The following is a 459,990-nucleotide window of genomic DNA, read 5'->3' as shown; positions in this document are numbered from 1 at the left end:
GCAGGTGCGCCAGTCGCGCGGGCGTGTCGGGATGGGAGAGCTCCGCGATGCTGTACTCCAGCTCGCCGGGCACCGCCCGCCCGGTGAGGAACGCGTAGTAGTGGTGCAACGACGAGGCGATCGAGATGTCTGTGACGCCGCGGAACTGGTTGGCCGCGGTGCCCCGGTGCGGAGCGGGGAACGTCTCCTCGATCTCGTACAGCACGCTGCGCCGCAGCGCGTGCGGCATGTGCTTCATCTTCTGCGTGAGCACCGTGCCGAACCGCTCCGCGATCAGCCCCCGGTTGTTCTTGCCGGCCGCCGACGCCGGGATGTCGTCGGCCGACGGCGGCCCGGGCGGCACCAGCGCGGGCGACGGAAAGAACTTCGTGATGCCGTTGGCCAGGAAGAAGTCCCGGGGGGTGACCTCGCAGCCCAGGAAGACGTCGTCGTTGAAGTAGAGGAAGTGTTCCGACAGACCGTCGATGTGGTGCAGCTGGCTCTCGATGGCGTGCGAGTTGAAGGTGGGCAGCATCGACGGATCGGTGAAGATCTCCCGGTGGCTGACCACCCGCAGCCCCGGGGTGGACGGGTCCAGCCACGGCGGCACCTGGTCGTCGGTGACCAGGTAGACGGTCCGCACCCAGGGGGCGTAGGTGCGCAGGGAACGCAGCGAGTAGCGCAGCTCGTCCCTGCTGAGGAACCGCGCGGCGCTGGCCGCCTCGGCGTGGTACGGCGTACCGGCCACCTCGGCGCGCCGGCGCAGCCACTCCGGGTCGGTGCCGTCCACCCACGTGTAGACCACGTCGATCGGGAACGTCACGTCGTCGGGGCGCCGGATCGCGAACTCCGGCCGGGTCCGGACCGTCACCGTCGGCGCCGCCGGCCCGAGCGCGGTGAAGAGGTCGGCGGGGGCGTGGACCACCGCGCCCGCCGCCGGAATCTCCTCCGCGGCCAGGTTGCGCCGCGGGGCGACCAGCCGGTCCTCCCGCCGGTTCCAGAACTCCACCTCGCAGCCGTACGGCACGCCCAGCACCAGCCGGTGCCGCGGGTCCGTCCAGTACCAGGTCAACCGCAGCACGGCGGCGTCGCGCAACCGCCGCCACGCCGCCGGCTCGAAGCCGGGCGCGGACGACCGCGGCTGGTTGCCGGTCACCTCGGCGACGTAGCCGGGCCGGCGGCGGCACGCCTCGGCGAGCGCCGCGTACACCCGCTCGCGGTCAGCGGCGTCGACGCCGACCACGGCGTTGCGGTCGGAGCGGCCGCGTACGCAGAAGTGGCTCACCCCGGCCTCGGCGAGCGCCGCAGTGACCGCGGCCAGGTTGGCGGCCCGGGCGGTCCACGGCGAAGCGTCCGGACGGACCCCGGCCACCCGGGCCCGCCGGTCCACCATCATCACGACCCGGTCGCTGCCGGCCAGGAGCTCCGGCTGGCGGCGGGCCAGCCGGTCGTCCCGCCGCACGGCCGGCTGGCCGCCCCCGGTCACCTGGGCCACCCACTGCTTCATCTGGTGCCGGGTGTGCGGGCTGAGCCGCCTGGCGATCGCCCGGCGGGCCTGTGGACTGAGCACCCGGCGGTAGGCGTCCACGAACCTCGACGGCTCGGCGACGGCTCGGTGCGGTTCCGACGGTCGCCGTCCCTGCTCGCTCATCCTCGTCTGCTCCTCCGAGACAGCGGCTACGGCCGGTCGACGACCACGACGGACAACTCACTGTCGATCGTGTAGTACGGGCGGACCCGCAGCATCGGGGTCGGATCCTCCTCGACGAGGTCCAGCGTGACGTCGTCGGACAGGTGCACCTCCGGGTAGTTGTACGTGCGCTTCTTGTCCACGACGTCGTCCACGAAGCGTCCCAGCCGCACCTCGGAGCCGTCCCGCTGCCGGAGCTGGATGTCCCAGTCCTCGTAGCGGCTCAGCCGCAGGTCGGCGAGCGGGTACAGCGGAACGGCCATCCACAGGGTCCCGTCGGCCGTGGTCCGCGTGGGCACGGTGAGCGACTCCGGCTGGTCGCCCCGACGGCGGAGCACTGCGCATTCCGGGGTGTCCGGTCCGTGCCAGGTGAAAGCGACGGTGATGTGCTGGCCGTCGAGCTCGACCCGACGCACCTCGGCGTGGCTCCCGCGCACCCAGCTGCGCACGGCGAGGAAGCCGTCCGTGGTGCGGTAGGGGAGGTGAGCCCGTACCCCTCGCCGGTTCTCTGCAGCGCAACCGTCGACGCCACTGGCCAGGACCCGGCTGTCGAGCTGGTGCGGGCGTACCCGGCGCCGGACCTTGCCGTCCACCAGGTGGACGTTCCACCGGCCCTCGGAAAGCGCATCCGCGTCGAGGATCCCGACGAACTGGAGGCCGTCGTGGGACGGGGTGAGCGGCACCCTGACGACCTCGACGGTGTCGCGGTTCCGTAACACCATCGAGGCGTCCCGGGAACAGGTCGCGGCGTCGAACGTCCAGCGCAGTCCGAGGTCGGGCTCGACCACACAGTCCGCGACCGGGCCGCCGGCCGGGTCGAAGACGCGCCGGCGGATCGCGTTCTGCAACCGGCTGCTGGCGCCCCGGGCACGTTGGACCCGGGCCAGCCGGACGAGCACTCCCATGCTGGCCCGGCGGGCGAGGTCGTTCCCGGCAATCCCGCGCAGCACCGGGTCGGCAAGGGTCCGGACGAGGTCCGGCTCGCGGAGCAGTTCGCCGCCCCGGGCGAGAAGAGAACGGGAGAGACCCCTCCTCGGCGTCCGGCGGACCACCCGGCGAGGCCGAGGCGTCTCCCCGCGACGTACGGCGAGCACCTCCGCGCAGTCGTCGGCGAACTGGGCCGCCAGGGGGGCCGGGTCGAACCGGGCGGAGTTGACCAGGGCCATCTTCGCCATCCGGGCCCGTAGGTCGTCGTCGCGCATCAACGTGCGCAACGCCGCCGTGTAGGCGTCGAGATCGTCGCTCGGGACCAGCAGTCCGTCCTCGCCGTCGTCGATGATCTCGCGCGGGCCGACGGGGCAGTCTGTGCTGACCACCGGCAGACCAAGCCGCATCGCCTCCACGATCGTCATGCCGAACGACTCGCGCGCGGAGGACGACGCGGCGATGGCTCCCTTCACCCACTCCGTCGACATGTCGTCCCGGCGGCCCATCAACTGGACCTGGTCGTAGACGCCGAGTTCGCGGATCAGCGCCGCGAGTGCCTGCCGTTGCTCGCCGTCACCGTAGATGCGTAACGTCCAGCCGGGGCAGTCCACCGCCGCCCGCGCGAACGCGGTGATCAGGCGGTCGTACCGCTTGATCGGATCCAGCCGACCGGCTGCCACCACGATCCTGTTCCGCCCGTCGGCCGCCGCCAGGCCGGGCGACGGCGAACTGTTGGGCAGCACCTTGATCCCGAGGGCCGGGACCGGATTTCCGGTGCGGAACGCGGTCGCGTCCGCGTGGGTCACGGTGTACGCCAGGTCTATCCGCGAGTAACCCCGGCTGATCTCGGCCTTGAGCGCCTCGTCGATCAGGTCCTGTGTCATGTGCTCCTGGGCGACGCGGACGGCGTGCTCCGGGGCGTGCCGTGCCACGGCCAGGTTGAGCCCCGGCCGGGTGCCCACCACGACGTCGGCATTCGTCGAGCCCAGATAGCGGATGATCCGCTCGTCCGTGAGCCGGCTGTACTGCAGGTGGAACTCCTCCGCCTCCGGGATGAGAGTCGAGGGCTCCCGGTGTCTCGGGCTCGACCGGTCCGGGCGCCGGGGTCTGGTGTCCACCAGGGGCACGACGGTGATCCGCCCGTCCACGGAAAACATGGTGCGGTCGAGCCGGCGGAAGACGGATGCGACCTCGACCTCGTGGCCGGCCTCGACCAGAGCGGTGGCCAGGTTCAGCACGGCCCGGTTGGTGCCACCCACCCCGTAGAAGTTGTGGATGAGGAAGGAGAACTTCACCGCGGGTCCGCCGACTCGTACGGGCTGGGCACCGGGAAGTACGCCTCCAGGAACGGCTCCAGGATGGCCATCTGCTGCTGGAGCTGCGCGTACGTCGAGAAGGCGTCGTTGATGCAGAACGTGTCCCAGTCCCGCCGGGCCTCGGCGCGCTTGAGCCGGGCCCCGAGGTCCGGCACCGCGAGCTGTACATAGCCGTAGTTGACGTGGCCGGGCAGCGCCCGCCCGGTCAGGAAGGCGTAGTAGTGGTGCAGGGAGTAGGTGATGGTGAGGTCGGTGGGGCTGCGAAACCGGCTGTGCACCGTCGTGGCGTGCTCCACCGGAAACTCGCGCTCGATCTCCGCGAGGAGGCTGCGCCGCAGCGGGTAGGGCACGTGCTGGCTGCCCTGGGTCAGGATCCGACCGAACCGCTCCTCGATCAGCCGCCGGTTGTTCTTGATCATCGCGTCGACCGGGGTGTCCGCGCTGGTGATGGGGCCGAGCGGAATCCGGTTCTGGGACAGGAAGAACTTGGTGTTGCCGTTGGCGAGGAAGAACGTCTGCGGCGCCAGCGGCCGGCCGAAGAACATGTCGTCGTTGAGGTAGAGGAAGTGCTCGGCGAGGCCGTCGATGTTGTGCAGCTGGCTCTCGATCGCGCACGAGTTGTACGTGGGCAGGGCGTCCCGGTCGGTGAAGATGTCCTCGTGGTTGACCAGGAAGATGTTCCCCGCGCTCAGATCGAGCCAGGCCGGACGCTGCCGGTCGGTCACGATGTAGATGTTGCGGATCCAGGGGGCGTTGAGGTGCAGTGACCGCAGCGAGTACTTCAGCTCGTCCCGGTTGATGTAGCGCGACTCGCTGGCAGCCTCGGCGTGGAACGCCTCGCCCTTGACGTCGGCCCGGCGGCGCTGCCACTCCGGGTCCGCGCCGTCCACCCACGTGTAGACGACGTCGATCGGGAAGTCGATGTCGTCCGGGAGCAGGTGGTCGAACTCCGGCCGGGTGCGGAAGCGCGGGCCCGGCTTCGTCGCCGCAGCCAGTCGGGTGAACCGGTGCTCACCGACCTCCACCGGCACGCCGGCCATCGAGACGGCCGGCATCATCCGGTTGCGCCGCGGCGCGCGGAGCACGTCGGCCTTCCGGTCCGGCCGCCAGAACTCCACCTCGCACCCGTACGCGGCGCCGAGGACCAGCTTCACCGTCGGGTCGACCCGGAACCAGGTCATCTTGAGCGCCCGGGCCCGGTGCAGCTCCGCCCAGACGGCCGGGTCCGCGGCGTCCCGCAGCGCGCCGACGATGGGCGGCTTGGGCAGCACCTGGCTGACGTAGCAGGCGCCGGCCGCACCGAGCTTCTCCAGGGCGCCGAGAGCCGCGACCCGGTCCTCCTCACTGACGCCGACCACCGGCGTCCGGTCGTCCATCCCCCGGACCAGGAAGTGATCCACCCCGTGCGCCGCCAACGCCGCCGTCACCTCGGTGACGTTGAGCTGACGGGCGCGCAGCGGGGTGAGGTCGGCGTGCACGTGGGCGCGGCGGCTGCGTCCCCCGTCCACCAGCACCTCGCGGACGTCGTCCGGTTCACCGGCCGGAGTGGACGGCGCCGGCCAGGCAGCCGGCGCGGGGACCGCCGGGGCCGGGAGTGTCTGCGGGCCGGAGAATGCGTCGCTCACGGTACGTCCTTCATCGAGGTGACCGACGACGTCGTGCGGGCCACCGGCATGGTGAGCAGCCCGCCGCCGGCGGAGACCGCCAGCACGACCGGTCGTCCGGAGGAGTCGACCGACACGGCATGGCTACCGGCGATCGGGGTCGGCTCCCGCAGCCACGCGCCGCGGGCCCGGCCGTCCGGTTCCACCCAGATCAGGCTCGTCGCCGAGGCGTCGTCCCGGGCGGCGACCAGGACCGCACCGGCCTCCGGCACGAACCGGGCGGCGATCGGGCCCGGCCCGCCCTGCCCACCGAGGTCGACGAGACTCGACGGGTCCCAGGCCCGGCCGTCGCCGCGGGTGCGGAACGACACGACCGACGCCGAGTCCCGGCAGCGGCAGAGCAGCATCCTGTTGCCGTCGGGGAGCCGCACCACGGTGGGCGGGCCCGCGGGCGCCTCGGTGGGCACCACCGAGTACTCGGCGGTGAACTCGGCCGGCGAGACCAGCCAGCGGGCGATGCCGTTGCGTCCCGCGGCGAGCACCTCGACCGACCCGTCGTCCAGGGCCACCGCGGTCAGACCGTCCTGGGTGTCCCGGCCGCCGAGGTCCCGCCACGGCGTCCAGGTCGAGCCGTTGTACAGCCGCCCGCTCAGCCCCTTGCCGGCGTTCCTGGTGAGCACCAGTAGCCGGCCATCGGCGAGCGGAACGGCCTGCGGCATCCCGATGTGGCGTCGCTTCGCCGGCGCGCTCTGCGCGTTGGGGTTGCCCAACGACTCCCACCGCACATCCTGGTAGTCGCCGGAGGCCGGCAGCAGGATCGTCCACAGGTCCCGCACGTGCCGGTCCGGGTCGGCGGTCAGGCCTTGCCGCACCGCGAGGAGGCGCCAGCCGCCGTCCGCGGTCGGCACGGCGTCGACGTGCGGCAGCAGCTTGCGCCCCGGCACCCGCCGGCTCCCGGCGAACTCGCCGGGGCGACCCTCCCGCCAGTGCACCACCTGTCCACCCCGCACCGCGAAGGCCGAGAGCCGGCCGTCGCCCCCTGGACCGGCCCAGGACCGCGAGCCGGGATAGCGCAGTGTGGTGCCGGAGGCGTTACCACTGGCAATCAGATCCCCGCTGACCTTCCAGTCGCCCAGGCCGGCGGGATCGTCGCTCGGGCGGCGGTCGGCCCAGCCGTACACGTCCTTGTAACGCTGTTTGCCGGCACGCGCCTCCGGACTGAGGTTGGACGGCCAGCGCCGGACGTAGTAGCCACGGAAAGCCTCAACCGACGTCCGGCGGCCTCCACCGGCCGCGAACCAGCGGGCGACCGCCTCGTGGGCGAAGAGGCCGGTGGCGGTGTGGAAGCTGTGGTCGGAGTAGCCCTCGGCGTCCGCGTGCCGCGGATTCGCGCGGTTGTGGACCTGCGGGTCCGGATCCGGGTCCATCGTCCACAGCAGCGTCGGGGAGAAACGCTCCAGCAGCAGCACGAGCGACTCGATCAGGCTCTCCCGGGTGTAGCTGTGCTGGGCCGAGACCGGCGAGCCGAGCGGGATCATCGTCGGGTTCGACTCCGCCTGCCCGGTCCAGAGTTCGGGCAGGGACCCGGCGCCCGGGGCGGCGCCCGCGGGGGGCGAGCACCAGAGGTTGAGCGCGACCAGCCGGATGTGCGGCGCGTCGACCAGGACCGACATGTCGGCCTCCGCGCCGCCGGTCAGGGTGGTCACCTCCCGGCGCCACTTGGCGTCCGGATCACCCAGCACCATGTCGGCGTAAGCGCACCGCAGCCCGTTGTACCGGGCGGCCGCGAAGGCCTCGAAGTCCACGAGCGCGGCAGCGTGTTCCGGGGTGCCGCCCGGCGCGTTGCGTCCGTCGGCCTCACCCGCGGTCAGGCAGACCGTGAGGTGTTCCTCGCTGCCACGCAACTGGCTCACCAGCAGCGGATTGAGGAAGTAGAGGTCGTCGTCCTGATGTGCCATGACGGCCATGGACCGCGGCCGGCCGACAGGCATGGCGTGCTTCCGCGCACCACGGGGCAGACGGGCGGCGCGGCGGCCGAGCGCGACCAGCGGCCCGACCCATTCAAGGCGATCAGGCATCTGGTCGCTCTCCCAGTTTCACAGAGGGTTCCACGCCGGGCTGCGCGGAGATTCCACGGTGGGCGGCCCGTGGCGTGCCGATGCGGAGCGAGGGCGTGGTGGGGGCGTCCACCGCAGGGCCGACCCGGAGCGCGGGCACCGTCGCCGCGTCCACCTGCGGTCCCTCCCGGTCGGCCCCGCAGGCCCGTCGCCACAGGGCGGTGGCGCCGACCTTCCGGCGCTCGGCGACCGCGTCGTCCGGTAGTTCGAACGGCGCGGGGAAAGGCAGGTAGCGGGGCAGGAAGTCGGCCAACATGTTCTCCTGCTCCTCGATCGCCCGCGGGTCGGAGTCGGTGTCGTTGAGGCAGAACACGTCCCGGTGCCGGCGGGCCAGGAGCTCGGCCAGGCGGGCGGGGGTCGAGGGGTGGCCGAGGTCCGCGTACTCGTACTCGATGTCGGCGGGAACCGCCTGCGCGGTCAGGTACGCCCAGTACTGGTGCAGCGAGGACGGGATGGAGAGGTCGCCGTGGTGGCGGAACCGGTGCCGCGCCGTCGCCTGCACGTCCGCCGCCAACATGGCCTCGATCTGGTGCATGATGCTGCGCCGCAGGGCGAACGGGGTGTGCCTCATCTTCTGCGTGATGGTGACCCCGAACTGCCGCTGGATGTGCCGGCGGTTGTTCTTCCCGGCGGCGTTCACCGGCGGGTCGCTGGGCGTGGCCGCCCCCAGGCCGAACTGGGCCGGGGAGAGGAAGAACTTCGCGATTCCGTTGGCGTGGAAGAAGTGGGTCGGCAGCAGCGGCCGGCCCAGGAAGACGTCGTCGTTGAAGTAGAGGAAGTGCTCGGCGAGGCCCTCGATCCGGTGCAACCGGGACTCGATGGCGTGCGAGTTGAACGACGACTGCCCGCCGAGGTCGGCGAAGAGCTCGGCGTGCGTGACGACGGTGACCATCGGGTGGTTCGGGTCGAGCCAGCTGGGCAGCTGGCTGTCGGTCACCAGGAAGATCCGGCGGAGCCAGGGCGCGAAGCTGTGCAGCGAGCGCATCGCGTACCGCAGTTCGTCCCGGTTGTGGTAGCGGGAGCTGTTCGCCGCCACGGCGTGCAGCATGCCGTCGGGCGCGCCGAGCGCGTCCGCCTTCCGGCGCAGCCACTCCGGATCCGAACCGTCGACCCAGGTGAAGACGGCGTCGATCGGGAAGCCCACCCGGTCGGGGGCCCGCACGGTGAGGTCGCGGCGGGTGCGGTAGGTGTGGTCGTCCGCCTCGGGGACGAAGTGGCTGATCAGCGCGGCCGCCACCCGGACCGGTTCGGCCCGGGCCGGCGCCTCGTCGACCACCGCGTTGTGCCGGGGCGCGCGGACGACGTCGCCCACCCGGGCCCAGAACTCGATCTCGCAGGCGAACTGGGCACCCAGGACCACGCCCGCCCGGGCGTCGGTCACCGGGAACCACACCTGGATCACCTCGGTGGGCGCCAGGTCGGGCTGGTTGCGCCCGGGCCGTACCTCGACGACGTGCACGTGCGCGCCGGACAGCGCCGGCGCGCCGCGGACCAGGCGGAGCACCTCGGCCCGCCGGTCGTCGAGCACCGCCACGGAGCTGCGCAGGTAGTCGTCGTTGCGCAGGCAGTGGTGGTCGATCCCGGCTGCCTCCAACGCGGTGGTCACCGCGGTGAGGTTGCGGTGCCACATCTCCAGCGGCGTCGCCGCGACGACCACCTCGGCCACCGTCCGCACGCCACCGTCGGTGACGGTGACCCGCGAGCCCAGCGGATGCACCGTGTCGCCGCCGCTCGGCCGGGTGAGGGTGCGCACGAGGCTGAGCCGGCGGTGCTGGGGCAGCATCTCCAGCAGCTGGCGCCGCATTCCCTGCGGCAGGCTGCGGTAGATCTTGAGCGCGATCATCGGAGCGGTCCGTCAGACGTGACGACCGCTGCTCTCCCCGTCATGTCAGGGCCCGAAGGGCGAGGCCGGCAACGCCGGATCCGGTACGTGGACAGACCCAGAGGCAGCACGCATCGCTGATCGCCCTTCTCATTACATCCCCGTTGGCCGCTACCGGAATTCCTCCCACCACACCCGCACAACGGGCATGGGATGGTGAGGAGACCTCATCCCGGGCAACGACAGATTGAGAGGTTAGCAACGGATTCATCTCTGAAACACCAGCCGTTCACCTCCCTAACAGCAGGACCACGCGGGTTACGCGGCATTTGGCCACCGGACCGATGATTCGCGTTCGACAAGTAGGACCTTCCGGATGAGGGGCCGATACCTGATCGGCCGAGCTCATTCGCCCGTGAGTCCACGAGCCGCAGGCAACGCACCTCGGCCGACCTGTCAGAGTGTCCGGGTGACTCCTTCCGGAACCGCCGCCCGCCGGACGCTGCGCCCGCCGGCCGGCTACCGGCTGGCCGCCTCGGTCCGGGCGCTCACCTTCAGCCCGTACGACCCGTGCGCCCGGATCGCCGCCGGCACCTTCTGGTGGGCCACCCGCACCCCGGACGGGCCGGCCACCCTGATGCTGCGGCAGACGGCCGGCGAGCTGGTCGCCGAGGGGTACGGACCGGGCGCCGGCTGGGTGGTCGACCGGGCGGACGCGGTGGCCGGACTCCGCGACGACCTCACCGGCTTCGCCGACCTCGCCGCCGCGCACCCGGTGGTGGCCCGGCTCGCCGCCCAGCACGGCGGGCTGCGGATGCCCGCCACCGGCCAGGTCTTCCCCCGGCTGCTGCGGGCCGTCTTCGAGCAGAAGGTCACCGGCAAGGAGGCCTACCGGGCGTACGCGGCCACCGTGCGGCACTTCCGCGAGCCGGCGCCGGGGCCCCTGCAACCGCTGCTGCTGCCCCCGGAGCCGGCCGCGGTGGCCGCCACCCCGTACTGGGTCTTCCACCCGTTCGGGGTGGAACAGCGGCGGGCCGAGACGCTGCGCCGCGCGGCCGCCGCCGCCGACCGGCTGGAGCGCTGCGCGGACGCCGAGGAGGCCACCCGCCGGCTGACCGCGATCCCCGGCATCGGCCCGTGGACCGCCGCCGAGGTGGTGCGGATCGCGTACGGCGACCCGGACGCGGTCAGCGTCGGCGACTACCACATCCCGAACACGGTGGCCTGGGCCCTCGCGGGCGAGCCGCGCGGGGACGACGCCCGGATGCTGGCGCTGCTGGAGCCGTTCCGCGGCCATCGGGGGCGGGTCTGCCTGCTGCTGGAGGCGAGCGGGGTGCACGCCCCGCGCTACGGCCCGCGCGCCCCGATCCGCTCCTTCGCCCGCTTCTGACCCCCGCCCTCGGGGCGGCGTCAGCCGTCGGCGCAGAGACGGCGCAGGGTGCGGCCCAGCCACCAGGCGTACCCGCGCTGGAAGGCCCGGCCGAGCGGCCCGGCGGCGCGCATGATCCACCGGTCCGGACGGCTGAAGGCGCGTACCTCGAACCAGACCGCGCCGGAGGAGTCCCGGGTGACCACGAAGGCCTCCTCACCGCGCGCCGGGTGCCCGGCCAGCGTGCCGTACCCGAAGCCGGCCCGCCGCTCGTCGTCGACGGCCCAGACCACCGCGCACGGCGCGGCGAGCCGCAGCGGCCCGACGCCCAGGCGGGAGACGACCCGGACCCCGGGGGCGGCCCGCGGCGCGTCCGCCTCGATCCGGATGCCGGCCGCCCGGTGCAGCCGCCAGCCGAGGACGGCCGCGCCGGCGGCGGTGAACGATTCCGCGGGCAGCCGGACCCGGTGCCGGACATGCCGCCAGCCGGGCGGCAGCGGACCCTCGCGGGTGGCGCCCACGTCCGGGTAGGTCAGCTCCGGCACGGTCGGCACCCCCATCGTCGAGTCGGACCCCGCCAGCGTACGGCCGGCGCGGGCGGGCCGCCCGGCGCGGTCGCGGCCGGCCGTGGTGGGCTCGGCGGGTGGCCGTGCTGGAGAAGTCGCTGGTCAGCCGCGCGCAGCGATGCGTGAGCCGGTCGGCTCCGCCGGGTGCCGGCGACGATGATCCGCGAGCGCCGGGTCAGGCGGCCTCGCGCAGGTCGGCCAGGCCGACCGGGGCGTGCCGGCGCAGCAACTCCTCCAGCTCGGCGACCGAGGAGACCTCGCCGACGACGTTCACGCCGCCGCCGAACTCCGGCCGGTAGCGGTGCGCCAACCGGTAGCGGTACCGCCCCCGGATCAGCTCCACGCTGACCCGCCAGCGCCCGCAACAGCCGCACACCCACTCCCGCACCCGGCGAAACTAGCTCTGACCTGCGGTTTCATCATCCGCACGCCGATGACGAACGGGCCCGAGCGGGGACACGCCGCCCCGCACCGGCGGTGATCTGCCTCACGGCGGTCGGCCCTGTCTGATTGACTGGTCGCCGTGGACCTGCCGATCAATCCCCCGGTCGAGCCGATGCTGGCCAAGAGCGTGCCCCAACTCCCCACCGCCCCCGGCATGACGTACGAGCCGAAGTGGGACGGGTTCCGCTGCATCATCTTCCGGGACGGTGACTCCGTCGAGCTGGCCAGCCGCGGTGGCAAGACGATGACCCGCTACTTCCCCGAGGTGGTCGAGCAGGCGCGGGCGCAGCTGCCGGAGCGGTGCGCGGTCGACGGCGAGCTGATCGTGATCCGCCGGGACGGCGCGGGCGGCCAGCCCCGGCTCGACTTCGAGCTGCTCGCCCAGCGCATCCATCCGGCGGCCTCCCGGGTCAAGCTGCTCGCCGAGACCACCCCGGCCGACTTCGTCGCCTTCGACCTGCTGGCCATCGACGACGAGGCCCTGCTCGACCAGCCCTACCCGCACCGCCGGGCCCGGCTGGAGCAGGCGCTGGCCAAGGTCCACCCGCCGGTGCACGTCACCCAGGTGACCACCGACCCCGAGACGGCCCGCCGCTGGTTCGATGTCTTCGAGGGCGCCGGGCTGGACGGCCTGATCGTCAAGCCGGCCGACCTGCCGTACGAGCCGGGCAAGCGGCTGATGTTCAAGGTCAAGCACGCCCGCACGGCGGACGCGGTGGTGGCCGGCTTCCGCTGGCACAAGTCCGGTCCGGTGGTCGGTTCGCTGCTGCTCGGCCTCTACGACGACGCGGGGGTGCTGCACCACATCGGGGTCAGCTCCTCGTTCACCGCGGCCCGCCGCAAGGAGCTGCTGACCGAGCTGGAGCCGTACCGGGACGTGGCCGGCGACCACCCGTGGGTGCACGGCGACCACGAGCGGGGCCAGCGCATTCCCGGAGGGGTGAGCCGGTGGACGGGCACGAAGAACCTCGAGTGGGAGCCGCTGCGCCCGGAGCTGGTGGTCGAGGTCGGCTACGACGCGATGGAGGGCGACCGGCTGCGGCACACCGCCCAGTTCGTCCGCTGGCGGCCCGACCGCGATCCCCGCTCCTGCCGCTACGACCAGCTGGAGCGCCCGGTCCGCTACGACGTGGACCAGGTGCTGCGCGGGGACCCGGCGGCGACCGTCGGCAGTGCCTCGGGCCCGGCGTAGCCTGGCCGTCGACCCGATCACGGAAGGCTCCCACGTGACCCGCTACTCCGACCGGATCCGCCGCGCCCGGCTCGCCCTGGGCGGGTTCGCCGCGGCGGTGGTGGTCACCGCCGGCTGCACGCTGCCGGCGTTCGCCCCGCGGACCGAGGGTCAGGGCGAAGCGGCCGCCCCGGGCAGCGCGCCGACCTGGCGGGCCTGCCCGGAGGTGCCGGACGAGCTGGTCGGCCGGGGCGCCTCGGGCATGCGTTACGAGTGCGCGCGGGTCCTGGTGCCGCGCAACTGGGGCAGCGGTGCCCCGACCGGCGCGACCGCCGGGCCGGGCACCGGGGAGACGTTCGAGATCGCCCTGCTGCGGATCCGGTCGAACAAGCAGCACGACCGGATCGGGTCGCTGGTGGTCAATCCGGGCGGCCCCGGCGCGTCCGGCGTGGACACCGCGGTCTACCTCTCCTTCGGCTCGGCGTTCGGCGGGCTGCCGGCCGCGGTGACCGACCGCTTCGACATCGTCGGCTTCGACCCGCGCGGAGTGGCGCGGTCCAGCCCGGTCAAGTGCATCCCCGACGCCGACCTGGACGCCAGCTTCGGCTACGACCCCGACCCACAGAGCCAGGCCGCGTTCGACGGCTTCGTCGACCTCAACAGACGGATCGGGCAGCGCTGCGGCGACCGGTACGGCGACCAGCTCCCGCTCTACGGCACCGAGCAGGCCGCCCGGGACATGGACGCGGTCCGCGCGGCGGTCGGCGACGAGAAGCTCACCTACCTCGGCTACTCGTACGGGACGCTGCTCGGCGCGACCTACGCCCAGCTCTACCCGGACCGGGTGCGGGCCCTGGTGCTCGACGGCGCGGTGGACCCGCAGCAGAAGCTGATCGCCGGGTCGGAGAGCCAGGCGAAGGGCTTCGAGCGGGCGTTCGGCAACTTCCACCGGTGGTGCGCCGCGAACGCCGGCCGCTGCCCGATCGCCCCGGACGCCCGGGGCGCGGTCACCGCCGCCATCGACAAGGCGAAGGTCTCCCCGGTCCGGGGCGGCGATGGGCGGGAGGCCACCGCGGGCTGGGTCTTCTACGCGGTCATCTCCTCGCTCTACACCGAGTCGGGGTGGCAGGAGCTGGCCCTGGCGATCGACCAGCTCCAGGCCGGCGACCCGGCCGGGGTGTTCAAGCTCGCCGACGCGTACGCGGGCCGCGAGGACGACGGGCACTACTCCAACCTCTTCGACGCCAATCTGGCGGTGAACTGCGCCGACGAGACCGAGAAGCCCAGCCGGGAGCAGATCCGCCAGCTGCAGTCGCAGTGGCGGCAGAAGTACCCGCTCTTCGGTCCGGCGCTGGCCGTGGGCATGCTGGGCTGCGTGGAGTGGCCCGGCCAGCGGGACCCGTACCCGACCGGCAAGGCCGTGGGGGCGCCGCCGATCGTGGTGGTCGGGACCACCGGCGACCCGGCCACCCCGTACGAGCAGACCGCCGCGCTGGCCTCGATGCTCGGCGTCGGCCGGGTGCTGACCTGGGAGGGTGAGGGGCACACCGCGTACCCGCAGACCGCCTGCGTCACCACCGCCGTCGACGCCTACCTGATCTCGCTGACCGTTCCCAGAGAGGGGCTGCGCTGCCCGGCGCGTTGAGCGGCTCGCGGCGCTCCGGCTCGGGCACCTCGATGCCCTGCCGGGCGGCCAGCTCCTCGATCAGCGCGCGCATCCGGCGCACGTCGGCCTTGAGCTCCTCCTGCTCGTCGTGTTCGAAGGCGTCGTCGTCGACGATCAGCCGGCTGGCGAAGTGCGCGGTGATCAGCGGGATGACCAGCAGCACCATGGTGGAGATGAGCAGCGCGGCGAGGACTCGCCCCTCGGTGGTGCTGGGCGAGATGTCGCCGTACCCGACGGTGGAGGCGGTGACCACCGCCCACCACACCGAGTCGGCGGCGCTCTTGCGCTCCGCGTGGCTGTAGAGCACCCCTGCCACCACGATCATCAGCAGGTACGACATGATCAGCGTCCGCGGCGAGTTGGCGAACCAGACGAGACCCCGGTAGATCCAGCGGAACGGCAGCAGCAGGAGCTCCATGGCGCACATGCTGCCCGGTGCCGGCAACCCACGCCCGCACATCGGTCGGCGTCGCTGTGCCAGGCTGCCGGTATGACCGACCTGATCTTCCGGGACGCCGTCCGGGCCGACCTGCCCGCCGTCATCGCCCTGCTCGCCGACGACGTGCTGGGCAAGGCCCGCGACTTCACCGAGGTCGACGACGCGTACGAGAAGGCGTTCGCCGAGATCGACGCCGACCCGCGCAACCACCTGGTCGTCGCGGACGCCGGCGGCGAACTGCTCGGCTGCATGCAGATCACGTACATCCCGGGGCTGGGCCGGCACGGCGCGGAACGGTCGCTGATCGAGTCGGTGCGGGTGCGGTCGGACCTGCGCGGCCGGGGCCTCGGCCGGCAGATGATGACCTGGGCCATCGACCAGGCCCGGCAGCGCGGCTGCGCGCTGGTGCAGCTCACCACGGACAAGACCCGGGCGGACGCGCACCGCTTCTACCGCAACCTCGGTTTCGTGGCCAGCCACGAGGGGATGAAGCTGCCACTCTGACCGTTTCCCGTCCCGAGCGGTCAAGGGTGGTCGGCCGGCACCGGGCGGCCCGGGGGGTCGGCGCGGCAGTGGGGCTGGTCGGCGCGGCAGGCGGGCGGGCGGGGGAATCGGAGGCGACCTCCCGCAACCCGCACGGAAAGACGCTACGAAGCTGATGTCGCAGATGATTCAACGGAGCAGCGGGCCGCCGCAGCAGCGGGCCGCCGCAGCATCGCCGCCGATTCATTTACGACATCAGCTTCATAGGCAGTGCGAAGGGCACCGACGGGCGGGGAGCCCGGCGTGCCCGCAGCCGAGGGCTGCCGGGACAGCGCCAGTCCGGCGACGGGCGTCAGTCGTCGACCAGCCGGCCGTCGCGCAGGGTCAGGGTACGGTCGGCCAGCTCGATCAGCGCCGGGTCGTGGGTGGCCACCAGCGCGGTCATGCCGCGGGCGTGCACCACGGCGCGGAGCAGGTCCATGATGGACCGGCCGGTCTCCGAGTCCAGCTGACCGGTGGGCTCGTCGGCGATCAACAGGTCCGGCTCGTTCGCCAGCGCGCGGGCCACCGCCACCCGCTGCTGCTGCCCGCCCGACAGCTCGTACGGGCGCTGCGCGGCGTGCCCGCCGAGGCCGACCAGCTCCAGCAGCACCGCGACCCGCTGCTCCCGCTCGGCCGCCGGCACCCGGGCCAGCCGCAGCGGCACCCCGACGTTCTCCGCCGCGGACAGGATCGGCACCAGCCCGAAGGTCTGGAACACGAAGCCGACCGTCCCCCGGCGCAGCCGCAGCAGTTCCCGCTCACCGGCGGCCGTCACGTCGTGCCCGGCCACCCGCACCCGCCCGGAGTCCGGCCGGTCCAGCCCGCCGACCAGGTTGAGCAGGGTGGTCTTGCCGGCGCCGGAGCGGCCCCGCACCGCCACCAGCTCGCCCCGCCCGGCGGAGAACGAGACGTCCCGGACGGCGTGCACGGCGTGCTCGCCCCGGCCGAAGGTGCGGCTCACCCCGTCGACCCGGACCACCTCCTCAGTGGTGGTCGCACCCGCCGGCGTCGCGGACAACTGCTCGGTCATGCCTCACTCCGTTCGGCCTGCGCCCGGTCGCCGGGCCGCACCTCGACGTGGTCGGGTTCCAGGTTGAGCCGGACCCGGTCGCGCAGGGCCAGCGCGTCGACGAAGGACGCCGGCAGCTGCATCCGCCCGGTCCGGTCGAGCACCGCGTACTCCTCGCTGACCAGCTCGGTGCTGCCGTCCGCCGCGATCCGGGCGGTGCGGCGTACCTCGGAGGCGGTCCGGCCGTCGCGGATCGCGACGGTCCGGCGGACCTGGCCGGCCACCGCGTGGTCGTGGGTGACCACCACGATGGTCACGCCCAGCTCGGCGTTGATGGTCCGCAGCGCGGCGAAGACCTCCGCGCCGGTCGCCTCGTCCAGCTCGCCGGTGGGCTCGTCGGCGAAGAGCACCTCCGGGTCGTTGGCCACCGCCACCGCGACGGCGCAGCGCTGCTGTTCGCCGCCGCTCAGCTGGCCGGGCCGCCGGTCCGCGCAGTAGCCGACCCCGACCAGGTCGAGCAGCTCGCGGGCCCGCTCCCGGCGGGCCCGCCGGCCGCGGCCGCCGGCCAGCTTCATCGGCAGCTCCACGTTCTCCAGCGCGGTCAGGTACGGCAGCAGGTTGCGGCCGGTCTGCTGCCAGACGAAGCCGACCATCTTCCGCCGGTAGCTGAGCCGCCGCCGGTTCGACAGCGCGAGCAGGTCGTACTCGGCGACCCGGGCGATGCCGGCGGTGGGGGTGTCCAGCCCGGAGAGGATGTTCAGCAGCGTCGACTTCCCCGAGCCCGAGGCGCCGACGATCGCGACCAGCTCGCCCCGGTCGATGACCAGGTCGAGCCCCTGCAGGGCGACCACCTCCACCCCCTCGGTCTTGAAGATCCGGACCAGGCCGTCGCAGACGATGTGCCCGCGCAGCCGGTCCCGGCCGCCGGCCCGCTCGGCCGCGCGCTGCGCGGCCCGCTGTTGCAGGGCGGCCAGGTCCGGCACGACCGACGCCTCGGCGATGGCTGTCATCTCAGCTCTCCTCTCCGAGCCGGAGCACCTCACCGAGGCGCATCCGGCGGTTGTTCAGGGCCTCGACGGCGACCGCGAAGCCGAGGGCCAGCACGGCCAGCCCGAGCACGCCGGCGACCAGACCGGGTTCGAAACGCACCCGCACCGCCGCGCCCCCGGTGAACGCGGGCAGGCCGAGGACGGGGGACAACAACAGGGGCAGCAGCGCGCCGACCAGCGCGCCGGTGAGCACCGAGACCAACACCAGCGGGGTCAGCTCGACCAGCAGCAGCGCCCGCCACTGTCGGCGGGACAGCCCCATGGTGCGCAGCCGGGACAGCACCTGACCGCGGCCGCGCGCCCCGGCCAGCACCGCGAACGCCAGCGCGAGCAGGCCCAGCGCGGCGCCACCGGCCGCGCCGATGGCGAAGCCGAAGACCAGCAGCCCGTTCACCCCGCTGCCGCCGAGCTCCGCCCGCACGGCCGACCAGGTGCGCACCTCCGGCTGGCGGGGCCGCTCCGCGCCGGTGACCACCCCGCCGCGCTGGTAGCGGCGCTGCCCCTCGTCCACCACCCGGCTCACCGCGGCCGCGTCGATGCCCTCGCCGGCCAGCACGAAAGCGGTGGGGACCAGCGGATGCGGGGCGTCCGCCGGCAGCGCCGGCCAGGGCAGCACCGCGAACCGTTCGGTGTTCCGGTCCGCCAGCGGGAACTCGTCGACGGTCCGGGCCACCCGCACCGGCAGCCGGTTGCCCTGCACGTCGAGCCAGGCCGGCCGCCGGCCCGCCGCGTCGGCGAGCCCCGCGTCGGCGAGGTCCGCGGCCAGCGCCGGCGAGACCAGCGCCGGCAGCGGCGCCGAGCCGTCACCGGCGGCGCGGAGCACGTCCGGCACCGTCACACCGGCGCGGCGGCCCACCTCCGCGAAGGTCGCGCCGTCGACCAGCAGGACGCGGGTCTCCCCCACCCCGCCGAACCGGCCGGCGGCGTCGGCGTACGGGCGCTGGGCCGGCTCGACCAGCACCGGGGCGACCGCGCGCACCCCGGGCAGCCCGGCCAGCGCCGCCGTGGTGTCCGGGGCGAACCGCTCCCCGTCGACCAGCACGTCCCCGGGAACGGCGCGGGAGGCGGCCCGGTCCCGGCCGGCCTCGATGCCGGCGGCCACCACCCCGCAGAACGCGGCCGTCGCGACCGCCAGCACCACCACCACCAGTGGCGCGGTCGCGGCGGCCCGACCGGCCCGCGCCGTGCCGAGGAAGGCGACGCTGCCCCGGGCTCGGGCGGCGGCCCGGCTGAGCAGCCGCAACGGCCACGGGTACGCGCGCAGCGCGAGCAGCGCCGCGGCGATCGCCACCAGCACCGGCACGGACACCAGCAGCGGGTCCACCGACCCGCCGAGGGTCAGTCCCCGCCGCCGCAGCAGGAACGCCCCGAGCACCGCCACGCCGAGCAGGCTCACCTCGACGGTGAGCCGGACCGCGGTGGACCGGGCGCCGATCAGGTCGGCTCGACCGGACGTCCGCTGCCCGGTCAGCGCGGCGACCGGCAGCGCCACCGTCGCGAGCGCGGCAGCGAGCAGCACCCAGCGCAGCTGCGCGCCGCCGCCGGGCAGCAGGCCGCCGAGCAGCCAGCCGGCGCCGGCCGCGAACGGCAGCACCAGCGCCGACTCGGCCAGTCCGCGGCCCAGCACCGCGCCGGTCGAGCCGCCCCGGGCGCGCAGCAGCACGTACTCGGCCCGGCGTCGGCGCGCCGCCAACCGGGCGGCGAGCACGGTCAGGCCGGCCAGGGTGGCGAGCAGCCCGGCCGCGATGACGGCGAGCAGCGTACGGGCGGCGGCCAGCGATTCGGCGAACCGCCGCAGCGGGATGTCCACTCCCTGGGTGAGGATGAGCCCGGCCGGGCGGGTCCGGTCCAGGGTGGCCAGCCCGTCGATCAGCTCGCCGACCCGGCCGGGGGTGACCCGGTCGGGCGAGATCCGGTAACGCCAGGCGAAGCTCACCGGCCAGCCGGCACCGGCCAACGCGTCGAAGCCGGCGTCGGCGGTCACCCCGACGCCCAGGAACGGCTCACCGTCCCCCGTGGGCGCGGCGAGCCGCAGCATCGACGGGAGGGCATCCCAGACCCCGGCGCTCTGGTCGGTCGGCCGGAACACGCCCACCAGCACGATTTTCCTCGCCGTCAGCGGTTTGCGGTCGGGGCCCAGCACGGACAGCCGCAGCCGGCTGCCGGCGCGCAGCCCGAGCGGGCCGGCGACCGTCTCGGCGAGGGCCACCTCGACGGCGCCGTCGCCGGTCACGCCCGTCTCCGGCCACCGTCCCTCGACCAGGCCGGCGGCCTCCCGGACCCCGCCCAGGGTGCGCACGCTGAGGTCGATCAGCCCCTTGTCGGCGGTCAGGTCCGGCCCGCTGAGCCGGGTGAACCCGGTCCGCGCCGCGTACCACCGCTCGCCGACCGACTGCCGCACGGCCGGGGGCATCCGCTGCTGGAGCGTGTCCAGCTCGCCGGCGCGCGGGGCGGCCACCGCGCGGCTCGTCCCCCGGACCTGCTCCTCGGCCGTGGTGTAGAGCACGTCCCGGCTGGCCACCGGCTGCGCGACGACGTGCTCGCGCAGGCCCTGCCCGGTCAGCTGGTCGGCGATCCGGGGCACCGCCGTGATCAGCAGCGCGGTGACCAGGGTCAGCACCGCCAGCAGCAGGAAGTGCCCGCCGTAGGCACGCACCCGCCGAACCACCCCGAAGACACTCATCGCGCCGCCTCGCTTCGCTCGCCGCCGCGACGAGTCCCCGACACACCGAGCCGGATGATGCGCTCGCTCATCGTTCTCCCCCGATCCGGAGCTGCCGGACGGCCATTCGCTGCCGGATGCCGGTGGTGATGACGGCGCTGAAGGCGAGGGCCACCACCAGCAGCCCGAGCGCGGTCAGCCCGATCGGTGTCCAGGGCAACCGGAAGGCGGCGTCGGGCACCGGCCGGCCGGCGGCCGGGGTGAGGATCACCAGCGGGACCATCGTCGCCGCGACACCGGCGCCGACCAGCAGCCCGACGCCGACCCCGATGCCGGCCAGGCAGGCCTGCTCGGCCAGGAGCGCCCGGGCCAGCAGCCGGGGCGCGGCGCCCAACGTGTGCAGCACGGCGAACTCGCCCAGCCGGTGCCGGGCGGTGGCCCAGACGTCGACCGCCAGGCCGACCAGGGCCAGCAGCACCGTACCGAGCGCGGCCGCGAGCAGCCCGGTCCGCGCCCCCAGCCAGTACGGGTCCCGGGCGGCCTCGGCGGCGACCGCGCGCCGGTCGAGCACGGTCACCCCGGGCAGCCCCGCGAGCGCGGTCGCCGCGGCGCCGTGCCCGGCCGCGTCGGTGGCCAGCCACCACTCGGGCACCGGCCGGACCGTGCCCTGCCGCCGGATCAGCCAGTCGGTCGCTGCGGGCAGGTCGACCAGCATGCCACCGCCGCTGTCGGCGGTCGCGGGAACGGCCTCGACCTCGCCGACCACCTTGACCGGCAGGGTCACGCCCGCCATCGAGACGGTGACCGTGTCGCCGGTGCGGACGTTCAGCGCGGCTCGGGTCCGGGGGGTCAGCAGCGCCGGCGCCGGCGCGTTGTCGCCGCCCGGCACCACGACGAACCGGGACGGCGGCAGGTCGGCGAACGGGCCACCCTCGGGGGTCACCACCCGGTACGTGGCGTCGACGGTCCCACCCTCGGCCCGGGCCGCCCCGATCGGTCCCTGGCCGGTGTCGGCGAGGTTCCACCCGCCGGTCAGCGCCAGCGGCGACCGGGCGCCCGTCGCGTCGACCAGCCCGAGCCCGTCGATGCGCAGCCGGTAGCTGCCGCCGGTCGCGTCGCCCGCGTCGGCCTCGAACCCGGCCAGGCGCAGCGGGACGCCCCCGGTGTCGGGCAGCCGCACGGTGAAGGGCACCCGGCGGCCGTCACCGGTCGCGGTCGCCAGCGGCAGCCGCCACGCCGTACCGCCGTCGGTGGTGAGCAGCACCGTCACCTCCACCCGCGGATTCCCGTACGACTCCACGGGCGTGCGGACGGTCCCGGTGAGCTGCCGCGCGGTGGCCGGCAGGGCGGTCCCGGCCGGCGCGGCGCGTCCCCGGACCAGCCGGTCGAGCAGCTCGCCGGCGGACGCCGCGCCGACGGCGTCGGCCAACCGGAGCGTGCCGGCGGCCCCCGCCGCGTCCAGGCTCACCACCGCCGCGGCGAGGTCGTCCCGGCCGACCCGGACGTCGTCCCGCCAGGCCGGCAGCACGCGGTCCACCCCCGGCAGCGCGGCCAGCCCGGCGGCCCGCTCGGCCGGGGCGACGCCGTTGCGTTCGACCAGCCGCAGGTCGGCGCCGACGCGGTGCTGGGCCTGGTCGCGCTGCGAGCCTTCCCAGGAGGCCACCAACGACCAGGCGAGGGTGCTGCCGCCGACGGCCAGGGCGAGCAGGAGCACCGGCCCGGCGTGCGGGCGCCGGCCCGCCTGCCACATCCCGAACATGGTCGCCGTCCAGGGCCGCCGGTCGACGAACCGCTCGGCGAACCGGGTCGCCGGGGGCAGCAGGCGCAGCGCGACGATCGCCCCGGCGAGCACGCCGAGGGTCGGCGCGGCGGCCAGCAGCGGGTCGATGCCGAGCCGCCCGCCGGCCCCGGCGAGGGGTGAGGAGTACTGCCGCAGCTGGGCCCAGGCCAGCACGGCGAGCGCCACCAAGGCGAGGTCGACGCTGGCCCGCTGCACGGCGGCGCCCCGGGTGGGGCGGGAGCGGGCCGCCATGTCGGCGACGTAGGTGCCGGCCCGGCGCAGCGCCGGCAGCACCATGGCGAGCAGGCAGCCGACCGCGGTGGCGACCGCCACCGCCCAGACCGGGCCGACGCCGCCGTCGGTCAGCCGGAGATCCGCGGTGCCGGCCCCGAACCGGCGCAGCGCCTCGCCGGCCAGCGCCGGTGCGAGCAGCACGGCCGGCGCCACCACCAGCGTCGCCTCCCGTACGGCGAGGCCGGCGAGCTGGCCGCGGGCGGCTCCCCGGGCGCGCAGCAGCGCGGTCTGCGCCCGCCGGTCCTCGTTGAGCAGCGCGGCGACCAGCACCAGCGCGTACCCGCCGAGGACCACGATCAGCAGCAGCGGGGTGAGCAGGGCGGAGCGGCCGACCAGGTCGGCGCGGCCGAGCCGGTCGATCAGCCGGTCCATGGTGGTGACGCTCTGCGCGGACGAGCCGAGACCGGTGGCCTCCGGGAGCTGCGCCGAGATCGCGGCGACGGCCTGCTTGACCGAGGTCAGCCGGCTCGGCTCGACCACGGCGAGATCCGGCGCGACCAGCCAGGACGCCGAGGTGGCGCCGGGGAAGGTGCGGGTGAAGTCGGCCGGGTCGAGCGCGAACGGGCCGTACGAGGTGACCTCGCCCGTCCCGCCGTCGCCGACGCCCGGGGCCAGCCGCCAGTACGCCTCGGCCGGGTCGCGGGGTCGCCAGGTGCCGGCGAGCACCACCTCGCCGGCCCGCTCGGCGCTGCGGTCGAACAGCGGCACCCGGTCGCCGGTGCGCAGCCCGAGCCGGCCGGCGATCTTCTCCGGCAGGGTGACCTGCAGCGGGGTCGCCCCCGGGGTGGGCCACGCGCCGGCGGTCAGCTCGGCGTGCCCGGCGAGGTCGTCGAGGGTGGCGAGGTCGGCGAAGAGCGGGTCGTCGCCGACCCGGGCCGCGCCGAGGTCGCCGGTCAGCTCCCGGCCGGTGCCGTAGCGGGCCGCGGCGAGGGTGACCGGCACCCCGCCCAGGCCGTCGCTGAACTGGGCGCGTACCGCCCGGTCCCGGTCGGCGTACGCGGTGCTGTCGGCACCGCCCGACCCGCTCACCAGCAGGCTGCGCTCCTCGGCGGGCGCCGCCTGGAGCAGCGCCCGCTGCCCGGCGGCGACCGCTCGGCGGTTGTAGTCGGAGAGGCCGGTGACCAGCGCGACCGCCACCAGGGCCGCGACCGCGGCGGCGAGCAGCAGCCCGCGCGCCTCGACGGCCCGCCTCCACACCAGTTTCATCCGACGCCTCCCCGGGCCCCCGACGGGCCGACGACCAGGAAGACCGGTCGGGGCGCGGGAAAGGTTCGCGCTCGTTACATGATCGTTACTAGGGGGTCGGTCAGTCCCGGGGCCGGTCGCGGTCCTTGGAGGGCTGCACCCGCTTGGGCTCGCCGGGCATCTTCGGGTGGTCCGGCGGGTACGGCAGGTCGCCCTGGCCGGCGCCGGCGTCCCGCTCGGCCCACTCCAGCAGCGGGCTGATGTCCCACGGGGCGTCGTCGATGCCGGCGTGCGGGTCGCCCCGCTCGGCGAGCCGGGCGGGCACGCTGCCCAGGTGGAAGTCGTCCGGGTCCACCTCGGGCAGCTCGTCCCAGTCGACCGGGGTGGAGACGGTGGCCCGCGCGTTGGCCCGCAGCGAGTACGCGCAGGCGATCGTCCGGTCCCGGGCCATCTGGTTGTAGTCCACGAAGACCCGGCTGCCCCGCTGCTCCTTCCACCAGGCGGTGGTGATCAGCTCCGGGCGGCGGCGTTCCAGCTCCCGGGCCAGCACGATGGTGGCCCGGCGCACCTCGGTGAACGTCCAGCGGGGGTGGATCCGCAGGTAGACGTGCACGCCCCGGCCGCCGGAGGTCTTCGGCCAGCCGGTGGCGCCCAGCTCGTCCAGCAGCCCGCGAAGCTCGCCGGCGGCGGTGGCCGCGTCGGCGAAGTCGGTGCCCGGCTGCGGGTCGAGGTCGATCCGCAGCTCGTCGGGGCGGTCGACGTCGGCGGCGCGCACCGGCCACGGGTGGAACACCACGGTGCCCATCTGCGCGGCCCACGCGACGTGCGCCAGGTCCGCGGGGCAGAGCTCCGCGGCCTTCCGGCCACTGGGGAAACTGATCTCCGCGGTCCCCACCCACGGCGGTACGCCCCGGGCCGGCACCCGCTTCTGGAAGAACATCTCCCCCTCGATGCCCTCCGGGAACCGCTGCAGCGTCGTCGGACGGTCCCGTAGGGCCCGCATGATCCCGTCGCCGACGGAGAGGTAGTAGCCGAAGACGTCCGCCTTGGTGAACCCGCGCTGCGGGAAGATCACCCGGTCCGGGCTGCTCAGCCGTACGGTGTGCCCGGCCACCTCGATCTCCGCGGCCGCTGCCTTGGTGCCACCCATTGCGCGACCATATGCGATGGCACCGACGCCCGGCGTACCGTTGAGCGGTGAGTCTTGACGAGAGCGAACTGCCCCGCACCGAGGACGAGTGGCGGGTCCGGCTGAGCCCCGAGGAGTTCCACGTGCTCCGCGAGCACGGCACCGAGCGGCCGTGGACCGGCGAGTACGTCGACACCAAGACCCCCGGCGTCTACCACTGCCGGGCCTGCGGCCTGGAGTTGTTCCGCAGCGACGCCAAGTTCGACTCGCACTGCGGCTGGCCGAGCTTCGACGACGCCATCCCGGGTGCGGTGAAGGAGATCCCGGACCGCACCATGGGCATGCTCCGCACGGAGATCCGCTGCGCCCGGTGCGACAGCCATCTGGGGCACGTCTTCGAGGGCGAGGGTTTCACCCCGAAGGACACCCGGCACTGCGTGAACTCGCTCTCCGTCCGACTGGAGCCGAAGGACGGCTGACCGGGTCGGCGCTCAGAGCACGAGGGTGCCGCCCTGGTCGTCCACCTGGTCGGCGGACTCGTCGTCGAGCCAGACGCCCCCGGTGGCGAGGTAGCGGAAGCGGTACTCACCGGGGCCGAGCCGGACGGTCACCGTCCGGGTGCCGTCGCGGCGGGTCACCAGCTCGTGCCGGCCGGGCTGCCAGTCGTTGAAGCAGCCGACGACGCTCACCGTGCCGGGCGGGGTGTCCCGGGGCAGGCAGAAGGTGACGCGGGTCTGGGTGCCGAAGAGCTTGTTGCGCTTGATCACGTGGTCCTCCGGGGTTCGAGGCGGTCACCTGGCCTAACGCGCGACACGCCGGGGGCGACTCGCCGTCGAGCCGGATCAGGTTCGCCCGTTTCGGTTACCCGGACGTGTCCGATGCCGGACGCTGGTGTGACGTGTCCGTATCGGGGGGTTTTGGAATGGCTACCTGCGAGGTCTGCGGTAACGACTACTGGGGGGCGTTCGAGGTGCGCACGGTCAGCGGAGACGTGCACATCTTCGACAGCTTCGAGTGCGCGATCCACAAGATGGCACCGATCTGCGAGCACTGCCAGATCAAGATCGTCGGTCACGGCGTCGAGGTCTCCGGCCGCTTCTTCTGCTGCGCGCACTGCGCCCGCACGGTGGAGGGCAAGGAGGGCGCCGAGATCCGCGACGCGGTGGGCGCCCGCCCCGCCTGAGCGGCGGATCCGGCCACCCGCACCGCCGGTTCCTGCGCCTCGCCGGCCGGGTGCCGTCCCGCCAGCCGGCCGCTGTCTCGACGAGCGATATGCCTGAGAGTCATATTCATGCCGCTCAGGCATATCGCTCGCAGCGGTGCTCTCCTCCGCAGGCACCACCTGCCGCCCACCGCCGACCTGGACGGAACCGCCACCGGCGGAAGGCGTCCGGCGGAGGGGCCCACTACCATCGCGGGATGCCCTCGCCGCCGCTCGACGTCCGGGTCGCCGCCTTCGCCGACCTGGACGCCCGTACCTTCCACGACCTGCTCCGGCTGCGCATCGACGTGTTCGTGGTGGAGCAGGCGTGCCCGTACCCGGAGCTGGACGGCCGGGACGTCGAGCCGGGCACCCGGCACGTGTGGCTTACCCGGGACGGCGACGTCGTGGCGTACCTGCGGATCCTGGCGGACCCGGGCGGCGTGGCGCGGATCGGCCGGGTCGTGGTGGCCCCGGCGGCCCGCGGTGGCGGCCTGGCCGGCCGGCTGATGACCGAGGCGCTCGCCCTGGTCGGCGACCGGCCGTGCGTGCTCGAGGCGCAGACCCACCTGGTCGATTTCTACGCCCGGCACGGCTTCACCGTCAGCGGCGCCGACTACGTCGAGGACGGCATCCCGCACACCCCGATGCGGCGGGTGGACCGGGCGGGGTAACGCCCCGGACATTGATTACGCTGAGCCCTCCAGTGAGATCATTCGGAGGGGACTCAACTGTGAGATTTACTGGGATCCGCTGGAACCGCCGGACGGCCGGCATCGGGGCGGCGATCGTCGCCACCGCCGTGGCCGGAACGGCCAGCCTGGCCGCCACCGCCGGCTTCGGCGAGGACGGCGCCGTGTGGGGCGAGGGGGACGGGCCGGTCAGCACCGCGCTGCACACCGTCGCCTTCCCGGCGGCGAACGGCCGCGAGGTGACGATCCCGAAGCGGGACACCGAACGGTTCGCCATGGTCGGTGTGACCTGGGCGAACCCGAACGTCGACTTCAAGGGCACCGTCGCCGTCCGGACCCACGCGGTGGACGGCGACTGGTCCGACTGGCGGCCGCTGGAACTCGACAACCACTTCGGTCCGGAGCCCGGTGCCGAGGCGACCGCCGGCAAGGCGCGCGGCGGCACGGATCCGCTCTGGGTCGGCCAGTCCGACGGGGTCGAGGTACGGGCCACGGCGGCCGGCGGCGCCACCAGCGACCAGCTCCCCGCCGGGCTGCGCCTGGAACTGGTCGACCCGGGCCTGACGAAGCGCCGCAAGGCCGGCGCGGCCGGCGTCGGGCACGTCCGGCCGGCGCGCCTCCAGCCGGTCGCCGAGGTGCGGGCCCTCGAGCCCACCCCGACCGACCCGGCCCCCACCGACACCGCGCCGACCGACCCGGCGCCGACCGATCCGCCGACCACGACCGCGCCGGCCGAGACCACCGCCCCGGCGCCGACCGAGACCACCGCGCCGCCGGCGGCGACCACCGCGCCCGCGCCGACCACCACGTCGGCCCCGGCGCCCACCACCACCGCGCCCACCGTGGCGCCCACCGCCACCGCCCCGGCGAACCCGATCCCGACGCCGAAGGTGGTCACCCGCGCGGAGTGGAAGGCCGACGAGTCGATCGTCACCGACCCGCCGACGTACGGGACCACGGTCAAGGCGTTCTTCGTGCACCACACCGCCGGCACCAACGACTACAGCTGCGCCGACTCGGCGGCCCTCGTCCGGGGCATCGAGATCTACCACGTCAAGAGCAACGGCTGGAACGACATCGGATACAACTTCCTCGTCGACAAGTGCGGGGTCGTCTTCGAGGGCCGCAAGGGCGGCATCGACAAGCCGGTGACCGGCGCGCACACCTACGGCTTCAACACCGACAACGCCGCGATCGCCGTACTCGGCACCTACATCAGCGCCGGCATCCCCACCGGCGTGCAGGACGTCGTCGCGCACGTCGCCGCGTACAAGCTCGGCGCGTACGGCAACGACCCGTTCGGCAAGGTCACCCTGACCTCCGGGGTGGAGGGCAAGTACCACCTGGGCGAGCAGGTGGTCTTCAACCGGATCTCCGGGCACCGGGACGCGGTGGCCACCGAATGCCCCGGCGACGCGCTCTACGCCCAGCTCGCGACCATCCGCGCCAAGGCGGCCACCACCGCCAACCTGCGCCTGACCGGCCTGACCGGCACCCTGAGCGGCACGACGTACTACACCAGGAGCACGTTCACCGCGTCCTGGACGACGATCACGCCGAGCAACCTGATCTCCCGCTTCGACGTGGTGGTGGACGGCACGGTCGTGGCCACCGCCGCCGGCACCGCCCGCTCGGCGTCGGTCACCGTCCCCGCGGGCACGCACACCGTGGTGGTGCGCGCCGCGCACAAGATCGGCCGGGTCAACGCGACCGCCGCGCAGGCGTTCGTCGTCGACACCGCCGCGCCGACCTTCCCGCAGGGACCCACCCTCGCCCTGCGGGCCGGTCAGGTGAGCGGCACGGTTGTGCCGGTGACGGTGAACTGGCGGGCGACGGACAACACCGGCGTCGGCTCGGTCCAGCTCACCGCCCCGATCAGCCGCACCTTCGCCGCCAGCGGCAGCTACGGCACCACCACCAAGCCGAGCGTCGCCACCGCCTGGTCGATGCGCGCCCAGGACTGGGCCGGCAACACCGCCACCACCTCGGCGAGCTGGACCCCGATCTTCCTCCCCGAGACCAAGGCCACCCGGACGGGCACCTGGTCGACCAGCACCGGCAGCTCCTACCTCGGTGGCTCGGCGCTGACCTCGACGGCCGCCAAGTCCTCGCTGACCTGGACCGTCACCGCCCGCTCGATCGCCTTCCTGGCGACCCGGACGTCGACCTCCGGCCAGGCGGAGATCTGGGTGGACGGCGTCAAGCAGACCACGGTGGACCTGCGCAACAGCACCACCGACTACCGCCGGGTGATGTGGACCAAGAGCTGGTCCAGCAGCGCGCGGCACACGGTGAAGATCGTCGTGGTGGGCACCTCGGGCCGACCCCGGGTCATCACCGACGGTCTCGTCTACATCGGCTGACCGGGAACGACGACGGGCCCCGGAGGGAACTCCGGGGCCCGTCTCGCGTGCCGGCCGGGATTCAGACCAGGCAGGTGACGATGTCGGCGATCGAGCGCCGGCGGCCGGTATAGAAGGGGATCTCCTCCCGGACGTGCCGCCGGGCGCCGGAGGCCCGCAGGTCGCGCATCAGGTCGACCATCCGGTGCAGCTCGTCGGCCTCGAAGGCGAGCATCCACTCGTAGTCACCGAGGGCGAACGAGGCGACCGTGTTGGCCCGCACGTCCGGGTAGCCGCGGGCCAGCCGGCCGTGCTCGGCGAGCATCTCCCGCCGCTCGGCGTCCGGCAGCAGGTACCACTCGTAGGAGCGGACGAACGGGTAGACGCAGAGGTAGGCGCGGGCCTCCTCGCCGGCCAGGAACGCCGGGATGTGGCTCTTGTTGAACTCCGCCGGCCGGTGCAGCGCCATCTGCGACCAGACCGGGGTGAGCGCCCGGCCCAGCGTGGTCCGCCGGAACCGCAGGTAGGCGTCCTGCAGGGCGTCGCTGGACGAGGAGTGCCACCAGATCAGCAGGTCGGCGTCGGCGCGCAGACCGGCGACGTCGTACGTGCCGCGGATCGTCACGTCCTTACCGGCCAGCTCCTCGAAGAGGGCCTCGACCTCGTCGATGACGTTCTCGCGCAGCGACGGGAGCGGGCTGGTGGCCCGGTACACCGACCACATGGTGTAACGGACGGTGGCGTTCAGCTCCTTGAGCCTGGCCGCGTTGGTCTGCTCGGTCATGAACCCGATCCTCCCAGGGCAGTGATGATCTCCTCGGCCGCGGTCTCGCCGGAGCGGACGCAGACCGGGATGCCGACGCCGTCGTAGCCGGCGCCGGCCAGGACCAGCGTGGGGTGGGCGGCGCGCAGCGCCGTCCGGGCCGCGGCCACCCGGTCGAGGTGACCGGGGGCGTACTGCGGCAGGGCGCCGCCCCACCGCTGCACGTGACTGGCGACCGGGGCGGGCAGCGGGCCGCCCAGCACCTTGGACAGCTCCCGGTGCACGGTGGCGACCAGGTCGTCGTCGGTCAGCTGCAGCGACGTCTCGTCGCCGTACCGGCCGACCGAGGCGCGGACCAGGGCGAGGCCGTCGGCCCGGCGCAGGTGCCCCCACTTGGTGGTGAAGAAGGTGGACGCCTTGATCAGCAGGCCCTCGGTGGCCGGCACCAGGAACCCGGAGAGTTCGGGCAGCTCCGGCTCGGGCAGGGCCATGGTGACCAGGGCGACGCTGGCGTAGTCGAGACCGCCGACGGCGGTGGCCACCGCGGGCGCCGGGCCGCCGAGCAGCCGGGCGGCCGGCCGGGCCGGCACCGCGAGCAGCACCGCGTCGGCCTCGACCAGCTCCGGGTCGCGGGTGGGGCCGATGGTCAGCGCCCAGCCGGTGGCCGTGCGGCGCAGCTCACGCACCGCCGCGTCCCGGCGGATCGTCGCGCCGCTGGCGGTCGCCGCCGCCTCGACCAGGGTGCTCAGCCCGCCGGCCAGGGTGCCGAAGACCGGCGCGCCGGGGGCGCGCGGCGCGGCGGCCTGGGCGGCCCGGACCGCGCCGACCAGGGTGTGCTCGACCCGGGCCGCCCGGGCCAGCGCCGGCATGGTGGTGACCAGGGAGAGGCCGTCGGCCCGGCCGGCGTACACGCCGCCGAGCATCGGGTCGACCAGCCGGTCGACCACCTGGTCGCCGAGGCGGTCGCGGACCAGCGCGCCGACCGCCACGTCCTCGTCCGGCCCGAGCAGCGGCCGGCCGTCGTCCCGGTCGGCGTCCGCGTCGGGTGTCGCCACCGCCGCCACCTTCGCCAGGTCTCCGGGTACGCCGACGAGCGTGCCGCCCGGGACGGGGCGGAGCCCGCCGTCCACGGCGAGCGCGGCCTGCCCGACGGTGGGGTGGACGATCGCGTCGGCCAGCCCGAGCCGGCGGACCAGGCGGACGGCGGCGGACTCCGCGCCGGCCGGGTCGCGCATCAGGAACGACTCCGCGCCGAACTCCACAGCCTGCCCGGCCAGCTCGCCGGTGCGCAGCTTGCCGCCGAGGGCGCCGGACTGCTCGTACACGGTGATCTCGGTGCCGGCGGGGGCGCGGTCGCGCAACCGGACGGCGGCGGCCAGCCCGGTGATCCCGCCACCGATTACCGCCACCCGCCACGGTTGCCGCACGGTCATCTCGCCTGCTCGACCGGCCGCGCGGAGAGGTCGTGCACCAGCGCGACCACCCGGGTCAGCACGTCGGGGTCGGTCTCCGGCAGCACGCCGTGGCCGAGGTTGAACACGTGACCGGGGGCGGCCCGCCCCTGGTCGAGAATCCGCCGCACCTCGGCCTCCACCACCGGCCAGGGGGCGAGCAGCACGCACGGGTCGAGGTTGCCCTGGACGGCCTTGTCCGGGCCGATCCGGCGGGTCGCGGCGTCGAGCGGGGTACGCCAGTCCACGCCGACCACGTCCGCGCCGGCCTCGCCCATCGCGCCGAGCAGTTCGCCGGTGCCCACCCCGAAGTGGATCCGCGGCACGCCCGCGTCGGCCAGCCCGGTGAGCACGGCCGTCGAGTGCGGCAGCACGTAGCGGCGGTAGTCGGCCTCCGACAGCGCGCCGGCCCACGAGTCGAACAGCTGCACCGCGGAGACCCCGGCGTCGACCTGCACCCGGAGGAAGGTGAGGGTCACCTCGGCCAGCCGGGCGCAGAGGGCGTGCCAGAGCTCCGGCTCGCCGTACATCAGGGCCTTGGTCCTGGCGTGGGTCCGCGACGGGCCGCCCTCGACCAGGTAGCTGGCCAGGGTGAACGGGGCGCCGGCGAAACCGATCAGCGGGGTGTCGCCCAGCTCCGTGACCAGCAGCCGGACCGCCTCGTCCACGTAGGACACGTCGTCGCGGTTGATCGGGCGGATCCGCTCGACGTCCTCGGCGGTGCGCACCGGCTCGGCGACGACCGGACCGGTGCCCGGCACGATGTCCAGGTCGACCCCGGCCGCGGCCACCGGGACGACGATGTCGCTGAACAGGATCGCCGCGTCCACCCCGTGCCGGCGGACCGGCTGGAGGGTGATCTCGGCGACCAGGTCCGGGCGGCGGCAGGACTCCAGCATCGCCACGCTGGCCCGGATCTCGCGGTACTCCGGCAGCGACCGGCCGGCCTGGCGCATGAACCAGACCGGGGTGTGCGGGCCGGGTTCACGGCGGCAGGCCCGGACGAAGGGGGAGTCGGCCGGCCCGCCGCGGCGGGGTTCTCCGTCTCGGGCGGCAGTGCCCGTGGTGTCGGTGGTCATCGCGGCAATCGTGCCACGGCACCGGGTGCGGCCAGCGGGCACCGCCGCCTTTTGTGACGAGGCCCGCGACGCCGGTTCGGGCCCACCGGGGATCGCCGGTCCCGCGCCCCGATGATCGTGACCGCCGCCCTCGGCGCGCCGTCCCGACGAGCGGGCGGGCGGCGGAATAGGCTGCCGGCATGGCCCCCCCGATCGCGCTCCCGGAAACCTTCGCCCGCGCGGTCGCCGGACTGCGGTCGGTCACTCCCCGGCCGGAGATCGTGCTGGAGGAGGTCGGGGCGCCGCAGCGGCTGGCCCCGTACGCGTTCGCGCTCTCCGCCGCGGTGCTGCGCGACGGCGACGAGGTGGCCACCGGGCGGTTGATCCTGCTGCACGACCCGGCCGGGCACGAGGCGTGGCAGGGCACCCTGCGGCTGGTCACCTACGTGACCGCCGAGCTGGAGGTGGATCTCGCCGCCGATCCGCTGCTGCCCGGGGTGGGCTGGACGTGGCTGACCGACGCGCTGGACGCGCAGCACGCCCGGCACCGGGCGATCGGCGGCACGGTCACCCAGACCCTGTCGACCCGGTTCGGGGAGCTGGCCGGGCCGCCCGCGGCCGGCGACATCGAGATCCGCGCCTCCTGGACACCGCTCGGCGTCGACCTGGCCGCGCACCTGCTCGGCTGGTGCGCCCTGTTGGCCTCGACCGCCGGCCTCCCGCCACCCGGCGTGACGGCGCTGCCGTCCCGCCGCCCCGCCGGCGCCGCCTGACTCCCCCCGGAACCCCGGGGTCGATCATGGAGTTGCGGCGCCCCGGTCGTGGCGCTCCGCCGCTTCCGGCGGGTGGCCACCACCCCATGATCGACACCCGGTGCGCGGGTCAGAGGTAGTTCTCGGCCTCGTCGCAGACCTTGTCCAGGCCCTTGCTGGCCTTGTCGAAGGCGGCCCGGTTGCCGGCCGACGCCGCGGCCATCGCCTGGGTCAGCTTGTCCAGGCAGGTGGCGATGACCTTCTTCTGCCGGGCCTGCTCGTCCCGGTCGTTCTTGGTGCCGGTCAGGTCCTGCTCGGTGTCGGCCAGCTTGTCCCGCACGGACTGGAGGTCGGTCTTGAGCTTCTCCATCTCCTGCTTGTTCGCCGCGATGGTGCCGTCCCGCTCGCTGACCTGGGCGGTGAGCTTCTTCTCGGTACGGTCCAGCTCGCCGCTCTTGGTGACGAACAGGCCGGTCATCACGCCGCCGAGGACGAAGAGCAGCCCCGCGACGACGGCGAGGATCAGCGTGGTGCGGCCCTTGCCGGCACCCCCGGCGGGGGCGCCGTAGGGCGGGGCCGAGCCGGGCGGGGCGGACATCGGCTGGCCGAAGCCCGGGCCGGAGACCGGCGGGGCGGACATCGGCGGCGCCGAGAACGGCTGCGGGTACGCCGGGGCGGACACCGGGGCGGAGCCCGGCGCGTACTGGCCGGGCACCGGCGGGGCGGACGCGGGCTGGGCCGGCTGCGGCACGGTCGGATCCGGCTGGGCCGGGCCGTACCCCTGCGGGGCGGGCTGGCCGTACCCCTGGGGTGCGGGCTGGCCGGCGCCGTACGGGTTGCCGTAGACGCCGCCGGCCGGCCGCTGCGGCGGGTAGGGCGGGTGGCCCTCCGGGCCGGTAGGTGGCTGGGACATGTCTTTTCCCTCCGGATTTGTGGTCCCCCGTGAGTGGCCCCGAAGGGCCGGGGTCTGCGGGTCGAGGCCGCCGTCGTCGGCCGCCACAGGTTCGACGGTGCGTGATGCGGTCAATGCCGGCCGGCGGGTCCTGGGCGCGGCCGGTCGTTCGGTCAGCAGAGCTTGAAGGTGTCGCAGGCGGTCTCGATCGGCACCGCGAGGCCGATCCCCTCGGCGTCCCGGGCCTTGGCGGTGGCGATACCGACGACCTCCTTCGAGCCGTTGATCACCGGGCCGCCCGAGTTGCCGGGGTTGATCGGCGCGTCGAACTGGATGACCGGACCGGACCCGTCCTCGTCCTTGCGGAAGGCGCTCACCACGCCGGTGGTCACGCTGTCCTGCAGGCCCAGCGGGGCGCCCACCACGACGATCTGCTGCCCGGACTTGACCGGCGTGCCGGCGGCGACCAGGCCGGTGAACTTGGCGGTGGTCCGCAGCTGGGCGATGTCCTTGGCCTTGTCGACCTTGACGATGGTGGCCTCGAAGCGCTGGTCGGTCCGCTCCAGGAAGACCTTCCGGCCGCCACCGTCGAACACCGACTCCACCACGTGGAAGTTGGTGAGCAGGGTGGTGCCACCGCCGGCGGCCGGCTTGCCGATCGCGAACGCGGTTCCGGTGAACTGGCCGGCCCGGACCCGGAACACGCTGGGCAGCACGGCGCTGGCCACGGCCTCCGGGTTGAACGCCGCCCCGGCCTCCTTCTCCAGCGCCTCCACGCGCTTGTCCAGGCCGTCCAGCCGGGTGCCGTCGGCCCGCTGCGCCTCGGCCAACCGGCGGTCGGTGGCGGCGAGCCGGTCGTCCAGCCGGTGCAGCTGGTACGCCTGCACGCCGGCGACGAGGGCCAGCACCGCGACGAGCGCGAGCGCCACCACGGGCAGTCGACGCCGCCGGTCGGCCCCGGCCGCGGGGACCGGCCACCCACCCGGGTACGCGGGCCCGGAAACCGGCTGCCCACCCGGATACGCCGGCCCCGACACGAGCTGCCCGCCCGGGTACGCCGGCCCGCCCGGGTACGCCGGTCCGGAGACCGGCTGCCCCACGGGATGGCCCGGCCCAACGCCCGGCTGCCCGGCGGCCCCCGGGCCGGTCGGGCTGCCCCACTGGCCGCTGTTCGGCGGCGCGGACCAGCCGGCCCGGGGCTCCGGGATGCTCGCCTGCCCGGACCCCGTCGGCCCGGTCTCGGCGGCAGGCGCGGCCGGTCCGAACCCGGCGTGCGGGGGCTGGCCGCCCGCCGCCGGCTGACCGGGGACGAAGGCGCCAGGCAGCGAGCCGGCCGGGGCGGCGAAGCCGGCGACCGGCGGGCCGGCGGGCGCGGGCGGGAACGCGGTGACCGGCGCGCCCGGTGGGGCCGGCGGGAAGCCGATGGCCGGCGCGGCCGGTTGGGCGGGCGGGAAGCCCGTCGCCGGCGCGCCCGGTGGGGTGGCGGGCGCGGGAGGGAAGGTGGCGGCCGGGGTCGGCGGCGCGGCGACGGCCGCCGGGTAGCCGGGAACGACCGGTCGGTGCGGCTCGATCCGCGGCGGCAGCGGGCCCGGCCGCTCCGTCTCCGGGCGTTCCGCGCGGCTGCCCTCGACGCCCTCGTCGGCGCCGTGTTCCGGCGTGCCGTCGCCCGACCCGTACCCAGCCGTCATGATCGCCACGTCCTCCCCGTAGACGCCCCTGCCGCGAGCCCGCCGAGGCCCTCGGCCCCCTCGGCGGCTCGATGGACCGTACCTGCGTGAACGCGGTTTGTCTCCCCCGATGTCCGACCCTGCCACGTGGGCGCCATCCGACCCCGCCACGACACCCGACGGCCACCGGATCGACACGCACCCGACCGGCTGCGCACACCGGATCCGGTCGCGCACTAGGGTTGTCAGGTGACCGACGAACCACCCCTGCGCCGTCGGCCCGCCGAAAGCCGTACCGGGGAGGCAGCTCAGCACCCGTCACCGGCCGCGCCGGAGCCGGTGGACGCGGGGACCGAACCCACCAACGGCGGGCCCGTACCGCTGACCGCGCCACGCGAGGGCACGCCCGCGCCGGTGGCCACCCCGAGCGAGCTCGACGAGGTCGTGGCCCGCTTCGCGGCGGGCACCGGACCGGTGGCCCTGGACGCCGAACGCGCCTCGGGGTACCGCTACAGCCAGCGCGCCTACCTGGTGCAACTGCGCCGGGCCGGCTCCGGCACGGCGCTGATCGATCCGCTGCCGCTGCCCGACCTGGCCGCCCTTGACGCGGCGATCGGCGGGGCCGAGTGGGTGCTCCACGCGGCCAGCCAGGATCTGGCCTGCCTGGCGGAGGTCGGGTTGCGTCCCCGACGGCTCTTCGACACCGAACTGGCCGCCCGGCTGGCCGGGTTCGAGCGGGTCGGCCTGGCCGCGCTGACCGAACAGCTGCTCGGCTACACCCTGGAGAAGCACCACTCGGCGGCGGACTGGTCCAGCCGGCCGTTGCCGGAGTCCTGGCTGACGTACGCGGCACTGGACGTGGAGATGCTGGTCGACCTGCGGGACGCCCTCGACGAGGAGCTGCGCCGGCAGGGCAAGTCGGCGTGGGCGGCGGAGGAGTTCGCCGCGCTGGTCCGCACCGGCGCCCGTCCGCCGCGGGTGCGCGCCGAGCCCTGGCGGCGTACCTCCGGCATCCACCGGGTCCGGGGCGCGCGGGCGCAGGCGCGGGTCCGTTCGCTCTGGTACGCCCGGGACCAGATCGCCGCCCGGCGGGACGCGGCCCCGGGCCGGGTGCTGCCCGACTCGGCCATCGTGGCCGCCGCCGAGCTGGACCCGAAGGACGAGAAGACCCTGCTCACCCTCCCCGGCTTCGGCGGGCGGTCGGTCCGTCGGCTCGCCCGGACCTGGCTGGCGGCCCTGGACGACGCCCGTGAGCTGCCGGAGGACGCGCTGCCGGCGGCCCCGACGGTGGAGGGTCCGCCGCCGCCGCATCGCTGGGCCGAGCGTGACCCGGTGGCGGCCGGCCGGCTGGCCCGCTGCCGGGAGGTGGTGGTCCGGATCGCCGGCGAGCACACCCTGCCCCCGGAGAACCTGATCGCCCCCGACTCGATCCGCCGGCTGGCCTGGCAGCCCCCGGAGGAGATCACTGACGACACGGTGGCGGAGACCCTGCGCGGCTTCAACGCCCGCGAATGGCAGATTGCCCTCCTCCTCCCCCACCTCACCGAGGCCCTCACCACCCCCACCTCCTGACCCCCACCGCCTTGCGCGTTGATCATGAAGTTGTTGTCACGACACGCCGTGGACTGACAACAACTTCATGCTCGACGCGAGCTTGGGCGGGGCGGCGGGCGAGGGGTTGGGGGGTGTGGGATGGGCCACATGGGGGGTGGTGTCGGGGTTGGTTACTGGCGAGTAGCATCCGAGGGAAATGCCAGTGCCGGCTAGGAGGCTCAAGTGCCCCGTGAAGTTCGAGATGTCGTCTTCGTCGACGGCGTCCGTACCCCGTTCGGCAAGGCGGGTGGCATGTACGCCAACACCCGCGCCGACGACCTGGTGATCCGCTGCATCCGTGAGCTGCTGCGCCGCAACCCGCAGCTGCCGCCGGAGCGGGTCGAGGAGGTCGCCATCGCCGCCACCACCCAGATCGGCGACCAGGGCCTGACCATCGGCCGCACCGCCGCCCTGCTGGCCGGCCTGCCCAAGACGGTCCCCGGCTTCGCCATCGACCGGATGTGCGCCGGCGCGATGACCGCCGTAACCACCGTCGCCAGCGGCATCGCCATGGGCGCGTACGACATCGCCATCGCCGGCGGTGTGGAGCACATGGGCCGCCACCCGATGGGTGAGGGCGTCGACCCCAACCCGCGGATCATCGCGGAGAAGCTGGTCGACCCGTCCGCCCTGGTCATGGGCGCCACCGCGGAGAACCTGCATGACCGGGTCCCGCACATCACCAAGGAGCGCACCGACGCGTTCGCGCTCGCCTCGCAGCAGAAGACCGCCAAGGCGTACGCCAACGGCGAGCTGCAGGACGACCTGGTGCCGGTCGCCATCCGCGACGAGGAGAACGGCTGGGGCCTGGCCACCGTGGACGAGGCTCCCCGGGACACCTCGCTGGAGAAGCTCGCCTCCCTGAAGACCCCGTTCCGCCCGCACGGCAAGGTCACCGCGGGCAACGCGGCCGGCCTGAACGACGGTGCCACGGCCAGCCTGCTCGCCTCCGAGGACGTCGCCCGCGAGCTGGGCCTCCCGGTCGCCATGCGGCTGGTGTCGTTCGGCTTCGTCGGCGTCGAGCCCGAGGTGATGGGCGTCGGCCCGATTCCGTCGACCGAGAAGGCGCTGCGGATCGCCGGCCTGACCATCGACGACATCGGCCTGTTCGAGCTGAACGAGGCGTTCGCCGTGCAGGTGCTCGCCTTCCTCGACCACTTCGGCATCGCCGACGACGACCCGCGGGTCAACCCGTGGGGCGGGGCGATCGCCATCGGTCACCCGCTGGCGTCCTCGGGCGTCCGGCTGATGACCCAGCTCGCCCGGCAGTTCGCCGAGCACCCCGAGGTTCGCTACGGCCTCACCGCCATGTGCATCGGCATCGGCATGGGCGGCACCGTGATCTGGGAGAACCCGCACTGGGAGGGTGGCAACAAGTGAGCACGCTCGCCGCACCGAACGAGGTCGTCACCAAGGCGCTGCTGCGTCAGGTGAACGTACCCGGCCTGGACCGGCCGGCCGCCCTGATCACGCTGGACAACGGCTTCGACCACACCAAGCCGAACACCTTCGGCCCGGCCGGCCTGACCAGCCTGGACGAGGCGATCACCGCCGCCCTCGCGGCGAACCCGGCGTTCATCGCGGTCACCGGCAAGCCGTACATCTTCTGCGTGGGCGCGGACATCGTCGGCCTGCCGGCGCTCGCCGACCGCGCGCAGGCGCTGGAGATCGGCCGGCTCGGCCACCGGGTCTTCGCCCGGCTCAAGGACAGCGAGATCCCGACCTTCGCCCTCGTCAACGGCGCGGCGATGGGCGGCGGCCTGGAGCTGGCCCTGCACTGCCACTACCGGACGCTGTCCGGTGGCGCGGCGGCCCTGGCGCTGCCCGAGGTGTCGCTCGGCCTGGTCCCCGGCTGGGGCGGCACCCAGCTGCTGCCGAACCTGATCGGCATCCCGGCCGCCACCCAGGTGGTCATCCAGAACCCGCTGATGCAGAACAAGATGCTCAAGCCGAAGCAGGCCGCCGAGATGGGCATCGCGGACGTGCTGCTGGAGCCGGCGGACTTCCTGGAGCGGTCCCTCGAGTGGGCGGCCGGCGTGGTCCGGGGCGAGGTCACCGTGACCCGGCCCGAGGTCGACAGGGACATGTGGGCGGGCGTGCTCTACTTCGCCCGGCAGACCCTCGACCAGCGGCTGCACGGCGCGGTTCCGGCCGCGTACAAGGCGCTGGACCTGCTGGAGACGGCCAAGGACGCCGACTTCGCCACCGGCACCGCCGCGGAGGACGAGGCCCTGGCCGACCTGGTCTTCTCCGAGGAGCTGCGCAGCGGCCTGTACGCCTTCGACCTGGTACAGCGGCGGGCCAAGCGGCCGGCCGGCGCGCCGGACAAGGGCCTGGCCCGCCCGGTCACCAAGGTGGGCATCGTCGGCGCCGGCCTGATGGCCAGCCAGCTCGCGCTGCTCTTCGCCCGCCGCCTCCAGGTGCCGGTCGTGATGACCGACCTGGACCAGTCGCGGGTGGACAAGGGCGTCGGCTACGTGCACACCCAGATCGAGAAGGCCGTCAGCAAGGGCCGGATGGACAAGGGCACCGCCGCCAAGCTGTACGGCCTGGTCAGCGGCTCCCCGAAGGCAGAGGCCTTCGCCGCGTCGACGCCGGGCCAGCTCACTTCGTTCGCTGACTGTGACTTCGTCATCGAGGCGGTCTTCGAGGACCTGAACGTCAAGAAGCAGGTCTGGGCCGAGCTGGAGAAGATCGTCAAGCCGGAGGCCGTGCTGGCGACGAACACCTCGTCGCTGTCGATCAGCGCGATGGCGGAGGAGCTGGAGCACCCGGAGCGGGTGGTCGGCTTCCACTTCTTCAACCCGGTCGCCGTGCTGCCGCTGCTGGAGATCGTCCGCGGTGAGCGGACCGACGACGTCGCCCTGGCCACCGCGTTCGCGGTGGGCAAGCAGCTGAAGAAGTCCTCGGTGCTGGTGAAGGACGCCCCGGCGTTCGTGGTCAACCGGCTCCTCACCCGCTTCCTCGGCACGGTCTTCGCCGCCGTCGACGCGGGCACCCCGCTGGACGTGGCGAACAGCGCGCTGGACCCACTGGGCCTGCCGATGCGCCCGCTCGCCCTGCTCCAGCTGGTCGGCCCGGCCGTGGCGTACCACGTGGGCGGCACCCTGCACGCGGCGTACCCGGACCGGTTCGGGGTCAGCGAGAACCTCAAGCGGATCGCCGACTCCGGCCAGCCGATCGTGGTCGACGACCAGATCAACGCCGACGTCGCCAAGCTGCTCGTGGTCGGCGACCAGCCGCTGACCGCCGAGCAGGTACGCCAGAACGCGCTCGACGCGCTGGCGCAGGAGATCCGGCTGATGCTCGACGAGGGCGTCGTCGCCGAGGCGCAGGACATCGACCTGTGCATGATCCTCGGCGCCGGCTGGCCGTTCCACCTGGGCGGCGTCACGCCGTACCTGGACCGGACCGGCACCTCCGAGCGGGTCACCGGCCGGCGGTTCCTGCCGCGCGGGGTCGCCAGCCTGCGCGCCTGACCCTCCCGCTCCCCCGCGATCGCGGTGGCCGGCCGTCCCTCCCGGACGGACCGGCCACCGCGATCGTCATTCCGGGCGCCCGCGCCGACCCGTGCCTCTCGTGGTGCGGCGGCGCGACCGCCCGGGTGACCGACCGCCGAGCCGGGACCGGCAGGGCCGCCCGGTCACGACCCGGCGGCGGTTTCGTCACCTCGTCGCCGGGCGGACAGCGGCACGTCATCCGGCCTGGCTACGATCACCCGTCACGATCTTCACCTGGAGCTGACCCATGTCCCAGCCGCCGTCCAATCCCTATCCCGGTTCCTACCCCCCGCCCCAGCAGCCCGGCGGCTACCCGCCGCAGCAGCCGGGCCCGCAGTACGGCGGGGGCTACCCGCCGCAGCAGCCCGGCCCCCAGTACGGCGGCGGTTACCCGCCGCAGCAGCCCGGCCCGCAGTACGGCGAGGGCTACCCGCCGCAGCAGCCCGGCCCCCAGTACGGCGGCTACCCGGGCGAGCAGTCCGCCCCGCAGGCCGGCTCCTACCTGGAGAGCGGCCAGCCGTCCTACGGCGCCCCGGCCGGCCCGCCACCGAAGAAGTCGAACGTCGGCCGGATCCTGCTGATCACCCTGGCCGTCGTGGTGGTGCTCTGCCTGGGCGGCGGCGCGGTCCTCTTCTTCGCCGCCAAGGACGAGGTCGGCGACGTGGTTGGCGCCACTAAGACCCGGGTGACGGCGCCCGAGACCCTCGCCGGCCGCACGAAGTCCACCGACCCGGCCCTGGTGAAGGTCGCCAAGGACGTCGAGGACAGCCTTCGCAGCGACACGCCGAACGCGACGAGCGCCGTGAGCGCCTTCTACGGCAGCGCGGCGAAGAAGGACCTGGTGATGGTCGGCGCGGCCTCCGGCCTCAACCCAGATCCGGCCAAGTCCCTCGACGCCAACATCCGGTCGCTGGGCACCAGCGGTCTCGAAATCGGCGAGATGAAGACCGTCGACGCCGGCCCGCTCGGCGGCGAGGCGAAGTGTGGCGACGCCAAGGCGGGGCAGGTGCCGCTCGGGATCTGCGTCTGGAGCGACCGAGGCAGCACCGGGGTGATCGGCCTGTACTTCAAGACCGGCGCCGAGGCGCAGGCCCAATTCAGCACGATGCGCGGCCAGATCGAGCAGAAGGGCTGACGCCCGCCGGACCGGCGCACCGGGCCCCCGCCACTCGGCGGGGGCCCGGTGTCGTTTCCGGTCACCCTGCTGTTGGGGGCGACGCCGACGACGGTCAGACCGACCCGGCTCGTTCCGCGGCGCTGCGGCAGACGCAGAACTCGTTGCCCTCCGGATCGGCGAGCACCACCCAGCCGGTGCCGTCCGGGCGACGGCGGTCGGCGACCAGGACGGCGCCGAGCCCGAGCAGCCGCTCGACCTCCTCGTCCCGGGTCCGGTCGGCCGGTTGCAGGTCGAGATGGAACGCGCCCTTGCCGTGCCGCTCGCCGACCTCGGCGAAGAGCAGGTCGGGACCGTGGCCGCCGGGCGCGACCAGGACCGCCTCGGGGTCACCCGGCTGGTCGTCGTCGTGCAGCCGGCGGTCGAGCACCCTCGCCCACCAGCTGGCCAGGGTGTACGGGTCGTCGGACTCGACGGTGACGCAGTGGATCAACGCACTCACGGTGCTTCCTCCTGGTGGAGTGCGCCCCGCGGCAGTGGATGGTGTCAGCGGTGACCGGGGCGGGGCGCGGGACTGTTCCTGGTGGACATCGACCGCACCCCCTTCCGCGCGTCGGCTGACGCGGCCGATCATGTCACCGCTCGGCCGCGCGGCACAACCCCGTTGCGACGACGCCGACCCGGCCCAGCGCTCGTCGCTGTAGCGGGCCGCCGGGGTTTCGGCCGGTACGTTGCCGTCCACGCCGCCCACCGCCGCGAACCCGGCGGTGCTGCTGCCGTCGTTGTGGTACGGCGGGCAGGAGGTCCGGTCAGTTCGGGCAGGGGGCGTCGGCCGACGGCAGGGTGGCGGTCACCTCCAGGCCGCCGCCCGGCTGGGCGACCACCGTGACCGCGCCGCCGTGCGCGTCGCAGACCGCGCGGACGATGGAGAGCCCGAGGCCGGACCCGCGCGCGCCGGTCCGCTCCTGGCCGCCGCGCCGGAACGGCTCGAACAGCCCCGGCACGTCGGCCTGGGCGACCTCGAAGCCGGTGTTCCCCACCACCAGCCAGGAACGCTGCCCGTCGCTGCCGGTACGCACCCAGATCCGGCCGTGCAGGTGGTTGTAGCGGACCGCGTTCTCGATCAGGTTGCCGGCGAGCCGGTCCAGCAGCCCCGGGTCGCCGACCACCGGCGCCGGGCGCAGCGAGGTCTGCACCCGCAGGCCGATCCGTTCCACCTCGCGGGCGACGGCGGAGAGCGCGTTGGCGGTGCCGACCGCGAGGTCACACTCGGCGCGGCGGCCCAGCCGGCGGCCGGTCTGGGCCTCGCTGCGAGCCAGCACCAGCAGGGCGTCGACCAGCCCGTTGGCCCGCTCCGAGGCGTCCCGCACCACGGTCGCCATCCGGCGGTACTCGGCGATGTCCGCCTCGTCGTCGCTGAGCGTCACGTCGATCTCGGTCCGCATCACCGCGAGCGGGGTACGCAGCTCGTGCGAGGCGTTGGCGACGAAGCGTTTCTGCGCCTCGAACGCGGCGGCGATCCGGTCCAGCATCGCGTCGAACGTCTTGGCCAGCTCGGCCACCTCGTCGTCCGCCCCGGACCAGCCGATCCGCTGGTCGAGGGTGGCCTCCCCGAGGCGCTGGGCGGTCGCGGTGACCTGGTGCAGCGGGCGCAGCGCCCGGCCGGCCACCAGCCACGCCCCGGCGACCCCGACCACGCTGATCGCCAGCAACGCCAGCAGGCCCTTGACCAGGAGCTCCCGCGACGCGGCGTCGACCAGCTCCCGCTGCCACTGCCCGGCGTCCAGGGTGCGGCCGTCGGCGAGCACCACCGTGGTGCCGGGCAGCAGCTCGTCCGTCGGGCGCAGCGCGTCGCGGACCAGCAGCCAGGCGAGCAGCACCAGGATCACCCCGGCGCCGACCAGCAGCACCCCGTTGAGCAGGGTGAGCCGCAGCCGAAGCGTGGGACGCAGCCGCAGGGCGCTCATGCGGCCACCTCGGCCGTCCGGTAGCCGGCGCCCACCACCGTCTCGATCAGCGGCGGGTCGCCGAGCTTCTTGCGCAGCGTCATCACGGTGACCCGGACGATCGTGGTGAACGGGTCGGTGTTCGCGTCCCAGACCCGTTCCAGCAGCTCCTCGCTGGAGACCACCGCGCCGCGGGCCTTGAGCAGCTCGGCGAGGACGCCGAACTCCTTGTTGGTCAGGTCGACCGGCTCGCCGCCCCGGGTGACCACCCGACGGGCCGGGTCGAGCACCAGGTCGGCGACCTCCAGCACCGGCGGGGCGGCCGGGGTGGCCCGCCGGCCGAGCGCCTGCACCCGGGCGACCAGCTCGTCGAAGGCGAACGGCTTGGGCAGGTAGTCGTCGGCCCCGAGCTGCAGTCCCTCGACCCGGTCGGCGACGGTGCCGCTCGCGGTGAGCATCAGCACCCGGGTCAGGGTGCCCGACGCGGCCAGGTCGGCGCAGATCCGGTCGCCGGGCACGCCGGGCAGGTCCCGGTCCAGGATCACCACGTCGTACCGGGTGACGAAGGCGGCCTCGTGCCCGGTGTCGCCGTCGTACGCGACGTCCACCGCCATGCCCCGCTTGCGCAGCCCGCGCGCGATCGCGTCGGCGAGGTTGCGCTCGTCCTCCACCACCAGTACCCGCATCCCGGCCTCCTGCCTCGTGACCTCCCGACAACCTAGTGCCGGCTGCCAAACCGGCGGCCCTCGCCGTCGTTGCAGAAAACCTTCGGGTACGCGATGCTTCCCGGCACCCACCTACATGCGCGCCGCCCGGTGCGGCGCCCGGCGACGAGCGGACGGAGCTGCCATGACCGGAACGCCGGGGCGGAACATCGCGTACCGCGGCTTCCGCCTGCCGGCCGACCTCGACCTCGGCACGGCCGAAGGGGTGGTCGCCGTCCCGGGCGGCGTGACGATCGGGGCGCCGGTCGGACAACTCGACCACACCGACCCGCACACCGGCCGCACCGCCCGGTACGACCTGGCGACCTGGACCACCCCGGTGGTGTGGCCGGGCTTCGGCGTCGACGAGCTCGTCCCGTCCTGGACCGGGGACACCCCGGAGGGCGGCTGGCTCCAGGTCGAGCTGCGCGGCTGGGACGGGGACGCGCCGTCCACCGACTGGTACGTGCTGGGCCGCTGGGCCGCCGACGACACGACGATCCACCGCACCTCCGTGCCCGGCCAGACCCACGACGAGGCCTGGGCGAAGGTCGACACGATGGGCGCCCTGCGCTCGCCGATCACCGGCTGGCAGGCGCGGGTCACCCTGTTCCGCCGGACCGACGTCGCGGCCGGCCCGGTGCTGCGTACCGTCGGGGCGGTGGCCTCGGCCGCGGACGTGGACCCGCCCGACCAGCCGGCCGCCACCGCGGCGGTCGGCGCGGCGCGCGGGCGGGTGCTCGACGTGCCCCGGTACGCGCAGCGCCTGCACGCCGGCGGCGAGACCCGCTGGGGCGGCGGCGGGGACTCCTGGTGCAGCCCCACCAGCGTGTCCATGGTGCTGGACTTCTGGGGCGCCGGTCCCACCCCCGACCGGTACGCCTGGGTGACCCCGCCCGGCCCCCGCCCGGTGGTGGTGCACGCCGCCCGGGGATGTTACGACCACGCCTACGCGGGCGCGGGAAACTGGCCATTCAACACCGCGTACGCGGGGCTGCACGGGGTGGATGCGTTCGTCACCCGGCTGCGCTCCCTCGCCGAGGCGGAACTCTTCGTCGCGGCCGGGGTGCCGCTGGTCGTCTCCGCGCGATTCCGGCGCGGGGAGATCCCCGGGCTCGACTACGACACCAACGGCCACCTGCTGGTGCTGGTCGGGTTCACGGAGGCCGGCGAGCCGGTGCTCAACGACCCGTACGCCCCAACCGACGACGGGGTCCGCAGGACCGTGCCCCGGGACCGTTTCCAGGCCGCCTGGCTGGGCGGCAGCGGCGGCCTGGCGTACGTGATCCGGCCGGCCTCGGTGCCGCTGCCACCCGCCCCCGCGCAGGCCAACTGGTGAACCGCTGATCAGCGGCGGTCCGGCCAGACCACCAGGCCGCCGGAGGGCCGCAGGCAGACCAGGGCGGCGGTCGCCACGGCACAGTCGTCCCACGAGCCCGGCAACACGGCCCGGACCCGGGCCTGCCCGGCCGGGAGGTCCAGGTCGGCGACCAGGGTCCGGTCCTCGCCGAGCCGGCGGAGCCCGAGCAGCGCCGGCTCGTACCGGTCCCCGCCGCTCAGCCGCCAGCGACCGAGCCGGGCGAGGACGCCGCCGGTGCGCGGGTCGACCACCGACAGGTCCATCTCCAGGCCGACGGCCGGCGCGCTGGCGAGGAGCCGACCGTCGGCCGGGCCGATCCCGAGCCAGCGGTCGTTCGTCCAGAGGAGCCGCCCGGTGGCCGGGTCGATGGCCCGCACCCCGGAGCCCCGGTCGCGCAGGCAGATCACCACGGCGCAGTCGCTGAACCAGTCCACGGCCGACGGGCCGACCGGCCTGCTCCAGCGCCGGTCCAGCCGGTCCAGGCCGTACGCGGTGACCGTGCCCGGCGCCCCGTCGAGCAGCAGCAGGTCGCCGACGACCTGGGTGACCCGGTAGGACAACCCGTCCGGGGCCGGCGGCACCCGCCCGGCGCGCAGGAGCTCCCCCGAGCCGGCGTCGTGGACCTCCACCCGGCCCGCGGCGGTGACCAGCACCACCCGCGTCACGCCCCGGTCGCCGAACTCGTACGCGAGCCCGTTGCCGGGCAGCGGCAACGACCACCGGGCCCGGCCCGACACCGGGTCGACCGACCGGACGGTGCCCGTCCCGTCCGCCCGGGGCGTCTCGAAGAGCACGCCGCCGGCCTCCGTCCGCACCGGGTAGCCGGGCTGCCGCCAGCGCACCGCCCCGGTGTCCGGGTCCAGCGCGGTGGAGGCGGGGTCACCGGCCCCGGCGGGACTGCTGATCACCAGCACCGCGCCGGCCACCGTGGTGAGGCCGAGCGCGTGGTCGCCGGTGGGCAGGACGAACCGCCACAGCGGCTCCCCGCCGGGCAGCCGGTGCCCGGTCACCAGCCGACCCGACCGCCCCACGGTGCCCGGACCGTCGGCGACCACCAGCCGGTCGGCGAGCACCAGGAAGCCGGCGCCCTGCGGGGCGGGCACCGGCACGGACGGCCGCCGGCCCGGGGCGGCGGCCGAGCCGGCCAGACCGAGCAGCGCGGCACAGAGCAGCGCCACGAGGCGCGCCGACGGGGACGCGGGACGGCGCGGGCCGGGCGGCGGCTCGACCTCGTCGCCGTGCCGCAGCTCACCCAGCTCGATCACCCGGCTCACGGCAGCCGCCACAGCCCGAACCCGCCGTCGGCCCGCCGGCAGACGAGCACGCCCTCGCCGACCCGGCCGTCGTCGAGCAGGCCGGGCAGCGCGCCGATCACCCGGGCCCGGGCGGCGCCCAGATCCAGCTCGGCCACGACCAGCCGCCCGTCCCGGCCCCGCCGGGTGCCGATCAGCGGATCGTCCCGGTCGGACCAGACCGCCAGCTCCCACCGGCCCAGGTCGGCCAGCAGCCGATCGGTGGCCGCGTCGAGGTACGGCCGCGCGGCGGGCCGGGGCCGCCGGGTCGACGGCACCCGCGTCGGGTCGTCGCGGAGCTCACCCAGATCGATGACGGTCACGGCCCCCCTCCCCGCCCGCCCGCCGGGCGGGCGCCGTCGGAACGCACCGGCGCGGCCGGGGGCGACAGCCCGCCGCCTGTACGATGGCCCGTCGTGGCCGTGCCGGTGGTAGACCCCTCGTTGAACTCCGCTTCCGTCGCGGTCGAGCCCGTCGTGGCCGACCCGCCGCGCCGGCCCCGACGCCGGCCGGCCCGCGCCGACGTGCTGGCCATCGGAGCCTATGCGTTGCTCGGCGTTCTCGTCTGCCTCAACTACTGGGTGGACGTCCAGCACCGGGTCTCGTCGCACCTGCCGACGGACCACAGCTGGTTCGAGTGGCTCTTCACGCACGGCGCCTACTCGGTGCGGCACCTGGAGAACCCGCTCTTCACCGCCCGGCAGAACGCGCCGGACGGCGTGAACATGATGGCGAACACCTCGCTGCTCGGGGTCACCCTGCCGCTAGCGCCGCTCACCCTGCTCCTCGGCCCCCAGGTGATGTACGCGCTCTACCTGGGTGGGGCGCTCGCCGCGACGGCCGGCACGTCGTACTGGATGCTGTCGCGGCACCTGGTCCGCTCCCGGGGCGCGGCCTTCGTGGGCGGCGCGTTCCTCGGCTTCGCGCCCGGCATCGTGCACCACGCCAACGGGCAGCCGAACTTCGTCTCGAACTTCCTGCTCCCGCTGATCGTGGTGCGGGTGCTGCGCCTCGGGGAGCCGGGCCGGTGGTGGCGCAACGGGATCGCGCTCGGCGTGCTGGTCGCGTACCAGATCTTCATCAACGAGGAGATGCTGCTGCTCACCGCGCTGGCCTGCCTCGTGGTGGTGGCGGCCTACACCGCGCAGCGACCGCGGGCGGCGTGGGCCCGGGCCGGCAACTTCCTCGCCGCCGGCGGCGTCGGCGCCGGGCTCGCCCTCCTGCTGACCGCCTACCCGATCTGGTTCCAGTTCACCGGGCCGCAGTCCTACCGGGGCCTGCAGGGCGGCGTCTTCCACAACTGGGGCGAGGACCTCGCCGCGTTCGTCACCTTCGCCCGGGACACCGTCGCCGGGGACGAGGCGGTGGAGCAGACCATCGGGCTGACCGAGCAGAACACCTGGTTCGGCTGGCCGCTGGTGCTGGTCGCGCTGGTCGCCCTGGTGCTGCTGGTCCGCCGCTCGCTCGCCGCCCGGATCCTCGCCGTGCTGGTGGTGGTCTTCGGCGTCGCGGCGATCGGCCCGAAGGTGCGGTTCGACGGGGTGGAGACCGCGATCGACGGGCCCTGGGCGTACGTGCCGGACGACCTGCCGCTGGTCGAGATGATGATGCCGACCCGGCTCTCCCTGGTGGTGGTCGCCGCGGTCGGGGTGCTGCTGGCGCTGGCCTGGGACGCCCTCAGCGGTGGCGGCCGCCCGCCGGTGCCGGCCCCGCGCACCGCGCCCGACGCCGGGGCCGCCGCACCGCGGGCCGCCCGGTCACGTCGCCGGCGGCTGCGCCCGATCGGGTACGCCGCGATCACGCTCGCGGTGCTGCCGCTCTTCCCCCGGCCGCTGCCCGCCCAGCACGTGGACCCGCCGCCGCACTTCATCACGGCCGGCGGCTGGCGCCCGTACGTCCCGGCCGGCCGGACGCTGGTGCCGGTGCCCGTCCCGAGCAACGTGCACGGCCTGCCCACGTTGCGCTGGAGCGCGCTGACCGGGCAGGAGTTCCCCGTCCCGGGCGGCTACTTCATCGGGCCGAACGAGCGGGGCGAGGGCGTCTTCGGTGCGCCGAACCGGCCGACCAGCACCCTGATCTACGCCACCATGGACGCGAACCGGGTACCGCCGCTCACCGGCGAGAACCGCCGCCAGGCGGTCGAGGACCTGCGGTTCTGGCGGGCCTCGGTGGTGGTGCTCGGCGCCAACCCGCGCGAGGCGGTGCTGCGGGAGCTGATGACCGCCCTGCTCGGCCCGCCGCGGCGGGTCGAGGACGTCTGGCTCTGGGACGTCCGCGGCCTGGTGTAGCGCCATGGCTCCCCGCCGGCGGCCGCCGGCTGGCGGCGGCCGGCGTCGCCGAGGTCACCCGGACAGCCGCCGGCTGCACCGGCCGCGGCCCGCTCAGCCGACCAGCGACCGGACGTCCCACAGGTGGCCGCCGGGCACGTCCCGGCCGGGGCCGACGAGGGCGTCCAGCGTCGCGCGGACCGGGTCGGCCGGCGTCGAGCCGGCCTGGACCAGGACGGCGGCCCGCCAGTGGCGCAGGTCCTCGACCGCCTGGCGACGGTCCGCGTCGCCGACCGGCGGCACCTGGCCGCTCTCCGCGGCCCGGCGCAGCAGCAGCGAGGTCGGGGTGTCCGGCGCGCCCCAGTGCGCGGTCGGGTCGGCCGCGCTGGCCGGGCCGATGAAGTAGCCGCCCGGCGCGGCGAAGGCCAGCCCGGTCCGGGCCGACCAGAACGTGGCCGGGCTGACCGCCGCCCCGGTCACCGGGGGCACCGGCACCAGGGTCCGGCCCGGCGGCACGTACGCCCGCCAGCCGCCGTCGGCCACGAACGCCGGCATCGGCCCGGCGGGCACGGTACGGATCGGCGTCGGGGCGAGCGGGAGCAGCGCGGCCGCCACCGCCCCGGTCCAGAACAGCCGCCGCCCCGGCCCGACGCGGTGGTCGTACGCCCGGTCCAGGGCGAGGGCGAGCAGCACCCCCAGCACCGGCACGCAGACCAGCGCGAACCGGGCCGGCACCACCAGGTCGAGCAGCGGCACCCCGCGGAGCAGCCGGTACGGCCCGGGCAGCCCGGTCTCGTGGTGGTCGACCCGGATCTCGGTGCCGAGGGAGAGCAGGGCGAAGAGCAGGCCGCAGCCGGCCAGCGCGCGGACCAGGGGCCGCCGCCACAGCCGGACCACCACCAGCACGGCGAGCAGCGGCAGAACCGGCCCGAAGAAGGAGTTCTCCTCGGTCGCGTTCGGCGACAGCAGCCCCGCCGAGTGGGCGTCCCCGGCGACGGTCTGCCGGGCGGCGGCGCTGAACGAGGCCGCGTCGAGGCGGAAGCCCGCCGCGAAGAAGGGCATCCCGGCGTAGTTGCCGGGACCGTGGAACTGGAACCACAGCGGGTACGCCAGCAGCGCCCCCGCCACCAGCGCGCCGACGCCGAGCCGGCCGAGCAGCGCGGGTGCCCGCCGCCGCGCGCCGGCCGGGTCGGCCAGCGCGTACGCCCCGGCGAGGACCCCGGCGGCGAGGGCGAGGAAGACCAGCACCTCCTCGCCGAGGAAGACCTGGTACGCCACCGCCAGCCCGAGCAGCACGCCGTCCCGCCGCACCCGGTCGGCGGCGGGCCGGAACACCAGTCCGAGGATCACCGGGGCCAGGAACTGGGCGGCCATGTGCAGGTGCGCCCCGGCCTGCGAGACCATCCCCGGGGCGAAGCCGCAGAACAGCCCGCCCACCGCCGCCGCGGCCCGGGAGCGGACCAGCCGGCGGGCCAGCAGGGCGTACCAGGCGGTGGCGGTGCCGGCCAGGCAGCAGACCACGGCCACCAGGAAGGCCGTCTGCGAGCCGAACAGCCAGGTCACCGGGGCCAGCGGCACACCCAGCCCGAGCACCGAGGTGTTGGCCATCAGGTTGACCCCGTCCGGGACGTTCAGGGCCGTGCTGTGCAGCGGGTTCTCCGCGCCGGCCACCGCCCGCGCGGCCCGGGCCAGCATCCACTCGAAGAGCATCTGGTCGCCGGCCTGGTGGAAGAGCCGCTCGGGGCGGCCCCACTGCCCGCCGGTAAGCAGCACGGCCAGCCCGAGGTAGCCGGCCACCACCAGCGCGTCGACGGGACGCGGCGCGCGGCGGCGGGGCCGGTCCGCCGGGGGCGCGTCGGGCGGGACGGCGGCCGGCGGGGCGGCGGTCAGGCCGACCGGTCGGTCAGTGTCCGGACGTCCCACAACCACACGTCCAGCTCCTGCCGGCCGGGGCCGACCAGCTGCTCGACGGTACGCCGCAGCGGCTCGGCGTTCTGCTGGTCCAGCGGCAGCACCACGACGGCGGCCCGCCAGTGCCGCAGCTCGTCCAGGCAGCGGCGGCGCTGCCGGTCGTCCAGCTTCGGCGTGCGGCCGGTGGTGGCCACCTCCTCGAGCAGGTCGCCGATGCCGCTCGGCCGCCCGCCGAACCGGCCCGGGTCGCCGGTCACGCCGTTGCGCGGGGCGAGGAAGTAACCACCGGGGATCTTGAAGTCCAGGTTGGTGCTGGCGGCCCAGCGCATCGCGTGGGTGTTGCCCATGCTGGGCACCGGCACCGACACCAGGGTCTGGTCCGGGCCGACGTACTCGCGCCAGCGGTCGGCGGTGATGAACCGCGGCACCGCCGGACGGGTGGTGACCTGCAGCGGCATCGGCGCGATCGGCAGCAGCGCGAGGACCAGGCCGGCGACTGCCAGCGTCCGCACGGTCCGCCGCTCGGGCGTCCGCAGCGACCAGGCCCGCTCGACCGCCAGGGCCAGCAGCACCCCGATCACCACGGTGGTGATCAGGCCGAACCGGGTGGGCACCACCGCGTCGAGCAGCGGCAGCCGGACCAGCAGCTCCCACGGGCCGGTGCCGAGGTCCCGGTCCCACCAGGACACCCGCTCGCCGAGGGAGAGCACCGCGAAGCACAGCCCGGTCGCCGCGAGTGCCCGGACCACCACCTCGCGCCGCAGCCAGGCCACGATGCCGACGGCCAGCAGCGACAGGCTCCAGCCGAAGAAGGCGTTCTCCTCGGAGTAGTTCGGGGCGAGGTTGACGTTGGCCCGTTCGTTGCCGCCGAGGGTGGGCGAGCCGGGGGCGAAGAACGCGGCGATGTCGTTGCCGTAGTCGCGGACCGTGTCGCTGAGCCCGTGGTACGCCATCGGCCCGGCGAACTGCACCCAGAGCGGGTACGCCAGCAGCGCCCCGGCCAGCAGCGCGCAGACTGCCAGCCCGGTGGCGAGCGGGCGCCACGCGGCCGACCAGCGGTCGCGCCGCTGGGCGAGCACGGCGACCAGGAAGACGCCGCAGGCCAGCGCGGTGAAGAGGAGGATCTCCTCGTTGATGAACGCCTGGACGGTGACCAGCAGGGCGAGCAGCGCGCCGTCGCGGACCGGGCGGGTGGCGCGGGTCAGCACCAGCACCCGCCACACGATGAACGGCAGCAGGAACTGGGAGATGATGTTGGGGTGCCAGTTGGCGTGCGAGAGCATCGCCGGCGAGAACCCGCAGAACCAGCCGCCGACCGCGGCGGCCAGCCGGGTCCGTACGACGTGTCGGGAGAGCACGTGGTACCAGGCGGCGGCGGTGCCGGCGAGGCCGAGCGTCACCAGCGTCACGAAGGACACGGCCGGTCCGAAGAGGAGGGTCACCGGCACCATCGGGATGCCGAGCGCCAGAATGGCGGTGTTCGCCATCAGGTTGACCCCGTCGGGGTAGTTGAACTGGTCGGTGTAGAACGGGAACTCGCCGTGCAGCACCACCCGCACCGAGTGGGCGAGGAAGAACTGCACCTGCGCCGGGTCGCTGCTGTAGAGCGAGGCGACCCGACCGGCCGGGTCGGCCCAGATCCGGCTGGTCACCCAGACCGCGGCGAGCAGGAAGACGCCGTGTACCGCGAGGTCCTGCCGGCGGGGCATCCGCCGCCAGCGGCGCAGCGGCGCCGCCAGCCGCCCTCCGACGCCCGGCCGCACCGGAGTGTCCAGGGTCACGGCGGACTCGGAGCCGGCGCGGGCGTCGGGTCGGGACTCGACACGGGGCTCGGCAGAGGTCACAGTCGGCGGAGTCTACCGGAGCCGGAAAACGGCACGAAACGCAACGCGTCGTCCTATGTGGTGGGTGGACCGGGCGAGGCGGTCGCGGTCCGGCGATCGGACATCTCGTACCATGTGGCTTCGAAAACACGACCGGCGACGCGATCGGGGGCGTACAGGTGGCTTCAGTCCGCCGGCGCGGCACGACGGCCACCGCACTGCTGACCCTGCTGCTGAGCGTGACCGCGTGCGGTCCGGTCGCCGACCGGCGGGCGACGACGCTGCCGGTCGGCTACGACACCCTGGACGGGTCGCTGACGGTGTGGCCGCCGCGCGGCAGCCTGGCCGGTGACGCCGTCACCACGGCGGCGGTCACCGCAGCGGTACGGGACTGGCGGTCGCCGGTCGACGACCGGGCGCACCTGCCCTCGTCGGGCATCCTCTTCTCCGGCCAGGTGGACGGGGCGCCGCTGGCCCTGGTCGCCGCGGACGTGCCCGGCGAGAGCGCGTCCTGGCTGCTCCAGCTCACCCGGGACGGCGACCGGTGGGCGGTCAGCCACGCCACCGAGTACACCGACCCGGGCTACCTGGTCTACTCCGACGTGCTGCCGGTCCAGCTCCCGGCCGGCCGGCGCTACCTGACCTCGGCCCGGGTGGAGCGGCTGCTCGACCCGGACGGGCGGGCGCTGCCCACCGCCGATGGCCTCTCCGCGCCGGTCGCGGTGCCGGCCTGCCGGGCGGTGGAGCTGACCGCGTCCCTGCGGCCCACCCGGTCGCTGCCGCGCGGCCGGGCCGCGGACCGCCTGCTCGACCTCGGTACGGCCACCGCCGACCCGCGGTACCCGCTGGTCCGCGACGAGACCGGATCCGGCCGCCGGGCCCTGACCGGGCTGGACACCTGTGTGCTCGCCGGCCAGCGGGGCCCGTTCGGCAGCATCCCGCGCCGGATCGGCGACCGGGACGCCCCCCGCTCGGTGCCGGAGTCGTGGCCGATGGCCAGGCTCGCCGTCCGCTCCCTGGGCGAGGTCGCCCTCGGCGGCGGCGAGCCGGCCGACCTGGAGCAGCTGAGCTGGGAGAGCGCCACCGGCACGATGACCGCGGTGGTCTACCGTCCGGCCGACGGCGGGACCCCGGTGGTGTCCCCCGCCGACCGCTCCACCACCCTCCAGGCGTACCTGCTGCCGATGCCGGGGCAGCCGCTGGCGGTGCTGAGCTGGCGGGCCACCCGGGACGCCTCGTTCGCCGCGCCGCCGGGCACGTCACGCCTGGTGGACCGGCCGGGGCTGGTGGTGGCGCCACAGCCGACGAGGAAGCAGACGTTCAGCCTGGCCGGCACCGAGAAGACCTGGTACCGGTCCGTCGGCGGCCGCTGACGTCGTTTGTTGCGGTGGTGGGGTTCGCGGGTCGAGCGCCGTCCGGCCCTTCTTGCTGATGACAGGAGGGGTGACCCTGATCAGCAGGGCCACCCCTCTGCGTGGTGCGTCAGTTCTTGGCGCCGGCCTCGTCACGCTGGACGTCGTCGACGGGCTGGGCGTCCAGGCCGGAGATCCAGCCGGTGACGTCCCGGGCCACGTCCTGCGCGGTCAGGCCGAGGTCCGCGAGGATCTGGGCGCGGGTGCCGTGTGGGTGCCAGTCGGCCGGTACGCCCAGGTCGCGCAGCGGCACCCGGACGTCGGCGTCCCGCATCGCCTGGGCGAGGGCGTCGCCGACGCCACCCACCCGGACGCCGTCCTCGACGGTGACCACGAGTCGGTGGCCGGCGGCGAGCTCGACCAGCTCGGCCGGGACCGGCCGGACCCAGCGCGGGTCGACCACGGTCACCCCGTAGCCCTGCTCGGCGACCCGGGCGGCCACCTCCATGCCCAGCGCGCCGAACGAGCCGACGGCGACCAGCAGCACGTCGGTGCGGGCCGACTCGGCGAGCACGTCGACGGTGCCGACCCGGCGTACGGCCGGCAGGTCGGCGGCGACCGTGCCGGTCGGGAACCGGACGATGGTCGGGCCATCGTCCACGGCGACCGCCTCGCGCAGCTCCTCGCGGAGGCTGCCGGCGTCCCGGGGGGCGGCGATCCGCAGGCCGGGCACCACGCCGAAGACGGACATGTCCCAGATGCCGTAGTGGCTCGGCCCGTCCGGGCCGGTGACGCCGGCCCGGTCCAGCACGAAGGTCACCGGCAGCTTGTGCATCGCCACGTCCAGCAGGACCTGGTCGAAGGCCCGGTTGAGGAAGGTGGCGTAGACCGCCACCACCGGGTGCAGGCCGCCCATCGCGAGGCCGGCCGCCGAGGTGGCGGCGTGCTGCTCGGCGATGCCCACGTCGTACGTCCGCTCGGGGTACTTGCGGGCCAGCTTGGCGATGCCGGTCGGCTCGGCCATGGCGGCGGTGATGCCGACCACGTCGGGCCGCTCGTCGGCGATGGCGACCAGCTCGTCGGCGAAGACGTGCGTCCACTTCACCGACGGCGCGGCGACCAGCTGGCCGGTCTCGACGTCGAAGGCACCCGGGCCGTGCAGGCAGTCCGCCTCGTCCTCCTCGGCCGGCCGGTAGCCGTAGCCCTTGCGGGTAACCGCGTGCACTATCACCGGGCCGCCGAAGTTCTTCGCCGCCCGCAGCGCCGACTCGACCGCGGCGACGTCGTGGCCGTCGACCGGGCCGACGTACTTGATGCCGAGGTCCTCGAACATGGCCTGCGGGGCGACCGCGTCCTTGATGCCCTTCTTGACCGCGTGCAGCACCTCGTACATCGGCTTGCCGACCAGCGGGGTCGAGCCGAGGGCCTCCTTGACGGTGTCGAGCACCTTCTCGTAGCCGGGGTTGAGCCGCAGCGAGGAGAGGTGGTCGGCGAGCCCGCCGATGGTCGGCGAGTACGACCGGCCGTTGTCGTTGACCACGATCACCAGCGGGTTGCCGGCGGTGGCGATGTTGTTCAGCGCCTCCCAGCACATGCCGCCGGTCAACGCGCCGTCGCCGACCACGGCGACCACGCTGCGCTGCTCGCCCCGCACGGCGTACGCCTTGGCCAGCCCGTCCGCGTACGACAGGGCGGTGGAGGCGTGCGAGTTCTCGATCAGGTCGTGCTCGCTCTCCGCCTGGCTCGGGTAGCCGGAGAGGCCACCGCGCTGGCGGAGCTTGTCGAAGCCGTCCTGCCGGCCGGTGAGGATCTTGTGTACGTAGGCCTGGTGGCCGGTGTCGAACAGGAGCCGGTCCCGGGGGGAGTCGAACACCCGGTGCATGGCCAGGGTCAGCTCCACCACGCCCAGGTTCGGACCGATGTGCCCACCGGTGCGGGAGACCTTGGCGATCAGGAAGTCACGGATCTCGGCGGCGAGGATGTCCAGCTGCTCGGCGCTCATCCGCTTCACGTCCTGCGGACCACGGACCGTGCCCAGCAGCCGACCGTGGTTGGCCGTGCCCTCTTCAACACTCATGACGGAAGAGTCTATCGGCCCTCCGACAGCCCGCAGCGCGGCCCGAGATCACCGCAGGTCGGGGCGGGTATGCCCGACTCACCCCGGTGCTCGGCGCCCGCCGCCGAGCATCAGCCGACGCGGACGCCCCGGCGGGGCGGCGGCGGCCCCGGAGTGTGGGATTCCGCACCCCGCGTCGGCGCTCCGGGCCGGCTCAGCCGGGCGGCAGGAGCAGGCCCACCAGCTCGACGTGCTGGGTCATCGGGAACAGGTCGAAGCCGCGCAGCGCGGCCAGCCGCCAGCCCAGGCCGGTGAAGGTGCGCACATCCCGGGCGAAGGCGGCCGGGTCGCAGGCGACGTACGCCACCGCCCGGGGGCGCCCGGCCACCACGTCCCGCACCACCTGGGCGCCCGCGCCGGTACGCGGCGGGTCGAGCACCACCACATCCACCGGGCCGGTGACCCGGCGGCGGGCCAGCGCGGTCTCCACCCGGGCCGCGACCACCTCCACCCGGGGCAGGTCGGCCAGGTTCTCCCGGGCCGCGGCCACGCCCTCCGCGGCGGACTCGACCAGGGTGACCCGGGCGTCGCCGACCCGACCGGCCAGGGCCGCGGCGAAGAGCCCGGCGCCGCCGTACAGGTCCCAGGCGGTCTCGCCGGGGCGCGGGTCGAGCAGGTCGAGGACCGCCCCGACCAGGGTGTCCGCCGCGACCGGGTGCACCTGCCAGAAGCCGGACGCGGGCAGCGACCACTCCCGCCCGGCGGCCACCTCCCGCACCACCGCCGGTCCGCTGACCGGCGTCGGGACCCTCTCGGCCACCGCCACCACGCTGACGTCGCCGCCGGTGGAGGCGACCGTCTCGACCGCCTCCGCGTCCGGCCAGCGGGCCCCGCTGGCGGCGAGCACCGGCAGCTCCTGGATCGCCGGGTGGGCGATCAGGCAGCGGTCGATCGGCACCACCTCGTGCGAGCGGTGCTTGAGCAGCCCGGCCCGGCCGGCGCCGTCGACCGCGTACCGGACCCGGGAGCGCCAGCCCAGCAGCCCGCCGGGCAGCGGCTCGACCCGGACGCCCAGCTCGTCGACCTCGGCGTCGGTGAGTCCGCCCAGCCGGGTGAGCTGCTCGCGCACCACGGCGGTCTTCCAGTCCAGTTGCGCCCCGGGCGCCACGTGCTGCAGGTCGCAGCCGCCGCAGCGGCCCGGCTTCGCGTACGGGCAGGGCGGCTCGACCCGGTCCGGGGACGCGTCGAGGATCTCCACCGCGTCGGCCCGGGCGAAGCCCCGGTGCAGCTCGGTCACCTCGGCCACCACCCGCTCGCCGGGGAGCGCGTGCCGCACGAAGACCACCTGGCCGTCGAACCGGGCCACGCAGTGCCCGCCCGGGGCGACCGCGTCCACGGTCAGCTCGACCCGCTCGGCCTCCTCCAGCCCCCGCCGCGCGCCGACCGTCCCGTCGACGTCCGCGCCGGCGGCGGCGTCCCGCGGGCCGGTCCGGCCGGACCCGGCCGTCACGGGCGCTCCCCGGCCGGGCCGCTCTCGCCGGGCGGCGCGGCGACCACCGGCGGGACGGTCGGCGGCAGGGTGCTGCGCGGGGCGACCCGCGGCCCGCGCGCCGGCCCGCGGCTGAGCGTGGCGTCCAGCCGGTCCAGGTTCTTGGCGGCGGTCGAGGCGAGCTGCCACGGCACGCTGGTCACCATCACCCCCGGCTCGAAGAGCAGCCGGCCCTTGAGCCGCAGCGCGCTCTGGTTGTGCAACAGGTTCTCCCACCAGCGGCCGACCACGTACTCGGGGATGAAGACGGTGACCACGTCGCGCGGCGACGCCCGGCGGGTGGAGGCCACGAAGTTGAGGATCGGCCGGGTGATCTCCCGGTACGGCGAGTCGACCACGGTCAGCGGGACGGGCATCTCCCGCCGCTCCCACTCCTCCTGGAGCTGGCGGGTGTCCTTCTCGTCCACGTTCACGGTCACCGCGGTGAGCGTGTCCGGCCGGGTCGCCCGGGCGTACGCGATGGCCCGCAGGGTCGGCTGGTGCAGCTTGCTGACCAGCACGATGGCGTGGTTGCGGGCGGGCAGCACGCCCCGCGCCTCGGTCGGCTCCAGCTCGGCGGCGACCCGGTCGTAGTGCCGGCGGATGGCCAGCATCAGCAGGTAGATCACCGCCATCGCGGCGATCGCGATCCAGGCGCCGAGCAGGAACTTGGTGATCAGCACGATGATCAGCACGACGCCGGTCATCGCCATGCCGAAACTGTTGATGGCCCGGGAGCGGATCATCCGGTGGCGCGCCTCCGGGTCCCGCTCGGTCCGCAGGTGCCGGTTCCAGTGCCGGATCATGCCGGCCTGGGAGAGCGTGAAGGAGACGAAGACGCCGACGATGTAGAGCTGGATCAGCCGGGTCACCTCGGCCTGGAACCCGATGATCAGCACGATCGCGAAGACGGCGAGGAAGACGATGCCGTTGGAGAAGGCCAGCCGGTCGCCCCGGGTGTGGAACTGCCGGGGCAGGTAGCGGTCCTGGGCCAGGATCGAGCCGAGCACCGGGAAGCCGTTGAACGCGGTGTTCGCGGCCAGGAAGAGGATCAGCGCGGTCATCCCGGCGACGACGAAGAGCAGCGCCGAACCGGAACCGAAGACCGTCTCGCCGAGCTGGGTCGTGACGGTCTTCTGCACGTACCCGTCGGGCCCGGAGACGATCTGCGAGGGGTCCTCGACGAACTGGAGGCCGGTGAGCCGGGACAGCCAGATGATGCCGACCAGCATGCTCACCGCGATCGTGCCGAGCAGCAGCAGGGTGGTGGCCGCGTTGCGGCTCTTCGGCGCCTTGAACGCGGGCACCCCGTTGGAGATGGCCTCCACACCGGTGAGCGCGGCGCAGCCGGAGGAGAAGGTCCGCAGCAGCAGGAAGACCAGCGCGAAGCCGGCCACGCTGTGCTCCGGGCGGATCACCAGGTCGGCGCTGGGGGCGCGCAGGTCGTCGCCGAGCACGAAGACCCGGACCAGCCCGGTGAGGATCATCCCGACCATCACGATGATGAAGCCGTAGGTGGGGATCGCGAAGGCGGTCCCCGACTCGCGCAGCCCGCGCAGGTTGATCGCGGTCAGCACCGCCACCGCGAGGACCGCGATCAGCACCTTGTGGGTGCCCACGAAGGGCACCACCGAGCCGAGGTTGGCCACGCCCGAGGAGACCGACACCGCGACGGTGAGCACGTAGTCGACCAGCAGCGCGCTGCCCACCGCCAGGCCGGCGCGCGGCCCGAGGTTGACCGTGGCCACCTCGTAGTCACCGCCACCCGAGGGGTATGCGTGCACGTTCTGCCGGTAACTGGCCACCACGGTGAGCATCACCACGACGACGGCGAGCGCGATCCACGGCGAGAACAGGAACGCCGACGCCCCCGCGATGGAGAGGGTCAGCAGGATCTCGTCCGGCGCGTACGCGACGCTGGAGAGCGCGTCGGAGGCGAAGACCGGCAGCGCGATGCGCTTGGGGAGGAGGGTGTGCTGGAGCCGGTCGGACCGGAACGGTCGACCGACGAGGAGTCGCTTCAGCAGCGAGGTGGGACTGGCCACAAGCGCTAAGGGTACGACCAACCCCCGCCGACCGTCGGGGGTGCCTGATCAACCTTCTGCGCGCCCGCGCGGTACGGTCGGTCCCCCGCCCGGGGCGGGGACGTGGCAGGCTCGCAGACGACGGGCCCACCGGGGCGCACCGTGGGAGGAGCGGACACCGTGCATGTCGTGATCATGGGCTGCGGCCGGGTCGGGTCGACCCTCGCCCACAGCCTGGAGTCCCGGGGGCACTCGGTGGCGGTGATCGACCAGGACGCGGACGCGTTCCGCCGCCTGGGCCCCGACTTCGCCGGCATCACCGTCACCGGTGCCGGGTTCGACGGCGAGGTGCTGCGTCAGGCCGGCATCGAGCGGGCGGACGCCTTCGCGGCCGTCTCCAGCGGCGACAACTCCAACATCATCTCGGCCCGGCTGGCGCGGGAGACCTTCGGCGTCTCCCGCGTCGCCGCCCGCATCTACGACCAGCGCCGCGCCCAGGTCTACGAGCGGCTCGGCATCCCCACCGTGGCCACCGTCCGGTGGACCGCCGACCGGATGCTGCGGCACCTGGTCCCCGAGGGCCACGTCGAGATCTTCCGGGACCCGACCAGCACGGTGTCGATCGTCGAGGTGCCGGTGCACAAGGACTGGATCGGCCGGCCGCTGCGGCAGCTGGAGGAGGGCGTCGGGGCCCGGGTGGCGTACCTGATCCGCTTCGGGATCGGGATGCTGCCGACCGCCTCCACCGTGGTGCAGGAGGGCGACCAGGTCTTCATGCTGGTGACCGACGACATCGTGGGCTCGGTCACGTCGGCGGCGGCGACGCCGCCGGAAGGAGGGCAGTGAGCATGCGCATCGCCATCGCCGGCGCCGGCAACGTCGGCCGGTCGATCGCCCAGGAGCTGATCGACAACGGCCACCAGGTGATGCTGATCGAGCGACAGCCCAAGATGCTCCGGCCGGACCGGGTGCCGGCCGCCGAGTGGGTGCTCGCCGACGCCTGCGAGCTGACCAGCCTGGAGGAGGCCAACGTCGCCGGCTGCGACGTGGTGGTCGCCGCCACCGGTGACGACAAGGTCAACCTGGTGGTCTCGCTGCTGGCCAAGACCGAGTTCGCGGTGCCCCGGGTGGTCGCCCGGGTCAACCGGGCCGAGAACGAGTGGCTCTTCACCGACCAGTGGGGCGTCGACGTCGCGGTGAGCAAGCCGCGGGTGATGGCCGCCCTGGTCGAGGAGGCGGTCACCGTCGGCGACCTGGTCCGGCTGATGACCTTCCGGCAGGGCGAGGCGAACCTGGTCGAGATCACCCTGCCGCCCACCGCGCCGTACGTCGGCCAGCCGATCCACGCGGTGCCGCTGCCCCGGGACGCCGCCCTGGTGGCGATCCTGCGCGGCAAGCGGGTGCTGGTGCCGAGCCCGGACGACCCGATCGAGGCCGGCGACGAGCTGGTCTTCGTGTGCACCGCCCAGGTGGAGGACGAGGTCCGCGCGGTGATCCTCGGCCCGGACAGCGTCGAGCGCACCCGCGGCAAGGGCTGACGCCGACGGTCACGGCCGGCCGCGGCGGGCGGCCGGCGCCGGGGCTCAGGCGCCGGGCAGCGGCTGCGGCGCGGTCTCCCGGGTCACCCGGCGCACCGCCCAGACCGTGACGAGCAGCAGCAGCGCGTACGGCGGGTAGCCCAGCGCCAGCCGGGCCACGCCCAGCGCGGTGTCCTGGTGGGCCAGGTAGAGCCCGGCCTGCACGCCCACCTTGGCCAGCCAGACCACCCCCCAGAGCACGGTGAGCTGGGTGAAGGTGCGCACCAGCCGCGGGTCGTCCCGCCACTCGGCGCGCCCCTTGGCGACCAGCACCGACCAGATCCAGCCGACCAGCGGCTGCCGGATCGCCGCCGAGATCAGCAGGGCGAGCCCGTAGCCGATGCCGTACAGGATGCCGGGAAGGTAGAAGTCCCGCTCCTCACCGGTACGCCAGGCGATAGCCGCGCCGATCGCGATGCCGAACAGCCCGTTGACCGCGTGCCGGACCGGCCGCCGCTGGGCCAGCCGCAGGCCGGCGATGAGCAGCGCCACCGCCACCGAGGCGATGACCGCCGGGCGCAGCTCGCCCACCACGTTGGCGATCACGAAGACCACCACGGGAACGCTCGACTCGACCAGGCCGCGCCAGCCGCCGAGCTGGTCGGCCATCTGCTCGGCGAGGCTGGGCAGCCGTTCGTCGTCCGGCGGCCCGATCTCCGGCCCGGTGGTCCGGTGCTGTCCCGTCGTCACTTCGGCGACTCCAGCTCGTAGTACGGGTTGTAGATCACCTTGCGGTCGTCCCGTACGGCCACCCGGCCGCGGGCGGTGAGGTGCCGGCCCGGCTCGATGCCGGCGATGTGCCGGCGGCCCAGCCAGACCAGAGTGACCACGTCGCTGCCGTCGTAGAGGTCCGCCTCGAGCGTCGGCAGGTTCGTCCGGGGCGTGTAGACCACCGTGCGGAGCCGCCCGGCGACCGAGACCACCTGGCCCCGCGTGCACTGCCGGGCCGGCATGCCGCCGGACTCCGCGCTCTCCCGGCGCAGCTCCTGCGCCTCGATCTCGGCCTCGCTCGCGGTGAGCCGCTGCAGGATGCGCCGCAGCGACACCCGGCCCTCGTCGGTCGTCATGACCTCCGCGTCACCTCTCCACGCTGGCCGGTCCGCGCCGGCGCTGGCCCGGCCCCGGGATGCCGGAACCGTCCCGCCAGCGTACGCCGATCCGGCGGTGCGGCGGAGCCGGCGTCCGCGGCGGCACCTCCCCGGCGTACGGCGGCGCCGGCGGACGCACGACGGGCCCGGCGCCCGCCGGCGGGGGCCGACGGGCGCCGGGCCCGGGTTGCTTGCTCAGGCCTCGCGCTGGCCGGGTGCGGGGTTCTCCTGGCCGGCCTGCTCGGCCATCTCGCGGGGCAGCCGCAGCGGCAGCGGCTCGCGGACCGGCTTCGCCTCGTGCCCCCGGTCGACGACCAGGTTGTCGAGGCAGACCGCCAGCGGGCCGGCCGAGGCCGGGTCGGTGGCGGCCGCGCCCTGGTAGACGCCGCGGACCATCCAGCGCGGCCCGTCGATGCCGACGAAACGCAGGTCGGTCAGGCCGTCCGGGGTGCGGACCCGGGCGTGCAGTTCGGTGCCGTACTCCCCCTCGACCTCGCGGGCGGCGGCGCCGTCGTTGAACAGCGACTGCCGGATCTCCTCGCGCACCTCGTCCCAGATGCCCTCGGAGCGGGGCGCCGCGAAGACGCCGAGCTGCAGGGCGTTCTCCCCGTGCACGAGCACGACCTGCTGGATCACGCCCTGCGGGTCGGCCTGCACCCGGACCTCGACGTCGGGCACCGCCGGGATCTGCAGGCTGCCCAGGTCCAGCCGGGGCATGTCGGGCGCCTCGGAGACGTCGTACGGCCCCCGGGACGGCGCCGCCGGGGTCGACTCCTCGGTGTCGTAGGAGTCGAGGACCTCGGCGGTCCGCTCGTCACGCGCGTGCCGCGCGCCACCGGCCCGCTTTCGGGAGAAGATCACTGCGCCCACCCTCCGCTGTTCGCACTCACCCTGCCACCTCTTCCGTCCGCCCACTCGTCAGGTCGGGCGATTCCCGGCGCCCGTCGGCGCCCGCCGGGGCCGGGATCAGCCCGGCGTGCCCGCCGGTGGACCCGTGCCCACCGGCCCCGCGCCGGGACGCGGGCAGCTCCGCCACCGGCTGGAACTCGGCGCGCGCCACCCGCTGCACGACGAGCTGCGCGATCCGGTCGCCACGGCTGATCTTCGCCGGCACGTCCCGATCATGATTGATCAGGTTGACCAGGATCTCACCCCGGTAGCCGGCGTCGACCGTACCGGGCGCGTTCAGCACCGTCACGCCGAGCCTGGCCGCCAGCCCCGACCGGGGATGGACCAGCCCCACGTACCCCTCCGGGAGGGCGAGCGCCACCCCGGTGGGGACCAGGGCCCGCCCGCCGGGCGGCAGCTCGACGTCCGCGGCGGCCACCAGGTCCGCGCCGGCGTCGCCGGGATGGGCGTACGCCGGCAGCGGCAGCTCGGGGTCGAGCTGCCGTACGGGCACGGGTACGACGTCTGTCACGGTCTTCCTCTTCCGTCCGGGTCCAGGGGTGACCCTGCCATCCTGCCGGTTGGCGGGCCGGTCGTGCGCCGTACCCTCGGAGTGTGAGCCTGTCGCCAGCCCCGTCGCCCGCTCCGGCCCCGTCGGCGGCGCCCCCGGCGTACGCCGAGCGGCTCGGCCTGCCCTGGTGGTACTGGCTGGCCGGGCTCGGCCTGGCCGGCCTGCTCGCCACCGAGCTCTGGATGGGCGCCGGCGGGCTGCGTTCCTGGCTGCCCTTCGTGCTGCTGCTGCCGGCGACGGTGGCCGCGCTCTGGTGGCTGGGCCGGATCCGGGTCGCCGTCCGCGACGGCGAGCTGCGGGTGGACGACGCCCGCCTGCCGGTGCGGTTCGTCGCCGACGCCGTCCCGCTGGACGCCGCCGGCCGCCGCGAGGTGCTCGGCGTGGGAGCCGACCCGCTCGCCTTCGTCGTGCAGCGGCCGTGGGTCGGCGGCGCGGTCCAGGTGGTGCTGGACGACCCGGCCGACCCGACTCCGTTCTGGGTCGTCAGCTCCCGGCACCCGGTCGAGCTGGCCGCGGCGATCATGGCCGCCCGCAACGCCGGCTGAGCCTCGGGTCTCAGGGCAGCGCGGGCCGTGACCCGGGCAGCTCCTGTCCCTGCCGGCGCAGGTCCCGACGGAGCTGCTCGGCCAGGTTCCGGGTGGCCCGGCGGTTGAGGTAGCTCGCGACCGCGGCGCCGGTGAGGAACGGCCCGAGCGTGGTCAGGTTGCGGCCGAAGCGCTTGAGCAGGGTGTTCTGCAGCTCCCGGCGGGCGGCGGTGCCGAGCGCCGCGCTCACCCCGACCCCCGGCATCATCGGGTTGATCCCCCGCTGGCCGGCCCAGGCCTGCACCAGGGCGACGGCGCGCTGGGTGCCGCCGGTGGGCAACGGAACGCGGTGGACCTCGTGCAGCTCCCCGATCAGCTTCAGCTCGATCGCCACCACGGTGACCGTCTCGGCGGCGAGCAGTACGGGCGCGGAGAGCAGCGTCGGGGTGACCACCCACTCGACCGCGGCGACGCCACCGCCGGCCGCGCCGACCCCGGCGGTGGCCCGGGCGGCGTTGCGCACCAACCGTTCGGCCAGCTCCTCGTCGTCCAGGCCGGGGAAGTGCCGGCGCAGGGTGGCCAGGTCACGAATCGGCACGTGCGGGGCGACCTCGGCGACGGTGTCCACCATCCAGCGGACGGCGGCCTTCGGCTTGAACAGGTCGGCGAGCCCCCGGGCGCGCGCCTGGCCGACCAGGCGGGTGAGCAGCTGCCGCCGCTTCGCCGGCGCGAGGTCGTCCGCGGTGAGCGCCGCCACGGTCGCGCCGAGCTCGTCGGCGTCGTCGCTGTCGGGTGCCGAAGCCCCACTGTCCAGCCGGTCCGCGTCGTCATCGGCACGCCCCCGCGTGCCGCCGGCGTCGGGTCCGCCGGCCCGTTCGCTGCGCTCGCTCACCCGTCCGACCTCCCGAGTCCCGCTGTGGAACCGCCCGGTACGAGTCAAGCAGCTTCCCGCCGTCGGCGCACGGCGGCTCGAACAGCGGCGGCCCCGTCCAGGAGGCCGCCGCCGGTGACACGCGTCCGGATCAGACGCACTCGCGGCAGATCAGCTCGCCGTTGCGCTCGACCGCGAGCTGGCTGCGGTGGTGGACCAGGAAGCAGCGGGCGCACCGGAACTCGTCCTGCTGCATCGGTAGCACCTTGACCGTGAGCTCCTCGTCGGCCAGGTCGGCGCCGGGCAGCTCGAAGCTCTCGGCCACCTCGGCCTCGTCAACGTCCACGGCGGCCGACTGTGAGTCGACCCGCCGGGCCTTGAGCTCTTCGAGGCTGTCCTCGCCGAGGTCGACCTCGTCGCGACGCGGGGCGTCGTAGTCGGTGGCCATCGGTTTCACTCTCCCATATCGATATGGTCGCTTCCGGTTGTAACGCCGGACGACGCTGTTTCGGTTCCGCTGGCCGGCCGCCATTTGTGTCGGTCACCCGACCCGAAGACCGGTGGGCCGAGTCCGCCAGAGAAACTCCCCCAGCGAGCGCGGAACCTTACCCCCCCTTTGGGCGAGGCATGTATACCGCCCTCGCGGCAGAGATGTACGCCCCTGCACCCGAAGTTGTTCCCAATGTGACTCAGGCGACACGAAGATAGGGGTAGTAGTACCTGGTTCCGGGGTGGCGCGCCGGTATGTCGGGCTGTTTCCACGCGACGGCCGGACAACCGTTAACCTCAGCGGCGTACTCGACGGCCGGCGGGGCGGCCCGACCGCCAGCGGCCGCCGCCACCCTTTCACTGTCCGGGGAGCGCCCAGATGAGTTTTGCGCGAGTGCGGGCACTCGTTGTCGTCGGTCTGCTGGCGGTCCTCGCCCTGGTTTTCGTCGTCGTCGCCATGGTCAAGGACACCCAGGGCAAGGTGGGCACCGCGGCGGGCTGCCCGGACGGCTGGCCGCTGGCCGACGTGACCCTGCGCGAGCCGAAGGACGTCAAGATCAACGTCTACAACGCCACCGAGGAGCCGGGCCTGGCCGGCAGCGTGGCGGACGACTTCCGCAACCGCAAGTTCCAGGTGAAGAAGGAAGGCAACGCGCCGAAGGGAGTCGAGGAGGTCGCCTTGCTCCGCTTCGGACCGAAGGGTGTCGGCTCCGCGCACCTGCTGCGGGCCTATTTCCTCAACAACGCCGAGCGGCAGTACGACCCGAAGCGCAAGGACGACACGGTCGACGTGGTCCTGGGCAACGGCTTCCAGCAGTTGGCCACCACCACCGAGGTCAACCAGTCCCTCGGCGACCTCGGCTCGCCGGTGGCGCCCCCCGGCTCCTGCCCGATGCCGGTGGACGACAAATAGTCCCGCTCTCCCGCCCCCGGCCGGGTCCGGCGGGGGCGGTCGGTCGACTCCGGGTCGGCGACGTGGCACGACCGGACGGACCGGACGACCCGGGGTCCCCGACGTGACGTGGATCATGGCCCGGTGGCCGCGACACGCCCGGGTGGAGGCGGATCGGGCCCGGTCAGGGTCCGCCGGACGCGTCCAGGGCGGCCAGCCGGCTGTGCAGCGGCGCGAACAGCGCCGGCGGGGCGGCGATGACCAGGTCGGGGCCGGCGGGAAGGCCGTCCAACCCGGCCACCCGCAGTCCCGCCTCGGTGGCGACCAGCCCGCCGGCCGCCTGGTCCCAGGCGGCCAGCCCCTTCTCGTAGTAGGCGTCGACGCGACCCTCGGCGGCCAGGCAGAGGTCCAGCGCCGCCGCCCCCATCCGGCGGATGTCCCGGACGTGCGGGATCAGCTCGGCGACCACCCGGGCCTGGTGCGCCCGCCGGCCGGGGTCGTAACCGAATCCGGTGGCGACCAGCGCCTGGCCCAGGTCGGTCTCGGTGGAACAGCGCAGCCGCTCGCCGTCCCGCCAGGCGCCGCCGCCCGCGGTGGCGGTCCACTCCTCGCCGGTGGCCACGTTGCGGACCACGCCCACCACCACCTCCCCGGCCACCTCGGCGGCGAGGGAGACCGCGCAGTAGGGCAGCCCGTACAGGTAGTTCACGGTGCCGTCGATCGGGTCGACGATCCAGCGCACCCCGCCCGCCTCGACCGGCCCGGTGTCCCCGGCGCCGTACTCCTCCCCGAGGACCGCGTCGTCGGGGCGGAGCTTGCGCAGCGCGTCGAGCACCTGACGCTCCACGGCCCGGTCGGCGGCGGTCACCACGTCGGTGACCGTGCTCTTGGTCGCGGCGACCGAAACCCCCTCGGCCCGCATCCGGTGGGCGGTGGCGGCCGCGTCCCGGGCGACGTCGATCGCGATCTCCAGCAGTTCCTGCGTCGGCGGCGCCGAGCGGATCATGGTTCGTCCCCTTCCCGTACGACCGCGGATTCCCCGGCCGTGCGCGGGTATCATCCTTACAAAGTCCACATCTGCGCCCAATCGGCGGTCGGTATCGCCAGTACGCCGTGCGGCGCAGGATGATCGCGGCAGACGGCGTTACAATTCACCCTGCCCACGCGCCACGGACCGCCAGCGACCGGTCGGCCCGGGACACGGGGGTCCCTCAACGACATCGCCCGGCACGGCGTTCCGTGCTGCGCCGGACGACCCGGCCGTGCTCGCTCTTCGCCTCCGGAAGGTCATTCGTGACAGAACCCCGCCAGCCTGGCGCCGACGTTCGCTCGCTCACCGACACCCTGATCGCCCACGCGCAGAGCGCCGGCGGTCAGCTCACGTCGGCCCAGCTCGCGCGCACCGTCGAGTCCGCTGAGGTGACCCCGGCCCAGGCCAAGAAGATCCTGCGCGCGCTCTCCGAGGCGGGCGTGACGGTGGTCGTGGACGGCTCCGCCAGCACCCGCCGCCGGGTGGCCGCGGCCCGCTCCGCCACGCCGGCGTCCCGGGCCACCACCGCCAAGACCACCAAGAAGGCCGCCGCGCCCGCCCCGAAGCAAGCGCCGGCCGCCGACGAGGCCCCGGCCCCCGCCCCGCGGAAGGCGACCGCGCGCAAGGCCGCCGGCACCACCGCCGAGGTGGCCGCCAAGGCCGCCGCGCCGGCCAAGGCCACCAAGGCGACCCGGGCCACGAAGGCGACCGTGGCCGCGAAGAACGCCGCGGCGAAGCCGGCCAACGCCGGCGCCAAGGGTGAGGGCGCCGAGGGCGAGATCGATCCGGAGGAGCTCGCCGCCGCGATCGAGGACGTGGTGGTCGAGGAGCCGGCCGAGCTGACCCAGGCCGCCGAGACCGACGCCGCCGCCTCCGCCACGGACAACGACTTCGAGTGGGACGACGAGGAGTCCGAGGCGCTGAAGCAGGCGCGCCGGGACGCCGAGCTGACCGCCTCCGCCGACTCCGTCCGGGCGTACCTCAAGCAGATCGGCAAGGTTCCGCTGCTCAACGCGGAGCAGGAGGTCGAGCTCGCCAAGCGGATCGAGGCCGGCCTCTACGCCGCCGAGCGGCTGCGCGCGGCCGAGGAGGGTGAGGAGAAGCTCACCCGCGAGATGCAGCGCGACCTGGGCTGGATCTCCCGCGACGGCGAGCGCGCCAAGAACCACCTGCTGGAGGCGAACCTGCGGCTGGTCGTCTCGCTGGCCAAGCGCTACACGGGTCGCGGCATGGCGTTCCTGGACCTGATCCAGGAGGGCAACCTCGGCCTGATCCGCGCGGTCGAGAAGTTCGACTACACCAAGGGCTACAAGTTCTCCACCTACGCCACCTGGTGGATCCGCCAGGCCATCACCCGCGCCATGGCCGACCAGGCCCGCACCATCCGCATCCCGGTGCACATGGTCGAGGTGATCAACAAGCTCGGCCGGATCCAGCGCGAGCTGCTCCAGGACCTGGGCCGCGAGCCCACCCCGGAGGAGCTGGCAAAGGAGATGGACATCACACCGGAGAAGGTGCTGGAGATCCAGCAGTACGCCCGGGAGCCCATCTCGCTCGACCAGACGATCGGCGACGAGGGCGACAGCCAGCTCGGCGACTTCATCGAGGACTCGGAGGCCGTGGTCGCGGTCGACGCGGTCTCGTTCTCGCTGCTGCAGGACCAGCTCCAGCAGGTGCTGCAGACGCTCTCCGAGCGTGAGGCGGGCGTGGTACGCCTGCGCTTCGGCCTGACCGACGGCCAGCCGCGTACCCTGGACGAGATCGGCCAGGTGTACGGCGTGACCCGGGAGCGCATCCGGCAGATCGAATCCAAGACGATGTCCAAGTTGCGGCACCCGTCGCGTTCCCAGGTGCTCCGCGACTACCTGGACTGACCCGACCCGTCAACTAGTCGTGTCGCTTTGATCACCAGCCGTACAACACTCGATGGTGATCGGTCGGTTGCCTGTTTGTGATCGTTGACGTGGCACCCTTGGTGCACGGCACACTGTCTCCACGCCAGGTGTGACCTCGGTCCCCCGCGGGCACACAGGGAAGGCAGGGCCCGACAAGGATGTTGCACGATAGGTGAGCAACGACCGAAGAGAGTGTTCATCGGTGACGACCAGAGGAGGAAGGCGATGACCCCGACCCTCACGCCGCCGCCCGAGACGGTGGCTCCCCCAGCCGCCGATGAACGGTGCGACCGCTGCAATGCTGCCGGCAAGCTCCGGATCACTCTGGCGGGTGGGAGCGAGCTGGTGTTCTGTGGGCACCACGCGAACAAGTACGCGGAGGATCTCGTGAAGATCACCGTGCGGTACGCGACGGACCCCGAGTTCAGCTGGCGTGGCGCCGATCTGATGGCGAACTGAAAACCGCAACCACGACATAGCCGGCCGGAGGCCCCCACGGGGAGCCTCCGGCCGGCTTTTTCGTGCGCTGTGCCCGTCCCGGCCGGAGCGGGACGACGGGTGCGAGCCGGTGCGGGCCGCCTGTGGCGGGTGGGTCAGAGGGTCTGGACGGTGGCGATGCGCTCTTCGAGCTGCTCGATGGTCGCCTGGGCGCTGGGCGGGCCGCCGCAGAGCCGGCGCAGCTCGGCGTGGATCTTGCCGTGCGGCTGGCCGGTCCGGTGGTGGCGGGCGGCCACCAGGGCGTTCAGCTGACGCCGCAGGGCCACCCGGCGCTGGGCGGCGCTCATGGGCGGCGGAGGCGCCGCGGGGCTCTCAGCGGCCGGCTCAGCGGCCCGGGTGGCGGCCCGGCGGCGCTGGGCGGCGAGCTGCTCGGCCTGCCGTTTGGTGAGCAGCAGCGAGACCTGGTCCGCGGTGAGCAGCCCCGGGAGGCCGAGGTACTCCTCCTCCTCGGGGGTGCCGGCCTGGGCCGCGGTGCCGAAGGACGCGCCGTCGAAGATCACCTGGTCCAGCTCGGCGGTGGCGGAGAGCGCCGCGAAGCGCTTCTCCAACTCACCGCTGGCCTGGTCGTCGCGCTGGGCGCGCTCCAGCAGGTCGTCGTCGAAGCCGTCCGGGTCCTTGGGCTTGCCGAGGACGTGGTCCCGCTCGGCCTCCATCTCGCTGGCCAGGCCGAGCAGGTGCGGCACGCTCGGCAGGAAGACCGAGGCGGTCTCGCCGGGGCGCCGGGCGCGGACGAAGCGGCCGATCGCCTGGGCGAAGTAGAGCGGCGTGCTGGCGCTGGTGGCGTAGACGCCGACGGCCAGCCGGGGGATGTCGACGCCCTCGGAGACCATCCGGACCGCGACCAGCCAGCGCTGCTCGGACGCCGCGAACGTCGCGATCCGCGCGGACGCGCCCTGGTCGTCGGAGAGCACCACCGCGGCCTTCTCGCCGGTAACCTGCTCGATCAGCTTGGCGTACGAGCGCGCGGTCTGCTGGTCGCTGGCGATGATCAGACCACCCGCGTCGGCCATCCCGGCGTTGCGCAGCACCGTCAGCCGGGCGTCGGCCGCGCGCAGCACCTGCGGCATCCAGTCCCCGGCCGGGTCCAGGGCGGTACGCCAGGCCTGCGCGACCAGGTCCTGGGTCATCGGCTCGCCGAGCCGGGCGGCGAGCTCCTCCCCCGCGTTGGTGCGCCACCGGGTCTCGCCGGAGTACGCCAGGAAGAGCACCGGCCGGACCACGCCGTCACGCAGCGCGTCGGAGTAGCCGTAGACCGAGTCGGCGCGGGATCGCAGCAGCCCGTCCCCGCCCCGCTCGTAGCTGACGAACGGGATCGGGTTGTCGTCGGAGCGGAACGGCGTACCGGTGAGCATCAGCCGGCGTACCGCCGGCTCGAAGGCCGCCTTGACCCCGTCGCCCCAGGAACGGGAGTCGCCGGCGTGGTGGATCTCGTCGAGGATGACCAGGGTGCGCCGGGTCATGGTGCGCCGGCGGTGCACCTGGGGGGCCATGCCGACCTGGGCGTAGGTGACGACCGCGCCGTGGAAGTCGGCGGCGGAGTGCAGGTCCGCGTTGCGGAACGCGGCGTCGAGCTGGATGCCGACCCGGGCGGCGGCGACGGCCCACTGGGTCTTCAGGTGCTCGGTCGGGGCGACCACGGTGACCGCCTCGACGGTGCCGTCGGCGAGCAGCTCGGCGGCGATCCGCAGGGCGAAGGTGGTCTTACCGGCGCCGGGGGTGGCGACCGCGGTGAAGTCCTCGGTCCGGCGACGCAGGTACTCCACCAGCGCCTTGCGTTGCCAGGCGCGCAGGGGCGGAAACGTCTCGAGCGCCGGCGTCCGGGCTGCCACGCGAAGGCTCCTCTCCGACCGCACCGAAGGGCGGACCCGGACCGAGGGCCACGGGTACCGCCGCCCATGAAAACGCCTCCGCGCAGAAGATGCCGCGAAGGCCGACTCAGCATAACCAGCGCGGCCGGTTCGGCCCAGGCGACGCCACGCTGGTCACATCCGCGACCCCCGCCACCGGGGCCCGCCGGCTCAGCCCTGCGGGCCGCGGGTGCCGGTGCGCGGCGGCCGCAGGGTGGGCACCGGGGCGGACCAGCGGCGGCGCAGCGAGATCAGGCGCAGCGCGAAGACGACGAGGGCCGCCCCGGTCAACGGCGCCGCCGTGGCGTGTCCGTACGTGGACAGCAGGGCCACCACGATCGAGCCGGCGAGCGCCGCGACCGCGTAGATCTCCCGGCGCAGCACCACCGGGATCTCCCCGGTGAGCAGGTCCCGGCCGAGCCCTCCGCCGATGGCGGTGAGCATGCCGATCATGCAGGCGCCGACCGCCGGCACGTGGACGTCGAGGGCCTTGAGCGTGCCGGTGACGGTGAACAGCCCGAGGCCGGCCGCGTCGAGCACCAGCACGGTGGTGCGCAGCCGGGCGAGCTGCGGGTGGAGCCGGAAGACGGCGGCGGCGGTGACCGCCGCGGTGACCGCGTACCGCCAGTCGGCGAAGGCCAACGGGGGCACCTCGTCGATCACCAGGTCACGAAAGATGCCGCCGCCGAGCGCGGCGACGACCCCGACGAAGACCACACCGAACAGGTCCAGCCGCTTGGCCACCGCCGCGTAGGCGCCCGAGGCGGCGAAGACCGCCACCCCGGTCAGGTCGGCGAAGAGCAGGGCGGTGGAGGTGGTCACCGCCGCAGGTTACGTGGGCGGCCGGGGCGATCGCCCGGGATCAATCGCGGTACGAGTCGTAGATCTCCTTGCATTTCGGGCAGACCGGCGAACCGGGCTTGGCCGCCTTGGTCACCGGAAACGTCTCGCCGCAGAGCGCCACGACGTAGGTGCCCATGACGGCACTCTCGGCGATCTTCTCCTTGCGCACGTAGTGGAACATCTCGGGACCGGTGTCGGCGTCCTTCAGTTCCGGACGCTCGAGAACCTCTGTGCTCACTGTCTACACCTCCAACCTTCCCAGTTTCGCAGGTCGTCGGGGACCGGTCCACCGCAGGCCGCCCGGAGGGCGACGGTACCGTAACGGAAGTGACCAACTTTCACATCGGTTTCGGCGCCGAGGTGGCCGACGCCCTGACCGCCGGGCGTCCCGTCGTCGCCCTGGAGAGCACCATCGTCTCGCACGGCCTGCCCCGGCCGGACAACCTGCTGGTCGCCCGTCAGATCGAGCAGGCGGTCCGGGACGCCGGCGCGGTGCCGGCCACCATCGGCATGGTCGGCGGCGAGCTGGTGGTGGGCCTGGACGACGCGCAGCTGACCCGGCTCGCCACCGTCGACGGGGTGAGCAAGCTCTCCGTACGCGACCTGGCGGTGGCCGCCGCCACCGGCGCGGACGGCGCCACCACCGTGGCCGCGACCAGCGCGGTGGCCGCGGCCGCCGGGATCGGGGTCTTCGCCACCGGCGGCCTGGGCGGGGTGCACCGGGAGGCCGCGCAGACCTTCGACGAGTCGGCCGACCTGGTCACCCTGGCCCGTACGCCGATCGCGGTGGTCTGCGCGGGGGTGAAGTCGATCCTCGACGTGGGCGCCACGCTGGAACGGCTGGAGACGCTCGGCGTCGGCGTGGTGGGCTACCGCACCCGCCGCTTCCCCGGCTTCTACCTCACCGACGCCGGCTTCGACCTGGACTGGTCGGTGGACTCGCCGGAGCAGGTGGCCGACGTGCTGGCCGCGCGGGCGGCGCAGGGCGTGCACAAGGGCGGCCTGATCGTGGCCCACCCGCTCCCCGTCGACGAGCAGCTCGACCCGGAGCTGCACGACCGGACCCTCGCCGAGGGCCTGGCCATGCTGGCCCGCGACGCGGTGACCGGCAAGGCCGTGACACCGTTCCTGCTGGCCCACTTCCACTCCGCCACCCGGGGCGCCAGCCTGGCGGTGAACGTGCGGATCATCCTGCGCAACGCCGACCTGGCCGCCCGGATCGCCGTCGCCGCCGCCCGTCGTTCCGCCGCCACGGCATGAGCCACCGGTCCCGCATCCTCGTCGTCGGCGACATCATCACCGACGTGGTGGCGGTGCTCTCCGGGCCGCTGGCGACCGGCTCGGACACGGCCGCCGAGATCCGCTTCAGCGGCGGCGGGCAGGCGGCCAACACGGCCGCCTGGATCGCCGCCCAGGGGGTGGGCGTGACGCTGGTCGGCGCGGTCGGCGACGACGAGGCGGGCCGCGACCGGGTGGCCGAGCTGACCGGGATCGGCGTCGACTGCGCGGTGGAGCGCCACGAGGGCTATCCGACCGGCACGGTGATCGTGCTGACCGCCGACGGCGAGCGGACGATGGTCAGCCAGCGCGGGGCGAACCTGCGGCTGAGCGCCGCGCACGTCGACCGGGCCCTGGCCGGGGCGCCCGACGTCGGGCACCTGCACCTGTCCGCGTACACCCTGCTGGACGCCGCGTCGCGCGGCGCGGGACTGCGGGCGTTGGCCGCCGCCCGCGAGCGCGGGCTCACCACCAGCGTCGACGCGGCCTCCGCGGCGCCGCTGCGGCGGGTCGGCACGGCGGCCTTCCTGACCTGGGTACGCGACGTCGACCTGCTGCTGGTGAACACGGACGAGGCGACGGTGCTCACCGGCGGCCTGGACCCGGCGGCGCAGGCGCGGGCGCTGTCGGCGGCGGCCCGTCGGGTGGTGGTCAAGCGCGGGGCGGCCGGGGCGGTCTGGGTGGACCGGGAGGCCACGGTCAGCGTGGCGGCGGCCCGCCGGGTGGCGGTGGTGGACGTCACCGGCGCCGGCGACGCCTTCGCCGCCGGCCTGCTCACGGCCTGGCTCGCCGGCGCGGACCCCCGCGCCGCCCTCGACCGCGCAGCGGACCTCGGCGCCACCGCGGTAGCCACCGTGGGCGCCCGCCCCACCCCCTGACCCGCGCCGCCTCACCCAGGCTCGCGGCGATCTTGTAGTTGGGGCCTTGACTCGGTCCGATTCGACCGGGTTCGCCCGGGCGCCAAGTGCAAGATCGCGGGGGTCAGGGTTCGACGTCGATGATCTTGTGGGGGCGTTCCTCCGCGGTGAGGCTCATCGGGGGGGTCTCGTCGCGGTGGCGGGGGTGGAGCTTGTTGGCGAGGCGATGCTCTTCCTTCGGGGGGCGGTCGTTGGCCAGCAGCACCGCCAGCCAGGGGATGAGCACCATCCCGAGGCCCAGCAGCGGCAGCCACAGCCAGAGCAGGGGTGCCTTCACGCCGACCAGGACGGCACCGACCACCAGGCACGCCACCCGGATGCCCATCATCAGCACGTACCGCTTCTGTCGGCTGGTGAGCTGGTCGTCCTGGCTGCGCGAGGCGTCGGTGATCAGAATCGGCTGGTACGCCTGACGCTTCACGACGGACCTCCTCGAGGGGATTACGCCCAATCCTGTCACCCGAAGCCCTTGATCAGCGAAAGTTCGACTCACCCGGGTTGCGTGTTACGTACGTGGTACGCTCCCCCCGTGGGCAGCCGGTTCAGCTTCACCGACGAGGCGTTGGACAACCTGCGGGTCTACGACGTCAGGCCCGGGGAAGTCTGGGAGGCCCTGCACAGCACGCGCCGGGTCATCCGGCACCTCGGCGACGACGTCATGGTCGTCTACGCGGTGTCCCATTGCGGCCGACGACTCGCCGTGCTGCTCGCCGAGGCCGACGGCACCGACCACGACTGGGACGTCCTGTCCGCGCGCGAGCTGAGCGACATCGAGGCGAAGCGCTACGACGAGGCGGTACGGAGATCTCGCCGATGAGGAGGCGGTCACGATGGACCGGAACGAGGCGACCAAGCGTTTCCACGGCGGCGACGACGCGCTGGCCGAGCTGATCGACGAGAGCCAGCCGGCGGAGCTGCCCACCCCCGACACCGACGTGCCCATGGTCAGCCGCTCGGTGCGCCTCCCGCTGGAGACGTACGAGCGGGTCCGGGCGGCCGCCGAGGCCCGCGGCATCGGGGTGACCACCCTGATGCGACAGTGGATCGAGGCGGGCCTGGCCGAGCTGGACGACTCGGCGACCGTCTCCCTCGCCGACGTGCGCCGCGCGCTGGCCGCGCTCTCCCGCCCGACGGCGGCCTGACCGGTCGGCTGTTCCGCCCGACGGCCGGTCGACCGCCCGTCACAGCGGCGGGGCCGAGCAGCTCAACGACGGGGGCCGGGCGGCAGTTGCGTCAGGCTTTCCCGGCCTTCGACTTCGCCTCGGCCTTGGCCGCCTGCTTGAACTCGCGGACCCGGCGCAGCGACTCCGGGTCGGTGACGTCGGCCACCGACCGGTACGCGTCCGCGTCGCCGTACCCGCCCGCGGCCTCCCGCCAGCCCTGCGGGGTCACCCCGTACCGCTTGCCGAGCAGGGCCACGAAGATCTGCGCCTTCTGCTTGCCGAAGCCGGGCAGCTCAGTGACCCGACGCAGCAGCTCCCGGCCGTCGGTGACGTCCGCCCAGAGCCGGGCCGGGTCGCCGTCGTACCGGTCGACGAGGATCCGGCAGACCTCCTGCACCCGGGCCGCCATCGCCTTCGGGAACCGGTGCAGGGCCGGTGGCTGGGCGAAGAGCTCGACCAGGGCCTCCGGGGCGTACCCGGCCAGTTCGCGGGCGTCCGGCTCGTGACCGAGCCGCTGGGCCAGCACGTACGGCGAGGAGAACGCCTTCTCCATCGGCACCTGCTGGTCGAGCACCATGCCGAGGAGCAGCGCCAGCGGGCTGCGCTCCAGCAGCCGGTTGGCCTCCGGATCGATGGGCAGCGAGAGCGTCATGTCCCCATCCTGCCGCCTCCGCGCGGCGCGGGCCGCGCCGACTCCCCGAGTCGGGACGGCACCCGCCCGACAAAACGGGCGTGGGGTCCGCCGGGCCGGCCGCGGGCGCGCCGTCAGTTGACGACGAAGAGCAGCCGACATCGTCTGACCGGCTACCGGGTGCGTCCGGGCGGGATGTCCCGGGTGCCCGTCGATCCGCGCCGGCCGGGAGGCAGGATGGCGACGTGGAACACGACATGCTGCTCTCCCCCACCGGCGTCGAGGCGCTGCGGACCGCGCTGACCCGGGCGCACTTCACCTCGAACGGCATCGCCGGTCGGCTCGGCGCGCAGGCCACCGGCGGGGTGGCCCGCAACGACTTCCGGGCCGCGCTGCGCGCCACCGAGGACCGTGACCCGCTCGCCACCCTGATCCGGGTGTTCATCTGCGACCAGACCGAGCCGGAGGCGGCGGTGGCCGCCGCGCTCGCGCCGCTGACCGTCGCCGAGGCGCTCGCCGGCGGGCTGGTCGAGCGGTACGGCGACGGCCTGCGCGCCGGCGTCGACCTGGAGCCGTACGGGGACGAGTGGTGGGTGCTCGCCGACGCGCCGGCCAGCGCCCGGCCCGGGAAGCCGCTGCACGCCGAGCACGTGCTGGGCATCGGCGGCGCCACCCAGACGCTGATCGGCGCGACCGTGCGCCGTCCGGTGGAGACCGCCCTGGACCTGGGCACCGGCTCCGGCGTGCAGGCCCTGCACCTGGCCACCCACGCTGGGCGGGTCACCGCGACCGACGTCTCCGAGCGGGCGCTGCGCTTCGCCGCCACCACCGCCGCGCTGAACGGCCAGGACTGGGAACTGCTCCGCGGCGACCTGGTCGCTCCGGTCGCCGGCCGCCGCTTCGACCTGGTGGTGAGCAATCCGCCGTTCGTGGTCGGCCCGGGCACCACCACCCACGTCTACCGGGACTCGGGCCGGGTCGGGGACGCGATCGGGGCCGAACTGGCCGCCGCGGCGCCGCACCTGCTCACCGACGGCGGCACCATGCAGTACCTGGCCAACTGGGTGCACGTCACCGGCGAGGAGTGGGACGAGCGGGTGGCCGGCTGGTTCGCCGGCACCGGGCTGGACGCCTGGGTGATCCAGCGCGAGGTGGCGGACCCGATGGCGTACGTCAACCTGTGGCTGACCGACGTCGGCGAGGCGGCCGACCCGCAGCGGATGGCGGCCTGGCTGGACTGGTTCGACGCGCACAAGGTGGAGGCGATCGGTTTCGGCATCGTCTCGCTGCGCCGCGCCGGCCACGACGAGCCGGTCGTCCGGGTGGAGGACCTGCGCCAGCGGGTGGAGCCGCCGATGGGCGACCACATCGCCGCCTGGTTCGACCGCCAGGACTGGCTCCGGGTACGCGACACCGACGCGCTGCTCGCCGCGCGCTACCGGGCCGCCGAGGGGCTCCAGCTCCGGCAGGAGGCCACCATGGGCGACGAGGGCTGGGCGGTGGACCGGCAGGTGCTGGCCATGCCGCGCGGGCTGCGCTGGTCGGAGGAGATCGACCCGCTGGTGCTGGCCCTGGTCGGCGGCGCGGACGGAAGGCTGCCGCTGCGCGACCAGCTCGCCCTGCTCGCCGCGGCGCACGACGTCGCCCCCGGGGAGCTGGCCGAGGCGGCCGGCCCGATCGTGGCGCACCTGGTGGAGCGGAGCATCATCGAACCGATGACCGACTGATGCGGGCGGCGGCGCCGGCCCGGTCCAGGGTGGAGGTGTCGGCCTGATGCGGGCCGTGGTGCAGACGGTCAGCCGGGCCGGCGTGACCGTGGACGGCGAGGTGGTCGGCGAGATCGCCGACGGCCTGCTGGTGCTGCTCGGGGTGACCCACGCGGACACCCCGCAGGTCGCGGCGACGATGGCCCGCAAGGTGCACGAGCTGCGCATCCTCGACGACGAGAAGTCCGCCGCGGACACCGGCGCCCCGATCCTGGTGGTCAGCCAGTTCACCCTCTACGGCGACGCGCGGAAGGGCAGAAGGCCGAGCTGGACGGCGGCGGCGCCGGCCGAGGTGGCCGAGCCGCTGGTGACGGCGGTCGTCGCGGCGCTGCGGGAGCGGGGCGCGACGGTGGAGACCGGGCGGTTCCGCGCGCACATGCTGGTGGAGAGCGTCAACGTCGGCCCCCGTACGGTGCTGCTCGAACTCTGACCGGCGCCCGTCGGGGACGGCCGCCTCGTCGAGCGGCGGACGGCGCGCTCGTGCCGGTGCGGGCGCCGGTCGGGGTGCGGTCAGAAGAAGAGGCCGCGGCGTTGGATGGACTGGCGCAGCCAGCCGTCGAGCTGGGCGGCCCAGTCCGTACGGTCGACCGTGGCGTGGTCGACGGTGAACCGGCCGAAGGCGTCCCGGCCCTCGGTGAAGACCCCGCCCCGCTTGTCGATCTCCAGCACCACCTGCACCTGCTGCGGGTCGGTGACGAAGGTGACCTCCAGCTGGTTGATCGCGCGCGCGTACTGCGGCGCTGGGTGGAACTCGATTTCCTGGTAGAACGGCAGGCTCTGCCGTACGCCGTAGATGTGCCCGCGCTCCACGTCGGCCCGGGCGAACCGGAAGCCCAGCCGCAGCAACGCCTCCAGCAGCCGCTCCTGGGCCGGCAGCGGGTGCACCGCCACCGCGTCCAGGTCACCCGAATCGACCGCCCGGGCCACCTCCAGCTCGGTACGCAGCCCCATCGTCATCCCGTGCAGGTGCTGGCCGTACAGGTCGGTCAGCGGCGTCTCCCACGGCACCTCGAACCGGAACGGAATGTCGTACCGCTGCCCCGGCTCCAGCCGGAACCCCCTGGTGACCTGACGGCGACCGAACTCCTGATTGGTGTCGTAGTCGGCGTCCCCGCTCTCCACCTCGACCCGGGTGACCAGGCCGAGGGCCACGTAGGACACGTCCACCGCGTGGTCGCCGCCGGCCACCTGGATCCGGCCCTCCAGCTGACCACCCGGACGGCAGTTCGGGTTGGCCGGCACCGTCTCCACCGAGGGGCCACCCACACCCATCGCCTGCATGAGCCGCTTGAAGACCACCAAGTCCTCCGATCGCCTGTGCTGCCGCGCCCCGGTGGCCGGCCGCTGGCACGATAACCGGGTCGGGCAAGCGACACCCCCGTCCCGTCGGTATTGCTGTCGGTTCCCCGATCGCCTCACTCCCGTTTCACGCCCCGACCGCCAAGCTGTTCCTCACCGGCACCACCGCGCCGGCACGCGGCACGGAACCCGGTACGCGGCACGAAGGACAACGGGGAGAGACAGAGATGGCCCTGCAGATGATCGAGCACCAGACCCGCCCGGCTGCCACCGTCGACGCCGAGCCCGGCACCGACACCCTGACCGATCTGGACGCCACCGACGAGCGCGGCGTCTCCACCGATCTGGTCCGGGCGTACCTGAACGGGATCGGCCGCACCAAGCTGCTCACCGCCGCGCAGGAGGTCGAGCTCAGCAAGCGGATCGAGGCCGGCCTCTTCGCCGAGGAGAAGCTGTCCACCTGCACCCCGGTCTCCACGGAACTGCGGGCCGACCTGGCGCAGATCGTGGCCGAGGGCCGCGCCGCCAAGGACCACCTGCTGGAGGCGAACCTGCGGCTGGTGGTGAGCATCGCCAAGCGCTACACGGGTCGCGGCATGGCGTTCCTGGACCTGATCCAGGAGGGCAACCTCGGCCTGATCCGCGCGGTCGAGAAGTTCGACTACACCAAGGGCTACAAGTTCTCCACCTACGCCACCTGGTGGATCCGCCAGGCCATCACCCGCGCCATGGCCGACCAGGCCCGCACCATCCGCATCCCGGTGCACATGGTCGAGCAGGTCAACCGGATGGTCCGGGCCCGCCGGGAACTGTCGGTCTCGCTGGGCCGGGAGCCCACCGTCGCCGAGGTGGCCGCCGCGCTGGGCGTCCCCGAGTTCCAGGTGATCGAGCTGATCTCGTACGACCGGGAGCCGGTCAGCCTGGACCAGGCGGTCGGCGACGACGGGGAGAGCGCGCTCGGTGACTTCGTCGCCGCGGTGGACCCGCGAGCGGAGCCGGGTGACGCCGCCGCCAACGGCGAGCTGCGCAACGAGGTCCGGATCGTGCTGGCCACCCTCTCCCAGCGGGAGCAGGCGGTGATCCGGCTCCGGTTCGGCCTGGACGACGGCCGGCAGCGTACCCTCGACGAGGTGGGCCGGGAGTTCGGTCTGTCCCGGGAGCGGATCCGGCAGATCGAGAAGGTGACGCTGCTCAAGCTGCGCGCCCCGGAGCGGGCGAACCGCCTGGAGGCGTACGCCTGCTGAGCGGTCGGAATCGGAGGCCCCGGCGATTCGTCGGGGCCTTCGCCGTGCGATGCCCTTGACTCTCCGCTCCGGTCGGGCAGGACAACGCGGGCTTCGTCTTCTTCACCGACCCGGACGGCAACGCCTGGGCGGTGCAGCAGATCTCCAGCCGGGGCTGAGCCTCACAGCCGGCGCGGGCCGGTGTCCGGGCGGGGCGCCTCGGCGCCGGTGCGCACGGAGGCGTGCAGCACCGAGATGCCGTCCGGGCGGGCCAGCACCGGGTTGAGGGTCAGCGAGCGGACCCGGGGCTGCTCGTCGGCGAGCCGCCCGACCCGCAGCAGCAGGTCGACCAGCGCGGCCCGGTCCACCGGCTCGGCGCCCCGGTGCCCGCGCAGCAGCGGCGCGGCCCGGGGCTCGTCGACCAGTTCGGCGGCGTCCCGGTCGGTCAGCGGCACCGCCCGCCAGGCCCGGTCGCCGAGCAGCTCGGTGGCGACGCCGCCGAGCCCGAAGCCGACCACCGGCCCGAACGCCGGATCCTCCATCACCTCCACCACGCAGGCCACCCCGGGCGGGACCATCGGCTGGACCAGCACCTCCGGGCCGAAGACCGGGCCCATCTCCGCGTACGCCCGGCGCAGCGCGGCCGGGTCGGCCAGGTCGAGACGGACCGCCCCGAGGTCGAGGCGGTGCCGCAGGCCGGGCGCGGCGGCCTTCAACGCCACCGGCCAGCCGAGCCGCCCGGCGGCCTCCACCGCCTCGTCGGCCGTCCGCGCCGGCGCGGACTCCACCACGTCGATCCCGTACGCGCGCAGCAGCGCCGCCGGATCGGCGCCGTCCACCTTGAACGCGGCCTGCCCGGCGGCCGGGTCCACCCGGTCCAGGTCGGGCAGCATGCCGGGCGGCCGGCGCAGCCAGTCGGCGTACGTGGTGACCCGGGCGAGGGCCCGCACCGCCTCCTCCACGCTCGGGTACGCCGGCACCCCGGCAGGCACCCGGCCGGCCAGGAACGTCGCCACCACCGGCTTGCCGGCGGCCAGGGCGTCGGGCAGGGCGGCGGTGAAGTCGGCGTCCGGGTCGGCGAGCTGGCCGGGCAGCGGCGGGGCGAACACGGCGACCACCGCGTCCACGCCCTCGTCGGCGGCGGAGGCCGCGAGCGCGGCGGCGTACTCGGCGGCGGCGGCCCGGGGGCCCACGTCGCGGGGGTAGCCGTCGGCGATCACGAGGCCCTGGGCGGCGCAGGCGGTGGCGGCCAGCCCGGTCAGCGCCGACGAGTTGCCCACCACGGCGATCCGGCGGCCGGCCGGCAGCGGCTGGTGGGCCAGGAGCACGCCCACGTCGAGCAGCTCGGCGACGGTGTCCACCCGGATCACCCCGGACTGGGCGAACAGCGCGCTGACCGCGGCGGCGTCCAGCGCCGGGGCGTCGCCGACACCGGGCGGGCGGGCCAGCGAGGCGAGCGCCACCACCGGCTTGCTCCGCCCGATCCGGCGGGCCAGCCGGGCGAACTTGCGCGGATTGCCGAAGGTCTCCAGGTAGAGGGTGATGACGTCGGTGCGCGGGTCGTCCTGCCAGTACTGGAGCAGGTCGTTGCCGGAGACGTCCGCCCGGTTGCCGGCCGAGACGAAACTGGACAGGCCCAGCCCGCGCCGGGACGCCTCGGCGAGCAGCGCCACCCCGAACGCGCCGGACTGGCTGAAGATCCCCACCCGCCCGGGGGCGGGCAGCACCGGGGCGAGGGTGGCGTTGAGGCGTACCGCGCCGTCGGTGTTGGCGACGCCGAGACAGTTCGGGCCGACCACCCGCATGCCGGCCAGGTGCGCGGCGCGGACCAGGGCCCGCTGGGCGGCCGCCCCCTCCGGCCCGGCCTCGGCGAACCCGGCGGAGATGACGACCAGGCCGTGCGCGCCGGCCTTCGCGGCGTCGGCGACCACCTCGGTCACCGCCTCCGGGGCCACCGCGACGACCGCCAGGTCGATGTCGAGCCCGGCGTCGGCCGCCGACGGGTACGCGGGCAGCCCGGCCACCGTCGACGCGGTCGGGTGCACCGGCACGATCGCCCCGGTGAACCCGCCGTCGCGCAGGTGCCCGAGCACCGCCGCGCCGACGCCCTGCCCGGTGGCGCTGGCGCCGTAGACGGCGATGCCGCGCGGGGCGAGCAGCCGGGCGATCGAGCGGGCCTCGGTACGGTGCTCCCGGCCGCGCTGCACCTCCAGGGTCGCCTCGGTGGGCGCGATCGGGAAGCTCAGGTGCACCACGCCGTCGGCGAACTGGCGCTGTACCTGGTACCCGAAGTCGGAGAAGACCCGCAGCATCGCCCCGTTGGCCGGCAACACCTCGGCGACGAAGTGCCCTATGCCGAACCGGCGGGCCGCGTCGGCCAGGTGCTCCAGCAGCACCGAGCCGATGCCCCGGCCCTGGTAGGCGTCCTCCACCACGAAGGCCACCTCGGCCTCCGGGGAGCCGGGGCCGAGCCGCTCGTACCGGCCGACCGCCACGATCCGGCCGCCGGCCAGCACCACGAACGCCTCCCGGTCGCGGTGGTCGACGTTGACGAAACGCTGCAGGTCCCGCTCCGGGATGCGCGGGTACGGCGAGAAGTAGCGCAGGTAGCGGGTGCGCTCGGAGAAGCGCGCATGCATCGCCACGATCGCCGGGGCGTCGTCCGGGCGGATCTGTCGCAGCTGGACGGTCGTACCGTCGCTGAGCAGCACGTCCACCGGTTGTTCGACAGTGGTCACCGGTCGGTCCTCCCCACCGCCGGCTCAGTCCCGGGGATCGTGCGGGTCGAGCCCGAGCAGCGGGAAGGCCGACCGGCGGGTGGCCGCGATCGCCCGGCCCACCGCGTCCGGCTCACCGTTCGGCTGCCACGGCTCGTAGGACGGGTCGGCGTCGTCGGTCATGCGCAGCGGCACCTCCCGGCCCGGCCGCCGCGCGGCGGCCAGCTCACGCCAGGCCGGCGGGGTGAGCCGGGCCGGTTCGATCGGCTCGCCGCCGGCGATCGCGAGCAGGTGGGTCCACGCCCGGGGCACCACCTCGACCAGCGCGTACCCGCCGCCGCCGAAGGCCACCCAGCGGCCGTCGCAGAGCTCGTCGGCGAGCGCCCGCAGCGCCAGGTAGGTGGCCCGCTGCCCGTCCACCGACAGGTGCAGGTCGGCGAGCGGGTCGAGTCGGTGCCCGTCCGCCCCGCACTGGGTCACCAGCAGCTGGGGCCGGAACGCGCGTAGCGCCGCCGGCACGATCGCGTGGAAGGCCTGCTGCCAGCCGGCGTCGCCGGTGCCCGGGGGGAGCGGCACGTTCACCGCGCTGCCCTCCGCGCCCGGCCCGCCGGTCTCGTCGGGGAAACCGGTGCCGGGGAAGAGGGCGAGCGGGGTCTCGTGCAGGCTGATCGTGAGCACCCGCGGGTCGCGGTAGAAGATCTCCTGCACGCCGTCGCCGTGGTGCACGTCCACGTCCACGTACGCGATCCGCTCCGCGCCGAGGTCGAGCAGGCGGGCGATGGCCACCGCGGGGTCGTTGTAGACGCAGAAGCCGGCGGCCCGGGCGGGCATCGCGTGGTGCAGGCCGCCGGCGACGTTGACCGCCCGGCGGGCGTCGCCGCGCCACACTGCCTCCGCCGCGGCCACGCTGGCCCCGGCGATCAGCGCGCTCGACTCGTGCATGCCGTCGAAGACCGGGTTGTCCGAGGTGCCCAGGCCGAAGCCGGCGAAGAACGGGTCGCGCGGCGCGGCCCGGACCGCGTCCAGGTAGCGGGGGTCGTGCACCCGGGTCAGCAGCGCGTCGTCGGCCGGTTCCGGCTTGACCAGGCGGACCCCGGGTCGGTCCAGCACGCCGAGTTCGCGGGCGAGCGCGATGGTCAGCTCGACCCGGACCGGGTCGAGGGGATGGTCACCCATGTCGTAGGCGAGGAGGGCCTCGTCCCACACCACCACCGTGTCGTCGGCCATGGGGTCATCGTCGCACGAGGCCCGCGGCGCGCCCACCGCACGCGCTGCTCACCGGCCGGGGGCCTCCCCGGTGGCGACCGGACGGGCCGGGTCGGCGACCCAGTTGCTCCACGAGCCGACGTAGAGCGCGGCGTCCGGCCGGCCGGCGAGGTGCAGCGCGAGGACGGCCCGGGAGGCGGTCACCCCGGATCCGCAGTACGCCCCGACGGGCGCGGCCTCGGCCACGCCCGCCGCGGCGAACCGCTCCCGCAGCGCGTCGGCGGTCGGGAAGCGGCCGGCGTCGACGTACTCGGGGGCGGCGAGGTTGACCGCGCCCGGCACGTGCCCGGCGACCGGGTCGATCGGCTCGGTCTCGCCCCGGTAGCGCGGCGCGGCGCGCACGTCGAGCAGCACCCCCTCGTCGGCGGCGGCGAGGCGGGCGGCCTCCCCGGCGTCGAGGACCGGCAGCGCGCCGGGGGCGACGGTGACGTCGCCGGGGGTCGGGGTGGGCGGCTCGGTGGAGGTGGGCAGGCCGGCGGCGATCCAGGCCGGGAAGCCGCCGTGCAGCACGCGTACCGGGCGGTGCCCGGCCCAGCGCAGCGTCCACCAGGCGCGGGCGGCGGACATGCCGTCGCCGCCGTCGTACACGACGACGGGGTGACCGGCGCGGACGCCGGCGGCCCGCAGCGCGGCCTGGAGCGCGGCGGGGTCGGGCAGCGGGTGCCGGCCGGCGGCGCCGGGCCGGCCGCAGAGTTCGGTGTCCAGGTCGACGAAGACCGCGCCGGGCAGGTGGCCGGCCGCGTAGTCGTCCCGGCCGGGCGGGCCGGCGAGGCGCCAGCGGACGTCGAGCAGGGTGGGCGGGTCGGCGCGGTCGAGCTCGGCGGCGAGCCCGTCGGCCTCGACCAGCAGCTCCTCGGTTCCGGACATGAGGTCCAGTCAACACCATCCGGGCAGCGACCTCGCGCTTCGCGGGCGGTCGATCGTCGTGCCTCCGGGTAGCATCGACCCCCGGGAGGCCGCTGACGTGAAGCATGACCTGGTCGATACGACCGAGATGTACCTGCGCACCATCCTCGAGCTGGAGGAGGAGGGGGTGCCGCCGCTGCGTGCCCGGATCGCCGAGCGGCTGCGGCAGAGCGGTCCCACCGTCAGCCAGACCGTCGCCCGGATGGAGCGGGACGGCCTGCTCACCGTCGAGGGCGACCGGCACCTGTCGCTCACCGCGCTGGGCCGCAGCAGTGCCGTCTCGGTGATGCGCAAGCACCGCCTGGCCGAGTTGCTGCTGGTCAACGTGATCGGGATGCCCTACGAGGAGGCCCACGAGGAGGCCTGCCGGTGGGAGCACGTGATGAGCGACGCGGTCGAGAAGCGGGTCTACGACCTGCTCAACCGGCCGACCCGCTCGCCGTACGGCAACCCCATCCCGGGCCTGGAGGAGCTGGGCACCCCCGAGCAGCCGGAGACCGAGGTCGCCGAGGCCGAGCGCAACCTGGCGTTCCCGGGCCTCTCCGGCCCGGTCGTGGTCCGGCGGATCTGCGAGAGCGTGCAGACCGACGCGGACGTGCTCCGCCAGCTGCACGCGGCGGGCGTCGACCCGGGCGCCACGGTGACCGTGGCCCAGGAACGGGACGGCGTGTCGATCGACCGCTCCGGTGACCGGGTCCGGCTGCCCCGCGAGGTGGCCTCCCGGGTGTTCGTCGCCGCCCGCTGACCTCCGGCGGGCTCACATCCGGCGGGTGTCCACCGTCTTCGCCAGGGTGACCAGCTTGCCGGCCACCGCCTCCGCGGCCGCCTTGTCGGCGCCGCGCGGGCAGGTCCAGCTCAGGGTGGCCAGCCGCCCGTCGGTGGCGAGCCAACCCACCTCGGCCGCCGGCCCGGTCGTCGCCGTCTTGGGCAGCGTGCGGCGGTACGCGACCTGACCGAGCTTGGTGACCTTCTTCGCCCCGTCGGGCAGGACGTCGAGGCTGAAGGTCGACTTGTCGATCGACGTCTCGGTGACCGTGAGGGTCAGCTCCGGCAGGACGGCCTGCTCGGCCCGGACCACGCAGGTGTGGGTGTCCCCGCGGTCGCTGGCCGCCGCCACGTCGAACCGGCCGCCGGTCTGCTTCGCGATGGTCGCGAAGTCGAGCAGTCGGCAGGCGCCGCCGGACGAGGCCGCCGCCACCTCGACGGTCACCGGCTCGGCCGCGGGAACCGCCACCGGCTCGGCCTCCTTGGCGCAGCCGGCGGTCAGCGCCACGGCCACGCCGGCAAGCCAGATCCGCCCGTGCACGCCCACCCCTCCTCGCCGGCGGCTTCCCGCCGGATGTCCGTCGGACACCGTACGGGCTGCCCCGGGCGGGCGGAAGCCCTCAATCGTCCACATACGGACAGTGCCGACACCCTCGCCCACAGCAGGTGCCGCGCCGGGCCAGGAAGCCGGCGCTGAGCACGAAGAGCCCGGTCGCCGGGTCGAGGTAGCCGGCCTCCCCCGCGGCCAGGGCGGCGGCGTGGGCGGCCAGGATGCGCACCCGGTCGAGATGCTCGGGCGGCAGCCGGGACGGGTGCGGCTCGGTCAGCGGCCGGTCCGCCAACGGTCGTCGCTCTCCGGTCACCCGGCGAGTCTACGGAGCCCCGGCCGGCCGGCTCAGGCGCAGCCGGGCCGGCCGGGTGATGGACCGTTGAGTGGCTCCGGGGTGGTGGCCGGACAGCCGCACGCTGCGACGGCCGAGGTGCCGCCAGGACGCTGTGAAGCTGATGTCGTAGATGAATCAGCCGTGGCGGGCGAAGGCGGCGGCGATCCCCTCGCGGTCCGTGCCGCCCGCCAGCAGCAGCCGGAGCAGCAGCTTCGCCTTGTACGGGTCGAGCAGCCCGCCGTTGACCAGCCCGCGCCGCTGGAGGTCGGTCTCCGAGCCGACGGCGCCGTAGGTGTGCCGCAGCACCGCCCCCGCACCCGTCCGCGAGGTGAGCACCACCGGCATCCGCCCGGCGAGGGCACCGAGCACCGGCGCGAAGGCGGGCGGCACGTGACCGACCCCGAAGCCGGCCACGACCAGGCCCTGCCGCCCGTGGGCGAGCCCGTCGAGCAGCGCCACCTCGTCGTCGAGGGTGACGGTGTGCAGCGCCACCCGGGTGGCGCCCAGCCGGTCCGGGTCCACGGGCGGCAGCGGGGCGTGCCGCGCCGGCCGGGTCAGCAGGCGTACCTCCCCCTCGATCACGTGGCCGAGCGGGCCGGCGTTGGGCGAGGCGAAGGTGGCGGTGCTGGTGCTGTGCGTCTTGCGGACGTACCGGGCGGCGTGGATCTCGTCGTTGAACGCGACCAGGACGCCGAGGTCGCGGGCGGCCGGCGCGGCGGCGACCCGGACGGCGGCGAGCAGGTTCGCCGGGCCGTCCGGGCCGGCCAGGGTCGGGTTGCGCATCGCGCCGGTGAAGACCAGCGGCGCCGGGTGCGGCCAGACCAGGTCGGCCAGGAAGGCCGTCTCCTCCAGGGTGTCGGTGCCCTGGCTCACCACCACGCCGGTCGCCCCGTCCGCCACCGCCGCGCCCGCCGCGGCCACCAGGTCGAGGATCCGGCGGTACGTCAGGTCGGCGCTCGGCACGGCCTGGACGTCCCGCACCTGGAGCGGAAGGTCGGCCAGCCCGGGCACGGCGGCGGCGAGCTCGGCTCCGGTCAGCCGGGCGACCACCCCCGTCGGCCCGGCCCCGGCCATCGCGATGGTGCCGCCGAGGGTGAACAGGACGACGCTCACCGGTCGATCCCGTCCGCCCGGACCGCCAGCATCAGCGACTGCGGCCCCTTGTCCCGGCCCTCGCGCTCCCGGTCCAGCCGGGCGTGCAACGCGAACCCAGCGTCGGCGAGCTGTTCGGCGACCCGGTCGGGCGACAGCCAGTGCACGTCGTACGAGACGGTGTGGCCGTACGCCTCCTCGAGCCGGACCAGGCGGTCGCCGGCCTTGAAGGCGAGCAGCAGCCGACCACCGGGGGCGAGCACTCGGTGGAACCCGGCGAACACGCCGGGCAGCAGCGCCGGCGGCACGTGGATGATCGAGTACCAGGCGACGAGACCGGCCAGGGCGCCGTCCGGCAGCGGCAGGTCGGTCATCGAGCCGACCGCGAAGCGCAGCCCCGGGTGGTTCCGCCGGGCCACCTCGACCATGCCGGGTGACAGGTCGATCCCGGAGACGTCCATTCCGAGGTCGCGCAGGTGGGCGGTGATCCGTCCGGTGCCGCAGCCCACCTCGACCACCGGACCCGCTCCGCCGGCCTGCTCGGCGAACGCGGCCAGCATCGCCCGGTCCAGCGTCCCCTCCTCCACGTCGGGTATGAGCCGGGCGTAGTCGACGGCGACGGTGTCGTACGCGGCGCGGGTCTCGGACATCCAGTGTGGTTCCGTCATGATCTTCAGACCCTAGTCGGGCCGGGCCTGCGGACCGGCCGCCCGGTCCGCAATTGCGGTGCCGTCCGTCCGGGCCCGCGGGTAGGGTGCCCGGGCCGCGGCGACCAGGCCGCGGTGTTCGTCGACAGACAGGCCCAGCAGTGACGGCGCACCTCACCCGAACCGCTCCGGCGATGGCCCGCCCCTCGCTCTGGCGCAGCCGGAACTTCCTGCTGCTGTGGAGCGGCCAGACGGTCAGCGAGATCGGCACCCGGGTCTCCGGCGTGGCGGTGCCGCTGCTCGCGGCGGACACCCTCGGCGCCGGCGTCTTCCAGATCTCCCTGCTGACCTTTCTGGCCTGGCTGCCGTACCTGATCTTCTCGCTGCCCGCCGGGATCCTCGCCGACCGGGTCGACCAGCGGCGGCTGATGATCGCGTGCGACCTGGGCCGGGCCGCGCTCCTGCTGTCACTGCCGGTGGTCGCCCTGGTCGGCCACCTCACCCTGGTCTTCCTGTACGTCGTGGTCGGTCTCTCCGGTGTGCTGACCGTCGCCTTCACCGTGGCGTACCGGAGCATGCTGCCCGGCCTCGTGCCGGCGGAGCAGTTGGTTGACGGCAACGCCAAGCTGGTGACCAGCCAGCAGTTCGCCGAGCTGGCCGGGCCGACGCTGAGCGGCGGGCTGATCGCGCTGGTCGGCGCGGCCCGGACGTTCCTCACCACCGGCCTCGCCTTCGCGGTCAGCGCGGTGACGCTGCTGCTCATCCGGCCCACCCCGGACGCCGCGCCGCCGGCCGCCGGGCGGGTGAACTCGGGGGCGGCCCTGGGCGCGGGGCTCGGCTTCGTCCGGCGGCAGCCGATCCTGGTGAAGCTCCTCGCCTGCACCACCACGTCGAACTTCTTCGTGATGGCCGCGAGCGCGATCGAGGTGCCCTTCCTGCGCCGGGAGCTGCACGCCGCGCCGCTGGTGATCGGGTTGGTCTTCTCCGCCGGCGCGGTCGGCGGCCTGGTCGCCGGCGCCCTGGCCGACCGGCTCTCCCGGCGGATCGGCACGGCCCGGATCATCTGGGTGGCGATGGCCGCGCCCGGACCGCTCTACCTGCTCATCCCGCTGGCCCGACCGGGCTGGGGCGTGCTGCTCTTCGCGGCCGGGTTCGCCGCGTTCTCCGCCAACGCGGTGCTGTTCAACGTGGCGGCGATGTCGTACCGGCAGCGGATCACCCCGGCTCCACTGCTCGGCCGGGTCAACGCCGCGTTCCTGTGGATCTGCTACGGGGTGATCCCGCTCGGCGCGCTGCTCGGCGGAATCCTCGGCAGTCAGCTCGGACTGCGGCCGGCGCTCTGGATCTGCGTGCTGGGCATGTGGAGCGCCGCGGTGTTCGTGGTCTGCTCGCCGCTGCGCCGGATGCGGGACTTCCCGGCCGACGCCTGAGTGGTCCGCGTCCGCTCTCCATGACGTCACGCGAACCAGCTGATCGCCTGGCCGTGCCCGCGGGTCCAGGCGAGCGGCGTCCCGTCCAGCGCGAGCACGTTGTTCAGTGCCCCGCCCGGCGGCTCCGGCAGGGTGTCGTGGCGCAGCACGTCCGGGTCCTCGTTCGCGATCCAGTGCCCGGGGAGGCCGCGTACCACCTCGACGAAGGCCGCCCGCCGCGATGCCGGAACCTGGTAGAGCACGGAGGAGTGGAACACCACCAGGGTCGCGCCCGCCGGTGCCTGCGCGGCCAGCGCCGGCAGGTCGTCCACCAGGTCGCCGCGTACCAGCAGGGGCGGCTCGGCCGCGGCGACGGCTGCCGCGGCCCGCAGCCGGGCCCGGCGGTGGGTGTGCTCCGGCCAGATGAGGGCGTCGAGCCACGCGAGATCCGCCGGGTCGGTCACGTCGAGCGGGTTCAGGTCGAGGCCGGCCCGCCACACCACCTCGGGCAGGCGGGCCGGCGGTGCCATGCCGGTCGCCACGCACTCGAGGACCGGTTCCCCGGAACCAACCTGGTGGTCGCCGTAGCGGTAGGCGTACCGGTCGGGATAGAGGCAGAGCCCGGCGGACGCGCCGACCTCCAGCAGCGCGAACGGTTGCGGCAGCGCGGCGAGCACCGGTAGCAGGACGGCACACCGCCCGGCCTCGTTCGTCTGCGTGGCCCGGCTGCGCATCTCCGCGGCGATCGCCGGCCAGTTCGCCACCGCCCAGTCGTGGAACGCCGCCGGGTCCTCGACCGGGCCGCCGAGCAGCCGTACGACGCCGAACAGCAGATTCGGCTGCCGCTTGGCCGGCGGCAGCGTGCCGAGCAGGGCGAGCACCTCGTCGTCGCGGGACACCGCCAGTGCCAGCCGCTCGTACGCGGGTGACACGCCGTGTGCCTCGCGGGTGGCGAACCCGGAGTAGACCTCGGCGATCGACATGTCCCCATGGTCGCACCGCACCCCGGCGGCGCGAGGTCCCGCCGATCAAGGTGGGCGGGGCAGAATTTTCCCGGACCGCTGTCGAATCCGGCCGGACCCGCTCGTCGGGATGGCAAGAAGATGGAACGACCACCTGAGGAGAACCTGATGGCCCAGTACGCAGTCCTGATCTACTCGCCCGCGCCGGCCGACCCGATGGAGATCACGCCCGACTACCTGGCGCTGCTGGAGCGGTACCCGGCCCAGGTCGAGGAGCTGGGCGGGAAGATCGTGACTGGGTTCGCCCTCCAGCCCAGCACCACCGCCACGGCGATCCGCGGCGACCTCGTCACCGACGGCCCGTTCATCGAGGCCAAGGAGGTGGTCGCCGGGTTCTTCATCCTGGAGGCGCCGGACCTGGACGTCGCCCTGAAGATCGCCAAGCTGAACCCGGCCACCATCGACGGGGGCGTCGAGGTACGGCCGCTGTTCGTCCCGCCGTCCGAGTGAGCGACGCCGGCACGGCCGCGGCCGAACGCGCCGTGGCGGACGCGCACCGTCGCGAGTGGGCCTTCGTGCTCGCCGCGACGGCGCGCGTCGCCGGCGACCTCGACGTCGCAGAGGAGTGCGTGCAGGACGCGTACCTCGCCGCGCTGGACGCCTGGGCGCGGGACGGCGTACCCCACAAGCCCGGCGCCTGGCTGACCGCCACCGCGAAGCGCAAGGCGCTGGACGTCCTGCGCCGGGAGAAGGTGTTCCGGTCGAAGATGCCCCTGCTCGTGGAACCGGCGGAGGAGGAGGCCGTGGCGGAGCCCGACGAGGACGCGGTGCCCGACGACCGGCTGCGGCTGGTCTTCACCTGCTGCCATCCGGCGCTGGCCCGGGAGGCCCAGGTGGCGCTGACCCTGCGCCTGGTATGCGGGGTGAGCACGGGCGACATCGCCCGCGCGTTCCTCGTCCCCGAGACGACGATGGCCGCGCGGGTGACCCGGGCCAAGAAGAAGATCGCGGCGGCCCGGATCCCATACCGGGTGCCGGAGGCCGCCGAGCTGCCCGAACGGCTAGATGCGGTGCTGACCGTCATCCACCTGCTCTACACGACCGGGCACACGGCTCCGTCCGGCGCCGACCTGGTCCGCGCCGACCTGGTGGACCGGGCGCTGCACCTGACCCGCATGCTGCTGACCCTGATGCCCGACGAGCCGGAGGTCCGCGGGCTGCTCGCCCTGCTGCTGCTCACCGACGCCCGCCGGGCCACCCGCACCGACTCCGAGGGGCGGCTGCTGGTGCTGGCGGAGCAGGACCGGTCCGCCTGGGACCGATCCGCCATCGCCGAGGGCAACCGCCTGGTCGTCGGCGCGTTCCGGACCGGCCGCGTCGGCCGGTACGCGCTCCAGGCCGCCATCGCCTCGCTGCACGCCGTCGCCCCCAGCTACCCGGCCACCGACTGGCCCCAGGTGGTACGCCTCTACGACGAGCTGCTGAAACGCTGGCCCTCGCCGGTCGTCGCGCTCAACCGTGCCGTGGCGGTGTCGATGGCTCACGGCCCCGAGGCCGCCTTGGACGAGGTCGAGGCGCTGGCGCGGGACGGCCGGCTGGCCGGGTACCACTACCTGCCGGCGATCCGGGCCGACCTGCTGCGCCGGCTCGGGCGGCAGCGGGAGGCGGCGGACGCCTACCGGGCGGCGCTGGACCTGGTGGACAATGACGCCGAGCGGGGGTTCCTCTCCGCCCGCCTCGCCAAAGCCATCAACTCCGGATCGGGTCACTCGTCGGAGGGCTGGACGACCAGGCCGGGCGCATCGTGATCAGCCTTCTGGCCGTTCCACCCTCAGCCGGCGTACCCAGCCCAGGAAGCGGCCGTACAGCTGCACCGGGTCGGGAGGGTTCGGGTACAGCCTGCTCAGGTCCCTGCTCGCCTCGCCCAGCAGGTCGGCCAGGTCGATGGCGAGGTTTCTGCGGTCCCCCGCGTATTCCGCCGGCAGTTCGGTGCGGGCCTGCTCACACGGCCAGGGGTGGGCGCAGCCGGTGCAGATCCAGATGGGTCTCAAGGGAGCGTGGCGGTTCATTAAGTGACGAACGTACAGAGCACGCCATGCCTAGCTTCAGGCTGTGAAGCGACCACGCTTGTACGGGCCTGGCGAGTTGGCCGCCCTGTTCGGCGTGTCGCGGCAGCGGGTTCTACAGATCACCCGCCGGCCCGGGTTCCCCGAGCCCATCGCCCGCCTGATCGGGACGACCATCTGGGACGCGGACGAAGTGGACGAGTGGGCCCGGCATAACCGCCCGCCCCGCCCCACCGACGGCGACGAGGACCGCTGACCGGACGTCTCGTACAGGCAGCCGGTACCACGGCATCACAGCAGCGAGCCCCGGGCGCAGGAACGCCCGGGGCTCGCTGCTGTCGGCGTACGTCAGCTGCAGCCGCTGGTGGAGCCGCAGCCCTCGCAGACGTAGCAGCTACCGGCCGGCCGCATCTTCGTACCGCAGGTGAAGCAGAGCGGCGCGTCGGCGGCCTTGCCGAGCACGGCCTCCAGCAGCTCGGTGCTGGAACCCACCGACGGCGCCGGCTTGGCGGCGGCGACCTCCGCGACCTCCTGCGCCGGCTGGGCGACCGCAGCGGTCTTCGGCTCCTCCGGCTTGGTCTCGACCGGGGCGGAGGCGGCCATCGCGGTGAGGTCCGCACCGCTCGCCTCCGCCTCCGCCTCGGCCCGCAGCTGGGCGGCCCGCTCCTTGGCGGTGAAGATGCCCAGCTCCGCGCGGCGCTCGTACGGCAGGAAGTCCAGGGCCAGGCGACGGAAGATGTAGTCCATCACCGAGGCCGCCATCCGCACGTCCGGGTCGTCGGTCATGCCGGCCGGCTCGAAGCGCATGTTGGTGAACTTGCTGACGTACGTCTCCAGCGGGACGCCGTACTGGAGACCGATGGAGATGGCCACCGAGAAGGCGTCCATCACGCCGGCCAGGGTCGAGCCCTGCTTCGACATCTTGAGGAAGACCTCGCCGAGGCCGTCGTCCGGGTACGACGACGCGGTGAGGTAGCCCTCGGCACCGCCGACGGAGAAGGAGACCGTCTCCGAAGGGCGCTTCTTCGGCAGCCGCTTGCGCACCGGCCGGTACTCGACGACCTTCTCCACCACCGGCGCGGCCGGGGCGGCCTCGACGGCCGCCGGCTCGGTGGCCTTGTTGGACTTGGCCACCGAGAGCGGCTGGCCGACCTTGCAGTTGTCCCGGTAGATCGCCAGCGCCTTGAGGCCGAGCTTCCAGCCCTCGAAGTAGATCTTCTCGACGTCCTCGACGGTGGCCGCCTCCGGCATGTTGACCGTCTTGGAGATGGCGCCGGAGACGAACGGCTGGATCGCCGCCATCATCCGCACGTGACCCATCGGCGCGATGGAGCGCTCGCCCATGGCGCAGTCGAAGACCGGGTAGTGCTCCGGCTTGAGCCCGGGGGCGTCCACCACGTGGCCGTGGTCGGCGATGTGCTCGACGATCGCCTCGACCTGCTCCTCGGGGTAGCCGAGGCTGCGCAGGGCGCGCGGAACGGTCTGGTTGACGATCTGCATCGAGCCGCCGCCAACCAGCTTCTTGAACTTGACCAGCGCCAGGTCCGGCTCCACGCCGGTGGTGTCGCAGTCCATCATGAAGCCGATGGTGCCGGTCGGCGCGAGGACGCTGGCCTGCGAGTTACGCCAGCCGTTCTTGTCACCGATCTTGTTGCCCTGGGTCCACTGCTTGGTCGCCTCACGGACGATGGCGGCGGTGCCGGCCGGCTTGATCTCGTCGTTGGCGGCCGCGTGCTTGCGCATGACCCGCTTGTGCGGCTCCGCGTTGCGGGCGTAGCCGTCGTACGGACCGACGACGCCGGCCAGCTCGGCCGAGCGACGGTACGCGGTGCCGGTCATCAGCGAGGTGATCGCCGCGGCGACCGAGCGGCCCTGCTCCGAGTCGTACGGCAGGCCCGACGCCATCAGCAGGGCACCGAGGTTGGCGTAGCCGATGCCGAGCTGCCGGTAGGCGCGGCTGGTCTCGCCGATCTTCTCGGTCGGGAAGTCGGCGAAGCAAATCGAGATGTCCATCGCGGTGATGACGAACTCGACCGACTTGACGAACTTCTCCACCTCGAAGCCACCGTCGGCGCGGAGGAACTTCATCAGGTTCAGCGAGGCCAGATTGCACGAGGAGTTGTCCAGGTGCAGGTACTCCGAGCACGGGTTCGACGCGGTGATCCGCCCGGTCTCCGGGCAGGTGTGCCAGTCGTTGATGGTGTCGTCGTACTGCAGGCCGGGGTCGGCGCACTCCCAGGCGGCCTGGGAGATGCTGCGGAACAGCTCCTTGGCGTCGATCGTCTCGATGGTCTGCCCGTCGAGCCGGCCGCGCAGGTCGAAGCCGCCGCCGTTCTCCACCGCGGTCATGAACTCGTCGGAGACCCGGACCGAGTTGTTGGCGTTCTGGTACTGCACGCTGACGATGTCCGCGCCGCCCAGGTCCATGTCGAAGCCGGCGTCGCGCAGCGCGCGGATCTTGTCCTCCTCGCGCGCCTTGGTGACCACGAACTCCTGGATGTCCGGGTGGTCCACGTCGAGGATGACCATCTTCGCCGCGCGCCGGGTGGCGCCGCCGGACTTGATGGTGCCGGCGGAGGCGTCCGCGCCGCGCATGAAGCTGACCGGGCCGGAGGCGTTGCCGCCGGAGGAGAGCAGCTCACGCGACGAGCGGATCCGGGACAGGTTGACGCCGGAGCCGGAGCCGCCCTTGAAGATCAGCCCCTCCTCCTTGTACCAGTCCAGGATCGAGTCCATCGAGTCGTCGACGCTGAGGATGAAGCAGGCGCTGACCTGCTGCGGCGACGGCGTGCCCACGTTGAACCAGACCGGCGAGTTGAAGCTGAACACCTGGTGCAGCAGCATCCAGGTCAGCTCGTGCGCGAAGATCTCCGCGTCGGCCGGGGTGGCGAAGTAGCCGTGCTCCTCGCCGGCCTTGCGGTAGCTGGTGACCACCCGGTCGATCAGCTGCTTGAGCGACCACTCCCGCTCCGGGGTCCCCACCGCGCCCCGGAAGTACTTGGTGGTCACGATGTTGGCCGCGTTGACGCTCCAGGACTCGGGGAACTCCACCCCGCGCTGCTCGAAGTTGATCGAGCCGTCCCGCCAGTTCGTCATCACGACGTCGCGGCGCTCCCACGCCACCTCGTCGTACGGGTGGACCCCCTCGGTCGTCCACACCCGCTCGAGCTTCAGGCCCGCCGTCGCGCCGGCCCGGGTCCGCGACTTGCTTGCTGTCACGCCGTCCCCCGCCATCTCATCCGCCCCCTCGTCTGCGCGGTCACCCACCGCGCATCGTCGCTGTCAGAAATCCGAAAAACTCAAGTGGTACGGCCGGCGGCCTCCGCCGGCTCGGCCCCGGCGCCCGCCCGGGCGATCGCGGCGGCCCGCAGCGTCTCGATCTCGCGCTCGAAGTCGGCGAGCGAGTCGAAGGACCGGTAGACGCTGGCGAAGCGCAGGTACGCCACCTCATCGAGGTCGCGCAGCGGCCCCAGGATGGCCAGCCCCACCTCGTTGCTCGGGATCTCGGCGGCCCCCTTGGCCCGGACGGTCTCCTCGACCTTCTGCGCCAGCAGCGCGATCGAGTCGTCGTCGACCGGCCGGCCCTGGCACGCCTTGCGCACCCCGCCGATGATCTTCGTACGGCTGAACGGCTCGGTCACCCCGCTGCGCTTGACCACCGCGAGCACCGCCTCCTCGACGGTGGTGAACCGCTTGCCGCACTCCGGGCAGGAGCGCCGCCGCCGGATGAGCTGGCCGTCGTCGGCCTCCCGCGAGTCGACGACCCGGGAGTCGGCGTGCCGGCAGTACGGACACCGCATTCGCCCGACCTCCTTCGTCGATCGTGGGCCGCACCGACGCACGTCCGGGCACGCGTCGGCACGACGACGCCCACCGTTCGATGGCCGCCGCCGGGTCGACGGTACGGGAGTGCGGTCGGTAGTCGAACCCAACCTGTAGGCAACTTACGCCCATGTGACTACTACATCTAGGGGTCGACCGTATGTCGTCGCCCAGGCGAAATCAAGTTGGCCGGCGTGTCCGGCGCGTCACCAGGATCACTCACCCGCCCCACCTCCCCCGCGCGTCGCCGAAAGCCCAACGGGCGACTCCCGCCCCGGTCACGCTCAGCCGTTTAGTCGAACACCCGTTCGAAGCCGACGTATCATTTATCAGAACAGGCGTTCGGAATTCTCGGATTCAGCCCCGACACGCCGACAAGAGGTCGTACAGATGTTTGAAAATGGCCGATCTCACCTATACGGTCAACAACGACCGGGCGCGGCGTGTCGCCTCCGACCGGTCGGCAGCACCATCCGCGCGCACCACGAGCCGCCAAGGCACCCAGCGCCGACCAGGGAGGGACGGACGTGACCGAGGACCGGGCCAACCGGCAGAAGAACCCGCAGCCGATCGACGGGGCGGGTCCGCCGGCGACCCGACGGCCCCGCGCCGCGCGCAGCCGGACGGGCCAGCCCGCCGTGCGCCCGGTCACCCCGGTGGTCAGCAGCTTCCCCGACCCCGCCACCGTCGACCTCACCGCCCGGCAGCGCCGGATCCTGGAGTTCATCCGCACCTGGGTGGAGCGCCACGGCTACCCGCCGAGCGTGCGCGAGATCGGCGAGGCCGTCGGCCTGGTCTCCCCGTCCAGCGTCGCCTACCAGCTCAAGGAGCTGGAGAAGAAGGGCTTCCTGCGCCGCGACCCGAACCGGCCCCGGGCGGTCGACGTCCGCGCCCCCAGCGACGCCGACGACGAGCTCAGCCGGGCCCAGCGGCCCACCCCGGCGTACGTGCCGATGCTGGGCCGGATCGCCGCCGGTGGCCCGATCCTCGCCGAACAGGCGGTGGAGGACATCTTCCCGCTCCCCCGCGAGCTGGTGGGTGAGGGCGAGGTCTTCATGCTCCAGGTCAAGGGCGACTCGATGCTCGACGCGGCGATCTGCGACGGCGACTGGGTGGTGGTGCGCCAGCAGCCGACCGCCGAGGCCGGCGACATCGTCGCGGCCATGCTCGACGGCGAGGCGACCGTGAAGACCTACCGGCGCCGCGACGGGCACGTCTGGCTGATGCCGCAGAACCCCGCCTTCGACCCGATCCCCGGCGACGACGCCACCATCATGGGCCGCGTCGTCGCGGTGCTGCGTCGGATCTGACACCCGCCCGGGTGACCGCCGCCCGGCGGTCACCCGGCGCTGTGCTCAGTAGCGGTCGCCGCGGTACTCGCGGCCGCCGGGCACCTGCCCGTACTGGCCCCGTCCGTCGTCGTACCCGTTGCGGCGGCCCCCGCGCGGATCCCGGTAGTCCGAGTCACGCCGGGGCGGCTCCGCGCGGCCGCCGCCGTACACGCCGCCGCCCTGCGGTGCGCCGCCGTAGACCCCGCCGCCCTGCGGACGGCCGCCACCGCCGCCGTACACGCCGCCCTGCGGACGGCCGCCCTCGGCGGGACGACCGCCGCCGTACACCCCGCCCGAGGCGGGCCGGCCCGGCGCGCCGTTCACCGGCCCGGGGCCGTAGCCGCCGCCGGCCGGACCGCCGTACACGCCGCCCCGAGGGCCGCCTGCCGGCGGCCCGCCCTCGGCGCGGCCGTCGTCGAAGCCGTTCATCGGGGGTCCGTCCCCGTCCGGTCCGTCCGCCCGGTCGGTGGCCGGTGCGGGCCGACGCCGGGACCGGAGGATGCCGAAGATGCCCGCGCCGACCAGCAGGGCGCCGAGCGCGCCGACCGCGGCGATCAGGTACGTGATCTCGTCCAGGGTCAGCCCCTCGACCCAGGACTTCTCGGCGGGCGGCTTCGCCACCTCGCCGGCGGCCGGCAGCGCCTCGACCCCCTTGGTCGACGGGACGTAGCTGAGGATGTCGATCGGGTCCTCGGGGGCCAGCTGGCCGCCGTCGGAGACGGTGACGAAGGACTTGCCGTCCGGGGTGTAGGAGATCGCCTCGCCGAACGGGTCGGTCAGCGGGGTGACCCGGGGCTTGACCGTGGTCAGCGCGCCGACGATGTCGCCGCCGGCCACGTCGAACTCGAAGGCGTCCGCGTACGTCCGCAGCACCACCTTCGTACCGTCCGGCGAGCGGGCCGCGCCGGTGACCAGGAGCCGACCGGTCGCGCCCAGCTTGTTGTCCGTGGTGGTCTTGGGGAGCGTGACCTCGCCGACCTTCTGCATCGGCACCGGCTCGGTGTCGCCACTGGCCTTCAGCGCGGCCGTCGGGGTGAAGATCTCCGACTTGCCGGAGAGCTCCTTGGTGATGATCAGCGGCTTGCCGTCGTCACCGATCAGCAGCGCCTCGGCGTCGTGCGGCTCCTTCTGCGGGTACGCGAGCCGGTGCAGCACCGGCTGCTTGCCGCCGCCGACGGGCATGTTCCACACCGCGACCCGCTCCCGGCGGGTCTTGCTGGTGACGTTGTCCCCGGTGTCGGCGATCCAGAGGGTCGTGCGGTCCGACGACAGCGCCAGGTCCTCGGTGTCGAACGGCCCCGACCCCGTGTAGTTCACCGGGGTCTTGGAGATCTTGCACTTGGTGTCGAGGTAGAAGACCTTCTTGCGGCTGTCGAAGTCGCTGCCGTCGTTGATGACGATGTAGCCGGTGGTCGTGGCGACCAGGCCGGACAGCTCTTTCAGCCGCTCGTCCTCGACGGTGCACTTCTTCTTGCCGGGGGCCGCGGCCTGCACGGGGGCCGCGGCGGGACCCGCCAGGGCGACCCCGGCAGGCGCCACCGTCGCGCCCAGCAGGCCGAGCGCAACCGTGACCGAGGAGACAACGTGCCGCATGACGCCAAGTGTCGCATGCCCGGTTACCCGGGCGGGTGACGCCGGACGGCCTCAGCGGCCGGCGCCCACCCGCTCCTGCGCGACGAGCCGGTCGCCGGCGCGGAACGGCGCCAGCTCGGCGGCGAGCGCCTCGCCGACCCGGACGTGCAGCAGCGTCCCCTCGGGGAGGTGGCGGGTGCTCAGCACCTCGCCCTGCCGGTGCAGCCGGGCCACCAGGTCGCCCCGGTCGTACGGGAGCACCGCGTGCACCTCCACCGCCGGGCGGGGCAGCCGCCCCTCGATCGCCTCGCGCAGCCCGTCGACCCCGCGCCCGCTGTGCGCGGAGACGAAGACCGCGTCGGGCCAGAGCCGCTTGAGCCGCAGCAGCGTCTCCTCGTCGGCGGTGTCGGTCTTGTTGACCACCAGCAGCTCGGGCAGCCGGTCGGCGCCCACCTCGGCGAGCACCTCGCGGACCGCCCGGACCTGCTCCTCCGGGTCCGGATGGGTGCCGTCCACCACGTGCACCACCAGGTCGGAGTCGGCGACCTCCTCCAGGGTCGAGCGGAACGCCTCGACGATCTGGTGCGGCAGGTGCCGGACGAAGCCGACCGTGTCGGACAGGGTGTAGAGCCGCCCGTCCGACGTGGTGGCCTTGCGGGTGGTCGGGTCCAGCGTGGCGAAGAGCGCATTCTCCACCAGCACCCCTGCGCCGGTCAGCCGGTTGAGCAGGCTGGACTTGCCAGCGTTGGTGTAGCCGGCGATGGCCACCGCGGGCACCGCGTTGCGGGACCGACGGGCGCGCTTGGTCTGGCGTACCGTCTTCATGCCCTTGATCTCGCGGCGCAGCCGTGAGATGCGGTGCCGGATCCGACGCCGGTCGGTCTCGAGCTTGGTCTCACCGGGACCGCGCAGGCCCACGCCGCCGCCGGCGCCGCCGCCGCGGCCGGAACCACCGGTCTGCCGGGAGAGCGTCTCACCCCAACCGCGCAGCCGCGGGAGCAGGTATTCGAGCTGGGCCAGCTCGACCTGCGCCTTACCTTCCTTGCTCTTGGCGTGCTGGGCGAAGATGTCGAGGATCAGGGCGGTGCGGTCCACCACCTTGACCTTGGTGCGCTGCTCCAGGTTGCGCAGCTGGGACGGGGAGAGTTCACCGTCGCAGATCACCGTGTCGGCGCCGGTGGAGAGCACCAGCGCGCCGAGGTCCTCGACCTTGCCCCGGCCGACGTAGGTGGCCGGGTCCGGCCGGTTGCGACGCTGGATCAGCCCCTCGAGCACCTGCGACCCGGCCGTCTCGGCCAGCGCCGCCAGCTCGGTGAGGCTGTTCTCCGCGTCGTCCTGGGTGCCCTCGGTCCAGACGCCCACCAGGACGACCCGCTCCAGCCGCAGCTGGCGGTATTCGACCTCGGTGATGTCGGTGAGCTCGGTCGAGAGGCCGGGGACCCGCCGCAACGCCTGCCGCTCCGACAGCTCGAACTCACCGGTGGTGGTGTCGAGCTCGTCGTCCTCGAAGGGAACGTAGGTCTCCTGGTCTCGCAAACCGTGTCTCCTGTCCGTTCTGTCAGCTACCGAGTGATTTCGGTCCTGTACCGAGCAATCCTGACATGTGTCAACGCGCGACGCACCTGCTATATGCCCGTGGCGCACACCCCCAATTGCGGGGGCGGATGCCGGGCGACCTGGGTGGGCGGGTAGAAATGCGGGGCGAACCGCTCAGTGTTGACGGAGGGATTATCCGTGGCCATCACCCGACTTCCGAGTGCGGGATTCTCGATCACGATCCGGATCGCGGTGACCGCGGACGCCTCCTCCATCGGCCGGCTGACCACCGCGGTGGGCGAGGCCGGCGCGATCGTCACCGCGCTGGATGTGGTCGACTCCGATCCGACCAGCGTGATCGTCGACCTCACCTGCGACACCGCCGACGCCAGCCACGCCGACCAGGTGGTCGACGCGCTCACCGCGCTGGACGGCGTGGACGTCCGCAAGGTCTCCGACCGGACCTTCCTGCTGCACCTCGGCGGCAAGATCGAGGTCAGCTCGAAGGTCGCGCTGCGGAACCGCGACGAGTTGTCCCGCGCGTACACCCCCGGGGTGGCCCGGGTCTGCATGGCGATCGCCGAGAACCCGGCCGACGCCCGCCGGCTGACCATCAAGCGCAACACGGTGGCCGTGGTCAGCGACGGCTCCGCGGTGCTCGGCCTGGGTAACCTCGGGCCGGCCGCGTCGCTGCCGGTGATGGAGGGCAAGGCGGCGCTGTTCAAGCGCTTCGGCGGGGTGGACGCCTGGCCGGTGGTGCTGGACACCCAGGACACCGACGAGATCGTGGCGATCGTCAAGGCCATCGCGCCCGCGTACGGCGGGATCAACCTGGAGGACATCGCCGCGCCGCGCTGCTTCGAGATCGAGGCCCGGCTGCGTGAGCTGCTGGACATCCCGGTCTTCCACGACGACCAGCACGGCACCGCGATCTGCGTGCTGGCCGCGCTGACCAACGCGCTGCGCGTGGTGGGCAAGCAGCTCGCGGACGTCCGGGTGGTGGTCTCCGGAGCCGGCGCGGCCGGCACCGCGATCATGAAGCTGCTGCTGCGCCAGGGCGTGGGCGACATCATCGCGTACGACCGGCAGGGCGCCCTGCACCGCGGCCTGCCCGACCTGAACCCGGCCTGGCAGTGGCTGGCGGAGAACACCAACAAGGAGAACTACTCCGGCGACCTGCCGGGCGCGATCCGCGGCGCGGACGTGTTCATCGGGGTCAGCGCGCCGAACCTGCTCACCGGCGACGACATCGCCACCATGGCCAAGGACTCGATCGTCTTCGCGCTGGCCAACCCGGACCCGGAGGTCGACCCGCGGGAGGCGCGCAAGCACGCCGCCGTGGTCGCCACCGGCCGCTCCGACCAGCCGAACCAGATCAACAACGTGCTCGCCTTCCCGGGCGTCTTCCGCGGCATGCTGGACGCGCACGCCGAGGAGTTCACCGAGGAGATGGCGATCGCGGCGGCCCGGGCGATCGCGGACGTGGTCGGCGAGGAAAAGATCAACCCCACGGTGATCGTGCCGAGCGTCTTCGACTCCCGGGTGGCCCCGGCGGTCGCCGCGGCCGTCCGCGCCGCCGCCCAGAACCCGGCCGTCACCCCGCCGCCGGCCGCCGACCCGGGCCCGGCCGACCTCCCCGAGATCGCCGCCGAGGCCAGCGCCATCCCCTGACCCCACCTTCGGGTGCGTTTCTTGTCGCCGTGGCGACAACAACGCACCCGAACCCCCACCCCACCCCGCCTCCGCTGGGGCCACCCCGTGGACGACCGACCGCGGGTGGTGGGCCCGCGTCCTTTGCTCTGCTGCAGCCACGGCAACACCTGACGTCCGGTATCCGGACAGCGGGTGTTGCACCGGCTGAAGCAGAGCAAAGGACGCACAGCACATCCCTCGGGGGCGGCCCCGGGGGCGATGCGGGTCTCCGGTGCCGATGGGCGGGGCGACGGACGCCAACCGCCGGACCGGCGCGGCGGGCGCGAAGCGCCTCCACCCGCGCAGGACCAGACTCAGGCGGGCGGCAGGACGGAATCTAGGAGAGCAGAGCGCCCGGGGTGAGCTCGCCGGTGGCGACCAGGACCGCCGGGCCCGACAGCCAGCAGGAGTCGTCGGTCACCGTCACCGTGAGGCGTCCGCCGGGCACGTCGACCGTGATCGTGCCGGTGTCCTGCCCCGCGTCGCGCAGGGCCACCGCGCCGACCGCGCAGGCGCCGGTGCCGCAGGAGAGGGTCTCGGCCGAGCCGCGCTCGTAGACCCGCATCAGCACGTGCCCGTCGGTGCCGTCCACGGGCTCCCCCGGCGCGGTGAACTCGACGTTCACCCCGGCCGGGAAGACGCCCGGGTCGACGTCCGGGGCGCGGGTCAGGTCGAGGGCCGCCAGGTCCAGCCCCGCCGGCAGGGCGCAGACCAGGTGCGGGTTGCCGACGTCCACCGCGGCGCCGGGCAGGGTCAGCCCGCCCAGGGTGGCGGTGGCCGTGGCGTACAGCAGGGGGCGGCGCATCTCCACGGCGATCGCCTCACCCTCGACCCGCGCGCGCACGACGCCGGCCCGGGTGGCTACCGGCAGCGCGGCGCCGGACGGCGTGGCCAGGCCGGTCTCCAGCAGGTACCGGACGAAGACCCGGGCCCCGTTGCCGCACATCTCGGCGAACGAACCGTCGGAGTTCCAGTAGTCCATGAACCACTCGGCGTCGCCCGCCAGGGCGGCGCCCTCGGGGTGCTTGGCCGCCCGGACCACCCGCAGCACGCCGTCCCCGCCGATCCCGCGCCGCCGGTCGCAGATCGCCGCGACCAGGCCCGGGGTGAGGTCGAGCGCCCCGTCCGGGTCGGGCAGGATCACGAAGTCGTTGCCGGTGCCGTGGCCCTTGGTGAACTCCACGCCCCCATCATCCCCGATGGTCGGCGACCACCCGCAGCGCAGTCTCGACAAACGCCGGCGACGCCGAGTCCAGCCAGTGGACGCGCGGGTCGCGCCGGAACCAGGACCGCTGCCGCCGGACGAACCGGCGGGTGGCGCGGATCGTCTCGTCGTGCGCCTCGACCTCGGTCAGCTCCCCGGCGAGGAACCGCAGCACCTGCTGGTAGCCGAGCGCCCGGCTGGCCGTACGCCCCTCGGGCAGGCCGGCGCCGACCAGCGTCCGGGTCTCGGCGACCAGGCCGTCGGCCCACATCCGGTCCACCCGCAGCGCGATCCGCTCGTCCAGCAGGGCGGTGTCCAGGTCGACGCCGAGCTGCACGGAGGGGTAGTACGGTGTCGGCTCGGGCAGCGAGGCGGTGAACGGCGCACCGGTCAGCTCGATCACCTCCAGGGCGCGGACGATCCGCCGGCCGTTGCCGGGCAGGATGCCGGCCGCCGCCGCCGGGTCGGCCTCGGTCAACCGGGCGTACAGCGGGGCCGGGCCGACCGCCGCCAGCTCCGCCTCCAGCCGGGCCCGCACCGCCGGGTCGGTGCCGGGGAACTCGAACTGCTCCAGCACCGCCCGTACGTACAGCCCCGAGCCGCCGACCAGCAGCGGCACCCTCCCCCGGGCCAGGATGTCGTCGACCGCCGCGCGGGCCAGCCGCTGGTACTCGGCGACGCTGGCCGGCTCGGTCACGTCCCAGATGTCCAGCAGGTGGTGCGGCACGCCCTCCCGCTCGGCGGGGGTCAGCTTGGCGGTGCCGATGTCCATGCCCCGGTAGAGCTGCATCGAGTCCGCGTTGACCACCTCACCGTCGAGGGCGTGCGCCAGGGCGATGCTCAGCGCCGACTTGCCGGCCGCGGTCGGCCCGACCACGGCCACCACCGTGCCCCTCACGCCGGCGCCCAGTTCGCCACGAAGTAGGAGACGCCGTAGGGCGCCGCGGCGTAGCTCAGCTCGCCGCGCCAGTCGCCGCCCGCCGCCCGCGCCGTGGCGGCCAGCACCTGCCAGGGCGCCCTTCCGGCGACCTTCAGCTCCGCCGACAGCGCCGGGTCCAGGCCGAGCAGGGCGTCGGGGTCCGCGTCGGCCAGGGCCCTGGCCACCCCCTCGTCGTACGCCTCGGCGCGCGGGTCGTCGTAGCCGGGCGCCTGCCGCCCCCGGCAGGCCGACCCGTCCCCCATCACCAGCAGCGCCACCCGGGGGCGGTACTCGTGCACCTGGTCGGCGAAGCCGCCCAGCTCGCCGAGGGTCGCCTCCGGGCTCACCTGGGCACCGACCACGCGCACGCCGACCCGCTGCCGGTTGAGCAGCCACGCCCCGACGGTGAGGCTCAGCGGCAGAACCGCCTCGCCGTCCGGCAGCGCCGGCACGAGCGGGACGGTCAGGTCGACACCCCAGGCGCGCAGCGACCCGGTGGCGGGCGGGATGATCCAGCCGGTCGCCGGGCCCGAGCCCAGCACGACCACGCAGTCCGGTCGGGCGGCGAGGAGCCGGGTGACGGCCGCGGCGGCGGCGGCGCGGAGGTCGTCCAGCTCGGGCGCGGCGGCGCCGGCCAGCTCGGGCACGATCAACGGCGGGTGGGGGCAGACGGCGGCGGCGACCAGAGGCACGCCCTCACCGTAGCGGGATCCCCCGGTGCGTCCCCGCGCCGATCCGGTCATTCGGACGGTAGGACACCGTATGGTCACGGTCGACGACAGGCGCTCGACGCGGACGGGGTCGGACCTGTGACAATGCCCGGAGTAACTTTGCTGCGCCGTGGCGGCGATCGCGGGGGCTGTCCCGTCGACGCCGGGAGAACGAGGATGGGCACATGAGCGACTGGACTGCCTTCGGACGGGTGGACGCGGACGGCACCGTGTACGTCAAGACCGCCGAGGGCGAGCGGGTGGTCGGATCCTGGCAGGCGGGGGCCCCGGAGGAGGGGCTGGCCCACTTCGCCCGGCGCTTCGCCGACCTGGTGACCGAGGTGGACCTGACCGAGGCCCGGCTCAACTCCGGCGCCGCGGACGCCGGCGGGTCGCTGACGACCATCCGGCGGATCCGCGCCTCCCTGCCCGAGGCGCACGTCGTCGGTGACATCGACGCGCTGGCCGCCCGGCTGGACAAGCTCGCCGAGGTGGCCGAGGCGAAGGCCGGCGAGGCGAAGGCCGCCCGGGACGCCGCCCGGGGCGAGGCCCTCGCGCGCAAGACCGCCCTGGTGGAGGAGGCCGAGAAGCTGGCCGCCGAGTCGACCGGCTGGAAGACCGCCGGGGACCGGCTCAAGGAGATCCTCGACGAGTGGAAGACCATCCGCGGCGTCGACAAGAAGACTGACGGTGAGCTGTGGAAGCGGTTCGCCGCCGCCCGGGACGGCTTCACCCGCCGGCGGGGCGCCCATTTCGCCTCCCTCGACCAGCAGCGCAAGCAGGCGCAGACGGTCAAGGAGGAGCTGGTCGCCGAGGCCGAGAAGCTTAAGGACTCCACCGACTGGGCGGTCACCGCCAACCAGCTCAAGGACCTGATGACCCAGTGGAAGGCCGCGCCGCGGGCGTCCAAGGAGGCCGAGCAGAAGCTCTGGGAACGGTTCCGGGCGGCGCAGGACGAGTTCTTCACCCGGCGCAGTGAGGTCTTCTCGGCGCGGGACAACGAGCAGCGCGCCAACCTGGAGCGCAAGCAGGCCCTGCTCGCCGAGGCCGAGGCCCTCGACGTGGACGCCGATCCGAAGGGCGCCCAGGCGAAGCTGCGGGAGATCCAGGCGCAGTGGCACGAGGCCGGCCGGGTGCCGCGGGAGGCCGCCGCCGGGCTGGAGCGCCGGCTGCGCGCCGTCGACGACAAGGTCCGCGAGGTCATGGACTCGGCGTGGCGGCGCACCACCAAGGAGGACAACCCGCTGCTCGCGCAGATGCGGGCGCAGGTCGCGGAGGCCGAGGAGCGGCTGTCCCGGGCCCAGGCCGCCGGTGACGCGCGCCGGATCAAGGAGGCGGAGCAGGCGCTGGCCTCCAAGCGGCAGTTCCTCCAGCTGGCCGAGCAGGCAGCCGGCTGAGCGGAAGCACTCCGGAGGCCCCGGTCCCCGGCGCGGGACGGGGGCTTCCGCGCGTCCGGCCCCGACCCGCGCCGGCCGGACGGCGCAGGCCGGCCGGCGGGGCGCAGGGCAGGCCGGCCCGGCGCAGTACGGGCCGGCCCGGCGCAGTACGGGCCGGCCCGGCGCAGTACGGGCGGGCCCGACGCAGTGCGGGCCGGTCGGACCCAGCCGGGCCGGCCGGACGGGCGGCGCCGCCGCGTGCGGTCCGGTCAGGGACCGTCCCGGCGCAGCCCGGGCCAGTAGCGCAGTGCGTCGCTGACGGCGGCGTTGAGCGCCTCGATCGTGGGCAGCAGCTGGTTCTCGGCGTCGACCAGGCCGCCGAGGGCGGCTTCGAGCGGCGCCGACTCGTCCGGCCCGTCCAGGACGCGCGCGCAGTCCTCGGCGGCCCGGCGGGTGATGGCCAGTCCGTCGGCCCACCGGCCCTGGAGGTCGGCGTCGGGCACCCGCAGGTAGCCCTCGGCCGCGGTCGCCCCGAGCCGCAGCGCGTCGCAGTGGGCCCGCAGGGTCGCCACGTCCAGGGGCACGGTTCCGTCGGGGCCCGGCCGGGTGGCGGCCAGCTCCTGGATGAACCGGTTGTACCCCTGGTAGGCCGAGGTCAGCTCCAGGACGTGCGCCTGGCCGCCGAGCTTCCACCACATCAGCAGCTGCATGGCGCGCAGCTTCGGGCCCGCCGTCGAGGTGGATTCCGCCGGTACGGCCGCCGCCAACCCGCTGGTGGAACTCGTCCGGGCCCCGTACGACGCGGTGCCGGTCGCCAGCAGTGCCCCGCCGCAGATCACGGCCACGACGGCCCACCGGGCGCGGCCCCGCGTCGCAGCGGCGGACCGGGGCGCCGGACGGCGGCGCGCGGCGAGCCGGTGCAGCGGCGCCGCCAGCAGCGCACCTACGCCCGCGACCAGCGCCGCGCCGAAGACGGCCAGCAGCGCGGGACCGGTCAGGATCACCAGGAGCGGCCAGGCCACCGCCGGCAGGACGTGGCAGCTGTCGCCCATCGTCCGCAGCGGACCGAGGCAGCCGTCGACCGAGGCCAGCACCGCCAGACCGACCAGGGCGACGACCTGGGCGAGCCCGGCCGCCAGCAGGGCGCGCAGGAGGCGGTACGGTCGGGCGGTGGCCGCCACGGCGAGGGCGGTCACCGCCGACCCCACCCAGATCGCCGCGACGCTCCACCAGGCGTAGAGCAGCGCGAACGCGCCGACGCGGAGCTCGCCCGCCGGCGGCTGCCAGGAGTGCTGGTGGGCCATCACCGCGACGATGCCGAGCAGGCAGACCGCCCCGCCGGCCAGCCCGGGGAGGAGGAGGCGCGGCAGCCCCGGGAGGCCACCTCCCCGGGGCGCCCACCACGTCCACCAGACCAGCGGGAAGAGCCAGAGCACGACCGCCGCGCCGATCGCGATCTGGTCGGCGCCCGCCGGGGCCAGCGCCGGCAGCGTCCGGGTGAGCAGGGACAGCTCGGTCTGGTGCGCGTCCCACGGGCCGGGGAACGATCGGGTGAGGGTGTCGCCGAACCCGAACGCGCCGGCGAGGTCGCCGAGCAGGCGCAACCGCAGGATCCGCTGCCACAGGTCGAGGCCGGCGACCGCCACGAGGACGCCGGCGGCGAGGGCGACGCCGAGGCTGGCCCGCAGCGGCCCGCCGCGCCAGGACGCCAACCGCAGCCGGGCGCACTGGGTGATCCACCCGACGAACACGATGGCCGCCAGCAGCAGGAGCAGCAGCACCTCGGGGCGGGGCGGGAACCACTGCGGTCCACCGGTGAATCCGCTGGTCAGCTCCGCGGTGACCAGCCCGGTCCCCAGCCACGACCCGGCGGCGACGCCGGTGGGCGCGGCCTCGCCGGTGGCCACCGCGTACCCGACGGTCCGCCACACCGAGATCGTCACGACCGCCGCCACGGGGGTCCCGACCACCCAGCACGCCACGCCGGTGGAGGTGATGCTCTCCAACTGGAGCACCAGGAAGAGGGCGGCCCAACCGAGCAGGAAGAACTGGACCCCGCTCAGCGCGTACAGCGGCGCGGGGTCGGCCAGGGAGCGCCGCCGGTCCGGCCAGGACGGGTGGGTCCGCAGCAGTCTGCGCAGCCGCGCGCGGACCGGGTGGGGCCGCGGCGGCTCCGGATCGCCGCCGGCGGCCTTCGCCCAGACCCGCACGTCGGCCCCGGCGGCCACGGCGTCCGCGTCGGCGTGCAGCTCGCGGTGCCGCAGGATGTCCACCCGGGCCAGTTGGACCATGACCAGCAGGAAGGACGCGACCACGAGCTGCCGGATCAGCGGGGTCCGTGCGGCCGGCCAGAGCACCTCGTCCGCGCCGACGAACCAGCCGAAGAACTGGGCCCCGAGCAGCGATCCCCCGACCAGCACGAGGTACGGCAGGCAGACCAGGCCGGCGAAGGCGCGGAAGAGCGCCACCACCGCGTAGCTGATGCCCACGTCCCGGTTGCGCAGGTGCGCGTACTCGTGCAGGACGGTCGCCCGGAAGGTCTCCGGGTCGGTGGTGCGGCTGAGCAGCAGCCCGCCGTGGAGCCGCACGGTGTACCGGCCGAACCACCCGTACGTCACCGCGCCGCGGGCCAGCGCGGTCGGATCGACCACGAACCCGGGCGGGGCGGCGAGTCCGGCCTGCCCGGCCAGGGCGGTCAGTTCGGCCCTCGCCGCGCCGTCCGGGTCCACCCGCGACAGCGGGACCACCCGGCTGCCGCGGTTGCGCCACCGGGGCAGCCACAGGTAGAGCACGGCCGCGGCGGCGAGCACGGCGAGCACCCCGGCCGGCGCCCGCCACCGGCCGGCGTACGGCAGGCTGGACACGCACCGCTCCACCGCCGCGGGGTCGCCGGTGCGGAGCAGGTTCGCCAGCTCGTCGCTGGCCGGATCGAAGCCGGTGGCGAGGTCGCAGGCCAGGGCGTGGTTCTGCGGGGGCAGGAGCTGGGCGAGCTCGCCGAGCATGGTGACGGCCGCGGTCAGCACGGTCATCAGCAGCAGGACGAAGCGCAGGGTCGTCCCGGCGGCGATCCCCGGCAGCCGCACCGTGGACGGTGGGTGGGCGGTGGCGGGCGCGGCGGAGGGCTCCGCCACGCTCACCGCTCGGCCCGGGGCGCGGCGGGCGGTTCGAGCACCAGGCGGGCCACCACGTGGTCGGCCACACCCCGGGCGGCGGGATCGTCGAGCCCCGCCGCGCTCGCGCCGGCCCGCACCCGTTCGTGCACGGCGGCCAACTGTTCCCTGGTCAGGTGCGGGACGGTGGCCGGCAGGGCGGGCCGCGACCGCCGTCGGAACAGCCGGCGGAGCCGGCCGCCGACGCCGTCGGCCAGCGCCTTCACGCCCATCCGGCTCGCCTCGTCGACGGCGATCCACACCACCGGGGTGAGCGCGGCGACCGCCTCGGTCAGGCCGAAGCCCAGCTCCTCCGGGCGGTGCGGGCGGCGCAACAGGCCCGACACCCGGTCCGGCGGCAGCCGGCTCAGCCCCTCCACCAGTGGCAGCTCGTGCGGCGCGACCTCGGTGATGACGTCCCGGACGACCTCGGGGACGGTCGCGGCCATGGGAGCCTCCTCATCGGACGGACGCGTGACGGCCCCAGCTTATGGCCGACCGGCCCGGCGTGATGACCCGTGCACCGTCGGTCAGCGGGGGCACGCGCCGGGCGCCGGCAGGACTGCGCGGTCCCGGTTGACGCATCGAGGTGCGCTGACCAGAAACCCGGCACGGTGAGGCTCAACGGCGCCGCTGGCTGACCGCGCCGGCCCGGCCCAGGCCGGGCCCGGACGGCACGACGGCCGGGACCACCACGGGGGGTCCCGGCCGTCGGCGGTGGGTCAGTGCGCGGCGCAGCCGGTGGTCGGCGCGGGCACCGCGGCCGGCGCGCCGATCGTCGGCAGCCCGAGCACCACCCCGGGGGTACGCGGGGAGCGGCCGGCCTCGGCGGCGTCGCCGGCCCGGGTACGCCGGTGCGACAGCGGCTCGCCGTCGGCGTTGAGGTGGTGCGGGGCGGCGTACGTGACGGTGGTGTGCACGATGTCGCCGGGCCGGATCTGCCCCGCGAGGCTGCCGGCGTCGAAGTGTACGAGGCGGCCGTCGCGGGCGCGGCCGGACAGCCGGCCGGTGCGCTCGTCCTTGCGCCCCTCGCCGACGGCGACCAGCACCTCGACGGTCTCCCCCACCAGCTTCCGGTTCTCCGCCCAGGTGATCTCCTCCACGCAGGCGATCAGCCGCTCGTAGCGTTCCTGCACGACCTGCTTGGGGAGCTGGCCGTCCATGGTCGCGGCGGGGGTGCCGGGCCGCTTGGAGTACTGGAAGGTGAACGCCGAGGAGAACCGGGCCTCGCGGACCACGTCGAGGGTCCGCTCGAAGTCGGCGTCGGTCTCGCCGGGGAAGCCGACGATGATGTCGGTGGTGATGGCCGCGTCCGGCATCGCCGCTCGGACCTTGGAGATGATCCCCAGGTACTTCTCCGACCGGTACGACCGGCGCATCGCGCGCAGCACGTCGTCCGAGCCGGACTGCAGCGGCATGTGCAGCGAGTGGCAGACGTTCGGCGTCTCGGCCATGGCGGCGATCACGTCGTCGGTGAAGTCCTTCGGGTGCGGGCTGGTGAACCGGACCCGCTCCAGCCCGTCGATGTCGCCGCAGGCGCGCAGCAGCTTCCCGAAGGCGTACCGGTCACCGAACTCGACGCCGTAGGAGTTGACGTTCTGCCCGAGCAGGGTCACCTCCAGCACGCCCTCGTCGACCAGGGCGCGCACCTCGGAGAGGATGTCACCGGGGCGGCGGTCCTTCTCCTTGCCGCGCAGGGAGGGCACGATGCAGAACGTGCAGGTGTTGTTGCAGCCCACCGAGATCGACACCCAGCCGGCGTACGTCGACTCGCGCCGGGTGGGCAGCGTGGAGGGGAAGACGTCGAGGGATTCGAGGATCTCCACCTCGGCGGCCGCGTTGTGCCGGGCCCGCTCCAGCAGCACCGGCAGCGAGCCGATGTTGTGCGTGCCGAAGACCACGTCCACCCAGGGGGCCTTGCGGACGATCTCGCCGCGGTCCTTCTGGGCCAGGCAGCCGCCGACCGCGATCTGCATCCCGGGGTGCTTGTCCTTCACGGGGCGCAGATGACCCAGGTTGCCGTAGAGCCGGTTGTCGGCGTTCTCCCGGACGGCGCAGGTGTTGAACACCACCACGTCCGGGTTGTCGTCGGCCTCGGCGGCGCGCACGTAACCGGCCTGTTCGAGCAGGCCGGAGATGCGCTCGGAGTCGTGCACGTTCATCTGGCAGCCGTACGTACGCACCTGGTAGGTGCGCGGGCTGCCCGCGGCTGCGGTAGTCATGACGTGCACAGCGTATCCGGGCCGAGCTGGTCGGACCGAACGAGGAGGAGCCATGTGCCGGAGCATCAAGACCCTGCGTGAGCCGTACGTCCCGGTGGTCACCGAGGAGGACGTCCGCGCGGCGGCGTTGCAGTACGTCCGGAAGATCTCGGGCTTCCGGACGCCCGCCGCCCACAACGCGGCCGCCTTCGACGCCGCCGTGGACGCGGTGGCCGCCGCCACCGCGACCCTGCTCGACCAGCTGGTGGTACGCGGCCAGCAGCCGACGGCCCGCGCCTGACGCCGCCCGGCCCGGGCCCGGAGCCGACCCGCGGACCCGCGCGGGCCGGGCCCGGCTCAGGCCGCGGCTAACGCGGGGGCGACCGAGTCGGGGGCCCACCGGGAGCGGTGGCACTGCGACCAGCCCCGGCAGCCCGGGTGGGCCATGGTGCAGAGCCGCTGGTCGCTGAGCACCTCGCCGTCGTCCGTCTCGGTGACGGTGAAGTGCACCGGGCGGATGGTGCCGTCCGGGGCGACCAGCAGGTGCCGGCCGTCGTCGAGGGTGTCGTCCCGCATCAGGCAGTTGCGGTCCAGCAGCCGGGCCAGCGCCGCGATGCTCGGCAGCTCGGGCAGCCGCTCGGGCACCCCGTAGCAGTCGACCATCGTGCCGAACTCGCCCGGCGCCTCCCAGACGTCGCAGATCACCGCGTACGTGGGCAGCCGGGCCGGGTCGGCCACGGCGAGGGGCATCACCACCCGGCCGAGCGCCTCGGCCAGCGCGGGGTACACCTCCACCGGTGCCGCCCCGTCGATTCTCCAGTTCCACAGCTCGGTCATGCCGCCTCCTCGCTGTGCTCGTCCCACCGGCCTCCGGATCGGGCCTTAATGACGATGGTGGGGTGCATATGACCTCAGCCGGGGCCAAGTTACCGGTCTGTGACCATTCCGGGCAAAATTTCCTCGGGCACCGTTGCTCCGAGTAGCGGGAAGATGACAGTTTATCGGGTATGGTGCCCCGTTCGGGACAACGACCTGGCGGTCAGCGAATCCGGATCAGGTGCTCGCCCCGGGGCAGCAGCTCGCCGATCACCGTGCCGCCGGGCACCTCGCCCGCGACCAGCAGGCCGCCGGAGGTCTGCGCGTCGGCCAGCAGCAGCCGCTCCCCCTCGTCGGCGGCGCCGAAGTCCGTCCACGGGGTCACCCAGTCCAGGTTGCGGCGGGTACCGCCGCTGACGTACCCGTCCCGCAGCGCCTCCCGGGCCCCGGGCAGATACGGCACCCGGGCCGCGTCGATGGCGACCGTCAGCCGGCTCGCCCGGGCCAGCTTCGAGGCGTGCCCGAGCAGGCCGAAGCCGGTCACGTCGGTGCCGCAGCGGATGCCGGCGGCCACCGCCGCCCGGGCGGCGTCCCGGTTCAGCGCGCTCATCGAGGCGACGGCCGCGGCGAAGCGCTCGCCGGTGGCCTTGTGCCGGGTGTTCAACACCCCGACGCCGAGCGGCTTGGTCAGCGAGAGCGGCAGGCCGGCGCGACCGGCGTCCAGGGTGATCAGCTCCTCGGGCCGGACCACGCCGGTGACCGCGAGGCCGTACTTCGGGCCGTCGTCGTCGACGCTGTGCCCGCCGGCCAGGTGGCAGCCCGCCTCCCGGGCCACGTCCTGGCCGCCGCGCAGCACCTCCCGGGCCAGCTCCACCGGCAGCTTCTCCCGTGGCCAGCAGAGCAGGTTGAGCGCCACCAGCGGGGTGCCGCCCATCGCGTAGACGTCGGAGAGCGCGTTGGCCGCGGCGATCCGGCCCCAGTCGTACGCGTCATCCACCACCGGGGTGAAGAAGTCGGCGGTGCTCACCAGGCCGGTCCGCTCGTCGAGCCGGACCACCGCGGCGTCGTCGCCGTGCTCCAGTCCGACCAGCAGGTCGGCGGTGCCGCCGGCCGGCCCCAGCCCGGCGACCATCGCCTCCAGCTCGCCCGGTGGGATCTTGCAGGCACAGCCGCCGCCCCGGGCGTAATCGGTCAACCGGATCGCGTCGGTCATCCGTACATGATCTCCGTGAAACCCGGCCGCCGCCACTGGGCGGGCCGGCGTGTGAGGGAATTCGGACTCCGGGGCACGGCGGGAACGGGTGTTACCGCTCCGTGACCATCTGAGTTGCATCACGCCACGTAGGCCCGCCTACAGTGGCCCAACCGGGGGTCGACCGACCCCGCTTCCGGGACGAACGACCGACAGGGACGGTGGACGACGTGACGACGGGCGAACCGCTCATCGTGCTGGACGGGGTCAACAAGTACTTCGGCCCGCTGCACGTGCTGGACGACGTGTCGCTCTCCGTCGGCAAGGGCGAGGTGGTCGTGGTCATCGGCCCCTCGGGCTCCGGCAAGTCGACGCTCTGCCGGACGATCAACCGCCTCGAGCCGATCGACTCCGGCAGCATCACCTTCGACGGCACGCCGCTGCCCGCCGAGGGGAAGGCGCTGGCGAAGCTGCGCAGCGAGGTCGGCATGGTCTTCCAGTCGTTCAACCTCTTCGCGCACAAGACGATCCTGGAGAACGTCACCCTCGGCCCGGTGAAGGTCCGCAAGGAGAAGCCGGCCGCCGCCCGCGAGCGCGGCCTGGCCCTGCTGGACCGGGTCGGCATCGCCAACCAGGCCGAGAAGTACCCGGCCCAACTCTCCGGCGGTCAGCAGCAGCGCGCGGCGATCGCCCGCGCACTGGCCATGCAGCCCAAGGCGATGCTCTTCGACGAGCCGACCAGCGCGCTGGACCCGGAGATGGTCGGCGAGGTGCTGGACGTGATGACCTCGCTGGCCCGCGACGGCATGACGATGGTCGTGGTCACCCACGAGATGGGCTTCGCCCGGCACGCGGCCAACCGGGTGATCTTCATGGCCGACGGCAAGCTGGTCGAGGACGCCCCGCCGACGGAGTTCTTCGCCAACCCGCGCAGCGAGCGGGCCAGGGACTTCCTCTCCAAGATCCTCACGCACTGAGCGTCCCTAGCGGAGCGCGCCGTCCCCCGGCGGGCTCCCGTCGAAGAAGGAGAAGAGTATGCGTATGAAGCACGTGGCGGCGGTCGCCGCGGCGGCCACCCTGGCCCTCGGCATGAGCGCCTGCGGTGGCGACGGCGACGGCGGTTCCGGCAACGGGGGCGGCAAGGGCATCGTCGGCAAGGCGCAGAGCCAGAAGAAGCTGGTCATCGGCGTCAAGGCCGACCAGCCGGGCCTGGGTCTGCAGACCGGCAGCACGTACGAGGGCTTCGACATCGAGATCGCCAAGATCGTGGCCAAGGGCCTGGGGGTCGACGCGAACAACATCGAGTGGAAGACCACCGTCTCCGCCAACCGTGAGCCCTTCATCCAGCAGGGCACCGTCGACCTGGTCGTGGCGACGTACACGATCAACGACGAGCGCAAGCAGAAGGTCAACTTCGCCGGCCCGTACTTCGTCGCCGGTCAGGACCTGCTGGTGAAGGCCGACTCGACGATCACCGGCCCCGAGGGCCTGGACGGCAAGAAGGTCTGCTCGGTGCAGGGCTCCACGCCGGCCAAGCGGATCCAGACCGACCACCCGAAGGCCAAGCTCCAGCAGTTCGACGCCTACTCGAAGTGCATCACGGCGCTGGAGGGTGGTCAGGTCGACGCGGTGACCACCGACGACATCATCCTCGCCGGCTACGCCGCGCAGTCCCAGTACGCCGGCAAGTTCAAGGTGGTCGGCAAGACCTTCTCCACCGAGCCGTACGGCATCGGCCTGAAGAAGGACGACAAGGACGGCTGCGAGAAGGTCAACGAGATCCTCAAGGCCGCCGCCTCGGACGGCACGTACAAGGCCGCCTGGGACGCCACCCTGGGCAAGAGCGGCAAGGCCGCGCCCGAGCTGGACACCACGAAGCTGACCAACTGCGGCAGCGTCTGACCGGTTCCGGGGCCGGCATCCGTACGGGTGCCGGCCCCGGCCTGTCGCGACGCCGACGACGTGCCCCGGGAGTCGACGCATGCACGTATTCGCTGATCCGACCAACCTCGACGCGTACCTGTCGGGCTTCCTCTGGATCCTCAAGCTGACCGGCGCGTCGGCGGTGATCGCGCTGGTGCTCGGCGTGCTGCTCGCCGCGTTCCGGGTCTCCCCCGTGCCCGTGCTGCGCGGCTTCGGCGCGGCTTGGGTGAACATCTTCCGCAACACGCCGCTGACGCTGATCATCTTCTTCTGCTACTTCGGCCTCTTCTCGACCCTCGGGTTGACCCTCTCCGACGACCTGAACCTGAACAACTTCTGGCTCGGCGTCGTCGGCCTGTCGGTCTACACCGCGGCGTTCGTCTGCGAGTCCGTCCGCTCCGGCATCAACACGGTTCCGGCCGGCCAGGCGGAGGCGGCCCGGGCGATCGGGCTGACCTTCTTCCAGACTCTGCGGATCGTGGTCCTGCCGCAGGCCGGGCGGGCGGTGGTGGCGCCCCTGGGCAGCGTGCTCATCGCGCTGTGCAAGAACGCCACGATCGTCGGCACCATCGGCCTGATCGAGGCCTCCAGCGTGATGAAGCAGCTGATCAACGACAACGGCGACGCGGTCATCCCGATCTTCCTGGTCTTCGCCGGCACGTTCGCCGCGATCCTCGTCCCCACCGGCTACTTCTTCGGCTGGCTGGCCAACCGACTGGCGGTGAAGCGCTGATGAGCACCGGCGTTCTGTACGACCACCCGGGACCGCGCGCCCGCATCCGCAACGCGGTGCTCAGCGTCGCCTTCGGCCTCGGCCTGGTCGCGTTGCTGTGGTGGATCTACACCAAGTTCGACCAGGCCGGCCAGTGGGAGGCCGCGCTCTGGAAGCCCTTCACCCAATCGGCCACCTGGACCCAGTTCATCCTTCCCGGCCTGCGGCAGACGCTGCTCGCCGCGGCCACCGGCATGGTGCTGTCGCTGGCCTTCGGCATCATCTTCGCGGTCGGACGGCTCTCCGAGCACTGGTGGATCCGGGTGCCGGCCGGCGTGGTGGTGGAGTTCTTCCGCGCCGTCCCGCTGCTCCTGATGATCTTCTTCATCTTCTACGGCGTGCCGTTCCTCATCCAGGGCCCGGTCACGGCGTTCACCGCCGTGGTGGCCGGCCTCACCCTCTACAACGGCTCGGTGCTGGCCGAGGCGTTCCGGGCCGGCATCCGGTCCATCCCCGGCGGCCAGTCCGAGGCGGCCTACGCGGTGGGCATGCGCAAGAGTCAGGTCATGCGGCTGATCCTGGTGCCGCAGGCCGCCCGCGCCATGCTCCCGGTGATCGTCAGCCAGCTCGTGGTCCTGCTCAAGGACACCGCGCTCGGCTACATCGTGGCCTTCCCCGAGCTGCTCGCGCGCGGGGTCAACGACCTCTCCGCCAACTACGGGAACGTGGTCGCCGCCGCGATCGTGGTGGCCGTGATCTACATCCTGATCAACTCGCTGCTCACCGCGCTGGCGAACTGGCTCGACCGGCGTACCCGCCGGCGCGCGTTCCGGATCCCCAAGCAGACCGCCCCGGACTCCACCCCGGCCGGCGGGATGGCCGTCTCCGAGCCGCAGGGCTGACCCGACCCGCTGCGACGCCGTGCCGCATCCCGTTCCCCCGGGAGGTGGCACGGCGTCCGTCGTCGCGGCACCGATTCATCCACGACATCAGCTTCGTAGCGTCCCGGTGGCCGGCCCGCCCTCGCCGGCCCGGCCGCCCCTCGGCAGCGGTGGTGGTCCTGGCTCAGCGGGCGATCTCGGTGACCCGGGACTCGCGGACCACGGTCACCCGGATCTGACCGGGATAGGTCAGCTCCTCCTCTATCTGCTTGGCCACGTCCCGGGCCAGCACCGCCGCGCCGATGTCGTCGACGTCCTCCGGCTTCACCATCACCCGGATCTCCCGGCCCGCCTGCATGGCGAAGACCTTCTCCACGCCGACCTTGCCGGCGGCGATCTCCTCGATCCGCTCCAGCCGCTTGACGTACACCTCCAGGCTCTCCCGCCGGGCGCCCGGCCGACCGCCGGAGCAGGCGTCGGAGGCCTGGGTGAGGACGGCCTCGACGGTCTGCGGCGGCACCTCGTTGTGGTGCGCCTCGATGGCGTGCACGACGTCCTCGCTCTCGCCGTACCTGCGGGCGAGGTCTGCGCCGATGATGGCGTGGCTGCCCTCCACCTCATGGGTGAGCGCCTTGCCGATGTCGTGCAGGAACGCCGACCGCTTGATGGTCGACACGTCCAGCCGCAGCTCGGCGGCCATCATCCCGGCGATGTGTGCGGTCTCCACCAGGTGCTTGAGCACGTTCTGCCCGTACGACGTCCGGTACCGCAGCCGACCGAGCAGGGTGACCAGCTCCGGGTGGATCTCGGTGATACCGACCTCGACGAGCGCGTCCTCGGCGGCGCGGTGGCACAGCTCCTCCACCTCGTCCCGGGCCAGCTCGTAGACCTCCTCGATCCGGTGCGGGTGGATCCGCCCGTCGAGGACCAGCTTCTCCAGGGTGACCCGGCCGACCTCCCGGCGGACCGGGTCGAAGCAGGACAGCAGCACCGCCTCGGGGGTATCGTCGATGATCAGGTTGACCCCGGTGACCGACTCGAAGGCGCGGATGTTGCGCCCCTCCCGGCCGATGATCCGCCCCTTCATCTCGTCACCCGGCAGGTGCAGGACGCTGACCACGCTCTCCGCTGTCTGCTCGCTGGCCACCCGCTGGATGGCGTCCACCACGATGTGCCGGGCGCGCTGCTCGGCGGTGTTGCGGGCGTCGGACTCGATGTCCCGGACCAGCAGCGCGGCCTCCCGCTTGGCCTGGCCCTCGATCGCCTCGACCAGCTCGGCCCGGGCGGCGTCGGCGGTCAGCCCGGCCACCCGCTCCAACTCCCGGCGGCGCTGCTCCTCCGCCTCGGCCACCGCCCGCTCCCGCTCCGCCAGCGCGTTCTCCCGGGCGGCGAGGGCGGCACTGGCGGCGGTGAGCTGCCGCTCCCGCTCGGCGAGCCGCTCCACCTCCTCGGTGTGCAGCCGCTCCCGCTCGTCCATCCGGGCGGCCCGCCGTTCCACCTCGGCGGCCTGCTCCCGGGTGGTCGCGGCGAGCACCGCCACCTCCCGCTCACCGCTGCGCCGGGCGGCCGTGCGAAGCTGCTCGGCGTCCGCCTCGGCCTGCTTGTGCGCCCGCTCGAGGACGGTGTCGGCCTCCGCGCGGGCGTCGTCGAGGACCCGCCGGGCCTCTGCCCGGGCCGCCTTCGCCTCGGCCTTCGCGGCGGCTGCCTCGGTGCGGGCCGCGGCGGCGGCCGACTTCGCCACGTCGATGGTGCTGTTCGCCTCGTGGGCGGCGGACCGCAGGGCGGCGAGGGACTGCTCCTGGCGGTCCTTCTCGGCTATGAAGGCCGGGTCCTCGGGGGCCGGCGCGACGCTGATCCGGCGCAGCGTCCGGACGCCCACCAGGACGGCCCCGACCACCACGACGGCCAGGATCAGCACCACCGCGAGGATGAGAACGTCGAAGGCGCTCATGCCGTCGCCCCGGACCGTGCGACCGTCTCCCGGCAACCTGGGGCCGTCTCCCGACCGCCGCTGGCGTGGTCGGCGACCGACCGGCCGGCGATGCGTGGAAGACCGCCGGTGAACCTGTGCCGCCCCGCCATGGCCGCCTCCCCTGAACGTCGACTTCGCAGGAGACGTGCCGGCGGCACGCACCTGCGGCTCTGGACGCCCGACCGGAGCGGCTGGCAGTGGGTAGCTGTCCGTCGGCGGTGCCCTCGAAGGGGCATCGCCGACGGCCGGTTGCAGTTGTCGGTCGGCTCCGGACCGGCTGTCCGGAGCTGCCGTCAAGGGCCGGTGAAGCTGGCCAAAGTGATGCAGTTCTGTTACGAGATCTATGTTGTGCGCTTAGCCTGCGCTGGTCGGGCAATGTGAGCCTGTATGGCGAGGCTAGGTCGCCAGGGGCCGTTCGGTCAAGAACTCATGATCAAACCACCCGGACGGAGAGAAGTCGCGGCATCACCCAGCGCTGTCCAGATGCCGGACACGGGCGGACAAACGGCCCGCCCTGTAGGTGCCGAGTCGCCTCCCGTACCTGCTCAACCCGCCATCGTCCGGCCGCGCCCGATCCGCCGTCAGCCGAGGGCGCGGGTGTCCCGGTCGAGTTCGCCCTCGGCATCGGCGAGGGCGTCGGCGTCGATCTGCTCGGCGAACTCGGCCGCCTCCGCGCTCTGCGCGGCGAGCGCGTCCTTCACCGCCCGGATCGCCACCCCCGGCGGGTAGCCCTTGCGGGCCAGCATGCCCACCAGCCGGCGGAACACCGCGTCGGGCTCGCCGCGGACGGAGCGCAGCTTCCGGTCGACCAGGGCCCGGGCGGTCTCCGCCTCGGTCTCCTCGTCCAGCTCACCGAGGGCCTCGCTGGCGGTGTCGCCGTCCACCCCGCGCTGGCGCAGCTCGTTGGCGAGCGCCCGGCGGGCCAGCCCCCGGCCGGCGTGCCGGCTGGAGACCCAGGCCCGGGCGAAGGCGGCGTCGTCGATGATCCCGACCTCGTCGTACCGGTCGAGCACCTGCGCGGAGACCTCGTCGGAGATGCCCCGCTTGGCCAGCGCGCCGGCCAGCTCCGCCCGGGTACGCGGCCGCACCGCGAGCTGCCGCAGGCAGATCTCCCGGGCCACCTCGGCCTCGTCGCGCGGCGGTGCGGGGGGCGCCTCGGGACCGGCCTCCTCGGACCGGCCACGGCGACCCCGTCGGGGCCGGGGCGTCGTGGTGTCGCCACCCGGCCGGGGCGGGCTGGCATCCCAGCCCCGCCCCGTGCGGGCGCATCGTCCTGCCACTTAGCCGGCGACCGGTCAGAAGTCGACCGGCGGCAGCTCCGGGCCACCGGCGGCGTCGCCGGCGCCGACCCCGACGCCGAGCTTCTCCAGGATCTTCTTCTCGATCTCGGCGGCCACGTCCGGGTTCTCCTTGAGGAACTCCCGGGCCTTCTCCTTGCCCTGGCCCAGCTGGTCGCCGTCGTAGGTGTACCAGGCACCGGACTTGCGGATGATCGCCTGCTCGACGCCGACGTCGATCAGCGAGCCCTCGCGGGAGATGCCCTTGCCGTACATGATGTCGAACTCGGCCTGCTTGAACGGCGCGGCGACCTTGTTCTTCACGACCTTGACCCGGGTCCGGTTACCGACCACGTCGGTGCCGTCCTTGAGGCTCTCGATGCGGCGCACGTCGAGCCGGACCGAGGCGTAGAACTTCAGCGCCCGACCACCGGTGGTGGTCTCCGGGCTGCCGAACATCACGCCGATCTTCTCGCGGAGCTGGTTGATGAAGATCGCCGTGGTGCCGGTGTTGTTGAGCACACCGGTGATCTTCCGCAGCGCCTGGCTCATCAGCCGGGCCTGGAGGCCCACGTGGCTGTCGCCCATCTCGCCCTCGATCTCGGCGCGCGGCACCAGGGCCGCCACCGAGTCGATCACGACGATGTCGATCGCGCCGGAGCGGACCAGCATGTCCGTGATCTCCAGTGCCTGCTCACCGGTGTCCGGCTGGGAGACCAGCAGGGCGTCGGTGTCGACGCCGAGAGCCTTCGCGTAGTCCGGGTCGAGCGCGTGCTCGGCGTCGATGAAGGCGGCGATGCCGCCGGCCCGCTGGGCGTTGGCCACCGCGTGCAGGGCCACCGTGGTCTTACCGCTGGACTCGGGACCGTAGATCTCGACGACCCGGCCGCGGGGCAGACCGCCCACGCCGAGCGCCACGTCGAGCGCGATCGAGCCGGTCGGAATGACCGAGGTCTGGATGACCGGGCGCTCGCCCAGCCGCATCACCGAACCCTTGCCGAACTGCTTGTCGATCTGAGCGAGAGCAAGGTCGAGTGCCTTCTCCCGGTCGGGCCCTGCGGCCATGTTTGCCACCCCTGCCTTCGCCGGCGTCTTTCCTGAGCTTCGCGTCACGCGGACACGCTAGGCGCTGGGTCCGACAGAAAACCAGCCGACGGGCCGCGAGCTGTGGACGAGCACCCCGCTGTGGACAATAGCCGAACAGGTGTACGACTCGACAAGCGACACGCGGAAGTGGCGAACGGGCCGCTCAGCGCAGCCGCGCGGGCACCCGGTCGGGATACGCGGCGACGACGGCCCGCCAGACCACGTGGGTCTGCTCACCCGACCTGAGCGCCTGCTCGATGGTCCGCCCACCGAGCTGGGACAGCACCTGGTCGCGGGCGATGCTGGCCGCGTACCCCGGCCCGAACGCCTCCTCCAGCCGCGCCCAGAAGTCGGTCAGCCGCACGTGATCAGTCCTCCTCGTCGGGCACCCGCCCGGGCACCGGACGCAACGCTAGCGCCACCAGGGGCACGGTCGCGATCGCCGCCAGCAGGGTCAGCACCGGATAACCGGCCGCCCGCATGACAAACCCGCTCGCCGCGGCGGCCCCGGCGCCGGCCAGCCCCATCGTCAGGTCGGAGAAGCCCTGCACGCTCGGGCGGACCGCCGCCGGCACCGACTCCGACAGCAGCGTGGACCCGGCCACCATGGTGCCGGACCACCCCAGCCCGAGCAGGACCAGGCCGATCGAGAGCCACGGCGTGTGGTGCCCGGCGGTGCCGGCCACCGCGCAGGCGGCGAGCAGCAGCCCGACGCCGACGAGGATCACCGCGCGCCGGCCCAGCCGGTCGGTGAGCCAACCCACCACCGGGCTGAGGGCGTACATCCCGGCGATGTGCAGGCTCAGCACGATGCCCACCACGCGCAGGACGTCCGCGTCGGAGTGCGACTCGCCGAGACGGACCGGGGTCATCGACATCACCGCCACCATCACCACGTGGCCCACCGCCACGGCGGCGATGCCGAGCCGGGCGGCGGGGCGGACGCGTACCACCTGCCAGGCCAGCCGCATCCCCGCACCGCGCCGGGCGGTCCGGGCCGGCGCGACGAGGGCGTCCGCCGGCGGGGTGACGTCCGGCGGCGCGGCGGCGACCGGGGCGTCGGCCGCCGCGAGCCGGCGCGCGGTGAGCAGCGGGTCGGGCCGCAGCAGGACCAGCAGTACGACCGCTGCCAGGGTGAACGCGGCGGCGGAGAAGGCGAACGGGCCGGCCAGCGGTGGCAGTCCCCACTCGCTGGTGGTGCGGTCGGCGAGCGCCGCGAAGTTCGGCGCGGCCACCGCGCCGATGGTGGTGGCCCAGACGATCAGGGAGAGTTGGCGGCCCCGGCGGGCCGGCTCGGCGAGGTCCACGGCGGCGTAGCGGGCCTGGAGGTTCGCCGCGGTGCCTCCACCGAAGAGCAGCATGCCGAGGAAGAGCAGCGGCACGAAGCGGGTGACCGTGGCCAGCACCACCAGCACGGCGCCGACCGCGCCGGCCAGGTAGGCCACGGCCAGTCCCGGCCGCCGGCCGTGCCCGTTCATGATCCGGGTGACCGGGACGGCCAGCAGCGCCCCGCCCACCACGGCCGCGCTCTGCGCCAGGCCGGCGACCGCGGTGCCGGCGACCCGGGCGGCGAGCAGCGCTCCCACCGCGATGCCGATGGTCACGCCGATCCCACCGATGATCTGGGTGGTGAAGAGCAGGCGCAGGGTCCGCCGCTGGATCGGCGCGACATCGGGCCGGGTACGGACCGGCGTGGTCAGTTCGGTGGCCATACCGGCCTCCTCGGTAAGGGGTCAGACGCTGCCCCATCCTTGCCTATGCGCCCCGACCGGCGGCACCCGGTTTCGCTACAGGCCGAGACCCCGGCCGATGATCTCCTTCATGATCTCGGTGGTGCCGCCGTAGATGGTCTGCACCCGCCCGTCCAGCCAGGCCTTCGCCACCGGGTACTCCAGCATGAAGCCGTAGCCGCCGTGCAGCTGCACGCAGCGGTCGGCCACCTTGTTCTGCAGCTCGGTGGTCCACCACTTGGCCTTCGCCGCGTCGGTCACCGAGAGCCGGCCGGCGTTGAACTCGGCGACGCAGTGGTTGACGAAAGTGCGGGCGATGGTGACCTCGGTGTCCAGCTCGGCCAGGAGGAAGCGGTTGTGCTGGAACTTCCCGATCGGCCGGCCGAACGCCTCCCGCGAGCGGGCGTAGCCGAGGGTGACCGCGAGCAGCTTCTCCGCCGCCGCGACCGCGGCCACCGCGATGCTCAGCCGCTCCCGGGGCAGGTTCCCCATCAGGTGGTAGAAGCCGTGGTTCTCGGTGCCGATCAGGTTCTCCGCCGGCACCCGGCAGTCGTCGAAGAACAACTCCGCGGTGTCGTTGGCCTTCAGGCCGACCTTGGCCAACCGCCGGCCCCGGCTGAAGCCGGGGGTGCCGGTCTCCACCGCGATCAGGCTCACCCCGTGCGCGCCCTGGTCGGAGGTCCGCACCACCACGACGACCAGATCGGCCATCTCGCCGTTGGTGATGAACGTCTTCTGCCCGTTGAGCAGGTAGGAGTCGCCGTCCCGGACCGCGCTGGTGCGGACCCCGGCCAGGTCGCTGCCGGCGCCCGGCTCGCTCATCGCGATCGCGGTGACCAGGTCGCCGGAGCAGAAGCCCGGCAGCCAGCGCTTGCGCTGGTCGTCGGTGGTCAGCGCGGTCAGGTACGGCGCCACCACGTCGTTGTGCAGGCCGAAGCCGAGCCCGGAGCAGCCGGCCGCGACGATCTCCTCGTCCAGCACCGCGTTGAAGCGGAAGTCCTGCTGGCCGCCGCCGCCGAACTCGGTGTCGACGTCCATGCCGAGCAGCCCGGCCGCGCCGGCCTTGCGCCACACCTCCCGGTCGACGATGCCGTCGGCCTCCCAGCGCTCGTGGTGCGGGACGGCCTCCCGGGCCAGGAACTGGCGGCACAGGTCCCGGAACTCTTCGTGGACGGGCTCGTAGAGATGCTGCTCCATGGCGGCCAGTGTGGCACCGCTCACCCGCGCTGCCCAGAGGCGAGCCGCGTTCGCCGGAGCCGGCGCGGATCAGGCGGCGAGGGCGCGGGCGGCGACCGTCAGGTCCTGCACCAGGCCGGCGTACGCGGCGTCCTGGTCGTCGGCGCGGAGCACCGCCGACGGGTGGATGGTGGCCAGCAGCCGGGCCTCGGGGGCGTCGGCGACCTTTCCGGTGTTGTCCACCGGCACCCGGGTGAAGTCCTCCGGGTGCTGGGCGGACGCGGGCCAGGGCAGCAGCTCGCCGCGCTGCTTTGTCACCCGGAACGTCGGGCCGAGCAGCGCCTTGGCCGCGGTGGCCCCGAGCACCACCACGACCTCCGGGTGCAGCCGGGCGAACTCCGCGACCAGCCAGGGCCGGCAGGCGGTGATGTGCACCCGGTCCGGCGACTGGTGGATCCGCCGTTTGCCGCGCAGCTCGAAGCGGAAGTGCTTCACGGCGTTGGTCAGGTAGATGTGACCGGGGTCGATGCCGGCGTCGTCCACCGCCTTGCGCAGCAGCCGGCCGGCGGGGCCGACGAAGGGCAGCCCCTTCTGGTCCTCCAGGTCGCCGGGCTGCTCGCCCACGAGGACCACCCGGGCGCTCTCGTCGCCCCGGCCGAAGACGGTCTGTGAGGCGTCCCGGTAGAGCTGGCACCCCTGGCAGCCGGCCGCCGCGGCGCGCAGCTCGTCGATGGTGTCGGCCTGCGGCGGGATGAACTGCTGGGCGCCGGGGGCACTCTCGGTCTGCTCGGCCATGCCGCCTTTATATACCGGTTTCGAGCCGGGCGTCGGATGCCGCCCGCCGCGCGCACGCGTCCGGGCGTCAGTAACCGCCACCACCACCGCCGCCGTCGCGCGAGGCCAGCGCGATCAGGATGATCACGATGATCACCGCCACCGCGATGGCGATCCAGAGTCCCGTCCGGGACTTCTTCGTAGCCATGTCGACCACCTCCCGGCGCGGCATTCCCGCTGCTGCGGCCGGCATGCCCCCGGACCGGTCAGGCGGTGAACCCGAACGGCGCGGTGGGCTGTGTCGCGCGGGCGGCCGCGGCGGCGAGCGGGGCGAGGTCGGCCTCGTCGAGCGAGCTGACGGTGATCCGGATGCCGGGACCGGCGGCGATCCGGTTGAGCGCGCCGGGGGCGACCGACCAGCCGGCGTCCCGCAGCGCGGTGACCACCACGGTCTCGTCCGGCACGGGCACCCAGACGTTGATCCCGGTGCGGCCGTGGGCGGGCAGGCCGTGCGCCCTCAGCGCCTCCACCAGCCCGTGGCGCCGCCGCTCGTAGCTCTCCCCCGCCCGGTGCACGAGGTCGGCGGTGGCGGGGTCGCGCCACAGCGCCAGCACGAGGCGTTGCAGCACGGTGGAGACCCAGCCGGCGCCGACCCGGGCCCGGCCGGCGACCCGGGCCACCGTGGCCTCGTCGCCGGCCAGCACCGCGAGCCGCAGGTCCGGGCCGTAGGGCTTGCTCACCGACCGGACGAAGGCCCAGGTCGGGGTCGCCCCGGCGAGCGGACGCAGCGGTACGCGGGCCAGCTCGGCGGCGTGGTCGTCCTCGATCAGCAGCAGGTCGGACCGGCCGGCGAGCAGCGCCCGCAGCGCCTCGGCCCGGTCGGCGGAGACGGCCGCACCGGTCGGGTTCTGGGCGCGGCTGGTGACGATCAGCGCGCGGGCCCCGGCGGCGAGGGCGGCCCGCACCCCCGGCTCGGTCGGCCCCTCGTCGTCGACCGGCACGCCGATGGCGCGCAGCCCGAGCGCGGCGACCAGGTCCAGCAGGTTGGCCCAGCCGGGGTCCTCGACCGCCACCGCGTCGCCGGGGCGCAGGTGGGCGGCGAGCAGCCGCTCGATGCCGTCCAGCGCACCGCCGCTGACGGTGATCTCGGCGGCCGGCACGCCGTCGGCGGCGAGCCGTTCCCGGGCGGCGTCGGCCAGGTCGGGGACGACGGCGGCGGCCGCGTACCCGGTGGGCGGGCCGATCTCGGCGGCGAGCGCGGCGAGGTGCGGGCCGAGCGGTGGCAGCAGCCGGGGGTCGGGCTGGCCGGTGGAGAGGTCACGGGCGCCGGGCAGCGGCGGCGGCAGCAGGCCGGCCCGGCGGGCGGCGACCGGCGGGCGGGGGCGGACCCGGGTGCCGTGCCGGCCGGCCGTCACCACCAGGCCGCGTTGCCGCAGCTCCTGGTACGCCCGGGCGACGGTGGCCGGGCTCACCGCCAGCCCGGTGGCCAGGGCTCGGACGGCGGGCAGGGCGTCGCCCGGGGCGAGTGTCCCGCTGCGGATCCCACCCTCCACGCTGGCCGAAATGGCGGCCGACGTCGACCCCTCGATCTGATAATGTGCTGGCACAGTTCACAGATTGTACTAGAACAAAGGTGGGATGTCGCATGTACCCCCGCACCGAACGGACCACCGCCAGCCGCACCCGCGACCGGATGAGCTACGACCAGACCGCCGCGCACGGCGTCCTCGACGAGGCGTACCACTGCGCGCTGGGGTTCACCGTGGACGGTGAGCCGCGGGTGCTGCCCACCCTGCACGTCCGCGTCGGCGACACCCTCTACCTGCACGGCTCCACCGGTAGCCGGCCGCTGCTCGCCGCCCGGGGCGACGCCGGGCTGCCGGTCTGCGTCGCGGTGACCCTGCTCGACGCGCTGGTCTACGCCCGTTCCCAGTTCAACCACAGCGCCAACTACCGCTCGGTGGTCGCCCACGGCAGTGCCCGGCTGGTCACCGACGAGCGGGAGCGGACCGCCGTGCTGACCGCGCTGGTCGAGAAGGTCGCCGCCGGGCGCAGCGCGGACAGCCGGCCACCGAGCCGCCGGGAACTCGCCGAGACGGCCGTGCTGGCGCTGCCGCTGCGCGAGGTGTCGGTCCGGACCCGCACCGGCGGGGTCAACGACGACCCCGCGGACCTCGACCTGCCGTACTGGGCCGGGGTGCTGCCGCTGCGGCTGACCGCCGGGCTGCCGGAGCCGGCCCCCGGGGTGACCGCGCCGCTGCCGGCGTACCTGCGGCCGGCCCGCTCGGCCTGGCTGGAGCCGGTGGTGCTGCGCGGGGAACACGTCGTGCTGGAACCCCTCGACCTCGCCCACGCCGAGGAGCTGTACGCCGCGCTCGACGACCCCGAGGTGTGGCGGTACGTCGGCAGCCCCCGACCGACGAGCGTGGCCGAGATGGCCGGCCATGTCCGGGCGGCGCTGGCCGACCACCAGCGTGGCGTCCGGGTGCCGTGGGTGCAGCGCTGCGCGGCCACCGGGGCGGTGGTCGGCACCACCTCCTACTACCACCCCGACGAGGACCTGCGGTCGGTGGAGATCGGCTACACCCAGCTGGGCCGGACGTGGTGGCGCACCGGGATCAACACCGAGGCGAAGCTGCTGCTGCTCACCCGGGCCTTCGAGGAGCTGGACGCGATCCGGGTCACCTGGCAGACCAGCACGCTCAACGAGCGCTCCCAGCGGGCCATCGAGCGGCTCGGGGCCACCCGGGAGGGCACCCTGCGGGCCAACCGGCGCCGCGCCGACGGCACCTGGCGGAACTCGGCGCTCTATTCGATGCTGGCCGACGAGTGGCCGAACGCACAGGTCAGCCTGCGGGAAAGGCTTCGCCCGGCGGCATCGGTGGCGTGATGATGGCGGGCGTGCTGGGCATCACCGACATCTGGACGTACCTGCTGGGGACCGTGGCGATCATCCTGCTCCCCGGGCCGAACTCGCTCTTCGTGCTCTCCACCGCCGCCCGGCGCGGGGTGGGGGCCGGCTACCGGGCCGCGGGCGGGGTGTTCGTCGGCGACTCGGTGCTGATGATCCTCTCCGCCGCCGGGGTGGCGTCGCTGCTCAAGGCGTACCCGCCGCTCTTCCTGGTGATCAAGTACGCCGGCGCGGCGTACCTCGGGTATGTGGGGTTGACGATGCTGCGCGGCGCCTGGCGGCGCTGGCGCGACCGCAACGACCCGACCGCGCCGCGCCTGATCGACGCGGCGGAGCCGGCGGCGCTGCGCAGCCCGTTCCGCAAGGCCCTGGTGATCAGCCTGCTCAACCCGAAGGCGATCCTCTTCTTCATCTCGTTCTTCATCCAGTTCGTCGACCCCGGGTACGCCTGGCCGGCGGTGTCGTTCCTGCTGCTCGGCCTGATCGCCCAGGTGACCAGCGCGCTCTACCTGACCGCGCTGATCTTCGCCGGGACCTTCCTCGCCGCCCAGTTCCACCGCCGCCGCCGGCTCGCCGTCGGGGGCACCACCGCGGTCGCCGCCCTCTTCCTCGGCTTCAGCATCAAGCTCGCCACCGCCTCGGTCTGACCGCGCGGCGGTCAGGTGCCGTCGCCGCCGCCACCACCGATGCCGCCACCGCCGGCCGTGCCGCCCAGCCCGTACCCGGGCGCGACCGGCTCGTCGGGGTGGCGGCTGACGTGGGCGGACTCCCGGATCGCGGCGGACCAGTCGGCGTGCGCGGCGGCGGCCGCGTGCCGGTTGATGGCGTGCCGCAACCAGCCGTCCACGGTGGCCACCCAGTCCCGCCGGTCCTGGCCCGCGTGCCAGACCCGGAACCGGCTGATGCTCTGGTGGGTGACCCCGGCCAGGGAGAGCCGGCGGTCCAGCCAGAGCAGCACCTCCAGCCCCGCCGCGTTGGTCACGAAGATCAGTTCCAGCTCGGTGATCGGGCCGGCGTAGAGCGGCGCCACCCAGTAGCCCAACCGCTCGTGCAGGGGCAGGGTCTGCTCCACCCCGGGCAGCCGGCCCTGCTGCAGCCCCGCCTGCCGCAGCACGAAGCCGAGGGTCTCCAGCGCGGCGAGGATGTGCTGCTGGGTGGGGAGCGGGTGGACGAAGACCGGCACCATCGCGCCCTGGTCCAGGTCCGGATCCACCGACACCTCGGTACGCAGGCCGGTGCGCAGGCCCATCAGCGGCACCCCGCCGAAGATCGTCGGCGGGGTCTCCCAGGGCAGCGGCAGCGCGAAGTCGACCGCCCGGCGGCGTCCCGCGGGCACCACGAACCGGCCGGCGATCGGCACCTGGTGATACTGCACGAGGCGGCGCGGCGAGCCCGGATCCTCCGGCTCGGCCTGGGCGACCAGGCCGAGCCGGACGTGCCGGACCGGTACATCCTCGCCGCCCGCGGCGAGCGTCACCCGCCCCGGCAGGCGCAGCCCAGGACGGGTGCTCGGGTTGGTCAGGGTGGTGGTCACCGACAGTCCGGTCCAGCCGGACTGCGCGGACACCCCGGTCAGCCGCACCGCGCTCCCCCCGTCGCCGCCTGGCACGGCTTTCCCGGTGGGCGGCCGGTCAATCAGCGCAGGCGCCGGCCCCTCGGCACCGGGTCGGTCTCGTCGTCGAACTCGCCGATGACCTCCTCGAGCAGGTCCTCCAGGGCGACGAAGCCGATCGGCCGGGTCGGGCCGCCGCCGTTGCTGACCAGGGCCAGCTGGGCCTGCCGGCCCCGCATCGCCGCCACCGCCTCGCTGACCGAGGCCTCCCCGCGCAGGGTGAAGGCCGGGGTCATCAGCTCACCGGCGGTCGCCGTCCGGCCGGTGGTGACCGCCCGGACCGCCTCCCGGACGTGCACCAGGCCGCAGACCTCGCCGCCGGCGTCGAGCACCGCCAGCCGGGACCGGCCGCTGTCCCGGGAGACGTGCTCGATCCGCTCGGCGCTGTCGTCCCGGCGGACCGTGACGATCCGGTCGAACGGCTCCATCACCTGCGCCACCGTGGTGCCCTGGAGCTCCAGCATGCTGGTCAGCATCCGGTGCTGCTCCGCGCCGAGCAGCCCGTGCTCGCGGGACTGCTCCAGCAGGATGCGCAGCTCGTCCGGACCGTGCACCATGGCGAGCTGGTCCTGCTGCCGCACGCCGACCAGTCGCAGCACCAGGTTGGCCAGCGCGTTCAGCGCGGAGAGCACCGGGCGGGCGACCCGGGCGAAGGCCCGGAACGGCAGCGCCAGCAGCGTCGCCGAGCGCTCCGCGTCGGTGATCGCCCACGACTTCGGGGCCATCTCGCCGACCACCAGGTGTAGGAACGTCACCAGGCCGAGGGCGAAGAGCAGTGCCACCAGGTGGCTCACCGCGTCCGGCAGGCCCACCGCGTGCAGCAGCGGGCTGAGCAGGTGCTCGATCGCCGGCTCGGCCAGGGCGCCCAGGCCCAGGGTGCAGAGCGTGATGCCGAGCTGCGCGCCGGCCAGCATCAGCGACAGCTCGCGGACGCCGTCCAGCGCCGCGCGGGCCGCCCGCCCGCCACCGGCGGCCTCGTGCTCGAGCCGGTACCGCTTGGCGGCCACCAGGGCGAACTCGGCGGCGACGAAGAAGGCGTTCAGCGCCAGCAGCACCACGGAGAAGAAGAGCGCGAACCCGGGGCTCATGCCGCCTGCTCCCCACGTTCGACCCCGGCCATCCGGAGCCGGACGGAGTCGGCGACGTGCCGGTCCACGGCCAGCACCTCGACGAGGGCCCGCTCGGCGTCCGGCTCTTCGCCGTCGACGGCGAGGCTGATCTCCAGCCGGTCGCCCACCTCGGGCACCCGGCCCAGCTCCCGCATGACCAGCCCGGAGAGGGTGTCGTACTCGGGGGCCTCGGGCAGCGCGATGCCGGTGCTGTCGGCGACCTCGTCGATCCGCCAGCGGGCCGGCACCACCCAGGAGCCGTCGTCCTGCCGCGCCGGGGCCCGCTCCGGCGGGTCGTCCTCGTCGCGGATCGGCCCGACCAGCTCCTCGGCGATGTCCTCCAGGGTGATCACGCCGGCGAAGCCGCCGTACTCGTCGACCACGCAGGCGAGCTGCCGGTGGCCGACCCGGAGCCGGTCCAGCACCGTCGGCAGCGGCAGGGTCTCCGGCACCAGCAGCGGCGGTACGGCCACCGCGGCGACCCGGGTGGTCCCCCGCTCGGCGGGCGGCACGCCGAGCACGTCGGCGATGCCGACCACGCCCACCAGGTCGTCGACGCCCTCGGCGCCGCGGACCGGGAAGCGGGAGTGGCCGGTGTCGAGCAGTTCGACGACCCGGCTGACCGGCTCGTCGGCGCGTACGGTGTGCACGTCGACCCGGGGCACCATGGCCTCCCCGGCGGTCAGCTCGCGGAAGTCCAGGCCCCGGTCGAGCAGGTCGGACATCGCGGCGTCGAGACTGCCCTCCTCGCGGGACTCGGCGATGATCTGCTCCAGGTCCTCCGGGGTGGCGCCGCCGGGCAGCTCCTCGATCGGCTCGATGCCGAGCCGGCGCAGCAGCCGGACGGCGGACCGGTCGAAGAGGGTGATCACCGGGCCGGCCAGCTTCAGGTACATCAGGGTGGACCGGCTCAGCGCCCGCGCGAGGGGCTCGGCGCGGGCGATTGCCAGGTTCTTCGGGGCCAGCTCGCCGAGGACCATCTGCACCACGGTGGCGATGATCAGGGCCAGCACCACCGACAGCGGCAGGCTGACCGCGGTGGACACCCCGGCGAGGCCGAGCAGGTCGGCCAGCCCGGCGCCCAGGTACGGCTCGGCGACGTAACCGACCAGCAGGGCGGTCACGGTGATGCCGAGCTGGGCGCCGGAGAGTACGAACGACAGCCGGCCGGTCACCGCCAGGGCCCGGGCGGCGGCCTCGTCGCCGGAATCGGCGAGCTGCTTGAGCTTGCCGCGATCCACGGCGACGTAACCGAACTCCTGGGCCACGAAGTAACCGGTGGCGGCGGTGAGCACGATGATGAGTACGAGACCCACGACGATCAGCACGGGAGGTTCAGGGCTCCCGGGGTCGTCGGGGCGGGGAGATGCCGGGCATGACCCGGCTGGCTACTGCTGCCCTCCTGGGCAGAGGAGTCGATCATCTGCCCATTTTATCGGCGCTGCCTGGACGCCCGCTGAGGGTGGCACAGTTGTCCGGTTCCACCCGGTCAGCGCCCCGCCAGCTCGTCCGTGTCGAGGAGGGCTCGGTCGACCCGGCCCGACCGGTACGCGGCCCGGCCCACCATCTGGGCGGCGACCGGCACGGTGGCCAGTTGGACCCGCGGGGTCAGCGGGGCGCGCTGTCGCCGGCGGAGAGCGCCGGTGCGCGGGAGGGCCGTTCCCGGCGGGTCTCCACCAGCAGGTCGGGGCGGCCGAGCTGGCGCACGGCCTTGTTGACCACCCGCTGGGCGGCGGCGAGGGAGCGCACCGAGAGCAGCCGGCCGCGGCTCTCCCGGCGGAGGACGAAGTAGTGCACCGCGGCGCGGACCAGCCCCCGGTCGGCGGCGCTGGAGTGGGCGGTGGCGATGACCAGCTCGCGCAGGCAGCGGGCGAGCTGCTCGGCGAGCTCCAGCTCGGGGCCCTGCAGGCCGGTGCGGAGCGTGGCGAGATGGCTGTCGACCTTGCGGATGAGCACATCGGTCCCGGGCCCGGAGCCTCGCTCCTCGACGGTCATCCAAAGCCCTCCACCCGACGCTGCATTGCGAGTGAAGTTACTTTATGTTGCGCGGCACAAGCAAGCAGTTAGTTAAGACTTAACGCGTTCAACGTCGCATCCGTCGCGTAAGCGCCCGGAGCCGGACAGAACCCGCGTCCGGCACGGGCGGGTTGTCGTACCGGCGAGGCAGGATGGGAGGGTGGCGAACGAGGTGACCGGCGGGGACGCGGTGCTGGCGGATTTCGGCGCGGCGACCCGGGAGTGGTTCACCGCGGCGTTCGCGGCGCCCACCGCCGCCCAGGCCGGCGCCTGGCGTTCGGTGGCCGCCGGGCACAACGCGCTGGTCGTCGCCCCCACCGGCTCCGGCAAGACCCTTGCCGCGTTCCTCTGGTCGCTCGACCGGCTGGCCAAGGAGACCCCGCCCGCCGAGGCCCGGCAGCGCTGCCGGGTGCTCTACGTCAGCCCGTTGAAGGCGCTCGCCGTCGACGTGGAGCGGAACCTGCGTGCCCCGCTCGCCGGGATCCGGCAGGCCGCCACCCGGCTCGGCGTCGCCCCGCCGGACATCACCGTCGGGATGCGCACCGGCGACACCCCGGCCGACGAGCGGCGCGCCTTCGCCCGCACCCCGCCGGACATCCTCATCACCACCCCCGAATCGCTCTTCCTGCTGCTCACCTCCGCCGCCCGCGACTCCCTGCGCGGGATCGAGACGGTGATCGTCGACGAGGTGCACGCGGTGGCCGGCACGAAGCGCGGCGCCCACCTGGCCCTGTCCCTGGAACGCCTCGACGAGCTGCTGGCGGCGCCCGCGCAGCGGATCGGCCTCTCCGCCACCGTCCGGCCGATCGACGTCTGCGGCCGCTTCCTCGGCGGGGCTCGCCCGGTGGACGTGGTGCAGCCGCGCAGCAGCAAGACCATCGAGGTCAGCGTCCAGGTCCCGGTGGAGGACATGACCCGCCTCGACGAGCAGGAGCAGCCGCCGGACGACCTGGGCGGCCCCGGCGGCCCGCGCCGGCCGTCGATCTGGCCGGCCGTGGAGGAGCGGGTCTTCTCGCTGATCCGGGCGCACCGCTCGACCATCGTCTTCACCAACTCGCGGCGCAGCGCCGAACGGCTCTGTGCCCGGCTCAACGAGCTGGCCGCGGCGGATCTGGAGGAGGCGGCCGGCCCGGACGCCGGCCGCGCCGCCGACGGTGGCGGGCCGGTGCGGGCGCCGCGCCAGCCCGCGGAGGTGATGGCGCAGTCCGGCGCGGCGGCCGGCGCGGCCCCGGTGATCGCCCGGGCCCACCACGGCAGCGTCTCGCGGGAGGAGCGCAAGCACATCGAGGAGGCGCTCAAGTCCGGCCAGCTCCCGGCCGTGGTCGCCACCTCCAGCCTGGAGCTCGGCATCGACATGGGCGCGGTCGACCTGGTGGTGCAGATCGAGGCGCCGCCGAGCGTCGCCGCCGGCCTGCAACGGGTCGGCCGGGCCGGGCACCAGGTCGGCGCGGTCTCCCGCGGCGTGGTCTTCCCGAAGCACCGCGGCGACCTGCTCTCCTGCACGGTGGTCGCCGAGCGGATGGCCGAGGGCGCCATCGAGGAGCTGCACTACCCGCGCAATCCCCTCGACGTGCTGGCCCAGCAGATCGTGGCGATGGTGGCGCTCGAACCGTGGCGGCTGGGTGACCTCGCCGTGCTGGTCCGGCGGGCCGCGCCCTTCGCCGAGCTGCCCGACTCCGCCCTGCACGCGGTGCTCGACATGCTCTCCGGGCGGTACCCGTCGACCGCCTTCGCCGAGCTGCGGCCCCGGCTGGTCTGGGACCGGGCCACCGACGTGCTCACCGGCCGCCCCGGCGCGCAGCGGCTCGCGGTGACCAGCGGGGGCACCATCCCCGACCGGGGTCTCTTCGGGGTCTTCCTGGCCGGGGCGGAACGCGCCGCCCGGGTCGGCGAGCTGGACGAGGAGATGGTCTACGAGTCCCGGGTGGGCGACGTCTTCCTGCTCGGCTCCTCGTCGTGGCGGATCGAGGAGATCACCCCCGACCGGGTGCTGGTCTCCCCCGCCCCCGGCCAGGCCGCCCGGATGCCGTTCTGGAAGGGCGACCAACTCGGCCGCCCGGTCGAGCTGGGCCGGGCCATCGGCGCCCGGGTCCGCGCCCTGCTCCGGCAGGACGACCAGACCGCGACGGCGGCGTTGCGAGCCGGCGGGCTGGACGACTGGGCCGCCGGCAACCTGATGGCGTACCTGCGGGAGCAGAAGGAGGCCACCCGCTCCCTGCCGGACGACCGGACGGTGGTCGTCGAACGGTTCCGGGACGAGCTGGGCGACTGGCGGCTGGCCGTGCACTCGGTGCTCGGCGCCCGGGTCAACGGCCCGTGGGCCCTGGCGATCGGCCGCCGGCTCGCCGAGCGGTACGGCGTGGACGCCCAGGTGATGCCCTCCGACGACGGCATCGTGGTCCGGCTGCCCGACACCGCCGACGAGCCGCCCGGCGCCGACGTGGTGGTCTTCGACCCCGACGAGATCGCCCAGCTCGTCGAGGAGTCCGTCGGCACCTCGGCGCTCTTCGCCGCCCGGTTCCGCGAGTGCGCGGCCCGGTCGTTGCTGCTGCCCCGCCGCGACCCGCGCCGCCGGCAGCCGCTCTGGCAGCAGCGCCAGCGGGCCGCCCAGCTCCTCGACGTCGCCCGCGAGTACGCCGACTTCCCGGTCACCCTGGAGGCCGCCCGCGAGTGCCTCCAGGACGTCTTCGACCAGCCGGCCCTGGCCGAGCTGATGCGCGACCTGACCGCCCGCAAGGTGCGGCTGGTCGAGGTGGAGTCCGAGCGGCCCTCGCCGTTCGCCCGCTCGCTGCTCTTCGGCTACGTCGGGGCGTTCCTCTACGAGGGCGACGCCCCCCTCGCGGAGCGCCGGGCCGCCGCCCTGGCCCTGGACTCGGGGCTGCTCGGCGAGCTGCTCGGCCGGGTCGACCTGCGGGAACTGCTCGACCCGACGGTGCTCGCCGAGACCGAGCGGCAGCTGCGCTGGCTGACCGAGCAGCGCCGCCCCCGCGACGCCGAGGACGTGGTCGAGCTGCTCCGGGTGGTCGGCGACCTGGGCGAGGCCGAGCTGGCCGAGCGCGGCGCGCCGGTCGAGTGGCTGACCGAGCTGGAGTCCGCCCGCCGGGTGCTGCGGGTCCGCATCGCCGGGGAGGAACGCTGGGTGGGCGTCGAGGACGCCGCCCGGCTGCGCGACGCGCTCGGCGTGGCGCTGCCGGTCGGGGTGGCCGAGGCGTACCTCACGCCGGTGGCGGACCCGCTCGGCGACCTGGTGGCCCGGTACGCCCGCACCCACGGCCCGTTCGCGGCGGCCACCTGCGCCGCCCGGTTCGGGCTCGGGGTGTTCGTGGTGGAGCAGGCGCTGCGCCGGCTCGCCGCCACCGGTCGGGTGGTCTCCGGGGAGTTCGCCCCGGACAGCGTCGGCACCCAGTGGTGCGACGCCGAGGTGCTGCGGCTGCTGCGCCGCCGTTCGCTGGCCGCGCTGCGCCGGGAGATCGAGCCGGTGCCGCCCCGGGCCCTCGCGGCGTTCCTGCCCCGCTGGCAGCAGGTCGGCTCGTCGGCGCGGGGCGTGGAGGCGCTCGCCGCCGCGGTCGAGCAGTTGCAGGGCGCGGCGGTGCCGGCGTCCGCGCTGGAACGCCTGGTGCTGCCCGCCCGGGTCGCCGACTACTCCCCCGCCCAGCTCGACGAGCTCTGTGCCAGCGGCGAGGTGGTCTGGGCCGGGTCCGGGGCGATCTCCGGCGGCGACGGCTGGATCACCCTGGCGTACGCCGACGCCGCGCCGTTGCTGCTCCCGCCGCCCGACGAGGCGCTCACCCGCACGCCGCTGCACGACGCGGTGCTCGACGCGCTCGCCGACGGCCAGGCGCTCTTCTTCCGGTCCCTGTCGGACCGGGTCGGCGCCACCGACGACGCGGCGCTGGCCGCCGCCGTCTGGGACCTGGTCTGGGCCGGTCACCTCACCAACGACACGCTCGCCCCGCTGCGGGCGGCGCTCGGCGGCGGGGGCGCGCACCGGTCCCGCCCGTCCGCGCCGCGCACCCGCTACCGCCGCCCCGGCCGGGTGGCGCTGCCCAGCCGCAGCGGCCCGCCGACGGTGGCCGGGCGCTGGTCGCGGCTGCCCGAGCGGGACCTCGACCCGACCCGCCGGGCCGCCGCCCTCGCCGACCTGCTGCTCGAACGGCACGGCGTGGTCACCCGGGGGGCGGTGCTGGCCGAACAGGTGGTCGGCGGCTTCGCCGCGGTCTACCCGGTGCTGTCGGCGTTGGAGGAGCGCGGGGCGGCCCGCCGGGGCTACTTCGTCGAGGGGCTGGGCGCCGCCCAGTTCGCCGTCCCCGGCGCGGTGGACCGGATCCGCGCCCTGGCCGACCCGGCCGACGGCGGCCGGGGCCGCGGCGGGCCGACGCTGGTGCTCGCCGCCACCGACCCGGCCAACCCGTACGGCGCGGCGCTGCCCTGGCCGGAGCGGGTGGTCGACTCGGGTGACGGCGCCGCCCCGGCCACCGGGCACCGGGCCGGGCGCAAGGCGGGCGCGCTGGTGGTGCTGGTCGGCGGCGACCTGGTGCTCTACGTCGAGCGCGGCGGGCGGACGATCCTCTCCTTCACCGACGACACCGACACGCTCGCCGTGGCCGGCAAGGCGCTCGCCGACGCCGTGCACTCCGGAGCGCTCGGCGCGATGTCGGTGGAGCGGGCCGACGGCGAGGCCGTGCACTCCTCGCCGCTCCGCGACGCGCTGACCGCCGCCGGCTTCCGGGCCACCCCCCGTGGCCTGCGGCTGCGCGGCTGACCCGGCCCACGGCGCGGCCGGTTGCAGGCGCGGCGGGCGCCGGCCCGGCCGCCGGTGCTGGGTAGGGTGATCCGGCCGGCAGTGCGGTTCGGGACGGTGGGATGGGCACGATCGAGGTACGACCGGCGACGCCGCAGGACCACGACGACGTGGCGGCCCTGCACCGGCGGGAGTGGGGTGGCGCGTACGTGGTGGTCCACGACACCCGCTACGACCTGCGTACCCTGCCGACGCTGGTGGCGGTGGACGGGGCGGGCGGCTTCGCCGGGGCGCTGGTGCACCGGCTCGCCGACGGCGGGCTGGAGGTGGTGAGCCTGGCCCGCTTCCACCAGCGGCGCGGGCTGCGGCTCGTGGCGGTCGACGCGGGCGCGGTCGACCGGGCCCGGCAGGTGAAGCCCACCATCCCGTCCGCCGGCGCGGACGACGTTCCGCTGCACGACGAGCTGGTGCTGGAACGGCGACGCACCGGGACGAATCGGTGACCGGGACGCCGTGGGTCTCGCTGACCACCGACTACGGCCTCGCCGACGGGTTCGTGGCGGCGTGCCACGGGGTCGTCGCCCGGATCGCCCCGGCCGCCCGGGTGATCGACGTGACCCACCTGGTGCCGCCCGGGGACGTGCGCCGGGGCGCGACGGTGCTCGCCCAGACCGTGCCGTACCTGCCGGCCGGGGTGCACGTGGCGGTGGTCGACCCCGGCGTCGGCACCGACCGGCGGGGCGTCGCCCTGGCCGCCCCGGGCGGGCTGCTGGTCGGTCCGGACAACGGACTGCTGCTCGACGCCGCCGACGCCCTCGGCGGGATCACCGGCGCGGTCGAGCTGACCAACCCGGAGTGGCTGGCACCCCGGGTCTCCCGCACCTTCCACGGGCGGGACGTCTTCGCCCCGGTCGCCGCCCGGCTCGCGCTCGGCGCGCCGCTGGCCGGGGCCGGCCCGGCGGTGGATCCGGCGACGCTGGTCCGGCTGCCGACGCCGGTGGTCCGGCGGACCGGCGCGGGGTTCGCCGCCGAGGTGCTCGCCGTGGACCACTTCGGCAACGTCCAGCTCGCCGCCCCCGGCGGGCTGCTGGACCAGCTCCCCGAGCGGATCCGGGTGGGCGGCAGACCGGCGGTACGCGGGCGGACGTTCGGCGACGCCGCGGTCGGCGACCTGGTCGTCCACGTCGACTCCGCCGGCCTGGTGGCGGTGGCGGTACGCGACGGTCGGGCGGTCGACCTGCTCGCCGTACGCCCCGGGGACGTCCTGTCGGTGACCGACCAGTGATCACACCTCCCCGTCCGACCTCGAGTGTGGAATGCTGCTCCGGTGGGTGAGTACTGGGTTCCGGTCGGCTGTCCGTGTTGCGCGTCCCGGACCGGCGGTGGCACCTGCCCGGTCTGCTTCTGGACGGACGACGGCCAGTCGGACGTGGACGCCGACGTGGTGCGCGGCGGCGCCAACGGCGACCTGAGCCTCACCCACGCCCGGCTGAACTTCGCCGTCTACGGCGCCAGCCACCCGCGCTACCAGGACATGGTCCGCGCGGCCCGCCCGGACGAGCGGCCCTGACCCCGCGCGGGCGAGGGATGATGGACGGGTGCCCGAAGGTGACACCGTCTGGAACACCGCCCGCGTCCTGCAACGGGCGTTGGCCGGCGCCCGGCTCACGGGCTCCGACTTCCGGGTGCCGCAGCTCGCCGGGACCGACCTGACCGGCTGGACCGTCCGCGAGTCGGCCAGCCGAGGCAAGCACCTGCTGCTCCGGCTCACCGCTCCGGCCGGCACGCCCGCCCCCGGTGCGACGCCCGGAAGCGGCGGCACGCCCGGCGCCGGCGGCACCTCCGGAGCCGACGGCACGGCGGCGGGCGGCACGTCCGGCGGGGGGCGGGACTGGACGCTGCACTCCCACCTGCGGATGGACGGCGCCTGGCGGGCGTACGCGCCGGGCGAGCGGTGGGCGGCCCGGCCGGCGCACCTGATCCGGGTGGTGCTCCGCTCCGCCGGGGCGGTCGCGGTCGGATACCACCTGCACGAGCTGGCGTTGATCCCGGCCGATCAGGAGGAGTCGCTGGTCGGTCACCTCGGGCCGGACCTGCTCGGCCCGGACTGGGACCCGGCCGAGGCGGTCCGCCGGCTGGCCGCGCAGCCGGACGCCACCATCGGCGAGGCGCTGCTCGACCAGCGGAACCTGGCCGGCGTCGGCAATCTCTACAGGTGCGAGGTGCTCTTCCTGCGCGGTGTCTCCCCGTGGACGCCGGTCGGCGCGGTGCCGGACCTGCCCGGCACGGTCGCCCTGGCGCAGCGGCTGCTGGCCGCCAACCGGGGGCGGTGGACGCAGAGCACCACCGGTTCACTGCACCGCGGGCAGACCAGCTACGTGTACGGTCGCCGGGCCCAGCCGTGCCGCCGCTGCGGCACCGCGATCCGCAAGGACGAGTTGGGCGAGCGGGTCACCTACTGGTGCCCGGTCTGCCAGCCGGACCGGTCCGCGCCGTAGAACTTCCACGAACCGGTCAAGATCGCCGAGATACGGACGATTGGGTACTTCCCTCCCCCGGCGTTCGCGTCGCATGCTGCGGTGGAGTGCTCACCGATCGTCAGCAGCGCGTCCGCCCGTCACGCCGGAGTGACGGCCGGCGCGTCGGAGATCCGGGGGAGAGCCATGGCCCTGTTCCGCAGACTGCGGCCGAGCTGGGCGGACCGGGCGGTCCGCATCGGCGAGGAGCACGCCCCGACCGTGCCCGCCGCCCGGGCCGCCGAGCCGGCCGAGCCCGCGCCGGCCAGCCTCGACCCGGCCGCCGTGCCGCACTGCTTCGGTCCGGTGCCGAACTTCGCCGGCAGCCCGCTGCCGGTCGTGGACCGGCACGGCCGGCCGGTACCCGGCACCGGCATCCGCAAGTTCGTCGACGCGCTCCCCCAGCCCGGGCCGCTGGGCCGCAACGGGCTGGGCGCCCACCTGCCGGTGGCGGTGCCGGACACCATCACCTGGCCGGGCTGCGACTACTACGAGATCGGTTTGCAGGAGTACGCCCAGCGGCTGCACCGGGACCTGCCGGCCACCCGGTTGCGCGGCTACCGCCAGCTCAACCTCGGCACCGACCCGTCCGGGCACAACACGGTGGCCCCACCGGACCGGCCCTGGCACCTCGGCCCGCTGATCAGGGCCAGGCGCGGCCGGCCGGTCCGGATCAAGTTCATCAACCTGCTCCCCACCGGCCGGTCCGGGGAGCTCTTCCTGCCGGTCGACGAGACGGTCGACGGGGCGGGCGTGGGTCCGCTGGACGGGCCGGCGCCGTACCCGCAGAACCGGGCCGCGCCGCACCTGGCCGGCGCGCAGACGGCCTGGATCAGCGCGGGCAACCCGTGGCGGTGGGTCACCCCGGCGGGCGAGATCACCCCGTACCCGACCGGGGTGGGGGTGACGCCGGTGCCGGACATGCCGCCGCCGGGTGCCGGCGCCAGCACGCTCTACTTCCCGAACGAGCAGAGCGGCCGGCTGATGTGGCTGCACGACAACGCCCTCGGGCTGTCCCGACTCACCGTCTACTCCGGACAGCTGGCGCTCTACCTGCTCACCGACCCGGCGGAGGAACGGCTCGTCGCCGACGGCGTGCTCCCGGCCGACGAGCTGCCGCTGGCGATCCAGGACAAGACCTTTGTGCCGGACGACGATCAGCTCGCCGCGCAGGACCCGACCTGGGACCGGGACCGCTGGGGCGCCAAGGGCAACCTCTGGCACCCGCACGTCTACCAGCCCCGGCAGAACCCGTACCGCGCGGACGGGCGGAACCCCACCGGCCGCTGGGACTACGGGCCGTGGACGCACGACCCCGACGGCGGCGGCAGCCCGTGGGTCGCCCCGGTGCCGAACCCGCACCACGACCCGGTCGCCGAACCGGACGAGCCGCCGCTGACGCCGGGCGTGCCGCACCCGTCGGCCGTTCCCGCGGCGTACGGGGACACCATGCTGGTCAACGGCGCGGCCTACCCGTACCTGACCGTGGAGCCGAGGGCGTACCGGTTCCGGATCCTCAACGCCTGCGCCGACCGCAGCCTCAACCTCCAGCTCTACCGGGCCCGCTCGGACGGTCCGCTGTGGCCGGACGACGGCGGCCCAGCCGACCCGGACGCCGGCGAGGTGCCGATGGTCGACGCGGTCCGGGCGGCGGACCGCCCGGCGTCCTGGCCGACCGACGGGCGGGACGGCGGGGTGCCGGACCCCCGGGCGGCCGGCCCGGACCTGATCCAGATCGGCAACGAGTGCGGCCTGCTGCCCGCCCCCGTGGTGCTGGCCAACCGGCCGGTGGGCTACCGGTACGACCGGCAGGACCCGACCGTGCTCAACGTGGACGCCCACACGCTGCTGCTCGCCCCCGGCGAGCGGGCCGACGTGCTGGTGGACTTCTCCGCCGTGCCCCCGGGCGCCACGCTGATCCTCTACAACGACTGCCCCGCCCCGCTGCCCCAATTCGACCCCCGGTACGACCACCACACCGACGCCCCGGACCGCACCGCCCTCGGCGGGCTCCCGCCCACCCGTCCCGGGTACGGCCCGAACACCAGGACGCTGCTCCAGATCCGGGTGGCCGGCGCCCCGGCGCCCCGGTACGACCTCGCCCGGCTCGCCGAGCGGCTCCCCGGCGCGTACGTGGCCAGCCAGCGTCCGCCGATCGTGCCGCAACCGGCGTACGACCCGGCGTTCGGCACCCGGACGCCCCGGGAGACGCTGGTGCCGGCGCGTGCCACCTCGGTCACCTTCACCCCGGCCGGCGCCGCCGCCCCGGTCACCCTCCCGCTCGCGGTGAAGGCGGTCGGGCAGGTCTTCGAGCCCCGGCACGGCCGCGCGGTCGGCCGGCTGGGCGTCGGCCACCCGCAGTCGGGCCCGCTCACCCCGGCCACCCTGCCGCTCGGTCCCGCCGATCCCGCGACCGAGGTGCTCTTCGCGGCCGACCCGGCCGTGCCGCTGGGCGCCCCCGCCGACGGCACCCAGCTCTGGCGGATCGTCGGCGACGCCCCGCAGACCCATCCGGTGCACGTGGAGGGCTGCGACGTGCAACTGGTCAACCGGGTCGGCTGGGACGGCAGGGTCCGCCCGCCGGACGCCAACGAGCTGGGCTGGAAGGAGACCTTCCGGGTGAACCCCCGGGAGGACGTGATCGTGGCGCTGCGCCCGGTGCCGCCCACCCTGCCGTTCAAGATCGGTGACAGCGTACGGCTGCTCGACCCGACCCGGCCGGCCGGCGCCCGGCTCGACGCCTCCCCGGTCAGCCCGCTCGACGGGCGGCCGACCACGGTGGTGAACCAGCTGGTCAACCTCGGCTGGGAGTACCGCTGGCACAGCCGGGCCGCGGGGCTGCGGGACCAGGGCATGAGTCGGCCGCTGGTGCTGCGGGTGTCCCCGAAGGCGCCGACCGGCCTGACCGCCACCCCGGCGCCCGGCTCGGCGACCGCGCTGCCGGCGATCGCGTTGGCCTGGACCGGCAACGGCAGCCGGCCGCCGGCCACCAGCCACCTGCTGCAACGGGCCACGGACACCACTTTCACCGCGGGGCTGACCGAGATCACCGTGGCCGCCAACGCCACCCGGTACACCGACGCCACGGTCACCCCGGGCGTGACCTACCACTACCGGATCCGCGCGGAGAACGCGGTGAGCTGCTCGGCCTGGTCGAACAGTGTGCCGGCGTCGGTGCAGCTCACCGCGCCGGCCCGGCTGACCGCGGCGGTCCCGCCGGCCGCGCCGCTGCGGGTGGCGGTGCGCTGGGCCAACCGCTCGTTCGCCACCGGGGTCGACGTGCAGCGGGCGACCAATCCGACCTTCACCAGCGGGCCGGGCACCACCGCCATCGCGGTCGGCGACAACCACGTCGACCCGGCCGTCGCCCCGGACACCACGTATTACTACCGGGTCCGCACCACCTACCTCGGCGCGGCGTCGCCCTGGTCGACGGTCGCCACCGTGACCACCCCGCCCCGGCCCGGGACGCCGGGCACGGTGAGCGCCACCGCCACCGCCCCCACGCCGGACACCGCGACGGTGATCCTGAGCTGGTCGGCCAGCACTCCCACCGGGCCGGGGTCGGGGTTCGTGGTGCAGCGGGCGCTCGATCCGGGGTTCGGCCAGGAGCTGGCCACCTTCGCCGTCACCGGGCGGGGCTTCACCAACACCGGGCTGGCCCGGGGCGTCACCTACCACTACCGGATCCGGTCGTTCAACGTCGTGGGCACCTCCGCCTGGACGGGCCCGATCCCGGTCACCACCCCGGCGTGAGCCGCCCTCCGGCCCGGGTCAGGGGGTGCGCAGGGGCGGGCCGGCGGTCCGCAGCTCGGCGAGCGCGGCGGCCACCCCGTGCAGCAGGTCGGTCGCCTCGGTGAGCCGCGCGGCGGCGTGGTGTTCGGTGGTCGGCCGGGCGTCCTCGGCGACGTAGCCGGCCGCCGCCACCACCAGCCGCTCGTACGCGGACACCCCGGCGTCCAGCTGGGCGACCAGGGTGCCGTGCGCCTCGGCCAGTGCCGCCCGGGCCTCGGCCGGGGCGAGCCGCAGCGCGCGTTCCACACTGGCCACCCGCTCGGCGAGGTCCCGCAGCGAGCGGTCGGCGGCGGTCGCCTCCCGCACCGCCGGCTCGGCCAGCCCGGTCAACCGGCCGGTCATCCCGGCCAGGGTCAGCGCGGCCCGGTCCAGCCGGGCCCACGCCTCGGCCGCCGTGGTGCCGCGCAGCGCCAGCCGGGAGCGCACCCGGCGCACCTCGGCCAGCACGCCGGGCCCGACGGGCAGCCGCTCGACGGCGGCGACCAGCCGGGCCCGGGAACGGGCGGCGGCCTCGGCCGGGTCGAGCGCCGGCGGCGCCGGCACGGCGGCGAGCGCCCGCAGGTCGATCCAGCGCCAGGCGGCGACCGCGATCGCGCTGCCGGCGGCGCCGGCCCAGGCCGCGTCCGGCAGGCCGAGCCCGGCGTACGGGGTCAGCACGGCCGCGGCGCCGCCGAGCCCGCCGGCCAGTACGCTCCACCGCCGGGCGGAGCGCCGCAACCGGCGCAGCCGGCGGAAGTGTCGCGCTCGCTCGTCTGTCATCCCCGCCTCCTCGCGCCGCCGGGTCAGCTCGCGGCGGTGCTGTCCCCGGTGCCGCGTTCCCGGCTCATGCTGGCCCGGATCTCGTCGAGCCGGGCGGCGGCGGCCGGGTCGGTGGCCGGCGCGCTCTCGCCGCCCTGCGCCACCGCGGGCCGTTCCTGCCGGCCGGTGAGCTGCTCGCCGGCCATGCTCGACCGGATCTGCTCCAGTCTGGCCGACCCGGCCGAGTCGAGGGTGGCCTTCTGGATCTCGAGCATCCGGCCCTCGACCGAGTTGCCGGCCAGCTCGGCCCGGCCCATCGCGGTGGCGTACCGGCGCTCGATCCGATCCCGCACCTCGTTCAGCGACGGGGTGCTGCCGGGGGCGGTCAGCGAGGACATCGACTCCAGCGAGCGGGCCACGCTCTCCTGCATCTTGGCCTGCTCGAGCTGGCTGAGCAGCTTGGTCCGCTCGGCCAGCTTCTGCTGGAGGATCATCGAGTTGTTCTCCACCGCCTTGCGGGCCTGGCCGGCCGCGCCGAGCGCCTGGTCGTGCAGCGTCTTCAGGTCCTCGGTGGCCTGCTCGGCGGAGACCAGCTGGGTCGCGAGGAGCTGGGCGGACTGCTCGTACCGGCCGGCCTCGGCCTCGTCGCCCTTGGCCCGGGCCTGGTCGGCGAGGACCAGGGCATGCCGGGCGTTGGCCTGGAGCTGCTCGACCTCGGACATCTGCCGGGACAGTTTCATCTCGAGCTGGCGCTGGTTGCCGATCACGGCGGCCGCCTGCTGGACCAGCGCCTGGTGCTGCCGCTGGGCCTCCTCGATGGCCTGCTGGATCTGCACCTTCGGGTCGGCGTGCTCGTCGATCTTCGCGCCGAAGAGCGCCATCAGGTACTTCCAACCCTTGACGAACGGGTTAGCCATCTCCGCGTTGTCCCCTCAGTAGCGTCGCTCCGCCTCGGCCGGGCCGGGCGGGGCCGACCGGCGGGCCGCGCGGCGTGCCTCCATCGTCCCAGCCCGACGCCAGCCCGGCATCCGTACGGCGAGGGGGCGGTCACGCTGCCCTGATCAAACCCTACGCGGCGGGGGCCACCCCGGCCATGGCGCGCGGCGCGTGGGTCAGGCGGCGCAGACCACGTCCCGGTCCGCGGGGCGGACCCGGGTGCTGCGCAGCGTGGCCTTGAGCGGCGAATCCTGGCGGACCTGGACGGCCACCGCACCGTCGGTGGTGACCTGGCGGACCCCCCGGTTGGTGGCCTTGCGGACGGCGGCCGCGGGGACCGGCGTCGGCTCGGCCCGCTCCTCGACCACCGGGACCAGCACTCCCGGCATCTGCTCGGCCAGGGCGACGGTGTCGCTGACCTCGCGGAGCAGCTCGGAGAGGCGGGCGCCGAGCGCGTCGCAGATGGCGGCCAGCAGCTCGCTGGAGGGCTCCTTCTGGCCGCGCTCGATCTCGGAGAGGTAGCCGAGGCTCACGTTGGCGGCGGAGGAAACCTCGCGCAGGGTGCGGTGCTGCCCCTGCCGGCGCGTCCGCAGTGCGTCACCGATCACGCGGCGTAGCAGGACCATCGCACCTCCCCCTGACGGGACCACCATCTCCGACCGGGGCGTACCGCGCCGGACCCGGCGGGCTGCCCCCGGCGTCGACGTCGACCGTCGAAGCCTTCCCGCAACCGTACCCGTTGGCCGGCCCGTCGACATCCCGCCCCGCCCCTCCAATCCCGCCGAGCCGCCCGCGCCGGCCACCCGGGGCCGGTTGCTCCGTCGGGAACCGTGCCGCGGCCGGCGTCACCGGTGACCCGCGCCCGCCGGGTCGCCCGCCCGGGCCGCGCCGGTCTGCTGGGCGTCTCGGATCCGCTCGGTCAGCAGCCGCAGCGCCTCGATCACCGCGGCCGAGCGGATGTGGTCCCGGCTGCCGTCCAGGTCGAGCTGCCGCACGTCCGTGCCGGTCGGGCCGGCCACGGCGACGTACACCAGGCCGACCGGCTTGCCGTCCTGCGGCTCCGGCCCGGCCACCCCGGTGGTGGCCAGCCCCCAGTCCGCCCCGCAGCGCCGGCGTCCGCCCTCGGCGAGCGCGGCCGCCACGTCCGGGTCGACCGGGCCGCGCTCCGCGAGCAGTTCCGCCGGTACGCCGGCCAGCTCGGACTTCAGCTCGGTGGCGTAGACCACCAGGCCGCCCCGGTAGGTGCCGCTCACCCCGGCGATCTCCACGATCGCGGCGGAGAGCAGCCCCCCGGTGAGCGACTCGATGGTGGCCAGCGTCTCGTGCCGCTGCGAAAGGCTGTGCACGACGGCGGCTGCCGGGCTGCCGGCCGGCCGTTCCCCGTTCGCGTCCCGATCATCCATGCCTCAGGCCCTTCCCTCCCCGACGCCGCCTACTCATCCTCCCGCGAATCCGTCGATCATGAGGTTATCGCCAGGAGACGCCGGGACGGCGGACAACAACTCCATGATCACCGATTTCAGGCCCCGGGGGCGGGAGCGGAGGCCGGGGGTGGGTGGGGGTCAGGGGTGGGGGCGGCGGAGGCGGAGGGCCTGGGCGATGTAGTCGAAGCCGGTCAGCACCGTGACGATCACGGCGGCGCCCATGATCCACGGGGCGACGACGGACAGGGCGGCGGGCATCGGCCACAGGTACCAGGTGATGGCGAGGATCTGGAGCGCGGTCTTGATCTTCCCACCCCGGCTGGCCGCGATCACCCCGTGCCGGATCACCCAGAAGCGCAGCGCCGTGATCCCCAGCTCGCGGGCGAGGATCACCGCGGTCACCCACCAGGGCAGCAGGTCGTACCAGGAGAGCAGCACCAGGGCCGCCCCGGTGAGCGCCTTGTCGGCGATCGGGTCGGCGACCTTGCCGACCGAGGTGACGAGCTTGAACCGGCGGGCGATCCAGCCGTCCACCAGGTCGGTCACCGAGGCGACGACGAAGATCAGGCAGGCGGCCATCCGCCAACCCGCGTGCGTCATGCCCGAGGCGACCACGGTCGCCGCGAAGACCGGGACCAGCACCAGGCGCAGCGCCGTCAGCCCGTTCGCCGCGTTCAGCACCGGCACCCGGGCCACCACCGTGGACTCCGCTCCGGTCATCGCCGCACCCCACTCCGGCCGCCGTGGCGTCCCTGGCACCGCACCACGTGGCTCCCCCGCTCCGTCCGGCCCCGGCGTCACCGTGCCGCGCCGGGCGCCGCCGAGATCATCTCATCCGGCACGGCGACCAGGTCGACACCCTCGGTCCCGGTGACCGTGGCCCGGACCAGGTCGCCGGGGCGCAGCGCGGCCAGGTCCACCCCGCCGCCGTGCGGCGCGACCAGGGTGGTCGAGCCGTCGACCTCGGGGGCCTGGTGGGCCGCCCGCCCCTCCACCACACCGTCGGCGACCGAGTCGACCAGCACCTCCACCGTCGAGCCGATCCGGTCCTCCGCCCGCTGCGAGCAGAGCTCGTCGGCGAGCGCGCTGAGCTTGTCGTACCGGCGCTTCACGGTGGCGGCGGAGACCTTGCCGGGCAGACCGGCGGCCTCGGTGCCGTCCTCGTCGCTGTAGTCGAACATGCCGATCGCGTCGAGCCGCGCCTCGGTCAGGAATCGGACCAGCTCGTCCACGTCGGCCCGGGTCTCCCCGGGGAAGCCGACGATGAAGTTGCTCCGGGCACCCGCCTCCGGGGCCAGCGCGCGGGCGGAGGCCAGCAGCTCCAGGAACCGGTCGGTGGAGCCGAAACGGCGCATCCGGCGCAGCACCGGCTCGCTGGAGTGCTGGAACGACAGGTCGAAGTAGGGCGCGACGCCGGGCGTGGTGGCGATCACCTCGACCAGGCCGGGCCGGGTCTCGGCGGGCTGGAGGTAGCTGGCCCGCACCCGGACGATGCCGTCGATCGCGGCGAGCTGCGGGAGCAGCTTCTCCAACGCCCGCGGGTCGCCCAGGTCCTTGCCGTACGACGTCGAGTTCTCGCTGACCAGCACCAGCTCGCGGACGCCGGTCTTGGCCAGCCACTCCGCCTCGGCGAGCAGCTCGTCCGGGGTACGCGAGACGAAGGCGCCGCGGAAGGCGGGGATGGCGCAGAACGCGCAGCGCCGGTCGCAGCCGCTGGCCAGCTTGAGCGAGGCGACCGGACCGGTGTCGAGCCGGTGCCGCAGCACCTGCCGCAGGTGGGCCGGGGTGTGCTCGTCGGTCTCGGTGACCGCCCGGGTGGGGGTGCCGTGGCCGGGCAGCGAGACCGCCGCGTCGCGCCGCTTGACCGGGGTGAGCGGCAGCAGCTCCCGCCGGTCGCGCGGGGTGTGCGCGTCGATCGCCTCGCCGGCCACCACCGCGTTGAGCCGGGCGGAGATGTCCGGGTAGTCGTCGAAGCTCAGCACCGCCTGCGCCTCGGGCAGGCTGTCGGCCAGCTCCCGACCGTACCGCTCGGCCATGCAGCCGGCGGCCACCACCTTGGCGCCGGTGTCGGCGGCGGCGAGCAGCGTCTGGATCGAGTCCTGCTTCGCCTTCTCCACGAAGCCGCAGGTGTTGACGACCACCACGTCGGCGCCCTCGCCGTCGGTGGTCACCTGCCAGCCGTCGGCGTGCAGCCGGGCGGCCAACTCCTCCGAGTCGACCTCGTTACGGGCGCAGCCCAGGGTCAGCAGGGCGACGCGGCGGCCGGCGGCGGCGGACGACAGCTCCAGGTCGCCGCGCGGCGCCAGACCGGCCTTCATTCGGTCCGGAGCGCCGCCTAGCGGCGCGGAGGCCGAATTATGGCCGCCAGCCGAGCCGGAGTTGTCGGAAGGGGAGGTGGCAGACACCATCCGAGGGTACCGGGCCGCGTCAGGGTCTCCACCAACGGCGGGCCGGGGCATCGGCCGGCTCACACCGGTCCGGTCGCGGGGCCGGCCACACCCGTTCACCGCGCGGCCCGTCGTGCGGCCGGGTCGTCCCGGTCGGCGCGGCGGATCGCGGCGGAGCCCGCCCGGTCGGCGGCGGATCGCGGTGGGACCGCCCGGTCAGCGCGCGGCGGCGCCGACCCGCGCCAGCCGGTCGAGCAGGAAGACCTCGGTGCCGGCGAGGCCCGTCGAGCAGAAGACCGAGATCTGGTCCGCGCCGGTCCGGCCGGGAACCGCGCCCGCCAGCACCGCGCCCAGATCACGCAGCCGCTCGGCGTACGGCGGCAGGACGGCCAGCATCGGCGGGTCGTACGCGGCCGCCTGGGCCGGCGAGTCGGTGGCCAGGACGTCGGCGGCGGCCAGCAGGTCGGCGCCGAACTCGGCGCGGTGCCGCTGCTTGAAGCCGACCGTGTTGACGTGCGTGCCCGGGGCGAGGTCCCGGGCGTCCAGCACCGGCGCCGGGCTGGTGGTGGCGAGCACCACGATGTCCCGCCCGGTCACCGCCGCCGAGGCGGTGGCCACCGCCCGGGTCGGCACGCCCAGCTCGGCCCGGACCCGGGCGGCGAACGCCTCCCGGTTGCCGGCCGAACGGCTGTGCACGGTCACCTCCCGCAGCGGACGGACCGCGGCGGCCGCCCAGACCTGGGTCCACGCCTGCCGGCCGGAGCCGACCACGCCGACGGTGGCCGCGTCGGGGCGGGCGAGGGCGTCCACGGCCACCCCGCCCAGTCCCCCGGTCCGCCGGGAGCCCAACTCCTCGCCGACGGCGATCGCCCGCACCGCCCCGGTGCGCCCGTCGTGCAGCACGACGAGCTGCCCGCTCTCCGGGTGCCCGAAGGTGTCGTACGACCGGAAGCCGTACCACTCGCCGGTCAGGTGGCCGGCGGTGAGCACCATCCGGCCGCCGCCGAGCGGCGCGCTCGCCCGGGGCGGGGCGACCAGCCGACCCTCGTACGCGGCCAGCAGGGCGTCCCGCATCGCGGCGACGGTGACCGGGGCGTCCAGGGTGGCGGCGACGTCCTCGTCGGAGAAGAGCAGCGTCATGACCCCATACTGCAACTTGAAGTCAGGTTGAGATCCATCGGTGGTGGGGTTCGTCACCGCGCCGGCGGCCGCCGCGCCCGGCCGGTGCTAGCGTCGGCTGTGGCGGTCCCCGCCGGCGCACCGACGGCCGGGCCGTCCCGGACGAGTCGTGGGCGTACCCGGTCAGGCCAAGACGCCCCGGACGACGACCGACTCGTCCCGGCCCGGGTGGCCGGGCCGCGCGCAAGAGGTGACCCCATGGCCTGGATCGTGCTGGTGCTCTCCGGATTCCTCGAGACGGCGTGGGCGATCGCCCTGGACCGCAGCGCGGGATTCAGCCGCCCCCTGCCCTCCGCCGTGTTCGCGGTCACCCTGGTGCTGAGCATGGCCGGCCTGGCGTACGCGCTGCGCGAGATCCCGGTCGGCACCGGCTACGCCGTCTGGGTGGGCATCGGCGCGGTGGGCACGGCGCTGGTCGGCATGCTCGCCCTGCACGAACCGGCGAACCTGCCCCGGATCGCCTGCCTGCTGCTGGTCGTGGCCGGCGTCGTGGGCCTGAAGGTCTTCCACTGACCGGTACCGCCCCGATTCGCGGCGTATCGCACCGGATGCGTACCGCGAGCGCCGAGTGGGTAGTGACCGATCACCCACCGAAGGGCCAACTCACGGAGGACACCATGGCCGACATCCACGCCACCGCCCGCCCGCGCAGCAGCGCCGCGCGGATCTGCACCATCCTGGGTTTCGTCTTCGCCGTCATCGCGGTCTTCTTCCTGCCGCCGCTGTTCGGCCTGGCCGGTCTGATCCTCGGCATCGTCGGCGCGGTCCTCGGCGACAAGCCGCTGGGCTGGTACGCCGCCGGCGCGAGCGTGCTCGGCGCGATCCTCGGCATGGTCATCGGCGCCGCGCTGATGAACTCCTGACCGACCTCCCCACGACGAAGGCCCGCCGGGATGCCGGCGGGCCTTGTCGCGTCGGGTGCACCGGGCGGGCCTACTCCTCGCCGCCGCGCAGGCCGACCAGGACCTCCTCCAGCTCGTCCGGCTTGACCAGCACGTCGCGCGCCTTGGACCCCTCGGACGGGCCGACCACGCCCCGGGTCTCCATCAGGTCCATCAACCGGCCCGCCTTGGCGAAGCCGACCCGCAGCTTGCGCTGGAGCATCGAGGTGGAACCGAACTGCGAGGTGACCACCAGCTCCACCGCCTGCACGAGCAGGTCCAGGTCGTCGCCGATGTCCTCGTCGATCTTCTTCTTGCTCTCCTGCGCGGGGGCCAGCACGTCCGGCCGGAACTCCGGCTCGCGCTGGTCCTTGCAGAACTTGACCACGTCGGCGATTTCGCGCTCGGTGACCCAGGCACCCTGGATCCGCACCGGCTTGGAGGCGCCCATCGGCAGGAACAGCCCGTCGCCGCGGCCGAGCAGCTTCTCCGCGCCGGGCTGGTCGAGGATGACCCGCGAGTCGGCCAGCGAGGAGGTGGCGAACGCCAGCCGGGACGGCACGTTGGCCTTGATCAGACCGGTCACCACGTCCACCGAGGGCCGCTGGGTGGCCAGCACCAGGTGGATGCCGGCGGCGCGGGCCAGCTGGGTGATCCGGACGACCGAGTCCTCCACGTCGCGCGGCGCGACCATCATCAGGTCGGCCAGCTCGTCCACGATCACCAGCAGGTACGGGTACGGGCGCATCTCCCGCTCGCTGCCCGGCGGGGCCTTGATCTCGCCGTTGCGCACCTTGCGGTTGAAGTCGTCGATGTGCCGGACCCCGTTGGCGGCGAGGTCGTCGTAGCGCATGTCCATCTCGCGGACGACCCAGTCCAGCGAGTCGGCCGCCTTCTTGGCGTTGGTCACGATCGGGGTGACCAGGTGCGGGATGCCCTCGTAGCCGGTCATCTCGACCCGCTTCGGGTCGATCAGCAGCAGCCGTACCTCGTCCGGCGTGGCCCGGGTGAGGATCGACACCAGCAGGGTGTTGAGGCAGGACGACTTGCCCGCGCCGGTCGCGCCGGCGATCAGGATGTGCGGCATCTTGGCGAGGTTGGCCACCACGTAGCCGCCCTCGATGTCCTTGCCGAGCGCCACCACCATCGGGTGGTGGTCGCTGGTCGCGGCCCGCGAGCGGAGCACGTCACCGAGGGCCACGTTCTCCGGGTCGGTGTTCGGGATCTCCACGCCGACCGCGCTCTTGCCCGGGATCGGGCTGAGGATCCGCACGTCCGGCGACTTCACGGCGTACGCGATGTTGCGGGAGAGCTGGGTGATCCGCTCGACCTTGACGCCGTGGCCCAGCTCGACCTCGTACCGGGTGACCGTCGGGCCCCGGGTGAAGCCGGTGACGGCGGCGTCCACGTCGAACTGGTCGAAGACGCCGGTCAGCGCCGCGATCACCTCGTCGTTGGCCTTGCTGCGGGTCTTCGGCGCGGCGCCGCCGCTGAGCATGTTGGCCGGCGGCAGGGTGTAGTCGCCGGCCAGCCCGGTGAGCGCGAGCTGCTCGGCCCGGGTGGGCGCGGGCGAGTGCTCCGGCGGCTCGACCGGCTTGCGTGAGGCGGGCACCTTCCCCCGGGGCTTGCGGGGCAGCACCACGGTGTCCTGGAGGTCGACGCCGTCGTGGTCGTCGTCCGGGTCGTCCGGGTCCAGCGGCGGCGGCAGCCGCTTGGCGGGCCGCTTGCGGGCCGCCTTCTCGGCCACCTCGGCCTCGTCGCCGGCCGGGGGCGCGACCAGGGTGCCGGCGAGCAGGCCGAGCCGCTCCGGGATCTTGTTGATCGGGGTCGCGGTGACCACCAGCAGGCCGAAGAGGAGCAGCAGGACCAGCAGCGGCACCGCCACCCAGGCGGTGATCGCCGTCTCCAGCAGGTCACCGACGCCCGCGCCGATCAGGCCGCCCGCGTAGTCCCGCTGCACGGAGTCGACCGGATCCTGTCCGATGTGGAGCATGGCCGCGGTGGCGAGCAGCATGGAGCCCCAGCCGACCAGGCCGCGGCCCCGGTGCTCGGGGTCGGCCGACGTGCGCATCAGCCGCCAGGCGCCGATCATCAGCAACACCGGCACCACGATCGCGATCGCGCCGAGGAAGAGCCGCACGGTGTCGGCCAGCCGGGCGCCGACCGGCCCGGCGCCGCCGAACCAGATGGCCACCGCGGTGAGGATGGCGAAGCCGAAGAGCAGCAGCCCGGCGCCGTCGCGGCGGTGCTCCGGATCCAGGTCGCGCGCCGACGCGGCCTGCCGGCCGGCCGCCCGGACCGCCCAGCCCACCCCGTGCGCCAGCCCCATCCAGAGCGCGCCGACCGCGCGTCCGATGTAGACGGCCGGGCCGGGCCGGGCCGCGGTTCGCCGCCGGGCCGCCGCCCGGGTGGTCTTCTTCGCCGGTTGGCGGGCACGGCTGTTCGTGGTGCCGCGCGGCGACGCGCCGCGCCGCCGAGTCGCCTGAGAGGTACGGCCCGCCATAGAGTCAACCGTAACGGCGTCACCCGGCAGATCGCCGCTTTTCCGGGTCGTGTCCGCGCGTCGCACCACGGACCGCGCCGTCGGTGTGTTATTCGCCTCAGAAGGGATGCCCCATGGCGTCGCCGGAGATCGAGGACGGTCCGGACGGCCCCCTGGCCGGACACCCGCAGGCACTACGGCCGCTGACGGGCGAACTGATCGCCGCGGTGCTGGCCAACCGGGGTTACAAAATCGGCGCGGACGCCGACGGCGACCTGGTGGGCCGCTGGGAGGAGAGCCTGATCTGGTTCTTCCGCCGAGGCGCCGCGGGCGAGCTGCTCCAGGTCCGCACCGTCGCGGCCCCCCGCTTCGGCATCGAGCGGGTGCCCGCCCTGTACGCCTTCTGCAACTCCTGGAACCACGACCGGCTCTGGCCCAAGGCGTTCGTGCACGTCGCCGACGACGGGCTGGCCCAGGTCTGCGGCGAGGTGATCACCGACCTGGAACGCGGGGTCACCCCGCACCAGCTCGACCAACTGATCGACTGTGGCGTCTCCACCGGCTGCCAGCTCGCCGCCGCCGCCGGCGACCTGCCCGGCGGGTCGGTCCGGTGACCGTCTCCCGTGACCGCGGGCTGGCCGAGGCGCTGGCCGAGGCCCGGGACCTGCCCGACGGGGAGGCCCGCTTCGCCGAGCTGGAGCGGATCGCCGGTCAGGCCGAGGCGACCGGCGACCCGGGCACCGGGCTGGCCGCCCGGTTCGCGCTGATCGAGGCGTACCTGCACCACGGGGAGCGGTGGCGGCTGCTCGAACCGGTGCGCCGCTGCCTGGCCGCGGTCGACCGGACGCCCGGGCTGCTGGCCGGCCGCCCCGGCGACGCCGAGACGCTGCGCCGCCACCAGCGGCAGGCGGTGGAGGCGTTCCTCGGCACCCCACGGGTCGGCCTGGACCAGGCCCGGTCCCTGCTGGACGACCTCGCCGACCGGATCGGCCCGGACGCCGAACCGGTCGCCGAGCTGCGCTGCCGGCTCGCCGACCACCTCGGCGACGAGCCGTCCGCCCGCCGGGAGCACGACCGGTGGCGGGGGGCCGCACCCGACCCGGCCGGCGGCTGCCCCGGATGCGTCCCAGCGCGGCGGGCCGAACTGCTGGCCGGGTGGGGCGAGCACGCGGCGGCGCTCGACGCGCTGCGACCGGTGCTCGACGGCGAGGTGCGCTGCACCGACCAGCCGGAGCGGGCCCTCACGGTGGCGCTGCTGCCGTGGCTGCGGACCGGGGCGGCCGACCGGGCGGGACGGGCGCACCTGCGGGCGTACCGGCGACACCGGCGGGAGCGGACGGCCTTCCCGCAGCTCGCCGCGCACCTGCGGTTCTGCGCGCTGGGCGGGCACCTGGACCGGGGGCTGGACATCCTCGCCGAGCAGCTGCCGCGGCTGGACCACCCGTACGACGATCTGTCCGCGATGGAGTTCGCCGCCGCCGGCGCGCTGCTCTGCACCCTGGCCACCGAGGCCGGGCGGGGCGGGCGGCGCCTCCACCGCCCCGGCCACGGTCCCCGGCCGGCGGCCGAGGTGGACGTGGCGACGCTCGGCGCGGACCTGCTCGCGGTGGCGACCGAGCTGGCCGGCAGCTTCGACGCCCGCAACGGCACCGGCCACCAGTCCGGGCGGATCGCCTCCTGGCTGGCCGACCGGCCGCTCGCCGACCCGGTGCCGCTGCCGGCCGAGGACTCCCCCGACGAGTGGCCGGCCGACGATCCGAAGCGGGCCGAACCGCCGGCGGAGGAGCCGGTCCCGCTGAGCCTGGCCCTGGTGACCGCCGCCCTGGACCGGCGGGGCGACGGGTACGCGGTGGAGCCGGACGGCACGGTGGTGGGCCGCTGGGGCGAGGCGGTGATCCGGTACCGCCGGCTGGGGCGGCGCGGGGAGATCCTGCACGCCCGGGTGGTGGCCACCCGCCGGCTGCCGGCGGCCCGGCGCGCCGAGGCGTACGCGTTCTGCAACGCCTGGAACCACGACCGGCTGCTGCCCAAGGCGTACGTGCACGAGCTGGACTCCGGTGAGCTGCTGCTGGCCGGGGACGTCAGCACCGACCTGGAGCACGGGGTGGCCCCCGTGCAGCTCGACGTGCTGATCGACGCGACGGTGGGCACCGGCGTCGGGTACGCCGCCGCGGTCGCCGCGCTGCCCTGACCGACCGTCGGACGCGGCGCGGCCCCCGGCCACCGGGCGGTGGTGGACGGGGGCCGCGGTCCGGCTCGCCGAGCGGGCCGCCCGGCGACGGCTCAGCGGGCCGAGAAGGCCAGGGTGTACGCCCCCTCGCCGTCCAGCCCGACGACCCGGTAGCGGTAGACACCGGCCGGGGTCCCGGCGGTCAGCCGGGCCACGCCGTCGGAGGTGTCGGCGCTGGCCACGGTCTCGAACGAGGTCCCGGTGAAGCGCTGTAGCTGCACCGCCGCCAGGGTGCCCTCCGGCGCGTCCAGGCAGGCTTCCTGGCTGCCGGCGGCGGCCCGGAACCAGCGACCGTCCGGCTGGTTCTGCGCCCGGCCGGCCGCGATCTCGCCGGTGCGGCTCACCTGGCCCGTGCACCCCGTCTGCTCCCCGGCCGGCGGCGCGCCCGGGGCGGCGGTGGCCGGCGGGGCGGTGGCGTCGCCACCGGCGGGCGGCGCGGCCGGCGCCGACCGGCCGGCCGCGGTGACCAGGGTCAGGTTGTTGCGCTGGAGGATCTCGTTGACCGGTTGGAAGAAGGTGACGCCGCCCTGCGTGCAGTCCCCGGACCCACCGGAGGTGACCCCCTGCGCCTGGTCGCCGGAGAGCCACGCGCCGCCGGAGTCGCCCGGTTCGGCGCAGACGTTCGTCCGGGTCAGCCCGGTGACCGTTCCCTCCGGATAGTTCACTGTGGCGTTCTTCGCCTGGATCACGCCGCAGCGGGTGCCGGTGGTCGAGCCGGAGCGGCAGACCGAGGCGCCGACGGGGGCCTCGGTGGAGCCGTTCACCGGCACCGTGCCGCCGTTGAAGTCGTTCACCACACCCTGCGGCGTCCACTCGCCGTTCACCTCGACCACCGCCCAGTCGTCCCCGGGGAACGACGAGGCGGCGAAGGTGCCCTGGGCGATCCGGTTCGCGCCGGTGGTCCGGTCGCCCGGCCGGCCGCAGTGCCCGGCGGTGAGGAAGCCGCCCACCACCGAGAAGCCGACCGAGCAGCGGCCGGCGTTGTTGATGAAGAACGCGTCGCCGCCGCGTACGTCGAACAGCGGGCGGGGCGCCTCCGCGACGGCCCGCACCCGGACCGACCCGGCGGGCACGCCGCTGGCCTCGGCGAACCGCCGGCCGGCCGCCTCCGCACCCGGCTGGGCGAGCACCACCACCGAGTTGGTGGCGACGTCGACGTACCAGCCGGAGACGTCCGGGCCGGCCTTGCCGCCGGCCGAGTCGAGCCGGCTCTTCACCGCGTCCAACTCCCGGACCCCCCGGTCGACCTGCTTCGGCACCGCGCCGGCCGCCGTCACCTGCGCCGCCCGCGCCGGGTCGGCCACCGCCACGGTCAGCGTCGCGCCGTCGGCGCTGAGCCAGCTGCCGCCGTAGTCCTCGCCCAGCTCGCCGCGGAGCCGGGCGACCGTGCCCGCCGCCCACCGCTCGGTCCTCAGCCGCTTCGTCGCCTGCTCCCGGCTCAGCGAGAGGTCGCGGCTCATGGCGTCCACCACCTCCGGCGCGACGCCGTCGGACGCCGCGGGCGCGCCGCCGCGGGGCGCCGTGCCCTCCCCGGCGAACGACGGCAGGGTCACGGCCGCCGCCGCTCCCACCGCCGCCACCAGTACGCCGATGGCTGTGATCCGTCTGCGGTCCATCCGCCACGCTCCTCCCGGCCGGCGCGGGGTACGCCTGCCGGAGCGGAGTACGGAGACGAACGCCGATCGGTTGAAGTGACCGTCGACGATCCACCGAGCGTGGTCGGGCGACGCCGGGACGTACCCGGAGAGTGACGACGCCGGCCCACCGCGGACGGTGGACCGGCGTGCGGAGCGGGTGGGGTCAGACCTCGACCACGGTCGGGACGATCATCGGCCGCCGCCGGTACGCGTCGTTGACCCACCGTCCGACGGTGCGCCGGACGATCTGCTGGAGCTGGTGCGGATCGGTGATGCCGTCCGCGGCGGCCCGGTTGAGCGCGTCGGTGACCAGCGGGATCACCGGGTTGAACGCCGCCGGATCCTCGGAGAAGCCCTTCGCCGACAGCGTCGGACCGGCGACCACCTTGCCGGTCACCGAGTCGACCACCACGGTGGTGGCGATGAAGCCGCCGTCGCCGAGGATCCGCCGCTCGGTGAGCAGCGACTCGCTGACGTCGCCGACGGCGAGACCGTCGACGTAGACGTACCGGCTCCGGACGTGCCCGACCAGGCTGGCGCGGCCCTCGACCAGGTCGACCACGTCGCCGTCCTCGCAGAGCACCACCCGGTCCGGGGCGACCCCGGACTCGATGCCGAGGCGGGCGTGGGCGCGCAGGTGCCGCCACTCGCCGTGCACCGGCATGAGGTTGCTCGGGCGGACCATGTTGAGCAGGTAGAGCAGCTCCCCGGCGGGGGCGTGGCCGGAGACGTGCACCTTGGCGACGTCCTTGTGCACGACCACCGCGCCGGCTCGGGCCAGCCGGTTGATCACCCGGTAGACGGAGGTCTCGTTGCCGGGCACCAGCGACGAGGCCAGCACCACGGTGTCGCCGGGGGCGATGGTGATGTGCCGGTGGTCGCCGCTGGCCATCCGGCCCAGGGCGCTCATCGGCTCGCCCTGCGAGCCGGTGGACATCAGCAGGATCTGCTCGGGCGGCAGCGTGGTCGCCTCCTCGATCCCGATGACCAGGCCCGCCGGGATGTTGAGCAGGCCGAGGTCCCGGGCGATGCCCATGTTCCGGACCATGGACCGGCCGATCAGGGCCACCTTGCGGCCGTGCTCGACCGCCGAGTCGAAGACCTGCTGCACCCGGTGCACGTGCGAGGCGAACGAGGCGACGATGATCCGCCCCTTGGCCTTCGCGAAGATCGAGTCGAGCACCGGCCCGATCTCCCGCTCCGGGGTGACGAAGCCGGGGATCTCCGCGTTCGTGGAGTCGGACAGCAGCAGGTCGACGCCCTCGGCGCCGAGCCGGGCGAAGCCGGCCAGGTCGGTGATCCGGCCGTCCAGCGGGAGCTGGTCCATCTTGAAGTCGCCGGTGTGCAACACCAGGCCGGCCGGCGTGCGGATGGCCACCGCCAGCGCGTCCGGGATGGAGTGGTTGACGGCGAAGAACTCCAGCTCGAACGGGCCGAGCCGCTCCCGGCCGCCCTCCCGCACGGTCAGTGTGTACGGCTGGATCCGCCGCTCGGCCAGCTTCGCCTCGACCAAGGCGAGGGTGAACTGGGAGCCGACCAGCGGGATGTCCGACTTGTGGGCGAGCAGGTACGGCACGGCGCCGATGTGGTCCTCGTGACCGTGGGTGAGCACGATCGCCTGGATGTCGCCGAGCCGGTCCAGGATCGGCCCGAAGTCGGGCAGGATCAGGTCCACGCCCGGCTGCTCGACGTCGGGGAAGAGCACCCCGCAGTCGACGATCAGCAGCTTGCCGTCGTACTCGAAGACGGTCATGTTCCGGCCGATGGCGCCGAGTCCGCCGAGCGGGATGATCCGCAGGCCACCCTCCGGCAGCGGCGGGGGCAGTTCACCCTCGAAGTGCGCCTCGGTCACGCGTCCACCTCATTCTGCGACGCCGTCACGCGGCGTCCGTCGTGTCGTTGGATCATCAGGGCAGTTCCAGGCCCGCCGCCGCGCAGTCCGCGCGCAGCTGGGCCAGTTCGTCGGCGGTGGCGTCCACCAGCGGGGGTCGTACCGGGCCGGCCGGCAGGCCCTTGGCCGCCAGGCCCGCCTTCACCAGGATCACGCCCTGGGTACGGAAGATGCCGGTGAACAGGGGCAGCAGCCGCCGGTGCAGGCTCAGCGCGGTCGTGGTGTCCCCCGCGTCGTACGCCTCGATCAGCTGCTTGGCCAGTACACCGGTGAAGTGCGTCGACGTGCCGACCAGGCCGACGCCGCCGACGGCGAGCGCGGGCAGGGTCAGCGCATCCTCCCCGCTGTAGTAGGCCAGGTCGCTGCGGGCGAGCACCCAGGAGGTGGCGGTCAGGTCCCCCTTGGCGTCCTTGACCGCGACGATCCGGCCGTGCTCGGCGAGCTTCACCAGCGTATCGGTGGCGATCGGCACGCCCGAACGGCCCGGGATGTCGTAGAGCATGATCGGCAGCCCGGTGGCGTCCGCGACCGCGGTGAAGTGCCGCAGCAGGCCGCTCTGCGGCGGCTTGTTGTAGTACGGGGTGACCACCAGCAACCCGTGTGCGCCGGCCTTCTCCGCCGACGCGGCCAGCTCGATGGTGTGCCGGGTGTCGTTGGTGCCGACCCCGGCGACGATCCGGGCCCGGTCGCCGACCGCCTCCACGACGGCGCGGATCAGGGTCTCCTTCTCCGCGTCGGTGGTGGTCGGCGACTCGCCGGTGGTGCCGTTGACCACCAGCGCGTCGTTGCCCTGCTCGTCGACCAGGTGGTTCGCGAGGCGTACGGCGCCGTCGAGGTCGAGGGACCCGTCCGTGGTGAACGGGGTCACCATGGCCGTCAGCAGTCGCCCGAACGGGCGCGACGCGCCCCGGTCGGGGGCGGCAGGGTGGTCGTGCGTCATGTTCACAACCTAGCGGACGACCACCGGGGCTCCGGCGGGGAAGGGCGCAGGAGTCACTCGGCGTGCGGGCTGGCCGCCACCTCGGTGCCGTCCGGCAGGGTGGAGGTCACGAAGTCGGCGAAGACGTTCGGCGCGACGCCCTTGAGCTGCCGCAGGCACTCCACGGCCAGCTCGCGGATCTCCACGTCGGCGTGCTCGGTGGCGCGCATCTTGATGAAGTGCCGCCAGGCCCGGTAGTTGCCGGTGACCACGATCCGGGTCTCGGTGGCGTTGGGCAGCACCGCCCGGGCCGCCTGCCGGGCCTGCTTGCGGCGCAGCGTCGGGTTCGGCTCGTCGGCGAAGCGCTGCTCCAGGCCCTCCAGCAGCTCGTTGTACGCCCGGACGCTCGCCTCGGCGGCCTCGACGAACTTCTTGTGCAGCTCCGGGTCGTCGGCGATCACCGCCGGCTCGACCATGGCGGCGTCCCGCTCCGGTACGTACCGCTGGGACAGCTGGGAGTACGAGAAGTGCCGGTGCCGGATCAGCTCGTGGGTGAACGAGCGGGACACTCCGCTGAAGTAGAAGCTCACGGAGCCGTGCTCCAGCACCGAGAGGTGCCCGACCTCCAGGATGTGCGCCAGGTAGCCGGCGTTGGTCGCGGTGGCCGGGTTCGGCTTCTTCCAGCTCTGGTAGCAGGCCCGGCCGGCGAACTCGGCGAGCGCCTGCCCGCCCTCTGCGTCGGTCGACCACGGCACCTCGTCCGGGGCCTGGAACTGGGTCCACGCGATCAGCTTGACCTGAGGCTGCACCATCTCCGGCATTCCTGGGACTGTAGTGGCCGGACGCCCGGTGGCGAAACTTGGACGCGCGGACGTGAAAGCGGCCACCATCAGCGAATCCCGGACACGTCCCGGTCGCGGCGACCGACGGGTGCCCAAGATCTCGCAGCGCGGGCAGCTCTGTTCGTCCGCCTATGGCCGTGACAGGCAGGAGGCGCCGCGACGGGCAGGACGGGCCGCGAGGCGGAGTCGGGCACGGATCCCCGGGCCCGGGGCCGGTCAGACGTAGAGCGCGGTGAAGGGCGCCCAGGGCAGGTTGCGCAACACGGAGAAGGCGAGCCAGGCGGCCAGGAAGCCGCCGATCACCTTGGGGCTGAGCCGCAGCTCCGGCAGGCGCCAGCCGAACGCCTGGTTCCCCGCCCAGGCGACGAAGAGGTAGGCGAGGAAGGGCAGCGAGAAGACGAAGAGGAAGTGGTGCCGGGCGGCGGCCGGCAGATCGGCGTGCAGCACGTACCAGAGGGCCCGGGTGCCGCCGCAGCCCGGGCAGTCCAGGCCGGTGGTGAGCTTGAGCAGGCAGGTCGGCCGGGCGTCCGGGTCGCTGTGGGTGGGGTCGCTGACCAGCGCGTACGCCATGCCCATGCCGACGCAGCCGAGCGCGGCCAGCGGCACCGCCCAGCGTGGGGCGCGCTCGTGCAGGCGGATCACCAGCCGGGTGAACCGGTCCGGCTCGACGGGCTGGTAGGCCGCCGGCTGCGGCCAGCCGCCGGCCGGGACCTCGCCGGTGGGCCAGGCCGCCGGCCCGGGCTCCGCGTGCCCGGCGCCGGGAACCACCGGGGCGGTCAGGGCCGTCGGGGAGACACCGTCGGGGACCTGCTGGCCCGGCTGGGTGGCCGGCCGGTCGACGCTCGTCACGCGCTCACCGTACACCGGCGACGCCCGCCAGCGCGGCGGCCAGCGGCACCGCGAGGTCCCCCGCCACGGGCGGGGCCACCGCGTCGAGACCGAGCCATCCGGCCAGCCGGTACAGCTCGGCGGCCAGGGCCACCGCGGTCTCCCCCGGGTCGGCCCCGGGTTCGATCCAGGCGGCCGGCACGAGCAGCACGCCCGCCTTCCGGTCGGCCTTCAGGTCGACCCGCGCGGTGAACCGCTCCCCCTGCAGGAACGGCAGCACGTAGTAGCCGTGCACCCGCTGCGGGGCCGGCACGTAGATCTCGATGCGGTAGCTGAAGCCGAAGAGCCGCTCGGTGCGGGCCCGCTCCCAGACCAGCGGGTCGAACGGGCTGACCAGGGTGTTGCCCCGCACCCACCGGGGCAGCCGGGCCTGCGCGTGAAGGTACGCCGGCTGCCGCCAGCCCGGCACCGTGACCGGCGTCAGCTCCCCCGCCTCGACCAGCTCGGCGACCGCCCGCCGGGCGCCGGCCAGCGGCAGCCGGAAGTAGTCGCGCAGCTCCGGCTCGGCGGCCACGCCGAGCGACCGGGCGGCGACCGACACCAGGGCGCGCCAGGCGTCGGCGTCGCTCGGCGTGGGCGCGTCGAGCACGGCGGCCGGCAGCACCCGCTCGGGCAGGTCGTAGCGGCGGGCGAACGAGGTGGTCCGCTCGGCGGCCGTCACCTCACCGGCCCAGAACAGGAACTCCAGCGCCCGCTTCACCGCCGACCAGTTCCAGCCCCAGTTGCCGGTCTCCCGGGGCGCGTCGTGCTCGATCTCGGCGGCGGTCAGTGGGCCCCGGGCGGCCACCTCGTCGCGGACCCAGGCCACCAGCTCGGGCTGCTCCTGGGCGATGCGGCGCATGCCGCCCCAGGCCTCCTCGCGGGCCTTCGCCATCCGCCAGCGCAGGGCCGGCTGGAGCCCGACCGGGATCAGCGACGCCTCGTGCCCCCAGTACTCGAACAGCTCACGGGGGCGGCGGTAGGCCGCGGCGTCCAGCAGCGTGGTCGGGTACGGCCCGAGCCGGCTGTAGAGCGGCAGGTAGTGCGCCCGTTGCAGCACGTTGACCGAATCCATCTGGATCAACCCGACCCGGTCGAGCACCCGGCGCAGGTGCCGGCGGGTGGGTGCGCCGCCGGGCGCCGGGTCGGCGAAGCCCTGGGCCGCGAGGGCGATGCGCCGGGCCTGGGCGAGCGAGAGCGATTCCGGGACAGCCATCGTCGGGCACCCTAATCCACCGGTACGACGCCGGAGCGGACGCTGGACCGATCGCCCCTGAGGACATAGAACGGACGGATGCTCACCATTCGCCGCGAGGAGCCGGACGACGCCGAGGCGATCGCCCGGGTGCACGTGCGGAGCTGGCAGGCCGGCTACGCCGGGATCATGCCGGACGAGGTGCTGCGCCGGCTCAACCCGGCGGCCTGGGCGCAGCGCCGCCGGGACCTCGGCACCGCCGACCCGGAGCACCCGTTCACCACCCTGGTCAGCGCGGACGAGGGTGCGGTCACCGGCTTCGCCACGTTCGGGCCGTACCGCAACGACCAGGACCGGGCCGACCTCGACCCGGCGTACGGGGAGATCCTGGGCATGTACGTGGAACCGGCGCACTGGGGCGACGGGACCGGCCGGGCGCTGCTGGCCGCGGCCCGCGCCGGGCTGGCCGAGCGGGGCTGGACCGAGTACCGGCTCTGGGTGCTGGCCGACAACGTCCGGGCCCGCCGCTTCTACGAGCGGGCCGGGCTGTCACCCGACGGGCTGGAATCCACCTACCCGGTGCCGCTCTCCGGCGGACGTGACCCCGTCGGTCTTGTCGAGCTGCGGTATACCGCCCGGCTCGGCGAGTGACCCGGCCGGCCCCGGCTCCCGGCGGGGCCCGCCGTGGGTCGGCGTCGCCCAGCGGCGGATCGGCAGGCCGAGCAGCAGGGCCAGGCTGATCCAGACGTAGGTGTTGCTGCCCAGGAAGCCGTCCACGCCGGTGAAATCCTTCTCCCAGGCCCAGACGATCCGGCTGATCAGGAAGCCGTACCCGATGATCGCGGCGGCCAGCAGGACGCGGCGCCGGCGGCCCCGTCCGGGCGCCGCCATGGCGTTGTCCACCAGCAGGATCAGTCCGGGGATCAGCCAGACCAGGTGGTGCACCCAGGTCACCGGGCTGACCAGGCACATCATGGCGCCGGTCAGCGCCAGGCCGGTGGCCTCGTCGCCGGCGGCCACCGCGGCCCGGGACCGCCAGGCCCAGACGGCGAGGGTGGCCAGCACCAGCGCCAGCCAGGCCAGCGTGCTCGGATGCTCCGGGTCGAGCCGGGCCACCACCCCGCGCAGCGACTGGTTGGAGACGAACGCCAGCTCCCCGACCCGGCCGGTGTTCCACAGCGCCTCGGTCCAGAACTCCCGCGAGGCGTCCGGGAAGAGCGCGGCGGCCAGCAGGCTCGCCCCGGCGGCGGCGGCCATCGCGGTGAACGCGGCCCGCCAGCGCCGGGTGACCAGCAGGTAGACGATGAAGACGCCCGGCGTCAGCTTGATCGCGGTGGCCAGGCCGATGCCCACCCCGGCCCACCGGTTGCCGGCCGGCAGCAGCCGCAGCAGGTCCACCGCCACCAGGAAGAGCAGCAGCGTGTTGACCTGGCCGAAGTTGACCGTCTCGCGCATCGGTTCGAACGCGGCGGCCAGGCAGAGCGCCACCGCGAGGGCGAACCAGCGGGTCCAGCCGGCCCGGCGGGCGATCGGGTCGACCAGCCACCAGATCAGCACCGCGCTGGTCAGCACGCTGGCGGCCACGCTCACCGTGATCGCCGCCGGCCAGGGCAGGTACGCCATCGGCAGCATCACCAGCGCGGCGAACGGCGGATAGGTGAAGCCGTACTGGGTGCCGGCCTTGAGGAAGTCGTAGATCTCCCCGCCGTCGTGCACCCAGAAGGTCAGCGCGCCGTAGTACACCTTCAGGTCGAAGAAGCCGTGCCGCACGGCCGCGACGGAGAGGAAGGCGGCCACCGCCACGGCGAGCACCAGCACGCCGGCGACCTGCCCGTACGTCCGTCTGGCACCCTGCGCCACCGTCGCCCCCCTCGCCCTGCGTAGGCTCACGTGCCATGGCTCTCGGGTACGTCCGCCCGGCGCGTCCCGAGGACGCCGGCGAGATCGCACGAATCCAGCTCGCGACCTGGCGGGTCGCGTACCGCCGGATCCTGCCCCGGCACGTGCTCGACAACCTGGACGAGGCGTACCTCGCCCGGCGGTGGAACGCGGCGGTGCAGGAGCCGCCCTCCGGCGCGCACCGCGTGCTGGTCGCCGTCGAACAGGCCGAGCAATCGTATCTGGTGGGATTCGCCGCATCCGGTCCGGCCGACGCGGAGGCGCTCGCCCCGGGCGAGCCCGCCGAGGCGCTCGCCGACGGTGTGGTGGCGGTGACCGACCTGCTGGTCGAGCCGCGCTGGGGTCGACGCGGGCACGGCAGCCGGCTGCTCTCCGCCAGCGTGGACCTGTGGCGGGAAGACGGCTTCACCCGGGCGGTGGCCTGGGCATTCGACGGGGACGAGGCGACCCGGAAATTCCTCACCAGCACCGGCTGGGAGCCGGACGGCGCGGCCCGGGCGCTGGACGTGGACGACATGCTGGTCCCCCAGCTCCGGCTGCACGTCGCGGTGCCCACCGAGCCGGCCACCGAACCGGCCGCCGGGGCCTGATCGTCCCGCCGCCGCACGTCGGCGGTACGCGCTGTCGGAGGATCGGCCTACGGTGGCTCCATGACCACGGCGACCGCGAGGACGACCGGCGACCTGGAGGAGTTCCGGGTCGAGCTGACCGGCTACGCCTACCGGTTGCTCGGCTCGCCCTTCGACGCCGAGGACGCGGTGCAGGAGACGCTGCTGCGGGCCTGGCGCGGCCTCGACCGCTTCGACGGCCGGTCCAGCCTGCGCACCTGGCTCTACCGGATCCTCACCAACGTGTGCCTGGACCAGCTTCGCGGCCGCGGGCGGCGGGCCCTGCCGATGGATCTCGGCGCCCCGGCGGCGCCGGTGGCGGCGTCGCTCGGCGAGCCGGGGCCGGTCGGCGACTGGCTGGAGCCGATCCCGGACGCGGCGGTGCTGCCCGGGGACCCGGCGGAGCTGGCGGTGGCCCGCGAGTCGGTCCGGTTGGCGTTCGTCGCCGCGTTGCAGCACCTGCCGCCCCGGCAGCGCGCGGTGCTGATCCTGCGGGACGTGCTGCGCTGGCACGCCGACGAGGTCGCCGAACTGCTCGGGGCCAGTGTGGCGGCGGTCAACAGCGCCCTGCAGCGCGCCCGGGCGACGCTGGCCGACGTCCCCGAGGCCGGCCGGCCCGCCGGGGCCGACCTGGACGACGAGCACCGCGACCTGCTCGACCGGTACGTGGACACCTTCGCCCGGTACGACATCGACGCCCTGGTCGCGCTGCTGCGGGAGGACGCCGTGCAGAGCATGCCGCCGTACCCGATGTGGCTGCGCGGGGCGGTCGACATCGGGCAGTGGCTGGTCGGGCCGGGCGCCGATTGCCGGGGCTCCCGCCTGGTGCCGATCGCGGCCAACGGAGGCCCGGCCGTCGCGCAGTACCGGCCCGATCCGGATGGCGGCCACCGGGCGTTCTCGATCCAGCTGCTGGAGTTCTCCGGCGGACGGATCTCCCGGCTCACCCACTTCCTCCAGCCGGGCCTGTTCCCCCGCTTCGGGCTGCCGCTCCGCCTCGATCCCTGACCCCCGCTCTGCCAGAGGGCCCAGGCAGCGGAAGCCGACGCGGACGGACGCTGGCCAGGCCCCCTTTTGGTGGGAGCCCAGCCAGCGTCCGTGGGTGGGTCGGGGTCAGCTGGAGTAGCCGCGCTCGGCGACCCAGTCGGCGACCTTCTGGTCGCTCATCCAGTAGTGCCCGTCCCGGGCGTACGGATCGGCGATCTGCAGCGTCTCACCGCCGTTGCGGTACCCGATGATGGTCAGGTAGTGCCCGTCCGGGTACCTGTGCGGCACGCCTTCGGTGTCGACCGCCGTGCCGGTGATGTTGGCTACCACACCGCGCTTGGCGTCGATCGCCTCGACCACGTCAGCGCGCAGCTTGTCGACCTGCTGCGCCTGGGCGGTGGGACCGTTGATCTCGGTGGTGTCGTAGCCCCCGCCGGTCACGTCGTTGAGAACTCGGGTGGTCTCGCTGGCGGAGCTGGTGCCGGCCTTGGTGGTGCCGAGCTTCTTGGCGACCTGTTGCTGACTGAGGATCTTGCCCTGGGTGGACAGCGCGATCCTGGTCGCGGCCGGGGCGCAGAAGTAGGAGTTCGGCTGGCGCTGGTAGTCGTGCGCCAGCACCCGCTTGCCCGCGTCGGTCGGCGCGGGCTGGGCCGCGTGGACCGGCCCGCTCTGGGCGGGAAGGGCCTCGGCGGTGGTCGCCGGACCGAGCATGGTGCCGGTGACCAGGAGACCGACGGACAGACTCCGGCTGAGCGTTGCGTTCATGTCAAGCTCCCATCGGTTGGCGCCTCCGGGGACCGGAGACGCAAGCACGGTTGGGATGAGATCGCCCGTCGTACGCCGGAGGTCGTTCGCCTCCGGCCGGCCCGGATCTCCCGGGCTCTCGATCGGCTTCCTCGGGCGCTCAACAGCCGGTTACCCGACCGGGGTCCGCGGAAACGGCACAGCTTACCCGAGTAGGAGGGAAATAGGGGCAGCTTCGGGAGATGCCCGGGCCCGGATGGTTGGTTTTTTTCTGACGACTCGCTCCGCCGTGCCCGTCTGCGGCAATCCGCAAATCCTGAGTCCGACTCATGTTAGCGTCGAGTGGTCACGCAATGTGACCTGCGCCTCATGCGCGCACCCATGAGTGCCCGATCGTCGTCCCAGCAACGAGTGACGAGACCGACGCGACGGCCTCCCGTCCCGTCCGTCCACCCGCGCGAAGTCCACCCTGAGGAGGAATCGTGCAGGATCGGTCCGACAACCCGGGTCGCACGCGCTGGGGGCGCTTCCTCGCCCTCCTGGTGCCCACTTCCGCCGTCGCCGGCGCGATCGTGCTCGGCATGTCGAACGGGGCGATGGCCGCCTCGTTCGCGGTCTCCGGCCAGACGTTCAAGGTCTCCGCCTCAGAGTTGCGCGGTGAGGGCTTCGTCCAGTTCGGCGGCATCGCCCAGGAGGTCGACGGGACGAAGCATCCGGTCGCCGTCACCGGCATCCGGAAGGCCGAATTGTTCGACCTGTGCCAGTCGGTGAAGACACCCGGCGTCCCGGTGGTGCTCACCATTACCGCCGGTGGGGGCGGCCGGCCCGCCACCGCGAAGGACCTGTTGATCGACGTGGAGTCGCTGGAAGGCGACGTCGTGTTCCAGAACATCAACATCGGGCAGGACGCGTCGACCCTCCAGGGCGGCCCTCCGGGCGCGACAGGCGACCGGAAGGCCTTCGGCCAGCAGGCCGAAGCGGTGAACATCAAGAACCTTCGACAGGTGGCCCGGGCCACCCATGCGGGCACGTTCAACCTGACCGGACTGAAGCTGAAGGTCAACGTCGGGTCGGCTGCCAAGGAATGCTTCTGAGCTGACCGCTGGGCTCGCGGAGAGCACGCCCGTGAGCCCAGTCCCGTCAACCGGCAGGAGGCACGATGTGACAATTGTCCAACTGCCACGACGCGGCCGCCCTGGGCTTGCGTGGCACGGCTTCCGCCGCTGGCGACGGGCCCGCCCGTTCTGGGGCGGCCTGCTCACCGCACTGGGCGGTCTGGAAATCTTCGGCACGACCCAGATGTCACTCAGTGGTCTCACCTTCCAGATGGGGCCGACCGGCTTCCTGTCCTGGCTGATACCCGCCATCCTGGTCACCTGCGGGCTGTTGATCTGGTTCAGGCCGCAGCAGCGGATCTTCTACGCCGTGGTCGCCGCGGTGACCGCGCTCTTCTCCTTGATCGGGGTGAACCTCGGCGGCTTCTTTCTGGGTCTGATGCTCGGCGCGGTGGGCAGCGCACTCGGCTTCGCCTGGGTGCCGGGGGCCGCACCGACCGTCCCGCCGGGTGGCGGGTCGGCCGCCGACGGCAGTGAGCGGCACGAGCCGGCTCCCGACGAGGGCGCCCCTGACGGACCGACCGACGCCGAGGACGGGCGTGACGAGTCGGCCGAGAATGAGCCGGCGGCGCGGGACATGCGGACGCGCGGTGCGGACCCTGACCTGCTGGACCGGGAGACAGCCGGCAACCCGCCGCTCCCGAGCAGCCGGCCCTCGTCGAAGAGCTGATGTCGGAAGCGGACGGCACCGGGCCGCGGCTGGCGCGGCCCGCGTCCGCCGGGTGTGACGAGGCGACGGCGCCCGGGAGGGCGACAATGCCGACCTCCGCACCGTCGACACGATCGAGCTGGGCGGCCCGGCGAGCCGGAGGATCGGCGGCTCCCAGGATGCCCGGGCAGTCCGAGCCGCGGCTCTTCGCGGCGCTGCTCGGGCTGCTCGGCCTGTCTGCCGCCGTGGCACTCGCCGCCCCGGAGCCGGCGCGGGCCTGCGCCCCGGCCGGTTCGGCGCGGGCGGTGACCGCCGCCCCCGAGCCCTCAGCTCCCGATACCGGCTGCGCCACCCCGCCCCCGTCGAGCGGCGGGGGCGGGGTGGGGCGGATGTGGCCGTGGCTCGCCGCCGACCCGACGCAGCCGCTGGCCGCCGGGAGCCGATGGAAGCTGACCGGGTCGGCGGTGACCATGACCGGGCTGCGTCTGGACGGCATCGTGGACCTGCCCACCGCCGAGGGCAGCCTGAGGGCGTTGAAGTTCACCATGGACCAGGCGGTCGTCGACGACTTCCTGCTCCGCTCCACCGGGCCGGCGGACCGGACCACGCTCTTCGCGGCCGATCGGATGACCCTGCAGGGGAAGGTCGCCCTCTACACGACCCGCTTCGCCGGCCGGATGGTCGGCATCGACATCATCCTGACGCCGGACCTGCCGTTACCCGACGGCATTCCGGCCACGCCGCCCAGCCCGATCACCTTCACCGACACCGCCGTCGACCTGGCCTTCGTCGGCAGCGACGCCCTCACCGCCGGGCCGACCCTCAGGGTGGCCATCGACTGAGCCGCCCGGATAGGCCGGATAGGTAGGTGGATCGGGCTCAGAGCCGGCGGGCGGTGCGCCACCGGTCCGGCCAGTAGCCGGTGCCGTCCAGCAGGGGTGCCCCCGAGAGGTCGCCCATGGTCGGACCATCCGTCTGGGATCGGCTGGAGATGAACCGGTGATGCCCGCCGTCATCGATGCCGAGGTAAATACCTGAATGATCGACCTGGCCGGTCGGTATTGGCTGGGCGTTGAAGAAGACCAGGTCGCCGGGGAGCAGGCGGTCCATCCCCCGGGCCCGCTGACCCGAGTTGGGCATCAGCTGGACGCCCGGTCCGAACTCGGCCATCGCGAACGCCCGGCGGGGAAGGCCCTCCCCCGGCGTGTTCGTGCCCCGGAGCGGATAGCCGAGCCGGTGACCGTAGACCATCCGCAAGAAGCCGGAGCAGTCCAGAGAGAGCTGGCGCTGCGGCTCGGGCACCCCCGCCTTCCCGTCGAGGAACGACCACGGCAGGCCCAGGTAGTCGAAGAAGTCGGAGCGCTCCTGCCGACCATCCGGGTCCGTCGGATCGATCGGCCCGAACGACGCGTCACCGGAATACTGCTGTCCCTGGTTGTCCTTCTTCACCGGGGCCCCGTCGACGTACTCGAACGCGATCGCCAGCACGTCCGGCGAGCGGTCCTTGCGGGTGGCGCCGAGCCAGTCGACGAACCACTGCTCATGTTCGGCACCGGCGTGCCACGCCTGCGGCGCCAGCCGAACCCAGACGTTGCTCTCGACCTTGGCATCGGTGAAGCGGGGCTCCTCGAAGGTTCGGGACGGGCCGTAGATGTTCGCGGTCCGCGCGCCGTCGGTCATGATCGCGACCGGCTGTCCGGAAGAGTCCAGGATCTCGGTGCGATCCGGGCCGGTCGACCGCTGGTAGGTGTACCCCATGGCACCGCGCGTCGGGCCACCGTCGGCCTTGGCGGCGCCCAGGGTCAGCTCCGGTTGATCCGAGGGCGACGGCCGTACCACGATGTAGGTGGCCATGCTCAGCGCCACCACCACGGCCAACATGGCCAGGGTGAGCAGCGGAGTCCGACTGCGAAGGTACCTCAGGTACCTCATGCCTGTTCTCCTTTCGCGACTCGATCCCGCAATCGGTCAGGTCACTGGCACGAAACCGGCGACGACGCCGCTGTACGCGACCCCGAAGGTGATCCCGGTGACCACGAGGGTTGCCAGGATGGTGGCCCTGGGCGGCTGGCGCACCAGCTGGTACGCGATGAGGCCCGGGATGACGAAGCCCAGCGTCTGGTGGGCGAACAGCAGCGGGAGGTCACGCTGGACGATGACGAACAGCGTCAGTTGGAGTACCACGCTGACCAGCACGATCGCCGCGAACAGCCGCTTTCCGTAGAGGATCACCACCCGTTGCAGCACCCGGGCGATGAGGTAGGTCAGTACGGTCACCGCCACGACGATGACCGCCTGGAGCTGGTCCTCGATGAGGGTCAGCGCGATCCAGCCCGGCGTGATCATGCCGCCGGGTGAGAGGTTGGTGGTCAGATAGCACAGCAACGCGAACACCAGTCCGATGCCGAGGCTCGCGGTGGCCAGTTGGGCACTGAGTTCTCCGCCGAAGGTCATCGTTGCGTCCTTTCCCAGGTCGGCAGGCGAAGCGTGGAGCCGGACTCCGAGCCGTCCTCGCAGGTCCACCCCGGCAACCTCGCCAGCTCGTGCAGCAACACCTCACCCTGCCCGTGAATGTTGCCGACGGCGACGATCGAGGAGTCGTCCGGCGTCGCCGCGGTGACGCCTTCGAGCAGCCGGCTCGGATCCGGCTTGCCGCCGAGATCGACCACCCGGTCCTGGAGTTCCGCCGGTATGGCCGTCCGCGCGCTCTTGGTCACCTCTCCGATCAGGATGATGGTCTCGGGCCGTACCCGACCGCTCAGCTCGCCCATCTGGCCGTTGCGTTCGATCCGGTCCGGTCGGCAATTGATCACCATGGTCAGCGGGCGGGTGATGAGGTGCTGGCCCTCCAGCTGCTGGATGTTCATGAAGGTCGACTCGGGGTCGTTGGCCGCGAAGATGTTCGCGAACCGCATGCGCTTGTCGCCGTGCATCACCCGCGCCACGGACAGCACGCCAGGGTCCGGCGGCGCCTCCCACATGCCCTTGAGTGCGCTGTGCCGGTCGACGCCCAGTTCTTCCGCAACGGCCAGCGCGATGGCGACGTTCTCCTTGAAGGTGATCCAGCCGAAGCCGTCCATCTCCTGGTCGGTCACCGACTCGGGGTCGACCGCGACGAGCCGGCAGTCCCGCCGCTCGGCCTCCTCCTGCAGGATCGCCAGCCGCTCCCGCTCTGCGGTGACGCAGACACCCCCGACCGCCATGGACCGGCTCAGGGACCGGGCGACATCGTCGAGGGTGGGGCCCATTTCGGTGAGATGGTCCTCGCGTACGTTGCACAGCACGCCGATGTTCGACCGGATCAACTTGCTCTGGTTGACCTCCTGCAGCGCCGGCATCACCGCCATGCACTCCATGACCAGGACGTCCGGGTGGTACACGGCGGCCCGCCGCACGATGCCGATCTGCTCGGCCACGTTCGCGATGCCGAACTTGCGGTGCACCGGCTCCTCGGTGGCATCGGGGAAGATGAAGCGCGCCGCGGTGCCGGTGGTCTTGGCCACCACCACCCGGCCGCCACCGCGTAGCGCGCCGGCACAGAGCCGGGTGATCGAGCTCTTGCCCCGGATGCCGTTGACCAGGATCCGTTCCTGGATCCGGTCCAGGTTCCGATAGTGGTTGCGCTGCTCGACGACTCCCGCGACCAGCAGAGCCAGGGAGCACATGACGAGCACGATGTAGAGGTACGCCACGTCAACCCCTTTCGTCTCGATCGTCGGGGCGATGATCGGCGCCATCGCCGGGTGGTGACGCGGCCCGATCGGCATCAGGCGGCTGCGGGACCTCGGGGAGGACGATGGTGAGGTCCTCCTCCGCGCCGCGCAGACGGGTCGCACCGCCCAACCGGCTGGAGCCGGTGTGCCGGACCTGACGGCAGATTTCGAGACACATCGCCAGAGCGCCGATGTCGTCGTGCCGTTGGGGCGGGATCGGCTGCTCGACCGAGCCGTCGTTGATCCGGTCGGCCTCGGTGGCGAGCCGTCGCAGTGGCCGGGCGAAGACGAAGTACTGCCACACCTGGCTGAGCAGCACGCCCCCCGTCGCCAGGCCGGCGACCAGCAGAGTCCACCGGCGCCCGTCGCTCTGCGGCAACCGCAGCCCGGCCAGGTCCTGCTCCACCACGAGCGACCACTTCAGCGGAGCGACCGTGTTGGGCTTGTTCAGACCGGCCGCGGCGATCAGTGCCGGAGCCCCGGCGGGCGTCTTCGCCATACCGACGGTGCCACCCCGCAACGCCTCGGCGGCCGCTGCCCGCGCCGTTCCTTCCAACTCCTGGAAGGCGCGGAAACCCTGCGAGTCGAAGACGGTGCGCAGGTCCTCGTCCACCACCCGCACCTGCCCGTCCACCGCACGCAGCATCTCCAGCAGGTAGTCGATGTTGAACTCACCGACAACGGCGACCCCGTTGGTGGCAACCCGCCAGGCGTAGACGACCGGAACGCGCGAGGTCTGGTTGTCCAGATCGATGCCGCTCTCACCCCGCAACGGCTCGTTCCGCAGCGGATCACGTCCCGCAGAGCTGATCACCGATCCGTTCTGGCCGAGGATGTAGAGGCCGCGGAAGCGATTCTTGTCGGCCATCTCGTGCTCGAGGACCGGGGTCATCTGCGCCGGGTCGCCGGCCTCGGTCGCCTGGGAGATGCGGACCACGGTCTGCAGGCCGTTGTTCAGCGCCTTGCCCATGACGGTGCTCGCCGCCTCGGCTCTGCTCTCCTCGTCCCTGACGAGTTGGTCGGGTATCGACGGCTGTGCGGTGCGGAGCGTGTAGCCCGCCGCCGCCGCAGGCCAGAGCAGAGCCGCCACGGTCGCCAGGCTCAGGACAAGCGTCGCGGTCGGGCGCCACCGCCAGCGCCACCACCTGCGCGGGGCGCTGGGAGCCGAGAGGTCGCCGGAGGTGAAGGCCAGCGCGCGGGCGATCCGGTGCGCCTCGGCCACCCCCAGCCAGTGCCGCTTGGTGGAGGTGTCGCCACAGGCGTTGGCCCTGGCCTGCTGCAGCAGCGACCTTACCGGGCGGACCACCGCCAGCCGCATCAGCAGGAAGCCCGGCACCGCCAGCGCCAGCAGCGTCAGGCCGAGCAGGAAGCCCTGGAGGGTGGAGGTGCCTCCCGTCTCGTCCGCGACGATCAGGGTGGCCACCGTCGCCCCGGTTTCCCCGACCGGCGCGGAGGAGACGACGAGTTGCTTGTCCGGCCACTCGGTCACCCGGATCGCGTGACCCTCGCTCGAGCCCGACTGTGCCAAATTGCGGAACACCACCGGCAGGTGGACCTCACTCACGGCGCTGACCCCCTGCATCAGGGTGCTCTTGCCGTCCGGTGTGATGACGAAGACGCCCTGCCGTGCGGTGGGGTTGAGCCGCAGCTCGTCGACGTTGATCGGTTGCACCGCCAGCAGGGTCCGCGCGTCGTCCAGCTTGCTGCTACGCACCAGTGCCGGGCCGTCGTCGGTGGTGATCGGGATCGTGTCCTTGTCGGGCAGCACCGGCGGTAGCTGCCCGAACGGCACACCGGTGCCGGCGGTCGCCAGGGGGCGGCGGGAAGCGTTCTCGACGATCGCCACTCCGCTCCAGTCCGTACCATTGCCGACCAGCTGTTTCACGAACTCCGCATCCGGCATCGACGGGGGACGGCCGGCCACCCGCTCGTCAAGATCCTCGATGGAGTGGTTGATGGTCAGTCGCATGCTGGAGGCGACCTTCAACACGTTGTCCTGCTGCGAGTCGATCACCGCCGGAGGCACGGCGCGCTGACTGTGCACCGCGAACCCCAGCACGAGGGCCGCGGCCAGCACCATGGTCGACCAGAGATACACCAGCGACGGCTTACCGGAGCCCGCCGGGAAGCCGGCGGCCGGCAGCTGCTGGTCGAGGGCTCGCCGCCGCCAGGCGACCACCTGCTCCTGTGACGGCGAGCCGCCTGCGGCCGCTACCGGGGCGCGTCCGCGAAACGCCTCCTGGCCGGTCCGCCGCTCGGAATCCGGCTCCTGCCCACTGCTTTTTTGTCCCATGGCGACCCCTTCCCTTCCGCGGGCATCGGAAGTTGCACGGTCAAAATCAATTGTCGAGCGAGACAGGGTGAGGGAACTTCACCCTGGCGGGATGAACCCGAGCCGGCGGCGGAGCCTCACGTTGGCCACCGCGGCTGTCGGGGCGGGCAGGCAGATGGAGCGCGCCGCGGTCGGGCCGGCCGCTTCCGGCCGGGAGCCGGTTCAGCGCCGCACGTGCAGCCCGGCGGCGAGCGCCCCACGGCTGTCGAGGTATCCGGTGATCCGATCCATGGTGGCGGTGTAGCGGGCACGCCGGCGATCACCGGCGGGCAGGTGCTCAAGGGTGCGAGGCAGGTCCACGACGCGGATGGCCGGTTCGAGGGAGAGCCAGATCGGGATCGCCTCGGCCCGGGTGGCCACCCACCGCCCGTCGGGCCTCTCGGTGAAGGTGAACTTGGCCAGCACCCCCTCCCGATTGGCGTCCTTGGGAAAATCGTGGCGGGCGAGGGTGTTTCCGACGCCGTAGGCGATCCACTTGTCGCCGGCCCGCTCGAAGGGCTGCACGACGTGGGCGTGGTGACCGATGATCAAGTCGATGTTCGGGTCGGCGATGAGCTGTCTGGCCCAGGACTCCTGCTCGCCGTCGGGGGGGTGCTGCATCTCCGTGCCCCAGTGGGCGGAGAGCACGATGATCTGGGCGCCGGCTTTTCGAGTGGCGGCGGCGGCGGCACGGATCGCGGCGACATCGATGCGGTTGGCCAGCCACGCCTTGCCGGCCGGCGGCTCCAGGTCGTTGAAGTTCATCGCCCAGGACAGATGGCCGATCTTGACGCCGTTGACCTGGTACATGGTGGGCGTGGCCTGCTCGGTCGCGTTCCGGAAGGTGCCGGTGTGGCGCAGACCGGCGGCGTCGAGGGCGTCGAGGTTGTCGTACACGCCCTGCTCCCCCTGGTCGAGTGCGTGGTTGCTGGCGGTGGAGCAGGTGTCGTAGCCGGCGGTCCGGACCGCGGCGGCCAGGTCGGTGGGAGCCCTGAAGCGCCGAAAGTCCTTGGGCTCACCGGGCCCCATCGGGGCCTCCATGTGGCAGATGGCCAGGTCCGCCGATTCGACGGCGGGACGGATCGAGGCGAAGATCGGGTCGAAGTCGTAGCCGGAGCGGCCGGCCGCCCTGGCGTCGGCCCGCGCCTGCCGCCAGGTTGGCGGGTGGACCAGGATGTCCCCCGAGCCCAGGATGCTGACCTGGCGCGGCGTGCCCGCCTCCGGCGCGGCGGCCGCGGCCGGCTGCGGGGACAGGCGCTCCGGGACGGCGTCGGCGGGCTGCGCCCACCCGCCGGCGGGGGTGACGACGAGCGCGGTGGCGAGCACGACACGGACGGCGAATGCACGCATCGGCGGTCCTGCTCCTTTCCTGGGCTGGATGGCGCGGCGGAGTCGAGCACGCCGTCGCCGCGCCCCCGCCGAACCGACCGGTAAGTCGTGTCCCGGCGGATCGGCGAGCTTCGCAGCAGGCGCATACCCTCACCGGCGGTGCTAACGCCCGGTCGCGCCGCCGTCCCGGCGCTGGTCCGCCGCGCCGAGGAGCTGCTTTCCGCGGACCTCGATCGCGGTGAGGCCACTGTCCAGTGCCATGACTCTCGGGCAGGGGTGCTCGCGGGTCACGAGGTCAGGCAGGTTCAGGGCGATTCGCCTGTTCGCTTCGAGCTCGGAGGGCGCATCCCGCTTCCCGTCACACTTGCGGGTGATGTCCTGTCCGCTGTAGTGGCCCTGATCGAGTGCCTGGGCCGGGCTCATGCGGTCGACCAAGACGCCCACCAGGGTCTGGGTGACGTAGTCAGGAATGTGCGAGCCGCCGGCGGCGCCGATCACGAGCTTCAGCTTCTTCCCCTCGCGGTCGAGCACGAGCGTCGGTGCCTGCGAGGCGGTGGGCCGTTTCTTCGGTTCCTGGACGTTCACCGGCTTGCCGGGCGAGACCGACAAGGTGTCCGTGAAGTTGTTCAGCGCGTTGTTCAGCATCATGCCCCGCGCCTCCAGGTGTGACCCGAAGTGACTGTTGTTGGTCGTGGTCATGGAGATGGCGTTGCCGTCCGCGTCGACGATGCTGGCGTTGCTCGTCGGGTCGCCGACGTCCGTGGTGGCGGGTTGGTCGCTGATCGACGGTGCGGGTGGCGGCACGTTCGGAGGGGTGCCCGGTTCCACCGGATGGATCGCCCGGTCAGGAGAGTAGAGGGCGAACCGGTTGTCCAGGTACTTCCCGTCGAGCAGCCCGGCCACGGGCACGTCGTGGAAGTCCGGGTCACCCACGTACGCCCGGCGGTCGAAGTTCGCCAGGCGGCTGACCTCGATGGAGAGGTGGATGCGGTCCGCCGAGGCGGGCTTGGTCCTCGCCACCTGTCCGCGTTCGAGCATCCCGAGCATCTGCAGGGTGGCCACTCCGCCGAACGCTGGCGGCGCCGCAGTGCAGACCGACAGGCCGAGCGCCTTCCGGCACACCTCGGGGCGCTCCACCGCGGTGTAGTCGGCGAAGTCCTGCGCCGTCATGAGACTGGGGATCACCACCGGACCCGCGGTGTTCCCCTTGAGCTTGAGGGGCCCCTTGGCCGCGTGTGCCGCGATCGCCGGGGCGATCTTGCCCGCCGGGTCGTAGAACGCGTCCGCGCCGCCGTCGCGGATCTCGCGCAGCACCTGAGCGATCTCGGGGTTGCGCAGCATCGTTCCGACCGGCTTCGGCTCGTCGCCGTTGCAGTAGCGGGGGCGCAGGTCGGGGTAGTTGCAGCGCTTCCGCCCGTTGAAGCGCTCCTCGAAGCCGTCGTGCAGGCTGGCGGACATCGGAAAGCCGTTCGCGGCGAGCCGGATGGCGTCGTCGAAGAGCTCATCCCACGGCAGGGCACCGTATTCGCTGTGCACCGTCGAGAGCACCCGCAGGGTGCCCGGGACACCGAACGACCGTCCGCTTGCCCCGGCCGCGTTCGGGAACCGATCCGTCCTGAGCGCAGTGCGTTCCTGCTCGGTGGGAGTCCGGACATTCTCGGTCACCTTCTCCGGGGCTCTGGCCAAGCCGTCAAAGAACCGGATCTTCTCCTTGTCGTCGTCCCAGTAGTTGATGAGCGTGCCGCCCGCCAGCCCCGAGGCGTGCGGCTCCACCACGGCGAGCACGGCCTGCACCGCTACTGCCGCGTCCGCAGCCCGGCCGCCCCGCGCGAGGATCCGGCAACCGGCCTCACTGGCCAGAGGATGGGCGGCCGCCACCATGAACTTCGTACCCACCGCATCGGTCTTGCGGCCGCTGGTCGCATTCGCGCAGACGTCCGGGGGCGCGACCTTCGCTCCCGCTCCGACGGGCACCGTCGCGGCTGGCACGGCGAGCGCGAGCACCAGGGTGGAAATCAGGTGGTGCAGCTTGCGTGCGGACATCTCACAACCCTTTCGGCACTGTTGCAGAAACGGGGCGCCACGCTCAAGAAGCTCCATTTGCAGGCGGGGTCCGGCTGCTCCGGGACATGTCGCTCGGGACCTGGCCCACTCGACGAGGATCCGGCCGGCGGACACCGCAGGTCGGCCGCCCGGCCCACGCAGGTCGTGGGCACGCCAACGGCCGAGCAGAAGCTGACACCGCTATCATCCTGGCCGCCCGAACGGTGGCGCAGGGCATCGCTGGAAGTCGTTGCGGGCGGGACTGCTGTGCCAGCGGTGCGCAGCAATGACCCAGGAGTCGTCGGCGTCCCGTCATCCTCGATGCCCAGGAACCGATGCACCTCGGCCCACAGGGCCGCGGCGTCCGCATGGTGCCCGGCCCTGCCGCCGATACCCGTTACCGCCCGGGCGTCGACACCGTGCCGGACCCTCCGGACCTGGGTGAGCACGCGGGTGAGCCTGCGCGCCCACCGTCGGGACGACCGGTTTCCGGCGGGGTCGGCCAGCAGCGCCGCCGCCGTCGTGCTGGCCGGGCGGAACCGGGCGCACCGCGGCCCGCCCCGCCCGGTCGTTGCGGGCCCGCGCCCCGGTCAGCCGGCCGCGCCCGCCGCTGCGTTGTGGCGCACGGTCTCCCGCTGGTGGGCGGACCGGTGGCTCAGTCGAGCAGGGCGTCCAGGCCGACGGTGAGGCCGGGACGGTTGCGGACCGCGCGCACGGCGAGCAGCACGCCCGGCATGAAGGAGGCCCGGTCCAGCGAGTCGTGCCGGATGGTCAGCGTCTCCCCGGTGGTGCCGAACAGCACCTCCTGGTGGGCGACCAGACCGGCGGCGCGCACGGCGTGGACGCGTACCCCGTCGATCTCGGCGCCACGCGCGCCCGGCACCTCGTCCTTGGTGGCGTCCGGCACGGGACCCAGGCCGGCCTCGGCGCGGGCCGCCGCGATCAACCGCGCGGTGTGCGTCGCGGTGCCGCTCGGGGCGTCCAGCTTGCGCGGGTGGTGCAGCTCGATGATCTCGACGGACTCGAAGTGCCGGGCCGCGCGGGCCGCGAACTGCATCATCAGCACCGCGCCGATGCCGAAGTTGGGGGCGATCACCACGCCCACGCCGGGCTTCCGGTCCAGCCAGCCGCGCACCCGCTCCAACCGCTGCTCGGTGAAACCGGTGGTGCCCACCACGGCGCTGATGCCCTGGTCGATGCACCAGTGCAGGTTGTCCATGACGACGTCCGGGGTGGTGAAGTCGACGATCACCTCGGCGCCCGCGTCGGAGGCGTTGAACAGCCAGTCACCCTGGTCGATCATCGCCACCAGGTCCATGTCGGAGGCCGCGTCGACCGCCTTGCAGACCTCCATGCCCATCCGACCGCGCGCACCCAGCACGCCGACCCGGATCGGCTCGGCCGGGCTCTTCTCCTGCTCGTCAGTCACGGGGCACAACCTATCCGAATCGGGACGGCGTCACCCGTCCGGACCTCCCCACGTCCCACCCACCGGCCAAGGTCCACTCCGGCTGCGCCGGATCGCGGCCTCCCGCCATGACGGACGGCGCGAGCTGCCGCATCCCACGCCGGGTCACCGGTGGGCGGGGCGGTGGCGGGCAGGGATCAGGCGGTGAAGTCGTTCGCGCCGAAGGGGCCGACCACCGCGAGCGACATCGGCCGGGCGAGCAGTTCGGCGGCGAGCGCGTTCGCGTCGTCCAGGGTCACCGCGTCGACCCGGGCGAGCAGCTCGTCCACCGGCATCAGGTCGCCGTAGAGCAGCTCCCCCTTGGCCAGCCGGCTCATCCGCGAGCCGGTGTCCTCCAGGCCCAGCACGAAGGAGCCCTTCGACATGCCCTTGCCCCGGGCCAGCTCGTCGGCGGTGATCCCGTCGGCGGCCACCCGGGCCAGCTCGGCCCGGGTCAGCTCCAGCACCTCGTCCACCTTGCCCGGCGCGCAGCCGGCGTAGACCGCGAAGAGGCCGCTGTCGGCGTACTGGCTGGCATAGGAGTAGACCGAGTAGGCCAGGCCACGCCGCTCCCGGATCTCCTGGAACAGCCGGCTGGACATCCCGCCGCCGAGGACGTTGTTCAGCACGCCGAGGGCGAAGCGCCGCTCGTCGGTGCGATCGATGCCGGGGCAGCCGAGGATGACGTGCGCCTGCTCGGTCTCCTTCGGCTCGACCAGGGTGGCGGCCGGCTTCGTGCGTACCGCCGGGGTGGCCGGGCGGTGCGGGGCCGGCACCGCCGGGTCGCTGTCCAGCGGGGTGCCGCGCAGGGCCTGGCGAACCAGCTTGACCACGGTGGCGTGGTCGAGGTTGCCGGCGGCGGCGACGACGATCTGCGGCGGCGTGTAGCGGCGCCGGTAGAAGCTCTGGATCTGCCGCCGGGTCATCGGGGTGACCGTCTCCTCGGTGCCGGAGATCAGCCGGCCGAGGGGGTGGTCGCCGTAGACGGCCCGGGCGAACAGGTCGTGCACCTCGTCGCCCGGCTCGTCGTCGTGCATGGCGATCTCTTCGAGGATGACGCCCCGCTCGGTCTCCACGTCCGCCGGTTCCAGCACCGAGTCCGCGACCGCGTCGCACATCACGTCGATGGCCAGCGGCAGGTCCTCGTCGAGCACCCGCGCGTAGTAGCAGGTGTATTCCTTCGTGGTGAAGGCGTTGGTCTCGCCGCCCACCGCCTCGATCTGGGAGGAGATCTCCAGCGCGGTCCGCTTCCTGGTGCCCTTGAACAGCAGGTGCTCCAGGAAGTGTGCGGCGCCGGCCTGCGGCCCGGTCTCGTCCCGGGAGCCGACCGCCACCCAGATGCCGAAGGAGACGCTGCGCATCGCCGGGATCGCCTCGGTCAGCACGCGCAGACCGCTGGGCAGCACGGTACGCCGTATCGTGCCACCCAGCGGGTCGTCACTCAGCGTGCGGGTGACCGCCCGCGCCGATCCACCGGCGCGCCCGGGCTGCGACCCGGTGGCGTGCCGGACGGCGCCGGACAGCGCCACCCCCCGTCGACCCGCAGGAAAAGACGAACGCTGGGCCCGACTCACGGAAACCTGCTCTCACTTCGACGAGGGGTGGGTGGTGCGGTGTCACGGCGACGGCTCCAGGTCCCGGCGCGGCGCCAGACCCGCCGAGCTGGAGTCGTCGACGGCCGGGTGGGGACCACGTCCCCACCCGGCCGGTCGTTGCTCAGCTGTGCCGGGTCCGGCGGCGCGGACGCTCGCCGCCCTCGCCGCCCTCGCCGCCGCCCTGGCCGCCCTCGCCACGCTCCGGGCCACGGCTGCCGCGCTCGCGGTCCCGGTCGCCGCGGTCCCGCGGACCCCGGTCGCCGCGGTCCCGGCCGGCCGGACGCTCGCCACCGGCGGCCTCGCCCGCGGCCGGCGCCTCGGCGCCCTCCGGGCGGACCTTGTCCAGGTAGATCTTGCCGCGGGCGTCGATGTCCGCGATCTCCACCTCGACCCGGTCGCCGACGTTGAGGAAGTCCTCGACCTTCTCGACCCGCTTGCCGTCGCCCACCTTGGAGATGTGCAGCAGGCCGTCACGGCCCGGCAGCAGCGAGATGAAGGCGCCGAACGCGGCCGTCTTCACCACCGTGCCGAGGAACCGGTCGCCGACCTTCGGCAGCGTCGGGTTGGCGATCGCGTTGATCCGCTCCACCGCGGCCTGGGCCGACGGGCCGTTGGTCGCGCCGACGTAGATCGTGCCGTCGTCCTCGATGGAGATCTCGGCGCCGGTCTCGTCCTGGATGGCGTTGATGGTCTGCCCCTTCGGGCCGATCACCATGCCGATCTTGTCGACCGGGATCTTGACGGTGGTGACCCGCGGCGCGTAGTCCGACATCTCGGCCGGTGCCTCGATCGCCCGCTGCATCACGTCGAGGATGGTCTGCCGGGCCTCGTGCGCCTGCTGGAGCGCGGCGGCCAGCACGTCCGACGGGATGCCGTCGAGCTTGGTGTCGAGCTGCAGCGCGGTGACGAAGTCCCGGGTGCCGGCGACCTTGAAGTCCATGTCACCGAACGCGTCCTCGGCACCGAGGATGTCGGTCAGCGTCACGTACTGGGTCTTGCCCTCGACCTCGTCGGAGATGAGGCCCATGGCGATGCCGGCGACCGGCGCCTTCAGCGGCACACCGGCCGACAGCAGGCCCAGCGTCGAGGCGCAGACCGAACCCATCGAGGTGGAGCCGTTGGAGCCGAGCGCCTCGGAGACCTGCCGGATGGCGTACGGGAACTCCTCGCGCGCCGGCAGCACCGGGATCAGCGCCCGCTCGGCGAGGGCGCCGTGGCCGATCTCCCGCCGCTTCGGCGAACCGACCCGACCGGTCTCACCGGTCGAGTACGGCGGGAAGTTGTAGTTGTGCATGTAGCGCTTGGACTTGTCCGGGGAGAGGGTGTCCAGCGTCTGCTCCATGCGCAGCATGTTCAGCGTGGTGACGCCCAGGATCTGGGTCTCGCCCCGCTCGAACAGCGCCGAGCCGTGCACCCGCGGCAGCACGCCGACCTCGGCGGTCAGCGGACGGATGTCGCGCGGGCCGCGGCCGTCGATGCGGACCTGCTCGCGCAGCACCCGGTTGCGGACCTCGGACTTGGTCAGCGACCGGAACGCGGCGCTTAGCTCCTTCTCCCGGCCCTCGAAGCGCGGGCCGAGCTCCTCGGCGACCTTGGCCTTGACCCGGTCCAGGGCCTCCTCGCGGGCCGCCTTGCCGGCGATCTGGAGGGCCTCGGCGACGTCGGCGCGGGCCAGGTCGGCCACCGCCTGGTACGCGTCGTCCTGGTAGTCCAGGAAGACCGGGAACTCGACGACCGGCTTGGCGGAAACCTCGGCCAGCTCGCTCTGCGCCCGGCACAGCTCGCGGATGGCCGGCTTGGCGGCCTCCAGGCCGCTGGCGACGACCTCCTCGGTCGGGGCGGGCGCGCCGCCGGCGACCAGCTTCACGGTGTGCTCGGTGGCCTCGGCCTCGACCATCATGATCGCGACGTCGCCGTCGGCCAGTGCGCGGCCGGCCACCACCATGTCGAAGGTGGCCCGGGCCAGCTCCTCGTAGGTCGGGAAGGCGACCCACTGGCCGTCGACGTGCGCCATCCGGGTGGCCCCGATCGGGCCGGAGAACGGCAGGCCGGAGAGCTTGGTGGACATCGAGGCGGCGTTGATCGCCACGACGTCGTACGGGTGCTGCGGGTCGAGCGCGAGGACGGTCTCGACGACCTGGACCTCGTTGCGCAGGCCCTTGACGAACGACGGGCGCAGCGGCCGGTCGATCAGCCGGCAGGTGAGGATGGCGTCCTCGCTGGGGCGACCCTCGCGGCGGAAGAACGAGCCGGGGATCCGGCCCGCGGCGTACATCCGCTCCTCGACGTCGACGGTCAGCGGGAAGAAGTCGAACTGCTCCTTCGGCTGCTTGCCGGCGGTGGTGGCGGAGAGGACGACCGTCTCGCCCAGCTGGGCGACGACGGAGCCGGCGGCCTGGCGGGCCAGCCGACCGGTGGAGAAGGTGATCTCACGGGTGCCGAAGGACCCGTTGTCGATCACGGCGGTGCGGGATTCGGTGCCGAGGTTGGTCTCGGTCATGTGCTGTCGTGCTCCTTCGCGTCGTGGGCCCACGACATGGGGAGCTGCTCAGACGGCCGGTCTTCGATCGAAGCGCCCGGGTGGCCGGCATGATGCCGGGATTCCCGGGGGCCACTACCGGAGACCGGTACGCTGACCGGCTCCCTGTCGGGTGGTCGCGCGGCCCTGTTCTTCTGTGGTACCAGAACGGGGGAGCGGCCGAGTGGCCACTCCCCCGTCACATCATCGGCGCAGGCCGAGCCGCTCGATGAGCGACCGGTAGCGGTTGATGTCCTTCTTCTGGACGTAGTTGAGCAGCCGACGGCGCCGGCCGACCAGCAGCAGCAGCCCACGGCGGCTGTGGTGGTCGTGCTTGTGCACCTTCAGGTGCTCGGTGAGCTCGGCGATCCGCTTGGTGAGGACCGCGACCTGCACCTCCGGCGAACCGGTGTCGCCCTCGGCGGTCGCGTACTCCGTGCGGATCTTGGCCTTGGCTTCCTGGTCGAGCGCCATGTTCTCCCTGTTTCGATGGGTTGATCACTGATGTCCGTCGTCGGGGTCCGGAGGACCGGAGACGGACGAACCTCGCACCCGCGGCGTCGTGCAGGCACGCGAGGCCCCACGTCGGTCAGCCGACGTCTCCGCCAGCCTACCAGCCCGAGGGGGGACCGCCCGGCGAAGGGCCGCGACGCGGGGCGGCGAAACGCTCAGGCGACTGCGCGGCGGGTCCGCTCCACGTCCTCGGCGATCTGGGCGACCAGCGGCTCGATCGAGTCGTACGTGCGCTGTTCGCGCAGGTGCGCGACGAAGTCCAGGGCCAGCCGCTCGCCGTACAGGTCGCCGGTGAAGTCCAGCGCGTACGCCTCCACCCGGCGCTCCCGGCCGGAGAAGGTCGGGTTGGTGCCGATGGACACCGCCGCCGCGAGCGGCTCCCGCTGCCCCCGGCGCACCAGCCGGGCGGCGTACACCCCGTCGGCCGGGATCGCCGCGTAACGGTGGCAGAGCAGGTTGGCGGTGGGGTACCCCAGCTCACGTCCGCGCTGGTCGCCCCGGACCACCACGCCTTCCACCCGGTGCGGGCGGCCCAGCGCGGCGGCGGCCGCCACCACGTCGCCCGCGTCGACGCAGGAGCGGATGTACGTGGAGGAGAAGACCGTGCCGGCCTCGGCGACCAGCGGGGCGCCCTCCACGCCGAAGCCGAAGGTCCGGCCGAGCCGCTCCAGCAGGGCCACGTCACCGGCGGCCCGGTGCCCGAACCGGAAGTTCGCGCCGACCACGACCAGCGCGGCGTGCAGGTGCTCGACCAGGATGTCGTGCACGAACTCCTCGGCTGGCAGCCGGGAGAACTCCGGGGTGAACGGCACCACGCAGAGCACGTCGACGCCGAGCGCCTCGATCAGTTCCGCCTTGCGGGCCGGCTCGGTCAGCACGGCGGGGTGCGAACCGGGGCGGACCACTTCCGCCGGGTGCGGGTCGAAGGTCACCACCACCGACTTGACGCCCAACTCGCGGGCGCGCGCCACGGCGTGGCCGATGGTCGCCTGGTGCCCCTTGTGCACGCCGTCGAAGACGCCGATGGTGACGACCGACCGCCCCCAACCACCGGGCGCCGCCTCGTACCCCCGCCACCGCTGCATGCCGCTCCTCCCGTTGCAAGTCATGATGCGTATGTGAGCCCATGATCAGCTGTCCCTCCTTGCGGTGAGACGGTCCCGGTCTTGCCCGCCGGAGCGGTGCCGGGTTGACGCTTCACGGCCACCGGCCCGCCAGGGCGGGTCTTACGGTCGGCTCCACGTCCGTTTGACGACTCCCGGCCACTCCGGGCGTCGGTGACCTCGTGCGCGAGCGCGGCAAGGTTGCGTGCGGCGTTCACGTCCCGGTCCAGGACCAAACCGCAGGTGGTGCAGGTGTATGTGCGCTCGGACAGGGCCAGCTTGGCTTTCACAGTGCCGCAGCCTGAGCACGTCTTGGAGGATGGATACCAGCGGTCTGCCACCACGAGTCGGCCGCCGCTCCATTCAATCTTGTAGGCCAGTTGCCGTCGTAGTTCGGCGAAGCCGGCGTCGGCGACGTACCGAGCCAGCCGCCCGTTGCGCAGCAGCCCAGCCACGTTGAGGTCTTCCACCACGATGGTGCCGTACTCTCGGGCGAGTCGGGTGGTGAGCTTGTGTAGCCCGTCCCGACGCAGGTTCGCCACCCGGGCATGCGCGCCGGCTACCCGCGCTCGGGCCACCTCCCACCGATTCGATGGCTCGCGGCCGGTGCGCCGATCGGGGCCGGTGCGCCGGGACATGCGCCGCGCGAGACGTCGCATCCGGCGGGCCGCGCAGTCGACATGACAGGGGTTGGCGACCAACTCGCCCGTGGACAACACCGCGAGATGCTTCACGCCCACGTCCACCCCGACCGTTGCCTCTGGCCGCGCCGGCGTGCGCTGCGGGCGGTCGACCTCGACGCAGAAGGACACCTGCCACCGGCCACCGTCACGGCGTACCGTCGCCGACAGGATCCGCGCGGAGCCGGCATCCAAGCGACGGGCAAGCTTGCGGGCGGATTCGTGCAACTTGAGCCGGCCAAGCCGAGGCAGCACCACATGTTTGCGGTCCGGCTCAACGCGAATCGCTCCAGTGGTGAACCGCACCGACGGTGTCGACCGGCGGCGTGACTTGAACCGGGGAAACCCGACCGGCCGCCCGGCGCGTTTGCCGCAACGCGAGTCCGACCAGTTCCTCAACGCCCTGGTGAGGGCATCGAGGCCGGTGTTGAAAGCCTCCTTTGAGCACTCGGCCCACCATGGAGCCACATCGGATTTCGCCTGGTTCCATGCCTTGCGCAGGGCGGGAAGCGACCAGCCGACTGCCGGGGTGAGGTCCACTTCGCCGATACCGTAAGACCGTTCGGCGGTCCGCTGGTCCATGACCGTCTTCACCCGGGCCAACGACCAGTTGTAGGCCACCCGCGCCGCCCCCGCATGTGCGAGCACAGCTCGCTCCTGCACCGCAGTCAGGTCCAGGGCGTACCGGTACGCCTGCATGGTCTTCATCACGCCGGATTGGCTTCCGCGGCCCGGAAGGCCCGGTTAGCCGCCCCCCACCATGCGGCCAGAGTGGAGAGCTGCTGCCCCTTGGGATTGGATCGCTTCCCGGCATCAGGGCGGTCCGCCCTAGGGCGGGTTCGGTGAGCCGGATCGACCAGGACGAGTCGCCCCACCCGGCCGGCCGGGACCGGCAGCGGGCTCTCCCGAGGCCACCGGTACGCGCTCACGTGATGCACACCTTCCCGCTCAACTCACCGCTCAAGTTCAATGAGGCATTCATAACGCACCGACCCCCCGACCCGCACCGGTCGTCATGCGGGAGCGAGCACGATCTCCGCGCGGGCCCGCCCGTCCCGCTCGCTGACGATAGCGATCAAGCCGCCGTCCGGGCCGAAGACGGCGTACGGCTCGGTGATGCCGGCCGCGTCCAGCGGCCCGCCGTGGGACAGGATCCTCGCCTCGTCCGGCGTGGCGTCCCGGCGCGGGAAGTACCGCTCCGCGGCGGCGTCGAGCGGCAGGTTGACCACCTCCGGCGCGCGCTGCTCCAGCTCGTCGAGGGTGGCCGCCTCGGCCAGGGTGAAGCCGCCCACCGCGGTCCGCCGCAGCGCCGTCAGGTGGCCACCGACCCCCAGCGCCAGGCCCGCGTCCCGGGCGATGGCCCGGATGTACGTCCCGGACGAGCAGGTCACGTCCACGTCCACGTCCACCACGTCAGTCTGGTCCCGGCGGATCGAGCGGACGTCCAGCCGGGAGATGGTGACCCGGCGGGCCGGCAGCTCGACGCTCTCCCCCTCGCGGACCCGCTTGTACGCCCGCTGGCCGTTGATCTTGATGGCGCTGACCGCGCTCGGCACCTGGTCGATCTCGCCGGTCAGCGCGGCGAGCGCGGCGTGGACCGCCTCGTCGGTCACCGTGCCGGCCGGCGTCGTGGCGATCACGTCGCCCTCGGCGTCGTCGGTGACGGTGGCCTGGCCGAGCCGGATCGTCGCGGTGTAGCTCTTGCCGGCCCCGATCACGTAGGTGAGCAGCCGGGTGGCCCGGCCCACCCCGATCACCAGCACGCCGGTGGCCATCGGGTCGAGCGTGCCCCCGTGCCCCACCCGCCGGGTACGCGCCAACCGCCGGATCCGCGCCACCACGTCGTGCGACGTCATGCCGCCGGGCTTGTCGACCACGATCAAACCGTCTGTGCTCACGACCGCCAAGCCTGCCAGATTCCGGTCCCGGTCCGGGCGGGGGATACCACGCCGAGCGACAAGGTGTGACACTCAGGGACATCTCGCCCACTCTTAATCGGGAACCGCGATGTCCGATGATCGGCAGAACTCCGCACCGCACAACCCCGCCCCGGCGCCCGGCTACGGGGCCGGTCCGGGGACGGCACCGGCGTGGCTGCGCCAGCCGCCCGTCGACGCCGGTTCGAGCCGTGGCGACCGGCTGCGGAGCTGGCTGAGCCGGCACTCCGGCATGCTGCTGAGCGCCACGACGGTGCTGCTGCTGCTCGCCTTCGTCGGGGTGGTCGGCGTCGCCGTGCTGGTGTCGATGCCGCACGCGCGCGGGCGGCCGGTGGTGTTCCCGACGATCAGCCAGCCGGCCGGCGAGCAGGCCAGTACGTCCGCGTCGCCACCCGCAGCGGCCGGCCCGTTCGACGGCACGCCGGCCGCCGCGTTCCCGGAAGGGCAGGCGGGGATCGCCCTGACCGCCGCGAAGCGGAGCGGCCCGTTCACCGAGAAGCAGGTGGCGGCCGCGCTGGCGAAGGTCCGGACGGCCCTGGTGACCGCGCGGCTGGACCGCCGGTTCATGACCACAAACGACCCCGAGCCGTTGATCCGGCAGTTCGCCCGGGACGCCCGCGCCGACCTGCGCAAGGACTTCGGCTCCGGCACCTTCGCCGCGTACGCCACCCGGCTGGCGCCCGGCGCCCGGCTCACCGCCGACCAGCCCCGGGTGAAGGGTCGGATCAGCTACCGGGCCACCAAGGACGCCGACGGCATCCGGATCCTGGCGGTGACCACCAACTTCGTCTGGGCGTACGCCTTCCGCACCGGCAGCACCGTGCCGGGCGACGGATTGGTCGTGGTGCACGACACCGTCGTCTGGAGCGTGCCGCATCCCGACGACGTCGACCGCAGTTCGAACGGGCTGTGGATCGAGGACGCGAACTCCTACGCCACCAACATCGACTGCGCGGCCTTCGACAAGGGTCTGCTCGACCTGGGCGCGTCCAGCCACGGCGGTCCGGACGCTCCGGACCCGGACGCGGTCTTCGACCCGGACACGACGCTGGACCTCCCGGACACCTGCTGAGGCGTCCCGGAAACGGGGCGGCGGGACGGTCCCCCGGCGTGCGAAGATCACCCGCCCCCTCGCCTGCAAGACCGGGAACGGACGTGACCGCCCGCCCGCGGCGGCGGGTGGTGCCGCCGCGGCCCGCGCGATACGCCGGGAGGAGGGCCGCCAGCCTTTGGGCCCGGCGAGGACAGCTCGTGGTCCGCCCGACCGGAACATCCCTCTTCGCCGCCCAGGGCAGCGCGATGACTGCGCCGGTGCGATCATGCGGTGCCCCCGCCGCACCGTCCCTGGGAACCACGATGACCGACCACGGGCCGACCCCCGAATCGCCGCGCCACCCCGACCCGCCGAGCCACCCCGACCCGTGGACGGCACCGGCCGACGGGCTGGGGACGATCCCGGACTGGCTGCGCCACCCGCAGTTCGACGCCGAGCCGAGCCGCGCCGACCGCCGCCGGATCTGGCTGAGCCGGCACTCCGTCAAGCTGCTCGGCGGCGCGGCGGCGCTGCTGCTGCTCACCTTCTTCGGGCTCGTCGGCACGACCGGCTACCGGGCGCTTCAGCGGTGGGGCGAGCCGCCGGCGGCCCACCCGACGATCAGCCTGCCCACGGGCGAGCAGGCCAGTTCCTCGGCGTCGCCGCCCTCGGCCGCCGGCCCGTTCGACGGCACCCCGGCCGCCGCGTTCCCGGAGGGCGCGGCGGGGATCGCCCTGCCCGCGGCGAAGCCGACCGGCCCGTTCAGCAAGAAGCAGGTGGCGGCCGCGCTGGCGAAGGTCCGGACGGCTCTGGTGACGGCCCGGCTGGACCGCCGGTTCGCGACCACGAAGGACCCGGAGCCGTTCATCCGGCAGTTCGCCCCGGACGCCCGGGCCGACCTGCGCAAGGACTTCGCCTCTGACGTCTTCGCCACCTACGCCACCAAGCTGACGCCCGGGGCCCGGATGACCGGCGACCAGCTCCGGGCCAAAGGACGGATCAGCTACCGGGCCACGAAGGACGCCGGCGGCATCCGCATCCTGGAGGTCACCACCAACTTCGTCTGGGCCTACGCCTTCCGGACCAGCGGCACCGTGCCCGGGGACGGGGTGGTCGTGGTACACGACACCGTGGTGTGGAGCGTGCCGCACCCGGACGACGTGGACCGCAGCTCGAACGGCCTGTGGATCGAGGAGGCGAATTCGTTCGCCTCCAACATCGACTGTGCCGCGTTCGACAAGGGCCTGCTCGACCTGGGCACGCCCAGCTTCGGCGGCCCCGACGATCCGGACCCGGACGCGGTCTTCGACCCGGACAAGACGCTCGACCTGCCGGACACCTGCTGACCGCGCCTGGAAACCGGCTCGCCCGGTCGCCCCCGGTACGGCAGACCGCCCGCCGCAACCCTCGTTCCGCCCGGGAGTCCGACGACCAGGTCTGAACGAGCCGATGACCAGGCGGCCGGTGTCCGCTGGCGGTCAGCGGACCGCGCCGACCACCGCCCAGCCACTGGAGCGCACCCGCAGCAGCAGCGCCACCAACCGGAGCGCCACGAAGAGCGTCAGCCCGGCCCAGATCCCGCCGAGGCCGAGGTCCAGCCCGTAGGCGAGCCAGATCGCCGGCAGGAACCCGCCCAGCGCCGCCACGATGGTGAGGTTGCGCAGGTAGCGGACGTCTCCCGCGCCGATCAGCACCCCGTCGAGGGCGAAGACCACCCCGCCGATCGGCTGCAACGCCACGAACCACGGCCAGGCCACCAGGGCCTGCTCGCGTACCTGCGGGTCGGAGCTGAACCAGGACGGCACGACGCCGGCCCCGGCGGCGATCAGCAGCGCGAAGGCGACGCCGCAGGCGCCGCCGAGCAGCGCGATCCGCCGGGCGAGGGCGCGGGCGCCGGCCGCGTCGCCCGCACCGAGCGCCGCGCCGATCAGCGCCTGGGCGGCGATGGCGAGCGCGTCCAGCACCAGGGCGGTGAAGAACCAGAGCTGGAGGGCGATCTGGTGAGCGCCGACGGCGGCCGCGCCGAACCGGGCGGCGACGGCGGTGGCGGAGAGGAAGCTCGCCTGGAAGGCGACGCCCCGGATCAGCAGGTCCCGGCTGAGCACGAGTTGATGCCGGATCAGCCGCGGCCGGGGCCGCAGGGACACCCGCTCGCGCACCAGCGCCGCCGCGAAGAGACCGCCGGAGAGGGTCTGCGCGGCGGCGTTCGCCACCGCCGAGCCGGCCAGGCCGAGCCCGGCCGGGTAGACCAGCAGCGGGCAGAGCAGCGCGGAGAGCAGGTTGGGGGCGAGCACGAAGAGCAGCGGCCGTCGGGTGTCCTGGATGCCGCGCAGCCAGCCGTTGCCGGCGGCGGCGAGCAGCAGGCCGGGGGCGCCCAGCGCCGCGATCCGCAGCCACTGCGCGGCCGCGCCGGCCACGTCGCCGGCACCGCCGACGAGGGTACGCGCCAACGCCCCGCCGCCGATCTGCATGGCGAGCGCCACCAGCACCCCGACCGCCAGGGCGAGCCAGGACGCCTGCACGCCCTCGGCCACCGCGGCGGCCCGGTCGCCCGACCCGAACCGCCGGGCCGACCGCCCGGTGGTGCCGTACGCGACGACGGTGCCGAGCCAGGCGGTCAGGGTCATCACCGTGCCGCCGACGGCGAGCGCAGCCAGCGGAACCCGGCCCAGGTGCCCGACCACCGCCGTGTCGACCAGGACGTAGAGCGGCTCGGCGGCGAGCACCACGAGGGCGGGCAGGGCGAGCGCGGCGATCCGCCGCGGCGACGCGGCGTCGGACGCAGGCGAGGTGACAACGCTCTGACTCATCGCCGCCGATCCTGGCACGCCCCCCGTAAGGCCCGCAACCCCCACCATCACTTACCGCCCCACCCACCCCACCCCTGGCCCGCCCCACCCCGGGTCAGGGGGTGGGGAGGGAGGCGAGCCAGCGGCGGAGGTCGGTGGGGGTGCGGAGGCGGACCACCGGCAGGTCGGGGGCGAGCGACGCCGCCGTGGTGAGGACGCGCGGGCGGGAGTGGCGTGGGTAGCGCCAGACGTAGCGGAGGAACTCCAGGTCGACCTGCTCCGGACAGCCCTCGGGGAGGTCGGCCCGGGGCGTGGCGCGGTGGGCCCAGCGGCGGCGGAGCACCCGGGCGAGGCAGCGCAGCCGGGGCGGGTCGCAGCGCACCAGCAGGTCGGCGCGGGGCAGCCGGAGGTCGAGCGTGGCGCCGCAGTTGCCGTCCATCACCCAGGCCGGGCGGGCGGCGAACGCGGCGACGTCGGCGCGGAAGTCGGCGTCGTCGGCGGCGACCCAGCCGGGCCGCCAGTAGTGCCGGTCGAGGTGGATCAGCGGGAGGTCGAGCCGGCGGGCGACCTCGCGGGCCAGGGTGCTCTTGCCGGCGCCCGAGCTGCCGACGACGAGGATGCGACGCACCCGGTGACGGTAGCGCCGGAGGGCGGGCCCGGGGAGCCGGGGCGGCGGTGACGCCGGGGACGGAGCGACGTCGGCGACGTCACCGCCGGACGACGTACGTCACTGACGGGTGTCCATCGAGGTCTGCAGCGCGCGGCGCATCTGCTCGCGCGCCTCGTCGGTGGTCTCCGGCTGCGGCTTGCGGGTGGGCTTGGTCGCCATCTCCAGATCCCTTCCAGGGTGCTGACCACCGCGGCACGGTGGCCCTACGGGCGGTCGTGCTGAGCGCCCGGCAGCGGTCCGGGATCACCGGAGCGGCTCGCCTGGCAGCGTGAGCCCGGGTCGGTCCGACCCTGGAGGGAGGCGGCACCTGGTGTGGCGCCACCCGCCCACGACCTGCGTCGCGGCGCGGCGCCGGTCCTTACCCAAGCTATCGTTCAGGTCCACATACTGCCCAGGATTCCCGACATCTGGACGGATACCCGCGTCAGCGGGCCAGGAAGTGCCAGCCGAGCCACCACCAGAAGCCGAACAGCCCGATCCGCCCCACCGGCACCGGGCCGACCGCGTACCGCATCACGAACGCGCAGACGTCGCCGAGCGACGGCACCCGGGAGTCCTCCCGCCGGGACGCCCACTCCACGCCAGCGAAGAGCAGGATCGCGGTCAGGACGCCGCCGATGGCCAGCGCCCGCATCATCGCCGCACCAGCCCCCAGAACGCGGCCAGCCAGGCGAACCAGGCCGTGGAGCGGACCAGGTGGTCCTCCAGCAGCGGATCGGCCAGCCGGGAGAAGGTGGGGAAGTCGTCGCCCACCGAGAGCACGAAGGTCGCCCCCTCGAAGACCCCGAAGACGGTCACCGGCAGCAGCCACCAGACCGCCCCCGGGGTCAGCCGGCGGGGCGCGGGCCGCCGGGGCACCCGGTTGTTCAACCCGAGCCAGATCAGCGCGCCGCCGGTGCCGAGGGTGTAGAGGTTGGCCTGCGCGGAGAAGGACGGCAGTTGTCCGCCGACCAGGGAGAGGCAGATCAGCACCGGTACGGAGACGACGGGACGGTCCCAGGCTCGGGGCGCCTCGGCGGTGAGCTCTCGGGAGTGATCCATCATCCGATTGTCCCCACCCTCACGGAGCGCGGGAAGACCGCCACACCCCGGAGTCGACCCTGATCTCAGACCGCGAGCAACGCCCCGTCGAGCTCGGCCCGAATGCTGTCGACCACCTCGTCGACGCTGCCCCGACCGGTGAACCCGGCGGCGAACCGGTGACCACCGCCGCCCAACGCCACCGCCACCCGGCTCACATCCACCGCGCCCTTGCTCCGCAGCGACACCGCCCAGTCCCCGGCCGGCGTCTGCTTGACCACGCAGCTCACGTCCGCCTCGGCCGTGCAGCGCACCGAGTCGATCAGCGCCTCCAGCACGTACGGCGGCTGGTCGTGCCGCGCCAGGTCGTCCAGGGTCGCGTACGTCCAGACCAGGCCGCGCCCGCCGGCCGCGCCCGGCTCCAGCCGGGCCCGGCCGATCGCCTCGCCGAAGAGGCGGACGGCGCCGAACGGCCGGGTGTCGAAGATCCGTCGGGAGATGTCCCCCGGTCGGATGCCGGTGGCCAGCAGCCGTGCCGCCATCTCGTGCACGGCCGGGGTGGTCGCCTCGAAGCGGAACGAGCCGGTGTCCGTGCTCAGCGCGACGTAGAGGCACGCCGCGATGTCCGCGTCCAGCGGCACCCCGAGCCGGTCCAGCAGCCCCTCGGCGACCACCGAGGTCGCCGCCGCGTGCGGGTCCACCAGGTTGATGTCGCCGAACCGGGTGTTGGAGGCGTGGTGGTCGAGCACCAGCGACGCACCCGCCGACCCGAGCCGGCCCACCAGGTCACCGAGCCGCGACTCGCTCGCCGCGTCGAAGCAGATGACCAGATCCGGATCCGGGTAGGCGGCGTCCTGCGGCACCAGCAGGTCGAGCCCGGGCAGCCAGCGGAACGGCTCCGGCACCTCCGGCGGCCCGGGGAAGGTCGCCTGGAGCTGTCGTACGCCCAGCCGGCGCAGCCCCAGCCCGAAGCCGAGCATGCTGCCCAGCGCGTCCCCGTCCGGGTTGACGTGGCAGATCAGCAGCACCCGCGCGTCGGCGGGGAGTCGGCGTACCGCGGCGACCGCGGCCGCCCACTCGGCCCCGGTGGGCGCCTCGGGGGCGCCCGCGGCGGGGTCGGTCACGGGCGGTCGCCGCCGCGCGGCTCGTCCTCGGTCCCGGCGTTCTCGGTCTCGGCCTCGGCGTCCTCGACCTCGTCCTCGAGGCGGTACGGCTGCGGCTCGCCCGCGTACTTCGCGCTCGCGGCCAGCCGCTGCACCTCGGCGTCGGCGTTGCGGGCCGCGGCGAGCAGGTCGTCGATGTGCTTGACCTGGTCCTGCACGTCGTCCAGGACGAAGGTCAGGGTGGGCGAGTGCCGCAGCCCGAGGGCCTTCCCGACCGTGCTGCGCAGCAGACCCTTGGCGCTCTCCAACGCGGCGGCGGTGCTGGACTGGGCCGCCGCGTCGCCGAGCACGGTGTAGAACACCGTGGCGTCGCGCAGGTCGGCGGTGATCCGGGCGTCGGTGATGGTGATCATCCCGAGCCGGGGGTCCTTGATCTGGCTCCGCACCACCGACGCGACCAGTTCGCGGATGCGCTCCGCGTGCCGGCGTACCTTGGCCGGATCCGTCATCTCCCCCACCTCCAGGGCATCCTGCTCCCGGCCGGAGACGGCGGCGCGGGGCGCCGCCGGGCCCGACCGCCCAACATCTCGAACACTACCCGCGCGATCGTGGCGGCCGCGCGGGGCCGCCGATGGCGACGGGCACCCCGGATCCGGGCCCCGTCGGCGGGGATGACCGGCCCGGCGTCAGTCTTCCTCGCCGTACAGCCGGCGGCGCACGGACAGCAGCTCGGCCTCCGGCCGGGCGGCCACCAGGCGCTCGCACGAGTCGAGCACCTCGCGGACGTGCGCCGCCTCGGCGGCCACCACGGCCACCGCGATCTCGGCCCGGCCGTGCAGGTCGAGCGCTCCCACCTCGGCGGCCGACACCTCGAAGCGGCGCAGCGCCGCCACGATCGGCCGTACATATGATCTTTTCGCCTTGAGCGACCTGGAGTCGCCTGGCAGCAGCAGGTCGAAGACCACGGTTCCGGTGAACATCGCCCCGGACATTACGGTCACCCCCGGACATGATCAAGGGGTTTACGCCTTTCGGCGTAAACCCCTTGATCACTGTGTCACCGTCGGATCAGGCGCGCGGCTTCTCCCGCATCTCGAAGGTCTCGATGATGTCGCCGACCTGGACGTTGTTGAAACCGGCCAGGGTCAGACCACACTCGAAGCCCTCGCGGACCTCCGTCGCGTCGTCCTTGAACCGCTTGAGCGAACTGACCGTGAGGTTGTCCGCCACGACCGCCCCGTCCCGCAGCAGCCGCGCCTTGGCGTTGCGGCGGATGACGCCGGACCGGACGATACAGCCGGAGATGTTGCCGACCTTGGACGAGCGGAACACGTCGCGGATCTCCGCGGAGCCCAGCTCGACCTCCTCGTACTCCGGCTTGAGCAGCCCCTTGAGCGCGGCGTCGATCTCCTCGATGGCCTGGTAGATGACCGTGTAGTACCGGATCTCCACGCCCTCGCGGTCGGCGATCTCGCGGACCTTGTTGGCGGCCCGCACGTTGAAGCCGATGATCGTGACCGCCTCGGACGAGGCGCTCGCGAGCATGACATCGCTCTCGGTGATCGCACCCACGCCCCGGTGGATGATCCTGAGCTGGACCTCCTCCGGGATGTCGAGGTTGAACAGCGCGTCCTCGAGGGCCTCCACGGAACCGGAGACGTCGCCCTTGAGCACCAGGTTGAGCGAGGTCTTCTCGCCCTCCTTGAGCTGCTCCATGAGCGTCTCGAGAGTGGCCCGGCCACGGGAGTTGGCGAAGGACGCCGCCCGCCGCCGTGCCTGCCGCTGCTCGGCGATCTGGCGCACCGTGCGGTCGTCCTCGGCAGCCAGGAAGGTGTCACCCGCACCCGGCACCGCGGTCAGACCGAGCACCAGGACCGGACGGGCCGGACCCGCCTCGGCGACCTGGTTGCCGTTCTCGTCGAGCATCGCCCGGACCCGGCCGTGCGCCCCACCGGCGACGATCGAGTCGCCGGCCCGCAGGGTGCCCTTCTGCACCAGCACCGTCGCCACCGCACCGCGGCCCTTGTCCAGGTGCGCCTCGATGGCCACACCCTGCGCCGGCCCGTCGATCGGAGCGGTCAGCTCCAGCGACGCGTCGGCGGTCAGCAGGACCGCCTCGAGCAGCTCCTCGATGCCGATGCCCGGCTTCGCCGCCACGTTGACGAACATGGTCTCGCCGCCGTACTCCTCGGCGACCAGCCCGTACTCGGTCAGCTGCTGGCGGACCTTGTCCGGGTTGGCCTCCGGCTTGTCGACCTTGTTGACCGCGACCACGATCGGCACGTCGGCCGCCTTGGCGTGGTTCAACGCCTCGATGGTCTGCGGCATCACGCCGTCGTCGGCCGCCACCACCAGCACCACGATGTCCGTCACCTGGGCACCACGGGCACGCATGGCGGTGAACGCCTCGTGACCCGGGGTGTCGATGAAGGTCACCGCGCGGTCCTCGCCCTCGTGCGGGACGTGGACCTGGTACGCGCCGATGTGCTGGGTGATGCCACCCGCCTCGCCGGCCACGACGTTCGCCTTACGGATCGCGTCGAGCAGCTTGGTCTTACCGTGGTCGACGTGACCCATGACGGTCACCACCGGCGCACGGCTGACCAGGCGCTCCTCCGCGACCACGGCGTCGAGGTCGATGTTGAACTGCGCGAGCAGCTCGCGGTCCTCGTCCTCCGGGCTGACGATCTGCACGTCGAAACCGAGGTGCTCACCCAGCAGCAGCAGGGTGTCGTCGGAGCAGGACTGGGTCGCGGTGACCATCTCGCCCAGGTTGAACATCTCCTGGACCAGCGAACCCGGGTTGGCGTTGATCTTGTCGGCGAAGTCCGACAGCGAGGCGCCACGGGAGAGCCGGACGACCTGACCCTGACCCCGGGGGGCACCCGAGCTCATGGTCGGGGCCGACAGGTTGTCGAACTCCTGTCTGCGCTGCTTCTTGGACTTGCGACCACGGGTCGGCCGACCACCCGGACGCCCGAAGGCACCCGCGGCGCCACCGCCACGGCCACGACCGCCGCCACCGGGGCGACCACCGCCACCGGCCGGGGCACCCGGACGGAAACCGCCGCCCGGAGCACCGCCACCGGCACCCGGGCCACCGCGGTAGCCACCGCCACCGCCGCCGCCACCGGGACCGGGACGGAAGCCACCGCCACCGCCGCCGCCACCGGGACCGCCACGGAAGCCACCGCCACCGCCACCGGGACGGCCTGCGCCGCCACCGGGGCCGCCACGACCGCCACCGGGGCCGCCGGGGCGACCCGTGGTGGGCCGCTGGCTCGGCATGGAGGCCGGGCTGGGCCGCGGCGGCATGGACGCCGGGCTGGGCCGCGGCGGCATGCCGGCCGGGCTCGGCCGGGGACCACCGGCAGCCGGGGGCCGCTGCTGGCCACCCTGGATACCGAACGGGTTGTTACCGGCGCCGCGCGCCGGCGGACGACCGCCCGGCCGGGCACCCGGGCCCGGGGTCGGGCCACCGGGACGGCCGGCGGCCGGGGTGGGACGCGGCGGCACCGCGTTCGGACCCGGACGCGGTGCCGGACCCGGACGGGGACCACCCTCGGTCGGGGGCTCCCGGCGGACGTTCTCCCGCTGCTGCTGGCGGGCGGCCTGCGCGGCCTTGACCGCGGCCTCCTGCTCAGCCTTGAGGGCGGCGGCGCGCGCCTCGGCGGCCGCCACTTCGATGTCGTGCGCGCTCGCCGGCTTGGCGACCGGGGTCGCCGGCTGCGGCGGGCTGGGGACCGGGCCCTTGGGCTTCGGTCCAGGGGTCGGCGCGGCCGGCCGCCGGGGCGGCATCGGCCTGGCCGAGACCCGGGGGGCACCCGGGGTCGGGGACGGCGTCGGGGTCGCCGCCGGAGCGGACGCGGCCGCCGCGGGGGCGGCCGGCGCCGAAGGGCCACCGGCGGACGCGACGAATGCGCCACGCAGCCGTCGGGCGACGGGCGCCTCGACGGTGCTGGACGCGGACTTGACGAACTCGCCCATTTCCTTCAGCTTGGCGAGAACGGTCTTGCTTTCGACCCCGAGCTCTTTTGCCAGCTCGTGTACGCGGGCCTTACCTGCCACTGCACTCCTCACTCCGAGGTCGTGCGGGCAGCACCCGCAGCGACCTCACTCCTGCACTTGAAGCCTGGTCATTTCAGGGACTTCATCGTGTGCTCATGTCGGTCGTCCTACCTTGCTAGCGACCCTCGTCCGGTCGGGCTGACCGGACGTAGTGGTTGGCGCGTCAACATGCTCCGCCAGCTCACCGTGATCGACGACCCCGGTGATGCGCAGTGCCCGCCCGAAGGCGCGGCGGCGCACCGCCTGCGCGAAGCAGGCCGGATCCGGGTGCATGTGCGCCCCCCGACCCGGCAGTCTGCGGGCCGGATCGGCCCGGAGGCTGTGACCAGCCTCGTCGCCGACCGCGACGATCCGCAGCAGTTCGCTGGCCGGCGCACGTCTCCGGCAGCCCACACAGGTGCGCTCCGGCAGCGCGCGTCGTACCACTGGAGAAAGTCTACCCCTAGCTGCTCGAGATCGCGCCGCCCGGCTCCGGCACGTGATCAGCTGCGCCCCGGCCGGCCGTCTCGGTCTGCTCCGCGTCGGAGCGGATGTCGATCCGCCAACCGGTCAGTCGGGCGGCAAGCCGGGCATTCTGCCCCTCCCGGCCGATCGCCAGGGAGAGCTGGAAGTCCGGCACGGTGACCCGGGCCGTCCGGCTGGCCAGGTCGACCACCTCGACCCGCAGCGCCTTGGCCGGGGAGAGCGCGTTGCCGACGAAGGTCGCCGGGTCGTCCGACCAGTCGATGATGTCGATCTTCTCACCGTGCAGTTCGCTCATCACCGCCCGGACCCGCTGGCCCATCGGGCCGATGCAGGCGCCCTTGGCGTTCACGCCGGGGGCGGTGGAGCGGACCGCGATCTTCGTACGGTGACCCGCCTCACGGGCGATCGCGCCGATTTCGACGGTGCCGTCGGCGATCTCCGGCACCTCCAGCGCGAAGAGCTTCTTCACCAGTGCCGGGTGCGAACGGGACAACGTGATCTGCGGGCCGCGCATTCCCTTTGCCACGTGCACCACGACGCAGCGGATCCGCTCGCCGTGCGTGTACCGCTCGCCGGGCACCTGCTCGGACTGCGGCAGGACGCCCTCCAGCTTGCCCAGGTCGACGCTGACGATGCCCTTCTCGACCCGCGCCTCGTGCGCCTGCACCACCCCGGTGACCAGGTCGCCCTCGCGGCCGACGTACTCGCCGAAGTGCACCTCGTCGGTGGCCTCCCGCAGCCGCTGGAGGATCACCTGCTTCGCGGTCATGGCGGCGATCCGGCCGAAGTCGTGCGGGGTGTCGTCCCACTCCCGCACCACGGTGCCGTCGTCGTCCACCTCCTGGGCGTAGACCAGGGCGGCCCCGGTCTTGCGGTCGATCTCCACCCGGGCGTGCGGCTCGGCGCCGTCGGTGTGCCGGTAGGCGGTCAGCAGCGCGGTCTCGATCGCCGCGAGGATCGTGTCGAACGGGATCTCCCGCTCGCGCTCGAGTGCGCGCAGCGCCGCGAGGTCGATGTTCACCTCTCCTCGTCCTCCACATCATCTTCGTCGTCGATGTCGTCAGTCTCGCCGGCCGCGCCGGCTGCGTCCGCGTCGTCGAACTCGTCCGCCTCGTCGATCTCGTCGAGGCGGGTGAACTCGACCTGGACCCGACCGGGTCCGAGGTCGGCGTAGCGGTGCTCCGCGCGGCCGGCGTCCGTCTCCAGCACCACGCGCTCGTCGTCGGCCTCGACCACCCGGCCGGTGACCTGCCGGTCCCCGGCGGCCCGCTGCTCGGGCAGCGCCGCCCCGCCGCGCACGGTCACCTTGACCAGCCGGCCGACGTTGCGCCGCCAGTGTCGGGGCAGAGTGAGCGGACGGTCCACGCCCGGCGAGCTGACCTCGAGCTGGTACTCCCCCGCCACGATGTCGCCACCGGCCTCCTCCGCGGCGTCCAACGCCGCGGAGACCGCGCGGGAGACGTCCGCGACGGCGTCCAGGTTGATCCCGCCGTCGGCGTCCACGATCACGCGTACGACGTGCCGTCGGCCGGCCCGGGAGACGGAGAGGTCCTCCAGGTCGTACCCGACGCCCTCGATCACCGGCTCGATCACCTCGCGCAGCCGCGCGCGCCGGGCGCCGAGGTCACCGCCGCGCGGTGCGCCGGCCCGGTCCCCACCACGGGGCCCGTCGGCCCGCCGGGGTCGCCCGGACGGCCCGGTCGGCCTGGTGGCACGGCCACGCTGCGTCATCTGGCGCCCCTTCTCCTGATCGAGCTGCGGTCCGCTTCGGCCCGCCATGCCGGCACGCCACCGGGGCGGTCGCGCCCGGTGGCTGCGCAGAGCGTAACGCGCCTGGCGGGTGACGGACCCGGCGGCGCACCGACGCCGGTGGCCCACGGGCGGCCACGGATGGTGTTGACTTGTCCGGTGGCGACGGGCAGAACAACACAGCGCAACGGGGCACCGGGGCATTCCCGGCGAAACGTGCTGCGCGCCGGAGCGCTGGTGGTGGTCGGCGGTGCCGCCGTACCGCTGACCGGCTGTGATCTTTTCGACCGGGGCGACGACAAGCCGCCGCCGCCCGATCCGCTCGAGCCGCTGGCCGCCGAGGCGGCCGAGCTGGCCGCCCGGCATCGGGCCGCGATCGCCGCCGACCCGGCCCTGGCCGACCGGCTGACCCCGATCGCCGACGCCCACCAGGCCCACGCCGACGAGCTGCGCCGGGTGATCGGCCGCCCGCTGCCGTCCGGCGCGCCGAGCGGCACGCCGTCCGGGGACGCGGACCCCGCCGACCCGCTGCCCGGGCTACGCGAGGCCGAGCGGGCCGGGCGGGACAACGCCGCGAAGGCGTGCGCGACCGCGCCGGCCGAGCGGGCCGCGCTGCTCGGCTCCATCGCCGCCGCCCGGGCGACCCACCTGGAGGTGCTGAAGTGATCCCGCGTACCGCACCCGCCGGGCCCGCCGAGGCCCTCGCCGCCGCCCTCACCGCCGAGTACGCGGCGATCTGGGCGTACGGCGTGATCGGCGTCCGCCTCGCCGAGGCCGCGCGGACCGCCGCCCGCGCCGCCGAGGCGGCCCACCGGTCCCGCCGCGACGCCCTGATCCTCCAGCTCAGCTCCGGCGGCGGTCAGGTCCCCGCCGACCGGGCCGGGTACGCCCTGCCCTACCCGGTGACCGACCGGGCGAGCGCGCTCAAGCTGGCCGTCGAGGTCGAGGAGCGGACGGCCGGGTTCTGGCGGGCCGCCCTGCCGCACACGACGGGCACCGACCGGAACCGCGCGCTGGCCGCGCTGACCGACTGCGCGCTGCGCGCCACCCGGTGGCGGCGGACGGCCGGGGTGACCCCGCTCACCGTCCCCTTCCCCGGCCGCCCGGTCTGAGCGGAGCCCCAGCTCACGGTGCGGGCGTTCCGGTTGCGGGTCGCATACCAGGTATGCATACTCCGTTTCCATGTCCATCCGTCACGGGCTGCTCGCCCTGCTCGAACGCGGCCAGATGTACGGCTACCAGCTGCGCGCCGCCTTCGAGGAGTCGACCGGCTCGACCTGGCCGCTGAACATCGGGCAGGTCTACACCACCCTCTCCCGGCTGGAGCGGGACGGCCTGGTCCGGCCGCTGCCGGAGCACGAGGGTGGGCAGCGGCCGTACGAGATCACCGACGCCGGGCGGGCGGACCTGGCGCTCTGGTTCGCCACCCCGATCAGCCGCACCGACCGGCCCCGGGACGAACTGGCGATCAAGCTGGCCCTGGCGCTGACCACCCCGGGCGTGGACGTCCGCGCGGTGGTGCAGACCCAGCGCAGCGCCACCATGCGGGCGTTGCAGGAGTTGACCCGGCTGAAGTACACCAGCGACAAGCCGGAGGACCTGCCCTGGCGGCTGGTGCTGGACGCGATGGTCTTCCAGGCCGAGGCGGAGATCCGCTGGCTCGACCACTGCGAGACGAGCCTGGTCCGCTACCGCCCCGCGCCGTCCCGTCCGCCGGCGCCCGACGCCGGGGCGGTGGACCGCACCGACCAGGAGGTCCGCCGGTGAGCGCGAGGAGCGAGCCGGGCCTGCGAGCCCCGCAGTCGCGAACGGAGACGGTCCGGTGAGCGAAGCGGGCGCGGTGCTGGAGCTGCGGGACGTGTACCGGACCCACGGCGCCGGGGAGGCCGCCGTGCACGCGCTGCGCGGGGTCAGCCTCACGGTCCGCCCCGGTGAGCTGGTCGCCGTGATGGGCCCCTCCGGCTCCGGCAAGTCCACCCTGCTCTCGCTCGCCGGCGGGCTGGACCGCCCCACCACCGGCGAGGTGCTGGTCGAGGGGGCGGCGCTCGGCCGGCTGGACCGCCGGGAGCTGGCCCGGCTGCGGCGGCGGCGGGTCGGCTACGTCTTCCAGGATCTCAACCTGCTCGGCAGCCTCACCGCGGCGGAGAACGTCGCGCTGCCGCTGGAACTCGACGGGACGGGCGTCCGGCAGGCCCGCAGGCTGGCCCTGGCCGCGCTCGCCGAGGTGGACCTGACCGGGCTGGGCGACCGCTTCCCGGACCAGATGTCCGGTGGTCAGCAGCAGCGGGTGGCGATCGCCCGGGCCCTGGTGGGCGAGCGCCGGCTGGTGCTCGCCGACGAGCCGACCGGTGCGCTCGACTCGCAGGCCGGGGAGGCGGTGCTGCACCTGCTGCGCCGCCGGGTGGACGCCGGCGCGGCGGGGGTGCTGGTCACCCACGAGGCGCGGCACGCCGGCTGGGCGGACCGGGTGGTCTTCCTCCGGGACGGGGTGCTGGTCGACTCGACGGCGCCGCTGGTCGGCGTCGAGCAGCTGCTGACCGGCAGCGGGCGGTGAGTCGGGGCCGGTTCGCCGGGGCGGTCGGCTCGTGGCTGGTGGCGCTGCGCATCGCGCGGCGGGAGGCACGGCGGGCCCGTGGTCGTACCGCGCTGGTGCTGGCGATGATCACGCTGCCGGTGCTGGTGCTCAGCTTCACCGCGGTGAGCTGGGACATGGCGGAGCTGACCCGGGCGGAACAGCTGGACCGGCGGCTCGGGGGCGCCGACGCGGAGCTGCGCTGGTCGGCCGAGAACGCGCTGGTCCAGGACGCCTGGGGGGAGAGTTCCTGGCCGGCCCAGGGCGAGTCGGTGCCGCGTACCCGTCCGGTGGCCGCCGCCGAGATCAGCGCGCTGCTGCCCGCGGGCAGCCGGGTCAGCCGGGTCCGCTGGTGGGTGCCGTTCGAGGTACGGATCGACGACCGGAACGTGTCGTTCGACGCGCGGAGCCTGGACCTGACCGATCCGGTCGCCCGGCCGCTGGCCAGGCTGCGCGCCGGCCGGCCGCCGGCCGAGCCCACCGAGATCGCGGTCAGCCAGCGGGCCCTGCGCCGCCTGGAGGTGCCGCTCGGCGGCACGGTCCGCACCGCGGACGGCGGCGGGCCGTACCGGGTCGTCGGGGTGGTGGAGTTCCCGGACAACCTGCGCGAGGTGGTCGCGGTGCGCCCGGAGGCGCCGGCCGGGCCGGTCGGGCCGGCGGACGAGAGCTGGCTGGTGGACGTGCCCGGGCGGCTGGACCCGGCGCTGGTGGACCGGCTGAACGCGCGGGGCGTGACGGTGACCGCCCGCACCGCCGTTCCCGGCCGGGACGACGCCGCCGGCGACGGCACGCCGCTGCCGGACGCGGCGGACACGGGCAACGCGGTGCTGGTCGGCGGCCTCGGTCTGCTGGAGGTGGTGCTGCTGGTCGGGCCGGCCTTCGCGGTCGGCGTACGGCGGCGGCGCCGGGACCTCGCGCTGGTCGCGGTGGCCGGCGGGGACCACGTGCACCTGCGCCGGGTGGTGCTGGCAGACGGGGTGGTGCTCGGCGCCGGCGGGGCGGCGCTCGGGCTGCTGCTCGGCACCGCCGCGGCGTTCGCCGGCCGGCCGCTGGTCGAGCAGTACGTCACCGCTGCCCGGTCCGGCGGGTACCGCGTCTTCCCGGCCGCGCTGGCCGCGATCGGCGCGGTCGCGGTGCTCGCCGGGGTGCTCGCGGCGCTGGCTCCGGCCTGGGCCGCCGCCCGCGAGGACGTGGTGGCCGGGTTGGCCGGACGGCGCACCCCGCCCCGGCACCGGCGGCGCTGGCTGGTCGTCGGGGTGCTGCTCACCCTCGGCGGCGCCGCCGTCGCCGGGCTCGGCGCGGCCAGCACCACCCCGACGGTGATCCTGGCCGGGCTGATCCTCGGCGAGCTCGGACTGGTCTTCGGCACCCCGACGTTGATCGGGCTGCTCGCCGGGGCCGGCCGGCTGCTGCCGCTGGCGCCGCGGCTCGCGCTGCGCGACGCGAGCCGCAACCGCTCCTCCGCCGCCCCGGCCATCTCCGCGGTGATGGCCGCGGTCGCCGGCAGCGTCGCCCTCGGCGTCTACGTGGCCAGCGACGAGGCCCGGGCCCGGGCGGACTGGCAGCCCGGCATCCCACCCGGCAACGTGCTGCTGCTGCGGTCGGACTCCGGCGCTGCCGAGCTGCCGCCGGCGGCGCAGGTGGCCGAGAGGGTCCGGGCCGTCCTGCCCGACGGCACGGTGGCCCGGGTCGACGTGCCCGCCTGCGCCGCGCCGACGTCCCCCGAGGACTACTGCAATGTGGCGGCGGTGGTCCCGCCGGACCGGGAGTGCCCGTACGAGCTGACCGGGTACCTGACCGCCGACGGGCGCCGGCGGGCCCTCGCCGACCCGCGCTGCGCGCGGCCGTCGCGCAGCCCGGACGGCCTCTACCTGCCGGCGTTGGTGGACGACGGCTCGGCCCTGCCCGTGCTCACCGGCGCCCCGGCCGCCGAGGTGGCCGCCGCGACCCGGGTGCTGCGGGCCGGCGGGGTGGTGGTGAACGACCCGCGGCAGGTGGTCGACGGGCGGGTGGCCGTCACCGCCAGCCGGAGCTCCGCCGGCCAGGACCCGCCGGCCACCGTCACCGCCACCCTGCCCGGCTACGCGCTGCGCGGGGGCCTGCCGGTCGACCGGCTATTCCTCTCCGCCGCGGCGGCGGCCCGGATCGGCCTGACGGGCGAGCAGCTCGGCTACGCCGTCGACACCACCGGGCCGCCGACGGTGGCGCAGCAGGAACGACTCGTGGCCGACCTGCCGCGGCTCGCCTCGCTGCAGGTGCAGGTGGAGCAGGACCACCCGTACTCGGACCGGCGGCCGCTGCTGCTCCTGCTGGCCGTCGGCGCCGGCGTGATCACCCTGGGCGCGGCCGGGGTGGCCACCGGGCTCGCCGCCGCCGAGGGGCGTCGGGATCTGTCCACCCTGGCGGCGGTGGGGGCCAGCCCACGGGTACGCCGGGTCCTGTCACTCTGCCAGGCCGGCGTGATCGCGGTGCTCGGTTCCGCGCTGGGCATCGTCGCCGGCCTCGGCTCGGCGTTGATCATCCTCTCCTCGGTGAACCGCCGGTACGCCGCGGCCTGGCCGGTCGAGACGCCGTACCCGGTGGTGGTGCCCTGGTTGACCCTCGGCGTGCTGGTGGTGGTCCCGTTGCTGGCGATGCTCGGGGCGGGGCTCATGACCCGGTCCCGGCTGCCCGTGGAGCGCCGGCTGGAGTGACGGGCTCCGATGTGGACCGGCCGCTCCGGGCCGCCCACGAGTGCGTGGGCCGCGCGTGGGTGCCGCCACGGCGGCGGAACCGGCAGACTGGGCCCGTGTCCGTCCTGGGAACCCTCACGCGCCGGCTCGGCCACCAGAAGTGGTTCGGCGCCACGTTGCGCCTGCTCGTCCCCGCCGACCGGCTGGTCGGCCGGCTCACGAAGGGCCGGGTGGTCGCGTTGGGCCTGGTGCCCTCCCTGGTCATCACCACCACCGGTCGTCGCTCCGGTCAGCCCCGCAGCAACCCCCTGCTGTACGTGCCGGACGGCGACGGGTACGTGGTGATCGGGTCGAACTGGGGGCAGCGGCACCAGCCCGGCTGGGCGATGAACCTGCTCGCCCAGCCGGGCGCCGAGGTGGACGTCAAGGGGCGCCGCGTCGCGGTACGCGCCGAGGTGGCCACCGGCGCGGAGCGGGACCGGCTGTGGCAGCTGCTGGTCACCGAGTGGCCCGCGTACCGGACGTACGTGGAGCGGGCCGGCGGCCGGGAGATCTGGATCTTCCGGCTGGTCCCGGTCGACGCGGAACGGACCGGCGCCGACCCGTCCTGACTTCCGGGCGCGCCACCCGGGCCCGGCGCAGCGGCGTGGCTAGGGTGGGAACGGCGGGCGGCCGGCGCGCAGCGGGCACCCCGGACGGCGACGCCCCGGGCCGGTGGTCCCCGGGTGGACGGAGGTGACCGGTGGACACCAGCGACGTGGAGCTGGGGACCGACCCGCACCTGGACGATCCACGGTGGCGGGTCGCCGAGCGGGTGAGCGCCGCGGCGCTGCGCCGGTTCCCGGCGGACATCCTCGCCGTCGCGGTGCACGGCCCGCTGGCCCACGGCGACGACGACGGCGGCGGGGACGGCGAGGTCGGGCTGCTGCTCGCCACGTACCGGCCGGACAACGGTCCGGCCCCGGCCACCCGCCGGGTGGACGGGGTGCTGGTCGACCTGACCGTCGCCGGGGCCGACGACTACCTGCGGCAGGCCCGCACGATCTCCGCGCTCTGGCCGCTGACCGCCGATCGGTACGTCACCACCCGGGCGCTGCACGACCCGACCGGGTGGCTGCGCGGCCTGCGCGACGAGCACCTGGCCCGGCTGGCCCGGGCCCGGCCGGCCGAGTTCAGCACCGCCGCCCGGCAGGCGTGGTACCGGGGCAGCGCCGCGCACGCCCGCGCCGCCCGGCTCGCCGAGTGGTACGAGACGGACCAGGCGCTGCTGATGCTCGGCGAGGCGCGGCTGGCGGCGGCCACGGTGAACGGGCTGCTCAGCCGCACCTACTTCCGCGACCCGGGGGACGCGGTCCGGCGTACCGGGCTGGCCGGGGCGGACATGACCGAGATCGGCGCGGTGCTGGCCCGCCAGGCCGAGGAGTTGGCGGCCCGTGGCCGCCCCGTCGACGGCACGGTCGACGATCTCCTCGACGCCTGACCACGCCACCCGGGTCGGGTCAGCCGATGCCGCCCTGGACGCCGATGAAGGCGCCGACCAGGTACGTCGCGCCGGCGGCGGCGGCGCCGAGCAGGAGCTGACGCAGACCGCTGGTCCACCAGGGGCGGTTGGTGAACCGGGCGACGACCGCCCCGGCCACGAAGAGCCCCACCCCGCCGACGCCGAGCGCCAGCCAGAGACTGGTGAAGCCGAGCAGGTAGGTCAGCAGCGGGACCAGGGCGCCGACGGAGAAGCACAGGAACGACGAGACCGCCGCGGCCCACGGGCTCGGCTGCTCGTCGGGGTCGACGCCCAGCTCCTCCCGGACGTGCATCCGCAGCGCCTCCTCCGGGTTGCGCCGGACCGCCTCGGCGACCTGCACCGCGAGGTCCCGCGGCAGCCCGCGGGCCACCCACGCCTCGGCCAGCTCGCGGGCCTCCGCCTCGGGGTGCCGCTCCAGCTCGCGCCGCTCCTTGGCCACCTCGGCGGCGACCTGCTCGTTGGCCGACCGGACGCTGGTGTACTCCCCCAGGCCCATCGAGATGGCGCCGGCGACCAGCCCGGCGGCGCCGGTGAGCACGACGCTGCGCGGGGAGACGCCCCCGCCGCCGACGCCGGCGATCAGGGCGATGTTGGTGACCAGTCCGTCCATCGCGCCGAACACGGCGGGCCGCAGCCAGCCGCCGGACACGTCCGCGTGGTGCGCCTCGCGCAGCGCGGCCGGGGTCTCGGTCACGGGAGCGTCAGGATCTCGTAGCCGTCGTCGGTCACGACGATGGTGTGCTCGAACTGGGCGGTCCACTTCCGGTCCTTGGTGACCACCGTCCAGCCGTCGTCCCACATGTCGTACTGGTGGGTGCCGAGGGTGATCATCGGCTCGATGGTGAACGTCATCCCCGGTTCCATGATGTCGGTGGGCCGGGGGCTGTCGTAGTGCGGCACGTAGAGGCCGCTGTGGAACGTCTCGCCGATGCCGTGGCCGGTGAAGTCGCGGACCACGCCGTAGCCGAACCGCTTGGCGTACGACTCGATGACCCGGCCGATCACGTTGATCTGCCGACCCGGGGCGACGGCCTTGATGCCCCGCATCATCGCCGTGTGGGTCCGCTCGACCAGCAGCCGCGCCTCCTCACTCACCTCGCCCACGCAGAACGTCGCGTCGGTGTCCCCGTGCACCCCGTCGAGGTAGGCGGTGACGTCGACGTTGATGATGTCGCCGTCGGTGAGCACCGTCGAGTCGGGGATCCCGTGGCAGATCACCTCGTTCAGGCTGGTGCAGCAGGACTTCGGGAAGCCCTTGTAGCCCAGCGTCGACGGGTAGGCGCCGTGGTCGACCAGGAACTCGTGCACCACCCGGTCGATCTCGTCGGTGGTCACGCCCGGCTTGCAGTGCTCCCCGGCGAGCTGGGTGGCCTGGGCGGCGAGCCGGCCCGCGATCCGCATCTTCTCGATGGTCTCCGGCGTCTGCACGTGCGAGCCGCGCCACTCCTGGGGGCGCTTCTTGCCCACGTACTCCGGACGGGCGATGTGGGCAGGCACCGGTCGCCACGGGGAGAGTGTGCCTGGGGTCAGCGGCGCACGGACGGTCATGCCGACAGCCTATCGCTGCGCGTCGGCGTGACCCCCGCCACGGCCTGCTCGCGCGGGTTGTTGCCGCGCCCGACCGGCTGTGCCATTGTGGCTCCGTGGATCTAGGGGGCGCACCTCCCGTCTTCTCCGCGACGGCGGAGGTCGACGGTGATCAGCTCCGTGTGCTGGTGACCGGCGAGGTCGACATGGCCACCGCCGACACCATGCTGCAGACCGCCCTGCGGGAGCCGGCCGGGCACGTGACGCTCGACCTCCGCGCGGTCACCTTCTTCGACTCGGCGGCCATCCACGCCCTGGTCCGGCTCGCCCAGCGGTTCCCCGGCGCGTTGACCGTGCTGCCGTCCCGGCAGGTCCGCCGGGTGCTGGAGATCTCCGGCCTCGGCGAGCAGGAGTGGCTCCAGCCGGCCTGAGCCCCGGCAGCCCGCGCGCCCGGCCAGCCCCACCGCCCCCCGCCGCCGGCTGGTCGGCTCAGTCGCGCAACTGCCGGCGCAGCGCCAGCTCGGTGCCCTCGGCGGTACGCCGGACCGTCAGGTCGCCGAGCGCCCGGATCAGCGCTAGTCCCCGGCCCCGGAAGCCCGCCCCGACGGACTCCCGCCACCGCCCGCTGTCCCGGACCGTGGCGACCACCGTCCGGCCCTCGATCGTCACCTCCACGCCGATCACCGGCTCGGCCGGCGACAGCGGATGCTCGATGGCGTTCGCGGCGGCCTCGGAGATCGCCACGGTGAGGTCGAACAGGTCGTCCTCGCCCACCCGGTGGGCGACGAGGAAGTCCTCCAACCGCTTGCGCAGCACGCTGAGTCGGGTCGGGTCGGCCGGCAGCCGCAGCGCGAACCGGTTCAGCGCGACCGCCTCCAGGGCCAGCACCGCCACGTCGTCGTGCCGGGGCCGTTCGGCCACCCGCTCGACCACCGCGTCGACCAGGTCGGCCACGTGCTCCCCGCGGCTGGCGGCGGCCAGCCGGAGCCGGTCCAGCGCGGCGTCGAGGCCGAGCTCCCGGTCCTCGATCAGGCCGTCGGTGTAGAGCAGCAGACGATCGCCGGGGGCCAACTCACCCTCGACGGTCCGGTACGCCGCCTCCGGGACCGCCCCGATCGGCGGTCCGAGGGCCCGGTCGTGCAGGAGGGCCGCGTCGTCTCCGCGGATCAGCAGCGGAGCCGGGTGACCGGCGCTGGCGTACCGCAGCCGGCCGGTGCGGGGAGAGAACCGGAGACAGACGACGGTGGCGAAGGAGCCGTGCTCGGTGGAGCCGACCAGCCGGTTCAGCCGGGTCAGCGCCTGGCCCGGGTCGAAGCCCTCCAGGACGTACGCCCGCAGCGCGTTGCGCAGCTGGCCCATCGCGGCGGCGGCCCGGACGCCCTTGCCCACCACGTCGCCGATCACCAGCACCAGCTCGTCGTCGGCGGCGCCGATGACGTCGTACCAGTCGCCGCCGACCTCGACGTCGGCGCTGCCCGGCAGGTACCGGCTGGCCACCATGGCGCCGGGCAGCTGCGGCAGCGTACGCGGCAGCAGGCTGTGCTGGAGGGTGGTGGCGATCCGGTGCTCGGCCTCGTAGAGCTGGGCGTTCTCCAGCCGTACGCCGACCAGCCGGGCCAGCTGGGTCAGCGCGGCCTGCTCGGTGCCGTCCCCGTCGCGGCGCCAGACCCGCAGCTCGCCGAGTTGCCCGCCGGTGGTGCCGGTGAGCGGCAGCACCACCGTCGGCTCGGTGCCCACCTCGCCGCCGCCGTCCGCCTCGTAGCGGGCCCCGGTGGTGGTGACCACGACCCGGGCCGCCTCGGCCAGGCTGAGCGCGTGCCGGGCGGCGACCTCCACCACGTCGGCGGTGGAGCGGGCCGTGTTGATCGCCACGGCCGCGTCGGCCAGCGCGTGCAGCCGCCGGATGATCTGGCCGCGCAGCTGGCCGAGTTCGACGTTGGCCCGGACCCGGGCGATCAGCTCCTCGCTGGAGAAGGGCTTGGTCAGGTAGTCGTCGGCGCCGACCGAGAGCCCGGCGACCGCCTCGGCCGAGCCGGCCCGGGCGGACAGCAGCACGATCGGCACGTGCCGGGTGACCGGGTTCGCGCGCAGCGCGGTGACCAGCCCGAAGCCGTCCAGCCGCGGCATCATCACGTCGGTCAGCACCAGGTCGAACGGGGCGTCGACGGCCAGCCGGAGCGCCTCCACGCCGTCCGGCACGGCCACCACCTCGTAGGCCTGGGCGAGCAGCCGGGTGACGTGTTCGCGCAGGTCCGCGTTGTCGTCGGCGACCAGGATCCGCCCGCCGCCGGCGGGCGCGTCGACCCGTTGCGGCAGCTCGGCGGGCGGCCCGACCGGGTCGGTCCAGAGCACGGTCTCGGCGACGTAGAGCCGGGCCTGCTCCGGCTCGGTCAGCGGCACCGGGGCGAGGGTGACCACCCGGTCGGCGGGCAGGTGCCCGTGCCCGAACGGGACGGTCACGGCGAAGGTGGTCCCCTCGTCGACCCGGCTGCGCACCTCGACCGTGCCGCCGTGCATCTCGACCAGTTCGCGGACCAGCGCCAGCCCGATCCCGGTGCCCTCGTGGGTGCGCGACCGGACGCCCGGCACCCGGTGGAACCGCTCGAAGACGTGCGGCAGCTCCTCCGGCGCGATGCCGACGCCGGTGTCGACGACCTCCACCCGGGCGGCTCCGTCGACCGCGCGTACCCGGACCTGGATCTCACCGTCGAAGGTGAACTTGACGGCGTTCGAGACCAGGTTGAGGACGATCTTCTCCCACATGTCCCGGTCGACGTGGACCGGCGCGGGCAGGGGCGGGCAGTCCACCACCAGGCGCAGCCCGGTCCGCTCGATCGCCGAGCGGAAGGTGCTGGCCAGCCGGGAGGTGTAGTCGGCGAGGTCGGTGGGCTGGTACCGGGCGGCCAGCCGCCCGGACTCCAGCCGGGAGAAGTCCAGCACGGTGTTGACCAGCTTGAGCAGCCGCAGCGCGTTGCGGTGCATCATGGTCAGCCGCTCGGTGTACTCGGCGGGCAGGCCGGGCTCGGCGAGCAGGTCCTCCAGCGGCCCCAGGACCAGCGTCAGCGGGGTGCGGAACTCGTGGCTGACGTTGGTGAAGAAGTTGGTCTTGGCGCGGTCCAGCGCGGCCAGTTCCGCGGCCCGCGCGCGCTCCTGCTCGTACGCCCGCTGCTTGCCGACCGCGCGGGAGATCTGCGCCGCCACCAGGTCGGTGAAGTCGAGGTAGTCGTCGGTGAGCGGAAGCCGGCGGGCGAGCCCGAGCACCAGCACGCCGGCCGGCTCGTTGGTCGCGGTGATCGGCAGCACCAGGGCGTGCTCGGCGGCGTCCGGCGGCAGCCCGTCGAGCAGGTCGCCCACCGGCACCGGTCGGGTCTTCCCCGAGGCGTCCGCGGCGGCTGCCGGCGGCTCCGGCGGCCCCCCGACGACCCGGCCGGGGTCGACGCCGGCGCAGCCGGTCAGCACCGGGCTGCCCGCGGCGTCGTACAGCCAGAGCAGGCTGAACGGCAGGTCCGTCCGGTATCCGTCGAGGACCCGGGCCGCGACCCGGCCGAGTTCCCGCATGCTCTGCACGTCGGCGAGTCGGGAGCCCAGCTCGGCCAGGGCCCGCAGCCGGCGCTCGCCGACCACCCGACCGGTGGTCTCGTTGACGAAGCAGAACACGCCCTTGACCGTGCCGTCGGCGTCCCGGATCGGATCGTAGGAGACGTCGAAGTAGACGTCCTCGAGGAAGCCGTGCCGGTCGATGACGAAGGGGTGGTTCTCGCCCCGGTACGGCTCGCCGGTGCGCCGTACCCCCTCCAGCAGCGGCCCGAGCACCTCCCAGGTCTCCACCCAGTGGACCCGGGCCGGCTGCCCGATCACCGCCGGATGCTTCGCCCCGATGGTCGGCCGGTAGGCGTCGTTGTAGAAGGCGCGGTGGTCCTCGCCCCAGAACATCACGATCTGGGCCCGGGAGGAGAGCATCATGCTGACGGCGTGGCAGAGGGCCGGGGGCCAGGCCTCCGGCGCGCCCAGCGGAGTGGTGGACCAGTCGAAGGCGTGCAGCCGCTGACCCATCTCGCCGCCGGCGGCGAAGGCCGCGGTCAACAGTGGTGGCAACTCCGCCTCGCCGGTCCCCGAGAACGAGCCTCGCCCGCCCTCGCCCCCCTGGGCCGAGCTCATGCAGCCTCCCGCTCAGGCCAACGTCCGCGACGGTCGGCGAGATCTCGCCGACCGTCCCCGCCTATTACCCCGATGGAGGAGCAACGTAACGCATTGCGGCCGACGGTCGCTGGTTACCCGAGCCTCATCCTGACGCGACCACCGACGGTGTGATCCGGGCAACACGTTCGGCTGCTAGTGGTGAGCGGCCCGGACCAGGGCGGCCACCGGGCGCGGGTCCGGATCGTTCTCCGGATGCCACTGCACGCCCAGCAGGAAACGCCGCCGCGGATCCTCCAGCGCCTCCACCACCCCGTCGTCGGCCCACCCGGTGACCACCAGGTCACCCGGGTCGGCCACCCCCTGGTGGTGGTAGGAGTTGACCCGGTCCACCCCGGCCAGCACCGACCCGGTCAGGCTGCCGGGGGCGAACCGCACCGGATGCGCGCCGTAGACCCCGGGCGCCGGCCGGTGCCGGTCGTGACCGACCACGTCCGGCAGGTGCTGGTGCAGCGCCCCGCCGTGGGCGACCGCGAGGAGCTGCATCCCCCGGCACACGCCGAGCACCGGCAGGTCCGCGGCGAGCGCCGCGGTGAGCAGGGCCAGCTCGCCCGCGTCCCGGTCGGGGCGGCTCTCGGTACGCGGATCGGGCGGCCGGCCGTACCGCTCCGCGCCGACGTCGGCGCCACCGGCGAGGAGCAGCCCGTCGAGCACCCCCACCACGTCCGCGTCGAGGTCGTCCGGGGGCAGCAGCACGGCCCGGCCGCCGGAGGCGGTGACCGCCCGGACGTACGCCTGCGGCACCAGCGCCGCGGGCACGTCCCGCCACACCGCCCAGCCGGCCGGCTCGACGTACGCGGTGATCCCGATGAGCGGACGGCTCACAGCGGGGTCACGTACGCGCCGGTGATCCCGCCGTCCACCACGAACTGCGCGGCGGTCATGAACGACGAGTCGTCGCTGGCCAGGAAGGCCACCGCGGCGGCGATCTCCGCCGGCTGACCGAACCGGCCCATCGGCACGTGCACCAGCCGGCGGGCGGCCCGCTCCGGGTCGGCGGCGAACAGCTCCAGCAGCAGCGGGGTGGCGACCGGGCCGGGGCAGAGAGCGTTGACCCGGATGCCCTCCCGGGCGAACTGCACGCCCAGCTCCCGGGTCATCGCCAGCACCCCGCCCTTGCTCGCCGTGTACGCGATCTGCGAGGTGGCCGCCCCCATCAGCGCGACGAACGAGGCGGTGTTGATGATCGAGCCCTTGCCCTGCCGGCGCATGTGCGGGATGACGTGCTTGCAGCAGAGGTAGACGCTGGTCGTGTTGACCCGCAGCACCCGCTCCCAGGCGTCCAGCCCGGTCTCCAGGATGGAGTCGTCGTCGGGCGGGGAGATGCCGGCGTTGTTGAACGCGACGTCGACCCGACCGTGCCGCGCCACCACCCCGTCGAAGAGGTCCCGCACCGCCGCCTCGTCGGCCACGTCGCAGGCCACGAACTCCCCACCCACCTCGTCGGCGGCCCGCTTGCCCGCCTCCGGGTCGATGTCGACGCAGACCACCCGGGCCCCCTCGGCGGCGAACCGCCGCACCGTGGCCAACCCGATCCCACTGCCCGCCCCGGTCACCACGGCGACCCGGTCCTGTAGCCGTCCCTGCACTGCGATCACTCCTCTGTCGAGATGAACACGTTCTTGACGTCGGTGAAGGCGTGCAGCGCGTCCGGACCCAGTTCCCGGCCGAGGCCGGAGCGCTTCATCCCGCCGAACGGGGTCCAGTAGCGCACCGAGGAGTGCGAGTTGACGCTGAGGTTGCCGGCCTCCACCGCCCGCGCCACCCGGACGGCGCGGCCCACGTCGCGGGTCCAGATCGAGCCGGAGAGCCCGTACTCGGTGTCGTTGGCCAGCCGGATCGCGTCGGCCTCGTCGTCGAACGGGAGCACCGACACCACCGGGCCGAAGACCTCCTCCCGCCAGTGCCGGTCGGCCGGCGAGTCGGCGAGCAGGACGGTCGGGGCGTACCAGAAGCCGGGGCCGTCGGGACACGAGCCGGTGAAGGCCACCTTCGCGCCGTCGACGTACCCGCCGACCCGGTCGCGGTGGGCGGCGGAGATCAGCGGACCCATCTCGGCGGTCTCGGCGGAGGGGTCCTCGACCCGGAAGGCGCGCACGGCCGGTTCAAGCAGTTCCAGGAACCGGTCGTACACCGTTCGCTGGACCAGGATCCGCGACCGGGCGCAGCAGTCCTGGCCGGCGTTGTCGAAGACCGCGTACGGCGCGGCGGCGGCCGCCCTGGCCAGGTCGGCGTCGGCGAAGACCAGGTTGGCGGACTTGCCGCCCAGCTCCAGGGTGACCCGTTTGACCTGCTCGGCGCAGCCGGCCATGATCCGCGTCCCGACCTGCGTGGAGCCGGTGAAGCAGACCTTGCGCACGGCGGGGTGGGTGACGAATCGTTCCCCCACCAGGCGTCCGGCGCCGGGCAGCACGGTGAACACGCCCTCCGGCAGGCCGGCCTCGAGGGCCAGTTCGGCCAGGCGCAGCGCGGTCAACGGGGTCAGCTCGGCGGGCTTGAGCACGACGGTGTTGCCGGCGGCGAGCGCCGGGGCGAAGCCCCAGCCGGCGATCGGCATCGGGAAGTTCCACGGCACGATCACCCCGACCACGCCGAGCGGCTCGTGGAAGGTGACGTCGAGCCCGCCGGGCACCGGGATCTGCCGCCCGGTCAGCCGCTCCGGCGCCCCCGCGTAGTAGTCCAGCACGTCCCGGACGTTCCCCGCCTCCCACCGCGCGTTGCCGATGGTGTGCCCGGCGTTGCGCACCTCCAGCAGCGCCAACTCCTCCAGGTGCGCGTCCACCACCGCGGCGAACCGCCGCAACACCCGCGCCCGATCCCCCGGACCGACGTGCCGCCACCCCTCATACGCGGCGGCAGCCCGCGAGATCGCCGCATCGGTCTCGGCAAGCGACGTCCCCGCCACGCTCGCCAAGACCTCCCCCGTCGCCGGGTTCCTGACCTCACTCACGCCCCCACCATCCCCTCTCCCCCGCGATCTTGCAGTTGCCGCCCCGACAAATGCCGCTCACCACCACAAACCAAGGACCCCAAGTGCAAGATCGCGGGGGAGTCGGGGGCGGCGTCAGAGGCGTTCGAAGCCACGGGTCAGTTCCCAGTCGGTGACGGCGGCGTCGAAGGCGGCGAGCTCGACCTTCGCGTGGTTGGCGTAGTGGGCGACCACCTCGGCGCCGAAGGCGTCCTTCGCAATGGTGGAGGACTGCCAGAGGGTGAGGGCGTCGCGGAGGGAGGCGGGGACGCGGTCGGCGGCCGGGTCGTCGTAGGCGTTGCCGGTGCACTCCTCGCCCAACTCCAGCTCCCGCTCGATGCCGTGCACCGCGCCGGCGACCAGGGCGGCGATCGCCAGGTACGGGTTGACGTCCGCGCCGGGCGCCCGGTTTTCCACCCGCATGCCCTGCCCGTGCCCGACCAGCCGCAGCGCGCAGGTGCGGTTGTCGGTGCCCCAGCGCAGCGCGGTCGGGGCGAACGAGCCGGGCTGGTAGCGCTTGTACGAGTTGACGTTCGGGGCGAAGAAGAGGCTCAGCTCCCGCATGCTGTCGAGCAGCCCGGCGAGCACCCGCTGCCCGGTCACGCTCAGGTGCGCCGGCCCGTCGCCCAGCATCGCCGAGCGGCCGTCCCGGTCCCGTAACGAGAAGTGGATGTGGCAGGAGTTGCCCTCGCGGGCGTTCGGCTTGGCCATGAACGTGATCGACATGCCCTCCTGGGCGGCGATCTCCTTCGCCCCGTTCTTGTAGATGACGTGGTGGTCGGCGCAGGCCACCGCCTCGTCGTACCGGAAGGCGATCTCGTGCTGGCCGAGGTTGCACTCGCCCTTGGCGCTCTCCGGGGTCAGCCCGGCGCCGGCCATCTCGGTGCGGATGCGCCGCAGCAGCGGCTCCACCCGGGCGGTGCCGAGCAGCGAGTAGTCCACGTTGTACTGGTTGGCCGGGGTGAGGTCGCGGTAGCCGCGCCGCCACGCCTCCTCGTACGAGTCGCGGAAGAGCACGAACTCCAGCTCGGTGCCGGCGTACGCGGTCAGCCCGTGGGCGGCCAGCCGGTCCAGCTGCCGGCGCAGGATCTGCCGGGGCGAGGCGACCACCGGGCCGGAGCGGTCCAGCCACTCGAGGTCGGCCAGGAGCATGGCGGTGCCCGGCTGCCAGGGCACCCGGCGCAGGGTGGTGAGGTCCGGCTTCATCGCGAAGTCGCCGTAGCCACGCTCCCAGGACGACATCGCGTACCCGTCGACGGTGTTCATGTCGACGTCCACCGCGAGCAGGTAGTTGCAGCCCTCGCTGCCGTGGGAGACCACCTCGTCGAGGAAGTACGGGGCGTGGAACCGCTTGCCCTGCAACCGGCCCTGCATGTCGGTCAGGGCCAGCACCACCGTGTCGATTTCGCCGCCCCGGATGGCGACCCGCAGTTCTTCCAGCGAGAGCGGAGCTTTCCTCATGGGCGAGCCTCCATCACCAAGGTCTACTGACAAACCGGATCACCGTCAATGCCCCCGACCCGGTCCACCGCAAACGGGGAACCGCGACGGTCGCGGCACGCCGGCGGCGGACGACGGCCACGTCCTCCGCTTCACCACCGGCGTGCCGCAACCGTGCCGGGCGCATACCGCCCCCACGCAACCGCGCGTCCGGCGTCCGTCAGGCCGGCTCGTCGGCCCGGGCGCCGTCCGCGGCCGGGCGCGGTGCCGGGAGGTCGACGGTACGGCGGGGGCCGGTGAACCACTTCCGGGCCGAGGCGTACCACCAGACGGCGACCAGCAGCAGCAACCCGCCCACCGCGATGGGCGCGTAGTTCACCGCCGACCAGCTGAAGTCCGCGTTGCCCGGCACCCCGGCGGGGACGATCGGCAGCACGAAGTAGATCGAGATGACCGCGATCTCGATCACCGCGATCCAGCCGAGCAGCTTGTACTTCGGGCCGAGCGTCCACGGGCCGGGGACGAACCGGTTGCCCATCCGCAGCCGCAGGAAGATCGGGATCAGGAACGACAGGTACAGCCCGATCACGGCGACCGAGACCACCGCGTAGAAGGCGACCGGGATGCCGGCCGAGTTCTTGTACAGGGCGGGCAGGGTGAGCAGCAGGCCGGCCACGGTCGCCGCGATGATCGCGTTGACCGGGGTGCCGTTGCGATCCACTCGGGACCAGAGCCGCCAGCCCGGCACCGCGCGGTCCCGGCTGAACGCGTACGCCATCCGGGACATCGAGGTCACGCAGCTCATCCCGCAGAAGAACTGCCCGATGGTGGAGATGATGATGACCGCCTTGAAGAAGAACGGGGTCAGCGCGGTCTCGAAGATGGCCCCGGAGAATCCGCCGGCGGAGTTGATCGCGTCCACGTCGGTGGCGGCGAAGAGGAAGGCCAGCAGCAGGATCCACCCGCCGACCGCCGAGTAGAAGATCGACCGCCAGAGCCCCTTGGCGGCGGCCTGCGAGGCGTCGCGGGTCTCCTCGGAGACGTGCGCGCAGGCGTCGAAGCCGGTGATCGTGTACTGGGTGAGCAGGAAGCCCAGCGGCAGCACGTAGAACCAGAAGGTCAGCCCACCGGTGTCGCCGTCGCCGAAGCCGGAGTTGTTGAACCGCTCGGTGAAGACGAACCGGAAGCTCTGGTGGTCGTCGGGGACGAGGAGCAGGATGGCCACCACCGCGGCCGCGCCGGCCACGTGCCACCAGACCGAGACGTTCTGCAGTACGTCGATGATCCGGTGGCCGAAGATGTTGATCAGCCCGTGCAGGGCCAGGATCACCACGAACAGCCCGAACGTCTGATGCAGCGTCCCCGCCCACCCGTCGAAGAGCGCGGAGAGGGTGAGGTTGAGGAACGTGGCGCAGCCGTAGTCCACCGACGCGGTGACCGCGACCAGCCCGATCAGGTTGAGCCAGCCGGTGAACCAGCCGTGCACCGGGCGGCCCATCGTCGCCGCCCACCAGTAGATCCCGCCCGCGGTCGGGTACGCGGACACCAACTCGGCCATGCAGAAGCCGATGATCAGGATGAACAGCGAGATCAGCGGCCAGCCCCAGGAGATGGCGACCGGCCCGCCGTTGTTCCACGCCTGCCCGAACGTGGTGAAGCATCCGGCCAGGATCGAGATGATGGAGAACGAGATGGCGAAGTTGGAGAAGCCACTCCACTTGCGGTGCAGCTCCTGTTTGTAGCCGAGTTCGGCGAGCCGTCGGGCGTCGTCGTCCATCGGTTGCTCGGCGGTCGGCACGGGCGTCGTGGCCACTGCACACCTCCTCGAGGTGGTTCCCCGGTACGAGTGCGCAAAGTGTGATCCGGTCGATCAAGGCGGTCAATAAGGCGGCCGTGGGAATCTCACCGCCGCGGCGGCTAATTCCGTTGCCGGACCGGCCCTCCCGGCCGCATCCTTGACCCGTGACCAGGCCCCGATCACGACGGGCCACCGCCGGGCGCTCGGCAACGCCCGGTCCGCGACGGCGCGGGGTGCCGACCTCTCTCTCACTCGTACGGCGATCCGCCGTACCTTCCGGGCACCCCGCGCCGCCGCACCATCACGTCCAGATACGAGCAGGCCAGGCCCACGCCAGGCCCTCCATCCACTCGATCACTCGGACGAGCGCCGCCTCGCACTCCAGGTAGTCGAGCTCCGACTCGTCGATCTCCTTCCATATCGCTCGGTACAGCCGATCCAGTGGACCGTGCCGGGCCAGCTGGTAGCCCACCGACTCGGCGCCGAACTGGAGGCCGAGATCGAGCGCGGCTCCCAGGCAGTCCGCCGCCATCCCGGAGTGTGGTGCGCAGAGAACGTCGCGGTCGCGGAGTGCCTCCAGAGTTCCGGAGAAGTCGTAGCGACCGCCCTCGTCGTCTGGAGCCAGGACCAGCCGATCCTCCACCGTCAGGAATCGATCTGGGTCATCGCCACCCCAGAGGGTGTAGCCCGACAGGACGTCCAGATTCACGGCGACGACTCAGAGCGTCGTCTCGCCGCTGAGCTCCTGGAGGCGGCTGCCCATCCGGAACCTCGAAGCCATCGACCCGTTACCTCCCGAGGTCAGGTGAGCAGCAGCCCGGCCACCCAGAGGGCGGCGATCACCACGCCGGCGAGGAACTCCACCAGCATGGACAGACCGGCCGCCTTGAGCGCCTGCACGGTGGCCGGCCAGGCGAGCTGGTTGCTGCCCAGCCGCAGCCGTTCCGCGCCCCACACCCCCGCCACGAAGCCGATCACCAGGCCGACCACCGGGATCACGAAGAAACCGACCAGCCCGAGCAGGCCCCCGGCCAGCAGGGACGACGTGGGCACCCCGGTCCTCCTCAGGTTCCGCCCGGGCCAGAGGTACTTCACCACCGTGCCGCCGGCGGCGACCACCGTGGCGGCGGCGAGCACCGCCCAACGGCCGGGGCCGGCACCGCCGAAGAGCGCCCAGACCAGCACCCCGCCCCAGCACAGCGGCAACGCCGGCAGCCCGGGCACCACCACCCCGGCCAGCCCGGCCAGGATGGCCAGCGCGGCCACCACCGAGACCACGGCCTGCGTGTCGGTGAGACTCAAGGCGTCTCCTCAGTTCGCGACTGCGGGGCTCGCAAAACCGGCTCACTCCTCGCGCTCACGGCCTCTCCTCTCCCGCGAGCCGGGCGCGGATCCGGTCCGCCGGGACCGGTGCGCCGAACCAGCGTCCCTGCCCGGTGTCGCAGCGCAGCGCCCGCAGCCGCTCGGCCTGCACCTCGGTTTCCACCGCCTCGGCGGTGACCCAGAGCTCCAGCGCGTGCGCCAGCCGCACCAGCGCGTCGACGATCCGCTCGTCCCGGTGGTCGGCCGCGACGTCCGCCCCGTCGGCCCGGATCCCCTCGACGAAGGGTCCCGCCAGCTTCAGGCAGTGGATCGGCAACCGGCGCAGGTACGCCAGGTTCGAGTACCCGGTGCCGAAGTCGTCGATGGCCAGCCGGACGCCGAGCCCGGCCAGCTCGTGCAGCGACCGCAGCGGCTCCCCGGCGGTGCCCATCACCGCACTCTCGGTCAGCTCCAGTTGCAGCAGTTCCGCCGGGAGCCCGGTCCTGGTCAGCGCCTCGGCCACCGTGTCCACGATCGCCGGGTCGTCGGCCTGCCGGGCGGCCAGGTTGACGCTGACCACCAGCCCCGCCTCCGGATACGCCCGCCGCCAGCCCTCGGCGTCCCGGCACGCCTGCCGGAGCACCCAGGCGCCGAGCCGGACGATCAGCCCGGTCTCCTCGGCCAGCCCGATGAACCGGTCCGGCCCGATCAACCCGAGCTCCGGGTGCTGCCAGCGGACCAGCGCCTCCACCGCGAGCATCGTGCCGTCCAGCAGCGACACGATGGGCTGGTAGTGCAGCACGAACTCGCCCCGGTCCAGCGCGGCCGGCAGGCCGGCGGCCAGCGCCGAGCGGGCGATGTCGGCGGCGCTGCGCTCCGGGTCGTAGACCGCCCACCGGCCCCGCCCCTCCGCCTTCGCCCAGTACAGGGTGGTGTCGGCGGCCTTCATCAGCTCGGAGACGCTGGTCTCCGCGGCCGGGCACTCCACGATGCCGATGCTCGCCGAGACGGCGAGCTGCTGGTCGCCGACGTGCACCGGGGCGGAGACCGCGGCCAGCGCCAACTCGGCCACCTCCACCGCGTCGTCGAGGCCGCCGCCGGAGTCGACCAGGATGACGAACTCGTCGCCGCCCATCCGGGCGACCAGGTGGCCGCGGCCGGCGACGCAGTCGGCGAGCCGCCGGCTGATCACGATCAGCAGCAGGTCGCCGAGGTCGTGGCCGAGGCTGTCGTTGATCGCCTTGAAGCCGTCCAGGTCGAGGAAGCAGATGCCGACCCGCTGCTCCTCGGCTGCGCTCTCGAAGACCCGGCCCAGCGTCTCGAAGAACAGCGTCCGGTTGGGCAGACCGGTGAGTGGGTCGTGCAGCGCCTGGAAGCGCAGCCGCTGCTGGAGCTCGTACCGCTCGGTGATGTCCTCGATCATCGGGACGGTGAACCGGGGCCGGCCGTCGTCGTACCGGATCAGCGAGACGGCGAGGTCGGTCCAGACGATCGTGCCGTCCTTGCGGAGGTAGCGCTTCTCCACCCGAACGCTGTCGTGCTTACCCTCGATCAGCTCCTGGTACAGCTCCCACATGCCGGCCGCGTCGTCGGCGTAGAAGAGCGAGGCGACGTTGATCGCGCGCAGCTCGTCGACCGTGTAGCCGAGCATGTCGGCGAAGGACTGGTTGACCTCGATGACCCGGCCGTCGACGCCGGCGATGCCGATCCCGATCGCCGCGCCGGTGAACACCGCCCGGAACCGGGCCTCACTGTCCCGCAGCGCCTGCTCGACCGCGTCCCGGGCCTGCCAGGCCGAGCGGGCGATCCGCTCCTGCTGGCTGAAGGTGCGGTCGCGCAGCGCGCGGGCGAAGCCGGCGGAGAGCGCGCCCTGCGACGCCGTCACCCGCTCCCCCGCCTCGGGCCACTCCGTCCGGCCGGGCAGCACCCGGGCCAGGAAGTGGTCGCCGAGCGCGCGTACCGACCAGTCGAGCACGCCGGGCTCGGTGAGATGGGCCTCCACCAGCGCCCGCCCGACGTGCTCCGCCGCCTGCGCGGAGAACGTCGGGGCGAGGAGGGCCTGGGCCAGCCGTGCGGTGTGCACGAGCAGCAGCCGCTCGGTCTCGACCGCGCTCAGCGGCACGAAACCGAGCCGGCGGACCGCCCGAGCCCACTCGGCGGCGTACGCCCGGGCGCCCGGCCGGCTGAAGTCCTCCCCGCCGGACACCGGCGCGGCCTGCATGTCGGCTCAGCCGGCGGGCTGGTCGTGCCGGGCGACGCCGCCGAAGGCCCCGAACCGCTCGGGGTGTTCGTCCACGTCGGACGGCGAGTCCGGGCGCCAGAGCGGCATGTGCACCACGCCCGGTTCGAGGATCGTCCAGTCGCCGAAGAAGGAGCTGATCTCCGCGCGCGACCGCAGCGTGATCTCGGTGTCGGTACGCGCCGACAGTCGCTGCGCGTCGAGCATCTCCTGCGGCTGGTCCTCGAAGGTGGAGTGCGAGACGACCAGGTAGCTACCGGGCGCGGCGGCGGCCCGCAGGGTGGCCAGGAGGTCGCCGGGGCGGTCGGCGTTCGGGACGAAGTGGACCACCCCGGCGAGCAGGATGCCGACCGGCCGGTCGAAGTCGATCAGGCCCGACTCCCGGGCCTCGGCGAGGATCCGCTCCGGCTCGCGCAGGTCGGCGTGGAGGACGGCGGTGAGGTCGTTGCCGGCGAGCAGCTCCCGGCTGTGCGCCACGGCGACCGGGTCGATGTCGACGTAGACGATCCGGGCCTTCGGGTTCGCCGCCTGGGCCACCTCGTGCACGTTGCCGACGGTCGGGATGCCGGAGCCGATGTCGAGGAACTGGTCGATGCCGGCGTCGAGCAGCACGCGGACGGCCCGGCGCAGGAAGTCCCGACCCGAGCGCATGGTCGCGGCCAGGTTCGGGGTCATGCTCGCGATCTGCTCGGCTAGCTGCCGGTCGATCTCGAAGTTGTGCGCGCCACCGAGGAAGTAGTCGTACACCCGGGCCGCGCTCGGCCGGGTCAGGTCGATCTCGGCGGGAGGTCCGTCCGGCATCTGCATCGCTTCGCCCCAGTTCGTCGCGGCGCGCGGAACGGCGGCGATTTCCGGCGCGCGCGGGGGCACGCGGAGGCGACACCGGCCGACCCGCGGATCGAGTGGTGGTGACCACTCTATGCGCGGATGTCCAGGCGCGGGGGACCGGCTTTTCGGCACGGACAGTCCGGTCCGCCACCGGCGGCGGCGGACCGGCCTGTCGTCAGGCGGCGGACTCCAGCAACAGGGAGATGCCCTGTCCCACGCCGACGCACATGGTCGCCAGGGCCCGCCGGGCGCCCCGGCGGCGCAGCTCCAGCGCGGCGGTGAGCGCCAGCCGGGCGCCGCTGGCCCCGAGCGGGTGACCGAGGGCGATGGCGCCGCCGTTCGGGTTGACGTGCTCGGCGTCCTCGGGCAGGCCCAGCTCCCGCAGCACCGCGACGGACTGGGCGGCGAACGCCTCGTTCAGCTCGATCACGTCCACGGCGTCGAGCCCCAGACCGAGGCGGTCGAGCAGCTTGCGGGTGGCCGGCACCGGACCCATCCCCATGATCCGCGGCGGTACGCCGGCCGCCGCCGCGCCGCTGATCCGGGCGAGCGGGGTGAGGCCGTACCGGGTGATGGCGGCCTCGGAGGCGACCAGCAGGGCGACCGCGCCGTCGTTGACCCCGGAGGAGTTGCCGGCGGTGACCGTGCCGCCCTCGCGGAACGGGGTGGGCAGCGCCGCGAGCTTCTCCAGCGAGGTCTCCCGCGGGTGCTCGTCGACCTCGACCAGCTTGGTCTCGCGGCGGCCGGCCGGCACGGTCACCGGCACGATCTCCTCGGCGAACCGGCCGTCGGCCTGCGCCTTGGCGGCCCGCTGCTGGGAGCGGTACGCGAACTCGTCCTGGACGGTCCGGTCGACGCCGTGCTCGGCGGCGACGTTCTCCGCGGTCTCCGGCATCGAGTCGATCCCCCACCGCTGCTTCATCAGCGGGTTGACCAGCCGCCAGCCGATGGTGGTGTCGTACACCTCGGCGGCGCGGGAGAACGGCGTGGTCGCCTTCGGCATGACGAAGGGGGCCCGGCTCATGCTCTCCACCCCGCCGGCGACCACCAGGTCGGCCTCGCCCGCAACGATGGAGCGGGCGGCGGTGGCCAGGGCGTCCAGGCCGGAGCCGCAGAGCCGGTTGACCGTGCTGCCGGGAACCTCCTCGGGCAGCCCGCCGAGCAGCGCCGCCATCCGGGCCACGTTGCGGTTGTCCTCGCCGGCCTGGTTGGCGCAGCCGAGGAGCACATCGTCGGTGCGGGCCCAGTCCACCGACGGGTGCCGGGCGACCAGCTCGCGGATCACGTGCGCGGCGAGGTCGTCGGGGCGTACCCCGGCGAGGGCGCCGGCGTACCGGCCGATCGGGGTGCGGACTCCGGCCACGAGGTATGCCATGGTCATCGGCGCTGTCCTTCGGGGGTGGGAAGGGGCTGGAGGCGGCGGCGTCCGCCGGGTCACGGGGACGCCCGGCCGCCAGAATATCCAGGCCGGAAACGGATAGGTTGGCGGCATGACCCGGGCCCAGTTCAGCGCAGAGACCACCGGCACCGGCGAGTTCGTCCGCCAGCCCAACCGGTTCACCGGTCGGGTCACCCCGCACTCGACGTCCCCGCCCGGCGGCGGCCCGGACGACCAGGACCGGTGGCCGCTGGAGGCCGGCCGGTACCGGCTGATCTGGTGCCGGGCCTGCCCGTGGGCGCACCGGGCCAGGATCGTGCGCGGCCTGCTCGGGCTGGCGGACGTGATCTCGCTCGGCACGGTCGACCCGATCCGGGACGAGCGGGGCTGGGCCTTCGCCCTCGACCCGGACGGCTTCGACCCGATGCTCAACATCAGCTTCCTCTCCGAGGCGTACCTGGCCACCGACCCGGACTACCTGGGGCGGGTGACCGTACCGGCGCTGGTGGACACGCTGACCGGGCGGGTGGTCACCAACGACTACCCGCAGCTCACCCTGGACTTCTCGACCGAATGGCGGCGGTTCCACAAGCCGGACGCGCCGGACCTGTACCCGGTCGAGCTGCGCCCGGAGATGGACGCGCTGATGGCGGAGATCCACCGGGACGTCAACAACGGCGTCTACCGGTGCGGCTTCGCCACCTCCCAGGAGGCGTACGACGAGGCGTACCTCGCGCTGTTCGCCCGGCTGGACGCGCTGTCGGAGCGGCTGGCCGGCCGCCGCTACCTGATGGGCGACACGATCACCGAGGCGGACGTGCGGCTGTTCACCACGCTGGTCCGCTTCGACGTGGCGTACCACGGGCACTTCAAGTGCAACCGGCAGAAGCTGGCCGAGATGCCGGTGCTCTGGGCGTACGCCCGGGACCTGTTCCAGACCCCGGGCTTCGGGGACACGGTCGACTTCGACCACATCAAGCGGCACTACTACGGTACGCACCGGGAGATCAATCCGACCGGGATCGTGCCACTCGGCCCGGACCTGTCCGGCTGGACCACGCCGCACGGGCGTGGCTGACCCGGGGCGCAGGGTCGCCCGGGCCGCCGCAGCATCGGCCGCCGCCGGCTGCGTCCTGGCGGGCGTGATCGCGGTGACGGTCGCCGTGGTCGCCGGTCCCGGTCCGGGCCTGACCGGGTACGTCAGCGAGGCCGGCATCGCCGGCAGCGGGTACGCCGCAACGTACCGGATCGGGGTCTTCGCGCTGGCCACGGCGCTGCTGCTGCTCGCCGTGGCGCTGCCGGCGGCGCTCCGGGTGGCCGCGGCGCTGCTCGCCGCCGGCGGCGTCTGCGCCGGCCTCTCCGGCGCGGTGACGTGCAGCGCCGGCTGCCCGCTGCCGCCGTTCGAGCGGGCCACCGTGGCGGACCTGGTGCATGGCGGCGCAAGCATCGCGGCGACCGCGGCGGTGGTCTTCGCGATGCTGGCGCTGCTGCTCTCCCCCGCGACGGACCGGCCGCTGCGCTGGATCGCTGGCCTCGGCGCCGTGCTGGCGATGCCGTTGGCCGCGGCGATCGCACTGGCGATCCTGACCGTGGGGCGGGGTGGCCTGGTGGGCGGCCTGGAACGGCTGCTGCTCGCCGTGGCCGCCGGCTGGGGCCTGGCCACCGCCACCGCGCTCGGTCTCACCCGGGGGTAGCGGAAGGCCGCTGCCCGACGCTCAGCCCGGGGCGCCGGGAGCGGCCGACAGCGCTGCGGTGGGGCCAGTCCTCCGCCGGCCCGGCACCACCGAGGTCAGGGCTTGACGGCAAGGACGGGCCGGTCGGCGTCGAGCAGGATGCGCTGCGCCGCGCTGCCCATGATCAGCTTGCCGACCGGTGAGCGGCGGCGCAGACCGATCACGATCACCGAGGCGTCGATCGCGTCGGCGACGCGCACGACCTCGTCGGCGAGGTCCCCGGCGTGTGCGTTCTGGCGGATCTCGACGTCGACACCGGCCGCGGTCGCACGCTCGACCAGAGCCGCGACCGTGACTTCGCTCGCGACGTCCACGCTGACCGGCGCACCCTCGCGCGGGGTGTTGAGGACCAGCAGCGGTTCCTGGCGGCGTCCGGCCTCCTCGACGGCCGCCGTGAAGGCCGCGTCTCCTTCGGGCGTGGGGACGTAGGCGACGAGAACGGTCACACCAACTCCTTGTTGTCGTGGGGTGCGGTGTCGGGGTGGGACGTCGCCCGCCGGCTGGTGAGGGCGGCCCGGATCGGCGGCAGCAGGGCCACGAGCAGGAACACGACGAGCAGGGTCCCGGCGATCGGCCTGGTGAAGAAGCCGGTCGCGTCGCCGTCGAAGATCAGCAGTGAGCGGCGCAGCGAGTCCTCCAGCAGCGAGCCCAGCACGAAGGCCAGCACCAGCGGGCCCGGGTCGAAGCCGAACTTCTTCATCAGGTAGCCGAGGGCACCGAAGACGATCACCAGCACGATGTCGAAGACGTCGTTGTTCACGGTGTAGACGCCGACCAGCGTGATCAGCACAGTGACGGGCGCGAGGATGGTGGCCCGCACCCGCAGGATCTTCACGAAGAGGCCGACCAGCGGGATGCTCATGATCAGCAACAGGATGTTGCCGATGTACATCGAGTTGACCACGCCCCAGAAGAGCTCGGGCTCCTGGCTGACCAGCTGAGGGCCGGGGCTCACGCCCTGGATCAGCAGCGCACCGAAGATGACCGCCATCGTCGCGTTGGCGGGGATGCCGAGGGTCAGCAGCGGGATGAACGACGACGTCGCGGCCGCGTTGTTCGCCGTCTCCGGGGCGGCGACCCCCTCGATGGCACCCTTGCCGAACCGTTCGGGGTTCTTCGACCGACGCTTCTCCAGCGCGTAGGCGGCCAGGGAGGACAACGTCGCACCGCCGCCAGGCAGAATGCCCAGGACGAAGCCCAGAACGGATCCTCGCCCGATGGCCCCCGACGCCTCCCGCAGGTCCGCGCGCGACGGCCACACGTTGGCCACCATGGTGGGAGCCTGCACCGCCCGGTGGCGCTCCTCGAGGTTGTAGAGGATCTCGCCGAGGCCGAAGAGCCCCATGGCGATCGGGACGAAGTCCAGGCCGTCGGCGAGCGACAGGTTGTCGAAGGTGAACCGCTCGGCACCGGTGAAGCTGTCCCGGCCGACCGTGGCCAGCAGCAGGCCGATGCAGGCGGCGACCACGGCCTTCAACCGTCCGCCGCTGCTCACCGTGGCCACCAGCAGGATGCCGAGCAGGGCCAGGGCCGTGTACTCGGGTGGGCCGAAGTCCAGCGCGAAGCTCGCCACCACCGGCGCGACCAGCGTCAGGGCGATGATCGAGACCGTGCCGCCGATGAACGACCCGACGGCGGCGATGCCGAGGGCGGTGCCGGCCCGGCCCTGGCGGGCCAGCGCGTGGCCGTCGAAGACGGTCACCACCGAGGACGCCTCGCCGGGGAGCCGGAGGAGCACCGAGGTGATGGTGCCGCCGTACTGGGCTCCGTAGAAGATACCGGCGAGCATGATGATCGCGGTCACCGGCTCGATGCCGAAGGTGACCGGAAGCAGGATCGCGATGGTCGCCGCGGGACCGAGGCCGGGCAGGACGCCGATCAGCATGCCGATGACGACACCGATCAGGCAGTACAGCAGGTTCGTCGGTTCGAGTACGACGCCGAAGCCGTCGAGTACTGGGGCGAAGTCCACGGACCCTCCTAGAAGAGGTGCGGGATGGGGACCGAGAGGGCCGCCACGAAGACGAGGTAGAACGCGACCACCATGGCGAGGCTCGTGACGATCGACGTGCGCCAGCCTTCCCGGCCGAGGAACCGCAGCCAGACGAAGGCGAGCAGAGCGGCGGGGATCTCGAATCCGATGATCTCGATGACCGCGACGAACACCACCATGGTGGCCAGGCCGGCGAGGACCAGCCAGCTTGCCCTGGAGAATCGTTCCGCGTCCGACGTCCGCCTGGCCGTGGCGAGGAGACCGAGGCCCAGCACGGCGAGCGCGCCGCTGACCAGCAGCGGCCAGGTGCCGGACTCGGGGCTGCGGGCGGTGCCGAGTCCGAGGCGGGCGGAGCCGACGAGCGCGGCGACACCGAACGCGACGACGGCGGCGGCGGCGAGCACGTTGCTCAGCGGTCCGGCGGCGGGTGGACGGCCCTCGTGTTCGGCCTCCTCGACCCGGTGGAGCGCCTCCTCGAGGCTGAGCCCGTCGAGGCCGGCTTCCCCGACCCGGGGTTCCTCGGCGGCGGTGCTGCCCGCCGGGCCGGCCACCCGAGCCCCCGGGGGGGTGTCCCCGGCGGCCGACCGGCCGCCGGGGCTCCCCGGGGTACGCGCCCCGTCGGGTGCAGAGGTCACTTCGCTCCGCCGAGGTTGATGCCGTGCTTCTCGACCACGCTGCGGTACTTGTCCAGGTTGCCGGTCCACTGCTTGCGCAGCTCCTCGCCGTCGACCTCGTTCGGGGTGAGCTGGTTCTCCTCGTTGAACTTCTTGTACGCGTCGGCCTGGAACGCCTTCTGGAGCGCCGCCCGGAGGCTGTCGATGACCTCCTTCGGCGTGCCCTTCGGGGCGAAGATCGCCCGCGACTGCTGCACCGGCACGTCGTGGCCCGCCTCCACTGCGGTGGGGGTGTCGGGCAGGTACGTCGGCCGCTTCTCGGCGAAGGTCACGATCGGGCTCAGCTTGCCGGCCTTGATCTGCTCGATGGCCTCGCCCAGCTGGATCGAGCCGACGTCCACCTGGCCGCCGAGGACCGCGGTGAGCGTGGGCGAACCGCCGTCGAACGGAACGGCCTTGGCGTCGATGTCGGCCTGCGCGAACAGCAGCTCCTGCGACAGCTGGCTGCCCGTGCCGACACCGGTGGTGCCGAAGGTGATCTGCCGCCCGGCCTTGGCCAGGTCGTCGACGGTCTTGAAACCGGACTTGGGCGCCGTGACGAGCACGTAGTCGTCCTGGCTGATGCCGGTGACGATCTCGTAGTCCGCGATGTCGGGCGCCTGTCCCTGGGCGACGGCCAGCGGCGTGATGTAGGCCAGGCTGCCGTTGTAGACCATCAGGGTGTGCCCGTCGGCCTTCTTGCCGGCCAGCTCCTTGGCGGCCAGGGCGCCGTTCGCCCCGGGCTTGTTCTCCACGGTGACGGGCACGCCGAGGTCGTCGGAGACCTGCTCGGCCAAAGCGCGGGCGATGAGGTCGGTGCTGCCGCCCGGGTCCTGGCCGACGAGAACGGTGATCGGGGAGTCACCCGGGAACTTTGCGTCGTCGCTGGATCCGCCGCCGACGTTGCCGCCGCAGGCGGCGAGCGAGAGGGCCAAGGCCAACCCGGCACCCGCCGTCGCCCACCGGCGCACGCGGTTGATCGTCATGTCGTTCTCCTCTTAGCAGAGCCATGTTTCAGCCGGTGGCGCTGTGAGTGGGGTCACGGACGCCTGGATGACGGGAGCCTAGGGACCTCGGCTCATGCCTGTCCAAATCCAATGCAGCATCAATTGATACCTTCTTGACATGGCGTTCACGCTTGAGCAACTTCGCGGTTTCGTCACAGTGGCCGACGAGCTGCACTTCGGTCGCGCGGCCGCCCGGCTGCAGATGACGCAGCCCCCCTTGAGTCGGCAGATCCAGAAGCTGGAACGGGTGGTCGGGGCCCAGCTGCTGGAGCGGGACAACCGGCGGGTCACCCTCACGGCGGCGGGCACGGCGTTCCTGGTCGAGGCCCGCCGCCTGCTGATTCTCGCCGACTCCGCCCCTGAGCTGGCCCGGCGGGTGTCCTCCGGGGCCAGCGGCGTGGTCCGGATCGGGTTCACGGCCGCCTCCGCGTACGGGGTCCTCGGCGAGCTGCTGAACGACCTGACCCGCGAGCTGCCCGACGTCGACGTCGAGCTGGCCGAGATGGTGACCCGCGAGCAGGTCGCCGGCCTGCTCAAGGAGGAGGTCGATCTCGGGCTGGCCCGCCCACCCTTCGACGAAGAGGCCTTCGGCTCGCGGCCGCTGCACCGCGAGGCGCTGCTCGTCGCCGCGCCGGTCGGTCACCGGCTGCTGGAGCTGGGCCGGCCGGCGACGGCTCCGGACCTGGCGGGCGAGCCGGTGGTCATGCACTCGCCGACCAAGGCGAAGTACTTCTACGACCTGGTCGCCGGCGTCGTGCCGATCGCCGCCGAGAACACCGTGCACACCGTGAGCCAGGTGCTCACCATGCTCTGGCTCGTGGCGGCCGGTCGCGGCGTCGCGTTCGTTCCCGCGTCCGCCGCGCGCCTGCCGATCGAGGGGGTGGGGTTCGTCCGGCTGGAGACACCCACGCCCGAGCCGGTCGAGCTCCACCTGTTGTGGGCCCGGAACTCGAAGAACCCGGCGCTGTGGCGGGCGCTCGCCGCGCTGGAGCAGCGGGTCGCCCCCAACTGATACCTGTCAGGTATCGCTCCATGCGGAAGTGCTCTTGGACATGCATCGTCAACAGTTCTTACCGTGAGCCCGACCACCGTCCGCGCCACCGACCGTCTGCGGCGCGGACCCGCCGGACCCCAAGGACACGATCACCGTGACGCTGCTGCCCCCGGACGTTCTCGCTGACCGGCTGAAGTCCGGCCTGCTCTCCTTCCCGGTCACCCACTTCGACGCCGACCTGCAGTTCGACGAGGCCCGGTACCGCGAGCACCTGGCCTGGCAGGCGAGCTTCGACGTCGCCGGCCTGTTCGCCGCCGGCGGCACGGGTGAGGGATTCTCGCTCAGCTCGGCCGAGATGGACCGGGTCGTCCGGGTCGCCGTCGACGAGGTGGCCGGCAAGGTCCCCGTCATCGCGCCGGCCACCGGCGGCACCGCCGTCTCCATCGCCCAGGCGCAGGCCGCCCAGGCCGCCGGCGCCTCCGGGCTGCTGCTGTTCCCGCCGTACCTGACCGAGGCCAGCCAGAAGGGCCTGGTCGAGCACATCAGTGCCGTGTGCCGGGCGACCGACCTGGGCGTCATCGTCTATAGCCGGGCGAACGCGGTGCTCGCAGACGCCACCGTCGCCGAGCTCGCCGACCGTAACCCCAACCTGATCGGGCTCAAGGACGGCGTGGGCGACATCGAGCAGATGACCCGTACCTACGCCCGGGTCGGCGACCGGCTGATCTACGTCGGCGGACTGCCGACCGCCGAGACGTTCGCGCTGCCGCTGCTCCAGCTCGGGGTGAGCACCTACTCCTCGGCGCTGTACAACTTCCTGCCCGAGTTCGCGCTCCGGTTCTACGCGGCCGTCCGCGCCCAGGACCGGCCGGCGGTCTACCAGATGCTCACCGACTTCGTGATCCCGTACCTGGACATCCGGGACCGGGCGAGGGGGTATGCGGTCTCCATCGTCAAGGCCGGCCTGACCACGGTCGGGCGCGACGGCGGCCGAGTCCGGCCCCCGCTGACGGACCTGACCGAGACCGAGCTCGCCGAGCTGACCACCCTGGTCGAGAAGATCTCCTGACCCTGCTCACCGACACCGAGAGGACGGCGATGACTGGCCGCTCCCCGACCGTTGCCCGTGTCGAGGCGGTGCCCGTCGCGGGGCACGACAGCATGCTGCTCAACCTCAGCGGCGCGCACGGCCCCTTCTTCACCCGCAACATCGCCATCGTCACCGACAGCGAGGGCAGGGTCGGCGTCGGCGAGGTGCCTGGCGGTGAGGCGATCCGCCGCACCATCTCCGACGCCGGTGAGCTGCTCATCGGGCAGCCCGTCGCGCAGTTCGGTCGGCTGCTGCGTACGGTGGCCCACACCTTCGCCGACCGGGACGCCGGCGGGCGGGGCCGGCAGACCTTCGACCTGCGGACGACGATCCACGCGGTGACCGCGCTGGAGTCGGCCCTGCTGGACCTGCTGGGTCAGCACCTCGGCGTGCCGGTGGCGGAGCTCCTCGGCGACGGACAGCAGCGCGACGCCGTCCCGATGCTCGGCTACCTCTTCTACATCGGTGACCGCCGCTCGACCGACCTGCCCTACCTCGCCGAGGCCGAACCGGCCGACGACTGGGAGCGGCTGCGCCGGGAACCGGCGCTGACCCCAGACGCCATCGTGGCGCTGGCCGAGGCGGCGCAGGCCCGGTACGGGTTCACCGACTTCAAGCTCAAGGGCGGCGTGCTGGCCGGCGAGCAGGAGGTCGCCGCGGTCCGCGCCCTCGCCGAGCGGTTCCCGGACGCCCGGATCACGCTCGACCCGAACGGCGGCTGGCTGCTGGCCGAGGCCGTCGAGCTCTGCCGCGACCTGCACGGGGTGCTCGCCTACGCCGAGGACCCGGTCGGAGCCGAGGGCGGGTTCTCCGGGCGCGAGGTCATGGCGGAGTTCCGCCGGGCCACGGGGCTGCCGACGGCCACCAACATGATCGCCACCGACTGGCGCCAGCTGGCCCACGCGGTCCGGTCGAACGCGGTCGACATCCCGCTCGCCGACCCGCACTTCTGGACGATGCGGGGCTCGGTCCGGGTCGCCCAGCTGTGTGCCGACTTCGGCCTCACCTGGGGCTCGCACTCGAACAACCACTTCGACATCTCGCTGGCGATGTTCACCCACGTGGGCGCGGCCGCCCCGGGCGAGATCACCGCCCTCGACACGCACTGGATCTGGCAGGACGGGCAGGCGCTCACCCGTGCGCCCCTGCAGATCCGGGACGGGCGCATCGCCGTCCCCACCGCGCCCGGCCTCGGCGTCGAGCTGGACCGCGACGCCCTGAACGCGGCGCACGAGCTCTACCTGGAGCACGGCCTCGGCGCCCGCGACGACGCCGTGGCGATGCGGTACCTCGTCCCCGGCTGGGTCTTCGACCCCAAGCGCCCCTGCCTGGTCCGCTGACCGCCGCCCCAGGTCCGACAAAGGAGAGACATGACCACCGCCCCTGCAGTCCTCGACCGGATCGAGTCGGTGACCCTCTCTTCGGTGACGCTGCCGCTGCCCACCGGGATCAGTGACGCGAAGGTCCTCACCGGCCGCCAGCGGCCGATGACGGAGGTCACGTTCCTCTTCGCGGAGATCCGTACCGAGGCCGGGTTCGAGGGCGTCGGCTTCAGCTACTCCAAGCGGGCCGGCGGGCCGGCGCAGTTCGCGCACGCCCGGGAGGTCGCCACCGACCTGATCGGCGAGGACCCGAGCGACATCGGCCGGCTGTGGACCAAGCTCGTCTGGTCCGGCGCCTCGGTCGGGCGCAGCGGCGCCGCGACCCAGGCGCTCGCCGCGATCGACGTGGCGCTGTGGGACCTCAAGGCGAAGCGGGCCGGGCTGCCGCTGGCCAAGCTGCTGGGCGCGTACCAGGACTCGGTCCGCTGCTACAACACCTCCGGCGGCTTCCTGCACGAGTCGATCGAGCAGGTGCTGGAGAACGCCAGCCGCACCCTCGAGTCGGGCGTCGGCGGAATCAAGATCAAGGTCGGTCAGCCGGACTCGGCGGAGGACCTTCGCCGGGTCCGCAAGGTGCGGGAGCACCTCGGTGACGCGGTTCCGTTCATGGTGGACGCCAACCAGCAGTGGGACCGGCCGACGGCCATGCGGGTCGGCCGGGCGCTGGAGGAGTTCGGCCTGGCGTGGATCGAGGAGCCGCTGGACGCCTACGACGCGGAGGGCCACGCCCAGCTCGCCCGGTCGCTGGACACCGCGATCGCGACCGGGGAGATGCTGACCAGCGTCGCCGAGCACTACGAGCTGATCCGGGCCGGCGCGGTCGACATCCTTCAGCCCGACGCCCCCCGCATCGGCGGCATCACCCAGTTCCTCAAGCTCGCCACTCTGGCCGACCACAGCAACCTGCAACTGGCGCCGCACTTCGCGATGGAGATCCATGTGCACCTGGCGGCCGCCTACCCGCACGAGCCGTGGGTCGAGCACTTCGACTGGCTGTACCCGTTGTTCAACGAGCGCCTGGAGACCCGCGGCGGCCGCATGTACATCTCGGACCGCCCCGGGCTGGGCATCACCCTGAGCGAGCAGGCCCGCGCCTGGACCGTGGACCGCTTCCACGTCGGCGCGTCCCGCTGAACCACCCCACCCCAGCACTGGAGGAACACCTCATGGCCGCAGTCGTCAGCATCGATCCCCGCACCGGCCAGGTGGTCGAGGAGGTCGCGCAGGAGACGACCACCGCGGAGGTGGACCGCCTCTGCGCGGCCGCCCTCGCCGCGGCCCCCGGTCTGGAGGCGCTCGGCCGCGCCGGGCGGGCGCGACTGCTGCGCACCCTCGCGGACGCGCTGGAGGACCGGCGGGCGGACGTTGTCGCCGTCGCCGACCGCGAGACGGCGCTCGGGCCGGTGCGGCTGAACGGAGAGCTCACCCGCACCTGCTACCAGCTGCGCCTGTTCGCCGAGGTCCTCGACGAGGGCAGCTACGTCGAGGCGGTGATCGACCACGCCGGTGACACCCCGATGGGTCCCCGCCCCGACCTGCGCCGGATGCTCGTGCCGATCGGCCCGGTGGCGGTGTTCGGCGCCAGCAACTTCCCGCTGGCCTTCTCCGTGCCCGGCGGCGACACCGCCTCGGCGCTCGCGGCCGGCTGCCCGGTCATCGTCAAGGCGCACGGGTCCCACCCTGCGACGTCGCAGCTGGTGTTCGACATCCTGGCGGCGGCGGGCGACAAGGCCGGCGCTCCGGCAGGCACGCTGGGCCTCGTCCACGGCGTCCAGGCCGGCGCGGACCTCGTCGCTCACCCTGCGGTCCGGGCCGTGGGCTTCACCGGCTCGGTCACCGGCGGGCGCGCGCTGCTGCAGATCATCGAGCAGCGCCCCGACCCGGTGCCGTTCTTCGGAGAGCTCAGCAGCCTAAACCCGGTCGTTGTGACGCCGCGGGCCGCCGCAGAGCGCGGGCCGACGATCGGCACCGAGCTCGTCGGCTCCTTCACCCTCGGGGGCGGCCAGTTCTGCACCAAGCCCGGCCTGGTCTTCGTGCCTGCCGGCGCCGACGGCGACGCGGTGGTCGGGGCCATGGCCGAGGCGGTTCAGGGGAGCGCCGCTCCGGTACTGCTCAACGAGGGCATCGCCGCCGCGTACGGCCGCACTGCCGGTGGCCTCGCCGACGCTCCGGGCGTCGAGGTGCTGGCCCGCGGCGCCGAGCCGGAGGGAGCCGGCTTCCTGGCCGCTCCGCTCCTGCTCGCGACGTCGGCGCGCGAGCTACCGCAGCAGGTCACCGAGGAATGCTTCGGGCCGGTGTCGGTCGTGGCCCGCTACGCCGGTGAGGACGAGCTGTTCACGGCCCTGGACACGATGCCCTCGTCGCTGACCGCGACCGTGCTGCGCGGCGGGGGCGAGACCGACCTGCCGCTGGCGGTGTCCGAGCAGCTGCGCCCCCGGGCCGGCCGGCTGATCTACGACGCCTATCCCACCGGCGTGGCCGTCTCCTGGGCCCAGCACCACGGTGGGCCGTGGCCGTCGACCAACTCGCAGCACACGTCCGTCGGCACCACCGCGATCCGACGGTTCCTGCGCCCGGTCACCTGGCAGGGGGCGCCCGCCGACCTGCTCCCGCCCGAGCTCACCGACGACTACCGCGCCATCCCGCGACGCATCGACGGCATCCTGGAGCTGCCCCGATGACCACGCGAGCCGCCCGGTTCCCTCCGCAGGGGCCGCCGGCCGTCCTCGCGCTGCCGGCGGACGCATCGCCCGCCGCGGTCGGGTGAGCTGCGCAGCCGCGGGCGCGGCCGGGTGAACGGGGTGGTCGGCGGCTTCGCCGCCCTGGTGGCGGTGATCGCGGTCGGCTGGGTCGTCGGCCGGGCCGGCACGCTGGGTGCCGGCGCCGCGCGCGTGCTGTCGCGGTTGTCCTACTTCGTGGCGACGCCCGCCCTGCTGCTGCTCACGCTCGCGAAGGCCGAACCGGCGGTGCTCCTGTCGGCCGCCCTCGTGGCGACCGCGGGCAGCGCGGTGCTCAGCGCGCTGCTGTACGCGGCGCTGGCCCGGTGGCGCTGGCGGCTGTCGCCGGCCCAGCTGGCCGTCGGTGGCCTCGCCTCCTCCTACGTCAACGCGGGCAACCTGGGCGTCCCCATCTCGGTGTACGTCCTCGGTGACGCGTCGTTCGTGGCCCCGGTGCTGCTGTTCCAGGTACTAGTCATGGCGCCGGTGGGGCTGGCCGTGCTGGCCGGCTCGCAGACGGCGGCCGACGCCCTGCCCCGCTGGCGACTGCTCACCCAGCCGCTCCGCACGCCGGTCGTGGTGGGCTGCGGCCTGGGCGTGCTCGTCGCGGCCACCGGCGTGGACCTGCCGTCGCTGGTGCTGGAGCCGGTCGAGCTCGTCGCCGCGCTCGCGGTTCCCGCGGCGTTGCTGGCGTACGGCATGAGCCTGCACGGCGCGCCGCGCCCCGCGTCCGCCGATGCGGCCCCCCGGGTGTGGCTGGCCGTGGCGCTCAAGACCCTCGCCCAGCCGGCGCTGGCCTACACACTCGGCCGGTGGGCCGCCGGCCTCTCCGGGGTGGCGTTGCTGGCGGTCACCGTCACCTCGGCCCTGCCGACGGCGCAGAACGTCTTCGTCTACGCCTCGTCCTACGACCGGGCCACCGAGCTGGCGCGGGACGTCGTGCTGCTCACCACCGTCCTCTCCGTTCCCGTGCTGGTCGGGATCGCCGTGCTGCTCGCCTGATCGCAATGTCGTATGGGTATCGACCCATGCCGGGCTGGACTTGGACAGGCATCGTCGTGGGTTTCTAGCGTGGGAGGGTCATCGTGTCGAGGAGCGGCCCGAGCGAGGACCGCCAGGAGGTCACCTCCCTGCGCCGGCGGGGTGAGGTCTGGCAGGTGGAGGTCCGCGACGACGGCGGGACGGGGCAGCGCCGGCCTCAAGAAGACCGGGGGCCGCGGCACGATGGTCGGCTTCGGCACCGAGCTCGTCACCTCCGCGGGTGGGTCGCTGGCCGCCCTGCACGACGGACCACGGGAAGGGAGCGGCGGCCTCATGACCGCAGACCTCATCGGCCGGCTCCGGGAGGTGGTCGGGCCCTCCGGCCTGATCAGCGACCCGGGCGAGATGGCCGGCTACCTCACCGACTGGCGCAACGCGTACACGGGAACCGCCGCGGCCGTCGTGCGGCCGGGCAGCACCGAGGAGGTGGCCGGGGTCGTCGCGCTGTGCCGCGAGGCCGGCGTCGCGGTGGTCCCCCAGGGCGGCAACACGGGGCTGTGCGGAGGCGCCATCCCGGACTCATCCGGCCGTCAGGTGGTGCTCTCCCTGACGCGCATGCGACGCATCCGCGACCTCGATGCCGCCAACCAGACCATCACCGTGGAGGCCGGCGCGGTCCTGCAGTCGGTGCAGGAGGCCGCGGCGGCCGCCGGCCGGCTCTTCCCGCTGTCCCTGGGCGCGCAGGGAAGCTGCACGATCGGCGGCAACCTCGCGACCAACGCCGGCGGGACCGGCGTACTCCGCTACGGAACGACGCGTGACCTGACCCTCGGGTTGGAGGTGGTGCTCCCGGACGGGCGAGTCTGGAACGGGCTCCGCGGGCTGCGGAAGGACAACACCGGCTACGACCTCAAGCAACTGTTCATCGGCGCGGAGGGCACGCTGGGGGTGATCACCGCCGCCGTGCTGAAGCTCTTCCCCGCCGTTCGCAGCCGCGCCACGGCGTGGGTGGCCCTGCCGGGCCCGCAGGCCGCGGTCGACCTGATCGGTGTCCTCCGGGGCCTGGCCGGCGACCGGCTGACCGGCTTCGAGATCATGTCCCGGCAGAGCGTCGAGTTGGTGCTGCGCCACTCGTCGGGCGCGCGGGACCCGTTCGGCGACCGCCATCCCTGGTACGCACTCGTGGAGCTGAGCGATTCGCTGCCGGTCGCCGGCCTTGACGGGGTGATCGAGTCTGCGCTCGGGGAGGCGTTCGAGCATGGCCTGGTGGTGGACGCGGTCGTCGCCGCCAACCCGGCGCAGGCCGCCGCGCTGTGGGCGCTGCGCGAGGGCATCTCGGAGGCGCAGAACCACGAGGGCCCCAGCCTCAAGCACGACGTCACCGTGCCGGTGAGTCGCATCCCGGCGTTCGTGGAAGGCACCGACCGGGCGCTCGAGGGGGCCGTCCCGGGCATCCGGATCGTGACGTACGGCCACATCGGCGACGGCAACCTGCACTACAACCTCAGCAAACCGGTGGGCAGCGGCGACGAGGAGTTTCGGGCGCGAGCCGGCGCCCTCGCCCGCGTCATCTACGACTCCACCCGCGCGTTCGACGGCAGCATCAGCGCCGAGCACGGGCTCGGGCAGTCGAAGCGGGGGATCATCGCCGACTACAAGGACAGCCTCGAGCTGGACCTGATGCGAGGGCTCAAGCAGCTGTTCGATCCGCGGGGACTGATGAACCCCGGAAAGCTGCTGTAAGGAGCATCACCCCAATCGGTCCTTCCACCTGTGCGTTGGCTGGGAGTAGCTTCAGCAGGCGATGACCAACGTCTGGCACCTCACCGTGCGCCTGTATGTCGACCTCCGACTGCAGGCCAGCGGCGTCTGTCCGGCGCAGCCTCGTTCCTGACGCTGCCCCCGACCGACCCTCCGACAGACCTTGGACGCATCCTCATGGCTTCCGCCTTGCGCAAGATCCCCTTTTCCGTGCAGATCCTGCTCGGCCTCGTGCTCGGCGTGGCGCTGGGCTTCCTCGCCCGCGCCAACGACCTGACCTGGCTGGCCGGCACCCTCGACACCGTCGGCGGCCTCTTCGTCCAGCTGCTCAAGCTGGCCGTCCCGCCGCTGGTCTTCACCGCCATCGTGGTCAGCGTGGTCAGCCTGCGCGGCGTGGCCAACGCCGCCCGGCTGGCGCTGAAGACCCTGCTCTGGTTCGGCATCACCGCGCTGATCGCGGTGAGCATCGGCATCGGCCTCGGCCTGCTCACCGACCCCGGCAAGGGGGTCACCCTGGACGTCGCCGGCGCCGCCGCACCGAAGAAGACCGGCTCCTGGACCGACTTCCTCACCGGCATCGTGCCCACCAACCCGGTCGGCGCGTTCGTCGAGGGCAACGTGCTCCAGATCGTCTTCCTCGCCCTGGTGGTCGGCGCCGCCGCGCTGCTGGTCGGCCAGGCCGCCGAGCCGTTCGTCGAGTTCAACCGCGCCGTGCTGAGCATCGTGCAGAAGGCGCTCTGGTGGGTGATCCGGCTCGCCCCGATCGGCACCCTCGGCCTGATCGGCCACGCCGTCGCCGCGTACGGCTGGGATCTGGTCGCCCCGCTCGCGAAGTTCACCACCGCCGTCTACGTCGGCTGCGCGATCGTGCTCTTCGTGGTCTACCCGGTGCTGCTGGTCGTCGCCGGCCGGCTCAACCCGCTGCGCTTCTTCGCCGGCGCCTGGCCGGCCATCGAGCTGGCCTTCGTCTCCCGCTCCTCGGTGGGCACCATGCCGGTGACCCAGCGCTCCGTCGAGCGGCTCGGCGTACCCCGCGAGTACGCCTCCTTCGCGGTGCCGTTCGGCGCCACCACGAAGATGGACGGCTGCGCGGCGATCTACCCGGCCCTGGCCGCGATCTTCGTGGCGCAGGTCTTCGGGGTGGACCTGGGCGTGACCGACTACCTGCTGATCGCCTTCGTCTCGGTGGTCGGCTCGGCCGCCACCGCCGGCCTGACCGGCGCGATCGTGATGCTCACCCTGACCCTGAGCACGCTGGGCCTGCCGCTGGCCGGCGCCGGTCTGCTGCTGGCGATCGACCCGATCCTGGACATGATCCGCACCGCCACCAACGTGGCCGGTCAGGCGCTCGTACCGACCATCGTGGCCGCCCGCGAGGGCACCCTCGACCGGGCCGCGTACGAGTCCGCCGGCAAGCGCGAGCTGGTCGACGCCGACGAGACGCGGCCCGCCGACCGGCTGGCTCCCGTCCCGGCCTGAGCAACCTGAAAAGGGAGGGCCCCCGGGCCCTCCCTTTTTCGTGCTTCGAGAGGATCACCGCATGACTGCCCTGTTCACCCCGCTCGCCCTGCGCGGCGTCACCCTGCCCAACCGGGTCGCGATGGCCCCGATGTGCCAGTACAGCGCCGGCCCGGACGGACTGCCGACCGACTGGCACCGGGTCCACCTCGGCTCCCGGGCCGTCGGCGGCGCCGGCCTGATCGTCACCGAGGCCACCGCGGTCGTCCCCGAGGGCCGGATCAGCCCGCAGGACGTCGGCCTCTGGTCCGACGCGCACGTCGACGCCTGGCGCCCGATCACCGCGTTCGTCGCCGCGCAGGGCGCGGTGCCGGCCGTGCAGCTGGCGCATGCCGGGTTCAAGGCCGCCACGCACCGGCCGTGGGCCGAGCGGCGCGGCGGCGTGCCGGACGCCGAGGGCGGCTGGACCCCGGTCGGCCCGGGCACCGAGCCGTTCCTGCCCGACTACCGGCGGCCGACCGCCCTGGACGAGGCCGGGATCGCCGGCGTGGTGGCCGCGTTCGCCACCGCCGCCGGTAGGGCGCTGGACGCCGGCTTTGCCGCGGTGGAGATCCACGCCGCGCACGGCTACCTGCTGCACGAGTTCCTCTCCCCGCTGACCAACCACCGTACGGACGGCTACGGCGGGGACCGCACCGCTCGGATGCGGCTCACCCTGGAGGTGGCCCGGGCGGTACGCGCCGCGGTCGGCGAGTCGGTGCCGGTGCTGACCCGGATTTCGGCCACCGACTGGGTCTCCGGCGGCTGGACCGTCGAGGACAGCGTCGTGCTCGCCGGCGAGCTGGCCGCCGCCGGGGTGGACCTGGTGGACGCCTCCTCCGGCGGCGCCTCGGCCAGCGCGAGCATCCCGGTCGGCCCCGGCTACCAGGTGCCGCTCGCCGCCCGGATCCGCCGCGACGCGGGCGTGCTCACCGGCGCGGTCGGCCTGATCGCCGAGCCGGAGCAGGCCGAGCAGATCGTCGCCGCCGGCGAGGCCGACCTGGTCCTCCTGGGCCGCGAACTCCTCCGCGACCCCTACTGGCCCCGCCGCGCCGCCGCCAAGCTCACCGCCGAACCCCACTGGCCGAACCAGTACACCCGCGCCTTCTGACCCCCCCCGATCGCTGTTGATCATGAGGTTGGCGGGGATAAAGCGGGCAGGCGTCCCCGCTAAACTCATGATCGACGATGCCGGTCAGCCGGTCAGCCGGCCAGGTGGGACCAGTGGGGTTCCAGGTTCCGCCAGGGGCCCTGGGCGGCGACCCCGCCGTCGATCAGGACCACGACGTGGTCGGCGCGGACCAGGGCGGCCCGCTTGGACGTCGAGCCGACCACGGTCACCCCGCGGTCGCGCAGCGCCGCCCAGAGCGCCAGCTCGGTGGTGACGTCCAGCGCGGACGACACGTCGTCGGCGATCAGCAGCTCGGTACGCGGCGCGAGCGCCCGGGCCAGCGCCAGCCGCTGGAGCTGCCCGCCGGACAGCCGGGTGCCCTTGTGCCCGATCAGCAGCCCGAGCCCGCCACCGGCCGCGGCCAGGTCGTGCTCCAGCTGCGCCGTCGACACCGCGTCGGCGGCGTCCACGTCGTGGCCCAGGGCGATGTTGTCGGCCACCGTGCCGGAGAGCACCCGGGGCAGCTGACTGACGTACCCGACCTGGCCCGGGCGGAGGAACAGCTCCGGCTCGGTGACCGGATCGCCGTTCCAGCGCAGCGTGCCGGTGTGGTGCACGATGCCGGCGAGGGCCCGCAGCAGCGAGGACTTGCCGGAGCCGACCGGGCCCACCACCAGCACCAGCTGCCCCCGTTCGACGGTCAGGTCGACGTCCCGGACGGCGAGGGTGCCGTCGGAGTGCAGCGCCCCGAAGCCGGTGAGGTCGAGCCGGCGCAGCGGGTGCCGCGGCGGCGGCTCGGGCGCGGGCGCGGTGCCCGCGGCGAGGTCGACCCCCGGCACCGCCGCGGAATACTCCCCGATTCCGGCCATCGCCACGGTCCGGCGGGTCCACACCCGCGCCGACGGGTAGTGCGAGACCAGCGACGCGGTGGTCCAGGCGAACCAGCGGGCCGCCCCGAGAGTGGAGACCGCCACCAGGGTCGCGCCGGCGGAGAGCCCGCCGGCCAGGTAGAGCGCCCAGGCGCCGATCGGCAGCAGGCCGCTGACCACCGACGGGGTGGACCGCGCCCACACCTGCATGGAGATCTCCCGGCGCTGCCGGTCGCTGCGGACCGTGTCCAGCGTCGCGAGGTGGTCCAGCACCGGGCGGGTGGCGCCGGCGAGCTTCACCGTACGGGCCGCGGACAGCGACGAGACCAGGGCGGTCGCGAACGCAGCCCGGGCCTTCACGGTGCCCCCGGCGGTGCGTTCCAGCCGCGGCCCGAACAGCGTCGCCGCCAGCCCGGAGACCACCATCGTCCCGACGAAGAAGAGCGCCGGCACGAGGCTGCCGGTCACCACGGTCATGGTCACCACGATCGCCACCGAGATGAACTGGTCCATCAGGTTGTCGGCGAGCTGCACCACCCGGTCGGTGTCGCCGCCCTGGGCGACCACCTCGGCCGGGGTGTGCCCGCTGACCCGGCGCGCCCCCGTCTGCCCGTGCACCAGCCGCAGGCTGATCCGCAGCAACTGCCGGATCCACCACTGCGGGAACCACAGGTTGGTCAGGTACGGCAGCGGCAGGACGACCAGCAGCGCGGCCACGATGCCCAGCGCCGGCAGCCAGGGGTCGCCGCCGCCGACCACGTCCGCCCAGAGCCACGGCAGCACCGAGCCGTCCAGGCCGAGCAGGGTCATCACCACGAACAGGCTGACGGAGACCAGGCCGTACCGCGGGTCGTTGGTGCCCAGCCGCAGGATCTCCCGCATGGTCCGCGCGGGCGGCGCCGGGGGCAGCGGCGGCGGGTCCCTCCTCGGTACGACCACCTGGGCCGGCCGGACGGCCTCGACCGGCGCGGCCGCCGGCTCGCCGTCGTCCCACGGCTCGTCGGGCCCGGGCAGCAGGTCCACCCCGCCGCGCCCGACCCCGGTCGCGGCGTACGCGCTGGCGTGGCTGGTCGCCAGCAGCTCGGCAAAGCGTTCCGACTCGCGCAGCGGGCCCGCCTCCAGCACCGCGCCGTCGGCCATCACCACCACCTCGTCGCAGCGGCGCACCGAGGAGAGCCGATGCGCGATGAGGATGCCGATCCGGTCGGCGAGCAGCCGTTCGGTGGCCTGCCGGACCCGGGTCTCGGTGACCGGGTCGAGCCGGGCGGTGGCCTCGTCGAGGATCACCACGTGCGGGTCGCGGACCAGGATCCGGGCGAACGCCACGAGCTGCTCCTGCCCGGCGGAGAGCACGTGCCCGCCCTCGCCGAGCTTCGTGTCCACGCCGTCGGGGAGTTCGGCGATCCAGCCGGCCAGCCCCAGCTCCGCCAGCGCCCGGGCGGCGTCGTCGAGCAGGTCGGGGTCGAAGAGGGCGACGTTCTCGGCGAGGGTGCCGGCCAGGATCTCGGTGCGCTGGGGCACCACCGCGATCCACCGGCGCAGCGCCTCGACGTCCAGGTCCACCAGGTCGGTGTCGCCGAGGAAGACCGTGCCGCGCGGCACGTCCACCGCCCGGGTGAGCACCTTGGCCAGCGTGGACTTGCCCGATCCGGTCCGCCCGACCAGGGCGTACGACCGGCCGCGGGCGAAGGTGAGCCGGATGTCGCGCAGCGCCGGCCCCCGCTCGTCCCCGCCGGACGGGTAGCGGAAGGTGAGCCCGCGCACGGTCAGGTCACCGTCGGCCGGGGTGGTCCCGCCGACGGGTTCCTGCCGTGCGCCGGCGAGCAGTTGCACCCGGGCCCAGGCGCCGAGCGCCTGCTGGAGGTGCGGCACCCAGCGGGCGATGTGCTCGACGGTGGCGCCGAACGCGAGGGCGAGCAGCCAGATCGCGGTGAGCCGGGCACCGTCGATCCGCTCGGTGGCCAGCGCCCAGGCGCCGGAGAGGACCACCGCGGCGATGCCGATCCGGACGGCGCCGGCGGCGAGGGCGGTGACCCGGGCGGACAGCCGGAACACCCGGCCGCCCCGGGCGATCACCTCGGCGGCCCGCCGGGCGTAGAGGCGCAGCACGTACGGGCGGGCCAGGCTGGTCCGGACGTCGTCCTGGCCGTGCACCGCCTCCTCCATCACCGCGGCGAGGTCCGACCAGGCCTCCTCCTCGGCCATCCGGGCCGGGGCGATCCGCCCGGTGGGGCGGCGCAGCAGCACGCCGAGCAGGGCGGTCAGCACGACCATCCCGACGCCCGCCGGCCACCAGACGATCAGCGCGCTCGCGGTGGCGAGCAGGCACACGGCGAGGCCCTGGACGAGCCGGACGCCGGTGTTCCGCATCTCGGCGGCGACCTGGTAGACGTCGTTGTCGATCCGGTCGAGCAGCTCGCCGACGGGGGTGGTCTCCAGGGTCGGCAGGTCCTGCCCGAGCGCCACCCGGCAGAGCCGGCGGCGGACGTCGGCGGACCAGTCGGCGGTCAGCCCGGCCATCAGCAGTCCGATGGCGAGGTCGGTGAGCACGGCGGCGACCAGCGCCACGGCCAGGGCCGCGAACCAGCCGGCCGAGCGGTGCACCAGCACCGGCCCGGCCAGCGCCGAGGCGGCGGCCTGGCCGCCGGCGCCGAGCAGGATCAGCAGGACGACGACCGCCATCCGGCGCGGTGCGGTGGCCCAGAGATCACGGAGCAGGCGCATGGGACGGTCCTCCGGACTCGGGTGGGCGGGGCGGTGACCCCAGCCTCGTCGTCCGGCCGCGACCGCTCAACGCATTTACGCCGGCGGCAGACGTCCCCGGCTCAGGTCTGGGCGACCCGGCGGACAATGCCGAGCAGCGCCTCCTGCACCTCCTCGATCGGCCGTTCCGGCTGGAACACCAGCCAGTCCACGGCCACCACCAGCCCGACGCCGAACAGCGCCGAGCTGGCCATGCGTACGTCCAGGTCGGCGGGGAGGTCGCCGCTGGCCACCCCGGCCCGGACGGTCTCGGCGATCACCTCGATGGCCTCGCCGCGCAGCAGCCGCAGGGTCTGCTGCCACTCCCGGTTGGTCCGCCACATCTCCGAGAGCAGGAGCTGGGCGAACGCCCGGTACCGGCGGATGTACTCCAGCTCGGCGCGGACCAGGGCGGCGAGCGCCTCGCGGGGCGGCAGCCCGGCGACCGCCGCCCGGAATTCGGCGGTGAGCAGCCCGATGCCGTGCCGCAGCAGCTCCTCGAAGAGCACCGTCTTGGACTCGAAGTTGTAGTAAACGGTCCCCTTCGCCACCCCGGCCCGGGCCGCGATGTCGTCCACGGTGGTGGCCGAGAAGCCCTGCTCGGCGATGAGCTCCACCGCCGCCACGAAGAGGCGCTGGCGGGTGTCCTCCCGCCGCCGCGACCGTCCGTCCGCCACTCGCCCTCCCCGTCGACCACCCCGGCCCGCGCCGGTGGGCCGGCCCGTGCCGGAGCCCCGGGTCACCGCCGTCCGGCCCATCAGCCATCCTCACATGGTCAGTTCGGGGTGCAGCTTGGCCGGGGTGAGCCGGCGGGACCGGCGCGTCGCGCCGACGGTGAGCGCGAGGGCGCCCACCCCGAACGCGACGAGCACGGCCGCCCCGGTGAGCACCGGCCCGGCGGGCCCGCCGTTGATGGTGTGCCGGAGCCCGGCCACCACGTAGGTCATCGGCAGCCAGGGGTGGATCGCCTGGAAGAACCCGGGCGAGGTCTGCACCGGGTAGGTGCCGCCGGACGAGGTGAGCTGGAGCATCAGCAGGGCCAGCGCGGCGAGCCGGCCGGCCGGGCCGAGCGCCGCGCCGAGCAGCTGCATGATCGCGGTGAAGGCGAGTGAGGTCAGCGCCAGCAGGCCGAGGGTGGCCGCCCCGTGCACCGGGTCGAGGCCGAGCACCAGGGTGACCACGGCGAAGAGCACCCCGGCCTGGGCCAGCCCGATCGCCGCGGCGGGCAGCCAGCCGGCGAGCGCGACCCGCCAGCCGGGCGCGCCGGACATCACGTGCCGCCGGTTGACGGGCCGGAGCAGCATGTACGTGATCATCGCGCCGACCCAGAGCGCCAGGGCGAGGAAGTACGGGGCGAACCCCACGCCGTACGAGCCGGCCGGATTGTGCGACTTCCGGATCAGCCCGACCGGGTCGCCGAGCACGTCGGAGCGGCTGTCCGCGTCGTGGTACCCGGGCAGCTTCTTCTCCCCGGCGGCCAGCCCGTCGGCGAGGTCGCCGGCGCCGCCCTCCAGCTTGGTCAGCCCGTCCGCGAGCCGGTCGCTGCCGCTGCTGAGCTGGGCCAGCCCGCCGTCGAGCTGGCGGGCGCCGGTGGCGAGCCGGTACAGCCCGCCGCGGAGCTGGTCCGCGCCGTTCGCCGCCCCGCCCAGTCCGTCGCGCAGCTTGGCGCTGCCGTCGGCGAGGGTGGTGAGCCCGTCGGCGAGCTGGTCGACCTTGGCGCGGGCGGCGGCCACGTCGTCGGCGAGGTGCGGGGCCGCGGCGGCGACCTCGCGGGCGGTGGCGGCGACCTCGGTCATCTGCTTCCGCAGCGCCGCCAGGTCGGTCTTGTCGAGGGCGGCGGCCATCGCCTTGGCGGCGGTGACGGCCTTGTCGGCGGCCTGCCGGGCGGCGACGAGGTTCGGCTCGTCGGCCAGCTCGGGGTGGGCCTCGACCAGCGCGTCCAGCCGGTCGCGGACCTGCTCCGCCCGGGTCACCACCTGGTCCGCTTTCGCCGGCAGGGCGTCGATGCCGTCGGCGAGCGCCTGCGCGCCCTCGGCGACTCCGGTGACGGCGCGCTGGATGTCCGCGGCGTTCTTGCGCAGCAGCGGCTCGTACTTGTCGGCGGCCGCGTCCACCCGGGCGGCGGCCGCGCGGGTCCCGGTCGCCGCGCGGTTGGTGCCGTCGGCGATCTGCGCCGCGCCGGTGTAGAGCTGGTCGAGGCCGCCGGCCAGCTTGTCCGCGCCCTGCACGGACCTGTCGAGCCCGCTCGCGAGCTGCCCGGCGCCGTCTTCGGCAGTGCCCAGCCCGTCGGCGATCTTCCCGGCGCCGTCCTCGGAGGCGCCGAGCCCGTCGTGGATCTTCCCGGCGCCGTCGGCGGCGCGGCCGGTCTCCGCCTTGGCATCGGTGAACCCGATCAGCATCTTGTCGAAGTACGACGCGGCGGTGCTCTCCGCGGCGGCGGCCCGGATCTCGCTGAACGCGGAGCGGGCGAGCAGCCCGGACAGGTAGTTGGTGGCGTCGTCGTTGACCACCTTCAGCTCGCCCCGGCGGGCCGGCCGGTCCGGCTCGGGGCTGGCCGCCAGGGTGGCGGAGAAGTCCGCCGGGATGGCGAAGACCAGGTGGTAGCGGCCGCTGCGCAGGCCGGCGGCGGCGTCGTCGGAGTCGGTGACGGTCCAGCCGAAGACCTTGCGGTCGAGCAGTTCGTCGGTCAGGTCCCGGCCGGCGTGCACCTCGGTGCCGTCGCCGGCCTTGGCCGGCCGGTCGGCGTTGACCAGGGCGACCGGGATGCGGTCCAGGTTCCCGTACGGGTCCCAGAAGGCATAGAGGTAGAGGGCGCCGTAGAGCAGCGGGATGACGGTGAGGACGGCGAGCGCGGCGCGCGGCAGCCGGCCCCGGGTCATCCGGCGCAGCTCGAAGAGCGCGAGTCGAACGACACTCATGCGGTCACCTCGGGGGTCTGGTCCTGGGCCGCCCGGGGGGCGACGAGGGCGGCCGGGGGCAGGGACAACTCGGTGCGGGCGGGCAGGGTCGGGTCGCCGATCCGGTGGGTGATCGCGGCGGTGCCGGGCTCGACGGCGCGGGCGCTGGCGATGACGGCGTACCCCTGGTCGGCGAGGCGGGACAGGGCGGCCCAGATCCACTGCCGCTCGGGGGCGTCGGATCCGGCGTCCACGTCGTCGGCCACGATCAGGTTGGGGCCGCTCAGGCTGGCCAGCACCAGGCCGAGCACCTGACGCTCGACGGGGGTGAGGTCGCGGCCGTACCGGTCGGGGTCGAGCGGGGTGTCGGTGAAGCCCGCGCCGGCGATGGCGGCGGCGAAGGCGTCCCGCCGGTACGCCCGGCGGGCCCGGACGGCGGCGACCGGCACCAGCTGCCGGCGGCGGCGCGGCACCGGCCCGAGCAGCAGCAGCCGCTCCTGGATGTGCTCGGCCACGGTCAGCGTCGGGTCGGGTTCGTGCACCCCGGCGACCTGACCGAGCGCGGCCGGTCCGCGCCGGCGCAGCTCCCCGTGGGTGTGCGGGAAGCGGCCGGCCAGGGCGAGCAGCAGGGAGGTACGCCCGCTGCCGGGCGGCCCGGTCACCGCGTGCAGCTCGCCGGATTCGGCGGTGAGGTCGACGTCCCGGTACATCCAGCCTCGGCGGGTCCGCAGCCCCAGCCCGCTGGCCTCGACGATCTTCATCGTCCCATCCCGACCTCGTTGAACTGACTAGTCAGTATAAAAACATGGTCAGCATAGCCTCCAACGTCCGGTTCGAGGCCAGTCAGCGGGACGTGATCCCGGCCATGCCCGGCCGGACGCCGCTCAGAAGAGCACGGTGGCGAGCGTGCCGACCGGCCGGAAGCCGCAGCGCTCGTAGACCCGGCGGGCGGGCAGGTTGAAGTCGTTGACGTAAAGGCTGACCGTCGGCGCGACCCGGATCAACGCGTCCCGGACCACCGCCGCCATCGCCGCGGTGGCGATCCCCCGACCCCGCCACTCCGGCGCGACCCAGACCCCCTGGACCTGGGCGGTCCGCCGGGTCACCACGGCCAGCTCGGCCTTGAAGACCACCTTGCCGTCGACGAACCGGGCGTAGGCGCGGCCCGCGCGGACCAGGTCGGCCACCCGCCGCCGGTAGCCGCGCCCGCCGTCCTCGGCCAGCGGCGAGACCCCGACCTCCTCGGTGTACATGGCCACCGCCGCCGGGAAGAGCCGGTCGATCTCGCCCCCGCGCACCCGCCGCACCTCCGGGTCGCCCACCACCGCGGGCAGCGCGTCCGTGGCCAGCAGCGGCTGGTTGGGGCGTACGTCCCGGGCCGGCCCCCACTGCCCGGAAAGACGGTCCCAGAGGCCGAGCACCGCGTCCGCCCGCCCGACGATCGACGAGCAGAGCCGCTCCTCGGTGCCGAGCTGCTCGGCGAAGGCCGCGACCGCCGACTCGGTGGCGAGCACCGGGGTCAGGTTGCCGCCCAGCCAGCAGATCGACTCCAGGTTGCGCCGGGCGCCGTAGCCGAGGATCCGGCCGTCGGCCCGCCACCAGGCCAGCCCGCGGGCGGCGACCCGCTCGGCCACCTGCGCGCCCGCGAACGGATCGAGGTCGAGCAGCCGCTCGACCGCGCGGCGCTCCGATTCCCCCAGTTGACGTACCGGCACCGTCAGCACGGTTACCAGCCTGCCAGATCGGCCCGGTGGCGCGCGGGTCGACCTGAGGACCCGCTCAGCCAACCGGGACCGGCGCGGGCGCCGGCTCGGCCGGGCGGGACCGCCGCGCCCACCCCACGACGGGCGGCACCAGCAGCCCGAGCAGGAGGAACAGCGCGCCCAGCAGCAGCCAGCCCGGCACTCCCCAGCCGACCGCCAGGGTGGTGACCACCACCGGGGCGACCATCCCGCCGAGCTGCATGCCCATCCCGTACGCGCCCTGGTACTGCCCCTGCGCGTGGGCCGGGGCCAGGCCGAAGGAGATCCCCCAGCCCGCCGCCGCGTGCCACAGCTCGCCGATGACGTGCACGAACGCCCCGGCCAGCAGCAGCGCCACCGCGGCCGCGGCCGACACGCCCCCACTGGCGGCGAAGAGCCCGCAGGCGACCGCGATGACCGCGCCGGCCCGGCGGGCGGCCCGGGCCGCCCCGGCCAGGTCCTCGGTGCCGCGCGAGGCGCGGACCTGGAAGAGCACCACGATGACGGTGTTGACCAGCATGCAGCCCGAGACGAGCCAGTCCGGGGCGGCGGTGTGATCGGCGATCCAGAGCGGCAGGGCGATGTTGATCAGCCCGAAGTGCATCGAGAGCAGCCCGTCGAGGACGGTGAAGGCCAGGAAGGGGCGGTCGCGCAGGGCGATCAGCCGTGGCCCGTGCGTGGGCGCGGGGACCGGCGGTACGGCCGGCAGCCGGAGCAGGATCGCCGCCGCGAGCAGGTACGTCACGCAGTCGAGCAGGATCAGGGTCACGTACCCGGCCCGGCTGTCCGCGGCGAGACCGAAGCCGGCGACCACGGCGCCGACCGAGATCCCGACGTTGGTGACGGCCCGCAGCCAGGCCCGGGTACGCACCCGCTGGTCGGCGGGGACGGCCCCGGCGATCAGCGCGCCCCGCGCGCCCCGGCTGGCCGCGTCGGCGACCGCCATCAGCATGCCGACGACGAGGAAGGCCGGGAAGGACCGGACGGCGACCAGGGCGGCGGTGAAGGCGCCGGAGGCGAGCAGCGCGGCGAGCTGGATGCCGCGCGGGCCGTACCGGTCGGCGAGGTAGCCCATCGGGGTGCTGGCCACCAGGCTGACCAGCGCGGTAACGGTGAGGCCGAGGCCGACCTGGGCCACGGTCAGGCCGACCGAACGGGTCAGGAAGAGCGCGCTGACGGTCAGCCAGGTGCCCCGGCCGACGGTGTTGACCAGGGTGGAGAGGGCGAGGGTCCGGGCCGGGCCCGGTTCGGGAAGCAGGCGCACGTCGGCAGCTTAGCAAGACGTACGTACGGTTTGCGATCCTGCCCCGAATTCGTCTTGTCGTCGATGCGTTGCCGATATATCGTCGATGCATCAGCGACACTACGACGATGGGAGAGTCCGATGGGATTCCACGGACGGATGCACGCGATGCACGAGGCCCGGATGCGCGGCTTCGGCTTCCCCCCGTTCCCGCCCGGCCCGCCGTTCCCCCCGGGACCGCACGGTCACGGCGGGCGGGGCGGCCGGGGCGGTCGGGGCCGGGGGCGGCGGCCCAACGTGCGGGGCGCCGTGCTGGCCCTGCTCACCGAGCGGCCGATGCACGGCTACGAGATGATCCAGGAGATCGACTCCCGCACCGGCGGGGCCTGGCGACCCAGCCCCGGCTCGATCTACCCCACCCTCCAACTGCTGGAGGACGAGGGCGTCATCGTCGCCACCGACGGGTCGGGCGGCGGGCGCAAGCGGTTCGACCTCACCGACCAGGGGCGCGCGGAGGCCACCGAGGCGGCGCAGACCCCGCCCTGGGGGGAGTTCGCCGAGAACACGGTCAACAGCTGGCACGACATCCGGGACGCCGGCGCGCAGGCCATGAACGCGCTGCGCCAGGTGATGATGACCGGCACCGACGACCAGCGCGAACGGGCCGCCCAGGTGCTCGACGAGACCCGCCGCAAGCTCTACGCCATCCTCGCCGAATCCGAGTGACCACCGACCCACGTACGCGCAGAGGGCGGCCCTCCCCGACGGGGACGGCCGCCCGCTGCGACGGTGCGTCGGAACGTCAGTGCACGGTGACCCGGGGGCCGGGGACCATGTCGCGGAGCTCCTCGGGGATCTCGGCGCCCATCTCGTCGGCGATCCGCAGCGCCTCCTCGATCAGCGTCTCGACGATCTGCGCCTCCGGGACCGTCTTCACGACCTGGCCCTTGACGAAGATCTGCCCCTTGCCGTTGCCCGAGGCGACGCCGAGGTCCGCCTCGCGGGCCTCACCCGGGCCGTTCACCACGCAGCCCATCACGGCGACCCGCAGCGGCACCGGCAGCCCCTCCAGGCCGGCGGTGACCTCCTCGGCCAGCTTGTAGACGTCGACCTGGGCCCGGCCGCAGGACGGGCAGGAGACGATCTCCAGGCCCCGCTCGCGCAGGCCCAGCGACTCCAGGATCGCGTTGCCGACCTTGATCTCCTCCACCGGCGGGGCCGACAGCGAGACCCGGATGGTGTCGCCGATCCCCTCGGCCAGCAGCGCGCCGAAGGCCACCGCCGACTTGATGGTGCCCTGGAACGCCGGGCCGGCCTCGGTCACGCCCAGGTGCAGCGGGTAGTCGCATTGCTCGGCGAGCTGGCGGTACGCCCGGATCATCACCACCGGGTCGTTGTGCTTGACCGAGATCTTGATGTCCCGGAAGCCGTGCTCCTCGAAGAGCGAGCACTCCCAGAGCGCCGACTCGACCAGCGCCTCGGCGGTGGCCTTGCCGTACTTGGCGAGCAGCCGCTTGTCCAGCGAGCCGGCGTTGACGCCGATCCGGATCGGCACCCCGGCGTCGCCGGCCGCCCTGGCGATCTCCTTCACCTTGTCGTCGAACTGCCGGATGTTGCCCGGGTTGACCCGGACGGCCGCGCAGCCGGCGTCGATCGCGGCGAAGACGTACTTCGGCTGGAAGTGGATGTCGGCGATCACCGGGATCTGCGACTTCTTGGCGATGGCCGGAAGCGCCTCCACGTCGTCCTGGCTGGGCACGGCGACCCGGACGATCTGGCAGCCGGACGCGGTCAGCTCGGCGATCTGCTGGAGCGTGGCGTTGACGTCGGCGGTGAGGGTGGTGGTCATGGACTGCACCGAGACCGGCGCACCCCCACCGACCGGTACGGAGCCGACCATGATCTGGCGGCTGACCCGACGCGGGGCGAGCGGCGGCGGCGGTACGGGGGGCATACCGAGACTGACAGCGGTCACTTCAGCACTCACCTTGGGAAGAGCGTGATCGGGTTGACGACGTCCGCGGTGATGGTCAGCAGCGTGAACACGCCACCGATCAGGATCACCGCGTACGTGATGGGCATGAGCTTGAGGTAGTCGACGCGGCCCGGGTCGGGACGGCCCAGCCGGGCGAAGAGCCAGGACCGGGCCCGCTCGAACCAGGCGATGGCGATGTGCCCGCCGTCCAGCGGGAGCAGCGGCAGCAGGTTGAACACGCCGATGAAGAAGTTCAGCGAGACGAAGAGCATGAAGAAGATCAACCAGGCGTTGTTCTCCACGGCCTCGCCGCCGAGCCGGCTGGCGCCGACCACGCTGATCGGGGTGTCCACGTCCCGCTCGCCGCCGGTGATGGCGGTCCAGAGGGCGGGGACCTTCTGCGGGATGCGCTGCATGGCGTGCACGGTCTCCACCGCCATGGTGCCGGTGAAGTCCGCGGTCGCGCCGAACGCGCCGACCGGCCCGTACGTCAGCCGGGCCGGGGTGCTGGGCTGGAGCGCGACGCCGAGCGCGGAGACCGCGGCGGTGGCGCCCTTGGGGTCGTCCAGCGGCGGGCGCTGCACGGACGCGAGGTCGACGGTGGCGGTGGCCGGTGTGCCGTCGCGCACGTACTCGACGGTGGCGGTGCCCGGCTTGGTGCCGCGTACCACGTCCAGCATGTCGCCCCAGCTGCTCACCGGCCGGCCGTTGACGGCGGTGATCCGGTCGCCGTCGCGGAGCTGGGCCTTGGCGGCCGGGCTGACCGGGTCGCCGGCCTGGCAGGCGCGGTTGGCGTTCTCCACCACCACGCAGGGGGCGAGGGAGACGACCGCGGGCTGGGCCCGGAACTCCTGCTCCGTGCTGGGGAAGTCCGGGTTGGGCAGGCCGGCGGACATGGCGATGACCCAGAGCGCGACCAGGGCCAGCGCGAAGTGGGTGATCGAGCCTGCGGACATCACGATCGTCCGCTTCCAGACCGGGTAGCGCCACATGGCCCGCGGCTCGTCGGCCGGGTCGACGTCGTCGTCCTGCGGCGTCATCCCGACGATCTTGCAGAAGCCGCCGAGCGGGATGCCCTTGACGCCGTACTCGGTCTCCCCCCGCCGGAACGACCACAGCGTCGGGCCGAAGCCGACGAAGTACCGGGTGACCTTCATCCCGAAAGCCTTGGCGGTGAGCATGTGCCCCGCCTCGTGCAGGCTCACCGAGATGAGGATCGCCAGGGCGAAGAGCACCACCCCGAGCAGGTTTGCCATCAAGCTCCTTCCACCGACGCCGCGATGATCTCCTGGGCGTGCGTTCGTGCCCACGACTCGGCGGCGAGCACGTCCTCGACGGTACCTGGTTCGGCGAAGTCCGGAGCGTCCTCCAACACCCGCTCGAGGGTGTCGACGATGCCGAGGAACGGCAGCCGCCCGGCGACGAAGGCCGCCACGCACTCCTCGTTGGCCGCGTTGTAGATCGCCGGCCGGCAGCGCCCGGCCGCACCGGCGGCCTTGGCCAGCGCGACCGCCGGGAACGCGGCGTCGTCCAGGGGGAAGAACTCCCAGGTGTGTGCCTTCGTCCAGTCGACCGCGGCGGCGGCCCCCGGCACCCGGTCCGGCCAGCCGAGGCCGAGCGCGATGGGCAGCCGCATGTCCGGCGGGCTGGCCTGCGCGAGGGTCGAGCCGTCGGCGAACTCGACCATCGAGTGGATCACCGACTGCGGGTGGACCATCACCTCGATGTCGGCATAGGGCACGTCGAACAGCTCGTGCGCCTCGACCACCTCCAGCGCCTTGTTGACCATGGTGGCGGAGTTGATCGTGACGACGGGACCCATGTTCCAGGTCGGGTGGGCGAGGGCCTGCGCGGGCGTGACCTCGGTCAACTCGTCGCGGCGCCGGCCCCGGAACGGGCCGCCGCTGGCGGTGACCACCAGCCGCCGCACCTCGCCGCGGGTGCCGCCGCGCAGGCACTGCGCCAGCGCCGAGTGCTCCGAGTCGACGGGAACGATCTGCCCCGGCCGCGTCACCGCGGCCTTCACCAGCGGGCCGCCGGCGACGAGGGACTCCTTGTTCGCCAGGGCGAGGGTACGGCCGGCGCGCAGCGCCGCGAGGGTGGGCGCCAGCCCGAGCGAGCCGACCACCCCGTTGAGCACCACGTCACACGGCCACCCGGCCAGTTCGGTCATCGCGTCGGGCCCGGCCACGATCTTGGGCAGCTTGAAGTCGCCGGTGGCCCAGCCGCGCCGGCTCGCCTCGGCGTAGAAGGCGAGCTGGAGGTCCTGCGCGGCGGACGCCTTCGCCACCCCGACCGCCTCCACGCCCAGTTCGAGGGCCTGCGCGGCGAGCAGCTCGACGTTGCCGCCGCCCGCGCCGAGCGCGACCACCCGGAACCGGTCGGGGTTGCGCCGGACTATGTCGATGGCCTGGGTACCGATCGAGCCGGTGGACCCGAGCAGGACGAGGTCGCGGGGAGAGGTCACCCGGCCATTCTTCCCCAGGCGTCCTGAACGCCCGCTGGGAGCCTCACTCCCCGCTGTCCGGTTCCTCCACCGGCGCCTCCTCGTCGAGCAGATCGGCCGGGTCGAACGAGAACGCGAGCTGCGCGGTCCACGGCTCGTCGTGCCACCCGCCGGATCGCACACCACGTGCGTTGCCGGCCCACGGCGCTGCCGGCGCTACGGCGTCGGGGGCCGGACCCGGTCGGGCGCCTGCGGTCCCTGCTCGCCGGACGGCTCGACCGGTGCGGTGGGCCGGGTGGGCGCGGCGGGGATGTGGGCGGCGAACAGGGCGGCGAGCTGGCGGTCCTGCTCGGGGGTGAGCGACCCGCGTGGGACGTCCCAGACCGCGAGGTTGCCGGGCTGCCAGAGCAGGTAGGCGAACGGCCGCACGGTGACCCGGCCGAAGGCCGCCCAGCTGACGCAGGACCGGGCGTACGCCGAACTCCACGCGACCCCGTCGTCGTCGAAGCGGTAGCTACGCGGCTGGAACCAGGCGGCGGGCAATCGCCGGACCGCCTGGCCGGGGAGAAGGAGGACCTTGAGCATCCAGCCGATACCGACGCCGAGTCCGAGGCAGCCGCAGAGGTAGGTCCACGCCGGCTCCGCGGTCAGCGCGGCGACGCCCGCGGCGGCCGTCACCAGGCCGGTGACGAAGTGTGTGGCGCCACTGCGGACCGTGCTGGCGGCGACGAGCCGTCGGGCGTACCCCCGGTCGCGCTGATGAGTGAATTCGATCTCCACGGCCGCCGACCCTACCGATCAACGGGCCTTACCGGTGTCCCGCGACGTCCGGGGGCCGCCGTCGTCAGCGCAGGTCCACCCGCACCGGTGGCAGAGGATGAGCGGGACGGGGTGTCCCTGGCCGAGCTGAGCCGGCACGTCGCCGCCCGCCCGACCTGGCGGTGTCGGGTCTGCGCCGCTCCCTGGCCCTGCCAGCCCGCCAAACTCGGCCTGCGCACCGAGTACGCCCACGACCGACCCGGCTTGGCCGTCTACCTCTGCCTGCTGATGCACGACGCGATCGCCGACCGGCTGCACCCGCCCCGACCAGGTCGATCCGGCAGAATTCTTCGCCCGCTTCCTCGGCTGGACCCGGCCCTGGCCCACGGTCCGCTAGGCAGCAGCCCGCGTCGGCGTCCCGCCCTTCGCCCTTTCGCCGCGGAAGACCAACCCTCGTCCGCGAAGGTGGGAGATCAGCTCGTCGCGCTGCTCCGCCGACAGGTCCACCGTCGTGACGGGAAGGAACTGCGCCTTGTTGAGCCGGAGAAGCAGCTGGTCCGGCATCAGCTCCACATCCATCACCGCCTCCCACCGAAACAGGGTGTCCAACTTCTCGGTCACCCGGCGTATCCCGTCGTCGCTGATTTCCCAGGTGCCCGGGGTGCCGAAGAGGTGCCAGCTGACGCGGACCGCCCGGCGGATCGACAGCAGCGGGAACAGCCACAGGCCACACACCGCGATGGCCGCCCAGCCGACGGCGAACGCCGGGTCGTCGAGCAACACCGCCACGACAGCAGCCACAGCGGCGAGAGCGCCGACGCTTCGCGTGAGAAGCATGGCGCGGCGGGACGCCCGACGGGTCGCGGCGACCAGTCGGCGGCGGTCAGGAACGTAGTCGAACCGCATGATCATGATTGCGGACGATAGACGTGAACCGCTGCTCGTCGCTCTCCCCCGAACGGCTACGACTCGGCGCGCAGCACAAAGGTCTCCAGTTCGGCCCCGGCGTACCAGTCGGTGCGGACGCCGAGGTGGGTCATGCCGAGCCGCCGCGCCACCGCCATCGACGCGTCGTTGCCCGCCATCACCACCGCGTAGACCTGCCGGGCGCCGGTCGCGAACTCCCGGTCGAGCACCGCCCGGGCCGCCTCGGTGGCGTAGCCGTGCCCCCAGGAGTCGGGGTGCAGGTGCCAGCCGACCTCGATGTCGTCGGTGGGGGTGACGCCGTCTCGGCCCGGCAGCGCCTTGAGCAGCACACTGCCCGCCGCCCGACCCGCGTTGCGGGGCTCGATCGCCCAGATGCCGTACCGGTCGCCGCACGGGGCGTACCGGTCCAGCCAGGACCGGACCCGCTCCGCCGCCTGCGCCGGGTCGGTCATCCGCCCCGATCCCCCGCCCAACCAGCGCATCACCTCGTCCCGCGAGTAGATGTCGTAGATCCGGTCCAGGTCCGCCTGGTCCTCGGTCCAGTCGCGGACCACCAGGCGGTCGGTCGAGACGATCGTCATGTCGGCGGATGGTAATGCGTGCCGGCTCGCCCCACAGGGAAGGAGATCCCGATGGGCGAGGGATGGCGGCGGGCGAAGCGGATCACCAGCGCGGCGTTCCGGCCGCTGTGTGGCCGGGATCTCTCGCTGCACGCCGCCGCGATCACCTTCTACGGGGCGATCGCGGTGGTGCCGGTGGCGCTGCTGGCGATCTGGCTGACCGGGCTGGTCGCCGGGGCCGACCGGGTCCGCCGGCTCACCTCGTACGCGATCAACACGCTGCCTACCGACATCGGCGCCAACCGGGCGGTGGCGGCGCTGGTCGATGCCGGGGTGGGGTTGACCCCGCTGCTGGCGCTGGCCTCGCTGCTGCCGGCCTCGCTGTACGGCGAGGGGCTGCGCCGGGCCTTCGTCTCGGTCGCCGAGCCGGGCGGCGAGAACGGGGCGCTGGTCGGCTGGCGCGGTCGGCTGCTGCTGCTGTCGATCCTGCTGGCCCTGCCGCTCACCACCCACCTGGTCCGGCGGGGCGGCTGGATCGGCGCGCTCGGCGTGGTGCTGTCCTTCCTGGCGACGTGGCTGGTGCTCACGCCGGTGCTGATGTGAGTCTTCCGGGTGGTCGGCCCGGCCGCGCCGGACTGGCTGGCGACGCTGGGGATGGGCCCGTTCACCGCGGCGAACCTCTCCGGCTTCCTGCATGGTTTCGTGCTCTTCTGCTCCCTGCCGCTGAACCTGGGCGTGCCGTTCGGCGGCCTCGATGAGGTCGGCGGCGGCGTCGCCGTGATCCTCTGGCTCTACCTCTTCCACGTGATCGTGCTGGCCGGTTACTCGGCGACGCTGGCGCTGAGCCGTTGGCGGGCCGTGCGGGTCGCGGCGCGCGGGTCGGCGGACTCGCGGATGCCGTAGCGGCGGTAGACCTTGGCGAGGGGGCCGGGGGCCCGGCGGTGACCGCCCGGTGTGCTGCCGATCGAGGTCGGGTACGCCTTCTCTCCGCCTGGACCCGCATCTACGGCCTGGTCGCGATGGAGGTCTCCGACCACCTGGCCTGGGCGGTGGACGAGCCGGAGGCGCTCTTCGAGACCGAACTGGTCGGTCTGCTCGCCCAGCTCCGGCCGGCGAACCCCTCCCCGCGAGCGGCCGCCCGGCACTAGGCTGCCCGGGCATGAGCGAAGCGAGTGAGCTGCCCGCCCGCGCCGACGTGGTGATCGTCGGATCCGGGCACAACGGTCTGGTCTCGGCGATCCTGCTGGCCCGCGCCGGCCTCGACGTGCTGGTGCTGGAGGCGGCCGAGGTGATCGGCGGGGCGACCCGCACCGAGAATCCGTTTCCGAAGGTGCCGGAGCTGCGCCACTCGACCGGGTCGTACCTGCTCGGGCTGATGCCGCCGGAGCTGCTCGCCGCGCTCGACGTGCGCATCCCGGTGCTGCGCCGCGACCCGCACTACTTCCTGCCCACCCCGGGCGGGCTCGGCTCGCCGTACCTGCTCTTCGGCAGCGACACCGCCGCCACCCGGCGGCAGCTCGCGGAGTTCTTCTCAACCGCCGACGTGGCCGCCGACGACGCCCTCCAGGCCGAGCTGGCCGCGCTCCGGGAGGACCTGGCGCCGGCCTGGCTGACCGAGCCGCTGCCGGTGGAGGAGACCGCCGAGCGGTACGTCCGGCCGGCGCTGCGACAGGCCTTCGTCGACCTGGTCCGCGGCTCGGTGGCCGACTACCTGGCCCGCTTCGACTTCCGCTCCGAGCTGCTGGTCAGCATGTACGCGGTCACCGACGGCCTCTCCGGGCTCAACGCCGGCCCGGACGACCCGGGCACCGGGCACAACTTCCTGGTGCACAACATGTGCCGGCTTCCCGGCGCGGGCGGCACCTGGATGATCGCCGAGGGCGGCATGGGCACCGTCTCGCGGACGTTCGCCGAGGCCGCCCGCACCGCCGGGGCGACGATCCGGACCGGCACGCCGGTCACCGCGATCACCCTCGACGGTGGCGCGGCGTCCGGTGTCGTGCTCGCCGACGGGCGGACGGTGGGCGCCTCCGTGGTGCTGGGGGCCTGCGACCCGTACCGGTTGATGGACCTGCTGCCCGACGGCGCGCTGCCGGCGCCGCTCGGCGAGCGGATGGCGGCGGTCCGCCGTCCCGGCACCACGCTCAAGCTGAACCTGGCGCTGACCGGGCTGCCCCGCTTCTCCTGCCTGCCGGCGGACGCGCCGAGCCCGTTCGGCTCGACCATCCACCTGCTGCCCGGCTCGGCGTCGCTGGTCGGGGCCGGCGGCGAGTCGCCGATGGCGGCGCTGCGCGCGATGTGGGCGGACGTGCAGGCCGGCCGGCTGCCCGAGGAGCCGACCATCGAGTGGTACCTGCACACCACCGTCGACCCGTCGCTGTCGGACCCGGCCGGGCACCACTCCTCGGCGCTCTTCGTCCAGTCGGTCCCCTACGAGCTGGCCGGCACCACCTGGGACGAGGCGCTGCCCGGCTACGTGTCCCGCCTGATCGAGATCTGCGAACGCTACGCCCCCGGCGCCGGCGACCTGATCGCCGACGCGGTGCCGCTCCCGCCGCCCGGCATCGAGGCGCACTTCGGCATCACCGGCGGCCACATCCACCACGTCGACAACACCGTCTCGTTCACCGACCGCATGCCGTACGCCACCGGCGTCGACGGGGTCTACGCCGGCAGCGCCGGCTGCCACCCCGCCGGCAGCGTCATCGGCGCCGCCGGCCACAACGCCGCCCGCCGCATCCTCACCGACCTCGGTCGCTGACCTCCCCGCCGGCTTCGGCGGAGAAACGGGGCAGGTCGCCGGGGCGGCGGATGAGAGAGAGGCCGACGAGCAGCAGGTAGAGGAGGAGGCTGAGGATCGGGTCGACGAAGACGAAGGCGAAGGCGATCAGATAGAGCGGTGGGCGCAGCAGCAGTCGCCGCGCGACCGCCCGGGCCAGCCGAGGATCCAGGTCGGGGTGGAGCAGCCGGTGCCGCCGAGCCCACCACCAGCTCAGGTTGAAGAAGAGCGACTCACCGAGCACGGTGCCGACGTAGAGGGCGGCGGTCAGCCGTTGCTCGGCCGCGCTGCCGCGCAGGTTGTCCGAGAGCAGGTCGGCGGTGAACGGGATCGCGGCCACGAAGAGCAGCAGGAGCAGGTTGAACACCAGCAGCACCTGATCCACCCGGACCACGTACCGCCACATGTTGTGGTGGCCGAGCCAGATCTGGCCGGCGATCCCGAAGGTGATCACGTACGCCAGGTAGGACGGCCAGGCGTGGGCGAGGGCGTCGGGGAGCTCCCTCCCGCCGGCCCTGGCCGGGCCGTACTGGAGCAGCTCGACGGCCATCACCGTCAGCACGACCGCGAAGATCCCGTCGCTGAACGTCTCCACCCGGGACGGGTCCCGGGCCATCTCCCGGTCCCGCCGGTACCGGTACTCCCTCTCTTCTCCGCCTGCCGCCGTCACGCCCCGCCCCGCTCTCGCTGGTGTCCGGTCGGTGCCGGTCTGCGACTTTCGCCACCCACCACCACTGCATAATCGCGCAGGGCGGGGCCGCGCGGGCGCGGATCGGAGGTGCGGCCGTCGCGCCGTCGGCGCGCCGGCCCGGTCGTCAGCTGAGCGCCTCGCCAGCGGGGGCGGGGGTCTGCTCGTCGGCGCGGTGGGCGCGGATCTTGTGGCCGACGCTGGTGAGGCAGCGACCGCTGGACAGGTCGAACCTCCAGCCGTGCAGCTGGCAGGTGAGCTGCTCGCCCTCCACGATGCCGAACCGGCTCAGGTCCGCCTTCAGGTGCGGGCAGCGGCGCTGCACCACCCAGCCGTCCAGCGTGATGTCCTCGGCGTCGACGGCCCGCTCGTGCTCGTCGTACCAGCCCTCGGCGTACTGGAGGCGCTCCTCGGAGAGGCACTTGAAGAAGGCGTAGACGAACTCGTTGTACTGGCCGATCCGGGCCGCGGAGAAGCGGCAGGAGAGGAAGAGCGAGTTGACCCAGTCCACCTCGCCGATGTGCAGCAGGTGCTCGATCAGCGCCCGCTCGGTGCGGAACCGGTAGCGGACCTTCTCGTCCGCGTACGGCCGGACCTCCTTGCCCGGGAAGTCCACCACGATGGACTCGACGCTCTCGCCGTCGTAGCCCACGAGGTCGAAGCGGACCGGGCCGCCGACCCCCTTGGCCAGGTAGATCGACTCGTCCAGCAGCGGCTCGATCCGGCGCTTCATCTCGCCGAGCACGTCCACCTCGGGGTGCCGCCACGACGCCTTCTCCGCCTCGATGACCGGGCGCTTGCGCTCCCGCATCTCCTCCAGGTGGGCGACCTTGTCCGCGAAGAACTCCTCCACCGGCACCGGGTGGGTGGTGGTCGCGCCCTCGGTGGTGATCTCGGCGACGCTGCCGGGCAGCAGCACGATGCCGTTGGTGCCGCCGACCTTGGCGTACTCCGCCAGGAAGACCGACTGGTCGGGGAAGATGTTGCCCTCGTCGCCGTGGATGTCGTTGAACTGCCACAGCGCGTCATCGAGGAAGCAGGGCGGCCCGGCGATCGGGAAGACGTGGTCGGCCTTCAGGTCGTCGATGTAGCGCCAGGTGCGGTCGAACTGCCGGTCCCGCTTCTGCTTGCCGAACGCGGTCTTGGCCGCCTGCGGCAGCTCGTAGACCATCGGATACCAGATCGCGCCGGAGAACTGGAGCAGGTGCGCGTGCACGTGACCCAGCTCGGCGAAGACGGTCAGGTCCGTCGGGCGGGCGTCGTTCTGGTTGAGCAGCCGGACGCCGTCGTACTCCACCCAGAGCGAAGAGTCACCGATCGGGCCGTCGGTCGGGCTGGTCAGCGCCTGGATCATGATCTTCAGGCCGCCGGGCAGGTCCACGACCTGCTCGTTCGGCGCCTTGAGGAACTTCGTGAAGCCCAGCTCCCGCAGCTCGTCCTCCATCTCCGAGGTGGGGAACTCGGGGAGCAGGACGGTCGCGTCCTTCGAGACGTGGTCGCGCAGCTGCTTGGCGTCGAAGTGGTCCCGGTGCAGGTGCGAGACGTACAGATAGTCGACCTGACCCAGGGTCTCCCAGTCCAGCAGCGAATTGTCCGGAAAAGGGAACCAGGAGGCGAAGTAGGCCGGATTGACCCACGGGTCGCACAGGATGCTGCCCGCGGCCGTGTCGATCCGCATGCTGGCATGTCCCGTACCGGTCACTCGCACCGCAGTCCCCCTCAAAAAGACAATCAAGGTGTACGTCAAGACGCTACCTGAGGCAGTGTGGTCGCCGACCCGCGACGCCGCTAGTGCCGATCCGCCCCGCCGACCAGGGTCCGACGACCCTGGCCGGATCAGCCCTCGACCGTGCCGGTCCACCTCCGCCACTCCGGCGCGGCCGCCCGCCAGCTCTCCAGCAGGGCGGGGATCTCGTCGACCGGGGCGGCCAGGCTCACCCGCTGCTCGCCGGTGACGGCGTGGTCGGCGTCGTGGTTCAGGGTGTCCTCGCTGCAACAGGTGCAGATCGCCGCGAAGCTGCTCCACGGCTCCGCCCCGTAGTCCCGCTCCTCGAAGACCGCGACCAGGGCGCGCACATCGTCCGCCCGGGCCACGTCGACCCGGACCACCGAGGTCGGGAGCGCAGACTCCCGCCACAACAGCAGCTCGTCGAAGACGGGGTAGCTACGGCCGTCGACCTCCCGCCGCCCCTTTGGTTCGCCGTCGTGCACCACGATCTCGCCGAACCGGCGCCCCGACTCCGGTGTGGGCACGCTCAACACCCGGGCCCGGGTCGGGCAGAGCCGGCGCGTCCAGACCACCTCGGCGGGCCCGGTCGGGTTGAGCCGGACCAGGCCCGGCCCGAGATCCTCGGCGATCTCGCCCTCGCCGTCGGGCAGGTCCACCCCGAAGCCCCGCCAGGCGTCCCGGGCGGTGGCCCAGTCCTCCATGATCGTCGCCGCGATGCCCAGGTTCCAGAACGCCGGGTCCTGGCTGTCCCGCTCCGCCCGCGCCGCCGCCTCCCGGCCCAGCTCGTACGCCTTCGCCCAGTTGCGCAGGAACTTGTGCGCCAGCGCCGCGTCGTACCACCAGATCCCGGCACCGGAGTGGTCCGGGTGCCGCCGCGCCAGCCGCTCCAGCAGCTCGGCGGCGACCGGCCAGTTCTCCGCCTCCCACGCCTCGTACGCCGTCTTCAGTACCTCACGGTCGTCCGCGCGGGTCATGCCGTCCCCCAGACAGGTCGGACCCTGCGCCGGGGCCGGCGCGGGGCGTGCCAGACTAACCGGAGATCCGATCGCGAGGGAAGGACCGACAGTGGCAGGAAGCGAGCCGGTAACCGCGCCAGATCAGCACAAGCCCGGGCACCGCAAGTCCGGGCGGATCGGGGCGGTGCTCTCGGCGGTGGCGTTGGTGCTCATGGCGCTCTGCGGCAACCACGAGGGCAAGGTCGAGGACATCTGGCTGGTCGGGCTCGCCGTGCTGCTGCTGGCCATCGTCATCGGCGACTCGGTGCTGCGCCGCAACGGCCTGCGGCACTGACCCGGCCCGGCGCCCAGGACCAGCAACGCGCGAAGGCCCGCCCCCGTCGGGGGGCGGGCCTTCGTCGTCGTACCGGCTCAGCGGCCGAAGAGGATGTCCTGCACGTCCTTGAGGGCGGCGTCGACCTCGGCTTCGAAGTAGCCACCGGGCACCAGGCCGAAGCGCAGGGTGTCCAGGTCCTTCGGGTTGACCGGCATCGGATTGCGGCCCTGCATGCCGCCGAGCAGGCTCTCGAAGAAGCGGTCCACCTGGTCCGGGTCGTAGCCGCTGCCGAAGCGGCGCACCTGGAAGCTGCGCCGGATCTGGTCGACCCGGTAGAGGTCGCTGCCGGGCGGGCCGGCCATCGGGGGGCCGACCATCGGCGGGCCACCGACCGGCGGACCGGCCATCGGCGGACCCCCGCCCATGCCCTGCTGCGGCAGGGCCGGCGGGCCGGCCGGGCCACGGCCGCGCATGTCCCGCAGCTCCCGTTCGGACATCCGGATCTCGGCGGTCATGTCGGCACGCCCGTGCCGGCCGGCCTCGAAGCCGTCGAAGCGCTGGTCGTCCTGGCCGTACCCGCCCGGCTCCTGGCCGTACCCGCCGGGCTCCTGGCCGTACCCGCCCGGCTCCTGGCCGTACCCGCCAGGGCCCGGGGGCAGGCCGCGCGACGGCGGGCCGCCGTGTCCCATCGGGGCGCCCGGACCCATCGGGCCGGGGCCACCCGGGCCGCGCGGCGCGTCGTACCCGCCACGGGGGGCGTCGTACCCGCCGGCGAAGGCGCCGGTCGGCTCGTCGTACCGGCCGTAGCGGTCGGCGGGCGGGCCGGCCTGCGCGGGCATCGCCCGGGGCGGCATCGGCGGCTGCGGCACCGGCGACAGGCCGCGGTCGTCGCGCATCGGCGGGCCGAGCCGGTCGCCCATCCGGGGATCGCCGCCCCGCCCACCGGGGACGCCCCCGCGCTCCTCCAGCTCGGCCAGCTGCCGCTCGACCCGGTCCAGGTGCAGGTCTACCTGCCACTCGTCGTAGCCGTTGAAGCGGACCCGGAAGACGACGTCGTGGACCTCCTGGGAGGCCACGGGCGCGCCGACCGGCTGGCCGGCGAGGGTCGCCTCGACCCGGTCCAGGAAGGCGTCCACCTCGTCGACCTTGTATCCCCGGCGGAGCGCCTTACGCCGGAAACGCTGACCCTGACTCGCCACTATGTCTCCTGGTCTCGTTCGCTACGCCCGGTCACGCCGTTGCTTCGCACGGCGGGTCGGTGTCCCTGTCCTCGGCGGCGGCGAGCTGCCCACACGCGCCGTCGATTTCGCGTCCCCGGGTGTCCCGCACCGTGGTCGACACCCCGGCGTCGCGCAACCGCCGGACGAACTCCCGCTCGACCGGCTTCGGGCTGGCGTCCCAGCGGCTGCCCGGAGTCGGGTTGAGCGGGATGAGGTTCACGTGGGCCAGCTTGCCGGCCAGCAGCCGTCCGAGCAGATCGGCTCTCCACGGCTGGTCGTTCACGTCCTTGATCATCGCGTACTCGATCGACACGCGACGCCCCGTCGTGGCCGCGTAGTCCCACACCGCGTCCAGCACCTCGGACACCTTCCAGCGCTGGTTGACCGGGACGAGTTCGTCGCGCAGCTCATCATCGGGGGCGTGCAGCGACAACGCAAGAGTCACTGAGAGTTCTTCGCTGGCCAGTCGGCGGATGGCCGGAACCAGCCCCACCGTGGAAACGGTGATGTGGCGCTGGGACAGGCCGAGCCCCTCGGGGGCGGGGGCGACCAGCCGGCGGATCGCCCCGACGACCCGCGAGTAGTTGGCCAGGGGCTCGCCCATGCCCATGAAGACGACGTGTGACAGCCGCGGCGGCGACCCGGCGACCGCGCCGGAGGCGGCCACCCCGGCCAGGTAGACGGCCTGGTCGACGATCTCGGCGGTGGAGAGGTTGCGGGTCAGCCCGGCCTGGCCGGTGGCGCAGAACGGGCAGGCCATGCCGCAGCCGGCCTGGCTGGAGATGCAGACGGTGACCCGGTCCGGGTAGCCCATCAGCACGCTCTCCACCAGCGAACCGTCGTGCAGCCGCCACAGCGCCTTCCGGGTGGCCCCGTCGTCGCAGGCCAGCTCGCGTACCGGGGTGAGCAGGGCGGGCAGCAGCGACCCGGCGAGCCGCTCCCGGGTGGCCGCCGGCAGGTCGGTCATCTGCGCGGGGTCGCGGACCAACCGGCCGAAGTAGTGGTTGGAGACCTGCTTGGCGCGGAAGGCCGGCTCACCGAGCTCGGTGACGAGCGCCTGCCGACCCGGCAGGTCCAGGTCGGCGAGGTGACGGGGAGGCATCGCGGGCCGGCGGCCGCGGGCGTCGGGGTCTACGGAGATCAGTGGCAGGCTCGTCATGGCGCGTCCAGTCTGACACGCCGGGAGCGGGACGCCGCCGTCCGTCCGTGCCGAATCGGCCCCGACCGCGCGGAGGAGGCGCGCCAGCCGACGTGATTCATGCCTCAGCCCACCACCGGCACGAGGACCGCCAGCAGCAGGTACGCCGTCGGCACCGCGAAGAGGATCGAGTCGAGCCGGTCCATCAGGCCGCCGTGCCCGGGGAGCAGGTTGCTCATGTCCTTCACGCCGAGATCCCGCTTGATCATCGACTCGGCGAGGTCACCGAGGACCGCCGCGCAGGAGATCGCCACCCCGAACAGCGCGCCCCACCAGGGGGGCACGTCGAACAGCAGCCAGATCAGCAGGGCACTGCCGGCGGCCGCCGCGGTGACCGACCCGGCGAAGCCCTCCCAGGACTTCTTCGGGCTGATCGAGGGCGCCATCGGGTGCTTGCCGAACGCCACGCCGGCCGCGTACCCGCCGGTGTCGGAGAGGACCACGGCGACCAGGGTGACCAGCACCCGCAGGCGGCCGTCCCCGGGGGCGGCGGCCAGCATCGCCGCGAAGCCGCCGAGGAAGGGCACGTACACCGCGATCAGGGTGGCCGCGGTGAGGTCGCGCTGGTAGTTGCCCGGGCCGTCGCCCAACCGCCAGATCATCGTGCCCAGCACGGTGACCAGCAGGCCGAGGCTCAGCGCGTCCGGGCCGGCGAACCAGCCCAGGCCGACGGTGATCGCCCCGCCGGCGACCAGCGGGACCAGCGGCGGATGGGCCCCGCCACGGCGCACCGCGCGGGCCATCTCCCAGGTGCCGACCGCCACGGCGGCGACCACGACACCGAGGAACGCCGGCGGGTAGAGGAAGAGCGGCACCAGGATCGCCGCGCCGAGGCCGACCCCGACCGCGATCGCGGCCGGCAGGTTCCGGCCGGCCCGGCTCGGCGCGGGCTGCTGGGTGGGCGGCCGGTCGGCGCTGGCCCGCCGCCGCCCCCGGGAGGGGCGGCCCGACGGCCGCTCGGGTTCCGGGTCAGGTTCGTCCCGGATCGGGGCGATCTGGGCGGTCGGGTACTCGTCGTCCGGCGGGCCGGGCCGGTCACCCCACGGCCCGCCCCCGGGGTGGCGCCGGTCCAGGCCGGCCGGATGGCGGGGGCCGCCGTCGCGCAGATCCCGCTCGTCGCGGCCGGCAGGGCGGTAGCCGGCGCGGTCGGGCCCGCCGTCCTGGTAGCCGGCGCGGTCGGGCCCGCCGTCCCGGAAGCCAGCACGGTCGGGCCCGCCGCCCCGGAAGCCAGCACGGTCGGGCCCGCCGTCCCGGAAGCCAGCACGGTCGGGCCCGCCGCCCCGGTAGCCGGCACGGTCGGGCCCGGCGTCCCGGTAGCCGGCGCCCCACCGGGGGCCGTCGTCAGGGTCGGCGTCCCGGTAGCCGCGGTCGGCACCGTGGATCCGGTCGTCGGGGTGGCCGAGGTCGGCACGGTCGGGGACCCGGCGACCGGGGGCGGCGTCACGCCGGTCGCGGTACGGGTGGCCCGGGCCGTCGGTGGCCCGGTCCGGGCGGCCGTTGGCGCGGCCGGGACGCTCGTCGTACGGGCCGGGCCGACGGCCGGCGACGTCCGGCCGGGCGTACGGGTCGCCGGCCGGGCCGGGATACGGGTCGGCCGCGGGTCGGGCCCGGCCGGGCGGCTCGGCGTACAGCTCGGGGTTGGCGCCCGGACGACGCCACGGCCCGGGCTCGAGGTCAGACTCGGGCCAGGGCAGCGCGGGCGGACGGTCCGGTCGGTCCCAGCCGCGGGGCTCGGCAGCGCCGTAGGGGTCGGGGTGGGACATCACGCACCGAGCGAACGCGGTACGAGTTCCACCACTTGACGCAAGACCAAGACCATCCCCTACAGGCGTGACTGTTCCGGTTGACCGGCGCGACGGCTGGCCGATCCCCGCCGTTCACCCCGTGGTGGGGCGGGAATCGTGCCGAGCCTACTGCACCCGGGAACCCGGCACGGCGGACGATGGCCCACCACGACGACGGCACCGGGTCCACCACCCGGGCGGGTGGCGGCACACCGGTGCCGTGACGGTCGTCGGGCGGCTCAGACCTCGAGCAGCTCGGCTTCCTTGTGCTTGACCAGCTCGTCGACGGTGGCGACGTACCGCTGGGTCAGGTCGTCCAGGTCCTTCTCCGCGCGGCGGCCCTCGTCCTCGCCGACCTCGCCGTCCTTGACCAGGCGGTCCAGCTCTTCCTTGGCCTTGCGGCGGATGTTGCGGACGGCCACCTTGGCCTCCTCGCCCTTGTGCCGGGCGACCTTGATCATCTCGCGGCGCCGCTCCTCGGTCATCTGCGGGAGCAGGATGCGGAGCTGGTTGCCCTCGTTGTTCGGGTTGACGCCGAGGTCCGAGTCGCGGATCGCCTTCTCCATGGCATTGATCTGCGAGTTGTCGTACGGCTTGATGATCACCATGCGCGGCTCGGGGACGCCGATGGACGCCATCTGGGGCAGCGGGGTGGGGGTGCCGTAGTAGTCGATGATGACCTTGGAGAACATGGCGGCGTTGGCGCGACCGGTGCGGATGGCGCCGAACTCCTCCTTGGCGTGCTCGACCGCACGCTCCATCTTCTCCTCGGCCTCGAGGAGGGTGTCGTCGATCACCGGTCTCCTCGCCTCCTTCTGTTGCTCGTCGTGGGCTCTGCTGATGTGGTGTCGGAGGACCGCCGGCCGCGCCGGCGGGACGCTCAGGCGGTGATCAGGGTGCCGATCTTCTCACCGCCGACCGCCCGGACGATGGTGTCGTCACCCTGCGCGCCGAAGACCAGCATCGGCAGGCCGTTCTCCATGCAGAGGCTGAACGCCGCCGCGTCGGCCACCCGCAGGTTGCGGCGCAGCGCCTCGGAGAAGGTGATCGTGTCCAGCTTGCTGGCGGTCGGGTCGACCCGGGGGTCCGCGGTGTAGACCGCGTCCACGCCGTTCTTGCTCATCAGCACCACGTCGGCGCGGATCTCCAGCGCCCGCTGGGCGGCGACCGTGTCGGTGGAGAAGTACGGCATGCCGGCGCCCGCGCCGAAGATCACCACGCGGCCCTTCTCCAGGTGCCGGATGGCCCGCAGCGGGATGTACGGCTCGGCGACCTGGGCCATGGTGATCGCGCTCTGCACCCGGGTCTCGATGCCCTCCTTCTCCAGGAAGTCCTGGAGGGCCAGGCAGTTCATCACCGTGCCGAGCATGCCCATGTAGTCGGCCCGGGCCCGGTCCATGCCGCGCTTCTGCAACTCGGCGCCGCGGAAGAAGTTGCCGCCGCCGACCACCACCGAGACCTGCACACCGCGGCGGACCACGGTGGCGATCTGCCGGGCGATGGCCTGCACGACGTCCGGGTCGACACCGATCGCGCCGCCGCCGAAGACCTCGCCGGAGAGCTTCAGCACCACCCGGCGGGCCCGGCCGGGCGGTGGGGCGGTGGGATCATCCGCCGCCAGGCTCCGGTCACTCACAACCTGCGTCATCCGCCCCGCCCCTCCCGTCGCGCACCTTCGCGTGCGCCGCGTGCCTGCCGCTGCAGACCCTATGTGACGAGGAGGCCGCGGTGCCTGTCACGTACACCGGCGGCCTCCTCGTCGACGTTGCTTGCCCACGGGCGCGTCACGCGCCCGAGCTGGCGGCTCAGGCCTGGCCGACCTCGAACCGCAGGAAGCGCGTCACCTCGATGCCGGCCTCGGCCAGCATCTGCTTCACCGACTTCTTGTTGTCGGCCACCGACGCCTGCTCGATCAGGACGTAGTCCTTGAAGAAGGCGTTCACCCGGCCCTCGACGATCTTCGGCAGCGCGGCCTCGGGCTTGTTCTCCTCGCGGGCGGTCTGCTCGGCGATGCGCCGCTCGGACTCGACGACCTCAGCCGGCACCTCGTCCCGGGTGAGGTACTTCGGCCGCATGGCGGCGACCTGCATGGCGACACCGCGGGCGTCGGCGTCGCCGGCCTCGTCGGTCTTGCCCGCGTACTCCACCAGCACGCCGACGGCCGGCGGCAGGTCCTGGCTCTTGCGGTGCAGGTAGACCGCGACGTTGCCGTCCAGCTTGGCGAAGCGGTTCAGCACCAGCTTCTCGCCGATCTTGGCGGACTGCTCCTGGATCAGCTCGGCAACCGGCTTGCCGTCGATCGAGCTGGCGAGCAGCTCCTCGGCGGTGCTGACGCCGCTGCGCTCGCCGTGCTCGACGAGCTGCTGGGCCAGGGCGATGAAGGCGTCGTTCTTGGCGACGAAGTCGGTCTCGCAGTTGAGCTCGAGCAGCGCCTTGCCGGAGTGGGCGATCAGGCCGTTCGCGGCGGTGCGGCCGGCCCGCTTGCCGACGTCCTTGGCACCCTTGACGCGCAGGATCTCGATGGCCTTGTCGAAGTCGCCCTCGGCCTCGGTCAGCGCCTTCTTGGAGTCCATCATGCCGGCGCCGGTGAGGTCGCGGAGCTTCTTGACGTCCGCGGCGGTGAAGTTGGACATGACTCTCTCTTCGGTGTTGAGACTGCGGTGGGATGGTCTGGCTGCCGGGTTACCCGGATCCGGGCCGGATGTTCCCGGCGGATCCGCCGCGCCCCACCGGCCGCAAAAACGGACGGTGGGGACGCGGCGGCGCGATCACTCCGCGGCGGCGGCCGCCGGCTGCTCGGCCTGCGGCTGCTCGGCCGGCTGCTGCTCGGCCGGCTGCTGCTGCACGGCCGGCTGCTGCACGTCGGCCTTCTTCGGCTCCTCCAGCAGCTCGCGCTCCCACTCGGCCAGCGGCTCGTCGGTGCCGACCTGGCCCGGCTCCGGCTTCTCGTCGCCGCCCCGGCGACGGCCGGAACGGGCGATCAGACCGTCGGCGACGGCGGCGGCCACGACCTTGGTCAGCAGCTCCGCCGACCGGATGGCGTCGTCGTTGCCCGGGATCGGGAAGTCGACCTCGTCCGGGTCGCAGTTGGTGTCGAGCACGGCGATCACCGGGATGCCCAGCTTGCGGGCCTCGTCGACGGCGATGTGCTCCTTCTTGGTGTCGACCACCCAGATCGCGGCCGGCAGCTTCTGCATGTCCCGCAGACCACCCAGGGTGCGGGTCAGCTTGATCTTCTCGCGGGAGAGCTGCAGCGTCTCCTTCTTGGTGTAACCGGCGGCGGTGCCGCTCAGGTCACCCAGGGCCTCCAGCTCCTTCATCCGCTGCAGGCGCTTGTACACCGTCTGGAAGTTGGTCAGCATGCCGCCCAGCCAGCGGTGGTTGACGTACGGCTGGCCGACCCGGGTCGCCTGCTCGGAGATGGCCTCCTGGGCCTGCTTCTTGGTGCCGACGAAGAGGATGCTGCCACCCTCGGCGACGGTGTTACGCACGAAGTCGTACGCCTTCTCGATGTAGTCGAGGGTCTGGCGCAGGTCGATGATGTAGATGCCGTTGCGCTCCGTCATGATGAAGCGCTTCATCTTCGGGTTCCAGCGCCGGGTCTGGTGCCCGAAGTGGACACCGCTCTCCAGCAGCTGACGCATGGTCACGACGGCCATGGTGGGGTACTCCTCAAGATCCCTGGTTGTCACGCCCGGCCGGTGGCCGGGCGTCCTGGCGCCTGGTCGCCGGCCGTGGTGGGCCCGACCAAGATCGGGACCAGGGAGGCCGTCGCCCCACGGGGAACCGTGGAGAGGGCGCGCGAGGTCGACCGCGCGAGGCGGTCGCCAGTCGACCAGTGTACGCCCCTTCTCCGCCCGCCGGTCCCGGGGTGCGGGAACGTCCCGCACCGTCACTTTCCAGGCATACCGCCCGGACCGGTCCCCGGCGTCCCGCCCCGGCCCCGCCGCGCGCCGAGCCCGGTCCGGCCCGGCGACGCCGGGCGACCGGCCCGTGCTCGACCCGGCGATGCCGGGCGCCCAGCCCGGGCGGGCGGCGATGCGGGATGGGACCGCTCAGCGGGCGCCGAGCGCGGCGGCGACGAAGAGCACCAACCCGACGGTCAGGTAGGCCGTCGGCGGGCGGAGCCAGCCCCGGCTGCCCTCGGCGAGCGCCAGCCCACCGGTGCGCAGCCCGTACAGGCCGGTGGCGAAGATCGGCAGCCCGGCCACCAGGAACGTCCCCACCACCACGTCGGGGGCGGAGACGGGGTCGCCCACCAGGCCGTGCAGGAGGACCCGCAGGGCGGGGGCCTCGAAGAGGAGCGTCAGCGCCGCGAGGACCACCGCCAGCGCCGGCCGACGGGTCCGGTAGACGCCGTCGCCGGCCGGCGGGGCGTCGAGCCGGGGCGCGACCGCCGGCATCGGACCGGTCGGCATCTCCAGCGGATTCGGGGCCGGACCGCCCACCGGTTCGAGGGACGGGGCGGGGCCGCCCGGCCGGTCCCCGACGACGAGCGGGGTCGGACCGGCATGGGTCGGGCCGGACGGACGCTCGCCCACCGCGAACGGCGGCACCGCGGCGTGGGTCGGCTCGGCCGGACGGGCCGGCTCGACGATCGGGTAGCCGCCGGGGGGAGCGGGTCGCAGCGCGTCCGGCAGCCGGTCGGCGCCGAGCGGGTCCGGCCCGGCGACACCCTCCCGGGCGCCGGCGGCGAGCTGATCCACGCCCTCCCGGGCCGCCCGGCGGCCGCCGCGCTCACCGGGCAGCTCGCCGGAGACCTCGGGGTCCTCCCCGCGTCGCGACCGGGACGGCCGGTAGCCGTCGGTTTCCGGGTGCCCGTCACCGAGCCGGTCGGCCGCACCGAAGCGACCCGATTCGCCGTACCGGGAGTTCACCGGGTCGGCGTACCGGCCCTCGTCCGCGCCGTCGCGCTGCTCCGGGGTCCGGAGGTCGTCGTCGCGGTAGCGCGGGTCGCCCGCTCCGCGCCAGTCCGGTTCGGCGTACCCGCGGTCGCTCCAGTGCGACCCCTGCTGATCCTCGGGAAAGCTCCGTCGTCCGTCCACGACGGGCACGCTATGCGAACGGCTCCACGGACGCCATCCGGCCGTCGGACGACGCCGCCCAGCTCAGTCCGGCGCGGATCCGGTCATCGCCGGCGCGCGTCTGGTCCCTTAGCACGGTCCAGGCATGATCGTCCGGCCGTCCACAGCCCTCCCGCTTGTCCACAGGCAGACCGGGCGGGACGACCGGGCCGACCGGGCAGCGCCCACCCTGGCCGCCATGACGAAGCGGAACCAGGCCGTCGGCGCGTACGGGGAGCGGTGCGCGGTCCGACACCTGATCGAGGCGGGACTGCGGCCGGTCGCCCGGAACTGGCGCTGCCCGGACGGCGAGATCGACATCATCGCCTGGGAGGGCGGCGTGCTCGCCTTCTGCGAGGTGAAGACCCGCCGTACGGACGACTTCGGCAGCCCGGCCGAGGCGGTCGTACCGGCCAAGGCGCGCCGGCTGCGCGGCCTGGCCGCCCGGTGGCTGGCCGAGACGGGCACGACCGCCGACGAGGTGCGCTTCGACGTGCTCGCGGTCCGGCTGTCCGCGGCGGGCGCGGCCCGGGTCGACCACCTCAAGGGCGCGTTCTGAGATGGGCGGTCCGGCATGAGCGAGCGCAGCGAGCGAATCCTCAGGGCAGCGCGGTATGAGGCTCAGGCCGGCGCCGAGCGAAGCGAGGTGCCCGCATGAGCTACGCCAAGGTGCTCGGCGCGGGCCTGGTCGGGGTGACCGGGCACGTGGTGGAGGTGGAGGCCGACCTCGCGCCGGGATTGCCGGCGGTGGTCATCTCCGGCCTGCCCGACACCGCCCTGCACGAGGCCCGGGACCGGGTCCGCGCCGCCATCGTCAACTCCGGCGAGAAATGGCCGAACCGGCGGATCACCCTCAACCTGCTCCCCGCCGACCTGCCGAAGTACGGCTCCGCGTTCGACCTGGCCATCGCCACCGCTCTGCTCGGCGGCGCCGGCGAGCTGCCGCTGGCGCCGCTGGAGCGGGTGGTGGTCCTGGGCGAGCTGGGGCTGGACGGCACCGTCCGACCGGTCCGCGGCGTGCTGCCGATGGTGGCCGCCGCGGCCAAGGCGGGGCTGGGCCGGGTCATCGTGCCGGTCGCCAACGCGGCCGAGGCGGCGGTGGTCCCCGGCGTCCGCGTCCGGGCGGTCGACACCCTGCACCGGCTGGTCGGTTTCGTCCGGGACGGCACGTCGCTGCTGGAACCCCCGCCCACCGGCCCGACGGCGCCCCCGGCCGGGCCGGATCTGGCCGACGTGGCCGGCCAGGGGCTGGGCCGGCGGGCGTTGGAGGTGACCGCCGCCGGCGGTCACCACCTCGCGCTGCTCGGGCCGCCCGGCGCCGGCAAGACAATACTGGCCGAACGCCTGCCGTCGATCCTGCCCGAGCTGGACGACGACGCCGCGCTGGAGGTCACCGCGCTGCACTCGATCGCCGGCGTGCTGCCGTCGGACGGGCGGCTGCTGCGCCGCCCGCCGTTCCAGGCGCCGCACCACACCGCCACCGTGCCGGCGCTGGTCGGTGGGGGTGCCGGGCTGGCCCGCCCGGGCGCGGTGTCGCTGGCCCACCGCGGGGTGCTCTTTCTCGACGAGGCGCCGGAGTTCAGCAAGGGCGCCCTGGAGGCGTTGCGCCAGCCGCTGGAGCACGGCTGGATCCGGCTGGCCCGGACCCGGGGCGGCACGGAGTACCCGGCACGGGTGCAGCTGGTGCTGGCCGCCAATCCCTGTCCCTGCGCGAAACCGGGCGGCGACACGCAGTGCGAGTGCAGCCCGCTGACCCGGCGCCGCTACCTGGGGCGGCTTTCCGGGCCCCTGCTGGACCGGATCGACGTGCAGGTGACCGTGCTGCCGGTGCGGGCGGCCGAACTGATGGCGACGGGGGGCGCGAACGAGTCCTCGGCCACCGTCGGCGCGCGGGTCGCCACGGCCCGCGCCGCGGCGGCCGAGCGCTGGGCCCCGGTCGGCCGCCGGCTCAACGCCGAGATACCCGGACCGCTGCTGCGCCGCTCGCCCTGGCGGTTGCCGGGTCACGACACCGGAGAGCTGCGCGCCCGGCTGGACAGCGGGTCGCTCTCGGCCCGCGGCTTCGACCGGATCATCCGGTTGGCGTGGACGATCGCCGACCTGGACGGGCGGGACCGGCCGGACCGGGAGGACGTCCGGGAGGCGATCGGACTACGGACGGGAGAGGAAGCATGAGCGGGGACGAGGAGTCAAATACGGCGGACCGGCTGGCCCGGGTCGCGTTGACCTGGCTGACCGAACCGGGCACCTGGTCGGTGCACCGGCTGGTGGAGCGGCTCGGGGCGCCGGCCGCCCTGGCGCTGCTCTGCGACGGCGGCGCGCCGGAGGAGAAGCTGCACGCCACCGTGGCGGCCCGGCTGGCCGCCGGTGACCCCCGGGCCGCCGCGGCCCGGGCGCTGGAGCGGACGGATCGGCTCGGCGCGCGGATCGTCACGCCCGACGACGACGAGTGGCCGGTCGGCGTCGACGAACTGCGCCGCCTCGCCCTCTCCGGCGCCAGCCGCCGGGTGGACACCGAGACGGCCCCACCGCTCTGCTTCTGGGTACGCGGCGCCTGGCCGCTGGCCGAGGCGATGGCCCGGTCGGTGGCCGTGGTCGGCGCCCGCGCCGCCACGTCGTACGGCGTGCACGTGGCCACCGAACTCGGCTACGGCCTGGCGGACCGGGAGTGGTCGGTGGTCTCCGGCGGGGCGTTCGGGATCGACGCCGCCGCGCACCGGGGCGCGTTGAGCGCCGGTGGGCTGACCGTGGCGGTGCTGGCCTGCGGGGTGGACCGGCCCTACCCGATGGGCAACGCCGCCCTCTTCGACCGGATCGCCGAGACGGGGCTGCTGGTGAGTGAGTGGATGCCGGGCGCCGAGCCGCTCCGGCCGCGGTTCCTGATCCGCAACCGGGTGATCGCCGCCGCCACCCGGGGAAGCGTGCTGGTGGAGGCGTCCGCGCGCAGCGGGGCGACCCAGACCATGCGCCGGGCGCTGGCCATCGACCGACCGGGAATGGTGGTGCCCGGTCCGGTCACCTCGGCCATGTCGGTCGGCGCCCACGAACTGCTCCGGGAGCAACCCGCAGCCCGACTCGTCACCGGGGTCGCGCACGTGCTGGAGGAGGTGGGCCGGATCGGCGCCGACCTGGCGCCCCCGGCCCGCGGCCCGCGACGCCCGGCCGACGAGCTCGACGACGAGGCCGCCCTGGTGCTGGAGTCCCTGCCACGCCGAGGGCTGCGCAGCCCGGACGCGGTGGCCGCCGGCGCCGGGGTGGGCGTACGGGTGGCGTTGCGCAAGCTGTCCCTGTTGGAGGAGTTGGGGCTGGTGGTCCGCCGCGACGGCGGGTACGCGCTCGCCCCACCGCCGGAGCGGCGTGCGGCCGGCGCCCGCCCGGCAGGCGCGCCGCCACCGCCCGAATGAGTGCGCCCCGCCGCCCGAATGAGTCCGCCTAACCGCCGACATGGCTCCGCCCGCCGCCGCCGGGCCGAGTCATCCCCGCCGCCGAGATGGCTCCGCCAGCCGGCCGGAGGGGGATGGCCCACCGGGGCCGGGTCGGTCGGCTCAGTCGCCCTCGAAGCGGATCTCCACCTCCCGGCTGGTCAGGCAGCGGCGGGTGAGCTGCGCGAGCTGGCGGACCTGGTCCACCTCCGCGGGCGCGCGGGCCACCTCGGCCAGGCAGCCCAGCTCGGCGAGGAGTTGTGGCGCCGCCTCGGCGGCGACCACCAGCTCGCCGAGCGGATCGACGCGGTCCAGCAACGGCGTACGACCCCCGCCCCGCACCCGCTTCAACAGGTCCAGCAGAACGTCGTCGGGATCGGCGACCACCCCGGCCGCGATGTGCGACGGACGACCCCGACCGGGCCCGGCCCGGACCAGCCGATAGAGGACGGCATCCACACCCACGATCGGTCCCCCTCCTCCCGTCGGCGTCACCTAGCCGGATCGACGCCGCTCCGTTCCGCCTCGCGAATCACCCTTCCGCGCCACGCGCCCGGCTCGACACCGTGACACCCGCGCCCCGTCCGACAACCGGCTGGCCCCAGGGCCAGCCCCACACCGTGATGCCGCCGCGCCGGTCCGAAGCCCTGACACCCCGGCCCGCCCCCGAGTCAGTCCGGCACGGCCGGGCGGCCGGCGCACTCGGGGCAGGCTGGGGATCAGCAGCCGCACCGGCGCGGCCCTTGTCACGTCCGCTCGGCGGCCCTGCCCACCGTCCTCTTCGTACGACCAGTTTCTCCTGTCCAGGGCCCGGTCAGCCACCCCCGACGGCGCGTCGATCCGCGACACGGTGCCGGTGCCCGTGAGACACCCGGCGCCGGGCGAAAGGCGCACGGCAGCGCGCGGGCCGGTGCGCCACGGAGCCCGGCGCCCGACGTCGGGGCGCGACGGGCGTCGGGCGCCCACCGGCGGCCCGAGGATGAGGCGGAACGACGACGACGGACGGCGACGCACGACTGACGTCGACGCAGTGCCGGACGGCCGGCTGGTGCTCTGCCGTTGCGGGATCAGGACCGTAGGCTGGGCCGGTGCCCGCCGACAGCAGGATCAGGCCGAGTCCGGCAGCGGCGCCCACCGGCGCGGACGAGCCGGTGCGGACGCGATCCGGCGCACCGGCCCGGAGTGGACGGTGAGCGGGCAGGGGCGCAGCACCCGCGCCGCCCACGAGGGACTGCCACCGGCGATGCGGGAGCCCGTGGACGACTTCGCCGACCATCTGGCCCGGGTGCGCAACCGCTCCGCGCACACCGTGCGGGCGTACGTCACCGATCTGGTCTCGCTGCTCGACCATGCCGTCCGGATGGGCTGTGTCGACCTGGCCGAGCTGGACCTGACGGTGCTGCGCAGCTGGTTGGCGAAGCAGCGGACGATGGGGGCCGCCCGGACGTCGCTGGCCCGTCGCGCCGCGTCGGCACGTACGTTCAGCGCCTGGGCCCACCGGTCGGGGCTGCTGCCCGCCGACGTGGCCGCCCCGCTGGCCAGTCCGAAGGCCCACCGCGAGCTGCCCACCGTGCTCCGGGCCGACCAGGCCGCCGCCCTGATGGCCGCCCCCTCCCGGCCCACCGCATCCCCGGAGGCCGGCGCCGGGGCGGCCGGACCATCGCCGGCGGGCGAGGACGAGCCGGTGCTGCTGCGGGACCGGGTGCTGCTGGAACTGCTCTACGGCACCGGGATCCGGATCAGCGAGGCGTGCGGCCTGGACATCGCCGACGTCGACCACGGTCGCCGGGTGGTCCGGGTGCTGGGCAAGGGCGGCCGGGAGCGCGCCGTGCCGTACGGGGTGCCGGCGCAGCGCGCGTTGGACGCGTGGCTGGGCCGGGGCAGGCCTGCCCTGGCCGATCCGGGCACGGGAGGTGCGCTGCTGCTGGGGGCGCGGGGCGGACGGCTGAACCCGACCACCGCGCGCCGGATCGTCGCCGGGTACGCCGAGCGGGCCGGGCTGCCCCGGACCAGCCCGCACGGGCTGCGGCACTCGGCCGCCACCCACCTGTTGGAGGGCGGCGCGGACCTGCGCGCGGTGCAGGAGATGCTCGGCCACTCCTCGCTGGCCAGCACCCAGATCTACACGCACGTCTCGGTGGAGCGGCTGCGGGCGGCGTATCGGCAGGCGCACCCGCGCGCCTGAACGACGGCCCGACGGGCGGCGCCGCCGGTGGGCCGCGGGAGGGCGGTGATCGGCGAGTTGATGATCGACGGCGGGCTACGATCGGCGGATGACGGTCCCGCAGCCGCCCGAGCCGATTCCCGGGGCTCGGCTGCTCTTCTCGCTCGACGCGTCGGTCAGTCACCTCAACCACGGCTCGTTCGGCGCCGTCCCGATCGGGGTGCAGCGGGCCCAGCAGCGGTTGCGCGACGAGATGGAGGCGAACCCGCTGCGCTTCTTCACCCAGGGGCTGGTCGACCGCATCGCGCACACCCGCCGACACCTGGCCGGCTTCCTGGGGGCCGACCCGGACGGCACCGCGCTGGTGGGCAACGCGACCACCGGGGTGGCGGTGGTGCTCCAGTCGCTCGGCCTGCGCCCCGGCGACGAGGTGCTGACCACCGACCACGGGTACGGCGCGGTCGGCTTCTCCGTCGACCGGGAATGCCGCCGCACCGGGGCGACGCGCCGGACCCTGCACGTGCCGCTGACCGCCGGGGACGAGCAGGTCGTCGAGATCGTCCGGTCCGGGCTGCGCCCCGGACGGACGAAGCTGGTGGTGCTCGACCAGCTCACGTCCGCCACCGCCCGGCTCTTCCCGGCCGCCGCCGTGGTGGGGGTGGCCCGCGAGCACGGCGTGCCCGTGCTGGTCGACGCGGCGCACGCCCCGGGCATGCTGCCGATCAGCGTGGCCTCCATCGGCGCCGACTTCTGGGTCGGCAACCTGCACAAGTGGGCGTACGCGCCGCGCGGGACCGCCGCGCTGGTGGTCGCGGAGCCGTGGCGGGAGCGGATCGAGCCGCTGGTCGTCTCCTGGGAGCAGGAGGCCGGCTTTCCCGCCCGGGTCGAGTGGCAGGCGACGCTGGACTACACGCCGTGGCTGGCCGCGCCGGTGGGGCTGTTCACGCTGCGCAGCCTGGGCCTGGACCGGGTACGCGCGCACAACGCCGCGCTGGCCGCGTACGGGCAGCGGGTGGTCGGGGACGCCCTCGGGGTGGCGCCGGCCGACCTGCCGGAGCCCGGCGGACCGACGGTGTCCATGCGGCTCATCCCGCTGCCGCGCGGCGTCGCCACCACGATGGACGCGGCGAAGGCGCTGCAGACCCGGATCGCGGAACGGCTCGCCGCCGAGGTGGCGGTGATGACCTGGCACGACCGGGGCTGGCTGCGGTTGGGCGGCCAGGTCTACAACACCCCCGACGAGTACGACCGGTTGGCCGTCCAGCTCCCTGCGCTGCTCGCCCAGCGGTGAGCGGTCGCCGTCCAGCGGCAGCAGCCGGACGGGGCCCAGGCCGAGCAGGGCGAGGGGGTCGAGGTATTCGTCGCCCCGGCGCAGCCCCCAGTGCAGGCATGCCGCGGCGGGACAGCCGGGGTGGCCGGCGAGCAGGGTGCCGATCGGCGTACCGGCGGTGACCCGGGCGCCGGCCGGCAGCCCGGGGCGTACCGGCTCGTAGGTGGTCCGCAGCCCGTCGCCGTGCCCGACGGTGACCACCGGGCGACCGACGACCGTACCGGCGAAGAGCACCACCCCCGCGCCGGCCGACCGGACCTCGACGCCCGCGACGGCGGCCAGGTCGACGCCCCGGTGACCGGGCAGCCAGGGCTGGGGCGGCGGGTCGAACCGGCGCACCGGCCGCGGTGTGCCGGCGAGCGGCCACCGGAACCGCGGCTCGGACCGCGGCGCTCCTGAGCCGGCCGAAGAGCCGGCCGGGGACGGACCGGCCGGAAGCGCGCCCGCCCGGGACGCCGGGCCCGCGACCGCCGGGACGGCAGCCGGTCCCGGCGCCGCCGGGAGGATCAGCGGAAGCATGAGGAGGGCCACCGTGACGGGCCCGGGCATGGTTCGCACGGCCGGCAGCCTGCCCCGACGGCGGTCCCCGATGCCACCGGGCACACCGCCGATTGTGGACGGCGGCCGCGCTGTGGACAACGGCCGGCGGCGGGGCCGATCTGCTATGCGGGCGGCACCGGCCGGCCACCCGCACCGCCTATGCTGAGCCGGTGACGCGGGACTGGTACGCCTGGCACGACGACTACGACCAGCCGGGCTCGGCCCTGTTCCGACGCCTGACCGAGCTGCGGCTGCACATCCGCGGGGCGCTCGACCAGGCCCCGCCCGGCCCGCTCCGGGTGGTCAGCCTCTGCGCCGGTCAGGGGCGGGACCTGATCCCGGTGCTCGCCACGCATCCCCGGCGGGGCGACGTGACGGCCCGCCTGGTCGAGCTGGACCCCCGCAACGCCGAGGTGGCCCGGGCGGCCGCGGCGGAGGCCGGCCTGCCGGCGGTGCAGGTGGTGGTCGGGGACGCGGCGCTGACCGACCATTACGCCGACCTCGCCCCGGCGCATCTCGTGCTGGTCTGCGGGATCTTCGGCAACATCGTCGACGCCGACATCGGGGCCACCGTCCGGCACTGCGCCGCCCTCTGCGCCACCGGCGGGACGGTCTTCTGGACCCGGCACCGCCGCGAGCCCGACCTGGTGCCCAGCATCTGCGACTGGTTCGCCGAGGAGGGCTTCACCCCGGTGGCGGTGAGCAGCCCGGCCGACGGGGTGGGGGTGGGCGTGCACCGTTTCACCGGCCGGCCCCGGCCACTGCCGGCCGGCGTGCGGATGTTCGAGTTCGTCGGCCACGACCGCCTCACCCACCCGTGACCGGGCGTCCGCCCGCCGACCGCCGGGAGCAGAGATGACCACTGTGGACGACGTCAGCCGGCCGTCCCGGATCGCCGGTCCGGACGAGGCGATCAGCGCCGAGGAACTGCAGCTCGCCGCCCGCAACCACGGCATCCCCCTGGAGGCGCTGCGCTACGACGTCACCCCGGCCGGGCTGCACTACCTGCTCATCCACTACGACATCCCGGACGTCGACCCGGCGGCGCACACGCTGACCGTTGACGGCGCGGTGGACCGGCCGCTGAGCCTCGACCTGGCCGCGCTGCGGGACCGGCCCCGGGTCACCCACCGGGTGACGCTGGAGTGCGCCGGCAACGGCCGGGCGCTGCTGCACCCGCGGCCGGTCAGCCAGCCGTGGCTGGTGGAGGCGGTCGGCAACGCCGAGTGGACGGGCACGCCGCTGGCGCCGCTGCTGCGCGAGGCCGGGCTCTCCCCGGACGCCGTGGACGTGGTCTTCACCGGCGCGGACCACGGCGTCGAGCGGGGCGTCGAGCAGGACTACCGGCGGGCGCTGCCGGTCGCGGACGCGTTGCGCGAGGAGGTGCTGCTGGCGTACGAGATGAACGGCGCTCCTCTGCTGCCGCAGCACGGGTCCCCGCTGCGGCTGATCGTGCCCGGCTGGTACGGCATGGCGCACGTGAAGTGGCTGCGCGGCATCCGGGTGCTGGCCGAGCCGTTCGACGGCTACCAGAACGCGGTGGCGTACCGGCTGCGGAAGGACGCCGACGACCCCGGCGTGCCGGTGACCCGGATCGAACCGCGCGCCCTGGTCCGCCCGCCGGGCTTCCCGGACTTCATGTCGCGGACCCGGGTGCTGCGGCCGGGGCCGTGCACGGTGGACGGTCGGGCCTGGTCGGGACACGCGCCGGTGAGCGCGGTGGAGGTGACCACCGACGGCGGGGCGAGCTGGGCGCCGGCCCGGCTGGACGAGCCGAGCGGCGGGGAGTGGGCCTGGCGGCGGTGGGAGTTCGACTGGGCCCCGGAGCCGGGGCGGTACGTGCTAAGCGCCCGGGCCACGGACGCCTCCGGACGCCGCCAGCCGGTGGAGCAGCCGTGGAACCGGGGCGGCTTCGCCAACAACCTGGTGCAGCGGGTCGAGGTGGCGGTGCTGGCGGGGTGAGCGGCGCGGTGGGCCGGGCCGCCGGCCGGGCGGGTCAGCCGCGGCGAGCGGAGACCGTCAGCCGCCGAATCCGGAGTCTGCGGGAAGGGAGATGTCCGGCTTTTCGAGCTCTTCCACATTGACGTCCTTGAACGTCATTACCCGGACGTTCTTGACGAAGCGGGCAGGACGGTACATGTCCCACACCCAGGCGTCGTGCATCTCGACCTCGAAGTAGACCTCGCCGTCCGAGTTACGCACGTGCAGGTCGACCTGGTTGGCCAGGTAGAAACGGCGCTCGGTCTCCACCACGTAGGAGAACTGGCGGACAATGTCGCGGTACTCCCGGTAGAGCTGCAGCTCCATCTCGGTCTCGTACTTCTCGAGATCTTCCGCGCTCATCGCACTCCGCCTTCCATGACCACATCTTCCCCCACCGACGCCGGGGGTCGAGGCTGCTCGCCCAACGCCACGCCGACGGTACTCCCTGACGCGCCGGAGCGCTCCATCGGCTCGTCCGGGCCGTCCACCACCGGACGCCGGGACCGCGGTGGGCGCCCGTCCCGGCCGGAGATCGTGGCCACGTTGACGTACGAGAAGCGGTGCTCCCGGCACGGCCCGTGCTCCCGCAGCGCCGCCGTGTGCTCCGGCGTGATGTAGCCCTTGTGCTCGGCGAAGCCGTACCTCGGGTACCGGTCGTCCAGCTCCACCATGATCCGGTCCCGGGTGACCTTGGCCAGCACGCTCGCCGCCGCCACGCAGGCCGCCACCTGGTCGCCCTTCCAGACCGCCAGCCCCGGCACGTCCAGCCCGTCGACGCCGAAGCCGTCGGTCAGCACGTACTCCGGGCGGGTGGTCAGCGACGCGAGGGCGCGCCGCATCGCGGCCAGGTTGCACACGTGCAGCCCCCGGGCGTCGACCTCCTCGGCGGGGATCACCACCACCGCGTACGCGAGGGCGCGGGCGACCACCTCGTCGTAGATCCGCTCTCGGCTGGCCGGGGTGAGCAGCTTGGAGTCGGCCAGCCCGTCGATCTCGCCGCGCCGCCCCTCGGGCAGCACCGCGGCGGCGGCGACGAGGGGCCCGGCGCAGGCGCCCCGCCCGGCCTCGTCCGCGCCGGCCACGTGCCGGAAGCCGCGCCGCTGCAGGGCCCGCTCCAGCGCGTACAGGCCACCGTCGCGGCGCACCACGGTGCGCGGGGGCGTCAGCACGGCGCACCCCCGTGGGCGGCCGGTCGGGCGGCGAGCGCCCGGGTCAGCACGGCCGGCAGGTCCTCCGGGTAGTAGCGCTCGTCGGTCCCGGCCAGCTCGTCCAGGGACCACCAGCGCTGGCCGGTGACGCTGGCCCGCTCGACCTCGTCGAAGCCCGCCGTGTCCACCTCCCAGCCCGGGACGCGGACCAGGAAGAACTCCTGCTCCTGCCGGTACCAGACGCCGTCGAACGGGAACTCGACCGTCTCGGCCCACACCGGCGGGCCCACCTCGGCCGGGGTGAGCCGCAGCCCGGTCTCCTCGGCCAGCTCGCGGGCGGCGCCGTCGGCCGGGCTCACCCCCGGGTCGAGCCCGCCGCCCGGGGTGAACCAGTAGGCGTGGCTCGGTCGGGCCGGATCGGTGCCGGCGAAGAGCAGCACCCGGTCGGCCGCGTCGACGAGCAGCACCCGGGCCGCGCGACGAGGGGTGTAGACGGTCACCGCCCAAGCCTGCCAGACGGCTCCGACGAACGCCCACGCCTCCCGGGCTCAGGGATTGGGGATCCCGTCGAATTGCTTCGGGACGGTGAGCCAGGTCGCCCGGTCGACCGGCCAGAACACGGTGAACGCCCGCCCGACCACCTGGTCCTCGGGGATAGTGGCCTCGGTGATGTCCTGGCCGGACTGCTGCCAGTGCTCCAGCGAGTCGCCCGAGGCCTCCCGGTGGTCACCCATGACCCAGAGCCGCCCCTGCGGCACCGTGATGTCGAAATCCTGGTCGGCCGGTTTGTTCCCGGGATAGATGTAGGGCTCGTCCAGCGACCGGCCGTTGATGACCAGCCGGTCCTGGGCGTCGCAGCAGACCACGTGGTCGCCGGCGACCCCGATCACCCGCTTGATGAAGTCCTCGCCCTCCGGGTTGCCGCTCCACTCGGTGGGCGCCTTGAAGACGACCACCTCGCCCCGGTGCGGCGACCGGAAATCGTAGACCAGCTTGTTGACCAGCACCCGATCGTCGATCTTGAGAGTGTTCTCCATGGACGGGGAGGGGATGAAGAAGGTCTGCAGCACGAAGGCACGCACCAGCACTGCGACCAGGATCGCCACGCCCAGGAGAATGGGCAGCTCCTTCCAGAAGGAACTGCGGGGCTTTTCGGTCTGCTCGTCAATCACGGGAGGAGCCTACGACGCCGCGCGCGTGGGGACCGTCCGGAACGCGCGAGAACGGAGAGGGCCGCCGTGACCGGGAGGATCAGCACGACACCGCCCACCGGGTCGGGATCGACGGGGGCCGGCCGGGCCGGCGCGCCGTCCGCCCGGGCCAGGCTGGCGAAGGTGTCCGGCACGGGCAGCGAGGTCCATCGCTCGGAGGGCCAGACGATCATGAAGGCCCGGCCCACCACGTTGTCGATCGGCACCGGACCCTGACAGCGGGCGTCCTGGGAGACCAGCCGGTGGTCGCCCATCACGAAGATCTGCCCGGCCGGCACGACGACCTCGGTGAACTGCCGGGACCGGCACTCCTTCGGGTTGGGCGGCAGCTCGACCGGCGAATCCTCGGAGACGTACGCCCGCTCGTCCAGCGGCACGCCGTTGACCACGACCCGACCCTTGTCGCAGCACCACACCTTGTCGCCGGGGACCCCGATCACCCGCTTGATGAAGTCCTTCTCCCCGGGGCGGCTGACCCCGACCAGGTCGCCGAGGGTGCGGCCGACTTTCCCGGCGAAGCCGGCCGGCGGCGCCGGGGTCTCCTGGGCGACCCACTTGTCGGTGCCCCGGAAGACCACCACCTCGCCGCGCACCGGATCCCGGACGTCGTAGACGACCTTGTTGACCAGCACCCGGTCGCCGATGAGGAGGGTGTTCTCCATCGACCCGGAGGGGATGAAGAACGCCTGGAGCAGGAAGGTGCGGATCAGCACCGCGAGGCAGAAGGCGACGATCAGGAGCAGCGGCAACTCCTGCCAGAGGGGCATCGGCCGCCGGGCGCGCCGGGCCCGCCGGCGCCACGGATCGACGGTGCCGTCCTCGTCAAGCATCTGCACCATGCCACTCTCCGGTCCGCAGAAACGACACTACCGCCCGGGAGCCCCGTCGTGAGACCCCACGGGCGGTAGTGGACCGCTGTGCCGCCGCGAGACGCGCTGCGGCGTCGCTGCCCTCCTGCGCCCGTACGATCAGAGTAATGCGATCTGGTCGATACGACATCCGCGCAGCTCAGGCGGCGTGGCGAGCGGAAAGTCAGCTGGTCGGCTGCTTCTCGCGCAGCTCCTTGATCTTGGCCTTCTTGCCGCGCAGCTCGCGCAGGTAGTAGAGCTTGGCGCGACGCACGTCACCGCGGGTCACGATCTCGATCCGGTCGATCGCCGGGCTGTTGATCGGGTACGTCCGCTCCACACCGACACCGAAGCTGACCTTGCGGACCGAGAAGGTCTCGCGCAGACCGTCACCCTGGCGGCGGATGACGACGCCCTGGAAGATCTGGACACGGGACCGGTTGCCCTCGACGACCCGCGCGTGCACCTTCACGGTGTCACCGGCACGGAAGTCGGGGAGGTCGACCCGCTTCGACTGGGCGTCAAGGGCGTCCAGGATGTTCATCGCTGTGTCCTCGTGAGGCTCACGGCGCACCGTCAGTCGGTGCGCGGATGGGTGATTCTGATCCCCGGGTGGTGGACGGCGGGCCGGCCCCGGTCGAGGATCCTCGCAGCCGTCCGCGGGCGCGGACGGATGCGGCAACCCCTCTACTTTGCCACATCCCCCGGCGGCGAGGAAAATCCGCCCCGGTCCAACGCCGCCCGGTCCCGCTTGTCCAGGCTCTCCGGCGGCAGCGCGGCCATCATGTCGGGGCGGCGCGCGGCCGTCCGGGTCAGCGCCTCGTCCCGCCGCCAGCGGGCGATCCGCCCGTGGTCGCCGGAGCGGAGCACGTCCGGCACCTCGTGCCCGCGCCAGGTCGCCGGCTTGGTGTACATCGGGGCCTCGAGCAGCCCGTGGGCGTGCGACTCCTCGTCCAGCGAGCCGGCGTTGCCGAGCACCCCGGGCAGCAGCCGGGTGACCGCCTCCAGGATCACCAGCACCGCGACCTCGCCGCCGAAGAGCACGTAGTCACCGAGGGAGACCTCGGTGACCCGCATCCGGGTCGCCGCGTGGTCGAGCACCCGCTGGTCGATGCCCTCGTACCGGCCGCAGGCGAAGAGCAGGTGCGACTCGGCGGCCAGCTCGTGCGCCATGGCCTGGGTGAACCGGACGCCGGCCGGCGAGGGCACCAGCAGCCGGGGCATCGTGTGGCCGTCCGGGTTGAGCTCGTCGGGGGCGAGGGCGTCCAGCGCCTCACCCCACGGCTCCGGCCGCATCACCATGCCGGGGCCGCCGCCGTAGGGGGTGTCGTCCACCGTGCGGTGCACGTCGTGGGTCCAGGTCCGCAGGTCGTGTACGGCCAGCCGCAGCGTGCCGTTCGCCCGGGCCTTGCCGATCAGCGACAGGTCCAGCGGGGCGAAGTACTCCGGGAAGATCGACACGATGTCGACGCGCATTGGGGGTGCTCCGGCGGCCTAGAGATCGAGCAGACCGGCCGGCGGGTCGACGACGACGCGACCGCCGGCGAGGTCCACCTCGGGCACGATCGCCTTGACGAACGGAATCAGCGCGGTACGCCCCTCGGGGCGGCGCAGCACCAGCAGGTCGGACGCGGGCGCGTGGTCGATCCCGGCCACCTCGCCCAGCCGCTCCCCGGCCGGGGTGACCACGGCGAGGCCGACGAGCTGGTGGTCGTGGAACTCCTCCGGGTCCGCCGGCGGGGCCACGTCGCCGCTGTCCACCGTGAGCAGCGTGCCGCGCAGCGCCTCGGCGACGTCCCGCTCCAGGACGCCCTCGAAGGCCACCAGCAGCCGGCCCTGGTGCCAACGCGCCGACTCGATGGTCAGCTCGGCGGGCACGCGGAACGGCACACCGGGACCCGGCGCCGGGTTGGCCGGGGGTGTCACCCCCGGCTCGGTGCGCAACACCGAACCGGGGGTGAACCGTGCTTCGGGCTCATCGGTCCGCACCTCCACGGTGACCTCACCGCGGATCCCGTGCGGCTTGCCGATCCTGCCGACGACGAGAAGCATCAGTACGAGTCGACGATGTCGACGCGTACCCCACGCCCACCGATGGAGCCGATCACCTGGCGCAGTGCCTTGGCGGTCCGGCCGGACCGCCCGATCACCGTGCCGAGATCCTCCGGGTGCACGCGGACCTCGAGCCGCTTGCCCCGACGGGAATCGACCATCCGCACCCGGACGTCGTCCGGGTGGTCGACGATCCCCTTGACCAGGTGCTCCAGGGCGGGACGCAGTGCCATGTCAGGCCTGCTCGCCGGACTCGGCACCGGTCTGCGCCTCGGCCTTCGGCGCCTCGGCCTCGGCCGGGGCGGCCTCCGCCTTGGGAGCCTCCGCCTTGGGAGCCTCCGCCTTGGCGGCCTTCTTTGCCGGCTTGGCCGGGGTCTCCGGAGCCAGGCCGGCGGCGGCCTTCGCCTCAGCCTCGTACGCCGCCTTGCGGTCGGCCCGCTCCGGGGCGACCTTCAGCGGCGGCGGGGCCGGCAGGCCCTTGTACTTCTGCCAGTCACCGGTCAGCTCCAGCAGGCGCTGCACGGCCTCGCTCGGCTGCGCGCCGACCGACAGCCAGTACTGGACCCGCTCCGACTTGACCTCGATCACCGAAGGGTCTTCCTTCGGCTGGTACACGCCCACGAACTCGATCGCGCGACCGTCACGCTTGGTGCGCGAGTCGGCGACGACGATGCGGTACTGCGGGTTGCGGATCTTGCCCATCCGCAGGAGCCGGATCTTTACGGCCACAGTTGTTTCGCTCCTGTTGCGATCTCACCGGCCCGGTACGGGCGGTGCATGGGTGAGCGCCGACCGGCACAGTGGGGTTTGGGCCGGAGACTGCTCGGTGGACTGGCGACGCGCCCGGGTTAGAGGGCGCCGGACGCGCGCCGGATACCAGCAAGCCATTCTGCCAGATCCGGCGCCGATCTCTCACACCGGACCCGGACAGGTCACCCGAGCCGGTGTCCGAGTGACGGACGACACCGTCAGCGGACCGGCGGACGGTCCCAGCCCGGTGGCAGTTCGTCCGGTATGCCCCATTCCGCCGGTGGGGTGAAGTCGCACCAGGTCCCGTCGAACGGGAACGCCCCGGCCTCGGCGAGGGCGATGACCCGCTCCCCCTCGGCCCGGACCGCCTTCTCGTCGGCCACCCAGTAGTCGTCGGGGAAGGCGAGGCGTTCGAGGAACTCCTCCTCGTCCTTCCACTCCCAGCTGTGGTCCGGCCGGACCACCACGTCCAGATCCTGGTCGACCATGTCCACGCCGGCCACCGGGCCGTCGTCCCAGCGGACGCCCGGTTCCTCCAGGTTGACGTACCAGTTGCTGAACCGGCCCTGCCCGTCCCGGAACCACCAGACCGAGTGGGCCGCCCCGGTGGGCAGGAACTTCAGCACCGGCGGCCCGTTCCACCGGCCCTGCGCCAGGCGGTAGGACGAGGTGATCCACTCGGCGAACGGCATCGCCCGCATGCCCAGCCCCGCCTCGGTGACCTCGTGCGCCACCGGCGAGTCCCGGGCGATCCAGAGCAGCAGGCCCCGGTCGTCGTCCAGGACCACCCGGGCCGACCGGACCCAACCGATCCGGCCGTGCCGCACGTTCCGGTGCATGATCAGCCGACCCGGCGCGAACCGGGCGACGGGGTCGCCGGGCCGCACCTCAGTAGGCGCGGGCGAGGATGGCGACCAGGTCGGACTCGTCCTCCGAGTCCGGCACCGAGCCGTCGGCCCGCAGCAGGCAGCGGACCGTCACGCCCTGGGCGTTCGCCTCGGCCTCGCCCTGGACGCCGACCGCCGACCACGGCACCTTGGCCCAGCCGGTGGCCGCCGCCTCGATCGCCTCGCCCAGCGTCGACACCTCGACGGTCCGGGACTCGCGGTGGGCCAGAGCCTGGTCGTGCAGCGCCCGCTGGTCGGCCTCCAGCGCGGCCAGCACCGCGCCGACCACGTCGGCCACCGGCGTCGGGGACTTCGAGCCGTCCGTACGCCGGACCACGACCGCGTTGCCGGTGGCCAGGTCGCGGGGGCCGACCTCGACGCGTACCGGATAGCCGCGCAGCTCGGCGTCGACGGCCCGGCGGCCGAACGCGGTGTCCGTGCGGTCGTCGAGCGCGACCCGGACGCCGGCGTCGCGCAGGCCGTCGCGGAGCTTGGCCGCCGCCTCGCCGACCCCCTCGCCGTCCTTGACGATCATCACGTACGCCTGGATCGGCGCCAGCTTCGGCGGCACCCGCAGGCCGTTGTCGTCGCCGTGCGCCATGATCAGACCGCCGAGCATCCGGGTCGACGTGCCCCAGGAGGTGGTCCAGGCGTGCTCCCGGCCGCCCTCGGCCGAGGAGTAGCTGATGTCGAACGCCTTGGCGAAGTTCTGCCCCAGCTCGTGGCTGGTGCCCAGCTGGAGCGCCTTGCCGTCGCCCATCATGCCTTCGCAGGTGTAAGTGGCGGTCGCGCCGGCGAACCGCTCCCGGGCGGTCTTCAGCCCGACCACCACCGGGATGCCGAGGACGTTGACCATCAGGTCCTCGTACGCCTCGTGCAGGATCCGCCGCGCGTAGGCGCGCGCGTCCTCCCGCGTGGCGTGCGCGGTGTGCCCCTCCTGCCAGAGGAACTCGCTGGTGCGCAGGAAGATCCGCGGCCGCAGCTCCCAGCGGACCACGTTCGCCCACTGGTTGAGCAGCAGCGGCAGGTCCCGGTACGAGTCGATCCACTTGGCCATGAACTCGCCGATCACCGTCTCGCTGGTGGGGCGGACCACGACCGGCTCGGCGAGCTGCTTGCCGCCACCGTGGGTGACCACGGCCAGCTCCGGCGAGAAGCCCTCGACGTGCTGGGCCTCACGCTTGAGGTAGCTCTCCGGGATGAAGAGCGGGAAGTACGCGTTCTCCGCGCCGGCCGCCTTGATCCGGGCGTCCATCTCGGCCTGCATCCGCTCCCAGATGGCGTAGCCGGCCGGTCGGATCACCATGGTCCCCCGGACCGGGCCGTTGTCGGCCAGCTTCGCCTTGGCGATCAGGTCCTGGTACCAGCGGGGAAAGTCCTCCGCACGGGGAGTGAGCACGCGTGCCATGACCGCACATCCTATGCGCCGTCCGCCGGGCCGCCGCGATCGGGCACGCCCGACTGGCGGGAAGCAGCGCCCCGGCCGGGCGCGGGCGGGGCAGCGGCACGAACCCGACGCTGACTAGCATTTGCGGCCTGTGGCGGTTCCCAGCCGAGGCGGGCGAGGTCCCGGTGGTGTCCCGGGCGACCGGGCACGCCCAGTTGGACGCGGTCCCGCTGCCGCTGGCCACGATCGGCACGCCGACCCCGTTCGAGGTACGCGGCGCGCTGGGCAACGGCGTCACCTCGACGCCCCGCGCGACCCCGGTGAGCGTCTGGGGGCTGTGGGCATGCCTCCCGCCGCTGGCCCCCGGCGCGCACGAGCTGGCCTTCGGCGGCAGCGACGGCGGCGGCTTCTGGGTGGAGCAGCGACTAGCGGTTGCTTCCCTTTCTAGAGCTGTCCACAATTGGCTGTCGTGGGTAGCGTGTATCGGATCGGCGAGTTCGCCGAGCGGGTGGGCCGCTCGGTGAGTACGGTGCGCCGGTGGGAGGCGGAGGGTCGGATCGCGGCCCGTCGTCTGCCGTCGGGGCAGCGGTACTTCGACGATTCTGATGTGCGCCGGGTGCTGCAGCCGGGCTTCGACGCCGACCGGCGGAAGGTCGTGGTGTACTGCCGGGTGTCATCGCCGGGTCAGAAGGCCGACCTGGCCTCGCAGGTGGCGGCGATGCAGCAGTTCTGCCTTGCTCGCGGTCTGGCCGTGGACGAGTGGATCAGCGAGGTCGGCGGCGGGATGAACCTGCGCCGTAAGAAGTTCCTGGCGTTAATGGACGCGGTCGACCGGGGGGAGGTTGGCACGCTGGTGGTGGCGCACAAGGACAGGCTGGCCCGGTTCGGCTTCGACTTCCTGGAGCACGTGGCGGCACGTGGCGGCTGCGAGATCGTCGTCGCCAATCAGGAGTCACTGTCCCCACAGCAGGAACTAGTGGAGGACTTGTTGGCCATCGTGCACACCTTCTCATGCCGCCTGTACGGTCTGCGCAGCTACGAGAAGGAACTCAAAGGGGCGGACCTAACCCTGGGGGATGACCGGTGAAGGTCACCCGCATCGCCTACTCGGCACGGATGAACCCAGGAAAGTACGCCGCCCTGGTGGAGCAGGCCCGCCGGTTGGGTTGGGTGCGCAGCGAGGTGTGGCAGCGGTATGGCTCGATCAACGGTGTCGCGGCCGGACTGCGGGACCGGCAGGTGCGCGACCGGTGGCTGGCTGACGGCAGGCACGTGCAGTTCGCCGTGTTGGCGAATGCGTGGAAGGAAACCGTCCGCGACGTCATGGCCGACATCGCCGCGAACCTGGAGGCGGCCAAGGTCGACGTCAGGCGGGCGATCATCCGACGCACGAGCGATCCGGCCGAGCGCAAGCGAATGTTCACCGCGCTGAAGGCCGACCAATGGGCTGACGATCCGTTCCTGTCTCGGCAGATGCGCAAGCACTGGAAGCGTGGCCACAACCGCACGCACGATCAGATCGTGGTACGCGCCGACAACTACAACGCCCTCGTTGACGGGCGAGGCCGGCTGTGGCTGGCAATTCCCGGCCTTGAACCCCGCAAGATGGTCAAAATCCCGCTGTCTACGACCGTCGCCCCGACCGGGACGCTGCGCCTGATCCTGCGCGGCGGCCGAGTCGAGGTCCACTACCAGATCGACGCGTCGCAGATGCGCTCATCACAGCGACCATGCGGCGAGGCGACGATCGGCGTGGACAAGGGCTACACCGAAGCCCTCACCGACTCCGACGGCCAGCCCCACGGTGAACAGCTCGGCGACCTGCTCACCCGCGAGTCGGACCGGTTGAAGGAACGAAACCGCCGTCGGGCGAAGCTACGCTCAATCGCCAACAACGCCGCGCTCCGTGGCGACTACGCGAAAGCGCACCGGATCAAGGCCAACAACCTCGGCACGATCAAGCGGGACCGGCAGGCCGCCCGACATCGGGCGCGGGTGCGTACGGAGATCTTCACCGCCGTGCACGAGGTCGTGGACAAGGCCGCCACCGTGATCGCCGAAGACCTCACCAAACGCTTCGCCGGGCGCAAGAGGCTGGGCAAGAACATCAACCGGCGTCTCGCCGCATGGACCAAAGGAGTCACCGCCGAGGCCCTGAAAAGCGTGTCGGAGCGTAGAGGTTCTGCGCTCGTGCCCGTCAACGCCGCCTACACCTCACAAACCTGTCACCAATGCGGCCGGTTCGGCCGACGCAGCGGGGACCGGTTTCACTGCACCCGATGCGGGGTGGTGTGGCAGGCCGACGTGAACGCCGCGATCAACATCCTGCACCGAGCCGGCGACCCCGACATCGCCCTGCACACCCCACACCACATGGTGAAGCAGATCCTGCAGGACCGGACAGATCGCCACCGGACCAGACTGCCGGTCCAGGACTCCAGCCCGGCCACCGCCGAGCGGAGAGCGAATCACCCGAACCGCTCAACTATGAGCAAGTAGTAGGAAGCAGGCGCAGTACCACCTCGTAGTGAGCTGAGCCGTCCCGCCGCCCGTAGACTTCCGGGCAACCATGGACGAACCCCGGGACTCGGCCCGCCAACGCCTGCGGGACAGCATCGTCGACGCCGCCCGCGCACAGACCGTCGCGAGCGGCTGGGACGGCGTACGGATGGGTGGGGTGGCGCGGGCGGCCGGGGTGAGCCGGCAGACCGTCTACAACGAGTTCGGCACCAAGGCGGGGCTGGCCGAGTCGCTGGCCCGGCGGGAGGTCGACCGGTTCGTCTCGGCGGTCCGCGCGGCGCTCGCGGAGCACGGCGCCGACGTCCGGGCCGGGGCGTACGCGGCCATCGCGCACACCCTCACCGAGGCGGCCGGGAACCCGCTGATCAAGGCGATCCTGAGCAGCGCGCGGGGCGGCTCGGACGAGCTGCTGCCCTACCTGACCACCCGCTCCGAGCTGGTGCTGGCCGAGGCGACCGGGGCGCTGCTGGAGTGGGCGAGCGTCCACCTGCCGGGGGCCGACCCGGCCGGGCTGGCGTTCGCCGCCGACACGATCGTCCGCCTGGTGGTGAGCCACATCGTGCTCCCCCAGGCCCCGCCCGAGCAGACCGCCCGCGCCCTGGCCGACCTGGCCCTGCACCTCTTCCTGAACCCGGGGCGGGTCAGCGGATGAGGCGGCCGCGGAGGACGACGCGGGACGGGGTGCGGACCACGCGGAGGTCGCGGCGCGGGTCGTCGGGGTAGACGACCAGGTCGGCGAGGCCGCCCTCGACCAGGCCGGGGAAGCCCAGCCAGGCGCGGGCGCCCCAGGAGGCGGCGGCGAGCACGTCCAGCGCGGACATGCCGGCCCGCTCGTGCAGCAGCAGCATCTCCTCGGCGGCCAGCCCGTGGTCGATCCCGCCGCCCGCGTCGGTGCCGACGTAGATCGGCACCCCGGCCTCGTACGCGGCCCGGACCACCTCGGGGAAGCGGTCGCGCAGGGCGATCATGTGGTCGGCGTACCCGGGGAACCTGGCGCGCGCCTGCTCGGCGATGCCGCCGAAGGTGGCGATGTTGATCATCGTGGGGACCAGCGCGGTGCCCTGCCGGGCCATCAGGTCGATCAGGTCCAGGCTGAGCCCGGTGCCGTGCTCCACCGAGTCCACCCCGGCCCGCACCATGATCTCCACGGCCGACTCGGAGAAGGTGTGCACCGCGGCGCGCACCCCGGCGGCGTGCGCGGCCGCGACGGCCGCGGTCATGGTGTCCGCGTCCCAGGCCGGCGCGAGGTCGCCGACGCCGCGGTCGATCCAGTCCCCGACCAGCTTGACCCAGCCGTTGCCGGCGGCGGCCTGCTCGGCCACCGTCGCGGCCACCTCCGCCGCGCCCACCTCCACGCCGATGTCGCGCAGGTAGCGCTTCGGCGGGGCGACGTGCCGGCCGGCGCGGGCCAGTCGCGGCAGCTCCGGGTCGTCGTCCAGCTCCGGGTACGGGTACGGCGAGCCGGCGTCGCGGATGGCCAGCACGCCGGCGTTCCGGTCGGTGCGGGCCAGCTCGCGGGCCTGGTCGAGCGAGGTGATCGGGGCGCCGCCCCGGGCGATGCCGATGTGGCAGTGCGCGTCGGTCAACCCCGGCAGCACGAAGCCGCCGTCGGCGATCGTCTCCGCCCCGGGGACCGGGTCGAAGGTCACCCGGTCGCCGTCCAGCCAGATGTCCCGGACCTCGTCGTCCGGCAGCAGCACACCGCGCACATGCAGAGCCATGTGCACAGTCCTACCGGATCACTCCCCGCCGCACGCGAGCGGCCCGGCCCGCCGCACGGTCAGCGAACGACTGGCCCCCACCGTGAACCCCCCTCAAGTAGGCCGCTGTGCCGCCCAGGCCAGGAACCTGTCGAACAGATCCGCCGGAGACGGGGCAGGGCTCGGGTTTAGCTTGATCAAATCCGCGGTGGCGTCGAACAACTGGCCGGCCAGGTAGACCGACAGGGCTACCGCGTTCCCCGCGTATTCGACCCGCAGCAGCATGCGGGCCGTAGCGCACGGCCAGGCGGCGGAGCACACCCGGCAGAGCCACAGGGGCCGCCTGGGTAAGTGTTGGTGCACCCGGTGGAAGGTGTGCAGCGGCTGGTCATGGCCGGGTGAGGCATTAGGCGGGGTCACCCGCTCATGATGACGCCGCCTGTTGTCCTCGTCAACAGACTCCGCAGTTGTCGCTGTCATGATGACATGCTGCTGTCATCGTCAACCCGTGGAGCTTGTAGGCGTGTCAGAGATTCGGGAAATGCTCGGTGGCGTATCCCGACAGCGCGCCTCCGTCATCGCCAATCAACGCAACTTCCCCGAGCCAATCGCCGTGTTGGCGATGGGAAAGGTGTGGCGGAAGTCCGAGGTTGAGAAGTGGATACGGCAGCACAGACCCGACGTGGCGGAGGACTGAGAAGGGGCCCCAACCGGGGCCCCTTCAGTTGATGAAAGCACTCGACCGGCGCGACCTGCCGAAAGGCTGGCGTGCTCGGTGCCGCGGGGTCAGCGGGGCCGGTTGTCGCCCTTGCCGAGCTTGTTGAAGTCGATCTTCGGGAGCTTGAAGCCCGGGGGCAGGCCCTGGCCGCCGGCCAGGTCACCCGGGTCCAGCCCCGGCGGGAGCTGCGGCATGCCGCCCGGGAAGCCGCCCGGCAGCCCGGCGCCCGCCCCGGTACGCGGCCGACCGCCGCCCTTGGTGCCCTTGCGCTTGTTCTTCGGCGACTTGGTCGCCTTGCGCCGGCCACCGCCGGGCAGGCCCATCATGCCGCCCATCTGCTTCATCATCTTCTGCGCGTCGGCGAAGCGGTTGAGCAGCTGGTTGACGTCCATCACGGCGACCCCGGAGCCGCTGGCGATGCGGGCCCGGCGGGAGCCGTTGATGATCTTCGGGTTGGTGCGCTCGCCCGGGGTCATCGACCGGATGATCGCGGTGACCCGGTCGAAGTGCTTGTCGTCCAGGTCGGCGAGCTGGTCCTTCATCTGCCCCATGCCGGGCATCATGGCCAGCACGTTGGCGATCGGGCCCATCCGGCGGACCGCGATGAGCTGGTCGAGGAAGTCCTCCAGGGTGAACTGCTCACCCCCCATCAGCTTGGCGGTCATCTTCTCCTTCTGATCGGCGTCGAAGGCCTGCTCGGCCTGCTCGATCAGAGTGAGGACGTCGCCCATGCCGAGGATCCGGCTGGCCATCCGGTCGGGGTGGAAGACGTCGAAGTCCTCCAGCTTCTCGCCGGTCGAGGCGAAGAGGATCGGCTGCCCGGTGATTTCCCGGACGGAGAGCGCCGCGCCACCGCGGGCGTCGCCGTCGAGCTTCGAGAGCACTACACCGGTGATGCCGACGCCGTCGCGGAACGCCTCAGCGGTGCGGACGGCGTCCTGGCCCACCATCGCGTCGACGACGAAGATGACCTCGTCCGGGTCGACCACGTCGCGGATGTCGGCGGCCTGCTGCATCATCTCGGCGTCGATGCCGAGGCGGCCGGCGGTGTCGACGATGACGATGTCCCGGGCGGCGCGCTTGGCATGCTCGATCGAGTCGCGCGCCACCTGGACCGGGTCGCCGACGCCGTTGCCGGGCTCCGGGGCGTACACCTCGACGCCGGCCCGGCCACCGAGCACCTGGAGCTGCCCGACAGCGTTGGGGCGCTGGAGGTCGGCGGCGACCAGCAGCGGCTGGTGGCCCTGGGCCTTGAGCCAGCGGGCCAGCTTGCCGGCGAGGGTGGTCTTACCGGAACCCTGGAGGCCGGCCAGCATGATCACGGTCGGCGGGTGCTTGGCGAACTGGAGCCGCCGCCCCTCGCCGCCGAGGACGTTGATCAGCTCCTCGTTGACGATCTTGATGATCATCTGCGCCGGGTTGAGCGCCTGGGAGACCTCGGCCCCCCGCGCGCGCTCCTTGACGTTCGCGATGAAGCCCTTGACCACCGGCAGGGCGACGTCGGCCTCCAGCAGCGCCATGCGGATCTCGCGCGCGGTGGCGTCGATGTCGGCATCGCTGAGCCGACCCTTGCCGCGGAGCTTGGTGAAGATCCCGGACAGGCGGTCACTCAAGGTGTCAAACACGCGAACATCCCGTTTGTTAGTGTTCCGGCGGGTACGAACTCGGCCGGCACGCACAAGGCCGGCCACCCGCAAGGGTAACCGCCCCACCTCGCCACTGCTTCCCGCCGGCCCGGCCCCGCCCCGACCTTCGACAAGATCGCCCTACCGGGCGGCCGCGCTGGTCAGGACCCCACCAGCCCCGACTGGTACGCGAAGACCACCAGTTGGGCCCGGTCCCGGGCGCCCAGCTTCACCATGGCCCGGCTGACATGGGTACGCGCGGTGGCCGGGCTGACCACCAGGCGCTCGGCGATCTCGATGTTGCTCAGCCCCTCGCCGACCAGCCCCACCACCTCCCGCTCCCGCTCGGTGAGCGTGCCGAGCCGGGGATGGGGTCGGGGCACCCGGGCCGGCCGGGTGGCGAACTCCCGGACCACCCGCCGGGTCACCGACGGCGACAGCAGCGCCTCACCGTCGGCGACCAGCCGGATCGCCCGCAACAGCTCGGCGGGCCGGGTGTCCTTGGTGAGGAAGCCGCTGGCCCCGTGGCGGAGCGCGTCGAAGACGTACTCGTCCAGCTCGAAGGTGGTCAGCACGATCACCCGGGTCCCGGCCAGCCCGGGATCCGCGACGATCCGCCGGGTCGCCTCGATGCCGTCGATCCCCGGCATCCGGACGTCCATCAGCACCACGTCGGGGCGTTCCCGCCGGGTCGTCTCGACCGCGGCGAGCCCATCGGCGGCCTCGCCCACCACGGTGAGGTCGTCCTCGCTCTCCACGAGGGCGCGCAGCCCGATCCGGACCAGGTCCTGGTCGTCGGCGAGCACCACGGTGATCACTGTGCCTCCTCCACGGGCAAGGTCGCGGACACCCGAAATCCGCCGCCAGGTGCGGGGCCGGCGGTGAACGTGCCCCCCAGCGCGGTGACCCGTTCCCGCATGCCGGCCAGACCGTAGCCGCCCCCGGGGCCGGGGACCGCGCCCCGGCCGGTGTCGGTCACCTCGATCTCCACCCCGCTCGAGGTGTGGCGGAGCCGGACGGTGGCGGTGGCCGGACCGGCGTGCCGCAGCACGTTGGTCAACGACTCCTGCACCACCCGGTACGCGGCCAGGTCGACGGCGACCGGCAGGGTCCGGGGCTCCCCGGTGACCTCCACGGTGACGGGCACCCCCGCGCCGGCCAGCCGGTCGCGCAGTTGCGGCAGCTGGGCCAACCCGGGGGTCGGCGCCCGGTCGTCGGCCGCCTCGTCCCGCCGGGCCACGGTGAGCGTGACCCGCAGCTCGTCCAGGGCCTCCTTGCTGGTGCGGCTGATCGCGGTCAGCGCCGCCTCGGCCTGCTCGGGCTTACGGGCCAGCAGGTGCAGGGCGATCTCCGCCTGCATGTGGATCGCGGCGAGGCCGTGCCCGACCACATCGTGCACCTCCCGCGCGACCCGCAGCCGCTCGGCGTCGGCCAGCCGGCGCGCCTCGTCGACCCGGCCGCGCGCGGCGTTCTCCCGAACCAGCCGGACCGTGGTGCCGACCGCGAACGGGACCACCACCCAGGCGGCGGCCGGCATGGCGCCGAGCAGCCCGAGCGGACGCACCCCGACCACCACGTGCACCAGCAGGACCGCCAGCGCCACCCCGCCGGCCACCGCGCCGGTACGCAGCGGCAGGTACGCGGCGACCGTGTAGACCGCGACGAGGAACGCGAACAGGATCGGCCCGTACGGATAGCCGAGCACCAGGTACGCCGTGGTGGCCACGGTGACCACCCCCAGCGTCGCCAGCGGCCAGCGCCGGCGCACCGCCAGCGCCAGCGCGGCCACCGCCACCAGCGGGTACGTCGCCCGGCCGATGCCGATCCCCTCGTTGGCGCCGGCCGGTGCGGTGCCGACCAGCCCGACCCCGAGCAGCACCAGGGCGACGACGGCGTCGTAGATCTGGTCGCTCCACTGAATCCCGCGGTTCCGGTCCACCGTCCCCTCCCCCGCCCGGCCTAGCCGATGTCGCGGCGCTGCAGCAGCAGCCCGCCCAGGGCCGCGAAGGCGACCAGGTAGGCCGCGACGACCAGCGCCGCCTGCCCGCCGCCGACGGCCGCCGCGACGCCCGGGGTGTCCCCGGGCGCGCCGAGCGCCGCCGCCAGCGAACCCGCGTTCGGGCCGGGCAGGCCCTTCTGCACCTGGGCCACCCAGTCCAGCAGGGGCGCGGCGATCGCGGCGAGCAGGTTCTGCACCGCAAGCATCCACACCAGACCCAGCCCGACGGGCAGGGCCACCGCCCGCAGCGCGACGGCGAGCACGGCACCGAGCATGGCCCACATCGTCGCGATGAGCCACCCCGCCCCGATCCCGGTGAGCAGGTCGCCAGCCGCGGGCCAGTGCACCGGCTGCGACTCGGCGGCGGCGATCAGCCCGCCGGCCACCGCGCCGAGGACGAAGACGGAGAGCACCACGACCAGGGTGGCGACCGCCAGCGCGAGCAGCTTGCCGGCGTACACCTCCAGCCGGGAGGGGCCCTGGGCCAGGACGGTCTTCCAGGTGCCCCAGCCGTACTCGCCGCCGACGGTGAGGACGCCGAGGATCAGCACGATCGCGCCGAGGAAGACCGGCAGGCCGCCGAGCGAGTTGCCGACCAGGTGGTCCGGGAGCAGCATCGGCAGGGTCCGCTCGCTGTTCGGGCCGCCGGTGCCGCCGGCGATGCTCGCGTACGGGAAGACGTAGGTGAAGACCAGGGCGAGCACCAGCGTGATGGCCAGCAGCAGCCAGGACGCCGGCCGTCGGACGAGTTTGGCCAGTTCGGCCCGGGCGCTACGCGACATCGACCGTTCCCTTCTCGATGAGGTCGAAGAACACCTGCTCCAGGTCCCGCTCGCGGGGCCGCAGCTCGCGGACCGCCACCCCGGCGCCGACCAGCTCGGCGTTGAGCCAGGCCGCCCGCTCCGGCTCGACCGCCAGCTCCAACCCGCCGTCGACCACCCGTACCCGCTCCGGTCCGACCAGCTCGCCGGCCCGGGTGGCAGCCTCGTCGAGCGGGTCGGCGAGCACCCACAGGCCGGCCGCCCCGCGCAGCTCGGCGACGCTGCCCTCGGCGATCAGCCGTCCCCGGGAGATCACCCCGACCCGGTCGCAGACCTGCTCGACCTCGCCGAGCAGGTGGCTGGAGACCAGCACCGTGCAGCCGCCGGCGCCGAGGCGCCGGATCAGGGTGCGCATGTCCGCCATGCCGGCCGGGTCGAGGCCGTTGGTCGGCTCGTCCAGGATCAGCAGGCGTGGGTCCTTGAGCAGGGCGGCGGCCACGCCGAGCCGCTGCTTCATGCCCAACGAGTAGCCGGCGTACCGGTCGCCGGCCCGGTCGGTGAGGTCGACCAGGTCCAGCACCAGGGCCACCCGGTCGGCGCCGACGCCGGCGTAGCGGGCCAGCACCCGCAGGTTGTCCCGGCCGGAGAGGTAGGGGTAGAAGGCCGGCCCCTCGATCAGCGCGCCGACACCGCCGAGCCGGCCGGCGCCGGGCGTCCGGTCGAGCAGCCGTACGGTGCCGGACGTCGGGCGGACCAGCCCGAGCAGCATCCGCAGCGTGGTGGTCTTGCCGGCGCCGTTCGGGCCGAGAAAGCCGTACACCTCGCCGGCCCGGACGGTCAGGTCGAGGTCCCGCACGGCGGTCAGCCCGCCGTACCGTTTGGTGAGCCCCTGGGTCTGCACTGGCAGGTTCATGCTCCGAGGGTGCCGCCCGGCGGCCCGTCGCACGTCGCCCCGCGGGCGGCCCTCCGGCTACGCCCCGGGACGTAGCCGGGGGTGTGGATCGCGGCCCCGCCACCCGTCTCGAGCCGGCCGCGGCCCGTGGTTACACCGCGGCCAGTACGGCGCTCTCCAGCCGGGCCCGCTCGGCGTCGTCGGGCCAGCCGCCGACGAGGTAGAACGCGTCCACCACGTCGGCGCCGAGGGTGGAGATGCGGGCCGCCCGGACCTGCGCGCCGGCCTCGTCGAGGGCGCAGGTCACCCGGTAGAGCAGGCCGGCCGCGTCGGCCGCCCGCAGTTCCAGCAGCACCGCGTCGGTGGCCGCCTCCCGGTGCCAGACCACCCGGGGGGCGGCACCCTCGCCGCGCGCGGCGAGGGCCCGGCCGCGCAGCCGCTGGGTGACCGAGACGTCCCCGGCGACCGCCCGGCGCAGGTCGGCGCTGAGCGCGATCGGGTCGGGCGCGAGCCCGTAGCGGGGTTGCACCCGGCATTCGACCAGGGCCCGGCCGTCGACCGTGGAGGCGTCCGCGGACAGCACCTCGAGCCGGTGCAGGGCCAGGCAGCCGGCGACCGTCGCGAGCAGGCCCCGCCGGTCCGCCGCGGCCACCGCCACCCGGTCCCCGGTCAGGTGTACGACCGGCAGCGGCCCCGCGACCAGCGCCGGGTCGGGCGCCGGGGGCGCGGGCAGGACGCCGGTGTCCAGCGCGGTACGCACCCGGGCGACCAGTTCGGCGACGAGCCGTCCCTTCCAGTCCGACCAGGCGGCCGGCCCGGTGGCGGCGGCGTCGGCGCGCACCAGGGCGTGCAGCAGGTCCAGGGTGGTGGTGTCGCCGACCTGGTCGGCCACGTCGGCGATGGTCTTCGGGTCGGCGAGGTCCCGGCGGGTGGCGACGTCGGGCAGGAGCAGGTGCCGCCGGACCAGCGCGCCGATCAGCGCCGCCTCGCTGTCGGGCAGCCCGATCCGGGTGGCCACCGCCTCGGCCACCGGCGCGCCGACGGTGCTGTGGTCGCCCGGCAGGCCCTTGCCGATGTCGTGCAGGAACGCGCCGAGCAACAGCAGGTCCGGGCGGTCCACCTCGCGGGTGTGCCGGCTCGCCTCGTACGCGGTCTGCACCAGGTGCCGGTCCAGGGTGAACCGGTGCACCGGGTTGTGCTGGGGCAGGCTGCGCAGCCGGGTCCACTCGGGCAGCCAGCCGTCGATGAGGCCGTACCGGTCGCAGGTCTCCCAGGCGGGCACCAGGCCGGGACCGGCGCCGAGCAGGGTGATGAGCGCGGCCCGGGCGGCCGGCGGCCAGGGCGCGGGCAGCGGCGGGCAGTACGCGGCCAGCCACTCGCAGGTGGCCCGGGCGATGGGCAGCCGGGTGGCGGCCGCGGCGGCGGCGACCCGCAGCGACAGGCTGGGGTCGGGGCGGGCCCCGATGGCGGTGCGGGCGAGCACCAGCTCTCCGTCGTGTTCGACGACGTCGCGGGCCACGGGTCGGCGCAGCGGCCGGCCGTCGGCGCCCCGGCGGCGGCCGGAGCGGAGCCGGTCGGCGGCGCGCCAGGCGTCGTCGAGGGCGTGGCTGACGGTGCGGGCGTCCCCGGCGACCCGGCGCAGCAGGGCGTCGCCGTCGTCCGCAGCGAGCAGTTCGGCGACGCCGTCGCGTTCCTGCGCGACGAGCCGGTCGACCCGGCGGCCGACCTGCTGGTGCAGGGCGTCGCGGGTGTCCAGCAGGCGCAGGTGGGCGGCGCGGACGGCCGGGCGGAGCGCGTCGGTGATCCCGGCGGTGGCGATGGCCCGCAGGATGCCGACGTCGCGCAGCCCACCGGCCGCCTCCTTCAGGTCGCCCTCCAGCAGGAACGCGAGCTCGCCGTGGGCGGCCCAGCGGGCGGTGGTGATCTCCCGCAGGCCGGGGAGCTGGCGGACGGCGGTGCGCCGCCAGTGGTCGGTGGCGGTGCGGATGAGCTGGTCGGCGAGCGTCCGGTCACCGGCGAGATAGCGGGCGTCGAGCAGGCCGAGGGCCACCTTGACGTCGTCCTGCGCCACCGAGAGCGCCTCGGCGACGGTCCGTACGGAGTGGTCGAGCCGCAGCCCGGCGTCCCAGATCGGATACCAGAGCTTGGCGGCCAGCTCGTCGGTGCCGGGCACCCCGGCGTGCAGCAGCACCAGGTCGAGGTCCCCGTACGGCGCGCACTGCCGCCGCCCCAGCCCGCCGACGGCGATCAGCGCGATCCCGTCCTGCTCGGGCAGCAGCGCGCCCAGCCACGAGTCGAACGCGGCCGCCCGCGCCGCCCGCGCCGCCTCCCCGATCCCGGCGGGAACGCCGACGACCTCGTTGATCAAGAGCTCCGCGCCGCCGTCGCCGGGGCGTCCTGACGCGTTCTTCCTGATCAACGAGGTCATCGGTGCGGGTCTCCTACAGGGCGTCCAGGCCGCGTTCGCCGGTACGGACGCGGACGACCTCCTCGACGCCGGTCACCCAGACCTTGCCGTCGCCGATCTTGCCGGTCCGGGCCGCCGCCACGATGGCGTCGACGATCTTCTCGACGTCCATCTCGTCGGTGAGCACCTCGACCCGGATCTTGGGCAGGAACTCGACCGTGTACTCGGCACCCCGGTAGACCTCGGTGTGCCCCTTCTGCCGGCCGTACCCCTGGACCTCGCTGACGGTCAGGCCGGCCACGCCGAGGGCGTGCAGGGCCTCCTTCACCGCGTCCAGCTGGTACGGCTTGATGACCGCGGTCACCAGCTTCATGTCCAACCCCTCCATCCCAGGAACGTTAACCGGCGACCTTCTCGCTGACCGGCGCGGCGGGCTCGTCCGCCGGCTCGGCGGACTCCGGGGCAGGCTTGGCGGCGCCGATCCCGGCCATGGCGAACGCGCCGCCCGCGCTGCTGCCCGTGGTGGGCGACAGGTCGTACGCGCTCTCCGCGTGCTCGGCGACGTCGATGCCGGCGACCTCGTCCTCGGTGCCGGTCCGCAGCCCGATCAGCGCCTTGACCGCAAGCGCGATCAGCACGGCCACCCCGAAGGAGTAGACCGAGACGATCCCGCTGGCCAGCGCCTGCCGGCCGAGCTGGGTGACCCCGCCGCCGTAGAACAGACCCTCGCTCGCGCCGAGGCCCTCGATGGCGGAGTTGACCTGGAGGGTGGCGAAGAGGCCGATGAACAGCGACCCGATCCAGCCGGCGACGAAGTGCACGCCGACCACGTCGAGCGAGTCGTCGAAGCCGAACCGGTACTTCAGGCTCACCGCGACGGCGCAGACCGCGCCGGCGATCAGACCGAGCAGGACCGATGGGAGCGGGGCGATGAAGCCACAGGCCGGGGTGATCGCCACCAGGCCGGCGATGGCGCCGGAGGAGGCACCGACCAGGGTCGGCTTCTTGCTGCGCACCCACTCCACCAGGACCCAGCCGAGCACACCGGCGGCCGTGGCGACCTGGGTGTTGACGAAGGCCACCGCGGTGGTGCCGTCGACGGTCAGCTCCGAGCCGGCGTTGAAGCCGAACCAGCCGAACCAGAGCAGGCCGGCGCCGAGCGCCACGAACGGGATGTTGTGCGGCTTGAAGCTCTCCCGGGGCCAGCCCACCCGCTTGCCGAGCACCAGGACCAGGCCGAGCGCGGCGGCGCCGGCGTTGATGTGGACCGCGGTGCCACCGGCGAAGTCCAGCGCCTTGATCTTGGAGCCGATGAAGCCGCCGCCCCAGACCCAGTGCGCGACCGGCACGTAGACCAGGGTGAACCAGGCGAAGGCGAAGAGCAACCAGCCGGAGAACTTCAGCCGGTCGGAGACCGCGCCGGAGATCAGGGCCACGGTGATGACGGCGAACATCATCTGGAAGACCATGAAGACGTACGTGGGGATGCCGGTCCCCGCGCCGAGGAACAGCCACTCCTCGCCGATGAAGTTCGTCTGCGTGCCGAAGTACTGGGTGAAGCTGCCGATCACGTTGTTGGCCCCGGCGCTGTCGTTGGTGCCGAACGCCAGGGTGAAGCCGTAGATGACCCAAAGTACGGAGATGAGCCCGATCGCGGAGAAGCTCATCATCATCATGTTGAGTACGCCCTTGGACCGGTTGAGGCCGCCGTAGAACAGGGCCAGACCGGGCGTCATGAGCAGCACGAGCGCAGACGACAAGAGCAACCAGGCGGTGTTGCCGGTGTTGATCTCCACGCTGCCTCCTCTCGGTGTGGAAGTCCTCCCTCCGACTGAGACCTGGCAGCGTCGCCCGTCAGCCGGTTGCGCGGAAGCTTCGTCGCCGGCTGTTTCACTCAACGACCCCGGCCGATTTCCGGTCCGTGACGGTGTGTTTCGGACGTGTGAAGAAACCCGCACAGCCGCCGGGATGGGCGGCGGTGGATCGGCCGTACGGCGGGCGTCGATGGCCGGGCGACCACCGACGCCCCGCGACCCGGCCGATCAGCGCAGCGCGTACTCCAGGGCGTGCCGCTCGTAGTCGAGCAGCCGCAGGTCGCGCATCGGACGGCGGAGGTGCCCCTTGTGCACGATCCGGACGAACGCCGGGTCCCCGGCCGCGGCCATCCGGCGGATGCCCTCCACGTGGTCCACGATCCGCTTGCGGACGGTCCGGATCAGCCGGTGCCGGTCCCGCGGGATCAGCCCGTACGCGTCGGCGAACAGGCGCAGCCGGCGCGGCCGGTCGGGGTGCTTCCAGCCGAGGGTGATCGAGTCCCGGTCGGCGAAGATCGGCACCCAGGTCCAGGCCGCGTACGCCACGTCGTAGATCCGCGCGCCGGGCGAGGCGAGGTCGAAGTCGATCAGCCCCAGGGTGCCGTCGGGCCGCCAGATCACGTTGTGCGGGGCGGCGTCGTGGTGGCAGATCACCTCGGTGTCCGGCGGGGGCGGGCCGAACGAGCGCCAGACCGCCCCCGGCGGCGGGGTGAAGCCGTACTGGGCGTCGTGGAACATCCGCAGCATGGTGGCCACGGTCACCAGCGCCTCGTCGGTGACCCAGTGCGGGGCGAGCGGGTACTCCCCGCACTCCCCCTCCAGGTACGACAGGACCTCCCGGTTGCGCTCGTCCATGCCGAGGGCGCGGGGCGCGCCGGTGAACCCGACGTACTCCAGGTGGCGCAGCAGGGCGTGCACGGAGGGCGTCCAGGGCCCGGCGTTGCGCCGGACCGTGTCGCCCACCCGGACCACGGTGCTCACGTTCCCGCCGTGCAGCGGGATCTCCTGCGAAGTCACGTACGGTCTCCCGAGGCGCGGCGACGGGTGGCTGGGTTCGCGCCACCCCGCCCAGGCGCGATCGTCAGTCGTCACTCGAGGTTACGCGTCCCGGGCGAGCGGCTCGGTGCCGAGCAGCGCGTCGACGAACTGCGCCGGGTCGAACGGGGCCAGGTCGTCCGGGCCCTCGCCGAGGCCGACCAGCTTGACCGGGATGCCGAGCTTGCGCTGCACGGCGATCACGATGCCGCCCTTGGCCGTCCCGTCGAGCTTGGTCAGCACCACCCCGGTCACGTTGACCACCTCGGTGAAGACCCGGGCCTGCTCCAGGCCGTTCTGCCCGGTGGTGGCGTCCAGCACCAGCAGGGTCTCGTCGATCGGGCCGTGCTTCTCCACCACCCGCTTGACCTTGCCCAGCTCGTCCATCAGGCCGACCTTGTTCTGCAGGCGGCCGGCGGTGTCGATCAGCACGGTGTCGACCTGGGTGTCGATGCCGCGCTTGACCGCGTCGAAGGCGACGCTGGCCGGATCGGCCGCCTCGGGCCCGCGGACGGTCTCCGCGCCGACCCGGCCGCCCCAGGTCTCCAGCTGGTCGGCGGCGGCGGCCCGGAAGGTGTCGGCGGCGCCGAGCAGCACCGAGTGTCCGTCGGCGATCAGCACCCGGGCGATCTTGCCGCAGGTGGTGGTCTTGCCGGCGCCGTTGACCCCGACGACCAGCAGCACCCCCGGCATGCCCACCTTCGGGTCGGCGTTCAGCGACCGGTCCAGCGTCGGGTCGAGGGCGTTGACCAGTTCGGCGGCGAGCAGGGCGCGCAGCTCGCCGGCGGAGCGGGTGCCGAGCACCCGGGTCCGCTCCCGGAGCCGGTCGACGATCTCCCGGGTGGCGTCGATGCCGACATCGGCCGTGATCAGGCTGTCCTCGATCTCCTCCCAGGCATCCTCGTCCAGGTGGTCGCGGCTGAGCAGGCCGAGCAGGCCCTTGCCGAAGGCGTTCTGCGAGCGGGACAGCCGGGAGCGCAGCCGGACCAGCCGGCCGGCGGTGGGCTCGGGGACCTCGATGGTGGGGGGCGCGGGCGGGGCCTCGATCACCGGTGTCGGCTCGACCAGGACGCCGGTGGTGAGGTCGGCCTCCGCCGCTTCGACCGGCGGACCGGCCAGGCCCTCCTCGGCCCGGGTGTCGACCTCCGTCTTGGGCAGCGGCGGCTCCGGCCGCCGGCGCAGCCGTGGCACCACCAGCCCGAGGGCACCGAGGATCAGCACCCCGAGCAGGGCGAGCGCGATGAGGAGGTATTCCGTCATGCCGAAATCCTGTCAGATGCCGGCGACGGCGTCTCATCGACCGCACCCCGCCGCCGGTGCCGGCCGGCGGTAGGCTCGACGCCAGCCAGCTGTGGTGCGACCGCCGGCCGGGTAGTAAACATGAAGTCCGCTCACCTCGGAGGTCGGCCATGCCCCGCGCGCGCCTGCTCATCGGTCCGTTGCTGCGGCGGGTCGTCGGCACGCGGGCCACCGTCTGGGTCGAGACCAGCGCGCCCGCCGTGGTCACCGTCCGCACGGCCGACGGGGCCGCCGGGACCGCGCCGACCTTCTCCGCGTACGACCACCACTACGCGATCGTCGTGGTGGCGGGGCTCACCCCGGACAGCGCGACCAGCTACGAGCTGCTGATCGACGACGAGGTCGCCTGGCCGGTGCCGGAGAGCGGCTTCCCGGCCAGCGTCATCCGGACCCGGGCGGCCGACGACCGGGACCAGCCGGTGACCCTGATCTTCGGCTCGTGCCGGGAGACCACCCAGCACGCCACGGCCCGCAAGCTGCCCCCGGACGCGCTCGACGCGTACGCCCGGCGGCTGATCGCCGACCCGGGCCGGGCCGCCCGGCCGGACCTGCTGGTGCTCCTCGGCGACCAGGTCTACGCCGACGTCACCTCGCCGACCGTGCGGCGGCTGCTCAAGCGGCGTCGCCGGCGGCCGAAGGAGGCCCCGGCGACCCAGGTGGTCAGCTTCGACGAGTACACCAAGCTCTACCTGGAGTCCTGGCGCGACCCGGAGATCCGCTGGCTGCTCTCCACCGTGCCGAGCGTGATGATCTTCGACGACCACGAGATCATCGACGACTGGAACACCTCAGCCGACTGGCGGGCGGACATGCGCCAGCAGCCGTGGTGGGCCGAGCGGATCCGCAGCGGGCTCGCCTCGTACTGGGTCTACCAGCACCTGGGCAACCTCGCCCCGGACGAGATCGCCGCCGACCCGCTCTACGCGAAGGTGAGCGCGGCCGAGGACGCCACGAGCGTGTTGCAGGAGTTCGGCGAGCGGGTCGACACCGAGGCCGACGTCGCCCACGACACCGAACGCTGGCGCGCCGTGCAGTACCAGTGGAGCTACGCGCTGGACCTGGGCCGCACCCGCCTGGTGATGCTGGACAACCGGTCCAGCCGGGTGCTCGACCCGGGCAACCGGGCGATGCTGCCGCCGGGCGAGTGGTCGTGGTTCCTCGACCGGGCACACGGCGTGTACGACCACCTGGTGGTCGGCGCCTCGCTGCCCTGGCTGCTGCCGCCGGGCATCCACCACGTGGAGGCCTGGAACGAACGGCTGGCCGACTCCCGCCGGCCGTGGGTGGCCCGCCTCTCCGAGCAGGTGCGCCGGGCCCTGGACCTCGAGCACTGGGCGTCCTTCAGCCGCAGCTTCGAGGCGCTGGGCGAGCTGTTCGCCCGGCTCGGCAGCGGCACCCCGGGGCGCCCCGGCGACCGGGTCGGCGCCGGGCCGGCGTACGCCCCACCGGCCTCGATCAGCGTGCTCGGCGGTGACGTGCACCACTCGTACGTGGCCCGGGTCCGCTTCCCCGACCCGGCCGTCCGCACCCCGGTGCACCAGCTCACCTGCTCCCCCATCCACAACCAGGTGCCGGCCGCGATCCGCCCGCTGATGACGCTGGGCTGGTCACCCGGCCCGGCGGCGGCCACCCGCGCCCTGGCCCGCTCGGCCGGGGTGCGCCGCCCGGCGGTGCGGTGGAAGAGGCTGGCCGGGCCGTACTTCGGCAACGCGGTGGCCACGCTGACCCACCGCGGCCGCTCGGCCGAGGTGATGATCGAGGGCACCACGAGCGACGGCCGGCTCCGCACCGTGGCGCAGCGCCGGCTCACCGACGCGGCCTGAGTACGCTCGCTGCCGTGGACGAGCACCTGCCGGAGACGCTGCGCGCGGTGGAGGACGAGCTGGCCGCGTTGCTGCGCCGCGGGCGGGCGCTGTCCTGGGAGATCGCCCGGGAGGTGCATCCCAACCTGGAGCCGAACGCGTACGGCCTGCTGCTCTGGCTGCGGCGCTGCGGCTCGATCCGGCTGACCGAGCTGGCCGTCCGGCTCGGCATCGGCAAGGGGACGCTCAGCCGGCAGATCCACGGCCTCGAGGGGCTCGGCCTGGTGCGCCGCGACCCGGATCCGGGCGACCGGCGGGCGGCCCAGATCAGCCTCACCGAGGAGGGCACCCGCCGGTTCGACGCGGCCCGGTCGGCCCGGCTCGGGCAGATGCGGCACACGATGGAGAGCTGGCCGAGGCGGGACGTCGAGGAGTTCGCCCGGCTGCTCCACCGGTTCAACGAGACCTTCTGAGCCATTTCCGGCGGGAATAAGACCTGCGCCACGTCAGGTTGTTGCTTAAGGCAACCAACCCGTACGGTTGCCTGGAGCATTCTCTTCCCTGACTTCCACCGGAGGCACCCCACGATGAGCCAGGCGACAGCGCCCACCCGGGCGACGGCCGTGGACATGAACCACCGGCAGATCCTGGAGGCCCTCTCCGGCCTGCTGCTGGGCATGTTCGTCGCGATCCTCTCCTCCACGGTCGTCTCGAACGCGCTGCCGCGGATCATCACCGAGCTGCACGGCGGCCAGTCCGCGTACACCTGGGTGGTCACCTCGACGCTGCTGGCCACCACCGCGACCACCCCGATCTGGGGCAAGCTGGCCGACCTGACCAGCAAGAAACTCCTGGTCCAGCTCGCCCTGACGGTGTTCGTGCTGGGCTCGGTGCTGGCCGGGCTCTCCCAGTCCACCGGGCAGCTCATCGCCTGCCGGGTGCTCCAGGGCGTCGGCGCCGGTGGTCTGACCGCGCTCGCCCAGGTGATCATGGCGTCGATGATCGCGCCACGGGAGCGGGGCCGCTACAGCGGCTACCTCGGCGCGGTGATGGCCGTCGGCACCATCGGCGGCCCGCTGATCGGCGGCGTGATCGTGGACACCGACTGGCTCGGCTGGCGCTGGTGCTTCTACGTGGGCGTGCCGTTCGCGATCCTCGCCCTGATCGTGCTCCAGAAGACCCTGCACCTGCCGGTGGTCAAGCGGGAGGTGAAGATCGACTGGTGGGGCGCGACGCTGATCACCGCGGCCGTCTCGCTGCTGCTCGTCTGGGTCAGCCTCGCCGGCGACAAGTACGACTGGATCTCCTGGCAGACCGGCGTCATGGTGGTCGGCGCGCTGCTGCTCGGCGTGCTCGCCGTCCGGGTGGAGAACCGGGCCAGCGAGCCGATGATCCCGCCGCGGCTGTTCCGCAACCGCACCATCACCCTCGCCGTGGTGGCCAGCATCGCGGTCGGCGTCGGCATGTTCGGCGCCTCGGTCTTCCTCGGCCAGTACTTCCAGATCAGCCGCGGCGAGAGCCCGACCATGTCCGGCCTGATGACCCTGCCGATGATCGGCGGCCTGCTGGTCTCCTCCACGCTCGTCGGCCGGATCATCACCAACACCGGCCGGTGGAAGCGGTACCTGGTCGCCGGCTCGGCCCTGCTCACCGCCGGCTTCGCGTTGATGGGCACGCTCCGCTACGACACCCCGTACTGGCACCTCAGCATCTACATGGCGCTGATCGGCATCGGGGTCGGCATGACCATGCAGAACCTGGTCCTCGCCGTGCAGAACACCGTGGGCCCGCACGAGCTCGGCGCCGCCAGCTCGGTGGTGGCCTTCTTCCGCAGCCTCGGCGGCGCGATCGGCGTCAGCGTGCTCGGCGCGGTACTCGGCCACAAGGTCAAGGACTACATCGCCGACGGCCTGGCCGGGCTCGGCATCCCGAGCGCCGGCTCGGGCAGCGGCGGGGTCCTGCCGAACGTGCACACCCTGCCGGCCCCGATCCGGACGGTGATCGAGTCCGCGTACGGGCACGGCGCCGGGGACATCTTCCTGGCCGCCGCCCCGTTCGGGCTGATCGCCCTGATCGCGGTCTGCTTCATCAAGGAGGTGCCGCTGCGCCGGCACAACGGTGACCCGCTGACCGACGAGGTCGAGCGCGAGTCCACCGTGGCCGCCGGCGGCGGGGCCTCCGTGGTACGGACCGGCGTGCAGGACTGACCCGATGAGCATCCCGGTCGATCGTGAGGAGTACGGCCCGGAGGCCCGTCCCCTGCCGTTCGAACGCGGCACCGACGGGCCCCGGGTGGTCCTGGTCGGCGTGGACGGCACCCGGACCTCGCTGCGTGCCGCCTCGTACGCGGCGGGACTGGCCCGCCGGCAGGGCGCCGGGCTGGTCGTGGTCTTCGTCAGCTCCCCCGCCGCCTACACCGGACTGATCTCCGGCGTGGTGGCGGGGGCGGTGCAGCAGACCCACGACGAGCTCGCCGCCGAGCTGCGCGAGGAGTGCCGGCGCGGGGCCGAGGAACTGGGCCTGCCGGTGACGTTCCTGTGCCGGCGCGGCGACGCGTACACCGAGCTCCGCAAGGCGGCCGACGAGACCCGCGCGGACCTGGTCGTGGTGGGGTCGTCGGAGCAGGCCGGGCACCGCCTGGTCGGCTCGGTCGCCACCCGGCTGGTCCGCACCGGCCGCTGGCCGGTCGTCGTGGTGCCCTGATATTCCGTCGCGGCTGTCGGACCCGCCGACCAGGATGGCCGGCATGACCTGGAGAGCGCCGGAGATCACCCGGACCAACGAACCGTACGTCGCCGACGAGCGGACCATGCTGGAAGGCTGGCTCGACTACCACCGGCAGACCCTGCTGATGAAGTGCGCCGGCCTCACCGCCGAACAGTTGAAGACCCCCAGCGTGGAGCCGTCGGGGCTGACCCTGCTCGGCCTGGTCCGGCACATGGCGGACGTGGAGCGCTGGTGGTTCCGGATCCGGGCCGCCGGCCAGGACATCGCCGGCCTCTACGACGCCGAGGAGGACCCGGACGCCGACCTCAACGCCGTCGCCGACGCCGACCCGGAAGCCACCTTCGCCACCTTCGCCGCGGAGGTCGAGGCCGCCCGGGCCGCCGCCGCGGACCTCTCGCTGGACGACACCTTCCTGCGTCGCCGCCCCGACGGCAGCGCCGACGAGATGAACGTCCGCTGGGTGTACGTGCACATGATCGAGGAGTACGCCCGGCACAACGGCCACGCCGACCTGATCCGCGAACGCATCGACGGGGTCACCGGCGACTGACGCGTGATCCACTCCAGGTCGCCGAGGTGGCGGTGTCGTCCCGATCGGGCTGCCGCCACCTCGGCGAGACGGAGTCGCCTCAGTACGCCAGCGCCGCCCGCAGGTAGCGCAGGTCGTCCGGGCCGCCCCAGCGAAGCGCGGAGAGCCCGGCGGCGCGGGCGCCGCGGACGGCCCGGTCCTCGTCGTCGGTGAAGAGCACCCGGGCCGGCGGGGTCTCCAGCGCCGCACAGGCCGCCTCGAAGTACTCCTTGGCCGGCTTGTGCACGCCGATCACCGAGGAGTTGACGACAACGTCCAGCTCTTCGGTGAGGCCGAGCGCGGCGATGTCCGCGTCGAGCAGGTCGGTGGCGTTGGTGCCCAACCCCACCCGTACGCCGGCCGCCCGAACCTCGCGGAGGAACGCGAGCACGTCCTGGTCGACCTCGCCCCGGTAGCGCTGCCACTCCTCGACGGCCGCGCGGGCCCGTGCGGGGTCGCCCACCGAGGGGGTGAGCGCCTCGGCCACGCTGGTCATCCACTCGGCGTGGCTGACCTTGCCGGTCAGCACCGGCTGGAGCAGGCCCCAGGACATGGCGATCTCACCGAGGACGCCGTTGGGGAGCCCGTAGTCCCGCTCGACGCCAGCGGCCACCGCCGGGTCCCAGCGGCGCAGCACGCCGTCGAAGTCCACCAGGAGCGCCGTCGCGCGTTCCCGAGCCACTAGTCGTTCTCCTCGCCGCGGCCGGGCCGCTCCTCGTCCTCGGCCCGGTTGAGCCGTTGGCTGATCACCTGAGTGACGCCGCTGCGCATGGTCACACCGTAGAGCGCGTCGGCGATCTCCATGGTCCGCTTCTGGTGGGTGATCACGATCAGCTGGCTCTTCTCCCGCAACTGGGCCAGCAGGGTGATCAGGCGGCCCAGGTTCACGTCGTCGAGGGCCGCCTCCACCTCGTCCATGATGTAGAACGGGCTGGGCCGGGCGCGGAAGATCGCCACCAGCATCGCCACCGCGGTGAGCGACCGCTCGCCGCCCGACAGCAGCGACAGCCGCTTGATCTTCTTGCCCGGCGGCCGGGCCTCCACCTCCACGCCGGTGGCGAGCAGGTCCTCCGGGTCGGTGAGGATCAGCCGGCCCTCGCCGCCGGGGAAGAGCACGGTGAAGACCTGCTCGAACTCCCGGGCGGTGTCGGCGAACGCGCTGGCGAAGACCTCCAGGATCCGGTCGTCGACGTCCTTGACCACGGTGAGCAGATCCCGCCGGGTGGCCTTGAGATCCTCCAACTGCTCGGAGAGGAACTTGTAGCGCTCCTCCAGCGCGGCGAACTCCTCCAGCGCGAGCGGGTTCACCTTGCCCAGCAGGGCCAGTTCCCGTTCCGCCTTGGCCGCCCGCTTCTCCTGCACCGGGCGCTCGTAGCGAACCGGCTCGGGCACCGGCAGGCCGTCCCGTTCGGCCGCCGCCACGTCCACCTGGGTGGGCGGGACGAGCTGCGCCGGGCCGTACTCGGCGACCAGGGTCTCCACGTCCAGGCCGAAGTCCTCGGCGGCCTTGGCCTCCAACTGCTCGATGCGCAGCCGCTGCTCGGCGCGGGCCACCTCGTCCCGGTGCACCTGGCTGGTGAGCCGCTCCAGCTCCGCGCCGAGCCGCTTGGCCGCACCGCGCACCTCCTGGAGCTCCGCCTCGCGGGCGGCGCGCTCGCGGGCGACGCCGTCGCGGTGCTCCTCGGCCCGGGTGATGGACTCGGTGAGCCGGGTCAGCGCCTCGCGGGCGCCGCCGACCACAGCCCGGGCGATCGCCGCGCCGCGGGTCCGGGCCGCCCGCCGGGCCGCCGCACGTTCCCGCGCGGCCCGCTCGGCGGTCGCCTGCCGGGCGAGCGAGTCGGCCCGGCCGGCGATCGACGAGACCCGCTCCTCGGCGGTACGCACCGCGAGCCGGACCTCCATCTCGTTCTGCCGGGCCTGCGGCACCATCGCGGCGAGCTGGTCGCGTTCCTCGGTGGACGGTTCGGCGTCGAGGGGGGTGTCCTCGGCCAGCCGCAGCCGCTCCTCCAGCTCGGCCAAGGCGAGCAGGTCCCGTTCCCGGGCCGCCTCGGCGCGGGCCCGGGACTCGCCCAGCCGGTCCGTCTCCGCCTTCGCCGAGCGGGCGGCCGCGCCCAGCTCGGCGAGCCGGCGGGCGGCCGCGTTGCGGTGGCTCTCCGCCTCCCGCTTGGCGGCGGCGGCGTGCTGCACGGCCTCCTTCGCGGCGGCCACCTCGGCACGGGCGTCGACGAGCTGCTCGCGCAGCTCCGCGCTGGTCCGTTCGGCGGTGAGCCGGTTGGCCCGGGCCTCCTCGACGGCGGCCTGCACCTCGATGTAGCTGGGCGCCTTGGCCGACCCGCCGGCCGCCGCGTACGCCCCGACCACGTCCCCGTCCGGGGTGACCGCGCGCAGCTCCGGGTTGCCGGCGACCAGCTCGGCCGCGGCGGCCAGGTCGTCGACCAGCACCACGTCGCGCAGCGCCCGGTGCACGGCCGGGCGGATGTCGGCGCCGCACTCCACCAGGTCGGGCGCCCAGTGGGCGCCGTCGGGCAGCTTGGGGCGCAGCGCGTCGGCCGGACCGGCCATCCCGGGCCCGGCCGGGCTGCCGACCAGCAGTCCGGCCCGCCCGGAGTCGGAGATCTTCAGCAGCCGCATCGCCTCGACGGCCTCGTCCACCCCGCTGACCGCCACCGCGTCGGCGAGCCCGCCGAGCGCGGCGGCCAGCGCCGCCTCGCGGCCCGGGGCGACGGTGAGCAGCCCGGCCAGGCTGCCGAGCAGGCCGGGCACCTGGTCGGCGCGGGCCAGCAGCGCGCCCGCGCCGTCCTTGCGGCGCAGGCCGAGAGCGAGGGCCTCCTCGCGGGCCTTCCAGGTGGCGGCGTCCTTCTCGGCGGCGCGTTCGGCGTCGGCGAGGGTCCGGACGGTGGCCTGGGCCCGCTCCTGGGCGGCCACCGCCTCGGCGTGCCGGGCGTCGAGGTCGGCGTTGTCCCGGTCCGCCTCGGTGGACACCTCCTCGACGGCGTCCAGCTCCGCCTGGGCCTTCTCGGCGCGGGCCATCGCGTCGGCGTGGGCGGCGGCGAGCCGTTCGATCTCCTCGCCGGCGCTGGTGGTCCGGGCCCGGGCCGAGTTCACCTGACCGGTGAGCCGGGCCAGCCCCTCCCGCCGGTCGGCGATGGCCTTGGCGGCGGAGACCAGCTCCCGCTCGGCGGCGGCGAGCTGCCGTTCCAGCTCCTGCCGGTGCTCGACGGCCTCGGCCAACCGGATCTGGTCCTCGGTCAGCGCCGCGCGCAGCTCCTCCTCCTGCTCACGGACCCGCTGCGACTCGGCCTCCAGCTGGTCCGGGTCGCGGCCCGGGCGCTCGTCGTCGCCGACGGCGCTGAGGTGGCGCAGCCGCTCGCGGGCGAGCTGCTCGATCGAACGGAACCGCTCGGAGAGGGCGGAAAGCTTGTACCAGGTGTCCTGGGCGGCGGCGAGCAGCGGCGCGTCCTCGGCGAGGGCGCCCTCCAGCTCGCCGAGCCGGGCCTGCACCTCGGTGTGCTCCGCCTCGATCTGCTCCCGCCGCTCGCGCAGCGCCGTCTCGTCGGCGATCTCCTTGTCCAGCGTGGTGCGCAGGGTGGCGAGGTCGTCGGCGAGCAGCCGCAGCCGGGCGTCACGCAGGTTGGCCTGGATGGCGGCGGCGCGGCGGGCCACCTCGGCCTGCCGGCCCAGCGGCTTGAGCTGGCGGCGCAGCTCGGCGGTGAGGTCGGTGAGCCGGTTGAGGTTGGTCTGCATCGCGTCGAGCTTCCGCAGCGCCTTCTCCTTGCGCTTGCGGTGCTTGAGGACGCCGGCCGCCTCCTCGATGAACGCCCGCCGGTCCTCCGGCTTGGCGTGCAGCATGCCGTCCAGCCGCCCCTGGCCGACGATGATGTGCATCTCCCGGCCGATGCCGGAGTCCGACAGCAGCTCCTGGATGTCCAGCAGGCGGCAGGAGTCGCCGTTGATCTCGTACTCGCTCTCGCCGGAGCGGAACATCCGGCGGGTGATGGAGACCTCGGTGTACTCGATCGGCAGCGCGCCGTCGGTGTTGTCGATGGTGAGGGTGACCTCGGCCCGGCCCAGCGGCGCCCGCCCGGCGGTGCCGGCGAAGATGACGTCCTCCATCTTGCCGCCGCGCAGCGCCTTGGCGCCCTGCTCGCCGAGCACCCAGGCGATGGCGTCGACGACGTTGGACTTGCCGGAGCCGTTCGGGCCCACCACGCAGGTGATCCCGGGCTCCAGCTTCAGCGTCGTCGCGGAGGCGAAGGACTTGAAGCCCTTCACCGTCAGGCTCTTGAGATGCACCTTCTCGATCCTCGTCCGGTGGCCGCCGTACCGTCGCCGGCTGCGCGGACCTGGTGAACCCGCAGACTAACCCGGGGGTCGGGGCACCGCCGCACGCGACCCACCCGCGCCGGTCGCGCGCCGATCCGCCAGGAGTGTTCGCCGGTGGCGAGAATTACAAGATCGCTATTCGCGTTCCGCGCCCCCGGCGCGCATTTCCCCGAGCGATTCACAAGATCGGGAAAGCGGCGAGGAAATGGGCGCGGACAGAACTGCGCGCCGGCACTTGAGTGTCGGCGCGCGTTTTCGTGTGGTGCGATTCAGTTTTCCGACAACCGGAGATCAGGTCAGCGCCGGCTCGGCCAGCCGGAGGAGGTCGTCAGCCTCCGCCGCGGCCGCCGCAAGCCGATCGTTCTCGGCGCGCAGACGCGTGATCTCGAACTCCAGTGCCTGAACCCTGGCACGCAGTCGGGTGACCTCGTCGAGCAGACGCCGGTCGGGCGCTGCACCTACGTGGCCGTAGAGGGCCTTCGCCATGCTGACTCCTTGATATGCGCTGCCGGAAAGGCCGGCCAACGCGCGCCCCTGGTGTTCGCGGCTGTCATCCCACCGATAAGTGGGCATGACCGGGCGCGACTGGCGACACCTACATATTGAGCCGAAAACCCCTCCTTCGTCAAGTTCCCGCAGGCCGTAGATCATCTCCACGTCGACCTGTCCACTTGTCGGGGGGCTGCCACAAGGCGCGGACACGCTCTGTCCGGACGACTTAACTGTACGCCCGGGATTGCGCGAACGCCTCCACCCGTCTGTCCGCTTCCCCTTAACTCTTTCTTAGCCACGTTGCCGCAGCTCGTGGCCCACCCGTACGGTCAGCCCGGCCCGCAACCGACCCCGTGGAGGCGACAGGCGTGTACCGCTGGACCGACCCGACCGACCCGGACGACGCTCACCGGCGTCCCGAGCCGCCGACCGACCACCCCCCGGCGTGGCTCACCGACCGGCCGGAGCCGCGGTCGTCGTACCTCTTCGGTGACGAGCCGGCGGAGCCCGGGCACGCCTGGCGGGAGCGCCCCACCGAGCGATGGCAGCCCGACCGGACCGGTGAACTCCCCTTCCCGGTGGCACCGTTCGAGCAGCCTGACGCCTACCGCGCCGACCGCACGGGCGAGTTGCCCCGGGTCGCCCCGTTCGAGGAGGCCGGCCGTCACCCCGGCGGCTACCCCGGGCCCGACGGGGCGACCCCGGCCGACCTGACCGCGTTCCGGGCCGCCCCGGATGCGGGCCCCGGCGGCTCCGGCGAGGGCCGGCACCGGCAGGCCCGGCGCTTCCCCCGGCCGCTCCTGATCGGCGGGGCCGCCGCCGCGGCGACCCTGGTGGTGAGCCTGGGCGTCGGCGCCCTGCTGCTGCCGGGCAGCGGCCAGCAGACCGACCCGACGGCCGTCGACGACACCGTGGCCGCCGCCCCCGCCGCGCCGAGCACCGACGCCGCCCCAGGTGACGCGCTCGCCCCGCCCTCCCCCACGGTGAAGCCGAGCACCGCCCGGCCGAGCCCGTCGGCCAGCCGGACGGCCGCGCCGAAGCCCAGCCGCACCACCGCACCGTCCCGTCAGCTCGACCGCGCCGCCGCACCGAGCCGCAGCACCGCCACCACCACCACGACCGGCCGGATCAGCGCCGAGCTCCAGGAAGTGGTCGACCTGGTGAACAAGGAGCGGGCCAAGGCCGGCTGCAAGGCGCTCAGCATCGACGACAAGCTGATGAAGGCGGCCCAGGCACACAGCCAGGACCAGGCCGACCACAAGACCATGTCGCACGACGGCAGCGACGGCAGCGACGTCGGCGACCGGCTCGACCGGGTCGGCTACGCCTGGCGGGCGTACGGCGAGAACGTCGCCTGGAACCAGCAGACGCCGGCCGCCGTGATGGACGCCTGGATGAACAGCCCGGGGCACCGGGCCAACATCCTGAACTGCTCCTTCACCGAGATCGGCGTCGGTGTGGCGCGGAGCAACGGGCCGTACTGGACGCAGGACTTCGGCACCCCGCGCTGACCGAACGCGAGTCGTGACCGGGTCCGCGGTCGTTTGACCGGGTGAGGTACGCCGGGGTCAGCCCGGCGTACCGGCAGGGGCGGCGGGGTGCCGCCCGCTACCCGGGAGCTGCCGATGCGGATCCGGCCGGCCCGGCCCGCACCGTGGGTCCGGCCAGCGCGCGCCCTCCGGCGCGGACTGCGCCGGACCCTGCCGGCGCTGGTGCCGCTGCTGCTGCTCGCCCCGCTGCCCGGCTGCCGGGCCGAACTGCTCCCGCCCGGGGCACCCACCCCGTGGCCGGTCGAGTCGGCCCACCGGTGGCAGTGGCAGTGGCAGCTCAGCGGCACGCTCGACGTCACGGCCGAGGCGGACGTCTTCCTGCTCGATCCGGTGCGGACCACCTCCACCGAGACCGCGGCGCTGCGCGCCCGGGACCGCCGGCTGGTCTGCCAGGTGCGGGTCGGCACGTACGCCGGCACGGACCCGGACGCCAGCCGCTTCCCGACCGCCGTCCGCGGCACCGCGGCGGCGGGCCGGCCGGGCAGCCGCTGGCTGGACGTGCGGCAGTGGGACACGCTGAAACCGGTGCTGGCCGACCGGTTCCGGCTGTGCCGGGGCAAGGGCTTCGGGGCGGTGGCGCTCGCCGATGCCGACGGGTATCTGCACCGGCCCGGCTTTCCGCTCGACTTCGACGACCAGTTGCTGTTCAACCGGCGGCTGGCCACCCTCGCCCGGTCCCTCGACCTCTCCCCCGGCCTGGTCAACGACGTGCCGCAGGTCGCCGCGCTGGCGCCGGACTTCGACTTCGCGGTCAACGAGGAGTGCGTCCGGCGGCGGCAGTGCGCCAAGCTGCTGCCCTTCACCGACGCCCACAAGCCGGTCTTCCACGTCGAGTACACCGGCAGCCCGGACGAGTTCTGCGTGACCACCGTCGGGTACGGGTTCGCCTCCATCCGCAAGGACCGCGACCTGGACGCCTGGCGGGAGTCCTGCCCGCTCCCCTGACCGGCCCGGGCGGTGGCGACGTCCGTGACCGATGGTGGTCAGCCGGCAGCGGCGCCCGCGGCCTCGCGCGGGACCGGGACGTGACGAGGGGCCCCGGCGCCGGGGGCCCCCCTCGTGCGGCGCAGGTCAGCGGGCGCCGACCAGCTCCGGCGCCGGGGTGGGCGGGTCGGCCGGCGGGGTCGCCGCCCGGGCCCGCAGGAAGCGCGGCGCCCACCAGTTCGCGTCGCCGAGCAGAGTCATGAGGGACGGCAGCACGACCGCCCGGATGATCGTGGCGTCCAGCAGGATCGCCGCGGCCAGCCCGATGCCGAGCTGCTTCATGTCGATCGTGCTGAGCGAGGCGAAGATCGCGAAGACGCCGACCATCACGATCGCCGCGCTGGTCACCACGCCCGCCGACGAGCTGATCCCGTACGCCACCGCGTCCCGGTTCGACATGCCGCTGCGGACGCCCTCCCGGATCCGGCTGACCACGAAGACGTGGTAGTCCATCGACAGGCCGAAGAGCACCACGAAGAGGAAGAGCGGCAGCCAGGAGACGATCGCCCCCATCGAGGTGAAGCCGAGCACCCCCTCCGCCCAGTCACCCTGGAAGACCAGCACCAGCAGCCCGTACGCGGCCCCGGCGGAGAGCAGGTTGAGGACGATGGCGGTGAGCGCGATCACCACCGACCGGAACGTCCAGGCCATCACCAGGAAGGTCAGCGCCAGCACGAAGCCGATCACCACGGGCAGCTTGTCCCGGACGTGTGCGGCGTAGTCCTCGCTGTCGGCGACGCCGCCGCCGATCGCGTACTCGATGCCCGGATGCCGCGCAGCGCGGCGGGCGCCAGGTCGTCGCGCAGCTCGTGCAGCGACCGGGCCGCCTCGTCGGTGCGGCTGGCGTACGGGGTGGCCACCTCCAGCACCGACACCCGGCGGTCCGCCGACACCTCGATCTTCGGGCCGTCCCCCTCGGCCGGCGCGAAGAGCGGGTCGGCGGCGGCCCGCCCGGCCAGGTCGGTCAGCGCCGCCCGGACCCGGTCGGCCTGCTCGGCCGGCGCCCGCACCGCCACGGTGTGGCTGGTGCCGGTGCTCGGAAAGGCCGCGGTGAGCCGGTCGTACGCCTGCATGGCCGCCGTGGTCCGGGGCAGGTCCTCCATGCCGGGGAACTTCAGCTTCAGGCCCAGCGCCGGGGCGGCCAGGGCGAGCAGCAGCCCCACCGAGACGACCAGGGTGGCCAGCGGCGCCCGCAGCGCCGGCTTGAGGACGGCCGGCCAGAACCGTGGCGCCCGCTCCCCGGGCCGCCCGGTACGCGGCGCGGTGAGCCGCCAGAGCAGCGGCACCCGGGGCCGGTCCACCCAGCGGCCCAGCTTGGCCAGCAGCGCCGGGAGCACGGTCAGCGAGCCGGTCACCGCGACCGCGACCACCAGGATCGAGCCGACGGCGAGCGAGGAGAAGACCGCGTCGTTGGCGAGCAGCAGCCCGGCCATCGAGATGATCACGGCGAAGCCGGAGACCACCACGGCGTGCCCGGAGGTCTCCGCCGCGATCTCCACCGCGTCCAGGCCGGAGCGGCCCTTCGCCCGTTCCTCCCGTTCCCGGCGGACGTAGAAGAGCGAGTAGTCGACGCCGACGGCCATGCCGATCAGCAGGATCACACTGGCCGTGGTGTCGGTCGCGGGCACCAGGTGCGAGGCGAGGGTGGAGAGCCCCATCGCCGCCGCCACCGAGGAGAGCGCGAGCAGCACCGGCACGCCGGCGGCGATCAGCGCCCCGAACGCGATGATCAGGATGGCCAGGGTGACCGGCAGGCTGAGCAGTTCGGCCCGCTTGAAGTCCTTGCCCAGGGTGTCGTCCAGCGCCTTGTTGATCGACGGCCCGCCGACCTGCTCGACCCGCAACTGCGGGTGCGCCTGCTGGACGCGCGCGGTCTCGTCCCGCAGCGGCTGCACCCGGTCCGAGGCGGTCTTCGGGTCGCCGGACATGGTGATCGGCACCAGCAGCGCGCGGCCGTCGCGGGACGGCATCGGCGCGCCCACCGAGGCGACGCCGTCGATCTGGCGCAGCCGCGCCGCGGTGTCGTCGGCGGCGGCCTTCGCCGCCGTCTGGTCGAGCGCCCCGGCGCGGGGCGTGATCAGCACGTTCTCCACCGCGGGCCGGTCGAAGTTCCCGCCGTCGACGATCAGCTGGGCCCGTCCCGCCTCGCCGATCGCCATGTCCTCGTCGGTCGCCTCGGTCAGGCCGGCGGCGTTCCCGCCGACGAAGCACACCGCCACGAAGACCACCCAGAGCCCGATGGCCCGCCACGGATGCTCCGCACTCCACCGCGCCAACCGCACCGTCACCGGTCGCCTGCCCATCTCCGGTTCCCCCTCCACGCGCCGGTCCAGTACCGACCGTGTTGACGCTAGGGAGCGGAGGGGGCCCGGACATCGGGGAACGGCCCCGGCTCGTCCCCGATCCGGCGAGCACCGGCCGGCCGGGCAGGACCGGATCGGCCAACCGGACAGAAAGGGCTTTTCCGGGTACGAACGCGGGGGCGCGCCGGGACCACCGGTCGAGGCACACCGGCGCAACCCGGAGCCGCCTCGGGGTCAACCCCTCAGGGCACCGCGGGGACGGGGCTGGCAGCGCGGGCAGCTGTACGACGACCGGTTCATGAACGCCTCGCGCCGGATCGGCGTGCCGCACCGCGGGCAGGGCTCGCCCTCCCGGCCGTACGCGTTCAGCGACCGGTCGAAGTAGCCGCTCTCGCCGTTGACGTTGACGTACAGCTCGTCGAAGCTGGTGCCGCCCTGCTTGATCGCCTCACCGAGCACGTCCCGGACGTGTCCGAGCAGCCGCTGCGCGGCCGGGCCGGTCAGCGCGTCGGTGGGGCGGGCGCCGTGCAGCTTCGCCCGCCAGAGCGCCTCGTCGGCGTAGATGTTGCCCACCCCGGAGATCAGGGTCTGGTCGAGCAGCGCCCGCTTCACCTCGGTCCGCCGCCGGCGCAGCGCCGCCACGAAACCGGCGTCGGAGAACTCCGGGTCCATCGGGTCCCGGGCGATGTGCGCGATCTCGTCCGGCAGCTCGGCGCCGCCCTCGCTGACCGACAGCCCACCGAACGTGCGCTGGTCGACGAAGCGCAGCTCCGGGCCGTCGTCGGCGAACCGGAACCGGACCCGCAGGTGCAGCTCGTCGGCCGCGCCGACCGGTTGGAGCAGCAGCTGGCCGGACATGCCGAGGTGGCCGATCAACGCGTCACCGCTGTCCAGCGGCAGCCAGAGGTACTTGCCCCGGCGGCGGACATCGGTCACCGTCCGGCCGGTCAGCACGTCGGCGAAGTGCCCGCCGCCCGGGGTGTGCCGGCGCACCGCGCGCGGATGGCGCACCTCCACGGAGGCGATCCGGCGGCCGATGACCCACTGGGCCAGGCCCTGCCGGACCGTCTCGACCTCGGGCAGCTCAGGCACGGCCGGCGCCCGCGTCGGCGGTCTCGCTCCCGGCGTCGCCCGACGCGCCGTCGCCGGCCGCCGCGCCCGCCTCGGCCTGCTCGGTCAGCATCCGCCAGGCCGACTCGGCGGCCCGCTGCTCGGCCTCCTTCTTGCTCCGGCCCTCGGCGCCGCCGTACCGGTTGCCGGCGACCACCACCCAGGCGGTGAAGGTCTTCAGGTGGTCCGGGCCGGTGCCCTCGATCCGGTACTCCGGCACGCCCAGCCCCAGCGCGGCGGTCAGCTCCTGGAGGCTGGTCTTCCAGTCCAGGGCGGCGCCCCGGCCGGCCGACTCGGCCATCAGCGGGTCGAACAGCCGGTGGATCACGAGGGCCGCGGTGTCCAGGCCGTACTGGAGGTAGATCGCGCCGAGCAGCGCCTCCAGGGTGTCGGCGAGGATGCTCGCCTTGTCCCGGCCGCCGGTGCTCTCCTCGCCCTTGCCGAGCAGCAGGTACGCGCCGAGCCCGTCCGGGCCGAGGCCGCGCGCCACGTCGGCGAGGGCGCGCATGTTCACCACGCTGGCCCGCAGCTTGGCGAGCTGCCCCTCGGGCAGGTCCGGGTGGTTGTTGAAGAGCGCCGTGGTGATCACCACGCCGAGCACCGAGTCGCCCAGGAACTCCAACCGCTCGTTGGTGGGCAGGCCGCCGTTCTCGTACGCGTACGAACGGTGGGTGAGCGCGCGCTCCAGCAGTTCCGGGTCGAGCGACACCCCGAAGGCCGCCTCCAGGTGGCTGATGTGAGCGCGCCGCCGCTTGTCGTTGGTCATTGCACTACCTCGTTGCCGTGTGCGGAATCCTGCGGAATGCCATCGAGCAGGCCGGAGATCAGTTCGGTGGCCCCGCGCCGCCACAGGTGGGCGGCGAGGGCGATGCCGGAGGCGACGTCGTCGGGCCGGGCCGCGCCGTGGCACACGACCACCGTGCCGGCCACGCCGAGCAGGGCGGCCGCGCGGGGGGCGCCGCCACCGGCGGGCGGACCGCCGGCCATCGCGTACGCGCCCTCGATCGCCTTGAGCAGCACGTTACCGGTGAACCCGTCGGTGACCACCACATCGGCGCGCACACCGAGGGAGACGTCGTACCCCTCGACCAGGCCGACGTAGCGGGCGCCGCAGGGCAGCGGCACCGCGGCCAGCGCGGGGTCGGCGGCCCGGCGCAGCCAGTCACCCTTGCCCGCCTCGGTGCCGACCGAGAGCAGGCCGACGCGGGGCTCGGCGACGCCGTGCGCCACGGCGGCGTAGGCCGCGCCGAGGACGGCGTGCCGGGCGAGGGTGGCCGGGCGGGGCTCCAGGGCGCCGCCGACGTCCAGCAGCACCACCGGGCCGGCGACCGCGGGCAGGGTGGCCACCAGGGCCGGCCGACGGACGTCGGACCAGCGCCCGAAGCCGAGCACGGCGGCGGTGACGGTGGCGCCGGTCGAACCGGCGGACACGAGCGCGTCCGCGAGCCCCTCGCGTACCGCGTGGACGGCGGCGCGGACGGTGCTGTGCTCGCGGGCGGCGGTGGGATGGTCGGCCATGCCGACCGCGGTCCGGACCGGCCGGACCGCGACCCGGGCGCGTTGCGCCGGATCGAGGGCGTCGATCAGCCCGCCGGCGACCTCGGTCGGACCGACGAGCAGCAGATGCAGGTCAGGGTCGGCACGCACGGCCCGCAGAGCGCCGTCAACCACGACGGCGGGAGCGTCGTCCCCGCCGAGGAGGTCAACGGCGATCCGCGCGGTGCCCGGCTCCACCGGAACGCCGGCCGCTGCACGGCCGGCGGTGGAGGGAGCCGGGGCACCGGGCGATTGCCAGGGTGCGCGCGCCGCCCGACCCGCGGTCGGGGGCGTCACTCGGCGTCCAGGTCAGACCTCGAGAACCTGGCGGCCGTTGTAGGTGCCGCAGACGGAGCAGGCGGCGTGCGGCAGCTTCGCCGACTTGCACTGCGGGCAGGCCACGGTCGCGACCACGGCCGCCTTCCAGTTCGCCCGGCGGGACCGGGTGTTGCTGCGCGACATCTTGCGCTTCGGGACGGCCACGGTTCTTACTCCTCTTTACGGGTCAGTTGCGACAGGCCCGCCCAACGCGGGTCGATCTGCTGATGGCTGTGATCGGCCGGCAGATCGTCCCAGTGCACCCCGCATTCGGGGCACAACCCTGGGCAGTCCTCCCGGCAGAGCGGGTTGGTCGGCAGTGTGAGCACCACCGCGTCCCGCAGCGCCGGCTCCAGGTCGATCAGATCGTCCTGCATCCGGCCCACCTCGTCCTCGTCGGTCGTGGTGTCCGTGGTGCTGTTCTCGTACGCGTACAGCTCCTGGACGTTCACGACCACCGAGTCGTTGATCTCGCGCAGGCAACGGCCGCACTCGCCCTTGACGGGACCGGTGATGGTCCCGGAGACGAGCACGCCCTCGGACACCGACTCCAACCTCAGGTCGAGGTCGAGATCCGCGCCCTCCGGCACGCCGATCAACTCCACGCCGAGGTCCGCCGGTGCCGGTACGACCCGCTTGACGGTACGCAACGCACCAGGCCGACGCGGCAGGTCCCTCGTGTCGAGGACCAGCGGCGACCTGGGGTTGAGTGATGAAGGCGAGTGTTTGGGCATAGTTAGACTCCGGCCGGTGAGAGGCCGACAAAAAAGGTTACCTGGACGAGCACCCGACCGTCGAACCGGGGCGGGGCGCACCCCGCCTGTCGGCTGCCGGGGTGCCGCTCAGAAGGGTAGCGGGCGATCCGCCTCGTCCCCAGCGAAGGTGCCGATCTCCCGCAAAGCGTGCATCTTGTCCCGACCGCGCTCTATCGAGGCGAGCGCCCGGGTGAGGAACTGCTCGAAGTTGGCCAGCGCGGTGTCGACGTAGTCGTCCACCTCGTCACGAAGGCGCTGGGCCTCGGCGCGGGCCTCGGCGATGATCCGGGCGCCCTCGTGCTCGGCGGAGACCGTGATCTCGTTCACCGAGACCAGGCGGGCGTGTTCCGCCTCACCCTCGCTGATGATCCGGTCGGCCTCCCGCTTGCCGGCCTCCATGATCTTGTCGCGCTCCTCCAGCAGCGCGGCGGCCCGGCGCAGGTCGGCGGGGAGTTCGGCGCGCAGCTCGTCGAGGGCGCCGATCATCTCGCCCCGGTCGACCATGCAGTTGTTGCGCGACATCGGGACGGAGCGGGCCTGCTCCACCATGGCGATCAGTTCGTCGATGCGATCGAGCGGGTCCACCGGTACCTCACTCCTGTCGTTCTTCGGCCGACCTACATGATGCGGGCTGCGGCCGGGTTCCCGCTCCACCAATGATGTCGTGCGCGGACGACAGGTGGCCCATCCGCGCCGGGCCCGGCGCGTCGCGCCGGGCCGCCGGCGGTCGGGTCAGCCGGGCTGCCCCGGGGCCAGCCGGGCGCGCAGCTGCTCGCGGACCACGTCCGGCACGTGCGACGAGATGTCCCCGCCCCACTTGGCGACGTCCTTGACCAGACTCGAGGAGAGGAACGAGTAGAGCGGGTTGGTCGGCATGAAGAGCGTCTCCACACCGGCCAGGCCGATGTTCATCTGGGCCATCTGCAGCTCGTAGTCGAAGTCGCTGACCGCCCGGAGGCCCTTGATCAGCACGCTCGCCTGCTGGGCCCGGCAGAAGTCCACCAGCAGCCCGCGGAACGACTCGACCCGCACGTTGTCGTACGAGGAGGTCACCTCGCGGAGCATGTCGATCCGCTCCTCGACGGTGAACAGGCCACGCTTCGACTGGTTCATCAGCACGCCGACGATCACCTCGTCGAAGAGCCGGCTGGCCCGGCCGATGATGTCGAGGTGTCCGTTGGTGACCGGATCGAAGGAGCCGGGACAGACCGCACGTCTCATGATCGGCGACCGTACCAAAGGGTGGTCTCGCCGTAACGGCGGCTGCGCTCGGGCGTGATGCCCTCCACCCAGGTGACCGGTCCGGAACGGCTGGACCGCTCCACCACCACGAGGGCGTCCGCGGCCAGCCAGCCGCCGTCGGCGAGCGCGGCCAGCATCGCGGTGATCTCCTCGTCGGGTACGGCGTACGGCGGGTCGGCGAAGACCACGTCGTACGGGTCACCGTCGGGACCGGCCGCGAGCACGGTGGCGACCCGACCGGTGACCAGGCGGGCGGCCGGGGCGGCCCGCAGCGCGGCGACGTTCTCCCGGATCACCCGGGCGGCCCGGGGGTCGGACTCGACCAGCAGCACGTGCCGGGCGCCCCGGGACAGCGCCTCCAGCCCGACCGCGCCGGAGCCCGCGTAGAGGTCGGCGAAGCGGGCCCCGCCCAGGTCCACCTCCGCCTGCACCGCGCTGAACAGGGCCTCCCGGACCCGGTCGGAGGTGGGCCGGGTGCCGGCGCCGGGCGGCGCGGCGATGCGTCGGCCGCCGAGCGTCCCGGCCACGATCCGGGTCACCGTCTGCTCCTGCACATGCTGCTGACGCTACGCGACCGTCGATCGGGGCGAACCACCGAACGATCACCGGCGGCGACGGGCGGCTGTCGTGATCCGCCCGACACGGAGAGTCCATCAATGATCTCGAATGGATAACATCATTGTTAATCGATCCCAGGGCCGTTCCCGATTCACGACTCATCGATAAAGTCGCCCGGCGTGCCGCGCTCCGCAACCGGCACGCGGCGCCGGGAGGGCGCCGGAACAGGTCGCGCCGGACGGCAGGTGGTGATCGTTCCGCCTCCCGGGACCACCCCCCGACATCCCTCGTCAGGAGAAGGCGTGAACCGTCTCAAATCCCCGTACCGCCATGTCATGGCGGTGACCGCAAGCACCCTGATCGGCATCGCCGGCGCCCTGACCCTGGGGAGCCCGGCCAGCGCGCACCACAGCGTGGTCAAGGTCACCGCAGAGTGCGACACCGCCGCCGGCGAGTGGGTCACGACCTGGACCGTCAACAGCTACGCCCCCGAAGGCGTGCACAACTACCGGTTCGCCAAGGCCGAGGCCACCAGCGTGGTGAACGGGACAGCCACCCCGTTCACCGTCGACGGCATCGCGGTGAGCGAGCCCGGTGTCTACCCGCACCCGGTGTCGACGCCCGTGGTCGGCAACGCCCGCCTCTCGGGCGACGCCACCGAGGCCTCGCTGACCGTGAAGGCGCAGTGGGACAACGAGTGGAACGAGAAGGACGACAGCAGCGCGTCCATCAAGTTCAGCGAGAGCTGCGACAAGGTGGTGACCCCGCCGCCGGCTGCCGCCAACCCGAAGGCCACCGTGACCGCGGACTGCGACGGCGACGGCGACGTCGCGGTGAAGCTGGAGAACGGCGCCGAGGCCACCAGGGACGCCGCGTTCACCGTCACCGGCACCGACGGCTTCACGAAGACCGCGACCGTCGCGGCCGGCAAGGACACCACGATCACCGTGCCGGCCCGCAACGCCGCCAGGATCACGGTAACCGAGGCCGGGCAGAAGGCGCCCATCTTCGACGCCAAGCCCGCCACGGCCAAGGACTGCGTCGCGCCGGGTGAGCCGACCGGCAGCATCAAGATGACCTGCGATGCGCTGATCTTCCAGGTCGAGAACCCGAAGGACGGCAAGACCGTCACGGTCACGCTCACCCCGAACAAGGGCGACGCGCAGACGCTGGTCGTGAAGCCGGGCGAGACCAGGACCGCGACGTTCAAGGCCGTCGAGGGTCTGACCGTCACCCCCAGGGCCGACGGCCTGGACGACGCCTCGCCGATCGCCTGGGAGAAGCCGGCGAAGTGCACCAGTCCCAACCCGAGCACGCCGCCCGCGGGCGGCGGCGCCGGCGGGCCGGCGCTGCCGAAGACCGGTGCGCCGGCCGGCCTGATCGCCGGCGGCGCGGCCGCGCTGCTGGCGGCCGGCGCGGTGCTCTTCGTCGTGGCACGACGTCGTCGGATCCGCTTCACCGCCTGATCCATCGCAACTGACGGGGGCGCGTCGACCAGCCGGTCGGCGCGCCCTCGCGCTGTCCCCCGTCCATGCGACCGCCCGCCGCATCCGGGCCGGCCACCGCACTCGCCGAGCCGGCGCTCAGCTCGCCGACCACGGCGGCGCCGCGCGGCCCCGCCGCTCCGCTCGCGGGGGCGGTCAGCCCTTCTCCAGGTACTCCGCGCGTTCCTCGTCGACCAGGGCGGCGACCGAGGCGGCCAGCGCCGGATGCCGGAGCAGCTCCGGGTCCTCCTCGACCAGGGCGATCGCCTCGGCCCGGGCGTCCCGGATCAGGTCGGCGTCCCGCAGCAGCGAGAGCAGTCGCAGGTGCGAGCGGCGACCGGACTGGGTCGCGCCCAGCACGTCGCCCTCCCGGCGCTGCTCCAGGTCCAGCTCGGCGAGCTTGAAACCGTCCGTGGTGGAGGCGACCGCGTCCAGCCGTTCCCGGGCGGGCGAACCCTCCATCGCCTCGGTCACCAGCAGGCAGAGCCCGGCGGCGGAACCCCGGCCCACCCGCCCGCGCAGCTGGTGCAGCTGCGAGACGCCGAACCGGTCGGCGTCGAGCACGATCATCACGGTGGCGTTGGGCACGTCCACGCCCACCTCGACCACGGTGGTGGCGACCAGCACATCCAGGTCACCGGCGGCGAAGGACCGCATCACCGCGTCCTTCTCGTCGGCCGGGAGCTTCCCGTGCAGCACCCCGATCCGCAGCCCGTGCAGCGGCCCCTCGGCGAGCAGCGGGGCGACCTCCGTCACGGCCAGCGGCGGCCGCCGCCCGTTGTCGTCCTCCCGGGGCGGCTCCTCCTCCGAAGCGGGTCCCTCCCCGATCCGCGGGCACACCACGTACGCCTGGTGCCCGGCGGCGACCTCCTCGCGCAGCCGGCGCCACGCCCGGTCGAGGAACGCGGGCTTCTCGGCCGCCGGCACCACGTGCGAGGCGATCGGCGAACGGCCCTGCGGGAGCTGGGAGAGGGTGGAGATCTCCAGGTCGCCGTAGACGGTCATGGCGACCGTGCGCGGGATCGGGGTGGCCGTCATCACCAGCACGTGCGGCGGCTGGTCGGCCTTCGCGCGCAGCGCGTCCCGCTGCTCCACGCCGAACCGGTGCTGCTCGTCGACGACCACCAGGCCCAGGTCGGCGAAGTCGACCCCCTCGTAGAGCAGCGCGTGGGTGCCCAGCACGATGCCGGCCCGACCCTCGGCCACCTCTGCCAGTGCCCGCCGCCGGGCCGCCGCGCCGAGCGAACCGGTGACCAGTTCCACCCGGGTGGCGCCGTCGGCGGCGCCCAGCTCGCCGGCCCGGGCGAGCGGGCCGAGCAGGTCGAGCATGCCCCGGTAGTGCTGGGCGGCGAGCACCTCGGTCGGGGCGAGCAGGGCCGCCTGACCGCCGGCGTCGACCACCTGGAGCATGGCCCGCAGCGCCACCACCGTCTTGCCCGACCCGACCTCGCCCTGCAACAACCGGTGCATCGGGTGCGCGGTGGCCAGGTCGGCGGCGACCTCCGTGCCGACGGACCGCTGGCCGGGCGTCAGCTCGTACGGCAGGCGGGCGTCGAACGCGTCGAGCAGTCCGCCGTCCCGCGGCGGCCGGGACTTCGCCGGCCAGTCGGCCGCCCGGTGCTTGCGCTGCACCAGGGTGAGCTGCACCGCGAACGCCTCGTCCCACTTCAGCCGCCGGCGGGCCCGGTACAGCTCCTCCTTGCTGGAGGGCCGGTGGATCTCGCGCAGCGCCGTGTCGATGCCGATCAGGTTGCGGGCGGCCCGCACGGTCGCCGGCAGCGGGTCCTCCGGCGGGGTGAAGGTGTCCAGCACCACCCGGACGCAGCGGGCGATCACCCAGGTGGGCACCGCGGCGGCGGCCGGGTAGACCGGGATGAGCGCGCCGGCGAACTCCTCGACCTCCTCGTTGGCCGCCGCCTCGCCGTCGCCGCCCTCCCCGAGCAGCACGTACTCCGGGCCGTTGAGCTGCCGCTTGCCCCGGAACTCGGTGACCTTGCCGGCGAACAGGCCCCACCGGCCGGGGCGCAGCTCCCGCTCCCGCCACGCCTGGTTGCCGAAGAAGGTGAGGGTGAGCACCCCGCCGGAGCCGTCGCCGACGGTCACCTCCAGCAGGTTGCCCCGCCGCTGCCGCATCGGCCGCACCGCGGTGCGCTGCACCTGGGCCAGCACGGTCACCTGCTCGCCCACGTCCAGCGACCGGATGTCGGTGTGCTCGCCCCGCTCGTCGTACCGGCGAGGGAAGTGGTAGATCAGGTCGCCGGCGGTGTGCATGTCCAGGTGGCTCGCCAGGGCCTTCGCGGTCTTCTCCCCGACCAGCTTCTTCAGCGGCGTGTCCATGGTGGCCGGCTCGCTCGTCATTCCACCCCCAGCAGCAGCGGATAGTGCGGCTGCCCGCCCTCGTACGCCTGGACCTCGACGAACGGCCAGGCCCGTGCCACGTGCTCGCGTACCCGGTCGGCCAGCCCGGCCGGGGCGTCCGCCCCGCACAGCAGGGTGACCAGCTCGCCACCGCCGCCGAGCATCCGGTCCACCACGGCGGTGCAGGTGTCGAGCAGGTCCGCCCCGATCAGGTGCACCTCCCCCTCGACGAGCGCCAGCACGTCGCCCGGCCGGCACGGCCCGGCCACGGTGAGCGCCTCCCGGCTCGCGTGGCAGACCTCGGCGTACCGGCAGGCGCCGGCCGCCTCGGCCATGGCGATCACGTCGTCCTCGAAGCGCCGGCCCGGATCCCGGACGGCGAGGGCCGCGAGGGCCTGCACCGGGGACCGGGTCGGCACCACGCTGACCTTGACGCCGAGTCGGTGGGCCTCCTTGGCGGCGGCGCTCGCCACCGACTGGGTGTTGGGGTCGTTGGGCAGCACCACCACCCGGGCGGCGCCGGTGGCCCGGATCGCGTCCAGCAGCTCGCCGGTGGACGGGTTGCCCGGCACCACGGTGGCGCCCTCGGCGCCGAACAGCTCGGCGATGCCGGCACCGGCCGCCACCACCACGGCCGCCCGGCCGTCCGGCCGCAGCGTCGGCGGGGGCGGGGCCGGCGCCACCTGGTCGGCGAAGCGGGTCACCGAGATCCGGTGCGGCCGGCCGGCCACCACCCCCGCCTCGATCGCCCCACCCACGTCGTTGACGTGCACGTGCACGTTCCAGGTGCCGCCGCCGTCACCGCCGTCGCCGACGATCACCAGCGAGTCGCCCAGCGCGTCCAGCTCGGCGCGCAGCCGCGCGACCGCCTCCGCCCCGGCCTCGAGCAGGAACTGCACCTCGTACGCGTACTCCGGCGAGCCGGTCTCCCGGACGGCCGTGGCCGGCGGACGGACCGTGGGCGGGGCGGGCGCCGGCTGCTGCGGGCTCTCCCCGGTGATCACCTCGACCAGCGCGTCCAGCAGCACGCAGAGCCCGCGCCCGCCGGCGTCCACCACGCCGGCCCGGGCCAACGCCGGCAGCTGCTCGGTGGTCCGCGCCAGCGCCCGCGCGGCCCCGCCGGCCGCCGCCCGGGCCACCACCCGCAGGTCGTCGCTGTCCGCCTGGTCGGCGGCGCGCGCGGCGGCGGCGACCACGCTGAGCAGGGTGCCCTCGACCGGCCGGGCGACCGCCCCGTACGCGGCGGTGGCCGCGTCGGCCAGCGCGGCGGCGAGCTGGCGACCGCGGACCGCCGGCGTGGCGGCCAGCGCGTCGGCGAAGCCGCGCAGGATCTGCGACAGGATCACCCCGGAGTTGCCCCGGGCCCCGAGCAGCGCGCCCCGGGCCATCAGCCGCAGGGCGTGCCCGTGCGGGGTGTGCCCGTCCTCGGGGAGGGTGTCCAGGTCCATCGCCAGCGCCTGCTGGGCGGAGGTGAGGGTGAGCACCAGGTTGGTGCCCGTGTCGCCGTCCGGGACGGGGTAGACGTTGAGGTCGTCGATCTCACCCTGGTGCCGGCGCATGGCGGCCAGCCCGCTCGCGCACCAGCGGCGCACCGCGGCGGCGTCGAGGGTGTCCAGCACGGCGAGAAGCCTACTTGCGCGCACCGACACGCGCCGGGGTCGGCCGGCGTGTCCCCCCGCCCGGCCGTCGCTCGTCGAAGCCCGCCCGACCCGAGTACGCTGGTCGGGCCCGAGTCGCCGCCGACCGGGCCGGTTGGGCGTACCGGCGGGTCATCGGGTAACCTGGCCAGGTTGCCCGGGCAGTGCCTGGCGGCGACCTCATGAACGTTTCAATCCCAGGAGTATCCCGTGGCTAGCGTGTGCGACGTCTGTGGCAAGGGACCGGGCTTCGGCCACAACGTGTCCCACTCGCACCGGCGGACCAACCGCCGCTGGAACCCGAACATCCAGTCGGTGCGGACCCCGGCCGGTGGCGGCAACACCAAGAAGCTGCAGGTCTGCACCTCGTGCATCAAGGCCGGCAAGGTCACCCGCGCCTGACGCGGTAGCCCCAAGCTTCCCGAAACACCCAGCACCGGCGGACCGTCACGGTCCGCCGGTTCTGTCGTGTCCGGGCACGGCCGGGCCGGCCGGGTGCGCGACGACCGGGGTCGTCGCGCACCCGCCAGACCCGAGTCAGAGGGTGCGGCCGAAGGAGAGGCAGCCGGGGGCGTCCTGGTAGAAGCCGAAGTTCGGGATCCGCTCGTACCCGGCCGAGGTGTACATGGCGATCGCCTCGGGCTGCTTGTCGCCGCACTCCAGGATGATCCGGTTGCGGCCCTGCTCCCGGGCCGACCGCTCGACCGCGGCCAGCACCGCACGGGCCACGCCCCGCCCCCGGGCCGCCGGCGCGGTGTACATCCGCTTCAGCTCCGCCGCCTCCCCGTCGTCGCCGTGGCTGCGCCAGCCGCCGCAGCCCACCGGTTGTCCGCCGAGGTAGGCCACCAGGAAGGCGCCGGCCGGCGGCTCGAACTCCGCCGCGTCCACCGGGGTGTCGTCGCCGCTGCCGCCGTACCGCTCGCCGAGGTCGGCCAGGGCCGCTTTGATCAATGCCTGCGACTCGGGCGCGTCGAACCGCTGCACCCGGATCTCGATCTCAGTCACGCCTGAAGGGTACGACCGCCGCCCGGCGCGCCCCGGGCCCACCGGCCCGGTTCGGTCGCAGATCACTCCGACCGGCGGAAGTGGTCCCAGCCGGCCGGCCCGGCGTACGGCACGCCGTCCACGGTCACCCCCGCCCCCTCGGTCACCCGCCCGATCGGCCGCCAGCCCGCCGACAGCGCCACCGCCGGCGGGAAGGTCGCGGCCAGGGCGTGGTCGTCGCCCCCGCCGAGGATCCAGGAGTACGGGTCGACGCCGAGCGCCTGCGCCGCGTCCCGCATCTGCCGGGGCACCTCGAAGGCGTCCCGCCGCAGGTCGACGGCGACGCCGCTGGCCTTCGCCACGTGGCCCAGGTCGGCCAGCAGCCCGTCCGACACGTCGATCATCGCGGTGGCGCCGAGCCCGGCGGCCTCCGGACCGGCCGGATAGGGCACCTCGGGCCGCCGGAACGCCTCCACCAGCAGCCGGGGCGTCCGGAAACCGCGGGACAGCACGGTGTACCCGGCCGCCGCCCAGCCGGTCCGCCCGGCCAGGGCCACCACGTCGCCGGGCCGCGCCCCGGAGCGGACCACGGGCGGCCGGCCCGCCAGGTCGCCGAGGGCGGTGACCGCGATGGTCAGCGTGGGACTGGCGGACATGTCGCCGCCGACCACGCTCGCGCCGACCAGGGCGGCCTCCGCGCCGAGCCCGTCGGCCAGTTCCTCCGCCCAGCTCGGGTCCAGATCCGCCGGCATGCAGAGGGCGACCAGCAGGGCGGTCGGGCTGGCGCCCATCGCCGCGATGTCGGCCAGGTTGGCCGCCGCCGCCCGGTGCCCCACGTCCCGCGCGCTCGACCAGTCCCGGCGGAAGTGCCGCCCCTCGACCAGCACGTCCGTCGAGGCCACCACCCGCCGGTCCGGCGCCGCCACCACCGCCGCGTCGTCACCGGGGCCGAGCAGGCAGCTCTCCCCGTACGTCAACCGGGCGGTGACCCGGTCGATCAGTCCGAACTCCCCGACACCCGCGACCGTCATCTTGTCCCCTCGCCGCGCTCATTCATGCTCGTCACCACGCCACGGCACGCCCCGCCCGGCAGCCGCGTGTGCTCGCTCACCGCGTCCAGCCGACGACCGATAGGGATCAGGCCTGCTCCGTAAGGTAGTTTCACCCTTCGGGCCGCCCCAGGCGGCGACGGACGGAGGTCGAGTCGTGGTACAGGCGTACATCCTCATCCAGACCGAGGTCGGTCGGGCGCGTGACGTGGCCGGTCTGATCGCGGACCTTGCCGGCGTGGTACGGGTCGACGCCGTCACCGGGCCGTACGACGTGGTCGTCCTCACCGAGGCCAACACCGTCGACGAGCTCGGCAAACTCATCGTCAGCAAGGTGCAGATGGTGCCCGGCATCACCCGCACCCTCACGTGTTCGGTGGTGCGCCTGTAAGTGGACGAGATCACTGTGTCCCCCGCTCTCGAGAAGTCCCGCCCGGCCGACGAGACGCCGCGCCCGGACCGGACCACCCGCCGCGCCGCGCTGATGGCCACGCTGATCGCGCTGCCGGTGACCGTGGCGGTGGCCGGCTTCACCTTCGCGAAGCTCGCCCCGGACGAGCCGGCCGCCGCGCCGCGCCCGTCGGCGACCGCCGCGCGGCCGCAGTCCACCGCCCCGGTGGAACTGCCCGCCCCGACGCTGGCCGAGCGGCCCGCGACGGTCTGCCGCGCCCTGGTGTCGCAGCTGCCGGACCGGGTCCGCGACCTGACCCAGCGGCCGGTCACCGCCGGCCCGGAGCAGAATGTCGCGTACGGCGACCCGGCGCTCACCGTCGTCTGCGGCGGCACCCCGCCGATCGTCCAGCCCACCGACGAGGTGTGGTCGGTCGACAAGGTCTGCTGGCACGCCGTGCAGGAGGCCGACGCCACTGTGCTGACCACCGTCGACCGGGAGACCCCGGTCCGGGTCCGGGTGCCCCGGCAGTACGAGCAGCCGCTGCAATGGGTCGGCCCGATCTCCGACGCCGTCGTCTCCGCGGTCCCCTCGGCGAAGTCCGCCCCCGCCGGCTGCACCGCCTGACCGGCGCCCCGCGGGCTTCCCCGCGGGACGGCTCCGGTGCGGCCGGGTCAGCGGCCGGCGTGGCGGTGCAGGGCGCTACGGATGAGGCGGTTGACCAGCTTCGGGTACTCGAGGCCGCTGGCCGCCCACATCCTGGGGAACATCGACGTCGGGGTGAACCCGGGCATCGTGTTGATCTCGTTGAGGTAGACGTCCAGCTCCGGGGTGACGAAGAAGTCGACCCGGGCCAGGCCGGAGCAGTCGAGCGCGGTGAACGCCCGGGTGGCGTACTCCTGGACCTGCCGGGTGACCCGCTCGGGCAGGTTCGCCGGGACGTCGTACTCGCAGACCTCGTCGGCGAAGAGGTACTTCGCCTCGAAGTCGTACCACTCCCGGTCGCCGACCATCCGGACCTCGGCCAGCACGGACGCCTCGGGCGCGCCGCCGGCCTCGCCCTCCAGCACGCCGCACTCGATCTCCCGGCCGACGACCGCCCCCTCGACCAGCACCTTCGTGTCGATCTCCCGGGCGGTGGCGACCGCCGCGTCGAGCTGGGACCAGTCGTCGACCTTGGTGATGCCGAAGGACGAGCCGGCGCGGGACGGCTTGACGAAGACCGGCAGCCCCAGCCGCTCCTTGTCCGCCTCGCTCAGCGTCATCCCGTTGCGCAGCACCACGTACGGGCCGACCGGGATGCCCTCGGCGGCGCAGAGCTTCTTGGTGAACTCCTTGTCCATGGCGGCGGCGGAGGCGAAGACGTTCGCCCCGACGTACGGGATGTCGGCCATCTCCAGCATCCCCTGGATGGTGCCGTCCTCGCCGTACGCCCCGTGCAGCACGGGGAAGACCACGTCCACGTCGGCCAGCGCCCGCGGGCCCTCCGTCGGGTCGAGCACCATGAGGCCGCCCGCGGTCGGCTCGGCGCGCAGCACCAGGGCGGCGCCGGCGGCGGCGGTGATCTCCGGGAGCTTGCGCGCCTGGATCGAGAGCTCGCTCGGGTCGCCGCTGGTCAGCACCCACTGGCCCTGCCGGGTGATGCCGACCGGCACCACCTCGAACTCGTCCGGGTCGAGGGCGCCCAGGACGCTGCCGGCACTGACGCAGGAGATGCCGTGCTCGGGGCTGCGGCCGCCGAAGACGATCGCCACACGGGTCTTGCCTGGGGTGGTCACTCGAGGTCACCTCTTCGCTCGCGACTGCGGCTGGCCGTGCTCGCCGGTGGCGCTCACCCGATTGACCTTACTGTGCGTGGCGAGAACCCGAAGCCGATACCCGGGGACGTGGGTCGGGACAGCGCAACCAGTCAACGAGTCATATACGGGGAGTAATTGCCGTGCGGGCGAGCGGAGGCGAGCCCACCTTCACTACGCTCCTCGTCCTATGAGCGCCGATCCCCTCATCGACAGCCTGCTGGCCGCCCTGGACGCCCGCCCGGACGACCTGCCCCTGCGCCTGCACCTGGCCGGACTGCTGCTGGACTCCGGCCGGGGCGCGGAGGCGATCGCGCAGGTCGGGCAGGCGCTCGCCCGGGATCCGGGCGACGACCAGGCGCAGGCCCTGATGCAGCGGGCGCTGGGGGCACCCGCACCGGAGGCGGCGGCGCCGGCCCGTCCGGCCGCGCCGCGCCCGGCCCCCGCCGGTCCGACGCCGCCCGGGGACGACCCGCTGGCCGCGTACGAGCAGGAGTTGGCCGACGTCGTGCCACCGCGCTTCGCCCGGGCGGGCGACGAGCCGGAACCGGTCGTCGGCGAGGCCGACCGGGTGTACGACGTGGAGTCCGCCACGGTCCGGCTGGCCGACGTGGGCGGCATGACGGCCGTGAAGGAACGCCTGGAGCTGGCCTTCCTCGGCCCGCTGCGCAACCCCGAGCTGCGCCGGATGTACGGCAAGAGCCTGCGCGGCGGGCTGATGCTCTACGGCCCGCCCGGGTGCGGCAAGACCTTCCTGGCCCGGGCGGTGGCCGGCGAGATGGGCGCGAAGTTCCTCTCCCTGTCCATCGTCGACGTGCTCGACATGTGGATCGGCAACTCGGAGCGGAACCTGCACGAGCTGTTCGAGGCGGCCCGGCGCAACGCGCCCTGCGTGCTCTTCCTCGACGAGGTCGACGCCCTGGGCCACAAGCGCTCCCAGGTCTCGTCGAGTTCCATGCGGACGCTGGGCAACCAGCTGCTGGCCGAACTGGACGGCATGGAGGGCAGCAAGGAGGGGGTCTTCGTGCTGGCCGCCACGAACACCCCGTGGGACGTGGACCCGGCGCTGCGCCGGCCGGGCCGGCTGGACCGGGTGGTGCTGGTGCTGCCGCCGGACGCCGAGGCCCGGGCGGCGATCCTGGAGTACCACCTGCGGCAGCGGCCGATCGCGAACATCGACCTGCGCCGGGTGATCGCCGCGACCGAGGACTTCTCCGGCGCCGACCTGGCCCACCTCTGCGAGACCGCTGCCGAGTTCGCGATGGCCGACTCGGTACGCAGCGGCGAGGTCCGGATGATCGAGCAGCGGGACCTGGAGCGGGCGCTGAAGGAGGTCCGCCCGTCGACCCGGCCCTGGCTGTCGACCGCTCGCAACGTCGCCATGTTCGCCAACGAGGGTGGCGTCTACGACGACCTGGTGGCGTACCTGAAGCGGCGCAAGCTGCTCTGACGGCTCAGGCGACGCTCTCCCGGACGTACCCCCGGCGGCCCACCGCGATCACCTTCACCCGCTGCCGGCCGGCGCGCACCATGCCCAGGGCCATGAACGCGCCGGCGATCCGGTCGGCGGCCTCCCGGCTGCTGGCCCCGACCACCTGTCGGCGTCGTTCCGGGCTGGTCCGCTCGTTGCGGCCCGGCCCTTCCAGGGGCCGGACGTCGGTGAGGACCACGAGGAACCGGGTCATCGCCGACCACCACCGGCTGGGCGGACGGGTCCGGGCACCCGGGGGTGGCGTCCGGTCAGCGTCATGCGGGTCCCTCCCCGTCGGTTGCGGATGAGGGGCACGCGGCGATCGGGTCGTGGGGGAGTAAAACCCGATCGCCGCGCGCCCCATCCCCTCCGGTCGCTCACCACCACCGTCGCCACGACAACCGGCGGTGAGGACGCCGTCACAGATTGACAGGTGGACACGCGTGAATGCAACTCTCATCGGCTTTCTCTCACGCGCACCCTCCCGTTGATGTGCGACCATCGATGCATGGCTCCGAAGACCGCACGCGCCCGACGGCTCGGCATCGCCCTACGCACCCACCGGGAGGCCGCCGGCCTGACCCTCGAGGCCGCGGCCGACGAGATCAACAGCACCCGGAGCACCCTGTCCCGCTACGAGAACGCGCAGACGCTGGTCAGCCCGGCCACCGTCCGCGCCCTGCTCACCCTCTACCGGGTCGGCGCTGACGAGGTGGCCGCGGCGGTGCAGCTCGCCAAGGACGCCCGTAAGCCCGGCTGGTGGGTCTCCTACTCGTACCTGCTGGACCGCCGGACCATCGACTTCATCGCCCTGGAGGCGGAGGCCACCGGAATCGCCAACTTCGAGCCCTCGGTGGTGCCCGGCCTGTTGCAGACCGCCGACTACATCCGCGGGGTGATGCGCGGCGGTCCGCACACCCTCAGCGACGAGCAGGTGGAGCAGCGGGTCCACCTGCGACTCGACCGGCAGCAGCGGCTCACCGCCGACGCCCCGCCGATCCTCGACGCGATCATCGACGAGGGCGCGCTGCTGCGCCCGGTGGGCGACCGGGCCGTCATGGAGGGCCAGCTACGGCACCTGCTGAAGATGGCGGAGCTGCCCAACATCACCGTGCAGGTGATCCCCTTGGCGGCCGGCTACCACCGGGGCACCCGGGGCTCGCTGCACATCCTGGAGTTCGCCGACCCCGAGGACCCGATCATCGCCTCGGTGGAGACGGTGGCCGGGCAGATGGTCCTCGACCGGCCGGGTGACCTGCGGACCTGCACCAAGATCATGGAACATCTCCGGACCGTGGCGCTGAGTCCGGCGGACAGCCGGGACCAGCTGGTCCAACTCCTCAAGGGAAGGTAGAACCGATGCGATCCACGAACAGCCTCCACTGGCGCAAGAGCAGCCACAGCGGCGACGAGGGCGCCTGCGTCGAGATGGCCGTCCTCCCGGCGGCCGTGGCCGTCCGCGACTCCAAGGACCCCACCGGTCCGACGCTGGTCTTCTCCCCGGCCGCCTGGGCGGCCTTCACCGGCGCGCCGCCCCGCGACTGACGCCGCCCGGCCCCCGCGCGTAGGGCTCAGGTCCGGCCGCGACGGTGGTCAGCCGGCGACCACCGGGCCGGCCGCCGGCGACCCCGCAAGCAGGGTCTCCAGCGCCGCGATGGCCACCCCGCGGGCCCCCGCCATGTCCCGGTCCGGCACCAGCTCGAAGGTGGCGACGGCGGCCTGCTCGGCGCGGAGCACGGTGTGCTCCGCGACCGTGGCGAGGAACCAGTCGCGGAACTCCGGCGCCGCCTCCACCACCCCACCCCCGATGAAGTACGCGTGCGGGTCGGTGAAGTTGGCCGCGATCGTGAAGAGCCGGCCCAGCGCCATCGCCTGCTGGGTGAAGACCGCCCGGGCCAGCGCGTCGCCGCGCTCGCCGTACCCGCGGACGAGCTTCGCGGCCCGGCGCGGCTCCTCGGCCGCCAGCGGATGCCCGGGGTACCGGCCCAGCCAGTACGGCAGCAGGTTCCGCTCGATCGCGGTCAGCGACGCGACGCTCTCGGCGTCCGCGACGAAGCCGCAGGCGCAGATCGGCACCGGCTGACCGGGCCCCAGCACCCCGTCCAGCGGGATGTGCACGTGCCCGAACTCCCCCGCCATCCCGGCGGCCCCGGAGACGACCCGGCCGCTCTCCACCACCCCACCGCCGAGCCCGGTGCCGACGATGGCGGCGACCGAGGAGCGGCGCAGCGCGTCCGCCCCGAAGTGCACGTGGTGGGCGTAGAGGGCGGCTGCGTTGCCGTCGTTGTGGTAGATCACCGGGAGGCCGAGCCGACGCTCCAGCGCGCCGCGCACGTCGTACCCCCGCCAGGCGGGCTGGGAGAAGTTGGTCGAGCCGCGCGAGGAGATCACCCCGGTGGCGCTCGCCGGACCCGGCGTGTCCAGACCGACGGCGCGGACCAGCTCGCGGGGCACGCCGGTCAGCGCCAGCACCCCGTCCAGCGCCCGGGCCAACGCCTCGATCGCCGCCTCGGGACCGGCCCGCACCTCACTCGGTATCTCCACCAGACCGTCCACCAGGAACCGGCCGTCGACGGTCAGGACGGTCGCGTTGTTGCTGGTCCCGCCGTTGTCGAGACCCACCACCACCGGCACACCCGCGCTGCCCAACCCGCCACCGCCTCCCGCCGATCCCGTCTCGACGTGAGGGTAATGCTTTGGCAGAGACGTTCGCCGGGTTGGTCGGGTTGGGGAATGTGTCGTAGGGGTGGTGTTGGCTTCGGTTCGTGCCTCGTCGTCGGGATCCCGCCTTGCCGCGGGTCGTGCATCGCACGGCCCGGGTTGCTGTGCGGGTGACGCCTGGGCAGCGGCGGCGGTGTTTCGGGCTGCTGCGCTCGGCCGCCGATGTGTGGGCGTGTGTGGTGGAGGTCAACGCGTGGCGGCGCCGCCGTCACGACGCCCCGCTGGTCGGCTTTCAGCAGTTGTACCGGGCACTAGCAGCCTCGGGGCCAGCACGTTCGCCGAACTGGACTCCACTGGCGCGCGGTCGGTGTTGCGCCGCTTCTCCGATGCGTGGTTCGCGGCGGCGAAGCGCCGCAAGGCCGGTGACCTGTCGGCGCGGTTCCCGCGTCGTCGGCGGGGGTTGGTGCCGGTGCGTTGGTATCACGGCACGTTCACCCTCGACGGCCGCCGGGTCCGGATTCCCACCGCGAAAGGCACTGCGCCGTTGTGGGTGCGCCTGGCGCGGGAGGTGCCGTATCCGGCGGAGCAGGTCCGCTCGATCACCCTGCTGTGTGAGGGCGGCCGCCTGTTCCTCGACGTGACCGCCGAAGTGCCGGTGGCCGTCTACCCGCCGGGTGAGGAACCGGATCCGGCCCGGGTGGCCGGGGTGGATCTCGGGATCATCCACCCCTACGCCGTGGCCGGCACCGACGGGGAGGGGCTGCTGGTGTCGGGGCGGGCGATCCGCGCCGAACACCGCATGCACCTCGCCGACACCAAGGCCCGCCGCCGTGCCGTGGCCCGGCGGGCGCCGAAGCCGGGTGAGAAGGGATCCCGGCGGTGGCGGCAGTACCGTCGTCGGGCCCGCCGGGTCGAGGGCCGGCACCGGCGGCGGGTCCGGCAGGCCCAGCACGAGGCCGCCCGCACCGTCGTGTCCTGGACGGTGCGGCAACGCGTCGGTGTCCTGCACGTCGGCGACCCCCGCGGGGTGCTCGACATCGACGCGGGGCGGCGGCACAACCTGCGGTTGCGGCAGTGGCAGATCGGCCCGCTCCTGCAGGTCCTCACCGACAAGGCCACCCTCGCCGGGATCACCGTACGGCTGGTCGACGAACGCGGCACCTCGTCCACCTGCCCCGCCTGCCGACGGCGGGTACCGAAACCCCGCGGACGGACCCTGTCCTGCCCGCACTGCCGCTTCTCCGGGCACCGCGACCTCGTCGCGGCCGCCAGCATCGCCACCCGTATCCCGGGCGGCGGACCCACCACCCTGGCAACGGTTGTGCTGCCGCAGGTGGTCCCGCACCGTCGAGCCGGCCGGCACCTCCCCGGAGCCGGCCGGTCCCGACGTGACCCCCGCCGGCCACCATCGGCGGCGCGAGGATCAGTTGGCCCGCGGAGGCCCGCCCCACCACCCGGTGGGGAGTCGCTCGCCCACACGGCGAGGATCCACAACACCTACCGGCTACCCGGTGAACGTTAGTGGGCACCGCACTAGTTCCACGTTCACCACCGACCGGAGGACGAACAGAGCCCGGCCGGCGGGAAGGGTCCCGTGCAGGCCCCGAGCCGAGCGCTCGGGGCGCCGCATGCCCGGCACGATCGGAAGTCCTCGCCGCGGCTCTGCTCAGCCCGGTCGGCGGGCGGTGACGGCGGTGGCGTCGAGGTCGTCGTCGCGCACCACCGTCGGCTCCAGGCCGAGGGACGCGTACGCCGCGCAGAGCGCGTCGGCCTGTCCCTCGCTGATCTCCACCACCAGGTGTCCGCCCGGGGCGAGCCAATCCACCGCGCCGACGGCCACCCGGCGCAGCACGGCCAGCCCGTCCACGCCGCCGTCGAGCGCCACCGGGGCCTCGTGCAGCCGCGCCTCCGACGGCATCAGCGCGACCGCCGCGGTCGGCACGTACGGAGCGTTCGCCAGCACGAGGTCGAGCCGGCCGCGCCACTCGGGCGGGACCGGCGCGAACAGGTCACCCTCGAACACCGGCACGCCCAGCGGGGTGAGGTTGCGCCGGGCGCAGGCCACCGCCGCCGGGTCGACGTCGGCGGCGGCCAGCCAGCGGGGCGCGAGCCGGGCGTGCAGCACCAGGGCGGCGGCGCCGGAGCCGCAGCAGAGGTCCAGCACGGCGGGCGCGGGACCGGCCAGCGCCGCGGCGGCGGCGACCAGCAGCGCGGTCCGCCCGCGCGGCACGAAGACGCCGGGATCGACGGCCACCCGCAGGCCACAGAACTCGGCCCAGCCGAGCAGGTGCTCCAGCGGCAGGCCGGCGACCCGGCGGTCGACGAGGTCGGTCAGCGCCGCGGCCGAGTCGGCCGCGGCGATCAGCAGGTCCGCCTCGTCCTCGGCGTAGACGCAGCCGGCGGCGCGCAGCCGCTGCACGAGGGCGGGACGGTCGGGAGAGAACAGGGTCGGTGCCATGACATGCCTCCGGGAGACGCTCGTCGGCGCTCCCGGCGTCGCCTAACCCTGGGGCGGCGCGGACTCGGAGGGAGCGCCGGTCCTTTGCTGGTGGATCGGTCTCACCTCCTCCGGTCGTGGCCCGCGCGGGCCGTGGTTGACCGTCACGATAGCGGAGCCGGCGGCGTCGGTCCGTCCCGGCGTCCCGGGGCCAGGCGGCGTCGGCCCGTCGCGGCGTTCCGGGCCACGGCGGCGGGCCGGTGTCCGGCCGTCCGGGTGCCGACCAGGGCGGTCAGGCTCGGCTGGCGTCGAGCGCGGCGGCGACGTCGGCCACCAGGTCGGCGGGGTCCTCGATCCCGCAGGAGAGCCGGACGAAGCCGGGTGCGGTGTCGTCGCCCCACTGGGCCCGCCGGTCGGCGGTGGTGTGCAGGCCGCCGAACGAGGTGGCGGCGGCCACGAGGCGGGACGCGTCGAGGAAGCGGGCCACCCGGTCGGCGTCGCCCAGGTCGAACGAGAGCACCCCGGGCATCCGTCGCATCTGGACCGAGGCGACCGCGTACGCCCGATCCCCGGGCAGTCCGGGCCAGCGCAGGCCGGTCACGTCGGCGCGGTCGGCGAGCAGCCGGGCGAGCGCCTCGGCGTTGGCGGACTGCCGGGCCAGCCGCAGGTCCATGGTCGCCAGCGAACGGTGGGCCAGCCAGCAGTCGAACGCCCCCGGCACCCCGCCGGTGGTGGTCCGCCACGCGGTCACCGGCTCCATCAGCGCGGCCGAGCGGGTCGCCACGTACCCGAGCAGCAGGTCGGAGTGGCCGGTCAGTGCCTTGGTGCCGGAGGCGACCACCACGTCGGCGCCGAGGTCCAGCGGCCGCTGCCCGAGCGGAGTGGCGGTGGTGTTGTCCACCGCGACCAGGGCACCGGCGGCGTGCGCCCGGGCGGCCAGCGCCGGCACGTCGGCCACGTCCAGGCCCGGGTTCGCCGGGGTCTCCAGCAGCACCAGCCGCACGCCGTCGAACGAGGGGTACGGCCCGGCGGTCGGCACGAAGCCGACGCGGACGCCGACGCCCTCCAGGGTGGCGGTGGCGAACGCCCGGACCGGGAAGTACCCGTCGGCGGGGAGCAGCACGGTGTCGCCGGGGCGCAGCACGGCCAGCAGCAGCCCGGTGATGGCTGCCTGGCCGCTGGCGAAGACCCGGCAGTCCCCGCCCTCCAACTCCCCGATGGCCGCCTCCAGCAGCCGCCGCGTGGGGTTGTCCGGACGGCCGTACCCGTTCGGCGTCGCCGCCGGCCCCCGCCACGGGTCCAGGTGGTACGGCGCGGCGAAGACCGGTCCGGGCAGGAACGGCTGCCCCGGCTGCGGCTCGGGCAGCCCTGCGTGCACGCTACGGGTGCCGTCCCCCCACTCGGTCATGGCCGCCTCACTCGTACGACTCGGGCTTCGCGGTCCGGCTCATCAGGGCGTCCACGGCCAGCCGCGGGTCCATCCCCTCGTGGCAGATCCGCTCGATCTGCTCGGTGATCGGCATCTCCACCCCGTGCGCCCGGGCCAGGTCACGGATGGCCAGGCAGCTCTTCACGCCCTCGGCGGTCTGCCGGGTGGCGGCCTGCGCCTGCTCCAGCGTCTCGCCCCGGCCGAGGTGCTCGCCGAAGGTGCGGTTACGGGCCAGCGGCGACGAGCAGGAGGCGACCAGGTCGCCCATGCCGGCCAGGCCGGCGAAGGTGATCGGGTCCGCGCCGAGCGCCACGCCCAGCCGGGCGGTCTCGGCCAGCCCCCGGGTCATCAGCATCGCCCGGGTGTTGTCGCCGAAGCCCATCGCGGTGGCGATGCCGTACGCCAGGGCGATCACGTTCTTGACCGCGCCGCCCAGCTCGCAGCCGATCACGTCGTCGTTCGTGTACGGCCGGAAGTACGGCGTCCGGATCGACGACTGGACCAGGGCGGTCCGCCGGGCGTCGGTGCCGGCGACCACGGTCGCGGCCGGCTGCTCGGCGGCGATCTCGGGGGCCAGGTTGGGGCCGGAGACCACCACCACCCGGTCGGCGGGCACCCCGGCGGTCTCCGTGATCACCTGGCTCATCCGCTTGGTGGTGCCCAGCTCGATCCCCTTCATCAGGGAGACCAGGGTGGCGTCCGGGCCGAGGTGACCGGTCCACCCGGCCAGGTTGCCGCGCAGGGTCTGCGACGGGACGGAGAGCACCACGACCTCGGCCCCGGCGATGGCCTCCTCGGCGTCCCCGGTCGCGGTGACCCGCTCCGGCAGCCGCACGTCCGGCAGGTAGTCCGGATTGTGCCGCCGGGACCGGATCGCGTCGGCGACCGCCCGCCGCCGGGCCAGGATCGTCACGTCCCGGCCGGCATCGGCGAGGATCTTGGCGAACGCGGTGCCCCACGACCCGGCGCCCAGCACCGCCACGTGGCCGGTCATGCCGTCGCCTCCCCGCGCTCGACGCCGCCGAGCGGCACCACGACACTGAGCCGGTTCATTCGGTCACCTCGGGATCGCGCGGACGGGCGGGACGGGCCCAGAGCGGTGGCGGTGTGCCGCCGCGGATCTCCGCGACCATGTCGCGCAGCCGCAGCATGATGGTGTCGGTCATCTCCTCCAGGACCGCCCTGGTCGGCGTGGCGCCCGCCCAGCGGCTCAGGTCGACCGGCGGGCCGGCGACCACGGTCACCGGGATCCGGGGCCGCAGGCCGAACCGGGTGGTCCGCGGGTCGAACAGCTTCTCCGGCCCCCACATCGCCAGCGGGATCACCGGCGCGCCGGTGGCCAGCGCCAGCCGGGCCGCCCCGGTCTTGCCCTTCATCGGCCACAGCTCGGGCTCCCGGGTGGTGGTCCCCTCCGGGTAGATCACCACCGCGCCGCCCTCGGCCAGGGCGGCGACCAGCTTGTCCAGCGACTTGACCGCGTCGACGGTGCCGCGCTCCACCGGGATCTGCTGGCACCGGTGCAGGATCCAGCCGATCACCGGGACCCGGAAGACGCTGGCCTTGCCCAGGAACTGCGGCCAGCGCCCGGCGTCGTGGATGAAGTGCGCGGCCACCAGCGGGTCGGCGTGCGAGATGTGGTTGGGGACGATGATGATGCCGTCGGGGCGGCGCAGCTGCTCCGACCCGCGCCAGGCGCGCCGGGTCCAGACGGTCATCACCGGCTTGACCAGCACCACGGCGAACCGTCGCCAGAATCCCAGCCTTCGCCGTGTCACCCTGCCTCCTCGTCGTGCCCCGACCCGCGCGCCCACGTCCCGCGACGAAATCATGCCTGCTCGCCCCGGGTCCGGCCAGTGAGGGTACCGCCGCCCAACTGGCAGGATTGTCACGTGGCTGAGCCGACCTGGACCGTAGTGGTGCCGGTGAAGCGTCTCCCGGCGGCGAAGAGCCGCCTGCGGGGCGCGCTGCCGGGCGTACCGCATGAGGAGCTGGCGCTGGCCCTGGCGGCCGACACGGTCCGCGCGGTGCTGGCCTGCCCGGCGGTGGCCGAGGTCCTGGTGGTGACCGGCGACGCCCACGTGGCGGCGGAGCTGGCCGGGGCGGGCGCCCGGATCGTTCCGGACCCGCCGGACGCCGGGCTGAACGCGGCCTTCCGGCACGGCGCCGCGGCCGCCGGCCGGCACGCCCGGGTGGCCGGGCTGACCGCCGACCTGCCGGCGCTGCGCCCGGCCGAGCTGGCGGCGGCGCTGTCCGCGGTCCCGGCCGGCCCCCCGGGGGTACGCCGGTTCGTGGCCGACGCCCCGGGCGACGGCACGGTGCTGCTCGCGGCGCCGGCGGGCGTGCCGCTGGAGCCCCGGTTCGGGGCGGGCTCGGCGGAGGCGCACGCGGCGAGCGGCGCGCTGCCGCTGACCGGCGACTGGCCCGGCCTGCGCCGGGACGTGGACACCTCGGTCGACCTGGCCGCGGCCGCCCGGCTCGGCCTCGGGCCGCGCACCGCGGCACTCCTGGGGGCCTCCGCCGCCGCGACCCCGGCCTGACCCGTCCGGTGTACGGTGCTGGCATGCAGGGCACGGTGGCCACCTACGACGCGTCGACCCGCAGCGGGGTGCTGCTCCTCGACGACGGCACCGAGCTGGCCTTCCCGGCCCGCGCCTTCGACGCCTCCGGGCTGCGCCTGCTCCGGCTGGGTCAGCGGGTACGCATCGACGTCGATGCGACGGGCACGGTGGTCCGGGTGACGTTGCCGACGATGCCCTGATCACCCCGCCAAGTTCATTTTGCGTTAACCGGAATCGGGTGATTATGAGCTGGTGAGCACCCCTCGCAAGCACCCCGACCGCCCGCCGCACGCCACCGACCCGGCCGAACCCCGCAACGGCGTCCGCACCCGCGGCACCGACGACCGCTTCCGCACCGTCCGCCCCCCGGAGGAGACCCCGCCCCGGGACCCCGGCTCGCCCGGTGCCGACACCGCGGCGGCCTCCGCCGGGCTGGAGGAGGTGCTCGACCCGGTCACCGGCCCGGAGCAGCGCCCGACCGCCGGCGCCGACGAGGAGCCGCCCCCGGCGCCGCCGCTGCCCGAGGACCGCTTCCTCAACCGGGAGCTCTCCTGGCTCGACTTCAACGCCCGGGTGCTGGCGTTGGCCGAGGACCCGCGCACCCCGCTGCTGGAGCGGGCCAAGTTCCTGGCCATCTTCGCCAGCAACCTGGACGAGTTCTACATGGTGCGGGTGGCCGGGCTGAAGCGCCGGCTCTCCGCCGGCCTGCCGGTCCGCGGCGGGGACCGGTTGCCGCTGCGGACCCAGTTGGAGCTGATCGCGGAGCGGACCGCCGACCTGGTGGCCCGGCACGCCGCCTGTTTCGTCGACGACGTGCTGCCGAAGCTGGCCGCCGAGGACATCCGGATCCTGCGCTGGAGCGAGCTGGACGACGCCGAACGGGAGCGGCTGCGCACCTGGTTCCGGGAGCACATCTTCCCGGTGCTCACCCCGCTCGCCGTCGACCCGGCGCACCCGTTCCCGTACATCTCCGGGCGGTCGCTCAACCTGGCCGTGTCGGTCCGCGACCCGGACGGCGGGTCGGAACTCTTCGCCCGGGTGAAGGTGCCGAACAACGTGCCCCGGTTCGTCCGGGTGGCCCGGGATCAGCCCGGCGTGCGGTTCCTGCCGATGGAGGACCTCATCTCGGTGCACCTCGGGCAGCTCTTCTCCGGCATGCAGGTGGTGGAGTGCCACCTGTTCCGGGTCACCCGCAACGCCGAGGTGGAGGTCGACGAGGACCGCGACGAGGACCTGCTCCAGGCCCTGGAGCGGGAACTGGCCCGGCGCCGGTTCGGCCCGCCGGTCCGCCTGGAGGTCGCCGCCTCGATCTCCGACCACATGCTGGAGTTGCTCGTCCGCGAGCTGGACATGGACGGCCAGGACGTGCTGCGGGTCCGTGGCCTGCTCGACCTCTCCGCGCTCTGGCAGGTGTACGGCGAGGCCGACCGGCCCGACCTGAAGGACCCGCCGTTCGTGCCGGCCACCCATCCCCGGCTCACCGAGGGCGAGGTGCCACGCAGCGTCTTCGCCACGCTGCGGGACGGGGACGTGCTGGTGCACCACCCGTACCACTCGTTCGCCACCAGCGTGCAGCGCTTCATCGAGCAGGCCGCGGCCGACCCGAACGTGCTCGCCATCAAGCAGACCCTGTACCGCACCAGCGGCGACTCCCCGATCGTGGACGCGCTGGTCGACGCGGCCGCCGCCGGCAAGCAGGTGGTGGTGCTGGTCGAGCTGAAGGCACGCTTCGACGAGGTGGCCAACATCGGGTGGGCCCGGACCCTGGAACGCGCCGGCTGCCACGTCGTCTACGGCCTGGTCGGCCTGAAGACGCACTGCAAGACCGCCCTGGTGGTACGCCAGGAGGGCAACCAGATCCGCCGCTACTGCCACATCGGCACCGGCAACTACCACCCGAAGACGGCCCGGCTCTACGAGGACTTCGGCATGCTCACCGCCGACCCGGAGATCGGCGCCGACCTGACCGACCTGTTCAACGTGCTGACCGGGTACAGCCGGCAGACCGCGTACCGGCGGCTGCTGGTGGCCCCGCAGGGCATCCGCAGCGGCCTGGTCGAGCGGATCGAGCGGGAGATCGCGCACGTCCGGCTCGGCATGCCGGGCCTGGTGCAGTTCAAGGTGAACTCGCTGGTCGACGAGGAGATCACCGACGCGCTCTACCGGGCGTCGCGGGCCGGCGTGCACGTGGACCTGCTGATCCGGGGCATGTGCACGCTGCGCCCCGGGGTGCCGGGGCTGTCGGAGAACATCCGGGTCCGCTCGATCCTCGGCCGGTTCCTGGAGCACTCGCGGGTCTTCCGGTTCGGCAACAACGGCGACGCCGAGTTCTGGATGGGCTCGGCCGACCTGATGCACCGCAACCTGGACCGCCGGGTGGAGGCGCTGGTGCAGGTGAGCGACCCGGTCGCCCGGGCCGAGCTGGACCACGTGCTGACCGCCGCGATGAGCCCCGAGGTGGACGCGTTCGAGCTGGCCGGGGACGGGACCTGGACCCGGCGTACCGGCACCGAGGAGGGGCCGCTGACGCATCTGCAGGAGTTGCTGCTGCGACGGGTGGGCGGGACGGCCGGCTGAGCGGGCCACGGCGCACCGCGGCCGGGCTTACGGTGAGCGAATGACGGACGAGGAGCCGGCGAGCATCCGGGCGGCGGGCGGGGTCGCCTGGCGGCCGGGTGCCGCCGGTGTCGACGTCTGCCTGGTGCACCGGCCCCGGTACGGCGACTGGTCGCTGCCCAAGGGCAAGCTGGAGCCCGGTGAGCACCCACTGCGGGCGGCGGTTCGGGAGATGGCCGAGGAGACCGACGTCCGGGCGGTGCCACAGGTCCGGCTGCCCGCCGTCCACTATCGCAGCGAGGGCCGTCCGAAGCGGGTGGACTACTGGTCGATGCGGGCGGTGGCCGAGGGGGGTTTCCAGCCGGACACCGAGGTCGACGAGGTGCGCTGGCTCCCGGCCGACGAGGCGGTACGCCTGGTCAGCTACCCCCACGATGCCGAGGTGCTCGGCGCGTTCGCGGCGCTGCCGCCGGTCACCGCCACGGTGCTGCTGGTCCGGCACGGGCACGCCGGCAAGCGGGGCACCTGGTCCGGGCCGGACACCGGCCGGCCGCTGGACGCCACCGGATGGGCCCAGGCGCAGGCGCTGGCCGAACTGGTCGCCCTGGTGCGCCCGGCGCGCCTGCTGTCCGCCTCGGCCCGCCGCTGCGTGCAGACCCTGGACCCGGCCGCCGCCCTGCTGGACCTGCCGATCGAGGTGGTCGGCGACTTCGACGAGCCGAAACCCGGCCAGCAGGTGGACGAGTGCGCGCTGGCCGCGGCCGCGCACCTCGCCGCGCTGGCCGCCGCCGGGGAGCCGGTGGCGGTGTGCAGTCAGGGCAAGGTGCTGCCGGGCGCCCTGGAGCGGCTGGCCGGCCGGGCCGACGACTTCACCACCCCGAAGGGCGGTGGCTGGCTGCTCGCCTTCTCCGGCGACCGCCTGGTCGCCGCCGACCGGCTTTAGCGCGTCGGCAGCGGCGGGCGGGCCGCCGCCGACCTCCCCAGCCCAGCGCCGTCCGCACCGCGCCGGCCGGACGCCCCGTCCCGGCCGACCCGCACCGACGCAGGGCGATGCCACACCGCCGGGACGCCGGGGCGGGCGGAACGCGGACCGGTCAGGGCAGGGTGAGGGTGACCGTGACCGGCAGGTGGTCGCTGGCGGTGCTGCGCGGCGCCACCACGTCGGCGGCGGTGACGCCCGGGGAGACGAAGACGTGGTCGATCTGCTCGCGGGGGTCGTCGGCCGGGCTGGTCGGCACCGGCCGGGCCGACGCCAGCGCGTCCACCAGGCCGGCACCGGTGAACTCCAGGAACGCCGGATCGCCCGGCTCGGTGTTCAGGTCGCCGGCCAGCACCAGCGGACGGCCGGCCGCGTACCGGGTGGCGAAGGCGGCGACCTGGCGGGCCTGGGTCACCGGGCCCCGGCCGGGCGGAGGTTGCAGGTGGGTGGCGACCACGGCCAGCCGGGCACCGCCACCGAGGTCGAGCGTCACGCCGAGGGCCTGCGCCCCGGTGGGCGCCCCGCCGGCCGGCAGCGGCCGGGTCTCGCCGGAGCGCACCGGCCAGCGGCTGAGCACAGCGTCGCCCCACACCGGATCGGCGGCCGGCGCGAAGACGTACGGCATACGCAGCCGCCGGGCCAGCAGCGCGAGGGTGTCGTGGCCGCCGTTGAGCAGCCAGCCGCGGTCCACCTCGCTGAGCAGCACCACGTCCGGCCGGCTCCCGGTGACCGCCCGGGCCAGGCCGTCCAGGTCGAGCCGTCCGTCCAGCCCGAAGCCCATCCGGACGTTGTACGCCACCACGCGTACGTTGCCCGCCGCCACGGCACGCCGTTCGGTGGCGGGCACCGGACGGTGGATCCCGGCGGCCACCGCGGTCAGCAGCATGAGCCCGACGGCCGTCCACGCCGGCGCGGTTCCCGGGAGGACGGACGCGGCGGCGGGCCGCCCGGTGACCGCGACCACTCCGACGAGCACCGCCAACGCGACGGGCACCCAGCCGTTCGGGTACCCGAGGTCGTAGGCCGCGTAGTAGGCGACGGCCGCGACGGCGAAGACCAGCATCCCGCCGACGGCCGCGTGGCCACGCCGCCCGGAGCCAACCGAGCCGGCGCCCGTGCCGCCGCCGGACCTGGTGTCCGCACCGGCGTCCGGGCGGGTGTCGATGCCGCCACCGGTGTGGGCGTCGTCGGTGTCGCCGCCGGTGCCGGTGTCCGTGCGAGCGTCGGTGTTCGTGTCGGTCTCGGTGTGGGTGTCCGTGAGAGCGTCGGCGAGGGCGAGGCAGCCGCCGAGGCCACCGGCGGCGAGCAGGAACGCCGGTCCCAACCAGTCGGCCCGGTCGGCGGCGAAGAGCACCGCCCCCGCCAGCAGCGCGGCCGGCCAGAGCACCGGGGCGAGCCACCTCGGCGGCCGGGTGAACGCCGCCACCACGAACAGCCCCACCGCGAGGATCGGCAGGGCCGGCACGTGTGCCGGCGGAAGACCCAGCCCGGGCAGGTCGGGCGACCCGTGCCGGTAGGAGGCGGCGGCGTCCCACACCGCCGGGGAGAGCGCCAGCTGACCGGCCAGCAGCGTCGCCGGCCCCGCGAGCAGCCAGGCCCGCGCGCCGCCGGAGCCGCCCGTTGACACGGCCGCCCGGGTCCGGCCGGCGCCTGCCTGCACGGCCAGGAACGCCCCGGCCAGCAGCGCACTGAGCGTCCACCCCGGCCAGCCGCCCCGCCAGACCAGGTCCTCCGTGCCGAGCAGGGCGTGCCCCACGGCGGCGGCGACCAGGCCGAGCGCCAGTCCGGACACCGGGCGGGCCACGACGGCGGCCGTCGCAGCGAGCCAGACCAGGCCGGCGAGCAGACCGGCGCAGGCCAGCCAGAGCTGGAGCCGCCCGCCCGGCGCCGCAGTCAGGGCGAGCCGCGCGCCGGCCAGCGCCCCGGCGGCGACGAGGCCGACCGGGCGGGCGCCGAGCCGGCGTACCAGGGCGGGCGCGGCGAGGGCGAGGAGGAACCAGGAGACGGCGAAGGCCCCGAGCAGTTCGGCGGGGGTGGCGGCGGCCTGCCCGAAGATGGTGATGATCGACGGCAGCCAGACCCGCAGCACGTCCAGCAGGAGCATCACGCCGAGGGCGAGCATGGCGGTGGTGAGGTGGCGGTGGCGCACCGGCGCCTCTCTTCGTGACCGACGGGGTGTTCGGCACGGCGATTGTCCGCGCGGCCCGGGTCGCCGGTCAACGGCGGCGACGCCGTGGTCGTACGCGAAAAGGGCGCCCACCACGACGGTGGGCACCCTTTTCGTCGAGCCGGTCAGCGCCGGGGGCTCGCCTTCTTGGCCGGCGCCTTCTTCGCCGGCGCCTTCTTGGCCGCCGTGGTCTTGGCGGCGGCGGTCTTCTTCGCCGGCGCGGTCTTCTTCGCCGGGGCGGCCTTCTTCGCCGGGGCGGCCTTCTTCGCCGGGGCGGCCTTCTTCGCCGGGGCGGCCTTCTTCGCCGGGGCGGCCTTCGCCGCGGCGGTCTTCTTGGCCGCGGCCGCCTTGGCCCCGGCCGCCTTGGCCCCGGCCGCCTTCGCGCCGGTGGTCTTCGCGGCGGCCGCGGCGGTCTTCTTGGCGGCGGCCGTGGCCTTCGGCACCTTGCCGCTGGCCACCATCTCCTTGAAACCGGCGCCCGGGCGGAAGGTCGGGACAGAGGTCTTCTTGACCTTCACCGCCTCGCCGGTCCGCGGGTTGCGCGCTGTTCGGGCGCCCCGGATGCGCTTTTCGAATGCTCCGAATCCGGTGATCGCCACCTTCTCGCCCTTGGTGACCGCCGCCTGGACCTCAGTGAGGACCGCGTCGAGCGCGGCCGTCGCCATCTTTCGGTCCCCCAGGCGAACGGCGAGCGCCTCGATGAGCTCGGCCTTGTTCACGACTTCCTCCCGATTGTGCTACTGACTCGACGCGAGCCATTCTGCGCGCACGGTATGCCCTGTGCTGCCGGGACACAAACATTCGGTGGAAAAAAGCCCTTGTGTCGTAACGGATTCGCCCCCACCGGCCGGGCCGGTGGGGGCGAAAACCGCTGTGCGATCGGGCGTACGGCTATGCGACCGACGGCAGGAACGACGGCCGGGACGCCTCGAAGGCATTGATCTCGGCGGCATGCCGGAGGGTGAGTCCAATGTCATCCAAGCCCTCCATCAGCCGCCAGCGGCTGTGGTCGTCCAGCGGGAACGCCCAGGTGGCGTCCCCGGCCCGGACCTGGCGGGCGGTGAGGTCGACGGTCACCGGGGTGGTCGGGTCGGATTCCACCAGACGCCACAGTTCCTCGACGGCTTTCAATTCCAGCTCCACCGGAAGGAGACCTTCCTTGAGGGCGTTGCCGCGGAAGATGTCACCGAAGCGGGGAGAGATCACGGCGCGGAAGCCCCAGTCCCGCAAGGCCCAGACGGCGTGCTCCCGGGAGGAGCCGGTACCGAACTCCGGGCCGGCGATGAGAATCGACGCGCCGGAATGGGCGGGATCGTTGAGAACGAATGCCGGGTCCTCCCGCCAGGCGCTGAAGAGCCCGTCCGCGAAACCGGTCCGGGTCACCCGCTTGAGGTACACGGCGGGGATGATCTGGTCGGTGTCCACGTTGGAACGGCGCAGCGGCACGGCGGTGCCGGTGTGGGTGGTGAACTTGTCCATCGCGAGCAGCTGCCCTTCTACAGGTCGGCGGGGGCGGCCAGCCGGCCGGCCACGGCGGTGGCGGCGGCGACCGGCGGGGACACCAGGTGGGTACGCCCGCCCCGGCCCTGGCGGCCCTCGAAGTTGCGGTTGGAGGTGGAGGCCGAGCGCTGGCCCGGCGACAGGGTGTCCGGGTTCATCCCGAGGCACATGGAGCAGCCGGCGAACCGCCACTCGGCGCCGGCGTCGGTGAAGACCTTGTCCAGCCCCTCCGCCTCGGCCGCCTCCCGCACCGCGGCCGAGCCGGGAACCACCAGCATCCGTACGCTGTCGGCGACCCGGTGCCCGCGCAGCACGTCGGCGGCGGCACGCAGGTCCTCCAGCCGGCCGTTGGTGCAGGAGCCCACGAAGACCACGTCCACCGCCAGGTCACGCAGCCGGGTGCCCGGCTTGAGGTCCATGTACTCCAGCGCCCGGCGGGCCGCGGCCTGCTCGGACTCGGAGACGAACTCCTCCGGGTCCGGCACCGCCGAGCCGAGCGGCGCGCCCTGGCCGGGGTTGGTGCCCCAGGTGACGAACGGGGTGATCCGGCTGGCGTCGAGGGTCACCTCGGCGTCGAAGGTCGCCCCCTCGTCGGTGGGCAGCGTCCGCCAGTGGTCGACCGCCGCGTCCCAGTCCGCGCCCTGCGGCGCGTTGGGCCGCCCCTTCAGGTACGCGAAGGTGGTCTCGTCCGGCGCGATCATGCCGGCCTTGGCGCCCCACTCGATGGACATGTTGGCGATCGTCATCCGCCCCTCCATGGAGAGGTTCCGGATCGCCTCGCCCCGGTACTCGACGATGTGGCCGCGCCCGCCGCCGGTGCCGACCTGGGCGATCAGCGCGAGCACCAGGTCCTTGGCGGTGACGCCCGGGCCGAGTTCGCCGGTGACGGTGACCGCCATGGTCTTCGGCCGGGCCTGCGGCAGCGTCTGGGTGGCCAGCACGTGCTCCACCTCACTGGTGCCGATGCCGAAGGCGAGCGCGCCGAACGCGCCGTGGGTGGCGGTGTGCGAGTCGCCACAGACGATCGTCATGCCGGGCTGGGTGAGGCCGAGCTGCGGGCCGATGACGTGCACGATGCCCTGGTTCTCGTCGCCCAGCGGGTGCAGCCGTACGCCGAACTCGGCGCAGTTGCGGCGCAGCGTCTCGATCTGGGTGCGGGAGGTGGGGTCCGCGATGGTGAGCAGGTCGCCGCGCCGGGAGCGGAACGCCGGGTCGGCGTACCCGGTCGGGGTGTTGTGGTCCTCGGTCGCGATCGTCAGGTCGGTACGGCGGACCCGGCGGCCGGCCAGGCGCAGCCCGTCGAAGGCCTGCGGACTGGTGACCTCGTGCAGCAGGTGCAGGTCGATGAAAAGCAGGTCCGGCTCGCCCTCGACGGATCGCACCACGTGCGCGTCCCAGACCTTCTCGGCCAGGGTCCTCGGTTGAGTGACTCCCACCATCTGGACATCCTAAATTCTGGGAGGTAAGTTTCGGCTTGTGGGACACAGTATGAGCGGTGTCGGCGTTCTCGACAAGGCGGTGGTCATCCTGGCCGCCTGTGTCGACGGCGCCAGCCTGGCCGAACTCGTTGAACGCACCAAGCTGCCCCGGGCCACCGCGCACCGGCTGGCACAGGCGCTGGAGATCCACCGGATGCTGGTCCGGGACACCCAGGGGCGCTGGCGCCCGGGTCCCCGGCTCGGCGAGCTGGCCAACGCCGCGCCGGACGTGCTGCTGACCGCGGCGGAGCCGCTGCTCGCCGCGCTGCGCGACGCCACCGGTGAGAGCGCGCAGCTCTACCTGCGCCGGGCCGACGAGCGGATCTGCGTGGCCGCCGCCGAGCGGGCCAGCGGCCTGCGGGACACCGTGCCGGTGGGCTCGGTGCTGCCGATGACGGCGGGCTCGGCGGCGCAGATCCTGCTCGCCTGGGAGCCGCCGGAGGCGGTGATGCCGCTGCTGCCCCGGTCGAAGTTCACCGGCCGCACCCTGGCCGAGGTACGCCGCCGCGGGTGGGCACAGAGCGTCGCCGAGCGCGAGGCGGGTGTGGCGAGCGTCTCGGCCCCGATCCGCGACCGCACCGGCCGGGTCATCGCCGCGATCAGCATCTCCGGCCCCATCGAGCGCCTCGGCCGCCGCCCCGGCGAACGCCACGCCATGGCCGTGGTCAGAGCCGGCCAACGCCTCTCCGGCCTCTGAGTCTGCCCAGACGGCGAACGGCCCGCCTCGCGAGACGCGAGACGGGCCGTTCGAGTGGTAGCCCCGACCGGATTCGAACCGGCGCTACCGCCTTGAGAGGGCGGCGTCCTGGGCCGCTAGACGACGGGGCCAGGCACTTTTCCTGCTTCACCGCCCAGCCGAGCGGTGCGGCAGTAGTCTAGCGGCACCGGCTCCCGGTGCCGAAGACGGGGTCGGCGCCGCCGGCCACGAAACGACCGGACGCGCCAGGGAACCTCGGCTTGCCCGGCAGCCGGTTCCGGACATGAAGAAGCCCGCCCCACGGGGTGGGACGGGCTGTCAGCGCTGTAGCCCCGACCGGATTCGAACCGGCGCTACCGCCTTGAGAGGGCGGCGTCCTGGGCCGCTAGACGACGGGGCCAGAACTTCCTGCTTCCCCACTCTGGTGGTGAGGAAGCTGCACTCTATCAGAGCTCGCCGACCGCCCCTCGCGAAGAGGGACGGAGCACAACTCCGCCAGAATCCAGCGACCGGGATTCTCGCGAACCCACGGCTGCGCTGGGGTACCAGGACTCGAACCTAGACTAACTGAACCAGAATCAGTCGGGCTGCCAATTACCCCATACCCCATTGGCCCCTTGCGGCGCCGGGAGTGAACTTTACCCTCCCGGTGCCGACAGGCCAAATCCAACCCCCCGGAACCGCCTGCGACCTGCGAAAACGAGGCGTCGGACGGATCAGGCGACCGGCACCACCGGGTTGGTGAGCTCGCCGATCCCGTCGATCCGCACGGTGACCGTATCCCCCTCGGTGAGCGGGCTAACCCCCGCCGGGGTGCCGGTCAGCACCACGTCGCCGGGAAGCAGCGTCATCACGTGCGAGATGTACGACACCAGGGCCGGCACGTCGAACACCATGTCCTTGGTCCGGCCGAGCTGGCGTACCTCCATCTCGTCGGGGTTGCGGCCCACCTCACACCGGATCTCCAGGTCGGAGACGTCCAGCCCGGTGGTGATCCACGGACCGATCGGGCAGAACGAGTCGAAGCCCTTGGCCCGCGTCCACTGCCCGTCGGAGCGCTGGAGGTCCCGGGCGGTGACGTCGTTGGCGCAGGTGTAGCCGAAGATCGCCCGCTCGGCGGCGGCCCGGTCGGCCCGGCGCGCGCCGGGGGCGCCGATCACCACGGCCAGCTCCGCCTCGTGCTCGACCTGCTTGGAGAAGATCGGCAGCCGGATCGCGTCGCGCGGCCCGATCACCGAGGTGGACGGCTTCAAAAAGAGCAGCGGCTCCTTGGGCACCTCGCTGCCGTGCTCGGCGGCGTGCTCGGCGTAGTTGCGACCCACACAGACCACCTTGCTGGGCAGGATCGGCGAGAGTAGTCGGACGTCGGAGAGCGCCCACCGGGCGTCGGAGAACTTGACCTGGCCGAACGGGTGGCCCTCGATCTCGGCGATGGTCAGGCCCTGCGGCCCGGCCTCCGGCTCGCCCTCGACGACCCCGAACGACATTCCCTTGGCATGAGCAAAACGAGCGATACGCACCCGGCCAATCTATCCCCGACGCCGGGCGCGGCACGCCGCGTGCGACCACCGGCACGTCACCGCGCCGTCCGGCGGCCGGACGGGGCAGGGTACGCGGTCGGCCGGCCGGCGGGGCGGGAATGCCGACTTCGCACCCGCCCGGCCGTCGCCGCCCCATAGCTTCGGGTCCGGAGGTGCGTTCGTATGCCTGCATCGAGACGACACCACAGAACTCTCGCAGTGTTCGTGAACTGCCTCGGCGTGCTCGCCGCCGTACCGGCCCTGCCGGCCACGGCGCCCCGGGCCGCCGCCGCACCGGCGCCGGCGGCGGCGCAGGCCGCGCCGGCTCCCACCGCCACCGGGATGCCCGCGGCGCCGCCCGCCGTGCCGCCGACCTCGGCGGCCCCGGTCCCTCGGCCGGTACCGCCGGTCACCGTGCGGGTGGCGCCGGCCGGCACGCCGATGCCGGCGTACCGGATCGACGTGCGCAACGCCGGGAACAGCCTGGTCGAGACGACCGTACGGCAGGAACTGCCGGCCGGGACGTCGGCGACCACCGTCACCGCGGGTGGCCGGGCCAACCGCTCTTCCGGGGCGTCCGCCAGCGAGGTGACCTGGCGGCTGCGGCTGCCGGCGCGGAGCACCACCACCCTGAACACCGCGCTCTCCATGACCGCGCCGGGCCGCCCGGTGACGGCGCCGGCCTGCGCGTACGGCACCGATGGCACCCGGCCGTACGACTGCGCCACCGCCACCTGGAACGCGGCCCCGGTACCGGTGGCGAAGGTGACCGCGGCGCCCGCCTGGCGGCGCCCGCCGGTGCTGCTCGCGGCGCTGGCCGCGGTCCTGGTCGTCACCGTCGGCGGGCTCTGGTGGTGGTGGCAACGCCGCCGCCAACGCTCGGGCGCGACGCCGGCCGGTGCGGCGCCACCCACGGCCGGGGCCGCGCCGGCCGGCCGGACCGGTGGCCCGGCCGGCGGCGGCGGTGGCTCGGCGGGCGGCGGGACGCTCTACCCGCGCGCGGCGCTGCCCGCGCCGGTAGGGGCCCGGCGCCGCCGACCGCCGATCTGGCTGGTGGTGGGGGTGGCGGCGGCGGTGCTGGCCGGCGTGGTCGGCGCGGCGGCCTGGACGGCCACCCAGCGGGTCGCCGCGATCGACACCAGCAAACAACCGACCAGCGGTGCGTGGATGGGGCGGAGCGTCAGCGGCCCGGTGGGCGTGCCGCTGCGCGAGTCGGCGTTCGAGTTCACCGTCTACCGGGTCGCCTGCGGGATGGCCGGCCAGCCCGCCGCCGGCGGCCGGCAGTGCCAGGCCACCGTCGGCGTGCGCAACCTCACTCCGGAGCAGCAGACCTGGCACGGCCAGTTGCAGCGGGCGTACCTGCCGGGAGGCAACTGGGTCAGCACCGACGAGACCGCCACCCGGGTGGCCAACCTCGGGCGGGACGTCTTCGCCCAGCCGGTCGCCGCGGGCAGCCGGGTGGTGCTGCCGCTGGTCTTCACGGTGAACGGCAGTCAGCCGCCGAAGCAGTTGGAGCTGCGCAGCGGGGTCTTCTCCGCCGGGGTCCGGGTGGACGTGCCCTGACCGGCGGTCGGGCGGCGGTCGTAACCTGGGGTCCGTGACCGCCGCCCTCGCCCCCGCCGCCGCGCTCGACGCGGCCGACTGGCAGGCCCGCCGGCGGGCGCACGAGCAGCGGGTGGACGCCTGGCTCGCGCCGCACCTGGCCCGTCGGCGCGGCGGGGTGAAACACCCGGTGGAGGACTTCCTCTTCACGTACTACTCGCACCGCCCCGCCCAGCTGCGCCGCTGGCACCCCGGCGCCGGCGTGGTGCTGCGGGACGCGGACCAGGCCGAATTCGGCCGGGACTACCGGGCCTCCGCCGCCGGCCTCACCCTCGACACCGAGCGGGTACGCGCGCGGCGCGCCGAGTCGATCGACTGGATCCGGACGCTGCTCGCGGCGACCGCCGGCCGCCCGGCGCACCTCGGCTGCTTCGGCATGCACGAGTGGGCGATGGTCTACCGGCAGACTCAGGACGAGGTACGCCACAACGCCTGGCCGCTGCGGCTGAGCCCGGCCGCGACCGCCGCCGTCGTCGAGGAGCGGGGCGTGCGGTGCAGCCACTTCGACGCGTACCGGTTCTTCACCGCGCCGGCCCGGCCGCTGAACCTGCTCACCCCGACCCGGGAGAGCCAGCACTCGTTGGAGCAGCCGGGCTGTTTGCACGCCAACATGGACCTCTACAAGTGGGCGTACAAGCTCTCCCCGCTGGTCACCTCGGAACTCGTTGCGGACTGCTTCGCACTGGCCCGGGAGATCCGCACGCTGGACATGCGGGCCAGCCCGTACGACCTCGCCGACCTGGGGTACCCGCCGGTGCGGGTGGAGACCCCGGAGGGGCGGGCGGAGTACGCCGCCGCCCAGCGCGGCTTCGCCGAGCGGGCCGGCACGCTGCGGGCCCGGCTGCTGGCCGCGCTCGACTGAGCGGCGGGCGGCTCAGCGCGCCCCGAGCCCGCGCACCAGCACGTCGATCACCGCGGTGAGGTCGTCGTCGACGGCCGGGTCGGCCCACTCCGCGGCGTACGCCGGGTGGTGGAACCGGGCGGTGGCCTGGAGCACGGTCCGGCCGGCCCGGTCCGCGTCGACCACCGCCAGGTCGAGCCGGTCGGCCAGGTCGTCGTCGACGAACGGCCGCAGCAGCACACGTTCGCCGGTCAGGGTGGGCTTGACGGAGAGGTCGACGGGCCCGCGGCGAAATTGTCGGCGGGCTGTCGGGGGCCACCCGCACGCGGTCTTCCGGTCAGTCGCCGTCGACGCGGCGGTCGCGTTTGCGCTGGGACCGGCGCTTCTTCTCGGCCAGTCGCCGCTCCTTGGCGCCGCGCGACGGGCGGGTCGGCCGGCGCGGCTTCGGCGGCGGGGCGATCGCCTCCCGCAACAGCGCGGCCATCCGCTCCCGGGCCGCCTCCCGGTTCGCCAGCTGCGCGCGGTGCTCGCTGGCGGCGACGGTCAGCACGCCGTCGACCAGCCGGCTCGCCAGCCGCTCCAGCGCGCGGTCGCGCAACGACTCGGGCAGGCTGGGCGAGGCCGCCACGTCGAAACTGAGCTCCACCCGCGAGTCGGTGGTGTTGACGCCCTGCCCGCCCGGGCCGGAGGAGCGGGAGAACCGCTCCCGGAGCTCGGCACCGGGGACCACCAGCCGGTCGGTCACCCGCAGTCCGTCGTCCATGCCCCGAGGCTAACGTCCCGCGGTGCGGGTCGGGGCGGGGGTGACGGTCGGTGTGGACGCCGGGCCGGCCCGCTCGTGGTCCGAGTTCGTGGCCGCGTACGCCGCCGCGCCGACCAGCAGCAGCACGATCACGCCCACCTTGGTGACGACCGCGCGGACCGCCAGCCAGGCGGTACGTCGGGCGCCCGGCACCGAGTTCCTGATGGTCCGGTAGTCCGTCCAGCCGCGCTTCGCGCGGGCGTACGCCGCGCCGACTCCGCATCCGATCAACAGGCCCACGAGGAGGAGGGCCGCGATGACAGCTTGCTCCACCCACGCCAGTATCCATACTCAGTGTAATATTTCCATGGCCCGATGGTCCCAGGCCGGATATCCGACAGTTCTCCCGATCCGGTATGCACCGTGGGCCCGGGCCGCGCGGCCGGTCAGCCGCCCCGGCCGATGATGGTGTCGGCGGTCTGCTGGACCTGGTCGATCGGGATGGCGAACCCGATGCCGATCGAGCCGTTGCCGTCGATGGTGGCGATGGCCGTGTTCACCCCGACCACCTCACCCCGGGCGTTGACCAGCGGTCCCCCCGAGTTCCCAGGGTTGATCGACGCGTCGGTCTGCACCGCGGTGTGCCGGCCCGAACCGATCCGCACCTGCCGGTTCAGCGCGCTGACGATGCCGGCGGTCACCGTGCCCGCCAGCCCCAACGGGGAACCCACCGCGAGCACCGGCTCGCCGACCCGGACGGAGTTCGGCTTCGCCAGCGGCAGCGGCGCCAGCCCCGCCGACGCGGGCACCTTCAGCACGGCCAGGTCGCTGCCCGGCTCCCGCCCGATGACCTCGGCGCTGAACCGCCGGCCGTCCGGCAACTCCACCGTCACCGGTCCCCCGCCGCCCCGGGCCAGGATGTGGTCGTTGGTGACGATGTGCTGCTGGTCGTCGATCGCGAAGCCGGAGCCGCTCGCGGACGACCCCGAGGCCCCGCCGGCCATCACCGAGACCACCCCCGGCACCGTCTTCTGGGCGGCGGTCACCAGCTCCGCCGGGACCGGCGCCGCCGAGGCCGCGGCGGGCCCGGGCGCGTCCCGGCCGGCGACCCATCCGCCCGCCGCCGCGCCGGAGATGCTGGACAGGGCCACCACCGCCAGCGCCGTCAGCCACCGGCCGGGCCGGCGCCGCCCCGGGTTCCGGTCCGATCCCGGTACGTCCCAGCGGGCGCGCCCGTCCGGGTCGAGGTCCGGCGAGATGAACCAGGGACCGCGTGGCTCCCCCAGTCCGGTCTGCACTGCCATCCGTGCGCTCCTCACGTGTCGTGCGGCTTGCGGTCAGCACGTGTCCGTGCCGCGGTCAGGGCAGGCGCGAGAACCACCGCAACGATCCGGCCGCGGCCCCCATGGCGAAGACCAGTCCCAGGCCGATGAAGCGGGCGGAGATGTCCTGCCGCTCCTTGCGGTAGCCGACCGAGGTGCCGATGTCCTCGTAGACGGCCCGCAGCTCGGCGTTGGTGGACGCCTCGTGGAATCCGCCGCCGGTCTCCTGGGCGACGGCCTTGAGGGTCTGCCCGTCGACCGGCACCTGGATGGCCCGGCCGCCCCGGTCGACCGAGCCGGACGGGGTGCCGAACGAGATGGTGTGCACCGGAACCTTGACCACGACCGCCTGCGCGGCCGCCTCCATCGGGTCCATGCCGGAGGTGTTCGCCCCGTCGGAGAGCAGGATGATCCGGGCCGGCGGGGGATCCTTGGCCGCAGTGCTGTCCAGGCTCTTGACCGCCCCCAGCGAGGTGCTGATCGCCTCCCCGATCGCGGTGCCCTGGACCCCGGTGATCCCCTCGTTCAACCGCTCGATCCCCTCGTGCAGCGCCTCCCGGTCGGTGCTCGGCGGCACCAGCACCGCCGCGCTGCCGGCGAAGGCCACCAGCCCCACGTTGAACTCGTCCGGCAGGCCGTCGACGAAGCGCCGGGCGGCCTGCTTCGCCGCGCTCAGCCGGTCGGGGTCGACGTCGTTGGCGAGCATCGAGGTGGACACGTCCACCGCGACCATCACGGTGGCCCGTTCCCGGGGCACCCGCACCTCGGCACTGGGCCGGGCGAAACCGACCACCAGCAGCGCCAGCATGGCGAGGAAGAGCCCCGCCGGGACGTGCCGGCGCCAGGCCGGCCGCTGCGGCGCGACCCGGTCCAGCAGCCGCAGGTTGGTGAAGCGGACGGCGTACCGGCTGCGCCGGCGCTGCATCACCAGGTAGCCCACCACCAGGGCGAGCACGCCGAGCAGCAGCCAGAGCCGGGCGGGCGACTGCCAGGTCACGCGGCACCTCCCCGGGCGGCGGCCGGCGCGGCGACCAGCCGACGCTGGGCGTGCACGTGCCGGACGATGTCGGCGCTCCAGTCCCGGTCGGTACGCAGCGCCAGGTGGGTCGCCCCGGACCGGCGCAGCGCGTGGCGTACCTGGTCGCGCTGGGCGGCGGCGGCCTCGGCGTACCGCTGCCGCAGGGCCCGGTCGCCGGTCCACACCTCGCGCCGCCGGCCGGTCTCCGGGTCGACCAGGCTGATCAGGCCCACGTCCGGCAGCTCCAGCTCGCGCGGGTCGGTCACCTCGACGGCGAGCACCTGGTGCCGGACGGCCAGCCGGCGCAGGGCCGCCTCCCACGGCGGGGCGTCGGCCGGGTCGTCGGGCAGTCCGTCGAGGAAGTCGGAGACCACCACGACCAGGCCGCGCCGGTTCGCCACCCGCTGCACCCCGTCGAGCCCGTCGATGAGCGTCGGCGGCACGAGCGGCGCCGTCTCCTCGTCGTACCCGCCGGCCCGTGGGGCGGCCAGCAGCGCGCGGAGCAGCGCGAGCAGGTGGGTACGACCGCTGCGGGGCGGGAACCGGCGCAGGCCGTCCGGGCCGAGCACCTGCGCGCCGAGGCGGTTGCCGACGCCGGCGGTGAGGAAGCCGACGGCCGCGACGGCGGCCACCGCGAGTTCCCGCTTGTCCAGCGCCGCGGTGCCGTACTCCATGCTGGGACTGGCGTCCACCAGCAGCCAGGTGGTCAGCTCCCGGTCGGCGTCGACCACGCGGACGTGCGGGACGGTGGTGCGGGCGGTGACCGCCCAGTCCATCCGGCGTACCTCGTCCTCCCCGGGGCGGTACTCCCGGCTGCCCGCGATCTCGCTGCCCGGCCCGGGCAGCAGGCCACGGTGCTGTCCGTGCAGCAGCCCGTCGAGCCGGCGGGTGACGGTCAGTTCCAGCCGGCGCAGCCGCTGGTCGGGAGCGAGGTCGGCCAGACCGGGTTCCGCCGGCCCGGGCGGGAGGGGGCGGCGCCTCATGCCGCCGCCAGGTCGGGCGCCACCTCGTGGTGACCGGTGGCGACCCGGGGCGGCGGCACCGCCTCGATCAGCCGGCGCACCACCGCCTCCGCGGAGACCCCGTCCGCCACCGCGTCGAAGGAGAGCACCAGCCGGTGCGCGAGCACGTCCACCGCCAACTCCCGGACGTCGTCCGGCAGCACGTACTCCCGGCCGCGCAGCAGCGCCTGGGCCCGGGCCGCGGCGACCAGGCCGAGGGTGGCGCGCGGACTCGCCCCGTACGCGAGCAGCGGTGCGAGCTCGGGCAGCCCGAACCGGCCGGGGTCCCGGGTGGCCAGGATGAGCCGGACCACGTACTCGGCCAGCGCGTGGTGCACGAAGACGTGGCCGGCGCGCCGCTGCAACTCGCGCAGCCGGGCCGGGTCGAGCACCTGCCGGGGCGTGGGCCGGTCGGCGCTCATCCGGTAGAGGATGGCCAGCTCGTCGGCCTCGCTCGGGTAGTCGACGACGACCTTCATCAGGAACCGGTCGCGCTGCGCCTCGGGGAGCTGGTAGACGCCCTCCGACTCGATCGGGTTCTGGGTGGCGAGCACCAGGAACGGGTCGGGCACCGGCCAGCTCCGCCCGCCGATCGAGACCTGCCGCTCGGCCATCGCCTCCAGCAGCGCCGACTGCACCTTCGCCGGAGCCCGGTTGATCTCGTCGGCGAGGACCATGTTGGCCATGATCGGGCCGAGCTCGACGTCGAAGGTCTCGGTGGAGGCGCGGTAGATGCGGGTGCCGACGATGTCCGAGGGGACCAGGTCGGGGGTGAACTGGATTCGGGAGAAGCTGCCCCCGACGACCCGGGCGAGGGTCTGGGCAGCGAGCGTCTTCGCGACGCCGGGCACTCCCTCCAGGAGGCAGTGCCCCTCGGCGATCAGGGCCGTCAGCAGGCGTTCGACGAGTCGATCCTGCCCGACGATCACGCGTTTGACCTCGAAGAGGGTCTGTTCCAGCTCGACGCCGCTCGCGTCGGCATCGACCGGGCTGGGCACGCTGGCCAGGGTGTCCGAGATGTCCGTCACGGTGCTTGCTTCCCGTGCCGGCGGTACGGCAAACGTCGGATTATCAGCCCCTCAAGGACCCTTTGTCGCCCGGATCGGGACAACTCCCCCGAGCGGTCCGCAACGGCGCGGGCGGTACGGGCCGACGCAGGTGGGCCCAGACGGCACTGGCCCCCGCCGCAGCGGAGGCCAGTACCTTCGGCGTCGCTCAGTTGGCGATGACGATGTGGAACGGCCGGTCCGCGAAGGCGCCGGACGAGCTGCGGGTCTGGACGAAGACGGCGTTGGGCGTCAGGGTCCGCGGGGCGACGGAGATCTCGCCACCGGGCGGGACGTTCAGCTGATCGTTGGTCCCGATGGTGGCCGAGTGGGCCTTGAGGTGCACGTCGTAGTCGAGCGTGACCTGGTACTGGCCCCGGTACTCACCCGCGTTGCAGCAGTGGAACCGGAAGGCGCCGGTGACGTTGCCGGAATGCTGCAGCAGCACGCCGTCGGACCGCACCACGGCCCAGGCGATCGTGCCGGGGGCCGGCGGGGCGAGGGTCGCCTTCATCGCCGCCCGGTCCGCGCGGGCCTGGGCGGCGGTGACCGGCGGCTGGGCGCCGGGCTGCCGGGCGCCGGGCTGGGCGACCTCGACCGGGGCCTTCGCCGCCGGCTGGGCCGCCGCGGCGATGCCCCCGCCGGCCAGGGTGAGGGTCAGGACGCCGAGCGCTGCCGCCGTCGCCTTGCGTCTGAGGAATGTGGTCATGGACAGGTCTCCCTTTTGTGACCGTGGTGATACGGCCGACCCGCGTGCCGCAGGCCGGTTGATTACCGCATGAGAACCGGGCGCGACAAAAAGCAGATCATCGGGGAATCCGCTTGCCCACGCACCTTGGATGTTGACCACTCAACATTTCGCACCCGGGTTGAGCTGGTCTTACTACGGAGAGTTGTGGCGCCTCAACCAGGTGGAAGGTAGCACCGTAAAAAGTGGGTGGTCAATAGCTCGTTTGCCGTGTCGCGCAATTTCCAGAACTCCCGGAAATTGCGAAAGATGAGGGCCGGCCCATTCACGAAATTGTCCGGGGACCGGTTGCGGGGCCCGCGGTGGCGCGTCGACCGGTACGGTGGACGCGGTGACCACGGGGACGCGTCAGCGGCGGCTCGACTGGCGGGGCCGGCGGGCGGCGACCGCGGCCTGCTGGCTGGGCGCCGGGCCCGGGGCGGCCTGGGCGGTGCTCCGACTCGCCGGACTGGAACGGGGACCGCTGGTACAGGCGGTCGCCTTCACCCCGTACGTCGCCGTCGGGACGCTGGTCCCGCTCGTGCTGGCGCTCGCCCTGCGGCGCCGCTGGCCCGCGGTCGTCGCGGCCGTCGCGGCGGTGGCGCTGGTCGGTGCGGTGACGCCCCGCGCGTTCGCCTCCGGGCAGCCGGCCGTCGGCGGACCCACCCTGCGGCTGCTCACCGCCAACCTGCTCAAGGGCGGCGCCGACCCGCGCACCCTGGTCGACCTGGTCCGCTCGCGCCGGGTGGACGTGCTGGCCGTGCAGGAGTTCACCCCGGGGATCGCCGCCGAGCTGGACCGGCTGGGGCTGGCCGAACTGCTGCCCTACCGGCAGCTCAACCCCGAGGTGGGCACCACCGGCTCGGGCCTCTACGCGCGCTTCCCGATCAGCGAGGCGGGGGTGCGCCGCAACCAGGGCTTCTACTTCAGCCAGGCGTACGGGACCCTCACGCTGCCGGGTGCGCCGCCGCTCCGGGTCGAGTCAGCGCACCCGGCCGCCCCGTACGCGGTCGACGTGCTCCCGGACTGGTGGACCGACCTGCGGGCGCAGCCGCCAGCCACCCCGAACGGGAGGCTGAGCATCCTGGCCGGGGACTTCAACGCCACCCTCGACCACGCCCCGCTCCGCGACCTGATCCGCACCGGGTACGTCGACGCCGCCGATCAGGCCGGCGCCGGCCTGGCCGGCACCTGGGGCCCCTACGACGGTGACCCGATCCCGCCGGTCGCCATCGACCACGTCCTTGCCGACCGCCGGATCGCCGTCCGGTCGGTCACCGTGCACGCCCTCCCCGGCAGCGACCACCGCGCCGTCCTCGCCGAACTCCGGCTGCCCGCCACCTGACCGGCGTCACACCCGGGTGCGGTCGAGGCCGTAGGTGAGCGCGTCGACGAGGGCGTGCCAGGACGCCTCGACCACGTTGGGGTGCACGCCCACCGTGGTCCAGTCGCGGCCGGCACCGGCGGTCTCCACCAGCACCCGGGTCACCGCGCCGGTGCCGTGGCTGCCCTCCAGGATGCGCACCTTGTAGTCGGCCAGCTCGAACTCGCGCAGCTCCGGGTAGTGCCGGGCCAGCCCGACCCGCAGCGCCTCGTCCAGGGCGTTGACCGGGCCGTTCCCCTCGGCGGTGGCGATCACCCGCTCGCCGCGTACCCGGATCTTGACCGTCGCCTCGGAGACGACCGCGCCGTCCTCCCGGTGCTCGACGAGCACCCGGTAGGACTCCAGGGCGAACGGCCGCGGCGCGGCCCGGTCCGGCAGCTCCGAGCGGACCAGCAGCTCGAACGAGGCGTCGGCCGCCTCGAACGACCAGCCGCCCGCCTCCAGCTCCTTGACCCGCTTGGTCACCGACGTCAGCGCCTCCGGATGGCCGGCCAGGTCCAGGCCCAGCTCGCGGCTCTTGAGCTCGACGCTGGCCCGGCCGGCCATCTCGGTCACCAGGATCCGCATGTCGTTGCCCACCACCGACGGGTCCACGTGGTTGTAGAGCAACGGGTCGACCTTGATCGCGCTCGCGTGCAGCCCCGCCTTGTGGGCGAAGGCCGCGGCCCCGGCGTACGCCTGGTGGGTGTCGGGGGCGATGTTGGCGATCTCGGCGATGGCGTGCGAGACCCGCACCATCTGTTCCAGGCAACCGTCCGGGAGGACGGGCAGCCCGAGCTTGAGCTGGAGGTTGGCGACGACCGCGAAGATGTCGGCGTTGCCGGGACGCTCGCCGTACCCGTTGGCGGTGCCCTGGAAGTGCCGGACCCCGGCCTCGACGGCGGCGATGGTGTTGGCCACCGCGCAGGCGGTGTCGTTCTGGCAGTGGATGCCGAGCAGCTCCGGGGCGAGCCCGGTGCGCGCCGTCACGTCGGCGATGGCCGCCGTGATCTGGGACGGCAGCATCCCGCCGTTGGTGTCGCAGAGCACGAACCGCTCCGCCCCCGCGGCCAGCGCCGTCTCCACCACCGCGGCGGTGTACGCCGGGTCGTGCCGGTAACCGTCGAAGAAGTGCTCACCGTCGACGAAGACCCGGCGCCCCCCGGCCGCCAGGTGGGTGACCGTGTCGTGGATCATCGCGAGGTTCTCGGCGGCCGTCGTGCGCAGCGCCCGCTCGACGTGCCGCAGGTCCGCCTTCGCCACCAGGGCGACCGCCGGGGTCTGCGCGTCCAGCAGGCCGCGCACCTGCGGGTCGGCGGCGACGGCGACGCCGGCCTTGCGGGTGGCGCCGAAGGCGACCAGGATCGCGTGCCGCAGTTCCAGCTCGGTGCGGGCCCGGCGGAAGAACTCGGTGTCCTTCGGCACTGCGCCCGGCCAGCCGCCCTCGATGAAGCCGACCCCGAAGTCGTCGAGCAGGCGGGCCACCGCCAGCTTGTCGACCACCGAGTAGCTGAGCCCCTCGCGCTGCGCGCCGTCGCGCAGCGTCGTGTCGTACACCTGGAAGGTCATGGAAGTCCTCGTCTCGAACCACGGCGGTAGCAACAAAAAGACCCCCCGCGGGATGCGGGAGGTCTGCGCGCTCGGCGAGAGGGAAAGCCGGCGCGCTAGCTGCCAATAATCAGGACGGAGCTGGTCACGGTCACTACTTTGCCACCCCGACCTCGGTTTTGGGAGGCACAATCCACATGTCGGGATGGTGACGCTGGGTGGCCGCACCGGATCGGTGGCCGGAAGCGGCGGCGAACCGGCCCCTCGTGATCAACTTCACAAGTCACCCGGCCGCCACCAGGCGGAAACATCGCTGCGGAAGTATCTGGAACTGATCCAGTTACCGGCTTCGCGCCGCTGACAAGCCGCTGCCAAGGAGGACCCGTGCTCACCGTCGGTGACCGCTTCCCCGAGTACGAACTCACCGCCTGCGTGTCGCTCGACGCGGACAAGGCGTTCGAGACGATCAACCACAAGTCCCACGAGGGCAAGTGGCGGGTGGTCTTCTTCTGGCCGAAGGACTTCACCTTCATCTGCCCGACGGAGATCGCCGAGTTCGGCCGCCTCAACGACGAGTTCGCCGACCGGGACGCCCAGGTGCTCGGCGTCTCGGTGGACAACGAGTTCGTCCACTACGCCTGGCGCAAGGACCACCCGGACCTGCGCGAGCTGCCCTTCCCGATGCTCAGCGACATCAAGCGCGAGCTGACCGCCGACTGCGGCGTGCTCGGCGAGGACGGCGTCGCCCAGCGCGCCACCTTCATCGTCGACCCGGACAACGAGATCCAGTTCGCCATGGTGACCGCCGGCTCGGTCGGCCGGAACGTCTCCGAGGTGCTGCGGGTGCTCGACGCGCTGCAGACCGACGAGCTCTGCCCGTGCAACTGGAACAAGGGCGGCGTCACCCTCGACGCCAACGCGCTGCTCGCCGGCGCCGGGGCCTGACATGGGCCTGGACGCGGTCAAGGCGGCCCTGCCCGAGTACGCCAAGGACATCAAGCTCAACCTCGGCTCCACCATCGGCACCTCGACGCTGACCCCGTTGCAGGCCTGGGGCACCGCCCTGGCCTGTGCGGTGGCGGCCCGCAACCCGGTGGTGCTGCGGGAGATCGCCGCGGAGGCGGCCACCCAGCTCAAGCCGGAGGCGATCGAGGCGGCCAAGGGCGCGGCCACGATCATGGCGATGAACAACGTCTACTACCGGGCCAAGCACCTGATCGGCGACGAGCAGTACGCCTCGATGCCGGCCCGGCTGCGGATGCAGATCATCGCCCGGCCTGGGGTGGAGAAGGCCGACTTCGAGCTCTGGTGCCTCGCCGTCTCGGCGATCACCGGCTGCGGCGTCTGCCTTGAGTCGCACGAGAAGACCCTGCGTGGCACCGGGTTCACCCGGGAGCAGGTGCACGAGGGGCTGCGGATCGCCGCCGTCGTGCACGCCGCCGCGGTGGCCCTCGACGCGGAGGGCGCGCTGAGCTGATTCGGGCAAGGTGGTGTATGGATCGCCACACCGGGTAGGAAACCACCCCGACAGGGCAACATCCCCCGAGAAAGTCGAGAAGAGGAGTGAAAGCCATGGACCGGCTAGACCCTCGAACGACCCACGGGACGCCGGACCCGCTCACCTACGGTGGCGACGGCGCTTTCGCGGGCGGCACGCCCGCCGGGCGCTTCGATCCGTGGAGCTACCGGGACGAGGCCGGGGTGACCGGCGCGGACCTGGTGGGCTACAAGGTGGAGGCGAGCGACGGCGGCATCGGCAAGGTGGACCGGGCCAGCCACGAGGTGAACTCCAGTTACCTCGTGGTCGACACCGGGCCGTGGATCTTCGGCAAGAAGGTCCTGCTGCCTGCCGGCACCGTCAACCACGTCGACCACGACGAGCAGAAGGTCTACGTCGACCGGAGCAAGGACCAGATCAAGGCCGCGCCCGAGTATGACGAGAGCTTCGGCACGGATCCGGCTTACCGGGACAAGCTCGGCGGTTACTACGACGACACGTACTCGTCGATCCCGCCGGGTACCGCCCGGTAACGGAAGAACCTGCACCGATGGCCGGTGGGGCGATGCCCCACCGGCCATTACCGTGTCAGGGTGGATACCACCGAGACCAGCCGGAGCCCGTTTCCCGCCCTCTTCAACTTCCGCGACGTCGGCGGACACACCGGCCACGACGGGCGTACCGTCCGCCGGGGCCGGCTCTACCGTTCCGACTCCCTGCACCGGATCGACGAGACCGACCGGGAGGCGTTCACCGCCCTCGGCATCCGGACCGTCATCGACCTGCGCCGCCCGGCCGAGGTGCAGCGGGACGGCCGGGTGCCCGCGTACGAGGGGCTCACCTACCGGCACATCCACCCGGAGCACCGGGACTGGGCCGAGATCCGGTACGACCCGGCGCAGAGCCTGGCCCGCTACCTGGCCGACCGGTACGCCGACCTGGCCGAGACCGGCACCGCCGGGCTGGCCGAGGCGGTCGGCCTGATCGCCGACAGCGCCAACGCGCCGGTGGTGGTGCACTGCGTCGCCGGCAAGGACCGGACCGGCCTCGTCTGCGCCCTCACCCTCGCCGTGCTCGGGGTCGCCGAGGCCGACATCGCCACCGACTACGCGCTGAGCACCGAGGCGTCGGCACGGTTCAGCGCCTGGGTCGCCGCCACCACCTCGGCGGCCGAGGAACTGCCACCGCCGTTCCTCGCCTCCCCCGCCGAGGCGATGACGCTCTTCCTCGCGGAACTGCGCGCGGGGTACGGCTCGGCCGAGGGCTACCTGCGCCACGCCGGGGTGACCGACGGGCAGCTCGCCGCGCTCCGCGACCACCTGCTCGACTGAATCCCGACGCCGCACCGGCGACCGGCCCTGCCCCCGCCCGTGCGGGTGCCGGACTCGCCCCGCCCACCCGCCCGGCCGGTCGGACAGGCCCCACATCACCGCCCGACCGATGGGCGGACGGCCCGGAAACAGCCGACGCCCGCGCGGAAGGTGGTGTCGGTACCCACTATGGAGCTGATGACGCAGACGATTCACCGCGTGGGCGGGCCGGCGCTTGCGGGCGGAGGCGGGAGCGAGGGGCGACGGTGCCGAGCCGGTGAATCGTCTGCGTCATCAGCTTCACAGGGACACCCCGGCAACCCCGCGGCCCCCGTCGCCAACCACACCGCAGCGGCCGACGCGCCTCCGGCCGTTGCGGAAGGATTCCGGGCCGGATCGGCGGGACCGGTCAGAGCACCCGCTGCACCCAGCCGTACGGGTCCTCGACCCGGCCGCGCTGGATGTCCACCAGCTGCTGCCGCAGCGCCATGGTGGACCGACCCGGCTCCCCGCCGCCGACGAGGAACTCGCCGTCGGGGAAGCGCACCTGGCCGATCGGGGTGATCACGGCGGCCGTGCCGCAGGCGAAGACCTCGCGCAGCCGCCCGCTGGCCGCGTCGGCCTGCCAGTCGGCGAAGCTGATCGGCCGCTCCTCGATCCGGTGTCCGGCTGCGGCGGCCAGGGTGAGGATCGCGTCCCGGGTGATGCCCGGCAGGATGGTGCCGGTCAGCGGCGGCGTGACCAGGGTGTTGTCGTCGTAGACGAAGAAGACGTTCATGCCGCCCAGTTCGTCGATGAACCGGCGCTCGACCGCGTCCAGGAAGACCACCTGGTCGCAGCCCGCCTCGATCGCCTCCGCCTGCGCGACCAGCGAGGCCGCGTAGTTGCCGCCGCACTTCGCGGCCCCGGTGCCGCCCGGGGCGGCCCGGGTGTAGTCCGGGGAGACCCAGACCGTGATCGGCTTGACCCCGCCGGAGAAGTACGCCCCGGCGGGCGAGGCGATGACCACGTAGAGGTACTCGTTGGCCGGCCGGACGCCGAGGAAGACCTCGCTGGCGAACATGAACGGCCGCAGGTAGAGGCTGGCGTCCTCGTGCTCCGGGATCCACTCCTGGTCGATCTGCACCAGCCGGCGCAGCGACTCCACGAAGGTCTCCCGCGGCAGCTCCGGCATCGCCAGCCGCTGGGCCGAGGCGGCGAAGCGGGCGGCGTTGGCCTCCGGGCGGAACATCGTCACCGCGCCCTCGGCCGTCCGGTACGCCTTCAGCCCCTCGAAGATCTCCTGCGCGTAGTGCAGCACCGCGCTCGCCGGATCCATCGGGATCGGGGCCCGCGCCTCGACCCGGGCGTCGTACCAGCCCTTCCCGTCGGCGTACCGGATCGTCACCATGTGGTCGGTGAAGACCCGGCCGAAGCCCGGGTTGGCCAGCAGGGCGGCCCGATCGGCGGCGGATACCGGCGCGGGATTCGGACGGATCTCGAAATCGAGCTTGTCACCACCGCTCATCGCGCTGACCTCCCTGCGGCTTGACGACATGCGGGACCGCACGCCGGATCTCGTGCCAGAAACTTACCCCGAACGGTCGTTCAGCGGATAGCTCCGCCCCGGCAGATCGAGCGTGCCGAATGGCGAGAACGATCGCGGTCGCGTCGCCGCGGACGACGTCGCGGGGTGGGCCCGGAGCGGGTCTGGCGGCCCGGATCCGGGCCGGCGGAAGGCCCTGGTCAGGCTACGGCGTACCCGGCGAGCCGGTCGCCGACCTCGGCGGTGCGCAGCGGTACGCCCGGGGTCCGGCCGGCGAGCTCGGCGCCGACCGCGGCGGTGACCCGGGCCGCGGCGTCGGCGTGGCCGAGCTGGTCGAGCAGGAGCGCCGCGGAGAGCACCGCGGCCACCGGGTCGGCCACGCCCTTGCCGGCGATGTCCGGCGCCGAGCCGTGCACCGGCTCGAACATCGACGGGTACGTCCCGGCGGGGTTGATGCAGCCGCTCGCCGCGAGGCCGATGCCGCCGGTGACCGCGGCGGCGATGTCGGTGAGGATGTCGCCGAAGAGGTTGTCGGTGACCACCACGTCGTACCGCTGGGGCTGGGTGACCAGGAACATCGCGGCGGCGTCGACGTGCTGGTACTCGGTGGTGACGTCGGGGTGCTCGGCGGCCACCGCCGCGAAGGCGCGGGCCCAGAGCGAGCCGGCGTGGGTGAGCACGTTGGTCTTGTGCACCAGGGTGACCTTGCGCCGCTCGCGGCGGCCGGCCCGGGCGAAGGCGTCCCGGATCACCCGCTCCACCCCGTGCCGGGTGTTCAGGCTCTCCTCGGTGGCCACCTCGGCCGGGGTGTCCCGGTGCAGCGAGCCGCCGGCGCCGGCGTACAGGCCCTCGGTGCCCTCGCGGACGACGACCAGGTCGACCTCACCGGGCTTGACGGTGGCCAGCGGCCCGGGCACCCCCGGCCAGAGCCGGGACGGGCGGAGGTTCACGTACTGGTCGAAGGCGAACCGGAGCTTGAGCAGCAGCCCCCGCTCCAGCACCCCCGGTGGCACGGTGGGGTCGCCGACCGCGCCCAGCAGGATGGCGTCGTGCCCGCCCAGCTCGGCCAGCACGGAGTCGGGCAGCACCTCGCCGGTGCGGTGGTAGCGTGCGGCGCCGAGGTCGTACTCGGTGGCCTCGACCCCGGGGAGCACCGCGTCGATGACCTTGCGGGCCTCCGCGACCACCTCGGGTCCGATCCCGTCCCCGGCCACCACCGCGATCCGTGCCACCTGGCGCTCCTCACCTCGTCGCTTCCCGTGAACGGTACGTCGTCGTCCCGTCTCCCGGTACGCGCCTTCCACCATGCGGGAAACCGGAATCCTCAGGAGGCTCCCAGGTGGCATTCATGGTGCGGTCATCTCCACTGCCTAGGGTCGGTGGGGAACGGGTCACGGGGGCCCGTGACCGGCTTCGCCGCGGCGCTGCGGCGTCGTCAGCGAAGGAGCAGGTGTGATGCGGATCGACGAGCAGCCACGGGCCCGATGGGTCGACGAGCAGCCCCGGACCCGGTGGGTCGACCAGGCGGGGTTCCGCAGCCGCCGCCCCGACCTGCGGCTCGGCACCCGCAGCCACCGGCTGGACCGGTCCGCCGGGACCGCCGGCGACCGGATCACCGCCGAGCACACCGTCCGCACCTCCACCGCCGAGTACTCGCTGCTGCTCAACGCCCCAGGGTGGCTCGGCCGGCGGATCGTCGGGGAGGCGCTGCGGGACGCCGTGGCCGAGCTGCGCGCCATCGACCTCACCTACGGGCCGGCCCGGCCGGACAGCCTGGTCTCCCGGCTGCGGCGGGGCGAGATCACTCCCGAGTCGTACCCGCCGCTGGCCGACCTGGTGGACCGCTGCGCCGCGATGCGCGCGGCCACCGACGGCTGGTTCGACGCCTGGGCGGTGCCCGGCGGCTTCGACCCGGGCGGCCTGCTCGGCGGCTGGGCCGTCGAGCGGGCCGCGGCCCGGCTGCGCGCCGCGGGCATCCACGACTACGCCGTGCTCACCGGCGCCGACCTGGTGGTACGCGGCCACGCCGCGCACGGCGGCCCCTGGCGCGTGGCGGTGCACCATCCGACCGACGCCCACCGGGCCCCGCTGGTGCTGGAGATGACCGCCGGGGCGGTGGGCACCTCCGGGGTCACCGGCCGTCGGGGCCACGTGGTGGATCCGCACACCGGTGAGCCCGCCGACCACCTGGTCGCCGCCACCGTCGTCGGCCCGGACCTCGCCGTGGCCGACGCCTACGCCACCGCGCTCTACGCCGCCGGCCCGGCCGGGCTGGCCTGGTTCCGCACCGGCTCGGACTATCGGGCGCTCTTCGCCCACCGCCGCTGACGATCCGCTGCCCGCTGCCGCCCCGATCGGCCGTTCCTCGCACCACGGCCGCGCGAGGTGTGCAGGTGGCGGGCGGATCGGCGCCGGGAGCGCCGCGATCGGCCCCCACGGTCTCGGCAACGACTGTGGAGGCCGGTCAGCGACGAGTGCGCGTGGCTCGCGCAATCGAGGGGTGCGGACCGGTGGGCCGGACGTCCGACCACGCCACCCGAAGACGGGCCGACGCCGCGACTCCGCCAGCGACCGCACCGGTACGCTAGCGAATCGACGCAACTCGACGCAAGAGTCTCCACAGCGGACCGTCACCGCCCCCGGATCGGGAATCCGCGACTGCCCTGCGGCGGGGCAGGGGTGACGACGCGGACGCGGGATGGCACGCTGTCCGCCGTGAGTTTCGATCTGAGCGTGTGGGCCCTTCCGGCAGGGGCCACGCCCGCCGAGGTGCGGGCAGCGGTGCAGCGGTGCCGCGAGGGGCGGCACGCCGACCGCCACCCCGACCCAAGAGTGGTCCGCTTCTACCGGGCGATCACCGCCGTGTATCCCGACCGCCACGCCGGGCCGGGCAGCCCCTGGGAGGTCACCCCGCTGCACGCGGCGGCCGACCACCTGGAGCTGAACCTCTTCCCGACCTGCGAGGACCAGGTACTGCTCGACATCGAGCGGTTGGCCGGTGAGCACGACCTGATGCTCTTCGACGCCCAGGACGGCTCGGTCTACCCACCGCCGGCCCGCGTCACCCCCTGACCCGCGGTCCCGTACGACGAGGGACCCGGCCGAGTCGGCCGGGCCCCCGATGTGTCGCGTGTGGACTACTCGTCGCGCAGGTCGGCGGCGCTGGCCGCGACCGCGCCGATCGAGTCGGCCGCCGAGCTGAGCAGGTCCGCGCCGAGCGCCTGGTCGACGGTGAGCGTCATCAGCGTCTCGCCGCCGGCCTCCCGGCGGGCCACCTGCATCGCGGCGATGTTGACCCCGGCCTCGCCGAGCAGGGTGCCGACGGTGCCGACCACGCCCGGCCGGTCGACGTAGCGCAGGAAGACCAGGATGCCCTCCGCGCCGATCTCCACGTCGAAACCGTCCACCTCGGTCAGCTTGATGACGTCCCGGGTGCCGGTGCTGGTCACCGTGCCGGAGACGCTCACCGTGCGGCCGTCCGGCAGCGCGCCACGGACGGTGACCAGGTTCGCGTGGTCGACCGTCTCGGCCTGGGTCGTCAGGGTCACCTCGACGCCGCGCTCGGCGGCCAGGTGCGGCGCGTTGACGTAGGTGACCTGCTCCTCGACCACCGAGCTGAACAGCCCCTTGGTGGCGGCGAGCTTGAGCACCGAGACGTCGTGGTTGACGATCTCGCCGCGCACCTCGACGGTGACGCTGGCGGCGACCCCGCCGGCCACCGCGGTGAACGCCCGGCCCAGCTTCTCGGCCAGCGGCAGCAGCGGGCGGACGTCCTCGGCGACCACCCCGCCGGCCTGCACGTTGACCGCGTCCGGCACGAACTCGCCCTGCAGCGCCAGCTTGACGCTCTTGGCCACGGCCAGGCCGGCCTTGTCCTGCGCCTCGTGGGTGGAGGCGCCCAGGTGCGGGGTGGCCACCACGTTGTCGAAGGCGAACAGCGGCGAGGAGGTGCAGGGCTCCTTGGCGTACACGTCGACGCCGGCGCCGGCGACCCGGCCCTCGGCGATCGCGTCGGCCAGGGCCTGCTCGTCCACCAGGCCGCCGCGGGCGGCGTTGACGATCCGCACGCCCGGCTTGACGATCGACAGCTCCTTCTCGCCGATCAGGCCCACCGTCTCCGGGGTCTTCGGCAGGTGGATGGAGATGAAGTCGGCCTCCCGCAGCAGCTCCTCCAGCCCGACCAGGCGGACGCCGAGCTGGGCGGCGCGGGCCGGCTGGATGTAGGGGTCGTACGCGATCAGCCGGGTGCCGAAGGCGGCGATCCGCTGCGCGAAGAGCACGCCGATGCGGCCGAGACCCACCACGCCGACGGTCTTGCCCTGCAGCTCGACGCCGGTGTACTTGGACCGCTTCCACTCCCCCGCCTTGAGCGCGGCGCTGGCCGCGGCGGTGTTGCGGGCGACGGCGAGCAGCAGCGCGACGGCCTGCTCGGCGGCGGAGACGATGTTGGAGGTGGGGGCGTTGACGACCATGACGCCCCGCGCGGTGGCGGCCGGCACCTCGACGTTGTCCAGGCCGACGCCGGCCCGGGCGACCACCTTCAGGCGCGGCGCGGCGGCGATCGCCTCGGCGTCGATCTGGGTGGCGCTGCGCACGATCACCGCGTCGGCCTCGGCGAGCGCGGAGAGCAGGGCCGGGCGGTCGGTGCCGTCGACGTGGCGTACGTCGAAGTCGTGCGCGAGCACCTCGATGGCGGCGGGAGCGAGTTCTTCGGCGATCAGTACGACAGGATTCATCGGTCCTCGTAGATGTCGTCAGAGCGGTCGGCTACGGCGGGGGACGCCGCGCTGCGCCCTGCGGTGAGCCGTGCCATGGCCGTCAGGTGCCGGCTACGCACCTACCTGGGATCGTAGGGCGCAGGCCGGTCGGCGTGTCCGGGGTTGCGGGGTGAGTGCCCTCACAAACCCGACATGTCGCGGGGCTGAACGGGGGCGGAACGCAGGCGGTGGCGGGCCCGGCGCCGGGGAGAGCGCCGGACCCGCCACCGTGCGGGTCAGGCGGTCTCGGTGATCGGCCGGTCCACCCAGCTCATCATGGCGCGCAGCTTCTGACCGGTCTCCTCGATCGGGTGCGCCGCGCCCTCGGCCCGCCACTTGGCGAAGTTCGGCCGGCCGGCCTCGTCCTCGGCCACCCACTCGCGGGCGAACTCGCCGGACTGGATCTCGCCCAGGATCTTGCGCATCTCCTCCTTGACCCGGGAGTCGATGACCCGCGGGCCGCGGGACAGGTCGCCGTACTCGGCGGTGTCGGAGACGCTGTAGCGCATCCGGGCGATGCCGCCCTCGTACATCAGGTCGACGATCAGCTTCAGCTCGTGCAGGCACTCGAAGTAGGCCACCTCGGGGGCGTAGCCGGCCTCGGTGAGCACCTCGAAACCGGTCTGCACCAGTGCCGCCGCGCCGCCGCAGAGCACCGCCTGCTCGCCGAAGAGGTCGGTCTCGGTCTCCTCGGTGAAGGTGGTCCGGATGGCGCCGGCCCGGGTGCCGCCGATGCCCTTGGCGTACGAGAGGGCCAGCTGGAAGGCATTGCCGCTGGCGTCCTGCTCGACGGCGACGAGGCAGGGCACGCCCTTGCCGTCGACGTACTGGCGGCGGACCAGGTGGCCCGGGCCCTTCGGGGCCACCATCGCCACGTCCACGTCGGCCGGCGGGGTGATCAGGCCGTACCGGATGTTGAAGCCGTGGCCGAAGAAGACTGCCTTGCCGGGGGCGAGGTTCGGGGCGATCGCCTCGGCGTAGAGGGCCCGCTGCGCGGTGTCCGGCGCCAGGATCATGATCACGTCGGCCTCGGCCGCCGCCTCGGCCGGGGTGACCACCCGCAGGCCCTGCTCCTCGGCCTTGGGCCGGCTCTTCGAACCGGCGGGCAGGCCGATCACCACGTCGACACCGGAGTCGCGCAGCGACAGCGCGTGGGCGTGGCCCTGGCTGCCGTACCCGATCACGGCGACCTTGCGGCCCTGGATCAGGCCCAGGTCGGCGTCGTCGTCGTAGTACACCTCAACGCTCATTGACTTCCCTTTCGTACGGCGGTCCGCAGCGGCCCGTCGTGGACTTGTGTGGTGGTCAGGCGGCGCGCAGCGCGGGCCCGGCGGTGATCGAACGCGAGCCGCGCCCGATCGCCACCGTGCCGGACTGGACCATCTCCTTGATGCCGAACGGTTCGAGGTCGCGCAGCAGCGCGTCGAGCTTGTCGGGGGTGCCGGTGGCCTCGATGGTCAGCGTGTCCGGCGCGACGTCGACCACCCGGGCACGGAACAGGTTCACCGTCTCCAGCACCTGCGCCCGGGCGGTGCGGTCCGCGCGGACCTTGACCAGCAGCAGCTCCCGGGCGACCGAGACCTGCGGGTCCAGCTCGACGATCTTGAGCACGTTGACCAGCTTGTTGAGCTGCTTGGTGACCTGCTCCAGCGGGGACGACTCGGCATTGACCACGATGGTGATCCGGGAGACGTCGGGGTTCTCGGTCTCGCCGACGGCGAGGCTGTCGATGTTGAAGCCGCGCCGGGAGAACAGGCCGGAGACCCGGGCCAGGACACCCGGCTTGTTCTCCACCAGCACGGACAGCGTGTGCAGAGTCATCAGAGCTCGTCCTCGTCGAAGGCGGGACGGACGCCCCGGGCGAACATGATCTCGTCGTTGCTGGTGCCCGCGGCGACCATCGGCCAGACCATGGCATCCTTGCCGACCACGAAGTCGATCACCACGGGGCCGTCGTTGATCGCCATGGCCGCCTCGATGGTCTTGTCCACGTCGGCGGCGTTCTCGCAGCGCAGCCCGACGCAGCCGAGCGCCTCGGCGAGCTTCACGAAGTCGGGGATGCGGTGCTTGTGGGTGCCCAGCTCGGTGTTGGAGTAGCGCTCGCCGTAGAAGAGCGTCTGCCACTGCCGGACCATGCCCAGGTTGCCGTTGTTGATCACGGCGATCTTGACCGGGATGCCCTCCAGCGCGCAGGTGGCCAGCTCCTGGTTGGTCATCTGGAAGCAACCGTCGCCGTCCACCGCCCAGACCACCGTGTCCGGCTTGCCGACCTTGGCGCCCATCGCCGCCGGCACCGCGTACCCCATGGTGCCGAGGCCGCCGGAGTTGAGCCAGGTGTGCGGCTTCTCGTACGAGATGAACTGGCTGGCCCACATCTGGTGCTGCCCGACGCCGGCCACGAAGATCGTGTCCGGGCCGGCGATCTCGCCCAGCCGCTTGATCACGTACTGCGGGGAGAGGGTGCCGTCGGCCGGCTCCTCGTAGCCGAGCGGGTAGCGCTCGCGCAGGTCGTCGAGCTGGGTCCACCAGTCGCCGAGGTCGGCCGGGTGGCCGGCGGCCCGCTCGGTGGTGACCGCGGCGATCAGCTCGTCGATCACGTGCCGGGCGTCGCCGACGATCGGCACGTCCGCGTGCCGGTTCTTACCGATCTCGGCCGGGTCGATGTCGGCGTGCACCACGGTCGCGTCCGGGGCGAACGAGTCCAGCTTGCCGGTGACCCGGTCGTCGAAGCGGGCTCCCAGCGCCACGATCAGGTCGGCCTTCTGCAGGCCGTAGACCGCGGCGACGGTGCCGTGCATGCCCGGCATGCCGAGGTGCTGCCGGTGCGAGTCGGGGAACGCGCCGAGCGCCATCAGCGTGGTGACCACCGGGATGCCGGTCAGCTCGGCCAGCCGGCGCAGCCCCTCGGTGGCGCCGGCCTTGAGCACGCCGCCGCCGACGTAGAGCACCGGGCGGCGGGCGCCGGTCATCAGCCGGGCCGCCTCCCGGATCTGCTTGCCGTGCGGGTGCAGGGTCGGCCGGTAGCCGGGCAGGTCCAGAGTGGGCGGCCAGGCGAAGGTGGTCGGCGTCTGGAGGACGTCCTTGGGGATGTCCACCAGCACCGGGCCGGGCCGGCCGGTCGAGGCCAGGTGGAACGCCTCGGCCAGGACCTGCGGGATCTCCTCGGCGGTCTGCACCAGGAAGTTGTGCTTGGTGATCGGCAGGGTGATGCCCTGGATGTCGGCCTCCTGGAAGGCGTCCGTGCCGATCGAGGGACGCGCGACCTGGCCGGTGATCGCCACCATCGGCACCGAGTCCATGTACGCGTCGGCGATCGGGGTGACCAGGTTCGTCGCGCCCGGCCCGGAGGTCGCGATGCAGACGCCGACCTTCCCGGTCGCCTGCGCGTAGCCGGTGGCGGCGTGGCCGGCACCCTGCTCGTGGCGGACCAGGATGTGCCGCACGGTGGAGTCGTAGAGCGGGTCGTACGCCGGCAGGATCGCACCGCCCGGAATGCCGAAGACCACGTCGACGCCGAGCGCCTCGAGCGACCGCACGAGCGATCCCGCGCCGGAGACCTCCGTCGGGGCGGCCTGCCGTACCGCCGGAGCGGCCGGGGTGGCCCCGTTGCGGGGGGTGGGGGCGTGGTCGGCGTCGATCGCCGGCTCGGAGGCCGGGCGGGCCCGTCGGGCGGAGTGGGCGAGGGTCTCTGGCGTGGGTCTCGTCATGGCGGTTCAGGCCTCCGGCTGGAGTGGGTGAGGCTCTTTCACAGAGTGCAACGCGGGCGGGGGCCGCCCCGATGGGTTCCGACGGCAATAAAAACGGCCCACGTGCAGATGCACGGGGCCAGCGCACTCTCGATCAGGGAGAGTGCGCTCAGGTAAGTACTCGCAGCGACCGGTTCGACGACATGCGGCTAAGCCTGACGCATCTCACGCGATGAGTCAACTGATCCCACATTTTGGTTCACGGACCCGGGCGTGTCGTACCCGGAAGTGGCATCGCGGGCCCCTCCCACCTGCGGGAAACCCTCCTGCGGAGAGCGCGGCGCCGGCACCGGCGGGTTCGACCGCAGGCGCGGCAGCAGCGGCGACGGCGCGGGACGGGGCGGAGCGGCCGGCGGAGCGGGGGGCAACGGCGCCGGGCGCGCGCCCGGCGAGGTCGCCGCCTCCAGCATCGCCTCCAGGTGCTCGGCGGGCACCCCCCAGCCGAAGAGCGCGCCCTGCCCGAACCGGCAGCCCGCGGCGACCACCGCGGCCAGCTCGGTCGGGTTGGTGACGCCCTCGGCGATCACCTCGAGCCCGAGCTGGTGACCGAGGCGCATGACGATGTCGACCATCGGCGCGAACGCGGGCCCGTCCCGGCCGACCGGACGCACCGGCTCGTGCTCGGCGACCAGGCTGTGGTCGATCTTCAGGATGTCGATCGGCAGCCGGCGCAGCTGCCCCAGCGAGGAGTAGCCCGCGCCGAAGTCGTCCAACGCGATCCGGACCCCGGTGAGCCGCAGCGCGGTCAGCCGCCGGATCAGCTCGTCGAGGTCGGTGGCGACCGCGTGCTCGGTGACCTCCAGCACCAGCCGCTGCGGCGGCACGTGGTGCGCGCGCAGCGCGTCGGCGACCTGCACGACGTACTCCGGGGCGTGCAGCTCGCGCGGGGAGACGTTCACCGACACCCAGACGTCGTGGCCGTCGGCCAGCCAGCGGGAGAGCTGGTAGCAGGCCTGGTGCAGCACCCAGGCGCCCAGCTTGGCGATCATCCCGCACTCCTCGGCGAGCGGGATGAACTCGTCCGGGCGGACGTTGCCCAGCTCCGGGTGGTGCCAGCGGAGCAGCGCCTCGGCGCCGACCGGACGCACCGAGGGCAGCGACGCCACCGGCTGGAACGCCAGCCGCAGCTCGTCGCGCTCGATCGCCCCGCGCAGCTCGTGCTCGAGCGTGGTCCGCCGGCGCAGCAGCTGGTCGTACGCGGCGTCGTACCGCTCGATCCGGTTCTTGCCCCGCTGCTTGGCGTAGCGCAGGGCCAGGTCGGCGTTGCGCAGCAGCAGCTCCACGTCGGGCTCGCCGCAGTTCCCGGCCACCCCGATGCTGACCGAGAGGAAGACCGGCCCCTCGGGCTGGTCGTACGGACGGCCGAGCACCCCGAGCAGGCGCTCGGCCACCCGGTCGGCGTCGGTCGAGCCGCGCATCAGCACCGCGAACTCGTCGCCGCCGAGCCGGGCCGCCAGGTCACCCGGACGCAGGTTGCCGCGCAGCCGGCGGCCCACCTCGGCGAGCACCACGTCGCCGACGTCGTGCCCGCGCATGTCGTTGACGTTCTTGAAGCCGTCGAGGTCGAGGCCGAGCAGCACGCAGGGCACATCGGCCTCGACGCAGCGGCGCAGCGCCCGCAGCAGCCCGCGCCGGTTGGCCAGGCCGGTCAGCGGGTCGGTGTGCGCCAGCTCGCGGAAGTGCGCCTCCCGCTCGGCCAGCCGGCCGGCGTAGCGGCGCACGTCGTTGAGCGCGAGGTACTGCCGGGCCACCAGCGCGAAGCCCTCGACGCTGCCGGCGACGATGCCGAACGCGTCGAACCGGCCGCCCTGGAGGAGGTGGAACATCGCCGAGGCGGCCATGGCGAACATGGGCACGAAGGCGTACTCGCCGTCCCGGCGGATCAGGTCGACGTCCACCTGGCCGGGCGGGTCGACCCGGTACACCGCCAGGACGGTGGCCAGCAGCCCCGCCGCCTGCACCGCCGCGCCGGTCAGCGCCATCCCCGGGCCGGCCTGGCAGAGCCCGGTGGCGAGGCCGAGCCCGCCGCAGGTCACCCCGGTCACACCGGCGCCGAGCAGGGCGAGTCGGCGCCGGGGCGGGGCGGCCCGCAGCACCATGATCATGGTCAGCCCGGCGGTGAGCGCGGCGGCCACGGTGGCGAGCACGATCGGTACGCAGGCAATCGGGGTGGCCGCGCCGAGCAGCCGGGTCGGTTCGGTGAAGACCACCCAGCCGACGAACCAGAGCGCGCTGGCCATGATCAGGCCGTCGAGGAGCAGCCGGGCGGTGGCGGGCCCGGTCGCGGCCGTCCCGGGCAGCCGGAGCAGGGCGGCGCCGAGGGCGAGCCCGCACAGCGCCGTGCCGACCGAGATCAGGGTCGCGAAGCCGGTGCGCTGCCCCTGGTGGTGGGCCCAGTGCTCGCTGTCGGCGAGCGTGGCGATGACCCCGACGAGGAGGGTGAGCAGCGCGATTCCGGCCGCCGTGGCGAGCAGCACGTGAGCCTGGCGGTGGGGCCCCACCCGGCGGCGGGCGGACGCGGTCAGCAGCGCGGTGGCGACGGCGGCGACGAGCCCGCTCAGCACCGCGACGGCGGCCATGCCCGGGGGGAAGTGCACGACCTCAACTGTGCCGGATGGGCGCACTTCGTGGGGAACCGGGTGCGCAACTGTTGGGACACGGCGCGCGCACCGGGGGGTCGCCGCGAGACCGGTGTCAGACTGGTACGCATGCCTGAGCTGCGGTCGAGGACCTCCACCCACGGTCGGACGATGGCCGGTGCCCGGGCCCTGTGGCGGGCCACCGGGATGACCGACGACGACTTCGGCAAGCCGATCGTCGCCATCGCCAACAGTTTCACCCAGTTCGTCCCCGGTCACGTACACCTCAAGGACCTCGGCGGCCTGGTCGCGGACGCGGTGGCCGAGGCCGGCGGGGTGGGCCGGGAGTTCAACACCATCGCGGTGGACGACGGCATCGCGATGGGCCACGGCGGCATGCTCTACTCGCTGCCCAGCCGGGAGCTGATCGCCGACGCGGTGGAGTACATGGTCAACGCGCACTGCGCGGACGCCCTGGTCTGCATCTCCAACTGCGACAAGATCACCCCGGGGATGCTGCTGGCCGCGCTGCGGCTGAACATCCCGACCGTCTTCGTCTCCGGCGGCCCGATGGAGGCCGGCAAGACGGTGGCGATCGAGGGGATCGTGCACTCCAAGATCGACCTGATCGACGCGATGATCGCGTCCTCCAACGAGGCGGTCACCGACGACCAGCTCGGCGAGATCGAGCGCTCGGCCTGCCCGACCTGCGGATCCTGCTCCGGCATGTTCACCGCCAACTCGATGAACTGCCTGACCGAGGCGATCGGTCTGGCGCTGCCGGGCAACGGGTCGACGCTGGCCACCCACGCCGCCCGCCGGTCGCTCTTCGTCGAGGCCGGCCGCACCGCCGTGGAGATCGCCAAGCGCTGGTACGACGGCGACGACGCCTCGGTGCTGCCCCGCGCCATCGCCAACCGGAGCGCCTTCGAGAACGCGGTCGCCCTGGACGTGGCCATGGGCGGGTCGACCAACACGATCCTGCACCTGCTCGCCGCCGCCCGGGAGGCCGAGCTGGACTTCGACGTGGCCGACATCGACGCCATCTCCCGCCGGGTGCCCTGCCTGGCCAAGGTCGCCCCGAACTCGCCGCAGTACCACATGGAGGACGTGCACCGGGCCGGCGGCATCCCGGCCATCCTCGGCGAGCTGGACCGCGCCGGCCTGCTCGACCGGGACGTGCACGCGGTGCACTCCCCCAACCTGGAGCGCTGGCTCGCCGACTGGGACGTGCGCGGCGGGTCGGCCACCCCGGAGGCGATCGAGCTGTTCCACGCCGCCCCGGGCGGGGTGCGCACCACCGAGCCGTTCTCCACCACCAACCGCTGGTCGTCCCTGGACACCGACGCGGCCGGCGGCTGCGTGCGGGACCGGGAGCACGCGTACTCGGCCGACGGCGGGCTGGCCATCCTGCACGGCAACCTGGCCCCGGACGGCTGCGTGGTGAAGACCGCCGGGGTGCCGGAGGAGTGCCTGACGTTCCGCGGCCCGGCGAAGGTCTACGAGTCCCAGGACGACGCGGTGTCGGCCATCCTGGCCAAGCAGGTGGTCGCCGGCGACGTGGTGGTGATCCGGTACGAGGGCCCGAAGGGCGGCCCGGGCATGCAGGAGATGCTCTACCCCACTTCCTTCCTGAAGGGTCGCGGGCTGGGCCGGTCCTGCGCGCTGCTCACCGACGGGCGGTTCTCCGGCGGTACCTCCGGCCTGTCGATCGGGCACGTCTCCCCGGAGGCGGCCTCCGGCGGGCTGATCGCGCTGGTCTGCGAGGGCGACGAGATCGTCATCGACATCCCGGGGCGCTCCATCGAGCTGAACGTCCCCGAGGACGTGCTGCAGGCCCGGCGGGTGGCCGAGGAGAAGCGGGACCGCCCGTACACCCCGACCGACCGGCAGCGGCCGGTGTCGGCGGCGCTTCGCGCGTACGCCTCGATGGCCACCTCGGCCAGCGACGGCGCCTACCGACGCGTCCCGGAGTGAGCGGCCGGGTCTCCCACTCGGCGCCCCGGCCTGTCCGCTGACGACGTGATCCGACGGAGGGCCGCCAGGAGGGATCAGGCGGTGACGGCTGTCACGGGTGCGGCTGCGTCGGCTCCGCCCAGCGCGACGGTCCGGGCGTGCCGGATCGCGGCCGGGGTGTCCGGGAAGACCAGCCCCTCGCGGCGCAGCTCGTCGGCGATCCCCAGGGTGCTGAGCACCTGGTCGTGGCCGGGGGTGATGCCGGAGATCAGGACGGTGATGCCGCGTCCCCGCAGCCGGCGGATCGCGTCGCCGAGCACGTGCGCCCCGGTGGCGTCCATCGTCGTCACCCGGGACATCCGCAGGATGACCACCCGGACGTCGGCGACCTCGGAGAGTTCCAGCAGGAAGGTGTGCGCGGCGGCGAAGAAGAGCGGCCCGTCCAGCCGGTAGGCCACGATGTGCTCGGCCAGCAGCGCGTGCTCCTCGGCGCGGTGCTCGCCGGCGTCGAGGGGAACCTGTTCCAGCCGGGCGCTGCGGGCGACCGCGCGCAGCGCGAGCACGACGGCGACAGCCAGTCCGACGGCCACTGCGGTCACCAGGTCCCAGATCACGGTGACGGCGAAGGTGAGCACCAGCACGACCGCGTCGCCGCGGGTGGCCCGGGCGAGCGCCCAGAGCGAGCCGGCCTCGACCATCCGCACGGTGGTGGCCAGCAGCACGCCGGCCAGCGCGGCGAGGGGAATCCGGCCGACCAGCGGCGCGGCGGCCAGCACGATCGCCGCGAGGGCCACGGCGTGGGTGAGGGCGGCGAGTTTCGAGGCCGCCCCGCCGCGGACGTTCACCGCCGTGCGGGCGATGGCGGCGGTCGCCGGGATGCCGCCGAAGAGCGGCGAGGCGAGGTTGGCCAGGCCCTGGCCGAAGAGTTCCCGGTCCGGGTCGTGCCGCTGGCCGACGGTCATCCCGTCGGCGACGGTGGCCGACAGCAGGCTCTCCAACGCGGCGAGGGCCGCCACCGCGAGCGCGCTGGGCAGCAGCATGCCCACCGCGTCGAGGTCGAGGAAGCCCAGCGACGGCGCGGGCAGGCCCTGCGGGAGCGCGCCGATGCGCACCAGGTCGACCGGGGCGAGCTCGGCGAGGATGGTCGCGGCGGCCACCCCGAGCAGCGAGAACGGCAGCCGGGGACGCCACCGGGCGCCGAGCAGCATGAGCGCCGCGACGGCGAGGGCCACCGCGAGGGCCGCCGGTTTCGGATGTACGACGAACCGGGCGACCGCGTCGGCGGCCACCGCCCAGACCTTCTCGCCGTGGGCGCCGGTCACGCCCAGCGCGGCGGGGACCTGTTGCAGGGCGATCACCACGGCGATGCCGGCGGTGAAGCCCTCGATCACCGGGGTGGGCAGGTAGCGGACGTACCGGCCGAGGCGGGCCAGGGCGAGGGCGATCAGCACCAGCCCGGCCATCGCCCCGACCATGAGCACCCCGGTGGGGCCGAAGCGCTGCACCACCGGCACCAGGACCACGGTCATCGCCCCGGTGGGCCCGGAGACCTGGAGGTTGGAGCCGCCGAAGACGGCGGCCACCGCGCCGGCGACCACGGCGGTGACCAGGCCCGCCTGGGCGCCCAGCCCGGAGGTGACGCCGAAGGCCAGAGCCAGCGGCAGCGCCACCACCGCCACGGTCAGCCCGGCCAGCAGGTCCCGCCGGGGCGAGCGGCGGGCCGCCGCCCAGTCGGCCCGGCCGGGCAGCAGCCCGAGCAGTCGGCTGCGGAGCAGGCCGCCGATTCGCCGCAGCCGGTGCCCGTCGTGCTGCCGGCGCGAGGGTCCCCCGCCGGCGCCGCCGGTGGCCGGACCCGCGGCGTGGCCGAGCGCCGCTCCGGTCACCGGTCCCCTCCGGTGCCGCGCAGCTCGTCGAGGAGGGCGTCCCGGTCGGTGAGGACCGCGCCGAGGATGCGCCGTCCGGCGGCCAGCAGGTCGGCCACGTCGGGGGTGCTGAGCGCGTACATGACGAGAGGGCCGTCGCGGTGGGAGGTCACCATGCCGGCGCGGCGCAGCACGGCGAGCTGCTGGGAGAGGTTGGACGCCTCGACGTCGATCGCCGCGAGCAGGTCCCGGACCGGCTTGGGCCCGTCCTGGAGCAGTTCGAGCACCCGGATCCGGACCGGATGCCCGAGGGTGCGGAACAGCTCCGCCTTGGCCTGGTACAGCGGCACCGACATGAAACCTCCCCGAAGACCTGAAGACTTTAGCACTTGCAGAATTCTTCAAGTCGGTCCGGTGGCGTCAGGACCGAGGGCCGCGCCGAGGACTGTCCGCTGGCGAGATACCGACGGTGATGTCGTTGACGCAGCGCAGCATCGGGCGGGCGGTCAGCGCCGCCGGGTCCAGCGGCGCGTCGGCCCGCACGGTGAAGGTCGCCGACTCCCCCGGCAGCAGGGTGACCAGCGCCTGGTCCACCTGGGCCGACGGGTCGAGCCGGTCGGGAAAGGGCGTGAGATCGCGCAGCACCGACCGGGCGGTCACCCGGACCCGCTGGCCGCCGTCGACCGGCTCGACCACCGCGTCCAACTCCGCCGCCGGCCAGTCGACGTCCCGGTCCTCGGCGAAGAACCACAGCGCCCGCTCCGCCTGGTCGCCGGCCTCGGCGACCAGCACCTCGCGGCGGGCCTCGTCCGGCCGTGCCAGCTCCGCCGGCAGCGCCAGCACCACCGCGCCGTACGCGGGAACGTCAAGCTCGACCGAGGTCTTCGCCCTCGGCTCCCCGGCCAGGGTGAGCCGGGTGACCCTGGCCGCCCCGCGCCACGCCGCGCCGGTCTCGTTCACCGCCACCACGGCCAGCCCACCGTCCCGCGGCTGCACGGTGAGCAGCCGGTCGGCGTACGCGCGGCGCAGCGCGTACCACAGCGGCTTGCGCCGGCCGTCGCCGTCGACCGCCGACCAGGAGGTGACCGGCCAGCAGTCGTTGAGCTGCCAGACGATGGTGCCCATGCAGACCGGCCGGTGCGAGCGGAAGTGCTCCACCCCGAGCTGGATGGCCCGGGCCTGGTTGAGCTGCGTCAGGTAGTGCCAGTCGTCGAAGTCGACGGGCACCGGCAGGTGGGCGTCCAACCCGCGCTGGAGTTTCAGGTCCCCGTCGGCGGCCTTCTGGTGGTGCGCCATGCCCGGTGAGTCGTGGGCGAGCGGCTCGTCGGAGATGGCCCGGCGCAGCGTCGCGTACGCCGGGGGCGCCTGGTAGCCGAACTCGGCGACGAAGCGCGGCAGGTACTCCCGGTACTTCCGGTAGTCGTCGGTGTTCCAGACGTCCCAGATGTGCGCGGTGCCGTGCGCCGGGTCGTTCGGGTGCACGTCCTCGCCGCCCGACCAGGGGCTGCCCGGCCAGTACGGCCGGGTCGGGTCCAGCTCGGCGACGATCCGGGGCAGTAGCTCCAGGTAGTAGCCGCGCCCCCAGGTGCGGCCGGCCAGGGGCTCCTGCCAGTCCCAGTCGTGCCAGCCCCAGATGTTCTCGTTGTTGCCGGTCCAGAGCACCAGCGACGGGTGGGCGGCCAGCCGGGTCACCTGCTCCACCGCCTCCGCCTCGACCTCGCTGCGGAACGGCTCCTCCTCCGGGTACGCGGCGCAGGCGAAGAGGAAGTCCTGCTGCACCAGCAGGCCGAGGGAGTCTGCCAGCTCGTAGAAGTCCTCCGACTCGTACCGGCCGCCGCCCCAGACCCGGAGAAAGTTGACGTTCGCCCCCACAGCCTGGTCGAACCGTTCGGCCAGCCGCTGCCGGGTCACCCGGTTGGGGAACGCGTCGTCGGGGATCCAGTTGACCCCGCGGACGAAGACCGGCACGTCGTTGACGTGCAGGGCGAACGCGGAGCCGTGCGCGTCGGGGGCGGTGTCGAGACGTACCGAGCGGAAGCCGATCCGGCGGGACCAGGCGTCCAGCGCCCGGCCGTCCTCCGCGCAGAGGGTCACCACCAGGTCGTACAGCGGCTGGTCGCCGTACCCCCGGGGCCACCACCGCTCGGGGTCGCGAACCGTGAGGGTCAGCACGGCCGTGCGCTCGCCCGCCGGGATCGTCACCTCGCCGGCCGCGTCGGCGACCGTGGCGCCGACGGTGACCGGCGCGGCGGCGGCCCGCTCGACCTCGACGTGCAGCTCGACCCGGCCGCTGTCGCCGGCGACGGTGACCACCGGCCGGACGGCGGTGAGCCGGGCGGTGGACCAGCCGTGCAGCCCGATCTCCTGCCAGATGCCGGCGGTCACCAGGGTGGGACCCCAGTCCCAGCCGAAGTTGCACGCCGTCTTGCGGATGAAGTTGAACGGCTCCGGGTAGGCGTTCGGCCGGTCGCCGAGCCGGTCCCGGTGCGCCTCCGCGTAGCGGTACGCCGAGTCGAAGCGGACGGTCAGCGTGTTCCGGCCGGGGCGCAACAGCGACGTGACGGCGAACCGGTGCCCACGGTGCATGTTCTCGGTGCGGCCGACCTCGGTGCCGTTCAGGGTGACCGTGGCGACCGTGTCCAGCCCGACGCAGACCAGGTCCACCCGGTCGTCGTCGCCGGGCTGCCAGGCGAAGGTCGTCTCGTAGACCCAGTCGGTGCGCCCGATCCAGGCGAGCCCGCTCTCGTTGTCATCCAGGTACGGGTCCGGGATCAGGCCGGCGGCGAGCAGATCGGTGTGCACGCAGCCGGGCACGGTTGCCGGCACCTCCCGGTCGACGATCTCCGGCGGCACCTGCGGACCGGGTACGGCCCGCAGCACCCAACCCTCGTGCAGCGCTCGATGGCTCACGACTTCACCGCGCCTTCCATGATTCCGCGCGCCGGCCAGCACCCGACGGTAGATGACGTAGTTGCCGCTGGCCAGGTCGGAGACGGCCACCACCGAGGTCGGGAAGTACTGAACGAGCCGGTTCAACGGGAGGTCGAGGGAAACTCCTCGAACCACGCCTCCACCCGCTCGGCGGTCGCCGGCCGGGCCAGTGCGAAACCCTGGCCGTACCGGCAGCCGGCCCGGCGCGCCCCGTCGACCTGGGCGTCCGACTCCAACCCCTCGACCACCACGTCGACCCCCAACCGGTCGCCCAGGCTGATCACCACGTCGATCAGCGGTCGCTGCGCGTCGCCGTCCGACGCGACCAGGTGCGGGCCGACCTTGAGCAGGTCGATCGGGAGCCGGCGGAGCTGGGCCAGCGAGGCGTGCTCGGCCCGGAAGTCGTCCAACGCCGTCCGCACGCCCAGCGAGCGCAGCCCGGCCAGCCGGGCCACCACGGTGGGCAGCTCGGCGGCGACCGCCGGCTCCGCCACCTCGACCACCAGCCGGTCCGCCGGCACGCCGTACGCCGCCAGCGCGGTGGCCGTCCGCGGCACGAAGTCCGGCGCGACCAGCTCCCGAGGCCCGACGTTCACCGACATCCAGAGGTCCCGACCGCCCTCGGACCACTGGGCGAGCTGCCGGCAGGCCCGGTCGAGCACCCAGCGGCCCAGCTCGCCGGCGAGGTCCAGGTCCTCCGCGACCGGCAGCAACTCGGCGGGCAGCACCGTGCCCAGCACCGGACTGCGCCAGCGCAGCAACGCCTCGGTGCCCACCGGGCGCCGGTCCGCGAGGGCCAGCACCGGCTGGTAGACCAGGTCCAGCTCGCCCCGTGCGATCGCACCGGGCAGCTCCCGTTCCAGGTCGAGCCGGCGGACCAGCTGCTCCTCCAGATAGGCGTCGTACCACTCGACCCGGTCCCGGCCGAGCTGCACCGCCCGGCGGCGGGCCAGATCCGCCTGGCGCAGCACGTCCTCCGGTTCCCCTGCACCGGTCTCCGCCAACCCGACGCTGGCCTGCAGGCGCGCCGCCCCGCCGGGCAGCGGGTACGGCTCGGTCAGCGCGGCCAGCAGCCGGGTGGCCAGCGCGTACGCCAGCACCGACCCGACGTCGGTGAGAACCGCGAACTCGTCACCCGTCAGCCGGGCCACCAGGTCGCCCGGCCCGCAGCCGGCCCGGAGCCGCCCGGCGACCTCGACCAGCACCTCGTCGCCGACCGCGTGCCCGGACCCGTCGTTGACCATGCCCAGCCCGTGCAGGTCGACCACGAGCAGCGCACCGGGCGTGGGCGCCGCGCCCCGGGCGGACAGCTCGCGCAGCAGTTCCCGGCGGTTGGCCAGCCCGGTGAGTTGGTCCGTGGCGATGAGCCGGCGCACCGTCCGGGTCAGCCGGTCCCGCTCGTCGAGGTCGTTGACGAGTTCGCGCAGCCGCGCCTCCCGGGCGAGCATCCGCTCGGCGTGCCGGCGGTGGTCCGCGGCGGTCAGCAGTTCCTGGAGGATCACCGGCGGGATCACCGCCAGCCCGAGCGCGATCGCCGGGGCGCTGAACTCCCCCACCGCCCAAAGGTGGTGGCCGGCGGCGAGCGCGGCGATGCCGGCCGGAGCGGTCACCCGGGGCCACGGCGCGGGCGACCCGTCGGGACGCAGGGTCTCCCCCGCCGACGCGCGTCGTGCCCCCGCGGCGGTGAGCAGCGCGCCCGCCACCAGCGGCGGGACCAGGGTGAGGACGGCGCGTTCCGGCGCCGCATAGGCCAGCAGCACCGCCAGACCGGCCAGCCCGGACAGCGTGGCCGCCGCCCCGGCCAGGCAGAGCGCCGCGCCCGGGCGGCGCCGCCGCTCGGCCAGCGCGGCGACGACCAGCACCGCCAGCCCCGCCGCGCCCGCGACGGTCGCCGCCCGGGCCGGCGGCGGCACCTGGCCGGCCGGCAGCAGCACCCAGCCGGCGAAGACCAGGCTGACGGCCAGGCCGACCCCGTCCACGGTCCGACGGAGCCGCTGCCGGCCGGAGAGTCGGGAGCGCCCGGGCAGCCGGAGCAGGCCCACGGCCTGGAACGCGCCGACGACGGCCAGCCCGACCAGCACGACCGGGGGCCGGTGCGCCGCCTCGGTCAGCGGCAGCACGGCGACGGTGAGCCCGGCCGCCAGCACGGCCGCGTCGAGGATCGCGACCACCCGGCGGGACATCGCGACCCGGCCGGCGCGCCGCCCGAGCGGCCGGCTCGGGTCGGTTGCCGGCGGCGGTCGGGTGTCGACGCAGACCGGCGGGTGGGTGGGGCCGCCGGGCCCCGCTCCGGTGCCGGAGGGCGATCCCGCGTCACTCGACGCGGGCGGGCCGGCGCCCATCCCGGCGGGCGGCGGAGGCGGGACGGCGGACCAGGCCGGCGCGGGCGGGGCGCCGGCGAGCCCGGAGAGCCGGACGCAGGCCAGGGCGGAGCCGGCGACGACGGCCAGCGCCAGGGCCGCCGACGGCGGGACGAGGCCGGCGGACCCGGCCAGGACGAGCAGCGCGCCGACCGCCAGCACCAGGCGGTCGGGCGACGACGGCCGGCGACGGTGGTCGCCGGAGGGGTACGCGACGGACACGGCGGTCGCCTTCGTGAGGGGGCACGGGGCGGTGCGTTGCGGAACGACGTGCGGGGTGTGTCGGCGGTACGGGGCCGGACGGGTGACGGTGGGTGCGACGGACCGACGGGCGGCAAACCGGCGCGACCACGCGAACAAACGATTCCTACGACGTCCGGTTACGGGTCATTCCAGTGACCGCGGTCACAAGGTCCGTGCCGTACGCCGCCGCCCTGCCCGCGCGGAGCCGCGCCGGGTCGAGGTGCGATCATCGGGGGGTGAGTCCCGCCGACACCGTCCGCTTCCGGCCCAACCAGGCGATCCTGGTCGCCGCGATCGTCGCGTTCATCGGCGCCCTGCCGCTGGCCACCGCCCGCTGGTGGCTGCTGTGGGTGCTGCTGATCCCGCTGGCCGTCGGGCTCTGGGCGTGGCGGTCCGGCACCGAGGCCGACCCACGCGGGCTGCGGCTGCGGGCGCTCGCCGGGCAGCGCCGGATCGCCTGGGAACGGGTCGCCGAGCTGGGCGCCGACGAGCGCGGCCGGGCGGTGGTCCGGCTCGACGACGGCGAGCGCCTGGTGCTCCCCGCCGTCCGGGCCGCCGACCTGCCCCGGCTGATCGCCGCCACCGGGCAGGGGCTGCCCGGCAGCACCCGCTGAGCCGGCCCGGTCAGTAGCCGTCCACCACCCGGTTGACCAGCGGCTCCCCGGCCGCGAACCGGCGCAGCTGCTCCCCCACCAGCCGGTACGCCCGCGGCAGCAGCCCGCGCACGGAGCCGGCGACGTGCGGGGTGAGCAGCACGTTCGGCAGCCCCCACAGGGGATGATCGGCGGGGAGCGGCTCGGGATCGGTGACGTCCAGCGCCGCCCGGAGCCGACCGGTGGTCAGCTCGGCGACCAGCGCCGACGTCCGGGCCACCGGGCCGCGGGCCGCGTTGACCAGCAGCGCGCCGTCGGCCATCGCGGCGAGGAACTTCTCGTCCACCAGCCCCCGGGTCCGCTCGGTCAGCGGCACCAGCAGCACCACCACGTCCGCCTCCGGCAGCAGGCCGGGCAGCTCGTCCACCCCGTGCACCCCCTCGGCGGGCCGGGCGGTGCGAGCGACCAGGGTGAAGGTGACCTCGAACGGGGCCAGCCGGGCCTGGACCGCCGCGCCGATCGAGCCGGCGCCGACGATCAGCACCCGCTTGCCGGCCAGCTCGTCGGTGGGGGCCACCTCGTCGTACGCCCACTCGCGGCGCCCCTGCGCCCGGGCCAGCGGACCGAAGCCGCGCAGCTGGGACAGCACCGCGGCGACCACCCACTCGGCGGTGGCCGAGTCGTGCACCCCGCGGGCGTCGCAGAGGGTGACCCCCTCGGGCATCCGGCCCACCCAGGCGTCCGCCCCGGCGGAGAGCAGCTGCACCACCTCGAGGTCGGGCAGCTCGGCGAGCAGCGCGCCGGCGTCCGGACCCGCGAGGAACGGCGGCACCCAGAACCGCACGCCGTCGGGGACTGACGGGAGCCGGGCCGGGTCCTCCACCACCTCCACGGTGACACCCGGGGGCAGCTCACCGAGGAGGGCGTGACCGGAGCGGTGCGGGATCCATACCTTCACGACCGCCGACGATAACCGGCGCGCCGTTCCCACGCCCGCAACCGGGCCCGCTGAGCCGGAGCCACCCGTCGCCGCGGACGGGTGCCGCAGGCCGGACGCGCCGGATCCGTCGTACCCGGACGGTCGGGCCGCCGGGCTAGGCTGGGCCGGGTGAAGGCCCGTCCCCCGTACCCCCGCATCGGCCGCCTCCGGGCGGCGCTGGCGGCGTCCTGCGCGGCGCTGCTGCTGGGCACCACCGGCTGCGCCTTCGGCGAGCCCGGGCCCGACCCGGCCGGCGAGCCGCCGAACCTCCCGACGCCGTCGGCCACGCCCGGCGCGGCCGGTGCCGGTCAGCAGGTGGTGGCCACGGTGCTGGCGAAGGGGCTGCGGGTGCCGTGGGCCGTCGCCTTCCTCCCCGACGGCGCCGCGCTGGTCACCGAGCGGGACAGCGGCCGGATCCTCCAGGTCGGGCCCGGCTCGGGGCCGGAGGGGCTGACCGTCACGGTCGTGCAGACCGTGCCGGACGTGGCCGCCGGCGGCGAGGGCGGGCTGCTGGGCATCGCCGTCTCCCCGTCCTACGCCAAGGACCGGACGGTCTTCGTCTACTACACGACCGCCCGGGACAACCGGATCGCCCGGCTTCAGCTCGGCGGGCGGCCGACGCCGATCCTCACCGGCATTCCGGCCGCCGGGAACCACAACGGCGGCGGGCTCGGCTTCGGCCCGGACGGCAGCCTGTACGCCAGCACCGGCGACGCGGGCCGGCAGGCGAACGCCCAGGACCGCAAGAGCCTCGGCGGCAAGATCCTCCGGATCACCGCGGACGGCAAGCCGGCCGCCGGCAACCCCTTCCCCGGCTCGCCGGTCTGGTCCCTGGGGCACCGCAACGTCCAGGGCTTCGCCTGGGACCCGGCGAAGCGGATGTACGCCGTCGAGTTCGGTCAGAGCACCTGGGACGAGATCAACCAGATCACCCGGGGTGGCAACTACGGCTGGCCGCAGGTCGAGGGACGGGCCGGCGACAAGCGGTACGCCGACCCGATCGTGCAGTGGCGGACCGGCGAGGCCTCCTGCTCCGGGCTCGCCGCGGTGGGGCGGTTGCTGGTCACCGCGTGCCTGCGCGGCGAGCGGCTCTGGCTGGTCGAGTTCACCGACAAGGGCACTGTGCTCGGCCAGCCCCGCGAGCTGCTGACCGGGAAGTACGGTCGGCTGCGGGCGGTGGCCGCCGCGCCGGACGGGTCGCTCTGGGTCACCACCTCCAACCGGGACGGACGGGGCCAGCCGGCGCCGGAGGACGACCGGATCCTGCGGTTGGTCTTCGCCGACGGCGGGGCCGGCCGGAGTTGACCGACCGACCGTAGCCGGCCGGTCACCCCGCGGGACGGGGGCGACCGGCGGGTCGGAAAGGTGGGAACGCGCCGGCTTCTCTCGGGTTTGCCAAGATCCCACGACGGGCAGGTCAGAATCTCAGCATGGACGGCCAGGAGAACGAGCAGCGCGACACCGGGGACGAGGGTGCCCCGGCGACCGGACGTGCCCGGCGCTGGGCGAGCTGGCCGCGGCGTACCGGCCGGTCGGGTCGGAACCCGTGGCTGCGGCGGCTCGGCGTGGCGCTGGCCGTCCTGGCGGTCGCCCTGGGCGGGGTGGTCGCCGGCACGTACGCCGGTGGGCACGTCGGCACCGACATCGGGCCGTTCCGGGCGGAGCTCGACCTGAGCCCGTCGCTCCACGGTGGCACCACCGTCGACGTCCCGCCGCTGGGCGCGCTGCTGCTGAACAGCCACGACGGGCCGACCTACCTCACGGTGCGGCTGGGCGCGCTGGACCAGCGGCGGACCCAGGCGCTGATCAACGACCCGGCGAGCATCAGCCGGGCCAGCCAGTCCGCCGTCGCCGACGTCCGGGCCGGGGTGATGCGCCTGGGTTTGAAGACGCTGGGCGCGACGGTGCTGGCCACCCTGCTGCTGGCGGGGCTGGTCTTCCGGGACGCCCGGCGGACGGCCTGGGCCGGTGGGCTGGCCCTGGTGGTCACCGCCGGCAGCCTCGGGCTGGCCGCCGCGACCATGCGCCCGCAGGCGATCGAGGAGCCCCGGTACGAGGGGCTGCTGGTCAACGCCCCGGCGATCGTGGGCGACGCCCGCCGGATCGCCAACGACTACACGAAGTACGCCGAGCAGCTCCAGCGCCTGGTGGGCAACGTCAGCCAGCTCTACACCACCGTCTCGGCGCTGCCGGTGTACGAGCCGGCCCCCGGCACGACGCGGGTGCTGCACGTGTCGGACATGCACCTCAACCCGACGGGGTGGCAGCTGATCCGGACGGTGGTCGAGCAGTTCGGCATCGACGTGGTGATCGACACGGGCGACATCACCGACTGGGGCAGCGAGCCGGAGGCGTCCTTCGTCGGCTCGATCGGCCTGCTCAAGAAGCCGTACGTCTACATCCGGGGCAACCACGACTCGGCGCGGACGGCGGCGGCGGTGGCCAAGCAGCCGAACGCGATCGTGTTGGACAACTCGACGACCACCGTGGCCGGGCTGACCGTGGCCGGGATCGGCGACCCCCGGTTCACCCCGGACAAGAACACCTCACCGGCGGGCAGCGGTCTGACCAAGCAGGTGGCCGAACAGGTGATCGGCGCCGGCGAACAGCTCGCCACCACGGTCACCGGCTCGCCGCGACCGGTGAACATCGCGCTGGTGCACGACCCCGCCTCGGCCGGGCCGCTCTCCGGCACCTGCCCGCTGGTGCTGGCCGGGCACACCCATGCCCGGCAGGTGTCCAGGCTGCCGCAGGTGCCGGGGAAGCAGCCGACGCAGCTTTTCGTGGAGGGCTCCACCGGCGGGGCCGGGCTGCGCGGCCTGGAGGGCGAGAAGCCCACCCCGCTGTCGATGTCGGTGCTCTACTTCGACCAGCAGAAGATGCTTCAGGCGTACGACGACATCACCGTGGGCGGCACCGGCCAGTCGCAGGTCAACCTGGAGCGGCACGTGATCCGGGACCCGGCGCAGGGCGCGGAGGTGCCGGTCACCCCGACCCCGACCCGCGGTGGTCCGGAGTCGGCCAGCCCGACCCCGACCCGCTGACCGGTCCGCAGGGTGGGACACGCGGTTGGCCCCGCCCCTCTCGCCAGGGGTCTCCCTGCGGCTCGCTTGCCGCACCTCCTTGCCCCGGTCACTCTCCTCGCCGGCCTGTCCGGCCCACGCCCATGGTCGCGACGCCCTTTGCTCTGCTTCAACGGACGCAACAGTCACGCCGGGTCACCGGGCGTCGTTCCGCCCGCCAGAAGCTCGTCCAGCTCAGGGCTGGTGTTGCGGTGAGGTAAGCAGAGCAAAGGGCGGGGCGAGCATTGCCGGTGCCCGTCCTGCCGTCACCCTGCGTGCCGGAGCGGACCCGTCACGCCGGGTGATCGGCGGCGCACCGCGCCACCCGGCGGTCGCCAGGAGCGGCCGGCGGGTGGCGGATGCCGGGTCAGCGCAGCGACAGGGCGGCCAGGGCGGCGTTGACGACGCTGCCGGGCAGCAGGTCGTGCAGCTCGTACAGCTCCTGCACGCTGCCGGACTGGCCGAACTCGTCCACCCCGAGCGGCACCGCCGGGGCGCCGACGGCCGAACCGAGCCAGGCCATCGCGTGTGAGGCGGCGTCGTGCACGGTCACCACCGGCACCCGGTCCGCGAACGCCGACCGCAACGCGCCCGGCACGCTCGGCACGGTCGCCGTTCGCACGCCCTGCCGCAGCGTCCGCTGCCAGGCCCGGTAGAGCCGGTCCAGCGAGGTGACGTCCACGACGTGCGCGGCCACCCCCTCCTCCGCCAGCTCCGCGGCTGCCGCGAGGACCTCCGGCAGCACCGCGCCGGAGGCGGCGAGCTGCACCACCGGGGCGTCCGCCAGCTGCGGGTACGCCTGGTGCGCGTCCACCAGCCGGTACGCCCCGGCGACCACCTGCCGGCGCAGCACCGCGTCGCCGATCCGGGCCCGCGCGGCCTCGAACGGCGCCTGGTCGATCGGGCGGGTGCTGAGCCGGAAGTAGTACGCCCCGTCCTCGGCCGGCGCGGCGGTGGCGGCCGGCGCCGCTCCCCCGGCGATCTGGCCGAGCGCGTCGCAGAGCAGCCAGTCCAGGCTGCCCGCGTACGCGGGTTCGAGGAAGGTCACCCCGGGCAGTTCCAGGCCCACCGAGGCGGTGATGGTGGACTGGTGGGCGCCGCCCTCCGGGGCCAGCGTGATGCCGGACGGGGTGCCCGCCACCACGAACCGGGAGCCGGAGTAGGTGCCGTAGAGGAACGCGTCCAGGCCGCGCAACACGAACGGGTCGTAGACCGTGCCGATCGGCAGCAGCGGCTGCCCCGACAGGTCCCAGGACAGCCCGAGCTGGCCCAGCAGCAGGAACAGGTTCATCTCCGAGATGCCCAGCTCGATGTGCTGGCCCGACGGGCTCTCCGTCCAGCGCAGCATCCGGTCCTCGGTCCAGGAGCGCTGCTCGGTGGGGGCGAAGACGCCGGTCTTGTTGATGAACCCGGCGAGGTTGGTGGAGGTGGCCACGTCCGGCGCGGTGGTCACCAGGTAGGGCGCCACGGCGGGATCGCGGGCCAGGTCCACCAGCACCCGCCCGAAGACCTCCTGGGTGGAGACCGGCTTGTTCGCGCGTACCTTCGTGGTTTCCGGGACGGTGACCCCGAGCGCCCGCTCGCGGGGCGCGCGGGACAGCGCCTCCCGACGCTCGCCGGCCCGGATGCCGGCCGGGGACGCCGGGTCGAGGCGGTCCCACTCGGTCTCCGGCGTCAGGCCCTGTGCGGCGCGCAGCGCGTCGACCTGCTCGGTGGTGAGCAGCGCCGAGTGGTTGCGCGGGTTGCCGGCGATCGGCAGCCCCCAGCCCTTCACCGTGTACGCGAAGACCACGCTGGGCCGGTCGATGACCGCGTCGCACTGGGCGTACGCGTCGAGCATCGCTTCCAGGTCGTGCCCGCCCAGGTCGGTGACGAGCGGGCCCAGCTCGTCGTCGGAGATGTCGGCGATGAACTCGTCGATGCCGACCGGCGCGCCGTCCAGGAACTGCTTGCGCAGTGCCGGCCCGGCCAGCCCGAACAGCGACTGGTACTGCTCGTTCGGCATCCGGTCGATCCAGTCCCGCAGGGCCGCCCCGCCCGGCCGGGCGTACGCCTCGGCGAGCTTGCGGCCGTACTTGACCTCCACGACGTGCCAGCCGGCGGCCTCGAACTGCCCCCGCCACTGGTTGATCCGGATGCCGGGGACGACCCGGTCGAGGGACTGCCGGTTGAAGTCGACCAGCCACATCACGTTGCCCAGGCCGGTGGTGGCCGGGTCGGCGACGGCCTCCCAGATGTTCCCCTCGTCCAGCTCGGCGTCGCCGATCAGCGCCACGAACCGGGAGTGCGGCCGGGCGCCGAAGTGCGCGTCGACGTAGCGGCGGGTGACCGCGGCGAACAGCGGCGCGGCCGCACCGAGACCCACCGAACCGGTGGAGAAGTCCACCGCGTCGGGGTCCTTGGTGCGCGACGGGTACGACTGGAGCCCGCCGCGGGCCCGCAGCTTCGGCAGGTACGACCGGTCCAGGTTGCCGAGCAGGTACTGGATGGCGTGGAAGACCGGGGAGGCGTGCGGCTTGACCGCGACCCGGTCCTCGGCGTCCAGGTGGGCGAACCAGAGCGCGGTCATCGCGGTGACCAGCGAGGCGCTGGACGCCTGGTGGCCGCCGACCTTCACCCCGTCGCCGGTGTTCCGGTCGTGGTTGGCGGCGTCCACGATGCGGGTGGCGAGCCAGAGCACCCGGCGCTGGATCTCGTCGAGGACGTCGAGGTCGTGCTGGTTCACGGTGACTCCATCCGGGCGTCGCCGATGACGCCCTCGCGAGGGGTGGCGCGGGTCGCGCGCGTACTCGAGGGAAGCGGGAAGGCCGCCGCCGGGTTGCGACGGCGGCCTTCTCCGGTGGGACTCAGCCCTGGGCGCCGAGGCGCTCCAGGATCAGCTCGCGGACGGTCTTGGCGTCGGCCTGGCCGCGGGTGGTCTTCATGACCGCGCCGACCAGCGCGCCGGCCGCCGCGACCTTGCCGCTGCGGATCTTGTCCGCGACGTCGGGGTTCGCGGCGATCGCCTCGTCCACGGCGGCGGTGAGCGCGCCGGTGTCGGAGACGACCTCCAGGTTGCGGTTGGTCATGACGTCGGTCGGCGAGCCCTCGCCGGCGACCACGCCCTCCAGCACCGTCCGGGCCAGCTTGTCGTTGAGCTTGCCGGCGTCGACCAGGCCCTGGAGCTCGGCGACCTGCTCCGGGGTGGCCCCGACGTCGGCCAGTTCCACGCCGGTCTCGTTGGCCCGCCGGGACAGCTCCCCCAGCCACCACTTGCGGGCGGCGGCCGGGGTGGCGCCGGCGGCGACCGTGGCCTCGATCAGCTCGACCGCGCCGGCGTTGAGCACCGACTGCATGTCCAGGTCGGACAGGCCCCACTGCTCCTGGAGCCGGCGGCGGTGCAGCCGGGGCAGCTCCGGCAGGGCGGCCTTCAGCTCGGCCACCCAGGCGGGGTCCGGCGCGAGCGGCACCAGGTCCGGCTCCGGGAAGTACCGGTAGTCGGTGGCGGTCTCCTTGGACCGGCCCGGCGTGGTGTCGCCGGTGTCCTCGTGGAAGTGCCGGGTCTCCTGGGTGATCTTCCCGCCGGCGTCCAGCACCGACGCCTGGCGCAGCATCTCCGACCGGACCGCGCGCTCGACCGACCGCAGCGAGTTGACGTTCTTGGTCTCGGTGCGCGTGCCCCACTCCTCGCCCGGCAGGTTCAGCGAGGTGTTGACGTCACAGCGCAGCGAGCCCTCCTCCATCCGGACGTCGGAGACGCCCAGCGTGCGGAGCACGTCCCGCAGCTCGGTCACGTACGCCCGGGCCACCTCCGGCGCCAGCGCGCCGGTGCCGGGAACCGGCTTGGTGACGATCTCCACCAGCGGGATGCCGGCCCGGTTGTAGTCGACCAGCGACTCGGTCGCGCCGTGGATGCGGCCGGTGGCGCCACCGACGTGCAGCGTCTTGCCGGTGTCCTCCTCCAGGTGCACCCGCTCGATGCCGATCCGCACCAGCTCGCCGTTGACCTCGACGTCCAGGTAGCCGTCGAAGCACAGCGGCTCGTCGTACTGGCTGATCTGGAAGTCCTTCGGCATGTCCGGGTAGAAGTAGTTCTTCCGGGCGAACCGGCTCCACTCGGCGATCGAGCAGTTCAGCGCCAGGCCGATCCGGATCGTCGCCTCGATGGCCGCCTTGTTGGCCACCGGCAGCGAGCCGGGCAGGCCCAGGCAGACCGGGCAGACCCGGGTGTTCGGCTCGCCGCCGAAGTCCGTCGGGCAGCCGCAGAACATCTTGGTGTTCGTGCCCAGCTCGACGTGGGTCTCCAGGCCGATCACCGGTTCGTAGCGCGCGACGACCTCGTCGTACGCGGGCAGTGTCGTGGTCATCTGAGCTCCTGCCTCACAGCGCCGGTGGGGTGAACGTGCCGACCACGGACTCCAGCGCGGCGGCGACCCGGTACATCCGGTCGTCGGCCATCGTCGGGGCCATCACCTGGAGGCCGACGGGGAGCCCGTCGGAGAGGCCGCAGGGCACCGAGATGCCCGGGCCGCCGTACAGGTTGGTCGGGATGGTGAAGAGGTCCGCCAGGTACATCTGGTACGGGTCGGCGGTGCGCGCCCCGATCGGGAACGCCACGAACGGGGTGGTCGGCGAGATCAGCGCGTCGACCTGCTCGAAGGCGGCGGTGAAGTCCCGGGTGATCAGGGTGCGGACCTTCTGCGCCTGCCCGTAGTAGGCGTCGTAGTAGCCCGAGGAGAGCGCGTACGTGCCGATGATGATGCGCCGCTTGACCTCGGCGCCGAAGCCGGCCTCGCGGGTCAGCGACATGACCTCCTCCAGCGACCGGTTGCCGTCGTCGCCGACCCGCAGGCCGAACCGCACGCCGTCGAACCGGGCCAGGTTGGAGGAGCACTCGCTCGGCGCGATCAGGTAGTACGCCGGCAGCGCGTAGCGGAAGTGCGGACAGGACACCTCGACGATCTCGGCGCCCAGCTTGGCCAGCGCGTCCACCGACTCGCGGAACGCGGCCATCACGCCCGGCTCGGCGCCCTCGCCGGTGAACTCGGTGACCACACCGAGCTTCACCCCGGTCAGGTCGCCGGTCGCGCCGAGCTTCGCCGCGGCCACCACGTCCGGCACCGGCTGCGGGATGGAGGTGGAGTCGCGCGGGTCGTGGCCGCCGATCACCTGGTGCAGCAGCGCGGCGTCGAGCACCGTACGCGCACACGGGCCGGGGGTGTCCAGCGACGAGGAGAAGGCCACCAGGCCGTACCGGGAGGTGCCGCCGTAGGTGGGCTTGGCGCCGACGGTGCCGGTGACCGCGCCGGGCTGGCGGATCGAGCCGCCGGTGTCCGAGCCGATCGACAGCGGGGCCTCGTACGCGGCGAGCGCGGCGGCGCTGCCGCCACCGGAGCCGCCCGGGATCCGGTCCAGGTCCCACGGGTTGTGGGTCGGGCCGTACGCGGAGTATTCGGTGGAGGAGCCCATCGCGAACTCGTCCATGTTCGTCTTGCCGAGCATCACCGTGCCGGCGTCGCGCAGCCGCTGCACGATCGTCGAGTCGTACGGCGGGCGCCAGCCCTCCAGGATCTTCGACCCGACGGTGGTCGGCACGCCCTTGGTGGTCAGCACGTCCTTGACCGCGACCGGCACGCCGGCCAGCGGGCCCAGCTCCTCGCCGCCGGCCCGGCGCTCGTCCACCCGGCGGGCCGCGGCCAGCGCGCCCTCGCTGTCGACGTGCAGGAACGCGTGCACCCGGTCGTCGACGGCGGCGATCCGGTCCAGGTGGGCCTGCGTCACCTCGACCGCAGAGGTCTCGCCCTTCGCCACCAGCCCGGCGATCTCCGTCGCGGTGAGCTTGATCAACTCGCTCATGAAGCCACATCCTCGTCCAGGATCCGCGGAACGCGGAACCGCTGCTGGTCGACGTCGGGCGCGCCGGACAGCGCCTCCTCCGGGGTCAGGCACGGCGTCACCACGTCCTCGCGGAGCACGTTGGTCAGCGGCACCGAGTGGGAGGTCGGCGGGATGTCCGCCGCGGCGACCTCGCCGACCTGGGCGACCGACTGGAGGATCACGTCGAGCTGGCCGGCGAAGGTGTCCAGCTCCTCCTCCGTGACGGCGAGCCGCGACAGTCGCGCCAGGTGCGCGACCTCCTCGCGGGAGATGGCGGCCATCGGTGCCCCCTTCGTGGCTGTCCTGCTGCGTCTGCGTGTGCCGGCCGCGCGGTCGAGGTGGAGATGACGCGCGGTGACCGGAGCGAGTCTATTGTCCTGCGCTCGCACCGACGCCTCCGACTCCCCCTCCACCCGCCCGCCGGGGCGTCACCTGGTCGGCCGGCGGGGCACCTGCGCGTCCGCCGTCACCGCCGGGCGCACCGGCCGGTACCGGGCCAGCCAGGCGGCCAACTCCTCGGCCGGCATCGGCCGGGCGTGGAACCAGCCCTGGGCCACGTCGCAGCCGGCCGCGTGGAGCAGCCGCCAGGTCCGCTCGTCCTCCACGCCCTCGGCCACCACCCGGAGCCCCAGCGCCCCGGCCAGCTCGATCATCGAGCGGACGATCGCGGCGTCGTCGGGGTCGTCGGCCATCCCCAGCACGAACGACCGGTCCACCTTCACCTCCGACAGCGGCAGCCGGCGCAGGTGCTGCAGCGACGAGTAGCCGGTGCCGAAGTCGTCCAGCGCGATGCCCACCCCGATCCGGTGCAGCTGGGAGATGCTGGCCAGGACCCGTCGGGGATCCGCCATCAGCGCCCCCTCGGTGATCTCCACCTGCAGCCGGTCCGGGCGTACCCCGTAGCGGGCCAGCCGGTCGGCGATCTGGTCGGCGATCTCCCCGGTGTGCAGGTCGCGGACGCTGACGTTGAGCGCGGCGCGGAGGATGATCCCCGCCGCCGACCACTTGGCCAGCTGCTCGACCACGTCGTCCACCACCCGCCGGGTGAGCAGCCGCATCACCGCGCTCTGCTCGGCGACCTGGATCAGCTCCCCCGGATCGACCATGCCGCGTCGGGGGTGGCGCCAGCGCAGCAGCGCCTCGACCCCGACGACCTCCCCGGTGGCGATGGCGATCTGCGGCTGGTAGTACATGGTGATCTCGCCCGGGTCGCCGGCCGGATCCGCGTCCCGCCCGGGCGCCGCGCGCACCCGTCCGGCGTCCGCGCTGTCCCTCGGCCCGACCCCCGTCGGCGCGGCCCCCGCCGGCCCGGCGTCCCTCGGCGCGGCGTCCCTCGGCCCGGCGTCCCTCGGCCCGGCGTCCCTCAGCCCGGCGTCCCTCAGCCCGGCGTCCCTCGGCGCGGCGTCCGTCGGCGCGGCGTCCGTCGGCGCCGTGGAGACCGGACCGGTGAACGCCGGACCGGCGGTGGGCACGTCGGCGGGCACGCCGTTGACGGCCGCCTCCGCGGCGGCCGACCGGGCCGCCCGGCGGCGGATCGGGTCCGCGCCGGTGACGATCTGGTTGATCAGCTCGTCGTCGTGCCGGATCTCCGGCCGCTCCCGCCGGCGCCGGAAGCGCCACCGCCCCGGCTCCGCGCCGCCGCGCGGGCCGCCGGCCGCGTGCCCGTCTACCGCGGGTGGCAGCGCCGCGCCGGCCGAGAGCACGGCGCCGTCGCCGCCACGCGCCCCGGCCGGATCGGGCACCGCCGGCCCCGCTTCGAGTACGCGACGCAGGTCGGCCAGGAGGCTCAGCCGCTCCGCCGAGTTGTGGTCGGACTCGGCGGCGTACACGGCGATCGTGTCGTTGCGGTGCTTGGCGTCGTACATCGCCACGTCGGCGTGGCGCATCAGGGTGGCGAAGTCCTCGCCGTGCTCGGGGAAGATGGCGATGCCGATCGAGCCGCCGACGTCCAGTGGCAGGCCGTCCAGGGACACCGGCTCGGCGAGCGCGCCGACCACCCGGTCGGCCAGCGCCCGGGCCTCGTCGGTGCCGGTCAGCGCCGGGACCACGATGGCGAACTCGTCCCCGCCGAGCCGGGCGACCAGGTCGCCGTCGCGTACCACGTCGGTGAGCCGGGCGCTGACCTCGACCAGCAGCCGGTCCCCCACCGCGTGCCCGAGGGCGTCGTTGACGTGCTTGAACCGGTCCAGGTCGATGAGCAGCAGGGCGAGGTGCGCGTCCGGCGCCCCCCGGGCGGCCCGCTCCGCGTGCAGGTGCACCTGCTCGGCCACCTCGGCCAGCAGCGCCTTGCGGTTGGGCAGCCCGGTGAGCGGGTCGAGCGCGGCGAGCTGCTCCTGCTCGGCGGCGAGCCGGGCCATCCGGTAGACCGCGAAGAGCGGCACCAGCACCAGCGGGATCAGCGCCGCGCTGGCCCGGGCGGCGGCGACCAGCACCGGGGCGAGCAGCAGCAGCGAACCGGTGGAGAGCAGCTCGTACGCCAGGCCGAGCCGGACGCTGGGCCACCAGCCGTCGCCGAAGCGCAGCCGGATAGCGCTGGTGACCAGCCCGTAGTTGACCGCGAACCAGGCGACGGCGGCCCCGCCGACGGCCCCGACGTCGGTCCAGTGCAGCCGGCCGCCGTCGAAGATGGCGCCCGGGCCGAGCCGGGTGACCCAGTACGCGGCGCCGAGGGCGCAGGCGTACTGGGCGGCGTTGAAGGCGGTGCGCCACGGCGCATACCCGAGCCGCCAGCCGGACACGGCGACCGCCACCGCCTGCACGGCGACCGCTGGACCGAGCCCCCAACCGAGCAGGATGGCGAAGCTGAAGCAGGTCGACGGGAAGACGGCGGAGGTCTGCCTCCGGCCGGGCGGGACGAAGGGACGCGCGTCGCAGGCGACGGCGAGCGCCGCCATGGTCCAGAACGCCGCCGGCATCCGGTGCAGCCGATCGGGCAGGCCGGCCAGTGACCCGGCCGAGATCAGCACGGCCAGGGCGAACACCGCGGCGACGAAGCCGAAGAACGGCGCCACGCGTCCGGGCGGAACGGAGTTGCGCGGATCGGCGGCCTCCATCGCACCTCCCGGGATCGGCCGTGGCGTGCTCCGCTCACACGCCGTGCACCAATGAAACGCCCTCGGTCCCGGTTTCCCCGACATGACAGTCACGAATCGGTCGTAGTCGTAATTAAGTTGGAATACGCGCAGACCCCGCCCCGACCCGCGGCGTCACTCCTCGGTGCGGGCGACGCCCCGGGCGGCGTCCGGGCCGGACTCCAGCAGCACCCGGAAGCCCTCCTCGTCGAGGACGGGCAGCTTGAGGCTGACGGCCTTGTCCGCCTTGGAGCCGGGGTTGTCCCCGACCACCACGAAGCTGGTCTTCTTGGAGACCGAGCCGGTCACCTTGCCGCCCCGGCTCTGGATCGCCTCGGACGCCTGGTCCCGGCTGAACCCGGCGAGAGTGCCGGTCACCACCACGGTGAGCCCCTCCAGCGGCCGCGGCCCCTCGTCCACCGCCTCCTCGGCCATCCGTACGCCCGCCTCGGCCCACTTGCGCACCACCTCGCGGTGCCAGTCGACGGCGAACCACTCCTTGATGCTGGCGGCGATGATCGGCCCGACACCGTCCACCGAGGACAGCTCCTCCTCGGTGGCCGCCTCGATGGCGTCCATCGAGCGGAAGTGCCGGGCGAGCGCCTGCGCCGCGGTCGGACCGACGTGCCGGATGGAAAGCGCGACCAGCACCCGCCACAGGTCCCGCTGCTTGGCCTCGGCCAGGTTGTCCAGCAGCTTGACGGCGTTGCTGCCCAGGCTGCCGTCCTTGTTGACGAAGAAGGGCGAGCGGGCGAGCTGTTCGGCGTCGAGGGCGAACAGGTCACCCTCGTCGGCGATGATCTGTGCGTCGAGCAGGGCCGCGGCGCCCTTGTAACCGAGCACCTCGATGTCGAATGCGCCCCGGCCGGCCAGGTGGAAGACCCGCTCGCGCAGCTGCGCCGGGCAGCTGCGGGTGTTGGGGCAGCGGATGTCGACGTCGCCCTCCTTCGCCGGGGCGAGCGGCGTGCCGCAGGCCGGGCAGGTGGTGGGCATGACGAACGGCCGGGCGTCGGCGGGCCGCAGGTCGACCACGGGGCCGAGCACCTCGGGGATGACGTCGCCGGCCTTGCGCAGCACCACGGTGTCGCCGATCAGCACTCCCTTGCGCTCGACCTCACGGGCGTTGTGCAGGGTCGCCAGGGCGACCGTGGACCCGGCCACCCGCACCGGCTCCAGCACGGCGAACGGGGTGACCCGGCCGGTCCGCCCGACGTTGACGTCGATGTCGAGCAGCTTGGTGGTCACCTCCTCGGGCGGGTACTTGAAGGCGATCGCCCAGCGCGGCGCGCGGCTGGTCGAGCCGAGGCGGCCCTGGATGGAGACCGGGTCGACCTTGACCACCACGCCGTCGATCTCGTGCTCGACGTCGTGCCGGTGCTCGGCGTAGTAGGCGATGTATTCCGCGACGGCGGCCAGGTCGGGCACCACCCGCCAGCGGTCGCTGGTCGGCAGCCCCCACGCCTTCAGCGCCGCGTACGACTCGGACTGCGCGGCCGGCTGGAACCCCCTGCGGGCGCCGATGCCGTGCACCACCAGGCGCAGCGGCCGGGAGGCGGTGATCCGCGGGTCCTTCTGCCGCAGGCTGCCGGCGGCGGCGTTGCGCGGGTTGGCGAACGGAGCCTTGCCCTGCTCGACCAGGCCGGCGTTCAGGTCGGCGAACGCGGCGAGCGGGAAGTAGATCTCGCCGCGCACCTCCAGGAACTCGGGCACCTCCGGGAAATCGTCGGAGGCGGTCAGCTTCGCCGGTACGTCCCTGATGCTGCGCACATTGGCGGTGACGTCCTCGCCGATGCGCCCGTCGCCCCGGGTGGCGGCGCGGACCAGCCGGCCCTTCTCGTAGGTCAGGTTGATGGCCAGGCCGTCGACCTTCAGCTCGCAGAGGTACGGCACCGGACCGCCGGCGTCCCGCTCGACCCGCTCGGCCCAGGCGGCCAGCTCCTCGTCGGCGAAGGCGTTGTCCAGCGAGAGCATCCGCTCGGCGTGGGTGACCGGGGTGAACTCCGTGGAGAAGGTGCCGCCCACCCGCTGGGTCGGCGAGTCGGGGGTGCGCAGCGCGGGGAACTCCGCCTCCAGCGCCTCCAGCTCGCGCAGCTGCTTGTCGAACTCGGCGTCGGAGATGGTCGGCGCGTCGAGGACGTAGTAGCGATACTGGTGCTCGGTGAGCTCCTGGCTCAGCGTCGCGTGCCGCTCCCGCGCCTCCGGGGTCGGCTCGGCGCCCGCCGCCGCCTCCTGCGCGGGGCTGACCTGCTGGGGAACCGCTTCCTCGGACACCCTGCCGCCTTCGGACACCGCGTCGACCTCCCGTGATCGTGCTTCCCCCGCACGGTAGCGGTCGGGTCGGACAACCGTCCCGCCACCCGCCCTGACCAGGTTCGCCGGCCCCGCCGCGCCCCGCCCGCACCCCCGCCGCGCCGACCGGCGGAGCGGCCGGGGGCGTGCGAGGATCGCCGGACGGCGGCGAGGCGCGCCCGCCGGAGGGCGAGAGGCAGGGGCGGATGCCGGAGTGGGCGCTGTGGGCGGCCGCGATCGTGCTGGCCGTCGTGGCCGGCTGGCTGTGGAGCGAGTGGCGCCACCGGACCGCCGGGCGCCCGCCCGGCCCGGGGGACAGCGGCCGGACCGGCACCCGTCCCGGTCGCGGCGGCACCCGGTCCGGCGGGGCCGGCACCCGCCCCCGGGGCGCCGAGCAGTCCCGGGGTGGGACCACCGCCCCGCCCCGGCCACGCGGGGACCGGCGGCCGGCCGGCGCGCCGCGCGCCGGCGAGATCTGGTGGGCCGACGTGCCGTACGCGGACGGCACGGGCTCGAAGGTGCGCCCCTGCCTGGTGCTGCGCGCCGACGACCGGGGCGCCGACGTCCTCAAGATCACCAGTCAGGACAAGTCGGACCGCGACGACCACGTCCGCATCCCGACCCGGGGCTGGGACGCCGACGCCGACCACGACAGCTTCCTCGACGTCAGCGAGCCCATCCGCGTCCCCGTCACCGCCTTCGAGGACCGGGCCGGCACCTGCGACCAGACCCTCTGGCGCCAGATCCGCCGCCTCCCCCACCTGACCCCCTGACCCCGCCCCGGCCCTGGCCGGGCAGGGGCCCGAGCCGGGCACGGGCCGGGGTGGGCGCTGGGTGGGGTCAGTCGTGCGGGGTGGCGAGGGTGGTGAGCTGGTCGGCGTACTCGATTCGGGTGGACCAGTCGGCGGGCCAGGCGGCCATGCCGTGGGCCGCGCCGACGAAGGCGCCGGCCAGGGCCGCGATCGAGTCGGAGTCACCGGCGGTGGTGGCGCCGCGGGCCAGCGCGCCCACCGGGTCGTCGGCGTGCCGGATGGCGCAGAGCAGCGCGGTGGCGAGCGCCTCCTCGGCGATCCACCCTTCGCCGGTCTGCCGGCACGGGTCACCGCCGTCGTCCGGTGCGGCCAGCGCGGCGTCGAGGCGCGCGAGGGCGCCCAGGCACTCGTCCCAGCCCCGGGCGATGAACTCCGCCGGCGTCGCCACCCCCGGACGCTGCCAGAGGTCGCCGAGCCAGTCGGCCCGGTAGACCGACGCCTGCGCACGGGCCCGGGCGGTCAGCAGCCCGGGCAGGTCGGCCGGCGCGGCGCCGTCGCGCAGCAGTCGGACCGCGTACGCGGTCAGCTCGCTGGCCGCCAGGCCGGTGGGGTGACCGTGGGTCAGGCCGGCCTGGAGCTGGGCCAGCCCGGCGAGCGTGTCCAGGTCGACGTCGAGGAGGCCGATCGGGGTGACCCGCATGTTCGCGCCGCAGCCCTTCGAGTCGGCCACCGTCGCCTCCTGCCAGCGGGTGCCCCGGGCCAGCTCGGCGCAGGCCCGCAGGCAGGTCATTCCGGGTGCGCGGTTGTTGTCCGGACTGGCCGCCCAAGCCAGGAAGTGCCGCCGCAGCAACGGCTCGACCGCCTCCGCGGTGAACGCGGGCGCGTCGTGCAGCGCCCACGCCACGGCGAGGGCCATCTGGGTGTCGTCGGTGACCAGCGCCGGGTCACCGGCCAGCTCGCGAGGGCCGGCCGGGCCGTACCGGCGCTCGATCTCGGCGACGGTGAGGAACTCGGTCGGCTTGCCCAGGGCGTCGCCGTAGGCCAGACCGAAGAGCGAGCCGGAGGCCCGGCGGAGCGAGGTGTCGATCACGGTGGCGATCATGCCCCGTGCCCGCAAGCCCCGCCAGGTCGGCGGGGGTCAGTCCCAGCAGAGGCAGAACGGGTGCCCGGCCGGGTCGGCGTACACCCGGAAGCCCTCCCCCTCGCCCGGCAGTAGCCGGGCGCCCAGGGCCAGCGCCGCCTTCTCGGCGGTCTCGATGTCGTCGACGGTGACGTCGAGGTGGAACTGCTGGGGCCGCTCCGGGTCGGGCCAGGCCGGCGCGCGCAGGCCGGGCGCCCGCTGGAAGGCGAGCCTCGGCAGGTGACCGGGCGGGCCGCCGAGCACCACCCAGTCGTCACCGTCGGAGTTGTCCTCGATCAGCGGCAGGCCGAGCAGCTCGGCGTAGAAGCCGGCCAGGGCCCGCGGGTCGGGGCAGTCGATCACCACGGAACGCAGCTGTCCAATCATGGCGGTCATCCTGCCCCACAGGTACGACGGAAAACCTCACTCCTCGTACAGCCGGCGGCCGGCGTCCCGGCAGGCGGTGAGGACCGCGCGGGCGTAGCCCGGGGTGGCCCCGGCGAGGCCGCAGGCCGGGGTGACCACCACCTGCTCGGCGAGCCGGCGGCGCGGGAAGCCGAGGCGGTCCCAGAGTTCGCGTACCCGGTCGGCGACCTGGGTGGACGTCAGCGCGCGACCGGCGGGCGGCGGCAGGGTCGGCGCGGCTCCGGCCAGCAGCCCGAGCCCCGCGTCGATCGCCTCGCCGAGCGGATCCAGGTCGGTGATCAGGCCGACGTCCAGCGCCACCCCGACCGCCCCGGCGGTCCGGATCAGCTCCAGTGGCACGTCCGGGGCGCAGCAGTGCACCACGGTCGGCACCCCGGCCGCCTCGATGACGGTGCCCAGCAGCGTGCGGGCGACTTCGGACTCCACGGCCCGGTGGGCGCCGAAGCCGCTCTCGGTCGGCACCCGACCGGCCAGCACCGCCGGCAGGGACGGCTCGTCGAGCTGGAGCAGCACCGACGCGCCCGGCAGCCGCCGGCGTACCGCCTCGACGTGCCCGCGCAGCCCCTCGGCGAGCGACCCGGTGAGATCCCGCACCGCGCCGGGATCGCGCAGCAGCTTGCCGCCGATCGGCAGCTCCAGCGCGGCGGCCAGGGTGAACGGGCCGCCGGCCTGCACCTTGACCGGTCCGGCGTACGCCTCGGCCTGCTCGGCGAGCTGGTCGAGGTCGCGTTCCATCAGGTCACGGGCGCGCCGCAGGTCCTTGCCGGGGCGCGGGGCGATCCGCCAGCGGGCCGCGTACAGCTCGACGGGCAGCTCGACCAGCAGGCCGCCGGTGCGGCCGATCAGGTCGGCGCCCGGACCGCGGGCGGGCAGCTCGGGCAGGTGGGGAAAGGCGGGCAGCTCACCGAGCACGATCCGCTGCGCCTCGGCGATGTCGGTGCCGGGCAGCGAGCCGATGCCGGTCGCCGCCCCGGCGGGCCAGGGCCATGCGTGATCAGTCACGCGCGAAGACTATCCGCTGCGCCGGCCCCTGCCCGACGGGACGGCGCTCCCCGCCGGATGCTCGCCCCTACCGGGCGACGGCGGCCCCTGCCGCATGCTGGCCCCGGCCGGCAAGGTCCCTGCGAACCAGCACGACGGCCGGCAGGTCCGGGGCCCGCAGCATCGCCAGCCACGCTATGAAGCTGATGACGTCAACGGATCGGCCGTCCTCAACTACTCGGCGGAGAATCTGTCGCCGCGGGTCGCATCCCCGGGTCTGATTCAGCTACGACATCAGCTTCGTAGCGTGGTGCGGGGGTATCCCGCCGGGCGGTGGGCGCGCATCGGCGTCGCCGATCGGCCCGGTGACGGGCCGCCGCCCGACCGCCAAAGCCCGGAGCGAGGTATCGCCGCCCGGAACAAGGCGCCGCGGGTCGGAGCAAGGCGCCGCAGGGCGGCACCCACCTCGATGGCCGTCCGGGGCAGCCGGCCCGGAGGCGGTCAGCCGGTGATGGTCGCCGAACCCAGCACCACGTCCCCGGCCGGGTCCGGCCGGTACGCCACGATGGCCTGGCCGGCGGCGACCCCGCGGACCGGGCGGCGCAGCTCGGCGGCGAGCCCGTCGGCGGAGACCTCGACGGTGGCGGGCACCACGTCGCCGTGCGCCCGCAACTGCACCTCGCACTCCACCGGCGCGGTGGGCCGCTCGCCACCCGTCCAGACCGGCCGGGTCGCCCGGACCTCGGAGACCTCCAGCGCCTCGGCCGGGCCGACGGTCACCGTGTTGGTCTTCGGGGTGATGGAGAGCACGTAGCGGGGGCGGCCGTCCGGGGCCGGCCGGTCCAGGTGCAGGCCGCGCCGCTGGCCGACGGTGTAGGCGTAGGCGCCGGTGTGGCTGCCGACCACGGCGCCGCTGACCGCGTCGACCACGTCGCCGGGGGCCTCGCCGAGCCGCTGGGCGAGGAAGCCGCGGGTGTCGCCGTCGGCGATGAAGCAGATGTCGTGCGAGTCGGGCTTGTCGGCCACCGCGAGGCCGCGCCGGGCGGCCTCCGCGCGGACCTCGGCCTTGGTGGAGTCGCCGAGCGGGAAGATCGACCGGTCCAGCTGCGCGCGGGTCAGCACCGCGAGGACGTACGACTGGTCCTTGGCCACGTCGACGCTGCGTCGCAGCAGGCCGTCGCGGCCGAGGCGGGCGTGGTGGCCGGTGACCACCGCGTCGAAGCCCAGGGCCACGGCCCGGTCCAGCACCGCGGCGAACTTGATCTTCTCGTTGCAGCGCAGGCAGGGATTCGGGGTACGACCGGCGGCGTACTCGGCGACGAAGTCGTCCACCACATCCTCATGGAAGCGGTCGGCCATGTCCCAGACGTAGAACGGGATGCCGATGACGTCGGCGGCCCGCCGGGCGTCCCGGGAGTCCTCCAGGGTGCAGCAGCCGCGGGCGCCGGTGCGGTAGGTCTGCGGGTTGCGGGCCAGCGCCAGGTGCACCCCGGTCACGTCGTGCCCGGCCGCCACCGCCCGCGCCGCCGCCACGGCCGAGTCCACCCCGCCCGACATCGCCGCCAGAACCCTCACCAGCCCACTCCCTTCACCCCACCGAGCGTATCCGGGTCAGCGCGGGGTGCGGAGGGCGGCGGCCCGGCGGGCCCGGTCCACCGCCGCCGGGAGGGCGGCGATGAGGGCGTCGACGTCCGCGCGGGTGCTGGTGTGGCCGAGGGTGAAGCGCAGCGAGGAGCGGGCCCGGTCGTCGTCGGCGCCCATCGCCAGCAGCACGTGCGAGGGCTGGGCCACCCCGGCGGAACAGGCCGAACCGGTCGAGCAGGCGATGCCCTGCGCGTCGAGGAGCAGCAGCAGCGCGTCGCCCTCACAGCCCGGGAAGGAGAAGTGCGCGTTGCCGGGGAGGCGGTCGACCGGGTCGCCGTTGAAGATCACCTCGGGCACCGCCCGCCGGACCCGCTCGACCAGCTCGTCGCGGAGCGCGGCCACCCGGGCGGCGTACTCCTGCTGGCCCTTCACCGCGGCCTCCACAGCCACCGCGAACGCCACGATGCCGGCGGTGTCGAGGGTGCCGGAGCGCACGTCCCGCTCCTGGCCGCCGCCGTGCAGCAGCGGGGTGGCCGCGACGTCCCGGGCCAGCAGCAGCGCACCGACCCCCGCCGGGCCGCCGAGCTTGTGCCCGGTCACGGTCAGCGCGGCCACGCCGCTCGCGGCGAAGTCCACCGGTACCTGGCCGACGGCCTGGATGGCGTCGGTGTGGAACGGCACGCCGTGCTCGGCGGCGACCGCCGCCAGGTCGGCCACCGGTTGCACGGTGCCCACCTCGTTGTTGGCCCACATCGCGGTGACCAGGGCGACCCGGTCGCCGTGCGCGGCCAGCTCGGCGCGGAGCCGGTCCGGGTCGAGCCGGCCGGCGGCGTCGACCGGCAGCCAGCCCACCTCGGCGCCCTCGTGCCCGGCCAGCCAGTCCACCGCGTCCAGCACCGCGTGGTGTTCGACCGCGCTGGAGACCACCCGGACCTGGTCGCCGCGGGCCGCGCGACGGGCCCAGAAGATGCCCTTCACCGCGAGGTTGTCGCTCTCCGTGCCGCCCCCCGTGAAGATCACCTCGGAGGGACGGGCGCCGAGCACGGCGGCCACCCGCTCGCGGGACTCCTCCACCCGCCGCCGGGCACGCCGGCCCGCCGCGTGCAGCGACGACGCGTTGCCGACCTCGCGGGCGGTGGCGACGTACGCCTCGAGTGCCTCGTCCAACATCGGGGTCGTCGCCGCGTGATCCAGGTAAGCCATCACCGTTCAGCCTAACGGCCGAGACCGGACCCGCCGGATGCCGGAGTGCCGCCGCGAATCTCCCGAGGGTTCCGGGGTACTCAGAGGTCCGGCTGACCGATCCCGAGACGAGGCGGATGTTGGCGGTCGGTACGCTGGGACGTACTCGGTGGTCGACGTCTCCGCCGAGCAGTACGACAACGAGCCCGCCCACTCCGGCGACAGTTTGCTGAGGGGCACCTTGACGGGCTGATCGGCGGGCCGGCTCAGCTCCCCGGCCCGCCGATCAGCTCCCTTCCGCTGCACGGAAGGGCCGCAACACGCGAGAGAGCCGCCGTCCGGAACCTCGGACGGCGGCTCTCTCGTGACCGTGCAGATCACTTGCGCTTGCGGATCTCCTCGGCGGCCTGCGGGACGACCTTGAACAGGTCGCCGACCACGCCGAAGTCGGCGAGCTCGAAGATCGGTGCCTCGCCGTCCTTGTTCACGGCGACGATGGTCTTCGAGGTCTGCATGCCGGCCCGGTGCTGGATCGCGCCGGAGATGCCCAGCGCGACGTAGAGCTGCGGGGAGACGGTCTTGCCGGTCTGGCCGACCTGGAACTGGTGCGGGTAGAAGCCGGAGTCGACGGCCGCGCGGGACGCGCCGACGGCGCCGCCGAGCAGGTCGGCCAGCTCCTCGACCAGCTTGAAGTTGTCGGCGTTGCCGACACCGCGACCGCCGGAGACGACGACCGACGCCTCGGTCAGCTCGGGGCGGGAGCCCTTCTGCTCGGCGACCCGGTCGACGACCTTGGCCAGCTTGTCGGCGTCGGTGACGGCGACGGTGAGCTGCTCGACGGCCGGGGTGGCCGGGGCCGGGGTCGGGTTGACCGAGTTCGGCCGGACGGTGACCAGCGGCAGGCCCTTGGTGACCTTGGACTTGACGATGGTGGAGCCGGCGAAGGCGACCTGGGTCGCGGTGCCGTCGGCGTCGAGGCCGACCACGTCGGTCAGGATGCCGTTGTCCAGCTTGACGGCCAGCCGGGCGGCGATCTCCTTGCCCTCCTGGGCGGAGGCGAGCAGCACGGCGGCCGGCTGCACCCGCTTGACCAGCTCGGCCAGCACGGTGGCCTTCGGGGCCACCAGGTAGCCGTCGATCTCCGCGCCCTCGGCGGCGTAGATCTTCTCCGCGCCGTACTCGCCCAGCTTGGCGCTCAGCGCCTCGGCGGCGCCGGAGCCGCCGAGCACGACCGCGCTGGGGGTGCCCAGCTCGCGGGCGAGGGTGAGCATCTCCAGGGTGACCTTCTTGACGCCGAATTCCTTGGTGGCTTCGACGACGACGAGAACCTCAGCCATGTCCAGACCTCTCACACGAACTTCTCGGTGGCGAGGAACTCGACCAGCTTGACGCCGCCCTCGCCCTCGTCGGTGATCTTGGCGCCGCCGGAGCGCGGCGGGCGCTTGGTGTGCTCGACCACGGCGCTGGTCGCGCCGTCGAAGCCCACCTCGGTCGGGGCGACGCCGAGGTCACCCAGGGAGAGCGTCTGCACCGGCTTCTTCTTGGCGGCCATGATACCCTTGAAGGAGGGGTAGCGCGGCTCGTTGATGGTGTCCCAGACGGAGACCACGGCCGGGGTCGAGGCGGTGACCACCTCGTAGCCCTCTTCGGTCTGCCGCTCGACGGTCAGCGTGGCGCCGTCGACGGTGAGCTTGCGCGCGCCGGTGAGGGCGGCGACGCCGAGCCGCTCGGCGATCATGTGCGGCATGACCTGGACCCGGCCGTCGGTGGACTCGGCGCCGCAGATCACCAGGTCGGCGTTGAGCTGCCCGAGCGCGGCGGCGAGCACCTTCGAGGTGGCCACGGCGCAGGACCCGTGCAGGGCGTCGTCCACGACGTGCACGGCCTTGTCCGGACCCATGGAGAGCGCCTTGCGGATCGACTCGGTCGCCCGGTCCGGACCCATGGTCAGGATGGTGACCTCGCCGCCGTGCGCCTCCTTGATCTTCAGCGCCTCTTCGATGGCGTACTCGTCCATCTCGTTGATGACGTTGTTCGCCGAGCCGCGGTCGACGGTGTTGTCGTCAGAACGCAGGTTGCGGTCCGCGCCCGAATCGGGCACCTGCTTGACGAGTACGACGATGTTCATCGCGCTTCGACGACCCTCCTGTTTGGTGTTGCGATCACTCGCCCGGTCTCGGGCGCAGCCTCCCGCGTGACTTAACGGTCGGTCAACCGCGGGCTGCTGTGCAGTTGCCCACGGCGCAATGTTACCCGCAAGTAGCATCGCCCTCCCGGGGCCTCAGAGTGACACAGCTCACCGAGGACCGCAGCGACGGGTAAACTCCCGAATCGGGAGGTGACGGAAATGTCCGAGATCAGCGGTTCGGCCGATCGACGCCGAGCGGAGGGCGCGGAGGGCACCCGGCGATCCTGCCGCCGGATGCTTCCCGACACCTACCGCTGCGCCTGCGGACGGGTCCGGGACCGCTGCGTCCGGAGCACCGTCCGCGCCCTCTGGTCCGTGGCCGCGGTCAGGCCGGCCCATCCAGCGCGGCCCTGATCCGGTCGATGACCGCCGCCTCCGCCGGCGCCACCCCCCGGTGCGCGTCGGCCACCCGGCCGGCCGCGGTCAGCACCACCGAGCGGTACGCCTCGACCTCCTCCGGCGACTTCTCCCGCAGGATCGCCACCGCCCGGGTCAGCGCGGGCAGCACCACCGCCTCGATCTCCAGCGCGGAGTCCCGGGGCAGTTGCGGCAGCGGGCCGACGCTGAGCGCCTCCTTCACCACGCCGCCGGCGTCGGCCAGCGCGCCGGACGCGGCCATGCTCTCCCGGATCATCGCGAACATCCCGGCCTCGGCATTCGACACCAGGAAGACGGCGCCGAACGCCCCCGTCTTCAGGGTGAGCCGCTCGTCCGCCGTCAACCGCTCCATGATCACGGAGTGTAGACGTACGGGGTCGTCGTGGTGACCGCTACGAGCCCGAGCCGCTCCAGGATCGGCCGGCTGTCCTCCGAGCAGTCCACCTGGAGCAGCGTCCGGCCGCGCTGCTCGGCCAGCCGCGCCCGGTGCGCCACCAGCGCCCGGTAGATGCCCTTCCGCCGCCACTCGGGCAGGGTCGAGCCGCCCCAGAGGGTGCCGAAGCCGGTGTTGGCCGGGTAGCGGATCCAGCCGGCGCTGACCACGGTCTCCCCCGCCTCTGCCACCACGATCGTGATCGACTGCGGGTCGGCCTCGATCTCCTTCGCCAGCCCGGTCACCAGGTGGCTCCGGTCGCTGTGCCAGACCGCCTCCTCCATCGCGGCGATCCGCAGGAGGTCCTCGTGGGAGGTGACCTCGCGCAGGCGTACCCCGGCGGGCAGGACCGGGACGGCGCCCGCGAGGGCCGCGACCGGCCCGACCACGACGGTCTCCTGGTCCTCGGGGACGAAACCGACGGCGCGCAGCCGGTCACCCAGGTCGGCCGGCTCGTCGTGGCCGTTGAGCTTCCACTCCACGCCCTCGCCCCGGGCCCGGAAGAACTCCACCTGCCGGGCGATCAACACGTCCAGCTCCGCGCCGGCCAGCCCGTCCAGGGTGCGGTAGGTGAGGAAGCCGCGCTGGTCCAGGCCGAGGATCCGGACCAGCGGGCCGTCCCGTTCGACGGTTACCCCGGCGGGCAACGGATCCGGGATCTCCGGACGGAGCTGGCTGTCGTAGGCGTCGCGCAGGGTCCGCGCGTCAAGATCGGTCATCCCCCCAGGCTATTCATCGGGCAAAGCGGATAATCGACGACGTGTGGGAGGTGATCAGGCGGTGGTTCGACCCGCGTGAGATGCGGTCGGTGGGCAGCCGGCCCGACTACCGCTTCTCCCTGGCCAACGAGCGGACCTTCCTGGCCTGGCTGCGCACCGGGCTGGCGCTGATCGCCGGCGGGCTGGCCGCCGCCCAGTTCCTGCCGCCGCTGCCGGTGACCCACCTGCGCGAGGTGATCGCCATCGCGCTGCTGCTGCTCGGCGGGGCGGTCGCCGTCCGGGCGGTCGACCACTGGGCGCGTACCGAACGGGCCATCCGGCTCGGCGAGGAGCTGCCGGCGTCCCGTTTCCCGGCGGTGCTGGCCCTCTGCGTCGCCCTCGGCGCCCTGCTGCTGGTGATCGCGGTGCTGGCCCGGGCGCTCGGGTGACCGGCGACCCCGGGCTGCAGCCGGAGCGGACCCGGCTGGCCTGGCGCCGCACCCTGCTGGCGTTCACCGCGGTCGCCGTGCTGATGGTCCGGCTCGCGCTCACCGGCGACCTGGCCGGCGAGCTGCTGGCCGGCATGGCGGTGGTGGGTTGGCTCGGCACTCTCGCCCTGAACTGGCGCCGGGCCACCGGCGCCGGGCCGCGCCGGGCCCAGCGCTGGTCGTTCCCGCTGACCGCGCTGGCCGCCGCCGGGTTCGCCGCGCTCGGCGTGCTGATGGTGGTACGCGGGCTGCGCTGAACGGCATCGGTGGTCCATGATGTCCGACATGGTTCGCCTCTACGGGCTTCTCTTCCTGGCCGAGGTCGTGCTCGGCATCTGCGCGCTGATCAGCTGCCTCTCCGCCGAGGAGGGCGAGATCCGCGCCCTGCCCCGCATCGCCTGGGTGCTGATCATCCTGATCTTCCCGCTGGTCGGGTCGATCGCCTGGTTCGTCGCCGGTCGGGAGTCGGGCCCCGGCCGCGCCCGGACCGCCTGGCCGATGGGCAACGGCTTCTCGGAGCGGGACCGGGGTCGCCGGCAGGTGGCGCCGGACGACGACCCGGCGTTCCTGTCGTCCCTCGGGGAGCGGTCCCGGCAGCAGGATCAGGAGCTCTTCCGCCGCTGGGAGGACGACCTGCGCCGCCGCGAGGAGGAACTGCGCCGCCGGGAGGACGGCTCGCCCCGCGAGCAGGACCGTCCCGAGGTCTAGTCGACCGGCGAACTTCCAGCTCACCTCCGGGGAGGTTCCACGGGCTCCGCACCGACCCCGATCCGTGGGTGGCCGCCGCCGTCCGGTTGCTCGGCACGGCGACCGGGGTCCGGGGCGGCCCACTCGGTGCTGGACCGTCCCCGGCTGGAGACCGCCGCGGAGGCGGTCCGGCTCACACTCGACGCTTGAGCGCCCGCACGGCGAGCGGGGCGAACACGGCGGCGAGTACGACGGCCCAGATCAGCGACTGGACGACCGGCCCGGCCACCGGGCCGCCGACCAGCAGGCCACGCAGCGCGTCGGCGAGGATGGTCACCGGGTTGACCTCGACCCAGTTCTGCAGCCAGCCCGGCATCCGGTCGGTAGGTACGAAGACGTTGCTGGTGAAGGTCAGCGGGAAGATCACCATGAAGCCGAAGATCTGCACCTTCTCCGGCTCGCTGACCAGCACGCCGACCAGCACCGAGATCCACGAGGCGGCCAGCGAGAAGGCGAGCAGCAGGACGAACGCGCCGAGCAGGCCGACCACCCCGTTGCCCAGCCGGAAGCTGAGGATCGCACCGACCCCGACCAGCAGCGACACCGACCACGCCTGCTTGACCGTGTCGGCGAGGATCCGGCCGGCCAGCGGGGACCAGCGGGCGATCGGCAGTGCGCGCAGCCGGTCGAACACCCCCTTGGTCAGATCGTTGTTGAGCCCGAACCCGGTGGTCATGGTGGCGAAGAGGGCGTTCTGCACGATGATCCCGGGCAACGCGAACTGCAGGTAGTCGCCCGGGGAGCCGGAGATCGCCGTGCCGAAGACGTACGTGAAGAGCAGCACGAACATCACCGGCTGGATGCTCAGGTCGAGCAGCTCCATCGGGTTGTGCTTGATCTGCACCAGGCTGCGCCAGGCCAGGGTGAGGGTGTGCCGCAGCCCGGCGGCGAGGCCCGGCCGGCGGGCCGGGGCCAGCGGGGCCGCGGTGAGGGTGGCGGCGGTCATGCGGGAATCCTTTCCAGTTCAACGTCGGAGCGGCCGTCCTGCTCGGCCCGGTGGCCGGTCAGGGAGAGGAAGACCTCGTCCAGGCTGGAGCCGCGCAGGGCCAGCTCGGCGATCGTGATCTCGGCCTGGTCGAGCCGGCGCACCACGGCGGGCAACACGCCGGGGTCGTTCACCGGCACGGTGACGGTGGTCTGGGCGACCTCGGGGGTCCCCCCGGCGACCTCCGCGGCGATGGACACCACGGTCGGCAGGTCGCCGGCGTCCGCCGGCCGGACCGTCAGGATCTGCCCGCCAGTCTTGGCCTTCAGCTCCTCCGGGGTGCCCTGGGCGATGACCCGGCCGTGGTCGACCACGGCGATCTCGCTCGCCAGCAGGTCGGCCTCCTCGAGGTACTGGGTGGTCAGCAGCACGGTCACCCCGTCGGCGACCAGGCCCCGGACGATGTCCCACAGCTCGTTGCGGCTGCGCGGGTCGAGCCCGGTGGTCGGCTCGTCGAGGAAGAGCACCTGCGGCCGGCCCACCAGGCTGGCGGCCAGGTCCAGGCGGCGGCGCATGCCGCCCGAGTACGTCTTGGCCGCCCGGTCGGCGGCGTCGCTGAGCTGGAAGTCGGCGAGCAGTTGCCGGGCGCGGACCCGGGCGTCGGCCCGGCGCATCCCGAGCAGCCGGCCGATCAGCAGCAGGTTCTCGGTGCCGGTCAGCGTCTCGTCGACCGAGGCGTACTGGCCGGTCAGGCCGATCAGCTGGCGGACCCGGTGGGCATCGCGGCGGACGTCGTACCCGCCCACCGTGGCGTGCCCCTCGTCGGCGGCGAGCAGGGTGGCGAGCACCCGTACCGCGGTGGTCTTGCCCGCCCCGTTCGGCCCGAGCAGACCGAAGACCGTCCCGGTGGGGACGGCGAGGTCGACTCCGGCGAGGGCGGTGGTCGCGCCGAAGCGGCGGACCAGACCCTCCGCCTGGATCGCGTATGTCATCGGAACTCCCGTCGTATCGCTGGCCACCCCACGATGAGCGACGGCGCTGACGTTACGTCGACACCCGCTGACATTCCGCTGATTTTGCTGCGAACAGAAAAACGACCGCCGCCGCCGGTCACCCGGCGACGGCGGTGGCAGGGTCGGGGTCAGGCCAGGTTCGACGAGCGGGGGTACGCGTCCGCCGGGTCGGTCAGCACGTTGACCAGGTACGGCACGCCGGAGTCGAACGCGCGGGTCAGGGCCGGGGCGAGGTCGGCGGCCTTCTCCACCGTCTCGCCCGCGCCGCCGAGCGCCTCGACCACCTTGTCGTAGCGCAGCCCGGGCTGGAGGTCGGCGGCGACGTCGTAGCCGTACATGGCCCGCATCGGGTGCTTCTCCAGGCCCCAGATGCCGTTGTTGCCGACCACGATGACCACCGGGAGCTGCTGGCGGGCCAGGGACTCGACGTCCATCAGCGAGAAGCCGGCCGCGCCGTCGCCCATCAGCACGCAGATCTGCCGGTCGGGGTGGCTGACCCGGGCGCCCATCGCGTAGCCCATGCCGGTGCCGAGGCAGCCGTACGGGCCGGGGTCGAGCCAGGTGCCGGGCTGCGCCGGCTCCAGGTAGCGGCCGGCGTACGAGACGAAGTCGCCGCCGTCGCCGATGGTGATGGCGTCGGGGGCGAGGGCCTTGCGCAGCTCGCCGTAGATCCGGGCGGGCCGGATCGGGTCGGTCTCGGCGGCCATCTCCTCGGCGTCGCGGACCTTGGCGGCGTCCTCGGCGACCCGGAGCTGGGCGATCCAGTCGGCGTGGTCGGCCCGGTCGCCGGGGTGCTCAGCGAACGCGGTGAGGATGAGCCGCAGGTCGCCGGCGGGGGCGGCGGCGGGTTGCACGTGCCCGGCGCGCTGGCTGGGCGCGTCGACGACGTGTACGACCTTGGCGTCGCCGAAGTCGCCGAAGCCGAGCCGGAAGTCCAGCGGAGTGCCGATCACCACGACCACGTCCGCACCCTTGAGCGCGACCCGGCGGGCCTTGGCGAAGGCGAGCGGATGGGTGGGCGGCAGCGCGCCGCGCCCCATGCCGTTGGTGAAGACCGGCACTGCGAGCGCCTCGGCGGCGGCGCGCAGGGCGTCGACCGCGTCGCCGGCGTACACGTCGGAGCCGGCGATGATCACCGGTCGGCCGGCGGCGGCGATCAGGCCGCCGGCCTTCGCCACCTCGTCCGGGTCGGCCTCGATCGGGGCGATCGGCGGCACCGCCGGCAGTTCCGCGTCGCCGACCGAGAAGACCGCCTCCAGGGGGAAGTCGAGGAAGGCCGGGCCGCGGTGCGGGGTGAGCGCCGCGGTGAGGGCGGCGGTGACCGCGCGCGGGATGTCGTCGGCGCTGAACACCGTCTCGGCGTGCTTGGTGACCGGGGCGACCAGCGGCAGGTGGTCCATCTCCTGGAGGCTGCCCGAGCCCCAGCGGAACTGCGGGGCCCGGCCCCCCAGCACCAGCACCGGGGAGGCGTTGAAGAACGCGCTGGTCAGGCCGGAGACGCCGTTGGTGACGCCGGGGCCGGCGGTGAGCACGGCCAGGCCGGGCCGGCGCTGGAGCTTGGCCACCGCCTCGGCGGCGAAGACCGCCGACTGCTCGTGCCGGACGTCGTAGATGGGGAAGCCGGTCTTGTGCGCGGCGTCGTAGAGCGGGAAGACGTGCCCGCCGGAGAGGGTGAACATCTCCCGTACGCCGTGCGCGCGCAGCGCCGCCAGCGCCAACTCTCCGCCGTGACCCTCGACCCGTTCCGTCATCGCCGCTTCCCTTCGTCACATGACCGGTGTCACAGGCTACTGGCCGGTAGGCGGAATGTGAACCGCTCTCGGGTCGGCGGCTCTCCGCCGCCGACCCGGACCGGCTCAGCGGCCGGTGAAGCCCGGCTTGCGCTTCTCGACGAACGCGGCCATGCCCTCGCGCCGGTCGTCGGTGGCGAAGAGCGCCGCGAAGAGCTGGCTCTCCCAGGCCAGGCCGGAGTTGAGGTCCATGTCGAGGCCGCCGTCGACGGCCTGCTTGGCCGCCCGCAGGGCCTGCACCGGGCCGGCAAGGTACGGCTTCACCAGCGCGACGGCGGTGTCGTACACCTCGGCGGCCGGGGCCACCCGGTCGGCCAGGCCGATCCGCAGCGCCTCCTCCGCGTCGACCATCCGGCCGGACATGATCAGGTCCTTGGCGCGGGCCGGGCCGACCAGCCGGGCCAGCCGCTGGGTGCCCCCCGCGCCCGGGATGATGCCGAGCTTGATCTCCGGCTGGCCGAGCTTGGCGTCCTCGGCCACCACCCGCCAGTCGCAGGCCAGGGCCAGCTCGCAGCCGCCACCGAGGGCGTACCCGGTGATCGCGGCGACCACCGGCTTGGGGATCCGGGCGATCGCGCCCAGCGCGCTGGACAGGTCGGCGGCCCGCTCCGCCATGTCCACGTAGGACATGTCGGCCATCTCCTTGATGTCCGCGCCGGCGGCGAAGACCTTCTCCCCGCCGTACACGATGACCGCGCGGACCTCCGCGTCGGCGGTGGCGGCGGCCGCGGCGGCGCGCAACTCCTCCTGCACCTGGGTGTTCAGCGCGTTCATCGGCGGCCGCTCCAGCCGGATGGTGCCGATGCCGTCCTTGGTCTCCAGCCGAACGAACTCGCCCACGCTGCCCTCACTTCCTCGTCGAAGTCGCGTGCCAACCTTACGACCCGGGTCGTTGGGGTAAGTAGTCTGGTGTCCGCCCCGCCACCGGGAGTCAGGCCATGATCACGTACTACGACGACAGGTCGGTGCAGGTCACCTCCACCGCCATCCGGGTGGACGGCCGGACCTTCCCGCTCGCGGAGCTCAGCATGGTGTGGCACCGGCGGGGCAGCCGCTCCTGGCGGGTGCTCGCCGGCCGGGGCGCGATCGGCGCCGCGCTGGCCGGGCCGCTGGTCGCCGCCCTGCTCGGCGTCGGGCTGGCGGTCGTGCTGCACCGCTCGCCGACCGTCACGCTCGCCATCGTCGGGGCGTCGGTGCTGGTCGGGCTCGGGGTCGGGCCGCTCGCCGACTTCCTCTTCGAACACCTGGACCGCTCGTACGCCCGGGGCGCCCGGCAATGGGAGATGTGGGCCCGCTGGCGCGGCCACCCGGTGCGACTGCTGCGCACCGGCGACGCGCTGCGCTTCGGCCAGATCTACCGGGCCGTGCAGCGGGCGATGGAGTCTGCGCCGACCCCCGTCCGTCAGAAGGCGATCGGCTCGTCCGGCAGCAGCCCGAGGCCGCCCAGCAGGCCGTAGGTGTCCTGCTCGCCCCAGAACTGGACGATCCGCTGGTCGAGCACGGTCAGGCCGGGCGAGGAGACGGCGCCCTCGACGTAGTGCCGGCCCTGCACCGCCGTGCCGGAGCCGTAGATCTGCACGTCCTCGGCGACCAGCTCGGCCGGCTCGGCGAGGTCCTTGGTGACGAAGGTCCGCAGGTACCGCCGGACCACCTCGACGTTGCGCTCCCGCTCGTCGTCCCCCATGCGCCCCGACCGTACGCCGGCCACGCCGCCACGCCGCCCCACCGGCAGCAACGGCTGCGCACCGCGCACTCTCCGCTGGACGCTACGAAGCTGATGACGTCCGTGAATCGCCCGTGGGGGCGGCCCCGCGAGCACCACCAGGGGGCCGTGATTCATCCACGACATCAGCTTCGTAGCGTCCAGGCAGGACATCTGGTGGCCGACCGGCCGAGGGCGGCGGACCCTGCGGGCCGACGCCATCCGTGGTTGTCGGCGGATGGTTAGGCTTAGTGATGACCCTCTATTACCGGGACGACGCGGTACAGGTCACCTCCGAATCCATCCACGCCGGCGGGCACGTCATCGCGCTCGCCGACGTGGCGTACGTCTGGCACGCCCGGGGCGCGACCACCCTGGCGGTCCGCGGCCGCGTCCTGGGACGCGGGGTCCTGGTCGTGCTCCTGTCCCTGCCGCCGCTGGTCGCGCTGGTCTGCGTGGTCTCGCTGGCCTGGGCCGCGCAGGACCGCGGCAACTGGAAGCTCGCGCTGGTCATCCTGGCTGCCTTCGTGGTCGGCGGCCTGGTCCTCACCCCTTTCCTGGAGCTGCCGCTCGGCTGGCTGGACCGCTCCTACGAACGCGGCAACCGGGTGCACGAGCTGTGGGTGCAGCACCACGGGCGGGAGGTGATGCTGCTCCGCACGCCGGACGCGCTACGGTTCGGGCAGATCTACCGGGCCGTGCAGCGCGCCGTCGAACAGCAGGGCGACCGTCGATGACGACCCGGCGCTCCTGGCGCCGCCGACGCACACTGGGGAACATGGCGATTCCCCTCCCCCGGCCCGGCGCGGTCGTCGGCCTCACCCGCTCCGCCCTGGACCAGGCCCTCGGCTCGGCCGCCTCGCTCGCCGCCGTACCGGCCCGCGCCTTCGCGGTCCTCGACGAGGTCGAGGCGCTGCTGCGCCGGATCAACGGGGTGGTGGACCGGATCGAGGGCACCCTGGACCACACCGACCGGGTGCTCACCGACGCGGAGACGGCGGTCCGCGAGGTCGCGGTGATCAGCGCCGCCGCCACCGGCGCGATCGAGACCGCCACCGAGGTCGCCGCGGCGGCCGCCGTGGTGGTCGGCGACGCCGAGCGGGTGGCCCGGGCCGCCGGCACGCTGGTCGCCGAGGCGGACGCCGTGGCCGGGCGGGCCGCCGGCACGGTGGTCGCCGCCGAGGAGGCCGCCGGCACCGCCGCCGACCTGCTGGCCGCGTACGAGCCGGCGCTGCGCCGGGCCGCGCCGATGGCGACCCGGTTCGTCGAACAGCTCAGCCACGAGGAGGTGACCGCGGCGATCCGGCTCATCGACGAGCTGCCGAAGCTCAAGGAGCACCTGACCGCGGACGTCCTGCCGATCCTGGCCACCCTGGACCGGGTCGGCCCGGACCTGCACGACCTGCTCGACGTCACCCGCGACCTCAAGCTGGCCGTCGCCGGCATCCCCGGCCTGGGCATGCTGCGCCGCCGGGGTGAGCGGCTCGCCGACGAACCGGCCGCCTGACCGCCTCGCGGATCGGGGCGGCGGGGCGGGTCAGACGGGCGGGACGTACAGCTCGTCGATCTCGACCCGGCGGGGCAACGCCACCGAGGCGCCGAGCCGCCGTACGCAGGCCGCCCCGGCCGCCGCCGCCCAGTGCACCGCGTCGACCAGTTCACGCCCCTCGCCCCAGGCGACGGCCAGGGCGGCGGTGAACGCGTCACCAGCGGCGGTGAAGTCCACCGCCTCGACCTTGACCGGCGGGACGTGCACCGACCGGCCGTCCCGGTCGACGTACCAGGCGCCCTCGGCGCCGAGGGTGAGCACCGCCCGCGGCACCAGGTCGAGCAGCGCCGCCGGCTCGTCCCGGCCCCGGCCGGTGAGCGCCCGCGCCTCGGTCTCGTTGACCACCAGCAGGTCCACCGCGGCAAGCAGCTCCGCCGGCACCGGCCGCGCCGGCGCCGCGTTGAGGATCACCCGGGTGCCGGCCGCCCGGGCCGCGACCGCCGCCTCGGTCACCGTCTCGACCGGCACCTCAAGCTGGGCGACCAGCACGTCCGCCTCGCGTACGGCGTGCAGCTCGCCGTCGGTCAGCCCGACGAAGGCCCCGTTGGCGCCGGGCGTCACCAGGATCGCGTTCTCCCCCTCGGCGCCCACCATGACCAGCGCCACGCCGGAGGCCCCGTACACCAACCGGAGCTGGCCGGTGTCCACCCCGGCGGCGGTGATCCGGGCCTTGAGGGTGACCCCGAAGGCGTCCGAGCCGATCGCGCCGAGGAAGACGCAGGACGCGCCGGCGCGGACGGCGGCGATCGCCTGGTTGGCGCCCTTGCCCCCGGGAAGCATGACGAAGTCGGTGCCGAGCAGGGTCTCCCCCGGCCGGGGCAGCGCGGGCGCGGTGCCGATCAGATCCATGTTGGCGCTGCCCACCACGGCCACCCGGGTCTGCTGCACGGTGGTTCCTTCCTCAGGCGGCGCGGGCGGTCCAGCGGTCGGCGGAACGCTCGACGACCAGGGGCAGGCCGAAGGTCTTCGAGAGGTTGTCGGCGGTGAGGGTGTCGGCGAGCAGACCCTGCGCCACCACGCCGCCCTCGCGCAGCAGCAACGCGTGGGTGAAGCCCGGCGGGATCTCCTCCACGTGGTGGGTAACCAGCACCAGCGCCGGGGCGTCCGGGTCGTACGCCAGCTCGGCCAGCCGGGCCACCAGGTCCTCGCGACCGCCCAGGTCGAGCCCGGCGGCCGGCTCGTCGAGGAGCAGCAGCTCGGGGTCGGTCATCAGCGCGCGGGCGATCTGCACCCGCTTGCGCTCCCCCTCCGACAGCGTGCCGTACGCGCGATCGGCCAGGTGCCCGATGCCGAGCTGCCCGAGCAGGGCCCGGGCGCGGGCCTCGTCGGTGCGGTCGTAGCTCTCCCGCCAGCGGCCCACCACCGACCAGGCGGCGGTGACCACGACGTCGCTGACCCGCTCCTCGGCGGGGACCCGCTCGGCCAGCGCGGCGGTGGAGAGGCCGATCCGCATCCGCAGCTCGTTGACGTCGGTCCGGCCGATCCGCTCGCCGAGCACGTACGCGGCGCCGGTGGTCGGGTGCAGCCGCCCGGCGGCGAGGCTGAGGAGGGTCGTCTTCCCGGCTCCGTTCGGCCCGAGCACCACCCAGCGCTCGTCCAGCTCGACCCGCCAGTCGACGTCGTGCAGCAACGCGCTGCCGGACCGCCTGACGCCGACCCCGTCGAGGCTGACCACCAGATCCGTGTCCACGGTCGAGGGGGCGGCGGGGGCGCCGGCGGCGCCGGGGATCAGGTCACCAGTCACCGGTCCATCCAATCACGCACCGCGCGAGCTGCCCCCCACGGGCGGCGCCGCCGCCATAAGGTGAGGCGCCGTGTCGTTGGTCACCTACCCGGAGGAAGGTCCATGCCCTGTCAGGAGCCGCACGGATGAGCGCGGTCATCGAGATCGACGGTCTCCGTAAGACCTTCCACACGCTCCGCCACGGGCATCGGGTCGCCGTCGACGGTTTCGACCTGTTGGTCGAGGCCGGCCAGGTGCACGGCTTCCTCGGGCCCAACGGTTCGGGCAAGACCACCACCCTGCGCGCCCTGCTGGGTCTGGTGCGGGCGGACAGCGGCCGGATGAGCGTGCTCGGGGCGTCCGCGCCGGAGCGGCTGCCCGAGGTCGCCGGCCGCGTCGGCGCGATCGTGGAGAGCCCGCAGTTCTTCGGCAACTTCACCGCCCACCGGACGCTACGGCTGCTCGCCGTGGCCGGGGGCGTGCCGACCGGCCGGGTGGACGAGGTGCTGGAGCAGGTCGGCCTGCGCGATCGGGGCGACGAGCGGGTCAAGGGCTACTCGCTGGGCATGAAGCAGCGGCTGGCGGTGGCGTCGGCGTTGCTGAAGAACCCGGAGCTGTTGATCCTCGACGAGCCGGCGAACGGGCTGGACCCGGCGGGGATCCGGGAGATGCGGGACCTGATGCGGTCGCTCTCGGCGGCGGGCGTGACGGTGCTGCTCTCCAGCCACATCCTGGCCGAGATCCAGCTGATCTGCGACCACGTGACGATCATCAGCCGGGGGCGCCGGGTGGCGGCCGGGCCGGTGGAGGAGGTGCTCGCCGGTTTCGACCAGCACGAGTGGCAGGTCCGGGTGGCCGAGCCGGAGCGCGCGGCGGAGCTGCTGCGGGCGCTCGGGCTGGCGGTCACCGACCACCCCGACCACCTGCTGGTCGCCGGGGTGGACGAGCCGGAGCTGATCAGTCGCACGCTGGGCGAGCAGGGTCTCTGGGTACGCGAGCTGGTCCCGCTCCGGCCGGACCTGGAGAGCGTCTTCCTCGAGTTGACCGGGACCACGCCGCACCCGGCGGTGCCCCGCCAGCTGGACGGCTCGGTCCCGCCGGACGCCGAGCCGGACGACATGCTGATCGACCTCGACGCACGCGAGAACCGGGAGGTGGGGGCGTGAAGCTGGTCCGTGCCGAGTTGGAGCGGCTGTCCGCGCGCCGCTTCGTGCAGTTGATGGTGGTGCTGCTGTTGATCGCGTTCGCGGTCACCGCCGCGACCACGCTCGCCGGGTCGCACCGGCCGACCCCGGACGAGATGAGCCGGGCCCAGGCGCAGGCCGCCGAGCAGCGCAGCAGCATGGAGGCGGCGCACGACCGGTGCCTGCGGATCAAGGCGGGAACGCTCGCGCCGGAGGAGAGCGACTACGTCCCCGGGGACTGCAGCGAGATCGATCCGGTCCGGATGGAGCATGTGCCGGTGGCGGGGGACTTCCTCAGCGGCGTCTTCACCTTCGCCGACCAGGCCCGCCCGCTGCTCTACTTCCTCGTCGCGTTCCTGATGCTCTTCGGCTTCCTGGTCGGGGCGTCGTACATCGGGGCGGACCTGAACTCCGGCGGGGTGGTGAACCTGCTGCTCTGGCGGCCCCGCCGGGGGACGGTGCTCGGCGCGAAGCTGGGCACCCTGCTCGGCGCGCTGCTGGTGCTCTCGGCGGTGGCGTCGGCGGCGTACCTGGCCGTGTTCTGGCTGATCGCGCAGACCGCCGGCCTGCCGGGGCGGCTGGACGGCGAGTTCTGGCGATCGTTGGGGGCGACGTACGGGCGGGGTCTGGTGCTGGTGCTGCTGACCGCCGCGCTGGGCTTCGCGATCGCCACGCTGGGCCGGCACACGTCGGCGGCGCTGGGCGTCGTGGCCGCGTACCTGGTGGTGTGGGAGCTGGGCGCCCGGCTGGTGCTGCAGATCGTCGGGGCGGCCCGCCCGGACCAGTGGATGCTCTCCAGCTATGTGGGCGCCTGGCTTGCCGGGGAGGCCCGGTTCTGGGACAGCCACGCCTGCCAGGGCGACACTTCCGGCTTCTGCGACGGCTTCTACGTCATGAGCTGGCGGCCGGGGCTGACGGTGCTGCTCGGTCTGACGGCGGCGCTGGTGGTGGCCGCGTTCGCCGCGTTCCGCCGGCGCGACCTGATCTGACCGCCGCGAACGGCCCCCGCTCCCGTCCGGGCGGCGGGGGCCGTTCCGCGCCCGGCAACTCCTTGCAGAGATCAAACCACTCGTGAAGAATTCCTTCACATGGCGGCGCCACCGACGACGGCACCGGCCGGGCGCCCCGGCGGCCGGTCAGCCGACCGTCGAGCCGAACACCTCGTCGCGGACCGCGTCCAGCGCGGTGCGCAGCGCCCCCCGCAGGATCGGCTCCTCGGTGAGCCCGGTGGGCACCACCCGGGGTCGGACCAGGGTGATCGCGGCGACCTCGTGCTGCACCCGCTCGGCCAGCGCCGTTCCGCCGGCCTGGCCCACCTCACCGGCCAGCACCACCAGCGGCGGGTCGAGCACCACGCAGGTGCTGGCCACCCCGAGGGCCAGCCGGCGGGCCAACTCGTCGAGGACCGGGTCACCGGCCGCGCCGGCGTCGATCGCGGCGCGTACCGCGTCGGCCGCGGTGTCGGCGGCGAAGCCGTGCTCGGCGGCCACCGCACGAACCGCGTCGGCGCCGGCGAGCTGCTGGAACGCCGGCTTGGCCCGCTTCGAGACGTCCCGCGGGATCGGGGCCCCGGGGACCGGCAGGTAGCCGATCTCGCCGGCCGCGCCGCTGCTGCCGTGGTGCAGCCGGCCGCCGAGCACGATCGCCAGGCCGACGCCCGCCCCCACCCAGACCAGCACGAAGTCCGACACCCCCTGCGCGGCGCCGGACTGCGCCTCGGCGACGGCGGCGAGGTTGACGTCGTTCTCGAAGACCACCGGGGTGTGCAGGTCCTCGCGGAGCGCGGCGAGCAGGCCGCTGTGCCAGCGCGGCAGGTTGAACGCGAAGGTGATGTCCCCGGTGCCCGGGTCGACCAGGCCGGGGGTGCCGAGCACGATCCGCCGTACGCTGGACAGCTCCGCGCCCGCGCTGCTCGCCGCCTGCACCACCGCGTTGTGCACCACGCCCACCGGGTCGTCGGTGTCCTTCGTGGACTGCTCCACCCGGCCGATCACGGCGCCGGTGATGTCGGCGCAGGCCGCCACCACCCGGTCCGCGTCGACGTCCACCCCGACCACGTGGGCGCTGCCCGGCCGGACCGCGTAGAGCTGGGCGTTCGGGCCCCGCCCGCCGGCCTGCTCGCCGACCCGGGTGACCAGGCCCCGCTCCTCCAGCCGCTCCACGAGCTGGGAGGCGGTGACCTTGGAGAGCCCGGTCAGCTCGCCGATCCGGGCTCGGGTGAGGGGGCCGCGTTCGAGGAGCAACTCCAGCGCCGCGCGGTCGTTGAGCGCCCGCAACAGGCGGGGGGTGCCGGGCAACCGGGTCGCACTCATGCCACGTCCTTTATTTTCAGTAAACTTTGCTAACCGATAAAGACCTGCAGACGGGTGCCCGCTAGCGTATCGGCCACCCGGATCCGGAGTCTTCGGACGACCCGGCAGCGACGCCGTCCGGGACGGCCGCTCCGGTGCGACACTCGTGCCGTCCGGCACCGAAAGGGGTAACACGTGGGGTTGGATCCAGGACTTCGCCGGCTCGCGCTGGGCACCCTGCTCGCCGCGTATTCGGGGCCGGTCCCGCCCGACTGGGCGGTGGACCTGCTGGCCGAGGGACTCGCCGGGCACACCCTGTTCGGCACCAACATCCACGACCCGGCCCAGGTCGCGGCGAGCACCGCCGCGCTGCGGGCCGGCCGGCCGGACGTCATCGTCGCGATCGACGAGGAGGGCGGCGACGTCACCCGGCTGGCCCACGCCACCGGCAGCCCGTACCCGGGCAACGCGGCGCTCGGCGCGGTCGACGACGTGGTGCTGACCCGCCAGGTCTACTCGGCGATCGGCGCGGAGCTGGCCGCCCTCGGCATCACCGTCGACCTGGCCCCCACCGTCGACGTCAACACCGCGGACGACAACCCGGTCATCGGCACCCGCTCGTTCGGCGCCGACCCGGCCCGGGTGGCCGCCCACTCGGCCGCCGCGGTGTACGGCCTCCAGGCGGCCGGGGTGGCCGCCTGCGCGAAGCACTTCCCCGGCCACGGCGCCACCGTCGCCGACTCCCACCACGAGCTGCCGACCGTCGACGTGCCGCCGGCCCTGCTGCGCCAACGGGACCTGCCGCCGTTCGCGGCCGTCGTCGACGCCGGCGTCCGCGCGGTGATGACCGCGCACATCCGGGTGCCGGCGCTGACCGGTGACGGCCCGGCCACCTTCAGCCGGGCGGTCCTGGTCGACCTGCTGCGCGGGGAGTACGGCTTCACCGGCACCGTGATCACCGACGCGCTGGAGATGAAGGGCGCCGCCCTGGCCGCGGGCGGGGTCGGCCCGGCCGCCGTACGCGCCCTCGCCGCCGGGGCCGACCTGCTCTGCATCGGCGCGAAGGTCGACGCCGAACTGGTCGAACAGGTGGCGGCGGAGATCGTCGCGGCGCTCGCTGACGGCCGGCTGGACCGGGGCCGGGTCGAGGAGGCCGCCGGGCGCGCCGCCGACCTGGCCACCTGGACCGGCGCCCCCGGCACGCCGACGCCCGGCGTCGACGGGCTCGGGTACGCCGCCGCGCTCCGGGCGGTACACGTCGAGGGCGACGTCGCCGAGCTGACCAAGCCGCTCGTGGTGCAGCTGCACGCCGACTCCACCATCGCCGAGGGCCGGGTGCCGTGGGGGCTGGGCCCGCACCTCGCCGACGCCGAGGAGATCCGCGCGGTGGCCGGCGAGACCGATCCGGAGGCGCTCCGCCGGCTCGCCGGGGACCGGCCGATCGTGCTGGTCGGCCGGCATCTGCACCGGATTCCAGGCGGCCCCGAGCTGGTCGACGCGCTGGCCGGCATTCACCCGGTCACGGTGGTCGAGATGGGCTGGCCGAGCCGCTGGCGGCCGACGGGCGCCCGGGCGTTCGTCACCACCTACGGCGCCAGCCACGCCAACGGCCGGGCGGCGGCGCAGGTGCTGGGTCTGGCCGGCTGACCGGTCTGACCCGGTCCGATCCCGGGTACACCCCGGGAATGACCACCACCGAGCCCTGGCTGCGCGCGCTGGCCGACCTGCTCTCCCGGTCGCACCGGCTACCGCCCGACCAGCTCACCACCGCGGTGGACGCGGCGCTGGACGGACTCGGCGTCACGGTGACGACCTACCTGGCCGACGCCGAGCAGGAGTCGCTACGCCCGTTGCCCGAGCCGGACCGGCCGGCGCCGCCGCCGCTGCCGATCGACACCAGCCTGCCCGGCCGCGCGTACACCGAGGTGCGGGTGCGCGCCGGGCAGGACGGCCGGCTCTGGGTGCCGATGGTGGACGGCACCGACCGGCTCGGGCTGCTGGAGATCCTCCTCCCGCCCGCTCTCGACCAGGCGGACGAGGCCGTACGCGACGGCGCCCGGCTGATCGCCGGCCTGATCGGCCACCTGGTGACCAGCAAGGCAGCGTACGCGGACGTCCTGCACCGGGCCCGCCGCAGCGGGTCGATGGCCGTCTCCGCCGAGTTGCTCTGGCAACTGCTGCCACCGCTCACCTTCGCCACCGACGCGGTGGTGGTCAGCGCCATCCTCGAGCCCTGCTACGAGGTGGGCGGGGACGCCTTCGACTATTCGCTGAACGGTCCACGGGTCGCGCTGGTGATCATGGACGGGGTGGGGCACGGGCTGCCCGCGGTGCTCACCACCTCGGTCGCGCTGTCCGCGCTGCGGGCGGCCCGGCGGGCCGGCGGAAACCTGCCCGACCAGGCGACGGCGGTCGACGCGGCGGTCCGCGCGCAGTGGAGCGACGGGCGCTTCGTGACCGGGGTGCTCGCCGAACTCGACACCGCCACCGGCGCTCTCCGGTACGTCAACGCCGGGCATCCGGCCCCGGTGGTGCTGCGTGGGGGCCGGGCGGTACGGGCGCTGACCGGTGGCCGCCGAGCTCCGCTCGGGGTGTCGGCGGGTCCGACGACGGTGGCGCAGGTGCGGCTGGAGCCGGGCGACCGGTTGCTGCTGCACACCGACGGGGTGACCGAGGCCCGGGACGGGGCCGGGGAGATGTTCGGGCTGCCCCGCCTGGCGGACCTGGCCGAACGGCACATCCGCTCCGGCCTGCCCGCCCCCGAGACGCTGCGCCGGTTGAACCGGGCGGTCGGCGAGCACCGGGGCGCCCGGTCCCAGGACGACGAGACGATCATGCTGGTGGAGTGGTCGGGCGAGGCCGCGGCCCGGTCCGAGCCGTGACACCTTCCGAGGTCAGCTCAGGCCCCGCCAGCCCGGCTCGACCGTGGACCGGCCGTCGCCGTCGGTGAAGCCGAGCAGGACGTCCACCGCGGTGATTCGCAGGACCCGGGCCACCACGGGCCGTGGGTTGGTAACCCGGAGGGTGGCACCCCGGCCGACCGCCTCGGCGGCACCGCGCAGCAGGGCGGCGACCCCGGTCGAGTCCAGGAAGGGAACCTCGGCGAGGTCGACGACGACCTCCACCACGCCGGGTCGATCGAGGACAGCGTCCAGAACCTGGTCCAGCCGCCCGGCGCTGGCCATGTCGATCTCGCCGGCCACGGCCAGGACGACGCGTCCGGAATCCGTGTGCCGCGTGCCGACCTGCATGACCCCACCCCTGCGCAGAATCCGACCCCGCCGGCCGCCGAGGGCGACCATACCGGGCCGGGCCCGACCGCACCACGGACGGAGCGGCGACCCAGCTCTTGAACACGTTCAAGAAAGGCCCTACAGTGATCCGCGACAGAGATTTGAACGTGTTCAAGAAGGGCGACGAGATGGACGTCAAGGTCTGGATGTACCTGATCTACCTGGCGGTCAGCATCGGCCTGACCGTGTGGGTGGCCCGCGCGCTCTCCCGCAACGGGCTGGTGTTCCTGGAGGAGGTCTTCGCCGACCGGCGGCTCGCCGACGCGGTCAACAGCCTCCTCGTGGTCGGCTTCTACCTGCTCAACCTCGGCTACGTCACGGTGGCCATGAAGCACGCCGACCCGGTCTCCACCACCAGCCAGGCGCTGGAGGAACTCTCCATGAAGGTCGGCTGGGTGCTGCTGGTCCTCGGCCTGCTGCACTTCTTCAACGTCTTCGCGCTCGGCCGGTACCGCCGCAACCGGCTGCGGCAGCTCGCCCCGCACCCGCCGATCGCGCCGGTCGGTCACCTGCCGATGCAGCCCGGCGCCCGACCGGCCGGCCCCGGGATGCCCGGGCCCGCGACCGGTGGCCCCCCGCCGACCGGCCCGGCGCCGGCCGGGCGATGAGCGTCCCGCCGGACGGCGGCGGGACGGGCGTGACCCCTGCGGACCCCACCGGGCACGGGGCCGGTAGGGTCCGCGGGTTCACCGTCCTCTTCGACGCGCACTGCCCGCTGTGCCGGGCGGCCCGGCGGTGGCTGGCGTCCCGGCCGCAGCTCGTACCGCTGGAGTTCGTGCCGGCCGGCTCGGCCGAGGCCCGGCGGCGCTTCCCCGGCCTCGACCACGACGCGACCCTGCGGGACCTGACCGTCGTCGCCGACACCGGCGAGGTGTACGCCGGGGACGGCGCGTGGTTCGCCTGCCTCTGGGCGCTGGCCGATCACCGGTTCACCGCCGAACGGCTGGCCCGCCCGCAGTTGCTGCCGCTGGCCCGGCGAGTGGTGGCGACCGCTTCCTCGGTACGCGAGCTGGTCCGGGAACCATGGCCGGACCCGGGATACGGTGGCGACGATGACCGAGCAGACTGCCCCGACGACCGGTGCGGGTGGCCCGACCACCGGCGAACCGGCGACCAGCCGGGGTGAGCAGACCCGGCAGCTCATCCTGGACACGGCGATGCGGCTGTTCCGGGAGCGCGGCTACGCCCGGACCACGATGCGCGCGATCGCCCAGGAGGCGGGCGTGGCGGTGGGCAACGCCTACTACTACTTCGGCTCCAAGGACCACCTGATCCAGGAGTTCTACGCGGACACCCAGATCGAGCACCGGGCGGCGGCCGCGCCGGTGCTCACCCGGGAACGCGAGTTCGCCGCGCGGCTGGCCGGGGTGCTGCACGCCGGCATCGACGTGCTCACCCCGTACCACTCGTTCGCCGCGAGCTTCTTCAAGACGGCGGCCGAGCCCACCTCACCGATGAGCCCGTTCTCCGCCGAGTCCTCGGCGCCCCGCGAGGCGTCCATCGCGCTGTTCCGGGAGGTGCTGGAGGGGTCCACCGCCCGGGTCGACGCGGAGCTGCGACCGGCGCTGCCCGAGCTGCTCTGGCTCGCGTACATGGGGGTGGTCCTCTACTGGGTACACGACCGGTCCCCCGAGCAGATCCGTACCCGGAAGCTGATCGACGGGGCAGTGCCGCTGGTCGACCGGCTGGTCGGGCTCTCCCGGCTGCGGGTGCTGCGCCCGGTGACCCGCCAGGTGCTCGACCTGATCCGCACTCTGCGTCACTGACGGCGAGGATCAGCCGCTCAGAGAATACGCAGGTCAAGTCCGCTACCGGACAGCGGGATAGTGGCTCAGTTCGGCCCGGGCAGGCGGAGGGCGATCAGCTCGGGAAGACCCCGTACGACGTCCAGCCCCGGTCCGGGAAACCGGCCGCCTCGGCCACCCGGGCGGACGCGGCGTTGCCGAAATCGTGCAGATAGGTCGGAACGGCACCCTCGTCGAGCACCCGCCGGGCCGCCTGGGCGACGAGCCGCCGGGCCAGCCCCCGACCCCGGACGTCCGATACCGTGCCGACGGCCAGCTCGTGCCCGTAGGCGTCGTGCCGCTTGATCCCCGCGCCGGCCAGGTACCGCCCCTCGGCGTCCCGCACCACCAGCACCTCCCGGTCGAACAACCGCAGCCAGGGCGGCAGCCCCGGACCGGTCGGCGCGGACCACTCGCCCACGTCGGGCAGCGGTGCCGGGGCGAGGCTCCACCGGAAGGCGCCCCCGTGGGTGGGCCAGTCCGGCAGCCCGACCGCTCCGGGCAGGGCGGGCAGCAGTCCCGGCAGCGAGCGGTCCCGGGCCAGGGCCCGGACCGCTTCGGCCCGGTCCGGCGGCACGGAGAGGATGGCGCAGTCGGGCGCGGCGACCGCGATGGCGGGCCGCAGCCGGCCGTCCCAGGCCGGCCGCGCGCGGCGGTACGAGCGGACCACGTGCAGCCCCCGACCGGCCGGCCACTGCCCCAGCCAGGTCGCCAGGTGCAGGAACAACCGCCGGTCGAGCATCGGGGCTACCTCCTCACCCGCCGGACCGTCCGCCACGCCACACCGACGATCACGGTACGCCGGGCGGACCGCCCGGGCGTCCGGATCCCCGGCCGCCCCGGGACGCTGGCCGGGCACCCGGCCTGCCGTCGCGCACACCAGCGGTCACCGGTGCCGGCCGTCCCCGCCGGCGGCAGAGCAGTCCGATCGGTGCGGAGACCAGCGGCCGGTCAGGGGTCGCGGGCTACCGGCGGACCAGTTCGACGAACCAGCGGCGGTCGAGCGGCAGCACGGCGGCCACCCCGAAGCCGGCGGCGGACGCCAGCGGCTGGGCCAGCTCCACCCCCACCCGGGCCCAGCGGAACGCCGGCCCCCGCTCGTCGTCGCCGGCCCGCCCGCCCGAGGTGACGTACGCGCGCCCCCGCCACAGGCCCGCGCCCGGCGGCGCCAGCTCGACCAGCGCCGTGCCGCCGGGACGCAGCAGGCCGGCGCAGCGGCGCAGCAGGCGTACCGGGTCCCCACCGATGCCGATGTTGCCGTCGACCAGCAGGGCGTGCGCCCAGCGTCCCTCGCCGGGCAGCGGCGCGAGGACGTCGCGGCGCAGGGCCGCCGCGCCCCGGCCCCGGGCCAGCCGGACGGCGACCGCCGACACGTCCACGCCGAGGGCGACCAGTCCGCGCTCGGCCAGCGCGGCGGTCAGCCGGCCGGGCCCGCAGCCCAGGTCGATGGTCGGCCCGGTACACCGCCGCACCAGCTCGGTCAGGGCCGGCTCGGGTGGCCCGTGCCACCGGCGCACCGGCAGCGGCACCCGCACCCGGTCACCGAGCACCAACCAGTGCCCGCCCTCGCCGGGGCGGTCGACCGGGTCGGCCAGCGCGGCCTCGAAGCCCCCGGCGAGCAGCGCCGGCCCGGTCACCGGGCGGCCTCACTCACGCGGGCCGCGACCGGCGCCGGCCGGCCGGCGATGTCCCGCGGCGTCCCGGCGAGGCGGCCAGCCTCGATCTCCCGTACCGCCGCCGCGAAGCGACCGGCCGGCGCGGCGGCGGCCACGGCGACGGCCGTCGGCCACTCGTCCACGTCGGCGAGCTCCGGCAGGGCGTCTACGCGCAGGCCCCGGCCGGCCAGCGCCGCCCGGGTCGACCGGCCGGTCACCGGGGTCGACATCGGCACCGCCCGCAGCACCGCCGCCCTGGCCGGATCGCGCAGCCCCAGCGCCCACCAGCCGCCGTCCGCGGCCGGGCCGAGCACCGCGTCGGTACCGGCCAGCCGCGCCACGGCCGCGCCGAGCAGGTCCGCGTCGACCTGCGGGGTGTCCATGCCGAGCTGCAGCACCGGCCGGTCGGGGAACGCCCGGCCCACGTCGGCGTGCGCGGCGGCCAGCCGGTCGCCGAGGTCCCGGCCGCGCTGGGGCAGCAGGGTCCAGCCGGCCAGCGCGGCCCGGATCTCCGCACCGCGTACCGCCCGGTCGAGCGGGCCGGCGTACGCCAGCACCGGCGTCACGCCGGGCACCGCCCCGACCGCGTCCAGGGTGTCCAGCAGCGCGGCGGCGGCGACCGCCGCGGCCCGCTCGGCGTCGAGCGGTGGGCAGAGCCGGGTCTTCACCCGGCCCGGCACCGGCGCCTTCGCCATCACCAGCAGCACCGTCACGATTGGCGTCCTTCGTTCGCGGGCCTCCGCTCCGCTGCACTCCGCGCGCTCACCGCAGCCGCCCTTCGTTCGCGACCGCGGGGCTCCGGCTCGCGCTCACCGGGGCGACCCCGCTGCGCAGCACCGCCGTCATGTCGCGTACCGCGCGGGCGGTGCCGCGCACCGAACCGGAGACCTTCGACCGGGTGCCGGCCGCCCGCGGCGCGTACGGCACGTCCAGCTCGACGATCCGCCACCCGGCGGCCGCCGCCCGGAGCAGCAGCTCCAGCGGGTAGCCGAAGGCGCGGTCCGCGACGCCGAGGTCCAACAGCGCCGCCCGGCGGGCCACCCGGATCGGGCTCAGGTCGTGCACCGGTACGCCCCGGCGGCGCAGCCCGGCCGCGAGGAGCGCGTTGCCGGCGCGGGCGTGCCACGGCCAGGCGGCGCGGGTGACCGGCCGGCGGCGCCCGGCGACCAGGTCGGCCCGCCCCGCCAGCACCGGCCCGGCCAGCCTGGGCAACTCCCCCGGGTCGAACGAGCCGTCCGCGTCCAGCACGCAGACCAGCTCGGTGCGGGCGGCGAGCAGTCCGGTGTGGACGGCGGCGCCGTAGCCGCGCCGGGGTTCGTGCACCACCCGGGCGCCGTGCGCGGCGGCCACCTCGGGCGAGCCGTCGGTGGAGCCGTTGTCCACCACGACGGCGCGGTAGCCGGGCGGCAGTCCGGCGAGCACACCGGGCAGGGCTGCCGCCTCGTCCAGGCACGGCAGCACCACGTCGACCTCTGTCTCCATGCCCGGGACGCTAGGCCGACCCGGCCCCGCTCCGGGACCGCGTCGGGGTTACGGAACCCTTACGCCGCAGCGGTTCCTTACGAGTCGCTGACGTCCCCGTCCGGGCGCTTCCGACCGCCGGGCAGGCGGCCGTAGCCTCGGCGGTCACCATGACCCGCCACCTGACCGCCGGCCGCCGCCGGGACCTGACCGTGCTCGCCGTCGAGGCGGCGCTGCTGGCCGCGGCGGTGGCGGTCGGCGCCGTGCTCAACCACCACGACGCCGGGCTGCACGCCGACGCCGCGCCGCTCTACGCCACCTGGCGACCGCACTTCGGCTGGGGCACCCTGCCGGCCGTCCTGCTCGCCGGCGGCGTGGTGGCACGCGGCCCGCACCTCGCCCGTCGACTGCCCTGGCCGTGGCTGCTGGCCGCCGGCTGGCTCGCCACGGTCGCCTGGACGCTGTCGCTGGCCCTGGTGGACGGCTGGCGAGCCGGGCTGACCGAGCGGCTCACCGTGCAGGCGGAGTACCTGCACGAGGTGCCCCGGGTGCGGGACTTGCCCACCATGCTGGCCGGCTTCACCGAGCGGATCCTCGACTTCCGGCCCGACTCCTGGTCCACCCACACCGCTGGGCACCCACCGGGCGCGCTGCTGGTCTTCGTCGGGCTGGACCGGATCGGTCTCGGCGGCGGCACGGCGGCGGCGTTGGCCTGCATCCTGGTCGGGGCGACGGTCACCGTCTCGGTGCCGCTGACACTGCGGGCGCTCGGCGACGAACCGGCCGCCCGCGCGGTGCTGCCGTTCCTGGTGCTGCTGCCCGGCGCGGTCTGGGTGGGCGCCTCCGCCGACGGGATCTTCGCCGCCGTGGTGGCCGCCGGGCTCGCCCTGCTGGCCCGCCCGGGGCGCTGGGCGCCCGGGGTGGGCGGGCTGCTGCTCGGCGTCGCCCTGCACCTGTCGTACGGGCTGGTGCTGGCCGGGCTGCTTGCGTTGACCGTGCTGGCGCTGCGGTCCGCCGAGCGGATCCGCGCGCTGTGCACCGCCGGGCTGGGCGTGGCCGCGGTGACCGCCGTGTTCGTCGGCTACGGCTTCTGGTGGCTCGACGGGTACCACCTGGTCGTGCGGCGCTACTACCAGGGCTGGGCGGCGGACCGCCCGTACGCCTACTGGGTCTGGGCGAACCTGGCCGCGCTGCTGCTCAGCACGGGCCCGGCGGCGGGCCCCGCCCTGGCCCGCAGCCTCCGCCCGGCGCTGGCCGCGGCCCGCGCCCGGATCGCCCCGCTCACCCACGGATCCACCCGGACCACCGCCCCGGCCGACGCCGACGCCCCGATCGACGCCGCCGCCCCGACCGACGTCCGTACCGGGCCCGCAGTCTGGCTGTCGCTGGCCGCCGCGCTGACCGTGGCCGCCGCCGACGGGTCCGGGCTCTCCAAGGCCGAGGTGGAACGGATCTGGCTGCCCTTCGCGGTCTGGCTGCTGGTCGCCGTCGCCCGGCTCCCGGCCGGCGACCGGCGCTGGTGGCTGGCCGGGCAGGGGGTCACCGCGCTGGCGGTCAACCACCTGCTCTGGACCGTGTCCTGACCGGCCGCGGAAGCTTCGGGCGGACCGGCGGACCGTAAGAACCTCGCAATGGATCGGCTGATCCACCCGCCGATACGCTGGGCGCACCAGGGGGAGGTACGCCGGTGGCGCAGCGGGTGCTGGTGGTCGACGACGATCGGACGGTCAGCGACGTGGTCTGCCGGTACCTGGAGCACGCCGGCTACCAGGTCGACCACGTCGGCGACGGGGCCGCCGCGCTGGCCGCCGTGGCGCGGCAACCACCGCACCTGGTCGTGCTCGACCTGATGCTGCCGGTGCTGGACGGGCTGGAGGTCTGCCGCCGGCTGCGGGAGCGGCCGGACGGCGTACCCATCGTGATGCTGACCGCGCGTGGCGACGAGGCCGACCGGATCCTCGGCCTCCAGCTGGGCGCGGACGACTACCTGAGCAAGCCGTTCTCCCCTCGCGAGCTGGTGCTGCGGGTGCGCTCGGTGCTGCGCCGGGCCGGCGGGGAACCGGTCACGCCGCCGGAGGTGCTGACCGACGACGGCCTGGAGGTGCAGACGGGCCCCCGGGTGGCCCGCCTGCACGGCCGGGAGCTGACTCTCACCCTGCGCGAGTTCGACCTGCTGGCCCACCTGATGCGGCATCCGGCGCGGGCGTTCCGCCGGGCGGAGCTGCTGGACCGGGTCTGGGGCTGGAGCTTCGGCGACCAGTCCACCGTCACCGTCCACGTCCGCCGGCTGCGGGAGAAGATCGAGGCCGACCCGGCGAACCCCCGGCGGATCGTCACCGTCTGGGGCGTCGGCTACCGGTACGAGCCGGCCGATGCGTGACCTGGCGCTGATCTTCGGGGCGGCGCTGGCCGCGGCGCTCTGCGTCGGGCTGCTCGGTGCGGTCGCCCTGCGGCTGCTGCGCGGCCGCTCGATCCTGGTGCACGTCGTCGTGCTGCTGGTCATGACCGTGTCCGCGGTGGTGGCCGGGGTGGCGGTGGTGGCCGAGGCGATGTTCCTCTCCCCGCACGACCTGGAGGTGGTGCTGATCACCGTCTCCGCCGCCGCCGCGGTGAGTCTCGCGGTCGGCTGGCTCTTCGGCCGGCGGCTGGCCGCGGCGGCGGTCTGGGCGGACCAGGCGCGGGAGCGGGAGCGGCGGATCGAGAAGGGCCGCCGGGACCTGGTCGCCTGGGTCTCGCACGACCTGCGTACGCCGCTGGCCGGGCTGCGCGCGATGGCCGAGGCGCTGGAGGACCGGGTGGTCCGCGACCCGGACACGGTCGACGAGTACCACCGTCGGATCCGGGTGGAGACCGACCGGATGACCCGGCTGGTCGACGACCTGTTCGAGCTGTCCCGGATCAACGCGGGCGCGCTGCGGCTGTCGCTGTCCGCGGTGCCGCTGGGCGATGTGGTCTCCGACGCCCTCGCGAGCACCGCCCCGCTTGCCGCGGCCCGGCGGATCCGGCTGGTCGCCGCCGAGTCGGGCTGGCCGACGGTGACCGCCAGCGAGCCGGAGCTGGCCCGGGCGGTCGGCAACCTGCTACTGAACGCGGTCCGCTACACGCCGGAGGACGGCACGGTCCGGGTGGACGCCGGCCGGGACGCGGACACCGCCTGGCTGGCGGTGGCGGACACCTGCGGCGGCATCCCCGAGGCGGACCTGCCCCGCCTCTTCGACGTGGCGTTCCGGGGGGAGCCGGCGCGGACCCCGCGCCCGGGCAACGGCGGCGGGGAGGGATCGGGCGGGCTGGGGCTGGCGATCGTGCGCGGGCTGATTGAGGCGCACGGGGGGCGGGTAGACGTCCAGAACATCGCCGATGGCTGCCGGTTCGTGGTCCGGTTGCCGGCCGCGGGAACCTGACGCATCGATCGAGCGTCATATCTATTTCCATACATGTACAACTTTCTCTGGGACGGTAATGGTCATGCCGAATCAGCCGAATGACCGGTACCAGCAGGACACCGAGCGGAGCTGGCGGGTGGCCGAGGCCGCCGGGCGGTTCCCGGCGCAGCCGCCGTACCGGGAGGTTCGGAGGGACGCCACACTCTCCTGGGCCGAGCTGAACGCACTGCCGCCCGCCGCCACCCGGCGCGGCCTCAGCGCCCGCTGACGCACCAGATCGCCATGACTTTTGGTGCCTCCAGGCCACCGACCGCGCCTTTCGCACACTTGTCGGGTAGCGTCTCCTGGTCCGAAAACTCGGCCTACGACAGGAGAAGCTCCGCGCATGGGCAAGAAGACGATCCACGTCTCCGACTTCAGCGGCACGGTTCTGCAGGCGGACGACGAGGTGGTCCGCGTCGTCGTGCTGGAGCACCCTGACCTGGTCGCCGGCCCCGTGCAACTGGATGCCACCCCGGTCGAGGTGGAGAGCATCGACGACGCCGCGCTGGACGTGGCGGTGGTGGAGATCCACGACCGGCACGGCGGCGGTGAGCCACGCCGGGTGGTGCTGACCGCCAGCGAGTTCGACGCGATGGCCACCGACGTGCCGATGGCCCGGCTGCTGCGCACGGCCGAGCGGGTGAGGCCGCCGAAGGCCCGCAAGAGCGCGGAGAAGGTCGACTACGGCACCATCGAGCACGCCGGCAAGCCGCACCGCGGCCGGGTCACCGAGGAGGAGGCCCGGCTGGTGCGGGAGCGGCTGGACGAGGTGAACAAGCGCCTCGCCGACGCGGGCATCCGCCAGGTCGACCCGGCCCACCCGGAGCACGCCGCCCGCTACGGCTTCCCCACCGCCGACTGATCCCGCGGCCGTCCGCCAGGGTGCACCCTCGGCGCACCCGGGCGGGCGGAACGTCAGGACTGGCGCCGCCGCGCGATCTCGGCGAGGGCGCCGGTGACGGCCGCCTCCATGTCCGACTTGTTCAGGCCGAGTCCGGTGAGGACGCCGTCACCCGCCTCCTCCTCCAGCAGGGCGAGCAGGATGTGCTCGGTGCCGACGTAGTTGTGGCCGAGTCGCAGCGCCTCCCGGAAGGTCAGCTCCAGCACCTTCTTGGCCCGCGCGTCGTACGGGATCAGGTCGGGGACCTGGTCGGCCGGCGCCGGGAAGGTCGCGGTGACGACCTCCCGCAGTCGCTCCAGCGGTACGCCCCGCGCCACGATCAGCCGGGCGGCGAGCCCGTCCGGCTCGGCGAGCAGCCCGAGGGCGACGTGCTCAGGGCGGATCTCCGGGCTGCCGGCGGCCCGCGCCTCGTTCTGGGAGGTGACCACCACGTTGCGCGCCCGGTCGGTGAAGCGGCCGAAGCCGGCGTTCGGGTCGAGGGCGGCGGCGGTCTCGGCCTTGGCGGCGGAACGCTTCTGGGCGGCCTGCTTGGTGACGCCCATGCTGCGCCCGATCTCGGTCCAGGAGGCGCCGGAGCGGCGGGCCTGGTCGACGAAGTGGCCGATGAGGTGGTCGGCGACGTCGCCGAGGTGGTCGGCGACCAGCACCGCGTCGCTGAGCTGGTCCAGCGCGTCGGTGTGCACCTTCTTGATGGCCTCGATCAGCTCGTCGAGGCGTACCGGGTTGCTGATCTGCACGGGATCCGTCATGCGTCAACCATAGGTTGACGCACCGGGTTCGTCAACCGTTGGTTGACGCTGGGATTCGTGACCGGGCACCAGGCTTTCCCGGTACGCGACGGGCGGGAGGACGCTGGCGGACCGAAGACCCGCTCGACGCCCTGCCCCCGCCGCCCTGAATCCCGGCTCGGTCAGGGCTCCGACCAGGCGGTCTGGACGATCCGGGCGCCGTCACGCCGACGGACCAGGGTCCCCCGGCCGGGCGGCATCGGCTGCGGCCGCAACCCGCCCAGGATCGCCCCCTCCTCCCGGTTGCCGGACATCAGCAGGCCCGGCGAGTCCAGCTCGCGCAGGTGTTGCAGGACCGGCTCGTAGAGTGCCCGGGCGGCGCCGCCGACCCGGCGGGCGATGATCAGGTGCAGGCCGATGTCCCGGGCCAGCGGCAGCAGGTCGTTGAGCATGCTCACCGGGTTGCTGCCGCCGCTGGCGACCAGGTCGTAGTCGTCCACCAGGAGGTACAGGTCGGGCCCGTGCCACCAGCTCCGGTCGCGCAGCTGCTGCGGGGTGACGTCCGGGCCGGGCAGCCGTCTCGTCATCGCCTCGCGGATCGAGCCGAGCCCCTCGGCGAGGACCTGGCGGGAGGGGGCGTAGTCCAGCAGGTGGTCGCCCTCGACCGCGCCGAGCAGGCCGCGCCGGTAGTCGGCGATGACCAGCCGGGCCTGGGCGGGCGTACGGCGGGCCACGATCTGCCGGGCGATGAGCCGGATCAGGTTGGTCTTGCCGCACTCGGCGTCGCCGAAGACGACGAGGTGCGGTTCTCGGTCCAGGTCGAGGTGGACCGGGGCGAGCGACGACTCGTCCAGCCCGATCGGCAGCCCGGTACCGGACGGGTCGCTCAGCTCGTTGAGCTCGACCACCGACAGCCGGCGCGGCAGCAACCGCACCGGCGGGGCCGGCTGCCCCGGCCACGCCCCCGCGACCCGGTCCGCCAGCTCGGCCGTCGCCTCGGCCAGGTCCTCCCCGCCGCGCCGGCCGTCGATCCGGGGCAGGGCGCTCAGGAAGTGCAGCCGGCCCGGGGCCAGCCCGCGCCCCGGCGACCGGGGCACGTTCGCCGCCGCCCGCCGGTCGATCTCGGACTCGCTCGGGTCGCCGAGCCGCAGCTCCAACCGGCTGCCGAGCAGGTCCCGCAGGGTCGGCCGGACCTCCAGCCACCGGGCCGCGGTGAGCACCACGTGGACCCCGAAGCCCAGGCCCCGCCGGGCGATGCCGGTGACGACCTCCTCCAGCTCCTCGTACTCCTGCCGCAACGAGTTCCAACCGTCCACCACGAGGAACACGTCGCCGAACGGGTCGTCGGGGAACTCCCCCGCCGCCCGGCGGGCCCGGTACGCCGCCATGGATTCCACGCCGCCCGCGGCGAAGCGGGCCTCCCGGGAGTCGAGGACCGCGCTCACGTCCGCGACCGTACGCCGCACCGCCTCGGCGTCCCGGCGGTTGGCGACGCCGGAGACGTGCGGCAACCGCTCCAGGGACCGCAGCGCGCCGCCACCGAGGTCGAGGCAGAAGAACTGCACCTCCCGCGGCGTGTGCGTCAGCGCCAGGGAGGCCACGAGCGAGCGCAGCACGATGCTCTTGCCGGACAGCGGCGCGCCCACCACGCCGACGTTGCCACCGCCCCCGACCAGTTCCAGGCGCAGCGGTTCGCGGCGCTGCTCCTTGGGCCGGTCGACCAGGCCGACGGTCGCGGTCAGCGAGCCCCGTTCCCCGACGACCCAGAGGCCCCGGACCGGGTCCCGCGTCAGCGGCGGGAGAAGTTCGTCCAGGGTGGGCGGTTCGGCCAGCGGCGGCAGCCAGACCTGGTGGGCCCGGGTGCCCCGGCCGCGCAGCCCTGCCACGACGATGTCGAGCGGACTGCATCCCACCACGTCCGGCGGTACGCCGGCGCCGTCCGCCACCGGCGGCCCGGAGACGTACGCGGCGTGGAAGCGGGTCATCGTGGTGCCCGCCTTCAGGTAGCCGTGGCCGGGCGCGTTCGGCAACTCGTACGCGTCCGGCACGCCGAGCACGGCCCGGCTCTCCATCGCGGAGAAGGTCCGCAGGCCGATCCGGTACGACAGGTGGCTCTCCAGGCCCCGCAGCCGCCCCTCCTCGAGCCGCTGGCTGGCGAGCAGCAGGTGCACCCCGAGGGACCGGCCGACCCGGGCCATCTGGACGAAGACGTCGATGAAATCGGGTCGCGCCGTGAGCAGCTCGGAGAACTCGTCACAGATCACCAGCGTCGTGGGCAGCGCAGGCAGCTCGGCCCCGGCCGCCCGGCTCCGCTCGTAATCCCAGCGGCTGGCGTGGTTGCCGGCGGCGCGGAGCACCTCCTGCCGGCGCAGGAGCTCACTGGTGAGCGCGTCCGCCAGCCGGTCGATCAGCGCCAGGTCGTCGGCGAGGTTGGTGATCAGCGCGCTCACGTGCGGCAGCTCGGCCAGCGGACCGAACGTCGCGCCGCCCTTGAAGTCGATCAGCACCAGGTTGAGTTCGTCCGGGGCATGGGCCGCCGCGAGGGCCAGCACGATCGTCCGCAGCAGTTCGCTCTTGCCGGATCCGGTCGCCCCCACCAGCAGGCCGTGCGGGCCCATCCCGTCCTGCGCCGACTCCTTCAGGTCGAGCAGCAGCGGACGCCCCCAGCCGTCCAGACCCACGGGCACCCGCAGGTAGTCCGGCCCGAGCGGGGTACGCCGTCCCTCGAAGTGCCACAGCGCCGCCCGGTCCGGCACACCGAGCACGAGCAGCGTCTCGTCCGGCTGCTCCTCGGCCGGCACCGGCCCGGTGGCAGGCGTGGTGCCCGCCGAGTCCGTCCCCCAGGCCTCGGCGATCACCGACACCATCACCGCGCCGCTGTCCGGCGCAGCGGCTTCGACCTCTGCCTCGCCGTCGGCGTCGCCGGCGGACAGGTCCGGCAGCGCGATGCGGAAGGTACGCCGTCCGTGGATGGCCCAGCCGGGCAGGTTGAGCGGCAGGCGGGCCGCCTGGTCCGGGTTGATCAACGATTCGTGCGGCTGCGACAAACGGGTCTCGATTCGGGCCTGCGGCAACTCCCGCAGCTCCTCCGGGATGACCCGCCAGCTGCGCTCCGCGATGACCACGTGGACCCCGTACCCGAGGCCCTTGTTGGCCAGGTCGACCACCCGCGGGGTGAAGTCGGGCAGCAGGTTGGCGAAGTCCTGCCAGCGGTCGACGACCAGGAAGACGTCCGGGCACGGCCCGGCGTCGAGGTCGGCCCGGCGGGCCCGCAGGCTCGCCGGCGACTCCAGCTCGTGGTGGCGGAAGAGCTGCTTGCGGTCGAGGACGTCCTGCTCCAGCCGGTCCAGGAGCTTGCTGACCTCACCCACCTCGTCGTCGCCGCGCACCTCCCGCACGTGCGGCAGCCGCCGCATCGGCCCGAGCCAGTTCCCGCCGGACTCCAGGCAGTTGAACGCCACCTCGTCGGCCGAGTGGGTGAGCGCCAGCCCGCCGATGATGGTGCGCAGCAGCGTGGTCTTGCCGGTGCCGGCGCGGCCCACGACCAGCAGGTGCCCGTCGGAGGAGGCCAGGTCCAACCAGACCGGCTCCCCGGCGGGCTGGTCGATCCGCTGCGCCTGGCCGACCGGCACCTTGAGCAGGCCGCGCCGCCGCCAGTCCGTGGCGCAGAGCTTCACCTCGCCGGCCGGCTCCAGCGGCCCGAGCAGATCGCCGAGGCGCGGATCCCGCTGGTTCCGGCGCCGCCGCTGCCGGTGCTGCCCGTCCCGGGACAGCGCGATGTGGATCTCGTCGCTCGCGCTGCCGAACTGGCACGGCGTCTGCGCGGACCGCTTCGGCAGCTCCAGGTGCACGTACCGCCAGAGGTCGTCCGGGGTGATCCGGCCCTGGCCGGTGATGTCCGCGGCGCCGGTGCTCAACCCCTGGATGATCGTCTCGGTGAAGGCCGACCGCAGCCGGGGCTCCGTGTCGGAGGCCGGACGCCCGTCGTCGGCCCGCTCCACCGAGTTGGTCGCGGTGATGACGTACCGGCCGTACCCGGTCTTCAGCTCGCCGTCGATGGCCAGGTCGTCGGTGGTCTTCAGGCCGTGCCCCTCGAACGCCCCGCTGTAGCAGCAGTCGAGCAGGATCACCGAGCTGGCCGCGTCCGACTCGTCGAGCAGTTCCCGGACGAAGGAGGCGGAGATCGCGGTCGACGAGAGGTGGTCCACCTCGGTGTTCGCGACCGCCAGGTGCAACCGCCCCCGCTTGCTGGTGCGGACGCCGTGGCCGGAGAAGTAGAGCAGGACGAGGTCCTCCGGGCCGGCCGCCCGGAGCATCGACTCGATCGCCCGCTCGATGGAGCTCTTCGACTCGTTCTCCAGCAGCACGGTCTGGTCGAAGGCGCCGACGTCCGCGTCGGCCAGCAGGCTGAGCAGGTCCCGCGCCTCCTCCCGGGGCGCGTAGAGGTCCGCCAGCGAGTCGTCGATGTACCGGTCGTTGGCGATCAGCAGCGCCCGTCGCTGTCCCACACTCAGCTCCCGGTGGGGGCGCCCCCGCCGGTCCCGCGGGCCGCGGGCAGCGCCGCGCCCGCCGCGGGATCGGTCGTCGCGGGTACGCCCAGCAGCCGGGCCAGCTGGTCGACGAGCTGCGGGTCCACCCGGGTCGACCCGGTGACGACCAGCTCGTTGTCGCCGCTGCGGAGCCGGATCGAGCGCGCCCGGACCCGGTCCGCGTACGCGACCGCGATCCGGGCGAGCGCCTGCATCGTGGTGGCGGAGAAGAGCCCGCCGACGGCCAGCATCCCCAGCTCCCAGGCCTGCGGCGACTTGCCGTGCGAGGTGGCCGGCGACTGCGCGTACCCGATCTGCAAGCCCCGGACCGTGCGCAGGTCGTCGGCGAGCCCGGTGGCGAGCGCCTCGACCCGGTCGGCGGGCAGCGGCACGGACGGCTCGATCAGCAGGGAGAGTTCGGGCACAACACACCTCCGGCGGCAGACTGTCTACATTCAACACCACCGACACGAGTGCCCCGGTCCCGTACGGGACCGGGGCGCTTCGCGGTGAGGTGCTACGCGACGAACCGGGTCCGGCGTCGGCGGGCCGCCAGGTAGCCGACCCCGCCGAGCAACAGCAGGGCCACACCGGCACCCGCCACGGCGACGTTGTCCGAGCCGGTCACCGGCAGGCCCCCGCCGTCGCCGCCGCCCGCACCGGGAGCGGCCGGGCTCGCGCTGGGCGCGGTACCCGTCGGGGTCACGCCCGCCGTCGGGGTCGCGCTGGCCGTCGGGCTCGCGCTCGTCGTCGGGCTGGCGGTGGCCGTGGGGCTCGCGGTCGGCGGCGTGACCAGGCTGGCGTACACGAAGTTGATCGGAATCGGCTTGCTCGGCAGCGGCAGATCCCGAGGTGCCAGCGTCAGCGTGGGGCCGCCGCCGCGCACCGGGTCCGTGCCGTTCTCGTTCTCTGCGAGCTTCTGCACACCACCGAGCTCGTCGGCCCACGCCTTGCTGACCCAGCGGAAGACGACGGTGGTGACCTTGTCCGCCCGCGCGTTGGTCCTGGTCACGATGAGGTCCTCGGCCGGCGCCAGGGTCGCCTGGGCCGCAAGCACGTCGTCGAACTCGCACCAGGCGATGTCGAGGTTGCTGTCCACGACGTACCAGCAGTTGTCGTACTTCGTCAGCAGGTCGAGGTCGTCGAACGCCCGCACCTGCACGACGACGCCATTGACCGGCGCGTCGCCCAAGTTCGTCACGCCGAGCGAGGCCGGCACGACCTCGCCGGGCTTGACCGGGTACTTGACGTTCCGGCCGGTGGCCGGGTCCTGCTCGGTGACGGCGGCGAGCGTGGCGGTGTCCGGGCCGGCCAGGGCCGGCGCCGGCAGAGCGGTGACACCGGTGGCGAGGACGGCGGCGCCGAGGGCGAGCCGGGCGGAGAGGCGTGCGGTCATGTGAACCCCCGTTGGTCGGATGACCGCACGACGATATCGGCGGGAGCCGTCCCCTGTTGTTCCCGATCAATGGGGTCAAGCGGCACGAGAGCCGGCAAATCAACCACTGCGGTGATCCACGTCACTCACCGTCCATGTAAGAGCCGGTGCGCAAACACAACGAGTCAGCGGCTTAGCTGTGGCGGCGTCGTAGCTCTTGCGGACGGTTGAGCCCTCGATCTCGTGAGGTTGGCCATATGTCTCACTCCGGCGCGTTGACCTCAAGTTTGGTTTAGCTATCAGGATCTGCCGGTGACCACGACACTGCCGCGCACATCGGCTGAGGGCGCGGCCGATCGGCCCCCAGGTAACAGCGGCACATCCGTATCCACGAGCGCTGCTGCGTGGTACGACTGCTGAAGAGACCGACAAAAGCGGCAGAAGCGGGCGAACCGATGACCACGAGCGGGGCAGTAGGACTGCTGCGGAGACCCGAGGAGCCGCGTGCGGGGTTCTTGGAGCTGTTCTTCGATCTGGTGTTCGTCTTCGCGCTCGCAAAGCTCTCGCACGGGCTGGTGGAGGATCTGACCTGGCGCGAGGCCTTTCAGACGCTGGTGTTGCTGCTCGCCCTATGGCAGGTCTGGTCCCGTACGGCGGGGCTAGCCGATCGGTTGGACCCGCAGCAACCGCTGATACAGGTGCTGGTCATCGCGACCATGTTCGGCGCCCTGGTGATGGCCGCCGCGGCGCCTGGGGCGTTCCGCGAGCGAGGACTGCTCTTCGCGGGCGTGTTCGTCGCCATGGAGATCGGTCGCAACGTCGTCGTCGTGCTCATTCTGTCGGTTCACGAGGCGCAGCGCCTGTTTCTACGACTACTCTTCTGGTCCGGTGTGTCCGCGGTGCCGTGGATCGCGGGCGCTGTCGTTCAGGGCACGGCGCGGACCGTGCTGTGGACCCTGGCGGTGGCCATGGAATACGTGGCAAACGCGCTCGGCTTCCCCACACCACGGCTGGGCCGCGCGCCTGCGGGGGAGTTCGCGGTCTCCGGCGCGCATGTGGCCGAGCGCTTCCAGCAGCTCTTCATCATCGCGCTCGGCGAGCTGATCCTGGTCACCGGGCTGACCTTCAGCGGCAGCGGGTTCGGGGCCGACAGCAGCGCCGCGACGGCGCTAGCCTTCGCCACCACCGCGCTGCTGTGGCGGATCTACATCCACCGCGCCGGGCAACTGCTGGCGGAAGCCATCGTAGCGGCCTCCGACCCAGTCCGCGTTGCCAGGTCGGCGGCATCCGCCCACCTGGTGATGGTCGCCGGCATCCTCGCCATCGCCGTCGGCGACGAGCTTGTCATCGAGCACCCGTTCGAGCACACCTACCCAGCCCTGATCGCCGTCATCCTCGGCGGACCCGCGCTGTTCCTGGCCGGACGCGCCCTCTTCGAATACGGAGTGTTCAACCGGGTGTCCCGCAACCGACTAATCGGGATCGGAGTGCTCACCGCCATCTCACCGACAATGATCTTCCTACCGCCGCTGGTGGCCGCCGCCGCCGCTGCCCTCGTCCTGGCCGGGATCGCCGTATCCGACGCAGCCCGCGCCCGAGGACGCCCACCCGAGCCGCCGTCACCACCCGGTTAGCCAGATGTGTCACCCACGTCCCGAGACTGCTCTGTCACGGACGTCCTGAGACTCGACAAGCTGTCCGGTCTAGGGACCTGCGTGACAGATCGGTATCAGGACCTGAGTGACATTCCGCCGCCTGTAGCACCGGCCCCGCGCCGCGATGGCATTGGCTGAGGTTCGGCAGGCCCTGCTAACTCATGGGCCAGCGGTATAGGGGCGTGAGGTCCCGCCAGCCGTCGCCGCCGGTTCGCATCTGTTCGTCAACGTGGGGCCCAGGCACATCCACGTCGGCGAAGTCCGCGTCGTGGTACGACTGCGTCAAAGGCAGGCAGAAACGGCAGAAGCGGGCGAGCCGATGACGGGTGGTGCAGCGGGGCTGCGGCGGAGACCCGAGGATCCACAGCGAGCGACATTCCTGGAACTGTTCTTCGACCTGGTGTTCGTCCTCGCGCTCTTCCGGGTCTCGCAGGGGCTGCTGGAGCATCTGACCTGGAGCGGCGCCTTCCAGACGCTGGTGTTGCTGCTCGCCCTGTGGTGGGTCTGGGTCCATACCGCCGGGGCAGCCGACATACTCGACCCGCGACGAGCGCCGATACAGCTGCTGGTCATCGCGACGATGTTCGGCACTCTGTTGCTGGCCGCCGCCGCCCCGGAGGCGTTCCAGGAGCGAGGCCTGTTCTTCGCAGGTGCATACGTCGCCATCCACGTCGGCCGCAGTGTGTTCATCGTGGCCGTCGTGCGTCACGACGAGGTACGCCCCTTCTACCTGCGGCTGCTCTTCTGGTTCGGCGTATCTGCCGTGCCGTGGATCGCGGGAGCCGCCGCGCACGATACGGCGCGTGCCGTGCTATGGACGCTCGCGCTGGCCGTGGAGTACACGGCGATCGCACTGCGCTACCCCACACCGTGGCTTGGCCGGGCCCGTGCCGCGGAGTTCGCGATCTCCGGCGAGCACCTGGGAGAGCGCTACCGGCAGTTCTTCATCATCGCGCTGGGCGAGTTGATCCTGGCGACGGGGCTGGCCTTCGGCAACGGCGGTTTCGAGACCGACCGGAGCGCTGCGGTCGTAGTGGCGTTCGCCACCATCGTGCTGCTGTGGCGGATCTACATCCACCGCGCCGGTGAACTGTATGACATGGCCCTGGCAGCCGCCCCCGACCCACTACGCGTGGGCATCCCGGCGGCGTACTCCCACCTCGCCATGATCGCCGGCATCGTGGCGATCGCCGTCGCCGACGAGCTCGTCATCGTGCACCCGTTCGGACACACACAGCCGGCCTGGATCGCCGTGATCCTCGGCGGGCCCGCACTGTTCCTCGCCGGACGTGCCCTCTTCGAGTATGCGGTGTTCCGCCGTGTGTCCTGGGATCGGCCGATCGGTGTCCTCGTCCTCGCCGCCATCTCCCCAGTGATGATCCTGGTGCCGCCGCTAGGCGTCGCCACCGCCGCCGTCGTCGTCCTGACAGGAGTCGCCGTAGCTGACGCGATGCGCGCACGACGACACCCACGCGAGCTGCCGTCACGACCCGGCTAGGGCCTGTGTCGAAGTCGGTCACAGCCACTCGTTGATCGTGGCGACGTGCACGGTGG

The 459,990-nt window shown here is 73.9% G+C and carries 408 protein-coding genes, 3 tRNA genes, 7 pseudogenes and 1 riboswitch (1 of these 419 only partly in view); of the genes and pseudogenes, 152 read left to right on the top strand and 266 right to left on the bottom strand.

Translation table 11 applies throughout. The features are described 5' to 3' along the window. From ACFOYX_RS24200 to ACFOYX_RS24180, 5 genes are all read right to left on the bottom strand, one after another. Positions 1-1,630, bottom strand: partial view of a stealth family protein gene (locus tag ACFOYX_RS24200; protein ID WP_322439150.1) — the 5' portion only. It extends 137 nt beyond the left edge of the window; 1,630 of the gene's 1,767 nt are visible here — the first part of the coding sequence; it begins with the start codon at positions 1,628-1,630; its stop codon lies beyond the left edge, outside the window. 26 nt (positions 1,631-1,656) lie between these two features. After that, positions 1,657-3,891 carry a glycosyltransferase family 4 protein gene (locus tag ACFOYX_RS24195; RefSeq protein WP_322439151.1) on the bottom strand — a complete coding sequence of 745 codons (2,235 nt, stop codon included), beginning with the start codon at positions 3,889-3,891 and terminating at the stop codon, positions 1,657-1,659. Next, positions 3,888-5,537 (bottom strand): stealth family protein, encoded by a 1,650-nt coding sequence (locus ACFOYX_RS24190; RefSeq protein WP_322439152.1) that lies wholly within the window; start codon positions 5,535-5,537, stop codon positions 3,888-3,890. The genes ACFOYX_RS24195 and ACFOYX_RS24190 overlap by 4 nt, the downstream gene beginning before the upstream one ends. After that, positions 5,534-7,474 (bottom strand): PIG-L family deacetylase, encoded by a 1,941-nt coding sequence (locus ACFOYX_RS24185; RefSeq protein WP_322439153.1) that lies wholly within the window; start codon positions 7,472-7,474, stop codon positions 5,534-5,536. Before ACFOYX_RS24185 ends, ACFOYX_RS24190 begins: the two co-directional genes overlap by 4 nt. Positions 7,475-7,586: 112 nt before the next feature. Next, positions 7,587-9,476 (bottom strand): stealth family protein, encoded by a 1,890-nt coding sequence (locus ACFOYX_RS24180; RefSeq protein ID WP_322439154.1) that lies wholly within the window; start codon positions 9,474-9,476, stop codon positions 7,587-7,589. A 448-nt stretch (positions 9,477-9,924) separates the two neighbouring features. Here ACFOYX_RS24180 and ACFOYX_RS24175 point away from each other — a divergent pair, with 448 nt between their 5' ends. Beyond that, entirely contained in the window at positions 9,925-10,845 is a 921-nt protein-coding gene (locus tag ACFOYX_RS24175) for a DNA-3-methyladenine glycosylase 2 family protein (RefSeq protein WP_322439155.1), read from the top strand. A 20-nt stretch (positions 10,846-10,865) separates the two neighbouring features. On the opposite strand, the gene ACFOYX_RS24170 is transcribed toward ACFOYX_RS24175, so the two are convergent. Both ACFOYX_RS24170 and ACFOYX_RS24165 read right to left on the bottom strand, forming a co-directional pair. Beyond that, a complete protein-coding gene (locus tag ACFOYX_RS24170) occupies positions 10,866-11,369 on the bottom strand; it encodes a DUF1990 family protein (RefSeq protein WP_236648080.1) in 504 nt (167 codons plus the stop codon). 196 nt (positions 11,370-11,565) lie between these two features. Next, positions 11,566-11,778, bottom strand: a complete 213-nt coding sequence (locus ACFOYX_RS24165; protein ID WP_109802966.1) for a hypothetical protein — start codon at positions 11,776-11,778, stop codon at positions 11,566-11,568. 135 nt (positions 11,779-11,913) lie between these two features. Here ACFOYX_RS24165 and ACFOYX_RS24160 point away from each other — a divergent pair, with 135 nt between their 5' ends. Then, complete coding sequence (locus ACFOYX_RS24160) at positions 11,914-13,026, top strand: ATP-dependent DNA ligase (RefSeq protein WP_322439156.1); 1,113 nt, start codon at positions 11,914-11,916, stop codon at positions 13,024-13,026. A 55-nt stretch (positions 13,027-13,081) separates the two neighbouring features. Next, complete coding sequence (locus tag ACFOYX_RS24155; protein WP_322439265.1) at positions 13,082-14,650, top strand: alpha/beta hydrolase; 1,569 nt, start codon at positions 13,082-13,084, stop codon at positions 14,648-14,650. On the opposite strand, the gene ACFOYX_RS24150 is transcribed toward ACFOYX_RS24155, so the two are convergent. After that, entirely contained in the window at positions 14,577-15,089 is a 513-nt protein-coding gene (locus tag ACFOYX_RS24150; RefSeq protein WP_322439157.1) for a potassium channel family protein, read from the bottom strand. The genes ACFOYX_RS24155 and ACFOYX_RS24150 overlap by 74 nt on opposite strands. Before the next feature lie 72 nt (positions 15,090-15,161). On the opposite strand from ACFOYX_RS24150, the gene ACFOYX_RS24145 reads away from it, so the two are divergent. Next, a complete protein-coding gene (locus tag ACFOYX_RS24145) occupies positions 15,162-15,614 on the top strand; it encodes a GNAT family N-acetyltransferase (RefSeq protein WP_322439158.1) in 453 nt (150 codons plus the stop codon). A 331-nt stretch (positions 15,615-15,945) separates the two neighbouring features. On the opposite strand, the gene ACFOYX_RS24140 is transcribed toward ACFOYX_RS24145, so the two are convergent. From ACFOYX_RS24140 to ligD, 5 genes are all read right to left on the bottom strand, one after another. Continuing rightward, complete coding sequence (locus ACFOYX_RS24140; RefSeq protein WP_109803232.1) at positions 15,946-16,665, bottom strand: ABC transporter ATP-binding protein; 720 nt, start codon at positions 16,663-16,665, stop codon at positions 15,946-15,948. After that, positions 16,662-17,654, bottom strand: coding sequence for an ABC transporter ATP-binding protein (locus ACFOYX_RS24135; protein WP_322439159.1), 993 nt, complete (start codon positions 17,652-17,654; stop codon positions 16,662-16,664). The genes ACFOYX_RS24140 and ACFOYX_RS24135 overlap by 4 nt, the downstream gene beginning before the upstream one ends. A gap of 1 nt (position 17,655) precedes the next feature. Continuing rightward, the gene (locus tag ACFOYX_RS24130; protein ID WP_322439160.1) at positions 17,656-20,376 is read right to left on the bottom strand and encodes an FtsX-like permease family protein; all 2,721 of its coding nucleotides are present in this window, start codon (positions 20,374-20,376) and stop codon (positions 17,656-17,658) included. A gap of 67 nt (positions 20,377-20,443) precedes the next feature. Beyond that, a complete protein-coding gene (locus ACFOYX_RS24125; protein ID WP_322439161.1) occupies positions 20,444-23,635 on the bottom strand; it encodes an FtsX-like permease family protein in 3,192 nt (1,063 codons plus the stop codon). Between the two features lie 100 nt (positions 23,636-23,735). Then, a complete protein-coding gene (gene ligD, locus ACFOYX_RS24120; protein WP_322439162.1) occupies positions 23,736-24,764 on the bottom strand; it encodes a non-homologous end-joining DNA ligase in 1,029 nt (342 codons plus the stop codon). 47 nt (positions 24,765-24,811) lie between these two features. Here ligD and msrB point away from each other — a divergent pair, with 47 nt between their 5' ends. Then, positions 24,812-25,222: a peptide-methionine (R)-S-oxide reductase MsrB gene (gene msrB / locus ACFOYX_RS24115; protein WP_109803237.1), complete on the top strand. Its 411-nt coding sequence runs from the start codon at positions 24,812-24,814 to the stop codon at positions 25,220-25,222. A 12-nt stretch (positions 25,223-25,234) separates the two neighbouring features. On the opposite strand, the gene ACFOYX_RS24110 is transcribed toward msrB, so the two are convergent. Next, the gene (locus ACFOYX_RS24110) at positions 25,235-25,510 is read right to left on the bottom strand and encodes an isoamylase early set domain-containing protein (protein ID WP_109803238.1); all 276 of its coding nucleotides are present in this window, start codon (positions 25,508-25,510) and stop codon (positions 25,235-25,237) included. Positions 25,511-25,665: 155 nt separating this feature from the next. On the opposite strand from ACFOYX_RS24110, the gene ACFOYX_RS24105 reads away from it, so the two are divergent. The 3 genes from ACFOYX_RS24105 (at position 25,666) to ACFOYX_RS24095 (ending at position 28,999) form a co-directional block, all read left to right on the top strand. Continuing rightward, positions 25,666-25,926: a Prokaryotic metallothionein gene (locus ACFOYX_RS24105; RefSeq protein ID WP_322439163.1), complete on the top strand. Its 261-nt coding sequence runs from the start codon at positions 25,666-25,668 to the stop codon at positions 25,924-25,926. Between the two features lie 236 nt (positions 25,927-26,162). Then, a complete protein-coding gene (locus tag ACFOYX_RS24100) occupies positions 26,163-26,618 on the top strand; it encodes a GNAT family N-acetyltransferase (RefSeq protein ID WP_322439164.1) in 456 nt (151 codons plus the stop codon). A 59-nt stretch (positions 26,619-26,677) separates the two neighbouring features. After that, positions 26,678-28,999 carry an N-acetylmuramoyl-L-alanine amidase gene (locus ACFOYX_RS24095; protein ID WP_322439165.1) on the top strand — a complete coding sequence of 774 codons (2,322 nt, stop codon included), beginning with the start codon at positions 26,678-26,680 and terminating at the stop codon, positions 28,997-28,999. Positions 29,000-29,060: 61 nt separating this feature from the next. On the opposite strand, the gene hemQ is transcribed toward ACFOYX_RS24095, so the two are convergent. Genes hemQ through hemE form a run of 3 tightly spaced genes read right to left on the bottom strand, consistent with a single transcriptional unit; the run spans position 29,061 to position 32,271 of the window. Beyond that, the gene (gene hemQ / locus ACFOYX_RS24090; RefSeq protein ID WP_109800031.1) at positions 29,061-29,762 is read right to left on the bottom strand and encodes a hydrogen peroxide-dependent heme synthase; all 702 of its coding nucleotides are present in this window, start codon (positions 29,760-29,762) and stop codon (positions 29,061-29,063) included. Beyond that, the gene (gene hemG / locus ACFOYX_RS24085; RefSeq protein WP_322439266.1) at positions 29,759-31,168 is read right to left on the bottom strand and encodes a protoporphyrinogen oxidase; all 1,410 of its coding nucleotides are present in this window, start codon (positions 31,166-31,168) and stop codon (positions 29,759-29,761) included. The genes hemQ and hemG overlap by 4 nt, the downstream gene beginning before the upstream one ends. Positions 31,169-31,170: 2 nt before the next feature. Continuing rightward, positions 31,171-32,271: a uroporphyrinogen decarboxylase gene (gene hemE, locus ACFOYX_RS24080; RefSeq protein WP_322439166.1), complete on the bottom strand. Its 1,101-nt coding sequence runs from the start codon at positions 32,269-32,271 to the stop codon at positions 31,171-31,173. A 179-nt stretch (positions 32,272-32,450) separates the two neighbouring features. On the opposite strand from hemE, the gene ACFOYX_RS24075 reads away from it, so the two are divergent. After that, positions 32,451-33,023 carry a DUF3000 domain-containing protein gene (locus ACFOYX_RS24075; protein ID WP_322439167.1) on the top strand — a complete coding sequence of 191 codons (573 nt, stop codon included), beginning with the start codon at positions 32,451-32,453 and terminating at the stop codon, positions 33,021-33,023. 109 nt (positions 33,024-33,132) lie between these two features. Here ACFOYX_RS24075 and ACFOYX_RS24070 read toward each other — a convergent pair whose 3' ends face one another. Continuing rightward, complete coding sequence (locus ACFOYX_RS24070; protein WP_322439168.1) at positions 33,133-33,915, bottom strand: hypothetical protein; 783 nt, start codon at positions 33,913-33,915, stop codon at positions 33,133-33,135. 152 nt (positions 33,916-34,067) lie between these two features. Continuing rightward, positions 34,068-35,219: a trypsin-like peptidase domain-containing protein gene (locus ACFOYX_RS24065; RefSeq protein WP_377534396.1), complete on the bottom strand. Its 1,152-nt coding sequence runs from the start codon at positions 35,217-35,219 to the stop codon at positions 34,068-34,070. Positions 35,220-35,810: 591 nt separating this feature from the next. Between ACFOYX_RS24065 and ACFOYX_RS24060 the strand changes: the two genes are divergently transcribed. The 4 genes from ACFOYX_RS24060 (at position 35,811) to ACFOYX_RS24045 (ending at position 41,789) form a co-directional block, all read left to right on the top strand. Continuing rightward, positions 35,811-37,133, top strand: a complete 1,323-nt coding sequence (locus ACFOYX_RS24060) for an HRDC domain-containing protein (RefSeq protein ID WP_322439170.1) — start codon at positions 35,811-35,813, stop codon at positions 37,131-37,133. Between the two features lie 204 nt (positions 37,134-37,337). Beyond that, on the top strand, positions 37,338-38,534 hold the full coding sequence (locus ACFOYX_RS24055) for an acetyl-CoA C-acyltransferase (protein ID WP_322439171.1): 1,197 nt from the start codon (positions 37,338-37,340) through the stop codon (positions 38,532-38,534). Continuing rightward, on the top strand, positions 38,531-40,633 hold the full coding sequence (locus tag ACFOYX_RS24050) for a 3-hydroxyacyl-CoA dehydrogenase NAD-binding domain-containing protein (RefSeq protein WP_322439172.1): 2,103 nt from the start codon (positions 38,531-38,533) through the stop codon (positions 40,631-40,633). The genes ACFOYX_RS24055 and ACFOYX_RS24050 overlap by 4 nt, the downstream gene beginning before the upstream one ends. Positions 40,634-40,901: 268 nt before the next feature. Beyond that, on the top strand, positions 40,902-41,789 hold the full coding sequence (locus tag ACFOYX_RS24045; protein ID WP_322439173.1) for a hypothetical protein: 888 nt from the start codon (positions 40,902-40,904) through the stop codon (positions 41,787-41,789). A 94-nt stretch (positions 41,790-41,883) separates the two neighbouring features. Here the strand turns inward: ACFOYX_RS24045 and ACFOYX_RS24040 are convergent, their stop codons facing one another. The 3 genes from ACFOYX_RS24040 to ACFOYX_RS24030 all read right to left on the bottom strand — a co-directional run bounded on the left by ACFOYX_RS24040 (position 41,884) and on the right by ACFOYX_RS24030 (position 44,400). Then, positions 41,884-42,270, bottom strand: a complete 387-nt coding sequence (locus tag ACFOYX_RS24040; RefSeq protein ID WP_322439174.1) for a VOC family protein — start codon at positions 42,268-42,270, stop codon at positions 41,884-41,886. 307 nt (positions 42,271-42,577) lie between these two features. Then, the gene (locus ACFOYX_RS24035; RefSeq protein ID WP_201749940.1) at positions 42,578-43,735 is read right to left on the bottom strand and encodes a cell wall metabolism sensor histidine kinase WalK; all 1,158 of its coding nucleotides are present in this window, start codon (positions 43,733-43,735) and stop codon (positions 42,578-42,580) included. Continuing rightward, positions 43,732-44,400 (bottom strand): response regulator transcription factor, encoded by a 669-nt coding sequence (locus ACFOYX_RS24030; RefSeq protein ID WP_109804910.1) that lies wholly within the window; start codon positions 44,398-44,400, stop codon positions 43,732-43,734. The genes ACFOYX_RS24035 and ACFOYX_RS24030 overlap by 4 nt, the downstream gene beginning before the upstream one ends. Before the next feature lie 163 nt (positions 44,401-44,563). Here ACFOYX_RS24030 and ACFOYX_RS24025 point away from each other — a divergent pair, with 163 nt between their 5' ends. Beyond that, on the top strand, positions 44,564-45,757 hold the full coding sequence (locus ACFOYX_RS24025; RefSeq protein WP_322439175.1) for a C39 family peptidase: 1,194 nt from the start codon (positions 44,564-44,566) through the stop codon (positions 45,755-45,757). Between the two features lie 8 nt (positions 45,758-45,765). Here ACFOYX_RS24025 and ACFOYX_RS24020 read toward each other — a convergent pair whose 3' ends face one another. Beyond that, positions 45,766-47,052, bottom strand: coding sequence for a PQQ-binding-like beta-propeller repeat protein (locus ACFOYX_RS24020; protein WP_109804914.1), 1,287 nt, complete (start codon positions 47,050-47,052; stop codon positions 45,766-45,768). Then, the gene (locus tag ACFOYX_RS24015) at positions 47,049-47,393 is read right to left on the bottom strand and encodes a hypothetical protein (protein WP_322439177.1); all 345 of its coding nucleotides are present in this window, start codon (positions 47,391-47,393) and stop codon (positions 47,049-47,051) included. Before ACFOYX_RS24015 ends, ACFOYX_RS24020 begins: the two co-directional genes overlap by 4 nt. A 120-nt stretch (positions 47,394-47,513) precedes the next feature. Here ACFOYX_RS24015 and ACFOYX_RS24010 point away from each other — a divergent pair, with 120 nt between their 5' ends. Continuing rightward, positions 47,514-49,358 (top strand): hypothetical protein, encoded by a 1,845-nt coding sequence (locus ACFOYX_RS24010; protein ID WP_377534393.1) that lies wholly within the window; start codon positions 47,514-47,516, stop codon positions 49,356-49,358. A 93-nt stretch (positions 49,359-49,451) separates the two neighbouring features. Here the strand turns inward: ACFOYX_RS24010 and ACFOYX_RS24005 are convergent, their stop codons facing one another. Then, positions 49,452-51,266, bottom strand: coding sequence for a hypothetical protein (locus ACFOYX_RS24005; protein WP_322439178.1), 1,815 nt, complete (start codon positions 51,264-51,266; stop codon positions 49,452-49,454). Next, positions 51,224-53,092 carry a hypothetical protein gene (locus ACFOYX_RS24000; RefSeq protein WP_377534364.1) on the bottom strand — a complete coding sequence of 623 codons (1,869 nt, stop codon included), beginning with the start codon at positions 53,090-53,092 and terminating at the stop codon, positions 51,224-51,226. Before ACFOYX_RS24000 ends, ACFOYX_RS24005 begins: the two co-directional genes overlap by 43 nt. Before the next feature lie 158 nt (positions 53,093-53,250). Here ACFOYX_RS24000 and ACFOYX_RS23995 point away from each other — a divergent pair, with 158 nt between their 5' ends. Then, on the top strand, positions 53,251-54,444 hold the full coding sequence (locus tag ACFOYX_RS23995) for a hypothetical protein (protein WP_322439179.1): 1,194 nt from the start codon (positions 53,251-53,253) through the stop codon (positions 54,442-54,444). 109 nt (positions 54,445-54,553) lie between these two features. Here ACFOYX_RS23995 and dxs read toward each other — a convergent pair whose 3' ends face one another. The 3 genes from dxs to ACFOYX_RS23980 form a co-directional block, all read right to left on the bottom strand. After that, positions 54,554-56,500 carry a 1-deoxy-D-xylulose-5-phosphate synthase gene (dxs, locus tag ACFOYX_RS23990; RefSeq protein ID WP_322439180.1) on the bottom strand — a complete coding sequence of 649 codons (1,947 nt, stop codon included), beginning with the start codon at positions 56,498-56,500 and terminating at the stop codon, positions 54,554-54,556. A gap of 193 nt (positions 56,501-56,693) precedes the next feature. Then, on the bottom strand, positions 56,694-57,905 hold the full coding sequence (locus tag ACFOYX_RS23985; protein WP_322439269.1) for a TRAM domain-containing protein: 1,212 nt from the start codon (positions 57,903-57,905) through the stop codon (positions 56,694-56,696). An 80-nt stretch (positions 57,906-57,985) separates the two neighbouring features. Then, positions 57,986-60,052 carry an APC family permease gene (locus ACFOYX_RS23980; RefSeq protein ID WP_322439181.1) on the bottom strand — a complete coding sequence of 689 codons (2,067 nt, stop codon included), beginning with the start codon at positions 60,050-60,052 and terminating at the stop codon, positions 57,986-57,988. Between the two features lie 159 nt (positions 60,053-60,211). Here ACFOYX_RS23980 and ACFOYX_RS23975 point away from each other — a divergent pair, with 159 nt between their 5' ends. Beyond that, on the top strand, positions 60,212-60,877 hold the full coding sequence (locus ACFOYX_RS23975) for a TrkA family potassium uptake protein (protein ID WP_322439182.1): 666 nt from the start codon (positions 60,212-60,214) through the stop codon (positions 60,875-60,877). Positions 60,878-60,879: 2 nt separating this feature from the next. Further along, entirely contained in the window at positions 60,880-61,569 is a 690-nt protein-coding gene (locus ACFOYX_RS23970; protein WP_109804900.1) for a TrkA family potassium uptake protein, read from the top strand. A 45-nt stretch (positions 61,570-61,614) separates the two neighbouring features. Here the strand turns inward: ACFOYX_RS23970 and ACFOYX_RS23965 are convergent, their stop codons facing one another. From ACFOYX_RS23965 to dut, 4 genes are all read right to left on the bottom strand, one after another. Beyond that, the gene (locus ACFOYX_RS23965) at positions 61,615-62,298 is read right to left on the bottom strand and encodes a DUF3159 domain-containing protein (protein WP_322439183.1); all 684 of its coding nucleotides are present in this window, start codon (positions 62,296-62,298) and stop codon (positions 61,615-61,617) included. Next, positions 62,295-62,675 (bottom strand): OB-fold nucleic acid binding domain-containing protein, encoded by a 381-nt coding sequence (locus tag ACFOYX_RS23960; RefSeq protein WP_322439184.1) that lies wholly within the window; start codon positions 62,673-62,675, stop codon positions 62,295-62,297. The genes ACFOYX_RS23965 and ACFOYX_RS23960 overlap by 4 nt, the downstream gene beginning before the upstream one ends. Before the next feature lie 216 nt (positions 62,676-62,891). Continuing rightward, a complete protein-coding gene (locus ACFOYX_RS23955) occupies positions 62,892-63,557 on the bottom strand; it encodes a DUF3710 domain-containing protein (protein WP_322439185.1) in 666 nt (221 codons plus the stop codon). Between the two features lie 25 nt (positions 63,558-63,582). Then, positions 63,583-64,116 (bottom strand): dUTP diphosphatase, encoded by a 534-nt coding sequence (gene dut / locus ACFOYX_RS23950; RefSeq protein WP_109804896.1) that lies wholly within the window; start codon positions 64,114-64,116, stop codon positions 63,583-63,585. 89 nt (positions 64,117-64,205) lie between these two features. Between dut and ACFOYX_RS23945 the strand changes: the two genes are divergently transcribed. Beyond that, positions 64,206-64,700, top strand: a complete 495-nt coding sequence (locus tag ACFOYX_RS23945) for a DUF3093 domain-containing protein (protein ID WP_322439270.1) — start codon at positions 64,206-64,208, stop codon at positions 64,698-64,700. Between the two features lie 10 nt (positions 64,701-64,710). Here the strand turns inward: ACFOYX_RS23945 and ACFOYX_RS23940 are convergent, their stop codons facing one another. After that, positions 64,711-65,493 carry a hypothetical protein gene (locus ACFOYX_RS23940; protein WP_322439271.1) on the bottom strand — a complete coding sequence of 261 codons (783 nt, stop codon included), beginning with the start codon at positions 65,491-65,493 and terminating at the stop codon, positions 64,711-64,713. A gap of 208 nt (positions 65,494-65,701) precedes the next feature. Then, positions 65,702-65,998 carry a DUF4193 domain-containing protein gene (locus ACFOYX_RS23935; protein WP_210907470.1) on the bottom strand — a complete coding sequence of 99 codons (297 nt, stop codon included), beginning with the start codon at positions 65,996-65,998 and terminating at the stop codon, positions 65,702-65,704. 435 nt (positions 65,999-66,433) lie between these two features. Here ACFOYX_RS23935 and ACFOYX_RS23930 point away from each other — a divergent pair, with 435 nt between their 5' ends. Continuing rightward, the gene (locus ACFOYX_RS23930) at positions 66,434-66,952 is read left to right on the top strand and encodes a LytR C-terminal domain-containing protein (protein ID WP_201749878.1); all 519 of its coding nucleotides are present in this window, start codon (positions 66,434-66,436) and stop codon (positions 66,950-66,952) included. A 163-nt stretch (positions 66,953-67,115) separates the two neighbouring features. Here the strand turns inward: ACFOYX_RS23930 and ACFOYX_RS23925 are convergent, their stop codons facing one another. Then, positions 67,116-67,937, bottom strand: a complete 822-nt coding sequence (locus tag ACFOYX_RS23925; RefSeq protein WP_109801979.1) for an inositol monophosphatase family protein — start codon at positions 67,935-67,937, stop codon at positions 67,116-67,118. A 287-nt stretch (positions 67,938-68,224) separates the two neighbouring features. Between ACFOYX_RS23925 and ACFOYX_RS23920 the strand changes: the two genes are divergently transcribed. Beyond that, entirely contained in the window at positions 68,225-69,835 is a 1,611-nt protein-coding gene (locus ACFOYX_RS23920; protein ID WP_322439186.1) for an RNA polymerase sigma factor, read from the top strand. A gap of 246 nt (positions 69,836-70,081) precedes the next feature. Beyond that, positions 70,082-70,315 (top strand): hypothetical protein, encoded by a 234-nt coding sequence (locus ACFOYX_RS23915; RefSeq protein ID WP_036374862.1) that lies wholly within the window; start codon positions 70,082-70,084, stop codon positions 70,313-70,315. A gap of 134 nt (positions 70,316-70,449) precedes the next feature. On the opposite strand, the gene ACFOYX_RS23910 is transcribed toward ACFOYX_RS23915, so the two are convergent. The 3 genes from ACFOYX_RS23910 to ACFOYX_RS23900 form a co-directional block, all read right to left on the bottom strand. Next, a complete protein-coding gene (locus ACFOYX_RS23910; protein WP_109801981.1) occupies positions 70,450-72,183 on the bottom strand; it encodes a DEAD/DEAH box helicase in 1,734 nt (577 codons plus the stop codon). A 189-nt stretch (positions 72,184-72,372) separates the two neighbouring features. Continuing rightward, the gene (locus ACFOYX_RS23905) at positions 72,373-73,023 is read right to left on the bottom strand and encodes a trimeric intracellular cation channel family protein (protein WP_109801982.1); all 651 of its coding nucleotides are present in this window, start codon (positions 73,021-73,023) and stop codon (positions 72,373-72,375) included. A gap of 40 nt (positions 73,024-73,063) precedes the next feature. Beyond that, on the bottom strand, positions 73,064-73,282 hold the full coding sequence (locus tag ACFOYX_RS23900; RefSeq protein ID WP_322439187.1) for a DUF3039 domain-containing protein: 219 nt from the start codon (positions 73,280-73,282) through the stop codon (positions 73,064-73,066). 89 nt (positions 73,283-73,371) lie between these two features. Here ACFOYX_RS23900 and ACFOYX_RS23895 point away from each other — a divergent pair, with 89 nt between their 5' ends. Both ACFOYX_RS23895 and ACFOYX_RS23890 read left to right on the top strand, forming a co-directional pair. Continuing rightward, a complete protein-coding gene (locus ACFOYX_RS23895) occupies positions 73,372-74,304 on the top strand; it encodes a pseudouridine-5'-phosphate glycosidase (protein ID WP_322439188.1) in 933 nt (310 codons plus the stop codon). After that, a complete protein-coding gene (locus ACFOYX_RS23890) occupies positions 74,301-75,200 on the top strand; it encodes a PfkB family carbohydrate kinase (protein WP_322439189.1) in 900 nt (299 codons plus the stop codon). The genes ACFOYX_RS23895 and ACFOYX_RS23890 overlap by 4 nt, the downstream gene beginning before the upstream one ends. Before the next feature lie 103 nt (positions 75,201-75,303). Here the strand turns inward: ACFOYX_RS23890 and ACFOYX_RS23885 are convergent, their stop codons facing one another. Next, the gene (locus tag ACFOYX_RS23885) at positions 75,304-75,660 is read right to left on the bottom strand and encodes a DUF3099 domain-containing protein (protein WP_322439190.1); all 357 of its coding nucleotides are present in this window, start codon (positions 75,658-75,660) and stop codon (positions 75,304-75,306) included. Between the two features lie 108 nt (positions 75,661-75,768). On the opposite strand from ACFOYX_RS23885, the gene ACFOYX_RS23880 reads away from it, so the two are divergent. After that, complete coding sequence (locus ACFOYX_RS23880) at positions 75,769-76,056, top strand: hypothetical protein (RefSeq protein ID WP_322439191.1); 288 nt, start codon at positions 75,769-75,771, stop codon at positions 76,054-76,056. A 13-nt stretch (positions 76,057-76,069) separates the two neighbouring features. Further along, positions 76,070-76,381 (top strand): hypothetical protein, encoded by a 312-nt coding sequence (locus ACFOYX_RS23875; protein ID WP_109801987.1) that lies wholly within the window; start codon positions 76,070-76,072, stop codon positions 76,379-76,381. A 91-nt stretch (positions 76,382-76,472) separates the two neighbouring features. Here the strand turns inward: ACFOYX_RS23875 and ACFOYX_RS23870 are convergent, their stop codons facing one another. Continuing rightward, entirely contained in the window at positions 76,473-77,054 is a 582-nt protein-coding gene (locus tag ACFOYX_RS23870) for an HhH-GPD-type base excision DNA repair protein (RefSeq protein ID WP_322439192.1), read from the bottom strand. 236 nt (positions 77,055-77,290) lie between these two features. On the opposite strand from ACFOYX_RS23870, the gene ACFOYX_RS23865 reads away from it, so the two are divergent. Together ACFOYX_RS23865 and dtd are read left to right on the top strand one after the other, a co-directional pair. Continuing rightward, positions 77,291-78,760: a methyltransferase gene (locus ACFOYX_RS23865; protein WP_322439273.1), complete on the top strand. Its 1,470-nt coding sequence runs from the start codon at positions 77,291-77,293 to the stop codon at positions 78,758-78,760. 46 nt (positions 78,761-78,806) lie between these two features. Next, a complete protein-coding gene (gene dtd, locus ACFOYX_RS23860) occupies positions 78,807-79,229 on the top strand; it encodes a D-aminoacyl-tRNA deacylase (protein ID WP_322439193.1) in 423 nt (140 codons plus the stop codon). 80 nt (positions 79,230-79,309) lie between these two features. Here dtd and ACFOYX_RS23855 read toward each other — a convergent pair whose 3' ends face one another. Further along, positions 79,310-80,098 carry a sporulation protein gene (locus ACFOYX_RS23855; protein WP_322439194.1) on the bottom strand — a complete coding sequence of 263 codons (789 nt, stop codon included), beginning with the start codon at positions 80,096-80,098 and terminating at the stop codon, positions 79,310-79,312. A 227-nt stretch (positions 80,099-80,325) separates the two neighbouring features. Between ACFOYX_RS23855 and sigB the strand changes: the two genes are divergently transcribed. Both sigB and ACFOYX_RS23845 read left to right on the top strand, forming a co-directional pair. Beyond that, entirely contained in the window at positions 80,326-81,342 is a 1,017-nt protein-coding gene (sigB, locus tag ACFOYX_RS23850; RefSeq protein ID WP_377534360.1) for an RNA polymerase sigma factor SigB, read from the top strand. An 80-nt stretch (positions 81,343-81,422) separates the two neighbouring features. Further along, positions 81,423-81,500, top strand: a pseudogene (locus ACFOYX_RS23845) (glyoxalase); the annotation flags it as partial. Between the two features lie 3 nt (positions 81,501-81,503). Here ACFOYX_RS23845 and ACFOYX_RS23840 read toward each other — a convergent pair. Genes ACFOYX_RS23840 through ACFOYX_RS23830 form a run of 3 tightly spaced genes read right to left on the bottom strand, consistent with a single transcriptional unit; the run spans position 81,504 to position 86,171 of the window. Then, positions 81,504-84,059 carry a GNAT family N-acetyltransferase gene (locus ACFOYX_RS23840; protein ID WP_322439195.1) on the bottom strand — a complete coding sequence of 852 codons (2,556 nt, stop codon included), beginning with the start codon at positions 84,057-84,059 and terminating at the stop codon, positions 81,504-81,506. A gap of 24 nt (positions 84,060-84,083) precedes the next feature. Next, positions 84,084-85,265, bottom strand: a complete 1,182-nt coding sequence (locus tag ACFOYX_RS23835) for an acetoin utilization protein AcuC (protein WP_322439196.1) — start codon at positions 85,263-85,265, stop codon at positions 84,084-84,086. 48 nt (positions 85,266-85,313) lie between these two features. Continuing rightward, entirely contained in the window at positions 85,314-86,171 is an 858-nt protein-coding gene (locus ACFOYX_RS23830) for a sulfurtransferase (RefSeq protein WP_322439197.1), read from the bottom strand. A 97-nt stretch (positions 86,172-86,268) separates the two neighbouring features. Between ACFOYX_RS23830 and ACFOYX_RS23825 the strand changes: the two genes are divergently transcribed. Beyond that, positions 86,269-86,955, top strand: coding sequence for a metal-dependent transcriptional regulator (locus ACFOYX_RS23825; RefSeq protein WP_322439198.1), 687 nt, complete (start codon positions 86,269-86,271; stop codon positions 86,953-86,955). 12 nt (positions 86,956-86,967) lie between these two features. Here the strand turns inward: ACFOYX_RS23825 and ACFOYX_RS23820 are convergent, their stop codons facing one another. The 4 genes from ACFOYX_RS23820 to ACFOYX_RS23805 form a co-directional block, all read right to left on the bottom strand. Continuing rightward, positions 86,968-87,516 (bottom strand): hypothetical protein, encoded by a 549-nt coding sequence (locus ACFOYX_RS23820; RefSeq protein ID WP_322439199.1) that lies wholly within the window; start codon positions 87,514-87,516, stop codon positions 86,968-86,970. 79 nt (positions 87,517-87,595) lie between these two features. Next, positions 87,596-87,838 (bottom strand): DUF5522 domain-containing protein, encoded by a 243-nt coding sequence (locus ACFOYX_RS23815; protein WP_322439200.1) that lies wholly within the window; start codon positions 87,836-87,838, stop codon positions 87,596-87,598. Between the two features lie 156 nt (positions 87,839-87,994). Then, complete coding sequence (locus ACFOYX_RS23810) at positions 87,995-88,972, bottom strand: asparaginase (RefSeq protein WP_322439201.1); 978 nt, start codon at positions 88,970-88,972, stop codon at positions 87,995-87,997. Next, a complete protein-coding gene (locus ACFOYX_RS23805; protein ID WP_322439202.1) occupies positions 88,969-89,619 on the bottom strand; it encodes a class I SAM-dependent methyltransferase in 651 nt (216 codons plus the stop codon). The genes ACFOYX_RS23810 and ACFOYX_RS23805 overlap by 4 nt, the downstream gene beginning before the upstream one ends. Before the next feature lie 173 nt (positions 89,620-89,792). On the opposite strand from ACFOYX_RS23805, the gene ACFOYX_RS23800 reads away from it, so the two are divergent. Next, complete coding sequence (locus ACFOYX_RS23800) at positions 89,793-91,028, top strand: MFS transporter (protein ID WP_322439203.1); 1,236 nt, start codon at positions 89,793-89,795, stop codon at positions 91,026-91,028. Between the two features lie 26 nt (positions 91,029-91,054). On the opposite strand, the gene ACFOYX_RS23795 is transcribed toward ACFOYX_RS23800, so the two are convergent. Beyond that, positions 91,055-91,990 carry a DUF2332 domain-containing protein gene (locus ACFOYX_RS23795; protein ID WP_322439204.1) on the bottom strand — a complete coding sequence of 312 codons (936 nt, stop codon included), beginning with the start codon at positions 91,988-91,990 and terminating at the stop codon, positions 91,055-91,057. 147 nt (positions 91,991-92,137) lie between these two features. Here ACFOYX_RS23795 and ACFOYX_RS23790 point away from each other — a divergent pair, with 147 nt between their 5' ends. Together ACFOYX_RS23790 and ACFOYX_RS23785 are read left to right on the top strand one after the other, a co-directional pair. Further along, on the top strand, positions 92,138-92,479 hold the full coding sequence (locus tag ACFOYX_RS23790; protein ID WP_109805213.1) for a YciI family protein: 342 nt from the start codon (positions 92,138-92,140) through the stop codon (positions 92,477-92,479). A gap of 65 nt (positions 92,480-92,544) precedes the next feature. Beyond that, positions 92,545-93,777, top strand: coding sequence for a DUF6596 domain-containing protein (locus tag ACFOYX_RS23785; protein WP_322439275.1), 1,233 nt, complete (start codon positions 92,545-92,547; stop codon positions 93,775-93,777). On the opposite strand, the gene ACFOYX_RS23780 is transcribed toward ACFOYX_RS23785, so the two are convergent. Then, a complete protein-coding gene (locus ACFOYX_RS23780; protein ID WP_322439205.1) occupies positions 93,778-94,020 on the bottom strand; it encodes a flavin reductase in 243 nt (80 codons plus the stop codon). Between the two features lie 61 nt (positions 94,021-94,081). Between ACFOYX_RS23780 and ACFOYX_RS23775 the strand changes: the two genes are divergently transcribed. Beyond that, positions 94,082-94,291, top strand: a complete 210-nt coding sequence (locus ACFOYX_RS23775; RefSeq protein ID WP_109805215.1) for an AlpA family transcriptional regulator — start codon at positions 94,082-94,084, stop codon at positions 94,289-94,291. Positions 94,292-94,383: 92 nt separating this feature from the next. Here the strand turns inward: ACFOYX_RS23775 and ACFOYX_RS23770 are convergent, their stop codons facing one another. Both ACFOYX_RS23770 and nrdR read right to left on the bottom strand, forming a co-directional pair. After that, positions 94,384-97,269, bottom strand: a complete 2,886-nt coding sequence (locus ACFOYX_RS23770; protein WP_322439276.1) for a vitamin B12-dependent ribonucleotide reductase — start codon at positions 97,267-97,269, stop codon at positions 94,384-94,386. A gap of 65 nt (positions 97,270-97,334) precedes the next feature. Then, entirely contained in the window at positions 97,335-97,835 is a 501-nt protein-coding gene (gene nrdR / locus ACFOYX_RS23765; RefSeq protein WP_322439206.1) for a transcriptional regulator NrdR, read from the bottom strand. A gap of 549 nt (positions 97,836-98,384) precedes the next feature. Here nrdR and lexA point away from each other — a divergent pair. Continuing rightward, complete coding sequence (gene lexA, locus ACFOYX_RS23760) at positions 98,385-99,167, top strand: transcriptional repressor LexA (protein WP_109805218.1); 783 nt, start codon at positions 98,385-98,387, stop codon at positions 99,165-99,167. Positions 99,168-99,212: 45 nt separating this feature from the next. Here lexA and ACFOYX_RS23755 read toward each other — a convergent pair whose 3' ends face one another. Together ACFOYX_RS23755 and hflX are read right to left on the bottom strand one after the other, a co-directional pair. Continuing rightward, on the bottom strand, positions 99,213-100,781 hold the full coding sequence (locus ACFOYX_RS23755) for a hypothetical protein (RefSeq protein ID WP_322439208.1): 1,569 nt from the start codon (positions 100,779-100,781) through the stop codon (positions 99,213-99,215). Positions 100,782-100,832: 51 nt separating this feature from the next. Continuing rightward, entirely contained in the window at positions 100,833-102,296 is a 1,464-nt protein-coding gene (gene hflX, locus ACFOYX_RS23750) for a GTPase HflX (RefSeq protein ID WP_322439209.1), read from the bottom strand. A gap of 198 nt (positions 102,297-102,494) precedes the next feature. Between hflX and ACFOYX_RS23745 the strand changes: the two genes are divergently transcribed. Beyond that, the gene (locus tag ACFOYX_RS23745; RefSeq protein ID WP_322439210.1) at positions 102,495-103,967 is read left to right on the top strand and encodes an NAD-dependent malic enzyme; all 1,473 of its coding nucleotides are present in this window, start codon (positions 102,495-102,497) and stop codon (positions 103,965-103,967) included. A gap of 358 nt (positions 103,968-104,325) precedes the next feature. On the opposite strand, the gene dapF is transcribed toward ACFOYX_RS23745, so the two are convergent. Genes dapF through ACFOYX_RS23730 form a run of 3 tightly spaced genes read right to left on the bottom strand, consistent with a single transcriptional unit; the run spans position 104,326 to position 106,854 of the window. Further along, positions 104,326-105,171, bottom strand: coding sequence for a diaminopimelate epimerase (gene dapF / locus ACFOYX_RS23740; protein ID WP_201749414.1), 846 nt, complete (start codon positions 105,169-105,171; stop codon positions 104,326-104,328). A 7-nt stretch (positions 105,172-105,178) separates the two neighbouring features. Further along, a complete protein-coding gene (miaA, locus tag ACFOYX_RS23735; RefSeq protein WP_377534389.1) occupies positions 105,179-106,102 on the bottom strand; it encodes a tRNA (adenosine(37)-N6)-dimethylallyltransferase MiaA in 924 nt (307 codons plus the stop codon). Then, on the bottom strand, positions 106,087-106,854 hold the full coding sequence (locus ACFOYX_RS23730; protein ID WP_322439212.1) for a class III extradiol dioxygenase subunit B-like domain-containing protein: 768 nt from the start codon (positions 106,852-106,854) through the stop codon (positions 106,087-106,089). The genes miaA and ACFOYX_RS23730 overlap by 16 nt, the downstream gene beginning before the upstream one ends. Positions 106,855-107,006: 152 nt before the next feature. Here ACFOYX_RS23730 and ACFOYX_RS23725 point away from each other — a divergent pair, with 152 nt between their 5' ends. Next, entirely contained in the window at positions 107,007-108,218 is a 1,212-nt protein-coding gene (locus ACFOYX_RS23725; RefSeq protein ID WP_322439213.1) for a DUF349 domain-containing protein, read from the top strand. Positions 108,219-108,466: 248 nt separating this feature from the next. Here ACFOYX_RS23725 and ACFOYX_RS23720 read toward each other — a convergent pair whose 3' ends face one another. From ACFOYX_RS23720 to miaB, 3 genes are all read right to left on the bottom strand, one after another. Further along, positions 108,467-111,328, bottom strand: coding sequence for a M48 family metalloprotease (locus tag ACFOYX_RS23720; protein ID WP_322439214.1), 2,862 nt, complete (start codon positions 111,326-111,328; stop codon positions 108,467-108,469). A gap of 2 nt (positions 111,329-111,330) precedes the next feature. Beyond that, entirely contained in the window at positions 111,331-111,795 is a 465-nt protein-coding gene (locus ACFOYX_RS23715; RefSeq protein WP_322439215.1) for a hypothetical protein, read from the bottom strand. 273 nt (positions 111,796-112,068) lie between these two features. Further along, entirely contained in the window at positions 112,069-113,568 is a 1,500-nt protein-coding gene (miaB, locus tag ACFOYX_RS23710) for a tRNA (N6-isopentenyl adenosine(37)-C2)-methylthiotransferase MiaB (RefSeq protein WP_322439216.1), read from the bottom strand. Positions 113,569-113,620: 52 nt separating this feature from the next. Here miaB and ACFOYX_RS23705 point away from each other — a divergent pair, with 52 nt between their 5' ends. Continuing rightward, the gene (locus ACFOYX_RS23705) at positions 113,621-113,848 is read left to right on the top strand and encodes a DUF2277 family protein (protein ID WP_089010531.1); all 228 of its coding nucleotides are present in this window, start codon (positions 113,621-113,623) and stop codon (positions 113,846-113,848) included. A 56-nt stretch (positions 113,849-113,904) separates the two neighbouring features. Here ACFOYX_RS23705 and ACFOYX_RS23700 read toward each other — a convergent pair whose 3' ends face one another. After that, positions 113,905-114,384, bottom strand: coding sequence for a hypothetical protein (locus ACFOYX_RS23700; protein ID WP_109799626.1), 480 nt, complete (start codon positions 114,382-114,384; stop codon positions 113,905-113,907). 202 nt (positions 114,385-114,586) lie between these two features. Continuing rightward, positions 114,587-115,576 (bottom strand): selenide, water dikinase SelD, encoded by a 990-nt coding sequence (selD, locus tag ACFOYX_RS23695; protein ID WP_238454290.1) that lies wholly within the window; start codon positions 115,574-115,576, stop codon positions 114,587-114,589. A gap of 200 nt (positions 115,577-115,776) precedes the next feature. On the opposite strand from selD, the gene ACFOYX_RS23690 reads away from it, so the two are divergent. From ACFOYX_RS23690 to ACFOYX_RS23675, 4 genes are all read left to right on the top strand, one after another. Next, positions 115,777-116,532 (top strand): amino acid ABC transporter ATP-binding protein, encoded by a 756-nt coding sequence (locus tag ACFOYX_RS23690; protein ID WP_322439217.1) that lies wholly within the window; start codon positions 115,777-115,779, stop codon positions 116,530-116,532. A gap of 58 nt (positions 116,533-116,590) precedes the next feature. Continuing rightward, positions 116,591-117,457 (top strand): glutamate ABC transporter substrate-binding protein, encoded by an 867-nt coding sequence (locus ACFOYX_RS23685; protein WP_109799629.1) that lies wholly within the window; start codon positions 116,591-116,593, stop codon positions 117,455-117,457. 79 nt (positions 117,458-117,536) lie between these two features. Beyond that, positions 117,537-118,211, top strand: a complete 675-nt coding sequence (locus ACFOYX_RS23680; protein WP_109799630.1) for an amino acid ABC transporter permease — start codon at positions 117,537-117,539, stop codon at positions 118,209-118,211. Beyond that, entirely contained in the window at positions 118,208-119,092 is an 885-nt protein-coding gene (locus tag ACFOYX_RS23675) for an amino acid ABC transporter permease (protein WP_322439277.1), read from the top strand. The genes ACFOYX_RS23680 and ACFOYX_RS23675 overlap by 4 nt, the downstream gene beginning before the upstream one ends. Before the next feature lie 163 nt (positions 119,093-119,255). Here ACFOYX_RS23675 and rny read toward each other — a convergent pair whose 3' ends face one another. The 8 genes from rny to ACFOYX_RS23635 form a co-directional block, all read right to left on the bottom strand. Continuing rightward, positions 119,256-121,022 carry a ribonuclease Y gene (rny, locus tag ACFOYX_RS23670; protein ID WP_322439218.1) on the bottom strand — a complete coding sequence of 589 codons (1,767 nt, stop codon included), beginning with the start codon at positions 121,020-121,022 and terminating at the stop codon, positions 119,256-119,258. A 602-nt stretch (positions 121,023-121,624) separates the two neighbouring features. Next, a complete protein-coding gene (locus tag ACFOYX_RS23665; RefSeq protein WP_322439219.1) occupies positions 121,625-122,323 on the bottom strand; it encodes a regulatory protein RecX in 699 nt (232 codons plus the stop codon). A 15-nt stretch (positions 122,324-122,338) separates the two neighbouring features. Beyond that, entirely contained in the window at positions 122,339-123,385 is a 1,047-nt protein-coding gene (gene recA / locus ACFOYX_RS23660; protein ID WP_088963361.1) for a recombinase RecA, read from the bottom strand. 184 nt (positions 123,386-123,569) lie between these two features. Beyond that, positions 123,570-123,770: a DUF3046 domain-containing protein gene (locus tag ACFOYX_RS23655; protein ID WP_322439220.1), complete on the bottom strand. Its 201-nt coding sequence runs from the start codon at positions 123,768-123,770 to the stop codon at positions 123,570-123,572. 4 nt (positions 123,771-123,774) lie between these two features. Next, positions 123,775-125,118: an MFS transporter gene (locus ACFOYX_RS23650; RefSeq protein ID WP_322439221.1), complete on the bottom strand. Its 1,344-nt coding sequence runs from the start codon at positions 125,116-125,118 to the stop codon at positions 123,775-123,777. 75 nt (positions 125,119-125,193) lie between these two features. Then, positions 125,194-126,333: an acyl-CoA dehydrogenase family protein gene (locus ACFOYX_RS23645; protein WP_322439222.1), complete on the bottom strand. Its 1,140-nt coding sequence runs from the start codon at positions 126,331-126,333 to the stop codon at positions 125,194-125,196. A 69-nt stretch (positions 126,334-126,402) separates the two neighbouring features. Then, on the bottom strand, positions 126,403-127,107 hold the full coding sequence (locus ACFOYX_RS23640) for a UdgX family uracil-DNA binding protein (protein ID WP_322439223.1): 705 nt from the start codon (positions 127,105-127,107) through the stop codon (positions 126,403-126,405). 245 nt (positions 127,108-127,352) lie between these two features. Further along, a complete protein-coding gene (locus ACFOYX_RS23635) occupies positions 127,353-128,693 on the bottom strand; it encodes an aminotransferase class I/II-fold pyridoxal phosphate-dependent enzyme (protein ID WP_322439224.1) in 1,341 nt (446 codons plus the stop codon). A 38-nt stretch (positions 128,694-128,731) separates the two neighbouring features. Between ACFOYX_RS23635 and ACFOYX_RS23630 the strand changes: the two genes are divergently transcribed. Both ACFOYX_RS23630 and leuE read left to right on the top strand, forming a co-directional pair. Further along, positions 128,732-129,976 (top strand): bifunctional pyridoxamine 5'-phosphate oxidase family protein/GNAT family N-acetyltransferase, encoded by a 1,245-nt coding sequence (locus ACFOYX_RS23630; protein ID WP_322439225.1) that lies wholly within the window; start codon positions 128,732-128,734, stop codon positions 129,974-129,976. Then, positions 129,976-130,644, top strand: a complete 669-nt coding sequence (leuE, locus tag ACFOYX_RS23625) for a leucine efflux protein LeuE (RefSeq protein WP_322439226.1) — start codon at positions 129,976-129,978, stop codon at positions 130,642-130,644. Before ACFOYX_RS23630 ends, leuE begins: the two co-directional genes overlap by 1 nt. A gap of 11 nt (positions 130,645-130,655) precedes the next feature. Here leuE and ACFOYX_RS23620 read toward each other — a convergent pair whose 3' ends face one another. From ACFOYX_RS23620 to ACFOYX_RS23605, 4 genes are all read right to left on the bottom strand, one after another. Then, positions 130,656-131,579, bottom strand: coding sequence for a sporulation protein (locus tag ACFOYX_RS23620; protein ID WP_322439227.1), 924 nt, complete (start codon positions 131,577-131,579; stop codon positions 130,656-130,658). 53 nt (positions 131,580-131,632) lie between these two features. Beyond that, a complete protein-coding gene (locus ACFOYX_RS23615) occupies positions 131,633-132,697 on the bottom strand; it encodes a hemolysin family protein (protein WP_322439228.1) in 1,065 nt (354 codons plus the stop codon). Next, positions 132,694-134,046 carry a hemolysin family protein gene (locus ACFOYX_RS23610; protein WP_109799643.1) on the bottom strand — a complete coding sequence of 451 codons (1,353 nt, stop codon included), beginning with the start codon at positions 134,044-134,046 and terminating at the stop codon, positions 132,694-132,696. The genes ACFOYX_RS23615 and ACFOYX_RS23610 overlap by 4 nt, the downstream gene beginning before the upstream one ends. 280 nt (positions 134,047-134,326) lie before the next feature. Then, on the bottom strand, positions 134,327-134,713 hold the full coding sequence (locus tag ACFOYX_RS23605) for a hypothetical protein (RefSeq protein ID WP_322439229.1): 387 nt from the start codon (positions 134,711-134,713) through the stop codon (positions 134,327-134,329). Between the two features lie 181 nt (positions 134,714-134,894). Here ACFOYX_RS23605 and ACFOYX_RS23600 point away from each other — a divergent pair, with 181 nt between their 5' ends. From ACFOYX_RS23600 to ACFOYX_RS23575, 6 genes are all read left to right on the top strand, one after another. Next, positions 134,895-139,496 (top strand): ATP-dependent helicase, encoded by a 4,602-nt coding sequence (locus tag ACFOYX_RS23600; RefSeq protein WP_377534352.1) that lies wholly within the window; start codon positions 134,895-134,897, stop codon positions 139,494-139,496. 101 nt (positions 139,497-139,597) lie between these two features. After that, on the top strand, positions 139,598-139,978 hold the full coding sequence (locus ACFOYX_RS23595; protein ID WP_322439230.1) for a hypothetical protein: 381 nt from the start codon (positions 139,598-139,600) through the stop codon (positions 139,976-139,978). Continuing rightward, positions 139,975-140,760 (top strand): SAM-dependent chlorinase/fluorinase, encoded by a 786-nt coding sequence (locus ACFOYX_RS23590; RefSeq protein ID WP_322439231.1) that lies wholly within the window; start codon positions 139,975-139,977, stop codon positions 140,758-140,760. The genes ACFOYX_RS23595 and ACFOYX_RS23590 overlap by 4 nt, the downstream gene beginning before the upstream one ends. 42 nt (positions 140,761-140,802) lie before the next feature. Continuing rightward, positions 140,803-141,045, top strand: coding sequence for a CPCC family cysteine-rich protein (locus tag ACFOYX_RS23585; RefSeq protein WP_109804819.1), 243 nt, complete (start codon positions 140,803-140,805; stop codon positions 141,043-141,045). A gap of 28 nt (positions 141,046-141,073) precedes the next feature. Further along, positions 141,074-141,973 carry a zinc finger domain-containing protein gene (locus ACFOYX_RS23580; protein ID WP_322439232.1) on the top strand — a complete coding sequence of 300 codons (900 nt, stop codon included), beginning with the start codon at positions 141,074-141,076 and terminating at the stop codon, positions 141,971-141,973. Between the two features lie 165 nt (positions 141,974-142,138). Then, positions 142,139-145,747: a multicopper oxidase domain-containing protein gene (locus ACFOYX_RS23575; RefSeq protein WP_322439233.1), complete on the top strand. Its 3,609-nt coding sequence runs from the start codon at positions 142,139-142,141 to the stop codon at positions 145,745-145,747. An 18-nt stretch (positions 145,748-145,765) separates the two neighbouring features. Here ACFOYX_RS23575 and ACFOYX_RS23570 read toward each other — a convergent pair whose 3' ends face one another. The 7 genes from ACFOYX_RS23570 to ACFOYX_RS23540 form a co-directional block, all read right to left on the bottom strand. Then, positions 145,766-146,545: a hypothetical protein gene (locus ACFOYX_RS23570; protein WP_322439234.1), complete on the bottom strand. Its 780-nt coding sequence runs from the start codon at positions 146,543-146,545 to the stop codon at positions 145,766-145,768. A 23-nt stretch (positions 146,546-146,568) separates the two neighbouring features. After that, positions 146,569-147,441 (bottom strand): PspA/IM30 family protein, encoded by an 873-nt coding sequence (locus ACFOYX_RS23565; protein ID WP_238455336.1) that lies wholly within the window; start codon positions 147,439-147,441, stop codon positions 146,569-146,571. A 195-nt stretch (positions 147,442-147,636) separates the two neighbouring features. After that, the gene (locus ACFOYX_RS23560; RefSeq protein ID WP_109806017.1) at positions 147,637-148,086 is read right to left on the bottom strand and encodes a helix-turn-helix domain-containing protein; all 450 of its coding nucleotides are present in this window, start codon (positions 148,084-148,086) and stop codon (positions 147,637-147,639) included. A gap of 219 nt (positions 148,087-148,305) precedes the next feature. Beyond that, positions 148,306-148,863: a CinA family protein gene (locus ACFOYX_RS23555; RefSeq protein ID WP_109806018.1), complete on the bottom strand. Its 558-nt coding sequence runs from the start codon at positions 148,861-148,863 to the stop codon at positions 148,306-148,308. 159 nt (positions 148,864-149,022) lie between these two features. Next, entirely contained in the window at positions 149,023-149,604 is a 582-nt protein-coding gene (gene pgsA, locus ACFOYX_RS23550; protein WP_322439235.1) for a CDP-diacylglycerol--glycerol-3-phosphate 3-phosphatidyltransferase, read from the bottom strand. A 77-nt stretch (positions 149,605-149,681) separates the two neighbouring features. Further along, positions 149,682-151,202 (bottom strand): 30S ribosomal protein S12 methylthiotransferase RimO, encoded by a 1,521-nt coding sequence (gene rimO / locus ACFOYX_RS23545; protein WP_322439236.1) that lies wholly within the window; start codon positions 151,200-151,202, stop codon positions 149,682-149,684. A 285-nt stretch (positions 151,203-151,487) separates the two neighbouring features. Then, positions 151,488-152,411, bottom strand: a complete 924-nt coding sequence (locus tag ACFOYX_RS23540) for an ornithine cyclodeaminase family protein (protein WP_322439237.1) — start codon at positions 152,409-152,411, stop codon at positions 151,488-151,490. 119 nt (positions 152,412-152,530) lie between these two features. Continuing rightward, positions 152,531-152,593: riboswitch (guanidine-III (ykkC-III) riboswitch) on the top strand. Positions 152,594-152,648: 55 nt separating this feature from the next. Between ACFOYX_RS23540 and ACFOYX_RS23535 the strand changes: the two genes are divergently transcribed. Then, on the top strand, positions 152,649-152,963 hold the full coding sequence (locus ACFOYX_RS23535; protein WP_322439238.1) for a multidrug efflux SMR transporter: 315 nt from the start codon (positions 152,649-152,651) through the stop codon (positions 152,961-152,963). Between the two features lie 104 nt (positions 152,964-153,067). After that, positions 153,068-153,313 (top strand): hypothetical protein, encoded by a 246-nt coding sequence (locus tag ACFOYX_RS23530; protein ID WP_109804448.1) that lies wholly within the window; start codon positions 153,068-153,070, stop codon positions 153,311-153,313. 70 nt (positions 153,314-153,383) lie between these two features. On the opposite strand, the gene ACFOYX_RS23525 is transcribed toward ACFOYX_RS23530, so the two are convergent. After that, complete coding sequence (locus ACFOYX_RS23525; RefSeq protein ID WP_322439239.1) at positions 153,384-155,834, bottom strand: DNA translocase FtsK 4TM domain-containing protein; 2,451 nt, start codon at positions 155,832-155,834, stop codon at positions 153,384-153,386. A gap of 113 nt (positions 155,835-155,947) precedes the next feature. Here ACFOYX_RS23525 and ACFOYX_RS23520 point away from each other — a divergent pair, with 113 nt between their 5' ends. Together ACFOYX_RS23520 and ACFOYX_RS23515 are read left to right on the top strand one after the other, a co-directional pair. After that, positions 155,948-156,427 carry a YbjN domain-containing protein gene (locus ACFOYX_RS23520; RefSeq protein WP_322439240.1) on the top strand — a complete coding sequence of 160 codons (480 nt, stop codon included), beginning with the start codon at positions 155,948-155,950 and terminating at the stop codon, positions 156,425-156,427. After that, positions 156,424-158,004 carry a YbjN domain-containing protein gene (locus ACFOYX_RS23515; RefSeq protein ID WP_322439241.1) on the top strand — a complete coding sequence of 527 codons (1,581 nt, stop codon included), beginning with the start codon at positions 156,424-156,426 and terminating at the stop codon, positions 158,002-158,004. The genes ACFOYX_RS23520 and ACFOYX_RS23515 overlap by 4 nt, the downstream gene beginning before the upstream one ends. Before the next feature lie 92 nt (positions 158,005-158,096). Here the strand turns inward: ACFOYX_RS23515 and ACFOYX_RS23510 are convergent, their stop codons facing one another. From ACFOYX_RS23510 to ACFOYX_RS23485, 6 genes are all read right to left on the bottom strand, one after another. Next, positions 158,097-159,659, bottom strand: coding sequence for a S1 family peptidase (locus ACFOYX_RS23510; RefSeq protein WP_322439242.1), 1,563 nt, complete (start codon positions 159,657-159,659; stop codon positions 158,097-158,099). Positions 159,660-159,843: 184 nt separating this feature from the next. After that, positions 159,844-161,532: a ribonuclease J gene (locus ACFOYX_RS23505; protein ID WP_322439243.1), complete on the bottom strand. Its 1,689-nt coding sequence runs from the start codon at positions 161,530-161,532 to the stop codon at positions 159,844-159,846. A gap of 55 nt (positions 161,533-161,587) precedes the next feature. Beyond that, the gene (gene dapA, locus ACFOYX_RS23500) at positions 161,588-162,511 is read right to left on the bottom strand and encodes a 4-hydroxy-tetrahydrodipicolinate synthase (protein WP_322439244.1); all 924 of its coding nucleotides are present in this window, start codon (positions 162,509-162,511) and stop codon (positions 161,588-161,590) included. Positions 162,512-162,564: 53 nt separating this feature from the next. Continuing rightward, on the bottom strand, positions 162,565-163,302 hold the full coding sequence (gene thyX, locus ACFOYX_RS23495; RefSeq protein WP_109804051.1) for an FAD-dependent thymidylate synthase: 738 nt from the start codon (positions 163,300-163,302) through the stop codon (positions 162,565-162,567). A 246-nt stretch (positions 163,303-163,548) separates the two neighbouring features. After that, complete coding sequence (locus ACFOYX_RS23490) at positions 163,549-164,112, bottom strand: DUF2752 domain-containing protein (protein WP_322439279.1); 564 nt, start codon at positions 164,110-164,112, stop codon at positions 163,549-163,551. Positions 164,113-164,185: 73 nt separating this feature from the next. Further along, the gene (locus ACFOYX_RS23485) at positions 164,186-165,415 is read right to left on the bottom strand and encodes a DNA glycosylase AlkZ-like family protein (protein ID WP_322439245.1); all 1,230 of its coding nucleotides are present in this window, start codon (positions 165,413-165,415) and stop codon (positions 164,186-164,188) included. A gap of 78 nt (positions 165,416-165,493) precedes the next feature. On the opposite strand from ACFOYX_RS23485, the gene ACFOYX_RS23480 reads away from it, so the two are divergent. Next, positions 165,494-166,045 (top strand): GNAT family N-acetyltransferase, encoded by a 552-nt coding sequence (locus ACFOYX_RS23480; RefSeq protein WP_322439246.1) that lies wholly within the window; start codon positions 165,494-165,496, stop codon positions 166,043-166,045. Here the strand turns inward: ACFOYX_RS23480 and ACFOYX_RS23475 are convergent. After that, entirely contained in the window at positions 165,944-167,254 is a 1,311-nt protein-coding gene (locus tag ACFOYX_RS23475) for a glycosyltransferase family 87 protein (RefSeq protein WP_322439247.1), read from the bottom strand. The genes ACFOYX_RS23480 and ACFOYX_RS23475 overlap by 102 nt on opposite strands. 35 nt (positions 167,255-167,289) lie before the next feature. Between ACFOYX_RS23475 and ACFOYX_RS23470 the strand changes: the two genes are divergently transcribed. Both ACFOYX_RS23470 and ACFOYX_RS23465 read left to right on the top strand, forming a co-directional pair. After that, complete coding sequence (locus tag ACFOYX_RS23470) at positions 167,290-167,883, top strand: GNAT family N-acetyltransferase (RefSeq protein WP_322439248.1); 594 nt, start codon at positions 167,290-167,292, stop codon at positions 167,881-167,883. 60 nt (positions 167,884-167,943) lie between these two features. After that, positions 167,944-168,909, top strand: coding sequence for a sigma-70 family RNA polymerase sigma factor (locus tag ACFOYX_RS23465; protein ID WP_322439249.1), 966 nt, complete (start codon positions 167,944-167,946; stop codon positions 168,907-168,909). A gap of 105 nt (positions 168,910-169,014) precedes the next feature. Here ACFOYX_RS23465 and ACFOYX_RS23460 read toward each other — a convergent pair whose 3' ends face one another. After that, positions 169,015-169,653 (bottom strand): C39 family peptidase, encoded by a 639-nt coding sequence (locus ACFOYX_RS23460; RefSeq protein WP_322439250.1) that lies wholly within the window; start codon positions 169,651-169,653, stop codon positions 169,015-169,017. 461 nt (positions 169,654-170,114) lie between these two features. Between ACFOYX_RS23460 and ACFOYX_RS23455 the strand changes: the two genes are divergently transcribed. Together ACFOYX_RS23455 and ACFOYX_RS23450 are read left to right on the top strand one after the other, a co-directional pair. Beyond that, on the top strand, positions 170,115-170,726 hold the full coding sequence (locus tag ACFOYX_RS23455; RefSeq protein WP_109804044.1) for a DUF6230 family protein: 612 nt from the start codon (positions 170,115-170,117) through the stop codon (positions 170,724-170,726). 88 nt (positions 170,727-170,814) lie between these two features. Then, positions 170,815-172,238 (top strand): annotated as a pseudogene (locus ACFOYX_RS23450) (DUF6114 domain-containing protein); the annotation flags it as partial. A gap of 37 nt (positions 172,239-172,275) precedes the next feature. On the opposite strand, the gene ACFOYX_RS23445 reads toward ACFOYX_RS23450, so the two are convergent. The 14 genes and pseudogenes from ACFOYX_RS23445 to truB all read right to left on the bottom strand — a co-directional run bounded on the left by ACFOYX_RS23445 (position 172,276) and on the right by truB (position 190,546). After that, entirely contained in the window at positions 172,276-173,328 is a 1,053-nt protein-coding gene (locus ACFOYX_RS23445; protein ID WP_322439253.1) for an NlpC/P60 family protein, read from the bottom strand. 36 nt (positions 173,329-173,364) lie between these two features. After that, a complete protein-coding gene (locus ACFOYX_RS23440; protein ID WP_109804041.1) occupies positions 173,365-173,850 on the bottom strand; it encodes a poly-gamma-glutamate biosynthesis protein PgsC/CapC in 486 nt (161 codons plus the stop codon). Continuing rightward, complete coding sequence (gene pgsB, locus ACFOYX_RS23435) at positions 173,847-175,133, bottom strand: poly-gamma-glutamate synthase PgsB (protein WP_322439254.1); 1,287 nt, start codon at positions 175,131-175,133, stop codon at positions 173,847-173,849. Before pgsB ends, ACFOYX_RS23440 begins: the two co-directional genes overlap by 4 nt. Then, on the bottom strand, positions 175,090-177,402 hold the full coding sequence (locus tag ACFOYX_RS23430) for a HAMP domain-containing protein (protein ID WP_322439255.1): 2,313 nt from the start codon (positions 177,400-177,402) through the stop codon (positions 175,090-175,092). The genes pgsB and ACFOYX_RS23430 overlap by 44 nt, the downstream gene beginning before the upstream one ends. A gap of 201 nt (positions 177,403-177,603) precedes the next feature. Continuing rightward, positions 177,604-178,770: a CapA family protein gene (locus tag ACFOYX_RS23425; protein WP_322439256.1), complete on the bottom strand. Its 1,167-nt coding sequence runs from the start codon at positions 178,768-178,770 to the stop codon at positions 177,604-177,606. A 141-nt stretch (positions 178,771-178,911) separates the two neighbouring features. Then, entirely contained in the window at positions 178,912-180,792 is a 1,881-nt protein-coding gene (locus ACFOYX_RS23420; RefSeq protein ID WP_322475054.1) for a gamma-glutamyltransferase, read from the bottom strand. Between the two features lie 655 nt (positions 180,793-181,447). Then, positions 181,448-182,221, bottom strand: coding sequence for a 4-hydroxy-tetrahydrodipicolinate reductase (gene dapB, locus ACFOYX_RS23415; protein ID WP_109804038.1), 774 nt, complete (start codon positions 182,219-182,221; stop codon positions 181,448-181,450). Positions 182,222-182,397: 176 nt separating this feature from the next. Continuing rightward, entirely contained in the window at positions 182,398-183,768 is a 1,371-nt protein-coding gene (locus ACFOYX_RS23410) for a M16 family metallopeptidase (RefSeq protein ID WP_377534349.1), read from the bottom strand. Positions 183,769-183,955: 187 nt separating this feature from the next. Then, entirely contained in the window at positions 183,956-186,334 is a 2,379-nt protein-coding gene (locus ACFOYX_RS23405; RefSeq protein ID WP_322439258.1) for a polyribonucleotide nucleotidyltransferase, read from the bottom strand. A 222-nt stretch (positions 186,335-186,556) separates the two neighbouring features. Beyond that, a complete protein-coding gene (gene rpsO / locus ACFOYX_RS23400; RefSeq protein WP_109804764.1) occupies positions 186,557-186,826 on the bottom strand; it encodes a 30S ribosomal protein S15 in 270 nt (89 codons plus the stop codon). A gap of 194 nt (positions 186,827-187,020) precedes the next feature. Continuing rightward, positions 187,021-187,950, bottom strand: a complete 930-nt coding sequence (locus tag ACFOYX_RS23395) for a bifunctional riboflavin kinase/FAD synthetase (RefSeq protein ID WP_322439259.1) — start codon at positions 187,948-187,950, stop codon at positions 187,021-187,023. Positions 187,951-187,970: 20 nt separating this feature from the next. Then, positions 187,971-189,356: an IS607 family element RNA-guided endonuclease TnpB gene (gene tnpB, locus ACFOYX_RS23390; protein WP_322439260.1), complete on the bottom strand. Its 1,386-nt coding sequence runs from the start codon at positions 189,354-189,356 to the stop codon at positions 187,971-187,973. 137 nt (positions 189,357-189,493) lie between these two features. Beyond that, positions 189,494-189,586, bottom strand: a pseudogene (locus tag ACFOYX_RS23385) (IS607 family transposase); the annotation flags it as partial. Between the two features lie 75 nt (positions 189,587-189,661). Then, complete coding sequence (gene truB, locus ACFOYX_RS23380) at positions 189,662-190,546, bottom strand: tRNA pseudouridine(55) synthase TruB (RefSeq protein WP_322439261.1); 885 nt, start codon at positions 190,544-190,546, stop codon at positions 189,662-189,664. 109 nt (positions 190,547-190,655) lie between these two features. Here truB and ACFOYX_RS23375 point away from each other — a divergent pair, with 109 nt between their 5' ends. Both ACFOYX_RS23375 and ACFOYX_RS23370 read left to right on the top strand, forming a co-directional pair. Then, positions 190,656-191,657, top strand: coding sequence for a hypothetical protein (locus ACFOYX_RS23375; RefSeq protein WP_322439262.1), 1,002 nt, complete (start codon positions 190,656-190,658; stop codon positions 191,655-191,657). A 284-nt stretch (positions 191,658-191,941) separates the two neighbouring features. Next, positions 191,942-192,964 carry a hypothetical protein gene (locus ACFOYX_RS23370; RefSeq protein WP_322439263.1) on the top strand — a complete coding sequence of 341 codons (1,023 nt, stop codon included), beginning with the start codon at positions 191,942-191,944 and terminating at the stop codon, positions 192,962-192,964. Between the two features lie 132 nt (positions 192,965-193,096). Here ACFOYX_RS23370 and ACFOYX_RS23365 read toward each other — a convergent pair whose 3' ends face one another. The 11 genes from ACFOYX_RS23365 to rimP all read right to left on the bottom strand — a co-directional run bounded on the left by ACFOYX_RS23365 (position 193,097) and on the right by rimP (position 203,464). Next, positions 193,097-194,428: an MATE family efflux transporter gene (locus ACFOYX_RS23365; RefSeq protein WP_322439264.1), complete on the bottom strand. Its 1,332-nt coding sequence runs from the start codon at positions 194,426-194,428 to the stop codon at positions 193,097-193,099. Positions 194,429-194,522: 94 nt separating this feature from the next. Then, complete coding sequence (locus tag ACFOYX_RS23360; RefSeq protein ID WP_322440728.1) at positions 194,523-195,035, bottom strand: AAA family ATPase; 513 nt, start codon at positions 195,033-195,035, stop codon at positions 194,523-194,525. A gap of 466 nt (positions 195,036-195,501) precedes the next feature. Then, complete coding sequence (locus tag ACFOYX_RS23355) at positions 195,502-195,711, bottom strand: DUF6186 family protein (protein ID WP_322440818.1); 210 nt, start codon at positions 195,709-195,711, stop codon at positions 195,502-195,504. Beyond that, complete coding sequence (locus ACFOYX_RS23350; protein WP_109805390.1) at positions 195,711-196,118, bottom strand: hypothetical protein; 408 nt, start codon at positions 196,116-196,118, stop codon at positions 195,711-195,713. Before ACFOYX_RS23350 ends, ACFOYX_RS23355 begins: the two co-directional genes overlap by 1 nt. A 65-nt stretch (positions 196,119-196,183) precedes the next feature. After that, positions 196,184-197,221 (bottom strand): bifunctional oligoribonuclease/PAP phosphatase NrnA, encoded by a 1,038-nt coding sequence (locus ACFOYX_RS23345; RefSeq protein WP_109805386.1) that lies wholly within the window; start codon positions 197,219-197,221, stop codon positions 196,184-196,186. Further along, complete coding sequence (gene rbfA / locus ACFOYX_RS23340) at positions 197,218-197,709, bottom strand: 30S ribosome-binding factor RbfA (RefSeq protein ID WP_322440729.1); 492 nt, start codon at positions 197,707-197,709, stop codon at positions 197,218-197,220. Before rbfA ends, ACFOYX_RS23345 begins: the two co-directional genes overlap by 4 nt. 177 nt (positions 197,710-197,886) lie before the next feature. Beyond that, positions 197,887-198,180 carry a DUF503 domain-containing protein gene (locus ACFOYX_RS23335; RefSeq protein WP_109805388.1) on the bottom strand — a complete coding sequence of 98 codons (294 nt, stop codon included), beginning with the start codon at positions 198,178-198,180 and terminating at the stop codon, positions 197,887-197,889. Between the two features lie 88 nt (positions 198,181-198,268). Next, positions 198,269-201,268 (bottom strand): translation initiation factor IF-2, encoded by a 3,000-nt coding sequence (gene infB, locus ACFOYX_RS23330; protein ID WP_322440730.1) that lies wholly within the window; start codon positions 201,266-201,268, stop codon positions 198,269-198,271. A 93-nt stretch (positions 201,269-201,361) separates the two neighbouring features. After that, positions 201,362-201,694, bottom strand: a complete 333-nt coding sequence (locus tag ACFOYX_RS23325; protein WP_109800762.1) for a YlxR family protein — start codon at positions 201,692-201,694, stop codon at positions 201,362-201,364. A gap of 16 nt (positions 201,695-201,710) precedes the next feature. Beyond that, positions 201,711-202,754 carry a transcription termination factor NusA gene (nusA, locus tag ACFOYX_RS23320; RefSeq protein ID WP_109800761.1) on the bottom strand — a complete coding sequence of 348 codons (1,044 nt, stop codon included), beginning with the start codon at positions 202,752-202,754 and terminating at the stop codon, positions 201,711-201,713. Beyond that, positions 202,751-203,464: a ribosome maturation factor RimP gene (rimP, locus tag ACFOYX_RS23315; RefSeq protein ID WP_109800760.1), complete on the bottom strand. Its 714-nt coding sequence runs from the start codon at positions 203,462-203,464 to the stop codon at positions 202,751-202,753. The genes nusA and rimP overlap by 4 nt, the downstream gene beginning before the upstream one ends. 234 nt (positions 203,465-203,698) lie before the next feature. On the opposite strand from rimP, the gene ACFOYX_RS23310 reads away from it, so the two are divergent. From ACFOYX_RS23310 to ACFOYX_RS23280, 7 genes are all read left to right on the top strand, one after another. Beyond that, positions 203,699-204,148: a hypothetical protein gene (locus tag ACFOYX_RS23310; RefSeq protein ID WP_322440731.1), complete on the top strand. Its 450-nt coding sequence runs from the start codon at positions 203,699-203,701 to the stop codon at positions 204,146-204,148. After that, positions 204,145-204,594, top strand: coding sequence for a ferritin-like domain-containing protein (locus tag ACFOYX_RS23305; RefSeq protein ID WP_109800759.1), 450 nt, complete (start codon positions 204,145-204,147; stop codon positions 204,592-204,594). The genes ACFOYX_RS23310 and ACFOYX_RS23305 overlap by 4 nt, the downstream gene beginning before the upstream one ends. A gap of 70 nt (positions 204,595-204,664) precedes the next feature. After that, the gene (locus tag ACFOYX_RS23300) at positions 204,665-205,249 is read left to right on the top strand and encodes a PadR family transcriptional regulator (protein WP_322440732.1); all 585 of its coding nucleotides are present in this window, start codon (positions 204,665-204,667) and stop codon (positions 205,247-205,249) included. 55 nt (positions 205,250-205,304) lie between these two features. Beyond that, positions 205,305-206,036 (top strand): ABC transporter ATP-binding protein, encoded by a 732-nt coding sequence (locus tag ACFOYX_RS23295; RefSeq protein ID WP_322440733.1) that lies wholly within the window; start codon positions 205,305-205,307, stop codon positions 206,034-206,036. Continuing rightward, entirely contained in the window at positions 206,033-208,747 is a 2,715-nt protein-coding gene (locus tag ACFOYX_RS23290) for an FtsX-like permease family protein (RefSeq protein WP_322440734.1), read from the top strand. The genes ACFOYX_RS23295 and ACFOYX_RS23290 overlap by 4 nt, the downstream gene beginning before the upstream one ends. 95 nt (positions 208,748-208,842) lie before the next feature. After that, a complete protein-coding gene (locus ACFOYX_RS23285) occupies positions 208,843-209,337 on the top strand; it encodes a nitroreductase family deazaflavin-dependent oxidoreductase (RefSeq protein WP_322440735.1) in 495 nt (164 codons plus the stop codon). 131 nt (positions 209,338-209,468) lie between these two features. Beyond that, positions 209,469-210,206, top strand: coding sequence for a nucleotidyltransferase domain-containing protein (locus ACFOYX_RS23280; protein WP_322440736.1), 738 nt, complete (start codon positions 209,469-209,471; stop codon positions 210,204-210,206). A gap of 19 nt (positions 210,207-210,225) precedes the next feature. Here ACFOYX_RS23280 and ACFOYX_RS23275 read toward each other — a convergent pair whose 3' ends face one another. Together ACFOYX_RS23275 and map are read right to left on the bottom strand one after the other, a co-directional pair. Further along, the gene (locus ACFOYX_RS23275; RefSeq protein ID WP_322440737.1) at positions 210,226-210,942 is read right to left on the bottom strand and encodes a VIT1/CCC1 transporter family protein; all 717 of its coding nucleotides are present in this window, start codon (positions 210,940-210,942) and stop codon (positions 210,226-210,228) included. Further along, complete coding sequence (gene map / locus ACFOYX_RS23270; RefSeq protein WP_322440738.1) at positions 210,939-211,796, bottom strand: type I methionyl aminopeptidase; 858 nt, start codon at positions 211,794-211,796, stop codon at positions 210,939-210,941. Before map ends, ACFOYX_RS23275 begins: the two co-directional genes overlap by 4 nt. Positions 211,797-211,891: 95 nt before the next feature. Here map and ACFOYX_RS23265 point away from each other — a divergent pair, with 95 nt between their 5' ends. Next, on the top strand, positions 211,892-212,206 hold the full coding sequence (locus ACFOYX_RS23265; RefSeq protein ID WP_201749915.1) for an STAS domain-containing protein: 315 nt from the start codon (positions 211,892-211,894) through the stop codon (positions 212,204-212,206). Positions 212,207-212,264: 58 nt separating this feature from the next. On the opposite strand, the gene ACFOYX_RS23260 is transcribed toward ACFOYX_RS23265, so the two are convergent. The 11 genes from ACFOYX_RS23260 to pcaF form a co-directional block, all read right to left on the bottom strand. Continuing rightward, positions 212,265-215,933, bottom strand: coding sequence for a SpoIIE family protein phosphatase (locus tag ACFOYX_RS23260; RefSeq protein WP_322440739.1), 3,669 nt, complete (start codon positions 215,931-215,933; stop codon positions 212,265-212,267). Positions 215,934-216,107: 174 nt separating this feature from the next. Continuing rightward, the gene (locus ACFOYX_RS23255) at positions 216,108-216,797 is read right to left on the bottom strand and encodes a gamma-glutamyl-gamma-aminobutyrate hydrolase family protein (protein ID WP_109804646.1); all 690 of its coding nucleotides are present in this window, start codon (positions 216,795-216,797) and stop codon (positions 216,108-216,110) included. Next, complete coding sequence (locus ACFOYX_RS23250) at positions 216,794-217,561, bottom strand: 3-oxoacyl-ACP reductase (protein WP_322440740.1); 768 nt, start codon at positions 217,559-217,561, stop codon at positions 216,794-216,796. The genes ACFOYX_RS23255 and ACFOYX_RS23250 overlap by 4 nt, the downstream gene beginning before the upstream one ends. A gap of 5 nt (positions 217,562-217,566) precedes the next feature. Then, positions 217,567-218,922, bottom strand: a complete 1,356-nt coding sequence (locus ACFOYX_RS23245; RefSeq protein WP_322440741.1) for an aldehyde dehydrogenase family protein — start codon at positions 218,920-218,922, stop codon at positions 217,567-217,569. A gap of 114 nt (positions 218,923-219,036) precedes the next feature. After that, a complete protein-coding gene (locus ACFOYX_RS23240; protein ID WP_109803958.1) occupies positions 219,037-220,401 on the bottom strand; it encodes a glutamine synthetase family protein in 1,365 nt (454 codons plus the stop codon). 199 nt (positions 220,402-220,600) lie between these two features. After that, positions 220,601-222,193 carry an amino acid permease gene (locus ACFOYX_RS23235; RefSeq protein ID WP_322440742.1) on the bottom strand — a complete coding sequence of 531 codons (1,593 nt, stop codon included), beginning with the start codon at positions 222,191-222,193 and terminating at the stop codon, positions 220,601-220,603. Between the two features lie 286 nt (positions 222,194-222,479). After that, a complete protein-coding gene (locus ACFOYX_RS23230) occupies positions 222,480-222,887 on the bottom strand; it encodes a hypothetical protein (protein ID WP_322440743.1) in 408 nt (135 codons plus the stop codon). Positions 222,888-222,979: 92 nt separating this feature from the next. Continuing rightward, positions 222,980-223,480, bottom strand: coding sequence for a DUF456 domain-containing protein (locus tag ACFOYX_RS23225; protein ID WP_322440744.1), 501 nt, complete (start codon positions 223,478-223,480; stop codon positions 222,980-222,982). Positions 223,481-223,535: 55 nt separating this feature from the next. After that, positions 223,536-225,701 carry an EAL domain-containing protein gene (locus ACFOYX_RS23220; protein ID WP_322440745.1) on the bottom strand — a complete coding sequence of 722 codons (2,166 nt, stop codon included), beginning with the start codon at positions 225,699-225,701 and terminating at the stop codon, positions 223,536-223,538. A gap of 6 nt (positions 225,702-225,707) precedes the next feature. Continuing rightward, positions 225,708-226,526 (bottom strand): SAM-dependent methyltransferase, encoded by an 819-nt coding sequence (locus tag ACFOYX_RS23215; protein WP_322440746.1) that lies wholly within the window; start codon positions 226,524-226,526, stop codon positions 225,708-225,710. 196 nt (positions 226,527-226,722) lie between these two features. Then, on the bottom strand, positions 226,723-227,928 hold the full coding sequence (pcaF, locus tag ACFOYX_RS23210; protein WP_322440747.1) for a 3-oxoadipyl-CoA thiolase: 1,206 nt from the start codon (positions 227,926-227,928) through the stop codon (positions 226,723-226,725). A gap of 109 nt (positions 227,929-228,037) precedes the next feature. Between pcaF and ACFOYX_RS23205 the strand changes: the two genes are divergently transcribed. Together ACFOYX_RS23205 and ACFOYX_RS23200 are read left to right on the top strand one after the other, a co-directional pair. Continuing rightward, positions 228,038-229,003 carry a glutathione S-transferase C-terminal domain-containing protein gene (locus ACFOYX_RS23205; RefSeq protein WP_322440748.1) on the top strand — a complete coding sequence of 322 codons (966 nt, stop codon included), beginning with the start codon at positions 228,038-228,040 and terminating at the stop codon, positions 229,001-229,003. Further along, entirely contained in the window at positions 228,996-229,619 is a 624-nt protein-coding gene (locus ACFOYX_RS23200) for a DUF998 domain-containing protein (RefSeq protein WP_322440749.1), read from the top strand. Before ACFOYX_RS23205 ends, ACFOYX_RS23200 begins: the two co-directional genes overlap by 8 nt. A gap of 95 nt (positions 229,620-229,714) precedes the next feature. On the opposite strand, the gene ACFOYX_RS23195 is transcribed toward ACFOYX_RS23200, so the two are convergent. Genes ACFOYX_RS23195 through ACFOYX_RS23180 form a run of 4 tightly spaced genes read right to left on the bottom strand, consistent with a single transcriptional unit; the run spans position 229,715 to position 233,290 of the window. Continuing rightward, entirely contained in the window at positions 229,715-230,104 is a 390-nt protein-coding gene (locus ACFOYX_RS23195; protein WP_322440750.1) for a universal stress protein, read from the bottom strand. Further along, a complete protein-coding gene (locus ACFOYX_RS23190) occupies positions 230,101-231,630 on the bottom strand; it encodes a tripartite tricarboxylate transporter permease (protein WP_322440751.1) in 1,530 nt (509 codons plus the stop codon). Before ACFOYX_RS23190 ends, ACFOYX_RS23195 begins: the two co-directional genes overlap by 4 nt. Positions 231,631-231,638: 8 nt before the next feature. Beyond that, positions 231,639-232,286 (bottom strand): tripartite tricarboxylate transporter TctB family protein, encoded by a 648-nt coding sequence (locus ACFOYX_RS23185; protein ID WP_322440752.1) that lies wholly within the window; start codon positions 232,284-232,286, stop codon positions 231,639-231,641. Continuing rightward, complete coding sequence (locus ACFOYX_RS23180) at positions 232,283-233,290, bottom strand: tripartite tricarboxylate transporter substrate binding protein (RefSeq protein ID WP_322440753.1); 1,008 nt, start codon at positions 233,288-233,290, stop codon at positions 232,283-232,285. The genes ACFOYX_RS23185 and ACFOYX_RS23180 overlap by 4 nt, the downstream gene beginning before the upstream one ends. 139 nt (positions 233,291-233,429) lie before the next feature. Between ACFOYX_RS23180 and ACFOYX_RS23175 the strand changes: the two genes are divergently transcribed. The 9 genes from ACFOYX_RS23175 (at position 233,430) to ACFOYX_RS23135 (ending at position 244,844) form a co-directional block, all read left to right on the top strand. Then, positions 233,430-234,323 (top strand): LysR family transcriptional regulator, encoded by an 894-nt coding sequence (locus ACFOYX_RS23175; RefSeq protein WP_322440754.1) that lies wholly within the window; start codon positions 233,430-233,432, stop codon positions 234,321-234,323. Between the two features lie 136 nt (positions 234,324-234,459). Then, positions 234,460-235,374: a 5-dehydro-4-deoxyglucarate dehydratase gene (kdgD, locus tag ACFOYX_RS23170; protein ID WP_322440755.1), complete on the top strand. Its 915-nt coding sequence runs from the start codon at positions 234,460-234,462 to the stop codon at positions 235,372-235,374. 29 nt (positions 235,375-235,403) lie between these two features. Further along, a complete protein-coding gene (locus ACFOYX_RS23165; RefSeq protein WP_322440756.1) occupies positions 235,404-236,735 on the top strand; it encodes an enolase C-terminal domain-like protein in 1,332 nt (443 codons plus the stop codon). 30 nt (positions 236,736-236,765) lie between these two features. Then, complete coding sequence (locus ACFOYX_RS23160; RefSeq protein ID WP_322440757.1) at positions 236,766-237,911, top strand: mandelate racemase/muconate lactonizing enzyme family protein; 1,146 nt, start codon at positions 236,766-236,768, stop codon at positions 237,909-237,911. A gap of 32 nt (positions 237,912-237,943) precedes the next feature. Continuing rightward, a complete protein-coding gene (locus ACFOYX_RS23155) occupies positions 237,944-239,458 on the top strand; it encodes an aldehyde dehydrogenase (NADP(+)) (RefSeq protein WP_322440758.1) in 1,515 nt (504 codons plus the stop codon). Positions 239,459-239,569: 111 nt separating this feature from the next. Beyond that, a complete protein-coding gene (locus ACFOYX_RS23150; protein ID WP_322440759.1) occupies positions 239,570-240,496 on the top strand; it encodes an AEC family transporter in 927 nt (308 codons plus the stop codon). Positions 240,497-240,808: 312 nt separating this feature from the next. Next, complete coding sequence (locus tag ACFOYX_RS23145; RefSeq protein WP_322440760.1) at positions 240,809-242,218, top strand: FAD-binding oxidoreductase; 1,410 nt, start codon at positions 240,809-240,811, stop codon at positions 242,216-242,218. Between the two features lie 207 nt (positions 242,219-242,425). Beyond that, positions 242,426-243,715, top strand: a complete 1,290-nt coding sequence (locus tag ACFOYX_RS23140) for a dicarboxylate/amino acid:cation symporter (protein WP_322440819.1) — start codon at positions 242,426-242,428, stop codon at positions 243,713-243,715. A gap of 61 nt (positions 243,716-243,776) precedes the next feature. After that, positions 243,777-244,844, top strand: a complete 1,068-nt coding sequence (locus tag ACFOYX_RS23135) for an NADH:flavin oxidoreductase/NADH oxidase (RefSeq protein ID WP_322440761.1) — start codon at positions 243,777-243,779, stop codon at positions 244,842-244,844. 92 nt (positions 244,845-244,936) lie between these two features. Here the strand turns inward: ACFOYX_RS23135 and ACFOYX_RS23130 are convergent, their stop codons facing one another. From ACFOYX_RS23130 to ACFOYX_RS23105, 6 genes are all read right to left on the bottom strand, one after another. After that, positions 244,937-248,437: an ABC transporter ATP-binding protein/permease gene (locus ACFOYX_RS23130; protein ID WP_322440762.1), complete on the bottom strand. Its 3,501-nt coding sequence runs from the start codon at positions 248,435-248,437 to the stop codon at positions 244,937-244,939. A 101-nt stretch (positions 248,438-248,538) separates the two neighbouring features. Continuing rightward, entirely contained in the window at positions 248,539-249,132 is a 594-nt protein-coding gene (locus ACFOYX_RS23125) for a TetR/AcrR family transcriptional regulator (RefSeq protein ID WP_109803947.1), read from the bottom strand. A 90-nt stretch (positions 249,133-249,222) separates the two neighbouring features. Next, a complete protein-coding gene (locus ACFOYX_RS23120; RefSeq protein WP_322440763.1) occupies positions 249,223-251,373 on the bottom strand; it encodes a YhgE/Pip domain-containing protein in 2,151 nt (716 codons plus the stop codon). Then, positions 251,370-252,113 carry an ATP-binding cassette domain-containing protein gene (locus tag ACFOYX_RS23115; RefSeq protein ID WP_322440764.1) on the bottom strand — a complete coding sequence of 248 codons (744 nt, stop codon included), beginning with the start codon at positions 252,111-252,113 and terminating at the stop codon, positions 251,370-251,372. The genes ACFOYX_RS23120 and ACFOYX_RS23115 overlap by 4 nt, the downstream gene beginning before the upstream one ends. A gap of 123 nt (positions 252,114-252,236) precedes the next feature. After that, positions 252,237-253,076 carry a GNAT family N-acetyltransferase gene (locus ACFOYX_RS23110; protein ID WP_322440765.1) on the bottom strand — a complete coding sequence of 280 codons (840 nt, stop codon included), beginning with the start codon at positions 253,074-253,076 and terminating at the stop codon, positions 252,237-252,239. Between the two features lie 55 nt (positions 253,077-253,131). Next, positions 253,132-254,358 (bottom strand): MFS transporter, encoded by a 1,227-nt coding sequence (locus ACFOYX_RS23105; protein WP_322440766.1) that lies wholly within the window; start codon positions 254,356-254,358, stop codon positions 253,132-253,134. Positions 254,359-254,478: 120 nt separating this feature from the next. Here ACFOYX_RS23105 and ACFOYX_RS23100 point away from each other — a divergent pair, with 120 nt between their 5' ends. Continuing rightward, positions 254,479-255,063, top strand: coding sequence for a PadR family transcriptional regulator (locus ACFOYX_RS23100; protein ID WP_322440767.1), 585 nt, complete (start codon positions 254,479-254,481; stop codon positions 255,061-255,063). Between the two features lie 76 nt (positions 255,064-255,139). Here the strand turns inward: ACFOYX_RS23100 and ispG are convergent, their stop codons facing one another. The 6 genes from ispG to ACFOYX_RS23070 all read right to left on the bottom strand — a co-directional run bounded on the left by ispG (position 255,140) and on the right by ACFOYX_RS23070 (position 261,025). Continuing rightward, on the bottom strand, positions 255,140-256,312 hold the full coding sequence (ispG, locus tag ACFOYX_RS23095; RefSeq protein WP_109804823.1) for a flavodoxin-dependent (E)-4-hydroxy-3-methylbut-2-enyl-diphosphate synthase: 1,173 nt from the start codon (positions 256,310-256,312) through the stop codon (positions 255,140-255,142). A gap of 8 nt (positions 256,313-256,320) precedes the next feature. Then, entirely contained in the window at positions 256,321-257,568 is a 1,248-nt protein-coding gene (locus ACFOYX_RS23090; RefSeq protein ID WP_322440768.1) for a site-2 protease family protein, read from the bottom strand. Beyond that, complete coding sequence (dxr, locus tag ACFOYX_RS23085; RefSeq protein WP_322440769.1) at positions 257,568-258,779, bottom strand: 1-deoxy-D-xylulose-5-phosphate reductoisomerase; 1,212 nt, start codon at positions 258,777-258,779, stop codon at positions 257,568-257,570. Before dxr ends, ACFOYX_RS23090 begins: the two co-directional genes overlap by 1 nt. Positions 258,780-258,974: 195 nt before the next feature. Further along, complete coding sequence (locus ACFOYX_RS23080; RefSeq protein ID WP_322440770.1) at positions 258,975-259,538, bottom strand: YcxB family protein; 564 nt, start codon at positions 259,536-259,538, stop codon at positions 258,975-258,977. Between the two features lie 372 nt (positions 259,539-259,910). Next, positions 259,911-260,429: a YcxB family protein gene (locus ACFOYX_RS23075; protein WP_322440771.1), complete on the bottom strand. Its 519-nt coding sequence runs from the start codon at positions 260,427-260,429 to the stop codon at positions 259,911-259,913. A 50-nt stretch (positions 260,430-260,479) separates the two neighbouring features. Then, a complete protein-coding gene (locus ACFOYX_RS23070) occupies positions 260,480-261,025 on the bottom strand; it encodes a GNAT family N-acetyltransferase (RefSeq protein WP_322440772.1) in 546 nt (181 codons plus the stop codon). A gap of 51 nt (positions 261,026-261,076) precedes the next feature. Between ACFOYX_RS23070 and ACFOYX_RS23065 the strand changes: the two are divergent. The 3 genes and pseudogenes from ACFOYX_RS23065 (at position 261,077) to ACFOYX_RS23055 (ending at position 263,765) form a co-directional block, all read left to right on the top strand. Next, positions 261,077-261,907 (top strand): annotated as a pseudogene (locus ACFOYX_RS23065) (YhjD/YihY/BrkB family envelope integrity protein). Between the two features lie 38 nt (positions 261,908-261,945). Next, the gene (locus ACFOYX_RS23060; RefSeq protein ID WP_336634838.1) at positions 261,946-262,152 is read left to right on the top strand and encodes a hypothetical protein; all 207 of its coding nucleotides are present in this window, start codon (positions 261,946-261,948) and stop codon (positions 262,150-262,152) included. Between the two features lie 11 nt (positions 262,153-262,163). Beyond that, positions 262,164-263,765, top strand: a complete 1,602-nt coding sequence (locus ACFOYX_RS23055) for an NAD(P)/FAD-dependent oxidoreductase (protein ID WP_322440775.1) — start codon at positions 262,164-262,166, stop codon at positions 263,763-263,765. Here the strand turns inward: ACFOYX_RS23055 and ACFOYX_RS23050 are convergent. The 3 genes from ACFOYX_RS23050 to ACFOYX_RS23040 form a co-directional block, all read right to left on the bottom strand. Next, the gene (locus ACFOYX_RS23050) at positions 263,746-264,399 is read right to left on the bottom strand and encodes a TMEM175 family protein (protein WP_322440820.1); all 654 of its coding nucleotides are present in this window, start codon (positions 264,397-264,399) and stop codon (positions 263,746-263,748) included. The genes ACFOYX_RS23055 and ACFOYX_RS23050 overlap by 20 nt on opposite strands. 199 nt (positions 264,400-264,598) lie before the next feature. After that, entirely contained in the window at positions 264,599-266,179 is a 1,581-nt protein-coding gene (locus ACFOYX_RS23045; RefSeq protein ID WP_322440776.1) for a Rieske 2Fe-2S domain-containing protein, read from the bottom strand. Between the two features lie 128 nt (positions 266,180-266,307). Further along, on the bottom strand, positions 266,308-267,174 hold the full coding sequence (locus ACFOYX_RS23040) for a tetratricopeptide repeat protein (protein WP_322440777.1): 867 nt from the start codon (positions 267,172-267,174) through the stop codon (positions 266,308-266,310). A gap of 91 nt (positions 267,175-267,265) precedes the next feature. Between ACFOYX_RS23040 and ACFOYX_RS23035 the strand changes: the two genes are divergently transcribed. After that, entirely contained in the window at positions 267,266-267,490 is a 225-nt protein-coding gene (locus tag ACFOYX_RS23035; RefSeq protein WP_236648443.1) for a DUF2631 domain-containing protein, read from the top strand. A gap of 77 nt (positions 267,491-267,567) precedes the next feature. Here ACFOYX_RS23035 and ACFOYX_RS23030 read toward each other — a convergent pair whose 3' ends face one another. The 8 genes from ACFOYX_RS23030 to ACFOYX_RS22995 form a co-directional block, all read right to left on the bottom strand. After that, positions 267,568-268,671: a DivIVA domain-containing protein gene (locus tag ACFOYX_RS23030; RefSeq protein ID WP_322440778.1), complete on the bottom strand. Its 1,104-nt coding sequence runs from the start codon at positions 268,669-268,671 to the stop codon at positions 267,568-267,570. 31 nt (positions 268,672-268,702) lie between these two features. Further along, the gene (rlmN, locus tag ACFOYX_RS23025) at positions 268,703-269,851 is read right to left on the bottom strand and encodes a 23S rRNA (adenine(2503)-C(2))-methyltransferase RlmN (RefSeq protein ID WP_322440779.1); all 1,149 of its coding nucleotides are present in this window, start codon (positions 269,849-269,851) and stop codon (positions 268,703-268,705) included. 104 nt (positions 269,852-269,955) lie between these two features. Next, entirely contained in the window at positions 269,956-271,272 is a 1,317-nt protein-coding gene (locus tag ACFOYX_RS23020; protein WP_377534385.1) for a phosphatidate cytidylyltransferase, read from the bottom strand. Positions 271,273-271,913: 641 nt separating this feature from the next. After that, positions 271,914-272,471: a ribosome recycling factor gene (gene frr / locus ACFOYX_RS23015; RefSeq protein WP_109804834.1), complete on the bottom strand. Its 558-nt coding sequence runs from the start codon at positions 272,469-272,471 to the stop codon at positions 271,914-271,916. A gap of 83 nt (positions 272,472-272,554) precedes the next feature. Continuing rightward, entirely contained in the window at positions 272,555-273,322 is a 768-nt protein-coding gene (gene pyrH, locus ACFOYX_RS23010; RefSeq protein WP_238453436.1) for a UMP kinase, read from the bottom strand. Between the two features lie 157 nt (positions 273,323-273,479). After that, complete coding sequence (gene tsf, locus ACFOYX_RS23005; protein ID WP_109804348.1) at positions 273,480-274,307, bottom strand: translation elongation factor Ts; 828 nt, start codon at positions 274,305-274,307, stop codon at positions 273,480-273,482. Between the two features lie 135 nt (positions 274,308-274,442). Then, positions 274,443-275,333, bottom strand: coding sequence for a 30S ribosomal protein S2 (rpsB, locus tag ACFOYX_RS23000; RefSeq protein ID WP_322440780.1), 891 nt, complete (start codon positions 275,331-275,333; stop codon positions 274,443-274,445). A gap of 396 nt (positions 275,334-275,729) precedes the next feature. Beyond that, entirely contained in the window at positions 275,730-276,728 is a 999-nt protein-coding gene (locus tag ACFOYX_RS22995; RefSeq protein WP_322440781.1) for a hypothetical protein, read from the bottom strand. Between the two features lie 208 nt (positions 276,729-276,936). On the opposite strand from ACFOYX_RS22995, the gene ACFOYX_RS22990 reads away from it, so the two are divergent. From ACFOYX_RS22990 to ACFOYX_RS22980, 3 genes are all read left to right on the top strand, one after another. Beyond that, positions 276,937-277,296: a YraN family protein gene (locus ACFOYX_RS22990; RefSeq protein ID WP_322440782.1), complete on the top strand. Its 360-nt coding sequence runs from the start codon at positions 276,937-276,939 to the stop codon at positions 277,294-277,296. A gap of 95 nt (positions 277,297-277,391) precedes the next feature. Further along, complete coding sequence (locus ACFOYX_RS22985; protein ID WP_322440783.1) at positions 277,392-278,912, top strand: YifB family Mg chelatase-like AAA ATPase; 1,521 nt, start codon at positions 277,392-277,394, stop codon at positions 278,910-278,912. Continuing rightward, on the top strand, positions 278,909-280,141 hold the full coding sequence (locus ACFOYX_RS22980; protein ID WP_322440784.1) for a DNA-processing protein DprA: 1,233 nt from the start codon (positions 278,909-278,911) through the stop codon (positions 280,139-280,141). The genes ACFOYX_RS22985 and ACFOYX_RS22980 overlap by 4 nt, the downstream gene beginning before the upstream one ends. 141 nt (positions 280,142-280,282) lie before the next feature. Here ACFOYX_RS22980 and ACFOYX_RS22975 read toward each other — a convergent pair whose 3' ends face one another. After that, positions 280,283-280,624, bottom strand: coding sequence for a hypothetical protein (locus ACFOYX_RS22975; protein WP_109802503.1), 342 nt, complete (start codon positions 280,622-280,624; stop codon positions 280,283-280,285). Positions 280,625-281,402: 778 nt separating this feature from the next. Between ACFOYX_RS22975 and ACFOYX_RS22970 the strand changes: the two genes are divergently transcribed. Continuing rightward, positions 281,403-282,344, top strand: a complete 942-nt coding sequence (locus ACFOYX_RS22970; protein ID WP_322440822.1) for a tyrosine recombinase XerC — start codon at positions 281,403-281,405, stop codon at positions 282,342-282,344. A gap of 88 nt (positions 282,345-282,432) precedes the next feature. After that, a complete protein-coding gene (locus ACFOYX_RS22965; protein WP_322440785.1) occupies positions 282,433-283,614 on the top strand; it encodes an aminotransferase class V-fold PLP-dependent enzyme in 1,182 nt (393 codons plus the stop codon). A gap of 3 nt (positions 283,615-283,617) precedes the next feature. Here ACFOYX_RS22965 and ACFOYX_RS22960 read toward each other — a convergent pair. Continuing rightward, a pseudogene (locus ACFOYX_RS22960) lies at positions 283,618-284,202 on the bottom strand (M23 family metallopeptidase); the annotation flags it as partial. Positions 284,203-284,363: 161 nt separating this feature from the next. Here ACFOYX_RS22960 and ACFOYX_RS22955 point away from each other — a divergent pair. Then, positions 284,364-285,014, top strand: a complete 651-nt coding sequence (locus tag ACFOYX_RS22955) for a class I SAM-dependent methyltransferase family protein (protein WP_322440786.1) — start codon at positions 284,364-284,366, stop codon at positions 285,012-285,014. 34 nt (positions 285,015-285,048) lie between these two features. Continuing rightward, positions 285,049-286,155, top strand: coding sequence for a sulfite oxidase (locus ACFOYX_RS22950; protein WP_322440787.1), 1,107 nt, complete (start codon positions 285,049-285,051; stop codon positions 286,153-286,155). 57 nt (positions 286,156-286,212) lie between these two features. Here the strand turns inward: ACFOYX_RS22950 and ACFOYX_RS22945 are convergent, their stop codons facing one another. The 12 genes and pseudogenes from ACFOYX_RS22945 to proS form a co-directional block, all read right to left on the bottom strand. Then, the gene (locus ACFOYX_RS22945) at positions 286,213-286,536 is read right to left on the bottom strand and encodes a DUF2469 domain-containing protein (protein WP_007075222.1); all 324 of its coding nucleotides are present in this window, start codon (positions 286,534-286,536) and stop codon (positions 286,213-286,215) included. After that, entirely contained in the window at positions 286,533-287,345 is an 813-nt protein-coding gene (locus ACFOYX_RS22940; protein WP_109802507.1) for a ribonuclease HII, read from the bottom strand. The genes ACFOYX_RS22945 and ACFOYX_RS22940 overlap by 4 nt, the downstream gene beginning before the upstream one ends. Further along, positions 287,339-287,824: an NUDIX domain-containing protein gene (locus ACFOYX_RS22935; protein ID WP_322440788.1), complete on the bottom strand. Its 486-nt coding sequence runs from the start codon at positions 287,822-287,824 to the stop codon at positions 287,339-287,341. Before ACFOYX_RS22935 ends, ACFOYX_RS22940 begins: the two co-directional genes overlap by 7 nt. Before the next feature lie 48 nt (positions 287,825-287,872). Further along, entirely contained in the window at positions 287,873-288,496 is a 624-nt protein-coding gene (gene lepB, locus ACFOYX_RS22930) for a signal peptidase I (RefSeq protein WP_109802509.1), read from the bottom strand. A gap of 9 nt (positions 288,497-288,505) precedes the next feature. After that, positions 288,506-289,374 (bottom strand): annotated as a pseudogene (gene lepB / locus ACFOYX_RS22925) (signal peptidase I). Between the two features lie 193 nt (positions 289,375-289,567). After that, positions 289,568-289,927 carry a 50S ribosomal protein L19 gene (rplS, locus tag ACFOYX_RS22920; protein WP_109802511.1) on the bottom strand — a complete coding sequence of 120 codons (360 nt, stop codon included), beginning with the start codon at positions 289,925-289,927 and terminating at the stop codon, positions 289,568-289,570. Positions 289,928-290,070: 143 nt separating this feature from the next. Then, a complete protein-coding gene (trmD, locus tag ACFOYX_RS22915) occupies positions 290,071-290,859 on the bottom strand; it encodes a tRNA (guanosine(37)-N1)-methyltransferase TrmD (RefSeq protein ID WP_238454611.1) in 789 nt (262 codons plus the stop codon). Between the two features lie 18 nt (positions 290,860-290,877). Next, entirely contained in the window at positions 290,878-291,435 is a 558-nt protein-coding gene (gene rimM, locus ACFOYX_RS22910; protein ID WP_109802513.1) for a ribosome maturation factor RimM, read from the bottom strand. Continuing rightward, positions 291,435-291,695: an RNA-binding protein gene (locus tag ACFOYX_RS22905; RefSeq protein ID WP_030500803.1), complete on the bottom strand. Its 261-nt coding sequence runs from the start codon at positions 291,693-291,695 to the stop codon at positions 291,435-291,437. The genes rimM and ACFOYX_RS22905 overlap by 1 nt, the downstream gene beginning before the upstream one ends. After that, positions 291,670-292,164, bottom strand: coding sequence for a 30S ribosomal protein S16 (gene rpsP / locus ACFOYX_RS22900; RefSeq protein WP_322440789.1), 495 nt, complete (start codon positions 292,162-292,164; stop codon positions 291,670-291,672). Before rpsP ends, ACFOYX_RS22905 begins: the two co-directional genes overlap by 26 nt. Positions 292,165-292,403: 239 nt before the next feature. Beyond that, positions 292,404-293,024, bottom strand: coding sequence for a DUF402 domain-containing protein (locus ACFOYX_RS22895; RefSeq protein WP_322440790.1), 621 nt, complete (start codon positions 293,022-293,024; stop codon positions 292,404-292,406). A gap of 49 nt (positions 293,025-293,073) precedes the next feature. Further along, positions 293,074-294,480: a proline--tRNA ligase gene (proS, locus tag ACFOYX_RS22890; RefSeq protein ID WP_109802515.1), complete on the bottom strand. Its 1,407-nt coding sequence runs from the start codon at positions 294,478-294,480 to the stop codon at positions 293,074-293,076. A 167-nt stretch (positions 294,481-294,647) separates the two neighbouring features. Here proS and ACFOYX_RS22885 point away from each other — a divergent pair, with 167 nt between their 5' ends. The 4 genes from ACFOYX_RS22885 to ACFOYX_RS22870 all read left to right on the top strand — a co-directional run bounded on the left by ACFOYX_RS22885 (position 294,648) and on the right by ACFOYX_RS22870 (position 297,631). Continuing rightward, complete coding sequence (locus ACFOYX_RS22885; RefSeq protein ID WP_146231116.1) at positions 294,648-294,983, top strand: hypothetical protein; 336 nt, start codon at positions 294,648-294,650, stop codon at positions 294,981-294,983. Continuing rightward, the gene (locus ACFOYX_RS22880; protein WP_322440791.1) at positions 294,929-295,546 is read left to right on the top strand and encodes an IS607 family transposase; all 618 of its coding nucleotides are present in this window, start codon (positions 294,929-294,931) and stop codon (positions 295,544-295,546) included. The genes ACFOYX_RS22885 and ACFOYX_RS22880 overlap by 55 nt, the downstream gene beginning before the upstream one ends. Then, positions 295,543-296,958, top strand: a complete 1,416-nt coding sequence (locus ACFOYX_RS22875; protein WP_322440792.1) for a transposase — start codon at positions 295,543-295,545, stop codon at positions 296,956-296,958. The genes ACFOYX_RS22880 and ACFOYX_RS22875 overlap by 4 nt, the downstream gene beginning before the upstream one ends. A gap of 70 nt (positions 296,959-297,028) precedes the next feature. Continuing rightward, complete coding sequence (locus tag ACFOYX_RS22870; protein ID WP_322440793.1) at positions 297,029-297,631, top strand: TetR family transcriptional regulator; 603 nt, start codon at positions 297,029-297,031, stop codon at positions 297,629-297,631. Here the strand turns inward: ACFOYX_RS22870 and ACFOYX_RS22865 are convergent. Together ACFOYX_RS22865 and ACFOYX_RS22860 are read right to left on the bottom strand one after the other, a co-directional pair. Continuing rightward, a complete protein-coding gene (locus ACFOYX_RS22865; RefSeq protein ID WP_322440794.1) occupies positions 297,621-298,700 on the bottom strand; it encodes an amidohydrolase family protein in 1,080 nt (359 codons plus the stop codon). The genes ACFOYX_RS22870 and ACFOYX_RS22865 overlap by 11 nt on opposite strands. 93 nt (positions 298,701-298,793) lie before the next feature. Next, on the bottom strand, positions 298,794-298,964 hold the full coding sequence (locus tag ACFOYX_RS22860; protein WP_377534339.1) for a hypothetical protein: 171 nt from the start codon (positions 298,962-298,964) through the stop codon (positions 298,794-298,796). A gap of 223 nt (positions 298,965-299,187) precedes the next feature. Here ACFOYX_RS22860 and ACFOYX_RS22855 point away from each other — a divergent pair, with 223 nt between their 5' ends. Then, positions 299,188-299,376 (top strand): hypothetical protein, encoded by a 189-nt coding sequence (locus ACFOYX_RS22855; protein ID WP_322440795.1) that lies wholly within the window; start codon positions 299,188-299,190, stop codon positions 299,374-299,376. A gap of 89 nt (positions 299,377-299,465) precedes the next feature. Here the strand turns inward: ACFOYX_RS22855 and ffh are convergent, their stop codons facing one another. The 10 genes from ffh to ftsY all read right to left on the bottom strand — a co-directional run bounded on the left by ffh (position 299,466) and on the right by ftsY (position 311,190). Then, positions 299,466-301,022 carry a signal recognition particle protein gene (gene ffh, locus ACFOYX_RS22850; protein ID WP_322440796.1) on the bottom strand — a complete coding sequence of 519 codons (1,557 nt, stop codon included), beginning with the start codon at positions 301,020-301,022 and terminating at the stop codon, positions 299,466-299,468. Positions 301,023-301,183: 161 nt separating this feature from the next. Further along, positions 301,184-301,840 carry a response regulator transcription factor gene (locus ACFOYX_RS22845; RefSeq protein ID WP_322440797.1) on the bottom strand — a complete coding sequence of 219 codons (657 nt, stop codon included), beginning with the start codon at positions 301,838-301,840 and terminating at the stop codon, positions 301,184-301,186. After that, positions 301,837-302,961, bottom strand: a complete 1,125-nt coding sequence (locus ACFOYX_RS22840; protein WP_322440798.1) for a histidine kinase — start codon at positions 302,959-302,961, stop codon at positions 301,837-301,839. Before ACFOYX_RS22840 ends, ACFOYX_RS22845 begins: the two co-directional genes overlap by 4 nt. A gap of 20 nt (positions 302,962-302,981) precedes the next feature. Next, positions 302,982-303,803, bottom strand: coding sequence for an ABC transporter permease subunit (locus ACFOYX_RS22835; protein WP_322440799.1), 822 nt, complete (start codon positions 303,801-303,803; stop codon positions 302,982-302,984). Beyond that, positions 303,793-304,695 (bottom strand): ABC transporter ATP-binding protein, encoded by a 903-nt coding sequence (locus ACFOYX_RS22830; protein ID WP_322440800.1) that lies wholly within the window; start codon positions 304,693-304,695, stop codon positions 303,793-303,795. The genes ACFOYX_RS22835 and ACFOYX_RS22830 overlap by 11 nt, the downstream gene beginning before the upstream one ends. Before the next feature lie 130 nt (positions 304,696-304,825). Further along, positions 304,826-307,102 (bottom strand): [protein-PII] uridylyltransferase, encoded by a 2,277-nt coding sequence (locus tag ACFOYX_RS22825; RefSeq protein ID WP_322440801.1) that lies wholly within the window; start codon positions 307,100-307,102, stop codon positions 304,826-304,828. 13 nt (positions 307,103-307,115) lie between these two features. Continuing rightward, positions 307,116-307,454: a P-II family nitrogen regulator gene (locus tag ACFOYX_RS22820; RefSeq protein WP_170839442.1), complete on the bottom strand. Its 339-nt coding sequence runs from the start codon at positions 307,452-307,454 to the stop codon at positions 307,116-307,118. A gap of 25 nt (positions 307,455-307,479) precedes the next feature. Then, a complete protein-coding gene (locus tag ACFOYX_RS22815) occupies positions 307,480-308,877 on the bottom strand; it encodes an ammonium transporter (RefSeq protein ID WP_322440802.1) in 1,398 nt (465 codons plus the stop codon). A 246-nt stretch (positions 308,878-309,123) separates the two neighbouring features. Then, positions 309,124-309,987 (bottom strand): aminoglycoside phosphotransferase family protein, encoded by an 864-nt coding sequence (locus ACFOYX_RS22810; protein ID WP_201749709.1) that lies wholly within the window; start codon positions 309,985-309,987, stop codon positions 309,124-309,126. 6 nt (positions 309,988-309,993) lie between these two features. Next, positions 309,994-311,190, bottom strand: coding sequence for a signal recognition particle-docking protein FtsY (gene ftsY, locus ACFOYX_RS22805; protein ID WP_322440803.1), 1,197 nt, complete (start codon positions 311,188-311,190; stop codon positions 309,994-309,996). A gap of 149 nt (positions 311,191-311,339) precedes the next feature. Here ftsY and ACFOYX_RS22800 point away from each other — a divergent pair, with 149 nt between their 5' ends. The 5 genes from ACFOYX_RS22800 to ACFOYX_RS22780 all read left to right on the top strand — a co-directional run bounded on the left by ACFOYX_RS22800 (position 311,340) and on the right by ACFOYX_RS22780 (position 316,308). Next, the gene (locus tag ACFOYX_RS22800) at positions 311,340-313,052 is read left to right on the top strand and encodes an alkaline phosphatase D family protein (RefSeq protein ID WP_322440804.1); all 1,713 of its coding nucleotides are present in this window, start codon (positions 311,340-311,342) and stop codon (positions 313,050-313,052) included. Between the two features lie 14 nt (positions 313,053-313,066). Continuing rightward, positions 313,067-313,504, top strand: coding sequence for a MarR family transcriptional regulator (locus ACFOYX_RS22795; RefSeq protein ID WP_238454455.1), 438 nt, complete (start codon positions 313,067-313,069; stop codon positions 313,502-313,504). 114 nt (positions 313,505-313,618) lie between these two features. After that, positions 313,619-315,238 (top strand): MDR family MFS transporter, encoded by a 1,620-nt coding sequence (locus ACFOYX_RS22790; protein WP_322440805.1) that lies wholly within the window; start codon positions 313,619-313,621, stop codon positions 315,236-315,238. 4 nt (positions 315,239-315,242) lie between these two features. Next, positions 315,243-315,734 (top strand): universal stress protein, encoded by a 492-nt coding sequence (locus tag ACFOYX_RS22785; RefSeq protein ID WP_322440806.1) that lies wholly within the window; start codon positions 315,243-315,245, stop codon positions 315,732-315,734. A gap of 43 nt (positions 315,735-315,777) precedes the next feature. After that, positions 315,778-316,308: a DinB family protein gene (locus tag ACFOYX_RS22780; RefSeq protein WP_322440807.1), complete on the top strand. Its 531-nt coding sequence runs from the start codon at positions 315,778-315,780 to the stop codon at positions 316,306-316,308. A gap of 79 nt (positions 316,309-316,387) precedes the next feature. Here ACFOYX_RS22780 and ACFOYX_RS22775 read toward each other — a convergent pair whose 3' ends face one another. From ACFOYX_RS22775 to ACFOYX_RS22765, 3 genes are all read right to left on the bottom strand, one after another. Next, a complete protein-coding gene (locus ACFOYX_RS22775) occupies positions 316,388-317,008 on the bottom strand; it encodes an HAD family hydrolase (RefSeq protein WP_238454458.1) in 621 nt (206 codons plus the stop codon). After that, complete coding sequence (smc, locus tag ACFOYX_RS22770; protein WP_322440808.1) at positions 317,008-320,619, bottom strand: chromosome segregation protein SMC; 3,612 nt, start codon at positions 320,617-320,619, stop codon at positions 317,008-317,010. Before smc ends, ACFOYX_RS22775 begins: the two co-directional genes overlap by 1 nt. Before the next feature lie 321 nt (positions 320,620-320,940). Then, on the bottom strand, positions 320,941-321,135 hold the full coding sequence (locus tag ACFOYX_RS22765) for a hypothetical protein (RefSeq protein ID WP_089010688.1): 195 nt from the start codon (positions 321,133-321,135) through the stop codon (positions 320,941-320,943). Positions 321,136-321,509: 374 nt separating this feature from the next. Between ACFOYX_RS22765 and ACFOYX_RS22760 the strand changes: the two genes are divergently transcribed. Together ACFOYX_RS22760 and ACFOYX_RS22755 are read left to right on the top strand one after the other, a co-directional pair. Then, positions 321,510-322,652 (top strand): CAP domain-containing protein, encoded by a 1,143-nt coding sequence (locus ACFOYX_RS22760; protein WP_322440809.1) that lies wholly within the window; start codon positions 321,510-321,512, stop codon positions 322,650-322,652. A 114-nt stretch (positions 322,653-322,766) separates the two neighbouring features. Then, the gene (locus tag ACFOYX_RS22755; RefSeq protein ID WP_322440810.1) at positions 322,767-323,636 is read left to right on the top strand and encodes an endo alpha-1,4 polygalactosaminidase; all 870 of its coding nucleotides are present in this window, start codon (positions 322,767-322,769) and stop codon (positions 323,634-323,636) included. 126 nt (positions 323,637-323,762) lie between these two features. Here ACFOYX_RS22755 and ACFOYX_RS22750 read toward each other — a convergent pair. The 9 genes and pseudogenes from ACFOYX_RS22750 to rsmD all read right to left on the bottom strand — a co-directional run bounded on the left by ACFOYX_RS22750 (position 323,763) and on the right by rsmD (position 331,478). Beyond that, positions 323,763-325,978: pseudogene (locus ACFOYX_RS22750) on the bottom strand (MMPL family transporter). Between the two features lie 234 nt (positions 325,979-326,212). Further along, complete coding sequence (mutM, locus tag ACFOYX_RS22745; RefSeq protein ID WP_322440812.1) at positions 326,213-327,070, bottom strand: bifunctional DNA-formamidopyrimidine glycosylase/DNA-(apurinic or apyrimidinic site) lyase; 858 nt, start codon at positions 327,068-327,070, stop codon at positions 326,213-326,215. Next, positions 327,063-327,854 (bottom strand): ribonuclease III, encoded by a 792-nt coding sequence (gene rnc / locus ACFOYX_RS22740; protein ID WP_322440813.1) that lies wholly within the window; start codon positions 327,852-327,854, stop codon positions 327,063-327,065. Before rnc ends, mutM begins: the two co-directional genes overlap by 8 nt. Beyond that, positions 327,851-328,822 (bottom strand): phosphate acyltransferase PlsX, encoded by a 972-nt coding sequence (locus ACFOYX_RS22735; RefSeq protein ID WP_322440814.1) that lies wholly within the window; start codon positions 328,820-328,822, stop codon positions 327,851-327,853. Before ACFOYX_RS22735 ends, rnc begins: the two co-directional genes overlap by 4 nt. 111 nt (positions 328,823-328,933) lie before the next feature. Then, positions 328,934-329,107: a 50S ribosomal protein L32 gene (rpmF, locus tag ACFOYX_RS22730; RefSeq protein WP_088963525.1), complete on the bottom strand. Its 174-nt coding sequence runs from the start codon at positions 329,105-329,107 to the stop codon at positions 328,934-328,936. 5 nt (positions 329,108-329,112) lie between these two features. Beyond that, complete coding sequence (locus tag ACFOYX_RS22725) at positions 329,113-329,676, bottom strand: DUF177 domain-containing protein (protein WP_238453735.1); 564 nt, start codon at positions 329,674-329,676, stop codon at positions 329,113-329,115. Positions 329,677-329,784: 108 nt separating this feature from the next. Continuing rightward, the gene (locus ACFOYX_RS22720; protein ID WP_109800826.1) at positions 329,785-330,282 is read right to left on the bottom strand and encodes a hypothetical protein; all 498 of its coding nucleotides are present in this window, start codon (positions 330,280-330,282) and stop codon (positions 329,785-329,787) included. A gap of 147 nt (positions 330,283-330,429) precedes the next feature. Continuing rightward, positions 330,430-330,918, bottom strand: a complete 489-nt coding sequence (gene coaD, locus ACFOYX_RS22715; protein WP_109800827.1) for a pantetheine-phosphate adenylyltransferase — start codon at positions 330,916-330,918, stop codon at positions 330,430-330,432. Beyond that, on the bottom strand, positions 330,915-331,478 hold the full coding sequence (rsmD, locus tag ACFOYX_RS22710; protein ID WP_109800840.1) for a 16S rRNA (guanine(966)-N(2))-methyltransferase RsmD: 564 nt from the start codon (positions 331,476-331,478) through the stop codon (positions 330,915-330,917). Before rsmD ends, coaD begins: the two co-directional genes overlap by 4 nt. A gap of 354 nt (positions 331,479-331,832) precedes the next feature. On the opposite strand from rsmD, the gene ACFOYX_RS22705 reads away from it, so the two are divergent. Further along, the gene (locus tag ACFOYX_RS22705) at positions 331,833-332,963 is read left to right on the top strand and encodes an LPXTG cell wall anchor domain-containing protein (protein ID WP_322440815.1); all 1,131 of its coding nucleotides are present in this window, start codon (positions 331,833-331,835) and stop codon (positions 332,961-332,963) included. 174 nt (positions 332,964-333,137) lie between these two features. Here the strand turns inward: ACFOYX_RS22705 and recG are convergent, their stop codons facing one another. Both recG and ACFOYX_RS22695 read right to left on the bottom strand, forming a co-directional pair. Further along, positions 333,138-335,339 (bottom strand): ATP-dependent DNA helicase RecG, encoded by a 2,202-nt coding sequence (recG, locus tag ACFOYX_RS22700; RefSeq protein ID WP_322475053.1) that lies wholly within the window; start codon positions 335,337-335,339, stop codon positions 333,138-333,140. Next, positions 335,336-336,958: a DAK2 domain-containing protein gene (locus ACFOYX_RS22695; protein WP_322440817.1), complete on the bottom strand. Its 1,623-nt coding sequence runs from the start codon at positions 336,956-336,958 to the stop codon at positions 335,336-335,338. The genes recG and ACFOYX_RS22695 overlap by 4 nt, the downstream gene beginning before the upstream one ends. 228 nt (positions 336,959-337,186) lie before the next feature. Between ACFOYX_RS22695 and rpmB the strand changes: the two genes are divergently transcribed. Further along, the gene (rpmB, locus tag ACFOYX_RS22690; protein ID WP_007456456.1) at positions 337,187-337,378 is read left to right on the top strand and encodes a 50S ribosomal protein L28; all 192 of its coding nucleotides are present in this window, start codon (positions 337,187-337,189) and stop codon (positions 337,376-337,378) included. Positions 337,379-337,513: 135 nt separating this feature from the next. Here the strand turns inward: rpmB and ACFOYX_RS22685 are convergent, their stop codons facing one another. Both ACFOYX_RS22685 and ACFOYX_RS22680 read right to left on the bottom strand, forming a co-directional pair. Next, the gene (locus ACFOYX_RS22685; RefSeq protein ID WP_322441603.1) at positions 337,514-337,981 is read right to left on the bottom strand and encodes a GNAT family N-acetyltransferase; all 468 of its coding nucleotides are present in this window, start codon (positions 337,979-337,981) and stop codon (positions 337,514-337,516) included. A 62-nt stretch (positions 337,982-338,043) separates the two neighbouring features. Continuing rightward, positions 338,044-338,991, bottom strand: coding sequence for a thiamine-phosphate kinase (locus tag ACFOYX_RS22680; RefSeq protein ID WP_322441604.1), 948 nt, complete (start codon positions 338,989-338,991; stop codon positions 338,044-338,046). A gap of 175 nt (positions 338,992-339,166) precedes the next feature. Here ACFOYX_RS22680 and ACFOYX_RS22675 point away from each other — a divergent pair, with 175 nt between their 5' ends. Next, positions 339,167-339,400, top strand: a complete 234-nt coding sequence (locus ACFOYX_RS22675) for an Lrp/AsnC ligand binding domain-containing protein (RefSeq protein ID WP_013284547.1) — start codon at positions 339,167-339,169, stop codon at positions 339,398-339,400. A gap of 93 nt (positions 339,401-339,493) precedes the next feature. Beyond that, positions 339,494-340,027, top strand: coding sequence for a DUF3515 family protein (locus ACFOYX_RS22670; protein ID WP_322441683.1), 534 nt, complete (start codon positions 339,494-339,496; stop codon positions 340,025-340,027). 47 nt (positions 340,028-340,074) lie between these two features. Here the strand turns inward: ACFOYX_RS22670 and ACFOYX_RS22665 are convergent, their stop codons facing one another. After that, on the bottom strand, positions 340,075-341,178 hold the full coding sequence (locus ACFOYX_RS22665; RefSeq protein WP_109800833.1) for a D-alanine--D-alanine ligase family protein: 1,104 nt from the start codon (positions 341,176-341,178) through the stop codon (positions 340,075-340,077). A gap of 208 nt (positions 341,179-341,386) precedes the next feature. On the opposite strand from ACFOYX_RS22665, the gene ACFOYX_RS22660 reads away from it, so the two are divergent. After that, positions 341,387-342,646, top strand: coding sequence for an ATP-binding protein (locus tag ACFOYX_RS22660; protein WP_322441605.1), 1,260 nt, complete (start codon positions 341,387-341,389; stop codon positions 342,644-342,646). 4 nt (positions 342,647-342,650) lie between these two features. Here ACFOYX_RS22660 and ACFOYX_RS22655 read toward each other — a convergent pair whose 3' ends face one another. Continuing rightward, a complete protein-coding gene (locus tag ACFOYX_RS22655) occupies positions 342,651-342,881 on the bottom strand; it encodes a hypothetical protein (RefSeq protein ID WP_322441606.1) in 231 nt (76 codons plus the stop codon). A gap of 294 nt (positions 342,882-343,175) precedes the next feature. Between ACFOYX_RS22655 and ACFOYX_RS22650 the strand changes: the two genes are divergently transcribed. Beyond that, entirely contained in the window at positions 343,176-344,021 is an 846-nt protein-coding gene (locus ACFOYX_RS22650; RefSeq protein WP_322441607.1) for a helix-turn-helix transcriptional regulator, read from the top strand. A 5-nt stretch (positions 344,022-344,026) separates the two neighbouring features. Continuing rightward, positions 344,027-344,212, top strand: coding sequence for a DUF397 domain-containing protein (locus ACFOYX_RS22645; protein WP_109800837.1), 186 nt, complete (start codon positions 344,027-344,029; stop codon positions 344,210-344,212). Between the two features lie 48 nt (positions 344,213-344,260). Here ACFOYX_RS22645 and ACFOYX_RS22640 read toward each other — a convergent pair whose 3' ends face one another. Continuing rightward, a complete protein-coding gene (locus ACFOYX_RS22640) occupies positions 344,261-345,316 on the bottom strand; it encodes an ROK family protein (protein ID WP_322441608.1) in 1,056 nt (351 codons plus the stop codon). Positions 345,317-345,413: 97 nt separating this feature from the next. Here ACFOYX_RS22640 and ACFOYX_RS22635 point away from each other — a divergent pair, with 97 nt between their 5' ends. Then, positions 345,414-346,850, top strand: coding sequence for a transposase (locus ACFOYX_RS22635; RefSeq protein ID WP_322475052.1), 1,437 nt, complete (start codon positions 345,414-345,416; stop codon positions 346,848-346,850). A gap of 144 nt (positions 346,851-346,994) precedes the next feature. On the opposite strand, the gene ACFOYX_RS22630 is transcribed toward ACFOYX_RS22635, so the two are convergent. The 4 genes from ACFOYX_RS22630 to ACFOYX_RS22615 form a co-directional block, all read right to left on the bottom strand. Beyond that, positions 346,995-347,786: a putative protein N(5)-glutamine methyltransferase gene (locus ACFOYX_RS22630; RefSeq protein ID WP_322441610.1), complete on the bottom strand. Its 792-nt coding sequence runs from the start codon at positions 347,784-347,786 to the stop codon at positions 346,995-346,997. A gap of 271 nt (positions 347,787-348,057) precedes the next feature. After that, positions 348,058-349,173 carry a cystathionine gamma-lyase gene (locus ACFOYX_RS22625; protein ID WP_322441611.1) on the bottom strand — a complete coding sequence of 372 codons (1,116 nt, stop codon included), beginning with the start codon at positions 349,171-349,173 and terminating at the stop codon, positions 348,058-348,060. A 7-nt stretch (positions 349,174-349,180) separates the two neighbouring features. Further along, positions 349,181-350,188 carry an NAD(P)H-dependent glycerol-3-phosphate dehydrogenase gene (locus tag ACFOYX_RS22620; RefSeq protein WP_109805130.1) on the bottom strand — a complete coding sequence of 336 codons (1,008 nt, stop codon included), beginning with the start codon at positions 350,186-350,188 and terminating at the stop codon, positions 349,181-349,183. Between the two features lie 55 nt (positions 350,189-350,243). Beyond that, positions 350,244-350,969 carry a lysophospholipid acyltransferase family protein gene (locus ACFOYX_RS22615; protein WP_322441612.1) on the bottom strand — a complete coding sequence of 242 codons (726 nt, stop codon included), beginning with the start codon at positions 350,967-350,969 and terminating at the stop codon, positions 350,244-350,246. Positions 350,970-351,083: 114 nt separating this feature from the next. Here ACFOYX_RS22615 and cofC point away from each other — a divergent pair, with 114 nt between their 5' ends. The 4 genes from cofC to ACFOYX_RS22595 are packed head-to-tail and all read left to right on the top strand — an operon-like array spanning position 351,084 to position 355,251. Further along, complete coding sequence (gene cofC, locus ACFOYX_RS22610; protein ID WP_322441613.1) at positions 351,084-351,731, top strand: 2-phospho-L-lactate guanylyltransferase; 648 nt, start codon at positions 351,084-351,086, stop codon at positions 351,729-351,731. Between the two features lie 23 nt (positions 351,732-351,754). After that, positions 351,755-351,952 (top strand): cold-shock protein, encoded by a 198-nt coding sequence (locus ACFOYX_RS22605; protein WP_238455106.1) that lies wholly within the window; start codon positions 351,755-351,757, stop codon positions 351,950-351,952. Between the two features lie 52 nt (positions 351,953-352,004). Then, positions 352,005-354,329 (top strand): RNA degradosome polyphosphate kinase, encoded by a 2,325-nt coding sequence (locus ACFOYX_RS22600; protein WP_322441614.1) that lies wholly within the window; start codon positions 352,005-352,007, stop codon positions 354,327-354,329. A 40-nt stretch (positions 354,330-354,369) separates the two neighbouring features. Beyond that, positions 354,370-355,251, top strand: a complete 882-nt coding sequence (locus ACFOYX_RS22595; RefSeq protein ID WP_322441615.1) for an NUDIX hydrolase — start codon at positions 354,370-354,372, stop codon at positions 355,249-355,251. Positions 355,252-355,402: 151 nt separating this feature from the next. Here ACFOYX_RS22595 and ACFOYX_RS22590 read toward each other — a convergent pair whose 3' ends face one another. From ACFOYX_RS22590 to leuC, 4 genes are all read right to left on the bottom strand, one after another. Further along, the gene (locus tag ACFOYX_RS22590; RefSeq protein ID WP_322441616.1) at positions 355,403-357,436 is read right to left on the bottom strand and encodes an endonuclease/exonuclease/phosphatase family protein; all 2,034 of its coding nucleotides are present in this window, start codon (positions 357,434-357,436) and stop codon (positions 355,403-355,405) included. A gap of 143 nt (positions 357,437-357,579) precedes the next feature. Continuing rightward, positions 357,580-358,173: an HU family DNA-binding protein gene (locus tag ACFOYX_RS22585; protein ID WP_322441617.1), complete on the bottom strand. Its 594-nt coding sequence runs from the start codon at positions 358,171-358,173 to the stop codon at positions 357,580-357,582. A gap of 172 nt (positions 358,174-358,345) precedes the next feature. Further along, complete coding sequence (leuD, locus tag ACFOYX_RS22580) at positions 358,346-358,933, bottom strand: 3-isopropylmalate dehydratase small subunit (RefSeq protein ID WP_322441618.1); 588 nt, start codon at positions 358,931-358,933, stop codon at positions 358,346-358,348. A 17-nt stretch (positions 358,934-358,950) separates the two neighbouring features. Next, on the bottom strand, positions 358,951-360,393 hold the full coding sequence (gene leuC, locus ACFOYX_RS22575; protein ID WP_238455071.1) for a 3-isopropylmalate dehydratase large subunit: 1,443 nt from the start codon (positions 360,391-360,393) through the stop codon (positions 358,951-358,953). A gap of 49 nt (positions 360,394-360,442) precedes the next feature. On the opposite strand from leuC, the gene ACFOYX_RS22570 reads away from it, so the two are divergent. Then, a complete protein-coding gene (locus ACFOYX_RS22570; RefSeq protein WP_013284529.1) occupies positions 360,443-361,129 on the top strand; it encodes an IclR family transcriptional regulator in 687 nt (228 codons plus the stop codon). Positions 361,130-361,184: 55 nt separating this feature from the next. Here the strand turns inward: ACFOYX_RS22570 and ACFOYX_RS22565 are convergent. From ACFOYX_RS22565 to ACFOYX_RS22550, 4 genes are all read right to left on the bottom strand, one after another. Beyond that, positions 361,185-361,260 (bottom strand) — tRNA-Glu (locus ACFOYX_RS22565). 196 nt (positions 361,261-361,456) lie between these two features. Then, positions 361,457-361,529, bottom strand: a tRNA-Glu gene (locus ACFOYX_RS22560). Between the two features lie 137 nt (positions 361,530-361,666). Further along, positions 361,667-361,738, bottom strand: a tRNA-Gln gene (locus tag ACFOYX_RS22555). 107 nt (positions 361,739-361,845) lie between these two features. Further along, the gene (locus ACFOYX_RS22550; RefSeq protein ID WP_322441619.1) at positions 361,846-362,649 is read right to left on the bottom strand and encodes a fumarylacetoacetate hydrolase family protein; all 804 of its coding nucleotides are present in this window, start codon (positions 362,647-362,649) and stop codon (positions 361,846-361,848) included. Positions 362,650-362,832: 183 nt separating this feature from the next. Here ACFOYX_RS22550 and ACFOYX_RS22545 point away from each other — a divergent pair, with 183 nt between their 5' ends. Beyond that, positions 362,833-364,212 carry a hypothetical protein gene (locus ACFOYX_RS22545; protein ID WP_322441620.1) on the top strand — a complete coding sequence of 460 codons (1,380 nt, stop codon included), beginning with the start codon at positions 362,833-362,835 and terminating at the stop codon, positions 364,210-364,212. Between the two features lie 34 nt (positions 364,213-364,246). Beyond that, positions 364,247-365,113 carry a 3-methyladenine DNA glycosylase gene (locus ACFOYX_RS22540; protein ID WP_322441621.1) on the top strand — a complete coding sequence of 289 codons (867 nt, stop codon included), beginning with the start codon at positions 364,247-364,249 and terminating at the stop codon, positions 365,111-365,113. A 12-nt stretch (positions 365,114-365,125) separates the two neighbouring features. On the opposite strand, the gene ACFOYX_RS22535 is transcribed toward ACFOYX_RS22540, so the two are convergent. The 8 genes from ACFOYX_RS22535 to ACFOYX_RS22500 all read right to left on the bottom strand — a co-directional run bounded on the left by ACFOYX_RS22535 (position 365,126) and on the right by ACFOYX_RS22500 (position 370,930). Further along, the gene (locus ACFOYX_RS22535; RefSeq protein ID WP_322441622.1) at positions 365,126-365,332 is read right to left on the bottom strand and encodes a hypothetical protein; all 207 of its coding nucleotides are present in this window, start codon (positions 365,330-365,332) and stop codon (positions 365,126-365,128) included. Between the two features lie 97 nt (positions 365,333-365,429). After that, positions 365,430-365,855, bottom strand: coding sequence for an alternative ribosome rescue aminoacyl-tRNA hydrolase ArfB (gene arfB / locus ACFOYX_RS22530; protein WP_322441623.1), 426 nt, complete (start codon positions 365,853-365,855; stop codon positions 365,430-365,432). A gap of 9 nt (positions 365,856-365,864) precedes the next feature. Beyond that, a complete protein-coding gene (locus ACFOYX_RS22525; protein WP_322441624.1) occupies positions 365,865-366,167 on the bottom strand; it encodes a hypothetical protein in 303 nt (100 codons plus the stop codon). A 113-nt stretch (positions 366,168-366,280) separates the two neighbouring features. Beyond that, positions 366,281-367,138, bottom strand: coding sequence for a trypsin-like peptidase domain-containing protein (locus ACFOYX_RS22520; RefSeq protein WP_322441625.1), 858 nt, complete (start codon positions 367,136-367,138; stop codon positions 366,281-366,283). A 55-nt stretch (positions 367,139-367,193) separates the two neighbouring features. Next, the gene (locus ACFOYX_RS22515; RefSeq protein WP_109799883.1) at positions 367,194-368,153 is read right to left on the bottom strand and encodes a VWA domain-containing protein; all 960 of its coding nucleotides are present in this window, start codon (positions 368,151-368,153) and stop codon (positions 367,194-367,196) included. Continuing rightward, positions 368,150-369,157, bottom strand: a complete 1,008-nt coding sequence (locus tag ACFOYX_RS22510) for a DUF58 domain-containing protein (RefSeq protein WP_322441626.1) — start codon at positions 369,155-369,157, stop codon at positions 368,150-368,152. Before ACFOYX_RS22510 ends, ACFOYX_RS22515 begins: the two co-directional genes overlap by 4 nt. Beyond that, positions 369,154-370,203: a MoxR family ATPase gene (locus tag ACFOYX_RS22505; RefSeq protein ID WP_322441627.1), complete on the bottom strand. Its 1,050-nt coding sequence runs from the start codon at positions 370,201-370,203 to the stop codon at positions 369,154-369,156. Before ACFOYX_RS22505 ends, ACFOYX_RS22510 begins: the two co-directional genes overlap by 4 nt. Before the next feature lie 187 nt (positions 370,204-370,390). After that, a complete protein-coding gene (locus ACFOYX_RS22500; protein ID WP_109799880.1) occupies positions 370,391-370,930 on the bottom strand; it encodes a hypothetical protein in 540 nt (179 codons plus the stop codon). A gap of 370 nt (positions 370,931-371,300) precedes the next feature. On the opposite strand from ACFOYX_RS22500, the gene ACFOYX_RS22495 reads away from it, so the two are divergent. Further along, positions 371,301-372,293 carry an endonuclease/exonuclease/phosphatase family protein gene (locus tag ACFOYX_RS22495; RefSeq protein ID WP_377534330.1) on the top strand — a complete coding sequence of 331 codons (993 nt, stop codon included), beginning with the start codon at positions 371,301-371,303 and terminating at the stop codon, positions 372,291-372,293. Between the two features lie 6 nt (positions 372,294-372,299). Here ACFOYX_RS22495 and cimA read toward each other — a convergent pair whose 3' ends face one another. Further along, complete coding sequence (gene cimA / locus ACFOYX_RS22490) at positions 372,300-373,880, bottom strand: citramalate synthase (RefSeq protein ID WP_322441628.1); 1,581 nt, start codon at positions 373,878-373,880, stop codon at positions 372,300-372,302. Between the two features lie 363 nt (positions 373,881-374,243). Between cimA and ACFOYX_RS22485 the strand changes: the two genes are divergently transcribed. From ACFOYX_RS22485 to ACFOYX_RS22470, 4 genes are all read left to right on the top strand, one after another. Further along, complete coding sequence (locus tag ACFOYX_RS22485; protein ID WP_322441629.1) at positions 374,244-374,804, top strand: peroxiredoxin; 561 nt, start codon at positions 374,244-374,246, stop codon at positions 374,802-374,804. Between the two features lies 1 nt (position 374,805). Continuing rightward, complete coding sequence (locus ACFOYX_RS22480; protein ID WP_322441630.1) at positions 374,806-375,336, top strand: carboxymuconolactone decarboxylase family protein; 531 nt, start codon at positions 374,806-374,808, stop codon at positions 375,334-375,336. 95 nt (positions 375,337-375,431) lie between these two features. Continuing rightward, entirely contained in the window at positions 375,432-375,890 is a 459-nt protein-coding gene (locus ACFOYX_RS22475) for a PRC-barrel domain-containing protein (protein ID WP_322441631.1), read from the top strand. Between the two features lie 24 nt (positions 375,891-375,914). Continuing rightward, positions 375,915-376,688 carry a tyrosine-protein phosphatase gene (locus ACFOYX_RS22470; protein ID WP_322441632.1) on the top strand — a complete coding sequence of 258 codons (774 nt, stop codon included), beginning with the start codon at positions 375,915-375,917 and terminating at the stop codon, positions 376,686-376,688. A gap of 388 nt (positions 376,689-377,076) precedes the next feature. Here the strand turns inward: ACFOYX_RS22470 and ACFOYX_RS22465 are convergent, their stop codons facing one another. Further along, complete coding sequence (locus ACFOYX_RS22465; protein ID WP_322441633.1) at positions 377,077-378,174, bottom strand: branched-chain amino acid aminotransferase; 1,098 nt, start codon at positions 378,172-378,174, stop codon at positions 377,077-377,079. Between the two features lie 218 nt (positions 378,175-378,392). Beyond that, the gene (locus ACFOYX_RS22460) at positions 378,393-379,424 is read right to left on the bottom strand and encodes a 3-isopropylmalate dehydrogenase (RefSeq protein WP_322441634.1); all 1,032 of its coding nucleotides are present in this window, start codon (positions 379,422-379,424) and stop codon (positions 378,393-378,395) included. 223 nt (positions 379,425-379,647) lie between these two features. Between ACFOYX_RS22460 and ACFOYX_RS22455 the strand changes: the two genes are divergently transcribed. Continuing rightward, the gene (locus ACFOYX_RS22455) at positions 379,648-380,520 is read left to right on the top strand and encodes an FAD:protein FMN transferase (RefSeq protein ID WP_322441635.1); all 873 of its coding nucleotides are present in this window, start codon (positions 379,648-379,650) and stop codon (positions 380,518-380,520) included. A 387-nt stretch (positions 380,521-380,907) separates the two neighbouring features. After that, positions 380,908-381,264, top strand: a complete 357-nt coding sequence (locus ACFOYX_RS22450) for a hypothetical protein (RefSeq protein WP_201749923.1) — start codon at positions 380,908-380,910, stop codon at positions 381,262-381,264. A 65-nt stretch (positions 381,265-381,329) separates the two neighbouring features. Here the strand turns inward: ACFOYX_RS22450 and serA are convergent, their stop codons facing one another. The 5 genes from serA to ACFOYX_RS22425 form a co-directional block, all read right to left on the bottom strand. After that, positions 381,330-382,928: a phosphoglycerate dehydrogenase gene (gene serA, locus ACFOYX_RS22445; RefSeq protein WP_109804751.1), complete on the bottom strand. Its 1,599-nt coding sequence runs from the start codon at positions 382,926-382,928 to the stop codon at positions 381,330-381,332. A gap of 257 nt (positions 382,929-383,185) precedes the next feature. Continuing rightward, positions 383,186-384,199, bottom strand: a complete 1,014-nt coding sequence (gene ilvC / locus ACFOYX_RS22440) for a ketol-acid reductoisomerase (RefSeq protein WP_322441636.1) — start codon at positions 384,197-384,199, stop codon at positions 383,186-383,188. Between the two features lie 55 nt (positions 384,200-384,254). Beyond that, positions 384,255-384,770: an acetolactate synthase small subunit gene (ilvN, locus tag ACFOYX_RS22435; protein WP_109804749.1), complete on the bottom strand. Its 516-nt coding sequence runs from the start codon at positions 384,768-384,770 to the stop codon at positions 384,255-384,257. Beyond that, positions 384,770-386,656 (bottom strand): acetolactate synthase large subunit, encoded by a 1,887-nt coding sequence (locus tag ACFOYX_RS22430; RefSeq protein ID WP_322441637.1) that lies wholly within the window; start codon positions 386,654-386,656, stop codon positions 384,770-384,772. The genes ilvN and ACFOYX_RS22430 overlap by 1 nt, the downstream gene beginning before the upstream one ends. A 188-nt stretch (positions 386,657-386,844) precedes the next feature. Then, a complete protein-coding gene (locus ACFOYX_RS22425) occupies positions 386,845-389,274 on the bottom strand; it encodes a bifunctional diguanylate cyclase/phosphodiesterase (protein ID WP_322441685.1) in 2,430 nt (809 codons plus the stop codon). A gap of 129 nt (positions 389,275-389,403) precedes the next feature. On the opposite strand from ACFOYX_RS22425, the gene ilvD reads away from it, so the two are divergent. Further along, on the top strand, positions 389,404-391,251 hold the full coding sequence (ilvD, locus tag ACFOYX_RS22420) for a dihydroxy-acid dehydratase (RefSeq protein ID WP_322441638.1): 1,848 nt from the start codon (positions 389,404-389,406) through the stop codon (positions 391,249-391,251). A 74-nt stretch (positions 391,252-391,325) separates the two neighbouring features. Here ilvD and ACFOYX_RS22415 read toward each other — a convergent pair whose 3' ends face one another. From ACFOYX_RS22415 to ACFOYX_RS22400, 4 genes are all read right to left on the bottom strand, one after another. Further along, complete coding sequence (locus tag ACFOYX_RS22415; RefSeq protein WP_322441686.1) at positions 391,326-393,023, bottom strand: SulP family inorganic anion transporter; 1,698 nt, start codon at positions 393,021-393,023, stop codon at positions 391,326-391,328. Positions 393,024-393,109: 86 nt separating this feature from the next. Then, positions 393,110-393,448 carry a helix-turn-helix transcriptional regulator gene (locus ACFOYX_RS22410; protein WP_109800500.1) on the bottom strand — a complete coding sequence of 113 codons (339 nt, stop codon included), beginning with the start codon at positions 393,446-393,448 and terminating at the stop codon, positions 393,110-393,112. A 64-nt stretch (positions 393,449-393,512) separates the two neighbouring features. Then, positions 393,513-396,002, bottom strand: a complete 2,490-nt coding sequence (locus ACFOYX_RS22405) for a glycoside hydrolase family 2 protein (RefSeq protein ID WP_322441687.1) — start codon at positions 396,000-396,002, stop codon at positions 393,513-393,515. A 122-nt stretch (positions 396,003-396,124) separates the two neighbouring features. Beyond that, positions 396,125-398,605: a bifunctional diguanylate cyclase/phosphodiesterase gene (locus tag ACFOYX_RS22400; protein WP_322441639.1), complete on the bottom strand. Its 2,481-nt coding sequence runs from the start codon at positions 398,603-398,605 to the stop codon at positions 396,125-396,127. A 257-nt stretch (positions 398,606-398,862) separates the two neighbouring features. Between ACFOYX_RS22400 and ACFOYX_RS22395 the strand changes: the two genes are divergently transcribed. Next, the gene (locus tag ACFOYX_RS22395; protein WP_238454566.1) at positions 398,863-399,240 is read left to right on the top strand and encodes a PH domain-containing protein; all 378 of its coding nucleotides are present in this window, start codon (positions 398,863-398,865) and stop codon (positions 399,238-399,240) included. A 10-nt stretch (positions 399,241-399,250) separates the two neighbouring features. On the opposite strand, the gene ACFOYX_RS22390 is transcribed toward ACFOYX_RS22395, so the two are convergent. Then, complete coding sequence (locus ACFOYX_RS22390; RefSeq protein WP_322441640.1) at positions 399,251-400,177, bottom strand: 2-hydroxyacid dehydrogenase; 927 nt, start codon at positions 400,175-400,177, stop codon at positions 399,251-399,253. A gap of 150 nt (positions 400,178-400,327) precedes the next feature. Between ACFOYX_RS22390 and ACFOYX_RS22385 the strand changes: the two genes are divergently transcribed. After that, complete coding sequence (locus ACFOYX_RS22385) at positions 400,328-401,503, top strand: PQQ-dependent sugar dehydrogenase (protein ID WP_322441641.1); 1,176 nt, start codon at positions 400,328-400,330, stop codon at positions 401,501-401,503. A gap of 125 nt (positions 401,504-401,628) precedes the next feature. Beyond that, complete coding sequence (locus ACFOYX_RS22380) at positions 401,629-403,242, top strand: metallophosphoesterase (RefSeq protein ID WP_322441642.1); 1,614 nt, start codon at positions 401,629-401,631, stop codon at positions 403,240-403,242. A gap of 385 nt (positions 403,243-403,627) precedes the next feature. Here the strand turns inward: ACFOYX_RS22380 and ACFOYX_RS22375 are convergent, their stop codons facing one another. The 6 genes from ACFOYX_RS22375 to ligA form a co-directional block, all read right to left on the bottom strand. Continuing rightward, on the bottom strand, positions 403,628-405,985 hold the full coding sequence (locus tag ACFOYX_RS22375; protein ID WP_322441643.1) for a pyruvate dehydrogenase: 2,358 nt from the start codon (positions 405,983-405,985) through the stop codon (positions 403,628-403,630). Between the two features lie 121 nt (positions 405,986-406,106). Next, positions 406,107-407,606: an Asp-tRNA(Asn)/Glu-tRNA(Gln) amidotransferase subunit GatB gene (gene gatB / locus ACFOYX_RS22370; protein WP_109800462.1), complete on the bottom strand. Its 1,500-nt coding sequence runs from the start codon at positions 407,604-407,606 to the stop codon at positions 406,107-406,109. A 13-nt stretch (positions 407,607-407,619) separates the two neighbouring features. Continuing rightward, the gene (gatA, locus tag ACFOYX_RS22365; protein WP_322441644.1) at positions 407,620-409,095 is read right to left on the bottom strand and encodes an Asp-tRNA(Asn)/Glu-tRNA(Gln) amidotransferase subunit GatA; all 1,476 of its coding nucleotides are present in this window, start codon (positions 409,093-409,095) and stop codon (positions 407,620-407,622) included. Continuing rightward, on the bottom strand, positions 409,092-409,397 hold the full coding sequence (gene gatC, locus ACFOYX_RS22360; RefSeq protein WP_109800464.1) for an Asp-tRNA(Asn)/Glu-tRNA(Gln) amidotransferase subunit GatC: 306 nt from the start codon (positions 409,395-409,397) through the stop codon (positions 409,092-409,094). The genes gatA and gatC overlap by 4 nt, the downstream gene beginning before the upstream one ends. A 147-nt stretch (positions 409,398-409,544) precedes the next feature. Next, positions 409,545-412,169, bottom strand: a complete 2,625-nt coding sequence (locus ACFOYX_RS22355) for an EAL domain-containing protein (protein ID WP_322441645.1) — start codon at positions 412,167-412,169, stop codon at positions 409,545-409,547. Between the two features lie 153 nt (positions 412,170-412,322). Further along, on the bottom strand, positions 412,323-414,458 hold the full coding sequence (gene ligA, locus ACFOYX_RS22350) for an NAD-dependent DNA ligase LigA (RefSeq protein ID WP_322441646.1): 2,136 nt from the start codon (positions 414,456-414,458) through the stop codon (positions 412,323-412,325). A gap of 164 nt (positions 414,459-414,622) precedes the next feature. Between ligA and ACFOYX_RS22345 the strand changes: the two genes are divergently transcribed. Then, positions 414,623-415,249: a type II toxin-antitoxin system PemK/MazF family toxin gene (locus ACFOYX_RS22345; protein ID WP_322441647.1), complete on the top strand. Its 627-nt coding sequence runs from the start codon at positions 414,623-414,625 to the stop codon at positions 415,247-415,249. Between the two features lie 67 nt (positions 415,250-415,316). Here the strand turns inward: ACFOYX_RS22345 and ACFOYX_RS22340 are convergent, their stop codons facing one another. The 9 genes from ACFOYX_RS22340 to ACFOYX_RS22300 form a co-directional block, all read right to left on the bottom strand. Beyond that, the gene (locus ACFOYX_RS22340) at positions 415,317-416,330 is read right to left on the bottom strand and encodes an ADP-ribosylglycohydrolase family protein (RefSeq protein WP_322441648.1); all 1,014 of its coding nucleotides are present in this window, start codon (positions 416,328-416,330) and stop codon (positions 415,317-415,319) included. A gap of 36 nt (positions 416,331-416,366) precedes the next feature. Then, complete coding sequence (locus tag ACFOYX_RS22335) at positions 416,367-416,735, bottom strand: VOC family protein (RefSeq protein WP_322441649.1); 369 nt, start codon at positions 416,733-416,735, stop codon at positions 416,367-416,369. 36 nt (positions 416,736-416,771) lie between these two features. Then, entirely contained in the window at positions 416,772-417,776 is a 1,005-nt protein-coding gene (locus ACFOYX_RS22330) for a methionine synthase (protein WP_322441650.1), read from the bottom strand. A 480-nt stretch (positions 417,777-418,256) separates the two neighbouring features. Beyond that, positions 418,257-419,330: a tRNA 2-thiouridine(34) synthase MnmA gene (gene mnmA, locus ACFOYX_RS22325; RefSeq protein ID WP_322441651.1), complete on the bottom strand. Its 1,074-nt coding sequence runs from the start codon at positions 419,328-419,330 to the stop codon at positions 418,257-418,259. 36 nt (positions 419,331-419,366) lie between these two features. After that, positions 419,367-420,542, bottom strand: a complete 1,176-nt coding sequence (locus ACFOYX_RS22320; protein WP_322441652.1) for a cysteine desulfurase family protein — start codon at positions 420,540-420,542, stop codon at positions 419,367-419,369. Between the two features lie 356 nt (positions 420,543-420,898). Beyond that, entirely contained in the window at positions 420,899-421,858 is a 960-nt protein-coding gene (locus tag ACFOYX_RS22315) for an electron transfer flavoprotein subunit alpha/FixB family protein (RefSeq protein ID WP_109800614.1), read from the bottom strand. An 11-nt stretch (positions 421,859-421,869) separates the two neighbouring features. Beyond that, entirely contained in the window at positions 421,870-422,649 is a 780-nt protein-coding gene (locus ACFOYX_RS22310) for an electron transfer flavoprotein subunit beta/FixA family protein (RefSeq protein ID WP_322441653.1), read from the bottom strand. A gap of 385 nt (positions 422,650-423,034) precedes the next feature. Beyond that, a complete protein-coding gene (locus tag ACFOYX_RS22305) occupies positions 423,035-423,439 on the bottom strand; it encodes a hypothetical protein (RefSeq protein WP_109800616.1) in 405 nt (134 codons plus the stop codon). Positions 423,440-423,441: 2 nt separating this feature from the next. Further along, positions 423,442-424,239, bottom strand: coding sequence for a GNAT family N-acetyltransferase (locus ACFOYX_RS22300; RefSeq protein WP_322441654.1), 798 nt, complete (start codon positions 424,237-424,239; stop codon positions 423,442-423,444). Between the two features lie 41 nt (positions 424,240-424,280). Here ACFOYX_RS22300 and ACFOYX_RS22295 point away from each other — a divergent pair, with 41 nt between their 5' ends. Genes ACFOYX_RS22295 through ACFOYX_RS22285 form a run of 3 tightly spaced genes read left to right on the top strand, consistent with a single transcriptional unit; the run spans position 424,281 to position 425,414 of the window. After that, positions 424,281-424,667, top strand: a complete 387-nt coding sequence (locus tag ACFOYX_RS22295; RefSeq protein WP_109800618.1) for a YidH family protein — start codon at positions 424,281-424,283, stop codon at positions 424,665-424,667. Then, complete coding sequence (locus ACFOYX_RS22290; protein ID WP_322441655.1) at positions 424,664-424,963, top strand: DUF202 domain-containing protein; 300 nt, start codon at positions 424,664-424,666, stop codon at positions 424,961-424,963. The genes ACFOYX_RS22295 and ACFOYX_RS22290 overlap by 4 nt, the downstream gene beginning before the upstream one ends. Before the next feature lie 28 nt (positions 424,964-424,991). Beyond that, positions 424,992-425,414: a PLD nuclease N-terminal domain-containing protein gene (locus ACFOYX_RS22285; protein ID WP_322441656.1), complete on the top strand. Its 423-nt coding sequence runs from the start codon at positions 424,992-424,994 to the stop codon at positions 425,412-425,414. 172 nt (positions 425,415-425,586) lie between these two features. On the opposite strand, the gene ACFOYX_RS22280 is transcribed toward ACFOYX_RS22285, so the two are convergent. From ACFOYX_RS22280 to ACFOYX_RS22265, 4 genes are all read right to left on the bottom strand, one after another. Further along, positions 425,587-426,399 (bottom strand): ABC transporter permease, encoded by an 813-nt coding sequence (locus ACFOYX_RS22280; protein WP_322441657.1) that lies wholly within the window; start codon positions 426,397-426,399, stop codon positions 425,587-425,589. Beyond that, positions 426,396-427,370: an ATP-binding cassette domain-containing protein gene (locus tag ACFOYX_RS22275; protein ID WP_322441658.1), complete on the bottom strand. Its 975-nt coding sequence runs from the start codon at positions 427,368-427,370 to the stop codon at positions 426,396-426,398. Before ACFOYX_RS22275 ends, ACFOYX_RS22280 begins: the two co-directional genes overlap by 4 nt. 149 nt (positions 427,371-427,519) lie before the next feature. Further along, positions 427,520-429,142 carry an acetolactate synthase gene (locus ACFOYX_RS22270; protein WP_322441659.1) on the bottom strand — a complete coding sequence of 541 codons (1,623 nt, stop codon included), beginning with the start codon at positions 429,140-429,142 and terminating at the stop codon, positions 427,520-427,522. A 105-nt stretch (positions 429,143-429,247) separates the two neighbouring features. Then, positions 429,248-430,021, bottom strand: a complete 774-nt coding sequence (locus tag ACFOYX_RS22265) for an enoyl-CoA hydratase-related protein (RefSeq protein WP_322441660.1) — start codon at positions 430,019-430,021, stop codon at positions 429,248-429,250. Between the two features lie 98 nt (positions 430,022-430,119). Here ACFOYX_RS22265 and ACFOYX_RS22260 point away from each other — a divergent pair, with 98 nt between their 5' ends. Continuing rightward, complete coding sequence (locus ACFOYX_RS22260; RefSeq protein ID WP_322441661.1) at positions 430,120-430,638, top strand: DUF6232 family protein; 519 nt, start codon at positions 430,120-430,122, stop codon at positions 430,636-430,638. Here the strand turns inward: ACFOYX_RS22260 and ACFOYX_RS22255 are convergent. Further along, positions 430,584-430,865: a hypothetical protein gene (locus tag ACFOYX_RS22255; protein ID WP_322441662.1), complete on the bottom strand. Its 282-nt coding sequence runs from the start codon at positions 430,863-430,865 to the stop codon at positions 430,584-430,586. The genes ACFOYX_RS22260 and ACFOYX_RS22255 overlap by 55 nt on opposite strands. A 272-nt stretch (positions 430,866-431,137) precedes the next feature. Here ACFOYX_RS22255 and ACFOYX_RS22250 point away from each other — a divergent pair, with 272 nt between their 5' ends. After that, complete coding sequence (locus ACFOYX_RS22250; RefSeq protein WP_322441663.1) at positions 431,138-431,620, top strand: DUF6232 family protein; 483 nt, start codon at positions 431,138-431,140, stop codon at positions 431,618-431,620. A gap of 41 nt (positions 431,621-431,661) precedes the next feature. Then, complete coding sequence (locus tag ACFOYX_RS22245; RefSeq protein WP_322441664.1) at positions 431,662-432,390, top strand: hypothetical protein; 729 nt, start codon at positions 431,662-431,664, stop codon at positions 432,388-432,390. 30 nt (positions 432,391-432,420) lie between these two features. Here ACFOYX_RS22245 and ACFOYX_RS22240 read toward each other — a convergent pair whose 3' ends face one another. Continuing rightward, a complete protein-coding gene (locus ACFOYX_RS22240) occupies positions 432,421-433,320 on the bottom strand; it encodes a ribokinase (RefSeq protein WP_322441665.1) in 900 nt (299 codons plus the stop codon). Positions 433,321-433,333: 13 nt separating this feature from the next. Beyond that, positions 433,334-434,176 carry an ABC transporter ATP-binding protein gene (locus tag ACFOYX_RS22235; protein WP_377534320.1) on the bottom strand — a complete coding sequence of 281 codons (843 nt, stop codon included), beginning with the start codon at positions 434,174-434,176 and terminating at the stop codon, positions 433,334-433,336. A gap of 125 nt (positions 434,177-434,301) precedes the next feature. Between ACFOYX_RS22235 and ACFOYX_RS22230 the strand changes: the two genes are divergently transcribed. Both ACFOYX_RS22230 and ACFOYX_RS22225 read left to right on the top strand, forming a co-directional pair. Beyond that, on the top strand, positions 434,302-435,321 hold the full coding sequence (locus tag ACFOYX_RS22230; RefSeq protein ID WP_109800436.1) for an ABC transporter ATP-binding protein: 1,020 nt from the start codon (positions 434,302-434,304) through the stop codon (positions 435,319-435,321). Then, a complete protein-coding gene (locus tag ACFOYX_RS22225; protein ID WP_322441667.1) occupies positions 435,318-436,328 on the top strand; it encodes an ABC transporter permease subunit in 1,011 nt (336 codons plus the stop codon). Before ACFOYX_RS22230 ends, ACFOYX_RS22225 begins: the two co-directional genes overlap by 4 nt. Positions 436,329-436,475: 147 nt before the next feature. On the opposite strand, the gene ACFOYX_RS22220 is transcribed toward ACFOYX_RS22225, so the two are convergent. Then, positions 436,476-437,651: an ROK family transcriptional regulator gene (locus tag ACFOYX_RS22220; protein WP_322441668.1), complete on the bottom strand. Its 1,176-nt coding sequence runs from the start codon at positions 437,649-437,651 to the stop codon at positions 436,476-436,478. Between the two features lie 174 nt (positions 437,652-437,825). Here ACFOYX_RS22220 and ACFOYX_RS22215 point away from each other — a divergent pair, with 174 nt between their 5' ends. After that, positions 437,826-439,277: a glycoside hydrolase family 3 N-terminal domain-containing protein gene (locus ACFOYX_RS22215; RefSeq protein WP_322441669.1), complete on the top strand. Its 1,452-nt coding sequence runs from the start codon at positions 437,826-437,828 to the stop codon at positions 439,275-439,277. Between the two features lie 38 nt (positions 439,278-439,315). Beyond that, positions 439,316-440,512 carry a PP2C family protein-serine/threonine phosphatase gene (locus tag ACFOYX_RS22210; protein ID WP_322441670.1) on the top strand — a complete coding sequence of 399 codons (1,197 nt, stop codon included), beginning with the start codon at positions 439,316-439,318 and terminating at the stop codon, positions 440,510-440,512. A gap of 12 nt (positions 440,513-440,524) precedes the next feature. Here ACFOYX_RS22210 and ACFOYX_RS22205 read toward each other — a convergent pair whose 3' ends face one another. Next, a complete protein-coding gene (locus tag ACFOYX_RS22205; RefSeq protein WP_161557770.1) occupies positions 440,525-440,881 on the bottom strand; it encodes an STAS domain-containing protein in 357 nt (118 codons plus the stop codon). A 125-nt stretch (positions 440,882-441,006) separates the two neighbouring features. On the opposite strand from ACFOYX_RS22205, the gene ACFOYX_RS22200 reads away from it, so the two are divergent. From ACFOYX_RS22200 to ACFOYX_RS22190, 3 genes are read left to right on the top strand one after another with little or no spacing between them, the layout of a single operon-like run. After that, the gene (locus ACFOYX_RS22200; RefSeq protein WP_322441671.1) at positions 441,007-441,531 is read left to right on the top strand and encodes a hypothetical protein; all 525 of its coding nucleotides are present in this window, start codon (positions 441,007-441,009) and stop codon (positions 441,529-441,531) included. 29 nt (positions 441,532-441,560) lie between these two features. Further along, positions 441,561-442,049: a DCC1-like thiol-disulfide oxidoreductase family protein gene (locus ACFOYX_RS22195; RefSeq protein ID WP_322441672.1), complete on the top strand. Its 489-nt coding sequence runs from the start codon at positions 441,561-441,563 to the stop codon at positions 442,047-442,049. After that, entirely contained in the window at positions 441,976-442,689 is a 714-nt protein-coding gene (locus ACFOYX_RS22190) for a TetR family transcriptional regulator (protein ID WP_322441674.1), read from the top strand. Before ACFOYX_RS22195 ends, ACFOYX_RS22190 begins: the two co-directional genes overlap by 74 nt. Positions 442,690-442,783: 94 nt before the next feature. Here ACFOYX_RS22190 and ACFOYX_RS22185 read toward each other — a convergent pair whose 3' ends face one another. The 4 genes from ACFOYX_RS22185 to ACFOYX_RS22170 form a co-directional block, all read right to left on the bottom strand. Beyond that, a complete protein-coding gene (locus ACFOYX_RS22185) occupies positions 442,784-443,449 on the bottom strand; it encodes a GNAT family N-acetyltransferase (protein ID WP_322441688.1) in 666 nt (221 codons plus the stop codon). A 223-nt stretch (positions 443,450-443,672) separates the two neighbouring features. Next, positions 443,673-444,344 (bottom strand): class I SAM-dependent methyltransferase, encoded by a 672-nt coding sequence (locus tag ACFOYX_RS22180; protein ID WP_377534318.1) that lies wholly within the window; start codon positions 444,342-444,344, stop codon positions 443,673-443,675. Beyond that, a complete protein-coding gene (locus ACFOYX_RS22175; protein ID WP_322441675.1) occupies positions 444,341-445,075 on the bottom strand; it encodes a DUF2064 domain-containing protein in 735 nt (244 codons plus the stop codon). The genes ACFOYX_RS22180 and ACFOYX_RS22175 overlap by 4 nt, the downstream gene beginning before the upstream one ends. 49 nt (positions 445,076-445,124) lie before the next feature. Next, complete coding sequence (locus ACFOYX_RS22170; RefSeq protein ID WP_322441676.1) at positions 445,125-445,844, bottom strand: glycosyltransferase family 2 protein; 720 nt, start codon at positions 445,842-445,844, stop codon at positions 445,125-445,127. 149 nt (positions 445,845-445,993) lie between these two features. Between ACFOYX_RS22170 and ACFOYX_RS22165 the strand changes: the two genes are divergently transcribed. The 5 genes from ACFOYX_RS22165 (at position 445,994) to ACFOYX_RS22145 (ending at position 450,110) form a co-directional block, all read left to right on the top strand. Then, positions 445,994-447,406, top strand: coding sequence for a hypothetical protein (locus tag ACFOYX_RS22165; RefSeq protein ID WP_322441677.1), 1,413 nt, complete (start codon positions 445,994-445,996; stop codon positions 447,404-447,406). A gap of 104 nt (positions 447,407-447,510) precedes the next feature. Continuing rightward, positions 447,511-448,203, top strand: a complete 693-nt coding sequence (locus ACFOYX_RS22160) for a response regulator transcription factor (RefSeq protein ID WP_109803301.1) — start codon at positions 447,511-447,513, stop codon at positions 448,201-448,203. After that, the gene (locus tag ACFOYX_RS22155; RefSeq protein ID WP_238453385.1) at positions 448,196-449,224 is read left to right on the top strand and encodes a sensor histidine kinase KdpD; all 1,029 of its coding nucleotides are present in this window, start codon (positions 448,196-448,198) and stop codon (positions 449,222-449,224) included. Before ACFOYX_RS22160 ends, ACFOYX_RS22155 begins: the two co-directional genes overlap by 8 nt. Before the next feature lie 64 nt (positions 449,225-449,288). After that, positions 449,289-449,474, top strand: coding sequence for a DNA repair protein (locus tag ACFOYX_RS22150; protein ID WP_322441678.1), 186 nt, complete (start codon positions 449,289-449,291; stop codon positions 449,472-449,474). A gap of 117 nt (positions 449,475-449,591) precedes the next feature. Beyond that, positions 449,592-450,110 carry a hypothetical protein gene (locus ACFOYX_RS22145; RefSeq protein ID WP_322441679.1) on the top strand — a complete coding sequence of 173 codons (519 nt, stop codon included), beginning with the start codon at positions 449,592-449,594 and terminating at the stop codon, positions 450,108-450,110. Between the two features lie 53 nt (positions 450,111-450,163). Here the strand turns inward: ACFOYX_RS22145 and ACFOYX_RS22140 are convergent, their stop codons facing one another. The 4 genes from ACFOYX_RS22140 to ACFOYX_RS22125 all read right to left on the bottom strand — a co-directional run bounded on the left by ACFOYX_RS22140 (position 450,164) and on the right by ACFOYX_RS22125 (position 456,802). Then, positions 450,164-450,898 carry a Clp protease N-terminal domain-containing protein gene (locus ACFOYX_RS22140; protein WP_322441680.1) on the bottom strand — a complete coding sequence of 245 codons (735 nt, stop codon included), beginning with the start codon at positions 450,896-450,898 and terminating at the stop codon, positions 450,164-450,166. A gap of 161 nt (positions 450,899-451,059) precedes the next feature. Beyond that, complete coding sequence (gene eccCb / locus ACFOYX_RS22135; RefSeq protein WP_322441681.1) at positions 451,060-455,385, bottom strand: type VII secretion protein EccCb; 4,326 nt, start codon at positions 455,383-455,385, stop codon at positions 451,060-451,062. A gap of 2 nt (positions 455,386-455,387) precedes the next feature. After that, positions 455,388-455,831: a hypothetical protein gene (locus tag ACFOYX_RS22130; RefSeq protein ID WP_109803295.1), complete on the bottom strand. Its 444-nt coding sequence runs from the start codon at positions 455,829-455,831 to the stop codon at positions 455,388-455,390. A gap of 92 nt (positions 455,832-455,923) precedes the next feature. Continuing rightward, complete coding sequence (locus ACFOYX_RS22125; RefSeq protein ID WP_322441682.1) at positions 455,924-456,802, bottom strand: LPXTG cell wall anchor domain-containing protein; 879 nt, start codon at positions 456,800-456,802, stop codon at positions 455,924-455,926. A gap of 494 nt (positions 456,803-457,296) precedes the next feature. On the opposite strand from ACFOYX_RS22125, the gene ACFOYX_RS22120 reads away from it, so the two are divergent. Both ACFOYX_RS22120 and ACFOYX_RS22115 read left to right on the top strand, forming a co-directional pair. Next, the gene (locus ACFOYX_RS22120; protein WP_377534314.1) at positions 457,297-458,415 is read left to right on the top strand and encodes a low temperature requirement protein A; all 1,119 of its coding nucleotides are present in this window, start codon (positions 457,297-457,299) and stop codon (positions 458,413-458,415) included. Positions 458,416-458,704: 289 nt separating this feature from the next. Further along, positions 458,705-459,934 (top strand): low temperature requirement protein A, encoded by a 1,230-nt coding sequence (locus ACFOYX_RS22115; protein WP_322442512.1) that lies wholly within the window; start codon positions 458,705-458,707, stop codon positions 459,932-459,934. The last annotated feature ends 56 nt before the right edge of the window (positions 459,935-459,990 follow it).

The organism is Micromonospora sp. GCM10011541 (genome assembly GCF_042650725.1).
Classification (GTDB): Bacteria; Actinomycetota; Actinomycetes; order Mycobacteriales; family Micromonosporaceae; genus Micromonospora; species Micromonospora sicca.
Note: the sequence above shows the minus strand (reverse complement) of the source record. Positions and strands in the feature narration are given on the sequence as shown.

Coding starts and splice junctions, on each gene's coding strand:
- ACFOYX_RS24185 (WP_322439153.1), bottom strand. CDS start 7,474: ATGGCACATCAGGACGACGACCTCTACTTCCTCAATCCGCTGCTGGTG.
- ACFOYX_RS24180 (WP_322439154.1), bottom strand. CDS start 9,476: ATGATCGCGCTCAAGATCTACCGCAGCCTGCCGCAGGGAATGCGGCGC.
- ACFOYX_RS24150 (WP_322439157.1), bottom strand. CDS start 15,089: ATGGAGCTCCTGCTGCTGCCGTTCCGCTGGATCTACCGGGGTCTCGTC.
- ACFOYX_RS24145 (WP_322439158.1), top strand. CDS start 15,162: ATGACCGACCTGATCTTCCGGGACGCCGTCCGGGCCGACCTGCCCGCC.
- ACFOYX_RS24140 (WP_109803232.1), bottom strand. CDS start 16,665: ATGACCGAGCAGTTGTCCGCGACGCCGGCGGGTGCGACCACCACTGAG.
- ACFOYX_RS24135 (WP_322439159.1), bottom strand. CDS start 17,654: ATGACAGCCATCGCCGAGGCGTCGGTCGTGCCGGACCTGGCCGCCCTG.
- ACFOYX_RS24130 (WP_322439160.1), bottom strand. CDS start 20,376: ATGAGTGTCTTCGGGGTGGTTCGGCGGGTGCGTGCCTACGGCGGGCAC.
- ACFOYX_RS24125 (WP_322439161.1), bottom strand. CDS start 23,635: ATGAAACTGGTGTGGAGGCGGGCCGTCGAGGCGCGCGGGCTGCTGCTC.
- ligD (WP_322439162.1), bottom strand. CDS start 24,764: ATGGGTGGCACCAAGGCAGCGGCCGCGGAGATCGAGGTGGCCGGGCAC.
- ACFOYX_RS24105 (WP_322439163.1), top strand. CDS start 25,666: ATGGCTACCTGCGAGGTCTGCGGTAACGACTACTGGGGGGCGTTCGAG.
- ACFOYX_RS24100 (WP_322439164.1), top strand. CDS start 26,163: ATGCCCTCGCCGCCGCTCGACGTCCGGGTCGCCGCCTTCGCCGACCTG.
- hemQ (WP_109800031.1), bottom strand. CDS start 29,762: ATGACCGAGCAGACCAACGCGGCCAGGCTCAAGGAGCTGAACGCCACC.
- hemE (WP_322439166.1), bottom strand. CDS start 32,271: ATGACCACCGACACCACGGGCACTGCCGCCCGAGACGGAGAACCCCGC.
- ACFOYX_RS24075 (WP_322439167.1), top strand. CDS start 32,451: ATGGCCCCCCCGATCGCGCTCCCGGAAACCTTCGCCCGCGCGGTCGCC.
- ACFOYX_RS24070 (WP_322439168.1), bottom strand. CDS start 33,915: ATGTCCCAGCCACCTACCGGCCCGGAGGGCCACCCGCCCTACCCGCCG.
- ACFOYX_RS24045 (WP_322439173.1), top strand. CDS start 40,902: ATGTCCCAGCCGCCGTCCAATCCCTATCCCGGTTCCTACCCCCCGCCC.
- ACFOYX_RS24035 (WP_201749940.1), bottom strand. CDS start 43,735: ATGAGCGCCCTGCGGCTGCGTCCCACGCTTCGGCTGCGGCTCACCCTG.
- ACFOYX_RS24030 (WP_109804910.1), bottom strand. CDS start 44,400: ATGCGGGTACTGGTGGTGGAGGACGAGCGCAACCTCGCCGACGCGATC.
- ACFOYX_RS24025 (WP_322439175.1), top strand. CDS start 44,564: ATGACCGGAACGCCGGGGCGGAACATCGCGTACCGCGGCTTCCGCCTG.
- dxs (WP_322439180.1), bottom strand. CDS start 56,500: ATGAGTGTTGAAGAGGGCACGGCCAACCACGGTCGGCTGCTGGGCACG.
- ACFOYX_RS23970 (WP_109804900.1), top strand. CDS start 60,880: ATGCGCATCGCCATCGCCGGCGCCGGCAACGTCGGCCGGTCGATCGCC.
- ACFOYX_RS23960 (WP_322439184.1), bottom strand. CDS start 62,675: ATGACGACCGACGAGGGCCGGGTGTCGCTGCGGCGCATCCTGCAGCGG.
- ACFOYX_RS23935 (WP_210907470.1), bottom strand. CDS start 65,998: ATGGCCACCGACTACGACGCCCCGCGTCGCGACGAGGTCGACCTCGGC.
- ACFOYX_RS23925 (WP_109801979.1), bottom strand. CDS start 67,937: ATGATCCGCTCGGCGCCGCCGACGCAGGAACTGCTGGAGATCGCGATC.
- ACFOYX_RS23915 (WP_036374862.1), top strand. CDS start 70,082: ATGACCCCGACCCTCACGCCGCCGCCCGAGACGGTGGCTCCCCCAGCC.
- ACFOYX_RS23890 (WP_322439189.1), top strand. CDS start 74,301: ATGAGCCACCGGTCCCGCATCCTCGTCGTCGGCGACATCATCACCGAC.
- ACFOYX_RS23875 (WP_109801987.1), top strand. CDS start 76,070: ATGGACCGGAACGAGGCGACCAAGCGTTTCCACGGCGGCGACGACGCG.
- ACFOYX_RS23870 (WP_322439192.1), bottom strand. CDS start 77,054: ATGACGCTCTCGCTGCCCATCGATCCGGAGGCCAACCGGCTGCTGGAG.
- ACFOYX_RS23865 (WP_322439273.1), top strand. CDS start 77,291: ATGCTGCTCTCCCCCACCGGCGTCGAGGCGCTGCGGACCGCGCTGACC.
- dtd (WP_322439193.1), top strand. CDS start 78,807: ATGCGGGCCGTGGTGCAGACGGTCAGCCGGGCCGGCGTGACCGTGGAC.
- sigB (WP_377534360.1), top strand. CDS start 80,326: ATGGCCCTGCAGATGATCGAGCACCAGACCCGCCCGGCTGCCACCGTC.
- ACFOYX_RS23835 (WP_322439196.1), bottom strand. CDS start 85,265: ATGGCCGACGACACGGTGGTGGTGTGGGACGAGGCCCTCCTCGCCTAC.
- ACFOYX_RS23830 (WP_322439197.1), bottom strand. CDS start 86,171: ATGTCCGGAACCGAGGAGCTGCTGGTCGAGGCCGACGGGCTCGCCGCC.
- ACFOYX_RS23805 (WP_322439202.1), bottom strand. CDS start 89,619: ATGACGGAACCACACTGGATGTCCGAGACCCGCGCCGCGTACGACACC.
- ACFOYX_RS23800 (WP_322439203.1), top strand. CDS start 89,793: ATGGCCCGCCCCTCGCTCTGGCGCAGCCGGAACTTCCTGCTGCTGTGG.
- ACFOYX_RS23795 (WP_322439204.1), bottom strand. CDS start 91,990: ATGTCGATCGCCGAGGTCTACTCCGGGTTCGCCACCCGCGAGGCACAC.
- ACFOYX_RS23790 (WP_109805213.1), top strand. CDS start 92,138: ATGGCCCAGTACGCAGTCCTGATCTACTCGCCCGCGCCGGCCGACCCG.
- ACFOYX_RS23770 (WP_322439276.1), bottom strand. CDS start 97,269: ATGGCGGGGGACGGCGTGACAGCAAGCAAGTCGCGGACCCGGGCCGGC.
- nrdR (WP_322439206.1), bottom strand. CDS start 97,835: ATGCGGTGTCCGTACTGCCGGCACGCCGACTCCCGGGTCGTCGACTCG.
- ACFOYX_RS23755 (WP_322439208.1), bottom strand. CDS start 100,781: ATGCGGCACGTTGTCTCCTCGGTCACGGTTGCGCTCGGCCTGCTGGGC.
- ACFOYX_RS23730 (WP_322439212.1), bottom strand. CDS start 106,854: ATGACCGGATCGGCGCGGGGACGCACCGGGGGATCCCGCTACGGTGAG.
- ACFOYX_RS23725 (WP_322439213.1), top strand. CDS start 107,007: ATGAGCGACTGGACTGCCTTCGGACGGGTGGACGCGGACGGCACCGTG.
- ACFOYX_RS23715 (WP_322439215.1), bottom strand. CDS start 111,795: ATGGCCGCGACCGTCCCCGAGGTCGTCCGGGACGTCATCACCGAGGTC.
- miaB (WP_322439216.1), bottom strand. CDS start 113,568: ATGACTACCGCAGCCGCGGGCAGCCCGCGCACCTACCAGGTGCGTACG.
- ACFOYX_RS23705 (WP_089010531.1), top strand. CDS start 113,621: ATGTGCCGGAGCATCAAGACCCTGCGTGAGCCGTACGTCCCGGTGGTC.
- ACFOYX_RS23700 (WP_109799626.1), bottom strand. CDS start 114,384: ATGACCGAGCTGTGGAACTGGAGAATCGACGGGGCGGCACCGGTGGAG.
- selD (WP_238454290.1), bottom strand. CDS start 115,576: ATGACCGACGCGATCCGGTTGACCGATTACGCCCGGGGCGGCGGCTGT.
- ACFOYX_RS23685 (WP_109799629.1), top strand. CDS start 116,591: ATGCGTATGAAGCACGTGGCGGCGGTCGCCGCGGCGGCCACCCTGGCC.
- ACFOYX_RS23680 (WP_109799630.1), top strand. CDS start 117,537: ATGCACGTATTCGCTGATCCGACCAACCTCGACGCGTACCTGTCGGGC.
- rny (WP_322439218.1), bottom strand. CDS start 121,022: ATGAGCGCCTTCGACGTTCTCATCCTCGCGGTGGTGCTGATCCTGGCC.
- recA (WP_088963361.1), bottom strand. CDS start 123,385: ATGGCCGCAGGGCCCGACCGGGAGAAGGCACTCGACCTTGCTCTCGCT.
- ACFOYX_RS23650 (WP_322439221.1), bottom strand. CDS start 125,118: ATGGCCACCGAACTGACCACGCCGGTCCGTACCCGGCCCGATGTCGCG.
- ACFOYX_RS23645 (WP_322439222.1), bottom strand. CDS start 126,333: ATGGAGCAGCATCTCTACGAGCCCGTCCACGAAGAGTTCCGGGACCTG.
- ACFOYX_RS23640 (WP_322439223.1), bottom strand. CDS start 127,107: ATGGCCGAGCAGACCGAGAGTGCCCCCGGCGCCCAGCAGTTCATCCCG.
- ACFOYX_RS23630 (WP_322439225.1), top strand. CDS start 128,732: ATGTACCCCCGCACCGAACGGACCACCGCCAGCCGCACCCGCGACCGG.
- leuE (WP_322439226.1), top strand. CDS start 129,976: ATGATGGCGGGCGTGCTGGGCATCACCGACATCTGGACGTACCTGCTG.
- ACFOYX_RS23615 (WP_322439228.1), bottom strand. CDS start 132,697: ATGAGCCCCGGGTTCGCGCTCTTCTTCTCCGTGGTGCTGCTGGCGCTG.
- ACFOYX_RS23605 (WP_322439229.1), bottom strand. CDS start 134,713: ATGACCGTCGAGGAGCGAGGCTCCGGGCCCGGGACCGATGTGCTCATC.
- ACFOYX_RS23595 (WP_322439230.1), top strand. CDS start 139,598: ATGGGCACGATCGAGGTACGACCGGCGACGCCGCAGGACCACGACGAC.
- ACFOYX_RS23575 (WP_322439233.1), top strand. CDS start 142,139: ATGGCCCTGTTCCGCAGACTGCGGCCGAGCTGGGCGGACCGGGCGGTC.
- ACFOYX_RS23570 (WP_322439234.1), bottom strand. CDS start 146,545: ATGACAGACGAGCGAGCGCGACACTTCCGCCGGCTGCGCCGGTTGCGG.
- ACFOYX_RS23565 (WP_238455336.1), bottom strand. CDS start 147,441: ATGGCTAACCCGTTCGTCAAGGGTTGGAAGTACCTGATGGCGCTCTTC.
- ACFOYX_RS23560 (WP_109806017.1), bottom strand. CDS start 148,086: ATGGTCCTGCTACGCCGCGTGATCGGTGACGCACTGCGGACGCGCCGG.
- ACFOYX_RS23555 (WP_109806018.1), bottom strand. CDS start 148,863: ATGGATGATCGGGACGCGAACGGGGAACGGCCGGCCGGCAGCCCGGCA.
- pgsA (WP_322439235.1), bottom strand. CDS start 149,604: ATGACCGGAGCGGAGTCCACGGTGGTGGCCCGGGTGCCGGTGCTGAAC.
- rimO (WP_322439236.1), bottom strand. CDS start 151,202: ATGAAGGCCGGTCTGGCGCCGCGCGGCGACCTGGAGCTGTCGTCCGCC.
- ACFOYX_RS23540 (WP_322439237.1), bottom strand. CDS start 152,411: ATGACGCTGCTCTTCTCCGACGAGGACGTCGCCGCCACCCTGGACGCC.
- ACFOYX_RS23535 (WP_322439238.1), top strand. CDS start 152,649: ATGGCCTGGATCGTGCTGGTGCTCTCCGGATTCCTCGAGACGGCGTGG.
- ACFOYX_RS23530 (WP_109804448.1), top strand. CDS start 153,068: ATGGCCGACATCCACGCCACCGCCCGCCCGCGCAGCAGCGCCGCGCGG.
- ACFOYX_RS23525 (WP_322439239.1), bottom strand. CDS start 155,834: ATGGCGGGCCGTACCTCTCAGGCGACTCGGCGGCGCGGCGCGTCGCCG.
- ACFOYX_RS23520 (WP_322439240.1), top strand. CDS start 155,948: ATGGCGTCGCCGGAGATCGAGGACGGTCCGGACGGCCCCCTGGCCGGA.
- ACFOYX_RS23510 (WP_322439242.1), bottom strand. CDS start 159,659: ATGGACCGCAGACGGATCACAGCCATCGGCGTACTGGTGGCGGCGGTG.
- dapA (WP_322439244.1), bottom strand. CDS start 162,511: ATGACGCACGACCACCCTGCCGCCCCCGACCGGGGCGCGTCGCGCCCG.
- thyX (WP_109804051.1), bottom strand. CDS start 163,302: ATGGTGCAGCCTCAGGTCAAGCTGATCGCGTGGACCCAGTTCCAGGCC.
- ACFOYX_RS23485 (WP_322439245.1), bottom strand. CDS start 165,415: ATGGCTGTCCCGGAATCGCTCTCGCTCGCCCAGGCCCGGCGCATCGCC.
- ACFOYX_RS23480 (WP_322439246.1), top strand. CDS start 165,494: ATGCTCACCATTCGCCGCGAGGAGCCGGACGACGCCGAGGCGATCGCC.
- ACFOYX_RS23470 (WP_322439248.1), top strand. CDS start 167,290: ATGGCTCTCGGGTACGTCCGCCCGGCGCGTCCCGAGGACGCCGGCGAG.
- ACFOYX_RS23465 (WP_322439249.1), top strand. CDS start 167,944: ATGACCACGGCGACCGCGAGGACGACCGGCGACCTGGAGGAGTTCCGG.
- ACFOYX_RS23460 (WP_322439250.1), bottom strand. CDS start 169,653: ATGAACGCAACGCTCAGCCGGAGTCTGTCCGTCGGTCTCCTGGTCACC.
- ACFOYX_RS23445 (WP_322439253.1), bottom strand. CDS start 173,328: ATGAGGTACCTGAGGTACCTTCGCAGTCGGACTCCGCTGCTCACCCTG.
- ACFOYX_RS23440 (WP_109804041.1), bottom strand. CDS start 173,850: ATGACCTTCGGCGGAGAACTCAGTGCCCAACTGGCCACCGCGAGCCTC.
- pgsB (WP_322439254.1), bottom strand. CDS start 175,133: ATGGCGCCGATCATCGCCCCGACGATCGAGACGAAAGGGGTTGACGTG.
- ACFOYX_RS23430 (WP_322439255.1), bottom strand. CDS start 177,402: ATGGGACAAAAAAGCAGTGGGCAGGAGCCGGATTCCGAGCGGCGGACC.
- ACFOYX_RS23425 (WP_322439256.1), bottom strand. CDS start 178,770: ATGCGTGCATTCGCCGTCCGTGTCGTGCTCGCCACCGCGCTCGTCGTC.
- ACFOYX_RS23420 (WP_322475054.1), bottom strand. CDS start 180,792: ATGTCCGCACGCAAGCTGCACCACCTGATTTCCACCCTGGTGCTCGCG.
- ACFOYX_RS23405 (WP_322439258.1), bottom strand. CDS start 186,334: ATGACCGAGACCAACCTCGGCACCGAATCCCGCACCGCCGTGATCGAC.
- rpsO (WP_109804764.1), bottom strand. CDS start 186,826: ATGGCGCTCGACCAGGAAGCCAAGGCCAAGATCCGCACGGAGTACGCG.
- ACFOYX_RS23395 (WP_322439259.1), bottom strand. CDS start 187,950: ATGCAGCGGTGGCGGGGGTACGAGGCGGCGCCCGGTGGTTGGGGGCGG.
- tnpB (WP_322439260.1), bottom strand. CDS start 189,356: ATGAAGACCATGCAGGCGTACCGGTACGCCCTGGACCTGACTGCGGTG.
- ACFOYX_RS23375 (WP_322439262.1), top strand. CDS start 190,656: ATGTCCGATGATCGGCAGAACTCCGCACCGCACAACCCCGCCCCGGCG.
- ACFOYX_RS23370 (WP_322439263.1), top strand. CDS start 191,942: ATGACCGACCACGGGCCGACCCCCGAATCGCCGCGCCACCCCGACCCG.
- ACFOYX_RS23365 (WP_322439264.1), bottom strand. CDS start 194,428: ATGAGTCAGAGCGTTGTCACCTCGCCTGCGTCCGACGCCGCGTCGCCG.
- ACFOYX_RS23355 (WP_322440818.1), bottom strand. CDS start 195,711: ATGCGGGCGCTGGCCATCGGCGGCGTCCTGACCGCGATCCTGCTCTTC.
- ACFOYX_RS23350 (WP_109805390.1), bottom strand. CDS start 196,118: ATGGATCACTCCCGAGAGCTCACCGCCGAGGCGCCCCGAGCCTGGGAC.
- rbfA (WP_322440729.1), bottom strand. CDS start 197,709: ATGACGGATCCGGCCAAGGTACGCCGGCACGCGGAGCGCATCCGCGAA.
- ACFOYX_RS23335 (WP_109805388.1), bottom strand. CDS start 198,180: ATGTTCACCGGAACCGTGGTCTTCGACCTGCTGCTGCCAGGCGACTCC.
- rimP (WP_109800760.1), bottom strand. CDS start 203,464: ATGACGCAGCGTGGCCGTGCCACCAGGCCGACCGGGCCGTCCGGGCGA.
- ACFOYX_RS23300 (WP_322440732.1), top strand. CDS start 204,665: ATGTCCATCCGTCACGGGCTGCTCGCCCTGCTCGAACGCGGCCAGATG.
- map (WP_322440738.1), bottom strand. CDS start 211,796: ATGACCGTCCGTGCGCCGCTGACCCCAGGCACACTCTCCCCGTGGCGA.
- ACFOYX_RS23260 (WP_322440739.1), bottom strand. CDS start 215,933: ATGAGCTCGGCCCAGGGGGGCGAGGGCGGGCGAGGCTCGTTCTCGGGG.
- ACFOYX_RS23240 (WP_109803958.1), bottom strand. CDS start 220,401: ATGAGGAAAGCTCCGCTCTCGCTGGAAGAACTGCGGGTCGCCATCCGG.
- ACFOYX_RS23220 (WP_322440745.1), bottom strand. CDS start 225,701: ATGCAGGCCGCGCCGGTGTCCGGCGGGGAGGACTTCAGCCGGCCGGGC.
- ACFOYX_RS23215 (WP_322440746.1), bottom strand. CDS start 226,526: ATGCAGATGCCGGACGGACCTCCCGCCGAGATCGACCTGACCCGGCCG.
- pcaF (WP_322440747.1), bottom strand. CDS start 227,928: ATGACCATGGCATACCTCGTGGCCGGAGTCCGCACCCCGATCGGCCGG.
- ACFOYX_RS23205 (WP_322440748.1), top strand. CDS start 228,038: ATGACCCGGGCCCAGTTCAGCGCAGAGACCACCGGCACCGGCGAGTTC.
- ACFOYX_RS23180 (WP_322440753.1), bottom strand. CDS start 233,290: ATGACGATCAACCGCGTGCGCCGGTGGGCGACGGCGGGTGCCGGGTTG.
- ACFOYX_RS23175 (WP_322440754.1), top strand. CDS start 233,430: ATGGCGTTCACGCTTGAGCAACTTCGCGGTTTCGTCACAGTGGCCGAC.
- ACFOYX_RS23165 (WP_322440756.1), top strand. CDS start 235,404: ATGACTGGCCGCTCCCCGACCGTTGCCCGTGTCGAGGCGGTGCCCGTC.
- ACFOYX_RS23160 (WP_322440757.1), top strand. CDS start 236,766: ATGACCACCGCCCCTGCAGTCCTCGACCGGATCGAGTCGGTGACCCTC.
- ACFOYX_RS23155 (WP_322440758.1), top strand. CDS start 237,944: ATGGCCGCAGTCGTCAGCATCGATCCCCGCACCGGCCAGGTGGTCGAG.
- ACFOYX_RS23145 (WP_322440760.1), top strand. CDS start 240,809: ATGACCGCAGACCTCATCGGCCGGCTCCGGGAGGTGGTCGGGCCCTCC.
- ACFOYX_RS23135 (WP_322440761.1), top strand. CDS start 243,777: ATGACTGCCCTGTTCACCCCGCTCGCCCTGCGCGGCGTCACCCTGCCC.
- ACFOYX_RS23130 (WP_322440762.1), bottom strand. CDS start 248,437: ATGCGCCTGCTCCGTGATCTCTGGGCCACCGCACCGCGCCGGATGGCG.
- ACFOYX_RS23120 (WP_322440763.1), bottom strand. CDS start 251,373: ATGAGTGTCGTTCGACTCGCGCTCTTCGAGCTGCGCCGGATGACCCGG.
- ACFOYX_RS23115 (WP_322440764.1), bottom strand. CDS start 252,113: ATGAAGATCGTCGAGGCCAGCGGGCTGGGGCTGCGGACCCGCCGAGGC.
- ACFOYX_RS23100 (WP_322440767.1), top strand. CDS start 254,479: ATGGGATTCCACGGACGGATGCACGCGATGCACGAGGCCCGGATGCGC.
- ACFOYX_RS23090 (WP_322440768.1), bottom strand. CDS start 257,568: ATGGCAAACCTGCTCGGGGTGGTGCTCTTCGCCCTGGCGATCCTCATC.
- ACFOYX_RS23075 (WP_322440771.1), bottom strand. CDS start 260,429: ATGATCATGCGGTTCGACTACGTTCCTGACCGCCGCCGACTGGTCGCC.
- ACFOYX_RS23070 (WP_322440772.1), bottom strand. CDS start 261,025: ATGACGATCGTCTCGACCGACCGCCTGGTGGTCCGCGACTGGACCGAG.
- ACFOYX_RS23055 (WP_322440775.1), top strand. CDS start 262,164: ATGAGCGAAGCGAGTGAGCTGCCCGCCCGCGCCGACGTGGTGATCGTC.
- ACFOYX_RS23050 (WP_322440820.1), bottom strand. CDS start 264,399: ATGGCCCGGGACCCGTCCCGGGTGGAGACGTTCAGCGACGGGATCTTC.
- ACFOYX_RS23040 (WP_322440777.1), bottom strand. CDS start 267,174: ATGACCCGCGCGGACGACCGTGAGGTACTGAAGACGGCGTACGAGGCG.
- rlmN (WP_322440779.1), bottom strand. CDS start 269,851: ATGACGAGCCTGCCACTGATCTCCGTAGACCCCGACGCCCGCGGCCGC.
- pyrH (WP_238453436.1), bottom strand. CDS start 273,322: ATGACGCAGGTTGTGAGTGACCGGAGCCTGGCGGCGGATGATCCCACC.
- tsf (WP_109804348.1), bottom strand. CDS start 274,307: ATGTCCAACTTCACCGCCGCGGACGTCAAGAAGCTCCGCGACCTCACC.
- rpsB (WP_322440780.1), bottom strand. CDS start 275,333: ATGGCCGTCGTGACCATGCGTCAGCTGCTGGAGAGCGGTGTCCACTTC.
- ACFOYX_RS22990 (WP_322440782.1), top strand. CDS start 276,937: ATGACGAAGCGGAACCAGGCCGTCGGCGCGTACGGGGAGCGGTGCGCG.
- ACFOYX_RS22985 (WP_322440783.1), top strand. CDS start 277,392: ATGAGCTACGCCAAGGTGCTCGGCGCGGGCCTGGTCGGGGTGACCGGG.
- ACFOYX_RS22980 (WP_322440784.1), top strand. CDS start 278,909: ATGAGCGGGGACGAGGAGTCAAATACGGCGGACCGGCTGGCCCGGGTC.
- ACFOYX_RS22970 (WP_322440822.1), top strand. CDS start 281,403: ATGCGGGAGCCCGTGGACGACTTCGCCGACCATCTGGCCCGGGTGCGC.
- ACFOYX_RS22965 (WP_322440785.1), top strand. CDS start 282,433: ATGACGGTCCCGCAGCCGCCCGAGCCGATTCCCGGGGCTCGGCTGCTC.
- ACFOYX_RS22950 (WP_322440787.1), top strand. CDS start 285,049: ATGACCACTGTGGACGACGTCAGCCGGCCGTCCCGGATCGCCGGTCCG.
- ACFOYX_RS22945 (WP_007075222.1), bottom strand. CDS start 286,536: ATGAGCGCGGAAGATCTCGAGAAGTACGAGACCGAGATGGAGCTGCAG.
- rplS (WP_109802511.1), bottom strand. CDS start 289,927: ATGAACATCCTGGACGCCCTTGACGCCCAGTCGAAGCGGGTCGACCTC.
- trmD (WP_238454611.1), bottom strand. CDS start 290,859: ATGCGCGTCGACATCGTGTCGATCTTCCCGGAGTACTTCGCCCCGCTG.
- rimM (WP_109802513.1), bottom strand. CDS start 291,435: ATGCTTCTCGTCGTCGGCAGGATCGGCAAGCCGCACGGGATCCGCGGT.
- ACFOYX_RS22895 (WP_322440790.1), bottom strand. CDS start 293,024: ATGCACCGGAACGTGCGGCACGGCCGGATCGGTTGGGTCCGGTCGGCC.
- proS (WP_109802515.1), bottom strand. CDS start 294,480: ATGGCACGCGTGCTCACTCCCCGTGCGGAGGACTTTCCCCGCTGGTAC.
- ACFOYX_RS22870 (WP_322440793.1), top strand. CDS start 297,029: ATGGACGAACCCCGGGACTCGGCCCGCCAACGCCTGCGGGACAGCATC.
- ACFOYX_RS22865 (WP_322440794.1), bottom strand. CDS start 298,700: ATGGCTCTGCATGTGCGCGGTGTGCTGCTGCCGGACGACGAGGTCCGG.
- ACFOYX_RS22860 (WP_377534339.1), bottom strand. CDS start 298,964: ATGCTGCTGCGGGTCGAATACGCGGGGAACGCGGTAGCCCTGTCGGTC.
- ACFOYX_RS22835 (WP_322440799.1), bottom strand. CDS start 303,803: ATGTCGCGTAGCGCCCGGGCCGAACTGGCCAAACTCGTCCGACGGCCG.
- ACFOYX_RS22830 (WP_322440800.1), bottom strand. CDS start 304,695: ATGAACCTGCCAGTGCAGACCCAGGGGCTCACCAAACGGTACGGCGGG.
- ACFOYX_RS22825 (WP_322440801.1), bottom strand. CDS start 307,102: ATGACCTCGTTGATCAGGAAGAACGCGTCAGGACGCCCCGGCGACGGC.
- ACFOYX_RS22820 (WP_170839442.1), bottom strand. CDS start 307,454: ATGAAGCTGGTGACCGCGGTCATCAAGCCGTACCAGCTGGACGCGGTG.
- ftsY (WP_322440803.1), bottom strand. CDS start 311,190: ATGACGGAATACCTCCTCATCGCGCTCGCCCTGCTCGGGGTGCTGATC.
- ACFOYX_RS22800 (WP_322440804.1), top strand. CDS start 311,340: ATGCCCCGCGCGCGCCTGCTCATCGGTCCGTTGCTGCGGCGGGTCGTC.
- ACFOYX_RS22790 (WP_322440805.1), top strand. CDS start 313,619: ATGAGCCAGGCGACAGCGCCCACCCGGGCGACGGCCGTGGACATGAAC.
- ACFOYX_RS22785 (WP_322440806.1), top strand. CDS start 315,243: ATGAGCATCCCGGTCGATCGTGAGGAGTACGGCCCGGAGGCCCGTCCC.
- ACFOYX_RS22780 (WP_322440807.1), top strand. CDS start 315,778: ATGACCTGGAGAGCGCCGGAGATCACCCGGACCAACGAACCGTACGTC.
- ACFOYX_RS22765 (WP_089010688.1), bottom strand. CDS start 321,135: ATGGCGAAGGCCCTCTACGGCCACGTAGGTGCAGCGCCCGACCGGCGT.
- ACFOYX_RS22755 (WP_322440810.1), top strand. CDS start 322,767: ATGCGGATCCGGCCGGCCCGGCCCGCACCGTGGGTCCGGCCAGCGCGC.
- rnc (WP_322440813.1), bottom strand. CDS start 327,854: ATGACCAACGACAAGCGGCGGCGCGCTCACATCAGCCACCTGGAGGCG.
- ACFOYX_RS22725 (WP_238453735.1), bottom strand. CDS start 329,676: ATGCCCAAACACTCGCCTTCATCACTCAACCCCAGGTCGCCGCTGGTC.
- coaD (WP_109800827.1), bottom strand. CDS start 330,918: ATGAGACGTGCGGTCTGTCCCGGCTCCTTCGATCCGGTCACCAACGGA.
- ACFOYX_RS22705 (WP_322440815.1), top strand. CDS start 331,833: ATGGCGGTGACCGCAAGCACCCTGATCGGCATCGCCGGCGCCCTGACC.
- recG (WP_322475053.1), bottom strand. CDS start 335,339: ATGACGAGCGAGCCGGCCACCATGGACACGCCGCTGAAGAAGCTGGTC.
- ACFOYX_RS22680 (WP_322441604.1), bottom strand. CDS start 338,991: ATGACGGTCGCGGGTGTCGGGGAGTTCGGACTGATCGACCGGGTCACC.
- ACFOYX_RS22670 (WP_322441683.1), top strand. CDS start 339,494: ATGGCCACGCTGATCGCGCTGCCGGTGACCGTGGCGGTGGCCGGCTTC.
- ACFOYX_RS22660 (WP_322441605.1), top strand. CDS start 341,387: ATGAGCGCCGATCCCCTCATCGACAGCCTGCTGGCCGCCCTGGACGCC.
- ACFOYX_RS22655 (WP_322441606.1), bottom strand. CDS start 342,881: ATGACCCGGTTCCTCGTGGTCCTCACCGACGTCCGGCCCCTGGAAGGG.
- ACFOYX_RS22650 (WP_322441607.1), top strand. CDS start 343,176: ATGGCTCCGAAGACCGCACGCGCCCGACGGCTCGGCATCGCCCTACGC.
- ACFOYX_RS22645 (WP_109800837.1), top strand. CDS start 344,027: ATGCGATCCACGAACAGCCTCCACTGGCGCAAGAGCAGCCACAGCGGC.
- ACFOYX_RS22630 (WP_322441610.1), bottom strand. CDS start 347,786: ATGGCACCGACCCTGTTCTCTCCCGACCGTCCCGCCCTCGTGCAGCGG.
- ACFOYX_RS22625 (WP_322441611.1), bottom strand. CDS start 349,173: ATGACCGAGTGGGGGGACGGCACCCGTAGCGTGCACGCAGGGCTGCCC.
- ACFOYX_RS22620 (WP_109805130.1), bottom strand. CDS start 350,188: ATGACCGGCCACGTGGCGGTGCTGGGCGCCGGGTCGTGGGGCACCGCG.
- ACFOYX_RS22605 (WP_238455106.1), top strand. CDS start 351,755: ATGCAGGGCACGGTGGCCACCTACGACGCGTCGACCCGCAGCGGGGTG.
- ACFOYX_RS22595 (WP_322441615.1), top strand. CDS start 354,370: ATGACGGACGAGGAGCCGGCGAGCATCCGGGCGGCGGGCGGGGTCGCC.
- leuD (WP_322441618.1), bottom strand. CDS start 358,933: ATGGACAAGTTCACCACCCACACCGGCACCGCCGTGCCGCTGCGCCGT.
- leuC (WP_238455071.1), bottom strand. CDS start 360,393: ATGGTGGGAGTCACTCAACCGAGGACCCTGGCCGAGAAGGTCTGGGAC.
- ACFOYX_RS22570 (WP_013284529.1), top strand. CDS start 360,443: ATGAGCGGTGTCGGCGTTCTCGACAAGGCGGTGGTCATCCTGGCCGCC.
- ACFOYX_RS22545 (WP_322441620.1), top strand. CDS start 362,833: ATGCCTGCATCGAGACGACACCACAGAACTCTCGCAGTGTTCGTGAAC.
- arfB (WP_322441623.1), bottom strand. CDS start 365,855: ATGGACGACGGACTGCGGGTGACCGACCGGCTGGTGGTCCCCGGTGCC.
- ACFOYX_RS22520 (WP_322441625.1), bottom strand. CDS start 367,138: ATGGCAGTGCAGACCGGACTGGGGGAGCCACGCGGTCCCTGGTTCATC.
- ACFOYX_RS22510 (WP_322441626.1), bottom strand. CDS start 369,157: ATGAGGCGCCGCCCCCTCCCGCCCGGGCCGGCGGAACCCGGTCTGGCC.
- ACFOYX_RS22500 (WP_109799880.1), bottom strand. CDS start 370,930: ATGACCACATTCCTCAGACGCAAGGCGACGGCGGCAGCGCTCGGCGTC.
- cimA (WP_322441628.1), bottom strand. CDS start 373,880: ATGACCTTCCAGGTGTACGACACGACGCTGCGCGACGGCGCGCAGCGC.
- ACFOYX_RS22480 (WP_322441630.1), top strand. CDS start 374,806: ATGGGCCTGGACGCGGTCAAGGCGGCCCTGCCCGAGTACGCCAAGGAC.
- ACFOYX_RS22475 (WP_322441631.1), top strand. CDS start 375,432: ATGGACCGGCTAGACCCTCGAACGACCCACGGGACGCCGGACCCGCTC.
- ACFOYX_RS22465 (WP_322441633.1), bottom strand. CDS start 378,174: ATGAGCGGTGGTGACAAGCTCGATTTCGAGATCCGTCCGAATCCCGCG.
- ACFOYX_RS22455 (WP_322441635.1), top strand. CDS start 379,648: ATGCGGATCGACGAGCAGCCACGGGCCCGATGGGTCGACGAGCAGCCC.
- serA (WP_109804751.1), bottom strand. CDS start 382,928: ATGAATCCTGTCGTACTGATCGCCGAAGAACTCGCTCCCGCCGCCATC.
- ilvC (WP_322441636.1), bottom strand. CDS start 384,199: ATGAGCGTTGAGGTGTACTACGACGACGACGCCGACCTGGGCCTGATC.
- ilvN (WP_109804749.1), bottom strand. CDS start 384,770: ATGACTCTGCACACGCTGTCCGTGCTGGTGGAGAACAAGCCGGGTGTC.
- ACFOYX_RS22430 (WP_322441637.1), bottom strand. CDS start 386,656: ATGACGAGACCCACGCCAGAGACCCTCGCCCACTCCGCCCGACGGGCC.
- ACFOYX_RS22425 (WP_322441685.1), bottom strand. CDS start 389,274: ATGGCCGCCGTCGCGGTGCTGAGCGGGCTCGTCGCCGCCGTCGCCACC.
- ilvD (WP_322441638.1), top strand. CDS start 389,404: ATGCCTGAGCTGCGGTCGAGGACCTCCACCCACGGTCGGACGATGGCC.
- ACFOYX_RS22410 (WP_109800500.1), bottom strand. CDS start 393,448: ATGTCGGTGCCGCTGTACCAGGCCAAGGCGGAGCTGTTCCGCACCCTC.
- ACFOYX_RS22380 (WP_322441642.1), top strand. CDS start 401,629: ATGGACGGCCAGGAGAACGAGCAGCGCGACACCGGGGACGAGGGTGCC.
- gatB (WP_109800462.1), bottom strand. CDS start 407,606: ATGACCACGACACTGCCCGCGTACGACGAGGTCGTCGCGCGCTACGAA.
- gatA (WP_322441644.1), bottom strand. CDS start 409,095: ATGAGCGAGTTGATCAAGCTCACCGCGACGGAGATCGCCGGGCTGGTG.
- gatC (WP_109800464.1), bottom strand. CDS start 409,397: ATGGCCGCCATCTCCCGCGAGGAGGTCGCGCACCTGGCGCGACTGTCG.
- ACFOYX_RS22355 (WP_322441645.1), bottom strand. CDS start 412,169: ATGGAGGCCGCCGATCCGCGCAACTCCGTTCCGCCCGGACGCGTGGCG.
- ACFOYX_RS22340 (WP_322441648.1), bottom strand. CDS start 416,330: ATGATCGCCACCGTGATCGACACCTCGCTCCGCCGGGCCTCCGGCTCG.
- ACFOYX_RS22335 (WP_322441649.1), bottom strand. CDS start 416,735: ATGATTGGACAGCTGCGTTCCGTGGTGATCGACTGCCCCGACCCGCGG.
- ACFOYX_RS22320 (WP_322441652.1), bottom strand. CDS start 420,542: ATGGCTTACCTGGATCACGCGGCGACGACCCCGATGTTGGACGAGGCA.
- ACFOYX_RS22315 (WP_109800614.1), bottom strand. CDS start 421,858: ATGGCTGAGGTTCTCGTCGTCGTCGAAGCCACCAAGGAATTCGGCGTC.
- ACFOYX_RS22310 (WP_322441653.1), bottom strand. CDS start 422,649: ATGAACATCGTCGTACTCGTCAAGCAGGTGCCCGATTCGGGCGCGGAC.
- ACFOYX_RS22305 (WP_109800616.1), bottom strand. CDS start 423,439: ATGGAGCGGTTGACGGCGGACGAGCGGCTCACCCTGAAGACGGGGGCG.
- ACFOYX_RS22300 (WP_322441654.1), bottom strand. CDS start 424,239: ATGACCGATCTTGACGCGCGGACCCTGCGCGACGCCTACGACAGCCAG.
- ACFOYX_RS22285 (WP_322441656.1), top strand. CDS start 424,992: ATGGTTCGCCTCTACGGGCTTCTCTTCCTGGCCGAGGTCGTGCTCGGC.
- ACFOYX_RS22280 (WP_322441657.1), bottom strand. CDS start 426,399: ATGACCGCCGCCACCCTCACCGCGGCCCCGCTGGCCCCGGCCCGCCGG.
- ACFOYX_RS22275 (WP_322441658.1), bottom strand. CDS start 427,370: ATGACATACGCGATCCAGGCGGAGGGTCTGGTCCGCCGCTTCGGCGCG.
- ACFOYX_RS22270 (WP_322441659.1), bottom strand. CDS start 429,142: ATGACGGAACGGGTCGAGGGTCACGGCGGAGAGTTGGCGCTGGCGGCG.
- ACFOYX_RS22260 (WP_322441661.1), top strand. CDS start 430,120: ATGATCACGTACTACGACGACAGGTCGGTGCAGGTCACCTCCACCGCC.
- ACFOYX_RS22255 (WP_322441662.1), bottom strand. CDS start 430,865: ATGGGGGACGACGAGCGGGAGCGCAACGTCGAGGTGGTCCGGCGGTAC.
- ACFOYX_RS22250 (WP_322441663.1), top strand. CDS start 431,138: ATGACCCTCTATTACCGGGACGACGCGGTACAGGTCACCTCCGAATCC.
- ACFOYX_RS22245 (WP_322441664.1), top strand. CDS start 431,662: ATGGCGATTCCCCTCCCCCGGCCCGGCGCGGTCGTCGGCCTCACCCGC.
- ACFOYX_RS22230 (WP_109800436.1), top strand. CDS start 434,302: ATGAGCGCGGTCATCGAGATCGACGGTCTCCGTAAGACCTTCCACACG.
- ACFOYX_RS22220 (WP_322441668.1), bottom strand. CDS start 437,651: ATGAGTGCGACCCGGTTGCCCGGCACCCCCCGCCTGTTGCGGGCGCTC.
- ACFOYX_RS22210 (WP_322441670.1), top strand. CDS start 439,316: ATGACCACCACCGAGCCCTGGCTGCGCGCGCTGGCCGACCTGCTCTCC.
- ACFOYX_RS22205 (WP_161557770.1), bottom strand. CDS start 440,881: ATGCAGGTCGGCACGCGGCACACGGATTCCGGACGCGTCGTCCTGGCC.
- ACFOYX_RS22190 (WP_322441674.1), top strand. CDS start 441,976: ATGACCGAGCAGACTGCCCCGACGACCGGTGCGGGTGGCCCGACCACC.
- ACFOYX_RS22185 (WP_322441688.1), bottom strand. CDS start 443,449: ATGCTCGACCGGCGGTTGTTCCTGCACCTGGCGACCTGGCTGGGGCAG.
- ACFOYX_RS22170 (WP_322441676.1), bottom strand. CDS start 445,844: ATGGAGACAGAGGTCGACGTGGTGCTGCCGTGCCTGGACGAGGCGGCA.
- ACFOYX_RS22165 (WP_322441677.1), top strand. CDS start 445,994: ATGACCCGCCACCTGACCGCCGGCCGCCGCCGGGACCTGACCGTGCTC.
- ACFOYX_RS22155 (WP_238453385.1), top strand. CDS start 448,196: ATGCGTGACCTGGCGCTGATCTTCGGGGCGGCGCTGGCCGCGGCGCTC.
- ACFOYX_RS22150 (WP_322441678.1), top strand. CDS start 449,289: ATGCCGAATCAGCCGAATGACCGGTACCAGCAGGACACCGAGCGGAGC.
- ACFOYX_RS22145 (WP_322441679.1), top strand. CDS start 449,592: ATGGGCAAGAAGACGATCCACGTCTCCGACTTCAGCGGCACGGTTCTG.
- ACFOYX_RS22140 (WP_322441680.1), bottom strand. CDS start 450,898: ATGACGGATCCCGTGCAGATCAGCAACCCGGTACGCCTCGACGAGCTG.
- ACFOYX_RS22125 (WP_322441682.1), bottom strand. CDS start 456,802: ATGACCGCACGCCTCTCCGCCCGGCTCGCCCTCGGCGCCGCCGTCCTC.